Source organism: Brachybacterium timonense (assembly GCF_900258505.1).
GTDB classification, from domain to species: Bacteria; Actinomycetota; Actinomycetes; order Actinomycetales; family Dermabacteraceae; genus Brachybacterium; species Brachybacterium timonense.
Window position 1 is genome coordinate 1,603,918 of record NZ_LT984895.1, and the last position, 461,373, is coordinate 2,065,290.

At 66.7% G+C, this 461,373-nt stretch carries 389 protein-coding genes, 9 tRNA genes, 1 other RNA gene, 7 pseudogenes, 1 riboswitch and 1 other annotated feature (2 of these 408 cut by a window edge); of the genes and pseudogenes, 204 read left to right on the plus strand and 202 right to left on the minus strand.

What is annotated here, in order from left to right:
- A protein-coding gene (locus C8271_RS07085; protein ID WP_106506716.1) for a spermidine synthase crosses the window boundary here: on the minus strand, positions 1–128 show its beginning. Its footprint begins 697 nt before the window's first position; 128 of the gene's 825 nt are visible here — the first part of the coding sequence; its start codon is at positions 126–128; the stop codon falls past the left edge of the window.
- A 177-nt stretch (positions 129–305) separates the two neighbouring features.
- On the opposite strand from C8271_RS07085, the gene C8271_RS07090 reads away from it, so the two are divergent.
- From C8271_RS07090 to nusB, 3 genes are all read left to right on the plus strand, one after another.
- Positions 306–935 carry a MarR family transcriptional regulator gene (locus C8271_RS07090; protein WP_106506717.1) on the plus strand — a complete coding sequence of 210 codons (630 nt, stop codon included), beginning with the start codon at positions 306–308 and terminating at the stop codon, positions 933–935.
- Between the two features lie 107 nt (positions 936–1,042).
- The gene (gene efp / locus C8271_RS07095; RefSeq protein WP_106506718.1) at positions 1,043–1,600 is read left to right on the plus strand and encodes an elongation factor P; all 558 of its coding nucleotides are present in this window, start codon (positions 1,043–1,045) and stop codon (positions 1,598–1,600) included.
- Position 1,601: 1 nt separating this feature from the next.
- Positions 1,602–2,114: a transcription antitermination factor NusB gene (nusB, locus tag C8271_RS07100; RefSeq protein ID WP_170957821.1), complete on the plus strand. Its 513-nt coding sequence runs from the start codon at positions 1,602–1,604 to the stop codon at positions 2,112–2,114.
- 304 nt (positions 2,115–2,418) lie between these two features.
- On the opposite strand, the gene C8271_RS07105 is transcribed toward nusB, so the two are convergent.
- Both C8271_RS07105 and C8271_RS07110 read right to left on the minus strand, forming a co-directional pair.
- A complete protein-coding gene (locus C8271_RS07105; protein ID WP_170957822.1) occupies positions 2,419–3,339 on the minus strand; it encodes a serine hydrolase in 921 nt (306 codons plus the stop codon).
- Positions 3,329–4,177 carry a LysR family transcriptional regulator gene (locus C8271_RS07110; RefSeq protein WP_106506720.1) on the minus strand — a complete coding sequence of 283 codons (849 nt, stop codon included), beginning with the start codon at positions 4,175–4,177 and terminating at the stop codon, positions 3,329–3,331. The genes C8271_RS07105 and C8271_RS07110 overlap by 11 nt, the downstream gene beginning before the upstream one ends.
- Positions 4,178–4,261: 84 nt before the next feature.
- Between C8271_RS07110 and C8271_RS07115 the strand changes: the two genes are divergently transcribed.
- The 23 genes from C8271_RS07115 to pyk all read left to right on the plus strand — a co-directional run bounded on the left by C8271_RS07115 (position 4,262) and on the right by pyk (position 29,177).
- Positions 4,262–6,247, plus strand: a complete 1,986-nt coding sequence (locus C8271_RS07115; RefSeq protein WP_106506721.1) for a penicillin-binding transpeptidase domain-containing protein — start codon at positions 4,262–4,264, stop codon at positions 6,245–6,247.
- A gap of 1,178 nt (positions 6,248–7,425) precedes the next feature.
- A complete protein-coding gene (pyrR, locus tag C8271_RS07130) occupies positions 7,426–8,031 on the plus strand; it encodes a bifunctional pyr operon transcriptional regulator/uracil phosphoribosyltransferase PyrR (RefSeq protein WP_106506724.1) in 606 nt (201 codons plus the stop codon).
- Complete coding sequence (locus tag C8271_RS07135; RefSeq protein ID WP_106506725.1) at positions 8,028–8,987, plus strand: aspartate carbamoyltransferase catalytic subunit; 960 nt, start codon at positions 8,028–8,030, stop codon at positions 8,985–8,987. The genes pyrR and C8271_RS07135 overlap by 4 nt, the downstream gene beginning before the upstream one ends.
- Complete coding sequence (locus tag C8271_RS07140) at positions 8,984–10,297, plus strand: dihydroorotase (RefSeq protein WP_106506726.1); 1,314 nt, start codon at positions 8,984–8,986, stop codon at positions 10,295–10,297. The genes C8271_RS07135 and C8271_RS07140 overlap by 4 nt, the downstream gene beginning before the upstream one ends.
- 1 nt (position 10,298) lies before the next feature.
- Positions 10,299–10,799, plus strand: coding sequence for a PH-like domain-containing protein (locus C8271_RS07145; RefSeq protein ID WP_106506727.1), 501 nt, complete (start codon positions 10,299–10,301; stop codon positions 10,797–10,799).
- Complete coding sequence (gene carA / locus C8271_RS07150) at positions 10,796–11,968, plus strand: glutamine-hydrolyzing carbamoyl-phosphate synthase small subunit (RefSeq protein ID WP_106506728.1); 1,173 nt, start codon at positions 10,796–10,798, stop codon at positions 11,966–11,968. Before C8271_RS07145 ends, carA begins: the two co-directional genes overlap by 4 nt.
- Complete coding sequence (gene carB / locus C8271_RS07155; protein WP_106506729.1) at positions 11,968–15,342, plus strand: carbamoyl-phosphate synthase large subunit; 3,375 nt, start codon at positions 11,968–11,970, stop codon at positions 15,340–15,342. The genes carA and carB overlap by 1 nt, the downstream gene beginning before the upstream one ends.
- Positions 15,339–16,202 carry an orotidine-5'-phosphate decarboxylase gene (pyrF, locus tag C8271_RS07160; RefSeq protein WP_106506730.1) on the plus strand — a complete coding sequence of 288 codons (864 nt, stop codon included), beginning with the start codon at positions 15,339–15,341 and terminating at the stop codon, positions 16,200–16,202. Before carB ends, pyrF begins: the two co-directional genes overlap by 4 nt.
- A gap of 135 nt (positions 16,203–16,337) precedes the next feature.
- Positions 16,338–16,664 carry an integration host factor, actinobacterial type gene (gene mihF, locus C8271_RS13950; RefSeq protein ID WP_106506731.1) on the plus strand — a complete coding sequence of 109 codons (327 nt, stop codon included), beginning with the start codon at positions 16,338–16,340 and terminating at the stop codon, positions 16,662–16,664.
- On the plus strand, positions 16,661–17,263 hold the full coding sequence (gene gmk, locus C8271_RS13955) for a guanylate kinase (protein ID WP_245921008.1): 603 nt from the start codon (positions 16,661–16,663) through the stop codon (positions 17,261–17,263). Before mihF ends, gmk begins: the two co-directional genes overlap by 4 nt.
- An 83-nt stretch (positions 17,264–17,346) precedes the next feature.
- On the plus strand, positions 17,347–17,715 hold the full coding sequence (rpoZ, locus tag C8271_RS07175; protein ID WP_106506732.1) for a DNA-directed RNA polymerase subunit omega: 369 nt from the start codon (positions 17,347–17,349) through the stop codon (positions 17,713–17,715).
- Between the two features lie 86 nt (positions 17,716–17,801).
- Positions 17,802–19,079 carry a bifunctional phosphopantothenoylcysteine decarboxylase/phosphopantothenate--cysteine ligase CoaBC gene (gene coaBC / locus C8271_RS07180; RefSeq protein ID WP_106506733.1) on the plus strand — a complete coding sequence of 426 codons (1,278 nt, stop codon included), beginning with the start codon at positions 17,802–17,804 and terminating at the stop codon, positions 19,077–19,079.
- Positions 19,076–20,284, plus strand: coding sequence for a methionine adenosyltransferase (gene metK, locus C8271_RS07185; RefSeq protein ID WP_106506734.1), 1,209 nt, complete (start codon positions 19,076–19,078; stop codon positions 20,282–20,284). The genes coaBC and metK overlap by 4 nt, the downstream gene beginning before the upstream one ends.
- A gap of 5 nt (positions 20,285–20,289) precedes the next feature.
- Complete coding sequence (gene hisI, locus C8271_RS07190) at positions 20,290–20,682, plus strand: phosphoribosyl-AMP cyclohydrolase (RefSeq protein ID WP_106507942.1); 393 nt, start codon at positions 20,290–20,292, stop codon at positions 20,680–20,682.
- Complete coding sequence (locus C8271_RS07195; protein ID WP_106506735.1) at positions 20,679–22,256, plus strand: anthranilate synthase component I; 1,578 nt, start codon at positions 20,679–20,681, stop codon at positions 22,254–22,256. Before hisI ends, C8271_RS07195 begins: the two co-directional genes overlap by 4 nt.
- The gene (locus C8271_RS07200) at positions 22,256–22,885 is read left to right on the plus strand and encodes a Trp biosynthesis-associated membrane protein (protein WP_106506736.1); all 630 of its coding nucleotides are present in this window, start codon (positions 22,256–22,258) and stop codon (positions 22,883–22,885) included. Before C8271_RS07195 ends, C8271_RS07200 begins: the two co-directional genes overlap by 1 nt.
- Before the next feature lie 40 nt (positions 22,886–22,925).
- Positions 22,926–23,165 (plus strand): HGxxPAAW family protein, encoded by a 240-nt coding sequence (locus tag C8271_RS07205; RefSeq protein WP_106506737.1) that lies wholly within the window; start codon positions 22,926–22,928, stop codon positions 23,163–23,165.
- A complete protein-coding gene (locus C8271_RS07210; protein ID WP_106506738.1) occupies positions 23,162–23,629 on the plus strand; it encodes a DUF2752 domain-containing protein in 468 nt (155 codons plus the stop codon). The genes C8271_RS07205 and C8271_RS07210 overlap by 4 nt, the downstream gene beginning before the upstream one ends.
- Positions 23,630–23,647: 18 nt before the next feature.
- Positions 23,648–24,496 (plus strand): indole-3-glycerol phosphate synthase TrpC, encoded by an 849-nt coding sequence (trpC, locus tag C8271_RS07215; RefSeq protein ID WP_106506739.1) that lies wholly within the window; start codon positions 23,648–23,650, stop codon positions 24,494–24,496.
- Positions 24,493–25,794 carry a tryptophan synthase subunit beta gene (gene trpB / locus C8271_RS07220; protein ID WP_106506740.1) on the plus strand — a complete coding sequence of 434 codons (1,302 nt, stop codon included), beginning with the start codon at positions 24,493–24,495 and terminating at the stop codon, positions 25,792–25,794. Before trpC ends, trpB begins: the two co-directional genes overlap by 4 nt.
- The gene (trpA, locus tag C8271_RS07225; protein WP_106506741.1) at positions 25,791–26,612 is read left to right on the plus strand and encodes a tryptophan synthase subunit alpha; all 822 of its coding nucleotides are present in this window, start codon (positions 25,791–25,793) and stop codon (positions 26,610–26,612) included. Before trpB ends, trpA begins: the two co-directional genes overlap by 4 nt.
- A 1-nt stretch (position 26,613) precedes the next feature.
- Entirely contained in the window at positions 26,614–27,564 is a 951-nt protein-coding gene (lgt, locus tag C8271_RS07230) for a prolipoprotein diacylglyceryl transferase (RefSeq protein WP_245921010.1), read from the plus strand.
- A gap of 143 nt (positions 27,565–27,707) precedes the next feature.
- Complete coding sequence (gene pyk, locus C8271_RS07235) at positions 27,708–29,177, plus strand: pyruvate kinase (protein WP_106507944.1); 1,470 nt, start codon at positions 27,708–27,710, stop codon at positions 29,175–29,177.
- Between the two features lie 58 nt (positions 29,178–29,235).
- On the opposite strand, the gene C8271_RS07240 is transcribed toward pyk, so the two are convergent.
- A tRNA-Leu gene (locus C8271_RS07240) sits at positions 29,236–29,318 on the minus strand.
- Positions 29,319–29,423: 105 nt separating this feature from the next.
- Between C8271_RS07240 and C8271_RS07245 the strand changes: the two genes are divergently transcribed.
- Complete coding sequence (locus C8271_RS07245) at positions 29,424–30,074, plus strand: ANTAR domain-containing response regulator (protein ID WP_170957823.1); 651 nt, start codon at positions 29,424–29,426, stop codon at positions 30,072–30,074.
- A gap of 205 nt (positions 30,075–30,279) precedes the next feature.
- A complete protein-coding gene (locus C8271_RS07250) occupies positions 30,280–31,509 on the plus strand; it encodes an ABC transporter substrate-binding protein (RefSeq protein WP_245921012.1) in 1,230 nt (409 codons plus the stop codon).
- Here the strand turns inward: C8271_RS07250 and C8271_RS07255 are convergent.
- Positions 31,488–32,036, minus strand: a complete 549-nt coding sequence (locus C8271_RS07255; protein ID WP_245921014.1) for a PaaI family thioesterase — start codon at positions 32,034–32,036, stop codon at positions 31,488–31,490. The genes C8271_RS07250 and C8271_RS07255 overlap by 22 nt on opposite strands.
- Before the next feature lie 79 nt (positions 32,037–32,115).
- Here C8271_RS07255 and polA point away from each other — a divergent pair, with 79 nt between their 5' ends.
- The 7 genes from polA (at position 32,116) to C8271_RS07290 (ending at position 41,053) form a co-directional block, all read left to right on the plus strand.
- Positions 32,116–34,827 carry a DNA polymerase I gene (gene polA, locus C8271_RS07260; protein ID WP_106506745.1) on the plus strand — a complete coding sequence of 904 codons (2,712 nt, stop codon included), beginning with the start codon at positions 32,116–32,118 and terminating at the stop codon, positions 34,825–34,827.
- Between the two features lie 253 nt (positions 34,828–35,080).
- Positions 35,081–36,562 (plus strand): 30S ribosomal protein S1, encoded by a 1,482-nt coding sequence (gene rpsA, locus C8271_RS07265; protein WP_106506746.1) that lies wholly within the window; start codon positions 35,081–35,083, stop codon positions 36,560–36,562.
- A gap of 142 nt (positions 36,563–36,704) precedes the next feature.
- The gene (aroC, locus tag C8271_RS07270) at positions 36,705–37,925 is read left to right on the plus strand and encodes a chorismate synthase (protein ID WP_106506747.1); all 1,221 of its coding nucleotides are present in this window, start codon (positions 36,705–36,707) and stop codon (positions 37,923–37,925) included.
- Positions 37,922–38,473, plus strand: a complete 552-nt coding sequence (locus C8271_RS07275) for a shikimate kinase (protein ID WP_245921016.1) — start codon at positions 37,922–37,924, stop codon at positions 38,471–38,473. Before aroC ends, C8271_RS07275 begins: the two co-directional genes overlap by 4 nt.
- The gene (aroB, locus tag C8271_RS07280) at positions 38,470–39,555 is read left to right on the plus strand and encodes a 3-dehydroquinate synthase (RefSeq protein ID WP_106506748.1); all 1,086 of its coding nucleotides are present in this window, start codon (positions 38,470–38,472) and stop codon (positions 39,553–39,555) included. Before C8271_RS07275 ends, aroB begins: the two co-directional genes overlap by 4 nt.
- 2 nt (positions 39,556–39,557) lie before the next feature.
- Complete coding sequence (gene aroD, locus C8271_RS07285) at positions 39,558–40,355, plus strand: type I 3-dehydroquinate dehydratase (protein WP_106506749.1); 798 nt, start codon at positions 39,558–39,560, stop codon at positions 40,353–40,355.
- Entirely contained in the window at positions 40,352–41,053 is a 702-nt protein-coding gene (locus C8271_RS07290; RefSeq protein ID WP_106506750.1) for a GNAT family protein, read from the plus strand. The genes aroD and C8271_RS07290 overlap by 4 nt, the downstream gene beginning before the upstream one ends.
- Here C8271_RS07290 and C8271_RS07295 read toward each other — a convergent pair.
- Positions 41,029–41,952 carry a trimeric intracellular cation channel family protein gene (locus C8271_RS07295; RefSeq protein WP_106507946.1) on the minus strand — a complete coding sequence of 308 codons (924 nt, stop codon included), beginning with the start codon at positions 41,950–41,952 and terminating at the stop codon, positions 41,029–41,031. The two genes, C8271_RS07290 and C8271_RS07295, sit on opposite strands and share 25 nt — an antisense overlap.
- Positions 41,953–42,012: 60 nt before the next feature.
- Between C8271_RS07295 and coaE the strand changes: the two genes are divergently transcribed.
- Complete coding sequence (gene coaE, locus C8271_RS07300; protein WP_106506751.1) at positions 42,013–42,678, plus strand: dephospho-CoA kinase; 666 nt, start codon at positions 42,013–42,015, stop codon at positions 42,676–42,678.
- A 27-nt stretch (positions 42,679–42,705) separates the two neighbouring features.
- Positions 42,706–44,811 (plus strand): excinuclease ABC subunit UvrB, encoded by a 2,106-nt coding sequence (gene uvrB / locus C8271_RS07305; protein ID WP_106506752.1) that lies wholly within the window; start codon positions 42,706–42,708, stop codon positions 44,809–44,811.
- Between the two features lie 11 nt (positions 44,812–44,822).
- Here the strand turns inward: uvrB and C8271_RS07310 are convergent, their stop codons facing one another.
- Both C8271_RS07310 and C8271_RS07315 read right to left on the minus strand, forming a co-directional pair.
- Positions 44,823–46,553, minus strand: a complete 1,731-nt coding sequence (locus C8271_RS07310) for a bifunctional 3'-5' exonuclease/DNA polymerase (RefSeq protein ID WP_245921018.1) — start codon at positions 46,551–46,553, stop codon at positions 44,823–44,825.
- A complete protein-coding gene (locus tag C8271_RS07315) occupies positions 46,550–47,248 on the minus strand; it encodes an MBL fold metallo-hydrolase (protein ID WP_106506753.1) in 699 nt (232 codons plus the stop codon). Before C8271_RS07315 ends, C8271_RS07310 begins: the two co-directional genes overlap by 4 nt.
- 98 nt (positions 47,249–47,346) lie before the next feature.
- On the opposite strand from C8271_RS07315, the gene uvrA reads away from it, so the two are divergent.
- From uvrA to secG, 9 genes are all read left to right on the plus strand, one after another.
- Complete coding sequence (gene uvrA, locus C8271_RS07320) at positions 47,347–50,196, plus strand: excinuclease ABC subunit UvrA (protein WP_106506754.1); 2,850 nt, start codon at positions 47,347–47,349, stop codon at positions 50,194–50,196.
- A gap of 3 nt (positions 50,197–50,199) precedes the next feature.
- A complete protein-coding gene (gene uvrC, locus C8271_RS07325; protein WP_106506755.1) occupies positions 50,200–52,128 on the plus strand; it encodes an excinuclease ABC subunit UvrC in 1,929 nt (642 codons plus the stop codon).
- The gene (gene rapZ / locus C8271_RS07330) at positions 52,121–53,041 is read left to right on the plus strand and encodes an RNase adapter RapZ (protein ID WP_106506756.1); all 921 of its coding nucleotides are present in this window, start codon (positions 52,121–52,123) and stop codon (positions 53,039–53,041) included. The genes uvrC and rapZ overlap by 8 nt, the downstream gene beginning before the upstream one ends.
- Before the next feature lie 29 nt (positions 53,042–53,070).
- A complete protein-coding gene (locus tag C8271_RS07335) occupies positions 53,071–54,123 on the plus strand; it encodes a gluconeogenesis factor YvcK family protein (RefSeq protein ID WP_245921021.1) in 1,053 nt (350 codons plus the stop codon).
- A complete protein-coding gene (gene whiA / locus C8271_RS07340; protein WP_106506757.1) occupies positions 54,107–55,099 on the plus strand; it encodes a DNA-binding protein WhiA in 993 nt (330 codons plus the stop codon). The genes C8271_RS07335 and whiA overlap by 17 nt, the downstream gene beginning before the upstream one ends.
- A 255-nt stretch (positions 55,100–55,354) precedes the next feature.
- Positions 55,355–56,359 (plus strand): type I glyceraldehyde-3-phosphate dehydrogenase, encoded by a 1,005-nt coding sequence (gap, locus tag C8271_RS07345; RefSeq protein ID WP_106506758.1) that lies wholly within the window; start codon positions 55,355–55,357, stop codon positions 56,357–56,359.
- 126 nt (positions 56,360–56,485) lie between these two features.
- On the plus strand, positions 56,486–57,688 hold the full coding sequence (locus tag C8271_RS07350) for a phosphoglycerate kinase (protein ID WP_106506759.1): 1,203 nt from the start codon (positions 56,486–56,488) through the stop codon (positions 57,686–57,688).
- Positions 57,685–58,461 carry a triose-phosphate isomerase gene (gene tpiA, locus C8271_RS07355; protein ID WP_106506760.1) on the plus strand — a complete coding sequence of 259 codons (777 nt, stop codon included), beginning with the start codon at positions 57,685–57,687 and terminating at the stop codon, positions 58,459–58,461. Before C8271_RS07350 ends, tpiA begins: the two co-directional genes overlap by 4 nt.
- A 109-nt stretch (positions 58,462–58,570) precedes the next feature.
- Positions 58,571–58,819 carry a preprotein translocase subunit SecG gene (gene secG, locus C8271_RS07360; protein WP_425428190.1) on the plus strand — a complete coding sequence of 83 codons (249 nt, stop codon included), beginning with the start codon at positions 58,571–58,573 and terminating at the stop codon, positions 58,817–58,819.
- 112 nt (positions 58,820–58,931) lie between these two features.
- Here secG and pgl read toward each other — a convergent pair whose 3' ends face one another.
- The 4 genes from pgl to tkt form a co-directional block, all read right to left on the minus strand.
- Complete coding sequence (gene pgl / locus C8271_RS07365) at positions 58,932–60,659, minus strand: 6-phosphogluconolactonase (protein ID WP_106506761.1); 1,728 nt, start codon at positions 60,657–60,659, stop codon at positions 58,932–58,934.
- Positions 60,656–62,218: a glucose-6-phosphate dehydrogenase gene (zwf, locus tag C8271_RS07370; RefSeq protein WP_106506762.1), complete on the minus strand. Its 1,563-nt coding sequence runs from the start codon at positions 62,216–62,218 to the stop codon at positions 60,656–60,658. The genes pgl and zwf overlap by 4 nt, the downstream gene beginning before the upstream one ends.
- A gap of 70 nt (positions 62,219–62,288) precedes the next feature.
- The gene (gene tal / locus C8271_RS07375; RefSeq protein ID WP_106506763.1) at positions 62,289–63,398 is read right to left on the minus strand and encodes a transaldolase; all 1,110 of its coding nucleotides are present in this window, start codon (positions 63,396–63,398) and stop codon (positions 62,289–62,291) included.
- Between the two features lie 119 nt (positions 63,399–63,517).
- The gene (gene tkt, locus C8271_RS07380) at positions 63,518–65,614 is read right to left on the minus strand and encodes a transketolase (RefSeq protein ID WP_106506764.1); all 2,097 of its coding nucleotides are present in this window, start codon (positions 65,612–65,614) and stop codon (positions 63,518–63,520) included.
- 363 nt (positions 65,615–65,977) lie between these two features.
- Between tkt and C8271_RS07385 the strand changes: the two genes are divergently transcribed.
- From C8271_RS07385 to C8271_RS07445, 13 genes are all read left to right on the plus strand, one after another.
- Positions 65,978–66,934 (plus strand): heme o synthase, encoded by a 957-nt coding sequence (locus tag C8271_RS07385; RefSeq protein WP_106506765.1) that lies wholly within the window; start codon positions 65,978–65,980, stop codon positions 66,932–66,934.
- Positions 66,931–67,908 carry a tyrosine recombinase gene (locus tag C8271_RS07390; protein WP_245921022.1) on the plus strand — a complete coding sequence of 326 codons (978 nt, stop codon included), beginning with the start codon at positions 66,931–66,933 and terminating at the stop codon, positions 67,906–67,908. Before C8271_RS07385 ends, C8271_RS07390 begins: the two co-directional genes overlap by 4 nt.
- A gap of 134 nt (positions 67,909–68,042) precedes the next feature.
- On the plus strand, positions 68,043–68,861 hold the full coding sequence (locus tag C8271_RS07395) for a ParA family protein (RefSeq protein ID WP_425428207.1): 819 nt from the start codon (positions 68,043–68,045) through the stop codon (positions 68,859–68,861).
- On the plus strand, positions 68,861–69,733 hold the full coding sequence (locus C8271_RS07400; protein ID WP_106506767.1) for a pseudouridine synthase: 873 nt from the start codon (positions 68,861–68,863) through the stop codon (positions 69,731–69,733). The genes C8271_RS07395 and C8271_RS07400 overlap by 1 nt, the downstream gene beginning before the upstream one ends.
- A complete protein-coding gene (locus tag C8271_RS07405; protein WP_106506768.1) occupies positions 69,730–70,908 on the plus strand; it encodes a prephenate dehydrogenase in 1,179 nt (392 codons plus the stop codon). The genes C8271_RS07400 and C8271_RS07405 overlap by 4 nt, the downstream gene beginning before the upstream one ends.
- Positions 70,909–70,968: 60 nt before the next feature.
- Complete coding sequence (der, locus tag C8271_RS07410) at positions 70,969–73,167, plus strand: bifunctional cytidylate kinase/GTPase Der (RefSeq protein WP_106507951.1); 2,199 nt, start codon at positions 70,969–70,971, stop codon at positions 73,165–73,167.
- A 116-nt stretch (positions 73,168–73,283) separates the two neighbouring features.
- On the plus strand, positions 73,284–74,189 hold the full coding sequence (locus tag C8271_RS14145; RefSeq protein WP_106506769.1) for a TM2 domain-containing protein: 906 nt from the start codon (positions 73,284–73,286) through the stop codon (positions 74,187–74,189).
- A 111-nt stretch (positions 74,190–74,300) separates the two neighbouring features.
- Positions 74,301–74,630 carry a hypothetical protein gene (locus tag C8271_RS07420; RefSeq protein ID WP_245921024.1) on the plus strand — a complete coding sequence of 110 codons (330 nt, stop codon included), beginning with the start codon at positions 74,301–74,303 and terminating at the stop codon, positions 74,628–74,630.
- 10 nt (positions 74,631–74,640) lie between these two features.
- Positions 74,641–75,114 (plus strand): NUDIX hydrolase, encoded by a 474-nt coding sequence (locus C8271_RS07425; protein ID WP_106506770.1) that lies wholly within the window; start codon positions 74,641–74,643, stop codon positions 75,112–75,114.
- Positions 75,111–75,710 (plus strand): hypothetical protein, encoded by a 600-nt coding sequence (locus C8271_RS07430; protein ID WP_106506771.1) that lies wholly within the window; start codon positions 75,111–75,113, stop codon positions 75,708–75,710. The genes C8271_RS07425 and C8271_RS07430 overlap by 4 nt, the downstream gene beginning before the upstream one ends.
- Before the next feature lie 172 nt (positions 75,711–75,882).
- Positions 75,883–77,268, plus strand: a complete 1,386-nt coding sequence (locus C8271_RS07435; protein WP_245921026.1) for an extracellular solute-binding protein — start codon at positions 75,883–75,885, stop codon at positions 77,266–77,268.
- Positions 77,265–78,212, plus strand: a complete 948-nt coding sequence (locus tag C8271_RS07440) for a carbohydrate ABC transporter permease (RefSeq protein WP_106506773.1) — start codon at positions 77,265–77,267, stop codon at positions 78,210–78,212. The genes C8271_RS07435 and C8271_RS07440 overlap by 4 nt, the downstream gene beginning before the upstream one ends.
- Entirely contained in the window at positions 78,209–79,114 is a 906-nt protein-coding gene (locus C8271_RS07445; RefSeq protein WP_170957825.1) for a carbohydrate ABC transporter permease, read from the plus strand. Before C8271_RS07440 ends, C8271_RS07445 begins: the two co-directional genes overlap by 4 nt.
- A 101-nt stretch (positions 79,115–79,215) precedes the next feature.
- Here the strand turns inward: C8271_RS07445 and C8271_RS07450 are convergent, their stop codons facing one another.
- Entirely contained in the window at positions 79,216–80,958 is a 1,743-nt protein-coding gene (locus tag C8271_RS07450) for a tetratricopeptide repeat protein (RefSeq protein WP_212591329.1), read from the minus strand.
- A 277-nt stretch (positions 80,959–81,235) separates the two neighbouring features.
- Between C8271_RS07450 and fepB the strand changes: the two genes are divergently transcribed.
- The 8 genes and pseudogenes from fepB (at position 81,236) to C8271_RS14150 (ending at position 88,469) form a co-directional block, all read left to right on the plus strand.
- Entirely contained in the window at positions 81,236–82,240 is a 1,005-nt protein-coding gene (gene fepB / locus C8271_RS07455) for a Fe2+-enterobactin ABC transporter substrate-binding protein (protein ID WP_106506774.1), read from the plus strand.
- Between the two features lie 49 nt (positions 82,241–82,289).
- Positions 82,290–83,321, plus strand: a complete 1,032-nt coding sequence (locus C8271_RS07460; protein WP_106506775.1) for a FecCD family ABC transporter permease — start codon at positions 82,290–82,292, stop codon at positions 83,319–83,321.
- Positions 83,318–84,388 (plus strand): FecCD family ABC transporter permease, encoded by a 1,071-nt coding sequence (locus C8271_RS07465; RefSeq protein WP_212591330.1) that lies wholly within the window; start codon positions 83,318–83,320, stop codon positions 84,386–84,388. The genes C8271_RS07460 and C8271_RS07465 overlap by 4 nt, the downstream gene beginning before the upstream one ends.
- Before the next feature lies 1 nt (position 84,389).
- Positions 84,390–85,229, plus strand: a complete 840-nt coding sequence (locus C8271_RS07470) for an ABC transporter ATP-binding protein (RefSeq protein WP_106506776.1) — start codon at positions 84,390–84,392, stop codon at positions 85,227–85,229.
- A gap of 110 nt (positions 85,230–85,339) precedes the next feature.
- Positions 85,340–86,452 carry an enterochelin esterase domain-containing protein gene (locus C8271_RS07475; RefSeq protein ID WP_212591331.1) on the plus strand — a complete coding sequence of 371 codons (1,113 nt, stop codon included), beginning with the start codon at positions 85,340–85,342 and terminating at the stop codon, positions 86,450–86,452.
- Positions 86,453–86,696: 244 nt separating this feature from the next.
- A protein-coding gene (locus tag C8271_RS07480; RefSeq protein ID WP_106506778.1) for an IS3 family transposase occupies positions 86,697–87,919 on the plus strand; the annotation gives its coding sequence in 2 pieces (ribosomal slippage) (positions 86,697–86,976 and positions 86,976–87,919; 1,224 coding nt in all).
- Positions 86,966–87,068, plus strand: a sequence feature (AL1L pseudoknot). (Overlaps the previous gene by 103 nt.)
- 180 nt (positions 87,920–88,099) lie before the next feature.
- Positions 88,100–88,237, plus strand: a pseudogene (locus C8271_RS14475) (helix-turn-helix domain-containing protein); the annotation flags it as partial.
- Positions 88,238–88,262: 25 nt separating this feature from the next.
- Entirely contained in the window at positions 88,263–88,469 is a 207-nt protein-coding gene (locus C8271_RS14150; protein WP_245921028.1) for a hypothetical protein, read from the plus strand.
- Positions 88,470–88,514: 45 nt separating this feature from the next.
- On the opposite strand, the gene C8271_RS07495 is transcribed toward C8271_RS14150, so the two are convergent.
- Positions 88,515–88,588 (minus strand) — tRNA-Pro (locus tag C8271_RS07495).
- A 140-nt stretch (positions 88,589–88,728) separates the two neighbouring features.
- Between C8271_RS07495 and C8271_RS07500 the strand changes: the two genes are divergently transcribed.
- The 7 genes from C8271_RS07500 (at position 88,729) to C8271_RS07530 (ending at position 93,707) form a co-directional block, all read left to right on the plus strand.
- Entirely contained in the window at positions 88,729–89,556 is an 828-nt protein-coding gene (locus C8271_RS07500) for a class I SAM-dependent methyltransferase (RefSeq protein WP_106506779.1), read from the plus strand.
- A gap of 82 nt (positions 89,557–89,638) precedes the next feature.
- Complete coding sequence (locus C8271_RS07505; protein WP_106506780.1) at positions 89,639–90,556, plus strand: DUF881 domain-containing protein; 918 nt, start codon at positions 89,639–89,641, stop codon at positions 90,554–90,556.
- Positions 90,556–90,888, plus strand: coding sequence for a small basic family protein (locus tag C8271_RS07510; protein ID WP_106506781.1), 333 nt, complete (start codon positions 90,556–90,558; stop codon positions 90,886–90,888). The genes C8271_RS07505 and C8271_RS07510 overlap by 1 nt, the downstream gene beginning before the upstream one ends.
- A complete protein-coding gene (locus C8271_RS07515) occupies positions 90,885–91,640 on the plus strand; it encodes a DUF881 domain-containing protein (protein WP_106506782.1) in 756 nt (251 codons plus the stop codon). The genes C8271_RS07510 and C8271_RS07515 overlap by 4 nt, the downstream gene beginning before the upstream one ends.
- Positions 91,641–91,764: 124 nt before the next feature.
- Positions 91,765–92,208: an FHA domain-containing protein gene (locus C8271_RS07520; RefSeq protein WP_106507956.1), complete on the plus strand. Its 444-nt coding sequence runs from the start codon at positions 91,765–91,767 to the stop codon at positions 92,206–92,208.
- Positions 92,209–92,212: 4 nt separating this feature from the next.
- A complete protein-coding gene (gene ftsR / locus C8271_RS07525) occupies positions 92,213–92,905 on the plus strand; it encodes a transcriptional regulator FtsR (protein ID WP_106506783.1) in 693 nt (230 codons plus the stop codon).
- A gap of 217 nt (positions 92,906–93,122) precedes the next feature.
- Positions 93,123–93,707: a MerR family transcriptional regulator gene (locus tag C8271_RS07530; RefSeq protein ID WP_106507957.1), complete on the plus strand. Its 585-nt coding sequence runs from the start codon at positions 93,123–93,125 to the stop codon at positions 93,705–93,707.
- A gap of 151 nt (positions 93,708–93,858) precedes the next feature.
- Here C8271_RS07530 and C8271_RS07535 read toward each other — a convergent pair whose 3' ends face one another.
- Positions 93,859–94,650: a ParA family protein gene (locus tag C8271_RS07535; protein WP_106506784.1), complete on the minus strand. Its 792-nt coding sequence runs from the start codon at positions 94,648–94,650 to the stop codon at positions 93,859–93,861.
- A 250-nt stretch (positions 94,651–94,900) separates the two neighbouring features.
- Between C8271_RS07535 and C8271_RS07540 the strand changes: the two genes are divergently transcribed.
- Positions 94,901–95,941: a methyltransferase gene (locus C8271_RS07540; RefSeq protein ID WP_106506785.1), complete on the plus strand. Its 1,041-nt coding sequence runs from the start codon at positions 94,901–94,903 to the stop codon at positions 95,939–95,941.
- Positions 95,942–96,028: 87 nt separating this feature from the next.
- Here the strand turns inward: C8271_RS07540 and C8271_RS07545 are convergent, their stop codons facing one another.
- Complete coding sequence (locus C8271_RS07545) at positions 96,029–96,658, minus strand: TIGR03085 family metal-binding protein (protein WP_106506786.1); 630 nt, start codon at positions 96,656–96,658, stop codon at positions 96,029–96,031.
- Between the two features lie 188 nt (positions 96,659–96,846).
- Complete coding sequence (locus C8271_RS07550) at positions 96,847–97,785, minus strand: PAC2 family protein (protein ID WP_106506787.1); 939 nt, start codon at positions 97,783–97,785, stop codon at positions 96,847–96,849.
- A 301-nt stretch (positions 97,786–98,086) separates the two neighbouring features.
- On the opposite strand from C8271_RS07550, the gene C8271_RS07555 reads away from it, so the two are divergent.
- Positions 98,087–99,580, plus strand: a complete 1,494-nt coding sequence (locus C8271_RS07555; protein ID WP_106506788.1) for a DUF1846 domain-containing protein — start codon at positions 98,087–98,089, stop codon at positions 99,578–99,580.
- Here C8271_RS07555 and C8271_RS07560 read toward each other — a convergent pair.
- The 4 genes from C8271_RS07560 to C8271_RS07575 all read right to left on the minus strand — a co-directional run bounded on the left by C8271_RS07560 (position 99,555) and on the right by C8271_RS07575 (position 103,205).
- Complete coding sequence (locus C8271_RS07560; RefSeq protein WP_170957827.1) at positions 99,555–100,565, minus strand: CPBP family intramembrane glutamic endopeptidase; 1,011 nt, start codon at positions 100,563–100,565, stop codon at positions 99,555–99,557. The genes C8271_RS07555 and C8271_RS07560 overlap by 26 nt on opposite strands.
- A 207-nt stretch (positions 100,566–100,772) precedes the next feature.
- Positions 100,773–101,558 carry a queuosine precursor transporter gene (locus C8271_RS07565; protein WP_245921032.1) on the minus strand — a complete coding sequence of 262 codons (786 nt, stop codon included), beginning with the start codon at positions 101,556–101,558 and terminating at the stop codon, positions 100,773–100,775.
- A 58-nt stretch (positions 101,559–101,616) separates the two neighbouring features.
- Positions 101,617–102,390 (minus strand): GH25 family lysozyme, encoded by a 774-nt coding sequence (locus tag C8271_RS07570; protein ID WP_170957828.1) that lies wholly within the window; start codon positions 102,388–102,390, stop codon positions 101,617–101,619.
- A gap of 125 nt (positions 102,391–102,515) precedes the next feature.
- Positions 102,516–103,205: a TetR/AcrR family transcriptional regulator gene (locus C8271_RS07575; protein WP_106506791.1), complete on the minus strand. Its 690-nt coding sequence runs from the start codon at positions 103,203–103,205 to the stop codon at positions 102,516–102,518.
- Between the two features lie 237 nt (positions 103,206–103,442).
- On the opposite strand from C8271_RS07575, the gene C8271_RS07580 reads away from it, so the two are divergent.
- A complete protein-coding gene (locus C8271_RS07580; protein ID WP_106506792.1) occupies positions 103,443–106,256 on the plus strand; it encodes an MMPL family transporter in 2,814 nt (937 codons plus the stop codon).
- Positions 106,253–109,192 carry a YhgE/Pip domain-containing protein gene (locus C8271_RS07585; protein WP_106506793.1) on the plus strand — a complete coding sequence of 980 codons (2,940 nt, stop codon included), beginning with the start codon at positions 106,253–106,255 and terminating at the stop codon, positions 109,190–109,192. Before C8271_RS07580 ends, C8271_RS07585 begins: the two co-directional genes overlap by 4 nt.
- Before the next feature lie 17 nt (positions 109,193–109,209).
- On the opposite strand, the gene C8271_RS07590 is transcribed toward C8271_RS07585, so the two are convergent.
- The 4 genes and pseudogenes from C8271_RS07590 to C8271_RS07605 all read right to left on the minus strand — a co-directional run.
- The gene (locus C8271_RS07590; protein ID WP_106506794.1) at positions 109,210–112,647 is read right to left on the minus strand and encodes an error-prone DNA polymerase; all 3,438 of its coding nucleotides are present in this window, start codon (positions 112,645–112,647) and stop codon (positions 109,210–109,212) included.
- A 12-nt stretch (positions 112,648–112,659) separates the two neighbouring features.
- Positions 112,660–114,411: a DNA polymerase Y family protein gene (locus C8271_RS07595; RefSeq protein ID WP_245921034.1), complete on the minus strand. Its 1,752-nt coding sequence runs from the start codon at positions 114,409–114,411 to the stop codon at positions 112,660–112,662.
- 2 nt (positions 114,412–114,413) lie between these two features.
- Positions 114,414–115,289: a hypothetical protein gene (locus tag C8271_RS07600; protein ID WP_106506796.1), complete on the minus strand. Its 876-nt coding sequence runs from the start codon at positions 115,287–115,289 to the stop codon at positions 114,414–114,416.
- Positions 115,290–115,450: 161 nt separating this feature from the next.
- A pseudogene (locus C8271_RS07605) lies at positions 115,451–115,867 on the minus strand (TrmH family RNA methyltransferase); the annotation flags it as partial.
- 215 nt (positions 115,868–116,082) lie between these two features.
- Here C8271_RS07605 and C8271_RS14480 point away from each other — a divergent pair.
- From C8271_RS14480 to C8271_RS13700, 3 genes are read left to right on the plus strand one after another with little or no spacing between them, the layout of a single operon-like run.
- Positions 116,083–116,670 carry a recombinase family protein gene (locus C8271_RS14480; protein WP_106506797.1) on the plus strand — a complete coding sequence of 196 codons (588 nt, stop codon included), beginning with the start codon at positions 116,083–116,085 and terminating at the stop codon, positions 116,668–116,670.
- Positions 116,671–116,721: 51 nt separating this feature from the next.
- On the plus strand, positions 116,722–117,408 hold the full coding sequence (locus C8271_RS07615) for a type I restriction-modification system subunit M N-terminal domain-containing protein (RefSeq protein ID WP_245921036.1): 687 nt from the start codon (positions 116,722–116,724) through the stop codon (positions 117,406–117,408).
- A 38-nt stretch (positions 117,409–117,446) separates the two neighbouring features.
- Positions 117,447–117,608: a hypothetical protein gene (locus tag C8271_RS13700; protein ID WP_342751957.1), complete on the plus strand. Its 162-nt coding sequence runs from the start codon at positions 117,447–117,449 to the stop codon at positions 117,606–117,608.
- 8 nt (positions 117,609–117,616) lie between these two features.
- On the opposite strand, the gene C8271_RS14155 is transcribed toward C8271_RS13700, so the two are convergent.
- Positions 117,617–117,841 carry a hypothetical protein gene (locus C8271_RS14155; RefSeq protein ID WP_239530883.1) on the minus strand — a complete coding sequence of 75 codons (225 nt, stop codon included), beginning with the start codon at positions 117,839–117,841 and terminating at the stop codon, positions 117,617–117,619.
- 18 nt (positions 117,842–117,859) lie between these two features.
- Between C8271_RS14155 and C8271_RS07620 the strand changes: the two genes are divergently transcribed.
- From C8271_RS07620 to C8271_RS07670, 11 genes and pseudogenes are all read left to right on the plus strand, one after another.
- Positions 117,860–118,423, plus strand: a complete 564-nt coding sequence (locus C8271_RS07620) for a M20/M25/M40 family metallo-hydrolase (protein WP_272942665.1) — start codon at positions 117,860–117,862, stop codon at positions 118,421–118,423.
- A 203-nt stretch (positions 118,424–118,626) separates the two neighbouring features.
- Positions 118,627–119,481, plus strand: coding sequence for a siderophore-interacting protein (locus tag C8271_RS07625; protein ID WP_007000783.1), 855 nt, complete (start codon positions 118,627–118,629; stop codon positions 119,479–119,481).
- On the plus strand, positions 119,468–120,334 hold the full coding sequence (locus tag C8271_RS07630; protein WP_106506798.1) for an MFS transporter: 867 nt from the start codon (positions 119,468–119,470) through the stop codon (positions 120,332–120,334). The genes C8271_RS07625 and C8271_RS07630 overlap by 14 nt, the downstream gene beginning before the upstream one ends.
- Positions 120,328–120,837 carry an MFS transporter gene (locus tag C8271_RS07635; protein ID WP_106506799.1) on the plus strand — a complete coding sequence of 170 codons (510 nt, stop codon included), beginning with the start codon at positions 120,328–120,330 and terminating at the stop codon, positions 120,835–120,837. Before C8271_RS07630 ends, C8271_RS07635 begins: the two co-directional genes overlap by 7 nt.
- Positions 120,838–121,220: 383 nt before the next feature.
- Positions 121,221–121,574, plus strand: a pseudogene (locus tag C8271_RS13970) (type I restriction endonuclease subunit R); the annotation flags it as partial.
- Between the two features lie 354 nt (positions 121,575–121,928).
- A pseudogene (locus C8271_RS07645) lies at positions 121,929–123,179 on the plus strand (IS256 family transposase); the annotation flags it as partial.
- Between the two features lie 262 nt (positions 123,180–123,441).
- Complete coding sequence (locus tag C8271_RS07650) at positions 123,442–125,016, plus strand: type I restriction enzyme subunit R domain-containing protein (protein ID WP_212591334.1); 1,575 nt, start codon at positions 123,442–123,444, stop codon at positions 125,014–125,016.
- Positions 125,017–125,212: 196 nt separating this feature from the next.
- Positions 125,213–126,124, plus strand: coding sequence for an HsdM family class I SAM-dependent methyltransferase (locus tag C8271_RS07655; RefSeq protein WP_245921038.1), 912 nt, complete (start codon positions 125,213–125,215; stop codon positions 126,122–126,124).
- On the plus strand, positions 126,121–127,290 hold the full coding sequence (locus C8271_RS07660; RefSeq protein ID WP_106506800.1) for a restriction endonuclease subunit S: 1,170 nt from the start codon (positions 126,121–126,123) through the stop codon (positions 127,288–127,290). The genes C8271_RS07655 and C8271_RS07660 overlap by 4 nt, the downstream gene beginning before the upstream one ends.
- Positions 127,290–130,226, plus strand: a complete 2,937-nt coding sequence (locus tag C8271_RS07665; protein WP_106506801.1) for a type I restriction endonuclease subunit R — start codon at positions 127,290–127,292, stop codon at positions 130,224–130,226. Before C8271_RS07660 ends, C8271_RS07665 begins: the two co-directional genes overlap by 1 nt.
- 71 nt (positions 130,227–130,297) lie before the next feature.
- Positions 130,298–131,935, plus strand: coding sequence for an AAA family ATPase (locus tag C8271_RS07670; RefSeq protein ID WP_170957829.1), 1,638 nt, complete (start codon positions 130,298–130,300; stop codon positions 131,933–131,935).
- A 70-nt stretch (positions 131,936–132,005) separates the two neighbouring features.
- On the opposite strand, the gene C8271_RS07675 is transcribed toward C8271_RS07670, so the two are convergent.
- Both C8271_RS07675 and C8271_RS07680 read right to left on the minus strand, forming a co-directional pair.
- A complete protein-coding gene (locus C8271_RS07675; protein WP_106506803.1) occupies positions 132,006–133,142 on the minus strand; it encodes a TrmH family RNA methyltransferase in 1,137 nt (378 codons plus the stop codon).
- Positions 133,143–133,160: 18 nt separating this feature from the next.
- Positions 133,161–133,955 carry an ABC transporter ATP-binding protein gene (locus C8271_RS07680; RefSeq protein ID WP_106506804.1) on the minus strand — a complete coding sequence of 265 codons (795 nt, stop codon included), beginning with the start codon at positions 133,953–133,955 and terminating at the stop codon, positions 133,161–133,163.
- A 59-nt stretch (positions 133,956–134,014) separates the two neighbouring features.
- Between C8271_RS07680 and C8271_RS07685 the strand changes: the two genes are divergently transcribed.
- A complete protein-coding gene (locus C8271_RS07685; RefSeq protein WP_106506805.1) occupies positions 134,015–135,502 on the plus strand; it encodes an RNB domain-containing ribonuclease in 1,488 nt (495 codons plus the stop codon).
- The gene (locus C8271_RS07690) at positions 135,499–136,290 is read left to right on the plus strand and encodes a hypothetical protein (protein ID WP_106506806.1); all 792 of its coding nucleotides are present in this window, start codon (positions 135,499–135,501) and stop codon (positions 136,288–136,290) included. Before C8271_RS07685 ends, C8271_RS07690 begins: the two co-directional genes overlap by 4 nt.
- Before the next feature lie 51 nt (positions 136,291–136,341).
- Here C8271_RS07690 and C8271_RS07695 read toward each other — a convergent pair whose 3' ends face one another.
- Together C8271_RS07695 and glgA are read right to left on the minus strand one after the other, a co-directional pair.
- Entirely contained in the window at positions 136,342–138,522 is a 2,181-nt protein-coding gene (locus C8271_RS07695) for a DUF6351 family protein (RefSeq protein WP_245921039.1), read from the minus strand.
- Positions 138,523–138,722: 200 nt separating this feature from the next.
- Positions 138,723–139,913 carry a glycogen synthase gene (gene glgA, locus C8271_RS07700; RefSeq protein WP_106506807.1) on the minus strand — a complete coding sequence of 397 codons (1,191 nt, stop codon included), beginning with the start codon at positions 139,911–139,913 and terminating at the stop codon, positions 138,723–138,725.
- Positions 139,914–140,013: 100 nt separating this feature from the next.
- Here glgA and glgC point away from each other — a divergent pair, with 100 nt between their 5' ends.
- Together glgC and serB are read left to right on the plus strand one after the other, a co-directional pair.
- The gene (glgC, locus tag C8271_RS07705) at positions 140,014–141,252 is read left to right on the plus strand and encodes a glucose-1-phosphate adenylyltransferase (RefSeq protein WP_106506808.1); all 1,239 of its coding nucleotides are present in this window, start codon (positions 140,014–140,016) and stop codon (positions 141,250–141,252) included.
- Complete coding sequence (gene serB / locus C8271_RS07710) at positions 141,249–141,917, plus strand: phosphoserine phosphatase SerB (RefSeq protein WP_342751940.1); 669 nt, start codon at positions 141,249–141,251, stop codon at positions 141,915–141,917. Before glgC ends, serB begins: the two co-directional genes overlap by 4 nt.
- 22 nt (positions 141,918–141,939) lie before the next feature.
- Here serB and C8271_RS07715 read toward each other — a convergent pair whose 3' ends face one another.
- Entirely contained in the window at positions 141,940–142,467 is a 528-nt protein-coding gene (locus C8271_RS07715; protein ID WP_106506809.1) for a SixA phosphatase family protein, read from the minus strand.
- Positions 142,468–142,529: 62 nt separating this feature from the next.
- The gene (fabG, locus tag C8271_RS07720; protein WP_106506810.1) at positions 142,530–143,264 is read right to left on the minus strand and encodes a 3-oxoacyl-ACP reductase FabG; all 735 of its coding nucleotides are present in this window, start codon (positions 143,262–143,264) and stop codon (positions 142,530–142,532) included.
- Between the two features lie 166 nt (positions 143,265–143,430).
- On the opposite strand from fabG, the gene C8271_RS07725 reads away from it, so the two are divergent.
- Genes C8271_RS07725 through C8271_RS07745 form a run of 5 tightly spaced genes read left to right on the plus strand, consistent with a single transcriptional unit; the run spans position 143,431 to position 148,191 of the window.
- The gene (locus C8271_RS07725; protein ID WP_138774540.1) at positions 143,431–145,518 is read left to right on the plus strand and encodes a hypothetical protein; all 2,088 of its coding nucleotides are present in this window, start codon (positions 143,431–143,433) and stop codon (positions 145,516–145,518) included.
- A complete protein-coding gene (locus tag C8271_RS07730; RefSeq protein ID WP_245921040.1) occupies positions 145,515–146,039 on the plus strand; it encodes a hypothetical protein in 525 nt (174 codons plus the stop codon). The genes C8271_RS07725 and C8271_RS07730 overlap by 4 nt, the downstream gene beginning before the upstream one ends.
- Positions 146,029–146,967, plus strand: a complete 939-nt coding sequence (locus C8271_RS07735) for an SURF1 family cytochrome oxidase biogenesis protein (protein ID WP_106506812.1) — start codon at positions 146,029–146,031, stop codon at positions 146,965–146,967. The genes C8271_RS07730 and C8271_RS07735 overlap by 11 nt, the downstream gene beginning before the upstream one ends.
- Positions 146,939–147,775, plus strand: a complete 837-nt coding sequence (locus C8271_RS07740; protein ID WP_106506813.1) for a glycerophosphodiester phosphodiesterase family protein — start codon at positions 146,939–146,941, stop codon at positions 147,773–147,775. Before C8271_RS07735 ends, C8271_RS07740 begins: the two co-directional genes overlap by 29 nt.
- Positions 147,776–147,834: 59 nt before the next feature.
- A complete protein-coding gene (locus C8271_RS07745) occupies positions 147,835–148,191 on the plus strand; it encodes an RNA polymerase-binding protein RbpA (protein WP_106506814.1) in 357 nt (118 codons plus the stop codon).
- A 220-nt stretch (positions 148,192–148,411) separates the two neighbouring features.
- Here the strand turns inward: C8271_RS07745 and C8271_RS07750 are convergent, their stop codons facing one another.
- The 9 genes from C8271_RS07750 to C8271_RS07790 form a co-directional block, all read right to left on the minus strand.
- The gene (locus tag C8271_RS07750; protein ID WP_106506815.1) at positions 148,412–148,960 is read right to left on the minus strand and encodes an FxsA family protein; all 549 of its coding nucleotides are present in this window, start codon (positions 148,958–148,960) and stop codon (positions 148,412–148,414) included.
- Between the two features lie 35 nt (positions 148,961–148,995).
- Positions 148,996–149,778 carry a polyprenol monophosphomannose synthase gene (locus C8271_RS07755; protein WP_106506816.1) on the minus strand — a complete coding sequence of 261 codons (783 nt, stop codon included), beginning with the start codon at positions 149,776–149,778 and terminating at the stop codon, positions 148,996–148,998.
- A gap of 1 nt (position 149,779) precedes the next feature.
- Positions 149,780–151,450: an apolipoprotein N-acyltransferase gene (gene lnt, locus C8271_RS07760; protein ID WP_106506817.1), complete on the minus strand. Its 1,671-nt coding sequence runs from the start codon at positions 151,448–151,450 to the stop codon at positions 149,780–149,782.
- Complete coding sequence (locus C8271_RS07765; RefSeq protein WP_106506818.1) at positions 151,447–152,193, minus strand: hypothetical protein; 747 nt, start codon at positions 152,191–152,193, stop codon at positions 151,447–151,449. Before C8271_RS07765 ends, lnt begins: the two co-directional genes overlap by 4 nt.
- Positions 152,190–155,129 carry a DEAD/DEAH box helicase gene (locus C8271_RS07770; RefSeq protein ID WP_106506819.1) on the minus strand — a complete coding sequence of 980 codons (2,940 nt, stop codon included), beginning with the start codon at positions 155,127–155,129 and terminating at the stop codon, positions 152,190–152,192. Before C8271_RS07770 ends, C8271_RS07765 begins: the two co-directional genes overlap by 4 nt.
- A complete protein-coding gene (locus C8271_RS07775; RefSeq protein WP_106506820.1) occupies positions 155,126–156,088 on the minus strand; it encodes a diacylglycerol/lipid kinase family protein in 963 nt (320 codons plus the stop codon). Before C8271_RS07775 ends, C8271_RS07770 begins: the two co-directional genes overlap by 4 nt.
- Complete coding sequence (gene tatC / locus C8271_RS07780; RefSeq protein WP_245921041.1) at positions 156,085–157,005, minus strand: twin-arginine translocase subunit TatC; 921 nt, start codon at positions 157,003–157,005, stop codon at positions 156,085–156,087. Before tatC ends, C8271_RS07775 begins: the two co-directional genes overlap by 4 nt.
- Before the next feature lie 71 nt (positions 157,006–157,076).
- Positions 157,077–157,457: a twin-arginine translocase TatA/TatE family subunit gene (gene tatA / locus C8271_RS14305; RefSeq protein WP_106506821.1), complete on the minus strand. Its 381-nt coding sequence runs from the start codon at positions 157,455–157,457 to the stop codon at positions 157,077–157,079.
- 126 nt (positions 157,458–157,583) lie between these two features.
- Positions 157,584–159,551, minus strand: coding sequence for a WYL domain-containing transcriptional regulator (locus tag C8271_RS07790; RefSeq protein WP_245921042.1), 1,968 nt, complete (start codon positions 159,549–159,551; stop codon positions 157,584–157,586).
- Positions 159,552–159,722: 171 nt separating this feature from the next.
- Between C8271_RS07790 and C8271_RS07795 the strand changes: the two genes are divergently transcribed.
- Positions 159,723–160,832 (plus strand): DUF3866 family protein, encoded by a 1,110-nt coding sequence (locus C8271_RS07795; protein WP_106506823.1) that lies wholly within the window; start codon positions 159,723–159,725, stop codon positions 160,830–160,832.
- A gap of 97 nt (positions 160,833–160,929) precedes the next feature.
- Here C8271_RS07795 and C8271_RS07800 read toward each other — a convergent pair whose 3' ends face one another.
- The 15 genes from C8271_RS07800 to C8271_RS07870 all read right to left on the minus strand — a co-directional run bounded on the left by C8271_RS07800 (position 160,930) and on the right by C8271_RS07870 (position 176,716).
- The gene (locus C8271_RS07800) at positions 160,930–161,400 is read right to left on the minus strand and encodes a PH domain-containing protein (protein ID WP_245921043.1); all 471 of its coding nucleotides are present in this window, start codon (positions 161,398–161,400) and stop codon (positions 160,930–160,932) included.
- Positions 161,401–161,405: 5 nt separating this feature from the next.
- Positions 161,406–162,263: an ATP phosphoribosyltransferase gene (hisG, locus tag C8271_RS07805; RefSeq protein WP_106506824.1), complete on the minus strand. Its 858-nt coding sequence runs from the start codon at positions 162,261–162,263 to the stop codon at positions 161,406–161,408.
- Positions 162,264–162,274: 11 nt separating this feature from the next.
- Positions 162,275–162,538, minus strand: coding sequence for a phosphoribosyl-ATP diphosphatase (locus tag C8271_RS07810; RefSeq protein WP_170957830.1), 264 nt, complete (start codon positions 162,536–162,538; stop codon positions 162,275–162,277).
- A 122-nt stretch (positions 162,539–162,660) separates the two neighbouring features.
- The gene (gene rpe / locus C8271_RS07815) at positions 162,661–163,347 is read right to left on the minus strand and encodes a ribulose-phosphate 3-epimerase (protein WP_106506826.1); all 687 of its coding nucleotides are present in this window, start codon (positions 163,345–163,347) and stop codon (positions 162,661–162,663) included.
- A complete protein-coding gene (locus C8271_RS07820; RefSeq protein WP_106506827.1) occupies positions 163,344–164,990 on the minus strand; it encodes an RsmB/NOP family class I SAM-dependent RNA methyltransferase in 1,647 nt (548 codons plus the stop codon). Before C8271_RS07820 ends, rpe begins: the two co-directional genes overlap by 4 nt.
- The gene (gene fmt, locus C8271_RS07825) at positions 164,987–165,958 is read right to left on the minus strand and encodes a methionyl-tRNA formyltransferase (protein ID WP_106506828.1); all 972 of its coding nucleotides are present in this window, start codon (positions 165,956–165,958) and stop codon (positions 164,987–164,989) included. The genes C8271_RS07820 and fmt overlap by 4 nt, the downstream gene beginning before the upstream one ends.
- A gap of 34 nt (positions 165,959–165,992) precedes the next feature.
- Complete coding sequence (locus C8271_RS07830; protein ID WP_245921044.1) at positions 165,993–167,939, minus strand: primosomal protein N' family DNA-binding protein; 1,947 nt, start codon at positions 167,937–167,939, stop codon at positions 165,993–165,995.
- Between the two features lie 170 nt (positions 167,940–168,109).
- Complete coding sequence (locus tag C8271_RS07835; protein ID WP_170957936.1) at positions 168,110–168,463, minus strand: FKBP-type peptidyl-prolyl cis-trans isomerase; 354 nt, start codon at positions 168,461–168,463, stop codon at positions 168,110–168,112.
- A 63-nt stretch (positions 168,464–168,526) separates the two neighbouring features.
- Positions 168,527–169,519: an FKBP-type peptidyl-prolyl cis-trans isomerase gene (locus C8271_RS07840; RefSeq protein ID WP_106506831.1), complete on the minus strand. Its 993-nt coding sequence runs from the start codon at positions 169,517–169,519 to the stop codon at positions 168,527–168,529.
- Between the two features lie 82 nt (positions 169,520–169,601).
- Entirely contained in the window at positions 169,602–170,996 is a 1,395-nt protein-coding gene (gene pafA / locus C8271_RS07845) for a Pup--protein ligase (RefSeq protein WP_106506832.1), read from the minus strand.
- Between the two features lie 79 nt (positions 170,997–171,075).
- Positions 171,076–171,261, minus strand: coding sequence for a ubiquitin-like protein Pup (locus C8271_RS07850; RefSeq protein ID WP_106506833.1), 186 nt, complete (start codon positions 171,259–171,261; stop codon positions 171,076–171,078).
- On the minus strand, positions 171,258–172,916 hold the full coding sequence (dop, locus tag C8271_RS07855; protein WP_106507963.1) for a depupylase/deamidase Dop: 1,659 nt from the start codon (positions 172,914–172,916) through the stop codon (positions 171,258–171,260). Before dop ends, C8271_RS07850 begins: the two co-directional genes overlap by 4 nt.
- A 23-nt stretch (positions 172,917–172,939) precedes the next feature.
- A complete protein-coding gene (gene arc, locus C8271_RS07860) occupies positions 172,940–174,484 on the minus strand; it encodes a proteasome ATPase (protein WP_245921045.1) in 1,545 nt (514 codons plus the stop codon).
- 23 nt (positions 174,485–174,507) lie between these two features.
- The gene (locus tag C8271_RS07865; RefSeq protein ID WP_106506834.1) at positions 174,508–175,563 is read right to left on the minus strand and encodes a tRNA (adenine-N1)-methyltransferase; all 1,056 of its coding nucleotides are present in this window, start codon (positions 175,561–175,563) and stop codon (positions 174,508–174,510) included.
- A gap of 10 nt (positions 175,564–175,573) precedes the next feature.
- Positions 175,574–176,716, minus strand: a complete 1,143-nt coding sequence (locus C8271_RS07870; protein ID WP_106506835.1) for a site-2 protease family protein — start codon at positions 176,714–176,716, stop codon at positions 175,574–175,576.
- Positions 176,717–176,733: 17 nt separating this feature from the next.
- On the opposite strand from C8271_RS07870, the gene C8271_RS07875 reads away from it, so the two are divergent.
- Positions 176,734–177,540 carry a PAC2 family protein gene (locus tag C8271_RS07875; RefSeq protein WP_106506836.1) on the plus strand — a complete coding sequence of 269 codons (807 nt, stop codon included), beginning with the start codon at positions 176,734–176,736 and terminating at the stop codon, positions 177,538–177,540.
- An 84-nt stretch (positions 177,541–177,624) separates the two neighbouring features.
- On the opposite strand, the gene mshC is transcribed toward C8271_RS07875, so the two are convergent.
- The 3 genes from mshC to C8271_RS13860 form a co-directional block, all read right to left on the minus strand.
- Positions 177,625–178,881: a cysteine--1-D-myo-inosityl 2-amino-2-deoxy-alpha-D-glucopyranoside ligase gene (gene mshC / locus C8271_RS07880; protein ID WP_106506837.1), complete on the minus strand. Its 1,257-nt coding sequence runs from the start codon at positions 178,879–178,881 to the stop codon at positions 177,625–177,627.
- Between the two features lie 40 nt (positions 178,882–178,921).
- A complete protein-coding gene (locus C8271_RS07885) occupies positions 178,922–179,794 on the minus strand; it encodes an undecaprenyl-diphosphate phosphatase (protein ID WP_106506838.1) in 873 nt (290 codons plus the stop codon).
- A gap of 186 nt (positions 179,795–179,980) precedes the next feature.
- Positions 179,981–180,334, minus strand: coding sequence for a DNA primase (locus tag C8271_RS13860; RefSeq protein ID WP_170957831.1), 354 nt, complete (start codon positions 180,332–180,334; stop codon positions 179,981–179,983).
- Positions 180,335–180,506: 172 nt separating this feature from the next.
- On the opposite strand from C8271_RS13860, the gene C8271_RS07895 reads away from it, so the two are divergent.
- Positions 180,507–181,004, plus strand: a complete 498-nt coding sequence (locus tag C8271_RS07895) for a hypothetical protein (RefSeq protein WP_106506839.1) — start codon at positions 180,507–180,509, stop codon at positions 181,002–181,004.
- Between the two features lie 28 nt (positions 181,005–181,032).
- Here the strand turns inward: C8271_RS07895 and C8271_RS07900 are convergent, their stop codons facing one another.
- From C8271_RS07900 to C8271_RS07950, 11 genes are all read right to left on the minus strand, one after another.
- Positions 181,033–181,497, minus strand: coding sequence for a tRNA (cytidine(34)-2'-O)-methyltransferase (locus C8271_RS07900; RefSeq protein WP_106506840.1), 465 nt, complete (start codon positions 181,495–181,497; stop codon positions 181,033–181,035).
- Positions 181,498–181,581: 84 nt separating this feature from the next.
- Positions 181,582–181,667, minus strand: a tRNA-Leu gene (locus C8271_RS07905).
- A 150-nt stretch (positions 181,668–181,817) separates the two neighbouring features.
- Positions 181,818–182,684, minus strand: coding sequence for a shikimate dehydrogenase family protein (locus C8271_RS07910; RefSeq protein ID WP_245921046.1), 867 nt, complete (start codon positions 182,682–182,684; stop codon positions 181,818–181,820).
- Positions 182,681–183,847: an endolytic transglycosylase MltG gene (gene mltG, locus C8271_RS07915; RefSeq protein ID WP_106506841.1), complete on the minus strand. Its 1,167-nt coding sequence runs from the start codon at positions 183,845–183,847 to the stop codon at positions 182,681–182,683. The genes C8271_RS07910 and mltG overlap by 4 nt, the downstream gene beginning before the upstream one ends.
- A complete protein-coding gene (gene ruvX / locus C8271_RS07920) occupies positions 183,840–184,370 on the minus strand; it encodes a Holliday junction resolvase RuvX (RefSeq protein WP_106506842.1) in 531 nt (176 codons plus the stop codon). The genes mltG and ruvX overlap by 8 nt, the downstream gene beginning before the upstream one ends.
- Positions 184,367–187,048: an alanine--tRNA ligase gene (alaS, locus tag C8271_RS07925; protein ID WP_106506843.1), complete on the minus strand. Its 2,682-nt coding sequence runs from the start codon at positions 187,046–187,048 to the stop codon at positions 184,367–184,369. Before alaS ends, ruvX begins: the two co-directional genes overlap by 4 nt.
- A 136-nt stretch (positions 187,049–187,184) precedes the next feature.
- Positions 187,185–187,811: a 30S ribosomal protein S4 gene (gene rpsD / locus C8271_RS07930; protein WP_106506844.1), complete on the minus strand. Its 627-nt coding sequence runs from the start codon at positions 187,809–187,811 to the stop codon at positions 187,185–187,187.
- 133 nt (positions 187,812–187,944) lie between these two features.
- Entirely contained in the window at positions 187,945–189,312 is a 1,368-nt protein-coding gene (locus C8271_RS07935; protein WP_106506845.1) for a replication-associated recombination protein A, read from the minus strand.
- Positions 189,313–189,334: 22 nt separating this feature from the next.
- Positions 189,335–190,438 (minus strand): quinone-dependent dihydroorotate dehydrogenase, encoded by a 1,104-nt coding sequence (locus C8271_RS07940; protein ID WP_106506846.1) that lies wholly within the window; start codon positions 190,436–190,438, stop codon positions 189,335–189,337.
- A 116-nt stretch (positions 190,439–190,554) separates the two neighbouring features.
- Positions 190,555–190,992, minus strand: coding sequence for a hypothetical protein (locus C8271_RS07945; RefSeq protein ID WP_106506847.1), 438 nt, complete (start codon positions 190,990–190,992; stop codon positions 190,555–190,557).
- The gene (locus C8271_RS07950; RefSeq protein WP_212591335.1) at positions 190,989–191,402 is read right to left on the minus strand and encodes a hypothetical protein; all 414 of its coding nucleotides are present in this window, start codon (positions 191,400–191,402) and stop codon (positions 190,989–190,991) included. Before C8271_RS07950 ends, C8271_RS07945 begins: the two co-directional genes overlap by 4 nt.
- A 96-nt stretch (positions 191,403–191,498) precedes the next feature.
- Between C8271_RS07950 and C8271_RS07955 the strand changes: the two genes are divergently transcribed.
- The 3 genes from C8271_RS07955 to sucB all read left to right on the plus strand — a co-directional run bounded on the left by C8271_RS07955 (position 191,499) and on the right by sucB (position 196,337).
- Entirely contained in the window at positions 191,499–192,956 is a 1,458-nt protein-coding gene (locus C8271_RS07955) for a leucyl aminopeptidase (RefSeq protein ID WP_106506848.1), read from the plus strand.
- Positions 192,957–193,125: 169 nt separating this feature from the next.
- Positions 193,126–194,529, plus strand: a complete 1,404-nt coding sequence (lpdA, locus tag C8271_RS07960) for a dihydrolipoyl dehydrogenase (RefSeq protein ID WP_106506849.1) — start codon at positions 193,126–193,128, stop codon at positions 194,527–194,529.
- Between the two features lie 20 nt (positions 194,530–194,549).
- Positions 194,550–196,337, plus strand: a complete 1,788-nt coding sequence (gene sucB / locus C8271_RS07965) for a 2-oxoglutarate dehydrogenase, E2 component, dihydrolipoamide succinyltransferase (protein WP_106506850.1) — start codon at positions 194,550–194,552, stop codon at positions 196,335–196,337.
- Positions 196,338–196,470: 133 nt separating this feature from the next.
- Here the strand turns inward: sucB and C8271_RS07970 are convergent, their stop codons facing one another.
- Positions 196,471–198,216: a hypothetical protein gene (locus tag C8271_RS07970; protein WP_170957832.1), complete on the minus strand. Its 1,746-nt coding sequence runs from the start codon at positions 198,214–198,216 to the stop codon at positions 196,471–196,473.
- A 147-nt stretch (positions 198,217–198,363) separates the two neighbouring features.
- On the opposite strand from C8271_RS07970, the gene lipB reads away from it, so the two are divergent.
- From lipB to C8271_RS07985, 3 genes are all read left to right on the plus strand, one after another.
- Entirely contained in the window at positions 198,364–199,056 is a 693-nt protein-coding gene (gene lipB / locus C8271_RS07975) for a lipoyl(octanoyl) transferase LipB (RefSeq protein ID WP_106506852.1), read from the plus strand.
- A gap of 77 nt (positions 199,057–199,133) precedes the next feature.
- On the plus strand, positions 199,134–200,153 hold the full coding sequence (gene lipA, locus C8271_RS07980; RefSeq protein WP_106506853.1) for a lipoyl synthase: 1,020 nt from the start codon (positions 199,134–199,136) through the stop codon (positions 200,151–200,153).
- Positions 200,154–200,180: 27 nt separating this feature from the next.
- Positions 200,181–200,891 carry a DUF4191 domain-containing protein gene (locus C8271_RS07985; protein ID WP_106506854.1) on the plus strand — a complete coding sequence of 237 codons (711 nt, stop codon included), beginning with the start codon at positions 200,181–200,183 and terminating at the stop codon, positions 200,889–200,891.
- Positions 200,892–200,963: 72 nt separating this feature from the next.
- Here C8271_RS07985 and C8271_RS07990 read toward each other — a convergent pair whose 3' ends face one another.
- Positions 200,964–201,398: an RDD family protein gene (locus C8271_RS07990; protein WP_106506855.1), complete on the minus strand. Its 435-nt coding sequence runs from the start codon at positions 201,396–201,398 to the stop codon at positions 200,964–200,966.
- A 231-nt stretch (positions 201,399–201,629) separates the two neighbouring features.
- Here C8271_RS07990 and glnA point away from each other — a divergent pair, with 231 nt between their 5' ends.
- Genes glnA through C8271_RS08005 form a run of 3 tightly spaced genes read left to right on the plus strand, consistent with a single transcriptional unit; the run spans position 201,630 to position 204,999 of the window.
- Complete coding sequence (gene glnA, locus C8271_RS07995) at positions 201,630–203,063, plus strand: type I glutamate--ammonia ligase (protein WP_106506856.1); 1,434 nt, start codon at positions 201,630–201,632, stop codon at positions 203,061–203,063.
- Positions 203,064–203,080: 17 nt separating this feature from the next.
- Entirely contained in the window at positions 203,081–204,376 is a 1,296-nt protein-coding gene (locus C8271_RS08000; RefSeq protein ID WP_138774541.1) for a sensor histidine kinase, read from the plus strand.
- Positions 204,373–204,999 (plus strand): response regulator, encoded by a 627-nt coding sequence (locus C8271_RS08005; RefSeq protein WP_106506858.1) that lies wholly within the window; start codon positions 204,373–204,375, stop codon positions 204,997–204,999. The genes C8271_RS08000 and C8271_RS08005 overlap by 4 nt, the downstream gene beginning before the upstream one ends.
- A gap of 8 nt (positions 205,000–205,007) precedes the next feature.
- Here C8271_RS08005 and C8271_RS08010 read toward each other — a convergent pair whose 3' ends face one another.
- The 4 genes from C8271_RS08010 to C8271_RS08025 all read right to left on the minus strand — a co-directional run bounded on the left by C8271_RS08010 (position 205,008) and on the right by C8271_RS08025 (position 211,318).
- On the minus strand, positions 205,008–205,925 hold the full coding sequence (locus tag C8271_RS08010) for a hypothetical protein (RefSeq protein WP_106506859.1): 918 nt from the start codon (positions 205,923–205,925) through the stop codon (positions 205,008–205,010).
- 126 nt (positions 205,926–206,051) lie between these two features.
- Positions 206,052–209,192, minus strand: a complete 3,141-nt coding sequence (locus tag C8271_RS08015) for a bifunctional [glutamine synthetase] adenylyltransferase/[glutamine synthetase]-adenylyl-L-tyrosine phosphorylase (protein ID WP_106506860.1) — start codon at positions 209,190–209,192, stop codon at positions 206,052–206,054.
- Position 209,193: 1 nt separating this feature from the next.
- Positions 209,194–210,531 (minus strand): glutamine synthetase family protein, encoded by a 1,338-nt coding sequence (locus tag C8271_RS08020; protein WP_106506861.1) that lies wholly within the window; start codon positions 210,529–210,531, stop codon positions 209,194–209,196.
- Positions 210,532–210,709: 178 nt separating this feature from the next.
- Positions 210,710–211,318, minus strand: coding sequence for a hypothetical protein (locus C8271_RS08025; RefSeq protein WP_106506862.1), 609 nt, complete (start codon positions 211,316–211,318; stop codon positions 210,710–210,712).
- 251 nt (positions 211,319–211,569) lie between these two features.
- Here C8271_RS08025 and panB point away from each other — a divergent pair, with 251 nt between their 5' ends.
- Entirely contained in the window at positions 211,570–212,409 is an 840-nt protein-coding gene (panB, locus tag C8271_RS08030; RefSeq protein ID WP_106506863.1) for a 3-methyl-2-oxobutanoate hydroxymethyltransferase, read from the plus strand.
- Between the two features lie 17 nt (positions 212,410–212,426).
- On the opposite strand, the gene C8271_RS08035 is transcribed toward panB, so the two are convergent.
- Positions 212,427–212,642: a hypothetical protein gene (locus C8271_RS08035; RefSeq protein ID WP_106506864.1), complete on the minus strand. Its 216-nt coding sequence runs from the start codon at positions 212,640–212,642 to the stop codon at positions 212,427–212,429.
- A 36-nt stretch (positions 212,643–212,678) separates the two neighbouring features.
- Between C8271_RS08035 and map the strand changes: the two genes are divergently transcribed.
- Positions 212,679–213,566, plus strand: coding sequence for a type I methionyl aminopeptidase (map, locus tag C8271_RS08040; RefSeq protein WP_106506865.1), 888 nt, complete (start codon positions 212,679–212,681; stop codon positions 213,564–213,566).
- Between the two features lie 98 nt (positions 213,567–213,664).
- Positions 213,665–214,540 carry a polyphosphate--glucose phosphotransferase gene (gene ppgK / locus C8271_RS08045; protein WP_106506866.1) on the plus strand — a complete coding sequence of 292 codons (876 nt, stop codon included), beginning with the start codon at positions 213,665–213,667 and terminating at the stop codon, positions 214,538–214,540.
- Here ppgK and rnpB read toward each other — a convergent pair.
- Positions 214,541–214,894: RNase P RNA component class A (rnpB, locus tag C8271_RS08050), an RNA gene on the minus strand.
- A gap of 66 nt (positions 214,895–214,960) precedes the next feature.
- Between rnpB and C8271_RS08055 the strand changes: the two genes are divergently transcribed.
- The gene (locus C8271_RS08055) at positions 214,961–215,734 is read left to right on the plus strand and encodes a YaaA family protein (protein WP_106506867.1); all 774 of its coding nucleotides are present in this window, start codon (positions 214,961–214,963) and stop codon (positions 215,732–215,734) included.
- A gap of 91 nt (positions 215,735–215,825) precedes the next feature.
- On the opposite strand, the gene C8271_RS08060 is transcribed toward C8271_RS08055, so the two are convergent.
- From C8271_RS08060 to C8271_RS08070, 3 genes are read right to left on the minus strand one after another with little or no spacing between them, the layout of a single operon-like run.
- Entirely contained in the window at positions 215,826–216,671 is an 846-nt protein-coding gene (locus C8271_RS08060) for a Nif3-like dinuclear metal center hexameric protein (RefSeq protein WP_106506868.1), read from the minus strand.
- Positions 216,668–217,132: a Fe-S cluster assembly sulfur transfer protein SufU gene (gene sufU, locus C8271_RS08065; RefSeq protein ID WP_106506869.1), complete on the minus strand. Its 465-nt coding sequence runs from the start codon at positions 217,130–217,132 to the stop codon at positions 216,668–216,670. The genes C8271_RS08060 and sufU overlap by 4 nt, the downstream gene beginning before the upstream one ends.
- Entirely contained in the window at positions 217,129–218,415 is a 1,287-nt protein-coding gene (locus C8271_RS08070) for an aminotransferase class V-fold PLP-dependent enzyme (protein ID WP_106506870.1), read from the minus strand. The genes sufU and C8271_RS08070 overlap by 4 nt, the downstream gene beginning before the upstream one ends.
- 312 nt (positions 218,416–218,727) lie before the next feature.
- Between C8271_RS08070 and C8271_RS08075 the strand changes: the two genes are divergently transcribed.
- Together C8271_RS08075 and C8271_RS08080 are read left to right on the plus strand one after the other, a co-directional pair.
- Positions 218,728–218,949, plus strand: a complete 222-nt coding sequence (locus C8271_RS08075; protein ID WP_106506871.1) for a hypothetical protein — start codon at positions 218,728–218,730, stop codon at positions 218,947–218,949.
- Positions 218,950–219,036: 87 nt separating this feature from the next.
- The gene (locus tag C8271_RS08080) at positions 219,037–225,078 is read left to right on the plus strand and encodes an Ig-like domain-containing protein (RefSeq protein ID WP_138774542.1); all 6,042 of its coding nucleotides are present in this window, start codon (positions 219,037–219,039) and stop codon (positions 225,076–225,078) included.
- Between the two features lie 25 nt (positions 225,079–225,103).
- On the opposite strand, the gene C8271_RS08085 is transcribed toward C8271_RS08080, so the two are convergent.
- Together C8271_RS08085 and C8271_RS08090 are read right to left on the minus strand one after the other, a co-directional pair.
- A tRNA-Val gene (locus C8271_RS08085) sits at positions 225,104–225,177 on the minus strand.
- A 7-nt stretch (positions 225,178–225,184) separates the two neighbouring features.
- Complete coding sequence (locus tag C8271_RS08090) at positions 225,185–225,604, minus strand: DUF3052 domain-containing protein (RefSeq protein WP_106506873.1); 420 nt, start codon at positions 225,602–225,604, stop codon at positions 225,185–225,187.
- A gap of 302 nt (positions 225,605–225,906) precedes the next feature.
- Between C8271_RS08090 and aceE the strand changes: the two genes are divergently transcribed.
- From aceE to C8271_RS08115, 5 genes are all read left to right on the plus strand, one after another.
- A complete protein-coding gene (gene aceE, locus C8271_RS08095) occupies positions 225,907–228,681 on the plus strand; it encodes a pyruvate dehydrogenase (acetyl-transferring), homodimeric type (protein ID WP_170957833.1) in 2,775 nt (924 codons plus the stop codon).
- Positions 228,682–228,765: 84 nt separating this feature from the next.
- Positions 228,766–229,830: an ACP S-malonyltransferase gene (locus C8271_RS08100; RefSeq protein ID WP_106506875.1), complete on the plus strand. Its 1,065-nt coding sequence runs from the start codon at positions 228,766–228,768 to the stop codon at positions 229,828–229,830.
- Position 229,831: 1 nt separating this feature from the next.
- Positions 229,832–230,833 carry a beta-ketoacyl-ACP synthase III gene (locus tag C8271_RS08105; protein ID WP_106506876.1) on the plus strand — a complete coding sequence of 334 codons (1,002 nt, stop codon included), beginning with the start codon at positions 229,832–229,834 and terminating at the stop codon, positions 230,831–230,833.
- 182 nt (positions 230,834–231,015) lie between these two features.
- Positions 231,016–231,264: an acyl carrier protein gene (locus tag C8271_RS08110; RefSeq protein WP_106506877.1), complete on the plus strand. Its 249-nt coding sequence runs from the start codon at positions 231,016–231,018 to the stop codon at positions 231,262–231,264.
- Between the two features lie 105 nt (positions 231,265–231,369).
- Entirely contained in the window at positions 231,370–232,611 is a 1,242-nt protein-coding gene (locus tag C8271_RS08115) for a beta-ketoacyl-[acyl-carrier-protein] synthase family protein (protein WP_106507966.1), read from the plus strand.
- Between the two features lie 106 nt (positions 232,612–232,717).
- On the opposite strand, the gene C8271_RS08120 is transcribed toward C8271_RS08115, so the two are convergent.
- The 4 genes from C8271_RS08120 to C8271_RS08135 all read right to left on the minus strand — a co-directional run bounded on the left by C8271_RS08120 (position 232,718) and on the right by C8271_RS08135 (position 234,504).
- The gene (locus C8271_RS08120; RefSeq protein ID WP_106506878.1) at positions 232,718–233,209 is read right to left on the minus strand and encodes a DUF3145 domain-containing protein; all 492 of its coding nucleotides are present in this window, start codon (positions 233,207–233,209) and stop codon (positions 232,718–232,720) included.
- Between the two features lie 83 nt (positions 233,210–233,292).
- A complete protein-coding gene (locus C8271_RS08125; protein ID WP_106506879.1) occupies positions 233,293–233,781 on the minus strand; it encodes a peptide deformylase in 489 nt (162 codons plus the stop codon).
- Complete coding sequence (locus tag C8271_RS08130) at positions 233,778–234,287, minus strand: OsmC family protein (protein ID WP_106506880.1); 510 nt, start codon at positions 234,285–234,287, stop codon at positions 233,778–233,780. The genes C8271_RS08125 and C8271_RS08130 overlap by 4 nt, the downstream gene beginning before the upstream one ends.
- 141 nt (positions 234,288–234,428) lie before the next feature.
- Positions 234,429–234,504: transfer RNA gene (locus C8271_RS08135), tRNA-Asn, on the minus strand.
- A 196-nt stretch (positions 234,505–234,700) separates the two neighbouring features.
- Between C8271_RS08135 and C8271_RS08140 the strand changes: the two genes are divergently transcribed.
- Positions 234,701–234,774 (plus strand) — tRNA-Ile (locus C8271_RS08140).
- Positions 234,775–234,832: 58 nt separating this feature from the next.
- On the opposite strand, the gene C8271_RS08145 is transcribed toward C8271_RS08140, so the two are convergent.
- From C8271_RS08145 to dusB, 4 genes are all read right to left on the minus strand, one after another.
- Entirely contained in the window at positions 234,833–235,594 is a 762-nt protein-coding gene (locus C8271_RS08145; protein ID WP_106506881.1) for a DsbA family protein, read from the minus strand.
- Between the two features lie 85 nt (positions 235,595–235,679).
- Positions 235,680–237,638 carry a DNA primase gene (dnaG, locus tag C8271_RS08150; protein ID WP_106506882.1) on the minus strand — a complete coding sequence of 653 codons (1,959 nt, stop codon included), beginning with the start codon at positions 237,636–237,638 and terminating at the stop codon, positions 235,680–235,682.
- Position 237,639: 1 nt separating this feature from the next.
- The gene (locus C8271_RS08155; protein WP_106506883.1) at positions 237,640–238,971 is read right to left on the minus strand and encodes a deoxyguanosinetriphosphate triphosphohydrolase; all 1,332 of its coding nucleotides are present in this window, start codon (positions 238,969–238,971) and stop codon (positions 237,640–237,642) included.
- A gap of 1 nt (position 238,972) precedes the next feature.
- Positions 238,973–240,169, minus strand: a complete 1,197-nt coding sequence (gene dusB, locus C8271_RS08160) for a tRNA dihydrouridine synthase DusB (RefSeq protein WP_106506884.1) — start codon at positions 240,167–240,169, stop codon at positions 238,973–238,975.
- Between the two features lie 166 nt (positions 240,170–240,335).
- On the opposite strand from dusB, the gene C8271_RS08165 reads away from it, so the two are divergent.
- Positions 240,336–241,406: an LLM class flavin-dependent oxidoreductase gene (locus C8271_RS08165; protein WP_106506885.1), complete on the plus strand. Its 1,071-nt coding sequence runs from the start codon at positions 240,336–240,338 to the stop codon at positions 241,404–241,406.
- Positions 241,407–241,419: 13 nt separating this feature from the next.
- On the opposite strand, the gene C8271_RS08170 is transcribed toward C8271_RS08165, so the two are convergent.
- On the minus strand, positions 241,420–242,811 hold the full coding sequence (locus tag C8271_RS08170; protein ID WP_106506886.1) for a glycine--tRNA ligase: 1,392 nt from the start codon (positions 242,809–242,811) through the stop codon (positions 241,420–241,422).
- 140 nt (positions 242,812–242,951) lie between these two features.
- Here C8271_RS08170 and C8271_RS08175 point away from each other — a divergent pair, with 140 nt between their 5' ends.
- From C8271_RS08175 to C8271_RS08195, 5 genes are read left to right on the plus strand one after another with little or no spacing between them, the layout of a single operon-like run.
- Positions 242,952–244,181, plus strand: a complete 1,230-nt coding sequence (locus tag C8271_RS08175; protein ID WP_106506887.1) for a metal ABC transporter substrate-binding protein — start codon at positions 242,952–242,954, stop codon at positions 244,179–244,181.
- Positions 244,178–244,939 carry a metal ABC transporter ATP-binding protein gene (locus C8271_RS08180; protein ID WP_106506888.1) on the plus strand — a complete coding sequence of 254 codons (762 nt, stop codon included), beginning with the start codon at positions 244,178–244,180 and terminating at the stop codon, positions 244,937–244,939. The genes C8271_RS08175 and C8271_RS08180 overlap by 4 nt, the downstream gene beginning before the upstream one ends.
- On the plus strand, positions 244,936–245,799 hold the full coding sequence (locus C8271_RS08185; RefSeq protein ID WP_106506889.1) for a metal ABC transporter permease: 864 nt from the start codon (positions 244,936–244,938) through the stop codon (positions 245,797–245,799). The genes C8271_RS08180 and C8271_RS08185 overlap by 4 nt, the downstream gene beginning before the upstream one ends.
- A gap of 50 nt (positions 245,800–245,849) precedes the next feature.
- Positions 245,850–246,263 carry a Fur family transcriptional regulator gene (locus tag C8271_RS08190; protein WP_106506890.1) on the plus strand — a complete coding sequence of 138 codons (414 nt, stop codon included), beginning with the start codon at positions 245,850–245,852 and terminating at the stop codon, positions 246,261–246,263.
- A complete protein-coding gene (locus tag C8271_RS08195; RefSeq protein WP_245921186.1) occupies positions 246,263–246,796 on the plus strand; it encodes a DedA family protein in 534 nt (177 codons plus the stop codon). The genes C8271_RS08190 and C8271_RS08195 overlap by 1 nt, the downstream gene beginning before the upstream one ends.
- A gap of 72 nt (positions 246,797–246,868) precedes the next feature.
- Here C8271_RS08195 and C8271_RS08200 read toward each other — a convergent pair whose 3' ends face one another.
- The 3 genes from C8271_RS08200 to C8271_RS08210 form a co-directional block, all read right to left on the minus strand.
- Complete coding sequence (locus C8271_RS08200; RefSeq protein WP_106506892.1) at positions 246,869–247,738, minus strand: isoprenyl transferase; 870 nt, start codon at positions 247,736–247,738, stop codon at positions 246,869–246,871.
- Between the two features lie 109 nt (positions 247,739–247,847).
- Positions 247,848–248,579, minus strand: a complete 732-nt coding sequence (recO, locus tag C8271_RS08205; RefSeq protein ID WP_170957834.1) for a DNA repair protein RecO — start codon at positions 248,577–248,579, stop codon at positions 247,848–247,850.
- A 75-nt stretch (positions 248,580–248,654) separates the two neighbouring features.
- Positions 248,655–249,248, minus strand: coding sequence for a hypothetical protein (locus tag C8271_RS08210; protein ID WP_106506894.1), 594 nt, complete (start codon positions 249,246–249,248; stop codon positions 248,655–248,657).
- A gap of 75 nt (positions 249,249–249,323) precedes the next feature.
- Here C8271_RS08210 and C8271_RS08215 point away from each other — a divergent pair, with 75 nt between their 5' ends.
- Positions 249,324–250,397, plus strand: a complete 1,074-nt coding sequence (locus C8271_RS08215) for an EamA family transporter (RefSeq protein ID WP_170957835.1) — start codon at positions 249,324–249,326, stop codon at positions 250,395–250,397.
- A 58-nt stretch (positions 250,398–250,455) separates the two neighbouring features.
- Here the strand turns inward: C8271_RS08215 and leuA are convergent, their stop codons facing one another.
- Positions 250,456–252,249: a 2-isopropylmalate synthase gene (gene leuA, locus C8271_RS08220; RefSeq protein ID WP_106506896.1), complete on the minus strand. Its 1,794-nt coding sequence runs from the start codon at positions 252,247–252,249 to the stop codon at positions 250,456–250,458.
- A 244-nt stretch (positions 252,250–252,493) separates the two neighbouring features.
- Here leuA and C8271_RS13705 point away from each other — a divergent pair, with 244 nt between their 5' ends.
- Positions 252,494–253,357: a hypothetical protein gene (locus tag C8271_RS13705; RefSeq protein WP_138774543.1), complete on the plus strand. Its 864-nt coding sequence runs from the start codon at positions 252,494–252,496 to the stop codon at positions 253,355–253,357.
- A 262-nt stretch (positions 253,358–253,619) separates the two neighbouring features.
- Entirely contained in the window at positions 253,620–254,564 is a 945-nt protein-coding gene (locus C8271_RS08225; protein WP_106506897.1) for an amino acid oxidase, read from the plus strand.
- A gap of 102 nt (positions 254,565–254,666) precedes the next feature.
- On the opposite strand, the gene era is transcribed toward C8271_RS08225, so the two are convergent.
- From era to C8271_RS08250, 5 genes are all read right to left on the minus strand, one after another.
- Positions 254,667–255,614: a GTPase Era gene (gene era, locus C8271_RS08230; protein WP_245921048.1), complete on the minus strand. Its 948-nt coding sequence runs from the start codon at positions 255,612–255,614 to the stop codon at positions 254,667–254,669.
- Positions 255,607–256,911, minus strand: a complete 1,305-nt coding sequence (locus C8271_RS08235) for a hemolysin family protein (RefSeq protein WP_106506898.1) — start codon at positions 256,909–256,911, stop codon at positions 255,607–255,609. Before C8271_RS08235 ends, era begins: the two co-directional genes overlap by 8 nt.
- Before the next feature lie 9 nt (positions 256,912–256,920).
- A complete protein-coding gene (ybeY, locus tag C8271_RS08240; RefSeq protein ID WP_106506899.1) occupies positions 256,921–257,385 on the minus strand; it encodes an rRNA maturation RNase YbeY in 465 nt (154 codons plus the stop codon).
- Between the two features lie 62 nt (positions 257,386–257,447).
- Positions 257,448–258,512 (minus strand): PhoH family protein, encoded by a 1,065-nt coding sequence (locus C8271_RS08245; RefSeq protein WP_170957837.1) that lies wholly within the window; start codon positions 258,510–258,512, stop codon positions 257,448–257,450.
- Positions 258,509–258,868 (minus strand): histidine triad nucleotide-binding protein, encoded by a 360-nt coding sequence (locus C8271_RS08250; protein ID WP_106507969.1) that lies wholly within the window; start codon positions 258,866–258,868, stop codon positions 258,509–258,511. Before C8271_RS08250 ends, C8271_RS08245 begins: the two co-directional genes overlap by 4 nt.
- A gap of 218 nt (positions 258,869–259,086) precedes the next feature.
- Here C8271_RS08250 and C8271_RS08255 point away from each other — a divergent pair, with 218 nt between their 5' ends.
- From C8271_RS08255 to C8271_RS08265, 3 genes are all read left to right on the plus strand, one after another.
- The gene (locus C8271_RS08255; RefSeq protein ID WP_106506900.1) at positions 259,087–260,778 is read left to right on the plus strand and encodes an HNH endonuclease; all 1,692 of its coding nucleotides are present in this window, start codon (positions 259,087–259,089) and stop codon (positions 260,776–260,778) included.
- A gap of 319 nt (positions 260,779–261,097) precedes the next feature.
- Positions 261,098–261,547 (plus strand): hypothetical protein, encoded by a 450-nt coding sequence (locus C8271_RS08260; RefSeq protein ID WP_106506901.1) that lies wholly within the window; start codon positions 261,098–261,100, stop codon positions 261,545–261,547.
- Position 261,548: 1 nt separating this feature from the next.
- Positions 261,549–261,860: a winged helix-turn-helix domain-containing protein gene (locus C8271_RS08265; RefSeq protein WP_106506902.1), complete on the plus strand. Its 312-nt coding sequence runs from the start codon at positions 261,549–261,551 to the stop codon at positions 261,858–261,860.
- 22 nt (positions 261,861–261,882) lie between these two features.
- Here C8271_RS08265 and C8271_RS08270 read toward each other — a convergent pair whose 3' ends face one another.
- The 3 genes from C8271_RS08270 to hrcA form a co-directional block, all read right to left on the minus strand.
- The gene (locus C8271_RS08270) at positions 261,883–262,668 is read right to left on the minus strand and encodes a 16S rRNA (uracil(1498)-N(3))-methyltransferase (RefSeq protein ID WP_106506903.1); all 786 of its coding nucleotides are present in this window, start codon (positions 262,666–262,668) and stop codon (positions 261,883–261,885) included.
- Between the two features lie 13 nt (positions 262,669–262,681).
- The gene (gene dnaJ / locus C8271_RS08275; RefSeq protein ID WP_106506904.1) at positions 262,682–263,797 is read right to left on the minus strand and encodes a molecular chaperone DnaJ; all 1,116 of its coding nucleotides are present in this window, start codon (positions 263,795–263,797) and stop codon (positions 262,682–262,684) included.
- A gap of 214 nt (positions 263,798–264,011) precedes the next feature.
- The gene (gene hrcA / locus C8271_RS08280; RefSeq protein ID WP_106506905.1) at positions 264,012–265,013 is read right to left on the minus strand and encodes a heat-inducible transcriptional repressor HrcA; all 1,002 of its coding nucleotides are present in this window, start codon (positions 265,011–265,013) and stop codon (positions 264,012–264,014) included.
- A 318-nt stretch (positions 265,014–265,331) separates the two neighbouring features.
- Here hrcA and C8271_RS08285 point away from each other — a divergent pair, with 318 nt between their 5' ends.
- Positions 265,332–266,204: a DUF3097 domain-containing protein gene (locus tag C8271_RS08285; protein WP_245921049.1), complete on the plus strand. Its 873-nt coding sequence runs from the start codon at positions 265,332–265,334 to the stop codon at positions 266,202–266,204.
- Between the two features lie 225 nt (positions 266,205–266,429).
- Positions 266,430–266,927 carry a DUF4870 domain-containing protein gene (locus C8271_RS08290; RefSeq protein ID WP_245921050.1) on the plus strand — a complete coding sequence of 166 codons (498 nt, stop codon included), beginning with the start codon at positions 266,430–266,432 and terminating at the stop codon, positions 266,925–266,927.
- On the opposite strand, the gene C8271_RS08295 is transcribed toward C8271_RS08290, so the two are convergent.
- The 7 genes from C8271_RS08295 to C8271_RS08325 all read right to left on the minus strand — a co-directional run bounded on the left by C8271_RS08295 (position 266,905) and on the right by C8271_RS08325 (position 275,066).
- A complete protein-coding gene (locus tag C8271_RS08295) occupies positions 266,905–267,462 on the minus strand; it encodes a hypothetical protein (RefSeq protein ID WP_138774544.1) in 558 nt (185 codons plus the stop codon). The genes C8271_RS08290 and C8271_RS08295 overlap by 23 nt on opposite strands.
- On the minus strand, positions 267,459–268,658 hold the full coding sequence (gene hemW / locus C8271_RS08300) for a radical SAM family heme chaperone HemW (RefSeq protein WP_106506909.1): 1,200 nt from the start codon (positions 268,656–268,658) through the stop codon (positions 267,459–267,461). Before hemW ends, C8271_RS08295 begins: the two co-directional genes overlap by 4 nt.
- Positions 268,655–269,386, minus strand: a complete 732-nt coding sequence (locus C8271_RS08305) for an MOSC domain-containing protein (protein WP_106506910.1) — start codon at positions 269,384–269,386, stop codon at positions 268,655–268,657. The genes hemW and C8271_RS08305 overlap by 4 nt, the downstream gene beginning before the upstream one ends.
- Positions 269,383–270,435: a hypothetical protein gene (locus C8271_RS08310; protein WP_106506911.1), complete on the minus strand. Its 1,053-nt coding sequence runs from the start codon at positions 270,433–270,435 to the stop codon at positions 269,383–269,385. Before C8271_RS08310 ends, C8271_RS08305 begins: the two co-directional genes overlap by 4 nt.
- A 25-nt stretch (positions 270,436–270,460) precedes the next feature.
- On the minus strand, positions 270,461–272,332 hold the full coding sequence (gene lepA / locus C8271_RS08315; protein ID WP_245921051.1) for a translation elongation factor 4: 1,872 nt from the start codon (positions 272,330–272,332) through the stop codon (positions 270,461–270,463).
- 126 nt (positions 272,333–272,458) lie between these two features.
- On the minus strand, positions 272,459–273,373 hold the full coding sequence (locus C8271_RS08320; protein ID WP_106506912.1) for an alpha-E domain-containing protein: 915 nt from the start codon (positions 273,371–273,373) through the stop codon (positions 272,459–272,461).
- Positions 273,354–275,066: a circularly permuted type 2 ATP-grasp protein gene (locus C8271_RS08325; protein ID WP_170957838.1), complete on the minus strand. Its 1,713-nt coding sequence runs from the start codon at positions 275,064–275,066 to the stop codon at positions 273,354–273,356. The genes C8271_RS08320 and C8271_RS08325 overlap by 20 nt, the downstream gene beginning before the upstream one ends.
- 71 nt (positions 275,067–275,137) lie before the next feature.
- Between C8271_RS08325 and C8271_RS08330 the strand changes: the two genes are divergently transcribed.
- Together C8271_RS08330 and rpsT are read left to right on the plus strand one after the other, a co-directional pair.
- Positions 275,138–275,848: a type II toxin-antitoxin system PemK/MazF family toxin gene (locus tag C8271_RS08330; protein WP_106506914.1), complete on the plus strand. Its 711-nt coding sequence runs from the start codon at positions 275,138–275,140 to the stop codon at positions 275,846–275,848.
- A gap of 303 nt (positions 275,849–276,151) precedes the next feature.
- Positions 276,152–276,418: a 30S ribosomal protein S20 gene (rpsT, locus tag C8271_RS08335; protein WP_106506915.1), complete on the plus strand. Its 267-nt coding sequence runs from the start codon at positions 276,152–276,154 to the stop codon at positions 276,416–276,418.
- A gap of 191 nt (positions 276,419–276,609) precedes the next feature.
- On the opposite strand, the gene C8271_RS08340 is transcribed toward rpsT, so the two are convergent.
- The 8 genes from C8271_RS08340 to C8271_RS08375 form a co-directional block, all read right to left on the minus strand.
- Positions 276,610–277,206, minus strand: coding sequence for a dienelactone hydrolase family protein (locus C8271_RS08340; RefSeq protein WP_106506916.1), 597 nt, complete (start codon positions 277,204–277,206; stop codon positions 276,610–276,612).
- 183 nt (positions 277,207–277,389) lie between these two features.
- Positions 277,390–278,370, minus strand: a complete 981-nt coding sequence (gene holA / locus C8271_RS08345; RefSeq protein ID WP_106507971.1) for a DNA polymerase III subunit delta — start codon at positions 278,368–278,370, stop codon at positions 277,390–277,392.
- Positions 278,371–278,431: 61 nt separating this feature from the next.
- Positions 278,432–280,801 carry a ComEC/Rec2 family competence protein gene (locus C8271_RS08350; protein WP_106506917.1) on the minus strand — a complete coding sequence of 790 codons (2,370 nt, stop codon included), beginning with the start codon at positions 280,799–280,801 and terminating at the stop codon, positions 278,432–278,434.
- On the minus strand, positions 280,801–281,727 hold the full coding sequence (locus C8271_RS08355; RefSeq protein ID WP_212591336.1) for a helix-hairpin-helix domain-containing protein: 927 nt from the start codon (positions 281,725–281,727) through the stop codon (positions 280,801–280,803). The genes C8271_RS08350 and C8271_RS08355 overlap by 1 nt, the downstream gene beginning before the upstream one ends.
- Positions 281,728–281,870: 143 nt before the next feature.
- A complete protein-coding gene (locus tag C8271_RS08360) occupies positions 281,871–282,863 on the minus strand; it encodes an NAD-dependent epimerase/dehydratase family protein (protein WP_281260365.1) in 993 nt (330 codons plus the stop codon).
- Complete coding sequence (locus C8271_RS08365) at positions 282,860–285,544, minus strand: alpha/beta fold hydrolase (protein ID WP_245921052.1); 2,685 nt, start codon at positions 285,542–285,544, stop codon at positions 282,860–282,862. Before C8271_RS08365 ends, C8271_RS08360 begins: the two co-directional genes overlap by 4 nt.
- A complete protein-coding gene (locus tag C8271_RS08370) occupies positions 285,541–286,566 on the minus strand; it encodes a 3-oxoacyl-ACP synthase III (protein WP_106506919.1) in 1,026 nt (341 codons plus the stop codon). The genes C8271_RS08365 and C8271_RS08370 overlap by 4 nt, the downstream gene beginning before the upstream one ends.
- 137 nt (positions 286,567–286,703) lie before the next feature.
- On the minus strand, positions 286,704–287,639 hold the full coding sequence (locus C8271_RS08375; RefSeq protein ID WP_106506920.1) for a sugar phosphate isomerase/epimerase family protein: 936 nt from the start codon (positions 287,637–287,639) through the stop codon (positions 286,704–286,706).
- Positions 287,640–287,772: 133 nt separating this feature from the next.
- Here C8271_RS08375 and C8271_RS08380 point away from each other — a divergent pair, with 133 nt between their 5' ends.
- Positions 287,773–288,381 (plus strand): thymidine kinase, encoded by a 609-nt coding sequence (locus C8271_RS08380; RefSeq protein ID WP_106506921.1) that lies wholly within the window; start codon positions 287,773–287,775, stop codon positions 288,379–288,381.
- Positions 288,382–288,441: 60 nt separating this feature from the next.
- Here C8271_RS08380 and C8271_RS08385 read toward each other — a convergent pair whose 3' ends face one another.
- Positions 288,442–288,822, minus strand: coding sequence for a hypothetical protein (locus tag C8271_RS08385; protein WP_245921053.1), 381 nt, complete (start codon positions 288,820–288,822; stop codon positions 288,442–288,444).
- Positions 288,823–288,940: 118 nt separating this feature from the next.
- On the opposite strand from C8271_RS08385, the gene C8271_RS08390 reads away from it, so the two are divergent.
- Positions 288,941–292,387, plus strand: a complete 3,447-nt coding sequence (locus tag C8271_RS08390) for a bifunctional proline dehydrogenase/L-glutamate gamma-semialdehyde dehydrogenase (RefSeq protein ID WP_342751942.1) — start codon at positions 288,941–288,943, stop codon at positions 292,385–292,387.
- 171 nt (positions 292,388–292,558) lie between these two features.
- Positions 292,559–293,812: a glycoside hydrolase family 76 protein gene (locus tag C8271_RS08395; RefSeq protein ID WP_106506923.1), complete on the plus strand. Its 1,254-nt coding sequence runs from the start codon at positions 292,559–292,561 to the stop codon at positions 293,810–293,812.
- 33 nt (positions 293,813–293,845) lie between these two features.
- On the opposite strand, the gene C8271_RS08400 is transcribed toward C8271_RS08395, so the two are convergent.
- Positions 293,846–295,228 carry a UTP--glucose-1-phosphate uridylyltransferase gene (locus C8271_RS08400; RefSeq protein WP_106506924.1) on the minus strand — a complete coding sequence of 461 codons (1,383 nt, stop codon included), beginning with the start codon at positions 295,226–295,228 and terminating at the stop codon, positions 293,846–293,848.
- Positions 295,229–295,309: 81 nt separating this feature from the next.
- Here C8271_RS08400 and metG point away from each other — a divergent pair, with 81 nt between their 5' ends.
- Positions 295,310–297,109 (plus strand): methionine--tRNA ligase, encoded by a 1,800-nt coding sequence (gene metG, locus C8271_RS08405; RefSeq protein WP_106507975.1) that lies wholly within the window; start codon positions 295,310–295,312, stop codon positions 297,107–297,109.
- Positions 297,110–297,283: 174 nt separating this feature from the next.
- Here metG and C8271_RS08415 read toward each other — a convergent pair whose 3' ends face one another.
- On the minus strand, positions 297,284–298,027 hold the full coding sequence (locus tag C8271_RS08415; RefSeq protein ID WP_106507976.1) for a DNA-3-methyladenine glycosylase I: 744 nt from the start codon (positions 298,025–298,027) through the stop codon (positions 297,284–297,286).
- Between the two features lie 52 nt (positions 298,028–298,079).
- Positions 298,080–298,928, minus strand: a complete 849-nt coding sequence (locus C8271_RS08420; RefSeq protein ID WP_245921054.1) for a siderophore-interacting protein — start codon at positions 298,926–298,928, stop codon at positions 298,080–298,082.
- A 188-nt stretch (positions 298,929–299,116) separates the two neighbouring features.
- Between C8271_RS08420 and C8271_RS08425 the strand changes: the two genes are divergently transcribed.
- On the plus strand, positions 299,117–300,604 hold the full coding sequence (locus C8271_RS08425) for a phytoene desaturase family protein (RefSeq protein WP_106506927.1): 1,488 nt from the start codon (positions 299,117–299,119) through the stop codon (positions 300,602–300,604).
- Between the two features lie 23 nt (positions 300,605–300,627).
- Here C8271_RS08425 and C8271_RS08430 read toward each other — a convergent pair whose 3' ends face one another.
- On the minus strand, positions 300,628–301,620 hold the full coding sequence (locus tag C8271_RS08430; RefSeq protein WP_106506928.1) for a hypothetical protein: 993 nt from the start codon (positions 301,618–301,620) through the stop codon (positions 300,628–300,630).
- A 137-nt stretch (positions 301,621–301,757) separates the two neighbouring features.
- Between C8271_RS08430 and C8271_RS08435 the strand changes: the two genes are divergently transcribed.
- A complete protein-coding gene (locus C8271_RS08435; protein WP_106506929.1) occupies positions 301,758–302,237 on the plus strand; it encodes a DUF3592 domain-containing protein in 480 nt (159 codons plus the stop codon).
- A gap of 263 nt (positions 302,238–302,500) precedes the next feature.
- On the opposite strand, the gene C8271_RS08440 is transcribed toward C8271_RS08435, so the two are convergent.
- Positions 302,501–308,629: a G5 domain-containing protein gene (locus tag C8271_RS08440; protein WP_245921055.1), complete on the minus strand. Its 6,129-nt coding sequence runs from the start codon at positions 308,627–308,629 to the stop codon at positions 302,501–302,503.
- 411 nt (positions 308,630–309,040) lie between these two features.
- Here C8271_RS08440 and C8271_RS08445 point away from each other — a divergent pair, with 411 nt between their 5' ends.
- Positions 309,041–310,576, plus strand: a complete 1,536-nt coding sequence (locus C8271_RS08445; RefSeq protein WP_106505772.1) for an IS1634 family transposase — start codon at positions 309,041–309,043, stop codon at positions 310,574–310,576.
- 1,112 nt (positions 310,577–311,688) lie between these two features.
- On the opposite strand, the gene C8271_RS08450 is transcribed toward C8271_RS08445, so the two are convergent.
- From C8271_RS08450 to mobF, 5 genes are all read right to left on the minus strand, one after another.
- Positions 311,689–313,299, minus strand: coding sequence for a DUF6119 family protein (locus C8271_RS08450; protein WP_106506930.1), 1,611 nt, complete (start codon positions 313,297–313,299; stop codon positions 311,689–311,691).
- A 75-nt stretch (positions 313,300–313,374) separates the two neighbouring features.
- Entirely contained in the window at positions 313,375–313,614 is a 240-nt protein-coding gene (locus C8271_RS14485; RefSeq protein ID WP_106506931.1) for a DUF2188 domain-containing protein, read from the minus strand.
- A gap of 18 nt (positions 313,615–313,632) precedes the next feature.
- The gene (locus C8271_RS08460; protein WP_096883429.1) at positions 313,633–314,814 is read right to left on the minus strand and encodes a helix-turn-helix domain-containing protein; all 1,182 of its coding nucleotides are present in this window, start codon (positions 314,812–314,814) and stop codon (positions 313,633–313,635) included.
- A 2-nt stretch (positions 314,815–314,816) separates the two neighbouring features.
- Positions 314,817–315,560: a hypothetical protein gene (locus C8271_RS08465; protein WP_106506932.1), complete on the minus strand. Its 744-nt coding sequence runs from the start codon at positions 315,558–315,560 to the stop codon at positions 314,817–314,819.
- 251 nt (positions 315,561–315,811) lie between these two features.
- Positions 315,812–319,357, minus strand: coding sequence for a MobF family relaxase (gene mobF, locus C8271_RS08470; protein ID WP_212591366.1), 3,546 nt, complete (start codon positions 319,355–319,357; stop codon positions 315,812–315,814).
- Between the two features lie 402 nt (positions 319,358–319,759).
- Between mobF and erm the strand changes: the two genes are divergently transcribed.
- The 3 genes from erm (at position 319,760) to C8271_RS08485 (ending at position 322,257) form a co-directional block, all read left to right on the plus strand.
- Entirely contained in the window at positions 319,760–320,587 is an 828-nt protein-coding gene (gene erm / locus C8271_RS08475) for a 23S ribosomal RNA methyltransferase Erm (protein ID WP_106506934.1), read from the plus strand.
- The gene (locus C8271_RS08480) at positions 320,584–320,823 is read left to right on the plus strand and encodes a hypothetical protein (protein ID WP_073717678.1); all 240 of its coding nucleotides are present in this window, start codon (positions 320,584–320,586) and stop codon (positions 320,821–320,823) included. The genes erm and C8271_RS08480 overlap by 4 nt, the downstream gene beginning before the upstream one ends.
- 198 nt (positions 320,824–321,021) lie before the next feature.
- A complete protein-coding gene (locus C8271_RS08485; RefSeq protein ID WP_170957839.1) occupies positions 321,022–322,257 on the plus strand; it encodes an IS110 family RNA-guided transposase in 1,236 nt (411 codons plus the stop codon).
- A gap of 98 nt (positions 322,258–322,355) precedes the next feature.
- On the opposite strand, the gene C8271_RS14490 is transcribed toward C8271_RS08485, so the two are convergent.
- Complete coding sequence (locus C8271_RS14490; RefSeq protein ID WP_106506935.1) at positions 322,356–322,679, minus strand: response regulator transcription factor; 324 nt, start codon at positions 322,677–322,679, stop codon at positions 322,356–322,358.
- 105 nt (positions 322,680–322,784) lie between these two features.
- Positions 322,785–324,041, minus strand: coding sequence for an integrase catalytic domain-containing protein (locus C8271_RS08495; RefSeq protein ID WP_014317774.1), 1,257 nt, complete (start codon positions 324,039–324,041; stop codon positions 322,785–322,787).
- A gap of 792 nt (positions 324,042–324,833) precedes the next feature.
- On the opposite strand from C8271_RS08495, the gene C8271_RS14310 reads away from it, so the two are divergent.
- The 18 genes and pseudogenes from C8271_RS14310 to C8271_RS08585 form a co-directional block, all read left to right on the plus strand.
- Positions 324,834–324,968 carry a hypothetical protein gene (locus tag C8271_RS14310; RefSeq protein WP_255407897.1) on the plus strand — a complete coding sequence of 45 codons (135 nt, stop codon included), beginning with the start codon at positions 324,834–324,836 and terminating at the stop codon, positions 324,966–324,968.
- A 376-nt stretch (positions 324,969–325,344) separates the two neighbouring features.
- Positions 325,345–326,094, plus strand: coding sequence for a SagB/ThcOx family dehydrogenase (locus C8271_RS13865; RefSeq protein ID WP_255407898.1), 750 nt, complete (start codon positions 325,345–325,347; stop codon positions 326,092–326,094).
- Complete coding sequence (locus C8271_RS08510) at positions 326,091–327,137, plus strand: hypothetical protein (RefSeq protein WP_106506939.1); 1,047 nt, start codon at positions 326,091–326,093, stop codon at positions 327,135–327,137. Before C8271_RS13865 ends, C8271_RS08510 begins: the two co-directional genes overlap by 4 nt.
- Positions 327,134–328,510: a YcaO-like family protein gene (locus tag C8271_RS08515; RefSeq protein ID WP_083603250.1), complete on the plus strand. Its 1,377-nt coding sequence runs from the start codon at positions 327,134–327,136 to the stop codon at positions 328,508–328,510. Before C8271_RS08510 ends, C8271_RS08515 begins: the two co-directional genes overlap by 4 nt.
- A gap of 128 nt (positions 328,511–328,638) precedes the next feature.
- Positions 328,639–329,259 (plus strand): CPBP family intramembrane glutamic endopeptidase, encoded by a 621-nt coding sequence (locus C8271_RS08520; RefSeq protein WP_073717282.1) that lies wholly within the window; start codon positions 328,639–328,641, stop codon positions 329,257–329,259.
- Positions 329,256–329,888 (plus strand): hypothetical protein, encoded by a 633-nt coding sequence (locus tag C8271_RS08525; protein ID WP_073717283.1) that lies wholly within the window; start codon positions 329,256–329,258, stop codon positions 329,886–329,888. Before C8271_RS08520 ends, C8271_RS08525 begins: the two co-directional genes overlap by 4 nt.
- A 21-nt stretch (positions 329,889–329,909) precedes the next feature.
- On the plus strand, positions 329,910–331,142 hold the full coding sequence (locus C8271_RS08530) for an acyl-CoA thioester hydrolase/BAAT C-terminal domain-containing protein (RefSeq protein WP_102237440.1): 1,233 nt from the start codon (positions 329,910–329,912) through the stop codon (positions 331,140–331,142).
- A 45-nt stretch (positions 331,143–331,187) separates the two neighbouring features.
- A complete protein-coding gene (locus tag C8271_RS08535; RefSeq protein WP_255407896.1) occupies positions 331,188–331,796 on the plus strand; it encodes a TetR/AcrR family transcriptional regulator in 609 nt (202 codons plus the stop codon).
- A 90-nt stretch (positions 331,797–331,886) separates the two neighbouring features.
- The gene (locus C8271_RS08540; RefSeq protein ID WP_073717286.1) at positions 331,887–332,483 is read left to right on the plus strand and encodes a TetR/AcrR family transcriptional regulator; all 597 of its coding nucleotides are present in this window, start codon (positions 331,887–331,889) and stop codon (positions 332,481–332,483) included.
- 16 nt (positions 332,484–332,499) lie between these two features.
- Positions 332,500–333,708, plus strand: coding sequence for an MFS transporter (locus C8271_RS08545; protein WP_073717287.1), 1,209 nt, complete (start codon positions 332,500–332,502; stop codon positions 333,706–333,708).
- Complete coding sequence (locus tag C8271_RS08550) at positions 333,701–335,413, plus strand: ABC-ATPase domain-containing protein (RefSeq protein ID WP_073717288.1); 1,713 nt, start codon at positions 333,701–333,703, stop codon at positions 335,411–335,413. Before C8271_RS08545 ends, C8271_RS08550 begins: the two co-directional genes overlap by 8 nt.
- Positions 335,414–335,629: 216 nt before the next feature.
- Positions 335,630–336,085 (plus strand): helix-turn-helix domain-containing protein, encoded by a 456-nt coding sequence (locus tag C8271_RS14495; RefSeq protein WP_366127971.1) that lies wholly within the window; start codon positions 335,630–335,632, stop codon positions 336,083–336,085.
- Between the two features lie 207 nt (positions 336,086–336,292).
- Complete coding sequence (locus C8271_RS08560) at positions 336,293–337,378, plus strand: ArdC-like ssDNA-binding domain-containing protein (protein WP_106506941.1); 1,086 nt, start codon at positions 336,293–336,295, stop codon at positions 337,376–337,378.
- Complete coding sequence (locus C8271_RS08565; RefSeq protein WP_106506942.1) at positions 337,375–338,295, plus strand: bifunctional DNA primase/polymerase; 921 nt, start codon at positions 337,375–337,377, stop codon at positions 338,293–338,295. Before C8271_RS08560 ends, C8271_RS08565 begins: the two co-directional genes overlap by 4 nt.
- Before the next feature lie 17 nt (positions 338,296–338,312).
- A complete protein-coding gene (locus C8271_RS08570; protein WP_106506943.1) occupies positions 338,313–339,125 on the plus strand; it encodes a DUF2637 domain-containing protein in 813 nt (270 codons plus the stop codon).
- A complete protein-coding gene (locus C8271_RS08575; protein WP_245921056.1) occupies positions 339,122–339,667 on the plus strand; it encodes a hypothetical protein in 546 nt (181 codons plus the stop codon). Before C8271_RS08570 ends, C8271_RS08575 begins: the two co-directional genes overlap by 4 nt.
- 99 nt (positions 339,668–339,766) lie before the next feature.
- The gene (locus tag C8271_RS08580; protein WP_170957840.1) at positions 339,767–340,651 is read left to right on the plus strand and encodes a hypothetical protein; all 885 of its coding nucleotides are present in this window, start codon (positions 339,767–339,769) and stop codon (positions 340,649–340,651) included.
- Positions 340,648–341,361 (plus strand): annotated as a pseudogene (locus tag C8271_RS08585) (ParB N-terminal domain-containing protein); the annotation flags it as partial. The gene C8271_RS08580 and the pseudogene C8271_RS08585, both read left to right, overlap by 4 nt.
- A gap of 16 nt (positions 341,362–341,377) precedes the next feature.
- Here the strand turns inward: C8271_RS08585 and C8271_RS08590 are convergent.
- On the minus strand, positions 341,378–342,913 hold the full coding sequence (locus tag C8271_RS08590; protein WP_106506945.1) for an IS1634 family transposase: 1,536 nt from the start codon (positions 342,911–342,913) through the stop codon (positions 341,378–341,380).
- A gap of 300 nt (positions 342,914–343,213) precedes the next feature.
- On the opposite strand from C8271_RS08590, the gene C8271_RS08595 reads away from it, so the two are divergent.
- Genes C8271_RS08595 through C8271_RS08610 form a run of 4 tightly spaced genes read left to right on the plus strand, consistent with a single transcriptional unit; the run spans position 343,214 to position 346,127 of the window.
- On the plus strand, positions 343,214–343,480 hold the full coding sequence (locus C8271_RS08595) for a hypothetical protein (protein ID WP_106506946.1): 267 nt from the start codon (positions 343,214–343,216) through the stop codon (positions 343,478–343,480).
- Positions 343,481–343,528: 48 nt separating this feature from the next.
- Complete coding sequence (locus tag C8271_RS08600) at positions 343,529–344,227, plus strand: hypothetical protein (protein ID WP_106507979.1); 699 nt, start codon at positions 343,529–343,531, stop codon at positions 344,225–344,227.
- A gap of 7 nt (positions 344,228–344,234) precedes the next feature.
- On the plus strand, positions 344,235–345,854 hold the full coding sequence (locus C8271_RS08605; RefSeq protein ID WP_245921057.1) for a M23 family metallopeptidase: 1,620 nt from the start codon (positions 344,235–344,237) through the stop codon (positions 345,852–345,854).
- Positions 345,855–345,860: 6 nt separating this feature from the next.
- Positions 345,861–346,127 carry a DUF6112 family protein gene (locus C8271_RS08610; RefSeq protein WP_096883451.1) on the plus strand — a complete coding sequence of 89 codons (267 nt, stop codon included), beginning with the start codon at positions 345,861–345,863 and terminating at the stop codon, positions 346,125–346,127.
- Here C8271_RS08610 and C8271_RS08615 read toward each other — a convergent pair whose 3' ends face one another.
- The gene (locus C8271_RS08615) at positions 346,128–347,180 is read right to left on the minus strand and encodes a hypothetical protein (protein ID WP_138774546.1); all 1,053 of its coding nucleotides are present in this window, start codon (positions 347,178–347,180) and stop codon (positions 346,128–346,130) included.
- 210 nt (positions 347,181–347,390) lie between these two features.
- On the opposite strand from C8271_RS08615, the gene C8271_RS08620 reads away from it, so the two are divergent.
- The 3 genes from C8271_RS08620 to C8271_RS08630 are packed head-to-tail and all read left to right on the plus strand — an operon-like array spanning position 347,391 to position 350,743.
- A complete protein-coding gene (locus C8271_RS08620) occupies positions 347,391–347,711 on the plus strand; it encodes a DUF6112 family protein (protein ID WP_036925045.1) in 321 nt (106 codons plus the stop codon).
- Between the two features lie 45 nt (positions 347,712–347,756).
- Positions 347,757–349,259 carry a TrbL/VirB6 family protein gene (locus C8271_RS08625; protein ID WP_034375237.1) on the plus strand — a complete coding sequence of 501 codons (1,503 nt, stop codon included), beginning with the start codon at positions 347,757–347,759 and terminating at the stop codon, positions 349,257–349,259.
- Positions 349,256–350,743 carry an SCO6880 family protein gene (locus tag C8271_RS08630; RefSeq protein ID WP_106506947.1) on the plus strand — a complete coding sequence of 496 codons (1,488 nt, stop codon included), beginning with the start codon at positions 349,256–349,258 and terminating at the stop codon, positions 350,741–350,743. The genes C8271_RS08625 and C8271_RS08630 overlap by 4 nt, the downstream gene beginning before the upstream one ends.
- Before the next feature lie 18 nt (positions 350,744–350,761).
- Here the strand turns inward: C8271_RS08630 and C8271_RS08635 are convergent, their stop codons facing one another.
- The 3 genes from C8271_RS08635 to C8271_RS08645 form a co-directional block, all read right to left on the minus strand.
- Positions 350,762–351,118 carry a DoxX family protein gene (locus C8271_RS08635; RefSeq protein WP_034375235.1) on the minus strand — a complete coding sequence of 119 codons (357 nt, stop codon included), beginning with the start codon at positions 351,116–351,118 and terminating at the stop codon, positions 350,762–350,764.
- Positions 351,115–351,708 (minus strand): TetR/AcrR family transcriptional regulator, encoded by a 594-nt coding sequence (locus tag C8271_RS08640; protein ID WP_052127035.1) that lies wholly within the window; start codon positions 351,706–351,708, stop codon positions 351,115–351,117. The genes C8271_RS08635 and C8271_RS08640 overlap by 4 nt, the downstream gene beginning before the upstream one ends.
- Positions 351,709–351,791: 83 nt before the next feature.
- Positions 351,792–352,547 carry a hypothetical protein gene (locus tag C8271_RS08645; RefSeq protein ID WP_096883455.1) on the minus strand — a complete coding sequence of 252 codons (756 nt, stop codon included), beginning with the start codon at positions 352,545–352,547 and terminating at the stop codon, positions 351,792–351,794.
- A gap of 115 nt (positions 352,548–352,662) precedes the next feature.
- Here C8271_RS08645 and C8271_RS08650 point away from each other — a divergent pair, with 115 nt between their 5' ends.
- The 8 genes and pseudogenes from C8271_RS08650 to C8271_RS14500 form a co-directional block, all read left to right on the plus strand.
- Positions 352,663–353,457, plus strand: a complete 795-nt coding sequence (locus tag C8271_RS08650) for a hypothetical protein (RefSeq protein WP_034375231.1) — start codon at positions 352,663–352,665, stop codon at positions 353,455–353,457.
- Complete coding sequence (locus C8271_RS08655) at positions 353,454–354,938, plus strand: ATP-binding protein (RefSeq protein WP_106506948.1); 1,485 nt, start codon at positions 353,454–353,456, stop codon at positions 354,936–354,938. The genes C8271_RS08650 and C8271_RS08655 overlap by 4 nt, the downstream gene beginning before the upstream one ends.
- Entirely contained in the window at positions 354,938–355,486 is a 549-nt protein-coding gene (locus tag C8271_RS08660; protein WP_052127034.1) for a hypothetical protein, read from the plus strand. The genes C8271_RS08655 and C8271_RS08660 overlap by 1 nt, the downstream gene beginning before the upstream one ends.
- Complete coding sequence (locus C8271_RS08665; protein WP_106506949.1) at positions 355,483–357,264, plus strand: TraM recognition domain-containing protein; 1,782 nt, start codon at positions 355,483–355,485, stop codon at positions 357,262–357,264. The genes C8271_RS08660 and C8271_RS08665 overlap by 4 nt, the downstream gene beginning before the upstream one ends.
- A gap of 84 nt (positions 357,265–357,348) precedes the next feature.
- Positions 357,349–357,798: a single-stranded DNA-binding protein gene (locus C8271_RS08670; protein ID WP_106506950.1), complete on the plus strand. Its 450-nt coding sequence runs from the start codon at positions 357,349–357,351 to the stop codon at positions 357,796–357,798.
- 16 nt (positions 357,799–357,814) lie between these two features.
- A complete protein-coding gene (locus C8271_RS08675) occupies positions 357,815–358,435 on the plus strand; it encodes a hypothetical protein (protein WP_034375220.1) in 621 nt (206 codons plus the stop codon).
- A gap of 2 nt (positions 358,436–358,437) precedes the next feature.
- On the plus strand, positions 358,438–358,635 hold the full coding sequence (locus C8271_RS08680; protein WP_034375218.1) for a hypothetical protein: 198 nt from the start codon (positions 358,438–358,440) through the stop codon (positions 358,633–358,635).
- 144 nt (positions 358,636–358,779) lie between these two features.
- Positions 358,780–359,862: pseudogene (locus tag C8271_RS14500) on the plus strand (recombinase family protein); the annotation flags it as partial.
- A 601-nt stretch (positions 359,863–360,463) separates the two neighbouring features.
- Here the strand turns inward: C8271_RS14500 and C8271_RS08700 are convergent.
- The 12 genes from C8271_RS08700 to C8271_RS08755 all read right to left on the minus strand — a co-directional run bounded on the left by C8271_RS08700 (position 360,464) and on the right by C8271_RS08755 (position 371,366).
- Positions 360,464–360,536, minus strand: a tRNA-Ala gene (locus C8271_RS08700).
- A gap of 66 nt (positions 360,537–360,602) precedes the next feature.
- On the minus strand, positions 360,603–361,253 hold the full coding sequence (locus C8271_RS08705; RefSeq protein WP_106506951.1) for a histidine phosphatase family protein: 651 nt from the start codon (positions 361,251–361,253) through the stop codon (positions 360,603–360,605).
- Positions 361,250–361,657 carry a ribosome silencing factor gene (rsfS, locus tag C8271_RS08710; RefSeq protein WP_106506952.1) on the minus strand — a complete coding sequence of 136 codons (408 nt, stop codon included), beginning with the start codon at positions 361,655–361,657 and terminating at the stop codon, positions 361,250–361,252. The genes C8271_RS08705 and rsfS overlap by 4 nt, the downstream gene beginning before the upstream one ends.
- Positions 361,658–361,718: 61 nt before the next feature.
- Positions 361,719–362,612 (minus strand): hypothetical protein, encoded by an 894-nt coding sequence (locus C8271_RS14170; protein WP_245921059.1) that lies wholly within the window; start codon positions 362,610–362,612, stop codon positions 361,719–361,721.
- Positions 362,605–363,213, minus strand: a complete 609-nt coding sequence (nadD, locus tag C8271_RS08720; protein WP_106506953.1) for a nicotinate-nucleotide adenylyltransferase — start codon at positions 363,211–363,213, stop codon at positions 362,605–362,607. The genes C8271_RS14170 and nadD overlap by 8 nt, the downstream gene beginning before the upstream one ends.
- A 5-nt stretch (positions 363,214–363,218) precedes the next feature.
- Positions 363,219–363,404 carry a hypothetical protein gene (locus C8271_RS08725; RefSeq protein WP_106506954.1) on the minus strand — a complete coding sequence of 62 codons (186 nt, stop codon included), beginning with the start codon at positions 363,402–363,404 and terminating at the stop codon, positions 363,219–363,221.
- Positions 363,405–363,476: 72 nt separating this feature from the next.
- Positions 363,477–364,802: a glutamate-5-semialdehyde dehydrogenase gene (locus tag C8271_RS08730; protein WP_106506955.1), complete on the minus strand. Its 1,326-nt coding sequence runs from the start codon at positions 364,800–364,802 to the stop codon at positions 363,477–363,479.
- Between the two features lie 9 nt (positions 364,803–364,811).
- A complete protein-coding gene (gene proB / locus C8271_RS08735; RefSeq protein ID WP_245921060.1) occupies positions 364,812–365,984 on the minus strand; it encodes a glutamate 5-kinase in 1,173 nt (390 codons plus the stop codon).
- The gene (gene obgE, locus C8271_RS08740; protein ID WP_106506956.1) at positions 365,981–367,513 is read right to left on the minus strand and encodes a GTPase ObgE; all 1,533 of its coding nucleotides are present in this window, start codon (positions 367,511–367,513) and stop codon (positions 365,981–365,983) included. Before obgE ends, proB begins: the two co-directional genes overlap by 4 nt.
- A 97-nt stretch (positions 367,514–367,610) precedes the next feature.
- A complete protein-coding gene (gene rpmA, locus C8271_RS08745) occupies positions 367,611–367,865 on the minus strand; it encodes a 50S ribosomal protein L27 (RefSeq protein ID WP_106506957.1) in 255 nt (84 codons plus the stop codon).
- A gap of 40 nt (positions 367,866–367,905) precedes the next feature.
- A complete protein-coding gene (gene rplU / locus C8271_RS08750) occupies positions 367,906–368,214 on the minus strand; it encodes a 50S ribosomal protein L21 (RefSeq protein WP_106506958.1) in 309 nt (102 codons plus the stop codon).
- 245 nt (positions 368,215–368,459) lie between these two features.
- The gene (locus C8271_RS08755; RefSeq protein ID WP_106506959.1) at positions 368,460–371,366 is read right to left on the minus strand and encodes an Rne/Rng family ribonuclease; all 2,907 of its coding nucleotides are present in this window, start codon (positions 371,364–371,366) and stop codon (positions 368,460–368,462) included.
- Positions 371,367–371,782: 416 nt separating this feature from the next.
- Here C8271_RS08755 and C8271_RS08760 point away from each other — a divergent pair, with 416 nt between their 5' ends.
- From C8271_RS08760 to C8271_RS08780, 5 genes are read left to right on the plus strand one after another with little or no spacing between them, the layout of a single operon-like run.
- Positions 371,783–373,336, plus strand: a complete 1,554-nt coding sequence (locus C8271_RS08760) for a cytochrome ubiquinol oxidase subunit I (RefSeq protein WP_106506960.1) — start codon at positions 371,783–371,785, stop codon at positions 373,334–373,336.
- Positions 373,337–373,351: 15 nt separating this feature from the next.
- A complete protein-coding gene (gene cydB, locus C8271_RS08765; protein WP_106506961.1) occupies positions 373,352–374,434 on the plus strand; it encodes a cytochrome d ubiquinol oxidase subunit II in 1,083 nt (360 codons plus the stop codon).
- Positions 374,435–374,483: 49 nt separating this feature from the next.
- Positions 374,484–376,232, plus strand: a complete 1,749-nt coding sequence (gene cydD, locus C8271_RS08770) for a thiol reductant ABC exporter subunit CydD (RefSeq protein ID WP_106506962.1) — start codon at positions 374,484–374,486, stop codon at positions 376,230–376,232.
- On the plus strand, positions 376,229–378,046 hold the full coding sequence (gene cydC / locus C8271_RS08775; RefSeq protein WP_245921061.1) for a thiol reductant ABC exporter subunit CydC: 1,818 nt from the start codon (positions 376,229–376,231) through the stop codon (positions 378,044–378,046). Before cydD ends, cydC begins: the two co-directional genes overlap by 4 nt.
- Positions 378,043–379,323: a sensor histidine kinase gene (locus C8271_RS08780; protein ID WP_245921062.1), complete on the plus strand. Its 1,281-nt coding sequence runs from the start codon at positions 378,043–378,045 to the stop codon at positions 379,321–379,323. Before cydC ends, C8271_RS08780 begins: the two co-directional genes overlap by 4 nt.
- Before the next feature lie 64 nt (positions 379,324–379,387).
- Here C8271_RS08780 and C8271_RS08785 read toward each other — a convergent pair whose 3' ends face one another.
- From C8271_RS08785 to C8271_RS08815, 7 genes are all read right to left on the minus strand, one after another.
- Entirely contained in the window at positions 379,388–380,011 is a 624-nt protein-coding gene (locus C8271_RS08785; protein ID WP_106506963.1) for a response regulator transcription factor, read from the minus strand.
- 212 nt (positions 380,012–380,223) lie between these two features.
- Entirely contained in the window at positions 380,224–381,186 is a 963-nt protein-coding gene (mutM, locus tag C8271_RS08790; RefSeq protein ID WP_106506964.1) for a bifunctional DNA-formamidopyrimidine glycosylase/DNA-(apurinic or apyrimidinic site) lyase, read from the minus strand.
- A gap of 2 nt (positions 381,187–381,188) precedes the next feature.
- Positions 381,189–381,941 carry a ribonuclease III gene (rnc, locus tag C8271_RS08795; protein WP_106506965.1) on the minus strand — a complete coding sequence of 251 codons (753 nt, stop codon included), beginning with the start codon at positions 381,939–381,941 and terminating at the stop codon, positions 381,189–381,191.
- Entirely contained in the window at positions 381,941–382,585 is a 645-nt protein-coding gene (locus C8271_RS08800) for a YceD family protein (RefSeq protein ID WP_106506966.1), read from the minus strand. Before C8271_RS08800 ends, rnc begins: the two co-directional genes overlap by 1 nt.
- Positions 382,582–383,088 (minus strand): pantetheine-phosphate adenylyltransferase, encoded by a 507-nt coding sequence (gene coaD, locus C8271_RS08805; protein ID WP_106506967.1) that lies wholly within the window; start codon positions 383,086–383,088, stop codon positions 382,582–382,584. The genes C8271_RS08800 and coaD overlap by 4 nt, the downstream gene beginning before the upstream one ends.
- A gap of 38 nt (positions 383,089–383,126) precedes the next feature.
- Positions 383,127–383,705 carry a 16S rRNA (guanine(966)-N(2))-methyltransferase RsmD gene (gene rsmD / locus C8271_RS08810; protein WP_245921063.1) on the minus strand — a complete coding sequence of 193 codons (579 nt, stop codon included), beginning with the start codon at positions 383,703–383,705 and terminating at the stop codon, positions 383,127–383,129.
- Position 383,706: 1 nt separating this feature from the next.
- Positions 383,707–385,887, minus strand: a complete 2,181-nt coding sequence (locus C8271_RS08815) for an ATP-dependent DNA helicase RecG (RefSeq protein WP_106506969.1) — start codon at positions 385,885–385,887, stop codon at positions 383,707–383,709.
- A gap of 385 nt (positions 385,888–386,272) precedes the next feature.
- On the opposite strand from C8271_RS08815, the gene rpmB reads away from it, so the two are divergent.
- Positions 386,273–386,467 (plus strand): 50S ribosomal protein L28, encoded by a 195-nt coding sequence (rpmB, locus tag C8271_RS08820; protein ID WP_106506970.1) that lies wholly within the window; start codon positions 386,273–386,275, stop codon positions 386,465–386,467.
- A 104-nt stretch (positions 386,468–386,571) separates the two neighbouring features.
- On the opposite strand, the gene C8271_RS08825 is transcribed toward rpmB, so the two are convergent.
- Together C8271_RS08825 and C8271_RS08830 are read right to left on the minus strand one after the other, a co-directional pair.
- Positions 386,572–387,426, minus strand: a complete 855-nt coding sequence (locus tag C8271_RS08825; protein WP_170957841.1) for a phosphotransferase enzyme family protein — start codon at positions 387,424–387,426, stop codon at positions 386,572–386,574.
- 44 nt (positions 387,427–387,470) lie between these two features.
- Entirely contained in the window at positions 387,471–388,532 is a 1,062-nt protein-coding gene (locus C8271_RS08830) for an NAD(P)-dependent alcohol dehydrogenase (RefSeq protein ID WP_106506972.1), read from the minus strand.
- A 208-nt stretch (positions 388,533–388,740) separates the two neighbouring features.
- Here C8271_RS08830 and C8271_RS08835 point away from each other — a divergent pair.
- A pseudogene (locus tag C8271_RS08835) lies at positions 388,741–389,903 on the plus strand (IS1249 family transposase).
- A 341-nt stretch (positions 389,904–390,244) separates the two neighbouring features.
- On the opposite strand, the gene thiL reads toward C8271_RS08835, so the two are convergent.
- Entirely contained in the window at positions 390,245–391,318 is a 1,074-nt protein-coding gene (gene thiL / locus C8271_RS08840) for a thiamine-phosphate kinase (protein WP_106506973.1), read from the minus strand.
- A 230-nt stretch (positions 391,319–391,548) separates the two neighbouring features.
- On the opposite strand from thiL, the gene C8271_RS08845 reads away from it, so the two are divergent.
- Positions 391,549–392,007, plus strand: a complete 459-nt coding sequence (locus C8271_RS08845; RefSeq protein ID WP_245921064.1) for a DUF3515 family protein — start codon at positions 391,549–391,551, stop codon at positions 392,005–392,007.
- 154 nt (positions 392,008–392,161) lie between these two features.
- On the opposite strand, the gene C8271_RS08850 is transcribed toward C8271_RS08845, so the two are convergent.
- The 7 genes from C8271_RS08850 to leuC all read right to left on the minus strand — a co-directional run bounded on the left by C8271_RS08850 (position 392,162) and on the right by leuC (position 399,151).
- Positions 392,162–393,280 (minus strand): D-alanine--D-alanine ligase family protein, encoded by a 1,119-nt coding sequence (locus C8271_RS08850; protein WP_106506974.1) that lies wholly within the window; start codon positions 393,278–393,280, stop codon positions 392,162–392,164.
- A 14-nt stretch (positions 393,281–393,294) separates the two neighbouring features.
- Positions 393,295–394,302, minus strand: coding sequence for an NAD(P)H-dependent glycerol-3-phosphate dehydrogenase (locus C8271_RS08855; protein WP_106506975.1), 1,008 nt, complete (start codon positions 394,300–394,302; stop codon positions 393,295–393,297).
- A complete protein-coding gene (locus C8271_RS08860; RefSeq protein WP_106506976.1) occupies positions 394,299–395,090 on the minus strand; it encodes a lysophospholipid acyltransferase family protein in 792 nt (263 codons plus the stop codon). The genes C8271_RS08855 and C8271_RS08860 overlap by 4 nt, the downstream gene beginning before the upstream one ends.
- On the minus strand, positions 395,087–395,629 hold the full coding sequence (locus C8271_RS08865) for a DUF2867 domain-containing protein (protein ID WP_106506977.1): 543 nt from the start codon (positions 395,627–395,629) through the stop codon (positions 395,087–395,089). The genes C8271_RS08860 and C8271_RS08865 overlap by 4 nt, the downstream gene beginning before the upstream one ends.
- Positions 395,626–396,948: a UDP-N-acetylglucosamine 1-carboxyvinyltransferase gene (murA, locus tag C8271_RS08870; protein ID WP_106506978.1), complete on the minus strand. Its 1,323-nt coding sequence runs from the start codon at positions 396,946–396,948 to the stop codon at positions 395,626–395,628. The genes C8271_RS08865 and murA overlap by 4 nt, the downstream gene beginning before the upstream one ends.
- 172 nt (positions 396,949–397,120) lie before the next feature.
- Positions 397,121–397,732 (minus strand): 3-isopropylmalate dehydratase small subunit, encoded by a 612-nt coding sequence (leuD, locus tag C8271_RS08875; RefSeq protein WP_106506979.1) that lies wholly within the window; start codon positions 397,730–397,732, stop codon positions 397,121–397,123.
- Between the two features lie 12 nt (positions 397,733–397,744).
- Positions 397,745–399,151, minus strand: coding sequence for a 3-isopropylmalate dehydratase large subunit (gene leuC, locus C8271_RS08880; protein ID WP_106506980.1), 1,407 nt, complete (start codon positions 399,149–399,151; stop codon positions 397,745–397,747).
- A 152-nt stretch (positions 399,152–399,303) separates the two neighbouring features.
- On the opposite strand from leuC, the gene C8271_RS08885 reads away from it, so the two are divergent.
- Entirely contained in the window at positions 399,304–400,050 is a 747-nt protein-coding gene (locus C8271_RS08885) for an IclR family transcriptional regulator (RefSeq protein WP_106506981.1), read from the plus strand.
- 23 nt (positions 400,051–400,073) lie between these two features.
- Here the strand turns inward: C8271_RS08885 and C8271_RS08890 are convergent, their stop codons facing one another.
- The 5 genes from C8271_RS08890 to C8271_RS08910 all read right to left on the minus strand — a co-directional run bounded on the left by C8271_RS08890 (position 400,074) and on the right by C8271_RS08910 (position 403,698).
- Positions 400,074–400,886, minus strand: coding sequence for a universal stress protein (locus C8271_RS08890; RefSeq protein ID WP_245921065.1), 813 nt, complete (start codon positions 400,884–400,886; stop codon positions 400,074–400,076).
- Positions 400,887–401,002: 116 nt separating this feature from the next.
- Positions 401,003–401,075 (minus strand) — tRNA-Glu (locus tag C8271_RS08895).
- A 36-nt stretch (positions 401,076–401,111) separates the two neighbouring features.
- Positions 401,112–401,183 (minus strand) — tRNA-Gln (locus tag C8271_RS08900).
- A 185-nt stretch (positions 401,184–401,368) separates the two neighbouring features.
- Positions 401,369–402,796 (minus strand): glutamate--tRNA ligase, encoded by a 1,428-nt coding sequence (gene gltX, locus C8271_RS08905; RefSeq protein WP_245921188.1) that lies wholly within the window; start codon positions 402,794–402,796, stop codon positions 401,369–401,371.
- A 125-nt stretch (positions 402,797–402,921) separates the two neighbouring features.
- The gene (locus C8271_RS08910) at positions 402,922–403,698 is read right to left on the minus strand and encodes a fumarylacetoacetate hydrolase family protein (RefSeq protein ID WP_106506983.1); all 777 of its coding nucleotides are present in this window, start codon (positions 403,696–403,698) and stop codon (positions 402,922–402,924) included.
- Between the two features lie 72 nt (positions 403,699–403,770).
- On the opposite strand from C8271_RS08910, the gene C8271_RS08915 reads away from it, so the two are divergent.
- A complete protein-coding gene (locus tag C8271_RS08915) occupies positions 403,771–404,625 on the plus strand; it encodes an SDR family NAD(P)-dependent oxidoreductase (RefSeq protein WP_106506984.1) in 855 nt (284 codons plus the stop codon).
- On the opposite strand, the gene C8271_RS08920 is transcribed toward C8271_RS08915, so the two are convergent.
- Both C8271_RS08920 and C8271_RS08925 read right to left on the minus strand, forming a co-directional pair.
- Positions 404,588–407,869: a YhgE/Pip family protein gene (locus tag C8271_RS08920; RefSeq protein WP_106507986.1), complete on the minus strand. Its 3,282-nt coding sequence runs from the start codon at positions 407,867–407,869 to the stop codon at positions 404,588–404,590. The genes C8271_RS08915 and C8271_RS08920 overlap by 38 nt on opposite strands.
- A 372-nt stretch (positions 407,870–408,241) precedes the next feature.
- Complete coding sequence (locus C8271_RS08925; protein WP_106506985.1) at positions 408,242–408,676, minus strand: OsmC family protein; 435 nt, start codon at positions 408,674–408,676, stop codon at positions 408,242–408,244.
- A gap of 191 nt (positions 408,677–408,867) precedes the next feature.
- Here C8271_RS08925 and C8271_RS08930 point away from each other — a divergent pair, with 191 nt between their 5' ends.
- Positions 408,868–411,471, plus strand: a complete 2,604-nt coding sequence (locus C8271_RS08930; RefSeq protein WP_106506986.1) for a DEAD/DEAH box helicase — start codon at positions 408,868–408,870, stop codon at positions 411,469–411,471.
- Between the two features lie 99 nt (positions 411,472–411,570).
- Here C8271_RS08930 and C8271_RS08935 read toward each other — a convergent pair whose 3' ends face one another.
- Positions 411,571–411,942 (minus strand): hypothetical protein, encoded by a 372-nt coding sequence (locus C8271_RS08935; protein WP_138774547.1) that lies wholly within the window; start codon positions 411,940–411,942, stop codon positions 411,571–411,573.
- A 184-nt stretch (positions 411,943–412,126) separates the two neighbouring features.
- Positions 412,127–413,728 carry an HNH endonuclease signature motif containing protein gene (locus C8271_RS08940; protein WP_170957842.1) on the minus strand — a complete coding sequence of 534 codons (1,602 nt, stop codon included), beginning with the start codon at positions 413,726–413,728 and terminating at the stop codon, positions 412,127–412,129.
- Positions 413,729–414,003: 275 nt separating this feature from the next.
- Between C8271_RS08940 and C8271_RS08945 the strand changes: the two genes are divergently transcribed.
- On the plus strand, positions 414,004–414,555 hold the full coding sequence (locus C8271_RS08945; RefSeq protein WP_106506989.1) for a GNAT family N-acetyltransferase: 552 nt from the start codon (positions 414,004–414,006) through the stop codon (positions 414,553–414,555).
- Positions 414,556–414,801: 246 nt separating this feature from the next.
- On the opposite strand, the gene cimA is transcribed toward C8271_RS08945, so the two are convergent.
- The 8 genes from cimA to C8271_RS08985 form a co-directional block, all read right to left on the minus strand.
- The gene (gene cimA, locus C8271_RS08950) at positions 414,802–416,493 is read right to left on the minus strand and encodes a citramalate synthase (protein ID WP_106506990.1); all 1,692 of its coding nucleotides are present in this window, start codon (positions 416,491–416,493) and stop codon (positions 414,802–414,804) included.
- Positions 416,494–416,506: 13 nt separating this feature from the next.
- A complete protein-coding gene (locus C8271_RS08955) occupies positions 416,507–417,598 on the minus strand; it encodes a branched-chain amino acid aminotransferase (RefSeq protein WP_106506991.1) in 1,092 nt (363 codons plus the stop codon).
- Between the two features lie 76 nt (positions 417,599–417,674).
- Positions 417,675–418,721, minus strand: coding sequence for a 3-isopropylmalate dehydrogenase (locus C8271_RS08960; protein WP_106506992.1), 1,047 nt, complete (start codon positions 418,719–418,721; stop codon positions 417,675–417,677).
- A 34-nt stretch (positions 418,722–418,755) separates the two neighbouring features.
- Entirely contained in the window at positions 418,756–420,357 is a 1,602-nt protein-coding gene (gene serA / locus C8271_RS08965; protein ID WP_106506993.1) for a phosphoglycerate dehydrogenase, read from the minus strand.
- A gap of 102 nt (positions 420,358–420,459) precedes the next feature.
- On the minus strand, positions 420,460–421,827 hold the full coding sequence (locus C8271_RS08970; RefSeq protein WP_106506994.1) for a hypothetical protein: 1,368 nt from the start codon (positions 421,825–421,827) through the stop codon (positions 420,460–420,462).
- Between the two features lie 66 nt (positions 421,828–421,893).
- The gene (ilvC, locus tag C8271_RS08975; protein WP_106506995.1) at positions 421,894–422,925 is read right to left on the minus strand and encodes a ketol-acid reductoisomerase; all 1,032 of its coding nucleotides are present in this window, start codon (positions 422,923–422,925) and stop codon (positions 421,894–421,896) included.
- 176 nt (positions 422,926–423,101) lie between these two features.
- Positions 423,102–423,638, minus strand: a complete 537-nt coding sequence (ilvN, locus tag C8271_RS08980; protein WP_106507987.1) for an acetolactate synthase small subunit — start codon at positions 423,636–423,638, stop codon at positions 423,102–423,104.
- A gap of 28 nt (positions 423,639–423,666) precedes the next feature.
- Positions 423,667–425,424, minus strand: coding sequence for an acetolactate synthase large subunit (locus C8271_RS08985; RefSeq protein ID WP_106506996.1), 1,758 nt, complete (start codon positions 425,422–425,424; stop codon positions 423,667–423,669).
- A gap of 411 nt (positions 425,425–425,835) precedes the next feature.
- Here C8271_RS08985 and C8271_RS08990 point away from each other — a divergent pair, with 411 nt between their 5' ends.
- From C8271_RS08990 to cobA, 7 genes are all read left to right on the plus strand, one after another.
- A complete protein-coding gene (locus C8271_RS08990) occupies positions 425,836–426,819 on the plus strand; it encodes an ABC transporter permease (protein ID WP_106506997.1) in 984 nt (327 codons plus the stop codon).
- Positions 426,816–427,772 carry an ABC transporter permease gene (locus C8271_RS08995; RefSeq protein ID WP_106506998.1) on the plus strand — a complete coding sequence of 319 codons (957 nt, stop codon included), beginning with the start codon at positions 426,816–426,818 and terminating at the stop codon, positions 427,770–427,772. Before C8271_RS08990 ends, C8271_RS08995 begins: the two co-directional genes overlap by 4 nt.
- Entirely contained in the window at positions 427,769–430,042 is a 2,274-nt protein-coding gene (locus tag C8271_RS09000; RefSeq protein ID WP_106506999.1) for a dipeptide ABC transporter ATP-binding protein, read from the plus strand. The genes C8271_RS08995 and C8271_RS09000 overlap by 4 nt, the downstream gene beginning before the upstream one ends.
- Positions 430,042–431,784, plus strand: a complete 1,743-nt coding sequence (locus C8271_RS09005) for an ABC transporter family substrate-binding protein (RefSeq protein ID WP_106507000.1) — start codon at positions 430,042–430,044, stop codon at positions 431,782–431,784. Before C8271_RS09000 ends, C8271_RS09005 begins: the two co-directional genes overlap by 1 nt.
- A 199-nt stretch (positions 431,785–431,983) precedes the next feature.
- A complete protein-coding gene (gene nirB / locus C8271_RS09010) occupies positions 431,984–434,680 on the plus strand; it encodes a nitrite reductase large subunit NirB (RefSeq protein WP_106507001.1) in 2,697 nt (898 codons plus the stop codon).
- On the plus strand, positions 434,677–435,087 hold the full coding sequence (locus tag C8271_RS09015; RefSeq protein WP_106507002.1) for a nitrite reductase (NAD(P)H) small subunit: 411 nt from the start codon (positions 434,677–434,679) through the stop codon (positions 435,085–435,087). Before nirB ends, C8271_RS09015 begins: the two co-directional genes overlap by 4 nt.
- Complete coding sequence (cobA, locus tag C8271_RS09020) at positions 435,084–436,772, plus strand: uroporphyrinogen-III C-methyltransferase (RefSeq protein WP_245921066.1); 1,689 nt, start codon at positions 435,084–435,086, stop codon at positions 436,770–436,772. Before C8271_RS09015 ends, cobA begins: the two co-directional genes overlap by 4 nt.
- Positions 436,773–436,952: 180 nt before the next feature.
- Here cobA and C8271_RS09025 read toward each other — a convergent pair whose 3' ends face one another.
- The 8 genes from C8271_RS09025 to gatC all read right to left on the minus strand — a co-directional run bounded on the left by C8271_RS09025 (position 436,953) and on the right by gatC (position 448,537).
- The gene (locus C8271_RS09025; protein ID WP_245921067.1) at positions 436,953–437,591 is read right to left on the minus strand and encodes a cation efflux transmembrane domain-containing protein; all 639 of its coding nucleotides are present in this window, start codon (positions 437,589–437,591) and stop codon (positions 436,953–436,955) included.
- Between the two features lie 2 nt (positions 437,592–437,593).
- A complete protein-coding gene (ilvD, locus tag C8271_RS09030; protein WP_106507003.1) occupies positions 437,594–439,426 on the minus strand; it encodes a dihydroxy-acid dehydratase in 1,833 nt (610 codons plus the stop codon).
- 113 nt (positions 439,427–439,539) lie between these two features.
- On the minus strand, positions 439,540–441,207 hold the full coding sequence (locus C8271_RS09035; RefSeq protein ID WP_106507004.1) for an alanine/glycine:cation symporter family protein: 1,668 nt from the start codon (positions 441,205–441,207) through the stop codon (positions 439,540–439,542).
- 63 nt (positions 441,208–441,270) lie between these two features.
- The gene (locus tag C8271_RS09040) at positions 441,271–442,893 is read right to left on the minus strand and encodes an alanine/glycine:cation symporter family protein (protein ID WP_106507005.1); all 1,623 of its coding nucleotides are present in this window, start codon (positions 442,891–442,893) and stop codon (positions 441,271–441,273) included.
- A 116-nt stretch (positions 442,894–443,009) separates the two neighbouring features.
- A complete protein-coding gene (locus C8271_RS09045; protein ID WP_106507006.1) occupies positions 443,010–444,671 on the minus strand; it encodes an alanine/glycine:cation symporter family protein in 1,662 nt (553 codons plus the stop codon).
- Between the two features lie 533 nt (positions 444,672–445,204).
- Positions 445,205–446,734, minus strand: a complete 1,530-nt coding sequence (gatB, locus tag C8271_RS09050) for an Asp-tRNA(Asn)/Glu-tRNA(Gln) amidotransferase subunit GatB (protein WP_106507007.1) — start codon at positions 446,732–446,734, stop codon at positions 445,205–445,207.
- Positions 446,731–448,236 (minus strand): Asp-tRNA(Asn)/Glu-tRNA(Gln) amidotransferase subunit GatA, encoded by a 1,506-nt coding sequence (gene gatA, locus C8271_RS09055; RefSeq protein ID WP_106507008.1) that lies wholly within the window; start codon positions 448,234–448,236, stop codon positions 446,731–446,733. The genes gatB and gatA overlap by 4 nt, the downstream gene beginning before the upstream one ends.
- A 4-nt stretch (positions 448,237–448,240) precedes the next feature.
- Complete coding sequence (gene gatC / locus C8271_RS09060; protein WP_106507009.1) at positions 448,241–448,537, minus strand: Asp-tRNA(Asn)/Glu-tRNA(Gln) amidotransferase subunit GatC; 297 nt, start codon at positions 448,535–448,537, stop codon at positions 448,241–448,243.
- A gap of 162 nt (positions 448,538–448,699) precedes the next feature.
- Between gatC and C8271_RS09065 the strand changes: the two genes are divergently transcribed.
- Entirely contained in the window at positions 448,700–448,942 is a 243-nt protein-coding gene (locus C8271_RS09065) for a hypothetical protein (protein ID WP_106507010.1), read from the plus strand.
- On the opposite strand, the gene C8271_RS09070 is transcribed toward C8271_RS09065, so the two are convergent.
- The 11 genes from C8271_RS09070 to C8271_RS09120 form a co-directional block, all read right to left on the minus strand.
- A complete protein-coding gene (locus C8271_RS09070) occupies positions 448,933–449,844 on the minus strand; it encodes a hypothetical protein (protein WP_245921068.1) in 912 nt (303 codons plus the stop codon). The genes C8271_RS09065 and C8271_RS09070 overlap by 10 nt on opposite strands.
- Positions 449,841–450,401 (minus strand): hypothetical protein, encoded by a 561-nt coding sequence (locus C8271_RS09075; protein WP_138774548.1) that lies wholly within the window; start codon positions 450,399–450,401, stop codon positions 449,841–449,843. The genes C8271_RS09070 and C8271_RS09075 overlap by 4 nt, the downstream gene beginning before the upstream one ends.
- 130 nt (positions 450,402–450,531) lie before the next feature.
- The gene (locus C8271_RS09080) at positions 450,532–451,686 is read right to left on the minus strand and encodes an ABC transporter substrate-binding protein (protein WP_170957843.1); all 1,155 of its coding nucleotides are present in this window, start codon (positions 451,684–451,686) and stop codon (positions 450,532–450,534) included.
- Between the two features lie 32 nt (positions 451,687–451,718).
- Positions 451,719–452,507 carry an ABC transporter permease gene (locus C8271_RS09085; protein ID WP_170957844.1) on the minus strand — a complete coding sequence of 263 codons (789 nt, stop codon included), beginning with the start codon at positions 452,505–452,507 and terminating at the stop codon, positions 451,719–451,721.
- A 72-nt stretch (positions 452,508–452,579) separates the two neighbouring features.
- Positions 452,580–452,712: riboswitch (FMN riboswitch) on the minus strand.
- A 100-nt stretch (positions 452,713–452,812) separates the two neighbouring features.
- Entirely contained in the window at positions 452,813–453,364 is a 552-nt protein-coding gene (locus C8271_RS09090) for a hypothetical protein (protein ID WP_106507013.1), read from the minus strand.
- A 157-nt stretch (positions 453,365–453,521) separates the two neighbouring features.
- A complete protein-coding gene (gene ligA, locus C8271_RS09095) occupies positions 453,522–455,963 on the minus strand; it encodes an NAD-dependent DNA ligase LigA (protein WP_425428191.1) in 2,442 nt (813 codons plus the stop codon).
- Positions 455,964–456,088: 125 nt separating this feature from the next.
- Complete coding sequence (locus C8271_RS09100; RefSeq protein ID WP_106507014.1) at positions 456,089–457,201, minus strand: hypothetical protein; 1,113 nt, start codon at positions 457,199–457,201, stop codon at positions 456,089–456,091.
- Between the two features lie 4 nt (positions 457,202–457,205).
- Positions 457,206–458,354, minus strand: coding sequence for a tRNA 2-thiouridine(34) synthase MnmA (mnmA, locus tag C8271_RS09105; protein ID WP_106507015.1), 1,149 nt, complete (start codon positions 458,352–458,354; stop codon positions 457,206–457,208).
- 183 nt (positions 458,355–458,537) lie between these two features.
- On the minus strand, positions 458,538–459,716 hold the full coding sequence (locus C8271_RS09110) for a cysteine desulfurase family protein (protein ID WP_245921069.1): 1,179 nt from the start codon (positions 459,714–459,716) through the stop codon (positions 458,538–458,540).
- The gene (locus tag C8271_RS09115; protein WP_212591338.1) at positions 459,713–460,645 is read right to left on the minus strand and encodes a hypothetical protein; all 933 of its coding nucleotides are present in this window, start codon (positions 460,643–460,645) and stop codon (positions 459,713–459,715) included. Before C8271_RS09115 ends, C8271_RS09110 begins: the two co-directional genes overlap by 4 nt.
- Positions 460,642–461,373: the 3' portion of a vWA domain-containing protein gene (locus C8271_RS09120; protein ID WP_106507017.1), read on the minus strand. It continues 264 nt past the right edge of the window; 732 of the gene's 996 nt are visible here — the last part of the coding sequence; the start codon falls outside the window, past its right edge; it ends in the stop codon at positions 460,642–460,644. Before C8271_RS09120 ends, C8271_RS09115 begins: the two co-directional genes overlap by 4 nt.

Genomic DNA, 461,373 nt, shown 5'->3' on the forward strand with positions numbered 1-461,373 from the left:
TGAGACTGCTCGACGTCGCCGAGCCACAGCGCCCATCCGCCGACGACCTCATCACCCATGATCGCCGCTTCGATCCCACTGGAGGAGAGCCGGATCTGACGCGGGCACGGGACAGAGGAGATGCTCATGCACGCCATTCTGACGGACTGCACCGCGCGTCTGGCTGGCTGCACCGCGCGTCTGGCTGGCTGCACCGCGCGTCTGGCTGGCTGCACCGCGTGCATCATGACAATGGTTTACATGCGTACTCTCCGACACTGCAGAAATGCAGTGATCGGCTGTGGCGGGTCGGTACCGTCGGCATCATGTATGTGCTGCTGTTCGCCCCGCCCCGTCGTGCCTCGAGCGAGGACCCGATTCCCGCGCTCGCGCAGACCCTTGCTCCGCTGGGCTTGCGGGGCGGTCCCGAGCGCACTATCGGACGGGAGGCCATCGCCGTGGCTGACCGCGCAAGCACTGCCCTGGACGCGATCCGTGCCGCCCGCGAAGAGGGGGCCTGGCGGATCGGTCTGGGCATCGGCGACGTGGTGCATCCGCTGCCCGCTGAACTGCGAGCTCTCGAGGGGCCCGCCATACAGGCCGCACAGGATGCGCTGCACATCGCCGCCACCACCAGTCAGGTGCCGGTTGCGATCCGCGCCGCCGATCCCCGCCAGGCCGAGACCGCGCATGACGCCCAGGCTGTGCTGCGCCTGATCGGCTGGATGATCGCCACCCGCAACCGCGGCCAGTGGCGGGTCGCCCGCGCCGTGCGAGAACATCCCGACTGGACACAGCAGCAGCTCGCCGATCACCTCGGCGTCACCCAGCAGACAGTCTCCCGCTCCCTGCAGACCAGTGGCTGGCGCGAGGAAAGCGCGGCCTACCCGCTGCTTGAGCGCCTGTTGTCCATGATCGACCTCACGTCTGCGCCCACGGATCGCAGCACGCGCTGATCTGACGGCCGCGAGCGCTATCCTGGAGTGCGGTGCGCCCGCTGGCGCATACACCCCTGAACATCCGCCCGGACCCCCACGCGTCCGCGGCATGGCCGAGGAGACTCATGGCGACGACGAACGATCTCAAGAACGGAATGGTGCTGGACCTCGAGGGTCAGCTCTGGAGCGTGGTCGAGTTTCAGCACGTGAAGCCGGGCAAGGGCCCTGCTTTCGTGCGCACCAAGCTCAAGAACGTCCTGTCCGGCAAGACCGTCGAGAAGACCTTCAACGCCGGCGTGAAGGTCAAGACAGCCAACGTCGATAAGCGCGACATGCAGTACTCGTACCTCGACGGTGACATGTTCGTCTTCATGGACACCACCACCTGGGAGCAGGTTAACGTGTCCGCCGACATCGTCGGTGACGCGAAGGACTTCATGCTCGAGGGCCAGGATGCCGTGGTCGCCTTCCATGAGGGCACCGTGCTGTACGTCGAGCTGCCCGCCTCCGTGACGCTCGAGATCACCTTCACCGAGCCCGGGCTGCAGGGTGACCGTTCCAATGGCGGCACCAAGCCCGCCACGCTGGAGACCGGCCGCGAGATCCAGGTGCCGCTGTTCCTTGACCAGGGCACCAAGGTGAAGGTCGATACGCGCACGGGCGACTACCTTGGACGCGCCTGAGGTGACGGACTCCACGCGCGACCCGGGGTTGCCCCTGCCCGCTCGCGACGGCGAGGACGTGTCGTTCGAACGCACGATCCCCGGCAGCACGCAGCGGCTCTCCTCCCGCACCCGAGAGCGCATCCGCGCGGTGGATGTGCTCTTCGAAGCCGACGCCCGCGGTATGGACGAACTGGCTGTGCTTGAGGAGCGTCTGGTGCGCACCGCAGCCCAGACCGCGCTGCCCGATAGGGCCGCACACCTGGTGCGCCTGCACGCTGAACACGCCGACGAGATCGATGAACAGCTCTCGACCCACGCCCGCGACTGGCCCTTGCGCCGCATGCCGGCCGTTGACCGGGCGCTGCTGCGCCTGGGCGCCGCCGAACTGCTGCACGACGTGTCGGCGGCGGAACGTCCCGCGATCATCGGGGAGTACGTGAAGATCGCCGACGTGCTCTCCACGGATTCCTCACCGCGCTTCGTGAACGGTCTCCTGCAGCGCTTGGCCGACGTGGCTGACCTCCTCGGCTGAGCCGCCCGCCGATATCCACCACGAGCCCCGTCACCGACGTGACGGGGCTCGTTGCGCAGGAGAGCCGTGGATCGGCGGGTTGCGGGCACGCATTCCTTAGTGACTGTTGCTCGATCGAGGTGCTGACCTGATGGCACTGGAGCGGGCGGGGTGTCAGGTGGCGAGAGCGACCGGGGTCATGACGGTCGCGGTGTCGATCGGGCTGGCCGCCCCAGGTGAGCGTGGCGTTCGGTCGGGACCTGGGGACGTGCGTTCGGCTCTGAAGAGGCAGGGAGGGACGGGTCACTGACCGCGCTGCGAGTCGTCAGCGCCGGTTCAAGGGCTCCGACCGGATCCCGTCGACGATCGATGCGGCGATCGCTCCGATCCCGTCGTCGACGGCTGGAATCAGACGGTCGAAATCGAGGCTGCGGGTGAGGACGCTGACCGCGATCGGCACCTCGCCGTCATGCGTGACCACGGCGCTGTCGTGGCGAAACGGGCCCCAAGAACCGGTCTTCTCGGCGACGCTTACGCCCGGGTAGCACAGCGTTCTGCTGATCCGGGTCGGAACGAACTGCTGTGCCAGCATGCCGCAGACCATGTCCGTGCCGACCCTGTCCATCAGCGTCCCGTTCCACAGCGCGCTGAGCAGCCGCACCTGATCAGCGGCAGTCGTGAGCGAACCGAGGACGCGATCCCTTCGCGTGAATTCGAGCAGGTCGTCGTCGATGTCGGGGCCGGAGGTGAAGGGGCTGTCCCTCCGGGCTGTCTCGACGGCGAGTCGGACGGTATCGGCGGTGCTGGCGATGCACGAGCGACGCATGGACGCGTCGTGGGCGACGTCGTCGACAGCGGCGATGCCGACCTCCCTCAGGATGAGGTCGGCGGAGGTGTTGTCGGATCCCACGAGCATGAAACGCATGAGCTCGCGCCACGTGACAGTGACGGGATCCTCGATGAGGGACAGCCCGACGCCTCCGTTCACTCGCTGGTCGGGATGCACGCGCACCGGCTCAGACAGGCGCGAGCCTCTGGCCCGGTAGAGGGCAATGGCGGCCGGCAGTTTGTACAGCGATGCTCCCGGCCATAACGCGTCCCGCCGATGGCTCAGGATCGGCCCGGCGCCGTCGATGCGGTGCGCGCAGAATGACAGGTCGATACCCAGTCCGTCGGCGATCTCCAAGGCGCTGACGACGGCCGGAACTGCTCCGGCCGTCCTCCCGCTGATGGCTTCAGTCATCATGAGTGAGTGAGGCCAGGGTGGTCTGAAGCGGAGTCCATGCCTCATGCACGTCCCGGCTGCGCTCATCCCTGCGTGCGATGAGCTGGAATCTCGCTGCCACGTGCTCCGGGAGCGCACGGACGGAGAGTCCTTCGGTCCAGGCGCTCGGCCACGGCGGTCTGCCGATCGACAGTGCACGTGTCAGGTGTCCAGCGCGGAGGCCGGCCACGACGCTCAAGCGCCCTTCGGCTGTGAAGGAGCCGACCATCCCTTGGGCACGGAGGTCAGCGGCGATCGTACGGAGGGCCGGCGCGGGAGGGCTCTCATGGACGAGCACGTGGCGAGGCGGCAGCGGCGACGCGTCGGGGAGCAGCTCCCAGAGCCGACATGATGCGACCTGGGAAACCCGCAGGCCTTCCGTCCGCACCGGGGCGAGTACGAGTGCGACTCCGCCGTGCTCCCGGATGCGCATCACGGCGTCCATCGTCGGACATGCACGGAGGCGGATGTCCGTGCCTGCGGCGACGGCCGTCGTGACGAGTCGGGTCGCCCACTCCTGAGGACATCCGGGATCGACGAGAAGCTCCAGCGGAGTCCGGGCGTCGGACAGCGCCGCGGCCCTCAAGCGTTCTACACCGTCGCGCACCCGCGTCGACTCCTGGAGCACTCGCCGTCCGGCGTCCGTCAGCTGCGCACCACGTGGCGTTCGTTCGAACAAGGTGCATCCCAGCTCCTTCTCGAGGCGCCGGATAGCTTGAGACATCGGTGGCTGCGCCATGCCGACCGCCTGTGCCGCTCGCCCGAAATGCTCCTCCTCGGCGACTGCTTCGAAGAGATCCAGGTGACGGAGAAGGTCCATGATCTCCTCCTATATCTAGAGAATGTACGCCGGGCCATCATATGCATATTGGACGTATCGCTCGGGGGTCGTCACGCTGTGCACATGACACGAAGACCAGGCAGGCACCGATCGCGGACCGGGACGTCGGAGACGAGTGCGCGACCCACCCATCCCCGTCGGCCCTCTCGCCGCGCCGTCCTCGGGTCGGGGGCGCTGCTCGCCGCGGCAGGGGCAGGTACCGGTATCTCCTGGTATCGGCACAAAAAGGGCGACGCGAGCTCCGAGACGGCGTCCCTCCTCACAGCGCTGCGCGCGGGCGACCTGGACGGGGCGCCGCTGGATGCGTCGGAGCGGCATTCGGCCGCCGAGCGCTTCGCCGCCACTGTGGGTGCCCTGAGGGAGACGCTCGGCGAGCCTACGATCGAGCTGACTCGGCAGGAAGGCGGGGCGGATCAGCTCTCGCTGCATCTTGCGTGGAGCTGGGGTCTCGGCCGGGGGCAAGCCCCCTGGACCTACACGACCGTGGTGACGTTGGCCCGCGGCGATGAGGGCTGGGTGACCACCCTGCCGATCGAGGCACTTGTGCCGGGAGCGAAGGAGGGTGATCGCCTGGAGGTCCGCACCGTCCAGCCGGCCATGGGCAGGATCCTTGATGCCAGAGGCCTGCAGGTCTACGGGCCCACCGCGGTGATCGACGTGGGGATCGACAAAGGGTCCCTACAGCACGGCGACGTCGGCGACTCGGCGGTCGATCTCGCACGAGTCCTGGGGATCGATCCCGACGCCTTTCGGGCACGAGTGGAGGCAAGCGGGCCGAAGGCGTTCGTCACAGCACTTCGAATCCGGGAGGAGAGTGCCGGCGACTACAACCTCGATGCTGCCGATGACGTGCCCGGCTGCCTCCAGCAGGACGCCGTCGCGGCTTTGGCAGTCGAGAAGGGCTTCGCCCCCGGGGTGCTCGGTTCGCTCAGGGAGGCCACGGCCGAGGATATCGAGGATAGTGACGGGCAGCTCGCCGCTGGGGACCTCGTCGGCAGTGGGGGCATCTGCGCGGCGTTCGGGACGACCCTGCTCGGCACGCCCGGGCGAACGATAACCAGGGTGCCCGCGCGAGGCTCGTCCTCCGAGGAACTGCACCGACTCCCTGTCGTTGACGGCGAGGATGTCCTGATCACCCTCGACTCCGGACTCCAGCGAATGGCGACATCCGTCCTCGCAGACGCTGAGGCGCCCTCGTCGATCTGCGTCGTTCGCCCCTCGGACGGAGGTCTTCTGGCCGCCGCGCTCGGACCCACCGGACAGGAGTACCCGATCGGCCTCGTGGGCCAGTACGCACCGGGGTCGACATTCAAGACGATTACCGCGCTGTCGATGCTGCGCCTGGGAGACACGCCGGACACCGTCGTAGAGTGTCCCGCGAAGGCGACCATTGAAGGTCGTTCGTTCAAGAACGCGGATCGGATGGATCCCGCTCATTTCGGGCCGATGCCGTTGAAAGATGCGATCGCGCACTCGTGTAACACCGCCTTGCTCCTGGAGCACGACCGTGTCAGCCAGGAGCTGCTCGCAGACTCAGCTGCCTCGCTGGGGATCGGTCTAAAGGCGGGTGTGGGTCTGGACTGCTTCATGGGCTCCGTGGACCCTGCCGACACGGGCACCGAACATGTCGCAGCCATGATGGGCCAGGGCCGCGTGCTCGCCTCCCCTCTCGTGATGGCGGACGTGATGGCTTCGGTGATGGCCGGCCGCACGGTCACGCCGCAGATCCTCATCAACCCCACCGAGCCTGCGGACGAGCCGGGGAGCCCCCTTACCCGAGAGGAAGCGGAGTGTCTGCGCGGCATGCTTCGCGGCGTCGTGACTTACGGCGGACTCAGCTCTCTCTTCGGCGACTACCCGGGCGCTCCCGTCCATGCGAAGACCGGGACAGCGCAATGGGTGGACGGCGGAGAGATCCGGCTTCACTCCTGGGTGATCGTCGGACAGGGCGACCTGGCATTTTCCGTCTTCGTCGAGACGGGAGACTATGGATCACGCACTGCCGCACCCCTGGCGAAGCGGTTCCTTGATGCTGTTCACAGCGAGTGAGCGCATGTCTCGCTGGATGCCGCACCCTGCCGTGGTCGGTGCGACGATGCTCGGTCTTGCACCTGTCGTCCTCGTGGTCACAGGAATCCACGCTTCAGCGCTCGGCCAGGACCCCGCTTGGGCATTCGACTGCAACGACACGACCTGCGTGGATCTGTGGCGCGAACCGCGAATGCACTATCGCATGATCGCTCTTGCCTGTTGTGGCGCAGTTCTGTCGGGTTGGATTGTCACGGGTCTTGATCTCAGCACGACGCAGACGGTTAGGGAGCGTCGCCACAGGTCCCGGCCGCGGGCACTCTCACTCTCCACGTGCCTTGTACTTCTGGGCGCGCCCATCTGCTCGGCCGTAGCCGGCAGCGTGCTCGCCGCGGCCTCGATCCCCATCGGCCTCGCCGGGGGAGTGGTGCCCGCACTTGCGGCAGGAATCATGGCGTGGAACTCACTTCGCGTCGAAGGGCACGCAAGCCGTGCCGCGTGGTACCTCGCGGGCGGTGAGCTTCTCCTGGGACTGATCGTGACGGTTTCGGTCGCAGCCATGACCTTTCCACTCCTCTTTATCGCGGCGGCCGTCGCTGGGTCGGTCCCGGGTGGAGTGGCGGTTGCCGGGGTTCATCTCGTCCTGTGCCGACAGGGCCCGGACGAGGCTGCAGGCATCGGCCCCTTTTGCGAAGACTCCTCTCCGCGTCCCTCTCGCTCTCGCATGGCCGACGTGATCTGCATGCTCGTACTCCTTGGGCTCTCCGTCTGGGCGGCGTGGCCTGTGCCCGCCCCTCCGGCGGACGCGTGGATGTATGGTGCTGCGATACCCGGGTAATGCTGCGGAACGCGACTCGGCAGTCCGCGGGCGTCTCCTCTGCGCGTTCACCTTGCCTCCTCACACCACACGAGTTTCCGACGATCCTCGACCATCATCTGGCCGACATCGCCGGCCGTCGTGGGTCGGAGGTGCAGTACAGGTGCAGGGGTTGCGAGGCGGGCATCGAGCTTTCCGGCCGTCGGACTGTTCCAAATGACCTGTGTGCTCTCGCTGACGTGACGGGGCTCGCGTCGTCCCAGTCCTCGGCGGACGCGACTCCGGCCAGCCGGGAGGACTAGACTCGATCCCGATCGTGCTCCTCGGCACGATCGTCCGAACCCTTTAACGACACGTCCTGTGAGGCGTGGAAGGGAGAGATATGACCACCGGCCCCGCCACGCGGACGCAGGTGCTCGGCGAGGACGAGATCCGCCGTGCCCTCACCCGCATCGCCCATGAGATCCTCGAGAGTGGACACGGCGCCGACCAGCTCGTGCTGCTCGGCATCCCACACCGCGGTGTGCCCCTCGCACACCGGCTCGGCGAACTGATCCGCGCCGCCGAGACCCGCGACGGCGCCCCCGCTCCGACGCTCGATGAGCTCGTCGGTTCCCTGGACATCACGATGCACCGCGACGACCTGCGCTCGCGTCCTACCCGCGCCCCCGGCCCCACCCGGATCCCACGCGGCGGCATCGACGGGAAGATTGTCGTCCTGGTCGACGACGTGCTCTACTCCGGTCGCACCATCCGCGCCGCCCTCGATGCCCTCGCTGCCGTCGGCCGACCCGCTGCCGTGCGTCTTGCCGTGCTCGTTGACCGCGGCCATCGCGAACTGCCGATCCGCGCCGACCACGTCGGCAAGAATCTGCCGACCTCCCGTAGCGAACGAGTGAGCGTCACCCTGCGCGAGACCGACGGCGCAGACGCCGTCGTCATCCACCGTCCCGCGGCGCCCACCACACGCGAGGAGCAGCAGGCATGAAGCACCTCATCAGCATCGAAGACCTGCGTCGCGAGGACGCCATCGCCCTGCTCGCCACCGCTGAGCACATGGCCGAAACCCAAGAGCGCTCCATCCGCAAACTTCCGGCGCTGCTCGGCTCCACCGTGGTGAACCTCTTCTTCGAAGACTCCACCCGCACCCGGATCAGTTTCGAGGCCGCCGCCAAGCGGCTCTCCGCAGACGTCATCAACTTCTCCGCAAAAGGCTCCAGCGTCTCCAAGGGCGAATCCCTCAAGGACACCGCCCTCACCCTCCAGGCCATGGGCGCTGATCTCGTGGTAGTCCGCTCCTCCTCCAGCGGCGCCGCCCATCGCCTCGCGCATGCCGGCTGGATCGATCAACCGATCGTCAACGCCGGCGACGGTGCCCACCAGCACCCCACCCAGGCACTGCTCGACGCCTTCACCCTGCGTCGGCACCTGCGGCCCGGGAACGTCCACGGCGACCTCGCCGGCGCCCACATCGTCATCGTCGGCGACATCCTCCACTCCCGTGTCGCCCGCTCCAACGTGCAGCTGCTGACGCTGCTCGGAGCCGACGTCACTCTCGTCGCCCCACCCGCACTCATGCCCGTCGGCGCGAGCGGCTGGCCCTGCCGGATCCTCGATGACCTCGACGAGGCCCTCGCGCTGAAGCCCGACGCCATCATGATGCTGCGCGTCCAGCGTGAACGCATGATCGGCGGTGGATTCTTCCCCACCGAAGGGGAGTACGTGCGCCGCTACGGCCTCACCGATATCCGCGCCGACCGCCTGCCCGAGCACGCGATCGTCCTGCACCCCGGCCCCATCAACCGCGGCCTCGAGATCGCCGGCTCCGTCGCCGATTCGCCGCGCAGCGTCATCACCGAACAGGTCGCCGCCGGGGTCGTCGTGCGCATGTCCGTCCTCTACCACCTCCTCGCCGGAGACCAAACCCAGGAGCAGACCCGATGAGCACCACCGACGACCTGCTGATCCGCGGCGCACATATATACGGCGAGAATCCCGTTGACCTGCTCGTGCGCGAGGGACACATCGCCGCTGTGAGCGCCGAGCGCCTGGGCGACGAGGAGATCGGGAAAGCCGAGATCATTCAGGCCGACGGGTGCGTGCTCCTGCCGGGCCTGGTCGACCTCCACACCCACCTGCGCGAGCCCGGCGGTGAAGAGGCGGAGACCATCGAGACCGGCACCCGTGCTGCAGCCCGCGGCGGCTTCACCGCCGTGCATGCCATGGCGAACACCACCCCGGTGGCTGACACCGCCGGCGTCGTCGAGCAAGTGCATGCCGCCGGTGCTGACGCCGGGTGGTGCGATGTGCGACCCGTCGGCGCCGTGACCGTGGGTCTGGGCGGCGAGCGCCTGGCCGAGCTGGACGCGATGGCGCGTTCACGTGCCCGTGTGCGCGTGTTCAGCGATGACGGCAAGTGCGTGCACGACCCTGTGCTCATGCGTCGCGCCCTCGAATACGTGAAAGTATTCGACGGGGTCGTTGCCCAGCATGCGCAGGACCCGCGCCTGACCGAAGGCGCTCAGATGCACGAAGGCAGCGTTTCTGCAGATCTTGGACTGAGCGGCTGGCCGGCCGTCGCCGAAGAATCGGTCATCGCCCGCGACGTGCTGCTGGCCCACCACGTCGGCTCCCGTCTACACGTGTGCCATCTGTCCACCGCTGGCAGCGTGGACATCATCCGCTGGGCCAAGCAGCGAGGCATCGACGTGACCGCTGAAGTCACCCCCCACCATCTGCTGCTCACCGACGAGCTGGTGCGCGGCTACGACGCCCGCTTCAAGGTGAACCCGCCGCTGCGCACCGCCGCGGACGTGGAAGCCGTGCGCGAAGGCCTCGCCGACGGCACCATCGACATCGTCGCCACCGACCACGCACCGCATCCGCGTGATGCGAAGGACTGCGAATGGGATCGCGCCGCCATGGGCATGACCGGGCTGGAGACTGCCCTCAGCATTGTGCAATCCACCATGGTCGACACCGGCCGCCTGAACTGGCGCGACGTTGCCCGCGTGCTGTCCGAGACCCCTGCCCGCATCGGTCGGGACACCGACCACGGGCGTCCCCTCGCCGCGGGCGAACCGGCGAACCTCCTGCTGTGGGACCCCACTTCCAACAGCACCGTGGACCCTGCCACGCACGCCTCCCATAGCCGCAACTCGCCCTTCGCCGGCCGTGAGCTGCCCGGCGCGAACCGCCTCACGGTGCTGCGCGGCCGCGTAACCGTGCGCGACGGGCAGCTGGTGGCGCACTGACATGGACCGCGTTATCCCTGTTCTCGTACTCATCGCACTGTTCCTGGGCGTGCTCGCCCTGATGCGGCTCGGCTGGCGGCGTCGCGCCGCCGCTCAGAGCCACCTGCCCGCCCCCGCACGGGATGAGGACCTCACCGCCCTGGACGGTGGCATCGACGTCGGCCCGTTCGACGCCGTGTACGTCAGCACAGTGCTCGCCGATCAGCCCCTCGAACGCGTCGTCGCCCACGGTCTCGGGGCCCGCGCCCGCGCCCGGCTCAGCCGAGGCACTCATGGCTCGTGGCGGATCCAGCGTGACGGCGCTGCGTCCTTCACCATCCCCGGCGATCAGGTGCTCGACCTCGCCAGCGCCTCCGGCATGGCGGGCAAAGCTGTGGGCGGCGCCGGACTGTTCGTCATCCGCTGGCACCACGGCCCCGACGCTACCCGTCTTGATACCGGCTTCCGCATGGCCCGCCGCGCCGACCACGACCTCCTGCTGACCCGGAAGGATCCCGCATGACGCACTCATCGCTCCTGCCCGACCCCGCTGTGCTCGTCCTCGAGGACGGCACCATCGTGCGCGGCAGCGCCTACGGTGCCCGCGGCGCCCGCCTGGGTGAAGTCGTCTTCGCCACCGGGATGACCGGATACCAGGAGACCCTCACCGACCCCTCCTACGCCGGACAGATCGTCGTGCAGACCGCCCCGCACATCGGCAACACCGGCGCCAACGCCGCCGACATGGAGTCCGCCCGCATTTGGGTTCGTGGCTACGCGGTGCGGGAAGCCAGCCGCATCGCCTCTTCCCACCGCAGTGAGCAGACCCTCGACGAGCTGCTTGAGACCCACGACGTCGTGGGCATCAGCGACATTGACACCCGCATGATCACCCGTATCCTGCGCGAGTACGGCTCGATGCGCGGGGGAGTGTTCTCCGGAAAAGCTCTCGAGGCCACCGACGCTGAACTGCTGACGCAGGTGCGTGAGGCACCCGCTATGAGCGGCGCCAGCTTCCTCGACGAGGTCACCATCGCTCAGCCCGTCGTCATCGAACCTGACGGAGAGCCGATCGGGAGCGTTGCCGCGCTCGACCTGGGCATCAAGGGAGCCACGCCCCGTCAGCTCGTACAGCGTGGACTGCGGGTGCACCTGCTGCCCGCCTCCACCACGCTTGAAGAACTACTGGCGCTGCACCCTGACGCCGTCTTCTACTCCAATGGGCCGGGCGACCCGGCCACCGCCGACCATCAGGTGGCGGTGCTGCGCGGCGTGCTCGATGCGGGGCTGCCCTTCTTCGGGATCTGCTTCGGTAATCAGCTGCTCGGCCGCGCGCTCGGCTTTGGCACCTACAAGCTGCGTTTCGGCCACCGCGGTGTGAATCAACCGGTGATGGACCGTGAGACCGGCGCGGTGCAGATCACCGCCCAGAATCACGGCTTTGCTGTGGACGTCCCCCTGGACGGCGAGCATGTGGCACCCCACGCCGATGGCCGCTATGGACGCGTCGTCGTCTCCCACGTGGGGCTGAACGATGATGTGGTCGAAGGGATCCGCTGCCTGGACATCCCGGCGTTCTCTGTCCAGTTCCACCCGGAAGCGGCGTCGGGCCCCCACGATGCCACTGACCTGTTCGACCGGTTCGTTGACATGATCGGCGCGCAGCGCGTTGCCGAGCAGAAGGAGTCCTGATGCCCTGCCGCACCGACCTCTCATCCGTTCTGGTCATCGGCTCCGGCCCCATCGTCATCGGGCAAGCCGCCGAGTTCGACTACTCCGGCACGCAGGCCTGCCGCGTGCTGCGCGAGGAGGGCCTGCGCGTCATCCTCGTCAACTCCAACCCGGCCACGATCATGACTGACCCTGAGGTCGCCGACGTCACCTACATCGAGCCGATCGACCCGGACGTGATCCGTTCGATCATCGCCAAGGAGCGTCCCGACGCGATCCTGCCCACCCTCGGCGGGCAGACCGCGCTGAACGCCGCGATCGCCCTCCACGAGGCGGGCACGCTCGAGGAGTTCGGTGTCGAGATCATCGGCGCCAGCATCGACGCGATCCAGAAGGCAGAGGACCGGCAGCGCTTCAAGGAGGTCGTCGACGCCGTCGGTGGCGAATCCGCTCGCTCCCGCATATGCCACAGCATGGATGAATGCCTTGATGCCGCCGAGGAACTGGGCTACCCGATGGTGGTGCGCCCGAGCTTCACCATGGGCGGCCTGGGCTCCGGCATGGCCTACGACGAAGCCGACCTGCGCCGCATCGCCGGTGCCGGCCTGCACTACTCGCCCACCACGGAGGTGCTCCTCGAGGAGTCGATCCTGGGCTGGAAGGAGTTCGAGCTCGAGCTGATGCGCGACGGCAACGACAACTGCGTCGTGATCTGCTCCATCGAGAACGTCGATCCTGTCGGCGTCCACACCGGTGATTCCGTGACGGTCGCTCCCGCCATGACCCTCACTGACACGGAGCTGCAGCACCTGCGGGACCTCGGTATCGGCGTCATCCGCGAGGTGGGCGTTGATACCGGCGGATGCAACGTCCAGTTCGCTGTGCACCCCACCACCGGGCGGGTCGTCGTCATCGAAATGAACCCGCGTGTCTCTCGCTCCTCCGCGCTCGCCTCGAAAGCCACCGGCTTCCCGATCGCGAAGATCGCGGCGCGCGTTGCGATCGGCTACACGCTCGACGAGATCCGCAACGACATCACCGGCACAACCCCGGCGAGCTTCGAGCCCGCCCTCGACTACGTGGTGGTGAAGGTTCCCCGCTTCGCCTTCGAGAAGTTCCCCGCGGCTGACGCCACGCTCACCACCACCATGAAGTCCGTGGGCGAGGCGATGGCCATCGGCCGCTCCTTCACCGAAGCGCTCGGCAAGGCGCAGCGCTCCGTGGATGTGCCCGGTTCGCAGCCTCGCTACGACACACCGATCGCGGATGCGGTCGAGGTTGCCGGGCTGATCGAGTCCACCCGCGTGCCCACAGCGGAGCGGCTGGTCACCATCTCTCGTGTGCTGCGCGCCGCCGTCAGTGGCGTGGTGGATCTCGACGACACGGTTGACGCCCTGGTGGAGGCGACCTCCATGGACCGCTGGTTCCTGGACCAGCTCGTGCACGTTGAGCGGATCGCACACGCGATCAGTGAGGCAGACGTGCTCGATGTGCCGCTGCTTCGGCTCGCCAAGCGTAACGGGCTCTCCGATGATCAGATCGGCCAACTGCACGGCGTGCACGGCGACGTGATCAAAGGGGTGCGCGAAGCGCTCGGTCTGAACCCTGTCTACAAGACCGTCGACACCTGCGCAGGGGAGTTCGCCTCCCGTACCCCGTACCACTACTCCAGCTACGACCAGGAGACCGAGGTCCAGCCTCGTGAACGGCCCGCGGTCCTCATCCTGGGGTCCGGCCCCAACCGGATCGGGCAGGGCATTGAGTTCGACTACTCGTGCGTGCACGCCGCCATCGCGCTTGGCGTCGACGGGCCATTGGAGGAGCCGTACGAGACCGTGATGATCAACTGCAACCCGGAGACCGTTTCCACGGATTACGACGTTGCTGACCGCCTCTACTTCGAACCGCTCACCTTCGAGGACGTGGTTGAGGTGTACGAGGCGGAAAAAGCCGCCGGGCCCGTGGCCGGCGTGATCGTCCAGCTCGGCGGCCAGACTCCGCTGAAGCTCGCGCGTCGCCTCGAGCAGGCAGGACTGCCGATCATCGGCACGTCGCCCGCCGCGATCGATGCCGCAGAGGATCGCGGCCACTTCGGCTCCGTTCTCGCCGACGCCGACCTGCCCGCTCCGCCCTACGGCACGGCGTGGGCGCTTGCGGATGCGATCGAGACCGCTCGCGAGGTGGGGTACCCGGTGCTCGTGCGCCCCAGCTATGTGCTGGGCGGACGCGGCATGGAGATCGTCTACGACGAGGCCGGGCTGGTCGACTACGTCGCCCGTAACCTGCCCGAAGGCGGCCGCGCCGAGGCACCGATCCTGATCGACCGCTTCCTGGACACCGCCACCGAAATCGACGTCGACGCCCTGTACGACGGGGAGGACCTGTACGTCGGCGGCATCATGGAGCACATCGAGGAGGCCGGCGTTCATTCCGGTGACTCCGCGTGCACGCTGCCGCCGATCGCGCTTGGTGACGCGGTGCTCGAGCAGATCGTCGCCTCCACGCGGTTGCTGGCGGACGGCGTCGGCGTACGGGGCTTGATCAACGTCCAGTACGCGCTGGCCCACGACGTGCTGTACGTACTGGAGGCGAATCCTCGGGCCTCCCGCACCGTCCCGTTCGTGGCGAAGGCCACGGGCGTCCCGCTCGCGCAGGCTGCTTCCCTTGTCATGGCTGGGCAGAGCATTGCGCAACTGCGCCGCAACGGCATTCTCCCGCCGGCAGGGGACTGCACCGATCTTCCCGACGGTGCCCCGATCGCGGTGAAGGAAGCTGTGTTGCCGTTCAAACGGTTCCGCACCGCCCAGGGCCGCGCCGTCGACTCCCTGCTCGGACCCGAGATGCGGTCGACCGGAGAGGTGATGGGGCTGGACTCCACCTTCCCGCTGGCCTTCGCCAAGTCGCAGCTCGCCATCAGCGGAGGGGGCCTGCCCACAGCCGGTTCCCTCTTCGTCTCGGTGGCAGACCGCGATAAGCGGGCCGTCGTGCTGCCTGTGGCCCGCCTGGCTGCGCTCGGATTCGAGATCCTCACCACGAGCGGAACCGGCCGGGTACTGCGCCGCTCCGGCATCCCGTGTCGGGTGCTGCGCAAGAAGTCGCAGGCAGGCGACGGCCCCACTGTGATCGACCTGATCGAGTCCGGAGATGTCTCCATCGTGCTGAACACGCCGTCGGGGTCCCGTGCGCGCGCCGATGGGTATGCGATCCGCGCCGCCGCCACATCCATGGACATCCCGATGATCACGACGCTGCAGGAATTCCAGGCCGCGGTTCAAGCCATCGAGGCGCTACCGGAGGAGCCGCTCGCGGTGCGCAGTCTGCAGGAGCACGCCGCGGATATGCGCTCTGCCCGAGCAGCGATCACGCAGGCCTGTGGTCAGGGCGGTGCTGCATGAGCACAACAGCGCAATCAGCGATCCCAACGCGCTCTTTCGGTGCGCTTGTGCAGGAATCCGTGGCCGCACAGGGACGGATCGTCGCCGGCATCGATCCGCATCCACCCCTGCTGGATGTCTGGGGCCTGCCGGATACCCCTCATGGCCTGCGCATCTTCGCCCGCACCATGCTCGAAGCAGCCACGGGTCGGTGCGCCGCGATCAAGCCGCAGTCCGCCTTTTTCGAGCGACACGGGTCGCGAGGAACGGCCGTGTTGGAGGAGCTGCTGGCCGACGCTCGCGAACGCGGCGTACTCACGATCCTCGACGTCAAACGGGGAGACATCGGCTCAACAATGGCCGCCTACGCCGATGCGCACCTGCGTCCGGGCGCACCACTGGAGGCCGACGCGATCACCCTGAGCCCCTTCCTTGGCACAGGGTCGCTAGAGCCGGCGCTCGACCTCGCGCTCGAACACGGCAAAGGGGCGTTCCTGCTGGCCCTCACCTCCAATCCCGACGGGCCGCAGGTCCAACACGCCCGCACCACGGGCGACACGCCGATAGCGCGCGTGATCGCACAGTTCGCTGAGGCTCACGGTCACAGCGCTGACGCCACCTGGGGGAGTGTCGGACTGGTGGTGGGTGCCACGGTCGGATCCGCCTTCCGGGAATTGGGTCTGGACCACGTGGCGCCGACGGTGCCTCTGCTCGCCCCTGGATTCGGTGCACAGGGCGCGGGACCTGCACAGATGTCCGAAGTCTTCGGGTCTGCGTCGGCTCGCGTGCTGGTCAGCATCTCCCGGTCTCTGGCCGCGGCCGGGCCTGATCCCGAGGCCCTCAGCGAGCGCCTGATCGAGCTGCGAGCACAGCACCCCTGAGCCCCCTGACGGCAGCCCACCGGCAGGTTTTCTGCCCCGAAAGTGCTCCGTGCCACGCGATGGGGGTTACGCTCTACCCACACCGGGACCTGCGGGTCCCATGTCCACGAAGCAGAGAGAACAAGAGGTAACACCGTGGCTCTCCCTCCCCTTACTCCCGAGCAGCGCGCCGAGGCCCTCAAGAAGGCCGCTGAGGCTCGTCGTGAGCGCGCCGCCATCAAGGCTCGCCTGAAGGACTCCGCCGGTCGTCGCGGCGAGGAGATCGCAAAGGTCCTCAAGGAGGCCGAGACCAACGAGGTCGTCGGGCGTCTGCGCGTGGCCGCCCTCCTGGAGGCCCTGCCGGGCGTCGGCAAGGTGAAGGCTCAGCAGATCATGGAGGAGATCGGCATCTCGCCGTCTCGCAAGATCCGCGGCCTGGGCTCGCATCAGGCAGACAAGCTCGTCGCACACTTCTCGGAGTGACCTCTTCGAACATTGCCGGGGCCGGTGCCGCCAAGGCGCCGGCCCCGGTCACTGTGCTCGCCGGCCCCACCGCCGTGGGCAAGGGCACGGTCTCCGCCGCGATCCGTGAGCGCTATCCGCAGATCTGGTTGTCCGTCTCCGCCACCACGCGGCCGCCGCGACCCGGAGAGATCGATGGTGTGCACTATCGCTTCGTGAGCGAGGACGAGTTCACGCGCCTCGTCGAAGCCGATCGCATGCTCGAATGGGCCACCGTGCACGGCCGCCACCGCTATGGAACCCCTCGCGGCCCGGTCGAGGACATGATCACGGCCGGTCGGCCGGTGCTGCTGGAGATCGACCTCGACGGCGCCCGGCAGGTGCGCCGCACTATGCCCGAAGCGCTCTTCGTCTTCCTTGCGCCGCCGGACTGGGACGCGCTCGTGGCGCGTCTCGTCGGCCGGGGTACAGAAGACGCCGAGGAGCGCGAGCGACGTCTGCGCACCGCCCGCGTTGAGCTCGCAGCCGAGCCCGAGTTCGATCGCACGATCGTCAACGACACCGTCGAGCAGGCCGCCGACGAGCTCGCCGCCCTCATGGGCGTGCGGGACCTCACCTGAACCGCAGCGCGCTGCCCCCTCGATATCGCTCCGTCAGGGGCGTATCCTGAACAGTCGCATCCACCATCGTCGAAGGGACGTCCGTGTCCGGAACCGTCGCCCAGCCTGAGGGCACCACGACCCCGCCGATCGACCGCCTCCTCGAGAACGTCGATTCGAAGTACGCGCTCGTGCTGTACTCCGCGCAGCGTGCTCGTCAGATCAACGCCTACTACGCTCAGCTTTCCGAGGGACTGCTCGAGTTCGTGGGCCCGCTGGTCGACGTCGAGAACCAGGAGAAGCCGCTGTCGGTCGCGCTGCGCGAGATCGATGAGGGCCTGCTGGTGGCCCGCGACATCGACGAGGTCGAGGCTGCCGCCGCGCAGGAGGAGGAGCTGGCTGAGCCCGGCCCCGCCCCGCTCGAGCTCGGTGACGACGCCCCCGAGGCGCCGCCCGCTGATTTCTCGTACTGACCCCTCCTGATTCCTCGCCGCGCACCCGCGAGTTGTTCGTGCCGATGAGTGTGCACCGGCGTCACTGACCACCCTTGGGAGGTGCCATGTCGCAGCCCCGTACGAGTCTTCAGGGAGCCCGGGTGCTGCTCGGTGTCTCCGGCGGCATCGCCGCGTACAAGGCGGCCCATGTGCTGCGTGGCCTGCTGGCCGCCGGCGCCGACGTCCGGGTTGTGCCCACGGAGGCGTCTCTCGAATTCGTGGGCCGCGCCACCTGGGAAGCACTGAGCCATCGCCCCGTGCTCACGAGCGTGTTCGACGACGTCGACCACGTCGCGCACGTCGAACTCGGCCAACAGGCCGACCTGGTCGCCGTTGTCCCCGCCACCGCTGACCTCATCGCGCGCGCTCGGGCAGGCCGCGCCGACGACCTGCTGGCCGCATCCCTGCTGGTCACGCAAGCGCCCGTGGTGCTCGCCCCTGCCATGCACACCGAGATGTGGCAGCATCCCGCGACACAGGAGAACGTCCGTGTCCTCCGTGAGCGCGGCGTGACCGTGCTCGAACCCGCCATCGGCCAACTCACCGGATCGGACACCGGCGCCGGGCGTCTGCCCGAACCCGACGCCGTCCTGGCAGCCCTCGGCGCCGCGATCACCTCGCCGCGTGAGGAGACCGGCGCCATCCGGCGCGACCTGGCCGGTGCACATGTCCTGATCACCGCTGGCGGCACCCGCGAAGAGATCGACCCCGTCCGATACATCGCCAACCGTTCATCCGGACGACAGGGCTGGGCACTTGCCCACGCCGCTCTCGCCCGAGGCGCCCGCGTCACGTTGCTTGCAGCGAACTGCGAACTGGAGACGCCACCAGGCGCCGAACGCATCGACGTCACCTCCGCCCAGGAGCTTGCCGAGCAGGTCGCCGTGCACAGGCGCAGCGTCGACGTGGTGATCATGGCGGCCGCCGTCGCGGACTTCACCCCGCTCGAGCGCGCGAACGCCAAGATCAAGAAGACCGACGACCAGGACGCGCCGCAGATCCCGTTGCGCCGCACCGAGGACATCCTGCGCAGCACCGTGGAAGAGCGCGGCGACGTCACCCGCCCCGCCATCGTCGGCTTCGCAGCAGAAACCGGCTCGGAGCAGACCAGTGCCCTCGAGCTCGCCCGCGAGAAAGCCCGCCGCAAAGGCGCAGACCTGCTCGTGTTCAACGACGTCACCACCGGCGTCTTCGGCTCCGATGCCAACCGGGTCCGGATCCTCGACGCCAACGGCTCGGAGATCACGGCTGCAGACGGCAGCAAGCAGCAGGTCGCTCATGCTGTCCTCGACGCGCTCAGCGCCGTCGTTCGTCAGCGCGGCGACGTACCCTGGTCCGCATGACCTCGAGCTCGCTTCGCCGCTTCACATCCGAGTCCGTCACAGAGGGGCACCCCGACAAGATCTGTGACCAGATCTCCGATGCCATCCTCGACGACATGCTCGCGCAAGACCCGGCAGCCCGCGTCGCCGTCGAGACGCTGGTGACCACGGGGCTCGTCCATGTGGCCGGTGAGGTGCGCACCTGCGGGCACACCGATGTGGACACCGTTGTGCGGGATGTGATCCGCGAGATCGGCTACGACTCCTCCGAGAAGGGATTCGATGCCGACTCCTGCGGGGTGATGATCTCGATCGGCGCTCAGAGCGGCGACATCGCCTCCGGGGTCGACGAGTCGTTCAGTGCTCGTGAGAGCGGCGATGAGGATCCGCTGTCTCGGCTCGGTGCCGGCGATCAGGGCCTGATGTTCGGGTATGCCTGCCGGGACACTCCGGAGCTGATGCCGCTTCCGATCCACGCGGCGCATGCGCTGACCGAGCGCCTGTCTGCTGTGCGGCGTGACGGCACGGTTCCGTACCTGCGTCCCGATGGAAAGGCTCAGGTCACGATTGGGTACGACGATGATGGCATCCCGCGCGCTGTGGACACTGTGGTGGTCTCTACCCAACATGCCGACGGCGTGGACGTGCCCGGCACGCTACGGCCCGATCTGCGGGAGATCGTGATCGAACCTGTGCTCGCCGAGCTGCGTGACCAGGGCCTGGACACGAGCCGGACGCGCTTCCACCTGAACCCGTCCGGGCGCTTCGTGATCGGCGGACCGACGAGCGACGCCGGGCTCACTGGCCGCAAGATCATTGTCGACACGTATGGAGGCATGGCCCGCCACGGTGGGGGAGCGTTCTCCGGCAAGGACCCCTCGAAGGTCGACCGCTCCGGCGCCTATGCCATGCGTCACGTGGCCAAGAATGTGGTCGCCGCCGGACTCGCCGACCGCTGCGAGGTACAGGTCGGGTACGCGATCGGCGTCGCTGAACCGGTGGGCATCTACGTGGAGACGTTCGGCACCGGACGCATCCCCGACAGCCGCATCGCCCGCGCGATCGAGCAGACCGTCGACCTGCGCCCCGCCGCGATCATCCGGGACCTCGACCTGCTGCGCCCGATCTACCGCAAGACCGCCGCCCACGGTCACTTCGGGCGCGAACTGCCGGAGTTCACCTGGGAGCGCACCGACCTGGTCGACGCGCTGCAGGCAGCCCTGTGACAGCCATGCACGCGTGTGAGAGCGTCACGAGCGACCTCGATCCGGAGATTGCCCAGCGGGTTCGCTGGGACGCTGCCGGCCTGCTCCCAGCCGTCGTGCAGGACGCCACCAGCGGGGCGGTTCTCATGGTCGCCTGGATGAGTCCACAGGCGCTCCACCTGACCCTCACCACGGGGTATGCCACCTATTGGTCTCGCTCCCGCCGAGAGCTGTGGCGTAAGGGTGAGACGAGCGGTCACGTGCAGCATGTGCGCGCGACACAGCTCGACTGCGACGGCGACACCCTGCTGCTGCAGGTCGAGCAGGTGGGCCCGGCCTGCCACCGCAACACCACCACCTGCTTCGACGGCGGGGACCTCCGCGCCGACGCACCGACCGGGACGGAGAACCAGCAATGAGCACGCCCTCAGCCGTCGAGGCCTACCCCGAACGCGTCGGCGGCGTCGAGCCGGACCGTCTGGGCGTGATCTCGCCGGACCGGGAGACCTTCCGCGCCCTCGCCACCACCCAGCGCATCGTGCCGATCACGATCCGCCTGCTGGCCGACGAAGACACCCCGATCTCCCTGTACCGTCGTCTGACCGATGGCACCGACGGACGCGGCACCTTCCTGCTGGAATCTGCCGGGGAAGGGGACGCGTCCCGGTACTCGATCATCGGTGCCCCCGCCGTCGCTGTCCTCACCGAACACGAGGGGCGTGCCCGCTGGTTCGGTCAGGCGCCACAGGGAGTGTCCGAAGCGGAGCATCCGCTTGATGTGCTCGCCGACCTCACCGCAGCGTTCCGTGCCGTCCCCCGGGAAGGCTTGCCCCCCTTCACCGGTGGCATGATCGGGCTGATCGCCTACGACGCGGTGCGCCATTGGGAGACGCTGCCGGATGCGCCACCGGATGAGATCGGCGTGCCGGATGTCTCCTTGCTCCTGGCGCAGGACGTCGTCGTCCACGACGCCCACGACTCCACCATCGTCCTGGTCGCCAACGCACTGAACCTCAACGGGACCGCAGACGGCGCCGACGCCGCCTACGACGCGGCCGTGCAACGACTGGAACACATGGTCGAGCGTCTGCGCCGTCCCCTCGATGCCGGCGCGCTTGTGTACGAGCCCGTCACTGACACGTCGGCCGTCGCCCGTAGCACGCAGGCCGAGTTCGAAGCCGCCGTGCGCGAAGCCGTGCAGGACATCGTCGACGGTGAGATCTTCCAGGTGGTGCCCTCGCAGCGCTTCACTGTGCCGGTTGAGGCCGACCCGTTGGATGTGTACCGCGTGCTGCGGCGGATGAACCCGAGCCCCTACATGTACCTGCTGCGCACCGTCGACGGTGCGGGCCGGCCCCTCGACGTGGTTGGCGCGAGTCCCGAATCCCTCGTGACCGTGCGTCGCGGGCGCGCCACCACGCACCCCATCGCTGGCTCCCGGCCTCGCGGCGCGGACCCCGACCATGATGACCGCCTCGCGCAGGAGCTTCTTGCTGACCCCAAGGAGCGTTCCGAGCACCTCATGCTCGTGGACCTGGCCCGTAATGACCTACAGAAGATCTGCGACCCGGGCACCGTGGTGGTTCGCGACTTCATGCACATCGAGCGGTTCAGCCACATCCAGCACATCGTCTCGACCGTCACCGGGACGATGCGTGAGGATGCCACTGCCTACGATGCTCTGCGCGCGACCTTCCCCGCCGGGACACTGTCCGGCGCCCCGAAACCCTCGGCGATGCGCATTATCGACCGGCTCGAGCCGGTGCGCCGCGGCGTGTACGGCGGCACAGTGGGCTACATCGACTTTGCTGGAGACATGGATATGGCGATCGCCATCCGCACCGCGGTGCTGAAAGACGGTACAGCGCATGTGCAGGCCGGCGGGGGAGTCGTGGCCGACTCCGTGCCCACGATGGAGCACCGTGAATCGCAGTCCAAAGCAGCTGCCGCGCTGCGAGCCGTCGCAATCGCCGCCTCGGTGCGACGGGCGTGATGAGGTCTCTATCCCGCCGCGCCTCGGTGCTGCTGAGCCTCGTGGCTGCGGCAGCACTGATAGCGAGCACGCGGACGACGTGGCTCAGCGGCGCTGCACAGGACGCCACCGGCAGCGTGCAGGAGCTCGAGGTGATCGGGTCCGACGCAGCAGGCGCAGTGCTCGCACTCGCGATCGCTGCCCTCGCGGCCGCGCTCGCCACGTCCCTCAGCTCCCGGGGCCTGCACCTGGTCACCGGCGCCGTCCTGACCTTCAGCGGCCTCGGTGCTGCTGCCGCCGTGATCAGCCTGATGGTCGATCCGGCGCCGGCTGCAGCGGCGCAAGCGGCACGCCTCACCGGCGTGATCGGCGGATCCGTCGACGCAGAGACCACCGGCTGGATCTGGGCTGGGTTGCTCACCGCCGTCGCGGTGACCGCCTGCGGCATCCTCGTTCTCGCAGCCGGGGGCGCGTGGCGGCGCAGCGAGAAGTATGCCCGCGACGCCGGATCGACACAGGCAACGCGCGCACTGGTTGACCCACGCATGGACCCGGCGGCCGCCTGGGATGCGCTCTCGCGCGGGGAGGACCCCAGCGACGAGGACCCCAGCGACGACGACGCCGAGACGGAAGCCGACATGGCACAATGAGCGTGGACCAACCCCCAAGCTTCTGAAGGACCTGAGCGCCATGCCCAAGACGTACACCGTGCCGCCCGCCCCGCCCCACAATGAGGGCAATACGGTCGCGGCGTGGGTGCTGACCGCCCTCGTGGTCCTTGGCGCGATCGTCGTCGGCGTCGGCATGGCGATGGGCCAGTCTGCGGTGATCATCGCCGGCATCGTCGGGATCGGGCTGGGTCTCATCCTCGGACTCGTGCTGTCCCTGCTCGGCTTCGGACAGAAGAGCCGCAAGGCCGCCTCGAAGTGACTCTCGCTGCGCGCACCGACGCGGAGCAGAGGGCCTCAGGCCGCCGCTCCGTGTCGTTGCGCCGTGCTGCCCTGCCCATCGCCCTGACTATCGGGGGCATCGGCGCCGCGCTGCTTGTGCAGGCGGTGTTCAATCCGTTCACGCAGAACATCCCCCTGTGCCCGCTGTATCACCTCACGGGCCTGTACTGCCCGGGCTGCGGCGCCACGCGAGCGGTCCACGCGCTGCTGGACGGCGACTTCCTTTTGGCACTGCGCAACAACCTGTTCGTCATCGCCGCACTGCCGGTGGTCGGTGTCGGCATGATCACCTGGACGATCCAGCGTGTGCGGGGCAGGCCCTTCACCGCCCTGCCACCGCGGTGGGCGGTGGTCGCCCTCGCGATCGTCGTCGGCATCTACGCCGTCCTTCGCAATGTCCCCGTCTTCTGGTTCCTCGCGCCCACCAGCCTGATCGGCGCCTGAGAACCGCAGGAGCACCATATGACCAGCACTGGAACCGTTCTTGACGAGATCATCGCCGGGGTGCGCGAGGACCTCGAACACCGCCGACGCGCCGTGGGAGAAGACACGCTGCGCCGCTTGGCCGATCAGGTTGATCCGGCCCGTGACGCCGTCGGCGCACTACGCGGCGATGGCCGCACCATGACTCTGATCTCTGAGGTCAAACGATCAAGCCCCTCGAAGGGCTCGCTTGCCCCGATCCCGGATCCCGCAGCGCTCGCACACGTCTACGCCCAGGCGGGAGCGAATGCGATCAGTGTGCTCACCGAACAGCGCCGCTTCGGCGGCTCGCTTGCCGACCTCGACGCTGTACGAGTGCAGGTGAGCGTGCCCGTGCTGCGCAAAGACTTCGTTGTCGACCCCTACCAGGTGATCGAGGCACGAGCGCACGGCGCCGATCTCGTGCTGTTGATGGCCTCCGCACTCGACGATGACGCCCTGCGCCGCCTCTACGACCTCGTGGGCGAGCTCGGAATGACTGCTCTCGTGGAGGTCCACGACGGCCCGGAGCTGGAGCGTGCTCTGCGACTCGAGCCACGGGTGATCGGTGTCAACGCCCGTGACCTGAAGACGCTGCAGATCGACATCGAGAGGGCATGCGAGCTGCTGCGCCAAGTCCCCGCCGGGCCCGTGGCTGTGGGCGAATCCGCGGTGCACAGCGTGGAAGATGTCAGCAGCTACGCCCGGGCCGGCGCCGACGCTGTGCTGGTGGGCGAGGCACTCGTGACCGCCGGCGACCCGGCAGAGACCGTCGCGGCGTTCCGCGCCGTTGCTCGTGAGGGCCGTCTAACCAACATGCCCCAGGGATCTGAGGAAGTGAGCGCATGATCGAGCAGGACTTCACCCGACCCGACGGGCCCCTGCGCAGCCAGGCCGGACCGTATTTCGGGGACTTCGGCGGGCGTTTCCTCCCGGAGGCGCTCGTGCCCGCGCTCGATGAGCTGCGCGAGACCTACGAGAAGGCGATCGTCGACCCCGAGTTCACTGCTGAACTGCGCCGGCTTGGCCAGGAGTACACCGGACGCCCCTCGTTGCTCACTGAAGCGCCGCGCTTCTCCGCTCTCGCGGGTGGTGCGCGGATCCTGCTCAAACGCGAGGATCTCAACCACACCGGCAGCCACAAGATCAACAACGTGCTCGGGCAGGCACTGCTCACCCGGCGGATGGGCAAGACCCGTGTGATCGCTGAGACCGGTGCGGGCCAGCACGGTGTGGCCACCGCGACTGCCGCGGCGCTGTTCGGACTGGACTGCACCATCTACATGGGCGAAGAGGACACCCAACGGCAGGCCTTGAACGTGGCGCGTATGCGTCTGCTCGGCGCCGAAGTCGTGCCGGTCACCCAGGGGTCGCGCACCCTCAAGGACGCGATCAATGAGGCGTTCCGGGACTGGGTGGCGAATGTGGACAGCACTCACTACCTCTTGGGCACCGTCGCCGGCCCCCACCCGTTCCCCGCGATGGTGCGTGACTTCCACCGGATCATCGGTGAAGAAGCCCGCGAACAGGTGCTCGATCTCACCGGCCGCCTGCCCGATGCTGTGGTGGCCTGCGTGGGCGGCGGATCGAACGCTATGGGGATCTTCCATGCCTTCCTTGACGACGCCGACGTGCGCCTGATCGGCTGCGAAGCAGGTGGCGATGGCGTCGACAGCGGTCGCCACTCCGCTACCATCACGCTCGGCTCTCCCGGCGTGCTCCACGGGGCCCGCAGCTACGTGATGCAGGACGAGGATGGACAGACCATTGAGTCCCATTCGGTCTCGGCAGGTCTGGACTACCCCAGCGTCGGACCAGAGCACGCCTGGCTCGCTTCGATCGGGCGCGCAGAGTACGTCCCGATCAGCGATGGCCCCGCGATGGATGCCTTCGCGCTGCTGTCTATGACCGAGGGCATCATGCCCGCGATCGAATCCGCGCATGCGCTGGCCGGGGCCCTCGACGTCGGTCGGGAACTCGGCCCCGACGGGATTGTGGTGGTGAGCCTGTCGGGCCGCGGCGACAAGGATGTGGACACCGCATCACGCTGGTTCGGCCTGGTCTCAGATCAACCCGCTCGCGGTGACCTCGCCGCTCTCCGCACGAGTGCCCGCAACGCCCAGACGCACACGGAGGAGACCCGATGAGCATCGCGAGCACGGCGCGCCTGCGCTCCGCCGACGTTCTTGAAGCCACCCATGAGGCCGGCCGGCCCGCACTGATCGCCTATCTTCCGGTCGGATATCCGAGTCTCGAGCATTCGATCGACGCCGTCCGCTGCCTGATCGATGAGGGTGTCGACGCCATCGAATTGGGGTTGCCGTACTCCGATCCGGTGATGGACGGCCCGGTCATTCAGGAGGCCGCTTCCACGGCACTGGCAGCAGGGATCCGTACCCGAGACCTGTTCACCGCCGTCGAGGCGGTGGCCGGACGGGGTGCAGCGATCCTGTCGATGACGTATTGGAATCCCGTGCTCGCCACCGGCGTCGACACCTTCGCTGCGCGCCTGGCAGCAGCAGGCGGCGCGGGGCTGATCACACCGGACCTCATCCCGGACGAGGCGGGGGACTGGATCGCCGCCTCTGACCGTGAGGGCCTTGACCGCATCTTCCTGGTGGCGCCCTCTTCTCCGTCAGACCGTCTCACCTATGTGGTGCAGCACGCCACGGGCTTCGTCTACGCAGCCAGCACCATGGGCGTGACCGGGACCCGGGCCAGTGTTTCGGCGGCCACGGAAGGACTGGTGGAACGTACTCGCAGTGCCGGGGCTCGCTTCGTCTGCGTTGGATTGGGCGTGTCCACTGCGGAGCAGGCTGCGGAGGTCGGCGCCTACGCGGATGGTGTGATCGTCGGGTCTGCTTTTGTGCGCACTCTCCTGGAGAGTGAACCCGGGGACCTGAGTGCACTTGCGCGCACAGCTCGTGAGCTGCGCAGCGGAGTGGATCAGGCGCGGGGCTGCTGACATGGTTGCCGCGCTGATCCCGTCCTCGCCGGTGTCCTCGGTCTCGCTCGGACCGTTGACGATCCACTTCTACGCCCTGTGCATCCTGGCTGGAATCGCCGTGGCGATGTGGTGGTCGACCCGCCGCTGGCAGGTCCGTGGTGGCGATGCGGACGACCTGTTCGACATCGGTTTCGTTGCAGTGATCGCTGGCATCGTCGGCGCACGCATCTGGCATGTGCTCACCTCACCTGCCCCGTTCTTCGGGCCCGGTGGTGATCCGCTCAGTGCGCTGTACATCTGGCAGGGCGGCCTCGCGATCTACGGCGGTGTTGCTGGGGGAGCGTTGGCCGTCTGGGGCATGAGTCGGCTGAAGGATGTCTCCTTCACTGTTCTCGCCGACACGTTCGCGCCCGCGATCATGGTGGCCCAGATTCTGGGACGCTTCGGCAACTGGTTCAACCAGGAGCTGTATGGGCCGCCCCTGGATGCGCCTTGGGCCTGGGACATCACCTGCGTGACCAACGGCCAGAGGATCCCTGGCTGCGAACCCGGTTCCTACCATCCGACGTTCCTGTACGAGCAGCTGTGGAACCTGGCGGGAGTCGTGGTGCTGGTGCTGCTCGCCAAGCGATTCCACCTGGCTGGCGGTCGCGTGTTCTGGCTGTACGCCGCGATCTATTCGATTGGGCGCGCCTGGATTGACGCTATGCGTTCGGAGCCGGTGATGATGATCGGTCCGATGCGCGTCCACACCCTGGTCGCGATCCTCATCGCTGCGTGTGCGATCGCGATGTTCGCCTGGCTCACCGTCAGACGCCGCCGACGGGGCGGTGAAGCAGCTGCCGCCGATGGCTCCTTCACTCTTCCCGAACACAGAACAACGCCCGCTGCACAGCCCGGAGCAACGTCTGGTGCAGAACCGGCTGCGGCAGGGAAGAAACGCCCCACGGGGCGGCGCCGGGCGCGCTGATCTCCCTGGTCCCGTGGATCTGTCGGCCTCCCGCATTACACTGTGAGACGGATCCCGGTGATGCGACCCGCTGCAGGCGCGCCGAGGTGCGTCCCAGCGGCTGGGAGCTGCACCGACACGCACACTTCAACAGATGGGTTGTCATGCGAAAAGCGAAGATCGTCTGCACACTCGGACCGGCGACCAACTCGTACGAACAGATCCGGACGCTGATCGAATCGGGCATGGACGTTGCCCGCATGAACCTCAGCCACGGCACGCACGACGATCACGAGCTCGTCTACGCCAATATTCGGCGTGCAGCCGAGGACCTGGGCCGCAACGTGGCCGTCCTCGTGGACCTGCAGGGCCCGAAGATCCGTCTGGGCAACTTCGAGAACGGGCCGCATCAGCTCGAGGTGGGCGACACCTTCGTGATCACCACCGACGACATCGTCGGCACCAAGGAGCGCGTCTCCACCACCTTCAAGGGCCTGCCCGGCGACTGCCGCCCCGGTGACGTTCTGCTGATTGACGACGGCAAGGTGTCCGTGCGCGTCACCGACGTCACCGACACCGACGTCACCACCGTCGTCGAGGTGCCCGGCCCGGTGTCGAACCACAAGGGCATCAACCTGCCGGGCGTGGCCGTGTCCGTGCCCGCCATGAGCGAGAAGGACATTGCGGACCTGCGCTGGGGCTTGAACCTCGGCTGCGATCTGGTCGCGCTGTCATTCGTGCGCGATGCCCACGACATGGACGACGTTCTGCGCATCATGCAGGAGGAGGGCCGCCGTGTCCCGGTCATCGCGAAGATCGAGAAGCCGCAGGCTGTGCGTGCCCTGCGCTCGATCGTCGGCGCGTTCGACGGCATCATGGTCGCCCGCGGCGATCTGGGCGTTGAGCTCCCGCTGGAGCAGGTGCCGCTGGTGCAGAAGCGCGCTATCGAGCTGGCTCGCCGCAACGCCAAGCCCGTCATCGTCGCAACCCAGGTGCTCGAGTCGATGATCGCTAACCCGCGGCCGACCCGCGCTGAGGCGTCCGACTGCGCCAACGCCATCCTGGACGGTGCCGACGCGGTCATGCTCTCCGGTGAGACCAGTGTCGGCGCGTACCCCTTCGAGGCGGTGCGCACGATGGCGCGGATCGTCACTAATACGGAGGAGAACGGCGCGGATCGCATCCTGCCCCTGGGGACGATCCCGCACACCCGCGGCGGTGCCATCACCCGTGCCGCGGCGGAGATCGGCGATCAGCTCTCGGCCCAGTACCTGGTGACCTTCACCGAGTCCGGTGACACCGCTCGTCGTCTCTCGCGTCTGCGGCCGACGATCCCTCTGCTCGCGCTGACCCCGTACGAGTCGGTGGCCCATCAACTCGCGCTGTCCTGGGGTATTGAGACGCATCTCGTGCCGATGCAGAAGAACACTGACGACATGATGCGCGTCCTGGACGAGCTGCTGCGCGAGCACAAGGGTCTGCAGAAGAATGATCTGGTGGTCGTCGCGGCTGGTTCGCCTCCGGGTGTGCACGGCTCGACCAACTCGCTGCGGGTGCACCGCATTGGTGACCTCGACGGCACCGAGTCTGCCCGCATCGAGGCTGATCGGATCGCGGCTGGCACTCAGCACTGAGCAGACATCACGACAGACGCGGCGCCCGACGGATCACACCGTCGGGCGCCGCCCTCCGTACCGGGTGCGGGACTCGAACCCGCACGCCCTTGCGGACAGCGCATTTTGAGTGCGCCGCGTCTACCATTCCGCCAACCCGGCCGACCACCGTCCGCACGGACGGCTGGTCTAGGATACCCGCTGATGGGTGTGCGCGTTGACAGGCGCCACCCGGCGAAGCCGCCAGCAGAGAGACCACAGGACACGATGAACGACCAGCAGCAGCCCGACGACGCCCCCGACGTCCAGGACCAGGACCAGCGTGAGGATGCGCCACGACGCACCGCCGTCGTCGCTGAAGACGAGAGCCTCATCCGTATGGACATCGTCGAGACCCTCACGGAGGCGGGCTTCGAGGTGCTCGCCGCCGTCGGTGATGGCGAGAGCGCGGTGGAGAAGACCCGTGAACTTCGCCCGGACGTGGTGGTGCTCGACGTGAAGATGCCGCAGATCGACGGTGTCACCGCCGCCGAGCGCATTGGTGAGGAGAATCTCGCGCCGGTGGTGATGCTCACTGCCTTCTCGCAGACGGAGCTCGTTGAACGTGCCCGCGATGCCGGCGCCATGGCGTATGTGGTCAAGCCCTTCACCCCGGCGGACCTGCTGCCGGCCGTGGAGATCGCGATCTCCCGCTACCAGCAGATCACGCAGCTCGAGTCCGAGATCCACGACCTCACCGAGCGTTTCGAGACCCGCAAGCGCGTGGATCGTGCGAAGGGCCTGCTGCAGACGAACATGGGGCTGAGCGAGCCGGAGGCGTTCCGGTGGATCCAGAAGACGTCGATGGACCGACGCCTGACCATGCGAGAGGTCGCCGACGCCGTCGTCGACCAGCTGGGCGGCCAGGGCAAGGACTGAGCGTCCTCGCACGGACGACGCCCGGCGGGGGAGCCGAAGCGGAGGGGAAACAACCATGGCGGTGTCACGGCGCACGCTGATGCGCACCCTAGGCGCGAGCGTGCTCGGCGCGAGCGCACTGAGCGCCTGCACTGGCCCGGGCGGAGGCCGCCGAGGCTTTCGCGGCAGGCGCCGCCGCACGACCACGAACCCGACCGCTGACGCCGTGTCCGAGCCGGATACGCCACTGGTGATCGGCTCCATCGGCAGCTCCTACGGCATCGCTGGACGCTTCGAGGACCAGATCTCCACAGCGATCACCGAAGCATTGATAGACATCAACGCCCGTGACGGTGGACTGTTCGGTCACAAGGTCGAGGCCGTGGAGCGCCATGTGGTGAAAGAAGCCGGCTCGGACCTGACCACCGTGGTGGCGCGTCTCAAAGAGAGCGGCGTGACCGCGGTGATCACGTCACTGGACGACGAGACACTCATCAGCGCCGTGCCGCAGTTCGTTGAGGCCGGGATCGCGATCATCGACGTGTTCTCCTCCGGCATGCAGGTCCGTGACCCGGAGGTGCAGCACGGAGGCATGCTGCTTCGGCTGTCCCCGAATGATCGCGCCATCGCGCAGCACTATGCGGAGGCTGCCTTCGGTAATGCCAGCGACAAGACGGGGGCACCCGGCTCGGTGGCTTTCGTCTCCGAAGACACTGCCCAGGGACGTAGCCTCAAGGAACAGCTCGAGCTGATCATCAACCCGCAAGCCGGGAAGATCGTGGCTGAGCACTTCTATCCGATCGGGAGCTTCGGTGACCGTGCCGCTGTTGTGGGCAAGATCGTCAAAGCGAAGCCGTACCTGCTGGTCGTCAACGGCCCGTCGACCGATGCCGGCCCGTTGCTGTCGGACCTGTGGAAGGCCACGCTCGACGAGGGGCAGCGCCCCACCCTGGACATCCAGGTACGGGTGGGGCCAGCTGCTGTCATGGACTTCAAGGACGATGCCCTGCAGGCGGACTGCCTGAGCCGCACTGTTGGCCAGCAGGGCGGCGGCAGCCTCAGTGACGAGCACGTGAACATGATGCTCAACGTCTCCCCGAACTTCCTCACCGAGAGCTACGCGTATTCGCAGCAGGCGTATGACGCCGTGATGCTGTGCTGCATCGGCGCCTACAGCGCACTGTCGGTGAAGGGCAGCGACATCGCGAAAGCGATTCCCGCCGTACTGACCGGCTCCGAGGAGTGCTTCGACTACGCGGCGTGCCGCACGCTGATGCGGGACGGCCTTGCTGCCGGAGGCGAACGCGTCAGCGTGTCCTATGCCGGGCGCATGGGAGCCCTCGAACTCGGCACGGACGGCGACCCCGCGAAAGGCTCCCTGCGCGAGTACACATGGAGCGAGGCCAACGTGCTGCAGCCCCCGGACGCGACCAACTACGAGGTCACGCCTGGCTGAGCTGCGTCCCCAGATGAAGGTGGTAGCAGCATCGTCGACACGGTGACGGTGCTCAGCAGCGCACCGGACTCTTCCGTGACCTCCACCAGGTAGGACGCGACGCGTCGGCCCAGATGCTGGGCACGTGCCCGCGCCAGGACGTCGCCGCTGCGCGCGGAGCGGTGATGCACGGCCGCTACCGACGTGCCGACCGCCTGTGCCCGCTCGCCGTAGATCTCGCGGGCGTGCACGATCGCCGCAAGGGAGGCGACCGACTCGGCCAGTGCGATCGTTGCACCGCCGTGCAGTAGACCGGCGGGCTGCGTGTTGCCCGTCACCGGCATGGTCATCTCCCCACCGTCGGCTCGTAGGCTCACCACCCGCATCCCGCAGCGTTCGAGCAGCGTGCCAGCGCAGATCGCCGCGAGCTGCTTCCGGTCCATGCCGGGGAACTCGGGTGCGTCGTCGGCCGCGGGCGTGGCGGTGAGAGCCGGGTGCGCGACATGCGGCTCACCGGTCATGTCGGGGTGATGGTGACGCTCAGGCATGGCCACAGCGTGCCACAGCGTGCCGCGGTGTCCGGACCAGGCAGCACGCGCGTCAGGGACGCGTGGCAGACTTCCCTCTATGACTGCGAGCGATGTGGAGAAGACCCGTCTGTTGCTGATCGACGGTCACGCGATGGCCTTCCGTGCCTTCTTCGCGTTGCCCGCAGACGGCTTCAGCGACGGCCGCGGCCAGGCCACCAACGCCGTGTACGGCTTCACCCGCATGATCTTCACCGTGGTGGCCGCAGAACGCCCCACCCATGTCGCCGTCGCCTTCGACCTGCCCGGTGGCACCTTCCGTGACCGCATCTACGACCAGTACAAGGGTGGACGCGAAGAGACCCCTCCCGCGTTCCACGGCCAGATCGGCCTCATCAAGACTGTGCTCGACGCCCTGGGCGTTGCCTGGTTCACGATGGAGGACTACGAAGCGGACGACATCATCGCCACTCTTGCCGCGCGCGCTGCCGCTGCGCAGCAGGAGGCGCTGATCGTCTCGAGCGACCGCGACGCGATCCAGCTGATCGGCGATCACGTCACCCTGCTGCAACCCGTCAAGGGCGTCAGCGAGATGCGCCGCATGGACGCTCCCGCCATCCAGGAGAAATACGGCGTCACCCCTGTGCAGTACCCGGAGCTTGCCGCGCTTGTGGGGGAGAGCGCAGACAACCTCCCGGGTGTTCCCGGCGTCGGCCCGAAAACAGCCGCGAAGTGGATCGCCACGTATGGAGATCTCGACGGCGTCCTCGCCCACGCGGACGAGATCAAGGGCAAAGCCGGCCAATCGCTGCGCGACCATCGCGAGGCAGTGGTTCGAAACCGGCGCATGAACGCTGCTGTGATCGACCTCGATCTCCCCACGGACCCGAGCCGCTATGCGATCGGCGGCGGCGACCACGACGCGATGACCGCAGCATTCGACGATCTCGCCTTCGGTCCGACGATCCGTCGGGACGCACCGGCCATCTTGTTCGCAGACACAGGTGAGAGCGAACAGCACACTGCGCTCACCGCTGCCGAGATCCACGCTGTCGATGATGCGGACCAGCTGCACGATGCGCTCGACGGCGCTGACCACCCTCTCGCCGTGGACGTCACTGAGGATGTGCGCGGCGGGGCGATGCTGGCATTGGCAGTGCCGGACCATGCGGCGTTCGTGCAGCTCTCGGACATGCCCGATGCGTTGCGGGGCGCACTGCGATCTGTTCTCGAGACGGCGCCGTCCATCCTGGTGGCCGACGCGCCTGCGGTGCGTCTTCTCCTCGAAGAGCATGGCATTGACCTGCCGTCCCATGCGCGCGACCTCTCTCTCGACGCCTTCGTGTTGCGCCCCGGCGCCCGCTCCTACGAGACCGAGGCGCTTGCCGCGGAGCATGCCGGCGTGAGTTTCCCGCCTCGACCTCGCAAACCCGCTCAGCGCACGCTCGCGAAGGAAAGCGAGGAGGAGCGCAACGGACATATCGAGACGGTAGGGAAGAGGCTCGCCCAGGCGGCAGGCGCCTTGCACACGGTCGCAACACGTCTCTCCGAGGGACTTGCCGACGAGCCGTGGGCGCTCCAGCTGTTGGACCAGCTTGAACGGCCACTGCAGCGGAATCTGGAAACGCTGCACCGCCGCGGCATTGCCGTGGACCCGGAGCGACTCGCGCGCCTGGAAGCCGAGTTCGAAGGCTTCGTCGCGCAGGCGCGCAGCGAAGCCGGCGCGATCGTGGGGGAGGACGTCAACCTCTCCTCGCCCAAGCAATTGCAGACACTGCTGTTCGACCGCCTGGGAATGCCGCATACGAAACGGATTGCCTCCGGCTACTCCACGGACGCCGAGTCGCTGCAGGACCTGCAGGAGAAGTCCTCACCGGACTCGCCCGGCTTCGAGTTCCTCTCCTGGCTGCTGCGGTTCCGCGAGATGAACAAGCTGCTCGGATATCTGGTGGGGCTGCGCGAGGCGGTACGCGGTTCTCGGATCCACACGACATTCCTGCAGACGGCCGCGGCCACGGGGCGACTGGCCTCCACGAACCCGAACCTGCAGAACATCCCGGTGCGCACCGACGAGGGTCGGCGCCTGCGCGAGGTGTTCGTGCCCGGCCGCGACTTTGCTTCGCTCATGACTGCGGACTACTCCCAGATCGAGATGCGCATCATGGCGCACCTGTCGGAGGACGACGGGCTGATCACCGCCTTCAACTCGGGAGAGGATCTGCACCGGTTCGTCGCCTCTCGGGTCTTCGACGTTGCCCCCGAGGACGTTGACGGCGCGATGCGCTCGAAGACGAAGGCCGTCAGCTACGGACTGGCCTATGGGCTGAGCGCCTATGGCCTCTCGCGTCAGCTGCGCATCAGCCAGGCAGAAGCGACACAACTGCGCAACGGTTACTTCGAGCGCTTCGGTGGTGTTCGCGACTATCTGCGCTCGAGCGTGGAGACGGCACGCGAGCTCGGTTACACCCAGACCATCCTGGGTCGGCGCCGCTACCTGCCGGATCTGACCAGCGACAACCGTCAGCGTCGCGAGAACGCCGAGCGGATAGCGCTGAACTCGCCGATCCAGGGCAGTGCCGCGGACATCATCAAACTCGCGATGATGCGAGTCGAGCAGGGCATCGCCGACGCGGGGCTGCGCTCGCGCGTGCTGCTCCAGGTGCACGACGAGCTGGTGCTCGAAGTCGCCGAGGGTGAGGAAGACGTCCTGCGGCAGGTCGTCACCGACGGCATGAGCGGTGCCTACGAGCTGTCGGTTCCGCTCGAGGTGGGTGTGGGCATCGGCCCGGATTGGCTGGCTGCCGCGCACTGACACCGTCGGCCGGAGCCGGGTGGGGGACGAAGCTCACACTCATGCGTCGGGAAGACTCAGGCATCGCACTATCGGGCGCCAGCGACGACTGGTAGGCTTTCGGAGGCCTGTGGGGCGCGTATGCCCTCCTGTGCTGATCTGATGCCCCGAGATATCTCGGGCATTGTGACCGGCATTGTGCAGGGAAGACGTTCCACCGGCTCGTTTGTCCCCTGTTCCTACGTGATCCTGTCCCGACGGAGTTCCCACTTTCATGACCGACACCACGACCCCCCAGATCGCCATCAACGACATCGGTGGCACCGATGACCTCATGGCCGCCATCGATTCGACCATCAAGTACTTCAACGATGGCGACATCGTCGAGGGCACCGTGGTGAAGGTTGATCACGATGAGGTTCTGCTCGACATCGGCTACAAGACCGAGGGCGTCATCCCGTCCCGCGAGCTGTCCATCAAGCATGACGTTAACCCCGACGAGGTCGTCGAGGTCGGCCAGGAGATCGAGGCCCTGGTTCTCCAGAAGGAGGACAAGGAAGGCCGCCTGATTCTGTCCAAGAAGCGCGCCCAGTACGAGCGCGCCTGGGGCACGATCGAACAGATCAAGGAAGACGAGGGCGTCGTCACCGGTCACGTCATCGAAGTCGTCAAGGGCGGCCTGATCGTCGACATCGGCCTGCGTGGCTTCCTCCCCGCGTCGCTCGTGGAGATGCGCCGCGTGCGCGATCTGCAGCCGTACGTCGGCCAGGAGATCGAGGCCAAGATCATCGAGCTGGACAAGAACCGCAACAACGTGGTGCTGTCCCGCCGCGCCTACCTGGAGGAGACCCAGTCCGCGGTCCGCTCCGACTTCCTGCAGACCCTGCAGAAGGGCCAGGTCCGCGAGGGCGTCGTGTCCTCCATCGTCAACTTCGGTGCCTTCGTCGACCTGGGCGGCGTGGACGGCCTCGTGCACGTCTCCGAGCTGTCCTGGAAGCACATCGATCACCCGAGCGAGGTCGTCGAGGTCGGCCAGCCGGTGCGTGTCGAGGTTCTCGACGTCGACATGGACCGTGAGCGCGTCTCGCTCTCGCTGAAGGCCACCCAGGAGGATCCGTGGCAGCTGTTCGCTCGGACCCACGCGATCGGTGAGGTCGTGCCGGGCAAGGTCACCAAGCTCGTGCCGTTCGGCGCCTTCGTGCGCGTCGAGGACGGCATCGAGGGCCTCGTGCACATCTCCGAGCTCGCCCAGCGCCACGTTGACCTGCCCGAGCAGGTTGTTCAGGTGGACCAGGACGTGTTCGTCAAGGTCATCGACATCGACCTCGAGCGTCGCCGCATCTCGCTGTCCCTCAAGCAGGCCAACGAAGGTGTGGACCCGGAGGGCGACGATTCGACCTTCGATCCCGCGCTCTACGGCATGGCCGCCGAGTACGACGCGAACGGCGAGTACAAGTACCCCGAAGGCTTCGACCCGGAGACCAACGAGTGGCTCGAGGGCTACGAGGCGCAGCGCGAGGAGTGGGAGGCGCAGTACGCGGCCGCCTACGAGCGCTGGACTGCGCACAAGGCTCAGGTCGCGGAGGCCATCAAGGCCGACGAAGAGGCTCCCGCGTCCAGCGGTGCAGACCAGCAGGGCGGTGCGTCCCGCGGTGGATCCGCGCAGACCTCCTACCAGTCCTCCTCCTCGGACGAGGGCACCCTCGCGTCCGACGAGGCACTGGCTGCCCTGCGCGCGAAGCTCACCGGCAACTGATCGCATTCGCGCCCAGAGCGCGATGACTGTGCACGGCGGGGCGTCACCTGTGAGGTGGCGCCCCGCCGTCGTGCTCCGTACTCACGCTCCCGCCTGACGGACGGACAGCCGCTCACCGAGCACCCATGGAAGAATGACGCGCATGTTGCGATGGCTCACGGCCGGCGAATCTCACGGCCCGTCCCTGATCTCCCTGCTTGATGGCGTACCTGCCGGTCTGGAGCTGACCACCGAGACACTCGCGAATCGTCTCGCACGTCGACGGCTCGGCCACGGGCGCGGCGCCCGCCAGGCCTTCGAGAAGGACGCTGTACGGGTGCTGTCCGGGCTGCGTCACGGGCGCACGATGGGCTCGCCCGTCGCCGTGGAGATCGGTAACACGGAGTGGCCCAAATGGGAGAAGGTCATGTCCGCCGACCCGGTGGATCCCGCGGACCTGCTCGTCGACGCCGGCACCGGTGATGAGCGCGAGATCGCCCGCAACCGTCCGCTGACCCGTCCCCGGCCCGGGCATGCAGACCTCGCCGGAATGCTGAAGTACGGCCACGATGAGGCCCGCCCGATCCTCGAGCGCGCCTCGGCGCGCGAGACCGCTGCCCGTGTGGTCGCCGGAGCTGTTGCGGCGGAGCTGCTCGAACAGGCCGCTGGGATCCGGCTCGTCTCACACACCCTGCGTGTCGGATCAGTGGCCGTGCCCGAGGACGCCCCGCTTCCCGGGCCCGAAGACTGTGCGGTGCTGGATGCTGATCCGCTGCGCTGCTTCCACGCGGAGACATCATCGGCGATGGTCGCAGAGGTCGACGCAGCCAAGAAGGACGGCGACACACTCGGTGGCGTTGTCGAGGTCCTCGCCTATGACGTTCCCGTGGGACTGGGCTCGCACACCCAGTGGGACCGGCGGCTCGACGGGCGCCTCGCCCAGGCCGTCATGTCCATCCAGGCGATGAAGGGTGTGGAGATCGGCGATGGCTTCGCGACAGCTGCCCGACGCGGATCGGTCGCACACGACGAGATCGTGCCCGGCGACGGGCCGGGGGGCACTGCCCGTGCCGCCAACCGCGCTGGTGGCCTCGAAGGCGGCATCAGCAACGGTCAGGTGATCCGGGTGCGCGGCGCCCTGAAACCGATCTCCACGGTGCCACGGGCGCTGCGCACCGTCGACGTCGGCACCGGTGAGGCAGCCACTGCGAACCACCAGCGCTCGGACGTCTGCGCTGTGGCGCCCGCGGCTGTGATCACCGAGGCGATGATTGCCCTCACGCTTGCCACCGCACTGCTAGAGAAAGCTGGTGGTGACAGCGTCGAGGAGATCCGAGCCCACCTGCGGGCCACCCACACGCTGCAGCGTGGAGACACCGCGTGAACGGTCCAGAAGGGTCCGCCGACGCGCTCTCAACCGGCCCGACGGTGATCCTGATCGGCCCCATGGCGGTCGGGAAGTCGACGGTCGGGCGGGAGCTGGCACGGCAACGCCAGGAGCCGTTTGCTGATCTTGACATCCTGATCGCCGAGGAGGCCGGGCGCAGCATCCCCGAAATCTTCGCCATCGACGGCGAAGAGTTCTTCCGCGCCCTGGAAGCCAGGGTCCTGAAGCAGGCGCTCGAGGACCACTGCGGTGTTCTCGCCCTGGGCGGGGGCGCCCCGCTACGGGCCGAATCCGCCGCTCGACTCCGCGGCCGACCCGTCGTCCTCATGGAGGTGGAGGAAGACACCGTCGTCGAACGAATCCAGCGGTCGACGGATCGCCCCATGCTCAACGGTCCCGATGCGCTGGCCAGATGGCGGGAAATTACCGCCGCCCGCATGCCCGTCTACCGCGAGCTGGCCCGGTGGACAGTGCGCTCTGGCCGAGACTCAATTCCCACCGTTGCACGCCGCATCCACGAGCTTGTCCGGGAGGACACTGCATGACCACGACCATCCCCGTCACCACACCCGATGGCGGCTATGACGTCATCATGGGGCGCGGCCTGCTCGCCGATCTGCACACACGTGTGCCCGAGCGCGCCCGTCGCGTCGTCATTGTGCACCAGCCCACCCTGCGTGAGATCGCCGATGACCTGCGTGAGAGCATCGCCGGAACCAGTCGGGACGTCTTCCTTGCCGAGGTCCCCGACGGCGAGGAAGCCAAGACCGCTCAGGTCGCCGGCTTCCTCTGGACCGTCTGTGGACAGGCTGGCCTTGGCCGTCACGACCTTGTCATCGGATTGGGCGGAGGCGCCGCCACGGATCTCGCTGGTTTCGTCGCCGCGACCTGGCTGCGCGGGATCGACGTATTGCAGGTGCCCACCACCGTCGCCGCAATGGTCGATGCGGCCGTCGGCGGCAAGACGGGCATCAATACGTCCGAGGGAAAGAATCTCGTCGGCTCCTTCCACCCGCCGATCGCGGTGCTCTCTGACCTCGACGTGCTTGCCGGGCTCGGTGCCCATGATGTCGCCGCCGGGCTCGCCGAAGCAGTCAAGGCAGGGTTCATCGCCGACGAACGGATCCTTGAGATCGTCGAAGCCGATCCGAAGGGTGCCCTTGACACCAGCAGCGCGGCGTTCACGGAGATCGTTGAACGTGCCGTCACTGTGAAGGCCACAGTCGTATCCGCCGATCTCACGGAGGCGGGAGAGCGAGAGATCCTCAACTACGGCCACACTCTCGCACACGCGATCGAACGCAACGAGCGCTATCAGTGGCGCCATGGAGCTGCTGTCGCGGTCGGCATGATGTTCGCTGCGGAACTCTCTCACCTAGCCGGGAAGCTCACGGAGAATGACGTCGACCGACACCGTGCGGTCATATCCTCGCTGGGACTGCCCGTGAGCTACCGGGGTCGGCAGTGGCCCAAGCTCGAAGAGGCCATGAAGCGTGACAAGAAGTCTCGCGCTGGGCTTCTACGCTTCGTCGTGCTGGACCGGATCGGTGTTCCCTCCCGCCTGGAGGGTCCGGACCCGGCGCTGCTGCTGTCGGCGTACGCCGCGATCACGGCGGACGAGGACTGATCATGACGGCGCTCGCCCTGCGCGACCGGATGCTCGGCGAAGGGGATCCGGCGATCATCGCTCCGCTCATCGGGACGGACGTTCTCACTCTCGCCCGAGAAGCGGGGAGCGCTGCCGATGCTGGGGTCGACATTGTCGAATGGCGTCTGGATCTGTTTCTCGACGTCCTCGGCAGGCAGGCCTATCGAGCAGCCGACGAACGGCTCACGGCTCGACGGATAGTCGAGGCCGTCTCTCCCGCTGCAGAGGCTATCCGCGACGCTCTTGACGGCCTGCCGCTCCTGGTAACCGTGCGCACTGCATCTGAGGGCGGACGACTCGAGATCGACCGGACAGACTATGGCCACCTCGTGGCGGCATTGGTCGATACCGCGTGGGCGCAGGCCCTCGACGTCGAGGCGCTCTCCCACCCGGGCCTGGTGGCGGACCTCTCGGCGTCGATGACGTCGCATCAGGTTGCGCTGATTGCCTCCCACCATCGCTTCGACACGACTCCGACGCCGGCAGATCTGGACCGGGTCCTGCAGCAGCTTGCCGATAGCGGGGCCGACGTCGTGAAGCTCGCGGTCATGCCGACGCAGCCCCAGCATGTCCTCGACCTGATGCTGGCGACGCGCCGCGCCGCCGATGCCTTGCCCGTTCCTGTCATCACCATGAGCATGGGGCCGCTTGGTTCGCTGTCCCGGCTTGCCGGGTCCGTCACCGGATCGGTCGCGACCTTCGCAACGCTCGGCGGCCTCTCCGCTCCTGGCCAGCTGCCCGTTGATCTGGTGCGCCAGGTGCAGGAGGTGATGCGATGACGGCCCCGCACGCCCCGGCGATCAAGCGGTTCCCGATCTTGGATCCGCCGATGCGGCCGTTACCGGATGGGATTCGTCTGCGCCCCTGGCGGGACTCTGATCTCCCACAAGCAGCCACCCTTGTCGAGGAGGCCTTTAGGATCAGCGCCTACGTGCCTGTCGACCGCGCGATTCGGCCCGCTCTTGTCCTCGACGTCCTCGATTCGCTCACCCGCTCGGATCATGCGCGTGTGGTCGAGAGCGATGGGCACGTGGCAGGCATCCTCATGGGGCAGCTACCCGGACGCCCCGGCATGCCCGGTGCTCGCCGATGGAGGGCGCTGCACATGGCGTGGAGAGTACGGGCCGCTGCTGCCGCTGGCTGTCATGTCCGCACATGGCGCGAGCAGCGGTTGTTCACCAGCTCTCATGAGCAGCTGCGTCGCCGGGCCCGCACAGAGCTCGGGCTTGAGCTCACACTGTTCCTCGTGTCAGCACGGCACCGCGGCAGCGGAATAGGCTCAATCCTCTTCATCGATTATCTGCACCGATTGCGCCGTGGGGGTGCGGGCCGTTTCCACCTGCACACCGATGACGGCTGTACCTGGGAATACTACGAGCGGCGGGGCATGGTGCGGATCGCCTCTGACCTCATCACCGTGAAGACACGCACGGGATTACGCGACGTGGAGACTTACCTGTACGTGGGCGATGCGTGAGGAGGCTCCTCATCGTCCCCGCTGACCGCGCCCCGGTCCACGCCGCGTGGCTGGGCGTCGTCAAGGCCGTCGACCTCACCGACATCGTCCGAGCTCGCCAGCTGTTCACCCAGCTCCTCCTGCCGCAGGTGGTCTGCAGCGAAGGCATCGCCGGCTCCCTCGGCAACCACCGGTATCGCTCCCGTCTCCAGAGCAACCCGACGTCGCTCTTCCCGTCGGGTGCGGCGCAGCAGCGCCTGCAGCTGCGTGCCCGACAGAGTGACCTGCCAGCCCTGGTGAGTCGGCAACCCCCATCGGCGCCATGCAGCAAGACCGGCGATGAATGAGCCGACCGCGACGGGGACGAGCACAAAGATCCCGGGGGTTCCGGTGCCCACCACGATCGCGGTGCCGATCGCGGTGATCAGCGCGCAGGTGGCATACAGTGGCCCACCGCCGAAGATCGACGGAATCCGACCCACCATCATGTCGCGGAACACACCGCCGCCCACGGCGGAGACGACCCCCAGCAGCAGCGCCGGGATCAGGTCCAGCCCGTAGGCAAGAGACTTCGCCGTTCCGGTCGCGGCCCACAGGCCGAGCGCGGTGACATCGAGCAGCACCATCAGTCGATTCCACCAGCGGCTGTCGGTACCGACCACGAAGGCGAACGCCGCACCGGAGAGCGCGCACACCAGATACCAGGGGCCCGTGAACGCCGCTGGCAGCTCGACCGGCAGAATCAGGTCACGCAGCAGGCCGCCGCCGAGCCCCGAGACCATGCCGATGGTCGCGAAGCCGACCGCGTCGAAATTCAGTCGGGCGGCAATCGCGCCGCCGGTGATGCCCATGACGACAACCCCCACCAGGTCGAGAGCACGCAGCAGGTCATTGCCGATGAGGAGGTCAACGGGAGTCACCCCCTCACCGTATGTGCCCTGACCGGCTGCACCCGAGGCCATCGGTCTAGCATGTGGCCCATGGCACCGCATCCATCCGGCGTCCCGACGGGGTCCGCCTCGTTCCCCGCGCGGCCGCGCATCGGGCTCACCGGCGGTATCGCCTCCGGCAAGTCCTCGGCCGCGGCTGTCCTGCGCGATGCCGGTGTGTGCGTGATCGATCTGGATGAGTATTCCCGGAAGGTCCTCGATGTGCCGGGCGAAGGGGTGGAGGACGCGATCGCCCGCTTCGGCGAACGCTTCCGCAACGCGTCAGGCACGATCGACCGTGCCGCCATGGCCGCGCTGGTGTTCTCCGATCCGCAGGCGCGCGCCGATCTCGAGAAGATCGTGCTGGGGCGCGTGGATGAGGCAGTCCGCAGGCGTGAGGCTGAGGCCGTCGCCGCGGGCGCCGAGTGCGTCGTGCACGACAACCCGCTTCTGTTCGAACGCGGCCGGGACGACGACTACATCCGGATCATCGCGGTTCTCGCCCCGCGCGAGGAGCGGATCACCCGGATCGTGCGCGATCGCGGCAAAGACCGTGCCTACGCGCAGTCCGTGATGTCCGCCCAGGTGAACGATCTCGAACGGATCCGCCGGGCCGACCGTCTGGTCCTGAATAACGCAGGCCGCGACCAGCTGCGCGTACGCACCCTGCACGCCTTTCACGCTGTGGTGGCAGACCTGCATCACGAATCGGACTGATTCCTGCCCGGCGCGTAGGCTCGACCCATGCGCCCCGTCACCGATCTCGTTCGCGCCGTCCACCCCTTCGAGGTCGTCTCCGAGTACGACCCCTCGGGCGACCAGCCGCAGGCCATTGAGGAGCTCGCCCGCCGGATCAACGATGGTGAGCAGGATGTTGTGCTGCTGGGAGCCACCGGTACGGGCAAGAGCGCCACCACGGCCTGGCTGATCGAGAAGCTGCAGCGTCCAACCCTGGTGATGGCTCACAACAAGACGCTCGCTGCCCAGCTCGCCAGCGAGTTCCGGGAGCTGCTGCCACACAACGCTGTGGAGTACTTCGTCTCTTACTACGACTACTACCAGCCCGAGGCGTACGTTCCGCAGTCGGACACCTATATCGAGAAGGATTCCTCCATCAACGCCGAGGTGGAGCGGCTGCGGCACAGCGCGACGAATTCGCTGCTGACGCGACGCGATGTCGTGGTTGTCTCCTCGGTCTCCTGCATCTACGGCCTGGGCACGCCGCAGGAGTACGTCGATCGGATGGTGCGTCTGGCGCGCGGCGACCAGATGGACCGTGACGACTTACTGCGGAAGTTCGTGGACATGCAGTACGACCGCAATGATGTGTCCTTCGAGCGCGGCACGTTCCGGGTGCGCGGCGATACCGTCGAGATCATCCCGATGTATGAGGAGCTCGCTCTGCGCATCGAGTTCTTCGGCGACGAGGTCGACGCGCTGTACACGCTGCACCCGCTCACCGGCGAGGTGATCCGCGAGGAGCAGGAGATCCACATCTTCCCCGCCTCCCACTACGTGGCGGGCCCGGAGCGGTTGGCAAAGGCGATCGACTCCATTGAGGTGGAGCTGGGGGAGAGGCTCGCGGAGCTCGAGTCCCAGAACAAGCTGCTGGAGGCGCAGCGGCTGCGGATGCGCACCGCGCACGACCTGGAGATGCTGCGCCAGATGGGCACCACGAACGGGGTGGAGAACTACTCGCGCCACCTTGACGGCCGCGGCCCCGGCACCCCGCCGAACACCCTCCTGGACTATTTCCCGGAGGACTTTCTCCTGGTGGTCGATGAGTCGCACGTGACGGTGCCGCAGATCGGTGCGATGTACGAGGGCGACCGGTCACGCAAACGCACGCTGGTGGATTTCGGGTTCCGTCTGCCGAGTGCACTGGACAACCGGCCGCTGACCTTCGATGAGTTCACCGAACGCATCGGACAGACCGTCTACCTCTCCGCCACGCCGGCGCCGTACGAACTGGAGCGCAGTCACGGTGTGGTCGAGCAGATCATTCGGCCGACGGGCCTGGTGGATCCCGAAGTGATCGTCAAGCCCGTGAAGGGGCAGATCGATGACCTGCGTGTGGAGATCGAGAAACGGGTGCAGGCCGACGAGCGAGTGCTGGTGACCACCCTGACCAAGCGGATGGCGGAAGACCTCACCGACTTCCTGCTGGAGAACGGTGTACGCGTGCAGTACCTCCACTCCGATGTGGACACCCTGCGCCGCGTCGAGCTGCTGCGCTCGCTGCGTTTGGGCGAGTTCGACGTGCTCGTGGGCATCAACCTGCTGCGCGAGGGACTCGATCTGCCGGAGGTGTCGTTGGTGTCGATTCTTGACGCCGACAAGGAGGGCTTCCTGCGTTCGCGCACGTCCCTGATCCAGACCATCGGGCGCGCCGCCCGTAACGTGTCTGGGCAGGTGCACATGTATGCAGACACGATCACGGAGTCCATGCGCGAGGCCATCGACGAGACGAACCGCCGCCGCGAGAAACAGATCGCGTACAACACCGAGCACGGCATCGACCCGACGCCGCTGCGCAAGCGCATCGCTGACGTCACCGACATGCTGGCTCGGGAGGACATCGACACGGAGACGCTGCTGTCCACCGACTACCGTTCCGGAAAGGAGCGCGTGCAGCGCGAACGCGCTCGTCTGCGTGTCGTTGACTCCGTGGCGAACCGCACCGTGGATCTGGGGGACGACCCGGTGGCGGCGCTCAGCGGCATGATCGACGAGCTCACTGGCCAGATGCACCAGGCGGCTGAGTCGCTGCAGTTCGAGGTCGCGGCCCGACTGCGCGACGAAGTGGAGGAGCTGAAGAAGGAACTGCGCCAGGTTCAGCGCAGTTCCTGAGGCAGCAGCGCTCACTCCGTTCCGGAGCGTTCGCTGATCCGCAGATCCAGCGGAAAGTCCACGCTGCTCGACGGGAACAGCAGCCTTCCTGCATCGGTCGCAGCCGTGCGCACCGCGGCAGCCACTTCATGCGCCTGTTCTGCCGGAGTGTGCACCATGACTTCATCGTGCAGGAACAGCACCAGGTGGGCGCGTCGGCAGAACACCGGCCCGGAGGCCGCCGCGGGCGCGGCATCCATCTGTGGCAGGGCGTGGAGGCGTGTGCGCAGCAGCCCCATCCAGGCGAGCGCCCACTCCGCAGCGGTGCCCTGCACGACGAAATTGCGAGTGAACCTGCCGCGATCGCGCGCCGCACGGCGCGCTGCGGCCTGCTCCTGGTCCGAGGAACCGGGTTGGGCTGCCGCGCTCTGCTGCGCGACCCAGGAGCCAGGTGGCGGGGGAGTGGAGCGGCCCAGCAGCGTGCTCACCGCGCCGCCGCGTTCCCCGACCTCAGCAGCACCGTCCACCACTCTCATGGCGGCAGGGAACTGTTGCCGCAGTCGCGCCACGACACGACCCGCATCACCGCTGGTCCCGCCGTAGAGGGCGCCGAGCATTCCGACCTTCGCCTCCTGGCGGGTGCCGACGATACCTGCCGCGACGATGCCGCTGTACAGATCTTGGCCTCGTGCCGCCGTGGCCAGAGCGTCGTCGCCGGACAGGGCCGCGAGAGCGCGTGGCTCGAGCTGTGACACGTCGGCGCTCACGAGCGTCCAGCCGTCGTCGGCTCGTATACAGGAGCGCAACTGACGGGGGATCTGCAGCGCGCCGCCCCCGGCGGCCGCCCAACGACCGGTGACCACCCCACCGGGCACGTAGACCGGACGGTAGCGGCCCTCCCGGATCCACGCCTCCATCCACTGCCAGCCGTTCGCCGTGAGCAGTCGATGCATCTGCTTGTAGCGCAGCAGCGGTGCGATCACCGGATGATCCAGGCCCTCAAGCTCCCATTTCGATGTCGAGGACACATCGACGCCAGCACGCCGCAGCGCACGCAGCAGACGCGGCGGTGAATCCACCACCAGCGTCGGATCATCGAGAGCAGCGCGCACAGCCGCCGCTTGCTCGGCCATGAGCTGGGGCACCTGGTCGCGGCCGGGTCGGGGGCCGAGTTCGTCACGAAGGATTCGGTCATGCTCAGCGACGTCCCAGGGGATCCCGGCGTCGTGCATCTCCGCGGCGATCAGGGCGCCGACGGACTCGGCGGCGAGCAGCAGGCGCAGATGATCCGCACCATGCGCGGTGGCGAGGGCCCTGTGCTGCCGCCGCAGTTCCTCAACCGTCTCGGCGAAGGAATCCGGGCTGGGACCGACGGGCCGTGTGTCCAGTTCGAACAGAGCCACGTTCTCCGATAGAGGTTCGGCCTCTGGTGCGGTGGGGTCCCACATCACCGCCTGCTGCAGTGCAGTGGCGTCGACAATGCGCGTGGACCGAGCGAGGATCGCGTGAGCGAGACGCAGATCCAGGCACCGCCGCACCCGTACTCCGGTGCGCAGGAGCGGCGGGTACCACCTGGATGTATCCGACCAGACCCAGCGCACCGGATCAGGAAGCGTCTCCTGCTGGGCGACCATGTCGGGCCACGCGTCAGCGCAGACCGTGCCGTCATCGACCTGCTCGCCCGCTATCAGATCCGTCCACCGGATCTGCTCAGCCCCTTCCTGCCCGACGATACGCAGACGTTCGGGACGGTGCTCGTTCACCAGCCGCGTTCACGCCACTGGGGCAGTGAGGGCCGCTGCTCTCCGAGCGTGGTGTCGTCACCGTGGCCGGGATACACCCAGGTGTCGTCTCCGAGCTCGGCGAAGATCCGCTGCTCGACATCATCGATCAGTGTGGCGAAGCGCTCCGCATCACCCTGCGTGGCTCCGACGCCCCCGGGGAAGAGCGAGTCGCCGGTGAACAGGTGATCGCCATCATTGCCGCCGCGCCACAGCAGGGCGATCGACCCCGGAGTGTGCCCTCGAAGCCCGATCACGTGCAGGTCGTGCACGCCCACACGCACAACGTCGCCATGCTCGAGCAGGAGGTCGCTCGGCGTCGGGATCGCGGGTGCATCCTGCGCCCCGGCTGCGGTGCGGGCACCGGTGGCGGCCACCATGGCGGGGAGGGCACCGATGTGGTCGTGATGGCTGTGCGTGGTGACGATCGTGTCGAGCCGACCGGTCGGCGAGCCTTCACGAATCAGCCGCTGCAGCCGTTGCGGTTCTGCGGCTGCATCGATGAGCAGCTGGCCTCCGGAGACACGGCAGGTGAGCAGATAGGCGTTGTTGTCCATCGGCCCGACCGACATCTTGCGGATCAGCAGGGTGGACAGCTGCCGCAGCGCAGGCTCACCACCCGATTCGACATGTCCGGTGTAGGCGTCATCGCGTGCGGGATGGGCTGCAGTCGTCATAGCGGCAGTATCGCGGACCTCACATCGTGGTGCGAGCCGCGGTGTGACTCCCACGGCCACGGCGGTGGACTGTCGGAGCCCGCTCGTAGGATGGCCGGGTGACTGAGACACTCGTGGTCCGCGGCGCGCGGGAGCACAACCTGAAGAACATCGATCTGGAGATCCCCCGCAACAAGCTGGTGGTCTTCTCCGGATTGTCGGGATCAGGCAAGAGCTCCCTCGCCTTCGACACCATTTTCGCGGAGGGGCAGCGGCGCTATGTCGAGTCGCTGAGCGCATACGCCCGCCAGTTCCTCGGACAGATGGACAAACCGTCGGTGGACCTGATCGAGGGGCTCTCACCGGCAGTGTCGATCGACCAGAAATCCACCAGCCGCAACCCGCGCTCGACCGTCGGCACGATCACGGAGATCTACGACTACCTGCGCCTGCTCTTCTCCCGCACCGGCATCCAGCATTGCCCCGTCTGCGGTGAGCGAGTGGCCGCCACCAGCGCTGAGCAAATCGTCGACGTGCTCGTGGACATGGAGCCGGGCACTCGCTTTCAGCTGCTCGCCCCCGTGATCGTGGGCCGTAAGGGCGAACATGTCGAGCTACTCAGCTCCCTGCGCTCTCAGGGCTACTCGCGCGTACGGATCGACGGCGTGGTGCGGCGTCTGGACGAGGAGATCAGCCTTGAGCGCAAGCTCAAGCACACAATCGAAGTGGTCGTGGACCGTCTCGCGGTGAAGCCGGATGCACGCCGTCGCCTGACCGACTCAGTCGAGACGGCGCTGCGCCTTGCCGACGGCGTTCTGGTGATCGACTATGTGGATCGACCCGAGGATGCCCCCGATCGGGAGCGTCGCTTCTCTGAAGCTGCCACCTGCCCGAACGGGCACGATCTCGCCATTGATGACATCGAGCCGCGCGCCTTCTCCTTCAACGCTCCCTATGGCGCCTGCCCCGAATGCACGGGCCTGGGGATGCGCCTGGAGGTCGACGAGCAGCTCGTGATCCCCGATGAAGAGCTGACCCTCGCACAGGGCGCTATCGCACCGTGGACCATGGGCTCCGCCGACCACCACCAGCAGATGATGGCCGGCCTCGCCGAGGACCTGAAGATCGATCTGGACACCCCGTGGCGGGCGTTGCCATCCCGCGCCAAGGAGGCGCTGCTGCATGGCAAGGACTACACCGTCCACGTGCGCTACCGGAACCGCTTCGGCCGCGAACGCACGTACTCGACAGGATTCGAGGGCGTGATCCACTTCCTGAACCGTCGCCACGCGGATACGGAGTCAGACTGGGCGAAGGACCGCTACGAACAGTTCATGCGTGAGGTCCCGTGCCGTGCCTGCGGCGGCGCCCGGCTGCGCCCGGAGATCCTTGCCGTGACTGTGGGTGGGCGCTCCATCGCCCAGGTGTGCGAGATGCCGCTTGACGAGGCGCGTGACTTCCTGCGCTCGATCGAACTGTCCGAACGCGACGCCGCCATCGCCGACGAGATTCTGCGCGAGCTCGATTCGCGCCTCGGATTCCTCCTCGATGTTGGCCTGGACTACCTCAGTCTGGCCCGCGCAGCCGGCACCCTCTCCGGCGGCGAAGCACAGCGCATTCGGCTCGCCACCCAGATCGGCTCCGGTTTGGTGGGGGTGCTGTATGTGCTCGACGAGCCCTCCATCGGCCTGCACCAGCGCGACAATGAGCGGCTCATCGCAACGCTCAAGCGTCTGCGGGACCTCGGCAACACCCTGATCGTTGTCGAGCATGACGAAGACACGCTCCACGCCGCTGATTGGGTGGTCGATATCGGTCCACTCGCCGGCGAGCGGGGCGGGCATGTGGTCCACTCCGGCACGGTCGCCGACCTCGAGCGCAATCGGGACTCACTGACCGGGCGTTACCTCTGCGGTGATCTGTCCATTCCACTGCCGCTCAGCCGACGGGCTGTCGACCCCGACCGCATGCTCACCGTCGTCGGCCCACGCGCCAATAACCTGCAGGGCGAGGACGTGCGCTTCCCACTCGGTGTGCTGACCGCTGTCACCGGCGTCTCCGGCTCCGGCAAATCCTCGCTGGTCAACGACATCCTGTACACGGTGCTCGCCAAGGAGCTGAACGGCGCCCGCGTGGTGCCGGGCAAGCACAAACGCGTGGACGGCCTGGCCCAGCTGGACAAGGTCGTGCACGTCGATCAATCACCCATCGGTCGCACGCCGCGCTCGAATCCCGCGACATACACGGGCGTATGGGACCGAGTGCGGACCCTGTTCGCTCAGACGAACGAGGCGAAGATCCGCGGCTACACCGCCGGACGGTTCTCCTTCAACGTCAAGGGCGGGCGCTGCGAGTCCTGCTCGGGTGACGGCACGATCAAGATCGAGATGAACTTCCTGCCCGACGTCTACGTGCAGTGCGAGGTCTGCCACGGAAACCGCTACAACCGCGAAACCCTCGAGGTGCGGTTCAAGGGCAAGAATGTTGCCGAAGTCCTCGCTATGCCGATCGAGGATGCGGTCGAATTCTTCGACGCCGTCCCCGCGATCCGTCGCCAGCTGCAGACGCTGTGCGATGTGGGCCTGGGCTATGTGCGCCTCGGGCAGAGTGCCACCACCCTCTCCGGCGGTGAGGCGCAGCGCGTGAAGCTCGCCTCCGAACTGCATAAGCGTTCGAAGGGTCGCACCATTTACGTGCTCGATGAACCCACCACGGGGCTGCACTTTGAGGACGTCCGCAAGCTCCTCGAGGTGCTGCAGGGCCTGGTGGACAAGGGAAACACCGTGGTGGTGATCGAGCACAATCTTGATGTCATCAAGTCCGCTGACCACGTGATCGATCTGGGGCCTGAGGGCGGCAGCGGCGGCGGCCGCGTCATCGCTGAAGGGACCCCGGAGCAGATCGCCCTGGTGGAGCAGTCCCACACCGGCAGGTTCCTGAAGACTCTGCTGGACGCCGCACGGAGCTGACACGTGGCCGACCCCTCGACGTACCGGCCCCGCACAGGAGACATCCCCACCTCGCCGGGGGTGTACCGCTTCCGCGATGAGCATGAGCGTGTGATCTACGTCGGCAAAGCGAAGAACCTGCGACAACGGCTGACGAACTATTTCCAGGACCTCACCGTTCTGCACCCGCGTACGCGCCGCATGGTCACCAGCGCCGCCCGTGTCGAGTGGACCGTGGTCACCACTGAAGTGGAAGCACTCACCCTCGAGTACTCCTGGATCAAGGAGTACGACCCGCGCTTCAACGTCAAATTCCGCGACGACAAGTCCTACCCCTATCTCGCCGTGACCATGGGGGAGAAGTTTCCGCGCGTCCATGTCACGCGCCGACCGCGCAGCCGCACCGACCGCTCCTTCGGCCCGTACACCCAGGTGTGGGCGATCCGAGAGACGGTGGATCTCATGCTGCGGGTCTTCCCCGTGCGCACCTGCTCGGCTGGCGTGTTCCGGCGGGCGGAGCGTTCCGGACGCGCCTGCCTGCTGGGTTTCATCGGGAAGTGCTCCGCTCCGTGCACTGGCCAGATCAGCGCTGAGGATCACCGCCAGCTAGCAGAGCAGTTCTGCGACTTCATGGCCGGCAACACGGGCGCCCATCTGCGCCGCATCGACGATGAGATGCGTCAGGCCGCAGCCCGTATGGACTACGAGACAGCTGCGAGCCTGCGTGATGACCTGCGCGCCCTCGAATCCGTGATGGCGAAGAACTCGGTGGTGCTCCCCGATGCGACCGATGCCGACCTCATTGGTCTTGTCCATGACGAGCTCGAGGCCTCCGTGCAGGTGTTCCATGTGCGCGGTGGCAGGATTCGCGGCCAACGCGGCTGGACCGCGGAGATCCTCGACGCCTCCACCGAACAGGATCTGATGCAGCGTGCCCTGCTCACCCTGTACAGCGAGGATCCGCCCCCACGAGAAGTGCTCGTGAGCACTCTGCCCGATGAGCTCGATGACGTGCGCGAGATCCTCGGGCCGCGAACGCAGCTGCGCGTCCCTTTGCGAGGGGAGAAGAAGGAGCTGCTCGCCACGGTGTCTGCGAACGCGCAGGAGGCCCTGCGTATGCACCGCTTGCGGCGCACCGGTGACCTCACGGCCCGCAGCAAGGCGCTCGAGGACCTGGCCGAGGCGCTCGAGCTGGACGAGCCGCCGCTGCGCATCGAATGCTTCGACGTCTCGCACACGCAGGGGACGAACGTTGTTGCCTCGATGGTGGTCTTCGAGGACGGGTTGCCGAAGAAGAGCGAGTATCGGCACTTCTCCGTCCGGGGCGAGGCTGCTCGCGATGACACCGCCTCGATGTACGACGTGATCCGTCGGCGCCTGGTGCGCCATCTGGAACCGGAGCCGGACACCAAGGACGAGGACCGCCGACGCTTCGCCTACCCGCCCTCCCTGATTCTCGTGGACGGCGGACCCGCGCAGGTGGCGGCCGCCCAGCGCGCCTTCGACGACCTCGGCGTGCACGACATCGCCCTGGCAGGCATCGCCAAGCGGCTCGAAGAGATCTGGCTGCCGGGGGAGGAGTATCCAGTGATCCTGCCCCGCACCAGCGAAGCGCTGTTCCTTGTGCAGCGCCTGCGCGATGAGGCGCACCGCTTCGCCATCCGCTACCACCGCTCCAGCCGGGGCCGCGCCATGCAGTCCAGTGCCCTGGACGGCATCCCCGGTCTGGGGCCGGCCCGGCGCCGCGCCTTGCTCGATGAGTTCGTGACTGTCGCGGCGATCCGAGAAGCATCCGAGGAAGAGCTCACCCGCGTGCAGGGCATCGGGCCCGCGTTGGCCGCCCAGATCAGTAGCGCGCTACGATCCGGGGGAACCACAGCGGAGACGGACTGCAGGACCAGCGAGGTCGAGGCCGCAGTCGACATGGCGACGGGGGAGATCCTGGATGGCTGAGAGCGAACACGTCGCCGCACCGTCAGATCCTGCGCCGCAGCACGGAGATGAACGCCCCGGTGAGGTCGTGATCATCACCGGGTTGGCCGGTGCGGGTCGCGAGACTGCTGCCCATGCCCTGGAGGATCTGGGCTGGTACGTCGTGTTCAACATCGCCCCGCAGCTCATCGGCACCCTGTACGAGCTGCAGGCTTCCGCTGAAGGACTGGACAACCGTTTCGCCGTCGTCGTCGACCCGCGGTCAGGCCCGTTCTTCTCGGAGCTGTCCGATGTCATACGCGAGCTGCGCCGTCGCGACATCCGGGTACGTCTGGTGTTCCTCACCGCCGACGAGTCGACGCTCGTGCGACGCTTCGACTCGGTGCGCCGACCGCACCCGCTGCAGGGCGAGGAAGGCGTGGTCGAAGGGATCCGTCGGGAACGGGAGATGCTCGCCCCGTACCGTCGGCTGGCCGACGTGGTGATCGATACGTCACCGCTGAACGTTCATCAGCTCACCATGAAGATGCGGGACGCTTTCGGCACCCGTGATGAGCGTCGACTGACCGTGAACATGCTGTCCTTCGGCTTCAAATACGGTATCCCGATCGAAGCTGATCACGTCAGTGACGTGCGGTTCATCCCGAACCCGTACTGGGTGCCAGGGCTGCGTCCCCTGCGCGGCACTGATCGTCAGGTCGCCGAGTATGTGCTCGGCGATGCCAACGCGGCAGAGTTCGTCGACAAATACCTCGACATGATCACTCCGGTACTGCGTGGCTACAGCATCGAGAACAAACACTTCACGACGCTCGCGATCGGCTGCACTGGTGGCAAGCACCGCTCTGTAGCGATTGCTGAGCACATCGGCGAGCAGCTGCGTCGCCGCGGACATGCGGTGCGGATCCGGCACCGAGATCTGGGGCGCGAGTGACCACGGTTCCGAAGCCGATGAGGCGGCGCATGGGCCGCGTCGAACGAACGAAACGCGCTCGGCGGGGCCGGCGTGATGATCCCGCCTCGCCATTGCGTGTCGTGGCGCTCGGCGGCGGTCACGGTCTGGCCGCGAACCTGCGTGCTCTGCGACTCCTGGCCGACGACGTGACCGCCGTGGTCACCGTTGCGGACAACGGCGGTTCCTCAGGGCGGATCCGCAGTGAGATCCCGGTGCTTCCCCCCGGTGATCTGCGCATGGCGCTTGCGGCACTGTGCGAGGACTCCGATTGGGGAAGCATCTGGGGTGACGTGATCCAGCACCGGTTCTCGACCGCCGGTGAGCTGGACGGTCACGCCCTGGGCAACCTGCTGATGGTCGCCCTCTGGCAGATTCTCGAGGACCCGATCGAGGGACTCGACCAGATGGGGCAGCTGCTCGGAATACGAGGCCGGGTTCTGCCCATGGCGCTTGACCCCCTGGACATCGAGGCCGACGTCATCGACCGCCATGGCGACTCGCAGGTTGTGCGCGGCCAGTGGCAGGTGGCCACAGCAGAAGGACGCGTGAAGCAAGTGCGGCTCACCCCCGCGGCTCCGCGCGTGCCGCAGGACGTGATCACCGCGATCGCCGAGGCTGACTGGATCATCGTCGGTCCGGGATCCTGGTACACCTCGGTGCTGCCGCACCTGATGATCCCGCAGATCGCTGACGCGATCCGCACCACCAGCGCTCGGCGCTGCATCACCATGAATCTCACCGCCGGCGCTCAGGAGACCGAAGGCATGACCAGCGAGGACCTGCTGGACGTGCTGATCGCTCATGCGCCAGGCACACGCTTCGACGCGCTCGTGGCTGACCCCACGGCGCTCGACGACGCGATCGACCTGACTCGCCGAGCTCGAGCGGCGGGCATTCAGACGTTGCTGCGGCAGGTGAGCATCGGGGACGGCTCTGCCGTGCACGACCCGGTGCGTCTGGCCGCGGCGTACCGCGACATCTTCGACGGGGTCTATGGAGACGTGCCGGCACCGGGGGCGCCGCGCACGGGGAGGAGCACGACGGATGGCACTGACAGCTGACGCCAAGGAGGAACTCAGCCACCTTGAGATCACGCGCCCTTCGGCGCGTAAGGCGGAGGCCGCGGCGATGCTGCGGTTCGCCGGTGGTCTGCATCTGGTGGCGGGGCGCGTCGTCGTAGAGGCGGAACTGGATTCCGCCGCCGTCGCCCGTCGTCTGCACGGGATCATCGCGGAGATGTACGGGCATCGCGCCGAGTTCACCGTGCTGGCCCCCTCGGGGATCCGCCGCACCACCCGCTACATCCTGCGGGTCGAGCGTGATGGCGGCATCCTTGCGCGTCAGGTCGGAATGCTCGATGCTCGCGGTCGGCCGGTGCGCGGCATGCCGCCCGCTGTGGTCGCCGGCGCGACGGTGGATGCCGAGGCTGCGTGGCGCGGCGCCTTCCTTGCCCGCGGCACGCTCACCGAGCCGGGTCGCAGCGCGGCGCTTGAACTGTCGTGCCCCGGCCCGGAGGTCGCACTCGCTATGGTCGGCGCCGCTCGCCGTCTCGGCGTCGCCGCGAAGGCGCGGGAAGTGCGGGGCGTGGATCGGGTTGTCATGCGCGACGGGGACGCCATCGCGGCGCTGCTCACGTGCATGGGTGCGCACCAGACAGTGCTCGCCTGGGAAGAGAAGCGCACGCGTCGGGAAGTGCGCGCCACAGCGCATCGTTTAGCGAACTTCGATGACGCGAACCTGCGTCGATCTGCGCGGGCAGCCGTGGCGGCGGGACAACGTGTGCAGCGGGCGCTTGAGATCCTCGGCGATGATGTGCCCGAGCATCTTCGTGTGGCTGGCGAGCTGCGTCTAGAGCACAAGCAGGCCTCGCTCGAGGAACTCGGCCGGAAGGCAGAGCCCCCGATGACGAAGGACGCGATTGCCGGCCGTATTCGCCGACTGCTGGCGATGGCGGACAAGCGTGCCGCGGAGCTCGGTATCCCCGGCACGGAAGACGTGGTGGATGAAGACGCACTGCCCGACGGCGTGCCGGAGTGAGCATCGGCAGCGCTCATGCCCCCGTGTCCCGTGCTCGTCAGCACACGGGGACGTGTCTGGCCGTGGATGATCGAGTTATACCCCCGTTGTGACCTGGGTGGATGCAGTGAGGACCATCGACCCGCCACGTCCACGTCACCGGATTGATACGCTAGACGCGTCGTCGGTCACAGATCGGTGACACCCGAGCGTACGAGGGTGTGCGCGCCACCTGTCCAACCTTCACAGGAACCCTGTGAACCAAGGAGGAACCTCGTGACCATCAAGGTCGGCATTAACGGATTCGGTCGTATCGGCCGCAACGTCATGCGTGCAGCTATCGAGCAGAAGGCGGACATCGAGTTCGTCGCTGTCAACGATCTGACCGACACCAAGACCCTCGCCCACCTGTTCAAGTACGACTCGATCACGGGCCGGTTCAACGGTGAGGTCTCGCACGACGACTCGACCATCACCGTGAACGGGAACACCATCAAGGTGTTCGCTGAGAAGGACCCCGCCAACATCCCGTGGGGCGAGGTCGGCGCGGACATCGTCATCGAGTCCACCGGTCTGTTCACCGACGCCACCAAGGCGAAGGCTCACATCGATGGCGGCGCCAAGAAGGTCATCATCTCGGCCCCCGCGAAGAACGAGGACGCAACTTTCGTCGTCGGCGTGAACCACACCGACTACGACCCGGCGAAGCACAACATCGTCTCGAACGCGTCCTGCACCACCAACTGCCTCGCGCCGGTGGCCAAGGTCCTCAACGACGAGTTCGGCATCGTCAAGGGCCTCATGACCACCGTCCACGCCTACACCGGTGATCAGCGCATCCTGGACGCCCCGCACAAGGATCTGCGTCGCGCCCGCGCTGCTGCCCTGAACATCATCCCCACCAAGACCGGTGCCGCCGCCGCTGTTGCTCTCGTGCTCCCCGAGCTCAAGGGCAAGTTCGACGGCTACGCCCTGCGCGTGCCCACCCCGACCGGCTCCGTCGTCGACCTCACCTTCGAGGCCGAGCGCGAGGTCACCGTGGAGGAGATCAACGCTGCGGTGAAGAAGGCTGCCGAGGGTGAGCTCAAGGGTGTCCTGGCCTACTCGGAGGACCCGCTGGTCTCCAAGGACATCGAGGGCGATCCGCACTCCTCGATCTTCGACGCGCTGAGCACCAAGGTGATCGGCAACCAGGTGAAGATCGTGTCCTGGTACGACAACGAGTGGGGCTACTCCAGCCGCACCGTCGACCTCGCGGTCTTCATGGGCAAGTCCCTCTGACGATCGACACGTCATCCACCACCCGCGTGGATCGCAACGGAGCCCGTCCGGCGCCGCCCTTCGGGGTGGAGCACCGGGCGGGCTCCGCCTCGTGACCCCTGCATGACATCTTTCGAAGGAGCAGAAGTGCTCAAGACCATCGATTCTCTGGGCGATCTGCGTGGCAAACGCGTGATCGTCCGCGCCGACCTCAACGTGCCGCTGGACGGCACGACGATCACCGATGATGGCCGCATCCGCGCCTGCCTGCCCACCGTGAAGCGTCTTGTGGACGCTGGTGCGAAGGTCGTGATCATCTCCCACCTGGGCCGCCCCAAGGGTGCCCCGGAGGACAAGTACTCCCTGAAGCCCGTGGTCGCCCGCCTGGGTGAACTGCTCGGTCAGGACGTCGCCTTTGCGACCGACACTGTGGGCGACTCCGCCCGCGAGACCGTGGGTGCACTTCAGGACGGCCAGGTGGCCATCCTCGAGAACCTGCGTTTCAACCCGGGTGAGACCGCGAAGGACGACGCTGAGCGTCTCGTGTTCGCCAAGGCCCTCGCTGAGCACGGCGACGCATTCGTCTCCGACGGCTTCGGCGTCGTGCATCGCAAGCAGGCTTCGGTGTACGAGCTCGCCACTGTGCTGCCGTCGGCTGCAGGTGAGCTGGTGCTGCGCGAGGTCGAGTCCCTGCGCAAGGTGACCGACGATCCAGCCCGCCCGTTCGTGGTGGTTCTGGGCGGCGCGAAGGTCGCCGACAAGCTCGCCGTGATCGAGAACCTTCTGGACAAGGCCGACCGCATCCTGATCGGTGGCGGCATGTCCTACACCTTCCAGAAGGCACTCGGCCACGAGGTGGGCACCTCCTTGCTGGATGAGGAGAAGGTCGAGACCGTCGCCGGCTACATGGAGCGTGCGAAGGGGACGGGCGTTGAGCTCGTCCTTCCCGTCGACAACGTGGTGGCCCGCGAGTTCTCTGCCGACGCCGAGAGCACCGTGGTCCCCTCGACCGAGATCCCCGCGGACCAGGAGGGCCTCGATATCGGTCCGAAGACCCGCGAGCTGTTTGCCTCGAAGATCGCCGATGCCGCGACGGTGTTCTGGAACGGCCCCATGGGCGTGTTCGAGATCGACAAGTTTGCCGATGGCACCCGCGCCATCGCTCAGGCGATGTCCGACGCGTCGGGCTACACCGTGGTCGGCGGCGGCGATTCCGCCTCCGCTGTCCGCAATCTCGGCTTCGACGAGGCGACGTTCTCGCACATCTCCACCGGCGGCGGCGCCAGCCTCGAGCTGATCGAGGGCAAGGAGCTGCCAGGTATTGCGATTCTTGAGGAGGGCACCAAGTGAGCACCCGCACCCCGCTGATGGCGGGCAACTGGAAGATGAACCTCGACTGGAAGCAGGGTCTGGCCCTGGTCGAGGAGCTCGGCGAAGCGCTCGCGAACGTCGACCTGAGTGACGTCGAGGTGGCCGTTCTGCCGCCGTTCGTGGACCTGCGCACCGTGCAGACCGCGATCGACGCAGGCAAGCTGCCGATCGCGCTCGGCGCACAGGACGTGTCCGCGCATGAGTCCGGCGCCTACACCGGTGAGATCTCCGGTGCCATGCTCACGGCTCTGAACTGCACCTACGCGGCCGTCGGCCACTCGGAGCGCCGCCAATACCACGGCGAAGACGAGGCGATCACCAACGCGAAGGTGAAGGCAGCCCTCGAGGCAGGGCTGACGCCGATCCTGTGCGTCGGCGAACCGCTTGAGGAGCGCAAGGCCGGCAAGCACGTCGAGTACACCCTTGCGCAGCTGGAAGGCGGCCTTGAGGGCCTGAGCGCCGAGCAGGCGGCGAAGGTCGTCGTGGCCTACGAGCCCGTGTGGGCGATCGGCACCGGAGAGGTGGCGACCCCGGAGGACGCTCAGGAAGTCTGCCACGAGATTCGCGAGCTGCTGCGCGTTCAGCACGGTGACCAGGTCGCCGACGCAGTGCGTGTGCTGTACGGCGGCTCGGTGAAGTCGGCGAACGTCGCCGACATCATGGCGAAGGACGACGTGGACGGCGCCCTCGTGGGCGGCGCCTCGCTGAAGGCCGAGGAGTTCGCGAAGATCGCGGGCTTCCGCGCCGCCTGAACGGGTCAGCTGACCTGATCACACATCACGGGCCGGATCCCCTGGGGATCCGGCCCGTGGCGTATGCTGGGTCGGTCCGTATCCGCCGTGGAAGGTGCTCTGCTCTGACATGGATCTGAGCCTCGTGAAGATCATCCTGCAGGTCCTGCTGGCCATCACCAGCTTCCTGGTGATCCTGCTCGTGCTGCTGCACAAGGGCAAGGGCGGCGGCCTGTCGGACATGTTCGGCGGCGGCCTGTCATCGTCGGCGAGCGCCTCTGGCGTGGCAGAGCGCAACCTGAACCGGCTGACCGTCACCATCGCGGTCGTGTGGGGTCTGTGCGCCATCGGACTGGGCATCATCGAGCGTCTGCTCTGAGCTCGTTACCCTGAGCGCCGCATTCAGCAGGACGTTCTGAGCCAGCATCCAGGAGAGCTCTCGGGTACCTCGCGATGTCATGCCCGTCCCCGCAGAGCGGGGCCGGCGCCGGTCAGTGTGCGCGACCGGCAGCCTCGGGATCCATGTACCAGGTGGTCGACGTCAGGCCCCGCACCGCTGAGGCTGGCACACCGATCGGATCGATCTCACGGTGCCCCGCGGCCGCAGCAGTAGCCTTTTCCGAACCGACGGCGAACAGCTGCACATGCTGCGCAGAGTTCAGCACCGGCCAGGTCATGGAGATCCGCTGCGCGGGCGGCTTGGGTGAAGATTCGACTGCCACGGCACTGGCGGCAGTCTCCCGCTGATCAGGATGCTGCGGGAACAGTGACGCGACGTGACCGTCGGGCCCGACACCCAGCATGAGCACGTCGAAGAACGCGCTGCCGCGGGTGCGGAATGGCTGATCACCTCCTGCACTGTCCAGCTGCTGCCCGTACCAGGCTGCGGCCTCCTCAAGGGACATGCCGTCGCCGGGGGAGGGCATGCGGTGCACATGCTCGGGCAGGAGCCCCTGCGCGAGCAGTGGCTCCAGGAAGCTTTCGCGCACCCCTTCATCGTTTCGATCCGCGGTGCCGAGCTGCACGAACCGTTCATCGCCCCACCAGACATGCACGCGGGACAGATCCACCTTCTCTTCGTCGAGAGCCGGGGGCAGCGCAGCCGCTGTGCGGGTGCCCATGCCGCCGCCGGTGAGCACGAGATGCGCCTGCGGTCGTTCGCGAAGCGCCTGGGCCAGATGCTCAGCCGCATCACGTGCCGCGGCCACAGCAGCAGTATCGGCGTCGGGTTCGATGCGGTCCGTCGGCGTCGGCTTGTTCTGCGCGAACACCGCCGGATCCTCGATACCAGGGAAGGCATGGGCGAGCACGTCACCGTAGACCTCATCGGGATCGAGCCGGCGCAGTTCCTCGGCGAGGAGCTCATACAGGGTGCGGCGTGGCATGGATACCCGCTGCGGTTCCTGATCACCGCCGTGTGTCAGTTCGATGTCCTCATCGCTGATGTGCTTGAGCTCCAGGGAATCGCCGTCGCGTTCGATCCGCACGCCCCACAATCGCGCGTCGATGCCGTCCTGTTTCGCGTCCTCAGGCTCCTCGACGTCGACGGGGACGTCGAGAGCGAGCGCAAGCCACGCACCGAGCAGTACCACGCAGGGATCCTCCGGCGCACCACTGATCGTGACGGAACGAGCAGCGGCACCAGCGGGAGACTCCAGAGCGCTCGCGAGGATCCCGCGCAGACGTGTCAGACGCGCCCAGGCCAGATCTGAGTCACCGGCGGCATAGCCGCGGCGCAGTCGTTTCAGCATCGCCAGCGGGTCAGCGCAGCGGGCGGCATCGGTGATGCGGCGCTGCGACATGGAGCCGAGCACGTCGTGGACGGGGGAGGAGGGCGCGGTGCCTGGCCACCAGGTGACGATCGGCGCATCCGGCAGCAGCAGCGGCATGACGAGTGTGTCGAGTGAACTGCGTGCCGCCCCGCGGGGGTGCAGGATGATGATCTCGCCGGCACCGGCGTCGCGGCCCAGGCGGATCTCTGCATCGAGGCCCGCTTCGTCCGCATCGCTCGTCTCGTCCCCGACAACCACGATCACGCGGCTGGGATGCTCATGGCTCGCGGACACGGCAGCCTCGACGGCGTCGTCGGTGTCGTCCCCGGTGGCGATGATCAGAAGGGTGAGCACCCGGCCGATGGTGGTGACGCCGAACGTCTCCCGCATCTCGGTCATCTTCTTGTCGATGGCCGACGCGGTGGTGTCGGTCAAAGTGGTGATCACGGTCGCCTCCAGCTGCGCCCATCGCGGGCGATCATCTCGTGTGCGGTGTCTGGGCCCCAGGTGCCCGGTCGATACGGGGCCGGTGGCATGTGCTCCGCCCAGAACTGGGTGATCGGGTCGAGGATCTGCCAGCTGAGCTCCACCTCGCGCTGACGGGGGAACAGCGGGGGATCGCCGAGCATCATGTCGAGGATCAGCCGCTCGTACGCCTCCGGGGACTCCTCGGTGAAGTTCGTGCCGTACGCGAAGTCCATCGACACATCGCGTACTTCCATCTGGGTGCCCGGCACCTTCGAGCCGAAGCGCATGGTCACGCCCTCGTCCGGCTGCACCCGCACCACGATCGCGTTCTGGCCGAGGTCCGCGGTATCGGTGGAACGGAACGGCAGGAAGGGTGCCCGCTTGAAGACCACGGCGATCTCCGTGACCCGTCGGCCCAGACGCTTCCCGGCGCGCAGATAGAACGGCACGCCAGCCCAGCGCCGCGTGGCGATGTCGAGGCGCATCGCGGCGAAGGTCTCGGTGGTGGAATCGGCCGGGATGCCGTCCTCCTCGAGGTAGCTCACCACCTCCTGGCCGCCCTGCCAGCCGCCGACGTACTGTCCGCGCGCCGTATGCGCAGCGAGGTCCTGCGGCAATTCGACGGCGGCAAGGACCTTCTCCTTCTCTGCGCGCAGATCGGCGGCCCGGAAGCTGACGGGTTCTTCCATCGCGGTGAGTGCGAGCAGCTGCAGCAGATGGTTCTGGATCACGTCGCGCGCGGTGCCGATCCCGTCGTAGTAGCCGGCGCGTGAGCCGATCCCGATGTCCTCTGCCATCGTGATCTGGACGTGATCGACGTAGTTCGCGTTCCAGATCGGCTCGAAGAGCTGGTTGGAGAAGCGCAGCGCCAGAATGTTCTGCACCGTCTCCTTGCCCAGGTAGTGGTCGATGCGGAAGACGTCCTCAGGGTTGAACACCTGCTCGACGACGTCGTTGAGCTCGCGGGCGGAGGCGAGGTCGTGCCCGAAGGGTTTCTCGATCACGACACGCCGCCACGAGCCATCCCGCGGAGTGTTCAGGCCGGAGCCGGCGAGCTGTTCGCACACCTGTGGGAACGCGGCCGGCGGGATCGACAGATAGAACGCGTGATTGCCGCCGGTGCCGCGGGAGGCATCGAGTTCGGAGACCACACGGGTCAGCTCCTCGAAAGCAGCACGATCATCGAACGCTCCCTGGACGAACCGCAGACCGCCGCGCAACTGTTCGAAGACCGGTTCCGAGAACTCGGTGCGCGCATCAGCAATCACCGACTCGCGGACGTACTCGGCGAAGTCGTCATGGGACCAGTCGCGTCGGCCGAAACCGACCAGCCCGAAGCTCGGTGGCAGCAAGCCGCGGTGCGTGAGGTCGTAGATCGCAGGCAGGAGCTTCTTGCGCGCGAGGTCGCCGGTGACGCCGAACATCACCATGGAGCCGGGGCCGGAGATCAGCGGCAGACGTCGATCACGGGCATCTCGCAACGGATTGGCCGCGGCGTCGTCGCTGTGCTCCGCGCTCGCACGGGGGGAGTCGTTCACGGGGGTCCTTCCACTTGTCCCGAGGGAACTGCTGATGGCGGCCGGTGCCGCGGGGCGACGCCGCCGAGTGTCAGGCCGAGGCGGAGAGAGCAGCGGAGACCGCGTCCAGCAGCTCGCCCCAGGCCGTCTCGAACTTCTCCACACCCTCGCGCTCGAGCACACTGAACACGTCCGGCAGATCAATGCCCGCGTGCGTGAGGCTGTCCAGCACCTTGGCGGCCTGTTCTGCGTCGGCCGCGGTGAGCTGCTCGCCCGGCACGGAATGGTCGGCAACAGCCTCGAGGGTCTTCTCCGGCATGGTGTTCACGCAGCCTGCAGCCACGAGGCTGTCCACATAAAGCGTGTCGGGGTACTCGGGGTTCTTCACCCCGGTGGATGCCCACAGTGGCCGCTGCGGATTCGCGCCGTGCGCGGCGAGCGCCCGGAAACGTTCCGAGTCCAGAGCCTCCAGGTAGGCACCGTAGGCAACGCGAGCGTTGGCCACCCCGGCGCGGCCGCGCAGCGAGGTCGCCTCGCCACCGAGCTGTTCGAGGCGGGCGTCGATCTCGGTGTCCACGCGGGAGACGAAGAACGAAGCCACAGAGTGGATACCCGACAGGTCGATGCCCGCAGCAGCAGCCTGCTCGAGTCCGGTGAGGTAGGCGTCGATCACCCGGCGGTAGCGCTCCACGGAGAAGATCAAGGTGACGTTGACACTGATGCCGCGAGCGGTCACAGCGGTGATCGCCTCGAGACCCTCGACAGTGGCGGGGATCTTGATCATCACGTTGTCGCGATCCACCACGGAGTGCAGGTGAACGGCCTGCTCGATGGTGCGTTCCGTGTCATGTGCCAGTCGCGGATCCACCTCGATGCTGACACGTCCGTCGACGCCACCGGTGCGCTGATACACCTCGGCGAACACGTCGCAGGCAGCGCGCACATCGTCGGTGGTGAGCTGTTCGATCACCGCGTCAACGTCGTACCCCTTGGCGGCGAGTGAGGCGACATCGGCGTCGTAGTCGTCGGAGCCGGAGATCGCGGCCTGGAAGATCGACGGGTTCGTGGTCACGCCGGCAACATCACGGCTGTCCACAAGGCGGGAGAGTGAGCCGTTGGCCAGGCGTTTGCGGGAGAGGTCGTCCAACCAGATGGACACCCCGGCCTCGGTCAGGGTGCGGGTGCGGGTGTTCTCAGACATGACGTGCTCCTGGAGGTGCGTTACTCGCGCCGTGGGCGCAATCGGTCAGGCGAGTCGGGATGCTCACAGACGACGCTGCGGGCAGGCGGACTCTGGGCGCCGCCTGCCCGCAGTCGGCATCACGCGCCGGCGGCGCTGATCGATTCCTTCGCGGCGTCGACCACGGCCTGAGCCGTGATGCCGTACTTCTCGAACAGGGTGGCCTGGTCAGCACTCGCACCGTACTCCTCGATGCTGACCGCCCGCCCGGCGTCGCCCAGGAAACGGTGCCACGGCATGGCGATGCCTGCCTCGACGCTCACGCGGGCGCGCACCGAGGCCGGCAGGACCGACTCGCGGTACTGCTCGTCCTGCGCGTCGAACCACTCCACGCAGGGCACCGACACCACGCGAGCGGCGACGCCCTCAGCAGCGAGCTGCTCCTGCGCGGCCAGGGCGAGCTGCACCTCCGAACCGGTGGCCAGCAGGATCACCTGCGGATCGCCGTCGGCCTCGCGCAGCACATAGGCGCCGCGGGCAACGCCCTCGGCCGAGGCCAGCGCGGCGCGGTCAAGGGTCGGCACATTCTGGCGGGTCAGGATCAGGCCGACGGGCCCGTCACGGTGTTCGAGCGCCGCCTTCCACGCCTGCGCGGTCTCATTGGCGTCCGCGGGGCGGACAACGCTCAGACCGGGGATGGCCCGCAGCGCCGCCAGATGCTCGATCGGCTGATGCGTGGGACCGTCCTCGCCCAGACCGATGGAGTCATGCGTCCACACATAGATGCTGGGCACGCCCATCAGGGCCGCCAGACGAACCGCCGGACGCATGTAGTCGGCGAACTGCAGGAAGGTACCGCCGTACGCGCGCGTCAGACCGGAGAGATTGATCCCGGAGAGGATCGCGCCCATGGCGTGCTCGCGGATACCGAAGTGCAGGGTGCGGCCGTACGGGGTGCCGGAGAAGTCCGAGGTGGAGCGCTCAGCCGGGATGAAGGACGGCTCACCGGCCATCGTGGTGTTGTTCGACCCGGCGAGGTCTGCGGAGCCACCCCACAGCTCAGGCAGAGCATCGGCAAGGGCGCCGAGCACTTTCCCGGACGCGGCGCGCGTGGCGAGGCCCTTCTCATCAGCGTCAAAGGTGGGTAGCGACGCCTCCCAGTCGGTCGGCAGCGTGCCTGCGATGAGCCGGTCCAGCAGCTCGGCGCGCTGCGGTTCACGCTCACGCCAGGCAGCCAGCTGCTCGTCCCAGTCAGCGTGCGCCTTCGCGCCGCGGTCGCGCAGCTCACGGGTGCGCTCAATCACGTCAGCGGCCACCTCGAAGGTCGCCTCCGGGTCGAAACCGAGCACCTGCTTGACCGCCGCAACGGCCTCGCTGCCGAGCTTCGAACCGTGGATCTTGCCCGTGTTCTGGAGCTCGGGCGTGGGCCAGCCGATGATCGTGCGCAGGTCGATGAACGACGGGCGGTCGGTGACCTTCTGCGCTTCCTGGATGGCGGCCTTCAGAGCGGCGACATCCTCGTGGTACCCGGTGCCGCCTTGAGTCCAGTCCACGGTCTGGACATGCCAGCCGAGCGCTTCGTAGCGGGCGGCGACGTCCTCGGTGAATGCGATGTCGGTGTGGCCCTCGATCGAGATGTCGTTGTCGTCCCACAGCACGATCAGGTTGCCCAGCTGCTGGGTGCCGGCGATCGAGGAGGCTTCGTTGGTGACGCCTTCCTGCATATCGCCGTCGGAGGCGATCACGTACACGAAGTGGTCGAACGGGCTCTCACCGGGCGCAGCGTCCGGGTCCAGGAGACCGCGCTCACGACGAGCTGCCATTGCCATGCCCACGGCCGTTGCGAGGCCCTGGCCGAGCGGGCCCGTCGTGGTCTCCACACCATCGGTGTGCCCGACCTCGGGGTGGCCCGGCGTCTTCGAGCCCCAGGTGCGCAGTGCCTCGATGTCCTCGAGCTCGAGGCCGAAGCCGCCGAAGTAGAGCTGGATGTACTGGGTGAGGCTGGAGTGGCCAGCGGAGAGCACGAAGCGGTCGCGGCCCAGCCAGTGCACATCGGCCGGGTCGTGTCGCATCACGTCCTGGTAGAGCAGGTACGCGGCCGGTGCGAGGCTCATGGCGGTGCCGGGGTGGCCGTTGCCCACCTTCTCCACGGCATCGGCGGCGAGAACGCGCGCAGTGTCGATGGCGCGGCGGTCGAGCTCGGTCCAGCCCTCAGGGGCGGTGAAAGTTTCGGTCACGGGATGTGTGTCCTTTCGTCGGGCAACGGATCAGTTCCGTGCGGAGCGACTGACGGGCCGCCGTGACGTGGCCCGGGCGCACAGTGGGCGCCGATGCCCCCACTGTAGTCGCGCAGATCGCGACGAGCAGATGGGACGCGGGGTGCACCCGCCACAGCAGTGACGTGTGTGGTACCGCTCACGATGGCCGTTCTGGATGGAGTGGAAGCCTCGGATCGGTCCAGCCATCGGATCTGAGGGCACGACGACGGGCGTGAGGTGCGGCGACTCACCGCCTGCCGCTCTGTCGCGGGACCGAGGTCCCCCGTAGGATGGGGCGACGCCCTGCTGGAAGGTCCCCGGGGCAGGGAAGGACGGTGAGCGGTGACCGCCACGACCGGCACGGGTGCACGCTCGGCGCAGGAGCCACAGACGCAGCGGGAACCGCGCCGCACGCTCGGCTCTCAGCTGAAGGCCTATGTGGCCCTCACCAAACCGCGCATCATCGAGCTTCTGCTCATCACCACTGTGCCGGTGATGTTCCTTGCCGAGGGCGGATTCCCGTCGCCGCTGCTCATCCTCACCACCATGATCGGCGGCTATCTCGCCGCCGGCGGCGCGAACGCACTGAACATGTATCTCGACCGCGACATCGACGCTCAGATGAAGCGGACACGGAACCGGCCGCTGGTCACAGGGGAGATCTCGCCGCGTGCGGGGCTGATCTTCGGGATTGTGCTGTCGATCCTGTCCAGCCTGTGGCTGGCCGTCTTCGTCAACGTCATGAGCGCCGCCCTCGCGGTTGGCGCGATTCTGCTGTATGTCGTGTTCTACACGATGATCCTCAAGCGTCGCACCAGCCAGAACATCGTGTGGGGCGGCGTGGCCGGGTGCATGCCGGTGCTGATCGGCTGGTCCTCCGTCACCGGCACCGTGTCGTGGACCGCTGTGCTGCTGTTCGGCGTCGTGTTCTTCTGGACGCCTCCGCACTACTGGCCGCTCGCGGAGAAGTTCACCAAGGACTACGAGACCGCCGGCGTGCCCATGCTGCCGGTGGTGGCCTCACGCACCAGCGTCGCGCACCAGATGATCCTGCACACCGCCCTGATGATCGCGTGCAGCCTTGCGATCATTCCGCTGGGACACACCGGCATCGTCTACGGGGCGAGCGCCGTCCTGGCTGGCGTCTGGTTCGGCTTCCTCGTCGTGCGCTACGCGGTGCGCACCCACCGCGGACTGACCGGGAAGAAGCTGGGGCCGATGGTCGTCTTCCATGGCTCGATCACCTATCTCACGGTGCTGTTCGTCGCCCTGGCTGTGGATCCCTTCGTGCACCTGTGAACCAGCCGCAGGAGGCGTCGTCACAGGTGCGGCCCACCGACCGCAGAATCCTCGACCAGTTCCTTGCGCATCTGCGCGTCGAGCGGGGTCTTGCCACCAATACGGTCGCCGCGTACCACCGGGACCTCACCCGCTACCTGTGCTACCTGGCGTCACATGACCTGGATCCCGCTGCGATCGATCCCGGGCAGATCAGCGAGTACCTGCAGGTCCTGCGCACCGGCGCCGACGGGCGGTCAGCACTCGCTGCGGCCTCGGCGGCTCGCTCGCTGGCCGCCGTGCGCGGCCTACATGCCTTCCTCGACGCCGAACGGGTCTCCACAACAGGTGACCCGACTCGACTCGTGCCGAGTCCGTCCCTGCCATCCCGCCTGCCGCATCCACTGTCCGTGCCGGATGTGACAGCGCTGATCGACGCCGCGAGCGCCCCCGGGACTGGGCCGCTGTCCATCGAGCGGGCTCTGCGCGATCGTGCTCTGCTCGAGGTGCTCTACGGACTCGGCGCCCGCATCTCCGAGGCCACTGGCCTGGACCTCGACGACATCGATCACGATGACCGCTCCGTGCTGCTGCGCGGCAAAGGCGATAAGCACCGTCGTGTTCCCGCAGGAACCTATGCTCTCGATGCGCTCGATGCGTACCTCACACGCGGCCGCCCGGCACTGGCGGCGAAAGGTGTCGGCACGCCAGCTGTGTTCCTGGGGTCTCGCGGCACACGGTTGACTCGGCAGGCGGCCTGGGATGTGGTGCGGCGGGCCGCTGGGACCGCTGGACTGGAGGAACACGTCACACCGCACACGCTGCGGCACTCGTATGCGACGCATCTGCTGCATGGCGGCGCCGACGTGCGTGCTGTGCAGGAGCTCTTGGGGCACGCATCCGTGACCACGACGCAGCTGTATACCCAGGTGACCGTTGACTCTCTGCGCGAGGCCCATGCGGGCGCCCACCCGCGGGCGCGCCGAGGGGCTTAGACTCGACCGGTGCGGTCCCGCAGGCAGCGCGTTGCACCGCACCGAGCACTCCCCGCCGCCGACGACAGGACAGGACTGTGACTCCCTCCGCGAACCAGCAGCTCGACATCGATCTGGGCCCCACTGGCCGGCCGATGCCCGAGTTCCCGGATCCGGTTGCGTTGGACTCGCACGGACCGGCCCGCATCATCTCGATGGTGAACCAGAAGGGTGGCGTCGGGAAGACCACGAGTGTGATCAACCTGGGCGCTGCACTCGCGGAGCTGGGCCGACGGGTGCTGCTGGTGGACCTCGATCCGCAGGCGGCCCTGAGTGCGGGCAACGGCGTGAACCCGTATGACCTCGACGTCACCGTGTACAACCTGCTGATGGACAGCCGTGGCCACGACGTGCGCGAGGTGATCCAGCAGACCACCACCGAGAACCTTGACGTGCTGCCCGCGAATATCGACCTGTCAGCTGCCGAAGTGCAACTGGTCAACGAGGTCGCTCGCGAAATGGCGCTCGCACGGGTGCTGCGCCCCGTCGCCGACGAGTACGACGTGATCATCATCGACTGCCAGCCGTCCCTGGGGCTCCTCACCGTGAACGCGCTGGCCGCGAGCCACGGGGTGATCATCCCGTTGGAAGCGGAGTACTTCGCGCTGCGCGGTGTCGCGCTGCTGGTGGAGACCATCGAGAAGGTGCAGGACCGGATCAATCCTCGGCTGGAGATCGACGGCATCCTCATCACCATGTTCGATCCGCGCACCCTGCATGCGCGTGAGGTCTGCCAGCGCGTGGTCGAGGCGTTCCCGGACAAGGTCTTCCACACGACGATCAACCGCACCGTGAAGTTCCCTGATGCCTCCGTCGCGGCCGAGCCGATCATCTCCTATGCCTCCTCCACGAAAGGCGCGGATGCCTATCGTCAGCTTGCCCGTGAGCTGATCTCTCGCGGCGGCGCCGCCTGATGCCCGCGCAACCGGGTCGCGGCCGCACGGCGGGCGGCTCCGGGCGTCGCCGGCGCAGCGCCTTCACGCCCCCGCGCACCCCGCGGCTGCGCGAGGCCGACGGCACCGCACGACAGAGCGATCCGCAGAATCTGCACACTGCCGATGGTGAGCGCCTCCAGAAAGTGCTCGCCCGAGCCGGCTTCGGCTCCCGACGCGCCTGCGAAGCCCTGATCTCGACAGGACGGGTGAGCGTCGATGGCGCTGTGGTGACCGAGCAGGGGCTGCGCATCGATCCCGCACGGTCAGCCGTGCACGTCGATGGCCGACGTATCCAGCTCGATGACACGCTGGTGACCGTCGCACTGAACAAGCCGCGTCATGTGGTCTCCGCCATGCACGACCCGCAAGGGCGACGCGACCTCACAGAGTTCACCGCCGAGTATCCCCAGCGGCTGTACCACGTGGGCCGACTCGACTACGAGACCGAGGGCCTCCTGCTGCTCACGAACGACGGCGACCTCGCGCACCGGCTCACCCATCCGAGTTTCCAGATCGAGAAGACGTATGTGTGCCGATTCGACGCCCCCGGCGGGCCACCACGATCGCTCGTGCGGACTCTGCGTGATGGCGTCGAGCTCGAGGATGGCCCGGCCCGCGCCGACCGTGCCCGGGTCCTCGCCCAGGACGGCCGCGAAGCCGTGGTCGAGGTGACTCTTCACGAGGGTCGCAACCGCATCGTGCGTCGCATGTTCGCTTCTCAGGGGTACGACGTGACGGCACTTGTCCGCACCCGTATCGGCCCGGTGCTGCTGGGGAACCTGGCACCGGGGAGCAGCCGCAGACTCACCGAGCGCGAGCTCGGCACCCTGATGGCGGAGGTTGGGCTGTGAGCAGCGGTGAGGCGAGGAGCGGCGAGCGTCGCCCGGCAGGGGGCAGTGAGCACGCTGGCCCGTCGGCTGCCCTCCTCCCGGACCCGGTGCGGATCATCGGAACCGGCCTGATCGGCGGATCCCTCGGACTTGCGCTCTCCGCAGCGGGGGTCACTGTCCAGGTCGAGGATGCTTCGCCCGGCATCGTGGCCCTTGCCGAAGAGATGGGAGTCGGCACGCCGGCCGACGACCTGTCCCCGGAACCGGCGCTCGTGGTGATCGCCGCACCGCCCGATGTCACCGCTCACCTTGTCGATTCCGCCCTGCGGCGCTGGCCCGGGGCAATCGTCACCGACGTGGCGAGTGTGAAGGAGACGGTACTGGAGGAGGTGCGGCGGCGCGCTCCGTCCGATGCCCTCACACGGTATGTCGGCGCCCACCCGATGGCGGGCCGTGAGGTGTCGGGCGTCATCGCGGCGCGCGGCGATCTTTTTCGAGGGCGCCCGTTCGTCGTCGTCCCGCACGAACAGTCAGCGCCGACGGCCACCTCGCTGCTGCGGACAGTTGCCACAGAGATCGGGTCCGTGCCCGTGGTGCTGGAGGCCGCCGACCATGATCGAGCCGTCGCCCACGTCTCGCACGTGCCGCAGCTCGTCTCCAGCGTGCTTGCCACAACGCTGCTGCAGGCGAAGGATGGAGCGCTGGCGCTCGCAGGGCAGGGGCTGCGCGACACCACACGTATCGCCGATTCCGATCCTCACCTGTGGACAGAGATCCTCTCCGCCAATGCAGCTGCTGTGGGCGAGGTGCTCGACGACGCGATCGCGCGCTTGACCCAGGTGCGCACCGCTCTGGACACGTTGCAGAACGCTGATCGCGCAGGAACCCGCCCAGGTCGGCTCGCCATTGCGGAGGTGCTGCGCGACGGCAATCGCGGTGCCGCCCGAATCCCCGGCAAGCACGGCAGCGGCACCGACGACTTCGCCACCGTGGCCGTGCTCGTGCCGGACCGCCCCGGCGAACTCGGTCGTCTCTTCACGACCATGGGCGAGATCGGTATCAACCTCGAGGATCTTCGCCTGGAGCACACGCTCGGCAGACGCGTGGGCATCGCCTACGCGGCTGTGATGCGTGCACGTGAAGATCGGCTCATCACGGAGCTCTCCCGGCGCGGTTGGACGGTCACGAGCGCCTGATCCGCCTATCCTTCAAGGATGGACATCCCTCGCGTCGACCGCTCCGACCTGCGCCCCGAGATGGGAAGCGACACAGGCAGCACAGCAGTGACCATTGCGATCGACGGGCCCGCCGGATCCGGCAAGTCGACCGTCTCCCGGCTCGTCGCGCGCCGCCTGCACGGCGGTTTCCTCGACACCGGCGCGATGTACCGCGCCCTCGCGTGGGATTGCCTGGACCAGGGCATCGACCTCGCGGACCACGGCGCCGTCACCGAGCGCGCCCGCGCCCTTGATCTCGAACTCGGCACGGACCCCGATGGTGCCACGGTGAGTGTGCGCGGCCAGGACGTGACCGCGCAGATCCGCACCGAACGGATCTCGCAGCAGGTGAGTGCGGTCGCGACGAACCTCGGTGTCCGGGCCGTGCTGCAGGAGCGGCAGCGCGTGCTGCTGCGTGAGGTGGCCGCGCAGCGTGGCTCCTGCGTCGCCGAAGGCCGTGACATCACCACCGTGGTCGCACCCGATGCCGACGTGCGTGTGCTGTTGACCGCGAGCGATGAGGTGCGCATGCGCCGCCGCGCCGCCGAACTGTCTCTGGATGACTCCGACGATGCACGCGAGCGCATGCTCGATCAGGTGTTGCGCCGCGACCGGGATGACTCGACCGTCTCGGAGTTCCTCACCCCGGCCGACGGCGTGGTGTCGATCGATACCGATGACCTGGACGTGGACCAGGTGGTGCAGGCTGTGCTCGACCTGGTGGAGGCAGCACGCAACCGCGTCAACGATGACCGCGTCAACGATGGCATTGGGCACCGACGTGGACCCGGCGTCTCCTCCGACGAGGCTGGCACGGACGTCGCCGCCGCGTGGCGTGCGGGCCTGGAGGAGTACGACCTTGATGACGAGGACCGTGCGCTCCTGGACGCTCATGATGACGACCTGCCGGCACGGGAAACGGGTGCGAACCTGCCGGTCGTGGCTGTCGTCGGGCGACCCAATGTGGGTAAGTCCACGCTTGTCAACCGCGTGCTGGGCCGACGTGAAGCGGTCGTGGAGGACACCCCGGGCGTGACTCGTGATCGGGTCTTCTACGAAGCTGAGTGGTCCGGACGCGACTTCTGGCTCGTGGACACAGGCGGATGGGAGGACCGCGTTCAGGGCATCGCCTACCGCGTTGCCGAACAGGCGGAGATCGCGGTTGAGCTCGCCGACGTCGTGCTGTTCGTGGTCGATGCGACGGTGGGGATCACCGACACCGACGACCAGCTGCTACGTGTGCTGCGGCGCTCGAAGCGTCCCATCGTGCTCGCCGCTAACAAGGTCGATGACCAGCGCGCCGAGCTGGAGGCAGCTGCGCTGTGGAACCTGGGGCTCGGACAGCCATACCCCGTCTCAGCGCTGCACGGCCGTGGCTCGGGCGACCTGCTCGACGCCGTGCTGGACGTTCTCCCTGCCGAAGGTCGAGGCGCGGCTGTGGATCATGGCCCGCGTCGGGTGGCTCTGGTGGGGCGCCCGAACGTGGGCAAATCCTCGCTGCTGAACCGCCTGGCGGGGGAGAACCGCGTGGTGGTCGACGACGTCGCCGGGACGACCCGCGACCCCGTGGATGAACGCATTGACCTCGGCGGTATGCCGTGGACCTTCGTGGACACCGCAGGTATCCGACGGCGCGTGCTGCAGTCCCAGGGCGCCGACTTCTACGCCTCCTTGCGTACACGGTCTGCGCTTGACCGCGCCGAAGTTGCAGTGGTGCTGCTGGAAGCCAACGAACCGATCTCCACCCAGGATCTGAAGATCATTGACATGGTTCTCGAGTCGGGCCGTGCGCTCGTGCTCGCCTTCAACAAGTGGGACCTGCTGGATGATGAACGTCGCGCACAGCTGGAACGAGAGATCGAGAAGGACCTCGGCCACGTCTCCTGGGCGCCGCGCGTGAACCTCTCCGCGCGTACGGGGCGCCACACGGATCGTCTGCTGCCTGCGTTGATCACGGCACTGGAGTCCTGGGATCAGCGGATTCCGACCGGTCGCCTCAACGCATTCCTTGGCACCCTCGTCGCAGCACATCCGCATCCGCTGCGGGGCGGAAAGCAACCGCGCATCCTCTTCGCGACGCAGGCCCGCACGCGCCCGCCGCGTTTCGTCATCTTCGCCTCAGGGTTCCTCGAGCACGGGTACCGCCGCTTCATCGAGCGTCGCCTGCGGGAGGATTTCGATTTCGTCGGCTCTCCGATTGAGATCGGCGTGCGGATCCGGGAGAAGCGCCGACGCTGATTGTCGGCCGATGCGCCGGGCTTCCGTGCGGGGCGTCGGCCTTATGCCGTTCTGACACGGCTAACTCGTGCGGGCATGATGTGCGCGGCATGTGCCCGAGCGCATAGGCTGGGCCCATGAGCACTCCCAGTGACAACAATGCGTGGGGTTCCCAGCCCTACGGTGACTCCAACGCGCCTCAGAGCCCCTACGACGCGTCGGCTGACTCCACCGCGTCGGCGCAGGATCCCTACCAGGCTGGAAGCTCCGCGCAGGGCGCCCAGGACGCATTCGGCTCCTCGGCTCCGCAGTCGGACTCCTTCGCGGCGCCGCAGTTCGGCGACCAGAACACCGCGGCAGGCCAGGATCCCTTCAACCAGTCCGCCAGCCAGAACGAGTATGGCCAGCCGTCCGCTGGCGAGCCGTACGGTACGGAATCGAGCCAGGACTCGTTCGGCCAGCCCTCTGCAGGTCAGTCGTACGGGGCTGAGACGGGTCAGGATGCGTTCGGCCAGCAGCAGGCGTCGGATCCGTATGCTGCCCCACCGGCTCAGAGCCCCTACGGCTCCCAGTCGTCGGCCTCCGACCCGTACGCCGCGCCCGGTCAGCAGTCGGCCTCCGATCCGTACGCCGCGCCCGGTCAGCAGTCGGCCTCCGATCCGTACGCCGCGCCCGGTCAGCAGTCGGCCTCCGATCCGTACGCCGCGCCCGGTCAGCAGTCGGCCTCCGATTCTTACGGTGCTGCGCCGGGCCAGCAGGGCACGCAAGGGTGGGCCCCTGCTGCTCAGAACGGCACTCCCGCCGGGGCACAGGGCGAGATGGGCCCGAGCCGCCTCATGGTGGGCCTCCTGGGCATCTTCCTGGGCGGTTTCGGCGTGCACCGCTTCCTTCTCGGCTACACCACCATCGGCATCATCCAGATCGTGGTCAGCGTTCTGACCTGTGGCGTCGGCGCCTGGTGGGGGATCATTGAGGGCATTATGATCCTCGCGAAGACCGAGTCGTTCAATCGTGACGCGCACGGGCGACCGCTCGCCGAGTGAGCACTGATCAAACATGATGCGCGGTGCCGGCGCACAGACGGGTGATGCCGGCACCGCACAGGCATGACGGGCGACCCTCAGGGGGAGGGCGCAGGGGTTAAAGGAGAGAACATGAGCCAGTGGTCCAACCAGGGCGGCGCACCGTATCCGCAGCAGCAGTATCCGATGCATTCAGGGCCGCGGCCTGACACGAGCGGCATCCAGACCAGCGCGATCTTCCTGATCATCGTCGGCGTGCTCTGCTCCGGGATGATCCCAGCGATCTTCGGCATCGTCGCACTGGCACAGATGAACACCGATCCGGACTCCGCGCGTCGGATGAACAAGATCGGCTGGATCATTGCGATCGTGCTCGTCGTCCTCGGGGTGCTGTTCTTCGTGGCCTACATCGTGTTCGTGGTTGTGCTTGGTGTCAGCATGGCCGCCGTCGGATCCAGCTGAGCCTCATCCTGTGCCGACTCCCGACTTCATCCTTGACCTGCGGCGCCACATCGGGCATGACCCGCTCTGGCTGCCCGGTGTGACCGCTATCGTGCTCGACACCGAGCGCACCCGAGTACTCCTGGTTCGCCGCGCCGATAATGGTCGATGGACGCCGGTCACAGGCATCATCGATCCGGGGGAGGAGCCTGCACAGGCCGGTGCGCGGGAAGTGCTCGAAGAAGCTGGCGTGATCGCCCAGGCCGAGCGTCTGGTGAGTATCCGAGCATTGCCGGAGATCACGCACACGAACGGTGACCGCGCGCAATACCTTGACATCTGCTTCCTCTTCCATCATGTGAGCGGTGAGCCGTATCCAGCGGACGGGGAGAATACAGAGGCCCGCTGGTTCGATATCGATCACCTGCCGACGATGAACGACCGCTTCCACCATCAGCTGACAGCGGCGCTCTCCGATGACGTCGCCGCGCGCTTCCGTGTATGAGCAGCGACCTTCGGCAAGGGGACCTTGCCAGCATTGACCTTTCACCGGTCCCGGGAGATTCAGCCCTGGTCCGCGTGCTTGCAGTGCCCGAGCGTGACCTGCTGCGCGACGGGCAGCTGCCGGTAGGACTGGCCCCGTTCCAGGACGCTGTGCTCGTGGAAGTCATGTCGAACGGACACGTGGCCCTGCCGGGCGCCTGGGTGCGCCCCGAGGTGATTCGACAGGCGCACGCCGCCGGGCATCAGCCCGTGGGCGAAGCCGATCTGCGCCTGCCCGCTGTCGTCATCGGGGATGGGAGCCGGGCAGCTCTGCACTGGGGCGAGACGATCTGGCCGCTGCCCTTCGATGACTCGGTGGCCATTCCCTCCTCGTGCCGACCACACGCCCATTCACTGCCGGAGCTTCGACGGCTGGTGCTGGCCGCGACCGGCCGACGGTCCGAGATCGCCTTGACGCTGTGGCAGCAGCCTGACTTCGAGGTCCCGTGGCACGATGTGCGGCTGGTGCCGCGTGCCGCCTGGTGGTTCGAGCTGGCGCAGGTGCCGGCTGGGATGCGTTACCGCGATGCGGTCGCAGCGCAGCGTGGGTTGGGGTGACCTGAACGAACACGCCCTGCGGAGCCCCGTCGTGCGGGGTGGAGACCCAGACGGGTGAGGCTCGCCTGGAACCCGCCCGGTTTCCATATGTTTCTCTGTGATGGGGGTCACGGTGTACGGTGGCCCGTGCTCGGTGACGTCGAGCTCGCCGACCTCGACGAGGAGGCCCCACGTGCCATCAGCTCATCACCCCGATCTCAGGCGCCGTACTTTCCTGCGGCTCTGCGCCGGCGTTGCGACCGTGCTGCCGCTGTCTGTGCTGGCCGGATGCTCCGGTTCAGCTCGTGACTCGAAGACGATCCGTGTCGCGTACCAGCAGTTCGGTTCTGGAACGCTGATGGAGGACTGGATCACCCGCACCTCCACGGCCTACTCGGCGGAGCATCCCGACATGACGATCGAACTGGTTCCGATCGTTGCAGCGGAGAACGACTACTTCACGAAGAACGAGTTGCTCATGTCCTCCCCGCAGACGAGCCCCGATCTCGTCTATGAAGACACCTTCATCCTGCTCTCGGACGTCGGCGCCGGATACCTCCAACCGATCGATGAGTTCGCGACCACCTGGGAGCACTGGGACGACGTCGCCGACGCCTCCAAGGAGGCTGTCACCGCTGAAGACGGCAAGATCTACGCGATCCCGACCCATACAGACACGCGCGGCATCTGGTACCAGATGGACGTCTTCGAAGAGGCAGGCCTGGACCGTGAATGGCAGCCCACCAGCTGGGATGACATCCTCGAGACCGCTCGGACGATCAAGCAGAAGCTACCGGACGTGGCACCGTTGCACATTTTCTCTGGTGTCGCGCAGGGCGAGAAGGCCTCGATGCAAGGTTTCGAGATGCTCCTGTACGGCACCGACTCCCGTCTGTACAACGAGGACACACAGAAATGGGTGCTCGGATCCCAAGGCTTCCTTGACTCCCTCGGCTTCCTGAAAACGATCTTCGAAGAAGAACTCACTCTGCCCCTGGCCCGCAATCTGGATCCCAACGTCGGCGAATCCATCTACACGAGCCTGCTGCCGGACCAGAAGCTGGGCATGGTCGTCGACGGAAACTGGAACTCCAGCAACTGGGGCGAGGGCGGCCCGAGGCCCTGGCCCGAATGGCCCGAGCACATCGCCGTCACTCGGATGCCCACCAAGGACGGCCAGGGGAGTGGCTGGACCACCCTTGCCGGTGGCTGGAGCTGGACGATCCCCAAGCACGCGACCGACCCGAAGGCCTCATTCGATTTCATCACCGCGCTGTGCACCACGGAGAACTCCGTGACGCGAGCCATTGAGGACAACCACATCACGGTGCGCGCCGATGTTGCCGAGGTTGAGGAGTACAAGACCTATTCGCCACTGGCCGAGTTCTTCACGGGTCTGCTCGAGGAAGCGCATTACCGGCCCGCAATGCCCGCGTATCCCGAGGTGTCCTCCGCTATTCAGGAGGCGATGGAAGCCGTCATGACGTTCTCGAGCACCCCCGAACAGGCGGCAACCGAGTACGACCGGGCTATCCGCGACATCGTCGGTCCAGAGAACACTGAGGAGGAGCAGCGATGAGCACTGCCGCTGCCGCCGCTGACCGCACCATGGCGACTGAACCTCGCAGACGCCGGCCGAATCGTCGGCTCGGCAACCGTTTGACCCCGGCCCGCGCCGTACCGATGATTCCGGCGGCGATCCTGCTGCTGGCGTTCATGGCAGGCCCGATCGTCTATTCGCTGTACCTGGCGTTCACCGATAAGGCCATCCGTGGCGACGGAGCCGCGAACACGAGGTTGGTGGGAGTCGACAACTTCGTGGACGCGTTCACGGATGGTTCGTTCTGGAACAGCGTTCTGCTCACGCTCGTGTTCACGATCATTTCAGCGGTGATCGGACAGAACGTGCTGGGCATGATCCTCGCTCTGCTCATGCAACGAGCGAACCGCATCGTGAGCTTCGCCGTCACCGCCATTGTGATCGCCGCCTGGATCCTCCCGGAGGTCGTCGCCGGATACCTGCTCTACACCTTTTTCGCCGACGAGGGCTCGCTGAACACGATCCTCGCGACAATCGGACTACCCGGGCAGGACATGCTGTTCAGTGCACCGATCATCGCCGTGTCCTTCGCGAACATCTGGCGCGGGGCTGCATTCTCCATGCTCGTGTACTCGGCGGCTCTCACGGCTGTGCCCGAGGACGTGTATGAATCCGCAGCGCTCGATGGCGCAGGACCTGCCCGACGCTTCCGATCTATCACGGTGCCGCTGCTGCGCCCCGCGATCGCGACCAACCTGATGCTGACCACGCTGCAGACCCTGTCGGTCTTCGGCCTGATCTTCATCATGACCGGCGGCGGACCCGCCCAGAAGAGCCAGACTCTGCCCCTGTACATGTACGAACAGGCCTTCTCTTACGGGCAGCTCGGCTACGGCACCGCTGTGGCGCTGCTGCTCCTGCTGATCGGAGCGCTCGCGTCACTGGCCTACCTGCGTCTGCTGCCCGAGGAGGAGAAGCGATGAACGCGACGACCGCCGAGCCCACCACGTCCACGCGATCCTCCATGAGCAGCCGCACATCGGCACCCCGCGGCGGCATGGGGCCGCGTGAGCGGATGTCCCGCACCGCATCGAGCATCGCCATGATCGTGATCGGCATCGCCTTCTTGGTGCCACTGGCCTGGGTTGTCCTGGCGAGCTTTGACACCGAGGCAACGCTCTCAGTGAAGTGGCCGAGCAGCTGGAGCCTCGGCAACTATCAGGCGATCTGGAATGCGGAGACGACCTTCCGTCCACTGTGGAACTCGCTCGTGCTCTGCGGCGGCGCCACAGTGCTGACGATGACCGCATCCGTCCTGTGCGCCTATCCGCTGTCGCGCTACCGTTTTCGGGCGAAGCGGCCGCTGCTGCTGACGATCATCTTCTCCACCGGACTGCCGATCACCGCGATCATGATCCCGGTGTACTCGCTGTTCGTGCAGGTGAACCTGATTGATTCGATGCTCGGCGCGGTGTTCTTCCTGGGCGCGAGCGCCCTGCCGTACGGCATCTTCCTCACCAAGGGGTTCATGGACTCGGTGCCGATCGAGATCGAGGAATCAGCCTGGACCGAGGGCGCTGGCGTCTACCGCACTCTGTTCACGGTGGTGCTGCCTCTGATGAAGTCTGGGCTATCTGTGGCGACGATCTTCACCTTCGTCGGCATGTGGGGCAACTTCTTCGTACCCTTCATGCTGCTGCTGAGCCCGGACAAACTGCCTGCCGCGGTCACGTTGTACACCTTCTCCTCGCAGTACGGACAGGTGGCCTACGGGCAGCTCGCAGCCTTCTCGATCTTCTACTCCATCCCCGTCATCGCGCTGTACCTGTTCCTGGGGCGAGGCCTGGGCTCAGGCTTCGCCGCCGCCGGGGGAGTGAAGGGCTGACCGGATCCGTAGCACTGTGAACGACGGCGCAGTGCCGACGGCTTCCACGAAGAGGCCCCGCGCAGGGCCGCGCGCACCGGGAGCCTCGGACCGAGTCCTGATCAGCCGGCTGCGCCGAAACCGAGGGGGAGCGGACCGGCCATCGCCCGCTGTTCCTGCCCCATCGCGCTGAGCCGGCAGGCGCATGACGCCGTGATCGGCAGGTCGGCCTGGGCTCGCACGATATCGAGGCGTCGTTTGATCACCGCGGCGAGCTCGTCCTTGCCGAGTCGGGTGAGGCACTCGTGGTAGCCGTGCAGGCTCCACACGTTGTCAGGATGCAGGTTGGCGCGTGGGATCCCGGGGGCGTAGCCGAGGTCCTCCCGATACACCTGCTCTGCTTCCTCGACGCGGTTCTGTTCCAGAAGCAGGGCGGCCAGCGCGTGGCGAGTGGGCTGCATCCAGCTCCACGGCTCGTCGTAGGGGAGGGCATCGTCGATCTCCACGGAACGGCGCAGATGCGCGAAGGCCTCCTCGTAGCGGCCATCCCGGTACGCGATCTCACCATCGAGCATCTCCGCGGCGACCTGGAGGATGTCCTGGCAGGTGTTGTTGAAGACGGTGCGGGACTCGGGGACCCGCTCGACGGCGGCGCGGAAGAGCTCCCGCTCAGCGAGGGCCTCCTCCACACGCTCCAGCGCGGCGAGAGCCACACCCCTTGCGTAGTGCATGATGGCGGTGGTGGTGCAGAACAAGTCTTGGTCCTCGGGCAACGGCTCGTCGAGGATCTCCTGCCAGCGCCCGAAGCGAATGAGTGCGTGCATCGTCATCGGGTAGAAACCCTCGAGCCAGTCCGCCATCGGCGGTGACTGCACCTGAAGCAGTTCGGGCGGCAGCGCTGCCTCCAGGCGGCGACCCGCGTCTATCGCGGGTTCGGACTGGCCCAGGAACATGGCGCCGTACATGACGAAGTGCAGATTGTGGGCCCGGTAGAGGGTGTAGAAGTTCAGCGGCCCGCGGTGCTGGACGTAGCGCTGATCCGCGGCGTGAGCGGCCTCGTTCGTCTCGATCACCCGCCGGTAGTCACCGCACAGCACGTCGATGTGCGTCGGCATGTGCACGAGATGCCCGCCATCGGGCACGACATCCCGCGACCAGTCGGCCACCCAGAGCGCTGACTCGGGGGTGCCGGACATCTCCATGAGATGAACGGCGAGGTGCAGCAGCCCGGGATGACGGCGACCACCGGGGAGGGACAGTGCACGGTCGACGAGCTGCTTCGCCTCTTCACTCGGGGCTCCAGCGGTCGGTGCCCCGGTGCGCAGATCCCACAGGTCCCACGGCTTGACACCGAGCAGGGCATCCAGGACGACCGCCAGTACGTCGAGGTCCTCCGGGAACCGGCGGGCGAGGTCCCGGCAGGCGTCCGCGTAGCCGTCGGCCCAGTCCTGGCACCACTGTTCACCCTCGGGCGGCGACGAAGACGGGAAACGTGCCGACAACGTCGCGATCAGCGCCTGGTCTCGATCCGGGGCCGTCGAGGCGAGCGAGAACGCGCGCTCGGCGTGACGAGCCGCATGTTCGAGGCTGAGCCGCAGATCCTCCGGATCGAAGGCCTCCCACGGCTTGTTGTAGTTGGGGCCCAGAACATAGGCGGCGCCCCAATGGGCGAGAGCGAACTGCGGGTCCGCCTCCGCGGCGCGCACGAAGCAACCGTAGGCCTCTTCGTGGTTGAAGGCGTAGGTCCAGATCAGGCCTCGGGTGAACCAGGTCGCGGCTTCTGGGATCGTGGTCGGTAACTCCGGCTGATAGGAGCCGAGGGCGAAGGGATAGTCATCTGTGGCGTCAGTCACGCGAGGATGCATGCTGCGAGGCTAACAACCGGGCTGCCGATCGGGGACGGATTCTGCGGAACGAAGCTGCTGCCGGTTGCGGCTCACGCGACTCGGGGATGAACGAGTAATCGTGTGGACGTTACGGCCCATGCGGCACTTCTGCGGAGGTTAGGTTAGGCTCACCTAAGTGCAGAAGAGAGGTTGCTGGCCGATCGATCGATGCAGGCTCCCTGTTGTGGAGGCGCAACTCGCGGGCCCACGACCTTTCGCTCTGCCAGCCGACATCCGTTTATCGAAAGCACCGCTCATGGCCCACATTTCCCCCGCGCAGTCTCTTGTTCTTCGCGGAATCGCAGTCGCCGCCGCCTTCGTCATCGCCCTCGCTGGTTGCTCCGCTCCCTCCGGTGAGAAGCCCGCGTCAGACGGGGGTGCCGCGAAGCAAACAGAGGACGCGGGTTGGCCGCGGACCTTCACCAATGCTGACGGCACGACCACCGAGATCCCGAAACAGCCCCAGCGCATCGTCTCCACGTCGGTCTCGGTCTCAGGCACTCTCCTCGCGTTCGACGCGCCGGTCGTGGCCTCCGGCTCGGCCGGCAACGGTAAGTTCTTCGCCCAGTGGGCCGACGTCGCCGAGAAGCGCGACGTGGCGAACCTGTGGGCAGCGGGGGAGGTCGACCTGGAGTCGGTGCACGCCTACGAGCCCGACCTGATCGTTGTTTCAGCCTCCGGCGCCGACTCGGTCGCCGATCAGGTGGCAGACCTCCAGGAGATCGCGCCGACCATCGTGGTCGACTATGGCGGACAGACGTGGCAGCAGCTCGCCGAAGAGCTCGGCGAGGCAACCGGCCTGGAAGACAACGTCAAGACGACCGTGTCTGATTTCGACGCCTACGTCGCCGAGGCGGCGGAGAAGATCACAGTGCCGGAGGGCAAGGCGAACATCGTCTCGTTCAACGGCCCGGGCGAAAGCAACCCCATCGCCCGGGCCGGGTCGGCGCAGAGCCAGCTGCTGAGTGAGCTCGGCTTCACCATCGAAGACCCGAACCCCGACTGGCACACGCAAGACAACCTGCGCGAAGACTTCGTCTGGGCGAGCTACGAGAACCTCACGGAGCTGACGGCGGAGACCACTTTCATCCTCAGCCAGGACGACGGGGGCGCGCAGGCGTTCGCCGACGACCCGGTGCTCGCCAACCTGCCCTCGGTGAAGGCGCGCCAGGTGTACGGGCTCGGGCCGAACTCGTTCCGCATCGACAAGTACAGCGCGACGGAGATCGTCGACGCCGTCGTGGCGGCCTTCGGCGAGTGACCCCGCTGCGGTGCCGGGGACCTCGCGCCTTCGGCACCGCCGGACATCCATGATCGAAACTCTGCCCACGGTTCATCCGGCCCCGCATGCCAGACGGCGCTTCGGGCTCGTTGTCCTCATCGCCCTCGTCGTTGCAGGTGTCTTCCTCAGCACCTGCGCCGGCACGCGTGAGCTTTCCATCGCCACCACGTGGGACGCGCTCGTAGCGTTCGACCCCGGCGACTCCGCGCACCTGCTTGTCGTGCACCGGCGCATCCCGCGCGCCCTCCTCGCGGTCGTCGTGGGTCTGTGCCTGGGCGTTGCGGGCGCCGTCATGCAGGCCCTCACGCGCAACCCGCTGGCGGAGCCCGGCGTGCTCGGCGTGAACGCCGGCGCGGCCGTGGCAATCGCGACGGGGATCTCCTTCCTCGGCATCGCCGACGTCTCCGGCTACATGTGGCTCGGCCTGCTCGGCGCGGCAGCGGCCGGAGCGGCTGTTTACATGCTGGGCGGGGTGCGACGGGGCACGAACCCGGTGCGGCTCGTGCTTGCCGGCGCCGCGCTGACCGTCGTGCTGATGGCCCTCACCCAGCTTGTGCTCGTCAACAGCCTCGACCAGGTCTACGACCGCTACCGTCACTGGATGGTCGGCTCGCTCGCCGGGCGCGGCTACGACGTCCTCCTGGCCGTGTCGCTGCTCGCCGCCGCGGGCCTGATCCTCGCCTTCTCGCTCGCTCGGCCGCTTGACTCCGCGATGCTCGGAGAGGATCTCAGCCGGTCCCTCGGCGGCAACCCCGAGCGGGTCTGGGCGCTGGCGGGAGTGGCCGTGATTGTGCTCGCCGGCGCGGCAACGGCCGCGGCCGGACCGATCGCCTTCCTCGGGCTGGCGGCCCCGCACCTCGCACGTCTCGTCGTCGGCGTGAACCACCGCTGGGTGCTCCCGTGCTCCGGTCTCATCGCCGCGGGGCTCATCGTCATTGCCGACGCACTTGGCCGCATCATCCCCCCGCGCGGCGAGATCAGCGTCGGCATCATGGTCACCCTCATCGGAGGCCCCTTCTTCGTCTTCCTCGTCCGCCGTCGCCGGATGGTTCAGCTGTGAACGCTCCTACGCCTCCACCCCTCGTCAGCCGGCCCGCCCCCGGCGCCTCCGTGCGGCGTCTCGGCCCATTCTCCGTTGTGCTGTCGCCGCGACTGATCGCGGTCACGGGCATCCTGCTCGCACTCACGGCCGTGCTGGGCATCGTCGCCATGACGATCGGTACCCTGCCTATTCCCTTCGCCGACGTCGTCGCCTCCCTGCTCGGCGAGGGCAGAGACGCTCGACAGGACCAGGTGGTGCGGGGCCTTCGCTTGCCGCGCGTGCTCACAGCGGTCTTCGCCGGTGCCGCACTCGGCGTCTCCGGTGCGGTCTTCCAGTCGGTGTCGCGCAACGCTCTGGGCTCACCCGACGTCATCGGGTTCACGACGGGCGCGGCGACCGGTGCCATCGTCCAGATCGTCGTGTTCCAGGCCGAACCGCTGCAGATTTCCATCGGTGCGGTGGCGGGCGGTCTGCTCACCGCCGCCGCCGTCTACGTGCTCTCTGTGAAGGACGGTGTGACGGGCGGGTACCGCCTCGTGCTTGTCGGCATTGGCGTCGGCGCCGTGCTCGGCGCACTCAACGGCCTCCTGCTCATGACGGGTGATCTCGACAGCGCGATCGCCGCGAACCTGTGGCTTTCCGGTTCGCTCGACGCACGGAAATGGGCGCACGCCCTCCCCGTGCTCATCGGCACGCTCCTCATCGTGCCCCTCGTCGGGGCCCTCGCCCGTCGCGCGTCGCTCATGGAAATGGGCGACGACCTCGCCCAGCAGCTGGGTGTGCGCGTCGAGCGCACACGCGTGCTGCTCATGCTCGCCGCTGTGGCGCTCGCAGGTCTCGCCACGGGGGCGGCAGGCCCCATCGCGTTCGTTGCCCTGGCCGCTCCGCAGCTCGTCACCCGGCTCACCCGCGCGCGGGGTCTGCCGGTGGTGAGTGCCGCAGCGATGGGCGCATGCCTGCTGGTTACCGCCGATGTGCTGGCCCAGCTGCTGCCGATCACCGCCGCCGTACCGATCGGCCGGATGACCGGCATCCTCGGCGGCATCTATCTCATCTGGCTGCTCACCCGCTCAAAGCAGGTCTGACATGCGAACGGAAAGCAAGGACAACACGCCCAGCTATAGCGGCACCGCCGCACTGCACGCCGAGGTGGTGACCCTCTCCTACGAGTCACGCTTGGTCTCCCGCGATCTTGACGTGCGGATCCCACAGGGAGAGTTGACGGTCGTCATCGGACCGAACGCGTGCGGCAAGTCGACGCTGCTGCGCGCTCTCGCCCGTCTGCTCACTCCATCGTCCGGGCGCGTGCTGCTGGGAGGGGAGGACGTGCGGCGCCACACCCCCAAGGAGCTCGCGCGCCGGCTCGGCCTCTTGCCGCAGTCGTCCGTGGCGCCCTTCGGGATCACTGTCGCCGATCTCGTCGGGCGTGGGCGCTTCCCCCATCAGCGCATGCTGCAGCAGTGGTCGCGTGACGACGAGCGCGCCGTGGCTCGGGCCATGGCCGCCACCGGCATCACCGAGATCGCCGACCGGCCGGTCGAGGAACTCTCCGGCGGCCAGCGCCAACGTGTCTGGATCGCGCTGCTGCTCGCGCAGGACGCCCCAGTCATGCTGCTCGACGAGCCGACCACCTTCCTCGACATCTCCCACCAGCTCGATGTGCTCGAGCTGTGCCGACGGCTGAACCGCGAGGAGGACCGCACCATGGTGCTCGTACTGCACGACCTGAACCAGGCCGCCCGGTTCGCGGACCACCTGATCGTGATGAAGGACGGCGCTGTCGCAGCGGCCGGTGCACCAGAAGACATCCTCGACGAGGAGCTCCTCCGCCACGTCTTCGGCCTCACAGCGCGCGTCATGCCCGACCCGGTCTTCGGGACGCCGATGGTGATCCCGATCTCCGGAGCGACGGAGAGCCCCGCGTGAGCACGATCACGCCGCCGTCGCATCCCGCTCCCCGGCCGCCTCGAGGCCGCAGCCCAATCCTCGAGGCGCTAGGGTCGCAGCTCGGCAACGCGTCGACGGCCGAGCGCGCCATGCTCGTCGAGCGCTTCTGGGACTCCTCCGGCAAGCGCTCACCGCTCGTCGAGGAGATCCCCGGCCGGCCGGATGAGCGGTTAGTGACCTTCCTCTTCCGCGACGCCACGGCGCACGCAGTGATCGTCGCCCTCAACCGGATCACCCACGATCTCGACGACGGCCGTCTCGAACGGATGCCGGGCACCGACATCTGGCACGCGACGTTTAGGTTGGGAAGCGGATGGCGCGGCTCCTACGCCGTCGCGCCCGTCGAGGCCGACCGCCTCGCTGAGCTTGCCGCGCTCGAACCACGATGGGCCATGCGCAGGCTGCGGGAAAGCGGAGAGGTCGACCCCCGCAACCCTGACACGTCCCATACGCACGGAGGCGGGCGTGTCTCGGTAGCCGCCCTTCCCGACGCGCCTCCGCAGCCCTGGCTCACGCCGTGCGCCTCCGCGAAAAGGGGACGGACGAGCGAGCACGTGTCTCCGACCGGCCGGCGGGTGTGGGTATACAGACCGCACGCCTCAGGGAACGCGCCGTGTCCGCTCATCATCGCCTTAGACGGCAACGTCTGGCACCGGTCGGAATACGCCGCGGCAGCCGTGGACGCGCTGTCCGACGCGGGCGCGATCCGCGCGCCGTACGTCGCGATGCCCGATGCCGGACCGACACCGCGACGCATAGCGGATCTGAGCATCGACGGGGGGATGAGCACCGAGATCGTCGACGTCATCATCCCCTGGCTGCGATCCTTCCTCCCCGTGAGCACCGATCCCCGCGACGTGATCGTGTCGGGCGAAAGCCTCGGCGGGCTCACCGCGCTGAAGACCGTCTTCGATCATCCCGAGGCCATCTCGACGGCGCTCAGCCAGTCGGCGTCGCTGTGGCAGCACGACATGCTAGACCGTGCCGCTCGTGCGAGATCGCCGGTCAGAATCTTCCAGACCGCCGGACGGCACGAGGGCGTGCTGGTCGAGCACAATCGGGTGCTCGATAGCACGCTGCTCCGTTCTGCCCATGAGCACACCTACGTCGAGTACGACGGCGGGCACGACATGGCGTGTTGGCGCGGCTTGTGGGCCGACGGGCTGCGGGTACTTCTCGGCGGCGAGGGCGCCGGCAGGTGAGACCCTGCGCTCAAACGCCGACGCGCATGCCGGCGCCTTGCGAAACCGTGATGACAGCGAGGCGTACCAGCACTCGCACACCGTCGCCAACACGTGCACAGGCATGACCTGGCTGGATCTGATCGGTACCGCATCGACCCCGCCCGGGACTACCAGCCCAAGCTCCCGCGAACCCACAACACGCCCACCCAGACACTGAAGCGCCCTGGGTTTCGTTCCGAGTCTCAGCAAGGAGAATCGGAGTATGCCCAAGAAGTTCAGTCCAGAGCTGCGTGAGCGTGCTGTGCGCATGGTTCACGACCGCCAAGCCCTCGAAGGAGGGCCCCGAGCAGCATCGATCCGTGTCGTCGCACCGCAGCTCGGCGTCGGGGAGGAGACCCTGCGGATCTGGTGCAACCGCTATGGCCCCACCGAGCCGGCCGGCCCGGGAGAGCCGCTCGAGGAGGAGAACCGTCGGCTTCGACGAGAACTCGCCGAAGCGCGGCGCGCGAATGAGATCCTGAAAGCCGCCTCAGCGTTTTTCGCAGCGGAACTCGACCGCCCCACGACGAAATGATCGCGTTCATCGATATGCATCGCGAACAGTTCGGGGTCGAGGCCATCTGTCGCATCCTCGGTGCGACAGAATGTGGGTTCATCACCTCTCGCGGATACCGTGCCGCAAAGAGCAGGCCAGCCTGCGCTCGTAGCATTCGGGACGAGATGCTCGTAGAGGAGATGAAACGGATTCATCAGGAGAACTACAGCGTCTACGGGGTCCGGAAGATGTGGCACGCGATGCGGCATGCGGGCTGGGACGTCGGTCGCGACCAGGTGGCACGACTGATGAGGATCGCGGGACTCCAAGGCGTCCGGCGAGGCCGCAAGCCCGTCACCACCCGCTCTGGAACCGAAGTTGACCAGCGTCCCGACCTTGTGGAACGGAAGTTTGCCGCGGACCGTCCGCGGCAGCTCTGGGTCGCTGACATCACCTACGTCCGGATCCTCGCCGGATTCTGCTACGTCGCATTCATCACCGATGTCTTCAGTCGGAGAATTGTCGGCTGGGCGGTCGCACCCACACTCCACACACAGTCTCTACCTTTGCTCGCACTGGAGCACGCACTTCTTTCCACCGGTGCAAGCAGGAATGATAGCGGATTGGTTCACCACTCCGACAGGGGCAGTCAGTATGTCTCACTGGCCTATTCGGACGCTCTCATCGCAGCGGGGGTGAAAGCATCAGTCGGAACCGTTGGCGATAGCTACGATAACGCCCTGGCCGAGACCGTGAACGGTCTCTACAAGGCGGAGCTGATCTACTCGAAGCGGATCTGGGATTCGGTCAGCGAAGTCGAGCTGGCGACGATGGGCTGGGTCCACTGGTGGAACACGGCCCGGCTCCACGAGGCGCTCGACTACCGCACTCCAGCGGCAGTCGAAGCGGCCTACACTCACACCACGACGACCGCGCCCGCGACCGTCTAACCACGGAACGAAACCCAGGGCGCTTCATGTGAGTTCACGACATCGTTGACAGTCCTGGGCAGGGATTCAGCTGGTGATCGTTGACCGGTCAGTCGCGTCATCGTTGACGAATCGGGGGTCGTGTTCGTTGACCGGTCAGTCGCGACATCGTTGACACGCCCCCAGCGTCGACTATGCGGCATGGGCTCCAAGAACAAGAACCTCGTCATCGTCCGTTCCGTCCTCGAACAAGGCCTCACGCACGCCCAAGCGGCTGAGCGTTATCAGGTCTCTCGTCAATGGGTCCACGTCCTGGTCCAGCGCTACCAGCTGGGCGGCCCCGAAGGCTTGGAGCCGCGCTCACGTGCTCCCCGCTCACGCCGGCCGCCACGTCCTGATCCTGGTCCACGACGACCACACCGTCACCTCCGATGCCACCACCGGCGAGATCATCGCCGAACACCGCATCGACCCCGCCCGCGACTACCAGCCCAAGCTCCCGCGAACCCACAACACACCCACCCAGACACCACGCCCCGGACAGTCAGTGAACCCACGCAAAAAATCCTGAGTCGCGACACCGTCTGTCAACGATGTCGCGACTCAGGACAAACGGTCGGGCTGGCGGGATTTGAACCCACGACCCCTTGACCCCCAGTCAAGTGCGCTACCAAACTGCGCCACAGCCCGAGGCCTCCGCTGCGGGAGGGCCAGCGACGATACTAGCGCGGCTAATCGGCTCGGAGCGAATCGAACTACAGTGACCTGCGGCACGGCGCCATCGGGACCGTGCTCCGTTGACACCCTGGGGACCTGAGGAACTGAAAGACATGGCCAAGTCCGAGGGCATCCAGCGCTGGAGCGCCCTGCTGGAGGAGACGACCACCGGCTGGGACTTCGCCGAGCACACCGATATGGACGAGGACCCCGAGCCCTGGGACTATCGCCAGATCGCTCGAGACCATTTGCGGGTCTCCCACCGCGCGCTCGACCTCGGCACCGGGGGAGGGGAGTTGCTGGCCTCTTTCGGAGAGGATCTACCCCAGACGGTCGCCGCCACCGAGGGTTGGGCACCGAACCTGCCTGTGGCCGCCGAACGCCTGGAACCCCTGGGCATCACCGTGCACGAGCACGACAGCGAATCGGGGGAGCCGCTGCCGTTCCCTGACGATTCCTTCGACCTGGTGCTCGCACGGCACGAGTCCTACGACCCGGCGGAGGTCGCGCGTGTGCTCGGGCCAGATGGCGTGCTGGTTACGCAGCAGGTCGGCGGCGAGGATCTCGCGGACATCACCGAGGCGCTCGGCGGCACAGCGCCGTACCCGGAAGTGACGCTGGTCGAGTTCGAGCGTGCGTTGATGTGCGCCGGAATGACGGTCGAGCGCGCCGACACATTCACCGGCGCCTACCGCTTCCGCGATCTCGAAGCTCTGCTGCGATTCCTCGCCCGCATTCCATGGATGCTCCCGGAGGGCTTCGACCCCGTGCGGGATGCGGCGCGTCTCGAGGAGCTCCGGCGCCGCGCTGATGTGGGGGAACTGACAGGAGTGCTGAGCCGTTTCCTGCTGGTGGCGCGCACTCCGTCGCCGACCGATCACGGCCGGCTGGACCACAGCCGGCTCCGGGCCGAGGACAACCGCGAGGTGCGCGAGATCTGAGCGCTCGTCCGGAGACGTCCGGAGGGTGCACACACGGGCGCGCCACACTCTTCGGTGCGTTAGCCGCAGCTATTGTGGCCGCATGGTCAGGAGGGATCCAGCGCGCACACCGCACGGAGAAACACCATATTCTCCGGACTCGCTGCTGCGTGCCCTGACAGCGAACCCGTTCGACGTCGACCATCCGCGGCATCAGGGGCACAGCGATGAGGTGCCGGCGCCGGACACGCCGACGACGCGTGCTGTGACGTTCCTTCTGGCGATTCTGCTCGGCCTCGCCGTTGCCATTTCCGCAGCGAGTCTGCGCGAGAACGCTGCTGGCCAGGACAGTCCACGGACGGCGCTCACCCAGCGGGTGCTGGAATCGCGCGCCCACGCCGACGACCTCGCCGCTGAGCAGAAGTCGAAGGAGGAGACGCTCACCGCCTTGCAGGGCTCCGTGCTCGCGGCGGATGACCCTGATGCGACTGAGCGCGTAGATGTGTACGAATCTGCAGGTGGATCGGCTGCCCTGCGCGGCCCCGGCGTACAGGTCACGATCGACGATTCCGTACCGCTTCCACCTGAGCCCGGCATGAAGGACGGCGCCGTCAACCGGGTGAGCGACCGAGACCTGCAGGTCGCCGTGAACGGCCTATGGGCCGCGGGCGCCGAAGGCATCGCGATCAATGGCGTGCGCCTCACATCGACGTCAGCTATCCGCACAGCAGGTTCAGCGATCCTGGTGGACTTCCGGCCCCTGTCACCGCCGTATGTCCTCAGCGCGATCGGCCCGTCAGACGATCTGGAGAATGCCCCTGTCACAGGGGAGACGGGGGAGTACCTCGGGGAGATCTCGAGCCGTTTCGGCATTCAGGTGCGCACCGAGGCGGTTGAGCAGATCACTCTGCCGAGTAGACCGGCGTCGGCGCTACGCGAGGCGACACGCCCGGAGGAGAACCGGCCCGCAGTGCCGGCCGGTGGTGGTGGACCATCGGATGACGGGGGAGAGGAGGACTGATGATCGCGATCATTGGTTTGCTGCTGGGGATTGTTGCGGGCCTTGTGTTGCAACCGGATGTGCCGGTGGTTCTGCAGCCGTATCTGCCGATTGCCGTGGTCGCCGCGCTCGACACACTCGCGGGAGGTCTGCGTGCCGCATTGGACGGCGTGTTCGACTCCCATGTGTTCATCACGTCGTTCCTTTTCAACGTCGTGATCGCAGCGCTGCTGGTGTTCATCGGTGATCAGCTCGGTGTCGGCCCGCAGTTGTCCACCGCTGTCATCGTGGTGCTGGGGATCCGTATCTTCTCCAATGCCGCGGCGATCCGACGAAGCCTGTTCCGCTCATGAGCATCGGATCGCGCGAGCCCATCTCGCAGGATGAGCAGCGCACCGCATGGCGTCGGCTGCGTGGCGCGTTGCGTCCACGCGCGAATGCGTCCCAGGTCATCGTGGCCCTGCTCTGCTTCGCCCTGGGGCTCACCTTCGCTGTGCAGGTGCAGCATCATGGTGATGACGGTCTGTCCGGCGCATCGCAGCAGGAGCTGGTGCGCTTGCTCGACGAATCGAATCGGCATGTGTCGGATCTGGAGCGGGAGAACGGTGACCTCGACCGCACGATCGAGACGTTGAGGGGAACCCGGGATGACGACGCCGCCGCCCATGAAGCGGCGCAGAAGCGCCTCGATGACCTGGAGATTCTCGCGGGCATTGCACCTGCTGTCGGACGCGGCGTAGAGATCTCGGTCTCCGCGGGCCGCGGCGAGGTGCGATCGAGCACACTGCTGGCTGTCATCCAGGAGCTGCGCAATGCGGGAGCCGAAGTGATCCAAGTGGGGCAGGTGCGTGTGGTCACCTCCACCTCGGTCGCCCTCGGTGACGATGGTGATCTGCAGGTCGATGGACAGCGAGTGAGCATGCCGCTCACGGTGCGTGCCATCGGCGATCCGGATGTGCTCGACCCGGCGCTGCGAATCCCGGGTGGGGCTGTCGACTCGCTGCGGGCCGACGGCGCCTCGGTGCAGATCAATGAGCGGGAAGACGTCAGCATCGACGCTGTCGCTGAGCTTCCCGACCCTCAGTACGCTGAAGTGGTCAAATGAGGGTCAAATCCTGATCAGATCATTCCTGTGAACGGGACGTGCTAGCGCGCCTCATGAAAGGATGGACAGGCGGATCCGAATGCCCCGCCCGGGGCTGCGGCCTGCCGAGGAAAGGGGTGTCACGGTGACTTCGAACGCCGGCTGGAACGAAGACAAGCTCGATCAGACGTCGACGCTGAGCGCGATTTCGCCCGCTGACCCTGTCGAGGACGGCGAGCCCGGCCTCAGCACGCAGGACCGCACATCCATCGACCGCCTCCCCGAGGGGTCTGCACTGCTCATCGTCCGCAAGGGCCCGAATCTCGGTGCGCGATTCCTGCTCGACGCCGACACCACCGTTGCGGGCCGCCACCCCAACAGCGAGATCTTCCTCGACGACGTCACGGTGTCTCGCAAGCATGCCGCTTTCATCCGGGACGGCCAGGGCTTTCTCGTGCGCGACCTCGGTTCCCTGAACGGCACGTATGTGGGCCGCGAACGGGTCGATGAAGCACATCTGCAGGCAGGCCATACTGTGCAGATCGGCAAGTACCGCCTGTCCTACCACCCCTTCGCCGGGGAGCGCTGAGCCGGTGCCGGCCTCCGCATCGCGCAGGCCGAGCAGCGCAGGGTCGTCGCGACTGAGCATCGGCCAGGTGCTCGCTCAGCTGCGTGACGAGTTCCCGGACCTCGCGCACTCGAAACTGCACTATCTCGAGGCCGAGGGGCTGATCAGTCCGGAACGGACATCGTCCGGCTATCGCAAGTACTCACGCGATGACGTCGAGCGTCTGCGCTTCGTACTCAGAGCGCAGCGTGACCGTTTCTGGCCGCTCAAAGTCATCAAAGAGCACCTCCTCGAGCACGGGCACGAGACGGACGTGACGTCGATCGCTTCACGCCCCGGCCCGTCGGCGGAGCTGAAGGCGGTTCGGCTGGACCGTCGAGGGCTGCAGCGCGAAGCCGGCATCGACGATGATCTGCTCTGTGAGCTTGAGCAGTACGGTCTGATTGGTCGTGATCAGCTGTTTTACGGCAACAATGAGCTCGAGATCGCTCGTGCAACACGTGAGCTCGCCGCGCACGGGCTGCAGCCGCGTCACCTCGTCATGCTGCGCAGCTCTGCCGAACGCGAGGCACACATGATTCGCTCCGTGGCCGGGGTCCGCTCACGGGCCGCTGATCCGGCTGCCCGGGGCGAGGCCCAGGACGCGGTACGTGATCTCGGCGAAGAGATGATCACCCTGCACAGCGCCCTGCTCAGGGAACGCCTGCGGGACAGCTGACTTCGCGGATTCGGCCTACACCCCGATCGTTGGGCCGTATAGCGCACATCGCTCACCAGGTAGATGCCCGTGGAGAACGGCCGGAAAACAGACCAGACTGTCACCGAGCCGTGACATGACTGCGGCGCGTTGGTGCCCGTACGGCGAGGCGACACGCTACTCTGAACGCGAGCTCTCATCCTCCTTCCCCGTCGAGAGCCGCATCCCGGAGGTAGACGTGAACAGCAGCCGTGACGAGGACCGCACCTCGCAGACGACCGTTCCGGCCGAGCCGGCGCAGGGCGTCCTCTTCGATGAGGTCGTGGACACCCCCGGTGAGCTCGGCTATCGCGGCCCCGCCGCCTGCAAGGCTGCTGGCATCACCTACCGTCAGCTCGATTACTGGGCCCGCACAGGACTTGTGGAGCCGAGCGTGCGCGCCGCACAGGGCTCCGGTAGTCAGCGGCTCTACGGCTTCCGCGACATTCTCGTGCTGAAAGTTGTGAAGCGACTGCTCGACACTGGCGTGTCTCTCCAGCAGATCCGCGTAGCAGTGGGGGCGCTGCGCGAACGGGGGATCGATGACCTTGCACAGATCACCCTGATGAGTGACGGCGCCTCCGTGTACGAGTGCACCTCCGCTCAGGATGTGATCGACCTGGTCCAAGGCGGTCAGGGCGTGTTCGGCATTGCCGTCGGCCGGGTCTGGCGCGAGGTGGAGACGGAACTGTCGGTGCTGCCGAGCGTCAATCCTGCGGACGATGCGACGCTCGCCCTGCACGATGAGTTGGCGGCCCGCCGCCGTTCCCGCCGGGCTGGCTGAGCCTGTTCATACGCGCCAGCTAGATCGGTTGACGCGAGCCTGAACCGGGAGCTCTCCATGGAGCGCGTGGGATCGCTGTCGGTGTGCGCCTAGACCGGTCGCACGCGGCCAGATCACCGGCCTCGTCGCTGGAACGGTGCTGAGCTATGCGTCAGGAGTACTGGCGCGAGTCCATGATCACGCGCAGAAGCGCGTCGAAATCTGCCGTGAGTCGGGGTCCGGACGCACCCTGGTACTCGTGCAGCGGCACCGCCCCGCCCTGCGCCTGCTGCAGGCCCACCCGTTCCTCAATAACCGGCTCCAACACAGCATCACCGAAGAGCTCACGAAGCTCGGCCAGTCGATACTGATGCTCGACCGAGCGCGGCCTGTACCGGTTGATCACGAGCCCGAGCGGCTGAAGTCGTGGAGCAAGCCCTTCTTCGCGCATCTCGACGGAGAGTTTCAGTGCACGATCCGCGGCCGTCACCGCGAAGAAACCGGGTTCGGCCACCACAAGGGAACGGTCCGACGCTGCGAGCGCCATCTGTGTGAGGCCGTTCAAGGATGGCGGGCAGTCGACCAGCACGATGTCGTACTCGTGTGAACGCTTCTGCAGAGCGTCGCGCAAACGCTTGACATCCCGGGGGGAGAGGGCGGGGGAATCCACCAGCGCGGAACGGTTCGAGCCGGGGATGATGTCCAGGTGGCTCGACGCACCCTGCGCCCACGGCGTCGGAATGATGGCGCGGTCAACGGATTCGGTGCGCGGCGAAGACAGGACATCGGCGATGTCCGTGCTCGTGGCTGCTTCCCCCAGAAGGCCAAGCGTGGAATCGGCCTGCGGATCCAGGTCGATCACGAGGGCATTGATGCCCTGATGCAACGCCGCAGAGGCAAGGCCAAGCGTCACAGACGTCTTGCCGACGCCACCTTTGAGAGAACACACACTCACCACGAACACGAGGGCAGTCTATCGGCCCGAGCCGAAGAGCCGGAGCTCCGCTGTGAAGCGGGGCATCGGCCTGAGACGGACCAACGACCGAGTACCGTGAAGCGTCGGGCATCGGCTGGCGCCGAGGCACCGCGCCGGTACCGTGGAGCAGCAGACATCGCCCTGAGCCGCGCTACCGATCGTGTGCCGGGGCCATGCCCGAAGGACACAGGCGCTGCACTGGAGGCGTGAACCGGCATGAAGAGAGCGAGGTGCGGCGATGATGACGATCGTGCTCGAGGTTCTCGAGGGATGCGGCGCCTCGGCGTTGCGCGAATGCGCGGCGATCGGCCCCGCGACGGCGGTGACGCCAACGGAGATCCAGCTGAAGGCTGAGCAGGTGAGCGCTGTTGCCGCATTGCGCAGCGTTGTTGCCGCCTATGGGGCGATCAGCACCCAGACCCGTCGGCCCCGCGGCCTGTTGGAGACCTCGGTGCAACAACGCACCGCCCAGCTCTGGGAACAGATCACCCATCAGCGACCGCGACGCACGTTCACCGGTCTGCGCCTGGCCGCTGCCGGCAGCGACACCGAGGAGATGCGCCGCATCGCCGATGCTCTGAGTGAACTCACGCAGCTGCCTGTGCGGGAGGACGGGGACCTGCTGGTGCGTGTGCGACGCACAGCCGCGCATGATGGCTGGGAGCTCCTGCTACGGACCACCCCGCGTCCACTGTCGACACGGCTGTGGCGCACCGTTGATTATCCGGGCGCAGTCAACGCGACGATCGCCGCAAGCGTGGTGGATCTGTTGGATGTCGGCGCTGATGACGCCGTGCTCGACATGACCTGCGGGTCAGGCACGTTCCTCATCGAGCAGTCCCACCGGCATGCCCCGCGACGCGCTGTGGGCGTCGACGTTGACCCCCAGGCGATCGCTGCGTGCCGTGCCCATCAACGCGCGGCCAAGCAGCGCGGACGCATTGAGTGGATCTGCGCAGACGTTCTCACCGGCCCGATCGAGGGGACCTTCACCCGCATCCTCACCAACCCACCGTGGGGCATGCTTCACGGCGATCACGCAACCAACCTTGCTCTGCACCGTGATCTTCTGGTGCGGGCAGGGCAACTCGCAGCGCCGGGCGCCCGCTTGGGGGTGCTCACGCAGGAGATTCGGCGGATGCGCGCGCTGCTGCCCGAGCAGCCCGGGGGCTGGAGACTGGTCGACGAGCACCGGTTCTTCCAGAAGGGACACCGGCCCGCCCTGTTCATCCTGACTCGAGACCCGCACGAGGCCAGTAACGGTCCACAGGCTGTCTGAGTGACACCACTCCATGGACAGCGTGATTGCGCTGTTCTGTAAATAACCAGCTGATTGTACATGTGAGCCAACAGTTCCCTGGCCCGCTCAGAATCCCCGGCGCCCCTGGGCAAGCAGGTCCAGCGCTGAGCCGCTTCCATGGAGCTGCACACACACGTCATCGCGCCCGAAAGCCCACAGCAGAAGCTCCACGGGATCACCGTGCACGCGAACACTGTGTTCACGTCGCCGCCGCTGGCGCAGACTGCCCTGCGGCGCGACCAGAGTGAGGGTGATCGGGACCCGCACGAGAAGGCGATGCATCTGTCGCAGCACCTGCCATGCCTCTTCCTGGTGCTGCGCACTGAGTGATCGTGGCTTCCAATCAGGCTGGGCGCGCAGCAGATCTTCGTGATGCACAAGGTGCTCGGCCGCGTTCACACGGGCATCCACGGGAAGCAGCGGGGACAGTGGCGGGGGACCGGCACGGAAAAGATCCACCATCTGCTGCCAGGTGAGAGCCGCGCGCTCCTCCAACCGTCGCTGTGCCCACAGACCCGCGTGGCCTGGCACGTACGACAGCGCCATCAGATGGGGCCACCGTTCACGCAGCAGAAGATGTTGGAGCAGATCCCGGGCCCGCCAGGAGGGAAGGAGCGTCGGCGCAGTGGGACCGAGCCGCTCGAGGGAGTGGGCGAGTGCTTCGCGCTCCGTTCGCGCGAGTATGCGACGGGTCATGTCTGCTCCTTGCCGGTCGGGGTCTGCGCCCTCACGCCGTGCACGCGGCGCACTGGTGCTCATGATGTGACATGCCAGCGCCAGGAAGTCGGCAGAAGTGGCCGCCGGGACATCCATCGCACAGTGCATCGTTTCGGGAACAGGATGGTACGAGCCGTAGCTCATCCGAGCCTGCCTCAGGAGACGGTTCAGAGCCTCGGGCCCATCCCTCCCTGACTGTCCTGATCGTCGTCGTCCTTCGGTGCACGGTCCTCGCCGAGTCCGGCCAGATACTGCTCGACCTCCGCGGCGATCGCGTCGGCGGTGGGGACTTCCTGAGTAGCGCCGGCAGTGATCATCCGGTCATGCTGCGCCTCGAGTGCTTCGACCATTTCCTGGAGCTGCTGTGAGGCGCCGATCTGCTGATCGATGGAGGCACGCACCTCCACAGCGCGTTGCTGGAGCGCGTCGACGTCGATGCTCGGACCGTCTTCCTCATGCACGGCGGCGAGAAGCGCGAGCGCACCATCGGGGAAGGTGATGTCGCTCAGGTACTGCGGGATGTGGGCGGCGACCCCCACCACGTCATGGCCCGCCTCGGATAGACGCAGCGTCAGCAGCGCCGTGAACGGGGCGCGCATGCGGAACACGCCGGGCATGGTGCGACGCACGCGGATGTCGTCGCTGCGCCCGGCATAGCGTGTCACCGGCAACTCGCGGGTATGCGGCACAGGGGAGGGGAAGCCCTGCATGATGATGGTCCGCTCGATACCCAGCTGCTCGACCACGATGCGCAGGGCACCCGCAACCCGCTCCCATTGGAACGACGGTTCGGGGCCACTGAGCAGGAAGAACGTGGAGCCGTCCGGATGGGTGATCTCATGCAGGAGGATCTGGGGCCGCTCATAGTCTTCGAAGTGGTCGAGTTCGAGCGTGACCTCGGGACGTCGGCCGGTGTAGTCGTAGACCTGATCCATGTCGAGCCGGCCCACCACACGGCTGGGCATGGAATTGAGCAGATGGTCGTCGATGAGCGCCTGAGCCTGGCCGGCGTCAGAGAATGCGCCGAGCGTCACCAGCAGAACGCGACCGTGCAGCAGGCGCGAATCCACGTGAGGCTCGTACGTGAACAGAGTGGTTGAGTCCATGGGGTTCCTCCTCGCCGGGATGAACGATCCGACGGGGACGAGTATTCCGCAGGCGGGAGGTCAGAGGGGGAGTCGCTCGCGGCGACGCCACAAACCTCACGGCCGCGCCACCACAGACAGTCCGCTCTACTTTACATAACGCACATTATCGGCTGACCGTTGCGGTGGGTGTGATTGCGGTCCGGTGGTTGCATCTGTGGCCGCGCCGTTGCCTGATCGCTGTCGATACGCGGGATACAGTGGCACCGCTCCGCGTTCGCGCCGCGGCGCCGATATCTCCGTCCGATCAGGGGGTCCACGCGTGCCACGTCGCATCGGGTTCGATCGTGAACGCTACATCGCCCTGCAGTCAGCGCATATCCATGAGCGCCGCACTGAGCTCGGCGGCAAGCTGTATCTCGAAATGGGCGGCAAGCTCTTCGACGATCACCATGCATCCCGCGTTCTGCCTGGCTTCACGCCCGACAACAAGATCGTCATGCTCGAATCGCTGCGCGATGAGCTCGAGATCCTCATCGTGGTCAACGCAAAAGACCTCCAGCGCTCAAAAATGCGCTCTGACCTGGGTATCAGCTATGAAGATGATGTGTTGCGCCTGGTGGATGTGTTCCGTGAGCGAGGCTTCTTGGTCGAGAACGTCGTGCTCACCCAGCACGAGGACGATGACCACGCCGCCCACGCATTCCGCAGCCGTCTGGAACGCCTGGGCCTGACCGTCTCACGCCATCGCACCATCCCGGGATATCCCACGGACACACGTCGCGTGGTCTCCGACTTCGGGCTCGGCCGCAATGACTGGGTGCAGACCACCCGAGACCTCGTGGTTGTGACAGCTCCCGGCCCCGGATCCGGCAAGCTCGCCACCTGCCTCTCGCAGATCTATCACGACTCCCGCCACGGAATCCCCGCCGGCTACGCCAAGTTCGAGACCTTCCCGATCTGGGATCTGCCGCTGGATCATCCCGTCAATCGTGCCTACGAAGCAGCCACCGCGGACCTCGACGACGTCAACCTGGTCGATCCGTACCACCGTGAGGCATACGGCATCGAGGCGATCAACTACAACCGAGACATCGATGCATTCCCACTGCTGCAGGCGCTTTTGCGCACCCTGCTGGGCACGAGCCCGTATGCCTCCCCCACAGACATGGGCGTCAACATGGTGGGCTCCTGCATCAGCGACGACGCTGCCTGCCGCGAAGCTGCCGAGCAGGAGATCGTGCGTCGCTACCTGCGCTCTCGCGTACGGGAGAAGAAGGAAGCACTCGACCCGGTCGAGTCTGAACGAATCGCCACGATCATGGCGGACCTTGAGATCACGGATGCGCTGCGTGCACCCGTGCAGCCGGCGCGCGAGCTTGCCGCACGAACCGCCGCGCCCGCAGCAGCTCTCGAGCTGCCCGACGGGACCGTGGTCACCGGCAAAACCAGCGATCTGCTCGGATCGAGCGCGGCGGTACTCCTGAACGCCCTCAAGCATCTCGCCCGCATCGATGAGCCCGTCCTGCTGCTCTCCCCCGACGCGATCCGCCCGATTCAGTCACTGAAGGTCGACCATCTAGGGTCGCGAAACCCCCGCCTGCACACCGACGAAGTGCTCATTGCGCTGTCAGTCTCTGCTGCATCCGACGAGAATGCACGGCGGGCGCTCCAGGAGCTGCGACGGCTGCACGGCTGCGATGTGCACACCACCACCATCCTCGGCCCCGTGGATGAATCCATTTTCCGCAGCCTGGGCATCGAGGCGACCAGCGACCCCGTCTATCAGGTCAAGAAGCTGTACCGGAAGCACTGACACGTCGGGCCCTGCGCTCCAGCAGCCACACGATGCCCACTGCCACCACGTCAAGACCGATCATGAGGAGCACCCAGGGGCCACCGGCGCCTGCGGAGCGGTCGATCACCAGGTCCTCTCCCCCGCCCATGAGCGCGCTGCTTGCCATGAACACGACGTTATTGACGACATGGAAGGCGATCGGCGCCTCAAGTCCGCGCGAGATGATGGCCATCAGCGCCATGCACGCACCGAAGATCGTGTAGTAGGCCACAAGCCACGGATCCTGAGCGCCGTGCACGGCTCCGAAGAGGACACTCGAGGCCACCACACCGACGATCAGTGCAGGCACGACGGGACGGATCCAGGAGGCCACGACCGTTAGCACGGCACCGCGGAACATGAGCTCCTCACCCAGAGCCTGGAACGGCGTCGTGAACAGCGCGAGCGCAAGGAACAGCAGCACGCCCGTGTTCCAGGTGAAGGTCATCGGCGTCGGCTCGATCAGGCTCAGAAGCACGAACGTGATGAGGATCAGCCCCAGGAAAATGCAGGGGTACAGGAGCCACCTCTTGAGCCGGGGCCGCGGCAGGTTGCGCAGGACAGCGCGCCAGGGCACCCCGCCGATCAGCACCAACGCGGCGATCGCGGCCGGGGCCAGCAGAGCAAGGCTGAGATTTGCCGCGAGCATCATTGTGGGACTCATGGCACCGCTGGTGTCGATCGGTTTACCCAGCAGGACTGCGTCGACGATGATCGCGACGAACAGCAAAGCCACCTGCCCGCCGATCATCACCACGAACAGCGCAGGGAGCACGAGAAGAGCTCGCCACCATGTCATGCGCAGATGCGCGCCGAAGGGGCGCTCGGGATGCACGCGGGATTCGCGCAGGCACTGGCGCTGCTCGGCCGGGGTCGTACCGGGCTGCAGTGCGACAGGGGCGGTCGGCACCTGGTGGTCGGGGTTCTCCCGTGGCGGTGTCTGTGTAAGGTCAGCAGTTGTCATGCATCCACTGTGGAGCATGGGAAATGCGCGATGGCCCGTCATGCGGTCACAGGTGCGGTGACCTTTGACGCTCCTGACGGCGCGAGTCCCCCGACGATCGTCGGGGTGTCGCCGGCACGGAAGGACAGATGCGGTGAGCCCAGGGGGTCTCGCTGCCCTCATCGCAGCGGAAGAACACCGTCGCTGCCCGCAGGGCTCAGCCCAGGGTCATGCGGGGCCGGTTCCTTGCCCCTTTCCTTGTTCCTGCGCATTCAGCGCAGCTTGGTAGGTGGGATCCGTGCGTTTGAGCCAGCGGATCACTGTGACAGTGACCGGGATCGCGGCGTACTGGACCAGCACCTTGTAGAGGAAACCGAGCAGGGTGTACTCCGCCCACTGTTCGAGGGTGGTGATGCCGATCGCCACGGAGGCGATGGAGCAGAAGATGATGGTGTCCACCAGCTCACCGAGACCGCTGGCCGTGAAGAGCCGAGCAAGCAGGCCCCGCTCCCCTGTTCGCCGTTTCATGCGGCTGACCAGCCAGCTGTTCAGCGATTGGCCAACCAAGAATCCGGCGAGACCTGCGAGCACGACGATCCAGACGGGACCGAGTGCAAGCTCGAGTGCCGCCTGCTTGGCCATGCCGTACTCGTCGGGGAACGGCGGCAGCGTGATGATCGCCTGATAGGTCACCGAGGCGAGGATGCTGGCCGCGAAGCTGGTCATGATTGCGCGACGCGCCGCGTGGATGCCGTATAGCTCCGTGATCACGTCGCCCAGGATGTAGGCGAGCGGGAAGAGGATGAATCCGCCATCGGTGATGATCTCGAAGCCGGTGCCGGGAATGGTCCCGAAGCTCACGCCCTTCGCAGCGCCGATGCCGGAGAGAAGCACCACCGTGACCATTGCGGCCAGCAGTACATCGAAATGGGAGGTTCCTCGATCGGCGTACACGGCGCCGTGGGTGCGATCAGAGGCAGATGCCGCTGCGGGGGCAGTGTTCTCAGTGGTCACTGATGCAGGGTACAGACCGCCGCGCGGACGATTCGGTGCGTCCGCGCGGCGGGAGTGGTCACCGTCCGATGGGGCGGTAGTTCGGGTTGACCAAGAAGTCCTCGAACGCGTCCTCATCACCGTGGAACGCATTGGAGTCACCAGCGAACGGTCCGGCATCGGAGTACTGCCAGACATCCCAGGCTGTCCAGGGCTCCGGCAGGTTTGTCGGAGCCTCCGCCTGGTATGCGGCGATGTGGAGGGGTGCGCCGTCGGGCGCCCATGCGCCGACGTTCTCGCGGTACCAGTAGACGTTGCTGTAGATGATCGGTGAACGGCCGACGCGCTCGGTGTAGCGGTTGCAGAATCGCTGAATCCAGTCCTGCATCTCGGGCTGGGTCAGGCCGTAGTTCGCCGGGAGGTTGTGGTACCCCTCGAGGTCCAGCAGGGCCGGGAGCGTGCGGCCGTCAGCGCTCCAGCCGCCGCCGTTGTCGATGAAGAAGTCTGCTTCGCCATCGGGATTACGGCCATCGGGACGGGCGAAATGGTAGGCGCCGTGCGCGAGCCCGGCGTCGAAGGAACCGCCGTACTGCTGGGCGAAGAACGGGTTGCGGTAATCCGTACCCTCTGTCGCTTTGCACCACGCGAACCGGGAACCCGCGGCGGCCTGCGCACCCCAGTCCACCTCCCCCTGGTGCGACGAGACGTCCTGGCCGTGGATACCGGCCGCGTTCGCGCGACCGCCCGACAGCGCGGCACCGGCAGTGACGAGGCCAAGAGCGCCGAGCATGCCTGTGCGCAGGACGCTGCGGCGGTCGCTGAGTCGTGAGGTGAGCAAGCGGGCGCTGGACATGGTCGAAGCTCCTTGGGTCGGGGCAGGGATCTGATGCCGCTTCGACGGTAAAGAGAGGCACCGCATGCCGTCATCGGTCGGGAGGACCGCTATTGGCTAAGCCCCTAGCACTTTCGACTCGGGCCTCAGGTATTGAGGGGACGGGAGTCAGTCGTGTTTGGGGCGCGGGCGGGCTCCATGAACCCAGCCAGGAGGCGCACGATGGTGGCTGCACCGAGCTGTTCGATCTCGAACTCTTCGGTCTGTTCACTGACGAGCAGATCAATGAAGACACCGATGAAGATCTGAGCCAGGTCCGAGACAGGGATCGCCGCCCGCAGGCCTCGAGTGTGCAGGCCGAGTTCGAGAACCTCGGCGATCGCAGATCGCAGTCGCAGACGCTCGGCCACCAGGACGGAGCGGATCTGCTGATCACGCAGAGCTCGAGAGATGGCATCGGAGTGCAGCAGGCACCACTGACGGCTGAAGGGGCGGATCGTACTGAAGACGTCTCGCATGACTGCTTCATCCGTCTGCATGGCCGCATCGCCTGTCGTCGCTGCCTCTAAAGCAGCGTGCGCGGCGGAGCTGACGATCTCGACGAGCTCGTCGGTCACCGTGGTGAACAGGCTGGTGAACACCTCTTCCTTCGACGAGAAGTTGGAGTAGAAGGCTCCGCGCGTGAAGCCAGCGGCACGGGCGAGATCGTCGATAGTTGCGCCGTCGATCCCCTTGTCAACGAAGACATCGAGGGAGGCGCGCACGAGGCGCGCGCGGGTGTTCTCTTTGCGGCGGGTGCCGGAGGATTCTGGCAGTGGGTCGAGCAGGTCGGTCATGGCATTGCGGTTCTTTCGAGGCAGGCGCGGGAGCCTGAACGCGGGTTGTGGCGTCTGACTCACGGTGTGGACGGTGCTTGCGCGAGCGGTCACACGCGGCGATAGGATCAGACTCGATACATGAGTGTATCCGATGCGCGAGTGTTTTGAATCGTCCGGTTCGCACGCCTGCGCTGCACGGAAGACCGCCGACGGCGCGTATGTGCGTCGTTCTCATTCCATCCACGGAGGCTGTTGGTGTCATCCTCGCTCTACAAGCTCGGCCGCTCCATGGCACGCACTCCCTGGCGCGTGATCGGGGTCTGGGCCGCGATCGTGGTGATCCTCGGCGCAGTGGCTGTTGGACTCGGCGGTGCACTCCAAGAAGACATCCAGATCCCGGGCACCGAATCCCAAGACGGCCTCGACATGCTCGGTGAGCGCTTCCCCGAGATGAGCGGCACCTCCGGGCAGTTCGTCTTCATCACCGATGACGGCTCGAGCGTCGACGATCATCAGGCGGACATCACCCGCATCATGGAGGACGCCGCGAACATCGACGGCGTCCGGGCAGCCCCAGATCCCTTCGGCGAGCAAGCACCCGGAACCCGTAACGACGATGACACCGCCATCATCGGGAACATCCAGATGGATGGCGATCTGGGCGAGTTCCCTGCCGAAGCCCTCGATGAACTCACCGCACTGGCCGAAGACAGCTCGAATGGGCCACTGGCTGTGCATGCGGGCGGTCAGATCTTCACGCAGACCACCGTGCCGCTCTCCTGGACCGAAGTGTTGGGCGTGTTCATCGCCCTGGTGGTGCTCGCCGTGACGTTCCGAGCCATTGTGCCCGCCGTCATCCCGATCGTCACGGCGATCACCGGGGTGGCCGCGGCGATGGCGGCGGTGCTCTCGATGGCCGCCGGTATCGACATCCCGTCGGTCACACCAACGCTCGCGATCATGCTGGGCCTCGCCGTCGGCATCGACTATGCGCTGTTCATCGTCTCTCGGCATCGCGACCAACTGCGTGAGGGCATGGATGTCACCGAATCGGTGGGAGAGGCCCTCGCCACCTCGGGCAGCGCTGTGATCTTCGCTGGCGCGACCGTCGTGATCGCCCTGGTGGGCCTATTCGTCACAGGTATCCCGTTCCTGACTCTGATGGGCCTGGCCTCGGCCTTCACCGTCTCACTCGCCGTCGTCATCGCACTCACTTTGCTGCCAGCGATTCTGGGACTGCTCGGCGAACGCATCCGACCACGCACTGCGCGCCGCCCGGATACCGCCTCCAATAGTGGAGATGAGCCACCGACCGAGCCCCTTGAGGCGGTCTCGGATGAGACAGCCCCCCAGCAGAAGAACACCGACCGGGTGCCGATGACCACGCGCTGGGCACGACTGGTCACCCGTGCCCCAATCGTCACGATTGTGCTGGTGATCCTGGCAGTCACGAGCCTTGCGATCCCCGCGAAAGACCTACGCCTCGGCCTGCCGGATATGGGTACCGAGCCGAAGGGGACGATGGTGCGCGAGACCTATGACCTCATCTCCGACGAGTTCGGTGCGGGCTATAACGCTCCTCTGCTGCTGACCGCGGACATCATCAACACCACTGACCCCGTCGGTGTGGTCGATGAACTCTCTGACAAGGTCGAGGCGCTGGATGGCGTTGAAGCGGTGCAGCTGGCCACGCCGAACCGGGGAGGCGACCTCGCGGTCATCGTGATCATTCCTGAAGGTGGCCAGACCTCGCCGGCCACTGCCCAGCTCGTGCACACGCTGCGCGAAGACCGTGATCAGTGGGAGAAGGACCTCACGATCAGCGACATCACGGTCACAGGTCAGACCGCTGCAACCGTCGATATCACGCAGAAGCTCTCCGATGCCCTGCTGCCGTTCGCTCTCTTCGTCGTCGGCCTCTCGCTCATCCTGCTGACCATGGTCTTCCGCTCGATCTGGGTGCCGCTCAAAGCATCGATCGGCTACTTGATCTCGGTGGGTGCAGCCTTCGGCGTGGTCACCATGATCTTCGAGTACGGCTGGGGCAACGACGCGCTGAACATCGGCGTGGTGGGGCCCGTGATCTCTTTCATGCCGATCATCGTGATGGGTGTCCTGTTCGGTCTGGCGATGGACTACGAAGTGTTCCTGGTCTCTCGCATGCGCGAGGATTACGTCCACTCCGGTGATGCTCGCGGCAGCGTGGTCACCGGCTTCACCGCCTCCGCCGGCGTCGTCATTGCCGCGGCGCTGATCATGATCGCCGTGTTCGCCTCGTTCATCCCCGAATCGACCTTCATGATCCAGCCGATCGCGGTAGGACTCGCAGTCGGTGTGGCCGTCGACGCCTTCGTTGTGCGCATGACCCTCGTGCCTGCCGTGCTGGCCCTGCTGGGGGACCGTGCCTGGCACCTGCCGGCGTGGCTGGATCGGACGCTGCCGCGCCTGGATGTCGAGGGCGAAGGCCTGGTGCACGTTCTCGAGCATCGTCGATGGACCGAGGAAAACGGCCCTGCTGCGCTGCGCCTCGATGATGTGGTGGTGCCGCTGCTGGACGGCAGTGGCACTCTGGGCCCGCTCACCGGCTCCATGTCCCCGGGCACCCTGCTGGTTGCGCGCTCGGCAGACGACGCTGTGCTGAGGACCTTCCTCGCGCTCGCAGCGGGACGGGCGAAGCCCGACAGCGGCACTGTGGCTATGGGCGAGCGACTTCTGTCCGAAGACATGGGCGGCGTGCAGGGTCACACGATCCTGCTTGAGCGCGGCGATGATGTCGACGCCGTCTTGCGCCGCATCCCGGTGGCGAAAGCCGCCGACCTCACCCTCATCGTGAACAGCGTGGATCAGTTGTACCCGCAGTCCACGGAGGATATCCCGGATATGGGGCGGCGGATGGAGCAGATCGACACTCTGCTCGACGCCGGCCTTGCCATCATTGTTGGATCCCCCGCTGATACACCGCTTCCCGCCGAGCACGGCTTGGCGAACGCCCTGCCCGACCCCAGCAGACACGTCGCGCTCGCTATCCATCGCACGCCGACCGCGATCCGAGAAGGAGCTGTGGCATGACCCGCCTGCGCCACCCCCGCACCCTCGTCGTCGTCCTGCTATTGCCGCTCCTGGTCGCCGGGATCGGTATGTGGGCGCTGACGGGACGCGTCGACCGTTTCGACACCGTGCCCGCCGCCGTGGTGAACCTGGACAAGGGCGCCGATGTCACCGTCGACGGACAGACGAAGTTCGTTCCCTACGGGCGGCTTCTTGCAGGCGGCCTGACGCAGCCCGACACCGCCTCCGAACAGGACACCTCCGACGTCGCGACGGATAACACCACCGGCTTCGACTGGCAGCTGACAGACCGCGACTCCGCGGATGAGGGCTTGCGCGATGGCAGCTACGCCGCCGTTGTGGTCATCCCCGAGGATTTCTCGGAGCAGCTGGCCACCCTGGGCAGTACCGACGCGACCCGAGCAACGGTCGAAGTGCACACGAACGATGCCTCCGGTCAGCTCAGCTCGCTCGTGGGCGCTGCGATCACCGAGGTGTCCGCCAGCACGATGGGCCAGCAGCTCACCACCCGCTACCTCGATGGCATCTATCTGGGGTTCAACGACATCCACGATGGCTTCAGCGAGGCCGCTGACGGCGCCGATGACCTCGCCCAGGGTGCGAGCGACCTGGATGATGGCGTGGGGGAAGCCTCCTCTGGCGCCCATGATTTGGCCGACGGCGCCGGCCGATCGGCCGACGGCGCACGAGACCTCGCCGACGGTGCTGATGAGCTCGCCTCCGGGACACGTCGCAGTGCTGACGGTTCCGGTGAGCTCGCCACGGGGCTTGACCGGCTCGCGACGGGCACAGAATCCCTGGCCGGAGGCGCACACAAGCTGGCCGATGGCACCGGTGCGCTCGCCGATGGCGCAGAAAGAAGCGCCGGTGGTTCCCACACCCTCGCCACAGGCCTGGATCAGCTCGCCGGCGGCACGGAACGCTCCGCTCAGGGATCCCGCGACCTGGCCTCCGGTCTCGATGAGCTCAGCACCGGCGCCGACGACCTCGCCGCCGGAGCGCAAAAGCTCTCCACGGGGTTGCACGGGACCAAGACCGAGCCCGGACTTCTACCCAGCATCGACATGATCAGCGACGGTGTGAACGGTGATGGAACACCCGAGAATCCCGGGCTCGTGGCCGGATCCGAGAAGCTCGCCGATGGTATGGAGACCTATGCGGACGGTGTTCGAAACGCCGGCGACCTCTTGCGGCACGGTGATGGCACTGCCAAGAACCCCGGCCTCATCGACGGCGCGAGTGCGGTGGCAGACGGCGTCGAACAGGTCTCCGGCGGCGTTTCCCAGCTCGATGACGGCGTCGGCACCCTGCAGGATTCCCTCGCCGGTGACGGCACTGCCGAGAACCCCGGGATGAGCGCCACCGCAGCCGCTATGAAGGAGACGGCATGCACGGCGGCCGCTGCGGACCCCACTGATGAGACGCTGAAGACGCTCTGCGCTCAGGCCACCGGTATGTCGCAGTACACCGAAGGTGTCAGCACGGGCCTCGATGGCATCAAGTCGGCCCTGGACGGCGACGGCACCGAGAAGAACCCCGGCCTCGTGGCTGGCTCCGAAGCTGCTGCATCCGGTGCACGCACGTACGCCGATTCCGTGGGCAAGGGCCTGGACCTCGCCTTCGACGGCACCTCCGAGAAGCCCGGCCTGATCCCCGGGGCCGAGCAGCTCGCTGAGGGTGCCCGGACCGCAGCCGATGAAGCTCCGGCCCTCGCAGACGGCATCAGCGCCTACCGCGATGGCATGCATGAGTTCGCTGATGGCGTGGACTCCTTGAGCGATGGTGCAGATGATCTTGCCGCCGGGGCGAATCGGAGCTCGGAGGGCGCTGGCACGCTGGCCACCGGCATGGACCGGATCGCCACGGGTACTCGGTCCAGCGCTGACGGTGCCGGTTCCCTTGCCACAGGCCTGGATCAGCTGGCTGACGGCTCACGCACCAGCGCCGACGGTGCCAGCGCGCTGGCCTCGGGCGCGGATCAGTCCGCAGACGGCGCTCGCGCAAGCTCTGACGGCGCGAACACGCTGGCCGCTGGCCTGGACAGGCTCGCCGACGGCTCGGATGCGCTGTCCACGGGTGCGGGCTCGCTGGCCTCCGGCACGCGTCAGCTGGCCGATGGCAGCTCGGAGCTCGCCACCGGCACGGACAAGCTGGCCGATGGCAGTGGCGAGCTCGCGACCGGCGCCGATGACCTCGCCACCGGACTGCAGGACGGCGTGGACAACGTTCCCACCTACACCGAGTCTCAGCGTGAGGGCATGTCCGCGATGGGCGCCAAGCCCATCACCACCGACCTGAACCGCGACAATGAGGCGGATGGTGCCGCCACGGCAACCTTCCCCTTCGTCACCGCGCTGGCCCTGTGGCTGGGCGCCTTCGGCGCGTTCCTGCTGCTGCCCTCGCTCTCACCGCGACTGCTGAAGCAGGCACTGCCGATGCGGGCGGTCGCGCTGCGCAGCCTGCTGCCGTTCCTCGGTATCGCCCTCGCGCAGTCGATCCTCGTGCTCGCCGTGCTCACGGCACTGGGCATCGCGCCCGTGTCGCCGCTGTCGGTGGGGCTCGTGGCACTGGCCGGTGCAGCAATGTTCATGGCCTTCCACCAGGCCCTGCTGACCCTGCTCGGCGAACGCGTCGGCCGCATCACCTCGATCCTGGTGATGGTGCTGCAGGTCGTCGCCCTGGTGGGCATCCTTCCGGTGGAGACCGCTCCCCCGGCCCTGCAGGCGGTCAGCGACTTCATGCCGCTCTCCCTGGTCACTGAGGGACTGGTGCATGCGGCGCTCGGCGGCTCGCTCGTGACCACCTCCGGTGTGCTCGGCGAGATCCTCGTGTGGGCTCTGGGATCTGTGGTGGTCACGCTCCTGGCCTCACGCGGGGCACGACGGATGGACCTGTCCGGATCTGCCCGGGCCCGCATGGCCCCCGCTGGCGCCTGATGATCCGCGCCGGACGCTCACTGGAAGTCGCGTGAGCGTCCGGCGGCCGGCACGGCGAGCTCGTGGACATCGTCGGCCACCAGATTGACTGCCCCGGTACGGTTCTCCACGATGCCGCGCAGCACCACCGCCCGGGTACGGCGCAGCATCACGCGGTGACGGGACCAGAAGCCCTGCGAGCACACCACGTTGAGGATCCCGGTTTCATCCTCCAGGCTGAGGAACGTGATGCCGCTGGCGGTGCCGGGCCGCTGCCTGTGCGTGATGATCCCGCCGACGCGCACCCGACTGCCGTCGGCCACGGACCGAGTACCCGCGATTGTGATCACCTGATCGGCCCGCAGCTGCCCACGTACCAGTGCCATGGGATGCCCGCCCAGCGTGACGCCCGTGGCCCAGGAGTCCGCAGCGGCGAGCTCCGCACCACTCATGCCCGGCAGCATCGGGGCGCGGGCGCCGACGGCAAGCCCCGGCAGTCGATCCGGTGACTCCTGCGCAGCGGCGCCCGCCGCCCACAGTGCCTCGCGGCGTGACCCGGCGAGCTCATCGAGCGCCCCGGCGGTGGCGAGTGCTTCGAGCTGGGCGACGGGAAGCCGCACTCGGCGCGCCAGATCCGGCACCGAGGTGAACGGTCCGCCACGCTCCCGTTCGGCAACGATCTGCTCGGCGGTCTCCGTACTGATGGAGCGCACCTGGTCCAGGCCGAGCCGCAGCACCGGGCCACGTGCCGCAGCCTCACCCTGCACCTGCCGCCGCTGCGCACCGGCGGCGACCTCCTCATCATCGGGCACACGGTAGGCACGATGCTCGGTGTCGGTCTCCAGGCCGCTGCGAGCCCCGGAGCGCTGCACGTCAGGGCCACGTGTGTGTACGCCGTGCCGTCGGGCATCAGCCACCAGAGACTGCGGCGAGTAGAAGCCCATCGGCTGGGAGCGCAGCAGTGCCGCGGTGAACGCGGCCGGATAGTGGCATTTGAGGTAGGAGCTGGCGTAGACGAGGTAGGCGAAGGAGTAGGCGTGCGACTCCGGGAAGCCGTAGTTGGCGAAGGCCAGCAGCTTGCGGTGGATCGCCTGCGCGTCTTCCCCCGTGATGCCGTGGCGGGCCATACCGGTGAACAGGGCCTCGCTCAGTTCCATCATCCGCTGCGTGGAGCGTTTGGATCCCATCGCACGGCGCAGCTGATCAGCCTGCGCGGGGGTGAAGTCAGCGACGTCCACCGCCATCTGCATCAGCTGCTCCTGGAACAGTGGGGTCCCCAGAGTGCGGCCCAGTGACTTCTTCAGCCGCGGATGGATGTAGGTGACGTCCTCCTCACCGGAGCGGCGCCGCAGATACGGGTGGACGCTGCCGCCCTGGATCGGCCCTGGCCGGATCAGCGCGACCTCGACCACCAGGTCGTAGAACCGTCGAGGCTGCAGCCGTGGCAGCGTGGAGATCTGCGCTCGCGACTCCACCTGGAACACGCCAATACTGTCCCCCGCGCACAGCATGTCGTAGACGGCCGGGTCTTCCTGCGGCAGGGTGCGCAGCTCGAAGGTCTGGCCGTGATGTTCAGCGACCAGCCGTAGGCAGTGGTCCAGGGCGGTGAGCATCCCCAGGCCCAGCAGGTCGAACTTCACAAGCCCGGCATCGGCGCAGTCGTCCTTGTCCCACTGCAGCACGGAACGGCCTTCCATCCGCGCCCACTGCACAGGGCACACCTCGATCACGGGCCGATCGCACAGCACCATGCCACCGGAGTGGATGCCCAGGTGTCGGGGTGCATCGCGCAGCCACAGCGCGATCTGCTCCACGTCCGCCGGCAGGTCGGCCATGCGCAGGGAGGTGAAGGAACGTTCGATGCGGCGGCTGAAGGCATCTTGTGCCCCGGCGTCATAGCCGAGCGCGCGGGCGGCGTCACGTACCGCGAGCCGCGCCCTGTAGGTGATGACGTTGGCGACCTGTGCGGCGTTCTCCCGCCCGTACCGTTCATACACGTACTGGATGACCTCTTCACGCCGGTCCGAGGCGATGTCGATGTCGATGTCCGGTGGGCCGTCCCGCTCGGGGGCGAGGAAGCGTTCGAACAGCAGCTGGTGGCCGACGGGCTCCACGGCGGTGATTCCCAGGGCGTAGCACACCGCAGAATTCGCAGCAGACCCGCGCCCCTGGCAGAGGATGCCCTTGCGGGCGCAGAACGCCACGATGTCGTGGACGATGAGAAAGTAGCCGGGGAAGTGCAGATCGGTGATGACACGCAGTTCATGGTCGATCTGCGCCCAGGCGCCGGGCACGCGCTCTGACTCGCGTGGCCCGTAGCGCAGCTGCGCCTCCTGCTCCACGAGCGCGCGCAGCCAGCTCGCTTCGTCATGCCCTTGGGGCACCGGGAAGGGCGGCAGATCGGGGGCCAGCAGGCGCAGGTCCAGGGCGCATTCCTGGCCGATACGAGCGGCCTGCGCCACTGCTCGTGGGTATCGCGGCAGGACGCGCAGCATCTCCTCACCGCTGCGCAGGTGCGCGGTGCGGGTAGAGAGATAGGGGTCCGCCTGTGAGAGCGGTACGCCGGCGCGCAGCGCGGAGCGCACATCGGCCAGACGGCGCTCCTCGGGACGGGCGTAGTGGGCGCCGGTAGTGGCCAGCACCGGCAGGGTCAGCTCGTCCAAGCCGCGCTCCTCACGCACCAGGCGGGCTCCCTGGACCAGAGCATCATGCAGCTCATCACCGAGAGGGCCGTCCCCCACAAGAAGCTCGACCGCCACATTGCCGGTGCCGTACAGATCCAGCAGTCGCTCGATCTGCTGGGCGGCGGCGTGGGCGGCGCCCTCGAGGTCGCCACGCGCCAGCTGTGCGGCTGCGGCGCGGGTGACGGCGCCTTTCCGGCAGCCGGTGAGGATCTGCCAGTGCCCCTGCCGGGCAGTGCGCGACAGCTCATCGAGCCGGTAGCGCGGTGCGCCTTTCGTGCGACTGTCGAGGTGGGCGCGGGCGATGTGGGCCGACAGTTGCCGATATCCGGTCTCATCCCGCACGAGCACCAGCAGGTGCTCCCCCACCGGATCAGGCACGCCGGTGCGTGCAGCGGTAGTCACCGGGGTAGTGCTTGCCTGCTCGTGACCGGGTTCAAGCCCAAGGGTGAGTTCGGCACCGAGCACAGTGGCGACACCCTGGTCACGGGCAGCACGGGCGAAGCGGACAGCCCCGGGCAGCCCGTCGTGGTCTACCAGAGCGAGGGCCTGCAGGCCCAGTTCGGCGGCGCGCGCGACCATGTCCTCGGGACTGGAGACGCCGTCGAGAAAGCTGAAGTGGGAGTGCGCGTGCAGATCAGCGAAGGGCACATCCCGCACCGACGGGGGTGATGGTGCCGCGGGGCGGGTCCCATCGAGTACGGTGATCGGTGGGGGGACGGCCCGGGCTGGGCGGTCCGAGAGGATCGCCTCGAGGTCCTTCCACGCCGGTGGCCCCAGGAACCAGCGGCTCATACCGCGGCCTTCTCAGTCATACAGTCCCTCCAGCTCCCAGCTCCCCTGCCGACACAGGACGACCAGGGCGAGGTCACCCTGCTCGACACGGACCACCAGTTGCAGGCGGGCGGCGCGCTCTCCCTGTGCTGTCCACCAGCGTTCGTCCAGCAGCACCAGGGAGCCATGGGCGATCACCGGCAGTCGTCTCCCGGGGCGAAGACCCAGCCGCTGCAACGTCGGGGTGGGCTGATCGGTGGTTTCCAGCTGCGCCGGCGGCGCGCTCAGCAGCCCGCGCACGGTCGCGGTGATCGGCTCTCCTCCCTGGTCCATGAGCCGCAGGGGCGGGCGTTCACGGAACACAGTGGCCGGGGCTGGCTGCGGCATCGCCCCGGGCCAGGGTCCGCTGCGCTGTGGCGAACGCTCCGTACGCCAGGGCAGCAGGGCGATGTCATCGCGCAGCATGCGACCGCCGGCAGGCACCGGCATGAGCACGGCCTGCTCTCCCGCAAGCCCCTGGGCGCGGGCGAAGGCGCGATGAGCACGCTGTGTCTCCTCTCCGGCATCCCCCCAGAGCGCCGGAGCGTGTTCGCCGGCGGGGACCAGCTGCTCGGGCAGCAAGGCGAGCTGCACGATGGGGCCGGTGGCGGGGCCTCCTAGGGCGGCGCGGGTGATCCAGCCGTCGCACTGCCAGCGGATGCGGTCGACCACGTCCTGAACGCTGAGAGCCCCGTCGTGCCGCCAGGTGCGCTCCATCGTCGTGCCATCGTCCAGGCGGCCCAGGATCGTCAGCCGGGTGCAGGCCAGGCCGTGCGCCACCAGCTGGGTGTGCAGCTGCTCAGCAAGCGGGCGTGCGACGAAGGCCGCCTGATCGGTGCGGGTGAGCGGGCTCTCCAGCGTCTGCACGACCTGGATCGGCTGCGGTGGCCGGCAGATGCGCGGTGGTGCCGCTTCGAGCCCACGCGCCAGCAGGTGCAGGTGTGCGATCTGCGGGCCGAAGCGGTCCATCACGGATGCCGTGGGCAGGGCGGCGAAATCTCCTAGCGTCGCGATCCCCAGGCGCTGAAGCAGATCCACTGCATCGGCCAGGGTGGAGCGTGCGGCCTGCTGCGAGGCGCCACGGGACCAGCTGTCGCTCACCGGAGCATGCGCGAGTGCGGCGATGGGATGCGGGGCGATGTAGTCGGCGGAGCGGCCGGGGCGAATAACGCGTCCAGCAGCGGCCGCCAGCACCGCGGCGAAGGGGCCGTCGGCGATCCCCACGCTGCAGTCCCAGCCGGTGTGTTCGGCGACCGCGTCGATGATCCGCTCGGCGAGCACCTGTTCCCCGCCCTGGTGACGGGCCGGGCCTGCAGCGGGCATGAGCAACATGCCCGGGCGCAGCATGTCGACCCCGGCAGCGACGGTGTCAACAGCGGCCGCGACGAGTTCGAACAGCGTGCGCTCGGCCTCCGGATCACTCTCCACCAGCACTGCCTGCGGGCAGATCGCCCGTGCGGCACGCTGCCGCATCCCCGGCAGCACACCGGCTGTGCGCGCCGCAGTGGTGCAGTCGACCACGCGATGGCGATGCACAAGCACCGCACAGTCTGCGGCACCTGAACTGTCACCGCCGCCAGCACTGTCTGTGCCGGCAACGCGCGTCTCCCCGGCGACACCTCCCCCGGCCTCATCGGCGCCTGCCCTCGCCTCGCTTTCCTGACGGCGCTCGCGGGCATCCAGGGCGGCCAGCAGCGGCCAGTGCGCCACCGTCACCACGGCGGTGCGGGTTGCTCCGGCGGCCACGGTCAGCTCGCCCTCCGGCTGCGCAGCGGGATCGGTGCCGACATCACATCCGAACGCATCACCGGGGCCGTCTGCGGCTCCTGCGGAAGAGGCACCGCGGCGAGCACGCCACGCACCTGCGGCAGCAGTACGTCCGCCGTGCGCCGATCAACAATCCCGCGCCCCTGGGCGCTCACCTGGACGCGGCGCTGACGCAGACGGCCGCTGCCGCTGCCGAGTCCCGTCCAGGTGCTGCTCTCGCACACCAGCCGCAGATCGGCGCGACCGGGCGGCGCTGCTGCGAGCACGATCGCATCCCGAATGCGGGCGCGATCAGTGAGCGTGCGCCACAGGCCGGCCGTCAGCTCGAGGTCTGGTCCCAGCACGAGCACGGCGACACCGTCCACAAGCGCGGAGAGCACCTGGTCGCGGTGCTCCCTGAACGCAGGCGCCACCACCGTCCGTGTGGGATCCAGGCCTGCGTCGAGCGCGCAGCGCAGCCCCACATCGCCCATCCCAGCGATCGCACACCAGGCGTTCTCCCCGGCTGCTGCGGCCGCGAGCGCCAGCAGCAGGGAGCTACCAGCCGCACCATCGACCGCCACCGAGCTGCCCATCCGCAGCGCTCCGGAAGACACCAGCGGTGCGAGCGCTTGCGGCAACGGACGTGACCTGCCCGGGTCCACGGCACCCGTGCGTGTGGGGGCATCGGAGTATTCCGGGGTACCCGACGTAGTGGGCACCAGGCTGAGGTTCCCGCTGTGATCGCCCGCAGGCCGCAGGGCCGTGCGGTTGATGCGGCCACCGTGGCGGAAGGCACGCGCTTCGGCAGCACCAAGCACCGCCCGGGCCCGGGCGAGCCGATCCTGCCGAGTCGGTGCCTGCTGCGCGGTCATCATGGCTTCCCCTCCGTTCCGACCCACGGCATCGGGCACAAACACCCGACAGACTCGAACGAACGTTCGAACTATACGCGTGCAAGCGGGAATGCCGTCAAGAGGTCAGATGATCTGATCGAACATGTGTGCCCATTGTCGGAAGGGGGTCCGACAATCGATCATCAGCGCACGGCGTAGAAGGCGACCGCGCTGGAGGCGGCCACATTCAGGGAATCCACTCCACCCTGCATGGGGATGGTGACGCGTCGGTCCAGGCGGGCATCAGCCTGCGGCGTAAGGCCATGCCCCTCGGTCCCGAAGAGGAGAGCCAGGTGCGGTGGATCCTCCGCAACCAGTTCATCGAGGGTGAGCGCACCAGCGCCGAGCGTCATACCCGCCACCGTGAAGCCGAGATTCTGGAGGGTGTCGATACTGTCCGGCCAGGTCGATAGCCGGGTCCAAGGCACCTGGAACACGGTCCCCATCGACACGCGGATCGCCCGACGGTACAGCGGGTCGGCGCACCACGGTGTCACCAGCACCGCATCGGCGCCGAGCGCGGCCGCCGATCGGAAGATGGCCCCACGTTGGAGGCGGTCACAGAGTGTTCTGGAGCGTTTCGGACCCGTGAGATCGGTTCCTTCCGGTCGACGCACCGACGAGCTGAGCATTGCATCTCCGCAGGTCAGAAGGTAAATGCGGCCGCTCTGTCGTCATCGTCGGCCAGCTAGGAGTGTTCAATAAATCCTATGCACCTCACTCCCCCACGCACTGCCATGCTGCGACTGCGCAGCAGCGACCTGAGCTTGGCCTGATGGCGCTCATAGGACTCGTCCGGGTCGGGGCAGGCCCTCAGGACGCGAGATTGCAACGGCAAGCACTCGAGCCGATCTGCTCGAGTCTCTTCGAGGAGACAGCATCGCGTCGACGCCTGATCAAGAACCGCCCCGGGCTCCTCGCTGCTGTGGCGGAGGTCGGCGACGGGGATGCACTCACCGTGACCCGCGCACGGAGCCTGAGCACGAGCATGGTCGACGGACTCGAGACACTGCTGGACCTCGTTGACCGAGGAGTAACAGTGAAGGTCCTCGTGGGGCTGGCCGCGGGCGAGCACACCGGAGACTCGGAGCTCCTCGCTGACATCCGCGAGCTCAGACAACTACGTCGAGAGCTTCAAAGCTCCCGCATCCGGGCCGGCATCCAGACGGCGCGGGAACACGGAGGCAGCCACGGCCGACCACGCACCATTAGCGACGAGACGCAGCGCGAGATTAGGATGCGGAGAGATCGAGGTGAGTCGTTGCGCAGCATCGCCGCAAGCGCTGGCGTGTCGATCGGAACCGTCCACCGCGCGCTGACGCAACGAGGGCCTAGTCAGGGGACGTTGTCCCCTCGGCCGTGAGCTGAGTCGGTAGCTGCTTTGTCGCGTGGTGGAGCAAAAAATAGGAGACGGATGACCGAGGATGAGGCACGCGCGGCAGCGCGGGCATTGCGCCCCCACGGCGGGAGCGATCCGCTGACGCTGGCGGAGCTCGAGCAGTACCTCGCCGCGGCGGCTGACCTGCTGCGCGGCAGCATCGACCAGGCCGATTTCAAGGCGTACATCTTTCCGCTGATGTTCTTCAAGCGGGTCAGCGACGTCTATCTCGAGGAGTACGCCCAAGCGCTGGACGAGTCCGGGGGCGACCACGAGTTCGCCCTGTTCGCGGAGAACCACCGCTTCGCCATCCCCGAGGGCAGTCTGTGGGACGACGTCCGCAATCGCACCGAGAACATCGGCACCGCGCTTCAGACCGCGTTCCGGGAGATCGAGAAGGCCAACCCCGAGACGCTGTACGGCATCTTCGGCAACGCCAGCTGGACCAACAAGGACAAGCTGCCCGATCGGAAGCTCGCCGATCTTATCGAGCACTTCTCGAGCAAGGCGCTGAGCAACGCCGCTGTGCCGCCCGACGTGTTCGGCAACGCGTACGAGTACCTCATCAAGCGGTTCGCCGACCAGTCGAACAAGAAGGCCGGTGAGTACTACACGCCGCGCTCGGTGGTCGGTCTGCTCGTCAACATCCTCGATCCCACCGAGGGCGAGACGGTCTACGAAACTTTCATGCAACGCTGGATACAAACGCGCGCGAACTACTGACGAACCCGGACTTCGCGCTCATAGCGCAGTCCTACGGTCTGCACGGCGAAACCGTGCGCTCGACCGATGAGATCGTCGACACTGTCGAACGGGCATTGATGAGCCCGACCGGTGCACTGCTGCACGTCATCACCGACCCGACGCTGCGCGCCCCCTCCCCGGAGGTGCCGGCCGGGGTAATGAACGGAGACCGACCATGACACACACGTCACAGGCTGAGGCATTCCTCGCCGACTGGAACGTCCACTGCACTTTCGGTGCGGTGCCCGGCACCCACGGGGTCGACCGGCAGGAGGCCACCGAGCCCGACGGCCAGCAGCGCCGCTGGTTCGCAGAGCTCCTGCAGCGCCACGGGATGAAGGTCGTCCGCGATGAGATCGGCAACCAGTTCGGGCCGGTCGAACTCGACCTGGCCGCGTATGCCGAGATCCACGTCGAGCAGGGCCGCAACATGGACGAGGACGGCGTCACGCGCTGCTCGGGGCGGCCACGCTCATCGTTGCCGCCCGCGAGCTCGTCGACGACTACGAAGAGGGCGTTCTGCATTCCGCGGTCGGTGAGATCACCGTCTACCCGAACTCCCCGGTCGTCGCCAGCGAGGCCCGCATCCTGCTCGACCTGCGTTCACCGAGCATGGAGGTCATCGACAGCGCGGCTGCGAAGCTGCGGACGAGCATCGCCGAGGTGGAGGAGACCGTCGCTGTCGAGATCGACATCGTCCACGAGCACGCCTGGGACCAGAACCCCTACCAGCCGGAGGGCACCGCGTTCCGTCGCCAAGGCATTCGGCCTGTCCCATGGCGAGGTGCTGACCGTGGCCGGTCACGATTCGACGAACATGAAGGACCTTGTGCTGACGGTGATGCTGTTCGTGCCGAGTTTCGAAGGCGTCTCGCACAACCTCAACGAGTTCACCAAGGACGACGACCTGCTCGCCGGTCTCGACCACCTCACCGAGGTGCTGCGACGGATCGTGACAGATCCCGCGGTGGTGGCCGAGGCCGGGAACGGCTGATGCTGGCATAGGGGCTCGAACAGAACGACATGCGGAAGCGGCGAGGTGCATCCTCGCCGCTTCCTGCTTCTTCCGGAGGCTGCTGGCCTCCGGGATTCCGTTTGTCCAGGCAGCGCCAGAAGCTGCTCGCGGTCGCGTCGACATCGCCGTGGGTTCCGGTGTACGATCCCTCTTAAGGTTAGGCTAACCTAAGAAAGGCTTACATGTCCAAACGAGGCAATCTGCTTGAGAGCACCGCGAAGTCGACGATCCGTGCGGTCTACTCGCGGTCCATGGCGCTGCCACCGGAGCGCGACCACTGCCCCCAGTTCTCCGCTCGCGTCACCGCCGTCACCGACCTGACGCCGGCGTTCCGCCGCGTCACGATCACAGCCTCGGAGATCTCAGACGTGGCGCTGATGGGTCCGGATGAGTATGTGGGTCTCTTCATGCCGCCGCCCGGGCAGGGCCTCCAGATGCCCGACTACGCAGGTCTCAACCCACGATCGACTCTCTCGCGCATTCCGGAGGCCTCCCGCCCCGATCTGCGGTGGTACACAGTGCGCGAACATCGCGCGGCGCTCGCTGAGATCGACATCGACATCGTCAGCCGCGGACACGACGGTCCCGGCGCCCGCTGGATCACACGGGTGAAACCTGGCGATCCGGTCGGCCTGCGCTTTCAGACCGCGCCTTACGGCAGTGCTCCCGATGTCGGGCACCACGTGCTGATCGCCGATGAGACCGGTCTTCCCGGTGTGCTCGAAATCCTCTCCGCTCACAAATCGGACCCCGAGCTGCGCTTCAGTGCGATCGTCGAGGTGCCGAGCGAGGACCATGTCCTGCCGGGTACGCGCGAAGCCGGCATCGCCGTCGTGTGCCGCGGTGGAGACGACCCCGGTTCTGCGCTCGCCGCTGAACTCGGCCAGCAGCAGTTGGGCAGGATCGACTACGGATGGGTGTGTGCCGAGGCCAAGACTGCCGCGCTCGGACGGCGCTTCCTGGTCAAGGAATGCGATGTCCCCCGCCGTCAGGTGATGAGCTCGGGCTTCTGGAAGGTTGGTCGTGCGCGCCTCTGACACACGAATCCGCAACGGATCCTCGAAAACCCGGCTCAGCGAACGGCGCTTCCTGCTGCTTCTTGCGCTGTATGCCTCCCAGTACTTCGGCATCGGGTTCCTCATGACCGGCGCTACGGCTATTCTCCGCGAGAAAGGGGTCGCACTCGAATCGATGGCAGCCGTGAGTGCCCTGGGGATGCTCTGGGCGGTGAAGTTCCTGTGGGCACCAGTGGTCGACCGATTCGGCCGCAACCGGGCCGAGGGCCACTACCGCAGCTGGCTGCTCGTTCTTCAGCCGCTTCTCGCCTGCGTCCTTGCGGTCATCGCCTGCCTGCCGGATGTGCGCGCACAGTTCGGGGTCTTCCTGCTGCTGGCCGCCGTCTACATCCTCCTCTCGGCGACGCAGGACGTAGCGGCCGATGCCTTGGCGATCTCTTCGATCCGCAGTGATGAACGCGGATTCGCCAACGGCGTCCAGGTTGCCGGGAGCTACATCGGCCTCATCGTCGGAGGCGGACTCACGACCGTGATCTACGGGTGGGCCGGCTGGTTCGCCGCCCTCGCGACTCTTGCTGTGCTCACCCTCCTGCCGACGCTGCTGATCGCCGTGAGCCCTGAACCCCCAGCCAGCGCCGAGGCGCGGGCCGCGCGGATCTCGGTGAACACCATCTGGACGGTGGTGCGCCAGCGGGGCGCGGGGATCTGGATGCTGCTTGTGGTGCCGATAACGTGGATGGGCCTCACTGCAGGCTACAGTCTCATCACCCCGAGCCTCATCGACCAAGGTTGGAGCGCCGAAGAGACAGCCACCCTGACTCGCTGCTCGCTGGTGTCTGCGGGACAGTTGCCGCCCTCGGCACAGGGGTGCTGATCCAGCGCTTCGGCAGGGAGCGCGTCCTGCTGGTCGGCTGTGCACTGGCGGTTATCGGAATGGTCGCGTTCCTCCCCGTCATCTCGGGTGTAGCATCCACGGTCTACATCGTCGCGGTGACGATCGTGTTCTTCCTCGGCTACACCGCCGGCTCCATCATCGTGTACTCGATCAACATGGACTACTCGCGTCCGGGCAGCGCTGGGTCGGACTACACCACGCTCGCCTCGTTCGCCATGCTCGTGTCCTTCGGCGCTGGCGCGGTCTCCCTGTCTGTGGCCGGCCAGCTGGGCTACGTGTCGGTGTTCGTCGGTTCGAGCATCCTCTACGCCATCGGCGCGGCACTGACCGTGTGGCACCAGCGGCGATACCGGACGCAGACGCTCAACCACGGCGCCGGTCGCGCCGTGCTGCCGGTCGAGTCGGCCGCTGCGGGGCCCGAATCGGTCGTCAGCACCGCTCTCAGCGCGACTGCACCTGACCGGGAGGAACGTGAACGCTGAACCCGGCGCTTGCGCGTGTTCCGTCGGCGGGGTGCAGTGCCAAGTCGTGCCGGCCGAGGCTTCAGTCGTCTGAGAGGTAACCGGTCTCCGGGTCGATCTCGGCGAGGAAGTCGCGGATCGCCTCGATGTGGTCCTCATCCGTCAGCGTGGAAGACGGATAGGTCCCGCCGGCAAAGCCGTAGCCCGGATTGGGTCCGGTGAGCCAGTCCTAGTGATACTCCTGCAGATCACTGAGAAGGTCGATCCAATCACTGGTGTTCGCTCGCGTAGTAGGCAGATCATCTTCCCGCGCTTCCACCAGTGGGAGGCCGTCACTAGTTTGCTCGAGACCACGAGCGCTGAGGGGGGCGGGTAGTAAGTACCTGATCTAGCACTCTGCAGGATCAGGAAAAACGAACTCGATCGCGTGGCTGGCTCACGGGCTGGCGAACCTCCACAACGCCGATATTTCGAAGACTTTTGATTCGGTGATTGTCGTGACAGATCGTACCGTGCGCGATGACCAGCTTCAGAAGGCAATCAAGGCAATTGAGGGCACGAGGGGTTTGGTCGAAACGATTAACGCTGACGAGGTTTGTAAAGCGTCAGCTACCTCAAAATCGGACCTGTTAGCCAAGGAACTGAGTAGCGGCAAGCTCATCATCATCGTCACGTTCCAGACTTTCCCGTTAGTGCTTGAGGCGCTTGCGCAGCAGGGTGGGCTCGCGGATCGCAAGTTTGCGGTAATCGCGCACTAGGCGCACTCATCTCAGACCGGTACAAGTGCTCAGAAGCTGCGACAGGTTCTTTCACAAGCAGAGGTCGAAGCCCTCGAGGGCGGTGGCGAGGTAAGCGTCGAGGACGTGCTTGCCGGTGAGATGGCAGCGCGGGCGACAGCTCAGAACATCTCGCTCCATGCATTTACAGCTACGCCGAAGGGCAAGTCGTTGGAGATGTTTGGCGCCCTGGTGCGGATGGGTTGCCACAGCCTTTAGTTGAGTCCCGCATAGTGGTGTAGCGCGGTGGCCCTGTGATCGTCCCGGACGGGGACGCGGTCACCGTGTGATCCTTCGAGTCAACCTTCCACAGAATCCTCGAACGGAGTCATCACGATGACCGCTCCCCATATTGTCGACCCTCACGGCCTGCTCGGTGAAGCCCTGGCCGAAGCGTCCCCGGATCTGATGCGCAGCCTGCTGCAGGACGTGATCAACGCCCTGCTCTCTGCGGACGCGGACGCTGTTGTCGGCGCCGAGTACGGCCGACCCAGCCCGGACCGGACCGCTCAGCGCAACGGCTACCGCCACCGCGACCTCGACACCCGCGTCGGCACGATCGACGTCGCCGTCCCCAAGCTCCGCACCGGCACCTACTTCCCCGAGTGGCTGCTCGAGCGGCGCAAACGCGCCGAATCTGCTCTGATCACAGTCGTCGCGGACTGCTACCTCGCCGGTGTCTCCACCCGCCGCATGGCTCCCCGGATGCACGCTTCGCGCACATCGCATCCGGGGCCCCAGCTGGTGAAGACCCTCGGCATCAACAGTCTCTCGAAGTCGCAGGTCAGTAGGATGGCGGCGTCGTTGGACGAGCACGTCGAACAGTTCCGCCACCGCCCCCTGGACGAGGCCGGCCCCTTCACGTTCGTCTCCGCCGACGCGCTGACGATGAAAGTCCGCGAAGGTGGGCGCGTGATCAATGCCGTCGTCCTGCTCGCGACCGGCGTGAACGGCGATGGGCACCGCGAGGTCCTCGGCATGCGGGTGGCCACCTCCGAGACCGCAGCTGCATGGAACGGGTTCTTCGCCGACCTCGTCGCCCGCGGCCTTTCCGGGGTCCGCCTGGTCACCAGCGACGCCCATGCCGGGCTGGTTGAGGCGATCGCTGCGCATCTGCCTGGCGCAGCCTGGCAGCGATGCCGCACCCACTACGCCGCGAACCTCATGGCCGTCACGCCCAAGAGCATGTGGCCTGCGGTGAAGGCGATGCTGCACAGCGTCTATGACCAGCCCGATGCAGCAGCGGTCAACGCCCAGTTCGAGCGGTTGCTGGACTACGTCGGCGAGAAGCTCCCGGCCGTGGCAGAGCACCTCGATGCCGCGCGTGCTGATCTGCTCGCGTTCACGGCGTTCCCCAAGGACGTGTGGGTGCAGATCTGGTCAAACAACCCCACCGAGCGACTGAACAAAGAGATCCGACGCCGCACCGACTCCGTCGGTATCTTCCCCACCCGCGAGGCGATCGTCCGCCTCGTCGGCGCGGTCCTGGCCGAACAGACCGACGAATGGGCCGAAGGGCGACGCTATCTCGGACTCGACGTCCTCGCCCGCTGCCGCCTCAACCTCGTCCCCGACACCAGCGCCGAGGAGGNCGAGGCGATCGTCCGCCTCGTCGGCGCGGTCCTGGCCGAACAGACCGACGAATGGGCCGAAGGGCGACGCTATCTCGGACTCGACGTCCTCGCCCGCTGCCGCCTCAACCTCGTCCCCGACACCAGCGCCGAGGAGGTCACCGCAAGCTCCCTGCCCGCACTGACAGCCTGACCCCTCCCAGCGAAGGATCGCTACACCACTTCCAGGGACTTGACCCAGCCTTTCCACGTGTACACGATGCAGCAGGCCATCGAGGATGGGTTTTATCCTTGATGTGCTGCGTAACTACACGACTTATGAGACGGCTTTCCAGCTCGCTCAGAGAGCTGGTGGTGCTGTTGGTGGTGAAGATCTCGTCGATGAGGGCACCGCGAAAGAGAGCCTCATGCGGTGGGTGAGTCTGCATCCGGCAAACATTGTTCAGAAGGTTCAGATCATCGTCGAGCATTTCCGCGAGAATGTTGCTGAGCTCCTCGATGGACACGCTAAGGCGATGGTGGTGACCTCGAGCCGAGCCGCTGCGCTGAAGTACAAGATGGCAATCGATGCTTATGTTGAGAAACACAATTACCCATTGGGAACCTTGGTGGCGCTCTCCGGAAGCTTAACCGCTGAGCAGATTGATGATTTCGTGCCCGGAGTGCAGGAGTCATATACAGAAACGAACATGAACCCTGACCTGCGCGGGCGCGGGATTCCACAGGCGTTCGCGGGCGATCAGTTCCAGGTTCTGATTGTTGCCAACAAGTACCAGACGGGCTTTGATCAGCCGTTGCTGTTCGCGATGTACGTGGACAAACGCCTTGACGGGATCGAAGCGGTCCAGACGCTTTCCCGTCTGAACCGTACCCTGCCGTCGAAGGGTAAAGACACCATGTACATTCTTGACTTCGTCAACGACACGGACACGATCCTCGACGCACTCCTGCCGTACTACCGCACTGCCGAAATCATTGAAACTACCGACCCAGACCTCGTGCATGACCTTGCGCGGAAGCTTGAAATTGCCGGGATCTATACGAAGGATGACGTGGATGCCTTCGCGCAGGCATTCATCATCGAGAAGAAGCACGGTAAGCACACTGCACCGCTGAAGCAAGCCGCTGATCGGTTCAATGACCACTACGTCGCAGCCTTGGCCGACAACACAAAGGCCGAGATTGACGAGCTTGACCTCTTCCGCAAGGACGTTGGCCCATTCGTGCGCCTCTACGATTTCCTGTCTCAGGTTGTCGACTATCAGGACACCGACCTCGAGAACCTCGCCCTGTTCCTCCGGCTACTACGACCGCGACTTACTGGTCGCAAGACTCCAGAAGAGCTGGACTTTAACAACATCGAGCTCACCCTCATCAAGCAGACGCGCCAGAGCGAAGGAGCTATTTCACTCGGCGGCGACGGCGAGAAGCTCAACCCGATGGGAGTTGGCGGTGGACGTTCGCGCGACCCGCACCTGGTGGCCTGGGAAGAAACCCTGAACAACATCAATTCCCTGTTTGAGGACGAAGAGTTTGACCCTGGTTCAGTGGAGTCTTGGGGACAGGGCGTCGTCACGATTCTGGTTCAGAATGAAGAGATTAAGGATCAGGTCAACGCAAACACCAAGGAGCAGTTTCGTGAGTCGCAGACGATCGAAACTGCCGTCACGAATGCGGTGCTCGATCACCAGGACTCCCAGCAAAACATCATGGAGAAGTTCTTCGAAAGCGCTCATCGTAAGGGCCAGATCATTAAAGAGATCTCCGACCTTGTTTACTGGGAGCTTCGCCACCAGGCTGAGAAGGATACACAGCCTCAAGACGATGAAGAGGATGACATCGACCAGGAGTAGCAATTGCTGCGCGCGAAATCCCGACTGGTTCACCCCTCTACGGAAGACAGCCGGGGTAGCGGCGTGCCGGACACTCAACGGTTAAGCAGCCTAATCTCCAAACGACGGCGACGGTACGAATTCCCAGTTCATAGCCGGTCTCGGCGCTATCGGATAGCACCACTCCGCACTGGGGTCTTGTATCCATCGTGACCAGTTGTGCGACCCCACTTGCGGCACGGGCGGCATGCTCATCTCCACCGCCGCCGAACTGAAGCGGCAGGGCAAGGAGTGGCGGAATCTGCGCCTCTACGGTCAGGAGCTCAACTACGGGACCTCGGCCATCGCGCGGATGAACCTGTTCCTGCACGGCATCACAGACGGCCACATCGCCCACGGCGACACCTTGAGCCGACCGGCGTTCCTCGACGGCAAGGGCCGTCTGCAGACGTTCGACGTCGTGCTGGCAAACCCGCCCTACTCCATCAAGGCGTGGAACCGCGCTGCGTTCGCCAAGGACCCGTACGGCCGCAACGTGTGGGGCGTGCCCCCACAAGGACGTGCGGACTACGCGTTCTTCCAGCACATCGCCAAGAGTCTCGACCCCAATACGGGCCGCGCTGCGATCCTCTTCCCCCACGGGGTGCTCTTCCGGCGTGAAGAGTCAGCCCTGCGTGAAGCACTGGTGAAGTCCGACCTGATCGAATGCGTTCTCGGGCTCGGCGCAGGGCTTTTCTATAACAGCCCCATGGAGGCCGTGGTCGTCACGCTCCGCGCCAACAAGCCCGCCGAGCACCGGGGCGAGGTGCTGTTCATCAACGCCGTGAACGAGGTCGCTCGCGAACAGGCGCAATCGTTCCTACGTGAGTCGCACCAGCACAAAATCCTGGACGCCTATCGCGACTTCGAGCCACAGGACGGGTTCTCAGCAGTCGCCACTCTCGCCCAGATCGCTGAGAAAGGCCACAGTCTCGCGCTTCCGTTGTACGTCGCCGGCGAATCCGCCAAGGAATCAGGCGGGCAAATCGACGTCGACGATGCGGTGACGCAGTGGCGAGCTGCCGCGCAGGCGTCGGATGAGGCAGTCGCTGACGTTCTCGCGCTGTTGCGAGCGGAGGTGACCGCGTGAGGCTCAACCTCGACAAGTCGCACTGGAAGCGGGTCGCCTTCGGCGACGTTGTTCGCAACGTCAATGAGACCGTCCGCGATCTCGAAGCGGCCGGCATCGACCGCGTCATCGCGACGGAGCACATGGACCCCGGCGAGCTGAAAATCAGCCGGTGGGGTTCAACAGAGGACGGCACCACATTCACACGACGCGTGAAGCCTGGACAGACGCTCTTCGGCAAGCGCCGCGCATACCAGCGCAAGGTCGCCTACGCTGAGTTCGACGCCATCTGCTCTGGTGACATCTACACCTTCGAGGCGGATGAGACGCAGCTTCGCGGAGACCTGCTTCCGTTCCTAGTCCAGTCGGACGGCTTCTTCGAGCATGCACTCGGCACATCAGCCGGCTCGCTGTCACCGCGCACGAACTGGCGTGAACTGAAGGGCTTCGAGTTGGACCTACCGCCCCTCGATGAGCAAAGGCGCATCGCCGATCTCCTCTGGGCCGTCGAGCGAGCGGCGAACGCGCAGGTTGAACGGCGCGTCGCACTGAGCGGCGCACGACAGGCGTGGCTTGACCGCCAGATCGCTCGATTCGTGGCGTCCAGGACAGTCGATTTCGCCGAGACATGGGCCCGGTCGCCTGAGAGCGGATACTCGTCGGCCCCGGTCGGCGAGGTCACCGGGCGCTATGTCCTTTCACTCTCCGCACTCGGGCCCGAGGGCTACCGACCGGGGAACCTGAAGAACGTCCCGGACAGCGAGAGGAGCCGGGCTGCCGTACTCCGGCGCGGCGACCTCCTTGTGTCCCGAGCGAACACTGTGGATGCCGTCGGTAGGGTCGGCATCTACTCCGAGCATCGAGATGACGTTTCGTTCCCCGACACAATGATGCGGCTCAGTCTTCGGGACGACGTCGCACCAGAGTTCGCTGCCGCCGTCATCGGTAGTACCCATGGAAGGGCTCACATGCGTCGCTCAGCAGCAGGGAGCGCGACCAGCATGGTGAAGATCAACAGGACATCGCTTGGCCGCTTGCCTTTCCCCGTCGTGGCGGTCGGGGAGCAAAAGATGTTGCTAGAGCGCTTGTCCGTACTCAATCGAGGGATCGTCACGGTGGACTCAGAAGTCCAACGGCTTTCGAACTTGAAGGCTGCGCTCCTCGCCGACGTCCTTGGGGGCAACTGATGGCGCAGTTCAACGAGGCGAACTCGGTCCGTGATTTCATCCGGGACCGGGTGGAGTCTGATGACGTCCAATTCGTGCCGGGCAACGAGCTGCCGCGTCGTACCGACGAGGTGCTGCTGGAAGGTGTGCTCAAGGGCGCACTCATCCGCTTCAACCCGGAGATCGAGGCGGACCCTGCGAAGGCAGATGAGGTCATCTACAACCTCCGCGCCATCCTGATCGCCGCCCGCAACAGCCCGCATCCGGTGGTCGCCAACGAGGAGTTCATGGCCTGGCTGACCGGGCAGAAGTCGATGCCGTTCGGGCCGAACGGCGAGCACACCACGGTCCGGCTGATTGACTTCGACCATCTCGACGAGGACTCGTCGAACCAGTGGATCGTCTCGACCGAGGTGACCTTCAGGCAGGGCCGTCTGGAGAAGCGATTCGATCTCGTGCTGTGGTGCAACGGCCTGCCTCTCGTGGTGGGCGAGGCGAAGACTCCGATCCGGCCGGCGTACACCTGGATTGACGGGGCTGCGCAGATCCACGATGACTACGAGCAGAGCGTCCCGCGGTTCTTCGTGCCCAACGTGTTCTCGTTCGCGACCGAGGGCAAGGACTTCCGATACGGCACCATCGGCATGCCGGTGGAGCTCTGGGGGCCCTGGCGCGAAGACCCGACCGATGAGGACGCGCCGGCGAAGATCGGTCTCGTCGCGGTCCAAGAGGCCGTCGAAGGCGTCCTCGCTCCCCGTTCGGTGCTCGACTTCCTGCGGTTCTTCACCCTTTACGCGACTGACAAGAATCACCGCAAGATCAAGATCATCGCGCGGTTCCAGCAGTTCCAGGCGACGAATCTGATCGTCGACCGAGTACTGCTCGGCAAGGTCAAGCAGGGCCTGATCTGGCACTTCCAGGGCTCGGGCAAGTCACTGCTCATGGTCTTCACTGCGCTCAAACTGCGCGCGATGGCCGAGCTCACGAACCCGACGGTCCTGATCGTGGTCGACCGCATCGACCTGGACACCCAGATCACGGGCACCTTCAACGCCTCGGACGTCCCGGGCTTGGTGTCGACGGACTCGCGAGCGCAGCTCCAGACGCTGCTCAGCCAGGGAGCGCGGAAGATCATCATCACCACGATTCACAAGTTCGGTGAGGCACCTGGCGTCCTCGATGCCCGGCAGAACATCATCGCGATGGTCGACGAGGCGCATCGCTCGCAGGAGGGCGACTACGGGCAGAAGATGCGTGAGGCTCTGCCCAACGCGTACCTCTTCGGTCTGACCGGCACGCCGATCAACCGGCGCGACCGCAACACGTTCAAGTGGTTCGGTGCACCCGAGGACGAGGGCGGGTACCTGTCGCGGTATTCATTCCAGGACTCCATCCGCGACGGTGCGACCCTTCCGTTGCACTTCGAACCACGACTCTCAGAAATCCACATCGACCAGGAGGCGATCAACGCGGCGTTCGAGGAACTTGCCACGGATCGCGATCTGTCCGAGAGCGACAAGATCACCCTCTCGAAGAAGGCGGCCTCGATCGAGGTGCTGATCAAGACGCCCTCGCGCATCGCAAAGATCGCCGCCGACATCGCCGCCCACTTCCAATCCAAAGTGGAGCCCCAGGGTTTCAAGGCGCAGGTCGTCGCGTACGACAAGGCCTCCTGCGTGGCGTACACGAACGAGCTCGACAAACACCTCGGGCCCGAGGCATCGACCATCGTCATGTCGAAGACCCGAGGTGACTCGCCCGACTGGGCCAAGTGGACCCCGGGTGCCGAGGAGCTTGAGCAGGTTGTCGCGCGGTTCAACGACCCGACCGACCCGCTCAAGATCATCATCGTGACTGCGAAGCTGCTGACCGGGTTCGACGCTCCGATCCTCTACTGCCAGTACCTCGACAAGCCACTGAAGGAGCACACGCTGCTCCAGGCGATCACTCGCACCAACCGCGTGTACCCGCCGGACAAGACCCACGGCCTGATCGTCGATTACCTCGGCATCTTCGACGACGTCGCCCGATCCCTCTCCTTCGACGAGCAGGCTGTCCGGGAGGTCGTCTCCAACATCGAGGAGCTGAAGGCTCAGCTCGCGCCGGCGATGGCTGCCGCACTCGCGTTCTTCCCCGGTGTCGACCGCACGGTCGGCGGGTACGAAGGCCTCGTCCAGGCACAATCCGCGATCGCTGACGATGTCACGAAGGACGCCTTCGGGGCGGCCTACAGCGTGGTGTCACAGCTGTGGGAGGCACTCAGTCCTGACCCCATGCTGGGCGAACATCGCGATGACTACCGCTGGCTCTCGGATGTCTACGAGTCAGTACGCCCTTCGGACATCACGGGGCGACTCGTGTGGCACGCGCTCGGAGCCAAGACGATCGACCTGATCAACGAGCACGTTGCCGTCGAGATCCCGCAGAACGCCGAGACGATCGTGCTCGACGCGCAGACGATCGAAGACCTCATGACCGGTCGGCGCACCGACATCCCGGCCGAAGAGATCGAGAAGCAGATCACCGCACGCATCGCCAGGCACCTGCACAACCCGGTCTTCATTGAGCTCGGTCAGCGACTCAACGACCTGCGCGAGCGCTACGCCGACATCCAGCAGTCCAGCCTCGACTTCCTGCGCGAGCTCCTCGAGCTCGCCCGAGACACCGTCGCGGCCGAGAAGGCAGTAGACGAGGTGCCCCGCGAAGAACAGGGCAAAGCGGCCCTGACGGAGCTGTTTGATGCTCTCAAGGGCGATCAGACCCCGATCATCGTCGAGAACGTCGTCAACCGGATCGACGAGGTCGTCCGTGGGGTCCGCTTCGAGGGGTGGCAGTCCACGGTCCGCGGCGACCAGGAGGTCCGCAAAGCTCTGCGGAAAACTCTCTACGTCCAGTTCAAGATCCGCGATAACGACGTCTTCGAGAAGGCCCTCGGCTACGTCCGGGAGTACTACTGATGAGAGTGCGACAGTTTCGCCTGGAGAGGTATCGATCCATCCTCAAGAGTGAGGGCATGGATCTTCGAACTATGACGGTTCTCGTCGGTCCAAACAACGAAGGAAAGTCGAACATCCTGCGTGGTCTCGTCGTTGGCCTACGTGCAATATCCGACATCGGCAAGGGCGCGCCCTATCCCGCGCGCGGCCGCGGACGGCGGGATGACTGGGACTTCGAAACGTACACGTGGGAATCAGACATCCCCGATTCTGTCAGGTCAGCAAAACCGAACTCGGCAACGGTCCTCGAGTTCGACTTCGAGCTCAACGACGACGAGATTGAAGAATTCAAGGAACGAACGAAGAGCGCCAATAACGGCACATTGAAAGTTCGTCTGCGCCTGTACCGCGGACGGCGCGAGATGCAAATCATCAAACAGGGACCCGGCAGCAAGAAGATCAACGAGAAGAAGGTCGCCATCGCGAAGTTCATCTCGGAGCAAGTTCGCGTGCAGTACATCCCTGCGTCTCGCCCAGCGTTTGAATCGGTCTCGTTGATGCGCGCCGAGGTGGGTTCTCGTCTCGCGGCGTTGGAAAGCGATCAAGAGTACCGAGAGGCGCTGGAGGTCGTGCTCGAGCGCCGCAAGGATGCCCTTTCACCGCTCGGCACGTCAGTCACTGATGCCCTTCGACGCTTCCTCCCAAACGTTGAGTCAGTCGAGATCGAGCCGTCTGGGCGGGACTACTTTGGAGTGAATCCGTGGGCCTGGACAGAGTTCGACTTCATGGTCGACGACGGAGTGAAGACGCCTCTGGCGTCAAAGGGTGACGGGGTGCAGAGCCTTGCCGCGATCTCTTTGGCGCACTCACTGGCGCAGGCGAACAATAAGTCGGACCTAATCCTCGCAGTCGAAGAGCCTGAGGCCCATCTTCACCCCTCAGCGGTTCACGAGCTTCGCGCAGTTCTGGATGAGATTGCCCATGACCAGCAGGTGGTCATTACAACTCACAGCCCTCTCCTCGTGAGTCGTGGTGATGTCGCGGGCAACGTCATCATCAGGCAGAACCGTGCGGTCCAAGCGGGTTCACTCGGCCAGATCCGGGACATCCTCGGGGTACGGATCGAGGATAACCTTCAGTCGGCGAGCGTCGCCCTGCTAGTTGAAGGCCTCAGTGACAAAAGGATCATCCAGACGCTTCTGGCTGGCGAGAGCCCGATAATCCAGTCCGCGTTGACTGACGGCGCGCTCCGGATAGAGATTACAACCGGCGCGAGCAATGTCGCTTACCAGTTCCGTCATTTCTACGACAGTGTCTGCCGCGTTCACGTACTACTAGACTCCGACGCTGCTGGGCGCAAGGCACTCGAAGCTCTCGAGAAGGAGCACGGCTTCAGCCATCTTGACGCGACCATGGTGAGGGTCGTCGGCATGAACGACTCGGAGGTGGAAGATCTGCTCGACGAAGCATTCCTGGGACCGGACATCCTCGCTCGATTCAACGTGACCCTGGATCCTGCTCACACTCACCCGCAAAAGAAGTTCAAGCGGCGAATGCAAGACTACTTCGCAGGCTCGGGTCAAGGTTGGACTAAGGCGATCGAGGACGACCTCAAGACCCTCGTTGCCGATGCCGTCGAGCGCGATCCCGTCGCCGCCCTTCGAGCCGACCGAAGAGGGCCTCTCGATGCCCTCGTTCGCGAAATTGAATCCAAGCTAGAAGCGTCGTGAGCGTCCGCAGCGACCCGATTCCCTGCCCAATGGGCACTGGGGCGGCCACCGCCACGTATGCTTCCTGTGACTACCGCGTCGCGTAGAACGCCACAGCCGCCGACGCCGCCACGTTCAACGAGTCCACCCCGTGCATCATCGGGATCGTCACCCGGCGGTCGAGCCGGCGGTCGGCCTGGCGCGTCAGGCCGTGGCCCTCGGTACCGAACACCAGCGCGAGGTGCGGATGGTCCTCCTCGACCAGCTCGTCGAGGGTGATCGCGCCCTCTCCCAGGGTCATGCCGGCGACGACGTACCCATGCTCCTTAATCATGTCGATGTCCGCAGGCCATGAGTCGATGCGCGCCCAGGGGACCTGGAACACCGTTCCCATCGAGACCCGGATCGATCGACGGTACAGCGGGTCCGCGCAACTGGGGGTGACGAGGACGGCGTCCACGCCGATCGCCGCTGCTGACCTAAACGCGGCTCCGAGATTCGTATGATCGACGATGTTCTCGAAGATCGCGATCCGCGAGCGGCGCTTCGTATTCGAGGCAGAACGATTATCTCGCCCCGCTGAACTCTCGCCAGGAGCTGGCGTCCTGCGCCGCTCCTTACCGCTGGACACGCCAGAGCTCAGTTCGAACGTATCGTCGACCTCGCTTTTCACTACCTTGGGCTGCCAAGGTCGGCTCGTATCCGAGGAGAGATTCCCGGTCTGCGGTGGTTTGGATCCGCCCACGTTGGTGTGGTCCACGATGTTCTCCAGCACGGCGATCCGGGCTCGGGGCGCATCGGCCAGTGGCGCCACCAGCTCCTGAACCGACGGCAGAACGGGCCGTTGCATCGCCGCGAGCGCTCCACGGTGCAGGTGGAAGCCCGTCAGCTGCTCCAGCAGAGCCTCCTCCCCCACGAACACCGGTGCCTCCGGAGCGCGGGCACACAGAGGGGCGAAGCGCTCCAACCAGGTGGGGCTCATGAGAAAGGAGCGCGGCTGCATACCGGCGCCAAGGGCCCGGGAGATCACTTCGTAGCTCTCGGCCATGAACAGGCCGCGCTCGACCTCCATCCGGGAGCGAAGGCGCACGTCCGTCATCCGCACGTAGTCGTCGAGGGCGGGATCCTCGAGGTCCTCGACCAGGCGGATCTGCGCGGCCAGCGGGGAGCCGACGATCTGCTCGGGCAGGGTGAGTCGCCCCGCCAATGCAGAGTGCTCGCGATCCATGCTCAGCCGAGGTCCGGCTCAGTCAAGACCGATGGCGCGGGCGGTGAAGCGCTGACCGTGCTTCTCGACCACAAGCGGCAGACCGAAGGTGGCCGTGAGGTTGCGGGAGGTGATCACCTCGTCGATTGGGCCGGCGGCCACGGCGCCGCCGCGACGCAGCAGCAGCGCATGCGTGTACCCCGGCGGGATCTCTTCCACATGGTGGGTGACCAGCACGGTCACCGGTGTGGCGGGGTCCGAGGCGAGACGGCCGAGTGTGCGCACCAGCTCCTCGCGGCCGCCCAGGTCCAGCCCGGAAGCGGGCTCATCCAGCAGAAGAAGCTCAGGGTCAGTCATGAGGGCCCGGGCAGACAGCACCCGCTTGCGCTCGCCGGTGGACAGGGTGGCGAACGGGCGGTCAGCCACATCGCCCACGCCGAAGGCGACCAGCAGAGTCCGGGCCCTCTCGAGGTCCATGTCGTCGTAGCTCTCGCGCCAGCGGCCGACGATGCCGTATCCGGCGGTGACCACGACGTCCAGCGCGGTCTCATCGCCGGGGATAGTGTCGGCGAGTTCCGCGCTGGCCAGACCGATCAGGGTGCGCAGCTCGAACACGTCAGTGCGGCCCAGACGCTCCTCGAAGAGGTCCACCGTGCCGCTCGTGGGATGCAGTCGCGCAGCCAACAGCCGGATCAGCGTGGACTTCCCAGCACCGTTCGGGCCGAGCACCACCCAGCGCTCACCAGATTCAATGCGAAGGGAGACAGAGTCGAGAAGGTGGCGCCCCGATCGGCGCACAACGACATCGGACAGCGAAGCAGCGGCGTCGGACATATCTGGAGCCTATCGCTCGTAGACTGGGCAAGCCCGGATCCGCGTCGCTGGAGGTCGCCGTGCCGCATCGCCCCGTCTCCCTGCACGCGCCGCGTGGCTCCGCTACCGCGGCGGAGATCGAGGCCGCGATCGACGCTGTACTCGAGAACGCCGACGACGTGCCCGTCGACTTCCCCGCCGATGTGCTGGCTGCTGCCGAGCGCGCTGTCGCCGAACTGACTGATGGCGAGGACCGCGTGGACCTGGAGCACGTTCCGTTCGTCACGCTCGATCCGGCGAGCTCGACCGATCTGGACCAGGCCATGCACCTCGAGCGCACGGATGACGGCTATCGCGTGCTCTACGCTATCGCTGACGTGCCCGCCTTCGTACCGCTCGGCGGACGGATCGATGAGGAGGCGCGCACCCGCGGAGCCACCGTGTACCTGCCGGATCGACGGATCCCGCTGCACCCCACACTGATTTCCGAAGCCGCCGGCTCGCTGCTGCCTGATCAGCGCACCCCAGCATTCGTCTGGAGACTTGATCTCAATGACCGAGCGGACGTGCGGGGAATCCAGTTGGATCGCGCCTGGGTGCGCTCACGCGAGAAGCTCGCCTACGACATTGTTCAGGAGGAGCTCGATGCGGGCCGTGGCCGCCCCGTTATGCAGCTGCTGCTAGAGATCGGTCACCTGCGCACCGAGCGTGAAGCCGATCGCGGCGGGGCGAGCCTGAACGTGCCCGAACAGGAGATCGTCGCCGATGAGGACACGGTGCGACTGCAGTGGCGCACTCCCGCGCCGATCGAGGATGCGAACGCCCAGATCTCCCTGATGACCGGCATGGCTGCCGCCACCCTCATGCTCAAGCACGGCGTGGGCATCCTGCGCACCATGCCGCCGGCCGATCAGCGGGCAATGGCACGCTTCCGCCGCCAGGCTGAGGTGCTCGGCGTGCCGTGGGAAAACGGTGTAACCTACGGCGCTTTCCTGCGCTCGCTGGACTGGACGCAGCCACGCCACCTGGCCCTGCTGAACCAGGCTGCCTCACTGTTCCGCGGCGCGTCCTACGCCGCCTTCACCTCCCCTGACGAGGCACCCGAGGACCCGGTGCAGGCAGCGATCGCCGCGCCCTATGCGCATACCACCGCCCCGCTGCGCCGCCTCGTGGACCGCTTCGTGCTACTGGTCTGCCATGCACATGCCCAGGGCATACCGGTGGCACCAGAGCTCCTGGCCGCTCTCGGCGAGATTCCGGACGTGATGCGGACCACCGCCGCTCGCGCCGGCGATCTTGAACGCCGAGCCTTCCAGGTGGTGGAGACCGCGGTGCTCTCCCGACGCGCGGGCGAGACCTTCGCCGGTACGGTCATCGATCGCCGAGAGGCCTCGAGCAGCGAGAACGGGGACGGGGCGCCAGTGCGGGTCGAGGTGCAACTTCAGGATCCTCCGGTCACGCTCTGGGCACCCGGTGTCGATGCCGAGATCGGTACGGAACTGGCTGTGCGCCTGGGCCCGGTCGATCCCTCCACGGGCCGACTCACAGCGCAGCTCGCCGACTCATGACAGTTCCGGTCGACGGGTCACGCGAACTGCTCCTGCCGCGCGCAGCCTCTCTCATGCTCTGGGCGGCAGCCTGTCACCGCGGAGACATCGGCCCCGATGACGCAGCAATCCTCGCGTTGGGCGCACGCCGAACGGGTATGGATGCCGCAGGCGAGGACCTCTTCGACTGGCTGACCTCGCTACGCCGAATTCCGCTGCCCCGGCTGCGTTTGCTCCTTCCGCGTCCCGGCCGGATTGCCGGTCTGGTCGGGCCGCCCGCCGCTATCACCGAGGCGATCAGTGCCGGGCAGGCTGTTCTGGTGGCGGCTGCGGACCTCGCCGATCACACGCTGATCCCCCATGAACGTGTGGAGCTCGGCATTGGGCCGGACGGTGAGCCTGGACCGGTCGTGCGGTGGCACCGACATCCGGCTCCGCTGGGACGCTCGGTGCTACCCGCCGACGGGACAGGACGCGAGCACTTGGTGCATGCACTGCGTCGCGCTGCATCGTCCTCGCTCGACTGGGATCTGGTGCCGGAGGAACCGATCGAGGATGTGCGGGCCCCGCATGGCTGGGCGCCGGCGCTTCTGCCCGCATATCTTGAGCCGACGCTGGTTTCCCAGCTGATACTCGCGGCTCGGACAATGATCCTGGTTGAGGATGAGCTGGTGGCAGGCAATCCGCAGGCGGTGACCCTGGCGGAGAAGGACCTGCGCCGGGACATGCTCGAGGACATGCGCGATGCCGCGGTTGCCGCACTTATCGACAGCACGGACCGGGCCGCTGCCGAGGCGATGCTCGGCTGAGGCCCGGTCCGATCTCAGGCGCTCCGCGGAGCGCTCAGCGCAGACGCGGTATCAGAAGCGCTGCCAGGGTCCGTCGTGCGGGACCTCGCCGCGTGAGGGCGCCTCCCAGTCACAGACACCGTCGGCGAAGATCTCCTGGAGGCGCTCCCACTGTTCGTCGGTCAGCTCGACGGCGTAGTTATCGCGAACCGGATCGACGCGCTGGCAGGCGATGATGTCTGCCTTCACGGACTCACCGGCGACCTCCCGGGGGAAGCTCGCCGAGGGGTAGAGCTGCTCGCACTCGGAGTCCGGGTTGCGGTCCAGTGCCATCGGCAGGAACTGTGGGTTCTCCTCATCGCGGGTCATACAGCCTTCGACGAGCTCAGCAGGGCGGGCCGCACCGATCTCATCAAGCGAAGGACGATTCGTCGGGTCATCGGAGAGCTCGATACCCTCGAGCCAGGCGTCCAGCTGATCCAGGCCGTGCATGAACAGCGGGCTGGCAGAGCCGAAGCCACCGTAGCGATGATCCTCCAGCAGGCTCACATGGTTCACAGTCGACCCGTTGCGATCTCGAAGGCGCTCCACCATCGAGTTGGTGTGGTAGCGCACGTGGATGTCTCCCTTCTCGAAGTCATCCGCGTAGGCGCGATAGTCGACGATCGGCACGGACGCGAGTCCCTGACCACCATCGGTCAGTCGACCGGTGCGATAGGCGGCCTCCACGGCGGGCATGTCGGCCTCGGAGCGCTCGTCTCGGAATTTGCCGTCGTGGTCGTAGCCGCCGATGGCCTCGTTCAGGTCGAGGAACTGCTCGACGCTGATGGTGCCGTCCTCAAGAGCGCCGAGTCCGTACTGGATGCCCTGGTTGTCCAGGGGGCGCAAAGCGAAACCGGTCTCGGGATCGGTGCCGTAGATGTTCTTGGTGTGGTCATAGACGTCGCAGCGCACGCCATCGGGATTGGTGTGCGGGTCATAGCGTTCCTCCTCGGGAATGAGGCCGGGGCAGAACGCGGTGGGATCGATGCGCTGCGCACCGTGGGCGACGTTGTCCATGGTGGCCAAGGTCTGGAAGCCGGTCACGGCGCGCTTCTGCTCGTCGTCCCAGTCCAGCTCGGTGCCCTCCAGGAAGTAGTGCTGCAGCAGGCGCGCGTCGGTGATCATGTGGATCGTGCCGAAGCCGACCTCCGGGAAACTGCAGCCGACCATGATGCCGTCCAGCACGCCGGGATAGTTGTCGGCGGTCTGATGTGACTGGTAGGCGCCGCCGGAGCAGCCGATGCCGATCGTGAACTCGTCACGACCGTAGGTCTCCAGCACTTTCTCCTTGGTCAGCTGCGCGGTTTCGGAGCCGAGCAGGTCGTTGCAGTTGTGGCCGAATACGTTCAGGGAGTTCGAGGCCATCACGTAGCCACGGCTGAGGATCTTCTCGTCGAGTACGCCGCCGGTGCCAGGGCCCTGGCGGTACCAGCCCTCGGTGCAACCGCCCCCGAACTGGTAGACGATCTTCCCGTTCCACAGGTCCGGGGAACTGGTCGGAGTGACCTCGCCCTCCACGATCGGGTCGTGGATCACGGCGTGCTGGTAGACGCCGCGATTGGCGGTGCCATGGGCGATGCGCACGATGAACGGGACCTCGCGTCCATCCTCGAGCGTGGTCATCGCCATGTCAGCCGGGTAGTCGGTGGCGCCCTCGGGTAGTTCGTCCCACTCACCGTCTGTGGTGCGGTAAATGTGGTCAACGCGGTCGGCGACCGAGCAGTTCTCATCCAGGGGTGTGCCCAGCGGCTTGTCGAGACCGGGGATTATGAAAGCCTCGGTCTCGCAGTGGAAGGGCGTCTGATGCGGACCGGACAGGATCGGGCCTGTGCCCGGATGATTGGTGACGGTCAGGGAGGTGCCCTCGCGACCCTTGCCGGGCGGGTTCGCCGTGATCGCGCTCTGGCCCTCTGGCAGGTTCTCGACCAGGCCGATGAGAACACGACGTTCGGGATCGAAGGTGAAGGCCTCGGTGACGTCTCGCCCGTCGGCCTCGATGACCACCTTGTGTTCGGGGACGTTCTTCGGAATACCGACTTCGACGAGTGCGTCGCCACCGGTGACCAGATCGGGCGTGCTGGAGACGGTATCGACGGTGAGTCCTGCGCTCTTCGCTACGGCGGGCGCAGCCGTGCTCAGGCCGCCGACGATCAGCGAGGCGCTGGCGAGAGCAACGAGCAGGGATCTGGGATGGGGCAGTTCGATCGTCATCGGTCGGACTCCTGTGTCGGGGAACGGGGAGAACGGGTTGTGAGCCCGCTCTCATCACGCTAGACGGGGAGCCGACGTCGCACCGGGAAATCGTTATCTCTTGACCATTTCATGACGTTCGGTCTCAGATCGTGAGCCTCGGCGCCCGTCACGGCGACAACGCACGCTCGAGGCATCGGTCAGCAGTTCTGCCGCCTCGGTCAGGCGCCAGCGAGCACCGTCCGATACACCGACAGGGTGCGCTGCGCGATGGACTCCCAGGAGAAATGCTCGGCCGCCCGGCGGCGTGAGGCCTCCCCCATCTGGCGTGCCCGCTGCGGATCCGACACCATCCGTGTCAGGGCGTCGGCGAGGTCCGCCACGAACGCCTCCGGATCGGTTGGCGTGCCGGTGCCGTCCTGTACCTGGTCGATCGGCACGAGATAGCCGGTCTCCCCGTCGGCGACGACCTCCGGGATGCCACCGGTGGCGCTCGCGACCACGGGAGTGCCACAGGCCATCGCTTCGAGGTTCACAATGCCCAGGGGCTCGTAGATGCTCGGGCACACGAAGGTCGTGGCGTGGCTAAGGAGCTGCGTCAGCTCGTGGCGCGGCAGCATCTCGGTGATCAGGTGGATCCCGTCGCGGTCTGAGCGCAGCCCTGAAACCAGCTCAGAGACTTCGCGGGCGATCTCCTCAGTGTCCGGCGCTCCCGCGCACAGCACCACCTGGTAGTCAGCGGGCAGCTCGCGCACAGCACGCAGGAAGTACGGCAGGCCCTTCTGCCGGGTGATGCGGCCGACGAACACGATCGTCGGTGCCTCCGGGTCGATGCCACGAGTGGTGAGAGCCGACGTCTCCGTGTTCGGCTGCCACTGCTCGATGTCGATGCCGTTGTGCACCACATGCACCCGCTGAGGGTCGACCATCGGGTAGGCACGCAGGATGTCCTCCCGCATGCCGGCAGAGACGGCGATCACCCCGGCGGCATACTCGTAAGCGGCGCGTTCAAGGTAGGAGCTCAGCGCATACCCGCCGCCGAGCTGCTCTGCTTTCCACGGTCGTAACGGTTCCAAGGAGTGCGCCGAGAGCACATGCGGTGCCCCGTGCAGCAGGGAGGCGGTATGTCCGGCAAAGTTGGCGTACCAGGTGTGGGAGTGGATCAGATCCGCCCCGGCGCAGTCGGCCGCGATCTGCAGGTCGGTGCCCATGGTGGCGAGTGCGGCATTGGCGCCCTCGAGTTCATGTGGCGTGCGGTAGGCGGTAGTGTCCGTCTCGGAGCGCTCGGCGCCGAAGCAGCGCACCTGGACCTCGATGTGAGGCCGCAGCACACGGGTGAGCTCGGCGACGTGCACACCGGCTCCTCCGTACACCGCGGGCGGGTACTCCTTCGTCAGCAGGTCCACGCGCATAGGGCCGCTCCTTCCGTGCATCCGAGTGTTCATCCGGTTGTCGTCTCAGCCGGGCCTTCCGGAGGGGTGATGGAGGCCACCTCTGCATTATCCTCGAAGCATGTCGAAGAAGGTCCTTGCCATCGTCCTCGCCGGCGGCGAAGGGAAGCGCCTCATGCCGCTGACCCTCGACCGGGCCAAGCCCGCTGTGCCGTTCGGCGGTATCTACCGTCTGATCGATTTCGCACTGTCGAACATCGTCAACTCCGGGTATCTGCGTGTGGTTGTGCTCACGCAGTACAAATCCCACTCCCTGGACAAGCATGTGACCACGACGTGGCGCATGAGCTCGATGCTCGGTAACTACGTTGCCCCGGTGCCGGCGCAGCAGCGCATGGGCAAGCACTGGTACCTCGGATCGGCGGACGCGATCTACCAGTCGCTCAATCTGATCGAAGAGGAGAAGCCGGATTACGTGGTCGTGGTCGGCGCCGATCACGTCTACCGCATGGACTTCTCGCAGATGCTCGATGCGCATATCGAGGCGGGCCGGCCCTGCTCTGTAGCAGCGATCCGTCAGCCGATCGAGCTGTCGGACCAGTTCGGTGTGATCGAGACCGACGAGCCGGACACGACGCTGATCCACCGTTTCGTCGAGAAGCCGAAGGAGACCGCTGGCCTCGCTGATGACCCCACGCAGGTACTGGCCTCGATGGGCAACTATATCTTCGACGCCGACGCCTTGGTGGAGGCTGTGACGAAAGATGGTGCCGATCCTGATTCCGCTCATGACATGGGCGGTGACATCGTCCCGTACTTCGTCGCACAGAACGCTGCAACGGTGTACGACTTCATCCACAATGACGTTCCCGGGTCCACCGATCGCGACCGTGACTACTGGCGTGACGTCGGCACGCTGGACGCGTTCTACGACGCGAACATGGATCTGATCTCGATTCATCCCGTCTTCAACCTGTACAACGAGGAATGGCCCACCTTTGCGGGGATCCGCAACGTGCCGCCAGCGAAGTTCGTCCACGCCGGCCCGGGGCGCGTGGGCTCTGCCGTGGATTCGATCGTCTCCCCCGGTGTCGTGGTCTCCGGCGCGCAGATCGCGAGCTCGGTGATCTCCCCGGGGGTGCGGCTGAACTCCTGGTCCAACGTCACCGATTCGGTGCTCATGGATGGCGTGGTGGTCGGCCGGCATTCCCAGATCCACCGAGCGATCATCGATAAGAACGTGGTCGTGCCGCCCCGCACCCAAATCGGCCTGGATGCCGATCAGGATCGAGCCCGCGGGTTCGTGGTGACCGAATCGGGGATCACGGTGATCGGCAAAGGCACCGTCATCGAGCCGTGATACCACCAAACGGTCTCCTGATCAGCGACGTCGACTCGACCTTCCTCACGCAGGAAGTCATCGAGCTGGTTGCTGAACACGCCGGCGTCCGAGAGGAGGTCGCGGCAGTCACCGATGCCGCGATGCACGGCGAGCTCGACTTCACTGAATCGCTTGCACGTCGCGTCGCACTGCTAGAGGGGTTGGATGAGGGGGTGCTCGATCTGGTGCGGGCCAACCTTGTCCCGACGCCGGGTGCATGCGATCTGTTCCTGCGTGCCCACGAGCATGGCTGGGTGACCGCCCTCGTCTCCGGGGGCTTCACGGAGGTGATCACGCCACTGGCTCGACAGTGCCAGGTTACTCACGTGGTGGCGAACCGTTTCGAGATCGCCGCGGGGTGCCTCACCGGTCGCACCGATGGACCCGTGGTGGATGGCAGACGCAAGGAGAAGACACTGCGTGCGCTCGCCGAGCAGTACGGGCTCCCCCTGGAGCGCACCGTGGCGATCGGCGATGGAGCCAATGACACGCTGATGGTGCAGGCCGCGGGCTTGGGTATTGCGTTTAGGGCAAAGCCGGCGCTGCGACGGGTGGCCGATGCGGAACTGGAGGGGCCATCGCTCCTGGATGCCTGGCCGCTGATGCTAGCGCAGCTCGCCAAGGCGGAGGCCGACGGACGCTGATAGCGCCCCGCTGCGTACTGCGTTAGGGCCGGACGATGGTGTGCAACCGCATTCCCTGTTCGCGCAGATCGCCCCAGTGTTCCTCGGCAGCGGAGAGCACGGCGAGCTGTCCGGTGGATAGCCCGATTCGGGCTTGTGCGAGCGATCCGGGGTCGGAGTCTTCATCTGCCAGTGCGGTCGCGAGGATGCCCATCGTCGGCTCGTGCCCGATCACAAGCACCACTGCATGCTTGTCCTTGCGTGTGCGGATCAGATCGAGTGCGTCGGCCGGGGTGCCGGAGTATAGCTCTTCGTGGAATGTCGCTTTGCCGTGGAAACCGGGCATCGCCTCGACGAGGGCCTCCCATGTTCCGCGTGTGCGCACGGAGTCGGAGACGAGCACCCGCGTGGGGCGCACACCCTGCGATTCGAGGTACTCGCCGATCAGTGCTGCTTGCGCAGCTCCGCGGTCGGTGAGTTCGCGTTCGCGATCGCTGGACTCAGAACTGCTGTCGGCCTTCCCGTGTCGCATGAGCAGGAGCAGGCGACTGTCGGGGTCGGAAGAAGCCATGACGGCGCGATCACACCTCGTGCTGATGGGCAGGGATCATCCTGCGGTGGCTATGGACTGACTCAGTGTCCCATGCCCAGTCCACCGTCGACAGGAATGACGGCACCGGAGATGTAGGCGGCGTCCTCACTTGCAAGGAAGGCGACCACCTTGGCAACCTCAGCCGGGTCGGCGAAGCGCCCGGCGGGGATGGCGTCACGATACTTGGCCTTGAGATCGTCGCTGAGGCTCGCTGTCATGTCGGTGTCGATGTAGCCGGGAGCGACAACGTTCGCGGTGATGCCGCGGGAGCCCAGTTCACGCGTGATCGAGCGGGCCATGCCCACCAGGCCCGCCTTGGATGCGGCGTAGTTGACCTGGCCTGGCGAACCGTACTGTCCAACGACGGAGCTGATCAGCACGATGCGGCCCCTCTTCGCACGCATCATGGACCGGATCACGCGGGAGACTGTCCGGAACGCCCCGGTGAGGTTGGTGTCAATCACCGACTCGAAGGATGCGTCGTTCATGCGCAGCAGCAACTGGTCATCGGTGATGCCGGCGTTGGCCACCAGCACCTCGATGGGGCCGTGGGCTTCCTGAGCGGTGGCGATCGCCTGGTCGAGACTGGCAGCATCGGTGACGTCAGCGGCGACCGTGAGCGCGCCTTCCGGCCCGCCGCTGCCGGAGCGGCTGGTGACAGCCACCTTGTCACCACGGCGCAGGAACTCCTCGGCGATGCAGCGGCCGATTCCACGGTTGCCGCCGGTGATCAGGACGCTGCGTTCAGCGGTGGTGTCGGCTGGGCTGCTGCTCATGGGAACTCCTTGTGGTGGTGGTATCGCCGCCGATGGCGGGCTGGGCACGGCGGGCGACCTTTATCGGTCAGGGTCGTGATCTACGATACGGGTGCACAGAGCATTCGGTGCGACGTGGGGGCCGCATCGATGTCCGCTTCGGGACAGCACGGAAAAGGGAATCTTCATGGCATACCGCTTCAATCCGCCGCCGAACTGGCCTATTGACGATCCTGAATGGGCTCCGCCGCCGGGGTGGCAGCCGGATCCGTCGTGGGGGCCCGCGCCCGAAGGCTGGAGCTTCTGGGTGGATGCGGATAACGCGGTGACGAACACCGATGCCACAGAGCAGTCCGCGGACGACGACGCCACCCACGTGGTCGCGTCGCAGGACCGCCCCCTGCCCGCCGACGCCCCGGCCCAGCCGGTCGATGACGACGCCACCCGCGTCGTCCCGTCACAGGACCGCCCCCTGCCCGCCGACGCCCCGGCCCAGCCGGTCGATGAAGACGCCACCCGCCTGGTCACCTCACAGGATCGTGAGGCTGCGTCGCTCGAGCAGGCGCCCCTGGAGCCGCAGGACTCCGCTGCGCAGCCGTCGGTCGATGCACACGGCGACCACGGTGCCTCGCATGGCGCCGGCCCCGTGGATGCCGCGGATCATGGCCAGCCGCAGACTCCGTCCACCGACTCCCACGGTGCACAGGACAGTCATGCCGACCGGTCCATCGAGGACCACGCTGAGCCTTCCGCACAGGCCGACACGCCCCGCCACCACGGCACACCGGGCACCGCAGCGGAGACAGCGGAGTACGCCGGTCCGAACCTTGAGCATGACCTGCAGCAGGCAACCTCATACGAAGAGCCCGCCGCCGGCCACACGCATGGCGGCCAGCCTGCGGAAGAGTCCGAACGAACCGGCGGCACGGCGTCGGACGATCGTGGTGCCTCTGCGCACGTCGATGCCGGTGTGCCGACTGATCAGGGGCAGGGAACGTCCTTCGCGGCTCCCGCTGCCGTGACCGCTGGAGCTGCAGCGGCCGCTGCGGGTGCTGTCGGCGCGCGCGGCAATGACACTGACCCCGCGCCCACGCATGAGCCCGAGGCGGCCTCGGAGCTGAATGCTGGACAGGATCAGAGCGCACAGCCCGTCGACGGCGGGCAGGAGCCCGTCGCCCACGGCACCGACCAGACTGCGCACTCCGCGCCCCATGGCACCGACCCGGCCGCGTCTGCCGCAGTCCCCAGCGATGGCTCAGCCGATCAGGGCTTCGACACCTCGCACGAGCAGGGTGCAGCCCCTGCCGGCTATGGTGACGACTCTGCGGCCCATGGGTACGGCACCGCTCATGGTCAGGCCTCCCCTGCCGCTGGCTACGGCGATGACTCCGCAGACCACGGGTACGGGCAGCCGTACGGTCCCGCATCTGCTGGATCGTACGACGGGGTGTCGCCATACAACCCGAGTCAGGCGTCGCCGTACGCCGACGACCAGGCCTCACCCTCGCCCTATGGTCAGCCGTCTCCCGGGTACGGGTCGGCGAACGATTCCGGCCAGTGGACCGCGACCACGCAGCCACAGCAGGGTCAGTCCAAGGGGCTCGTCGCCCGCTTCTGGTGGGTGGGTTGCATCGTGCTGTTCCTCATCGCGGCTTTGATTGCGGGCGTGATCGGCGCCGTCGTGCTCCTGGGCCGTGGGGGTGGCGAGGACCCTGCCCCGGAGCCGACCACCTCGGAGCAGTCGACCTCTGAGGATCCGACGGATGATCCGACCGCCAGTGACGACCCCACGGAGGATCCCACCGCGAGTGAGGATCCGACTCCGGTGTCGACGCCGACCAACCTGCCCACGGTGGATCCGAGCGCTCAGGCCGTGGCCGTTGCGTCGTCCTCCGGGAAGGGGTCGATCAAGGTTGATATGAAGTTCATGAAGCCTGCTGACCTGCCCAGTGAGTACGGCGGCACAGTCGATCCGTCGCCGCTGGCGGGCGGGGACTACCTCGCGATGACCGCGGAGATCACGGTCGAGGAGGGCGAGATGGACTTCGGCGCCTACAACTTCGAGATCACCACCCCGTACGGCGGGAAGATCTCCCCGGCGTCGGCAAGCTACGGCCTGAAGGACGCCGGCGTCGGTCTTGACGCACCCGAATCCTTCAAGGCAGGAGATACCTACTCGGTGCGTGTTCTGTTCGAGGTGGAGAAGGCGGGCGGCATGCAGCTCGTGTACAACACCTTCGCCAACGAATACACGTGGCCGGTGCCCGAGAAGTGAGCACGTCTGGCGCCACCGCGCACTTCAACCCTCCGCCGAACTGGCCTGAGCCTCCGGCGGAGGGCTGGACGCCGCCCGCGGACTGGGTGCCACAACGTGCCTGGGGCCCGGTTCCCACAGGCTGGCACCTGTGGCTCGAGGATGATTCGACGGCAGCCGACGGACCGCTGCAGGCCTCAGAGGACGTTCCTGCCAGTGGTGCACGACCGCGTCAGCGTATCGACACGTATCCCGTCGCCGTGCTGAACCCCGGCATGTACTCCGACAATCACCTGCAAGCGGAGGACTACGGTTTTCCACCGGCGAAACCGCGGCGCTCGCGCCCTCGGCTGCGTTTGGGGATGCACATCACGGTGACCGTTCTGGGGTTGCTCCTGCTAGCAGCCACCGTGGTGGCGTTCGTGTTCGCGAGGGACTTCGCGATCACGACCCTGCCCACGATGAGCCGGGCCGCTCTATTACTTGCCGTTCCGTCGTCTCTTACCGCGGCACGGCCGGTTGCGCCGCCCCATGGACGCTGAGCGGGAGCGACGGCCTCTGCTACGGCTCCTGTTCAGCCGCGAGAGCCTGGTGGGTCTGCTCGTGGTGACGATCGGCGCCGTGACCTGTATCTGCCTGGGGCTGTGGCAGTTCGGCCGGTTCGAAGGCAAGCGTGATCGCGCCGCTCTTATTGAGCAGCAGGTGGAGGCCGAACCGCAGTCGCTGGCGACCGTGCTTCCGGAGCACGACTCCACTCTCGCGCCGGATGCCGAGTGGAGCCCCGTGCGCATGCATGGACGCTACTGCACCGGTGAGGACTGCGTGCTGTATGTCCGCAACCGCACGCTCGGCGGACGCACCGGGTTCTGGCAGCTCGTCCCGTTCACCGAGGAATCGGGGCGCACCACACTCGTGGTGCGTGGCTGGGTCGACAGCGATTCGCGGCGCTCCGCCCCCGCCGAGCAGCCTCGCGTTCCGGACGGCGAACTCACCGTCACCGGCGTGCTGCGTCCGGTCGAAGGGGAGCTGTCGTCCCGCAGCGATCCGCCCGGCCAGGTGCAGACCGTACATCCAGTCACGGTCGCCGAACGCACCGGAGTGGATCCTCAGGCGCTGACCGCGGGCGCATACCTGGTGATGCGGGAAGAGGACCCTGCTCAGAACACGCAGACACTACTGCCACTCCCCCGGCCCGACACATCCCTGGGCCCGCACCTGTCCTACGCGTTCCAATGGTGGATCTTCGCGTCATTCTTCCCGCTGGGCTGGGTCGTGCTCCTGCGGCGACGGCTTCGCGAGGAGGACGACGCGACCGACTCCGCACCGCATCCGACAGCCGTGAACGCTGACACAGCCCACCCGCCTTCGACGCCGACGCCGGACGAGGCACCACCCTCCCGCCGTCGATCCCGCAGACCGACCCGTGACGAGGAGGAAGAGGATGCCCTCATCGACCAGCAGTTCTTCTGAGAGCCATTCACGCTTCCTGCCGGGGCCACGGCCGCGCAGGATCGCCCACCGGGGCTTCGCCCTCGACGGCGCGGAGAACACCCTGCGCGCTTTCCGGGATGCGCTGGGCGAGGGCGCCGACATGCTCGAAACGGACACGCGATCGACAGCGGATGGCACAGCTCTTGCGTTTCACGACGAGACGCTGCAGCGCGTTGCTGGCCTCGATCTGCCCGTTGCCGAGCTGCGCGATAAAGACGTGGACACAGTGCGGGTCGCTGGCGATGAGCCACTGGCCCGGCTCGACGATGTGCTCGATGCGTTCCGTCACGTACCGGTGAATATTGACGTGAAGGATGAAGCGGCGATCGCACCTGCTGCCCGGGCGATCGCTCGCACGCGCGCGGCGCGCCGCATCTGTGTGACGAGCTTCGATGACCGGGTGGCGCGCAGCGCTGTTGAAGCAGTGCGAGCAACGAGCGGCGTGGTGCCGATGCGCAGCCCGTCACGGGGTCGGATCACGGCCGTGCTCGCTGCACAGGCCGTCGAGGTGCCTGACGCTGTGATGCGTCGGCTGCTGCATCCGTATGGCGCCCTGCAGATTCCGCCGACGCATCGCGGCGTGCGGATCCTCACGCCGCGGCTCGTGGCGGCGGCGCACCGAGCCGGCTGTGAGGTGCATGTGTGGACGATCGATGATCCTGCCCACATGTCAGACCTGCTGAAGATGGGGGTCGATGGTATCGTGACCAATCGCGTCGATCTGCTCTCCGACCTGCTGGAGAGCAGCGAAGGGAATAATCCGAGGCCGCTCAGCGCTGCACCGTGATGGTGCCCGGCGCGTGATGCGCCCGGACCCGAACCCATCGGCAGGAAGCGAGGAGCAGTATGAACAGCCGCAGTCTGAGGGGAACCCGCTTGGGCTCCCTGTCCATGGAGACCGACGAGGGTGTGCTGGCGGCGCCGCGTCAGGAGACCGCGTACGACTGCCCGAAGGGCCACACGACGATTCTGCCGTTCTCTGTTGAGGCGGAGGTTCCGGCCGTGTGGGAGTGCCGCTGCGGTGAGACCGCTGTGCTGCGTGACCACGAGAAGCCGGATGAGAAGCCCGGCAAGCCGCAGCGCACCCACTGGGACATGCTGTTGGAGCGTCGCAGCGAGGAAGAGTTGCAGGAGCTGCTGGATCAGCGACTGGAGCTGCTGCGCGCCGGCAAACTGCACACCAGCTCTAGCCGCACTCTCTGATCCGCCATCCGAGCACGCCCGTGGTACGAGGCGAGGTATCCCGAGCCACGCGGCGTGCTTCGGCATCTCGGCCGGAGGTGAGGGTGTCAGCCGACGGCGAAGGGACCCGGTTCACGAGCGCGAACTGACCGCTGATGCGCAAAGGCGCGTGGACCGCTGACTCGCACGTTCAGCTCCCGGTGCCTTTGAGCCCATGGGCTTTTCAGCGGGTCAGCTGGGCTCAAGCTTTCGGTTGTTGGTCGAGCATGGGGTTACCCGTGGGCTGCGGACGCACCGGCTCAGCGTCCACGATGATCTCCCCTTCGATGACGCCCGGTCCGCGTCGGCGATACAGCACTGTGCGGGCACCTTCCGAGGCGCTGCCCAGTCCCACCGCGGAGACGGTACGGCGCTGCACCGGCGTGAGCAGCAGGATGATTCCGGCGACGTCTGTGAGCAGACCGGGAAAGAAGAAACAGCCGGCCGCGAGCAGTGTGAAGGCGGGCCGTGAGAGGTGGTCCTGCACGTCCCCGCGGCCTCGCACCGCACGGATCAGGGAGCGGACTCTGCTGAAGGACTGCTGCCCCGCGGCCACCACCAGAGCGAAGCCGATGATCCAGCCAAGCGCGACGATCAGCAGTGACCACCACAGGCTGGTCTTGACCGCGATCAGCACGAGGAGGGCGAGCTCGGCAAGGCCCAGAAGCGCGACGCCCACAGGGATCCATCGCCCCCACGGGCGACGGCGCGGCTGATCAGCGCGGCGTGAGGTCGATCCGGTCGAGGTCATGGCGGTCGTCCCTTCCTCAGCGTTCGTGCGGCGCCTCAGCGCCGCCTCCCCTGACGCAGCAGACTCTTCAACTGCTGCCAGCGCCGCTGTATTCCCCACAGTGTCACGCGCACGAGCGCTTCGCGCACAATCCGCGAGCTCATTTTGCTCACACCGTCGGTGCGCTCATCGAAATCGATCGGGACTTCCCGGATGTCGGCCCCGGCCGCCCAGGCGCGTCGCGTCATATCGACCTGGAAGCAGTAGCCCTGCGAGGCGACGCTCTCGCGCATCAGCACACGCAGCAGATCTGCGCGGTAGGCGCGGAACCCGGCTGTGGCGTCATGCACCGGCAGGGCGAGCCAGAGCCGCACATACAGGTTCGCTCCCCGGCTCAGCAGCAAACGGTGCAGCGGCCAATCGTGCACCCGGCCGCCAGGAATCCACCGTGAACCGACCGCCAGCTCCGCGCCGTCCTGGATCGCGTCAAGCAGGCGGGGAAGCTGTTCCGGACGGTGGGAGGCGTCGGCGTCCATCTCCACGATCACGTCGAAGCCGTGCTCGAACCCCCACTCGAATCCGGCCAGGTACGCAGGTCCCAGGCCGTTCTTCGCGGTGCGGTGGAGAACATGGATGCTGCCATCCTCGGCAGCGGCCTGATCGGCCCAATCGCCGGTGCCATCCGGTGAGGCGTCGTCGACCACCAGCACATGCGCGAGCGGGACGGCACGTCGAAGCCGATGCAACGTGCCGGGCAGCGTTGCACGCTCGTTGTAGGTGGGCATGACGACGAGCAGGCCCGTGCACTCCGAGGTGCCCTGCGGGGTGTGTCCGGGCATGTCAGGTCCTCCTCGTCGTGGTGGTCGATCGTCGCTGGGGTCCGTTCTGTGTGCCCCGTCGGCGGCTCGCGGGCGCGGCAACGGCACGGGTCGAGGAGGCGAACGCTGCTGCAACGGCGAGGACCCCAAGGACGGAGAGGACGATCGCGGGCCATGATCCGGCAGCGACTGCGGGTGTGATGGTGGTGCGCAGCGGGACGTCGGCGGCAAGGAAGCCCTGTTCCCAGTGTCCGACGAAGTCCATGCGTCGCCCCTCGGGGTCGTACACGGCCGAATGCCCCACGGTCGAGAGGTGCACCACGGAGCGCCCGGTGATCACACCGATCACCTTTGCCTGGGCGAGCTGTTGAATCGCCTCATGGGACGTGCCGAACAGGGCATTGTTGGACTGGACGACGATGAGCTCGGCGCCGTCGTCCACGACGTCATGGGCGAGGTTGTCGTAGGCGATCTCGAAGCAGATCAGCACACCGACCTTCCCCTGCGTGCCGTGTTCTGAGCCCAGATCCAGCACACCCACCTCATCGCCGGGGAGCATATCGCGCGTGACCATGTCCACCATCGGCGAGACGGTACGCAGCACCGAACGCATCGGCACATACTCGCCGAAGGGCACGGGGTGGCGTTTGGCGTAGGTCCAGCTCGCCTCACCCTGCGGTGTCCACAGCACAGAGACGTTGTAGCGGTGGTGCTCCCCCTCGGGTGTCTGGGTGCCCACCAGAAGCGGAGCGTCGGCGCGCTGTGCGAGAGCGGTCAATGCGTAGCCCGCCGCGGGGTCTTCGCGTGGGTCGGAGCCGACGGAGTCCTCGGGCCACAGGATCAGTGCGGGAGATCGGCCGCTCTCGTCGTGCGCTGCCAGTGCCTCATTCGTCGTGGCGATGTTGTTCGTGAGCACGTCGTCCGGCATGGCGAGGGTCGCGGGGTCGATGGGGTCCATCGACCCTTGGATGCCGACGACACGCAGTGTGCTGCGATCCTTGGGCACGGTCGCCCCCGGAGTGGGGACCACGGCGCAGGCGAGAACGGAGGCGAACACAACGGCAATCGGCCACACTCCGCCGATACCGCCCAGGCCCCGGTGGCGCCTGCCGAGCAGGGCCAGCACACCGCTGAACAGCAGGGAGCCGAACACGCTCATGACGAAGGCGAGCCCGGCCATGCCGATCCAGGGGCCGAGTGTGAGCAGCGGCGAGTCGGCGAGGGCGAAGCCGCTCGCTCCCCACGGCAGACCGCCCCAGGGCGCGTGAGAGCGCAGCGATTCGACACCCACCCACAGGCATGCGACACCCACCAGGGTCTTCAATCCCGGGCCCCAGCGGACCAGCAGAACCCGGGCGAGCAGGCCATACAGCACGATATAGAGCGATTCGAACACGCCCAGGGCGAGCCACGGCGGTGTGCCCGCATAGGTTGCGGCCCAGTGCGTCATCGGCACGAAGAAGGCGAGCCCCCAGGCGAGCGAGGAGAACACCGCCGTGACCCAGGATCGGGTCAGCACCGCCGCGGACAGCAACCCCAGTGCGATCGGGAGCAGCCACCACAGGCCGTACGGAGGAAAAGCGAGCAGCGCCAGGCCGCCGCCGACGGCTCCGAGCGGCACGGCCAGCAGCGCAGGAGTGGGGTCCAGGGCGTCACCGTCGTCATAGCCTCGTCCACGGGCGTTCCGGCTCACCCGTCATCCCCCGTGACCTCATCGAGGATGTCGTGAAGGATCTCGCCATGGCTCACGGTGCGCAGTGCACGCGGTGTGCCGACACTGAGATCGGGCAGCAGCGGGGTGCGAGCACGCGGATCTGCGGACCAGGTGTCCCGTTCGGATCCGGTACCGCGCACGGTGAGGTCCCACGGTTCCCAGATCACGAAGGTCGCGGGCAGGGCAGTCTGCAGAGATCCCGGGTGCCACACGCCGGCCAGGCGCAGCCCGCCACGGGTGGCGGCGAGGTAGGCGGCACGTGCACTGAGGCGCTCCTGCGCTGGGCCCTGCTCGCTGACGGCACGCACCCATGCCCAGGGATCACGATGCTCGTCCACACCAGCGGAGCCGAGGGCGAGCGGCACACCGCTTGCAGTGAGGGTCCGGTACGGCGCGGACTCGCTGAGTGGGGCGAGCACATGCACCCCGTCGCGCATCCCCGTCGGCCCGGGCAGTCGCATCACGATGCCGGAGGCGGCGGCATGCACCGTCTCGCCGGGGTCTGGCGCGGAGCCGTCAGCTGTGGATGCTGCGTCGACGAAACCTGGCGTGACCAGGCAGCCGGTGGCATCGATCTGCTCGGCGTCCGGGTGTAGGGCCTGTGCGGAATCCTCCGCACCGATCCAGGTGATGAGCTCGTCCTCGACCAGCATGGCGCTGGCTTCCGGATCGAGCGTGCTGTAGAGAACGATGCCGGTGTACAGGGTCGTTCCTCGGCTCATGCGGTGATCTCCTGGGCGACAAGTCCGCGGCGTACCCCGGCCACGGCCTGGCGGGCGGTTGCGCCGAGTTTGGGGTCAGCGGTGAGTTGGTCCAGCAGGTCGATCACCTGCCGGCAGTGCCGCACGAAATCGCCGGCGCTGAGGGTCGTGCCCGTGAGGGCAGCGGCCAGATGCGTACCGGAGGCCCACCGGTGCACGGCAGAGCACACGGCGGGATCGGGCGGGCTGGTGGGATCCACGCCGTGGCGCAGCTGTGCGCGGTGCAGGTCTTCGGCGAGCCGCGTTGTGGCGTTCAGGGCGATCTCGACGGCGGGCTCAGCGGGCAGGTCGGAGGCGCCGATGTCGTCACGGCGGCTTTCGTGCACAGCGGCCGAGACAACGGCGGCCAACCCCGCGGGAGTGAGCGACTGCCATGCCCTGTGCTCGAGGCACTCGGCGATGAGCAAGTCGCGGTCGCTGAACACATGCCGCAGGCGTCTGCCTGCCGCGGTCGGCTTCAGCTCGCCGTCCTCATCCTCCTGCAGGTAGCCGAGGTCGAGCAGCAGTGCGCACAGGTGGTCGAACTGGCGGGCGAGGGTGCTCGTGCGCCCAGCGATCCGACGGGTGACCGAGGCGAGTTCAGCGAGCGTGCTGCGGCGCCGTCCCACCCAGCGCATATGCGCGTCGAGCTCGGGGCAGGCGGCACAGGGGTGGGCCGCGAGTTTCTCCTTGAGGCGCAGCAGCTGCGTGTCTGTGGCTGCTGTGGACGGGGTGCGTGGTGCGCGTTCGCGCACGGCACGACGCGGATCGTCATCGTGGCCGGCCAGGCGTGAGCGCAGCGCTGCGGCAGTGTCACGCCGCACCTTTGCGGAGGCGAGCCTGTCCGGGCGGGGAAGGCGCAGCGTGTCGATCACGGCTGGTGCGGAGGGCAGGTCACCGGAGCGCAGCGTGCGCCGGCGCGCGTCGGTATCCAGCACCTCGATAGCGGGTCCACCGATCACGTCGCGGTCCACATGCAGCACCACAACGTAGCCGCGGCGTCGGCCGCCGGGCAGGGCGAGGATCTGGCCGCGTTGCAGGCGGCGCAGGGTGCCGCGGGTGCGTTCACGATCCTGTGATGCCCGCTCGCGGGACAGCTCCTTTTCGCGGGCGGTGATCTGTGCCTGGAGGTCAGCGTACTCGAGCAGGTCGCCGTGGTCGCAGCGCAGTGCGCTGGTGTAGTCCGCAACGGTGCCTTCCAGTTCGCGGGCGCGGCGGGCGAGCCCGACCACAGACCGGTCTGCCTGGAACTGGGCGAAGCTGGTCTCGAGGATCGTGCGAGCGCGCGCAGTGTCGCAGACCTCCAGCAGGTTGACCGCCATGTTCGGGGTGGGGCGGAAGGCGGAGCGCAGCGGATAGGTGCGGCGTGAGGCGAGTGAGGCGACGGCCTGCGCATCGAAGCGGGGTCCTGCCACGACGACAGCATGTCCCTCGGTGTCGATGCCGCGCCGTCCTGCCCGGCCGGTGAGCTGCGTGTACTCCCCCGCGGTGAGGTCAGCATGGTCGATGCCGTTGAACTTGACGAGCTTTTCCAGCACGACGCTGCGTGCCGGCATATTGATGCCGAGTGCAAGAGTCTCAGTGGCGAAGACGGCTTTGAGCAGGCCGCCGGCGAACAGTTCTTCCACGACGGTCTTCAGCAGCGGGATCATGCCGGCGTGGTGGGCGGCGTACCCGTCGAGTGCGGCGCGCCGGAAGTCCCCGATGCCGAGCACCTGTTCGTCTTCGATGCCGATGCTGGCCAGACGCTCGTCGAGGATGCGCCGGATGCGGCGCTGTTCGTCGTCGTCGGTGAGGCGTAGTCGGGACCGTGCGCACTGTTGCACGGCGGCGTCGCAGCCGGCGCGCGAGAAGATGAACATGATCGCGGGCAGCAGACCCTCGCTATCCAGCAGCCGGATCACGTCCGCCCGTCGAATCCCGCGGCCTCGTCGGTGCTCACCGCCACGGGGTGGCCGTTCCCTTCCGGCGTGCCCCCGGTCGGCGCTGTCTGTGTGGTGACCGTTCCGTGAGCCATGGCCTGCCCCGCGCCGGGAACGATGTTTCGCCCCTCGGCTCCGGCCTCCGCGGGCCTCACCGCGTCCGCGCCTGCCGGGTGAATCATGCCGGCCCCGCCCTCCCCCGCGGCGCGGATCATCGGGCACCGGAACCGAGAGTGAGAGAGCGCGCTCGAGCTCAGGATTGACGGTGCGATTGCCGCGCACATGCGGACCGTGCGACACGACGGCGTCACCCGTGTCATCGACGAACAGGTCCAGCAGCTGATCGCCGATGACAACGTGCTGCCACAGCGGTACCGGCCGCACTTCGGAGACGATCACGTCCGTATCGCCCCGCACCTCCTGCAGCCAGGCCCCGAACTCTTCGGCATTGGACACGGTGGCGGACAGCGCCACGAGATGCACGTCGGTGGGCAGATGGAGGATGACTTCTTCCCAGACCGGTCCGCGAAGGCGGTCCGCAAGGTAGTGCACCTCGTCCATCACGACGTAGCCGAGTCCGTCCAGCAGCGCCGAGTCGGCGTACAGCATGTTGCGCAGAACCTCGGTGGTCATCACCACGACGTCAGCGTCGGGCCGCACCGAGGTATCGCCGGTGAGCAGACCGACCCGGTCGGTGCCGAGCCATTCGCACAGCTCAGCGTGCTTCTGGTTCGACAGCGCCTTGATGGGGGCTGTGTAGAACACCTTCTGCCCGCGCGCGAGCGCGAGGTGGATCGCGAACTCACCGACCACGGTCTTCCCCGCCCCCGTCGGCGCGGCGACCAGCACCGAACGACCGGATTCGAGCGCGCTGCAGGCGTCGTTCTGAAACGGGTCCAGCTCGAAGTCGACGCGACGCGCGAAGGCGCCGAGCTCAGTCCGCTCCCGCCTCCGGCTCTCCTGCCAGGCGGCGTACTTCTCAGACGGGGAGCTCACGTCGTCTCCGCACGGTCAGGGCCGAGGTCACGCTGCGGCAGCTCGGCGAGGAGCCTCACGGCGCCAGGCAGCACGCGTGCGGTGACGGGCAGAAGCGCCCGGGGGTCACCGTCGGCGTAGGAGCGCAGACTGCGGTCATCGCGCACGCCCACGCTCACAGTTCGTGCCGGCCGCACACTGAAGCCGGGCACCGTGGTGTGGGTGCCGCGGAACACTCTCGGGAAGAAGCGCATGAGACGGGTGCGGTTGATGCCGGTAAGCGTCGCCAGCTCGAGGGTGCCATCGTCCAGCCGTACATCGGGGACAAGCCGCATCCCGCCGCCGAAGCACCCGGAGTTGCACACGGTCAACAGGGAGGCGTCGATCTCTTCGCGTGGACCGTCGTCGACGCTGATCCAGTACGGGATCGGTGTGAAGGCAGGCAGTTCGCGCAGCACAGCGGCCGTGTAGCGCACGTTCGGCGTGAGGCGGAACGTGTTGGCGCGTGCGTTGACCAGGGCGTCGAAGCCAAGCGAGAGGTTGCCGACGGCGATCGAGCGATGGGGCAGCGCCTGTGGGCCACTGCTGGTGATCTCGATGGCGTCGATCGCAATGTCGGGCTGTGACAGGGCGCGCAGGGCGATGCGCACGGCCTTCTCGGGGTTGTTGATCGGCAGGCCCAGGGTGCGGCTGAAGTCGTTGCCACTGCCAGCGGGGACGATGCCCAGGCGCACCGGTGTACCGGCGACGATCTCTGCACCGAGCGACACGGTGCCGTCTCCGCCGACGACGACGAGGGCGGTGAGCGTGTCGCGCACTTCGAGAGCGCGAGCGCGGGCGACATGCGCGTTGGGCCCGGAGATATCCACAACGGATACGCCGGCCAGGGTGAGCAGGGTGGCGACCTGCCGCCCGATGCGCTGAGCGCCTCCGAGCGCCGCTGTGGGGTTGGACAGCAGGCCGACGCGCAGTCGTCTCACTGATCGTCCTTGCGAGAGCGGCTGGTGCTTCGCTCGGCTGCCTCCTCCAGCTCCTCGAGGGTGCTGGCGCGATCCAGGTCGGCTGAGTCCTGCTGGGCTTCCCGTTTGGCACGGCGCCGGTCGTTGAGCATGGAGATGATCACGGCCCCGAAGAACAGGCTGCAGATCGCGGCGGACATGCCGATCAGGGTGAACGGGTCGGGCGTCGGCACCATCACCGCCACGAAGGCGAAGCACAGGAACACCACCCAGCGCCATGCCTTGAGCATGGCACGGCCGCTCAACAGCCCCATTGTGTTCAGCAGCACGAGCACCACGGGCAGGATGAAGGCGATGCCGAAGGCCAGCATCGTCTTGACCAGCAGCCCCAGGTACTCGTCATACCGAATGATCTGGGTCACCTGTTCGGCGGACGGGGTGAAGCTGAGGAACACCGGCACGGCACGGTTGATGGCGTAGTACCCAGCCAGGCAGCCCAGGAAGAACAGGGGAATGCCGGTGCCGAAGAAACCCAATGCGTACCGCTTCTCGTTACGGTGCAGACCGGGCACGATGAACGCCCAGGTCTGCCACATGGCGACCGGTGAGGCGAGGATCAGGCCTGTGTAGGCGGACACCTGCAGCTGCACGTTCAAGCCGGTGCCCACACCCTGGAAGTTCAGTTCAGCAGGGAAACCCTCCGCGGCAGCGATGGTGAAGGGCCGTTTCAGCGCTTCGAACACCCAGGGATAGATGATCCAGCCCACGATGGCGAAGATCACCACCGCGATCGCGGTGATCACCAGACGGTTGCGCAGCTCCGTGAGGTGCTCGCCGAGGGACATCCGCCCTTCGGGGTCTTTCTTGCGTCTGACCTTCTTTGTCCGGCGCTTCGCTGCAGGCTGCTCGTCCCGGTGCGCCGTGTCGTCATCCGCCACGCCGGTCACTTCCTCCCGTTCCGGCGGGCGCCCACCTGTGGCGCCCGTCGACTGTTTCTGAGCGGACGTCGTCAGTCGCGGCGGTACGGGTCGTCGTCTTCGCGGGCGCGGACGGTTTCGCGCTCGGCCTCACGGTCACGACGCTCGCCTGGATCGTATTCGCGATCCTCGCGGTCGTACCGATCCTCGCGGTGGCGGCGTTCGTCGCGGTCGTAGCGGTCCTCACGGTCATCGCGGTGGCGACGGTCCTCGCGGTCATACCGGTCATCGCGGTCGTATCGATCGTCGCGATCATCGTCGTCCTTGTTCGTCATCTCCTCGACCTCGGACTTGAAGATGCGCATGGACTGGCCCAGGTTCTTGGCGAGGCCCGGAAGCTTGCCGGCACCGAATAGCAGGACCACCAGCAGCAGCAGAATGATGAGTGCCGCGGGGGAGCGGAAGATACCCATGTCAAACCCTTTCAACTGTGCCGCGCTCTCACGGCCCTCCGCATGATCCCACAGGTGTATGCAGGAATCGGGGACATGCACACGGCAATGCGGCTCGTCGGGCGACGAGCGGTCCCAGCGTAGCGGTTACGACGCCGTGTGGCGTTCGCAGGCGTCCCGCGCGGACACAGTGATCATGTCTCGCAGATCACGTGGCGTGAGGACCTGGGCGGCGCCGCCAGCTTCGAGCACAGCGTCCACGAGAGCGTGTCGCACCGGGCCATCCAGACGCACGAGCACGGCGCCAGAGGCTGAGCCCGCATCCGGGGCTTCGCGTCGCTCTCGCGCCTCGAACGCTTCCGCAATCCATGCGGCGGGTCCCTCCAGACGCAGCCACACCTCGCCCGAGACGCGTCCGGACAGGTCCAGCGCATCGCCCGGGTCCTCGTCGTGCTGGCGCGCATCCTCACCGAGCAGCTCCACGATCCGGTCGACACGGAAGGTCCGCTCCTCGCCGACGAGCTCGCAGTGGGCCCGGAGATAGGTGCGTGTCCCGTCGGTCTCCAACGCGATGGGGTGCACACGGCGCACGCTCGTCCCCCGCCGAGCCGGTGAGGAGTAGCGGATCACGAGCGGCTGACCGTCGGTCCCGTCGGCATCTCGCAGCGATGCCTGAATCGCGGTGAGCACCGTCTGCTCCCAGGTCTGCGGTGCAGCGGAAGCGGGCGTGGCAGTGTCGTGCTCTGTCGCGGTGGCGGAGGCCTCCAGCAACTTCGTGCGGGCGCTGCGGACGATCTCCGCCTGGGCACCTGCTGCCGTTTCGAGCACGCCGAGGCCGGCCAGCAGCGCAGTGGTTTCGCTCGCGCTCAGGCGCAGCGCGCGGTGCAGAACATCGGCGTTGCGCACGCGCACCACGCCGCCGTCCCATTCTGCCTCGATGAGGTCTTCGAACCCTGCTCCGAGGTCACCGCAGAGGAACAGCACTTGAAGGTCCTGGATGATGCGAGGCACGCCAACACCGAAGGAGTGGGCAAGTTTCTCGATATCGGCTTCTCCACGCTGTCCGACGTACCCGACGATCGCCGTCAGTCGCGAGAGCGTCTCCCCGCCAGTGGTGACAGCGCGAATCCGCACTGCGGGTAACGGTTCAGCGTTCTGGATCTGTGTGAGATCCGCGTCGCCTGCATGCAGCTCGGCAATGTGCTGGAGCGTGTGGGCGATTCTCTCGCGCCACGGGCCCGGCGTGATCAGCGTTGCCCAGCGGGCTGCAGAGAGCACCTGGCGGATCGTGGAGGGTGCGGGCATCGTCGGCAACGTCAGCTCAGGCACAGCCTGGTCAGCGCCGGCGATGCTGCGCAGTCGTTGCGCTTTGTACGGCTCGACCTGCACGAGCGACGGCCCTGCCTCGTCCGAGGTGTCGATGTTGTGGAGTATTGCCTCGAGGTCGATCTCCTCCGGTCTGGTAGCGGTGGCCATTCCGGTCATGCGCGGGAAGGACTCCAGACGTGATGCCCTGAACAGGCGTGGCGCCTGACGGTCGCGGTCAAAGCCGTAGACGTACCAATGGCCTTCGTGCACCCGCACCACCCACGGTTCGACATGGCGCTGCGCGAGACCGCTGCTCGCGCTGCGGTACTGGAATCGGACAGTGCGTTGCGCCGTCACCGCTTCGATCAGTGGGGAGAGCACCGGCAGCGATTCGAGTGTTCCGTGCGGTGTGCGACGCAGCAGGTCGGGGTCGGCGTCCTGGTCCAGGCTGAGAAGTTTCGCGCGAGCGCGGCGGGCCGCTCCCCCCGCGGCGGCGTCGTCCCAGGCGCGGCTCGCGGCCAGCAGCACCGCGTATTCCTCGGGGGTGACGTCCAGCTGTGCGTCGTCCTCGGCACGGGCGATGCTGTAGTGGACGGTGTCGTCCCACTCATCCCGATGGGATCGCAGCGAGATGCCGAGCTCGAGGATCTCGGCTTTGTCACGCTCGAACATCCGCTCGAAGGCGTCGTCGCTCGCAGCGTCGCGGTACTCGGGGATGACGGCACGTAGCCGGGCCCGGTCGATCCGCCGACGGGACCCGATGGTCATGATGACGTTGAGGATTCGTTCAACGGGTCTAGCTGCCACGGATCCAGCGTAGAGCCACGGCGGCTGTGCCGCGGGAGGGCCGCGCCACAACACAGGAGGCCCGCGCCACTGCACAGGAGGGTCATCCGCTCCGCGGCTCAGCCACCCTGATACCGCGGGCCGCACCTCCATGACTTGCCTCGATCAGGGCGGGTGGCATAAGAGATACGCATGCTGCAATGGGAACGCGCCGAGGTCGTGAGCCTGCGCGAGGGATGGTCCGGTGTCCAGCGCCTTGAAGCTCGCACTGAGCAGGACACGGTACGCGCCCTCGCCTATCCGGAGCTCACCGGAATGGTGACCATTGGTGAGCGGGTGCTGCTGAACACGAATGCGCTGCGGCGCGGCCTGGGGACGGGTGGCGAAGCGCTTGTGGTGGCGCGGCTGGATGTGCTTCCCGAGTGCGTGCACGGCAGTGGTCACATGGTCAAGGCCCGCTACACGCCGATGCAGACCATGGTCGATGCGATCGATGATCCCGCCAGTGAGCACTACCCGGTGATGCGTCAGGCACAGGACCTGGGCGGAATGCCGGTGGTGATCGCTGATCTGCATTCGTCCCTGCCCGCTGTGGTGGCCGGTATTCGAGCCACCTGTCCGCAGGCGCGGATCGCGCATGTGCACACGGACGCTGCGGCCCTGCCGGCGGCGCTGTCGCGTACGGCCGCGGTCCTGCGTGCGGAGGGTCTGCTCGCCGCGGTGATCAGCGCTGGCCAGGCTTTCGGTGGTGATCTGGAAGCGGTGACGGTGCATTCGGCGCTGCTCGGGGCACGGCACGTGGTGGGTGCGGATGTCGCGATCCTCGTGCAGGGGCCCGGGAATCTGGGGACGGGCACCGGCTGGGGTTTCTCCGGTGTGCAGGCGGCCGAGGCTGTGCATGCCGCGCATGTGCTGGATGGGGCACCGATCGGGGTGCTGCGGGTCTCCGGCGCGGATCCTCGGCCGCGCCATCGCGGCCTGTCTCATCACGCACAGACCATGTTCGGTGCCGCCTGCCTCGCGCCGGTCCGCCTTCCGGTGCCAGCGCTCGAAACCGACGAACCACACAGCGCTTTCCATCTGTCCGTCCGGGAACAGGTTCAGCAGTCGATCCTCGACGTTGGGGCGCAGCGAGGCGTCCAGCATCAGCTCGCTCAGGTTGAGACGACAGGACTGCGCGAGGCATGCGAGGCGCTACCGGTCTCCCTGTCGACGATGGGGCGTTCCCTCGATGAAGATCCGGAGGCGTTCCTGTACGCCGCACTCGCTGGACGCTGCGCCGCCGAACTCCTCGCTGCCTGAACGTCGCCGCTGGCGCCGCTCACTCGCCGTCGTGGCTGAACGTCGCCGCTGGCGCCGCTCACTCGCCGTCGTGGCTGAACGTCACCGCTCGCGCGGTTCACTCGCCGTGGTGCGCCTCTCCCCGCTCACGGATCAGCTGCGCGAGAGTGCGGGCCTGGGCGAGGCCGCGTGCCCCGTCGGTGCGCTGCAGCGCCATCACGGACAGCGTTCGTCCGTCGGAGAGATCCAGGTGCGCCCACGGATCACCAGCCGGGAAGCTCACGCCGATCACCTGGGCCCACTGCAGCTCGTGGGTGCGCACGAGGTTGCGGACGATGAGCACGTCGGGCCGCGCCTCAGCCCGAACCGACGCCTCCATATGGCAGAAAACGACGATGAGCAGACCGAACAGGGGGAAGCCCAGCCGGTTGCCCAGGGTGAATCCGGGAATCAGCACGGCCATGACGATGGCCGCCCCCATCACGAGCACAGCAATGGCATACGCGCTCCAGCGCACCGTACGTGGCCGCAGCATGATCGTGCCGTGCAATGGCGCACTGCTGTCCGGGGCGTGATTCGGCTGAGCCACGTCCCTCAGATCCGGCAGGCCTGGATGTCCGTGACCAGGATCGCGCGGGCCCCCACCTCGTAGAGCTCATCCATCATGCGGTGAGTGGCCTGGCGCTCCACCATGGCACGCACAGCACTCCAGGTACCGCCGTGCAGCGAGGAGACCGTGGGTGATTCGAAACCGGGAGTGATCGCCACCGCCCGCTCCAGCAGCTCGGTGGGGATGTCGTAATCGAGGAGCACGTACTGGCGGGCCACCAGCACGCTGCGTAGGCGGCGCACGAGCACGTCGAGCACATGCGCACCGGCCTCGTCGAGATCGAGACCCGGCCGAGAGAACAGCACAGCTTCACTGGTCATGATCGGGTCTCCGAAGGGCGCCAGGCCGGCTTGTCGAAGCGTTGTTCCGGTTTCGACCACGTCGGCGATGACATCGGCGATGCCGAGCCGTACCGCGGATTCGACCGCGCCGTCGAGGTGGATCACCTGAGCGTTGATGCCGTGCTCGGCGAGATGATCAGTCACGAGGTTTTCGTAGCTGGTAGCGATCCGGGCGCCGTCCAGAGAGGCGAGGTGACGCTGCTGATCGGTGGGCGCAGCGAAGCGGAAGGTGGAGCGGGCGAAGCCGAGCGAGAGGATCTGCTCGTGCGCAGTGCGGGAGTCCAGCAGCATGTCCTGCCCGGTGATCCCCACATCCACGGTGCCGGTGCCGACGTACACGGCGATGTCGCGTGGGCGCAGGAAGAACAGCTCGAGGTCGTTCTCGTTGTCGATGACCACGAGCTCTTTGGCCATTCCGCGGCCGCGATAACCGGCCTCGTGCAGCAGTTTCGCCGCCGGCTCGGACAGCGCTCCCTTATTGGGCAGGGCAAGACGCAGCATGAGTTTCTCCCTCACAGGTGGCGGTAGACGTCCTCAAGGCTGAACCCCTTGGCGATCATCATCACCTGAAGGTGGTACAGCAGCTGGCTGATCTCTTCGGCCGCGGCGGCGTCGGATTCATGCTCGCAGGCCATCCAGACTTCAGCGGCTTCTTCCACGATCTTCTTGCCGATGGCGTGGATGCCGGCGTCCAGTTCCGCGACTGTGCCCGACCCCTCGGGTCGGGTGCGGGACTTCTCGGTGAGCTCAGCGAACAGCGACTCGAAATCCTTCACACGCACAGCGTACCGAGCGCCGGGGCGTTCCCCCGTGGCGCCCGCAGTGCGGACTGTGCGCATGAGCCGACCAGCCTGCGGCACCGTACGGCGGGCAGCGCTTGGGCGAGCGGCGGTTGGTGTCAGCTGTGGCGGTGCTGTCCCGCGAGGTCACGCAGCACGGCGATCTCGTCGGCGGCATCCTGGGCGCGGTAGATCGCTGAGCCCGCCACGAACACGTTGGCGCCAGCGTCGGCGCAGCGCTCGATCGTCTCGCGGCTCACGCCACCGTCAACCTGGATAGAGACTTCGAGGTTCGCCTCGCTCACGGCACGTCGTGCCCGTCGGATCTTCGGCAGCATCGTCTCCAGGAAGCTCTGTCCACCGAAACCGGGTTCGACCGTCATGATCAGCAGCATGTCAAACTCGCCGATCACATCCAGCAGCGGCTCAACGGGGGTTGCGGGGCGCAGTCCGACGCCGACGGCGACGTTTCGGCGTCGCAGCTCGCGGGCGAGCCGGATCGGTGCTTTCGCGGCCTCGAGGTGGAAAGTCACTGAGGAAGCGCCGGCTTCCGCGTAAGCGGGTGCACGCCGGTCGGCGTCCTCGATCATGAGGTGGGCGTCCACCGGCAGATCGCTGCGGCGAACGATCTGCTCGATCATGCTGGGGCCGAACGTCAGGTTCGGTACGAAGTGGTCGTCCATCACGTCGGCGTGGATCGCGTCGGCGGTGGCGATGCGGTCGAGCTCCTCGCCGATCCGCATGAAGTCGGCGTTGAGGATGCTGGGGTGGATGTAGTGGCCGTCGGTGGAGTACAGGGCGTTCATGACGGGTCCTCCTCATGGGCGGTGCAGGTGGTGGGGGCCTGAGGGTGCGGCAGGCGACGCAGAAGCGCGATGAACATTGCGTCGGTGCCGTGAATGTGGGGCCAGAGTTGTACCGACGGGCCATCGCCCAGGTCGATCTGGTCACGCTTATCCGGGTGCACGCCGGCTCGCACGGCGTCGCGGGCGTCGAGCTGTTCGACGTCGCTGCGGCGACGCAGCACATCGGCCACCACCAGGCGTGTCTCCGCCAGATGGGGTGAGCAGGTGACATACGCGACCACGCCGCCGGGGGCGGTCGCATCCAACGCACTCGTGAGCAGATCCCGTTGGATCGCCCCGAGCTGGCCGACGTCCTCGGGGCGGCGGCGCCAGCGGGACTCCGGGCGGCGCCGCAGCGCGCCCAGCCCGGTGCAGGGCACGTCCGCGAGCACACGGGAGAAGGTGTCAGGTCTGTCCTTCCCTATAGTGCGCCCGTCGGCGGTGAGGCACTGGATCTCGCATCCGGCATCCACGAGTGCTGCGACGGCGCGCTCCACCAGGGCGGTGCGATGCTCCTGCAGCTCGGTGGCAAGCAGCTCGGCGTTGTGGTCGATCGTGAGGCCGCCCAGCAGCGCGGTTTTACCGCCTGGGCCGGCGCACAGGTCCAGCCAGTGGGCGTCGTCGGCGAGCACCAGGTCATCGGCCCCAAGGCCGAGTGCGAGGGCCATCAGCTGGCTGCCCTCATCCTGCACCGCGGCCCGGCCTTCGCGAATCACGTCCAGGCCACCGGGGTCGCCTGATGGCCAGGAAGCACCGAACATGCTCCAGCGGCCGGCGCTCGCGCCGGAGTCGATCAACTCGTCCAGGTCGGTGAGCCCGGGCCGCATGACGAGGGAGACTCGAGGCGCCTCGTTCTGCGCCTCCAGCAGGCTCTCAAGCTCGCTGCGGTCGCGGCCGTGGGCCACGAGGGCGTCACTGAGAGCGCGCACCACCCACAGCGGGTGCGAATGCGCGATCGCGAGGTGTGCTGGTTCGTCGTCCTCGCGTGCGGGCGCGATCCTCTGGATCCACTCCTCGCTGGAGTGCTCCCCCACTCGGCGCAGCACGGCATTGACGAAACCGGCGGCACCGGCGCCGACGACCTGCCTGGCCAGTGCCACGGTTTCGGAGCTCGCGGCGTGCGGCGCGACGGCCATGTCGAGGACCTGGTGGGCGCCAAGCCGAAGCACGTCGATCACGGCGGCCTCGACCTGCTCCATGGGTCGGTCAATGCAGGCAGCGAGCACCGCGTCGAGTCGACCCTGGGCGCGCAGGGTGCCATAGAACAGTTCCGTGGCGAAGGCGGCGTCGCGGCCGCGCACACGGTGGCGGCGCAGGATCGTGGGCAGGACAAGATTGGCGTAGGCGTCGTCCTCGCGCACAGCGCGCATCGCCTCGTAGGCCGCAAGGCGTGAGGGCGTGGCGGTGCGGGAGCGTTCCGAGGGGCGGCTCTGGGACCAGCCGCGTCGCGGCCCACCGGTGCCGCGAGATCCGGACCGTTCACGGCCGTGCGCATCCCGGGGGCGGGACGGGCGTGCATCATCGCGACGATCGTCGCTGCGACGCGCATCGCGGCCACGTCCGGTGCGGCGTGGCTGGCGGGGATCGGAGCTGCGGTCGGTCATGAGGCGCTTCCGGTGTCGGTGCTGTGCTGGGCTGAGGTGGGTGGTTCGAAGCGGGGCGTTGCGGAGAGGTCCGTGCCGCGCGCCCAGTCCGCGGCGGCCATCGCGCGCTTCCCGGCGGGGGCAACGGTTCCGAGGGCGAGAGGGGTGGTGCCGGTGCCGACCAGCACCTGGCCGTCGATGGCAGCCAGCTGCCCGGGGTCGAGGTTCGCGGTGGCACGGGCGTGTTCGAGGCCGAGGATCTTGAACCGGTCCCCGTTCAGCATGGTCCAGGCGCCCGGATGCGGGCTCATGCCGCGGATATGGGCGCTGACCTGCTCGGCGGGGCGGGAGAAGTCGATGCGGGCCTCGGCGCTAGTGAGCTTCGCTGCATGTGTGATGCCGTCACTACTTTGGGGTGTGGCCACCAGCTGCCCCTCCCCCAGTGCGTCAACCGTGCGTCGCAGAAGACCTGCACCGTCCTGGCTCATACGCTCCAGCAGCTGGCCGGCGGTCTCGAGCTCACCGATGTCGACCTCCTCGGTGGCAAGCAGCGGGCCGGTGTCAAGGCCCTGTTCGAGTTGGAACACACTCATGCCGGTGCGGGTCTGACCGGCGAGAACAGCGCGCTGAGCGGGTGCGGCGCCGCGCCACGCGGGCAGCAGGGAGAAGTGCAGGTTGATCCAGCCGTGCTGCGGCACAGCCAGGGCGGCGGGCGGCACCAGGGCGCCGTAAGCCACGACGGCGGCAACGTCGATGGCGAGGTCGCGCAGTGTCTGGATGACGGTGTCATCGCGCAGCGTGGTGGGGGTGAGCACGGGCAGGCCGAGCTCGTCGGCGCGGGCGCGCACGGGGCTGGGTGTGAGGCGTCTGCGACGGCCGACGGGGGCATCCGGTCGGGTCAGCACACCGACGACCTCATGCTCGGAGTCAACGAGAGCTTGCAGGCTGGGAACGGCCACCTCGGGGGTGCCGGCAAAGAGAACACGCATGGTGACTCGATCCTACGGTGCCCTGTGCGGCCGGTCAGAAGACGTCGGGTGGGTCCAGGCGCGCGCGGAGCCGGCCCGGCATCTTCCGGGCTGATCGTGTGGCGACGGCAGCGCGTAGGGAAGCGGCGAGCTCTCGGCCGCGGGAAGCGTCGATCCGCACCACGGCGCGTTGCTCGTCCTCGGTGTCCGCAGTGGGCACGGGCCCGAACATGGTCGCGCCGTCGGGTATGGCGGCCATCTGGAGAAATGTGGTGACAGCGTGCCGGTCTCCACGGATCTCCCCCACGCGGGTGAAGGGTGGCAGGTCCAGGGCGCGCCTGTCGTCGAGCACCCGATCAGGGAAGACCTGCGAGCGGTGGGCGACGAGGTGGCGGACGGCCGGAAGCGTCGCGGTACCGACCACAAGCACCTCGCCGCCGTCCTCCGCACTGCGGACCAGAGCGATGGCATTGGACCAGCGGCGCACGGCTTCCACGTCGGCGTCGAAGGCGGCACGAGCCAGCATGGCGTCGGCGTCGAGTAGGAGGGCGGCGGCGTATCGGCCGGGCGGAGCGGGTTCAGCGCCGGGGGTCGCGACGACGATCCCGTGATCGGGCACGTCGGTGTCGTCAAGCGGGCCATGGGCGCCACCCGCGATTGCGAGCGGTGTGTCCGGGAAGGCGCGGCGCAATTCTTCGGCAGTGCGCACAGAGCCGGTGACCAGTGCCCGGACGGTGCGGCGATGGCATTCGGGGCATTCGTACGCGTCGTCTCGTCGGCCGCAGACACCGCACAGCAGATGGCCGCCGTGACCGCTGATCCCGAGCGGTGCGGCGCATTCGGGGCAGCGTGCCCGGGTGCCGCAGAAGGTGCAAGCGATAGCGGGCACGTACCCGCTGCGCGGTACCTGCACAAGGACCGGCCCGTGTGGGAGGGCGCGGCGCAGAAGGTCGTGGGCGGCGCGCGGCAGGCGGGATCGTCCAGAGGCTCCTTCGCGGGCACGCAGGTAGTCGTCCATCGCTGTGATCCGCGGCCGGGTCGTATCCCGGGGTGCCGGGGCCGGGGGCAGATCGACGAGCTGCCCCGTAGCGATCAATCGGCGCACCTCGATTGAAGGAGAGGCAGCTAGCAGGAGCAGGGCGGCGCGTTCGTGGTGGGAGCGCAGCTGCAGGATGTCCCGGATGTGCGGATAGGGGGCGCGGGGTTCGATGAGTAGGTCGTCGGCCTCATCCCAGCAGATGATCAGGGAAAGGTTCTGCACCGGGGCGAAGGCGGCGGAACGGTTGCCGATCACGATGCGCGAGCGACCACGCAGGATGCGACGGAAGGCGCGGTAGCGTTTCTCGGGCCCGTCGGCGCTGGCGAGCTGCTCGTGGTCGATGCCTGCGACGGTGAGCGCGCTGGCCAGGCGCTGCACATCGCGCTGATCGGGGGCGATGAGCAGAGCGCCACGGTCAGCAGGCAGGGCGGCGACGGCTGCGGCGGCGAGCTGTGTCCACGCATCGGCTGGTTCGAGCATGGCGGCGGCACGCGGCACGGGACCCTCGGGCGCGCCCGCGCGGGTCAGCAGCGCGCTCAGCCCGGTGTACCGCTGGATCAGTGCGGTACGGGCCGCGTGGTCGGCGGTGATCTCGGCGTCGTCGGCCGTATCGCTGGTCTGCGCCTCACGTTCTTCGGCCTGTCGGTCAGCGCGTTCTGCGCGGGCATGGCGGGGCGGCAACGCGAGCCGCAGCACATCGGCCACACTGCCGCCGCAGTGCGCGGCGAGGTCCTCGCACATCCGCAGCATCTGCGGGGCGAGCACCACGTCGTCGGAGACGAGCCGCGTGACCGGGGCAAGCGGGCGATCCGTGTCCGGTGTGTGTGTACGGCCCACCATGACGCCGTCGGCGTCACGGCCGGCGAAGCGCACACGCACCCGCATCCCAGGCTCGGCCTGGGCGGTCTGGGGGGTGAGCGCGTACTCGAAGGGCCGGTCCAGGTGCGGCAGGACACCGAGCACCCGAACCTGAGCAACGGGCCGTTCCTCGGCGAGGGCGAATCCGGCCGTCGTGCGCAGCGCACCCGGCTCAGTGGCGTTCCCCGCCGTGTTCTCCGTGTCGGCTGCTGCGGTGGGCGCCGACGGGGCGCCGAACAGGGCGTCCTGCTGTCCGGCGTCGTGCTCGTCGGCTGTCAGCGCCGCACCACCGAGACCAGGTCGCAGACGAAGATCAGGGCCTCACCGGGGGCGATCACGGGCGGTGCGCCCTGGTCGCCGTAGGCCAGGTGTGCGGGGATCTCGAGGCGGCGGCGGCCGCCGACCTTCATGCCCTGCACACCCTGGTCCCAGCCGCGGATCACCTGACCGACGCCCAGCTGGAAGCGGAGTGGCTCGCCACGGTTCCAGGACGCGTCGAACTCCTCACCGGTGGAGTGGGAGACGCCGACGTAGTGGACGTCCACGATGTCGCCCCGGCCGGCCTCATCGCCGTCACCGACGATCTCGTCGATGATCACGAGGTCAGCGGGGGTGTCGCCTTCGGGCATGTCGATCTCGGGCTTGGTGCGGTCCTGCACGGGTCCTCCTGGAGTGTGATGGTCGGGTAGGGATCAGCCCTCGTGCCGGCGCGCGGCGTCGAGGACGTCGATGACGAAGATCAGGGTCTGGCCGGCCAGGGGCTGCTGCTCGTTCTTCTCCTCGCCGTAGGCGTCCTTCGGCGGGATCACGAGCATCACCTGGGAGCCGACGGGGATGTCCACCAGATGCTGGTCCCAGCCGGCGATCACCTGGCCGAGCCCCTGGGTGAAGCCGAAGGGCTGCCCGCGTTCCCAGGAGGAGTCGAACTGCTTGCCGTCACTCCAGGACCAGCCGGTGTACTGCATGGTGAGGTAGTCGCCCTCACGGGTGGGCTCACCTCCACCGACGATCAGCGTCTCGAGGGTGGTCTCGGCGGGCGGGTCACCCTCGGGCTTGCCGTCCAGGCTCGGGGCACCGTTCTCATCGAGCTTCACCGCCGGGAAATCGCCTGATGGGTCGCCGGGCTCACCGTCGGCGCGCAGCGGGTCGATCTTCCGGTCGACGTCGGCAACCTGAACGAGGGCACGGGCCTGGCCACTCTGGTCCTGCTGCCAGCCGGCCATGGCGAAGCGGCTGCCGAGGGGAACTGTGGTGAGGAAGCTGTGGGCCTCAGCTCCGAGCGCGTCCGCGGACACGGTCACGCCGGAGGCGGGGGCGCCCTGCCACCAGGACTGCAGGGTCTCCCCTGACTGGGCGTCGACGTACATGCTGCGCCAGATGATGTGGTCGCCGTCGGCGATTTTCTCGCCATCGCCCGGCACGATGATGCGCGCCGACGGTGCGCTGATCTCCAGCGGAGCGCTGAAGCTCACGGTGGGCTCTGCGGCCAGGTCATCGCTGATCTGCACCGCGTCGAGCGCGTCACCGCCGCCGTCGGAGCCGCCCGCATCAGAGCCCCCGGCATCGGAGGCGCCGCTGCCGTTCTCGGAGCAGGCGGTCAGACCGATCGCGGCGGTGGCAGCGAAGGCAGAGGCAATGAGTGCACGTCGGCGCAGCAACGGGAGACCTTTCAGTTCGGGGAGCATCACTCGGCGGCGCGAGGATGCACGGACCAGAGTACGTGGCCGGTGGGACAGATGCTGGAGGGCATGTGACCGTGGGAGCGGGTCACGCCGGAGGCGGGGTGACCTCCTGGGTGTGCGAACGGATCTGATCCAGGAGCGCATCAACCTGATCGGACTGTGTGCAGAACGGGTCGAGGATCTGCACGGGGGTGGATCCGGAGCGGGTCAGCCGCATGGTGGTCCAGTCCACGACATGGTCCACACGATGCTCCTGCGCGGTGCGCACCACCTGTCCGCGCAGGTGCGCGCGGGTCGTGGACGGTGCAGTGGTGCGCGCCTGCTCGATCCGGTCCGCTCCGAGGATGCGTGGGGCGCGGCCGCGCTCCTGCAGGGACGCGTGCAGGGAACCGTCGGGGCCAATGTCGTGATAGGCCAGGTCGAGGCGTTCGATCGCGGGATCGGCAAGGTTCACGCCGCGACGCGTGGACACCTGTGTGAACAGCTCTTCTTTGATCGCCCAGTCCAGTCGTGTGCGTGCCCAGCTGCGGTCTGCAGTGCGCACGGCATCCAGGGCGCGTTGCCAGGTCTCCAGGGCGTCGATCTCGTCGGGCTCGGTGGTGTCTGCGGCGTCGGCAGCGAGGTCGTGCCAGCGCTGCTGGATCTCCAGCGCGGTTGTGGTGCCACCGCTGGCCAGGGGAATCTGCTGCGTACCGGTGAGGTCGCGGGCCACGGCGCGGATCGCGGAGATCGGATCCTCGAGAGCGAGGTCGGGCAGCGCCTGGCCGGATTCGATCACGCGCAACACCAGGTCGGTGGTGGCAAAGCGCAGCCAGGTGGACAGCTCACTCATGGTGGAGTCACCGGAGATCACGTGCAGTCGCCGGAAACGGCTGGGGTCCCCGTGTGGTTCATCGCGGGTGTTGATGATCGGGCGAGTCCGTGTGGTGGCGGAGGAGACCGTTTCCCACATGTGGTCGCTGCGGCGGGAGAAGACGAATCGCCCTGTTCCGTCAGGTTCGATCACCACGCCACCGGCGCCGGTGACGATCTGCCGGGTGATCAGGAAAGGCAGCAGGTGCTGGGGCAGGCGAGTGAATTCGCCACGCCGGTCCACCAGGTAGTTCTCGTGGGAGCCGAAGGAGTTGCCTGCGGAATCCACGTTGTTCTTGAACAGGTGGACCCGCGCATCGTTGCCGTCATCAGCCAAGCGCTCATTGACCTGGGCGACAAGGTTCGCGAAGATCTGTTGCCCGGCGACGTCCTGAGCAACGAGTTCCCACCAGGAGTCGCATTCAGCGGTGGCGTACTCGGGGTGGGAGCCGACGTCCAGGTAGAGGCGCGCCCCATTGGTGAGGAACACGTTGGAGGAGCGCCCCATCGCGACGACGGGTCGGAAGAGCTCGCGGGCTGCCTGCTCGGGTTCGAGTCGGCGCGACCCATCGGGGCCGACGCAGACGATTCCGAACTCGGTCTCGAGCCCGCCCACGCGACGCCGCATCAGCTCTCCCCCATCGGCTGCGATCCCGTGCTCCCGCGGCGATGAACCGTGCTGACAGGACTGGAGTTCGCCATGGTGGTCACTGCCCGCCCTTTTGCACGAAGGAGCGGACGAACGCTTCAGCGTTCTCTTCGAGCACGGAGTCGATCTCGTCGAGGATGTCGTCGGCGCCCTGCGCGGAGGCGAAGGTCTGGCCGCCCTCGACGTTCTCGATCGGCTGGTCGTCGTCGCCGGGGCCGCCGGCATGGATGGTCTGCTGGGTCATGATCGCTCCTTCACATCGGTGGTGGTGGCGCGTTCGAGCGCGTGCAGGATCTCGGGCAGCGGCTCAGTGGGGTCGATGCCGTGAGTGGCGCACCAGTGTGCTGAGCCGGCGCGGGGGTCGGCGAGCCGCAGCCGCACCCGTTTCGCGTCGGTGCCCAGGGTCAGCACGTCCCAGCCGGCGCTCGCGACGGCGTGACGGTGCGCGCCGATGAGGCTGCCGCGCAGGTGCGCGCGGGTGGTGGCTGGCGGTGTGGTGACGGCCTGGTCGATCTCGTGGTCAGTGACCACGCGGCGGGTGCGGCCGGTGCTGATCATCTTCTGCGCGATCCCCTTGCCGGCTCGCAGATCCGACCATTGCAGGTCGATCGCGGCAAGGCGCGCGTCCTCGGGCGTGAGCCCGTGGCGGTCTGCGTAGCGCTCGAGCAGCGCCTGTTTGGTGGTCCATTCCAGGCGGCCCTGCGTAGCCAGGGGGTCCTGGTCGAGCAGGTCGAGCAGCTCGCGCCAGCGCTGCAGCACGTCAGCTGTCTCCGCGTCGTCGAGATCAGCGATCGTGGTGATCGCCTCGAGGTAGCGGCGCTGTACGTCGAGCGCTGATGCCGTGGCACCATCACGCAGCGGCACACGGGTGCGCAGCGTGGGATCGTGGCTGATCTCGCGCAGTGCCGTGACGGGGCTCGCCAGCGCCACGTCAGGGAGCACGCGGGTGCCGGCGCAGTGTTCGTGCTCCAGCGCGGCGAGCACCAGCGAGGTCATGCCGAGTGCGAGATAGGTCGGCTCCTCGAGGGTGGTGGCATCCCCCAGGATGACGTGCAGGCGGCGGTGGCGGGAGGCGTCCGCATGGGGTTCGTCCCGCGTGTTGATGATGGGACGGTTCATGGTGGTCTCCAGCCCCACTTCCTCTTCGAAGAAGTCGGCGCGTGAGGAGATCTGGTAGCCCGGCTCCTGGCTGCGAGTGCCGCGGCCCACACGTCCGGCGCCGACGAGGATCTGCCGGGTGACCAGGAACGGGGTGAGCGCTTCGACCACACGGTCGAAGGGCACGGCGCGGTCGAGCAGATAGTTCTCGTGGGTGCCGTAGCTGGAGCCCTTGGAGTCGGTGTTGTTCTTGTACAGCACAGCCGCGGGGACCTCACCGGCCTGCTCGAGCAGATCCATGGCCCGGCGGGCGATCCGCTCCCCCGCGCGATGCCAGATCACGCCGTCACGAGCCGTGGTGACCTCCGGCCCGGAATATTCAGGGTGGGCGTGGTCCACGTACCAGCGGGCACCGTTGCGCAGCACGGCGTTACCGATGGAGCGGTGCACTGCCCACTGCAGGATGTCTGCGTCGGTGCCGTCAGGAGCGATCTCAGGTGCCTGCAGGGGGGCGTCAAGGTCGATGCTGGGCACATGGGCCCCGTGCGCGTCAGGCACGGCATCGGTGAGCTGGCTGGGGTGGGCGGCGGCACGCTGCAGCTCGAATCCACGGGCGTCGCGCAGCGGTGTCTCATCGCCGTAATCCCAGCGCACTCGGGTGCCGCGCTCCCCTTCGCTGTTCTCCAGCAGGGCATAGGCACCCACCACCAGATGCGAGAGCAGCACGGAGCTGGCGGCGCCGCGGCGTTCGCGCTCTGCGGGGTCGGCATGGACGATGCCGAACTCGGTCTCGATGCCCATCACGCGTTCGGTGCGGATCCCGGTCACGGCGCCTCCTCCTCGTTGCTTCGTGAGCCGATGGGACGCAGCGGTACGACGGCATCGACCCGTCGGCCGCGCCGGCCGGAGATCCGGGCCCAGTCCTCGGGGTGCGCACCGGAGGGTAGATCTTCGTTCTGGGCGAGTTCGGTCTCAATCGCAGTGCGTAGATGCTCATGCCCCACGCCCGCGTGGCCGGTCTCCAGCTGCTCTTTGACGGCGAGCTTCTTCGCGCGGTCGACGATGTTGCGCAGCGTCGCACCGGAAATGAAGTCCCGGAAGCGCAGGGTTTCGCTGGTGCCGTCGGAGTAGTCCAGCCGCAGGTAGGCGGAGGCATCGGAATCGTCGTAGATCTGATCGATCGCCCGATCCAGCAGCTCATTGCGGTTCTCACGCAACGGCACAGAATCATCTAAGTGGAGTGCAAGGATTTCGCGGCCGGCGGCGGCATCGGGGCGGCGGATGCGGATCTTCACGTCGAGCCGGCCGGGCCGCAGAATGGCGGGGTCGATCATGTCCTCCCGGTTGGAGGCACCGATCACGATCACGTTCTCGAGGGATTCCACGCCGTCGATCTCGGCGAGCAGCTGCGGCACGACGGTCGTCTCGACGTCGCTGGACAGTCCACTGCCGCGGGTGCGGAACAGCGACTCCATTTCGTCGAAGAACACGACCACGGGATGCCCGGCGTGGGCGCGTTCGCGGGCTCGTTCGAACACCTGGCGGATGGACCGTTCAGTCTCGCCCACGTACTTGTTCAGCAGCTCGGGGCCTTTGACGTTCAGGAACGAGGAGTGCGCGGAGGCGTCAGCGGGGTCGATGCCGCGGGCCTCGGCGGAGCGGACCGCAAGCTCATGCGCGACGGCTTTAGCGATCATGGTCTTGCCACAGCCGGGCGGGCCGTATAGCAGCAGACCCTTCGGGGGTCTGAGCCCGTAGGTGCGGTACAGGTCCTGCTGCAGGAACGGCAGCTCGACGGCGTCGCGGATCTCTTCGATCTGTGGTCCGAGACCGCCCACCTGGGCGAAGGTCACGTCCGGCACCTGTTCGAGCACGAGGTCGCCGATGTCGGCTCGGTCGATGCGCTCCAGCACAAGCTGCGCCTTGAGGTCGGCGAGCACCTGATCCGAGGCATGCAGCTGCACGTCGTCCATGGCGCCGGCGCGGCGCAGCACGCGCAGATCATCCTGTGCGACCTGAACCACGACGCGCCCGTCACGCAGGAGTTCAGTAACGGTCACCACCGACCCGGCGTCTGCGGCAGGCACTTCCTCCACAGCGGCCAGTGCTTCGTTCAGCAGCAGCTCCACACCGGGCCGCAGCTCGTCCAGGGCGATGCCCGGTGCGGTCGCGACCCGCAGTCGCCGCCCGTTGTGCAGCACGTCAATGGTGGTGCCGTCGGCGCGGCGCAGGAAGGTGGCGTAGGAGTTCGGTGGATCGCCCACGCGTTCCAGATCGGCCTTGAGCTGGACGATCTGTGCGCGGGCGGCACGCAACGAGGTGGTCAGGCGGTCGTTGTGGGCGGCGAGGCGGTCGAGCTCGCTGCTCATCTCCGCATAGGTTTTCACGCCCATCAGCGGTCCCTCCCCTGCCGGATATCGCGCAGGGCACGTTTGATCTTGCGCGGCGCCACGCCTCGCTCCCCCAGCTGCTCGGGGCTCCAGGTGGAGTCGCTGCCGCCGAAGCCGTCGTTCTCTGGATGATTCAGCTCCTCAGCATCCCGAGATCCGGGGGCAGGCCGCGTGGTTCGCTGCAGCGGTTCGGTGCCGCGTGCCACGCGGCGGCTGGTGAGCAGGAACCCGGTGTGCGCGTTCATACGATGCTCCGGCCGCACGGCAAGGCCTTCCAGATGCCAGGGCCGCACGAAGGACTCCCAGGCCGACGGCTCCGTGAACAGCCCACTAGCACGCAAAGCCTCTGCGGTGCGGGACAACTGCGTCACGGTCGCGACATAGGTGAGCAGCACACCGCCGCTGACCAGCGCCTGCGCGGCAGCGTCCACGCATTCCCAGGGGGCGAGCATGTCGAGCACGACTCGATCGGCCACGGGCCCGTCGGCGGATTCTTCGAGGGCGACATCCTGAAAATCACCGATGCTCAGACGCCACGCCGGGTGTGGCGCACCGAAGTAGGTCTCGATGTTCTCGCGGGCCACCTGCGCGAAGTCCTCGCGGCGTTCGATGGAGTGCACGGAGCCGTCGGGGCCCACAGCCCGCAGCAGCGCGGTGGTCAGGCCGCCGGAACCCACGCCGGCTTCGAGCACGCGGGCGCCGGGGAAAATGTCGGCCCACATGAGGATCTGCGCGGAGTCCTTGGGGTAGATAATCGCGGCGCCACGCGGCATGGACAGCATGTAGTCGGCGTACAGGGGGCGCAGCGCCTGATACCGGGTGCCATTGGAGTCGGTGACGGTGCTGCCATCGTCGTGCCCGATGAGGTCGTCGTGGCGCAGCACGCCGCGGTGGGAGTGGAACTCGCCGCCGGGTTTGAGGGTGATGGTGTGGAGTCGGCCACGGGCGTCAGAGAGTTGGACCTTGTCGCCGAGTTCGAAGGGTCCGGTGCGGTCGAGGCCGCGGCGTGGTGCGCGCGGAGCGGGGCCCTGGCCTGGGGGTGTCGGCGTATCGGTCATGCGGGCAAGTCTAGGCGTGAGGTCTGACGGATCGAGTGCCGCGCAGAGCGGCGTTCGCGTCGGCGGTGAGGAGATGTCCGAGGGTGGCACCCTGCTCGTCCACCACGATGTATGCGGCGTGGGGGTAAGACAGCATGTGGGTGATCATGCGCCGCCCGGTGCGGTCCACGCTGATCGTGCCAGCGCTTCCCAGCGGTGCACACACAGCGCTGAGCGGGGTGTGCTGCTGTTCCGTGTCAGGCACAGCACGCAGAGCATCAGGCTGCGGGAAGAGCGCGATACCGATGCGGCCGCGGGGCCCGTGCTGCGGGTCGATCACGATGCCGCCGGCCGGGCTCCAGGCGCTGACGGGTTCGTCCGGCGAGAGAATCGGGCCGGGGTGCAGCAGCGTGCGGACGTTCAGGGAATCGGCGCGCTGGTCCATGCGCGCCTGCTGAAGGGCGCTGCCTGCACCCTGCCAGAGCAGTCCCGCGATCAGCACGGCCCACAGCAGCACCAGCAGGGACGCTGTATCGAGATGGCCGCGGCGGTTGATGCTGACGAGCGGCAGTGCAATCACGGCGATGGCGATGAAGCGCCCCAGCCAGGCGGTGACGACCGTGGCTCGAGCACGGTCGCGGAACACCAGCGCGAGGATGCCTTCGAGGGCGCGCCCGCCGTCCATCGGCAGCCCAGGCAGCAGATTGAACACGCCCAGGGCGAGGTTCAGCCATGCGGTCGCCCCGAGCACCGCCACCAGGTCGGAGCCACCACCCGACCCTCCCCCATCAAGCACCGCGAGACCTGCGCGTATCAGCGCGACGATGAGGAAGTTCGCTGCGGGGCCGGCCAGGGAGATCACGATGGAGGCGCCCGGGCGGAGCGCCTCTGCCCGGTACTGGGTGTGCCCGCCCCACAGAGTCAGGGCGATGTGGTCCACCTGAGCACCGAAACTGCGGGCGGCAACGGCGTGGGCGATCTCGTGGGCGAGCACACACAGGATCATGAGCACCGCGATGATTCCGGCGAGGAGTGCCGCCTGGGCACTGCTGCGCTCGCCGGGAACGACGAGGGATGGCTGAATCATGGCGCCGAGGATCAGCACGGTCGCGACCGTACCGAGGCTCACGCGGATCGGCGGCAAGCCTGGCAGTTGCAGGGTGGGGTGAGGCACGGTCCTATGATGGCGTGATGAGTCGGATCGCCGTGACCGCTTTCAGCGGATGGAACGACGCCGGCGAGGCGGCCAGCAGTGCTGCGCAGCATCTGCTGAGCATCTGGCCTGCGCGCCCAGCCGGATCCGTGGACGCTGAGGAGTACACCGATTTCCTGGTGAATCGGCCGACGGTCTCGGTCACGGAGGATGGGCGGCGCAGCATCGAATGGCCGGATACGCGACTGTGGATCCTCTCTCCGCCTGAGGGGCCGGAGGTTGTGGTGGTGCTCGGCCCGGAGCCGTCGGTGCGATGGAAGTCATTCTGTGATGAGGTGCTGGAGCAGCTTCAGCTGTTGAATGTCACACGTGTGCTGAGCCTCGGGGCGCTGCTGGCGGATGCGCCGCACAGCCGGCCGTTACCAGTGACGGATGCGCTGGAGCTGCCGCCGGAGAAGCCACTGGAGAACCGCGAGGTGTATGAGGGGCCGATCGGGATTCCGACGATCCTCGCACGGCGCTTGGTGGAAGCGGATATCGAGACCCGCAGCATCTGGGTGCAGGTGCCGCACTATGTCGCTCAGAACGCTTCGCCGAAGGCGGCACTAGCTCTCCTCTATCGGGTGCAGGATCATCTGCCAGCAGAGATTGCGTTCGGTGATCTGGTGGAGGAGGCGCAGAGCTGGGAACGCAGCGTGGATGAGCTCGCGAGCACCGATGAGGATGTGGCCGAGTATGTGGCGCGTCTGGAGCGAGCACAGGACGCGGCTGAGCTGCCGGAAGCCTCGGGGGATGCGATCGCGCGGGAGTTCGAGCAATTCCTGCGCCGACGGGACGAGGACTGATCAGCTCAGCGCGGCCCGGTGGGGCTGACGGGGTCCGAGCAGCGCGATGCCCGCCTGGGCTCAACGGCGGGCCAGCCGACGGGGTCAGTGCAGTGCGATGCCGAGCAGGGCATCGACAGCGGCGGGGACGTCGTCGACGTCCGGATCCACGGGAACATCCAGGCCCAGGTTCTCCGATTCCCCGCCGCATGCCCAGGCATCAAGCAGTCTGAGTGCACGCGGCGTGTCGAGGTCATCTCGCAGGGCATCTCGCAACGCGGCCACAACGGCAGCACTGCGCGCGTGGTGCTGCGCGGCGTGGCGGTAGCGGGCCAGTCGCTCCGTGGCCTTGTCGAGAGCCGCGGCGGTCCATTCCCAGTCGGTGCGGTAGTGGTGCGCCAGCAGCACGAGTCGGATCGCGGCGGGATCGGTGCCCTGGTCAACGAGACGGGAGACGAACTCGAGATTGCCGAGCGATTTACTCATCTTGGTGCCATCCAGCGCCACCATCCCTACGTGCGCATAGAAGTGTGCCAAGGGTCGTCCCAGTGCTGCGGCGTGAGCGGCGCTGAGGTCGTGGTGAGGGAAGATCAGGTCGCGTCCACCGGCCTGCACGTCGAACGGCAACCCGAGTCCGTGGTGGGCGATACACACGCATTCGATGTGCCAACCCGGTCGGCCGGTGCCGAGCACACCAGCGTCCCAGGCAGGCTCGCCCGGGCGCTGCGCTTTCCACACGAGGGGATCCAGCGGGTCACGTTTGCCGGGCCGGTCCGGGTCGCCGCCGCGTTCGGCATAGACCTCGAGCATCTGTTCGCGGCTCCACCCGGACACGCTGCTCTGCGCCTGGTCGATCCCAAGGTCCTGGTACCAGTCAACGCCGTCGACGTCGTCGTTGGGCAGACAATAGAGGCGACCGCGGGCGTGCAGATCCTGCGCGGTGGCGATGATGCGGTCCATCGCCTCGCTTACGGCGTCGTAGGTCTGCGGCGGGATGATGCGCAGGGCCTGCATGTCGCGGGCGAACAGGTCGATCTGGCGGCTGGCGAGTTCACGCCAGTCCTGCTGGTCACGCTCGGCGCGTTCGAACAGTGGATCGTCCACGTCGGTGATGTTCTGCGCGGCCTGGACCTGCCAACCTGCGTCAAGGAAGACCCGGTGCATGAGGTCAGCGGCGTGGTAGGTCATGGCGTGGCCCATGTGTGTCGCGTCGTAGGGCGTGATGCCGCAGGTGTACAGGCGGATGATCCCGGGCGTAATGGGTCTGACCGGGGACACCCGTCCACTGCGGGTGTCGTAGAGCCGGGGGCCGATGCCGCTGCCAGGCAGGGCGGTAACCAGCGGAGCTCTCCAGGTGCGCACCCGACAATCATACGGGGCGGCACGTGTTCCGCATCGGGTGTCAGGCGCCGGCCAGCGGATCCAGGATTCCGGCGCCGAGCAGTACGAACAGCAGCAGGCCTGCACCGATGCGGTAGATCACGAACACCATGTAGGAGCGGTTCTCCACCAGGCGCATGAACCACACGATCACGGCGTAACCCAGGGCGAAGGCCACAAGGGTGGCGATGATGATGGCCGCGAGCGACGGTTCACCGGCTGCAGCGGCGGCTTCGCGGCCCTGGGCGGTCAGCAGTGGGGGCACGTCCTTGGCTGCTTTGTACAGGCCGGAGGCGAACACGGCGGGCACGGCCAGCAAGAAGGCGTAGCGCGCGGCAGCCTGCCGCGTGTAGCCCATGAGCAGACCGGCAGTGATGGTGCCACCCGAGCGGGAGACGCCCGGGATCAGGGCGAGCGCCTGGGCGAGTCCGTACAGGATGCCGTCTTTCACGGTGAGTTGGTGCAGTTCCTTGCGCTGCACGCCGATCCTGTCAGCGATACCCAGCAGGATGCCGAAGAGGATCAGCGTGGCTGCAGTGATGTAGAGGTTGCGCAGAGCGTGATCGATCTGGTTCTCGAACAGGAGCCCAAGCACGCCAATCGGTATCGACCCGATGATCACCAGCCAGCCCATGCGCACGTCGGGGTCTGACTGCGGAACCTTTCCTGCCAGTGCCCGGAACCACCGGCTGATGATCCGCGTGATGTCTTTCCAGAAGTAGAGCAGCACCGCCGTTTCGGTGCCGAGCTGGATGATCGCGGTGAACGCGGCACCGGGGTCCTGCCCAGGATTCAGCATTTCTCCGACCACGCGCACATGTGCGCTCGAGGAGATGGGGAGGAATTCGGTGAGAGCCTGGACGATGCCCAGGATGATCGCGTCGAGGAAGCTCACGGGCTGATCCCTTTCTCGTGGGGTCGCCTCGTGATGCGGCGGCCCCTGCGGGCGCGTCAGGTCCGACGTGCGCCGGACACATTACGCGGCGCCAGCTCGGTGAGCGGGCGCCGCGCGGGGCGAGTCGCGATCCGGGTGCAGATCACGACCGTTGAACGACGTCAGGAATTCGGATCCGCACCGAGGTCACCGCCGGGAGGTGTCATCCTCGTCGTCATCCTCGTCAGCCTCATCATCGTCGTCCCAGTCCTCATCGTCCTCGTCGTCGTCATCGTCGAGGTCGTCCAGGTCATCGAGATCGTCGAAGTCATCCCAGTCGTCGTCATCGTCGTCATCGTCCCCGTCGAAGACAACAAGCGGGGTGGCGATGTCGTAGGCCTCAAACAGAGCGTCGTCGTATACCTCGAAGGCGCTGGTGAGCCTGTCGGTGGCGGCGTCCAGGGCGGGGTCGTCATCGTCTCGCGAGGACGCTGCGGCTTCGTAGTGGCGTTCGAGCGCCGCGATGAGCGCGGCGAGGGCGGTGCGAGGATCCGTCGTCATGCCGTGAATCTACAGGCCTCTGCCCGGTCATTCCAGCGTTTCGGCGGCGGCCATCTGTGATGCCACGCCCCCGACCGCGCGGCGCGGCACAATGAATACCCACCAGCCGGTCATCCACAGTCTCACGGGCCCCGCGCCACACGATCCCGTCGCATGCTGCAATGGACCGACCATGCCCACCCTGGTTCTCCTGATCGTCTATGCGGTGCTGTACACACCGCAGGCCATGTTGCTCGCTTACGCCGACGGCGCAGAGCACAGGCTGCCCAATCGGCAGGTGTTAGCCCTGACCACCACCGTCACCGTCGCGCTCGCCGTCACAGCTCTTGCACTCCCTCAGCTGCGTGCACCACTGCAGGCGGCGCTGGTGCTCGCTGCCGTCGTGACTGTGGCGGCGGTGCTGATCGCACTATTCGCTCCCCCACTGCTGGGCATGGGCGATGCGAAATGCTGCTTCGTGGTGACCCTGATGGCCACCGTTCTCGGTGGCGACGTATTGCTGGCAGGCGCCGCATCCGCAACTCTGCTGGCTGGGCTGTTCGGCTCCGCCGTCATGCTGCGCAGCCGCACACCGGGCACAGCAATCCCCGTCGGCCCCATCCTGCTGGCCGCCCCAGCGCTCGGCCTCATCACCGGACCCTGGCTGACATCCGCAACCGGAATCAGCTGACCACCGCCCCGTCACGCATCCACACTGCTCACACGGCGCCAGCGAACCCCTGCTGGCGCCACGCCTCATACACGGCGATCGATGCGGCATTGGCAAGGTTCAGCGAACGGCGTGCCGGGAGCATCGGGATCCGGAGCCGGGCCGTCACGCGAGGATGTGCCATCACATCGTCGGGAAGCCCCGTCGGTTCACAGCCGAAGAGCAGCACATCATCGTCCCTGTACTGGATCTCCTGATAGCCCATGCTGCTGTGACCGGTGAACGCGAAGACACGGCAGCCCTCGAGCGCAGCAAAAGCGTGTTCGATCGTCGGATGGATCGTGAGATCCGCAAGATCGTGATAATCCAGGCCCGCGCGGCGGAGCTTCGCATCCTCGAAATCGAATCCAAGCGGCTCCACCAGATGAAGCCGGGCACCGGTCACCGCGGCTAGTCGAATCGTGTTCCCGGTATTGCCGGCGATACGCGGCTCGTGGAAGAGAATATGCACCACGTAGGCTCCTCGCTTCGACGGTGCGCAGCGCCCCTGCGCTGCACAACGCAGAACCCCGGGTCCGAAGACCACGGGGTTCGTTCGTGTCCGAGGGGGGACTTGAACCCCCACGACCTCAAGCGGTCACTAGCACCTCAAGCTAGCGCGTCTACCAATTCCGCCACCCGGACAGGGCAGTCACGACACAGACTGTCATGACGACTCGTAGAGGCTAGCACGACACCACTGCCATGGCGCCACCAGAGCACGCTCAACGGGCCTGTTGGTGGCGACGATCACGCGCCAGCGCGCCTCCTCGACGACCACGTGAAGGGCTTCGCTCAGCGCCCTGGGCTATCCACACTCTCCGCATCCGCCACGACAGCGCGGGTCGCAGCGAACATCGCCTCAACCGGTGCCTGGGTAATTCCGAGCATGGAGCGCAGCTGCATATCGGCTTGATGCACAAGCATGTCGAGTCCGTCGGCCGTCGCGATTCCCCGGGAGCGCAACAGCGCAGCCAGCGGCGGCGGGCTCGGGTCGTACAGCACATCGAGGACAGCCTGGGCCGACGTGGGCAACGCGATGGTCGCCCACGCCTCCACCAGGGCCTCGGTTCCCGGCAGGGCGAGCGCCGACACTACGGCGTCGGCCTCAAGCACACGGTGCGAATCCGCCCAGTCGATCCGCGCCAGTTGCAGTCCCAATCGTTCAGCGACCGGTGCAAGCAGATCGATCTTCCCCCGGTCCCGTGCGGAAATCAGAGCCGTGGATGCGCCTAGCTGCGCCCCTGCAGACAGCGCTGAAGCTGCCGTAGCCCCCGAGCCGAGAATGCCCAGCGTGCTGATCTTCTCCACACCGTGGTCGCGCAGTGCCTGCGCAATGCCGTACACGTCATGGTTCTCGGCCCGCCAGCCACCAGACGGCAGACGAAGCAGTGTGTTCGCGACCCCAAGCAAAGCACTGGTGGAATCATGCTCCTCGGCCAGCGCGAATGCCTCGGCCTTTCCCGGCATGGTGACACTGAACCCGTCGATCCCCGCGCACGGCCCGTCCCCGCGGAGCGAGGCGGCGAGCCGTCCCGCACCGATCTCGAAGCGGGTGTATTCCGCATCGTCGATGCCGAGTTCGACGTACGCGGTCTGGTGCAGAAGCGGGGAGAGTGAATGCTCGACCGGCGATCCCACCACGGCGAAGCGTCGCATCATCCGCCCTTCGATTCCGCCCATGCTCGCCACTGCGCAACATTCTTCTGGTGCTCGGCGTAGGTATCGGCGAACTTCGTCTCACCAGTGTCGGTGTTCACCGTCACCCAGTACAGCCAGGTGCCCTCCGGCGGGTTCTGCGCTGCCTCGATGGTCGCAGCTCCCGGGTTGGCGATCGGACCAGCGGGCAGGCCGTCGTGGAGGTATGTGTTGTAGGGGTTGTCCGCCTTGCGTTCCTCCGGTGTGGTCGAGATGGCCTCGCGGCCCGTGACGTACGCGATCGTGGAGTCGAGCTGAAGCCTCATGGGCTTACCTCCCGCTTCGCCGACACCCGCAAGACGGTTCTCAATGGCGCGCACCACCTTGCCGTAATCCTCCGCGTCACGCGCCTCTTTCTCCGCGATAGAAGCCAAGGTCAGCACCCGATGCCAGTCTTCCTTGGGAATGTTCCGCTCGGTGAGTTGCTCCTCCATCGCACCCCACATCATCGCGATGACGTCCCGCGCCGACGCATCCTCCGGGATGTCGTACCGGCCCGGCCACAGATAGCCCTCAAGGCTGTTCGCCGGATTCTTCGGGATGCCGAACGACGTGTAGTCCTTCGCTTCCTTCTCGAAATCCTCGACGGGAATCCCGGTGGCTTTCGACACCCGTTCCCAGACCTTCGACGTTCGTACGCCCTCGGGGATGATCACGCGATGGCCCGCGAGCGAACTGGGATCCAGCAGCATGGTCAGGGCATCCCCAGCTGCCATCTGCTTCTTGAGTCGATACACGCCGGGTTCGATATTCGCTGCATCCGGGGAGTTCGAGAACACCGTCACGAAAGGGCCCGTGGACTTGATGACGTCCGCCTCCACCAGCTTCTTCGCAATATCAGTGCCGGTGTCACCCTCCTCGACGTTCACGAGCGCCTCGCCACTTCCGGGCCCCGGGTAGTCCGTCTCCTCCGATTCGAGGTTCACGTTCGAGGTCACCCAGTTGTAGCCGTACACGCCTCCCGCACCGATTCCGAGGACAACGAACAGCACCAGAACGAGAGGCAGGAAACGCGTTACGGGCGAGCGTCGCTGCCCGCGGCGGCGGCCCCGTCTCTTCTCACGCCGCTCCTCCGCCTGCTCATCGACGAGGTCTTCGAGCGTCAGGTCATCGTCCCGGTCAGCCATCGGTGTCCTCCTTCACGGATGCACCCGTCTGTCCTGCGCGGTCGGTGGCTTCCACCGCCTCACCAGCGCGTCGACCCGTGCTGCGTTCGGTCTCCAGGGCAGTCTGCAGAATCGTCACGGCTGCCACCTGATCAACGACCTCACGGTGGCGACGTCCACGACGGCCCGACGCATGCATCGCTCGATGCGCTGAGACCGTACTGAGTCGTTCGTCGACAAGACGCACCTCCACAGCCAGGAACGAGTCCCGCAGCGAATCGGCGAGTTCCTGCGCGAACACTCGCGCCTTCGCCGCCGCGGGGCCTTCCGAACCGTTCAGGGAGCGCGGAAGTCCGACCATGATCGCACGAGCTTCACACTCGCGAACCTGCTCAACGATCTGTGACATCGCTGTGTCCCGCTCAAGCGTGGCGATTGGCGTGGCGATCAGACCGTCACGATCGCTACGGGCCAGGCCAACGCGGACGTCCCCGACATCCACGCCCAGTCGCACACCGCGCAGCGCATCCTCCTGCCCGCTCATGCGGGCTCGGCGATCGCGGAACGCACCGCGTCCAGCGCGGCACCGGCCTTCGCGGCGTCACCCCCACCGCCCTGGGCCAGATCGGGTTTGCCGCCACCCTTGCCGCCCATCGCGCTTGCACCGAGTTTCAGCAGGGCACCGGCGGCATGACCCGCCTCCCGTGCAGCCGCGTTCGTGGCGACCACAAGAGCAGCCCGCCCATCCTGCGCACCGGTCGCTGCGACCACAACAGGCTGGTCCTCACCCAGACGAGACCGCAGGTCGATGACGAGTGTGCGCAGGTCACCGGCAGCCACGCCCTCACCCGCGTCATGAGTGAGCAGGAGCACGCCGTGCACGTCGGTGGCAGCGTCAACCAGACGGCCAGCCTCTGCCTGCAACTGGGCGCCACGCAACGCCGCGAGCTCTTTCTCGATGTCCTTCACTCGCTGGGTGAGTGAACGCACCCGCTCGGGGACATCCTCGGCGGAGACCTTGAGGATCTCGGACAACTGCGAGACCAGCGCCTTCTCCTTGGCATGATGCCGGTAGGCGGACAGCCCCACAAGCGCATCCACACGACGCACTCCCGAGCCAATCGACGACTCCCCCATCAGATGCACGGCGCCGAGCACGCCCGTGGAGTCCACATGGGTGCCGCCACACAGCTCACGCGACCAGTCCCCGCCGATCGAGACAACACGCACGATGTCGCCGTACTTCTCACCGAACAGCGCCTGAGCGCCCAGTGCCTTCGCCTCATCAATCGGCATCTGCTGATCGGTGACAGCGAGCCCCTCCTGCAGCAGCGTGTTCACCCGACCCTCGACCTGGTCAAGCACAGATGCGGGCACCGCCTGCCCATACCGGAAGTCGAAACGCATCCGCCCCGGAGAGTTCTCCGAACCGGCCTGGGTGGCACCCTCGCCCAGCTCCTCACGCAGCGCCTGATGCACCATGTGCGTAGCGGTGTGGGCGCGGGCAATCGCGCCGCGACGCTCCGTATCGATCTCCGCCACTGCGCCATCACCGGGCGCCACGGTGCCCTCGACCAGGCGGCCCCGGTGGACGGTCAACCCCTTCACGGGAGCCTGCACATCATCCACTTCCACCAGGCCACCGCCTGCCAGGGCGATCCGGCCCTGATCGGCAAGCTGACCGCCGGCCTCGGCGTAGAACGGCGTCTCGGCCAGCACCAGTTCCACGTCGGCCGGAGCCTGTACGGAATCCACCAGGGCACCATCCACCAGAACAGACTCCACCGTCGTGGCGACAGTGGACTCGGTGTACCCCAGGAAGGTGATCGGGCCACCACGGCCACTCAGCAGCCGGTTGTAGAGCGCGGTATCGGTGTGGCCGCTCTTCTTGGAGGCGGCATCGGCGCGGGCACGCTCGCGCTGCTCCTGCATGGCGGCGCGGAAACCGGCCTCATCCACGCTGAGCCCTACTTCGTGCGCCATCTCGAGAGTCAGATCGATCGGGAAGCCGTACGTGTCGTGCAAACGAAACGCGTCCGTACCCGGAACAGTGGTGCTGCCCGACGCTGTGAGGCCACCGACGACCTGGTCGAAGATCGTCGTGCCGCTGGTCAGCGTGCGCCGGAAGGAATCCTCCTCGGTGTGAATCACCTCGGCAATGCGCGCGAAGTCTGACTCCAGCTCGGGGTAGGACTCGACCATGACGTCCTTGGACACGGGCAGCAGCTCAGGCATCGCTGGCTCATCGTGGCCCAGCAGACGCATCGAGCGCACGGCGCGTCGAATCAGGCGGCGCAGCACATAGCCGCGTCCCTCGTTTCCGGGGCGCACACCATCGGCCACCAGCATCATTGATGAGCGAACGTGATCAGCAATCACACGCATACGCACATCAGCCTCGGCATCCGCGCCATAGCGGAGGGACGTGAGCTCCTCGGTGCGGGCGATCACGGGGAAGACCTGATCGGTCTCGTACATGTTCTGTTTGCCCTGCAGCAGGTACGCCAGGCGCTCGATGCCAAGCCCCGTATCGATCGATTTCTGGTCGAGCTCGCCGAGCAGCGGATAGTCCGCACCTGTGCCGGCGCCGCGCAGGAACTCGTCGAACACGAGGTTCCAGATCTCCAGGTAGCGGTCGCCACCGGGATCCACGGCGCCCCCCGTGGCCTCGGGACCGAACTCGGGGCCGCGGTCGTAATGCCATTCGCCGCAGCCGCCAGCGGGGCCAGGCTGACCGGTGGACCAGAAGTTCTCTTCCTTCGGCAGCCGCACGATGTGGCCGGGGTCCAGTCCGATGACCTTCGTCAGGTGGTCGTAGGAGACCTGGTCGTGTTCCCACAGCGTGATCCACATGCGGTCGGGCTCCAGGCCGAATCCGCCGTCCTCCTGGGAGGTGGTGATCAGTTCCCAGGACAGATCGATCGCGCCTTCTTTGAAGTAATCGCCGAAGGAGAAGTTTCCCGCCATCTGGAAGAACGTGCCGTGACGGGTGGTGCGGCCAACATTCTCGATGTCATTGGTGCGGATGCACTTCTGCACGCTTGCAACCCGCGGCCACGGCGCCTGCTCGGTACCGACGATGTACGGGATGAACGGCACCATGCCGGCCACCGTGAACAGCAGCGAGGGGTCCGAGGCCACGAGGGAGTCGCTCGGGGCGATGTGGTGGTCCTTCGCGCCGAAGTGGTCAAGGAACCGACGGCGGATCTCAGCGGTGCGCATGGAAGCAGGGTCCTTCCTGGGACGGACGGGGCTGGTCAGGTCAGACACGACAGCCCCGGTCAGGGTACCGGAGTACACCTGCCGGGGCTGTCGTGACTCCCGCGGTCGTGGCGCGGGACGGTGATCCGGGGGTGGATCAGCGAGCGTAGTACTCGACGACCATCTGCACGTCGCAGGTCACGGGGACATCGGCGCGCTTGGGCTGCGAGACCAGCTTGGCCTTGAGCTCCTCCAGCTCGACCGACAGGTACGACGGGGTCGACGCGAGCACGTCGGAGTTCCCGCCCTCAGCGGCGATCTGGAACGGCTCCATGGCCTGGGATTTCGGCTTGATCTGAATGGTCTGGCCGGGCTTCACGCGGAACGACGGGCGGTCCACGATCTGGCCGTCGACGAGCACGTGACGGTGGGTGACAGCCTGGCGAGCCTGCAGGATGGTGCGGGCGAAGCCGGCGCGCAGCACCAGGGCGTCCAGGCGGGACTCGAGCAGCTCCACCATCGACTCACCGGTCAGGCCCGGCATCTTCTTGGCGTCCACGTAGGCGCGGTGCATCTGCTTCTCACGCAGCGCGTACTGAGCGCGCAGACGCTGCTTCTCCTTCAGACGCACCGCATAGTCGGACTCGGTGCGACGACGGGCACGACCGTGCTCACCCGGGGGGTAGGGCCGCTTCTCGAAGTACTTGACCGACTTCGGGGTGAGCGGGAGGCCCAGAGCACGGGACAGGCGCGCCTGCCGGCGCGCACGCATGACGTTGGTCACGAGGTTTACCTCAGTTTCGTGTGTGGTGAATCCAGTAAGGCAGCCGCGGATTCAGCGCAACACTGTATCGGAGGCGCGTGCTGCGGCTCAACGCAGTGCGGTCATCGGCACGCGAGTCGCACTGTGGAATCGATCACTCACTGCCGCGCAGGATTCGTCGCAGGGCGCTGACCCGTTGAGCGGTCACGGATTCGGCGCCGATCTGCTTGGGCTCGTAATAGTCAACACCCACCAGGTCATCCGGCGGGTACTGCTGACTCAGGACGCCATGCGGGGCGTCATGCGCATACCGGTAGCCCTCGCCGTGGCCGAGCGTCGATGCGCCGGCGTAGTGGGCGTCGCGCAGCGCCGGCGGCACGGCGCCGCCGCGGCCGGAGCGCACATCTGCGATCGCGGCATCGAGCGCCTTATAGGAAGCATTCGATTTCGGCGCAGTCGCGATGTGCACCACAGCCTGGGCGAGCGGGATCCGCCCCTCCGGCATGCCCAGGAACTGCACGGCCTGCATCGCCGCGACCGCCACCTGCAGCGCTGTCGGATCAGCCATCCCCACTTCTTCGCTCGCGGCGATCACCACGCGACGAGCGATGAACCGGGGATCCTCCCCCGCCTCGATCATGCGGGCCAGGTAATGCAGCGCCGCGTCGACATCACTGCCGCGCATCGACTTGATGAACGCGCTGGTGATGTCGTAGTGCTGGTCACCGGCACGGTCGTAGCGGATCGCCGCCCGATTCACAGCCTGGGCGAGGATCTGGGCGTCGATCTCAGTGCGCTGCTCCATCAGCGCGGCGCTCGCCGCCGCCTCGAGCGAGGTGAGGATCTTGCGGGCATCACCACCGCCCAGCCGTAGCAGCGCCTCCAGAGCGTCATCAGTGAGAGTGACGGCGCCGTCGAGACCATGAGGGGAGGTCAGCGCGCGGTCGACCAGAACAGCGAGGTCATCGCGGTCCAGCGACTCGAGCGTGAGCACGATGGAGCGCGACAGCAACGGCGAGATGACCGAGAAATGCGGGTTCTCTGTCGTGGCCGCTACGAGCGTGACCCAACGGTTCTCCACCGACGGCAGCAGCGCATCCTGCTGAGACTTGGAGAACCGGTGCACCTCATCAACGAACAGCACGGTTTCTCGACCGGTGGTACGCAGACGGCTGCGCGCCGCATCGACGACGTCACGCACCTCCTTCACACCGGCGAGCACCGCACTGATCTCCACGAACTCGCGGTTCCCGCTCGAGGCCACCACATAGGCGAGGGTGGTCTTCCCGGTGCCGGGCGGTCCCCACAGAATCACCGAACTCGGAGACGTGCGTGAGTCGTCGGCGGCCACGAGACGGCGCAGCGGGCTTCCCGGAGAAAGTGCTTTCTTCTGGCCGACGATCTCTTCAAGCGTGCGCGGGCGCATCCTTACCGCCAGCGGGGCACGATGGTCCCGGTTGCGATCCGAGAGCGTACGCGGTGCTGGCTCATCACCCGCGACGGAGAAGAGGTCGTCGTCCATAGATCCAGGGTAGGCGGGGTGCTCAGGCCGTGCGGGCGAGCTCCCGAGCGATCCGACCTGGCCAGCCTGGCCCTTCGTAGATGAGACCTGTGAAGCCCTGCACGAGATCTGCTCCAGCTGCCAGACGCTTGGTCACATCCGCCGATGTGGTCACTCCACCGGCGCTGATCACCACCATGTCACGCGGCAGCTCCTCGCGCAGCAGGTGCAGCACGTGGAGTGCGCGGCCGCTCAACACCGGCCCGGAGAGCCCACCCGCCCCGATCTGCTCGATCTGGCCGCGCGGGCTGCGCAGTGACGTGGGCCGCTCCACCGTTGTGTTGGTGGCGATCACGCCGGCCAAGCCAAGCTCGCGCACCAGGTGTGCCACGGCCCGCACGTCGTCATCGTGCAGATCCGGGGCAATCTTCACCAGCACCGGCACATCGCGTCCGGTGCGAGCACGGCAGGCCTGCGACTCCTCCTGCACCGCTTCCAGCAGCGGTCGCAGCGCGTCAACGGACTGCAGATCCCGCAAGCCTGGCGTGTTCGGGCTCGACACGTTCACCGCGAGGTAGTCGGCGTACGGGGCGAGCAACCGGGCGCAGTCGCGGTAGTCGTCTGCTGCATCGGCGAGCTCGGTGGTGCGGTTCTTCCCGATGTTCACGCCGACCACGGCATCTCTGCCTGCTGCACTGCGTCGTAGGCGCGCGAGGCGACGGGCCATTGCCACGGCCCCCGCGTTGTTGAAACCCATCCGATTCACGAGCGCATGATCGTCCATCAGACGAAATGAGCGCGGGCGGGGGTTGCCCGGCTGCGGTCGCGGGGTCACGGTCCCCACCTCGACGTGGCCGAATCCAAGGGCGATGAGCGCCCGCACGGCTTGTCCGTCTTTATCGAAGCCGGCGGCAAGGCCCACGGGGCTCTCGTGTTCACGGCCGAGCACCGTGCGGCGGGTCGGTGTATTCGCCTGACCTCTGTGGTGAAACACGGCGCGCAGCACCGCGCAGCCGCCGGGAACCACCTGGGCGAGTCGCAGCGCGTCGATCACCGCGTGGTGGGCCCACTCGGGGTCGGTGTGCTTGAACAGTGTGCGGAAGAGGAATCGGTAGATCGTGGGCTCATCCGTGTCCAGTGTGTGCATGGTCTCCTCGCCCGCTTCGGGGTGCTCGTGACGTCTCCGTGCTTTAACGGTGCATCCGTTATCGGTGTGCGCGCTGTTCCGGGTCTGGGATCCGCGCCGCATCCCGGTGCGAGGGGTCACTTCCCGTCGGCGACATGCAGGGTGCTGCGTCGTTTTCCGGCCGCCGACCGTGCGCGACAGATCAGCACTCCTGCGAGCACGGGAAGCAGTGCCGGGACGAACCCGTACCCGATTCCGTACTCGGACCATACAGTTGCCTCCGGGAACCACGCCGGGACCAGAAGCGACATCGTGCCCACAGTGAACACACCCACCAGCTCGACCACCACGAGCGCCACGGCTGCGCATGACGCTGGTCCGCGCCTCAGCAGCACGATGGTCATCGCGATGTAGGTGAGTGCGGCGAGCAGGGACAGCAGATACGCGAGCGGTGCACGCTCAAAATCTCGCAGGATTTGTACCAGGCTTCGTGCCGTGGCTGACAGCGCAAAGATGCCATACACGATCAGGAGCACCAAGACCGGACCGCGGGCCGATGTGGGGGGCTGTTTCATGCCGCCGCTCCCCCATAGATCCCGACGCCAGAGCCCAGAGCTGAGGTGACGCCATACGCCGCTGGCCAGATTTGTCCGAGCCGCACTTGCAGCACGATCAGGGTGCCCACAGCGACCGCGATCACGAGACTGCCGTAGCGCGAACGCTCGAACACCCCCAGCCAAATACCTGCCACCGGCAGCATGAGGCCCGTGAGCGCGTAGCCGTAGAGCGTGATCCGATCCGGTGGGGCGCCGCCACCCAGATCCTGCACGAGCAGCACGACCCCCTCGAGACCCCAGACGAGGGCGGCCAGCAGCGCCGCGCCCAGCAGCACCAGATCGGCCGCGAGATCCTTGACCACGTAGTAGATCGCGAGCAGTGCTGTCAGCGCGCTCACGACGTGAACGGTGATCACCAGGACCGTCATCGATGCTCTCCTTTCTCGGGCACGGCGCACAGCAGGGTCTGGCCCGAGTGCGGGCATTCTCAACCGCATGGGCAGCTGTGCACATACGATAGGTCCATGCCTGAACTGATCGTGACCACTGCCGCTCCGACCGACGTCGACGCCGACGTCCTCCTCCTCCCGCTCCTGGCCGGTGCCGACGACGCCGGCCCGCTCGTGCCGCAGATGCCTGAGCTCGGCGCTCTCGCTGCTGCTGTTGACGCCTCCACCGATGCGGGTGAGCTCACCCGCCTGCCCGCTGCCGAGGGTGTCCGCGCCCGCAGCGTACTGCTCGTCGGCGTCGGCGCCGAGGCCCTTGATGAGGTTGATCCGGAGGATCTGCGCATGGCTTTTGGCGCCGCCACGCGCAGCCTCGCCGGAACCGACCACGCCGCGCTCGCTCTGCCCGGCGCCTCCGATGAGCAGCGCGCCGCCGCACTCGAGGGCGCTGCGCTCGGCGCCTACGCCTTCACTGCGCACCGCACCGAGGCATCGTCGCCGAAGACCGCGCTCGCAACACTCACCGTCATCGCCTCCGATGAGGCGGCTGGGAAGTCCGCGGCCGAACGCGCCGGCGTTCTGGCCGACGTCGTCGCCATCACCCGCGATCTGGTGAACACCCCGCCGAACCTGCTGTACCCGGACGCGTTCGCCGCCCGTGCCCAGGAGCTCACCGCTGATCTACCGATCGAGGTGACCGTGCTGGACGAGAAGCAGCTCGCCGAGGGCGGCTACGGCGGCATCGTTGGGGTGGGTCAGGGCTCGACTCGGCCGCCGCGTCTGGTGCGTCTCTCCTACGCGCCCGCGAACTCCCACGGCTCCGTGGCGCTGGTGGGCAAGGGCATCACCTTCGACACCGGCGGCATCTCCCTGAAGCCTGCCAAGGGCATGGATGACATGACTTCCGATATGAGCGGTGCCGCTACCGTGCTGGCCGCCACCATCGGTGCCGCGAAGCTCGGCCTCGACGTGACGGTCACCACCTTCCTGGCGCTCGCCGAGAACATGCCCGGCGGTGGAGCACAGCGCCCCGGTGATGTCGTCACCATGCGCAACGGCACCACAGTGGAGGTGCTCAACACTGACGCGGAGGGCCGCATGGTCATGGCCGACGCGCTCGTGGACGCTGCCGCGACCGAGCCTGATCTGCTGATCGACGTCGCCACCCTCACCGGTGCGGCCGTGGTTGCGCTGGGCACCCGCACTGCTGGCGTGATGGGCACCGAGGGCGGCCGCGAGTCCGTGCTCGCCGCCGCAGACGCCTCCGGTGAGCCGTTCTGGCCGCTGCCCTTCCCCAAGGAGCTGCGCAAGGATCTCAACGGCCGCGTCGCCGACCTCTCCAATATCGGCGACCGACCGGGCGGTGCGCTCTCCGCTGGCATCTTCCTGCGCGAATTCGTGGGCGAGACGGAGTGGGCGCACATCGACATCGCCGGACCGGCATTCACGGCGAAGCCCTGGGGCTACACCAGCGTGGGCGCCACCGGCATGAGCGTACGCACCGTGCTGGCCGTCCTCGAGCAGCGCGCCCGCTGAGCATCGTCGATCCGTTGGGGCGACCTCGAGCGGTGCCGCCCCAACGGATCGACGAGACGTGTCCGCTTCGTGCCCTAGCATGGATCCCGCAGGCGGCACGGGACAGGACGCCTCGAGCGTCCGACGATGCACCGCTGGAGAATCCGAACCCAAACAAGGGAGCACACAGGTGGCGGAATCAACCACTGACCAGTTCGACGTCGTGATCCTGGGCGGTGGCAGCGGTGGCTACGCGGCCGCCCTGCGAGGCGCCCAGCTCGGGCAGCGCATCGCTCTGGTGGAGAAAGACAAGCTCGGCGGCACCTGCCTGCATCGCGGCTGCGTGCCGACGAAGGCTCTGCTGCACGTGGCCGAGGTCGCTGAGGCACCGTCCGAAGGCAAGGACCTCGGCCTGGACCTCTCGCTCAACAGCATCGATGTCGAGAAGATGCTGAGCTTCAAGGACAAGACCATCTCGCGCCTCTACAAGGGCCTGCAGGGGCTGGTGAAGTCCCGCAAGGTTGAATACGTCGAGGGCTTCGGCCGCCTGACAGGCAAGAACACTGTGACCGTGGAGACCGAGAACGGCACCCGCGAACTGCACGGGAAGAACATCATTCTGGCCTCGGGCTCCTTCTCGAAGACCATCCCGGGCATCGAGCTTGGCGGCCGCTTCCTGGACTCGGAGGCCGCGCTGCAGCTGCCGGTCGTCCCGAAGAACCCCATCGTGCTGGGCGGCGGCGTGATCGGCGTCGAGTTCGCCTCTGTGTGGAAGTCGCTCGGCGCGGAATCCGTCACCATCATCGAAGGTCTGCCGCACCTGGCCGCGAACGAGGATGAGGCGCTGTCCAAGGCTCTTGAGCGTGCTTTCAAGAAGCGCGGCATCACCTTCAGCTTGGGCGTGTTCACCGAGAAGGCAGAGCAGAGCGAGGACGGCGTCAAGGTCACCCTCGCGGACGGCACCGTGTATGAAGGCGACTACCTGTTGGTGGCCGTCGGCCGTGGCCCGAACACCAAGGATCTCGGGTACGAACAGCAGGGCATCGAGATGGACCGCGGCTTCGTGCTCGCCAACAAGGAGACCCTGGAGACGAACGTGCCCGGCATTTACGCCGTGGGCGACATCGTGCCGGGTCTGCAGCTGGCCCACCGCGGCTTCCAGCAGGGCATCTTCGTCGCTGAGCGCATCGCGGGTCAGGACCCGGCTCCGATCGTCGAATCGGGCATCCCCCGCATCACCTACTGCGAGCCGCAGCTCGGCTCCGTGGGCCTCACCGAGAAGCAGGCCAAGGAGCAGTTCGGCGATGACAGTGTCGAGACCTACGAGTACAACCTGGGCGGCAACGGCAAGTCCCAAATCCTCGGCACCACCGGCTTCATCAAGCTGGTGCGCGAGAAGAACGGCCCCATCGTGGGCGTCCACATGATCGGTGCTCGTATGTCCGAGCTCATGGGCGAAGCCCAGCTGATCGTCAACTGGGAGGCCTACCCCGAGGATGTCGCCTCCCTCATCCATGGTCATCCCTCGCAGCATGAGGCGATGGGCGAGGCCGCACTGGCTCTCGCCGGCAAGCCGCTGCACGCCCACGCCTGAGCCCTCCGAAGGAGAACATCATGTCCGAAACCGTGAAAATGCCCGCCCTGGGCGAGTCCGTCACCGAAGGCACCGTCACCCGCTGGCTGAAGTCCGTCGGTGAGACCGTCGAGGTCGACGAGCCGCTGCTCGAGGTCTCCACCGACAAGGTCGACACCGAGATCCCCTCCCCCATTGCCGGAACACTCGAGAAGATCCTGGTGCAGGAGGACGAGGACGCTGAGGTTGGCGCAGATCTCGCCATCATCGGCGACGGCTCCGGCTCCGACTCCGCGGATTCCGGCGACTCCGGCGCTCAGGCCGACGAGCCCGCCTCTGAGGGCGAGGACCTCACCTCCGACGAGACCACCGCGCCCTCCACCTCGCAGGAGGCCCCCGCCACGGCGCCGTCGCAGCAGGAATCTGCCGGGGATGCCCAGGGATCCGGTTCCGCACAGGGCCAGGAAGTCGCGATGCCCGCGCTCGGCGAGTCCGTCACCGAGGGGACCGTCACGCGCTGGCTGAAGTCCGTTGGCGACACCGTCGAGATCGACGAGCCGCTGCTCGAGGTCTCCACCGACAAGGTCGACACCGAGATTCCTTCGCCCGTCGCCGGCACCCTGCTGGAGATCCGGGTGCAGGAGGACGAAGACGCCGAGGTCGGCTCCGTGCTGGCCATCGTGGGCGACGCCTCCGCTGCCTCTGCCCCGGCGCAGGACGCCCCGGCTGAGGAGAAGCAGGCCGCTCCCGCCCCGACCGAGGAGAAGCCCGCCGACAAGCCGTCGGAGCCCGCTCAGGACACGAAGCCTGCGCCCGCCCCGGCTGCCGAGGCGAAGCCGGCACCGTCGGCTCCGGCTCCGAAGGCCGCCGACGCGGTCTCCGGCGCCCAGTCCTCGGGCTACATCACCCCGCTTGTGCGGAAGATGGCGGCCGATGCCGGCATCGATCTGTCCACGGTGTCCGGCACCGGCCTCGGTGGCCGCATCCGCAAACAGGATGTTCAGCAGGCCATCGACGCCGCCAAGCAGGCGCAGCAGGCTCCGGCTGCCGGCGCTCCCGCCGCCGCTGCGGCGTCCGCGCCGAAGGCAGCTGCCGCGGTCGAGGTCTCGCCCAAGCGCGGCACCGAGGAGAAGATGTCACGTCTGCGCAAGATCGTTGCGTCCCGCATGGTGGAGTCCCTGCAGACGCAGGCTCAGCTCACCACGGCTGTTGAGGTCGACATGACCCGTATCGCCGCCCTGCGTGGGAAGGCGAAGGAGGCGTTCGCTGCTCGGGAGGGCGCGAAGCTCACCTTCCTGCCGTTCATCATGCAGGCCACGGTGGAGGCGCTGAAGACCTACCCGCAGTTGAACGCCGAGATCGACGGCGACATGATCCGCTACCACGGTTCCGAGAACATCGGAATGGCCGCGGATACAGAGCGTGGCCTGGTGGTGCCCGTGATCAAGAACGCCGGGGATCTGAACCTGGCTGGCCTGGCACGGCAGATCGGCGAGCTTGGCGCGAAGGCAAAGGGCAACAAGCTGGGCCCGGATGATCTGCAGGGCGCAACCTTCACGATCACGAACACCGGTTCCGGTGGCGCTCTCTGGGATACCCCGATCGTGCCGAACCCCCAGGTCGGCATCCTGGGCTGTGGCTCGATCGTGAAGCGTCCCGCCGTGGTGGCGAATGCCGACGGCCAGGACTCCATCGCGATCCGCTCGATGATGTACCTGTTCCTCTCCTACGACCACCGCCTGGTGGATGGTGGCGATGCCGCCCGCTTCCTCACCTTCGTGAAGAAGCGCCTCGAGGAGGGCGCGTTCGAGGCCGAGCTCGGCCTGTGACGCAGTCACCGTGACAGTGGTGCATCGCCACTGAATGGGAGCGGCCCGGCACCCTGGGGTGCCGGGCCGCTCCGCGTTCAGCTGTCACTCTTGGTCAGCAACTCGTCATCAGCCATCGGTCGGTCACCTGGTGTCAGGTGCTCGCCGGCGTCTCAACACTCTCGATCATCCATCGGTTCTCCTGCCACGCGAGGTGGAAGATGAGCAGCACCGGTTCATCTGCCGCCACGACGCTTTCGGTTCCGGCCGCGTCAGTCACCGTGTGTTGCGGCGTTGAGACGGTAGCCCTCACGTGTGCTGTGCCTCTGTACCTGTCGTAGTTGTCGAGCGTGGCATCGTGCACGCGGCTCTCTCCCCCGGCGACTGTCGTCGTCGCGTACTCCTCGCGGGCGGCGTCGTCCTGAGCCGCAGCCGGTGACCCCGGTCGCGCCACCGGCTGGTCGCTCGTGCCGGTGACATACGCGTGCCGTTGTCCAGCGAGGGCCTGCATCAGTCCGTGGGGGTCGTGCACGGGCGCCTCCACGGCAGCGATCATCGCCGCATCGCCAGGCACCGCTTCTTCTGCGGGGGACGACGTATCGGAGCCGTTGGCTGCACGACCTGTTGGCGCACTTGTTGCGTCCGGCCGCCCCGCGTCAGGTCCAGGATCAGCTGCAGCCGGATCCGCCTCGGCCACCGCGTCAGCCTCGCCCGGTCCCTGAGGCGCCCCCTGGTCACGACGTGCATGCGGTGCTGCGTCTCCCGCTGCAGCTGGTCGTCCAGGCCCGATCAGCTCGGGCCCGGCCACCTGCCATCCGATGACCCCGATCAGCAGGCCGGAAGCGAGCACGAGTCCAATTCCCCGGCGGGGTGCTCGGCGCAGCGCAGTCGCTACCCTGTTCCGCCACTGGGACAGCCACCCCTCGCGCAAACGACGAATCCTGTCCTCGTCCCGCCCTCTCGCGGCCGCTCCCGCTCCGACGGCCCAGCTGCGATAAGGGGGCCGGCCTCGCCGCTGGCTCCCCTGATCCTCGGCTCCCGCGCCACGATGACTCTGCACCCATGCCGGAATCGGCTCCACTGGTGGCGCTTCCTCTGCGGACTGCTCCCATGGCGTGAACAGTTCAGCATCCGCCAGCTCACCGTGCTCCTGTTCGGATTCATCCCCCACCGATTTCTCTCGCAGGGCGCCGTCCCATGCGTCGTCCCTCCGTGCTGCGACCTCGTGGTGATCGCCGTGCCGCGGCTCGGAATAGAGAGCCTCAAGCGGGTCAGCGGGCGGCACGGTGTGCGTGTGGAACAGCGATGCGATGGAGGGGCCGGAGTCCCACCGATCTCTCACGAGCGTGCGATCAGCATCTTGCAGCACGTCGTCGAGCCACCGTCGATCCGCGAGCTGCGCGGAGAGTGTCATCACCCGGCGCGCACCACGAAGATCGGCCACTGTCACGCGCCCGTCGGCCCGCACGGCAAGCGGCGTCGTCGGGACGGCGCCGAGCACCCATCCTTCACCGTGGAGTGCATCGAGCAGTTCCTCGAGATCTGCACGTGCCTGAGCGCGCCCGAGTCGCTCTGCCGTTGCGGGGGTGTCTTCCTGTGCGATCCGTCGACCGCCGCAGCTGCTGAGCACAATAGGCGCCTCGCGCACAAACTCACCGCCGTCGTGCTGGAGCAGCCGCGGTGCGGCATTGATTCCCCGCCGTGCAAGCCTCGCGAGCACTGTGTGCAGATCCGCGACGTCGTCGCTGCCCGCGATGCTGCTGACACGGATGCCCCACGTTCCGTCATCTGCACGCACGAGCTGCTCCTGGAACACGTCGTCGCATCGCAGAAGCGACCGCAGGCCACGCGGTGCGCTATCTCGTGGCCGATGCTCCCCTGCCCGATCTGCCATCCTCATGCTGCTAGTGAAGCGTGCGACGGCTAACACTCTGTCGGTTATGCACAATGTGCAGGTCATAAAGGCTCCGCGACGCTGTGTTGTGTTCCTCCCCAGTGGCCCCGTTCGCTTCCCACCTCAAGGGCATCTGCGCAGTACCCTGAAACAGTGCTTGATGTGATCCGCCTGGGGTTCAGCTCCCCGCTCCCCGGAGGGGACCAGCATGAGGAGTTCGGCCTCCCCACTGGCCCCGTCGACTTCCGCAGCGCATGGGACATCCAGCGTCAGCTCCACGCCCAGATCCACGCCGGTGACCGCGGTCCCACACTGTTGCTGCTCGAACACCGCCCGGTGTACACCGCTGGAAAGCTCACCGCAGATCACGAGCGTCCACGCGACGGCGCCGAGGTGATCGACATCGATCGCGGTGGAAAAATCACGTGGCACGGTCCGCACCAGCTTGTCGGGTACCCGCTGGTCCCATTGCCCATCCCGATCAATGTCGTGGGCTTCGTCCGTTCTCTCGAGCAGGCCTTGATCGCGGCCTGCGCTGACCTGGGTGTGGCCACCTGCGCGGTCGACGGTCGCAGCGGCGTATGGGTGCGGCGCACCGGTAGCCCGGATGAGAAGATCGCCGCGATCGGCCTGCGCGTCTCGAAACGCATCACCATGCATGGATTTGCTCTGAACTGCGCCAATGATCTGACCTGGGCCCAGAACGTGATCCCATGCGGCATCGAGGACGCGGGCGTCACGAGCCTGAGCGCTCAGCTCGGACGCACGGTCGACGTGCCCGAGGTGCTACCCGTGGTCGAGCGTCACGTGGCCGCGGCCATCGAGACGGTGGCGCAACGCACGTGAACGTGCCCTCGCCAATGCCGGCGCAGCAGGTCCCGCTCGCTAGACTCGTCAGATAGTCGACCTCAGGAGGCATAAGCGTGACGATCGCCCCGCAGGGTAGGCGGCTCTTGCGCATCGAGGCGCGCAACGCCGAGACCCCGATCGAGCGAAAGCCCGACTGGATCCGCACCACGGCGGTGATGGGCCCGGAGTACCGGGAGATGAAGAAGCGCGTTCATGGTCAGGGCCTGCACACCGTGTGTGAAGAGGCTGGATGCCCGAACATCTTTGAATGCTGGGAAGACCGCGAGGCGACTTTCCTCATCGGTGGTGACACGTGTACGCGGCGTTGTGATTTCTGCGATATCGCCACCGGGCGACCGAATCCGCTGGATCCGGCGGAGCCGATGAAAGTGGCTCGCTCCATCCAGGAGATGGGACTGCGGTATGCGACGGTGACGGGCGTGGCCCGCGACGATCTGGCCGACGGCGCCGCCGGACTTTTCGCCGAGACCTGCCGGCAGATCCATGCGCTGAACCCGGGCACCGGTGTCGAGCTGCTGATCGACGATATTCGTGGCGATACTTTCGCGATGCAGCAGGTCTACGACGCCAAACCCGAGGTGTTCGGACACAACCTCGAGACTGTGCCGCGCATCTTCAAGCGGATCCGCCCGGCGTTCCGCTACGAGCGCTCCCTGGATGTCATCTCCCACGCTCGCGACGCGGGAATGATCACGAAGTCAAACCTGATCCTTGGAATGGGCGAGACCCCCGATGAGGTCATCTCCGCCATGGAGGATCTGCATAACGCGGGCTGCCAGCTACTCACCCTCACGCAGTACCTGCGCCCCTCGAAGCTCCACCACCCGATCGATCGCTGGGTGAAGCCCGAGGAGTTCCTTGAGCTCTCGGCCATCGCGGAGGAGCTCGGGTTCCTGGGCGTCATGGCCGGCCCCATGGTCCGTTCGTCCTATCGGGCGGGCCGACTGTGGGCACAGGCCATGAAGAAGCTGAATCGCCCCATCCCGCCGGAGCTCGCCCACCTCGATCAGTCCACGCCTGCTCGGCAGGAGGCCGCGAGCGTGGTCGCACGACGAGCAGCCACCGCAAGCTGACCCCACCATCACGAACACAGAGGACACATGGCACGCACGGACTCCACCCAGGAGAAGAAACCCGGCCGTCTGAAGCAGATGGCGGAGGTGTACCGGTTCACCCAGCGCACCGACCGCAGCACGCTGCCGCTGATGCTCGCCGGCGTTGCCGCCTCGATCGTCGTGGCGGTGCTGCTGAGCTGGTGGATCATCGATAACCCCTGGTACGGCCTGTTCTTGGGGCTTGCCGTCGGCCTGCTGGTGGCGATGCTCATCCTGGCGCGTAAGGCAGAGCGTGCCGCGTTCTCCCGGATCGCCGGACAGCCCGGTGCGCCCCTCGCTGCGATGCAGTCCATCCGACGCGGCTGGAACGTCCATGACGAGCCAGTCCAGATCGACCGACGCACGCAGAAAATGGTCTACCGAGCATCCGGCCGTGCTGGCATCGCGATCGTGGCGGAGGACTCCTCACACACGTCGCTGCAGCTGCTGGATAAGGAGACAAAGGCGATCCGTCGTGTGCTGCGCCACGAGGGCGTACCAGTGCACCGCATCCTGGTGGGCGACGGCGACGGTGAGGTGCCGCTGCACAAGCTGCCCTCCCACATGACCCGCATGAAGCGTGTGCTCACGAAGGATGAGGCCGCGGAGGTCTCTCGACGGCTGGACGCGCTACAGCGGTCCTTCCGCCAGGCGATTCCCAAGGGCGTGGACCCGTATCGGGCGCGACCCGATCGTAAGGCGATGCGCGGCCGCTGATCCGCGCCATCCGCGCCGTGACCGTGACCCGATCGTCAGGAGCGGGCTCACGGGCTATGCACTCCCATGAGCTCAGGCCCGTACGACGGCGGTGCCCGCTGCGACGTCGTGCATCGGTTGCAGATCCCGGTTCCACACCACGGCAGGGATCACGAGGACCAGCAGCGCGGTACGGATCACGGCGCGCACAAGCATCGGCATGTGGCCGCGCACCGGCACCACACGCACACGGCACAGCAATTGCCCGCCGGTGCAGCCGAACATCGTCAGCATCACGATGTTGACCAGCGTGAACAGCACGAGGATCGCGATCTCGTCATAGTTGAGGAACGCCCAGGAGACCAGGGCGCACACTGCCCAGTCGAGCACCAGCGAGCCGAAGCGTCGTGCCACGGGTGCGACCGATCCGGGACCGTCGGCGGGCAGACCGATGCCGGAGCCTCGCACGTAGGTGTCATCTGCTGGCGGCCCGTCGAGCCACGCCGCGAGGTCCTTTCGTGCATTCACCCCGGCACTCTATCGCTGAACGCTCAACGAGCGTTTCGTCGCTGACTCGTGGGGTGCTGGGAGGAGATCGCGCTGAAGCCCCTTTCGCCCCGTGGCCGAACCAGATCGCTCCCACCACGCGCCGTAGACTGATCCACACCGGGGCCACAGCCCCCGAGGCCGAGCCGTACCGGCATCGCCCCACCGCCACCAGTTTCGCGGCGCGGCACCGTCCGCGCGGATGGAGGAGACGTGTTCAGCAGTCCAAGCGAACTCACCCGCTACATCGAGGAGGAGGGCGTCGAGTTCATCGACATTCGCTTCTGTGACCTGCCCGGGGTGATGCAGCATTTCAACGTGCCTGCCTCGACCTTCGATGAGGAGGCCATCGCGGACGGGCAGCTGTTTGACGGCTCCTCAATCCGTGGTTTCCAGGCGATCCACGAATCGGATATGAAGCTGATCCCGGATCTGGAGACCGCGTACCTGGATCCGTTCCGGGAGCACAAGACGCTGATCCTGAACTTCTCGATCGTCGATCCGTTTACCGACGAGCCGTACTCCCGCGACCCGCGCACTGTCGCGGCGAAAGCAGAGGAGTACCTGAAGTCCACGGGCATCGCCGATACCGCGATCTTCGCTGCCGAAGCGGAGTTCTACATCTTCGACGACATCCGCTTCAAAACCGGTATCAACTCCGCCTTCTACCAGATCGACTCCGATGAGGCGGCGTGGAACACCGACCGCGATGAGACGGAGTTCGGCCTGGGCAACCAGGGCTACAAGACCCGTGTGAAGGGCGGCTACTTTCCGGTGCCGCCCACCGACCAGATGGCTGACCTGCGTGACCAGATCTGCGCCCAGCTCGATGCGGTGGGTCTTGCGGTGGAGCGTGCTCACCACGAAGTGGGCACCGCTGGCCAGCAGGAGATCAACTACCGGTTCAACACCCTGCTGCAGGCTGCCGACGATGTCATGAAGTTCAAGTACATCGTGAAGAACGAGGTGTGGAACGCGGGCAAAACCGCCACGTTCATGCCCAAGCCGCTGTTCGGAGACAACGGCTCCGGCATGCACACGCACCAGTCGCTGTGGAAGGACGGCGAGCCGCTGTTCTATGACGAGCGTGGCTACGGTGGCCTGTCGGACATCGCCCGCTGGTACATCGGGGGCATCATCGAGCATGCCCCGTCGCTGGTGGCGTTCACGAACCCCACGGTCAACTCGTTCAAACGCCTGGTGCCCGGCTTCGAGGCGCCTGTGAACATGGTCTACTCGGCCCGTAACCGCTCGGCCGCGATCCGCATCCCGGTCACCGGCACCTCCCCGAAGGCGAAGCGCATTGAGTTCCGTGCCCCCGACCCGTCGGCGAATCCGTACCTCTCCTTCGCCGCACAGCTGATGGCTGGCATTGACGGCATCCGCAATCGCATCGAGCCACCGGAGCCGATCGACAAGGACCTGTACGAACTGCCGCCCCAGGAGCACGCGCAGATCAAGCAGCTGCCCGAGTCCCTGGGGGATGCGCTACGGGCTCTCGAGGAGGATCACGACTACCTCACCGAGGGCGACGTGTTCCCCGAGGACCTGATCAGCACCTGGATCGAGCTCAAGCGCACCACGGAGATCGATCCGTTCCGTTTCCGCCCACACCCTCACGAATTCGAGCTCTACTACGATCTGTGAGCCGATCCCCTGATCGCGTGACCGCGTCAGCAGCACAGTCGCCCGCCGCTCCGGCTGCCTCCGAGGAGGCGCTGGCGGCGGGCGCCGTGCCGTCCATGCCCTTGGCCGCCGCGCTGCGGTGGCTGGTGCACGCGCTGCTCTACCTGCTTGTGCTGCTCACCGCGGTGCGTGCTGTGGGCACGATGCCGACGGGCTACCTGGTCACGCTGTGGGCGCTGCTGGCTGCTCTGGTGTCGGTCTATTCGATCGGAGCTCGCCGCGATGCTCAGCGCCGGCGACGAGCAGGGGCTCACGACGGAGCGGGCGCCTGGTCTGCTCTTGTGCACCTGATCCCGACGATGCTGCTGTGGGTCGCCGCGCTGATGCTCAGCCCGGATGCGTTGTGGATCGCCTTCGCGGTCGACTTTGCCGTGCTGTATGCCCTCCCGTGGGCCGGTGGCATCGCGGCCCTCCTTGTCGTGACTGTCACCGCCGTCCTCGCGCATGCCGGATGGGCTGCGGGGGCGACGACGGTCGCCGGGATGATCGGCCCGGGTATGGGTGCGCTGGTCGCGCTCGGTGTGGTGGCGGCGGTGCGCGCCCTCCAGGGCGAGATCCGTCAGCGCACGATCCTCGCCGAGCGGCTGCTGGCCACGCAGCGTCAGCTCGCTGAGCGTGAGCGGGAAGCGGCGACCGCTGCGGAGCGGGAGCGCATTGCGCGGGAGCTGCATGACACTGTCGCCCAGTCGTCTCTCTCCGTCCAGTTGCTCTTGGATGCGGCGCAGAACGCCTCGCAGCAGGGTGATGATCAGCGGGCCGCGCAGCTGCGTGAACAGGCCCGCGGCGCTGCCGTGCGCACCACAGCGCAGGCGCGTCGCCTGGTGGATGAGGACGTGCCCGCGGTCGATCCGGCACAGTTGCGCGGGGCGCTCGAAACGCTGATCCACGATGCTGCTGTCACCACGAATGCCCGGGTGCAGCTGCGCTGGGAACTGGAGGCCGACGCCCAGCAGCGGATCACCCCGCGCACAGCCCGCACCATTGTTCGGCTCGTCCAGGGACTGCTCGCCAATGCTGTGCACCACGCTGACGCCTCCCGTATCGCGGTGAGCCTCAGTGCCCAGGAGGACGTGCTCGTGGATGTCGTCGACGACGGCCTCGGCATCCCGGATGACGAGCCCGACGGTATGGGGCTGCGCACCGCACGGGCACGCGCCCGCTCCCTGGGCGGCTCGCTGACGATCGAGAGTACAGCCGGTTCCGGTACTGCCGTGCAGGTTCGTCTTCCTCTGCCGCTGCCCGATTCGACCACGCCAACGGAGGCCACCGCGTGATCCGACTGCTGCTGAGCGATGACCATGCCGTGGTGCGCCGCGGTGTTGCCGCCATTCTCGACGGCGAAGAGGACCTGCAGATCGTGGGCGAGGCATCCGATCCGGCTGAGGCTCTACGCCTTGCCCACTCTGCCCTGCCAGATGTGGTGCTGCTGGATCTGCGCTACGCGCACGAGACGCGCAGCGGCGCCGACATCATCGGTGCCCTGCACGATGCACCCTCGCATCCGGCCGTGCTGGTGCTGACCACGTACGACAATGACCAGGATGTGCTGGCGGCAATGGACGCCGGAGCCGACGGGTATCTGCTCAAGGATGCCCCGCTGCCCGAGCTCGTTGCCGCAGTGCGGGCCGTCGCCCGCGGGGAGGGCGCGGTGGATCCGCGCATCGAGCGGCGTCTGCAGTCCCAGCCCAGCCCCGAACACCTCACCAGCCGCGAACGTGAAGTCCTCGCGCTGGTCGCAGCCGGGCGCACGAACGCGGCGATCGCCTCAGAACTGTTCTTATCTCAGGCCACGGTGAAGACCCACCTGGTGCATGTGTTCGCAAAACTCGGCGCGAGCAGCCGAACGGACGCCGTGGCGCGGGCCCGCGCCCTGGGGGTCCTGGCACCGGAGTCTTGACCAGCCCGTCACGGTAAGGTGCTCAGCCCACCGTTCGCGCGCAGCAGGCTGACCAGCAGCTCCTTCGGACCGGGAACCGGATCCCCCGCGCAGTCGTCGGCCACGAAACTCCAGGCCCGCCGCAGGGAGCAGAACGTGTCGAACTCGGCCTGCCCCGTGCGCAGCGGCACCACGCGGTATCCGCCCTCAGCCGGCAGGTGCACGATGAACGCACCGGCAAGCTCCGGCATGTCGCGCTGGGTGCCGTCGTCATCCAACAGATGCTCAGCGCGCACCACGGCGACCCCCTGCAGAGCGTAGTCGCCGCGCACCGATTTCGAGGTCTTGATGTCGGCGCTGAGCAGTGCACCACCCACCCGGACGATCGCGTCTGTCGTCCCGGCGTAGCCCACCGAGTGGTTCACCACGGTCTGTTCGACCTCCATGAACTCCGGCTGGTAGTCCTCCAGGAATCCGCCGTATCCGTCCAGGCGCTGATCCACGCGGCGCAGGAGCGCATCCAGGTCTTTTTCCTCACCGAATGCCCCGTCGGCGGTATGCATGTCGCGCACGATCCCGCCGAGTGTCTCGTGTCCGGGTCGCTGCCCGTCGCGGCCCCAGATCTCGCATGCGGCGTGCACGAGTGTGCCGAAGTCTGCCGCTGTGCGTGTGTGGTCAGCGGCGGCGGCCGCGATCCGTTTCTGCGTGGTCCACCGGTCGCGGGTCACCCGGGCGATCTCTGCCTGCGCCCGATCGGGGTTGCGGTCCAGGAAATCGAACATCTCCAGGGCCCGTTTCGATGCCATCGTCGCGTACCACCCCTGGAGGTGGTCTTTCGCGCGCGCACCGGCCACCGTGGTGATCGAGGGGTACAGCAGCGGTCCCCCGGGTTCGAGCCGGTACATGCGGCCTCGCGGGGTGTTCTCAGACAGCGACGGTGTGGTCATGTCTCCTCGAGCGGGTCGGGGGCAGCGGGAACGATCCTAGGACGCACTCGCGGGGTGCCACCGGTAGGCGCGGGCGTGCCTCGCCTGCGTGGCGTCAGGCATCACACGGTGGCGCCGGGCACATGCTCACTGCACGAGGCGCCCGAACACGAGCTGCTCGGTGATCAAGCGCGCGTGCCGGGTGACGCGCAGGTAGGTGTCCTCGAGATCCGTGGCTGTGGCGTCAGGGCCATCGAGCAGCCAGGCAAGGGCACGCAGGTCGACCCGGTCTGACGGCAGCACCTGTGCCTCCCGCCCCTTCCACAGGAACAGCCCCCGTCGGATCCGCCAGCCCAGAATCCATGCCTCACGCAGATCCCGTGCGTGGTCCGCGGAAAGCACCCCCGCATCCACCGCGGCCTGCAGTACGTCGAGGGTCCCCGGGGCGCGCAGCTGCGGATGGTGGTGTCCGTGCTCCAGGGTGAGGAGCTGGGCGCACCACTCGACATCGGTCATGCCGCCGCGGCCGAGCTTGACGTGCCGCGCCGGATCGGCGCCGCGCGGCAGACGCTCGGCTTCGATCCGAGCTTTCATGCGCACGATGTCGCGCCGGTCAGACGCGGCCAGTCCCCCGCTCGGATACCGCACCTGATCCATCGTGTCGCGCAGCCTCTCGGCTGTCTGCGTCGAGGCGATGATCACGCGGCCGCGCAGCAGCGCCTGCTTCTCCCAGGTGAGGGCGTCTCGGCGGTAGTAGGCCGCCCACGCGTCCTCATGCCGTGCGAGGAGCCCCTGCTTCCCCTGCGGTCGCAGATCCGCGCTCACGCGCATATCGGCACCGGCTGCGGGGGCGTTGAGGATCTGCTGGATGGAGGTGGCCACGGCGATGCCGAGCTTCTCGGTGCTGCGCCCGGCGCCGCGGTCCACGGCGACGAACTGCACGTCAGCATCGGAGCTGTACCCCATCTCGCGCGCCCCGAAGCTCCCCAGGGCGATCACGGCCAGCTCGATGCCCAAGGCGCGGGCTGGATCGCTGCGCCGCTCACGCAGCTGCGTCGCCGTGGAGTCATTGACCTGCCCGCCATCATCGAGCACGGCGTCGGCCAGCACCGTCGCCTCGTCGTCGATCTTGCCCTGGTCGAGCGCCACAGCGTGATAGGCCACCAGCAGTCCCGCCTCAAGCACGGCCTCAGCAAGGTCGGTGAGGGCATGGGCCACCTCCACGGGAGTCAGCAGCTCACACAGATGTGCCAGCGCGATCCGTAACAGCTCACGCCGCCGGGTCCGACGGATCACGCCCTTGGCTTCATCGATGTCTTGGGCGCGGTCGATCACCGCGAGGAACTCGCGGCCAAGCGCGTCACGTCGAAGCGGGCGCAGACTCTCGTCCCGCCCCAGCCATCGCACCGCTTCAGGGATCTGCTCCAACTGGCCGCCCACGAAGCGGCTGCCCGCGAGCACGCGCACGAGTCGCCGCGCCGCCACACCGGAATCACGCAGCAGCGCGAGATACCAGTGCGCGGAACCGAGCGCATCGGAGAGCCGACGGAACGCGAGCAGCCCAAGATCGGGGTCGATGCCGTCGGCGAGCCATTCCAGCAGCACGGGCAACAGTTGACGCTGGATCGCCGCACGACGCGACAGTCCTTCGGTGAGCGCTTGGATGTGGCTGAGGGCGCGGCCCGGGTCGCGGTATCCGATGGCGGCCAGTCGGTCGCGGGCCTCTTCGGGGCGCAGCCGCACCTGGCCGTCGCTGAGCTGGGAGGCAGTCACCAGCAGCGGACGGTAGAAGATCTCTTCGTGCAGCTGCCGCACGCGGCGCCGCGTGCGTTCGTACGTGCGTGTGAACTCCTCCGAGCTGAGCCTCAGGCTGCGGGACAGACGCCGCAGGTCGTCCTTCCCGGTGGGCAGTACTTGGGTGCGGCGAAGCCGGTGCAGCTGAAGACGGTGCTCGACACAGCGGAGGAAACGGTAGGCGGCGTCGAGCTCGCTCACATGATCGCGGGAGATGTAGCCGCCGCCGCCCAGCTGGTGGAGGGCTACGAGGGTTGTGCGTGACCGCAATGCCTCATCGGTGCGGCCGTGCACCATCTGCAGCAGCTGCACCGTGAACTCGACGTCGCGCAGTCCGCCTGGGCCGAGCTTCACATGGCGGTCGACCTCGCCTCGCGGGATGTGGGCGACCACGCGACGGCGCATCGCGCGCGTATCCTCCACGAACCCGTCCCTGGTGGATGCCTGCCACACCCAGGGGGCGACCAACTGCTCGAACGCTTCTCCCAGCTCACGGTCACCGGCGGCGGCACGGGCCTTCAGCAGCGCTTGGAACTCCCAGGACTCCGCCCAGCGTTCGTAGTACCGCCGATAGGAGTCCAGGGTGCGCACGAGCGGCCCGTCCTTGCCTTCCGGACGGAGGTTCGCGTCGACCTGCCACAGGGTGCCCGCGGCGGTGCGGTCGGAACAGACGCGGGCGAGCTCGCGGGCCAAAGCGGATCCGATCCGGACCAGGGACTCCTCATCAGTATCGTCACCCGCCGGCTCGATGACATGCAGAACGTCGACGTCGGAGATGTAGTTGAGCTCGCGTGCGCCGGTCTTGCCCATCGCGAGCACAGCCCACCGCACCGTGTCGTGCCCAGCCACGGCACACCGGGAGATGGCGATCGCGGCATCCAGTGCGGCATCAGCAAGGTCCGACAGTGCAGCGGAGATGTCCGGCTGGATCTGCGCGGGCTGCGGTGCGCTGACGTCGGCCAGAGCGATCTGGGCGAGCCGTTCATGATAGGCAACGCGCAGGGCATCGCGGCTTTCTCTGCCGCTTCCGGACGCGACAGGCATATCAGCGGCGGGATCGGCGCCGACGGCGCGCAGCAGGTGCTCGCGCACGGCGGCAGCATCGACTGCGAGCGGATCCTCGATCAGCAGCTTCTCGAGCGCCTCGGGGTGGCGGGCGAGCATGTCACCTGCTGCAACGGACGTGCCGAGCAGGGCGATCAGACCATCTCCGGAGCTCAGCTGGCCGGTCTCCCGCTCTCGTGGCGAGGTGTGGCCCACTGTGGTGAGGAATCGCTCCAGCAGTGTCGTGAGGCCGGCGTCTCGGGCGGCCTCAGCGACCCGCAGCAGGCCCAGCACCGCATCGTCGCCGTCCGGCACAGCACCGAGTGCCTGGATGGCTTCGCGTGGCAGTGATGCGAGCGCCGGCTCCCCCAGGAAACGCTGAACCCTTTCGGTGCGGCTGAAGCCGAGCCGGGCCAGTGCACCGGTGCTGGTCGGGACCTCGTGCGTCATCTCAGATGCGCCCGAAGGTGTTCGCGAGTTCGTAGTCGGTGACCTGTTCGCGGTACCGGCTCCATTCATTGCGCTTGTCCCGTAGGAAGAACTCGAAGACCTGCTCGCCGAGCACCTGCGCCATCAGTTCGGAGGATTCGAAACGCTCCAGGGCTCGGAACAGGTCGGTGGGCAGCGGTTCGATGCCCATCGCGTATCGTTCCTGCTCGGTGAGTTCCCACACCGCGTCTTCGGCGCCTTCGGGGAGCTCGTACTCGTTCTCAATGCCCGCGAGGCCAGCTCCGAGCAGCACGGCGAAGGCCAGGTACGGGTTCGCCGCGGAATCCAGGCCCCGGAATTCCACGCGCGAGCTTGTGCCCTTGGTGGGCTTATGGAACGGCACCCGCACGAGGGCGGAGCGGTTGTTGTGTCCCCAGCAGATGTAGCTCGGTGCTTCCTGCGCTCCCCACAAGCGTTTATAGGAGTTCACCCACTGGTTCGTGACAGCCGCATACTCCGGTGCGTGACGCAAAAGCCCGGCGATGAATCGACGGCCAGTCCGGCTGAGCCCATACTCGGCGCCGGGCTCGTGGAACGCGTTCTTGCCGCCCTGGAACAGAGACAGGTGAGTGTGCATCCCCGATCCGGGCTGGTCGATCATCGGCTTCGGCATGAAGGTCGCCACCTGCCCCATCGACAGTGCGACCTCTTTGACCACGGTGCGCAGCGTCACAATATTGTCGGCGGTGCTGAGCGCATCGGCGTACCGCAGATCGATCTCGTTCTGGCCGGGGCCGTTCTCGTGGTGGCTGAACTCCACCTGGATGTTCATCGCTTCCAGGTACTGGATGGCGGTGCGGCGGAAGTCCTGACCCTGTCCCCGGTGGACGTGGTCGAAGTAGCCGGCCTGATCAATAGGCTGCAGCTCGGCTCCGCGACGGTATGGTTCTTGGAAAAGGTAGAACTCGATCTCTGGGTGGGTGTACAGCTCGAGGCCCTTCTCCTCTGCCCGTGCGAGGGCATCGCGCAGCACGCGCCGCGGATCCGATGCCGCTGGTTCCCCGTCGGGCGTGAGCACGTCGCACATCATGCGGGCGGTCGCAGCGGTGGCGCCCCGCCAGGCGAGCATCTCGAAGGTCCGCGGATCAGGCCTCAGCAGCATGTCGGACTCGTAGGAGCGGGTCAGCCCCTCAATGGCCGAGCCGTCGATGCCGATGCCCTCCTCGAAGGCCGCCTCCAGGTCAGCCGGAGAGATCGCGATCGATTTCAGGGTCCCGACGATGTCGCAGAACCACAGCCGGATGAAGCGGACGTCCTGTTCGGCCACGGCGCGGATGACGGCGTCATGATGCTGGTCCATTCCCCCAGTGTGCCGCAGGCTCAGGCTGCAATGCGCCACCAGCGAAGGACCGACTGAGGCCGCACTGCGCCCCCGGGCAGGGCCGGCGCGTGCCGCGGAGCACCTCGGCGAGAGAGCCGACGTGCTCCGCGGTGCGTCTGTGGTGGACGCGTCCCCGCCCCGTGGCTCAGACCGTCACTCAGCCCGCGGCGTTCCCGCCCGACGCCTGCGTGCCGGTCGGGTCCACGTACCACTGCCCGTCGTCGAGCTTCACGAGCACGAACTTCTGCTCCTCGAGCCCCACGGTCACCGTGCCGTCGCCGTTGTCCTCCTTCTCCAGCATGGAGGCATCCACGACGTCGAACATGCCAGGCTTGAACGTCACACCGCTGGACTCGTAACCGGAGCGCATGCCCTCGGCGCACTGGGTGAGCGCGTCACCTTCAGCGGGCTTACCGGTCGTCGGATCGAGCGCGAAGGAGCAGGCCTTCTCCCACTCGGAATCATCGAGTGTCTGGAGGAACTCGACCACGCGGTCGGCCGCAGCGGTGAGGTCCTCATCGGTGACATCGCCGCCTCCGTCGGAGGCTGCCGGGGTCGCGGCCCCACCAGCGTCAGAGCCACCGCCGTCGGAGGGCTGCTGGTCGGTCTCCTCTGCAGGATCGGCCGCGGGCTGCTCCTGCTTCTGGCCATCCTCTTTCTCCTGCTCAGACCCTCCGCCGCTGCAGGCACTCGCGCCGAGGGCGAGCGCAACCGCGCTCAGAGAGATGGTGATGGTGCGGCCGGTGCGGCGCAGAACGATGCTCACAGATGAGTTCCTCTCCACGAATGTCAGGCCGCCTCCTTGTGGGCGGCTCCAGCTAGCACGTCGCCAGCCGCGCCTACGATGACATATCCCGCGCCGTCGTCGCGACCTGCCCCAGCATCGTGTCCGAGTGTCCGAAGGCCACAGTCCCTGATCCTGTGCGCCGGAGGCTGTTCGCCACCCGCGTACCTCTGCCCCGACGAGAACGGGCACTAGGCTGTCCACACGATGCAGGCCAGTTCTCTGGCCGACCAATGAAGCGGAGGATCCCCGTGAACGCTGCCAGTGGCCCCGTCGGCCCTGCCAAGATCCGTATCCGGCACCTGCAGGACGCCAAGGAGCGCGGCCGCCCCTTCTCCATGCTCACGAGCTATGACTGCCTGTCCGCTCGCGTCTTCGAGGCAGCCGGCATCGAGGTTCTGCTCGTCGGTGATTCCGTGGCTACGACCGTGCTCGGTCATGAGTCCACCACCGCGGTGACCCATGAAGAGATGCTGGTGTTCACTCGCGCGGTGGCCCGCAGCGTCACGCGGCCCCTCGTCGTGGCGGACCTCGCCTTCGGCACCTACCAGACGGGCGTCCAGGACGCTGTGCGCTCTGGTATCGATCTGGTGCGTGCAGGTGCCCAGATGGTCAAGCTCGAGGGCGGGCAGGCCATCACACCCCAGATACGCGGCCTCGTCTCCTCGGGCATCCCGGTGATGGGCCACCTGGGCTTCACCCCGCAGTCGGTCAACGCCCTGTCAGGGCACAGGGTGCAGGGCCGCGACCAGGCGGGCGCCGATCACCTCGCCGAGGACGCGATCGCCCTGCAGGAGGCAGGCGTCTCCGCTATCGTGCTGGAACTCGTGCCCGCTGCGCTCGCTGCACGGATCACTGAGATCGTGCAGGTGCCGACGATCGGCATCGGCGCCGGGCCGCACTGCGACGGCCAGGTGCTGGTGTGGCAGGACATGGCCGGGCTGTCCGGATTCGAGGGCACCTTCGTCAAGCAGTTCGCGCACCTTGGGCCAGAGCTGGAGAAGGCGGCGTCTGAGTACCGCCGTCAGGTGCTGGAGGGCGTCTACCCGGATCCCCAGCACTCTTTCGACTGATCACTCACCCTGCGCGGTCAGTGCTGAGCGGCCGTGTCGTCGTCGCCCTCCCAGGCATCCCACTTCTCGTCGGCCTCTTCCCACGCCTCATTGCGCTTGGCCGCCGTGTTCAGTGCCGCCTGCGCCTCCTCCCGTGTGGCGTACGGACCCATGAGGTCCACGCCGTGGGACTGGCGACCTTCCTCGACGGCGCCGGTGCGCGTGTTGTAGTAGAACTGCGGGGTCTCGCTCATGATCTGCTCCCACCCATCGGTGATTAACTGGTGGGCATGACTGTAGAGCAGCGGTGGATCCGCCCGGAAGGCCGTGCACTTCTCGTACCCGGTGAGATCGGGCCCCGGAGGTCGGTTCCTGCACGTATCGAACGCCCCGAGTATGTCGGTAAGGACGTCGCGGTCTCTGACTCCGGCCCCTCGGTGCAGACTCCTGACGTCATCGAGCGCATGCGCGAAGCCAGTCGCATCGCCGCACTCGCGCTCGCGGCCGCCGGTGAGGCCGCTGTGCCCGGCGCCACCACGGACAGCGTGGACGCCGTCGTGCACGATGTGCTGATCTCCGAGGGCGCCTACCCCTCAACGCTCGGCTATCTCGGGTTCGAGAAATCCTGTTGCACGAGTCTGAATGAAGTCATCTGCCACGGCATCCCGGACTCAACCATCATGCAGGACGGTGACATCCTGAACGTTGACGTCACCGCCTTCATCCATGGGGTGCACGGCGACACCAACGCCACCTTCCTGGTGGGCGACGTTGATCCGCGTGCCATCGAGCTGGTGGATCGTGCCCGGACGGCGATGGAGCGCGGGATCCGGGCCGCGAAGCCCGGTCGGCAGGTCAACGTGATCGGCCGCGTGATCGAGACGTTCCTGGCCCGACACGGTTATGAGTCCGTGCACGACTACACCGGGCATGGCGTCGCCGAGGGTTTCCATAACGGCCTGGTGATCCCTCACTACGACTCCGCACCGATGTTCGATGACGTGATCGAGGAGAACATGACGTTCACCGTCGAACCGATGGTGACGATCGGGTCGCAGGCCTGGGAGCAGTGGGACGACGGCTGGACCGTGGTCACCCGCGACCGCGGCTTCACGGCTCAGTTCGAGCACACGATGGTGATCACCGCGTCCGGGGCGGAGCTGCTCACGGTCATCTGAGAGAATCATCCGCAGCCGTCGCGCCGGATGCGTGATGCTCCCTAGCGATTCGGCCGAACCTCTTCACATCCACCCATATCCCACCCCACGGAGAGACCATGACCCGGATCGGCTTCGGCATCGACATCGGCGGCAGCGGCATCAAGGGCGCGACCGTCGATCTGAAGAAGGGCTCGCTCGCCGCTGATCGCGTGCGCATCCCCACGCCCCAACCCTCCCTGCCTGAGGCCGTGGCCGACACTGTCGCCGAGGTGCTGAGCGCCTTCGATCTGGAGCCGGGCGTGCCCGTCGGCGTGACGTTCCCGGGCATCATCCAGCACGGTGTTGTGCTCACGGCAGCCAACATGGACCCCTCGTGGGTGAATGTCGACGTGCAGGAGCTGTTCACGAAGCGCACTGGCCATGATGTGTTCGCGGTGAACGACGGCGACGCCGCAGGCGTGGCGGAAATGGCCTTCGGCGCCGGTAAGAAGACCCGCGGCACCGTCATGCTGACCACCCTGGGCACCGGTGTGGGCACGGCGCTGTTCGTGGACGGGCACTTGGTGCCGAACACCGAGTTGGGGCATATCCCGCTCGTGGGGCATGACGACGCCGAGAAGTGGATGGCCGAGTCCATCCGCGATCGCGAATCTCTGACCTGGGAGGAGTGGGCCGAGCGCCTGCAGGTCTACTACTCGACGCTTGAGTTCCTGTTCTCCCCCGACCTGTTCATCGTTGGCGGCGGCGTGTCGAAGAAGCATGAGAATTTCCTGCCGCTGTTGGATCTGCGCACCCCGATCGTGCCGGCCCGCACCCGTAATGAGGCAGGCATCATCGGCGCTGCCGTGCTCGCGAACGAAGCACGCGCCGGCCAGGAAGGCAAGAAGAAGCAGAAAGGCACGGCGAAAACGGGGAAGAAGAAATCCAAGGACGGAACGAAGGGCGGTTCCAAGGCCGCAACCGCAAAGCCTCAGAAGTCCTCGAAGGGCTGAGGGACCAGTCGGCCTATAAGCCGGGTTCTGTAATCGGCAGTCATCCATCTCGGATCGCCGTTGCCAACGACCTCCAGCGGTCCACCCGGGGACTCGGGCCGGCGCCCTCGATCATCCCCTGTCTGACCTTGCTCCCGGTGGGGTTTGCCCTGCCGGTCCCGTCACCGGGACCGCGGTGGTCTCTTACACCACCCTTTCACCCTGGCCGATGCGTGACGCACCGGTGGTCTGCTCTCTGTGGCACTGTCCCGCGGATCGCTCCGGGTGGGTGTTACCCACCACCGTGCCGGATGGAGCCCGGACTTTCCTCGGTGCCGATCCATGGATCGACGCCGCGACTGCCCGGCCGACTGGTCCGCCCCGCATCCTAGCCCGCACCGTTCCACTCACCGACACCGACCTGAGGAGACCTCGACCACCATGCTGGTGCTGCTGCCGCCGTCGGAGACCAAGACCCGCCCCTCAACCGGCCCCTGCGTGGACCTCGACGCGCTGAGCCTTCCCACGCTGAACGATCATCGCGCGAGGATGCTCCGTGCCGTCGCACGCACTGCGACTTCGCCCCGGGCCATGGGGCTGCTGGGTGTGCCAGCCTCCGCGCCCGAACTGGTCGAGCGGATGCGGCTGCTCGAGGAGGAGCCGACGGCGCCTGCGCTGTCTGTGTATTCCGGTGTGTTGTTCGATGCGATGGGTGTTCCAGAGCGGATCGGCTCCTCGCGTGTGCTGATCCAGAGCGCCTTGTTCGGGCTGGTTGATGCCTCGGACCGGATTCCGGCCTACCGCCTCTCGGCCGGGTCGACACTGTCGCGCCTTGGGGTGGCGGGGCGCTGGTGGGCGCCGCATCTGCGGGCCGTGGCCCGCGATCTGCTGCAGGAAACGGCCGACAGTCCTTCCCCCCTTGTGCTCGACTGCCGGTCCGGCGCCTACCGTTCGATGATGCCGCTGGCCGCGCCGGACGGGGTGAGCGTGCTGGAGGTCGGCGCCGTGCAGGAGCGTGAGGGCCGACGCACAGTCGTCTCCCATGATGCGAAGCGCTACCGCGGCTGGGCCGCCCGCGCTCTGCTGGATGCCGTCGATGCGCCGCGCACACCCGCCGATGCGGCCGACGTGCTCCGCGCCGGGTTCTCCCGCGGGCTGGATGTCGAGCTCGACGGGTCCACCCTCACGATCGTGGACCGTCCGGATCAGGAGTGATCGCTCCACAGGGCAAAGGGCAGCTGTCAGAGCTGAAAGCCGAGATCCGAAGCGTCGTTCCGGAGCAGCCATGCTCCCTGCACCGCCAGAATCAGGACGGGGCGTGTCCCTGCCACGGGTCCGTCCGGACCGTGCTGATCTGCACCGAGATCTCCGGCAGGCTCTCCCGCAGCAAGCGTTCAGCAAGCGGCAGCCAGAGCGCCTCGCTCGCCCAGTGCGCCACGTCGATCAGGGCGGGCACAGCGGACGCGTCCGCAACGGATTCCAGATGCTCGAGAGCCGGATGGTGCCGCAGGTCCGAGGTGATGTACACGTCAGCCTCCGTACCACTCACCGTCTCCAGCAGTGAGTCGCCCGCACCGGGGCAGACAGCGACCGTCCGCACAGGACGGTCTGCCTCGCCCGTATAGCGGATCCCCTGGATCGTGGCGGGCACCGCAGTGGCGATCCGCTCGGCAAGCTTTCCGACGGTGGTGGCCTCGGACAGCTCACCGACGACACCGAGCCCCAGGCTACGTGATCCAAAGTTTGCTTCAGCGCCGACGTCAGCGCTCTCCACGAGCGGCCGCGTCGTCTGAAGTTCCAGGAGCTCCTGCCAGGCACCGACGGTGCCGCGGCTGGAACGATCCACGTTCGTGTGACCGCACCACAGGGCGCAACCGCCCTGCAGCAGGGTGGTCGCTACAGCGCCCTTTCCCGTGTCCGCTGGCAGGAAACTCACTCCGCGCAGCAGCAGCGGGTGGTGGGTGATCAGCAGCTGAGCACCGGCGGCGAGAGCTTCCCGGGCGACAGCGACGGTGGGGTCGACAGCGAGCAGGATGGAGGTGACGTCGTGGTCGCGGTCACCGAGTACGAGCCCGGAGCGGTCCCAGCCCTCCGCCCAGTGCAGCGGGTAGGCGCCTTCGAGAACGTCGAGCACCTGGCTGAGCGTGGTCATGGCGTCTCCTGTGCAAGAGTGAGCGCCTCGAGCACGCTGGCGCGGTAGGCCTTCCACGGCAGCAACACACACTTGACTCGACCCGGGAAGCGTGCGGCGCCGGAGAGCGCAACGCCGTCACCGATCAGGTCCTCATCACCGCCGAGCTTCCCGCGGGAGGTCATGACCTCCTCCATGTGGGTGAGCATCGGTTCGATCTCCGCGCGCGTGTGGCCGATCATGAGCTCGGCCATGATCGACGCGGAGGCGCGGCTCATGGCGCAGCCGCTGGCGTCGTAGGAGATGTCCTCGACCCGTTCATTGCGCGTATCCAGGTGCAGGCGCAGCGTGATCTCGTCACCGCACACCGGATTGACGTGGTGCACTTCGGTGGTGAAGTCCTCGCGCAGCCCCGCATGGCGCGGGTGTTTGTCGTGCTCGAACACGATGTCGGTGTAGAGCGTGTCCAGTGAAGTGCTCATGCGCGGGCCTCGAAGAAGTCGATGGTGCGGCGGACGCCGTCCACCAGTGCATCGATGTCCGCCGACGTGGTGTGTACGCCGATGCTGGCACGGGTGGAACCGTTCACACCGTACCGCCGGTGCAGGGGCCACGCGCAGTGATGCCCGACCCGCACGGCGATTCCGAGAGTATCGAGCACCTGACCCACATCGTGGGTGTGCAGTCCGTCGATGAGGAACGACACTGCGCCGCCGCGCGGTATGGCGGGATCGACCGGTCCCAGGATCTGGACGCGATCGATCTGACGCAGCCCGTCGATCATCTGGCGGGCGAGTTCCAGCTCGTGGTCACGTACCGCGTCCATGCCAAGGGCATCAAGGTAATCGCAGGCGGCGGCAAGCCCCACGGCCTGACTGATCGGCGGGGTACCAGCCTCAAAGCGAGCGGGAGGCTCCGCCCAGGTCGATCCTTCCATAGTGACCGTCTCGATCATGGATCCGCCGGTGAGCACCGGTGGCATCACCGAGAGAAGCTCCGGCCTGCCCCACAGCACACCGATGCCCGTCGGCCCCAGCATCTTGTGTCCGGAGAAGGCAGCGAAATCCACGTCCAGGGCAGCAAGGTCTACGGGACCGTGCGGCACGGACTGGCTCGCGTCCAGCACCGTGAGCGCGCCGACGGCTCGGGCGGCGTCGACGATCTGGGGCACGGGGTTGATGGTGCCGAGCACATTGGACTGGTGGGTGAACGCCACAACCTTGGTGCGCTCTGTGAGCAGAGCATCGAGGGCGCTGAGGTCCAGCTGGTAGTCCTCTCCCAGGCTGATCCAGCGCAACCGAGCACCACTACGGCGCGCCGCCTGCTGCCAGGGCACCAGATTCGCGTGGTGCTCCATTTCGGTCACGAGGATCTCATCTCCCTCGCGCAGGCGAAGCTGATCGGGAACGGCTGGATCGCCGTCACTCAGCGACAGCGCCACGACGTTCAGCGCTTCGGTGGCGTTCTTCGTGAAGACGACACCCCGGGCGTCGTCGACGCCGACGAATCGGGCAATACGCTCGCGAGCGCCTTCGTAGGCGTCGGTCGCCTCCTGAGCGAGCTCATGGGATCCGCGTTTGACGGCCGCGTTGTGGGCAATGAGGAAGTCATGTTCGGCGCGCAGCACTGCGTCGGGTCGCTGTGACGTCGCGCCGCTGTCGAGGTAGACGATCGGGGACCCGGCCTCGCGGCGCCGCTGCAGCAGCGGGAAGTCTGCGCGCACGGTGTCGATGTCGAAGCGGTGCGGCTCGTGCGATGACGACATGCGTGCCCTTTCCTTGATACGGCAAGCGGCCGGAACAACCAGCCCAGTATATGCAACGCGTATCATGCGTAAATCGTCGCCACCAGTGCGGGCCTCCAGCATGCCCCTCGCCAAGGCCCGCAGCCCACAGCACCAATCCCCACGGTTCCATGCCAACGGGTCGGGGCGCACACGAGACAGTGCGCCACCAGGTCAGGGCGCCACCAGGCCAGGGCGCCAGGCGACGTGAGAAGCTGGCTCAACGATCAGTACCCGGTGCCGCCATCGCACCATGGCCAGCACCGGATGCCCAGCATGAACAGGAGCCCTCGCATGCCCACCGTGATCCTCATCGTCTTCGCGATCGCGCTGGCAGTCTCACTGGTGGTGGGCGTCACTTCCCTCATCGCCCGCGAGCGTGACCGCGCGCGCCGCCCTGCCGCTGACCCCACACCGGCCGAGCGCGAGCGGAATCGCTCAGCAACCATGGTCTGGCTCATCGCCGCGATCAGTATTCCCGTGATCCTCGTCATGCTCTACGCAATCACCCGCTGACCTGCACGGCTAACCGTGGCGCCCCCGACAGCAGTCCACGAAGACCCTCACTGGGTGAACGCACGGTGACCCTCCGGTGCCGCATCGGTGACCTCGCCATCTCTGCATCTCAGCGCGGCCGTCAGCGGCGCTATTCTTCCCACGGCGCCGCTCAACGCGAGCCTCGCTGAGCCGCGGCACCATCAACACAGCGGCATGCGCGGGACCGAAGGAGAGCAGGGCGTGATCGGGCGCACGAGACCGGGACGAATACGGCGCTCCACAGTGGCGGCGACGGCCGTGCTGTGCGTGCTCGCCCTCACCGTCACCGTGCTGGCCTTGCGCTTCCCGGGCATTCGGTCCTCGGACGTCGATGTCAATGACGGCGGCGTCTGGATCGTGAACTCCAGCGATGGCGTGATGGGCCGCTTGAACGTCGAAGCCCGTGAACTCGACGCCCGCATCGCAACCGTCGGCGATGACCTCGACATCGAACAATCCGGGTACACCCTCGTCGAGACCGGCGCGCGAGGCTTCTCCCCGATCAACACCTCCTCGATCACTCGTGCCCCGATGGCCGAGACACCGCCGGGCTCCACCGTGCACGTGGGCGCGGACCGCATCGTCGTCGCAGCCCCCGACGGTCGCGTCTGGGTACTGACGCGAGACTCCGCCGCCTCCTTCGCGGCCGCGCAGACCGAACCCGTCTATAAAGGGGACGGTTCCCTGCCCACTGTCGCTGTTGCCGAAGACGGCACCGCCTTTGTGCTGGACAAGGACAAGCTGATCACGATCCCGGCCGGCAACGGTGACCCCTCCGCCTCGGAGCCGAAGCAGATCGGCGGACTCACCACCGACGAGGAGAAGCGTCAGCTGACCGTCGTCGGCAGCACGCCCGTCATTCTCGATGCTGAGAACAGACTGCTGCGGATCGGTGAGAAGGGACGCTCCGTGGATCTCACCCCGCAGGGCGTGAACGATCTGAGCGCCGCTCGGCTCCAGCAGCCGTCGGACCACTCAGATCATGTCCTGCTGGCCCTACCTGGTTCGCTTGTCTCCCTCCCGCTCAGCGGAGGCAAGGCGACCATCACCGACGTCGGTGGTACGGGTGAGCCCGCCGAGCCGGTGCAGGCCCGCGACTGTGACTACGGCGTGTGGAACGGGTCGATGCGCTACCTCACACGCTGTGGTGACCAGGAGGCGCAGGCCGAGGCTGTGCCGAAGGCCTCCGGTGGGGCAGACCTTGTGCTGCGCCGCAACCGTGACCTGGTGGTGCTGAATGATCAGCAGACCGGTATGGCGTGGATGATCAGCCAGGACATGCAGCTGGTCGATGAATGGTCCATCACGCAGCCGATCAAGACCGAGCAGGAGCAGGAGACGGAAGAGGAGACCGTCACCTCAACGATCGAGAACATCGCCCAGGAGCGGGACGAGGAGAACCGTCCGCCCGTTGCTAACGACGACGCGTTCGGGGTGCGCGCCGGGCAGAACGTCGTCCTGCCCGTGGTGCGCAACGACACGGATCCGGACGGGGATGTGCTGACCGTGGCGTTGAAGGGTGAGCAGCCTGCCCTCGGCACCGTCTCGACGATCCGCGGCGGCACGCAGCTGCAGATCACGATGGCGGAGGACGCCTCGGGCACAGGCACTTTCACCTACGAAGTCGACGACGGCCGCGGCGGTAAGGACTCGGCGACGGTCACGCTGACCGTCCACGCACCCGACGCGAACAAACCCCCGCAGCCAGCTGACCAGTCGCTCACACAGGTCCAGGTGCGCTCGGGCAAGAGTGTGTCGCTCAATGTCCTCCCGTATTGGCAGGACCCCGAAGGCGATGCGTTCTATCTGGCCGATGCCACGATGGAACCCGAGGACGTCGTCACGTTCCGCCCCGACGGACTCGTGACCATCGATGATGCTGGCCTCGCGACCGGCACCAAACAGGTTTCGCTCACCTTCCGCGATGAGCAGGGTGCAACCGCCGAAGGCGTGCTCGAGGTGGAAGCCGTTGAGAGCTCCGACCTCGCCCCCATCACCACCGCGGACCACATCCAGGTCACCACCGGCTCCCGCGGCAGCATTCGTCCGCTCGCCAACGACATCAACCCAGCTGGCGGGGACCTCGAGCTGACGAATGTGAGCGGTGCGGACGGGCTCACGGTCGAGCCCGATCTGCTCACCGGCACCGTGACCGTCGCGGGTTCTGCGCCGGGTGCGTACTACCTGGAGTACACCGTCGGCGCGGGCGGCGCATCGTCGCTGGGCCTGATCCGGGTGGATGTTGTCGACCCGAGTTCAGAGGGTCTCGAGCCCGTTGCCGTCGACGACCTCGGGCTCGTGACCACCGGTGGCTCCGTGCTCGTGGACCCGCTGGAGAACGATGTGGATCCCACCGGTGGCGTGCTTGTGGTCAACTCGGTTCAGGGCACCGAGGGCACAGGCCTGAAGGCCACCGTGATCGGGCATCATCTGGTGCGCATCGAGGCGGAACCCGGCGCCCAGGTGAGCGAAGAACCGGTCCCTCTGACCTACGACGTGGCGAACGAGGCCGGGAGCACCACCGGTCGCATCCGCGTCATGGTCGCGGCGACAGACACCCAGTTCGCGAACCCTGTTCCCGCGCCCGATGATGCCGTCGTCCGCGCCGGGGACATGGTGATGATGGATGTCCTCGCCAACGACCTCTCCCCCACGCATTCACCGCTGCGGGTCTCACGCCTGCTGGATACCTCGGGAGCCGACGCACTCGGTCATGCTGAGGTCCACCGTGATCAGATCCGTTTCACCGCCGCACCCGGCGCCGCCGGGGAAGCGACCCTCACCTACGAAGTCATCGACGAGACTGGCCGCACCGCCTCGGCACGGGCAACCATCACGGTGACCGCTGAGGACGCTCCGAACACCCCGCCCCGCCCGGAGAACCTGGAGGCACGCACGGTCTCCGGGCAGTCCGTGCGCATTCCCCTGACCACCACGGGCGTCGATGCTGACGGTGACTCGGTGATGCTGATGGGCATCACGTCGCCCGCGCCCGCGCTCGGCGAAGTCACGTCGACCAGCGGCGGTTGGATCGAATACATCCCGCATGAGGGGGCTGTGGGCACCGACCGCTTCCGCTACCAGGTGATGGATCGGTACGGGGCGGTGGGCACCGCCGAAGTGCTCGTCGGCATCGCCCGCCCCTCTTCGCTCAATCAGCCGCCCTTCGCGATCGACGACACGGTTGACGTGCGTCCGGACCGTGTCGTGCAGGTGCCGGTGCTCGACAACGACACCGATCCGGAGGGGTCCGATCTCGCCATCGTGCACGACCAGGTCGAGCCGACCACGGATATCGAGGTTCTGCCGCCCCGCTCGGACCGTTCTGACCCGTTCGTCACGGTCCAGACACCGTCGGAGCCGGGCACCCACACCGTGCTGTATTCCGCGTCCGACGGGCAGCTGTCGAGTCCGGCCCTCGTGACCTTCCGTGTCGACCCGAACGCACCGCAGCGCGCGCCCATCGCCTACGACGATTTCGTGTCCGCGTCCGACGTCCTCACTCAGGATGCGACGAGCATCGCCGTCGACGTCCTCGCCAACGATCGGGATCCGGACGGCACCACAGAGGAACTCACGGTCGCCTTGGACGACCCGGATTCGGGCACCACGCTTGACGGCAGCGTCGTCCATGTCACTCCCCGCGAGGAGCAGCAGCGGATCCGCTACACCATCACTGATCAGGACGACCTGTCGAGCTCGGGCTACATCTGGGTGCCGGGAACCTCGAAGCAGGCCCCCGTGTGGGTCGGCGGTGAGCTCGAGGTGCGCGAGGGATCCTCCGTGTCGGTGGATCTCTCCTCTCCGAAGAACGTCACGGTGCGACCGGGCGGCTCACCTGCACGGATCACGGACCCGAATCTGGTGGATGCCGCCCATGACGACGGCTCCGGTCTGGTCGTGGATGAGTCCACCCTCGAGTACCGCCCCCAGGAAGGGTTCACCGGCGAGGATTCGATCACGGTCGAGGTGGCCGACGGGGCTGTGGGTGACGACACTGCCGCCACGGGGACGCTCTCGATCCCGGTCACGGTGCTGCCCGCAGAGGGCAATTCGCCGCCGGAGTTTCGCGGAGCTGTGCTCGATGTCGAGCTCGGTGGCCCGACCGCAACCCTCGACCTCACCACGTCCGCAGAAGATGCTGACGGCGACACCCTCTCCTTCGCGGAGGGCAGTCTGCCACCGATGCCGGACGGTGTGAACGTCGAGGTGCAGGGCGATCAGTTGCGCGCGACCGCGACGCCCCAGGCATCCAAGGGCGAGATCATCCAGGTGCCGGTGACGGTCTCTGACGGCGACAACGACCCTGTCGAGGCAACCTTCCAAGTGGTCGTCGGCGGCAGCAAGCGGCCTCTGGCGGCACCGGTGCGGGATACGGCCGAGGTCCATGCCGGCTCCGAGATCCGGCTGAACGTCTTGGAGAACGACTCGAATCCCTTCCCGGAGAAGCCCCTCACACTCGAGGGTGCCGAGCTGGTAGCAGGCAAGGGCACGGTCAGCACCGCCGGCGACCAGGTGGTGATCACGCCCGATCCGGAGTTCGCTGGCGTGCTCACTGCGTCGTACACCGTGTTGGACGCCACCGGTGATCCGGAGCGTCGCCGTTCCGGTGAGGTACGTCTGACGGTGCTGGGCAAGCCCGAAGCCCCCTCCGCGCCCCGGATCGGTCAGGTGGGCGATGGAACGGTCGAACTGCTCATCACGCCGGGCGCCGACAACGGCTCGCCGATCACGGGCTACACGGTCACGTCTGTATCCGGGCCGCCGGTCACGGCCGAGTGTGAGTCGACGTCCTGCACGATCGACGGACTTGTCAACGGCACCGAGTACACCTTCCAGGTCGTGGCGCACAACGCCGTGGGCGACTCCCCTGCCTCGGCGGCATCAGCACCGGCGCGTCCGGACGTGCGCCCGGAGGCTCCGGCGCCGCCGAGCGTTGAGCGGGGCGACGGTGAGCTTCAGGTGTCCTGGTCCGCCCCGAAGAATCGCGGCTCAGCCCTGCAGACCTACACGCTGCAGATGCAGAATGCTGACACCGGAGCGCTCGAGACCAAGAAAGTGCCCGCCGCGACGACCTCGCTGACGTGGTCCGGGCTGAAGAACGGTGTCTCCTACCGCTTCCGGGTGCAGGCGGCGAACCTGGCCGAGGAGCCTTCTGATTTCTCGGGCTGGTCATCGAATGAACATCCTGCCGGCCCACCGAAACCTCCGAGCAAGGCTCCCTCTGTCAAGCGCGTGAATGATCCGCTGGGCGGCGGTATCGAGGTGAGCTGGCCGGAGCACACCGAGGCGCAGACGAATGGCGAGCCGATCACGGCATACGTCGTGCATGCTTCTGACGGCAGCACGCACCGAGTTGACGGCAAGAAGACCTCGCTCACCCTGCGCGGTCTGGATCAGGACACGGAGTATTCCTTCCACATCGTCGCCCAGAACTCGGTCGGTTCGAGCTCACCGGGTCCGGCGTCGAAGAAGCTCGTGCCCTTCGCCGTGCCCACAGCGCCCGGAAAGGTGACGGCGCAGGCGCCACCGGGTACGGATCCCAAGGTCGGCCCCAATGGCTCAGCACATGTGACCTGGACGGAGGCCGATGGCCGCGGCACGCCCATCACCGAGTACGTCATCACCTGGGACGGCGGTTCGAAGACGGTCGACGCGAAAACTCGTTCGGCCACGATCACCGGACTGAAGAATGGCACGTCCTACACATTCACCGTGCAGGCACGCAACGGGCACACGGGCGGCGAAGGCCCCGTGGCACGCTCGAATTCGTGGACCCCCTTCACGGCACCAGCCAAGCCCAAAGCGATGCCTCGCCCGTACACCTGTCCGAAGGACGGTCCGAGCTGCTCGATCACCTATGACGTGGAAGTGGTGAACGACGGTGGAAAGCCCATCGAGAAGGTGGAGTATCGAATCACCGCCGAAGATGGTTGGAGCGGCGGCTGGGGCGAGTTGGACGTCTCGTCTGGACGTGGCGCATTCACCATCAAGGAATGGCCAATGGGACAGACGATCACCGTTGATGTCCGCCTCACGAATTCGGAAGGCCTCTCAACGACCTGGTACAAGAAGGTTCGCCTGGACCCTGGAGCAAGTGGTCCCTGAGGCAGACGCCGCGGGAGACCATGAGTGGGTCGTGAGGGGCTCGAACCCCCGACCTTCTGGGTGTAAACCAGACGCTCTGACCAGCTGAGCTAACGACCCGGGAACGTCACCCGTTGCGGGAGGCGAGACGGGTTCCCGTCCAGTCTTTCGCGAGCGAGTGACTGCCCATAACGCGAAGGCCCGCGGTATTGGCGGCCTCCTGCACATCGGCGGGCAGCACATGACCATCTCGGCCTGGCTTCGGGGCGAGCACCCAGATCGGGCCACCCGGCTCGAGCGTGGCAATGGCATCGACCAGGGCATCGGTGAGGTCACCGTCGCCCTCGCGCCACCACATCAGCACGGCGTCGACGATCGTCTGAGCGTCCTCATCCTCGAACTCTTCGTCGAGCAGGTCCTCCACCGCGTCGCGGAACTCCATGTCCACGTCGTCGTCGTACCCGAGCTCCTGCACGATCTGTCCGCTGGTGATCCCGAGCTCCTGAAGAAGGGCGCTGGCGCGGCTGGCGTCGGCCGAGGGTGACAAAGGGAGAACTCCTCACGGGTGGGTTGAGATGGTCGGGTGCACGCACGTGACCGGCGGGCTGATCGCCGACGGCGAAGCAATGCGGTGCGGGGAGATTGTATGCCACACCGGGCCACGCGCACCGTCGAGACGACGAACGCGGGCATGTTTGTGTTCTCACGTACCGAGCACGCGCTCAGCGGAGCCAGGTGGAGCGGACGCGGGTACGCTTGGCCGAGGCGAGGTAGCCGTTGCCGCGCGCAGAATGTGCGCGTACGAGGTTGATCGACGCGACCGTGCTCCGGTCGCCCCACCGGCGCCCCATGTCGGCTGCGACAGAGAGAAGGACTAGCGTGACTGCGAAAGACACCCCCCGTCCGATCGGACTGAACCTGCCCAGCCATGCGGCTGATCCCGACCCCGAGGAGACCCGCGAATGGCTTGACTCCTTCTCCAGCCTGGTCGAGGCGCGGGGGGCGGATCGTGCCGGCGAGATTCTGCAGGGGGTCATCCAGGAGGCTCGCCACTACGACATTGATCTCCCGGATTCACTGACCACCGATTACGTCAACACGATCCATGTTGATGATCAGGGCGAGTACCCCGGCAACACCGAGTACGAGCGGGAGATGCGCAACATCGTGCGCTGGAACGCTGCCATGGTGGTGCATCGTGCCCAGCGCCCGGGTGTGGCCGTGGGCGGGCACCTCTCGAGCTTCGCGTCGATCGCGAACATGTACGAGGTGGGCTTCAACCACTTCTTCCGCGGCCGCGGTCACGCCGGTGGTGGCGACCACGTGTTCTTCCAGGGCCATGCCTCCCCCGGCATTTACGCCCGCGCTTTCATGATGGGTCGCCTCAGCCAGGAGGACCTCGACGGCTTCCGCCAGGAGTTCTCCCATCCCAAGGGCATGCCGTCCTACCCGCATCCGCGGTCGATGTCGGACTTCTGGGAGTTCCCGACGGTCTCGATGGGCATCGGCCCCGTGGCTGCCATCGAGCAGGCCTCCTTCGACCGCTACCTGCATAATCGCGGTCTGAAGGACACCAGCGACCAGCACACCTGGGCGTTCTTGGGTGACGGCGAGATGGATGAGGTCGAGTCCCGCGGCGCTCTGCACATCGCCGCGAAGGAGCACCTGGACAACCTCACCTTCGTGGTGAACTGCAACCTGCAGCGCCTGGACGGCCCGGTGCGCGGCAACGGCAAGATCATCCAGGAGCTCGAGAGCCAGTTCCGTGGCGCCGGCTGGAACGTGATCAAGGTGATCTGGGGCTCCGGCTGGGATCCTCTGTTGGAGGCCTCCACTGATGGCGCGCTCATCGATCTGATGAACGCCACGCCCGACGGCGACTTCCAGACCTACCGCGCCGAGAACGGCGGTTTCATTCGCGATAACTTCTTCGGGCGCGACCCCCGCACCAAGGCTCTCGTGGAGAACCTGTCCGATGACGACATCTGGTGGAAGCTCAACCGCGGCGGGCACGACACGAAGAAGATCTACGCCGCGTTCAAGGCTGCTGTCGAGCACAAGGGCCAGCCCACTGTTGTACTCGTGCACACCATCAAGGGGTACCGCCTCGGCAAGAACTTCGCGGGCCGCAACGCCACGCACCAGATGAAGAAGTTCACGCTGGAAGACCTCAAGGCGCTGCGCGACACCCTGCACATCCCGATCTCGGATGAGCAGCTCGAGTCCGGAGACGTATACGACGCCCCGTACTACATGCCGAGCGAGGACTCCCCCGCTTTGCAGTACTTCCGTGAGCGCCGCGCGGCGCTTGGCGGTCCGGTCCCCTCCCGATCGACGAAGCACACTGCGCTCACGCTCCCGGGCGATAAGGCCTACGACGTGGTCAAGCGCGGCTCGGGCAAGCAGGAGATCGCCACCACCATGGCCCTCGTGCGTCTGCTGAAGGACCTCATGCGCGACAAGGAGACCGGCAAGCGCTGGGTGCCGATCATCCCGGATGAGGCCCGCACCTTCGGTATGGATTCGCTGTTCCCGACGGCGAAGATCTACAACCCCGACGGTCAGAACTACATCTCGGTGGACCGCGACCTGCTGCTGGCCTACAAGGAGGCCGCGTCCGGGCAGATCAAGCACATGGGCATCAATGAGATCTCCTCCACCGCGGCCTTCACCGCGGCGGGCACCTCGTACGCCACGCACGACTACCCGATGATCCCGTTCTACATCTTCTATTCGATGTTCGGGTTCCAGCGCACCGGCGACTTCTTCTGGGCCGCCGGTGACCAGATGGCGAAGGGTTTCGTGATCGGCGCGACCGCTGGCAAAACCACGCTCGCCGGCGAGGGTCTGCAGCATATGGACGGCCACTCGCCGCTGCTGGCGTACACGAACCCGGGCACAGTGATCTACGACCCGGCATACGGCTACGAGATTGGTCATATTGTGCGTGACGGCCTGCAGCGCATGTACGGCGAGGACGACCGCCTGCAGGAGGTTTTCTACTACCTCACCGTGTACAACGAGCCGATCGTGCAGCCCTCGGAGCCGGAGAATCTGGACGTCGACGGTCTGCTCAAGGGCATGTACGTCGTGGAGCCAGCACCGGAGGGTGATGGCCCCGAAGTGCAGCTGCTCGCCTCGGGCGTCGGTGTGCCCTGGGCGCGCCACGCACGCGAACTACTGCGCGACGACTTCGGCGTGCGGGCCACCGTGTGGTCGGTGACCAGCTGGACGGAGATGCGCAAGGATGCCCTCGAGGCGGAGAAGCACACCCTTCTACACCCCGAGGAGCCGCGCGCGCCGTGGATCTCCGAGCGTCTCGAGGGTGTGACCGGCCCGTTCGTCGCCACCAGCGATTTCGATTTCCTGGTTCCGGATCTCATCCGCCCGTGGGTGCCCGGTCGCTATGGCGTTCTGGGAGCCGACGGCTGGGGCTTCTCCGATACGCGCCCCGCAGCCCGCCGCCACCTGAAGATCGACGCGCACTCCATGGCCGTCAAGGCACTGCAGATGCTCGCGCAGGATGGACGGATCGACCCGTCGACCGTTCGCCAGGCGCTGGATCGCTACGACCTGGAGAACGTCCACGCTGGCGAGTCCGGCTCCTTCGGAGGCGACGCCTGACCGTCCGAGGCGCCCGCGGATGCACGATGCCCGCGGGCGCCTCCACGTTGTCGTTCCATCACTATCAGCACCCCGGAGGTCCCCGTGATCGCCATTGTCGCCCCCGGACAGGGCGCCCAGAAGCCCGGATTCCTCAGCCCGTGGCGCGAGCTGCCTGGCGCTGAGGCCGCACTCGCCTCGTACGCCGACCGCGTCGGTATCGACCTGGTCGCCCACGGCACGACATCCGATGCCGACACCATCCGCGACACAGCCGTGGCACAGCCTCTGCTCGTGGCCGCCGGAATCATGGCCGCAGACTGCCTGGTGGAGGGCGATGGTTTCGCAGCCGCCTCCACGGCTGGCGTACTGCCTGCCGTGATCGCCGGACACAGCGTGGGTGAGGTGACCGCCGCGGCTCTCGCCGGTGTTCTCGATGAGGAGCAGGCGCTGGACCTGGTCCGTGTCCGTTCCCAGGGCATGGCGGCTGCGGCCGCTCGGAAAGAGACGGGCATGGCCGCCGTGGTCGGCGGGGTGCGTGATGAGGTGCTCGCGGCTCTTTCCGCGCAAGGCCTGCATCCGGCGAACATCAACTCAGCCGCCCAGGTGGTGGCTGCCGGTCCCGTGGACGCGATCTCGGCGCTGGTGGAGAATCCGCCGGCTCGCGCCCGGGTGATCCCGCTGCAGGTGGCCGGTGCTTTCCACACCCCGTACATGGCCTCGGCCATCGATGAGCTGCGCTCGACTGCATCGGCAATGAATCCGCGCGATCCGTCGGATGCCGTCGTGCTGCTCTCGAATGCGGGCGGTGAGCGCGTGACCTCGGGCCGTCGCTTCCTTGACCTGATTGTCTCGCAGGTGGCCTCCCCGGTCGACTGGGAGGCGTGCATGAAGCAGATGAAGGATCTGGGGGTGACCGGGTTGCTCGAACTGAACCCCGGCGGCACGCTGACAGGTCTCGCCAAGCGCGAGCTCAAGGGGATTGCTCTACAGACCCTGAACACGCCGGACGACCTCGAGGCCGCCCGCTCTTTCCTACGGGAGCACAGCGCTGCCCTGTCGGCCGCCGGTTCGCCCTCAGCATCGGATGCCGGCGCCGCTGCCTCCGTCCCGTCAGCCGCGGTTCAGCAGACCCCTGCTGACGGCGCCAATCGTCGAGAGGACCACTGAGATGACCGTGCCCCTGCGCCCCCGCCCCACCGTGGCGGGCTCCCGCGTGCTTGCCTACGGTGCCGCTCGAGGCGAGCTGGATGTGCCCAACGATGATCTGGTGGCTCCGATCGACTCCTCCGATGAATGGATCCGTCAGCGCACCGGCATCATCACCCGTAACCGGGCCGGTCGCGACACCGGTGTCCAGGATCTCGCCCTGCAGGCCGCTCGTGAGGCGATCGAGACGTCGGGGATCGATCTGGAGTCTCTGGATGCGATCATCGTCTCCACGATTTCTTTCCCGTATCAGACGCCGTCGCTCGCCTCCTGGATCGCCGGTCAGCTCGGAACGCCCGACGTCATCGCCTATGACATCTCCGCTGCATGCGCGGGTTTCTGCTACGGCATCGGGCAGGCCGACGCACTGATCCGTGGCGGGGATGCGCGCCATGTGCTCGTGGTGGGCGCAGAGAAGCTCTCCGACTTCGTCTCCCCCACGGATCGTTCGATCTCTTTCCTGCTGGGCGACGGGGCGGGAGCTGCTGTCGTCGGCCCGAGCGAGCAGCCGCTGATCGGCCCGACCGTGTGGGGCAGCGACGGTGATCATTGGTCCACGATCCGTATGACCGGCACGATCACCGGCTTTCGTGACGGCGTATCCGAGTGGCCCACCCTTGAGCAGGATGGCCGCACGGTGTTCCGCTGGGCGGTCTGGCACACCGCGAAGAAGATCCGCGAGATGCTGGATCGCTCGGGGCTGACGGTCGAGGACGTTGACGTGTTCGTTCCGCATCAGGCGAACATGCGGATCATCGACGAGCTCGCCAAGCAGCTGAAGCTTCCCGAGGACGTCGTGATCGGTCGTGACATCGCTGAAACCGGCAACACGTCGGCCGCGTCGATTCCGCTGGCTACGCATCGCTTGATCCAGGAGGGAGCGGCCTCCAGCGGCGACGTGCTCGTCCAGATCGGGTTTGGTGCGGGCCTCGTCTACGCCGGTCAGGTCATTGTTTTGCCCTGACACATCCACGTCGCACGACAGACTCGCCGCGCAGCGCATCAGGCCTATCAGACCGACGAGGGCCCGAACGGTGCCTGCCCTCGATGCGTTGGCGACAGTCCGGATGAGCGACCTTGCACCCGCGCGCAGAGTTTGCAGGTACCCTTGCTCTGCCAGAACACCCGAAGACCAAGGAGCACCCCATGGCACACACGGAGAACGAGATCCTCGCGGGCCTCGCTGAGATCGTCAACGAGGAGACCGGTGTCGCCACCGAGGACGTTCAGCTCGAGAAGTCCTTCACCGACGATCTCGACATCGACTCCATCTCGATGATGACCATCGTGGTCAACGCTGAGGAGAAGTTCGACGTGCGCATCCCCGACGAAGAGGTCAAGAACCTCGTGTCCGTCGGCGATGCCGTGAAGTACATCGCGGGCGCCCAGGCCTGATCCCGCTCGATGCCCGGGTCCACGCGAACCGGGCATCGCTTGTCCCCGCTCACCGCGGGCATTGCTCATGACCGCTCGTCCCGCCGAACCGAACCGGAGGTCCTCGTGACTGCAACTCCCGCCCGCGTGGCTGTGACCGGCCTGGGAACTGTCAATCCCCTGGGCGGCGACGTCGCATCGACATGGACGGCGGCCCTTGCCGGTACGTCCACGGCGCGCACGCTCGAGAACGACTGGGCTGAGCGGTACGGGCTGAGCGTAAATTTCGCCTGCTCGCTCGCGATCGATCCACTGGAACACCTTGCTCGCCCGGAGGCGAAGAAGCTGGATCCGTCAGGTCAGTACTCGATGATCGCGGCCCGCGAAGCGTGGGCAGACGCGGGTTCACCGGAGGTCGACCCCGCCCGTCTCGGCGTTGTGGTGGGTACCGGCATCGGTGGCGTATGGACGATCCTCGAGCAGTGGGACACCGTCAAGGAGCGCGGCGCCCGCCGCGTCAACCCGTTCACCGTCCCGATGCTCATGGCGAATTCCTCGAGCGCCCACATCGAGCTTGAACTGGGCGCCCAGGCGGGCGCGCATACCCCCGTCTCGGCCTGTGCCTCCGGTGCGGAGGCTGTGGCGTACGGCTTTGACATGATCCGCAGCGGTCGCGCCGACGTGTGCGTGGTGGGCGGAACTGAGGCCTGCATTCATCCTCTGCCGCTGGCGGGCTTCGCGAACATCCGGGCGCTCTCCACGCGCACCGATGACCCTGAGCATGCGTCTCGCCCCTATGACGTGGACCGTGACGGATTCGTGCTGGGCGAGGGCGCCGGCATCCTGGTGCTCGAGTCCGAAGAACATGCCCGCGCACGCGGCGCACGCATCTACGCCCATGTAGCCGGTCGCGGCATGGCCTCGGATGCGCATCACATCTCCGCCCCGTCCACGCAGGGGCAGGCCCGCGCGATCCGCGAGGCTGTGAGCGACGCCGGCCTCGCTCCACGCGACGTTGTGCATGTGAACGCGCACGGCACCTCGACGCCGCTGGGCGACATTGGCGAGCTCGAGGCTGTGTCCCTGGCGCTGGACGGTGTGACCGACCAGCTCGTGGTCACCTCCACGAAGTCAATGACGGGCCACCTGCTGGGCGGTGCCGGCGCTCTCGAGTCCGTGTTCTCCGTGCTCGCGGCGCATCACCGCACGGTGCCGCCGACGATCAACATCGAGAACCTCGATCCGGCCGCTCCCCTGCAGATCGCTGACGGCCGCACCGTGGATCTGCCAGCGGGCGATATCGCTGTGCTGAATAACGCCTTTGGCTTCGGCGGCCACGACATCGCCGTGCTGTTCACGGGCGCCTGAGCTCACGCTCGCTGCTCATCTCCGCGGTGTTCGCACAACACTCGACTCGCCTCTTTTGTGCTCACACCGCCCGGTGCGCAGCCACTGCATTGGCCACGTTTCGCCCTTAACCCACGCGGTGCAGCCACCGCATCGGCACGCCCTCACCAGCGTGGCGGTAGATCTCGAGCTCGTCGTCCCACGGTGCGCCGAGTGCGATGTCCAGCTCGCGCCGCAGCGCGATCGGGTCGTGCCCGGCGCGTTCCATGCATCCGCGCACGTGGTCCTCGGTAAGCACGATGTTGCCGGCGTGATCCGTGGCGGCGTGGTAGACACCGAGATCGGGGGTGCAGCTCCACCGGGCACCGTCGTCGCGAGCGGTGGCCTCCTGGGTGACGTCGAAGCGTACGTCGTGCATTCCCCGCATAGCGGAGACGAGACGGGCACCGGTGTCCTCGCGTCCGGACCACGGCAACTCGGCACGCAGGAGCCCGCGGCCGACAGGCTGCTCTTCCCAGCGCATACGCGCAGGCACGCCGAGCACTCCACCGGCGGCCCATTCGACGTGAGGCGCGAGGGCTCGCGGGGCGGAGTGAATGTACAGAACGCCCTGGGTCATCTCGATCCTTCCGGTCACCGATGCGTCTTCCCCAACGAATCGGATGCACGGAGGAGGTCAGGACTCCCAGGTGTCGCCTCAGCTTAGAAGGTCTCGCGGATGGCCCGCAATGCTCGCTTTCTCACGGATCGTTCGAGGCCGTCGATGTAGAGCTCTCCGTCGAGATGCCCCACCTCATGCTGGATGAGCCGGGCGATGACGTCGTCACCGGCGATCTCGATGTCGTCGCCGTCCACGGTGGTGCCCACACAGCGGGCGTAGGCGGCGCGGGAGCGCGGGAACCACAGACCGGGCACCGACAGGCAGCCTTCATCGTCATGCTGCTGCTCGTCGGAGAGTTCGACGATGTGCGGATTCAGAATATGACCCACTCCCAGGTCTTCGTGCCGGAAGGAGAAGGCACGCAGCGTGACACCGATCTGATTGGCGGCCACGCCGGCGCGGCCCTCGTCGTCGACGGTGTCTTCGAGATCCCGCACGAGGGTGCGCACGCCGTCGGTGATATCCCGAATCGGATCGCAGGGCGTGCGAAGCACCGGGTCCCCGATGAGGCGTATCGGCCGGATGCTCACGCCTGATCCTCCGCGTTCTCGGGCAGTGCCGCGAATCCGTGGGCATCGAGGAGTTCATGCGTGACGTCGACGGTGTCCGCGAGGGTGCGCTCGACCGTGCAGCCGGCTGCGATCGCTCGTACGGCCACGCGCTCGATCTCCTCGATGGTGTCGGAATCGAGGCCGTCCAGCTCAAGCTGCATCTGCTCACGGACAGCCTTGTACCGGTTGCTCTCCCGATCGCTGCTGCCATGCGCCCACAGGCGCGCCCGGTAGTCGTCGCCCAGGCGACGCGCGAGCGCACGGTCACTGCTCATCCCGGCGCAACCGATGAGCGCGATCTTCAGCAGCTCGCCCGGGCTGACCTCGTTCTCGCCGTGCCCGATGGGGATCTCCACACCCCTGCTCGACCGCCCCACATACGATCTGGGCCCCACCCGGTCCACACTCACGCTGTCCTCGGTGACGGCGTCAGGGTTCTGGAACATCCCCTGCTGCTGATCGGGCGATGTGCTGGAGTCAGTCATGGGATGCGACCTCTCTGTGAACGCGATGGGTTGCCGACGAAGAGCACCGTCGTCGAGCGCACAGACCGAACTCTGTGGTGCACGCAGGGTGCCAGAGACAGCACAGCCCCGGACGAATCCGGGGCTGGCCTAGTGTTTCTCTGGCTCCCGCAACTGGACTTGAACCAGTAACCGTTCGATTAACAGTCGAATGCTCTGCCGATTGAGCTATGCGGGATCGACCTGAGAGATGCTAGCAGGTACCAGCGCTGTCCTGCACACGCGGGGGCGTTCGCGGCCCGTTCTATGACCCATCTGACATCTCGGCCCGGACGTACACCGATGTCATGGCGCCCGTATCCCTGCAGGTCACGCACCGCGTGGTAGATTTCTGAGGCCCTTGCGAGCTGTCTCGCATCGACAGGGGCGCAATCGGCCCAGTAGCTCAGCAGGTCAGAGCAGCGGACTCATAATCCGTCGGTCGCGGGTTCAAGCCCCGCCTGGGCCACCGTTGTTGTGAGGCTTCGCACCGCCGCAGACATCATGCCTGCAGCGATGCATACCGTTCAGACGCCGACGGCCTTCTCCAGCGCACCGGGCTGCGTCCAGTCTCCGTCCCAGATCGTCCCATCGATGATCACGGTGGGGGTTCCCACCTCGAGGGCGGCCGCTTCCGGTTCCACGACCTCAAGTGTCCATGGCACGTAGGCGCGCTGCACGATCTGTTGCACACAGGTCTCATCGGCGCCGCAGTCCTGGGCGATAGCGATGATCTCCGACAGTGTCGGGTCTGGATCCTCCCCGGTTGGTGCCTGCTGTGCGTACATGGCGTGCTCGAACTCCATCAGGAGTGCGGGGTCTTGGGCGTAGATCGCCGCGGCCGCGCAGGCTGCGTTCTGAGAGAAGGTCGATTCGCGCCGCGCGTCGAGCATGGGGCGCGGATGGATGCGCAGCACAACGGACTCATCCTTCACAAGACCGTCGATGTACTCACGGTGCATCTCCATGAAGCCCTTGCAGGGCGGGCAGCGGAAGTCGAGCAGCAGATCCACGACGGGGCCGCTGCTGTCCGCAGAAAGCTCGAGATAGGGCACGCTCCGGTCGATGTCGCGGTCGCCGTCGGCTGGCGGCGTCGGGGTCGCGTCATCGACGGCATCCACTGGCGTCCGAGCACCGGCGTTGTCCGAAGCGCCGCCATCGGACCCTTCGCCTTTAGCAGTACCGCCGGATCCATCGCTCACGTCGGAGCCGCATCCAGCCAGAGCGAACGCGAGCACGCCGGAGGTCGTCAACAGCACCGAGCGTCGAGAGGGCCACAGAGTCGTCATACGGGTATGTTCTCGTATCAGCGCCGGCACTGCGCGGTCCATCGGTCCCGTGCCCGTACGCGGCCCCATGCGAACCCGTTCGCCTTCACCCTTCCCCGCGCCGCAGGCGCCGGCGTTTTTCCTGCACGGTCGCGAGACGACGCAGGAGATCCTGCTGTTCCTCCTCTGTTTCGGCGCGGCGCAGGCGCTGGGTGAGCACCGAGTACTCACGGGTGATGGACAGTTCCGTCAGCCGGTCCATGAGTGATGAGCCCAGCCGCGCGAGGTCGTCTTCAGTGCGGGCCGGGAGTTCCTGGTTCGCGATCTCGACGATGAGCGGACGCACGGTCTCCCCGGCGATCTCGAGGACCTGCTCGAGGTAACGGGCAGGGGCCAGCTGCCCATCGACGGCGTCGAGCAAGGTGCCGGCGGCCAGCATCACGTCCCACACTCCCTGCAGAGCGGGAACGTGGAAGGAGTCGTCCGGCAGTGCGCCAACCTGTTCGGGGTCCAGCAAGGTCGGTGCCTGCAGCATGATGGCGAGGGACTGCACCTCGACCTGGCCCACGGGATCACGCGGCCGCACCACGTCGGCGAGCCGCACAGTCGGGAGGCCTACATCCTGCCCACTGTCCGGTCCGTTGGATTTCTCGTGCTCGTCCCGCAGGACGTGTCGGCCCGTGTCGGCTCCTCCGCGTGCGGCTTCGTGGACAGCGCGCAGCACCGTGCGCTCGTCCATGCCGAGCCAGCCAGCCAGGCGACGTGCGTACTCCGGGCGCATTGCTCTGTCTCGGATCCTCGCTACCACGGGGGCCGCCATGCGCAACGCGGTGACCTGCCCTTCGACCGTGTCGAGGTCCACCTGGTCGATCATGGAGCGGATCGCGAACTCGAACAGCGGCCGCCGCGACTGCACCAGCTCCACCACGGCCGCGTCACCGCGGGCCATGCGCAGATCGCAGGGGTCCATGCCGGAGGGCTCGACCGCCACGAAGGTCTGGGCGACGAACCGCTGATCCTCCTCGAAGGCCCGCAGCGCGGCTTTCTGTCCGGCGGCATCACCGTCGAAGGTGAAGATGACTTCGCCGCTGAGCGATCGTCCGTCGGCGTTCAGTCGCAGTCCGGCCGACGGGTTCGTGTCTCCCATGACGCGTCGGACGATCTTCACGTGATCGGAGCCGAAAGCCGTGCCACAGGACGCCACAGCCGTCGTCACACCGGCAAGGTGCGCGGCCATCACATCCGTGTAGCCCTCAACGACGACGACTCGATGCTGGGCTGCGATCTGTTTGCGGGCAAGGTCCAGGCCGTACAGCACCTGGGATTTGCGGTAGATCGCGGTCTCCGGGGTGTTGAGATACTTGGGCCCCTGGTCGCTTTCGAGCAGCCGCCGCGCTCCGAAGCCAATGGTGTTGCCGGTGATGTCGCGGATCGGCCAGACCAGGCGGCCGCGGAAGCGGTCGTAGACGCCGCGCTGCCCTTGGGAGACGAGTCCGCTGGCGGTGAGCTCCGCCTCGGTGAAGCCGCGTCGACGCAGCACACCGGTGATGTTGTCCCAGCCTTCGGGTGCGAAGCCGACACCGAATTGCTCGGCAGCTCGCTGGTCGAAGCCGCGTTCAGTGAGGAAGCGTCGGCCGATCTCAGCGGCCTGGGTGCCGAGCTGTTCTCGGTAGTACTCCTCGGCGATGGCATGGGCGTCGAGCAGACGTCGTCGGGTACCGAAATCGGGTCGGTCACCCCCGCTGCCACGCCCGGTGTCTTCGTAGTGGAGCTCGACGCCGTAGCGGCCGGCGAGCATCTCGACGGCTTCGACGAAGCTGAGGTGGTTGATCTTCTGCACGAAGGAGATCACATCCCCACCCTCGCCGCAGCCGAAGCAGTGCCAGTGGCCCAACTGTGGGCGGATATGGAACGACGGCGTTTTCTCGTCGTGGAACGGGCACAGTCCCTTCATCGAGCCGATGCCAGCGCTGCGCAGTGTGACGTGTTCGGACACCACTTCGTCTAGGCGCGCTCGCTCGCGCACGAGATCGACATCGGCACGACGGATCAGTCCTTTCGCCATGTCAGAGTTCCGATCCGAGGCCGGGCAGGGGGAGATCGGCGGCAGTCGCCTGTGCGTCACCGTGTTCGTACAGGTCGGCGTGGAGGCGGCGCGCGGTGACGTCGGTGTAGGAGGCGATCTGGTCGATGATCACGCGACGGCGGGCGTCGTCATCGGTGGCAGCCTCCCATAGCTCAGCGAAGAGGGGATCCAGGTGGGTTCGCCCCGTGGTCCACAGCCGCCCGTACAGGTCCCGGAGGATTTCCTCCTGCTGCTCATAGACGGGCTGCTGGTCAGCGGAGCTCATGACGTAGGCGGCGGCAAGACCTTTCAGCACGGCGATCTCCAGCCGCGTGTCGTCGGGCACCACGACGTCTCCCCCGTAGCGGGCGAGCGGTCCGTCGCCGTACGCCTCCCGGGTGGCAGCGACGACGCTACGGGTGAAGCGTCCAATGAGCTGGCTGGCCATATCCTTCAACGCGGCGGCGCATCGCAGCGAGCCGTCGAAGGTCGTGACCCAGATCGGGAGCGCTTCAAGGCGGGTAAGCGCTTCGTCCAGTGCGGGGATGTCATCGTGCGGCGTGTACCAGTCCTGGACCACGTACAGCGCGGCCGCTCGTTCCATGGGATCCGACAGTTTTGCCAGCTCCAGGGCGCCGCCGGTGACGGCATCTTCCACGTCGTGCACCGAGTAGGCGATGTCGTCGCAGATGTCCATGACCTGCGCTTCGATGCATTTCTGGCCGACGGGGGCGTTCTGCCGCGCCCACGTGAACACGTCGAGGTCGTCCTCGTAGGCGCCGAACTTCGGGGAGTCGGGGTTAGGGCCCTGCCCGCGACGCCACGGATACTTGATGGCGGCGTCAACCCCGGCGCGGGTGAGGTTCAAGCCGTAGGGGCGCTCGGCGCTGAGGATCTTCGGTTCAAGCCGGGTGAGCAGCCGCAAGGTCTGGGCGTTGCCCTCGAATCCACCGAATCCTGCCGCGAGGTCGTTCAGCACTCGCTCACCGTTGTGGCCGAAGGGCGGATGCCCTAAGTCATGGGACAGGCACGCGGCGTCCACGACATCGGGGTCGCAGCCGAGTTCGGCGCCGATGTCGCGGCCCACTTGCGCGACTTCGAGGGAGTGAGTGAGTCGGGTGCGGACGAAATCATTCGACCCGGCGCCGAGCACCTGCGTTTTCGCGCCCAGCCGACGCAGCGCGGAAGAGTGCAGCACACGGGCGCGGTCACGCTGGAACGGCGTGCGGGACTGAGACTTTGGTGGCTCGTCGGCCCAGCGTTCCACGTCGGCGATTGTGTAGCCGGCCGGCACGGAAGCATGCGTGCCGTCAGCCTGCGGGGTGTACGTCATCTCAGCCTCCCGAGGTGTCCAGCTCGGCTTCGTGGAGTCGCTGGCTGTGTTCGGGGCTCAGCTCCCGCGAGTCCATCCAGCCTTCGGGCACGATCGCGCGTTTGGGCCGACCGGCGCGGCCACGCGGTCCTTCGACGTCACCGCCGGGGTACGGCACGCTGTGATCGAGCTCGGCGAGCTTCTCATCGAGATCCGCGATCGATTCCATGGTGGCTAGCCGGTGCCGCATCCGCCCGCCGACGGGGTAGCCCTTGAAATACCAGGCCACGTGCTTGCGTAGGTCACGCAGGCCACGCCCTTCGTCCTCGAAGAACTCTACGAGCAGTTCCGCGTGTCGGCGCACGACCCGACACACCTCCCCCAGACTCGGCTGCACCCGTTCGTCGCTGCCAGCGAAGGCCGCGGCGAGATCCGCAAACAGCCAGGGCCTTCCCTGGCAGCCACGTCCGACAACGACCCCGTCGGCCCCGGTGCGATCCATCATCGCCAACGCGTCCTCGGCGCTCCAGATGTCGCCGTTGCCTAGCACCGGGATGTCGGTGACGAGCTGCTTGAGGTCGGCGATCGCCTCCCAGTGGGCTTCGCCGGAGTAGTGCTGCTCCACGGTGCGTCCATGCAGAGCGATGGCGGCGACCCCCACCTCCTGAGCAATCAGTCCCGCATCACGGTAGGTGAGGTGATCCGCGTCGATGCCCATGCGGGTCTTCACGGTCACCGGCACCTCCCCGGCGGCATCGACTGCGGCGCGCACGATGCGGGTGAACAGCTCGCTCTTCCATGGCAGCACCCCTCCGCCACCGCGGCGGGTGACCTTCGGCACGGGGCAGCCGAAGTTGAGATCAATGTGGTCGGCTCGATCACGCTCAACCAGCATCTCGACCGCACGCCGCACGGTGACGGGGTCCACGCCGTACAACTGCACGGAACGGGGCCGCTCCCGCTCCCCCATCGTGACCAATCGCCAGGACTCTCGGTGTTCCTCCACGAGCGCCCGGGAGGTCACCATCTCTGACACGTACAGGCCGCCATCATCGGCGCTGTGGCGGGCACCGAACTCACGGCACAGCAGTCGGAACGCCATGTTGGTAATCCCAGCCATGGGGGCGAGCACCACCGGTGTGTCCACCGTGTGCGGGCCGATCGTGAGAGGCCGACGAGTGGCGGGGGCGTCGGCAACGGGGGTCTGAAGCGCAGTCATCCCCGCGATTGTCCCACCCCGGCGTGGATCCCGCCGGACCTGTGGAACCGGCCGGTGGAAACCCCTGCGATCGGGAGGGCCCAGCCAGAGGTCGGCAACAGCTGGCACACTGGCAGGTGATCACCGTCTGCCCCGGCATCGCACCGGTCAGCCTCAGGAGGCTTCCATGTCCGACCCCGTCCGCACCGCTCCACCGCGCATCGGTTTCCTCGCCCAGGTCGAGCACACCGGGGTGGAGCAGCTGAGCGGAGGCGTGACCAGCCGCGGCCTTGAAGAGGGCGCTGCACTGTTCCGTCGGGCAGAGGAGCTCGGGTACGACGTCGGCTACATCCGCGTGCGCCATCTGCAGGACGCCGTCTCATCGCCGCTGCTGTACCTGGCGGCGCTTGGCCAGCATGTGCGTCGGATCCAGCTGGGCACCGCGGTAATCCCGCTGCGTTTCGAGAATCCCGGTCGCCTTGCCGAGGATCTGGCCACCGCAGATCTGCTGCTCGGTGGGCGCCTGCGCGCCGGCCTCAGCTCCGGCTACTCCGCGCATGACGCCATGTATGTGCGCGCTTTCGGTGAGTCGAACGGCGATGTGCGCGATCACGTGGATCGGGTGCTCGCGGACCTTCTGAGCTTCCTTGATGGCACCGTGGTCTCGCATGCCGATGCCCATATTGAAGGTGTCGCCCCGGGAACGCCGCTGACGGTGCAGCCGCAGGTTCCCGGTCTGCGTTCCCGCCTCGCGTACGGTGCGGCCACTGTCGAGCGCGCTGAGAAAGTCGGTGAGCAGGGCTTGAGTCTGCAACTTGCCACGCTCGCGCCTGATGACGGCTCGGGCCGGTCTTTTGAGGTCCTGCAGCGTGAGGTGATCGATGCCTACCGTGCCGCGAGCGAGAGCGCGGGTCACGGCCCCGGATATGTCTCGGTCAGCCGGCAGATGGTGCCGGTGGCCCATGAGGAGGACCTCGAACAATTCGTCTCACTGATCCCGCGTGAGCGCACGGCTGCAGCGGGCTCCACGAAGGAGCATCGCGGCCAGGAGATCGGCGGTCGCGACGCCGTCTTTAGCGAGGTCGTCATCGACTCCCCCGGTGTCGTCGCCCAGGCGCTCGTCGCCGACGCTGCCGTCCAGGCGGCCGACGAGATCGTGCTCACTCTGCCATTCGGCGCCACGGCGGAGCAGGAGCTCGAGGTGCTGTCTGTGTTCGGCGATCAGGTGCTGCCCCATCTGGTGACGGCGCTCGTCTGAGCCGGCGGCATCCTCAGGCTCCGATCAGCCGCTCCGCGAGATAGCGCTCAACCTGGTCGAGCGCCACGCGCTCCTGCGCCATGCTGTCGCGCTCACGCACGGTCACAGCCTGGTCGTCGGCCGTCTCGAAGTCGATCGTGATGCAGAACGGCGTGCCGATCTCATCCTGGCGGCGGTAGCGACGGCCAATCGCCTGCGACACGTCCATCTCGACATTCCAGTGCGCGCGAAGCGACGCGGCGAGGTCGCGGGCGCGGGGCACGAGGTCCTCGCTCTTGGACAGCGGCAGAACAGCAACCTTCACCGGGGCCAGACGTGGATCGAGCTTCAGAACGGTGCGCACATCCACGCCGCCCTTGGTGTTCGGCGCCTCGTCCTCAGCGTAGGCATCCACCAGGAAGGCCATGAGAGCACGGGTCAGACCGAATGACGGCTCGATCACATACGGCGTGTACCGTTCGCCGGCGGCCTGGTCGAAGTACTGCATCTTCGTGCCGGAGGCTTCGGTGTGGCTGCCCAGGTCGAAGTCGGTGCGGTTGGCCACACCCATCAGTTCACCCCACTCGCTGCCCTGGAAGCCGAAACGGTATTCGAGGTCGATCGTGGCGTCGGAGTAGTGGGCACGTTCGCCGTCGGGCACGTCGAAGCGGCGCATGTTCTCCGGGTTGATCCCGAGATCCACGAACCAGTTCCAGCAGGCCTCAACCCATTCGTCGAAGCACCTGCCGGCATCCTCGGGACGGGTGAAGTACTCAATCTCCATCTGCTCGAACTCGCGGGTGCGGAAGATGAAGTTGCCGGGTGTGATCTCGTTACGGAAGGCCTTGCCCACCTGCCCGATACCGAACGGGGGTTTCATGCGCGCGGCGGTCACGACGTTGAGGAAGTTCACGAAGATGCCCTGTGCCGTTTCAGGCCGCAGGTAGTGCAGGCCGGAGCCATCATCGACGGCACCAAGGTTGGTCTTCATGAGGCCGGAGAACTGCTGCGGATCGGTGTACTGACCCCGGGTTCCGCACTGCGGGCAGGGCACCTCCGCAAGCCCACCTTCTGGAGCGCGACCCTTGCGCTCGGTGAACCCTTCGATGAGGTGGTCCTCGCGGAAGCGGCTATGGCAGGAGCGGCATTCCACGAGCGGGTCCGTGAAGGTCGCAACGTGGCCGGAGGCTTCCCACACCTTCGCCGGCAGGATGATGGAGGAGTCCAGGCCCACCATGTCCTCACGTGCGGTGACGAAGGTGCGCCACCACTGCCGCTTGATGTTCTCCTTGAGCTCAACGCCCAGCGGCCCGTAGTCCCAGGCCGACCGTGTACCGCCGTAGATCTCACCGGCCGGGAACACGAATCCGCGCTTCTTGGCGAGCGCAATGACGTTGTCCAGCGTGCTGGCGGGGGCCTTGGCCACGGTGTTTCTCCTGTCGACGGGCCGATCTCGATCCGCCTCAGCATATCCGCCCACTGAAACCCGCGTGAGAACAACCACGACCCGGTCATGAGAACAATTGTGGTTTGCATGCAGCTCTCGAGGTAGCGAGAATCATCGTCATGACTACAGCTCGTTCGTCTCATCGCGCTCGTGCGCTGTCCGCGGCCGCATCCCGTCCGCGTCCCTCACGCCGTTCGGTCCTGGGGGCCGCATCCTTCGGCTCGCTCGGCCTGGCGCTCGCGGCATGCGGATCCTCGGGCGGCGGCAGTGACGCCGATGGCGGCAAGCCCCGTGTGACCACGAGCTGTTACCCGATGGACTTCCTGGTGCAGCGCGTCGGTGGTGAGCACGTGGAGATCACGTCGCTCGCGAAGCCGGGCGTGGATCCCCACGGCCTCGAACTCTCGGTGCGAGAGGTCGCGGAGCTCGAGAAGTCCGACCTGATCCTGCAGATCCTGGGCTACCAGAACGCTCTTGACGATGCGATCTCGTCCCGGGGCCTGGAGAAGGCGGCGCTGGACGTCTCCACCGTAGTGGAACTGCTGCCGAACACCGGCGCCGATCATGACCACACCCATGACGGCGAATCATCGGATGATGGCGGAGAACACGACGAGCACGAGGGTCACGATCATGAGGGCCACGACCACGGCGATCACGACGAGCACGATCACGAGGGCCACGACCACGGCGATCACGACGAGCACGATCACGAGGACCACGATGATCACGCCCACGATGAGCATGATCACGGCGCGTCCGATAGCGGCGGCGATGATCACGAGGGCCACGACCACGACGGCCATGACCACGAGGGTCACGACCACGATCACGGCGCCTTCGACCCGCACATGTGGCACGATCCCGAGCTCATGGCACAGGTGGGCGAGGCGATCGCCGAGCGCCTGGGCACGCTCGTCCCCGAGCAGAAGCAGACCTTCACCGATGCCGCGAAGACGTTGCGCACCGAGCTCGAGGAACTGGATGCGGAGCTGAAGTCCGCCTTCGACGGCGCCTCCGGCTCGAAGACCTTCGTCACCAGTCACACGGCCTTTGCCTACCTGGCACATCGCTACAGCCTGCACCAGGTCGGCATTTCCGGGGTCGACCCGGAGACGGAGCCGTCACCCGCCCGTCTGCTCGAGGTCGAGAAGACTGTGAAGGATGAAGGCGTCAGCACGATCTTCTTCGAGACCACGGCATCACCCAAGGTCGCGGAGTCGCTCGCTGAGAATCTCGGCGTGACAGCGGAAGAACTCGACAACCTCGAGACGCAGCTGTCGCCCGATGCCGACTACCCTGCCGTCATGCGCCAAAACTGCGAGAAGCTCGTCGCGAGCTTCGGGTGACACGATCCGACGGTCCCGTCGTCGACCTTGAGCAGGTGCGGGTATCCCTCGGGGGAACCCGCATCCTGCACGGGATCGACCTGTCCGTCGCGCCCGGAGAGCTTCTCGCGCTGCTCGGCGCGAACGGCTCCGGCAAGTCGACGCTGCTGAAGACGATCGCCGGGGTCACCCCCGTCGAATCAGGCACAGCGCGTATGTTCGGGCAGGACGTGCGCCGTTCCCGCGCCCATGCACGCCTGGGCTATGTTCCGCAGGACCACCCCGAGGCAGGCTCAATCCCGACAACGGCACGAGAAACCGTCGCCGCCGGACTGCTGGGCCCCGGCTCCTGGTTCCTGCGCCCCCGTGATACCCGGGTCACGGACGCCCTCGAAGCCGTCCACATGCTCGATCTCGCATCCCGGCCCATCACCAAGATGTCGGGCGGCCAGCGTCGGCGCGTCATGATCGCCCGCGCTCTGGTGCGCAACCCTGAGCTGCTCATCCTGGATGAGCCGTTCTCCGGTATTGACCTCGACACGCAAGTCTCCATCGCGCAGCTGTTTAGAGACCTGTGGCTCAAGGGCACGACGATCATCGTCGTGCTGCACGAGCTGGGGCCGCTGGAAGCCGACATCACGCGCGCTGCTGTACTGGACCACGGCCGCCTGGTGCACGACGGGGATCCGGCGGATCGTCCGTTGCTGGACCCGGGCCATGACCACGGGCCCGCCACCCCGATCGACGACTGCATCGGCCAGGAGATCCACCCCGCATGATTCCCGATCTCTCACTCATGACGTCGGATATCGTCCGGTACCCGCTGATCATCGCCGTCCTCATTGGACTCACGGCGCCGGTGGTCGGCACGTTCCTCGTGCAGAAGCGGCTCTCACTGCTGGGTGACGGGCTCGGCCATGTGGCCCTGACCGGTGTCGCACTCGGTTGGCTGGTGGGCGCCTGGACGACGGTCAGCCCGATGGATGCCTTCGCGATTCCGGGCGCGCTGTTGGCGTCCATCGTCGGTGCTCTCGCGATTGAGTATGTGCGCGAGGTGGGGCACACGAGCCGTGACGTGGCGCTCGCGATCCTGTTCTACGGCGGTATCGCGGGCGGTGTGGTGATCATCCAACTGGCTGGCGGAACATCGCAGAACCTCATGGGGTATCTCTTCGGCTCGCTTTCGACCGTGACACGCTCGGATCTGTGGATCGCACTGGTTCTTGCGGCCGTGGTGATGGTGATCGGCGTCGGCATGACGGGGCTGCTCAGCGCGGTCACCACCGACGAGGAGTTCGCCCGCGCCTCCGGGCTGCCGGTGCGGCTGGTGAACGTGCTGATCGCTGTGATCGCTGCGCTCACCGTCACGCTCGCCATGCGGATCGTCGGCGCCCTGATGGTCTCGGCGCTGATGATCGTGCCGGTCGCTGCCGCGCAGACGATGGTGGTGGGCTTCCGACGCACCATGCGCACCGCGATGCTGATCGCGGTGGTGTGCGCTGTGGTGGGCCTGACCGTCACGGTGTACGTGGACCTGCCGCCGGGTGGTGTGATCGTGCTGCTCACCATCGGCGTGTATGCCGTGGGGCTGATCGTTCGCGGGATCGTGGAGTCAGCCCGGCGTCTGCGCACACGCTGAGGAATCGGCCCGTCGGCCGTGTGATGCCCCGATGGGGGACAATGGGCCCCATGCAGCGCAACACTCGGCAGCGAGCCGCTCTTCTTGATGCCCTGTCCCGTCAGGACGATTTCCGTTCTGCTCAGCAGATCCACGAGCAGATGCGGTCCGAGGGCGAGACCGTGGGCCTGGCGACGGTCTACCGCAATCTGCAGACCCTCGCCTCGTCCGGCCGCCTCGATGTGCTGGTGAGCGCGGAAGGAGAGTCGCTGTACCGCCAGTGTGAGCAGGAGGGCCACCACCACCATCTGGTGTGTCGCGTGTGCGGCCGTACCGTGGAGTTTCTGGCACCGAAGCTCGAGGCTGCGATGACGGCGATCGCCCGCGAGCACGGTTTCACCGACCTCGACCATACGCTCGAGGTCTTTGGCCTCTGCCCTGAGCACTCGGAGTCGAACGAATCTGGTCAGGCTGAGACACCATGATGGAGTGGGTGCAGTCGCTCCCGCTCGTCCCCGCCATCGCGTTCCTGTACCTCGTGGTGCTGTTCCGGGCCGGCGGCACGTACGCGCTCGGGCGTGGTGCCCGTGCAGCGGTGGACCGCGGTCGCGTGGCGAGCTGGCTCGCGTCACCGCGTGTGGAGCGCGCGACCCGGATCGTGAACCGTTGGGGAGCGCCGGTGGTGGCGTTCAGTTTCCTCACGATCGGTTTCCAGACCGCCTGTAACGCGGCGGCCGGGCTCACCGGGATGCCTCTGAAGCGCTACCTGCCGGCCCTCGCGATTGGCGGTTTCTTCTGGGCGGTCATCTATGCGACTGTCGGCCTTGCGGCGATCATGCTGTGGGTCGAACTGTTCCTGCGCTCGCCGTGGGCTGCGGTCGCTGCTCTCGCGATCGTCGTGGTGCTGGTGGTTTTCTTGGTGAACACGCGGCGGCGCCATGGGTCTCTGGCTCCGACGGGCACCGGCGAGATTGAGGACGCCGACGCGGAGACAGACGTCGGCACGGCTGACCGCTGAGTTCGCGCCGCGCCCCTTCTCCTGCCCCGCAACCGTGCTCTACTGCGCACAGTTCCCCGGCGCTGCGCCGCCTTACTTCGCGTCGATGCTCCCCTGCGTCCTGTCGTCTCCCTGCTCCGCGCCACTCCCCTGAGCTGCGCCGTCTCCGTGCACCGCGCTGCTCCCCTGCGGCGCGTCGATCGCTCCGCCGTAGCGTCGGTCGCGTCGGGCGTAGTCGACGATCGCGCGCCACAGCACGCGTCTATCCACGTCGGGCCACAGCTCGGGCACGAACATGAGCTCCGCGTAGGCGGACTGCCACAGCAGGAAATTCGAGGTGCGCTGCTCACCGCTGGTGCGCAGGAACAGGTCGACATCCGGCATGTCCGGATCGATCAGGTGCCGGGCGAAGTCCGCTTCGCTGAGCCCCTTCCCGCTGATGCGTCCTGCTCGCACGTCGGCGGCGATGGAGCGCACAGCGTCAACGATCTCTGCGCGTCCGCCGTAGTTCACGCACATGTACAGCGTGAGCCGCGTGTTGCGGGCGGTGAGCCGCTCGGCCTCCTGCAACTCGCGGATCACCGATCCCCAGAGCCGCTGCGGTCGCCCGATCCACTTCACGCGCACGCCCCACGAGTTCAAGGTGTCGCGCTGCCGGCGCAGCACGGATCGTGAGAACCCCATGAGGAAACGCACCTCATCGGGTGAACGCTTCCAGTTCTCGGTCGAGAACGCGTAGGCGGACAGATGCGTGACACCGACGTCGATCGCGCCGGCCACCACGTCGAGCAACGCTGCCTCTCCGGCTTCGTGACCAGCTGTGCGCGGAAGCCCTCGCTGGTTCGCCCACCGGCCGTTGCCGTCCATCACCACGGCGACATGACGGGGCACGAGCCGGGCAGGAAGACGCGGCGCCGTCTCCCCGCTGGGATGCGGGAACGGGTCCTGGTACGCCTGGGGCATCAGTGGTCCTTCCGGTCTAAGGCGCGTCGGCTCTCGACGAGGTTCAGCGCTCGTGGCTCCTGGTCGATGCTGTCTACGGGCGAACTGGGTCGGCGATACCTGGCAACTCTCATCGTTCGACGTACCCGAGCGAGCGCACGGACCGCTCGAGATGCCAGGTGACAGTGTCGGCGATCAGGCGGCTGGCCTCGAGGGCGACAGTGTCGTCCGCAGTCACCACATTCTTCCAGTCCCCAGCGAGCAGGAAGACCAGGTGCTCGATCGCACTTTGCCTCACGGCCACTGCCCCGGGTCGACGACACGACGTGCAGACAAGTCCACCAGCGCGCACGTCGAAGGCGTGGTGGGGTCCGGGCGCACCGCAGGAGGCGCACATCCGCAGCTCAGGCGCCCATCCGGACAACGCGAGCGTGCGCAGCAGGAACGAGTCGAGCACGAGCGACGGCGCAATGGTTCCCTGCGACACGGTCCTCAGGGCGCCGACGAGCATGAGGAATCCTCGCTGGGAGGGGTCGACGGCATCCTCCGTGAGCCGGTCGGTGGTCTCGAGCATGGCGGTGGCTGCAGTGAAGCGCGCATAGTCGGTGCTGATCGCCTGCGCGAAGGCATCGATGGTGACCACCTGGGTGACAGTGTGCAGGCTGCGTCCGGCATGCAGTTGCACGTCGATCAGACCGAACGGTTCGAGCCGGGCACCGAAGCGGCTGCCTGTGCGACGTACCCCCTTGGCGACAGCACGCACCTTCCCGTGACGACGGGTGAGCAGGGTGATGATGCGATCGGCCTCACCCAGCGGATGGGTGCGCAGGACGAGTGCATCATCACGGTAGAGCTTCTGCATGATGGTCTGAGGTTAGTCCGACAGGGCCCTGCGGCGCTGCGTAGTGCGCGGAGCGTACCTCGATGTGCGGTGTCGTCAGCTATTGCGTGCCTCCCGGGCAGCGTCCACGAGCTCATAGTCCAACGCAGCGATCACGGCGCCCAGAATGATGCGGCGCAGCCAGGGGCGCGCGTCGGGGTCGAAAGAAACATGGCGGAGAAGCGAGAACGCATCCGGTCGGGCGATGCGGGCGGCGAGACGGTCCCGGTATGTGCAGTCGGACTGGCTGCGGAAGATGGTGGAGAACTGCATCTGGCTTCCATCCGGGAAGCTCACATTCAAGGCGTGATTCAGGGGTCCCCCGTAGTGGATCTGCACGATCCCCAGGGGCACGCCTGCGGCGTCCGACATCTCGTAATGAAGGCCAACGAAGGCCTGCTGGACGGGCAAAATGCGGACGAGCACTCGCTCATCGTCTGCAAGGAGGTCGAGAGGGCCGCGGGTGAAGAAGAGACCGCCAGAACCCGGACGCTGCACAGTCCGCGCGAGGACGTTTCCGTTCGGGTCCGTAACGATGAGCCCGTCTTTGAAGAACGATTTCTTGAACACCGCCACGGTCGCGGCAGTGAGCGCAGCGGGAACACCCGAAACGGAGTCAGCACGCTCGGGATGCGACGCAGGTTCCGTCATGGTTCTCTCCTCACGATGCGACCATCAGACATCAGTGTAAAAATGTTGACACTGGTTCCCTGTCACACTGACCTCATGTCCTCCTCGACCTTCTCGACTGCGACTCCCGGGACGACCGCCGGAACGAGCTCTGCGGTGCTGATGATCTTGGGCTCCTGTACCTCGTTGCAGTTCGGTGCCGCCATCGCGACGACTCTGTTTCCGGCGATCGGTCCAGCAGGAACAACGGCTCTGCGGCTGGGTTTCGCCGCACTGGTGCTGCTCGTGATTGTCCGACCGAAGGTGTGGTCGCTGACCCGGGAACAGTGGCTGGCGATCCTCGCTTTCGGCGCCGTGATCGGTCTGATGAACGGGTTCTTCTACGCGTCCCTCGCTCGGATCCCGCTGGGCACGGCGGTGGCGATCGAGTTCCTGGGACCGCTCACGGTGGCTGCGGTGCTGTCCACGAAGCGCACGGACCTGCTGTGGGTGGCGCTGGCGCTGCTCGGCGTGAGTCTGTTCGGGATGGAGTCTGCACTCGGCCTGGGCGAGCTGGATCTGCTGGGTGTGCTGTTCGTGCTGATCGCAGCTGTGTTCTGGGGCCTGTACGTGGTCACGTCGGCGAAGGTGGGCCAGATCGTGCCGGGGCAGACGGGCCTGGCCCTGGCGATGGCGATCGGCGCGCTCACGGTACTGCCGTTCGGTGCGTCGGGGGCGTGGCAGGGCCTGGTCTCTCCTCGGCTTGCCGTGGCGGCGTTCGGCACGGCGGTCCTTGCCTCCGTGCTCCCGTACACATTGGAGCTGTCGGCGCTGCGCCGTCTCCCCCGTCACGTCTTCGGGGTGCTCCTCAGCCTGGAGCCCGCGATCGCTCTGCTAGCCGGCGTCCTGCTGCTCTCACAGGGTGTGACTCTTCTGCGTGTACTGGCGACCGTCCTGGTTGTGGTGGCGAGCGCCGGTGTCACTCTGACCGCCCGCCGCACCGCTGAGGATCATCCCACCGAGCCGGAGCATCCCGGCCTGCAGGACATCCCTGTCGCTACCCATGCGACGGTGACCGGTGAGATCCCGGCGCTGACCGCCGAACAGCTGGGGCTGACCGAGGAGTTCGAGGATCGAGAATCCCTCGATGGCGCTGACAATGCCGGCCTGAGGGAGCCAGGGCCGCAATGACCGACGGCGGCGCCCCCGTGGGCACGCCGCCGTCGGCCTGTCCTGACGTGGTGACGGGTCAGCCTCGCAGATCGATGCCCGCCCGGTGGGCACGGTTCATCGCGGAGACGATCGCCTCGAGCGAGGCGCGCGTGATCGAGCCGTCGATGCCCACGCCCCAGAAGATCCGTTCACCGATCTCACATTCGATGTAGGCGGCCGCGAGCGAGTCGTCTCCTTCTGTCAGCGCGTGCTCGGCGTAGTCCAGGATCCGTACCTGTACCTGCTGGGCCGCGAGGGCACGCACGAAACCATCCAGCGGGCCGTTGCCCAGGCCAGTGATTTCCCGCTCCTGACCGCCGACGATGAGCTGCACGGTGATCTGGTCGCTGCCTTCGCCCTGGGATACCTGCTGTACCCCGCGGAAGCCATAGTGGCCCCAGCGCTTGGACGCATCTTCGTTCTCCAGGTACTCGTCGACGAACGCGTCCCACAGTTTCTCGGGCGCGACCTCCCCGCCCTCCGCGTCGGTGAGGGTCTGGATGATGGTGGAGAACTCGATCTGCAGGCGGCGCGGCAGGTCTAGCCCGTGCTCGGTGCGCAGCAGGTAGGCCACGCCGCCTTTCCCGGACTGCGAGTTCACGCGGATCACGGCTTCGTAGGTACGGCCGATGTCCTTGGGGTCAATCGGCAGGTAGGGCACCCGCCAGATCATCTCGTCACGGGAGACGCCGGCCGTGAGGGCGTCCGCGTCCATGCGCTCAAGGCCCTTCTTGATGGCGTCCTGATGGGAGCCGGAGAACGCGGTGAATACGAGGTCGCCGCCGTACGGGCTGCGCTCAGGAACCGACATCTGGTTGCAGTGCTCGACGGTGCGGCGCACCTCGTCGAGGCGCGAGAAGTCGATCTGTGGGTCGATGCCCTGACTGAACATGTTCAGCCCAAGGGTGACCAGGTCAACGTTGCCGGTGCGCTCACCGTTGCCGAAGAGGCAGCCTTCGATGCGATCAGCACCGGCCAGGTAGCCGAGCTCGGCTGCTGCTACACCGGTGCCCCGATCGTTGTGGGGGTGCAGGCTGAGCACCACAGCCTCGCGGGAGTCCAGGTGCCGGTGCATCCATTCGATCGAGTCGGCGTACACGTTCGGTGTGGCCATCTCGACCGTGGCAGGCAGGTTGATGATGATCGGGTTCTCAACGGTCGGTTTGACGACGTCGATCACCGCGTTGCACACCCGCAGCGCGTACTCGAGCTCTGTGCCTGTGTAGGACTCGGGCGAGTATTCGTAGGTGATGCGTGTATCCGGGATGGACTCTTCGTACTTCTTGCACAGAAGCGCGCCCTGCACGGCGATGTCGAGCACCTGGTCCTCATCGGCACGGAAGACGACGTCGCGCTGCACGACGGACGTGGAGTTGTAGAAGTGGACGATGGCGTTCTTCGCCCCGGCGATCGCCTCGTAGGTGCGTTCGATCAGGTGCTCGCGGCACTGGGTGAGGACCTGGATGGAGACGTCGTCGGGGATGCGGTCCTGCTCGATGAGCGCACGCACGAAGTCGAAGTCGGTCTGGGAGGCAGACGGGAATCCGACTTCGATCTCCTTGTACCCCATCGACACAAGCAGCTCGAACATGCGCATCTTGCGCTCGGAGTTCATCGGGTCGATGAGCGCCTGGTTGCCGTCGCGCAGGTCGACCGCGCACCAGCGGGGTGCTTTCTCGATGCGCTTGGTGGGCCACGTGCGGTCCGGGAGATCCACCGGGATCTGCTCGTGGTAGGGCAGGTACTTGTGGATCGGCATGCCGGAGGGCTGCTGCGGGCCGCCGTGGCCAGTGGGCGTCAGCTGCGTGGGGGCGTCAGTCGTGTGCTGCATCAGTGAGGATCCTCCGATTCCGAGTAGAACCACTGAGCCAACACTACGGGTCGGGACTGCTCCTGGCGCACCTGGCCACGGGTCGACCCACGCCAGGGTTCCTGGCCCACCGGGAGTGTGATGCCGGAGCGAGAGCCGTGCATGCTCCGTGAGCACGACGATGCAACAGTCTCCGGACGAAGGGAGGGAAGCGAGGTTGCCCACAGCCCTATGCACCGGACAGTCACATCGGTATGCTGGCCGCATGAAAACAGTTGATCGCCGGACTCTTGTGCGCGGAGCTGGCTGGGCTGTTCCCAGCGTCGTCGTCTCGACAGCCGCACCTGCGTATGCGGCATCGAGCTGCACCCCATCCCTCGAGGCCCCCGCCTCCGCTAACTACAACTGGGGGCTCCCCTACGAGAAGCGTGAGAGCGCGACAACCACGGATCAAACGTTCCTCTTCTACGGCTGGATCAACCTCGCCAATCTTCCCGCCGATGCTCAGATCACCAGCATTCGCTACGAATACTGGATTCAGCAACGCGACGAGGGCGCAACAACTAACGGAGTGAGCGGCGCCAATGGCCCCGGCGCATTCGATCCGGGAAACCGCTACTCCAGCCTGAAGAATTCATGCAAGATAAGCTACTCCTCCATATCCTCCTGCAGCTACCGCGGTCTCACCGGACCCCTTTCACATCCTACAGGATCCTCATATAAGCCTAACGGAGGCGTGGCCAGCAGAATCTTCACCACCGGAACCTCGTCTGCGGGCGTTACAGCGGCGTGGCAGGACCACACGTTCCGTCTCCTGAATAACCGCACCGCAACCACCAAGGCTTGGCAATTCACCTTCACCGGGGACCCAACGGTGGCAACGAGCCTTCTTAAATCAGATCCGGCAACCGGTTGCAAATCCCTACCCCGGGAACAATCAACCCCCCAGTTCACGGTAAAGTACGCCAACGTGCCCCTGCCCCCGAACTCGGTTCGCACGATCTACTTGGATCGCACCGCTTACGTCACGTACACCTCGGGCGGGCGGACATATCAGCTCGATTCCTATTGGGGAAACACCTACCTGTGCGATTCTTCAGGATCCCAGGGTGGGGTTAATCGCTGCTAAGACACTGACCCCGATTCCATAGCGCAGCGCTCACGGTCTTTTCGCACCGGCTGATGTGCCATCCAAAGATAATCAGCGGGAGCATTCCAGTCTCCTGGCGGCCATCGGACACCACGGCGCTGCGATCCCCGGCGGCCCTGCTCACCCCACGGCGTCGATGCGCTGGCGTGTGGCGACCTAATGCAATAGTTCCCGTGCCGATCTGGTCAACGAACCGGCCCGTAGCCACCAGACCCCTCGGTCACATTTGTAGTCTGTCAGCATGAAGACAGTTGATCGCAGAACGCTTGTCCGCGGCGCCGGCTGGGCTATCCCCAGCGCGATCGTCGCATCCGCAGCGCCGGCATTCGCGGCGTCGCCCGTCAAGTCCTCCGGGGAGTATGGACTCTTCGTGTCGACCCAGTACAACGGGTCCTACATCGGCTATAACGGGGCTAACGACACGGGAACCACACGCCCTACGTCTCCGACCGCGTACTTCGACGCCGTCAAGTCCGGTCGTAGCCCGGAAAGCGATGTCCGCTGGGACGACGGCAACAACTGCATGACAGATAGTGGCGAGTTCATCGTGAACGGCGAAGGATCCTTCACCCCCGTCGCTAACTCAGCATCCGGCGCGGACGGCAGCTACGTGTCAGGCTCCGGTTTCTGGTGGTCGGTGCCCACCACCAAGCCCGCTACCGGCACGGGGTACATCCCAAACTCAACAGCGACCCTCCAGAATGGCGCCACCTTCGTCACCCAGATCGAGGTCGTCCTCCCTAAGCACCCCCAAGCGCGGTATACAGCGGAGAACATCATGATTGACGGGAAGACGTGGAACAAGCAGTTGACGGGCAGACGCGACACCGTGAAGAACAGGGGAGCGACCTACCTGGAGAGTCAGGGCGTCAAGGGAAACTGGTCGCTGACGAAGCCCACGATTACCGAACGCCCCGATGGAGGTCTTCTCGTCACGGGCACTCTCACGTACACGACAACAGAGAGCTTCACCGTTACGCAGAAGGGTAAAAGGCAGTACGGCCAGGTGGAGATCATGCCGGGCAGCATCGAGGTCTTCCCCGGCTATGGCTGGACCTCCTTCACGCTGACATCGTCCGTGAAGTCCGCCACGATCACCTACACGCAGCCAGCCGGATCGCCGTCGTCGACGACACTCAGCAACCAGCTTCTGACGACGGCCACACTCACGAACCGCACGTGCTGACGCTCTTCGCGGTGTCGCACCACCTCGGTGCCGAGCGCAGCTGACGATCACGGTTACAGCGGCGCGCCTGGCCCTCGCGAGCTCAGGCGCGCCGCGTCATGTTCACCAGCCCAAACGGCCCAGCTGCTTCGGGTCACGCTGCCAGTCCTTGGCAACCTTCACTCGCAGGTCGAGATGCACTGTACGGCCAAGCAGGCGGTTGATCTCCGCGCGAGCGGCAGACCCCACCTCCTTCAGCCGCGAGCCGCCCTTGCCGATGATGATGCCCTTCTGTGATTCACGCTCCACGAAGAGATTCGCGCGTACCACAAGCCGTCCTGCGCCGGGCTCGACCTCAGCGAACGGGTCACCGTCACGCGCCTGCTCGGTGACCTCCTCGACCACCACAGCGATCGAGTGCGGCAGCTCATCGCGTACGCCCTCGAGGGCCGCCTCACGGATCAGCTCCGCAATGCGATCATCCCGTGACTCTTCTGTGAGCTGATCGTCCGGATACAGCTGCGGCCCCTTGGGCAGGTGTGAGACCAGCACATCCACCAGGACTCCGACCTGCGTGCCCGTCACTGCGCTGATCGGCACGATGTCGTCGAAGTCCAGCAACTGGTCAACGGCCAACAGATGCGCAGCCACCTCATCGCGGGAGACAAGATCGCATTTGGTCACGATCGCCACTACACGCGGGCCCCGCCGGCCCTGACGCATCTCCTGCAGATCCTGCGCGATGAACCGATCCCCCGGCCCGATCTTCTGATCTGCTGGCAGGCAGAACCCGACCACGTCGACCTCCGCGAGGGTCTCACGCACCAGGTCGTTCAGGCGCTCCCCGAGCAGAGTGCGCGGACGGTGCACACCCGGGGTATCCACAAGCACCAGCTGGGCGTCCTCACGGGTGAGGATTCCGCGGATCGCGCGTCGCGTCGTCTGCGGCTTCGAGGAGGTGATCGCCACCTTCTCCCCCACCAGGGCATTCGTCAGCGTCGATTTGCCAACGTTCGGCCGGCCCACGAGCGCCGCGAACCCTGAGCGGTGCACTGCCATCTCGTCAGTCATCGTCGTCCTCATCCTCGGCATCGTCGTCCTCACGCGGTGTACGCGAGACGAGCAGCGTAGACAGTTGCTTGCGGCGCCCCGAGAAGCGCTCTGCCTCCAGGTGCAGCCCAAGAATGTCGCCTTCGGCGCCTACGATCGGCACCCGTTCGAGCACCTTCCCCAGCAGGCCACCCACCGTGTCGACGTCGTCGTCTTCGATGTCGAGCCCGAACAGCTCGCCGACCTCCGACACGGACGTGCGCGAGGGCACCCGGAACACGCCGTCGCCCAGATCCTCGATCTCCGGCTCCGAGCGATCGTGCTCGTCGGCGATCTCACCGACGATCTCTTCGATGATGTCTTCGATCGTGGCGATGCCGGACACGCCGCCGTACTCATCCACGAGCACCACGATGTGCACGCGGGAGGTCTGCATCGAGCGCAGCACATCGTCCGCTGGGACGAACTCCGGGACAAACCGTGCAGGCCGCATGATCTCTGTGACCGGGCGGTCCGGTCGCGGATCCCACGGGGAGTGGATCACACGGGTGACGTCTTTGACGTACAGCATGCCCAGGAGATCGTCGACGGTCTCCCCCACCACAGGGATCCGCGAGTAACCGGAGCGCACGAACAGGCGCATCGCCTTCTCTGCTGTCGCCGTGGAGCTGATGGTGATCATGTCCGTGCGCGGCACCATCACCTCGCGGATCAGCATGTCACCCAGATCGAACACGCCGCGAATCATGTCGCGCTCATCGAGCTCGATGTGGTCGTTCTCCATGGCGCGATCCACACTCTGTCGCAGTTCAGCTTCCGTGGCGAACGGCCCACCGCTGACCTTTCCACCCGGGGTGAAAGCGGAGCCGATGTGGATCAACAGCCGGGAGGGCGGGCCCAGAAGGACGCGCGTCACGCCGATGAGACCCGACAGGCCCGTAGCGACGGCTTCGGGCCGACGTCGGCCGATGGTGCGCGGTGAGACAGACATCCAGATGAATGACGCGACGCCCGCGATGGCGATCGACACCAGAGTCGGCAAGACCCAGCCGTCAATCCGCTCGAACACAATGGCGGTGATCGCCACGGCCATGAGCGCCTCGGACATCACCCGGCCCAGGCTGATCGCTGCCATGGTGCGGTTGGCATCATCGTGCTGGTGCAGCACGCGGCGGCGCAGACGCTCGGGTGTGTCAGACAGTGCGCGCTCGAGACCACCACGGGAGTTCCACAGCAGTGCCGCTTCAGCAGCGGTGAGCAGAGCCCCAAGCACCATACCCAGGACTGCTAGAGGGATGAGGACGAACAGTTCACTCATGGGCGGGGGTCAGCTTTTCCCGTCGCGGGAGGCCAGGAAGGTCAGAAGCAGCTTGCGCTGCAGGTCAAACATGACCCGACGCTCTTCTTCTTCGGCGTGATCGAAGCCGAGCAGGTGGAGAATCGAATGGACTGTGAGCAGCAGCATCTCTTCGGCGGCACCGTGCCCGGCCCCACGGGCCTGGCGCGCTGCCACCGCCGGACAGATCACCACATCGCCCAGCAGACCCTCCGGTGCCGGGTCGCTCGGGCTGCCGGGACGAAGCTCGTCCATGGGGAAGCTCAGCACATCCGTCGGCCCCGGCTCATCCATCCATTTCACGTGCAGGTCCGTCATGGCCTGCTCATCCACGAACAGGATCGACAGTTCGGTGCGCGGGTTCAGGTGCATCGCGTCGAATACGAAGCGGGCGAGTTCGACGAACTCGTGCTCGTCCACGCGGGCAGTGGTCTCGTTGCGAATCTCGATCGTCATCGTCGGCTCATTCTCCTGGCCCTGTGATCGCTATCGGGCGGTGGTGCTCGTCCATCAGCCGGTCATGCCCCCTGGCGCCGACGGGAATCGCGATTGCCACTCGGGCCGATCTCCCAGCGGCCGTATGCCTCGACGATGTCGGATACCAACCGGTGTCGCACGACGTCGCGGGGTGAGAGTCGGCAGAAGGAGATGTCATCGATCCCAGAGAGCACCTGCTCCACCACCCGCAGGCCGGAACGCTGCCCCGTCGGCAGATCCACCTGCGTCACATCACCGGTGACCACCATCGTCGAGTTGAAACCTAAACGGGTCAGGAACATCTTCATCTGTTCGGGCGTGGTGTTCTGCGCCTCGTCGAGGATGATGAACGCATCATTCAGCGTGCGGCCGCGCATGTACGCCAGGGGCGCCACCTCGATCGTGCCTGCTCCCATCAGCCGAGGGATCGAATCGGGATCGAGCATGTCGTGCAGCGCATCGTAGAGAGGCCGCAGGTAGGGGTCGATCTTCTCGTTGAGGCCACCGGGCAGGAAACCGAGCCGCTCCCCTGCCTCGACTGCGGGCCGGGTCAGGATGATGCGGTTGATCTGCTTGTCCAGCAGTTGCCGCACCGCCATCGCCACAGCCAGGTAGGTCTTGCCAGTGCCTGCCGGGCCGATTCCGAAGGTAATGGTGGAGGACTCGATCGCCTCGATGTAATTCTTCTGGCCGAGCGTCTTGGGGCGGATGGTGCGTCCGCGGGCAGACAGCACGGTCCGTGAGAGCACCTGCTCGATTTTCTGGCCGTGGGCGCGGTCATCGCCGTAGAGGTTTGCTGCGCGCTGCACGGCTTCGGCGGTGACAGCCTGACCGGTGGCAGCCAGTTCGATGAGGGAGCGCATGATGTGCTCGGCGCGGTGCAGCGCCTCGTCGGTCCCGCGCAGAGTGACTTGGTGCCCGCGCACGTGCACATCGGTGTCGGGGACGACATCCTCCAGGGCCGCGAGAGCCTGGTCGTTCTCGCCGAGCACCTGGAAAGGGCTGAGGTGGTCGGGGATAGCCAGGCGCCGTTCGAGCACCTCCGGGGTCGTGCCAGGGGCGGGTGTGACGCCCGGGGTTCCGCGATCGTTCACGGGTTCGGTCACAGTGCTCCTTCTGCGAGCTCGCCGCCCGCGAGAACGTGTGCGTGCACGTGGAAGACGGTCTGGCCAGCGCCGGCGCCGGTGTTGAAGATAAGACGGAAGTCGCCATCCGCGTTCTGGTCGGCAACCGACGCGGCGGTGCGGGTGACATGGGCGAGCAGTTCGGGGTCGTCGGAGAGGTCACGTACGTCGCGTGCATGGGTACGCGGCACCACGAGTGCGTGCAGGGGCGCCTGGGGGTTCAGGTCGCGAAAGGCGATCACCTGGTCGTCTTCATGCAGGCGGTCCGACGGGATCTCGCCCGCGACGATCTTGCAGAAGACGCAGTCCGGGTCCCGCTGATCAGTCGTGGCAGTCATGGGAGCCAGTCTACGCAGGGCCGACGGCATGGCGGGGAAGGGCTTCGCCCGTCGTTTGTCAGACCCCCGTCTCACACTGGAGCGAACGGAACCGCCCCAGCCCCGTCGTTTGTCGGATCCCCACCTCACGCTGGAACCAGCCCAACCAACTACACCCTTCGTTTGTCAGACCCCTCGTGAAGGATTGAGGGCATGAGACGAGCACCGAGAGAAAGGAGATGATCGCCGTGGTCATGCGCACCGACGGCACGCGTATCTGGCGCGAGCCCGATTCCACAGCGACGTCTGCTGATCTGCTCGCGCTCGTAGAGGATCTCGACGCGCTGAGCCGCCAGATCGATGCCATGCGCACGCTAGCGGAGGTTTCATACCGCCGTGCGCAGATCTCCGAGCGCGCACGTCGCGGCGTGCCTGTTCGGGAACGAGACAAAGGCATTGCCGACGAACTGGCCATGGCCAAAGGCACGAGCCCGCACAGGGAGGCGCACGACCTCACGGTGCGCAGTGTTCTGGTCGAATCGCTTCCACACAGCTTCGAGCACGTGCTCGCCGGGAAGGCACGAGTGACCACCGCAGAGAAGGTCGCGCAGGTCGCCGTCACGCTGAGTGATGCCGACCGTCACGCGCTCGACGCCGAGATCGCCGGCGATCTGCCGCACCTGAGCCCTCGCGCTGCGCAGGGGCGCGCCCGGCGCGTGGCCGATCGCCTCGACCAACGAGCCGCCCTGTTACGCCTGAAGGGCCTCGAGCAGCAACGGCACGTCAGCATCCGCCCCGTGCACGAGGGAATGGTCCGCCTCTCCGCTCTGCTGCCGACTGCTACCGGTGTCACGGCCTACACCGCTCTGGCTCAGCACGCTGATTCGCAGCGTGCCGCTGGCGAGCAGGGGACGCGCGGGCAGATGATGGCCGATGAGCTTGTCCATCGGCTCACTGGCGGCACGGGAGCTCAGGGGGCCACCATCGAGGTCCAGCTGCTGATGACGGACCGCACGCTTCTGACAGGCGGCTCAGACCCCGGCGTGCTGCAGGGAATGCCTGTTCCCGGCGAGGTCGCTCGCCACCTGGCGCTCGGCGCTGCCCCGGCTGAATCCTCGACGAACGTCGTCTCGATGGACAACCGTGCCAACTCCACGCCGTCCACGTCCGATCGGACATCTCCTGCAGGTAGTTCACCCGCCAGCAGCGAACGCGAACCCAAGCCCCTCACGATTGATGACACCGCTGGAGAGAGGTTCATTCGACGCCTCTACGCGGACCCGGTCACGGGCATCCTTCGCGGCTTCGAGTCGCGCCGTCGCGCTTTCTCGGGTGCTGCACGCGGGTTCATTCTGGCGCGTGACCAGCATTGCCGCATGCCGATGTGCGACGCACCGATCCGACACATCGATCACGTCACCCCGTACAGTCGCGGCGGCTCGACATCGTCGACTAACGGCGTTGGGCTGTGCGAGCGGCACAACTACACCAAGGAAGCCGACGGATGGACTGCGCACATCGACGCACGCGACGCAACACCTGAGCGCACCGATTCTGGGCACACCGATCACGAGTTCGTGGTCACGGGACCTTCGGGAATCACTCGCTCCTCGAAGCCGCCCGATCTGCGAAGCGTGGTCGGAAGACCGATCACCAGTGCCGACACTCCCCTGCATGCCTCCACGGACTCGGGCGCGGGTGCACGCGGTGCGCACAACACGTCGCCTCCACCACCGCATGAGTCCGAGGTACCGTCTGCAACCCTTAGCGCGGACCGTGACCCCGACGTCGATCCGACACCTGACGGTCCGCCGTGGCTGCCGGATGACGTCTTCATCGACGACCTGAACATCGACGTCGACGACGTGAAGCCCGATGACGTCTCGTTCGAGGAATGGTTCGGCGTCGGGCCGCTCCCCCGGGCGGCCTGAGCCCCACGTGCGGGCGAGGCGAGGGAGGACCTGACCACGGGGCGGCCCCACGCCCCGGGCAGCTATCCCGCGGTCTGGTGTTTGCGGCCCGACTGCCAGGGGGCTGCCTTCGAGGCTGACTCGCCCCGGCGCAGAGGTGCGCACGAACCGCCGATAACTTTTCTCCCGAAACTACTTTCCTTCTCGTCAAGTACTTGCTAGCGTTAGTGCTGTCGCGGAGCCCACGGCTCCAGGCCCCGGGAACTGATCCCAGGCCCAGACCGATGACGCCGCAGCCCCCACATCGGGCTCGGGAAGCACTCACACGGAGGAGAGACAGATGACCACCAAAGACAGCGACGCCACCATGAGCCCGGCAGCAGCCGCCGAGCTCCTCGCGCAGGCCGACAAGGCCCGCACCTCGATCCCCGCGTCGATCCCCACCGCTGTCGTGACCCTCGGCATCCTGTGCGCGGTCGGCAGCTTCGGCAGCCTTACCTTCGCCTTCGCGACACATGTGCCCACGCTCGGCGGCCTCGACACCCGCATCGCGGTCACCGTGCTTCTTGTGGCCTGGATTCTGGGCGCCGCCTTCATTCCCCTTGTCTTTCGCACACCCTGGCGCCACGGCCTCGCGGTTCGGTGGCTCATCTACATGGTCGCCTGGGCATTGCTATGGGGTGCGGCTCTATTTCTGCCGACGTCCCTGAGCATGTGGGTGAGCGCTCTGTTCATCTCACTGTTCGCCATCGCCTGCGGCATCGAAGCCAAGCGCGCACGGAAGGCCTGAGATGAGCACGAGCACCACGCATCCCCGCTTCCAACTGGAATCCGCTCTCGCCCACCCGGTGCGCTTCTCCCTCGTGGCCGCCCTCGCCGCCGTGGAGAAGCTCCCCTTCGGCGACCTGCGCGATCAGCTTGAAGTCTCCGACTCCGTCCTGTCCAAGCAGATCACCGAACTGGAAAGGTCCGGGTTCGTGAAAGTTCACAAGGGCTTCGTCGGCAAACGCCCACGCACCACCCTCAGCCTCACAACACAGGGCCGCTCCCGCTGGGAACGTCACCTGGAAGCGCTGCGCGAGATCGCCGGTTCAGCCGGCTGAGACCGCCGCCACGCCAGCCCCCTCAGTCCCAGCGGCCCACCAGTGCACAGAGCACGGAAAGGGCCGCTGGGCCTGCGGTTGAGGAGCGCAATACCTCGCGCCCCAGCAGAACACTGCGGGCGCCGGCCTGATGCAGGTCAGCGATCTCTGTCTCGCTCACACCACCTTCAGGGCCCACGATCACCGTGATCTCCGGGCAGTCAGCTGCGGTTTTCCGTAGCTGTTCAGCACGCGCCATCAACGTGGTGCTCTCCTGCTCATGCAGTACAAGTACCAATCCCCCGCTCGCGGTCCGGGCACGCACGTCGTCCACGAGCGCAGCGGAATTCACCGGCTGATCGACCGTCGGCACGCCCCGGCGGCGGCACTGCTTCACCGCGGCCCGCACCGTCGACTCCCATTTGGCGTGGCCTTTGCGCAGCTTCTCGCCCCGCCACACTGACACCGACCGCTGCGCGATCCACGGCGTGATCCGGTCCACGCCCAGCTCTGTTGCCGACTCGATCGCCTGCTCATCCCGGCCACCAGTGGCGAGCCCCTGCACAAGAGCAAGACGAGGAGTACGCGTCAGGGGCGGCAAGGGATCCAAGAGCAACTCACAGTCCAGCGTCTCCTTGTCCGCATCGACTACAAGCGCACGCGCTTGCCGCCCCGCAACATCGCCCAGCAGGACTTCCTCGCCCGCACTGATGCGCGCGACCTTCGCCGCATGGCGCCCCTCCGGGCCGTCAAGGGTCAGCACGTCACCCGCGCAGCTGTGGGCCAGGCGGTCGTCGTCAATCAGAAACGCAGCAGGAGTGGTAGGCATCGCTCAGTGCGCCTCACAGATCCCGGAAAGCGTCACGCAGCTTCGCGAACGGGCCCTGTCGACGACCCCGCGTCGTCTCATCCCCCCGCAATCGGGCGAACTGTTCTAGCAGCTCGCGCTCTTCCTCCGTCAGGCCCGTCGGCGTGAGCACCGCAAGCTTCACCCGCAGATCACCGCGCCGTTCGCGTCGCAGCGGCGTCACACCGAGCCCTCGCAGCTTCACTTCGTCACCGGTCTGCGCGCCTGGATCGATCTGCACCTGCTGTTCACCGTCGAAGGTTTCCAGCGGCACCGTCGTGCCGAGCGCTGCGGCCGTCATCGGCACGGTCAGGTGGGCCACGAGGTCATCTCCCTCGCGGGTGAAGATGTCGTGTTCGGCGACGGACAGCTCCACGAACAGGTCACCTGCGGGCCCGCCCGCTTCGCCCATTTCTCCCTGACCACGCAGCTGGATGCGGGTGCCGTGTTCAACGCCCGACGGGATCCGCACGGTGACGGTCTGATCCTGCGTCACGCGGCCATGCCCCTGGCAGGCGGTGCACGGCTGTTCGATCACATCGCCGTGCCCCTCACACGTCGGGCACGGCGCCATCGTCATCACCTGGCCGAGCAGCGACTGCGCCACCCGCTGCACATGACCGCTTCCCTGGCAGGCACTACAGGTACGAGTGCTCGTGCCGGGAGCGCAGCAGGATCCCTGGCAGGTCTCGCACAGCACGGACGTGCGGTAGGTGATCTCCTTCTCCGCCCCGAAGACCACGTCGCGTAGCTCGATCGCGACGCGCCGCAGGATGTCACCGCCACGCCGACGCCGAGGCTGGGGGCCCTGGCCGTGACCGCGCATGCCGGTGGCGCCCGCGAACATGTCGAAGATGTCAGCGAAATCGAAGCCGCCACCGCCGGGGAAGCCGCCCATGCCTGAGCCGCCGCCCATGTCGTACATTCGGCGCTTCTCCGGATTGGACAGAGTCTCGTACGCGTGCGAGATCGCCTTCAGCTTCTCCTGCGCTTCTGGATCCGGATTGATGTCCGGATGCAGGGCACGAGCCTTCTTCTGGTAGGCCTTCTTGATCTCGTCCTTGGTCGCGTCGCGGGAGACGCCCAGTAGGTCGTAGTAGTCCTCATTCACAGGTGGGAATCCTCAGTGCGGTGGTGGTGAGAAAAACGGACGGGTGGATTCTGGCCGGGGCGGACCCGGCAGTAAGGGGATGGGCCCCGGTTGTAGCCGGAGCGGCCCCAGCGGTGGCCGGGGCGGACCCGGTGGGAGCCAGAGCTGGTCACGTCATGGCACGGGCTGGTCACGTGGCGCCGCCGACCGATTCCTGTGCGCCACGGCGATGGCGTCATTCGAGGAACCTCGAGACATAGCGGGCCACTGCCTGCACAGTGGAGATGCCGGTGACGTAGTCCATCCGGGTCGGACCCAGAATCGCGATCTGGCTGCCCGGGCGATATCCGGCGCCGACGACGGCTGCCTGGTTGAGCACTTCATCGCGGATCTCGCGGCCGATTCGTACTTCCACGGTGCCCGGAGCAGCGTGCATCTCCGTGAACAAGCGCAGCAGCACGAGCTGCTCCTCAAGCACATCCAGCAGCGGCTCCACCTCGCGGGAGAAATCCACGGCGCTGCGGGCGATATTGGACGTGCCCGCCATAACGATCCGCTCCTGTGTGCGCTGTGCACCGAGACTGACGAGCGCGTCGGCGACCTCCGACGCGGCAGGCTGATCACGTTCCGGCAGGGTGGCCACGAGATCGGCGAGCGGGGCAGCCAGGTCGGTGACCGCGCAGCCACCGACGGCACGATTCACCTGGCCACGCAGCTCCTCGTAAAACGGGACCTCGCGCGCGGCGAGCAGCGGGATAGTGCGCTGATCCACACGCCCGGATTCAGTGATCATCACGACCAGCAAGAGCGAGTCGGCGACCTTCACCAGCTCCACGTGGCGCACGGTGGCTTGGCGGCGCACCGGGTACTGAACCATCGCAACCTGGTGTGTGAGCTGAGCGAGCAGACGCACGGTTCGGGTGAGCAGCTCATCCACGTCACCGGAGTCCTCGAGGAACGCCTGGATGGCGCGCCGCTCGGCTGCAGAGAGCGGTTTCACCGTCGCCACATGGTCCACGAAGGTGCGATATCCCTTATCGGTGGGCACACGCCCGGCGGACGTGTGGGGCTGGGTGATCAGGCCCTCGTCCTCCAACGCGGACATGTCGTTGCGCACGGTCGCTGCAGAGACGCCAAGATCGTGGCGCTCCAGCAGCGATTTGGAGCCGACGGGCTCGCGGGTGGCGACGTAGTCCTCCACAATCGCCCCGAGGATATGCAGTTTCCTCTCGTCCATGGCTCGTCACCTCCTCACGCTCGGCCGGGGACGTGTCGGCACGCTGTGCACGGTGGCGCACTGTGCACTATGGCGCCCGGAGCACGCTGGTACACCGTGCACGGCGCCCGGTGCACGGTGCCAGGTGCACAATGCACGGTGTCATGTGCACGATGCACGCAGGCGCAGGATGCGCGACGTGCGACGCCCGACGGGCCGCCCAGCGCCGATCACCACGTTGGCACTTGGTGCCGACGAGTGCCAATCCTACGCGGCGTCCCGACTAGCCTCGCGTGGCGTTCGCTACCGGAGGAGCGTCAGACCGATACGGTGCCTGCCGTGTCACACTTCCCCGATCGTTACGGTTCCGATGTCCTCGCCGGAACCACCGCACACCACCGCCGTCGTCCTGTCTCCCGCGAGGTAGCCGTCCAACGGGACCTCGTGGTGGAGGAAGCCAGCACCGGATTCACCGGCGCCGTCACCCGGCTGGAGAAGATCGCCGGAGAAGTCTGCGTCGAGCTCGAGGACGGCCGTGGCCGCAAACGCTCCTTCCCGCTCGGCACCGGATTCATGATCGACGGATCCCCCGTCACTCTCGTCCGCCCGCGGCCTGCCGCCCCGAAACCCGCCACGAAGCGTTCCGCGAGCGGGTCCGTCTACGTCGACGGCGCCCGGGCGCGCACCGCGCGTGCCTCCCGCATCTGGGTGGAAGGCAAGCATGATGCGGAACTCGTGCAGAAGGTGTGGGGGCACGACCTGCGCATCGAAGGGGTCGTCGTGGAGATGCTCGACGGCGCCGACAACTTGCCTGAGCGGGTCCGCGACTTCGCGCCCTCCCCCACGCGCCGCCTCGGTGTACTCGTTGACCACCTTGTAGCCGGTTCCAAGGAGACCCGGCTTGCCGAGCAGACGATGGCCGTACCCGGGGCACGCGGGAATGTGCTGATCCTCGGACACCCCTATATCGACGTCTGGCAGGCGGTGCGCCCCGCTCGCGTAGGGCTCACGGCCTGGCCGCACATTCCCCGCGGCACCGACATCAAGATCGGCACCCTGCAGGCGCTCGGCTGGCCGCACAGTGACCAGGCGGACGTGGCCGCGGGATGGCAGCGGATCCTCAGCGCTGTGCGCTCCTACGCCGACGTCGAACCGACGCTGTCCGGGCGCATCGAGGAACTGATCGACTGGGTGACGGCCGTCGACGAGTGAACGCTGGTGACGGGCGAACGGGGGGCGACCTGCGGACACAGGCGACCGGCGAACGCGGACGAGCGGCGAACGCGGGCGAGGTACACCGCCGTTCCCTGATCGGTGGAAACCCCACTGGATCTGAGGAACCCCACCGCAATGAGCGCATCTGGCCGGCGCCGATCGCCCATCCCTCATCTAGGCTGGCAGCATCGTCCGTTCCCATCCGACGCTGAGGAGACCACGATGAGCGCGAACCAGTCCTTCGATCCGCACACCGGCCCGCAGCCGGGAGGTGGGGCCGCATCCTCGCTGAACGATGCACCGCCGTCCGCGGCACGGTATGCCTCGGACGCCCCGATGACCGGCGAGCCGGTGAAGGACTCCGAGGCCACGATGTGGGCGATGTTCTCCCATCTCGCCGTGGTGCTGGGTCACTTCGCCGCAGTCCTCGGCTGGGTCGGTCCCCTGGTCATCTTCCTCATGTACAAGGACCGCAACCGCTTCATCCGCTTCCACGCCGCGGAGGCGCTGAACGGGGCGATCGCCACGCTCGTGCTGTCTATCGTCTTGTCGATCCTGCTGACCATCACCGCGGTGATCACGTTCGGCTTCGGCAGTTTCCTGCTGCCCCTCGCCGGCGCGCCTCAGCTCGTGCAGATCATCTTTGCGATCATCGGCGCGGTGAAGGCGAACAACCGTGAATGGTGGAGCTACCCGGTCAATCTGCGCTTCGTGAAGTGACCCCAGGCAGGTCGCCCGCAGCAGTGCGGACCACACCAGCAATGAGTTGCGCTAGCCGGGCTGGCACAGCGAGCACCATCATCCCGACGAACATCAGCGCGATGTTGAACGTTGCCGCATCGCCCGACTCCAGCTGACGGAAGAGCAGGAAGAGCCCCGCCAACGCCAGCGGAATGACCGTCCCGACGCTGATTCCCACCAGGGCGAGCGTTGCCACTGCTGGATCGGTAGGTCCGCGACGGATGCGCCGCAGCGTCAACACCACGCACACGACATCGACGATCACAGTTGCCACGAAGGCGATGATCGCGAGCACGTCGAGTACAGCGGCAGCTGTCAAAAGGCGGTTCACTCTCTGCGCCCCGTCGGGCGTCGGGGTGAAGACCTCGCCGACCCCCAAGACCATGCCCACCGCTCCGACGATTGCTCCGAGCACCAGGAGCATCACCGCAGCCGTCCACGCCAGCGCGTCCAGCATGACAATGACGCCATACAGGCGCCGCGGCCTCGCGGGGGCGGGGGCAGGCGCGCTCATGGAACCAGGTCTCGGGTCACGGCATCGGCGAGGAGCCGACCGTGCCTGGTCAGGACGAGCCGTCCGGCGCTGAGGGCGTCCTCGTCAACGTGTCCGAGTGCGCGGTGACGCTCAATCATCGGCCATGTGGCCTCGGGCACCGCTGCAATGGCCAAGCCGTCCCGCAGGCGAAGCTCAAGCATGACCCGCTCGGTGAGCCGGTCGTGGTCTGCGAGGCGCTCGCTGTCCTGCACGGGCAGACGGTCCTCGGCAAGGTACTGCGCATACCGGCTGGGATGCTTCACGTTCCACGCCCGCAGGCCGTCACGGTGACGGTGGGCGCCGGGGCCTATGCCCCACCAGTCGCCACCGCGCCAGTAGGTGAGGTTGTGCCGACAGCGATGCTGTTCACCTCGAGACCAGTTGGAGATCTCGTACCAGTCGAGCCCAGCAGCCGAGGCGAGATCGTCCACGAGCTCGTACTTGTCGGCCATGTCATCACCGTCCGGGGCGGGGATCTCGCCGCGGCGCAGCTGTCGGGCCATCGCGGTGTTCCCCTCGATGATCAGAGAGTATGCGGAGAGGTGGTCGATGTCGCATGCGAGAGCGGCATGCATCGAGGTCTCGACGTCGGCGAGAGTTTCCCCCGGGGTGCCGTAGATCAGGTCGAGGCTCACATCCAGGCCCGCCTCACGCGCCCAGGCGACAGCCTGCGGCACGCGCTCCGGGTCATGCGTGCGGTCAAGCGTGGCGAGCACGGAGCGGACGGCGGACTGCATGCCGAAGGACACGCGCGTCACGCCCCCGTCCGCGAGGATGCGCAATGATTCTTCGGTGACCGAGTCGGGGTTCGCCTCGGTTGTCACCTCGACGTCGGTCGCGAACGGTATGAGCGTGCGCAGGTGAGCCAGCATGCGTACGAGGTCACGGGCCGGCAGAAGCGTCGGGGTGCCGCCCCCGAAGAAGACCGTCGCGACCCGTTCGTAGTCGTAGCCCGCCGCGCGATCCGCGGCGCGGGTCAGGTTCATCTCTCGGATCGCGTTGTCGGGATACTCCCGCTGCGAGCCGCCACCGCCCAGCTCCGTGGCAGTGTACGTATTGAAGTCACAGTAGCCGCACCGCACCGCGCAGAACGGAACATGGATATAGACCGACAGATCGCGCCCAGCCGCGCCACGCGCCGCGCCATCTGGCGTCGGCTCCTTCACCGCGTTCATCGGCCCACCGAGGACAGGTGCTCGGGGTAGTCGAAAGAGAACCCGCTGCGCTCGATGACGGCCAGACAGCTGCGCACCTGGCTCGCATACAGCACCGTGTCCGTGTCGATCGCCCACTGCAGCAGGGCTCGCGCCTGCTCAACGTCCACCCCGCGGAACGTCTCGCCGACCGTCACACCGTGCGGCGGGGCCGTTTCCGGCACGATGGCGTCGCCAGCGCGGATCTCTCCAGGCTGGACCACACGGAAATAGGCGCCGCAGCGTCCGCCGTCTCGAAAGCGCCTCGGCCAGCGCCCATCGCCCATCCAGTCGGCGAAGGTGCGACAGGGGTCGCGTCGACAGGTCGCCTCCAGCACGGCGGAGCCCACCCGCCACCGCTGGCCGACGACCACCTCGTCGGTGTCGACGCCGACCGTCACTAGGTTCTCCCCGAAGTGCCCGTCAGGCAGCTCGCGCCCCTCGTCCGCGGCGAGCTGTTCACGGGTCTCACGCGCGAACGCGTAGATCGCCTTGAACAGGCCGCCGTGATGCTCGGTGTCGCCCTGGTGGTCGCCGTCGGCACCGAGCGGGCCGACGACCAGCGGGCCCTGGATCGGGCGCTTATCGATCCCGGAGTCGATCCCCGACGGCGCAGAATGGAAGATCTCCTGCGGCAGGCAGACGGCCGCGATCCGCGCAGCCGACACCGGTGCCGCGGGTGAGGGAACAGCAGCGTGCTCCACGTTCATGACCCTGCCCTCAGGTTTTCTCGGATCGCGGTGCGCAGCTCGGAGCTGTTCTCGCTGTTCTTCAGCGCCCAGGCGTCCCGACCGGTGATGACGAGCATGCGCAGAGCGCCTCCGCGAGGTCGGTGGGCGAACACTTCCCAGGCGGCACGGCCGATGTCGTCCGGCACGGCATCATCGGCGAATGTGGCAACCACCCAGTCGAGCACGCTGTCCCGGGTGCGGGCATCGACGCGCAGCTGCGGACCCAGGGGCCGCACCAGCAGGTCTTTCCAACGGTCGCTCGCCACGAACTCGTCATCGGCGTCGATCAGACGCCAGCCTCCCATGAGGCTCATGCTTCTGCGCGACGGGTCAACGTCGAGCTCCATGATGTCGTGCTCTTCGATCGCGACCGCCTCAGGCACAGCCGCGAAGGCGGCCTGATGCGTGCGGTCCAGGCGCTCGACCAGCTCCGCAGGCAGCAGGTGTTCGACCCGTCGACCGGTCTGTGCTGTGACCTCAGCGGTCAGCGCCTCCCCCTCACGAGTGCGCAGCTCCTGCACCGGTTCATAGCGCAGCACAACGCGCTGGAGGGCGTAGCCATCGTCGGCGATCGCCGATTTCACCCGCAGCAGATGGCCCGGGCGCGCTGCATCGAGCCGGATCAGGTCCGTGAGCGGGAGGTCGGCGTCCGCGGTGCGCCGTTGCCGTTGAGTGCTGCCCTCGCGGATCAGCCAGGCTGCGTCGTCGGTCACCTCGAGCACCCCGGTCGCAGTCGGGATGCGGCCCGCATGCCGATCATCCTCGAGCAGGAGCCCCCAGACACCGCCGCCGATGACCTCCCGAAATTGCTGCAGCGCGTCGATCTCCAGGGCAGCGCCGCGGAAGCCGTCGAACATCTGCTCAGCGGGCGTCCATGTAACGGTGTCCTCGTCGATCGACGGTGTGCTCAGCCAGCTCGGCTGCTGCTGCGCGAAGCCCTGCGGATCGCGGTCGGCCAGGATGTCCGGCAGCGCGGCGACCTCGATCAGCTCCCATGCGCCGATCAGATCCTCAGGTCTGACGTTCATGCGTCGAGTCTGACACACGGGCACGTCACTTCTTCTTGGCGTCCTTCGCATCGCCGCCATCGGAGGACAGTGCCGCGATGAACGCCTCCTGGGGGACCTCCACGGAGCCGATGTTCTTCATCCGCTTCTTGCCTTCCTTCTGCTTCTCCAGCAGCTTGCGTTTACGGGAGATGTCACCGCCGTAGCACTTGGACAGCACGTCCTTGCGGATGGCGCGGATGTTCTCGCGGGCGATGATGCGTGAACCGATCGCCGCCTGGATCGGCACCTCGAACTGCTGGCGCGGGATCAGGTTCTTCAGCTTCCCAGCCATCTCCACACCGTAGGAGTAGGCCTTGTCGCGGTGGACGATCGCGCTGAAGGCATCCACGGGCTCACCCTGCAGCAGCATGTCGACCTTCACCAGATCCGCCGCCTGATCACCGGAGACGTCATAGTCGAGCGAGGCATAGCCCTTCGTCCGGGACTTCAACTGGTCGAAGAAGTCGAAGACGATCTCCGCCAGCGGCAGCGTGTAGCGCAGTTCCACACGGTCCTCGCTGAGGTAATCCATCCCGCCGAGGCTCCCGCGCTTGGACTGGCACAGCTCCATCACGGCACCGATGAACTCGCTCGGTACCAGAATCGTCGCCCGAGTGATCGGCTCGCGGATCTGCGCGACCTTGCCTTCGGGGAAGTCCGACGGGTTCAGCACCTCGACATGGGTGCCGTCCTCCATCGTCACGTCGTATACCACCGACGGAGCCGTGGAAATGAGGTCCAGATCGAACTCGCGCTCCAGGCGCTCGCGCACGATCTCCAGATGCAGCAAGCCCAAAAACCCCACACGGAAGCCGAAGCCGAGCGCAGTGGAGGTCTCCGGCTCGTAGTTCAGGGCGGCGTCGTTGAGCTTGAGCTTGTCCAGGGCATCACGCAGCGCCGGGTAGTCGGAGCCGTCGATCGGGAACAGGCCGGAGAACACCATCGGTTTGGGATCGGAGTAGCCCGCGAGCGGTTCACCCGCACCGCGCACAGCAGTCGTCACCGTGTCACCCACCCTGGACTGGCGCACGTCCTTTACACCCGTGATGAGATACCCCACCTCGCCAGGCCCGATACCCTCCGTGGGCCGGGGCTCCGGGGAGATGACACCCAGCTCGAGCAGCTCGTGCTGCGCGCCAGTGGACATCATCTGGATCTTCTCGCGGGGGCTCAGCTCACCGTCGAACACACGCACATAGGTGACCACGCCGCGATACGTGTCGTACACGGAGTCAAAAATCATGGCGCGGCACGGCGCATCAACCTGGCCGGAGGGCTCCGGAAGCGTCTGCACCACGTGATCGAGCAGCTCGGGCACACCCGCGCCCGTCTTACCGGAGACTCGCAGCACGTCCTCGGGTTCGCAACCGACCAGCTGGGCGATCTCCGCCGCGTACTTCTCGGGGTCCGCGGCCGGAAGGTCGATCTTGTTCAGCACAGGGATGATGGTGAGATCGTGTTCCATCGCCAGGTATAGGTTCGCCAGCGTCTGGGCCTCGATGCCCTGAGCGGCATCGACCAGCAGGATCGCCCCCTCACAGGCGGCCAGTGAGCGGGACACCTCATAGGTGAAGTCCACGTGGCCAGGGGTATCGATCATGTTCAAGGCGTAGTTCACGCCGTCGACCTGCCAGGGCATGCGAACAGCCTGCGACTTCACGGTGATGCCGCGTTCACGCTCGATGTCCATGCGGTCCAGGTACTGGGCACGCATCGCCCGCTCGTCGACGACACCGGTGAGCTGCAGCATCCGGTCGGCCAGGGTGGACTTGCCGTGGTCGATGTGGGCGATGATGCAGAAGTTCCGGATCCGCTCCTGCGGCGTGGACGCGGGACGGATGTCCGTCGCCTCCTCGGGGGCGATCCTGGGGGTCACCGGTGTGCTTCCTTCCGACGATGGGTCGCGCCCGATCAGGCGCAAGGGTCATCGTCTCACGATCCCGGGGCGCGGACCCTGTGGCTCGTGTGCGGTTGTGGCGCGGTCGGCAGCGGGGTGGGGCTCTCAGTCGGCGGCGGGCTGGAAATACGTGGAACCGAGGGCTCGGGTCACGGCACCGGTGAGCACCTGCAGCTGTTCCATCTCGTTCTCGACGTCCTCGAGCACTTCGTCCAGGGACCGATAACGCAGACTCGCGGTCGCGCGGCCCACCATGCGACGGGCAAGATCCTCGGTACCCATCCGGTCGACGGCGTGGCCATGGAGCTTTGCCAGGGAGTAGAGGAGGTCGTCGCACTGGGCCAGGCAATGCGCGGCCGAGCGAGGAAACAGCGAGTCCATCAGCAGGAACTCGATCGCATCGGAGGCGTTGACCTGCCCACGGTAGGAGCGGATGTACGCCTCGTGTGCGCTGCACGTGCGTAGCAGGAGCACGGTGTCGCTGTCTGAGCCATGACGCAGATGCTGCGCCTGCAGAATGCGGGAGATCATGTCCACCCGCTCCAGCTGCTGCCCCACGCGCAGGAACAGCCACGCCTCATCACGGGTCATTGCGCCGTCCACCAGGCCGTTCAGCACGGCGCAGCGGTCCTTGGCGAACTGGAACATGGAGTGCACGCGGGAGGCCTGCACTGTGCTCGGCATACCGAGCGTCGTGATGTTCAGCGATTCCCACACCTCGGTGGTGAGCACCTCGCGGGAACTGAGGGCGTTCTCGCGCGCGGCCTGCAGCGCCCCCGCCACCGACGACGGGTTCGTGCGGTCCGTCACCAGGCGCTCGATCACGCGCTGCACCGTCAGCTCCGTCTCGGGCAGGTTCTCCAGACCGAAGATGCGATACAGACGGCGACAGGCCAGCCGCTCATCGTCGGGAGACTCCGTGAGCGTCTGCAGGTTGACGTCGAGGATCCGCCCGGTCTGGTCGGCTCGCTCCACATAGCGGCCGATCCAGAACATCGAATCAGCGATGCGGCTGAGCATCAGAGCCCTCCTGCGTCCTGGGGTGCTCGACGGACTGCGACTGCGTCGTCTCGTCGAGCTCAGTGGCGTCGATCAACGGGATCGCGGCGGTCACTGTGGGTGGCTCCTCGGCGGCGGGTCGGTCGCTGCCGGCCGATGCACCCGGCGCGCCGGGCGCGGTCTCGCCGCCGTCGACAGGTTCGTCTCCGACGTGCTCCTCCACCACGCGGATGGCACCGGTAGAGGTTGGCACTTCAACCCGGGTGGGACGGTCGGCCACGAGCACCCACGTGTCTTTCGAGCCGCCTCCCCGTGAGGAGTTCACGATCATCTCGCCGTGAGCGAGCGCCACGCGGGTGAGACCGCCGGGCAGCACGTACACGTCGCCGTCCCCGTTGTTCAGCGCGAACGGGCGCAGGTCCACGTGGCGCGGCTCGAGTCGGCCGTTGGCAAGGGTCGGGATCGTGGACAGCTGCACCAGGGGCTGCGCGATCCACCCGCGCGGATCGGCCACAAGGCACTCACGCATGTCGTCGAGTTCCTGCGTGGTGGCGGCCGGGCCGATGAGGATGCCTGTGCCACCCGACCCGTCGACGGGTTTGACCACCAGCTCGTCGAGGCGGTCCAGCACCTCCGCGAGCGATTCGGGCTCCTCCAGTCTCCAGGTATCGACGTTCGGGAGCACTGGCTCCTCGGCCAGGTAGTAGCGGATCAGGTCCGGGATGTACGTGTAGGTGAGCTTGTCGTCGGCGATGCCGTTGCCGATCGCGTTGGCGATCACGACGTTCCCGGCGAGCACCGCGCGCACGATGCCGGGCACCCCCAGCATCGAGTCAGGCCGGAACACCTCCGGGTCCAGGAAGTCGTCGTCGGTGCGTTTATAGATGACGTCAACGCGGCGCAGACCAGCAGTGGTGCGCATGTAGATTCGGTCCTGCCGCGTCAGCAGATCGCTGGCTTCCACGAGCTCTACGCCCATGGTGCGAGCCAGCAGGGAGTGCTCGAAGTAGGCGCTGTTGTAGCGGCCGGGCGTGAGCACGACGATGGTGGGTTCCTCCCCTGCCGTGTCTGGGGCGGCTGCCCGCAGCGCCTTCAGCAGCCGACGCGGATATTCGGCGACGCCGCGCACCGGGCGATTCGCGAACAGCTCCGGGAAGGTCTGCAGCATCGCTCGACGGTTGGACAGCACGTAGCTGACGCCGCTGGGGATGCGGGCGTTGTCTTCGAGCACGCGGAATCCGCCCGCACCATCGCGCACCAGGTCAATGCCGCAGACATGAAGACGGACGCCATTGGGCGGCCGGTAGCCCCGCATCTGCTCGACCAAGGCAGAGCTAGTGGACACCACGTCGCGGGGCAGCACACCGTCGGTGATCACCCGCTGCTCCGTGTACAGATCATCGAGCAGCGCCTCGAGGGTGCGCACGCGCTGCGCCACACCCGCAGAAACGAACGCCCACTCCTCGGCGGCGATCACACGCGGGACCGCGTCGACGGGGAAGGGCCGCTCTTCACCCGCATAGTCGAAGGTGACGCCCTGGTCGAGGTAACTCCGGGTCAGCGATGCTGAGCGACTGCGGAACTCGTCGGCAGACAGCGAGGCCACTGCGTCGTGGAGCCTGCGGTAGGTGCTGCGTATCGTGCCGTCCGGCGCGATCATTTCGTCTCCTGTGACGGTCGCGTCGTAGGCGCCGAACAGTGAGCTGGCAGACATGTCTACCATCTAACACCGTCCCCTCCCCGTCGTCGTGCTGACGCGAGGAGATCCTCTCGCAAGGAGCCCCGATGTCCCTGTCCCGACGCCTCGGCGCGCTGATGCGCAGCGCGGTCCGTTCACCTGCTGCTCGTCGCGCCGCCCGTGATCTCACCCGCTCGGCTGCGGCCGCCGTGCGGTCCGGTGCACGCGGCACTGGCGGCATGGTTTCGGAGGCCGACGACGCCGCCGTACGCCGCGACGAGTCCAGCCGACACCGCGACCGCCACAGCGCTGCGCCTGACGGGGATGCTGGGCAGGCGCCGACGGCACAGGCGCTCGCCGATCGCCGCTCCACACCGCCGCCGGCGATCAGCTACGCGCCACGCGCGGATGGTGATCCGGACCCGGGCGAAGTGGTCTGGGGCTGGGTGCCTTTCGAGGAGGACATCACGCGCGGCAAGGATCGGCCCGTTCTGGTGCTGGCACAGGAGGATGCGCTCATCGGCGGCGATGACGGTGAGGGTGAGGTGCTCGTCGCACTCATGCTGACGTCCCGGGACCGCACGCGGCCCGGTGGCGTCGGCACCGATGAGCACGGCAACACATGGGTGGATATCGGCAACGGCAGCTGGGACGCGAAGGGCCGCCCCTCTGAGGTGCGGGTCGATCGGTTGCTGCGACTGCGTCCGTCGGCAGTGCGCCGCGAGGGAGGGCGGCTGGATCGTGACCGTTTCGACCAGGTGGCCCAGGCAGCGAGTGCCGTACACGGATGGGGCGACGGATCGCATACGCCCCGCTGAGCCGCCGAGCTGACCGGGGCACTCGACGTCACGACGGAGATGGGACGCAGACCACGCCCCATCACTGAGCTGTGACCGCGCTGTTCTGGTAACGTAGCCGCTCGTATGTGTGACATACCGTTCGGTGTGCGCGCGTCGCAGGCCCCACCGTGTCAGGGCCCCGCGGCAGGGCGACCCGAGCGAGTACCCGTGGCAGCGACCCGCTCCCGACGTCTCCAGGCGATGCCCCACCGCCGGTCCCCGTCGAGTCCGGTCCTCAGCAGTCGCGGATGTTCCACCACCAAGCACAAGAGAGAAGTCTCCGTGGCAAACATCAAGTCCCAGATCAAGCGGAACAAGACCAACGAGAAGGCGCGTCAGCGCAACCGGGCCGTCAAGTCCGAGCTGAAGACCTACGTGCGCAAGGTCCGCACTGCCGTCGCCGCCGGTGACGCCGACGGTGCGCAGTCGGCGCTCAAGCAGGCTTCGCGCAAGCTCGACAAGGCCGCCTCGAAGGGCGTGATCCACAAGAACCAGGCCGCCAACCGCAAGTCAGGTCTGGCCAAGCTGGTCGAGAAGGTCGGCGCCTGAGCATCTGAGCTCTGGCAGAGCCCCGTACGGAATGATCCGTACGGGGCTCTTGCGTTCCTTCCCATCTCGGCTGGCACGTACTGTGGCCAGCGGACGAGATACGACGAAACGACCCGGCTCAGCCGCACTGCGGTGGGCCTCCTGCCCGCCGCATCCTCGCACGGGGGCTCCGAGTCTCAGCGGGGTCAGGGTCAGCGCGTCGGGTCCGCGACCACGCGCGTGAGCAAATCGTCAATCCGTTCGATCACGAGAGCGGTCGCCTCGGCGTCATGGTCGGGGGTCGTGGAATCCGTGAACAGGTGACCGCGGCCCGGGTAGAGGTAGACCTCCAGCGCGGGATCCAGATTCTTCTGCACGTCGATCGCCGCGGCGAGGTCACCGTCTTCGATGAAGAACGGATCCGCCTCCATGCCGTGGACCTGTACCGGTGTACCGCTCGGCCAGGATCCGTCGATCTGCGTCGGGTCCACGAAGGCGTGAAGCAGGAACGCGGCGGTCACCTCGGGACGGGTCTGCAGGACGGTCTGTGCGGACATGACCCCCAGCGACAAACCACCGACGACGAGCGGACCGTCGTGCCGAGCTGCTGCCGCAGCGGCGCGCTCACCGATCGCGTCGAAGCCGATCTCCTGGATGTGGGCGAAGCCCTCCTCGATGCTGTTGAAGGTGCGCCCATCGATCAGGGACGGCACGTCTACCGAGTGGCCGAGCGCGCGTAGCTGCTCGGCGAAGGCTTGGACGCCATCAGTCACGCCCATCACATGGTGGAACAGCAGGATGTCGCTCATGGCGCGAAAGTAGGCAGTGTCTATGGTGGTGTCAAGGGATCTTCGCGGCCGGAAGAGCGATCAGAGAACGGAGCGCGAGCCGACCTCACCCGTGGGATCCGCCTGCGTGCGCCGCGGGGGCTTCACCGAGCGATCCAGGGCCGCAGAAGCCAGATCCGCCCGAGTGCGCCGCGTGGGGGCCGTTCAGCGGGCGCGTCGGGCGCGGCAGATCTCCATCACCATGTGCTGCACCGACCAGCGGGGATCGCGGGCGGCGCCCTTGACCTCGTGATCAGCTTGCGCAACAGCGTCGAGGGCACGCGCCACGGAACGGTCGGTCCACGAGCGCGCTTCACGAGAGAGGTTGCGGATCATCCACTCAGGCTTGCCGAGGGTGCGCGCCGTCGCACCGGGGGCGGTGACCGCGGCGAGGGAACGCATCTTGGAGGCGATGGCGGCCACGATCGGGACAGGGTCGGCGCCAGCCAGCATCGCCTGGGCGAGCAGCTGCAACGCTTCCTGCTCCCGGCCCGCAATCGCAGCGTCCGCAACAGCGAAAGCGGTGGATTCGACACGTCCGGCGGTCAGTGCGTGGACCTCGCTCGTGGTGACCGGTGCAGGAGCGGTGCCGTCATCCGCGGTGGTGTCGTCAATGAGCTGCCGGGAGATCGCGGCGAGTTCGGAAAGGTCCGTGCCGAAGGCATCCACCAGGGCAGCGGCGGCGTCGGGCTGGATGCGCCGACCGGCGCGCGTGAACTCGGCGGTGACGAAGGCCTGCTTGTCGGCGGCGCGCTTCAGCGGCGCAGCGGGCACCGTGGGGACCTTCGCCTTCGTGAGTGCATCCAGCAGTTTCTTGCCTCGATTGCCGCCACGGTGGACGAGCACGAGCGTGACATCAGGTTCCGGGGAGGGCAGGTAGTCGAGGATCTCGGCGATCAGCGCATCCGGGGCGTTCTGTAGCTCCGGGACGATCACCAGTCGCGGCTCTCCGAACAGGCTGGGGCTTGCGACCTGGACGAGGCTCTCACCGCTTTCTCCGGGCAGTTCGTGGATCGCGACCTCGGGGTTCTGTTCACGGGCGAGGGTACGCAGACGTTCAAGGGCGCGTGCGGCGATGAGGCTTTCGGTGCCCTTGATCAGGGTGATGGGCGACAGCGCAACGCTGTGCCATTCGACCTCGCTCATCGCAGTCGCGGGGAGCTGATGGTAGCGGCCATGGCTCTCCTTTCGGCCCGGTGCGGACTCGTCAGCGGGGTGGGCCGACACTGCGCGGTCTCGCGGAGTCGGCGGCGGGAAGGACGACGGTGCCGTGCTGGTCAGTGCGCACCAGGTGGCTCCCCTGTGCCTCGAGCATATCGAGGGTGTGCTGGGTGGGGTGACCGAAGCTGTTCTCGCTGCCAACGGTGACCAGCGCGGTGCGGGCTCCGATGAGGTCATACAGGGCGCGATGTTGGCGGCGCGATCCGTGGTGGGCGACCTTCACCACGTCGGCGCCCGGTGGGTTCAGGGCTGCGAGATCGCGCTGTGCCGCAGGTTCGAGGTCACCCAGGGCAATGAGGCTCAGGCCGTTGCGCCAGCGGGCCGCGAGTACGATCGAACAGTTATTGGCCTCAGAGCCCTCGGAGGAGCCCTGCTCGCGTCGAGCGGCGGATTCGACGGCCTCGGCAGACGGCGGCCATAAGACGTCGATGGTGAGATGAGCAGTGGCGAGCTGCTCCCCGGCGAGCGCCGTGGTGGTGGGTACGTTTGGAACGCTCTGAGCGGCTGAGTCGGCGTGCGGGCAGATCCATTGGGCACGGGGCGTTCGCTGGCCTGTGAGCGCGAGGCGTCCTCCGGTGTGATCGACGTGTGGGTGGGTGAGCACGAGCAGGTCGATGCGCTGCACACCGAGCAGGTCCAGGCATGCCTTCATGAGATCGGGATCGGGTCCCGTGTCGATCAGTACGGTGGTGGGGTCGGGTCCGGGTGCGCGCAGGAGCACAGCATCGCCCTGGCCGACGGCGCAGGCGGCGATGCTCCATTCTGGTCGCGGAGCAAGGGGCGTGTGTCGCACGATGCTCGGGCTGAGCGTGGCGACGAGAACCGCAGCGACGGCGAAACGAACCACGCGGAACCGACGACCGATCACAGCTGCGGCGCCGAGCACAATGATCACAAGAGCGATGGCGGCTCCTCCCATGCCTTCAGGCACGGATATCCGGGAGCCGGGCAGCGAGTCCGCTAGATGCGCGACGTGCAGCACGAGATGGCTGCCGCCGGCGGCGATGCTGCACAGCACGGAGCCTGCCGCGGGGTGAACCAGCCCAACGGGAAGGGCGATCAGCCCCAGCACGGTGACCGGGCCAACGATTGGTGCGACCAGCATGTTCACGGGCACTGCCCACACGGAGATCTCCGGCGTGAGCAGCACGAGGATCGGAGTGCACGCGAGCTGGGCGAGCAACGGCACCGTGATCACGAGGGCAGCAGTGCGGGAGATCCGCTCTCCCGTGAGCTCGTGCAGCATGCCAGCGGCGGGCCGTGCACCCAGCAGGATCGCCCCCGTTGCAAGGGCCGACAGGGCGAAACCAACCGATGCTGATGTCACGGGGTCAGCAAGCGACCAGATCGTCACCGTGGCGGCGAGCGCCGCCGGCGCGGAGGATGGCACACCGGCGAAACGCGCAATCAGCATCGGCGTGGCCATCGTGGCGGCGCGTTGCACGCTGGGCTCCTCCCCCACCACCCACACGTACAGCACCATGGCGAGCGCGGCTGCCGTCAGGCGCAGACGGCGGGGCACGTCGAGGATCAGCAGCGGCGCGAGCACGGCCGCGATCACGAGGGCGATATTCGCACCCGAGACCGCGACCAGATGGGAGATGCCGGCGCGGCGCATCGCGTCCTCGGCCCCCTGGGAGAGTCCGTGCGTGTCTCCGGTGGCCATGCCGCGTACCAGGGCGCCCTCATCGGCAGGAAGGTGCGCGGTGGAGGCACGGGCGGATGCGCGCAGTGCCGCGCGCAGCTGTGAGGCCGGGGCGGTCATGGCCCGCAGGCCCGAGGGCTGCTCATGGTCGATCGACGTGCCACGCAGGATCAGCAGACCGCTGCTCTCACGCAGAGTGCCGCGCACCCTCAGGCGATCACCGTCACGGATCGGCCGTGTCTGCTCGTCCGACTGCGGCAGGGTGACGAGGACCGGCAGGGACGATGGGAGAGGCTGTGTCGTGGTCCCGATACGTGCCGTCCCTGGCATGGTGCGGGCTCGCAGCCGCGTGCTGGACGCTGCCCACTCGGGCCCGCTGTGTGAGGTCTCCGGCTCGGAGACGGCGCGGACGGTGAGCTCGAGCACCGCGGGCGAATCTGCTGCGTGCCGCAGGATGCGTGCAGTCTGGGCATGATGCAGCAGAGCAGGAGTGAGGACGGCGCCGAGAATGCCCAGCAGCATGATGTGCCGCAGCACAGCGCTACGCAGCTCGGGGTGTGACCGGCCAAGCAGCAGTGCTGCGAGCCCCGTGGCAATGAGCAGGACTGCGCCAGCTGTGAGGGCCAACGTCGCACCGCTGTGCACGCCGAGGGCAGCTAGCGCCCAGGTCACCGTCGCTGTAGGGAACAACCGCAGGTCGGTGCGACGCATCAGACCCTCACATGCTCGCGCAGCTTCTCGAGTGTGGCCGGACCGATGCCGGAGACCTCCTCAAGCTGATCCACGCTGCTGAATGGGCCGTTGGTCTCTCGGTGCTCGATGATGCGCCCAGCGATCGACGGGCCGATGCCCGGCACCTGCTGCAGCTGCTCGCTGCTGGCTGTGTTGATGTCCACCGGGCCGGCGGCGCCGTCAGCTGCAGCGCCTCCCGCTGCGTCGCTCCCAGCGGCGGCGCCTGCACTCGCAGCCGTGGGCTGTACGGGAAGCGGGTCCTCGCCGGGGACGGGCACGTGGATCTGCTCGCCGTCGCTAAGCGGGCGCGCCAGGTTCAGTGCGGTGACGTCGGCTTCGGGCAGGGCACCGCCTGCGGCGCGCACAGCATCGTCAACGCGGGCACCTGCTGGGCAGCGGACGAGGCCTGGGGAGGTGACGGCACCGGAGACATGCACAACGATCTCGCTGCTGTGCAACGCGGCATTCGGATCATCTGTGGCGGAGTCAGCGTCGGGGTCCGCAGCGTCGCTGCGGGTGGTGCCGCTCGGGGCAGTCTCGCCGGCTGCTGTGCCTTCCCGATCGGAGTCAGACGCTGAGGCGTGCTCCGCCTCGTCGGTGCTGATCGGCGGTGACTCTGCGGCGGTGGCTGCGTCGGTCTGCGGCGGGATGGCGGAGCCGCGGGAGCTCACATGCACGGCCGCGGCGCCGATCAGAATCAGCACCGCGAGGGTCACCAGGGCGGACAGGCTCGGGGCAGGCAGCCGTCGGCGGGTATCTCGTGTCGGACGGTGGTGGCGCGTGATGACGAGGGGGTCGTTCTCATCGTGGGTCGTGTCACGGCGGTGTCGTCCAGCGTGCGCGCGGGGCGTCGTGGCGTCGCTTGGGTCCTCGTCCAGTGGGTTGGTGCTGCGGTGTGCTCCCATGCCCGTGACGGTAGGGATTCCCGCTGCCGCGCACGCGGCCGTGTTGACAGCAGCGTGTGGGGAGGACAGCTGAGCGCCGGCTCAGCCACGCAGCCCGTACCGTGGTGACAGCAGCGTGCGGGGAGGACGCTCCACGCGCCGCGTCACGATCCCAGTGGGTGCTCCCGGTACCAGTCGGCCACGTGGGCGAAGCCCTCATCGAGGCTCACACGCGGCGTCCACTGCAATCGTTCCCGGGTGCGGCGCTGGTCGAACCAGTGCGCGGTGGACATCTGCTCGGCGAGGAACTCTGTCATCGGCGGCTCGTCATAGCCCGGGCGGATCTCCCAGATCCGCTCGACCAGACGCCCCGCAGCACGCGCCACCGAGCCCGGGATGCGCAACCGCGGATGCGGCACCCCCGCGGCATCACACCAGCCAGCGAACACCTCACGCACGGTACGCGGCTCACCATTGGTCACGACGAAGCTCTCGCCGTGAACATCATCGATGCGGTCCAGCGCGGCGACGATCGCGTCGGCAGCATTGTCCACATACGTGGTGTCGATCAGCGCCATACCGTTGTCCAGCAGCGGGAGACGACCTGAGCGCGCACGATCCACGATCCGGCCCACGAGCTGTGTATCGCCGGGGCCCCACACGATGTGCGGGCGCACCGACGTCACGAGCAGACCGTCTGAGCCGTCGGCTGCCATGGCGAGCAGCTCGGCTGCAGCCTTCGTGCGCGCGTAGGGGCCGCGAGCATGCTCGGGATCAGCGGGCGTGGCATCCAATCCCACGATCGCCGAGCCGAGGTGCGCCACCGATGGAGAGGACACATTCACCAGGCGGCCGCCGCCATGGCTGCGCATCGCGTCGAGCACGTTCTGCGTGCCACCGATATTGACGGCGCGGTACTCCTCCTCCGGCCCGGAGATGGAGACCTTCGCCGCCAGGTGGATCACGGCATCGGTACCGTCGACGGCGCGGCGCACGTCCTCGGCGTCGGTGAGCGATCCGTTCACGTCCTCCACACCGTCAATACCGGCGGGGCGACGCTGGAAGGCTCGCACGTGGTGCCCGCGATCGCGCAGGATGCGCGCCACTGCCCCACCGAGCATGCCGGACGCGCCGGTGACCAGGATCGTGGAGCTCACAGTGCGTCCGCCTTCTGGCCGGCGAGCGTCTGCTCTGACCAGCGCGATAGCGCCGCACGGTCGATCTTCGAGTTGTGGCGGATATCCGTGGGCAGCGCGCGTGTGGTGAACACGGCCACGACCTCAACGCCGCACCGCTCCGCGACGGCACGGCGCACAGCCTCCTGCAACGAGACGGGCGCCGGGCGCGGGGTACCCGTTTTCCCTGGCCGGTAACCGTCTTCCGTCTCCAGGTGCACCACAACCTGCTGGGTGCCGCGCGGGCCGACAACCGCAGCGCCTGCTCGACGAACCGTCGGCACCGACTCTGCGGCATCCTCGACCTGCACCGGGGTGAACAGGCCCTGCGCGGTGGCGAGGACATGCGCGGCACGGCCCTCGATCCACAGGCGGCCATCCTCATCCAGATGCCCCACATCGCCCGTGGCGTGCCAGCCAGTGAAGCGCATCGACTCCGCGGTGGTTCCCCACAGGTTCAGGTAGCGGTCACGAATGTGCGGGGCGCGCAGCAGCACCTCACCGGTGATCCCCGGATCCGTGGTGGGTTCGCGGCGTGTACGGCCCTCCGGATCCATCGGAGCGATCGCAACCTCAACGCGCGGCACGGGGGCACCAACGCAGACGCCAGAGCCCTCCCCCGCTGCCTCAATGCCCTCGAGGTCGATCGCGGTCGCGGCCAGGCACTCGGTCATGCCGTACGGGGTGAGCGCCACGGCATTCGGCATGAGATCACGCAGCTCACGCAGCAGATGCGCCGGAATCGGGGCGCCGGCGGAGAAGTACGACGGCACCCGCGCCATGGCAGCGCGGCCAGCGTCGTCGAGCTGGTCGGCGGTTGCGAGAATGTTCCGCAGTGCAGCCGGGGCGGTGAACACGGCGGGCGCGCCCAGCGCATCGATCGCTTCGGCGAGCGCCGTCGCGGTCAGCTCGCCGGGCCGGCGAATGTCCATATCGGGCACGACACTCGGAGCGCCGAGTGCTGGACCCAGCAGAGCGAACGGCGCAAATCCGGCCACCAGGCCGCGTTCGGGGTCCAGCTGGAGCGTCTCCCCCACTGCCGTGAACATGGCGTGCATCTGCTGATGGGTGTACACCGCGCCCTTCGCCGGGCCTGTCGAACCCGAGGTGAACAGGATCGCGGCGTCGTCGTCGGCATCAGGCCAGGCCACGTCCAGCGGCGCGCCGAGCTCCCGCATCTGGCGGCCGGAGCGGGCGAGCTCGGTGATAGAGGTGTCCACGCCGAGCACCGTGCGGTCCACGGTCGGCAGAGTCGACACCGAGATGCGGCGGCCGGGCCAGCTCAGTGTGCGGGCGCCTGCGAGGGCGGTGGGGATGCCGATGATCCAGTCGGCGTGGGAGCCGACGACGGCACGGGTCAGGCCAGCGATCCCGAGCCCCGCATCCGCGATCACGGCGACCGCTCCAATGCGCAGGCAGGCGAACAGCACGGCCGCGAGGTCCGCGCCGGGTGGGACGAGCAGGCTCACGCGGTCGCCGGGACGCACGCCGTGGGCGAGCATGCCGGCGGCGATGTCCTCGATGCGAGTGTTCAGTAGTTCCCAGGTGATGGTGCGGGCTGTGCCGTCGGGTCCGGCAAGCTCGACCACCGCCGGGCCGTGACGGTGCGCAGGATCAGAGGCGAGCTGGGCGATGCGCTCGCCGGGCCGCCCGACGGGGCCCTGCTGGGCGTGGCTGGAGACGGCCGGGGCGGTGGGGTCGGGCTCGCCGAGCACGGTCGGCAGCCAGCGGGCGACGAGTCCAGCCACGTCCGCGTCCTCCCACACCAGGTGGGAGGCTGTCTCGAAACGGTGAACAGCGGCATGCGGAACCCGGTCGAGCAGGTCACGCAGATAGCGGTCGGAGAAGACGACGTCACGCGGGCCCCAGGCGAAGAGCGTGGGGACATCAAGGTCGCGGATCCCGTCAGCCAGACGCTCGAGAGTGGGGCGCGAGGGATGGCCGGCGAGCGCCGGGATGTCGGCGACGAACTGCTCGATGCCGCGTCGGCGCTGACGGGTGCGGTAGGGCGCGAGGTAGGCGCGCTCCACCTCCGGTGCGAGCGGCGGTGAGGAGAGCGACAGTGTGGTGCGCAGGAAGGCATCGGTGAGCGAGGTGGTGGCGGGCAGCACCGCGGGCGTGGTGGCCAACTGGAGCGCCTTCGGCAGCTGTTCGCCGATCTCCTGGTGGATACCGGTATTGGTGAGAATCATCCCGGCCAGGTCGTGCCGGTTATCCAGCGCCCAGCCGACGGAGACGATCCCGCCCCAGTCGTGGCCGACGGTGACGACGGGACCGCGGATGGACAGAGCGTCCGTGAGCAGGGACAGGTCGGTGATGCGGTCCTGCAGAGTGCGTTTCGCACCGGTGCGTTCGGACCACCCCATCTCAAGCTGGTCGACCGCGATGATCCGCCACGGGATGTCGGCGCGGATCAGAGAGCGGTACAGGAACGAGAAGGTGGGGTTGCCGTGGACGGCGAGGATGGTGCCGCGCGGCCGCTCGCCGGCGGGCAGGTCAGGCGTGGCGTCGATCACGTGCCAGCGGCACATGCGGCCGGCGTGGTCGCGCACGTGGACGAAGCGCTGATGGCGTGGGTCCACGCCGGGAAGCTGTGGCAGCTCCTCCGCGGCGGCGTCGGCGATGTCGGGGGTGGACTGTCGGCGTCGGGCGGGGCTGGTCACCACTGCACCTCCATGAATGCGGTGTTGAGTCCGGATCCGACGCCGAGCAGCAGCACGCGCTCTCCGCGGCGGACGTTGTCCTGATGGTGGGCGAGGGTCATCGGTGCGGCTTCCGCGGCCACATTGCCCCAGTCGGCGAGGGTCACAGGGATGCGCTCCATGGGTACCCCGGTGAGTTTGGAGAAGTTGCGGGTGTACACCGTGGAGACCTGGTGGGGGATCACGTGCTCGATGCTCTTGAAGTCGCGACCATTGGCGTGGGCGTCACGCCAGGTGTCCATGATCAGGGCGATGCCGTTCTCCAGCAGGCCCTGCGAGTCGGTGCGCATGTCGTCCATATTGCCGATGCACAGCTCGTGGTGCTCGGTGCCGGCGCGCGCTTCGGTGACGACGATGCGGTGTCCCTCGGGGTGCTGATCGGCGGGGCCGAGCACCGCGGCAGCAGCACCTGATCCCAGGGTGAGGGAGGCGAATCGGTTGTTGAAGTCGGCGCGGGTGGCGTTCTTGCCATTGAGGCGTTCGATCGTGGTGCGCTGGACCTGTTCAACGTCCTCTGCCCCGACCACGAGCGCGTAGCGGACGTGCCCGGCATCGATGAGGCCTGCGGCAACGGTCATCGCGTCGATGAACCCCAGACACGCGTTGGTGATGTCGAAGTTCATGGCACCGGTCGGCAACCCGAGCGCGTTGTGCACCGAGGTCGCGACCGCCGGCTCGAGGTGCGGGCGGCACACCGACGCGTTGATGATGAGGTCGACCTGGTCGCGCATGATGCCAGCGCGGTTCATAGCCCGTTCGGCCGCCAGCACGATGCCCTGGCGCCAGCCAGTCTCCGGGTCACGCCACCACCGGCGCTCATACACGCCAGCCACACGCTGCAGGACCCCCCTGGGTAGTCGCAGTCGTTTGCGTGCGGGGGCGAGCATGTCGTCGATCTCATCTGAGGTCACCGCCACCTGCGCGGGCGTGGCCTCCACGGCCAGCAACGCGGTGTTGCGGTGGACGATCGATGTGTTCCCCATGTGCTCGCTCTACCTCGTTCGTACGCTCTCATCCTGGTCGGCCGACTGCTCGCGGCCACAGAGGGTCATTGTCGCACTGCGTCATCTGGGTGCAGTGGGAAGTGGCCGATGCCACCCCGCTGTGATCGCTGCGACCTTCACCGCTCGTCAGCGGCGGGAGTCTGCTCGAGGTGGTGGCCCAGATGGTGGCGAGCAAACAGCAGACACTGCTCGAGCACATCTTCGCGAGTAAGCCCCGCGGGTCGCGTTCGGGTGTTGACCTCCACCAGCACGGATCCGGACCAGCCGCGGTTGGCCAGTCGGCGAAGCACTTCGGCGCACGGCTGAGAGCCCTCTCCGGGCGGCAGGTGCTCGTCCTTGGTGGTGCGACCGGAGCCGTCGGCCAGATGCAGGTGAGTAAGTCGATCTCCCAGTCGGTCGATCATCTCGAGCGGATCATCACCGGCGGTGGCTGCATGGGAGAGGTCCACAGTCACGTGGGCGTAGTCCTCATCGGTTGGGTCATGGTCCGGGAGATAAACCAGGCCTTCGCGCACGCCCAGGCGCCACGGGTACATGTTCTCCACGGCGATCGCGATGCCGGTCGCGGCCTCGATCCGAGCGATGCCCTCAACGAACTCGCGCGCGTACCGGCCCTGCCACCGAAACGGCGGATGAGCCACGACCGTCGGCACCTCGAGCTGTTGCGCCATCTGGACTGTGCGCTCGATCTTCGCCCACGGATCCAGGCCCCAGAGGTGCTGCAGGAAGAACAGAGTCGGCGCGTGCAGAGACAGGATCGGCTGCTCGTACTCCTCGCTGAAGCGACGCAGGGCCGCGACGTCCCGACTGTCCTTCGTCACAGAGACCATGACCTCAACGCCGTCGTAGCCGGTCTGCTGGGCGATACGGAAACACTCCTCGACACCGGCGGGGAACACCGAAGACGTGGACAACCCGACGGGAATACGGCGCTGGGGGTGCTGATCCGAACGCGGATCGCCATCGCGCAGCCGGCGCGCAAGGCTCGTGCGGCCCCGCCGCAGCGCGCAGTTCGGGCGCGTGAGTGGGCGCCTGCGACTGTCTTCGTTCACCCCGTCTCCTTCCCTCTGGCCAAGCTACGGCCACCACGGGCTCGTTCAGTATGCCGTAGCGGGGCAGAAAGGTGCAGTGATCAGGTGCCTACACTGCCTTCGTGCTGATCCCCGACTCCGGAGTCCTCACCTCATGGCCAAGCTGCACTTCAAGTACGGAGCGATGAACTCCGGCAAGTCCGACACCCTGATCAAGACCGCCTACAACTACGCCGAACGCGGCCTCGCCACGATCACCGTCAAACCGGCGCTGGACACCAAAGGCGAGGACTGGGTGGTGGCGCGCGGAGGGGCGAAGCGGAAGGTCGACGTGCTCGTCGCCCACGGCGAGGATCTTCGCGCACGGATCCATGAGGCGGCTGACGCCCAAGGCCTGCGGCCGCTGCATTGCGTGCTCGTGGACGAATCGCAGTTCCTCGAGCCCGCGCAGATCGACCAGCTGTTCCTGGTCGCGAAGCAGGATGGGATCTCCGTGATCTGTTACGGGCTGCGCACAGATTTCACGACGCATGTCTTTCCGGGCAGCAGGCGCCTCTTCGAGCTGGCCGACAACTTCGAGAAGCTGCCAACCATGTGCCGCTGCGGTTCACAAGCCGAGTTCAACTGCCGTCTGGCCGATGGTCGCCACGTGTTCGAGGGTGAGCAGGTGGCGATCGACGGCGGCGAGATCACCTACGAATCGCTGTGCGGTGCATGCTTCATGGACGAGCAGCGAAAGGCCGGGGCGCGTCTGCTCGGATGAGCAGTGCTGCCCCGGCCTTCCGGTGCGCAGTACGGTGCAGGCGAGGTGGCCTGCGCCTGGTCAGGAGCTGAGCGGCTTGTCCTCGCCCACCTCGGCGTCGCCGCCGGCGAGGTCGGACTGCGCGGCATCAGACTGGCCGCGGTCGGTGATCTTCGCGGCGGCATCGCTCACCGAGCCACTCACCGAGGAGGCGACCTCGGGAGCCTTCTCCTTCACGGTGCTCGCCGCATCACCGGCAGCCTTCACAGCAGTATCACGGGCCTGAGCTGCGCGCTCACGCACCACCGGATCCTGTGCAACCGAGCGAGCATTGCGCTCCAGGGACTCGTAGGGGCCACGGCCCATCGCCGAGCCGGCCACGAACCCGATACCCAGCCCCAGCAGGAACACGAACTTCTTCATCGTCTTCTCCATCTCCTCGAGGACGGTCCTCGACGTCACTCTTCCATACTGTCGGCCTTCTCCGATCGCGTCGACCGACCGGTCCACGAGGCTGTGCGGGGATACGATGCGCTCAGGCCCGGGAATGCCAGCGCCTCCCCAACCATTCGAGGACTCGATGATGACTCCTGAAGTTTCACGCGCCGCACGCCCCAGCACCTCCGTGACGGCCGCCCAGGTGGCCGATCTTGTGCAGGACTGGGTGCGCGCTTCCGCCACACGTCCTATCCCGTCAGCAGCCCGGATGCTCGCTGACCTCCTGCGGGATCCGAAGGGCTTGGAGTTCACGCTCGCCTTCGTGGATAGGGTGATTCGGCCGGAAGATCCGCGGGCAGCTGCCGTGGAGCTGCGGCGCCTCGCGCAGGATCCACCGCAATTCCTGCCGCCTGCGCTGCGTCGCGTCGTCTCCATGGGTGGCGCCGCGTCTCGGCTCGCCCCACAGGTGGTGGTTCCCGCTGCCCGCGCCACGATGCGCCGCCTGGTCTCGCACCTGATCCTCGATGCGCGGGACCCGCATCTTGCACGGTCCATCCGTCGGCTCACCGCTGACGGCACCGCACTGAACATCAACCTGCTGGGCGAGGCGGTGCTCGGTGCGCAGGAGGCTGCACGGCGCCTGGAGGGCGTTCGGGAGCTGATCCGTCGCGAGGACGTCGACTACGTCTCGATCAAGGTCTCGTCGATCATCGATCACCTGCCGCTCTGGGATGCAGAGCGCACGGTCGAGCGGGTGGTCGAAACGCTGCTGCCCGTGTATCTGGAGGCGGCCCGGCAGGAGCACCCCACGTTCATCAACATGGACATGGAGGAGTACCACGACCTCGAACTCACCCTTGCGGTGTTCGAGTCACTGCTGGACCGGCCTGAACTCATGGGTCTGCGCGCAGGGATCGTGCTGCAGGCGTACCTGCCCGATGCCCAGCGGGCCATGCTCCGTCTACGTGCCTTCGCCGAGCAGCGCACGGCCGCTGGCGGCGCCCCCATCAAGGTGCGTCTGGTCAAGGGCGCGAACCTGGCGATGGAGCGAGTCGATGCTTCCCTGCACGGGTGGCGACAGGCACCGCTGGAATCCAAGGAGGAGACCGACGCCCAGTACAAGCGGATCCTGCTGGATGCGCTGCAGCCGGAGCATCTGCGGGCGGTCAACATTGGCGTCGCCGGGCACAACCTCTTCGACGTCGCCTTCGCGCATCTGGTCATGACCGAGCGCGGTATCGATCCAGGGCCAGATAACGGTGTCGAGTTCGAGATGCTCGCCGGGATGGCACCCGGCCAGCAGGCCGTGGTACGCGAATCCGTCGGCTCCATGCGGCTGTATGTGCCGGTGGTGGACCCTGCGCACTTCGACGTCGCGGTGTCCTACCTGGTGCGGCGCCTCGAGGAGAATGCGTCCAGCGAGAACTTCATGTCTGCCGTGTTCGAGCTTGACACACGTCCGGAGCTGTTCGAGCGTGAAGGGGCGCGCTTCGAACGGGCCCTGCATCGAGCGCTCGCGGAAGAGTCAGAGCTGACGCATCGCGATCAGGATCGCACGCAGGATGCACGTGGGGGCCTGCCGGAGCTCGGTTCCTCGGTGCTGCCTGCAACGCCTGGGGCGTTCCGCAACACTCCGGATACCGACATGTCCACCCTTGCGAACCAGGCGTGGGGCGACGAGATCACCCATCGCATTCGCGGCAGTAGGGTCGGTATCGCTGAAGCAGAGGCGGCCCGCCTCGAAACCACCGAGCAGGTCGACGCGGCGATTCAGCGGGCTCTGCAGGCGCAGACGGCATGGGCGGGGCGCACTCCAGCCGAGCGAGCGCAGCTGCTGCGGCAGGCGGCCCGGCATCTAGCGGCTCGCCGCGGTGAACTGCTCGAGGTGATGGGTGCGGAGACCGGGAAGACGCTCGCGCAGGGCGATCCGGAAGTCAGCGAGGCGATCGATTTCGCCCTGTACTACGCCGACCAGATCGAGCAGCTCAACGCCCGCGAGGACGTCACCTTCAGCCCGCGACCGTTGACGCTCGTGACGCCGCCGTGGAACTTCCCCGTCGCGATCCCGACAGGTGGCGTCACCGCGGCGCTCGCCACGGGGTCAGCGGTGATCATGAAGCCTGCTCCGCAAGCGCGGAGGTGTGGCGCCCTCATCGGCGCGATCCTGCATGCAGCAGGGATCCCCGAGGACGTGCTGCAGATCCTCGACGTGCCGGAGACAGAGGTGGGACGCTCCCTCGTATCGGACCCACGGATCTCCCAGCTCATCCTCACCGGCGCCTATGAGACCTCCGAGCTGTTCGCCTCCTGGAATCCCGCTCTGCCAATCAAAGCGGAGACCAGCGGGAAGAACGCCATCATCGTCACCCCGCATGCCGACCTGGACCTGGCCGCACGGGATGTGGCTCAGAGCGCGTTCGGGCATGCCGGCCAGAAATGCTCCGCCGCATCGCTCGTCATCACCGTCGGGTCTGTGACGCGGTCGCGGCGCTTCCAGGCGCAGCTCGCTGACGCCGTGCTCAGTCTGCATGTCGGTCTACCGAGCGACGCCTCCGCCGACGTCGGCCCCGTGATCGAAGCTCCCGGAACGAAGCTCACCGAGGGCCTGACTGAGCTGGGCCCCGGCGAGCAGTGGCTCTCGCAGCCGCGGATCCTGAACGACGACGCATGCCTGATCACGCCCGGTGTGCGCACCGGCGTGCGAGAGGGATCCGCTTACCACCTCACGGAGTATTTCGGACCGGTGCTCGGCATGATGCACGCCGACACTCTCGAGGAGGCGCTGCGCCTGCAGAACGGCACCGCGTATGGGCTCACTGCCGGTCTCCACTCGCTGGATGAGGAAGAGATCGCCTGGTGGATCCAGCGTGTGCAGGCCGGGAACCTCTACATCAATCGCGGGATCACCGGGGCGATCGTGCAGCGGCAGCCCTTCGGCGGCTGGAAGCGTTCCGCCGTCGGGCAGACGTCCAAGGCGGGCGGCCCCTCCTATCTGATCCATCTCATGGACGCGCACGACGTCACGGAGCGCAGTGACGAGGAAGCCTGGGCGGCAGCGGCCCGGCACAGCGATCGCGAGGTCTGGGCCAGTGAGCTCACTGCTCGTGACGTGCAGGATCTGCATGGTGAGATCAACGTTCTGCGACATCTGCCGGTGCCGGTCACGGTGCGCGCGGTTGACGGGGCGAACCCGGTGGAGCTGGCGAGGGTGCTGCATGCTGCACAGACCGTGTCGGCGCCTGTGGAGGTGTCCGTTGCGACGGCAGATCAGCGTGAGGCAGCGATCCACGCCGGCGTGGAGCCGAACGATGTGCGCCTCGAGGACGCAGCAACCTTTGCGGCACGCGTGGATGCGCAAACGCCAACGCGGATCCGGCTGATCGGCGAGGCCGACGACGCGCTACTGAAGGCGGTCGCCCAACGGGTCGAGGTATCGCTGTGGCGCGACCCGGTGACGGCAAGCGGCCGTATCGAGCTGCTCCCGTTCCTGCATGAGCAGGCGATCTCCGCCACGAATCACCGGTACGGCAATCCCCTGCCGCGGCCACTGGATCTCGTGGGGCCAACCGGATTCGCGCGCGGGGCGTGAACCCGGCGGCATCGTGCACGCCCCTGTCGGTACCGCGCCCGTGTTCGTACGCTGGGCGTGAGCATCGGAGGTTGTCCACATGCTGCGGCGTTGCCTTGCCGCCGGGGCACCCGACCCCTAGGGTTGTGAGGCCTGTCACCCGCAGGCCGACTCGATGACGAGGAGCACACGATGAGTCACCCGCACCACAGCATCTCCCGCCGCACCGCTTTGGGCGCCGCCACGGCGACCGCGGCGATGCTCACCACCACGCCCAGTCTCGCCGCGCCGCGGGGACAGGAGGACCGCATGACCACTGACAAGCCGCTGAGCCCTGTACCGGGGAAAGGTGTGGCGCGTCAGCGCGCCGTGGCCGCGCACGATGCGATGCAGAAGCACTTCGGTACGCAGGACGGGTCCGATCTGCTGCGGGAGTTCCATCCGCATCGGGAAGACGACAACCCGTACTCCTACGAGTGGCCGTTCTCGCAGGCTCGCATCGCCACTGATCAGCTCTCCCGCACCGTGGGCGGGGCAAGCCTGCGCCTGGATGATCTGATCGCTTCACGCGATCGTGGGCAGGAGCGTTACTGGCATCTCGCGGGCGGTACCACAGGCTTGCCTGGCTACGCGTCAGCGACGGATCTGGAGCAGGGCGCGCACGGCACGTACTTCTACGACGACAATTCGTGGGTCGCGCTCGCCGAGCTTGAACGGCATCGCGCCTCCGGGGGATGTGAGGGCGATCTCGACCGCGTCGAGGAGATCCTCGCGCTTCTGCGATCAGCCCGCTCGACCGATGAGTCGTTGCCGGCACCCGGCGGACTGTTCTGGTCCCAGGGCGATGACGGGGACCGCAACACTGTGGCGACCATGCCAGCCGCGAAGGTCGCGTTGCACCTGCACCAGATCACCGGGGACGAGAGCCTGCTCGAGGACGCTCGGGAATGGGTCGAGTGGACCCGCGAGCACCTGCTCTCCCCCGAGGGGCTGTTCTGGGATCATGTGAAGCTCGACGGCACCGTCGAGAAAATGTTCTGGACCTACAACCAGGGCGTGCCGATCGGTGTTGAGGTGCTGCTGCATCAGATCACCGGCGAGGATGAGCACCGCCAGCGGGCACTGGACCTGGTGGACGCGGTCATCGACCACTACCAGGTGTTCACGCGCGGCGGGCGGCTTGACGACGACCAGCCCGTGTTCTTCAACGCGATCCTGTGCGCGAACCTGCTGTACGCGCAGAGCGTGTTGGGCGATGTGGTTCCGGGTGAGCGCATCACGCAGGAGGCTGCGCATCGGGCGTGGACGGATCAGCGCGACCCGGCCACCGACCTGTCGACGCGCCGCAACGACAAGGGTGAGCTGGAGCTGCTTATGCAGGCGGGTCTGACGCGGCTGCAGGCGCTCGCGGCGATGGCGCCTCCGGTGTGGAGGCACCTCGCCTGAGCACGACCGGCAGGGGTGCGGGGACGGTGCCGTTCAGCGCTGGGTGCCGACCCGCGCCCCTTCGGGCACGTCCCCGCCTTCGGGCCCGAGCACCACGTCGCCCAGGAGACTCACGTCGGCGCCGAAGGTCCAGTCCCCCTGAATGTCCACGGCGCTGGCCTGCTTCAGTGAGGGCACGCCGTGAGGGAAACGCGCCTCGAAGTCCCCGATCAGCTTGTAGGCCTCAGAGGCGAGCTTCACGGTGGGCACCGTTGGCGCCTGCTGCACGAGAGCCTGACGGTTATCGAGGTCGTACACATCTGATCGCACGAGCATGAGGTCGCTCGTAGCCTTGACCGGGAGGAACCGGTCCCGGCCGACGACGATCGCGGTTGCCCCCTCGAAGACCTCGACCGCTGCGCCCATCGCAGACTCGATCTGGTAAACGGGCGTGGAGGACTTATCTGCGGGATCCACCGTCTTCTCGTTGCGGATCAGCGGCAGACCCATGACGCCGCCTCGCGATGTCAGCACCGCGTCGAGCTGCTCGAGGTCGAACCACAGGTTGTTGGTGTGGAAGTACGGGTGGCGGTGCTCGTCGGTGAAGTAATCCATCTCCTCGGCCGGAGTCTGCGCGGTGTCGCGCAGGATGAGTCGGCCATCGGACTTGCGGATCGCCAGGTGGCCACCCTTGCGATCCGCGGCGGTGCGCCGGCATAGCTCAGCGGCGTACGGCGCACCGGTGGACGCGAACCAGGAGGCGATCACCGGGCTCGGCACGGTGCCCAGGTTGTCCGAGTTGGAGACGGAGGCGTACTTGAAGCCGGCGTCCAGCAGCTGCTGGAGCACACCGGAGGTCTGCAGGGCGGTGTAGATGTCACCGTGGCCGGGCGGGCACCATTCGAGATCAGGATCGGCGGACCACTCCACGGGGGTGAGGTCGTCAGTGCGCAGCTTCGGCTCCTTGTTCTGCAGGAAGTCGAGCGGCAAGTCGCCCACACGCAGATCCGGGTACTTTTCGAGCGCCGCCAGCGTGTCCTCGCGAGTGCGGAAGGAGTTCATGAACAGCAGCGGCAGACGCGACAAAGTGCCACGACGGGCGGCGAGCACCTGCTCGACGATGATGTCAAGGAACGTCTTGCCAGCACGCACAGGCAACAGCGACTTCGCCTTGTCCATGCCCATGGACGTGCCGAGCCCGCCGTTGAGGTTGATGATGACGAGCTGGTCGAAGACCTGCTTGGCGTGGGCCGGATCGATGCTGACATCCTCGAGCTTCGGCGGATCGAGGTACGGCTCGATGGTGTCCTCAGGGATCGTGCCGGTCACCCCGGCTTCAAGCTGCCCGTAGTAATGGGTGAAGACGTCGATCGCGGTCTGCGGAACCTGGGCATCGGCCATCTTCTGCTGCGCTGCGGCGAGTCCTTCGGTGCTCATGGTCACACCCTACCGACGTCGGCGAGTGTGGCGGGCCGCGGACGGGGCGGCCTCGGCGGTGACTCCGTAGACTGGGGCGCTATGAGCACAGTCCTGTCTGCGGTCGCGTGGCCGTATGCCAACGGTCCCCGTCACATCGGTCACGTCGCCGGCTTCGGCGTTCCTTCGGACGTCTTCTCCCGGTACATGCGCATGGCTGGGCATGACGTGCTCATGGTCTCCGGCACCGACGAGCATGGCACCCCGATCCTGGTCGAGGCCGGCAAACAGGGCGTCAGCGCCCAGCAGCTTGCCGACCGCAATAATCGGGTGATCGTCGAAGATCTCGTGGCGCTCGGCCTCAGCTACGACCTCTTCACCCGCACCACGACCCGGAACCACTATCAGGTGGTGCAGGACATGTTCCGGGCCGTACGGGACAATGGCTACCTCGTCGAGCAGCTCACGCAGGGAGCGATCTCACCGTCCACCGGCCGCACCCTGCCGGACCGCTACATCGAGGGCACCTGCCCGATCTGTGGCACGCCAGGAGCGCGCGGCGATCAGTGCGATGCCTGCGGCAACCAGCTCGACCCCACCGACCTGATCGACCCCGTCTCCAAGATCGACGGGGAGACGCCGGAGTTCATCGAAACGTCCCACTGGTTCCTTGACCTGCCGGCGCTGGCCGCGGAACTGGGGCGCTGGCTCGACACGCGGGAAGCCACCGGCCTGTGGCGGCCCAACGTGATCCGCTTCTCGAAGAACATCCTCGAGGACATCAAGCCCCGTGCGATGACCCGCGACATCGACTGGGGCATCCCCGTGCCGGGCTGGGAGGATCAGCCCAACAAGCGCCTGTACGTGTGGTTTGACGCGGTGATCGGGTACCTCTCCGCCTCGATCGAGTGGGCGCGACGCAGTGGCGATCCGGATGCCTGGCGGCGCTGGTGGAACGATCCTGAGGCGTTGTCGTACTACTTCATGGGTAAGGACAACATCGTCTTCCACTCCCAGATCTGGCCAGCGGAAATGCTGGCGCAGAACGGGAAGGGTGACAAGGGCGGTGTGCCCGGGCAGTTCGGTGAACTGAACCTGCCCACGGAGGTTGTCTCCTCCGAGTTCCTCACGATGGAGGGCAAGAAGTTCTCCTCCTCCAAGGGCGTGGTCATCTACGTACGTGATGTGCTCGACCGCTATCAGCCTGATGCACTGCGCTATTTCATCTCCGCCGCGGGACCCGAGAATCAGGACGCGGACTTCACCTGGTCCGAGTTCGTCTCCCGCACCAACAACGAACTGGTGGCTGGCTGGGGCAACCTGGTCAACCGCACAGCAGCGATGATCGCGAAGAACGTCGGCGAGATCCCTGCCGCTGGCGAGCTCGAGGACATTGACCGTGCGTTGCTGGATCAGATCCGGGCCGGCTTTGACACCGTCGGCGGGCTGATCGAGCAGCATCGCCAGCGTGCGGCGATCGCCGAGGTCATGCGCCTGGTGGGCGAGGCGAACCGGTACGTGTCCGAGACGGAGCCGTTCAAGCTGAAGGCGCCGGAGCAGCGTGAGCGCCTGCTCACCGTGCTGCACGTGCTCGCTCAGGCCGTCACGGATCTCAACACGATGATCGCGCCGTTCCTGCCGTTCTCTGCGAACGCCGTGGAGAAGGCGCTCGGTGGAGATCGCGTGATCGCTCCGCTGCCCCAGCTGGTGGAGGTCGAGGATCTGGACGGCGGCCACCCGTACCCGATCATCACGGGTGACTACACCGACGTGCCCGCGTGGGAGCACCGCCCGGTGACGGTCGGCGCGCCGGTGGCGAAGCCAACGCCGATCTTCACGAAGCTCGATTCAACAGTGGTGGAGCAGGAGCTGGATCGTCTGCGCGCTGAGGCCGAGGGCTGATGAGCGCTCGCTGCGACCAGTGTCGTCAGAAGATTCGCGGCGCAGGCGTCACGACGCCGACGATGCGGCGCCTATGCACCCGGTGTGGTCGTTCCTTTGAGGGCAGAGCCGCAGGGCTGATGGCAGGTGGCGGCATTGCCGGAGCTATAGCGACCTCCGGGTGGTATCAGCGGATCACTCGGCTGACGAAGCCGACCCGCGAGGACTGACCCCGCCGGGTTCCGGCCCCGTCGCGAGCGGCGCGCCGTCGGCGCCCCAGATGCCTGAACTGCCGCGCCGATGTGACCCGACAAGATGCGTATCGACGATGCCGATCGCTTCCATCAGGGCGAACATTGTCGTGGGGCCGACGAATCGGAAACCGCGCTGCTTCAGCTCGGCGGCCAGAGCGCGGGACCCGGAACTCGTGGTGGGAACCTCAGCTGCGGTGCGTGGGATCGGGGTGCGGTCAGGGCGGTAGGACCAGACAAGGTCTGCCAGTGTCGCTCCGGGGCCCAGGTCACCGTGGGCGCCGAGTCTGTTCTCCGTGCGAAGGGCGACGGTGGCGCGGGCATTCGCCATCGTGGCCTCGATCTTGCCACGATGGCGAATGATGCGCTCATCGGTGAGCAGGCGGTCGACGTCGTCGGGCCCGAAGCGGGCGACGACATCAGGGTCGAAGTTCGCGAAGGCACATCGGAAGCCCTCACGTCGACGCAGGATGGTGGCCCAACTGAGGCCTGATTGGAAGCCCTCGAGGCACAGCCGCTCGAAGACACCCTGTTCTGTGCGCACCGGCATGCCCCACTCGGTGTCGTAATAGGTGCGCAGGTCATCGTGGGTACTGGCCCAGCGTGGCCGGGCCAAGCCGTCGGCGCCGATCACCAGGTCCGGTGTGGACCCTGCAGCGGGCGCGGAGTCCTCGAGAGGCCGCGGCATCGTGAGCGCGGCATCGCCGACAGTCTTCATCGGGTCACGATGCAAGCGCGGCTTAGTCGTCGATCTGTCCGATCGGTTGGCGCTTCTCCGCCTGGAACTCATCCTCCACCCTTCCCTGGGCCCAGTAGGCGGAGATCGAGATCTGGCCGCGCTCGATGCCGCGCTCGGTGACCAGGTGAGCGCGCAACTGCTTCGTGAGCCCGCGTTCAGCATGGCAGAACACCTGCAGGCCAGGCGAGACCGTAACAGGGAGGGCCTGCACGGCCTTGAGCAGTTCTGCGCCTGTGCCGATCACCCACTGCACCTCGATGCCGCGGGGGTGACTGAGGTCGATGCGGTCCTCGCCATGCTCGAGCTGGATGATGGCGTGGCCGCGAGCATCCTCGGGCATGGCTTCGAGGGAGGCGGCAATCGCCGGCAGGGTGGCGTGGTCGCCGATCAGCAGGTGGTCGGTCGCATCGGGGCGCGGGGCGTAGCCGCCACCCGCTCCCTTGAGGGCGATCGTCTCACCAACGCGAGCACGAGCGGCCCACGGTGCGGCGATGCCGTCTGCGTCATCATGGAGCACCACGTCGATGTCAAGGCTCTGCTCTGCATCGTGCCAGCGGCGCACCGTGTAAGTGCGCAGGGCGGGCAGGAGCTCCGGGCTGTTCTCACGCAGCGCGTCGAGATCGTACGGCGGGGTGAGGTCGCTGCCGGGGCGGGGCAGCAAGAGCTTCACGTAGGCGTCAGTGTCCTGGGAGCGGCGCAGGGTTGAGAACTGCTCGCCGCCCACCGTGACACGCAGCAGGCGGGGACTGATCTGCGTGACGGCCCGGACGGACAGCATCGCTTGGGTGCCGCCGCGACGCGGTGCGGGAGTGTCCGTTGCGGGGCGTGTGCTTGGCGTGGTCTCCGGCATGTCGGACATATTACGTCATGCGCAGCATGCGTAATTCTCGATTCCCGGGGGCGTCGTCCGTGAGTCACGTGGGGTGTCATCGACGGATGTGCGCTGGCTAAACGCGGTGCTGCTGTCGTGCAAGGCAGCGTGAAGGGGTGTCCAGACCAACCCGGCCGGCGCCACCACCAGCCCGATACGCTGGGCGCATGAGTGCAGTCGTCGGCAGGGAACAGGACGTCGTCGTTGTGGGGTCCGGCCCTAACGGACTGGCCGCCGCCGTCACGCTCGCACGGGCCGGCCTGCAGGTGCTCGTCCTCGAAGCAGAACAGACAGTCGGCGGCGGTGCCCGCACACTCGATCTGGGCATGGCCGCGGGAATCCGCCACGACATCTGCTCCGCCGTGCATCCGATGGCGCTCGCAAGCCCGTTCTTCACCGCCTTCGACCTGGAAGCACGCGGCGTGGAGCTGCTCACCCCGGAGGCGTCATACGCCCAGCCCCTCGATGCTGAACCAGCCGCGATCGCCTGGCGCGATGTCGAACGCACGGCCGACGGTCTCGGTGCGGACGCTCCCGTGTGGCGCAGAGTCTTCAGCATGCTCAGCGCACAGCATGAGGCGATCATCGACGTGGCGCTCTCGGACAAGCGCTCCGTGCCGTCGGCGCTTCTCTCCCCCGCTGCTCTGCCTGCCCTCGCTGCTTTCGGTGCAATGAGCGGTCTGCAGGGCACTCCCGCGTGGGGCGTGCCGCTGCGTACAGAGCGAGCCCGGGCGCTGCTGACCGGTGTGGCCGCCCACGCGATCGGGGCGCTGCCCTCCCTCGCTCCGAGCGCCACCGGGATGCTGCTGGCGGCCCTTGCTCATGCGGGCGGCTGGCCGATCCCCCGCGGCGGCTCCCAGGCGATCACCGATGCTCTTGCCGCTGACCTGCGCGCCCACGGAGGACGCATCATCACCGGGTATCGCGTCCGCTCTGCCGCCGACGTGCCACCCGCCCGAGCGGTGCTCGCTGATCTGCCCGCCGATACGGCCGCTGAGCTGCTCGCCGAGCGGATTCCATCTCCGCTGCATCGTTCCTTGCGTAGCCTCGGTCATGGTCACGCCGCCGCGAAGGCTGATTTCGTGGTGAATGCCCCGATTCCCTGGCGGGATGCGGAGGTGCGTCGCGCCGGCACTGCGCATCTGGGCGGCACCCGCAGACAGATGGCCGACGCCGAGGCCCAGGTGATGGCTGGACGGATACCTGAAGCCCCGGTGGTGCTGGTGAGCGACCCCGCCGGTGTCGACCCGTCACGGGAAGTGGACGGGCTGCGACCGGTGTGGGCGTACGCGCATGTTCCCTTCAATGATCCGACGGATCCGACCGACCTGATCACCGCGCAGATCGAACGCTTCGCCCCCGGTTTCCGTGACACGATCGTGGCTGCCCGCGGGATTCCGGCGGCCCGCATGCATGAGCACAACGCATCCTTGGTGGGCGGCGATATCGCTCTCGGTGCCCTGAGCGCTTGGCGCATGATGGCACGTCCCACCGCCGCTTGGGACCCGTTCCGGCTGGGCGCGTCCGGCTGGTATCTATGCTCCTCCGCGACGCCGCCCGCGCCCGGGGTGCATGGCATGAGCGGCTGGCATGCCGCGCGCCGCGTACTGCAGCAGGTCTTCGGCGTCCGCCACCTGCCGTCGCTCGCAGGCTGATCGGCGCACAGAGACTGGCAGGGTCACTCCGTGACGGTGATCGAATCCTTCATGGTCTGAATATCGGCCATCCGATCGTCCCGATCGGTGGGTGCGCCGCCGATGTAGACCGACGGGCCGTTCGGGGTATCCAGCACGATCACGATGAAGTGCAGATGCGTCGTAGGCGCAAGACCAGCGGATTCGACGATCTCCACGTCGGCGGTGAGCATCGCGCCGTCGTAACCGTCGATAGAGACAGTCTCCTCACTGAGGTTCCCCACCTTCGGGGCATCGCCGTACAGCTCGACACCATCAGTGGTGGAGACGTTGCACTCGAAGACGTTGCGGGCGGCGGCCTGCGCGCCGGGGTTGCCGCCTTCCTCCTCGGTGTACATGACGCGGCCGACGCTTGTGGTGGCGTACCAGCCGGCGCCGATCGGGGTCCACGCCATCGCGGAGTCGTTCATCAACGGCTGGGAGGCGGTGCCGTTGCCAAGCCGATCCCACCCCTCTGGCAAGGGCACGGAGATTCCGCCGCCGCGCAGCTCACCCTCGGCCTGCTCCTGATCGGTGCTGACCTCGTACACCTGGCAGTCGGTGGAGGGGGCCACCGTCATGGTCGGGCCAGCACCGTCGGCGGGGTCCTCGGTCGGGTCCTCCGTGGGGATGTACTCGCCACCGCCGTCGTCGCTTGCGCCGTCCTGCGTGACGGGGTCATCGGTGGCTGTGGCAGGCTCGGGTGTCGGGCGGAACACGGTCATGGACAGCACGAGTGCCACCACCAGGGCGCCGACCAGAAGCACTGCGGCCCCGCCGATGCCGAGGCCGATCCACAGGCCGCGGCGGGATGTCGAGCCGGGCTCCGGCGGCCCCCCCGGGCCCTGAGCTCCAGGGGTGCCGCTCGTGGAGCCGCCGCTCGTGGAGTGGTCGGCGTGGTCCCCGACGCCGCCAGCGCCACCGGCGCCCGCGCCGTTTCCCTTTCCGGAGAAGTCCGGTAGTGAGACGGGTCCGGGCTCCTGGTCGTTGCCTGCCATGTCGCTCCCCTCGTGTGTGCTCCCCTGGCGCGGGACCAGGGTACGACGTCGGTGCACCCGTATCGATCGAGCCCGGCGAGGAGGCTCCATTTTGTATCCGCGCGCCGCCTCAGCTTCGCGTTTCCTACGATGACCACATGACTCTGCCTGGGATGAGTGTCCTTCCGATCATGTTCCTCGTCGTGCCCGTCATCATGGGGATGGCTGCGCTATGGCTGATACTGCATCCGCTCGTTCAACGATTTCGGGGCAATGCGCTCATCCGTTCTGGCCGCTCTGTGCAGGGACGGGTGATCGCCTCAGAGCTGCATGTGCGCGCGACGCGCGAGACAACGCGTCAGTGGCGCGTCGAGACGATCGAGTTCGAGCCCGGGATGGGTGCTCCCGTGCGCGGCAACCCCGCCATCAGCGATACGACGGAGATCGACCGCAGCGGGATGGAGGTCACGGTGTTCTTCGATCCCGCCCGTCCCGAGCGTTTCGTGGCACCGCGTAATCAACAGAGCATGAGCAATAGGCCCGGCCTGGTCACGATTATGGTGGCCATCCTGGTGATCGCATTCTCGGTGTTCTTTGTGGTCCAGTCGCAGGCTCTTATAGCGCAGTCGCCGCTCTGACCGGGGCGTGTACGGACTGTTGCACGTGCTGTCCGTCGGGTGAATCCGGCTCACTAATTCGTGTATTGGGGTCCGGCCTTCTGAACCCATACATGCGTCGACACGTTCACGGGAGCGGGCCCACGGAAGCCCACGTTTCGGCGCAGCCTCTGCAGTGACAATGCGTGAGCGGCGGGGGTTCGGGATTCCTCCCGTTCCCCCGCCGCTCATCTGCGATGCGCGACGCGTTCAGCGTGTTGCGTGCGGCTGATCTTCCGTAGTGATCAGCGCTCCTTTCGGGTCTTCCTGCGCAGGATGAACGCGCCCAGACCACCGAGCATCAGCAGTACAGCGATGCCTGCGGTACCTACGATCTCGGCACCCGTCCGCGACAGCGGAGGAGTCGATCCGGAACGGTCACCCGGTTTGCCAGGCTGCCGCGGCGTGTCACCCGGGATACCCGGATCCTCAGGCTCACCCGGCTTGCCCGGCTTGCCAGGCTCCTCAGGCTCACCCGGCTTGCCAGGCTCCTCAGGCTTGCCCGGCTCCTCGGGGTTGTCCGGTTCCTCGGGGGTACCCGGCTCCTCAGGGTTGCCAGGCTCCTCAGGCTCACCCGGCTCCTCCGGCGTACCAGGATTCTCCGGATCGTCGGGGGTACCCGGCTCCTCGGGGTTACCAGGCTCCTCAGGGTTACCAGGCTCCTCAGGCTCACCCGGCTCCTCCGGCGTACCAGGATGCTCCGGATCGTCGGGGGTACCCGGCTCCTCGGGGTTACCAGGCTCCTCAGGCTCACCCGGCTCCTCGGGATTGCCCGGTTCCTCCGGCGTACCAGGATTCTCCGGATCCTCGGGGTTACCCGGCTCCTCAGGGTTGCCAGGCTCCTCAGGCTCACCCGGCTCCTCGGGATTGCCCGGTTCCTCCGGCGTACCAGGATTCTCCGGATCCTCGGGGTTACCCGGCTCCTCCGGAGTCGGGTTCTCACAGGTGCACTTGGCACCGACGCGGATCTTGCGGGGCTGCGGATCCTTCAGAACCTTCTCTGACGTCTCCGGATCACCAACCGGCTGACCGTCCTTGAGCTTCCACGTCTTGGTGACCTCCTTCTCACCGAAGGCACCAGCCTGATCCTCAACAACCTTGCCAACCTCGAGGTTCGGATCAAACTCGACAATCGTGTCGAACGGAGTCTTCTCCGTGTGCTTATCCGTCAACTCGGTCTCGTGGTGCGTCGCAGGACCAACCTCGATGATCTGCTTAACCGGCTCACGCACAGTCGACGTGGTCGGCTCACCCTTGGTGACGTTGCCCTTGTCATCGACCTCGACACCAACCGTGTGCTTCACCTCGCCCGGCTTGCCCTCCTGGACAACCTTGGTCTCACCAGGCTTCAGCTCAGGATTGACACGAACCTCAACCTCGAACGGGGTGCTCTCGGTCCACTCGATCGTCGTCGACGCAGGCGTGCCCTTCGTGCCGACCTTGACGATCTTCTTCACCGGCTCGGTCACACGCTCAGTCTCGGTCTTGGTGTCCACAACCTTCGAATTCTCGATGATCTGGGTCGTGGTCACCTTGTCCTTACCCAGCTTGCCCTCCTGAACAGTCACCTGCTTACCGGCCTCGAGATTCTCATCGAAGACAATCTCAGTCTCGAACGGCACGTCCTTGACGTACTCAGTCGTGTGAGTGCCCTCAGTCTTGGTGCCGACGCGGATGATCTGCTTGGTCGGCTCCTTGGTGCGCTCACTGGTCACGGTCGGCTCGCCATCCGGCTTGCCGTCCTTGATCTTCTGAGTCGAGGTCACAACCTCGATACCGGTCTCACCCTGCTGGTCGACGACCTGCTCACCTTCCTTGAGGGTGTCGTCGAAGACGACTTCCGTCTCGAACGGGACCGGCTTGTCCACCTTGGTCACCACAGTGGTGTCCTCAGCAGCCGGGCCGTACTCGATGATCTCCTTGACCGGATCCTTCGTCTGCTTCTCGTCAGGCTTCACAGAGGCCTGATCGCCCTTCGCAGTGAAGTCAGCAGTGAAAGTCTTCTCGCCAGGCACGCCCTTCTGGACGACCTTGATCTCACCCGGCTTCAGCTCCGGGTTTGGACGAGTCTCCACCTCGAACGGAACCTGAGCAGTCCAGGTGACCTTCTCGGAGGCCTCCGACGGCTTCGTGCCGACCTTGATGACCTGATCAACGGGCTGCTCGGTCACCTTCTCCTCAATGGTGGCTTCACCATCTGGCTGGGAGTTCGTGACCTTCTGGGTCACAGTGATGGTCTTCTTGCCCGGCTTACCCTCGGCGACAACCTCCGAGGTGCCAGCAGGCAGGTTCGGGTCAAACTCAACCTTCACTCCGAACGGAACCTCCGACTCAACAGTCTTCGTGATCACGCCCGTTGTTTTGGTGCCCACGCGGATCTTGGCGTTCTTCGGCGCCTTCGTCTGTTCAGTGGTCACGGTCGGATCGCCCGACGGCTTACCGTCCACGATCCTCTGCGTCGAGGTCACGACCTCGGTACCAAGTTCACCCTGCTGATCAACAACCTGCGTGCCTTCTTCGAGGGTGTCATCGAAGACGATCTCCGTCTCGAACGGGACCGGCTTCTCCACCGTGGTCACCACAGAGGTGTCCTCAGCAGCCGGGCCGTACTCGATGATCTCGTTGACCGGATCCTTGGTCTGCTTCTCCTCAGGGGTCACCGTTGCCTGGTCACCCTTGGCAGTGAAGTCCGCAGTGAAGGTCTTCTCGCCAGGCACGCCCTTCTGGACGACCTTGATCTCACCCGGCTTCAGCTCCGGGTTCGGACGAGTCTCAACATCGAACGGAACCTGGGCAGTCCAGGCGACCTTCTCGGATGCCTCCGACGGCTTGGTGCCGACGGTAATGACCTCGTCGACGGGCTGCTTGGTGATCTCTTCGGTGATCGTCGGATCACCCGGCTTGGAGTTGACGATGTCGCGCTTGATCGTCACCGTCTTCTCACCCGGGACGCCCGGGGTCGTCACCTTGGACTCACCGGCAGGCATGTTCGGGTCGTACTTCACGACGACCTTGTACGGAGCCTCAGCCTTAAAGGTCTCGATGTTCTCACCGGTCGTCTTGGTACCCACGCGGATCTTCTCCGTCGTCGGTTCCTTGGTGCGCTCAGTGGTCACGGTCGGATCACCCGACGGCTTACCGTCGACGATCTGCTGGGTCGAGGTCTCGACCTCAGTTCCGAGCTCACCCTTCTGGTCGACGACCTTCTCGCCGGCAGGCAGAGAGTCGTCAAAGACGACCTCGGTTTCGAACGGAATCGGTTTCTCGGTCTTGGTCACGAGCTCGCTCGGTGCCAGGCCGGGGCCGTACTCCACGATCCGCTTGACGGGTTCCTTGGTGGTCTCTTCCTCGACTACCTCGGCTTGGTCACCCTTAGCGGTAAACTTGGCGGTGTAGGTCTTCTCGCCGTTCTCGCCTTCCTGAACAACCCGGGTTTCACCTGGCTTCAGGTCCGGATTCTCGCGGACCTCAGTCGGGAACGGGATCGGGACCTTCCAGGTCACTTCCTTAGCACTTGCAGCGGGCTTTGTGCCGACAACGACGACCTCGTTGACCGGAGCCTTGGTCTGTTCCCAGCTACCGTCCTTGTTCTGTTTCTCCTTGCCTGGCTCACCCTTGGTTTCAACTTTGTATTCACCGGCAGGGATGGAGTCGTCGTACTTGTACTCGACCGTGAATGGAACCTCGCGCTCCGGAACGCCGACGACGTTCACCACAGCGTAAGTGATATCAGTCGAGCCGTCCTCGTAGGTCACAGTAACCGGAATCTTGACCTGATCGCCCGGCTTCGCATCTGCTGGTGCAGTTGCGGTGATCTGGCCATTGTCGTCAATGCTGACATTCCAACCGGCGGGAACATCCCCCAACGTGTAGGGGTTGTCCTTCGCAACATTGACATTGTCCGGCTTGTCCAGAGTCACAGGCAGTGTTGCGGTATCACCCGGGTACACCGTTTGTACGGGGTAGGTCGGTTCCGCTTCCCAGTTGTTGCTCAGCTTCACCACGGTGGTGACAGGCGCCTGAGTGGTCAAACCGCCCGGGGCGTTGACCGTCACCGTGACGGTGTTCTTGTCCCCCGGCTTAGCGTCAGCAGGTGGGGTCGCGGAGACCTCACCGGTCTTCGGGTCAATGCTGTACTTCCAGCCGTTGACGTCCTGAGTAAGAACCGGCTTGCCATTCTTGGTTCCGAAGGAGAAGGTCGAGTCGTCAGGCGCGTCTTCAACCTGGTGCTTCACTTCCTGGCCAGGAGCGGTGGTCTGCACGTTGTAGTTCGCCTTGATGTCGCCCTTGATAACGACGACGGTGCCAACGACGGTCTGGGGCTTCTGCTTGCCTTCGTCGCTGTAGTGAGCCAGGACCGGAACGTTGAGGATGTCGCCTTCCTGCGCACCCTTCGGGATCGTGGTCGTGATCTCGCCGGTCTTCTCGTCAACGAAGACGGTCCACGTCTTACCGTCCTTGCTCGTGAGCGTGGTCTGGTTGGTGCCATCCTCGAAGGTGTAGCGCGTCGGGGCCTCATCGGTGGTGTTACCGCTCAGGCCGCGCTCCGGAATCTCGGGGGTGAGGCTGACGCTTGCGTTCGGCTGACCAGTCACCGTGTCGTAGGTCGGGATCTTGATGTCCACGATCGCCTGGAACTGGACCTCAATCTCATCCGTGGTCTGATCCGGGTAGGTTGCCTTCACCTTCGGGGTGATGACGGTTCCCGGTGCAACAGAGTCGTCCGCTTTCGCGGTGACCTTGCCAGTCTCATCGACCGTCACGGTCCAGCCAGCCGGGACAGTGGACTCGTCGACCTCGAACGTGGCCGGGTGGACCGGCTTGTGGCCCTTCATGATCGACTTGGTGCCCACCTGGGCGGTGATGTCTTCGTTCAGCTTGCCCTTGGACAAGCCCGGACGCACCAGGTCGGTGACCTGCGTGTTGTTCGGGTCGACAACCACGAGCAGCTCGAGCTTGTCGGTGGAACCGTTGGAGTACTCCACTGTGATGACAGGGCGTGCGAAGGTACCCGGCTTCGGTTCTTCCGGAGCGGTGACGGTGACGTTGTAGTTTTCGTCCATCTCGACGGTCCAGCCCTCGTAGACGTACTTCTCGTCCAGCGAGACCTTGGCTTCGAAACCGCCGTCAGCCTTCTTCTTCGCCAGGTCCTTGATCAGGTCAGGGGTCTGGGTGAAGGTGACCTTCTGCGGCTCGGTAGCCAGCGGGCCGGTGGGGCTGTCAACGCCCGAGATGATCGTGGCGTCCGTCTTGTCGTACTGCGGGGAGTGGTACTCGGTGTCGTCCAGGGAGAATGCCTTGGAGTCGATGACGTTCGCCTTGTTGTAGCGGTTCAGCGAGTTGGAGCTGTCGAAGGTAGCGCCTTCGCCGAAGTTGTTGTTCTCAGCAGCCGCCTGGAGCTGGTCCACGCTGCGCGGCTTGGCCAGAACGGAGAAGTTCACGTTTTTGTCAGTCGCCAGATCGGTACCGCGGTACTCGGGCCACGTGAAGTAGATGTCGCCGTTGTCCGCGATACGTAGCAGCTTCTCGCCGCCGGACGCTGCCGGGTCTGTGGTGCCGATGAACTGGCCGTTGCCGTCGTAGGCTTCCACGACCATGCGAGACATGGAATCGTCCGTGCCGCCGTTCACAACAGCAGGAACGTTGATCTTACCGACCTTGGTTTCCGCACCTGGAACGATGACGTGCTTCTCAAAGTTCTGCCAGGAGACCGTGATCTGGTTACATTCGATGTTCTCGCTCGGCCACGGGTTCACGATGGCGGTAAAGGTTGCGCTGTCTCCCTGGGTGGCAAACGGAGCGCTAGTGCGGTCTTGCTTATACTTGCCCTGCCAGGCGTAACGTACCGGTTTCGCGGCAGTGGCCTCAGCGAACTGCTTGACTTTCGCATCGGTCAGTTCCGCGTTGAGGTTCAGGTTCCGCTGTTGCCTAGAAGCAGTAATTCCGAGGAATTCGTCGGCCTTGTGCGTGACTACCTTGTCACCAAAGGTCTGATCCGCATTCGTGGCGGGAATTTGTGCCGTATCGAGGTACGAACCCATAAGGCCTGAATTGGTGAAGCTCCAATCAGCGAACGTGCGGTCCTTCGAGTTGTCGAAGGAGACGCTCAAGCCCCAGGCTTTCTTGTCGGGGCTGGTCGCAGACGGCTCAGAGGTATACCAGCTGAAACCAGCCTGGCTGCCCTGCGGAGTGCTTTCCGAGACAACACACGAACCGGCCGGCAGGTCGGAGGCCTTTTGTGCGTCCTGTTCCACGGCTCCGGCCTTGTCACGGATGCCGCCGGTGAACTCAGCTGCATCAGCCCGCTCCGGCGCGAGGAACCCGTGCGGGAAGGTTCCAAGAGCACCGGCAGCGAGGGCGACGGCAGAGAGCAAGGCGACTCCGTAGCGCGGTGCACGCCGCAATCGTGTGGATCTACGCGATGAAGCCATTCATCATTCCTTTGTTCTCATGTAACGGAGCTGCCACAACCGATCTCACCGAAGGGGAGCGACCTCACGCCTCGGAGTCACAAGGCGCCTTTGCTACACGGATCACTGTCTGCTGGCCGCGGACGAGGTCGTCGCCATGGATCACCACGGATGTTAGCCCAGCCCAACTCCAGAAGCCATAGCTGAGAGAGGCTGTTCACCGCCCGAGAGGGGAGGTGACCGCCTCACCAGAAAGCCTTGCGACCAGGACTTTCGTTCGACCTGACTTGGACCTCTCTGGGGTATTCCCTGGGGTTGCGGGTGTATCGGTGCTGGTGGGCGGCTCGCGCCTGTGTGGAGTGACACACTAAGCGGGTGGTGTTCCTGCGGAAGGTGAGGACGGCGTCGGGGGCGACGGCTGTGCAGATTGCTGAGCGGCGGAACCGTCGGGATGTGGTCCTGGAGCATCTTGGGTCGGCTCATACCGAAGCCGAGCTCGCCGGCCTGATGCAGGCGGGTCGGGAGAAGATCAACGCTGGTCAGGGCGTCCTCGACCTGGGGACAGCAACGTCGACGAGCCCCGCAACGATCACGTCGAAGCAGTCCCGGCTGCTGCTGGAGACGCTGCAGTCCGCGTGGGCGGGGCTGGGGTTCACGGCGATCGGTGATGAAGCATTCTTCCAGCTCGTCGCCGCACGCTTGATCGAGCCGACCTCGATGAGCGACTCCGCCAGAGTGCTGGCGGAGGTCGGGATCGCCCCGGTACATCGCTCGACGATGAAGCGCTGCCTGGCCCGGATCGCCACAAACGACTACCGCGGCCAGATCGCGAGGAGGTGCTTCGAGCATGCCGCGACCAGCGGCGACATCTCGCTGGTACTCTACGACGTCACGACGCTCTATTTCGAGGCGGAGAACGAGGACGCGCTGAGGAAGGTCGGCTACTCGAAGGAACGCCGCGTGGATCCGCAGATCGTGGTCGGCCTGCTCGTGGACCGGGGCGGGTTCCCGCTGGAGATCGGTTGCTTCGAGGGGAACCATGCTGAAACCCGCACGATCGTCCCGATCATCCGCCAGTTCCAGGCCCGCAACGACCTCGCTGACATGGTCGTGGTCGCGGACGCCGGGATGCTCTCGGCGGCCAACCTGCGCGAGCTCGACGAAGCGGACCTGAAGTTCATCGTCGGCTCACGACAGACGAAAGCCCCGGGTGACCTGGCCAATCACTTCCATTGGAACGGGGACGCATTCACCGACGGACAGCTGATCGATACCATCACGCCCCGCCACGGGAACACGAAACCCTCCACGACGAAGCACCGCAAGGAGCCTGTCTGGGACGCAGAGGAGCATCCCGGGCACTGGCGTTCCATCTGGAGCTACCGCAGCAAGCGTGCCACCCGCGACAATCACACCCTCACCGCGCAGGAGAACCGGGCTCGAGCCGTGATCGACGGGGACGCGTCTGTGAAGTCGACCAGATTCGTGAAGACCACCGCGAGCGGCCGGTCCCTCGATACAGCCTCGCTTAAGCGGGCACGAAGTCTGGTCGGGCTGAAGGGCTACGTCACGAACATTCCTGCCGCCACGATGCCGGCGGCGGAGGTGGTCTCCAGCTATCACGACCTGTGGCATGTTGAGCAGTCATTCCGGATGAGCAAGACAGACCTGCAGGCCAGGCCCATGTTCCATCGCACCCGTGACGCGATCGAAGCCCACCTCACCATCGTGTTCACGGCCCTGGCGATCGCGAGACACCTCCAAGCAGTGACCGGGTTCAGCATCCGCAAGATCATCCGGACACTCCGTCCCCTCCAGGACGTCACTATCAGCATCGCCGGGCAAACGATCACCGCGAGCCCCGAACTCACCGACGACGCCCGACACATCCTGCACCGAGTGACACACTAAAGAGGTCCAAGTCAGGAGCAAGGCGACTCCGTAGCGCGGTGCACGCCGCAATCGTGTGGATCTACGCGATGAAGCCATTCATCATTCCTTTGTTCTCATGTAACGGAGCTGCCACAACCGATCTCACCGAAGGGGAGCGACCTCACGCCTCGGAGTCACAAGGCGCCTTTGCTACACGGATCACTGTCTGCTGGCCGCGGACGAGGTCGTCGCCATGGATCACCACGGATGTTAGCCCAGCCCAACTCCAGAAGCCATAGCTGAGAGAGGCTGTTCACCGCCCGAGAGGGGAGGTGACCGCCTCACCAGAAAGCCTTGCGACCAGGACTTTCGTTCGANCGAGGTCGTCGCCATGGATCACCACGGATGTTAGCCCAGCCCAACTCCAGAAGCCATAGCTGAGAGAGGCTGTTCACCGCCCGAGAGGGGAGGTGACCGCCTCACCAGAAAGCCTTGCGACCAGGACTTTCGTTCGATACGGGATTGAGGTCACACGCTGGTAGGGGCTAATCGCGGCATCCGAGGTGCGCCGCGCACATCGGACTGAGCGCGATGCCACGCACGGGGTGTCATCTCATGCAAAAACCCTGAGCCACACCATCGTCTCTTGACGATGCCGCAACTCAGGGTGCCGGGTGGACCTAGCAGAAGGCTTGTCGAAACTCACCCCGTCACTGGGTTACATGAGGTCACTGCACCGAACGATCCGCAGTCGCGCAGGGCGGCCTACCCAACGTGAGTCAGCACCGGCAAGTGCACACCGCAGCATCGGTAGCGAGACACTCGACACTCTGGAACGGCGGTATCACGATGGCGAGGCGCTCCGCGCGATCGCGAACGATGTCGGTCTGAGCCGTCACCGGCTGGCGTCACTGCTTCGGGGGCGAGGCGTCCGTATCCGCGGAGCGTCTCCTTCTTCCGCAGAAGTTCAAGAGATGGCCCGGCTCTACCGGGCCGGCGAATCACTCAAACGCATTGGTGGGGGCTTGGGGTACTCAGCTGGCACGATTCGGAACCACTTGCTCACCGCCGGCGTGACTCTGCGTAGCCCGCAGGCCCGTGATCGATAAAGGAGGCAACGAGTTGGGTGGTGGGTGCCTCAGGGTGACGCCCTACTTGGAGTCAGTGATCGGTACACGGGCCACGGCGACGCTGAATCCCATGGTGACGAGTTGACGGCCTTGCTGCATCAGGTTCAGCTTGCTGAAGAACGGGAGCCAGTCGCGTCCCTCGCGAGTCGAGTTCGCGATTACTGCGTACGTGACGCGGTACCGTGATCTATCTACCGTCTCGTCGGCTCTCGGCACGAGCCGGAGCCAGGTCTCGCGTGACTCCACCGCGACCTCGTCTTCAATCAGTTGGCGGACTTGGGTTCGGAACGCGCCGTCGTTGATGAAGGTGGAGGCGGAGACGCTTCCTTGCGCGAAGAGATGGCTCAATGTTGCGGAGCGGGACTTCCGCTTGACGTGGATCAGGTCACCCTGGTCGGAGAGGACGTCACAGAACTCTATGCCGCTGCTAGCACCGCCAGGTCGTTTGATGCGCGCGTCCAATTTCAGCAGGTGCTGTGGGGAGGACTCCGCCAGGCGAGTGTTGTAGTCGGCTTCGATTTCACCAGAACGCGCCGGCGGAAGGGTCACGTGCGTGTCTGGTAGGCCAGCAGCAAACGCGTCCACTTCCTCGACGAGAGTGGAGCTGACAGCGAACCAACGCCCTTCGATGAGGACATGAAGGCGACCATCGAGCCGCTGTTCAGTCACGATACACTGATAGAGGTTCCATCGCTTGTCGAAGTTCCCTGAGCGTCCGAACCGGACAGAGACAGACCTAGTCTTTAGGTGCTTCAGCGTGATTGTGGTGCGGTCTTCGCCAAGTCGGCTCAGGTAATCATCGAGGTCCAAGTCTTCGTAGACATGGCTGCGAGTTCCGGCGATCGTGAATCCGTCGATGTCCTCCCAGTCGATCGTCTCTGGCATGGCGAGGTGTGTCGCCCCAGTTGACCCAGTCCGCAGTTGCGCTACAAGAAGATTGTTGAGTGCTTCGACGGTCGCGTCATCCCGCACGAGTGAGAGCTGGTCGATCCAGCCGAAGTCCGTCTTGTAGTCATCCGCGGCGAACGCAGCCAAGAGGTCGTCGCAGATGGCAGGAAGTTCCAATGATGGGGTCGTGACACCCATGACCAGTGAGTCCGCTCCAGCGATTCTCTTGGAGAATGTTTGGTCGCGGGGTTCGCCGGTTACCGCGCGCAGAATGTCTCGGGAGATGTCGACACCAAAGGTCGGCAGCTCAGCACTCTTGCTCACTTGAGTGTTGGTTGACACGACAAGATCCTCGAACGTCTTGGTGTCGAGGCTGCGGATCTGGCGAGGATCGATGCGGTTGAGCGCGACGCGTAGACCGAATTGGTACTCGATCTTGGAGAGGTCGAGCAATGATCGCCCGTATCCGAAGGTGAGCGCGAAGATGCGGCCGCTCGTCCGGAGGAGCAGCAGGGCCGATGTGGAGGCTGAGCGGATGCCACTGAGTTGGTCCGTCAGTAGAGGTTGCACGAACCCAACCCATGCCGGCACGGATGGCTGGGGCTTAAGGTAGAAGAAGCGGCCGTCGATACCGGTGGATGGGTCGATCTCGACAGTCAGACTTGGCTTGTCCGGGTCGAGGGCGTCGTCGAAGTCGGCGATGCCCTCTCGCAGGAGGTAGAACGTGAGCCGTCTCGATTTCATGATGCTCCTGTCGGCGGTGACGGAGTTGCCTGCGGAGCAAGATCACCTATCGGACTCCGCGGACAGGCACGGCAATCATCCCTTTGAAGACCGTGGGTCGCTACCAGGGGCGATAGTGTCCTGCGCACGGATGGTTCCCTTCCTAGAACGTGCCTGTAGCTCGCCGCCCCCGTCGTTGCCGAGGATGGTGCGCGCCCTACCGATACCGGCGGCCTGCGTTGGCGTGACCGCACTGGCCCGCGAAGCGCCTGGCTTCCGGACCTCCCAGTCGCCGTCGTCGCGTTGTTGGACCACGCGTTTGTTGGGCTTTCCCATGATGCTCTTTCCCTTCTTCTACATGAACTCGTGCGGGAGTGCCGAGTTCGGGTCATTCGGCCGATTCGGCACGAGAGTCAATTTCGGCTGCGGATCGTCAATGCCTGCCAGGCGTCGTACGTGACGGGGGGTCATCTGGAGGTCGGCTGCGATCTTGGCGAGGCTGATCCCAGAGCCATCAAGAAGGTCGATCGCTGACTTCAGCAACTCCGGACGCTCTCCGGGGAAATCACCAATAGGCATGGGCCGTCGCGGAAGGCTGTTCAGCGTGATGTAGCCTCGGCGAACCGTGGACTCGGAGAGGAGATCAAGTTCACGGGATCGATAGAGCAGCGATGCCACCGAGACACCCCACCGCTGACTGATTTGTTCGTAGCGGTTGAAGTTGACCCGCCTCGGTAGCTCGTTGGCGATCACGTCGCGCGGGGTTAGGAACTCGGCGGCGAACATGTCTGCTTGACGTTCCAACTGGCTGTCGGTCCCATGTCGGCCGTGATGTAGCACGATGTGCCCCAGTTCGTGCGCTGCTGAAAAGCGGTGCCGCATCACGTCGTTCGCCTTGTCAGGTGTGAGCACGATCATCGGGCGAGGGAGTGCCGTGGTCGAGAACGCGTCAATGCGGCTCTTCTCGTCCAAGCTGTCGTCCTGCTTCATGGAGAAGAAGACCGTCAGGATTCCGTGCTGTTCGATCTGGTACACAAGATGCCGGATGGGTTCGCTCCCCAAGGACCAGTGTCGCCGAACGGCTTGTGCCGCAGTCACGGGGTCCGGAACATCGGCGGAGTCAACGCTGGCCCACTCCGGAAGGTCGACTTCCGGAAACTCGACGCTCTCTTCGAGGTAGCACGCCAGTTCCCAGGCTTGCTCGACGTAAGCAGTGGCCTGCTGTTGTTGAGCGACGCTGGTGGAGCGGAGACGCCGGAAGGAAGCCTCGGCGATGTCGACCTGGGCGCGAGGTCGTCCAAGGGTGAAGAATCCCGGCGGAACGCGAAGGGCGTCGGCCAGCGCGGCTACAGTTTCGGCGCGAGGGCGGACCTCCCCGCGTTCGTATTGTCCGATAGCGGCGGCGGAGACGCCGACTTTGCGGTGGAGCTCTGCCTTGGACATCTTGTTGATGCGTCGAGCTTGGGTGAGTCGGGCTGGGTCGAAAAGTCGTGCAACATCAGCCGCGTCTGCGGACTGACTACGGGGGTCGCCCATCGTTAACTGCCTTCCTTCTCGACCGGGCGAGGGCGAAGCTTCACGGTAGTGCGGGGGCGATCACCTTCCGCGAAGCTGCCAACAGGCGCGAGCACGGCTGCGGGCGCCTCACCCGCAACAGGCACCTGATAAGTGAGGCGTTCGGGGTCAGTGAACCCCAGGTAGCGGCCGTTCAGCTGTGCCGGAGCGAAGTAGATCGTGCCGACGCCCTGGGGCGAGCTGCTGTAGTAAGGCACGAACAGTGTTGCGCGCGTGTCACCTTCGCTGAGGGCGGCGAGCGCATCGCCGAGTCGGGCGGGCTGCTCGACGCCGAGAGCCTCGTCAAGCTCGAACAGTCCGGCATCGACGTACTTGGTGTTGCTGGCCTGCGCCAAGAGTTCGCGACGCGACTCCGAGAGATAGTTGAGTCTGATGCGGCGATGGTTTCGAGGCATCTGCTTACCCACCCGAAGTGGGAAGATCAGTGCATCGCCGAGGAAAGTCAGCGTGCGGCGACTCCTGGGTACCTGCACCTCGCGATAGGAGGGGAAGTTCGCGAGAAGAGTACGGAGTTCCTTCTGCACACCACGGGACATGCCGGCGCCGTAGACGTCTTGGTCGCCATCAGGGTCGTCGTACTCCGTGTGGGCTCGGGCGGAACGCTCCTGGCTCCTCTGGATCGCATGCGGAACTTCCCGGCGGATTGCAGATAGTTCCTCTCGTGTGAACTCGCCGCGCCAGTCCTGGCGTTCGTGCTGCCCGATCATGGGACTCCTCTCGGTGGTGGCTCCAGACTACCCTAAACTTTAGCTGCACACACAAATCGGTCAATCTCGCATGTGTCGTAGCCATGTGAACGCTCGTAAAAGCAGGAGCTTCGGACCTCCCGGGGTCAATTCGCTCCGCGTTCTTGTCGCCTCGGGTACCGCCAGTGAGCCCGACTCCGCGTTCTCGGGGTACGGCTCGACTCCGCGGACAGAACAGGTCACGTGACATGCCGCCCGGCCGGAGAAGCCGATCACATGGTCGGACCTACGGGCTTCCTCTTGACAGCCACGGATCTTGGAGCGGTGCTGGAGCTGCGCGGAGGCACGAGCGCCTGTGCTCGTTCCGCAGCAACCCGCGCACGGGCGCGGTCGATCTTCTGCGCCGTGCCTTCGGGCTGGGCGCCGAGCGGTGTCGGATCGGTGATCTGGTACCGGTCACGGTAAGCAGCGACAACCAAGGCGCGGCGTCGCCACTGCCGCCGCTCCCGCCCAATCGCGGGTATCGGGCCGAGTGCGGTAACCCATGGCTCGTGGGTGTGGAGGGCGGTGTCGAGGACGGCTTCTGCTCGGGTTTCGATGAGGTAGCGGCGCTCGGTCAGGGCTTGCTGCATGTCGGGGATCATGGGGCCGGTGGCTTCGGGAATCAGTCCGGCGATGAGGCGCGGTGCCTGTCGTGTGCGGCCGGAGCCGGCGGGTCGGGTGGTGGCGTTGGCGAGGCGGTGGTGGATGACGGAGGCGATGTCGTCGGCGTCGGCAAACCCGCGCGCCTTGATGAGGCGTGGCAGGAGGTTGTCGACGTTGTGGTGGTTGGCTTCGGCCCGGCGCAGTTCCGCGGTCAGGGCGCCGAAGGCGTCGGAGTCGATGACGGCTTGGGCTTGATCGTCGGTGAGCCCTGCGCCGCGGACCAGGGTGGTCCAGCGGTCGTGTTGGGCTGCGGCGGCGATGGTTTCGTATTCGGCGGCGAGTTGGGCGATCGAGCCCCACCGCTCCTGCTCGGCGGTGATGGTCTCGTGCGCCGACAGCTCAGCACCGCTGTGTTGGAGCACGCCGTAGAGGACCGTGCGGGCGGTGGCGTCGGGGTTGTCGCCCGGGTGCGCGGTGGCGTGGTCGTCGGGTCGGTCGAGGATGACGTAGGCCTGGTTCGATTCGCGTCCGCGGGTCATGGCGACGTACAGGTTCTCCCTGGTGGTGGTGGGTTCGACGAGGACGTGGGCGGTGTCGGTGGTGATGCCTTGGGCGCGGTGTGCGGTGACGGCGTAGCCGAGGTCGACGTGCTCGGCCACGTAGTCGGCGGGTAGGACGATGCGGTTGCCGAACCGGGCCCCGGGTGGGCGGATCGTAATCGACCCGTCGTCGCGGACGGCGGTGATGGTCCAGGTTTGGCCGTTGCGGACCCAGCCGTGCCGGTTCCGCAGCCGCCGGTCGTTGCGGCGGGTGATGATCGTGTCACCGACGCCCGCTGCCGATCCGTTGGACAGGGTGATTTCGGGGCCGGGCTTCAGCGTGCCGTCGAGGATGAGGTCGGCGCGGGCGCGGACGTTGAGGGCGGTTACGTTCTCGCGGGTTTCGGCGATCAGCACCGACGCCAATCCCGCCTGGCGGTCGTGGCGCCAGGCGGTGTAGGCGGCATCGGTCATGGCGTCGGCGTCACCATCATGGATTCGATGGTGGTCGAGGTAGGTGTCGATGACCGGGCTGCGGCCGTGCCGCAGCTCCAGGGACGCGGTCTTCTCCCAGGCGTGGGTGAAGCGGTGGACATCGACCAGTTCGGGGGCATCGTGGCGGTCGTGGATCAACAGGCTGAACGCACCGCCGGCATCGACGGACTGGAGCTGTGCGTAGTCACCGACCAGCAGCACCTTCGCCCCGGCCTCCTCCGCTGCCTGCGTGATCCGATCCAAGGAGAGGGTGCCGGCGAGGGAGGCTTCGTCAATGATCACGAGCTGCCCGGCCTGGAACGTGGAACCGGTGTGTTGGTGGGTGGTCCACCACTTCGCCGTGTTCTCCGTGGCGATCCCCAGATCGTCGGCCAGCACCTGCGCCGCCACCGCCGACGGCGCCAGCCCCACCACCGACCCAGCACCATGCGAGGCTTCCCACGCCCGACGCAGCGCATTCATCGCGGTCGTCTTGCCAGCCCCCGCCGGACCCACCAACACATCCACCACCCGGCCCGACACCGCGACCGAGGCCAAGGCTGCGGCCTGGTCCAGGCCGAGCATCCGACCCTCGTGGTCGGGCTTGCTCGTGATCGTTTCGACGGTGGTCAGGTCGATGCTCGGGCCGGTGGTGGCGCGGGCCTGTTGCAGGAGGCGGTCTTCTGCGGCGAGGAGGGTGTCGGAGGAGAACACAGTCGAGTGCTTCGGACGAAACACCGAGGTGCCGTCCGGGCGGCGGAACTCCACCGGACTGACCGCTAGCTCGGGTGGAGTCAGCCGCAGGGACGCCTGTTCGGCGGCGTCGGCGACCATGGCGGTGATGGCTTCGCGGTCCTCGACGGTGGCGAATCGCCACCCCATCGTCTGGCGGGCGGCTTCGGCCATCAGGTTCCAACGCCGCCACGTCGAACGCTTCTCACCCACCACCTCCACCACCGACCGCCCCACCTGTCCGATCAGATCCAGCGGCACATCATCAGCCCGCAACAGCAACTGCCGCTCCCCGCCGGTGACGGTGCGCGCCCACACGGTGGCATCCATGCCGAGCTGCTGACTGGCGCGGGTGCGCCACTCGGCTGCCAGCTCCGCCAACGAGCGGACCTGCTTCTCCGGACGCGTCGCGAGCGTGGCCTGCGCACGCAACCGGATCACGGTGGCATCCGATGGCTGCCGTCCGTGGGTGGCCACGTAGTCGGCCACCAGCCGGTCCTTCTCCACCTCGATCTGCCGCGCCCGGGTGGAGAACTCCGCCACCAGTTCCTCGGGGACGTCGGTGATCGCCCAGGACGGGTTCCGATCTCGGCCCATCTCCCGCGGCTCCCAGCTCACGCCGAAGGTGCGGGTCATGTGATCGGCGAACACGGCCTCGTGCAACTCGGACAACGCCACGACCGCGGCATGCATCGGACGCCCATCCAGACTCCGCCACTTCCCATCCAACACGGTTTGGGCCTTGTTGCTGATCACCACATGCGTATGCAAGTGCGGGTCCCCGGCGCGGGAATCGAAGTGATCAAACGCCGTCGCGATCAAACCCGTGACGTCGACCTGTGCAACCGCACCATCCCCAGCAGTTGCGCCCGTGCGGGTGGCTGCAACCTCGCGCTCCATGAACGCAACCACCGCCGCAACCGCCTCATGATGGGCTTGCGCAATCAACGCCTGCGTCCCCGCGTCCGCAACCGCCCACAACACCGACGCCGACTTCGGCACACTGAACGTGAAATCAAACCCCGCCACCGCACGCCGCGACCCCCGCGCAGCCTCCTCCGCCTCAATCTGCGCAACGACCCGCCCCCGCTCCACCGGGCCCAGCGACGGGTCCAGTTGCGCGACGCGGTCCGCGACCCGCTCCGCCATCGAGCTGTACACCGGATACGCCCGCCCCAACGGCACACCAGTGATCGGGTCCCGCCCCATCCCCACCAGCAGCTGAAGCTGAGCCTCCGACACCTGCGCTCCAAGGGCAAGTTCACCATGCCCCAAAGCGGCCACGCCGGAACCGAGCCAGCGTCCGGGTGGTGTGCCGGCCTCGGCGTAGTAGCGCGTCAGCGGAGTGGACAGCGACCGGTCACCATCACCAGCCGCTACGGTGCGCAGCAGGTACTTGTAGCCGTCACCAGCCGACATCACCCGCATCGACACCGTCACCCAAACCACCCCTCACCTGCTCGTCACACAGGTGAGCCGGCGCCCTCCCAACCTCGATCTGCAAGACGCGTGGCGTCTCTGTCGAGGTCTCTCACGGAGTGAGTCTCGATGTTGCCGAGGCTCTGCGACCGTGGGTAGCTCGGGATTCGTTCTTGCCAGCATCGATATGGATTTCCGCGTCTTTGAGCAGAGAGGGGATATTGAGACGCTTACCGGCAGTGGGGTCGCCTACGCTAGTGGGCATGTTGTTCTACGGCACTGCTTCGCTGCGTCTGCGCAGCCGCTAACGGCGGCGAGCACACTCCCACGCGTTGTTGCTCCCGCCCCCGGTGATCACGGCCGGGCGGCTCTTTCAGCGTGCCCGGCTCCGCAACAACCACGGAGCAAACAGTGCCTACCTATCGAGGTGGCCGTCATGAGCACGGCCAGAACTTCCTGACTGACCCATCCACCATCGCCACGATCACCCGGCTCGTGGCTGCCACCGAGGGCCCGATCATCGAGATCGGCCCCGGTGACGGAGCACTCACCACACCACTGGCCAAGCTCGGACGACCGGTGACCGCCGTCGAAATCGACACCAGGCTCGCCCGACGCTTGACCCAACGACTCCCACCGCACGTGGAGGTCGTCACCGACGACTTCCTGACCTACCGGCTCCCCACATCCGCGCATGTGCTCGTCGGCAACCTGCCGTTTCACCAGACCACGGCCATACTGCGCCGCATCCTGCACGCACCCGCATGGACCGATGCAATCGTGCTCGTGCAATGGGAAGTCGCGCGGCGCAGAGCGGGCGTCGGCGGTGCCACGATGATGACGGCGCAATGGGCGCCTTGGTTCGAGTTCACGCTGCACAGTCGTGTTCCCGCTCGCGCGTTCACCCCACGTCCGGGCGTCGACGGCGGAATCCTCACCATCCACCGCCGCGAACACCCGCTGCTGTCCCCGACACGGCGACGCCAGTTCCACGCCCTGGTCCACCGCGTCTACACCGGCCCCGGCCGGGGGCTCGCCCAGATCCTCGCGCGCACCACCTCACTCGGGTCACCACAGACCGCACAGGCATGGCTGACACGCCACGGCATGACCGCTGCAGGACTCCCGAAGGACATGCCCGTCGAGGCATGGGTGGACCTGTTCAAGACCACCGGTTCTTCACCGCCTGCACACCGTGCGCGGACGCAGCAGGTGAAGTCGAGGAGACGCCGTCGATGACCATCGCAGCGCAGCGCCAGGCCTGCGTCTGCAAGGAAGAGATCGGTAATTATCGGCACACTGCGATCTATCGGGCGATCTCTCCCGAGGACACGCCGGTGACCAACGCAGTCTCCCATGTGGTGTGGTGGCCGGACACGTTGATCGAACAGAGTTGCTGCATGGCCCCAAGGAGGCGACAGGATGCATACCTGGTACGGATCGGCAGCCCCGTTACCTTGCTGGTGACCCCGTAGGGCGGGGTTACGGTCGCCGGGCCCGGCATGACTTACTGCCCCTGTCGCACGAATGATCCGGGGGGGGTGTTGTCACCGGGCCTGGTGGCGCCAGCCGACCGCTGATAGGGACACGGCCCAGCAATGAGGTCTCTTCGTAACGTGGGTGCCGGCAGCTGACGCATCACCAACCATGGCGACCGTCGCTTCGATGCAAGGATGGTGGTCATCATGGAACAGATCGGCTTCGACATCTGGTGCGGGTTGGACGTGGGCAAACAAGCCCACTACGCCTGCGCGCTGGATACTGCCGGCAAGAAGGTCTTCGACAAGCCTCTGCCGCAAGACCAGGCCAAACTCGAAGACTTGTTCACCAAGATCCAAACCCATGGACGAGTGCTGGTGGTCGTGGACCAACCGAACACGATCGGCGCGCTGCCAATTGCGGTCGCGCGCTCGATGGGCATCACGGTTGCCTACCTGCCCGGGTTGGCGATGCGACGCGCAGCCGACCTCTACCCCGGCAACGCGAAGACCGACGCCCGTGACGCGTTCATCATCGCCGACACCGCCCGCACGATGCCCCACACCCTGCGCCGCGTCGACGCTGGCGAGGAAACCCTCGCCGAACTCAAGGTATTGGTCGGCTTCGACGAAGATCTTGCGGCCGAGGCGACGCGGTTGTCGAACCGCATCCGAGGCCTGCTCACCCAGATCCATCCCGCACTCGAACGCGTTGTCGGACCGAGGTTGACCACCAAGCAGGGCTTGGCGGTGATCGAGCAGCTCGGCGGCCCGCAAGGCATGGCAGCCGCATCGAAGTCCAAGCTGCTGCGCATCATCACCAAGGCCTACCCCCGCAACGCCCCACCCTTCGCCGACGCCATCACCACCGCTCTCGGCGAGCAGACCGTCGTCGTTGCTGGCACGGCTTCGGCAGAACAGGTCCTGCCGAAGCTGGCCGCGTCGTTGCGTCAGGTCCTGGACCAGCGCGCTGAGCTCGCGGTCCAGGTCGAGAAAGTGGTTGATGCTCACCCTCTTGCCGAGGTCCTGACCTCGATGCCAGGCGTCGGGGTCAGGACCGCAGCACGGATCCTGCTCGACGTCGGCGACGCCTCACAGTTCCCCACCGCCGGCCACCTGGCCGCCTACGCCGGCCTAGCACCAGTCACCCGACGCTCCGGAACCTCGATCCGCGGCGAGTTCCCCGCACGATCCGGAAACAAACACCTCAAACGAGCCCTCTTTCTGTCCTCATTCGCAGCCCTCAGATCCGACCCCATCAGCCGGGCCTACTACGACCGCAAACGCGCCCAGGGCAAGAAGCACAACGCCGCCCTCATCTGCCTCTCGAGACGCCGGTGCGACGTCCTGTTCGCGATGATCAAGAACCGAGAGCCCTACCGGGCTCCCGCGCCGGCCCCAGACCCCTCACCAATGCCCCTCGCTGCTTGACAAGAACATAGGGACCCCCAAGAGCGGAAGGCCAGCCTTGACACTGCACCAGAAAAGGAATTTGGACTCGACCGCGCCGCTTCTCTGAGCAGAGGAACTTACGTTGAAGTGTGCTCAACGGGGTCGTTAGCCATGAGCGGGAGGCGAACGTTTTCCTGGCACATCTGCCAAGCCACGACCTGGGATCGTGAACTCACATTGAGCTTTCTGAAGAGGCGTCGAATGTATGTCTCGACCGTGCGCTCGCTTAGCCCAAGTCGCACCCCAATCTGATAATTAGTTAGACCCTGAGCGACGAGACGGGCAACCTCTTGTTCTCGTGGGCTCGGCGCAGCATGCGCCCCAGCTTGACGGCCGTCAAGGGAATTCGGTTCTAGGCCGAGGGAGACAAAAGCTCGATAGTGATCCTCGAGGGCAACAATAACTTTAAGTTCTTCGAGTTCGGCGAGTGCCGAGGGGACTCATTTAAATATGCCCGCGAAACAGCCCCGGTGACTCACGAAGGAATGCCCGCGTAATCCCTGAGTTTAGCTGGCTTGTTTCTTCCTTGTTCGGGCGGGTTTGACCCCGGCGGTCGGGTCGGGCTGCTTCGCAAGTTCGGCGGCTTCGAGTTTGCGGGTCTTGTCGGCGGCGAGCCAGGTGAGGCGCTGCTGGATCCGGTCGATCTCACGGGCGATATGCGCGGGATTCAAACTGTCCCGGTACGCGGTGAGCTCTGCAGTTCTCTCGCTGGTGAGGACACCGGAACGTAAGAGCCGGTCGAACGGGGTCGCAAGCGTGTCATAGACACGTCTGCGTCGGCCTTTGCCGTCGGTGTCCCAGCCGATGGGTTTCTTCGTCGGGGTGAGGAAGTTATGCCGGTCGTTTACCAGCGGCCAGAGCTCGCCCAGAAGCCGCAACTGTGCGGGAGTGTCGTACCGCCAGTAGAAGCCATACCTGCGTACGATCTGGTTGTTCTTGGACTCGACCGTGGCCTGATCATTCTTCTTGTAGGGGCGTGATCTGGTGAAGTAGATGTCGAGTTCGGCGGCCCACCCGATGACGTCGTAGTTGATGAATTCGCTCCCGTTATCAAAGTCCACCCCGGTGACCTCGAACGGGGTGTCGGCGATAAACCGGTCGAGCGCGTCACGCAGGTGTAGGTGCGCGTTGTTTCTGATCGACCGGGTGTAGGTCCACCCGGTGTGCATGTCTGTCATGTCCAGGGTCCTCGCGAACTCGCCCTTGAGCACAGGCCCGCAGTGAGCGACGGTGTCGCCCTCGAAAAACCCGGGCACGGCTTCGATCTCGTCCCCAGCTTTCCGGACGGTGATCGAGTTGCGTAGCAAAGGTCCTGGTGTGGTCGTGGTGATGCCGCGCAGCGGGTCCTTCGCGCGGGCGGGTGCGAGATAGCGGTCGATCGTGGCGGGGCTCATCGCCAGCAACTCGTCACGCACTCCGTCGGAGTAGCCGCCCTTGCCGGGGACTAACTCCCCGTGTGTTTCGAGGAGCATCAGCTGCAGTTCCATCGTGGCGGCGAGGTACTTCCCGCTGATTCCACCCGCGAACGCCCACACCCGATGCAACACCGCGATCGCCGTATCGGTGTACTTCAGCGCGCGTGGCTTGCGTTTCTTCGCGTTGACCCGGCGCGGCTGCAATGCGAGCTTCAACTGTCTGCGTGCGTTATCTCTGGACCAGCCCGTGATCGCGCACACCTCGTCGAGTAGTTTGCTCTTGGTGCCTTTTTCTGCGGCCGAGTATTGCCGCGCGAACTTCCTGGTTATCTCGTGTTTGGCTCGCATTGATAGCCCACTTCCCATGAAATATATGATTCCGTTTCGCGGGCATATTTATGTGAGTCACCGGAACTGTTTCGCGGGCATATTAGGTGAGGCACGTCGAGTGCTTGACGTCCGCGTTTTTCAGAGAACGTGAGGAGTGGAAGCAACGCAGTCAGTCGAAACGGACTGCCTGAGATGCTCGCGGCGACCGCCACTGCGACGGCATCATCTGAGAGTCCACCAATTTCGTCCACCAGTTTGAGACCCAAGCCGACGCGTTCTCGCATGCAGTCAACCACCGCGCAAATACGGGGCCAGTCAAATTCCTCGCCCTCGTTTCGCCTCATGCACTCTGTAAGAGCATCGCAAAATGGCTCTAGGTTAACGAGACCCTTGACCTCAGAAACTCTCTTAGAGGCTGCTGCACGATGAAAACGCTTCGTCACAATCGGCCCTTCCAGTGCCGCTATCCGAGGGTTCCCCAAGAGAAGATCGTGCGTTGGTCCTGCGTTCGCGATCCGGAGCCGCAGATTGACGTAGACCCTTGCGCACCACAGCTCAGGCTCGGTGAACGCTCTTCGCTCCACCGCACAGCAGCTCGCGGGTTCGAGAGCTTCGTGCTCGCGTCGGCAACAGTCCCCATGCCGCATACATACAGGCCAACCCGTATCATTGTCAACCATAGCCCCGTCCGTGCATTCCCGGACTACAACTGTGCCTTGCCACGTACCTACGGTGAGAATGCGAGAAATCGCAGCTCCGACTTTCCGGGCGAACAGCGTCCGGAGGAGTGCAGATCAAGGAGGTTGAGTCATGCGTCTCACCAGCACCGAAATCGCCGAGCAGCGGACGCTCGCGCACAACGACGACGCCGGCGTGCAGATGGTGGTCCCTGCGGGCACCACTGGCACCACGACCGCCGCGGTCGTCACCGTCGACGACGAGTGAGTCGACGCCACCGTTGACACGCTCGCACCCGTGCGGGCGCGCCAACGGAGTCGGCCTCTGGGGGCGGTACTCGCTCCCAGAGGCCGATGCCCCGGCACATGTGTCGCCGAAGGCTGGCAGAGAACTTAGAGGAGGACATATGCCGGACAGATTCACTCGTGAGACAACGAGCCACGCAGCACAAGACTCCGCGGAGGCAGACAACGGCCCTCGCCTGTCGTCATCTGAGCTGAGGCATCTCGACATCAACAACGGCTACAAGACTTGGCAGCCGTCCATTCAGTCAACCGGACTACGCTCATCTGAGTTGACACATCGAACCCTGGGGCAGGGGCCGAGTAGCCGAATCGCGGAACAGTACCTACTCGCTTCCCGAATGGTGCGAGGCGACGTGAGAGTACAGATTTCCACACGCCCCTACTTCAACGATGACGGCCTGCGAACAGTCTCACTCATCGGCCAGGAAGATGCTCATCCCGACGATGTGGTTCCTCTTCCGTCTCCACAGGCCATAGACACGACTCTCGGTAGCGCTGTCGCGGGACGACGCAGCCGCCGCTCCTTCGCATCAGAAGAGATGTCCCTCCAGCAGCTCACCGACATCATCGGGCACAGCATCGCTGAAACCGGACGGGCCCGCGTAGAACTCAGCGACGGCGGCCAAGTCCAGTTCCCTCTCTATGCGGCGGCCAACGGCGGGGGCCTCAGACCGATCGACGCGTACGTACTGCCCCTACGGGTCGAGGGCCTGGCCCCGGTCGTTCACCGGTACGACAAGCGACGTCATGCACTGATACGCACGCCTAATGCTGGCGATGCGGCACGCATCGTTGACACCTGCATCTCCCCACCCGACCAGGATCACCTATCGCGCGCCTCAGCCGTCTTCATTCTTGCTGGTCGCCCGTGGCGGTCGATGCGGAAGTACGGAGCCCGGGGGCTGCGGTTCCTGTTTGTCGAAGCCGGACACGTTGCCGCGTCCATGGGATTGGCCGCATCCGCACTCGAGTTGGGAGCCGTGGAGTGCGGAAGCCTGTGTGACGATGAGGTGCATGACCTTCTCGGCATCGACGGGCTTTTTGAAACCTATATTCATTCCGTCATTGTTGGGAGGAGAACTTCGTGAGCACGCAAGAGAACAGTTTTTATGGCGTCAAGAACCGCTACTCGGTGGTCGTTCATGATGTCAACCGGGTGGAGTTCCGACAGGGGGTCTGGAACCCGACCTCCACTACACTGACCGACGACTCGGAGTCAGGCAAGCTCGTCTCCACCATCGAATTACTCGACGGTAAGCACACCATTGGTGAGATCGCAAAGAGCACGGGACAAACAAACGAAGACATCCGAGCGGTAGTAGAATATCTCGAAGAGAAGGAGATCGTCTCCGCTGAGGCCGACAACTATCTCGACCAGTACGTCGACCTGGTCCAAGGTCGACGTTCCTCTCTTCGTGAATGTCTCGAACCCGTGGTCATCGTGGGCCCGGCCGAGGTTACCGGCCCTCTGCAGACGGGCTTGGCACAGACAGTGCCCGACCTGGAGATCGCACTCGCCGATGAGGACCATCCCCTGGCATCACTGACTCACGCTGACTCAGCGTGGCTGGAGGACGGTCTGGAGTTCTATCGCCAAATACAACGGTTCGAGGAGTTGCGCGGGAGCTTTGTCATCTATGCCGAGGCAGTGGCCGATCCGGTGAAGACCCGAATCGTGGACCGTGTCATGGACCATCTCGGGGTGCCGTGGCTCTACGGTGTGGTCGACGGCCCGTTCGTTCTCGTGGGCCCGACTACCGTGTCGAAGCGCACCCCTTCCTGGGATGCCTATGAGACGCGCATGCTGATGAACCTGCGTGAAAGCGCCTCGTACCAGTCCTATAAGAAGGCCCTCGCGCAAGGCCGCGTCAACCAGGACAAGGCGTTCGAAGTGCAGCCGGTGCTCGCCCAGCTCCTCGCCGCCCACCTCCTGCCGGAAGCCGTGTCGTGGGTGACCACAGGCACAGCAGGAACCCTGTCACACGCCTACTCATTCTTCGCCCCGACCTCCGAGTTCGCTGTTCACGAGATCCTGCCCCTGCCCGACAGCACCGTCGGCATGCCGGTGGCAGAACGCGATGACTTCGAGCTGTACTTCGGGACACGGACGCTGGAGGAGATCGCAGAATGACACCCTCACCGAGCATGCGCCTGTCCTCAACGGACCATCACCCTCGCCTCAATCCCGACTTCGACCGGCTGGCCCGACGGATCATCAGCCCGCTGACCGGGCTCAGCCGCACCCTGGGCTTCATGATGCGCGGTCGCGACGAACCACGCATCATTGTCTCCGGCGCACAGCTAACCGGCGTTGAACACCTCCTTGGACGCAAGAGCGGTCTGACCTATCACATCGGTGGATGCGGCATCTACACCGAGGAAGCCCTGATCCGCAGTGTTGGCGAGACCGTCGAACGCTACGCCCAGGTCGTCAGACCCCTCACAGCCGACTATGAAAGCGTCTTCGAGACGCAGGCCTCGATGACCGAGGCAGGCAGGTCCGCCCTTGTCGGCCCTTTTGCGCGCCCGTTCCGCGACGAACAGTATGCACAGGACACGTTCGCATACTCGCCGCTCGAATCGGATTCCCCGATCACGTGGACCCCCACTCGTTCGCTCATCACCGGCGAGACAAGGTGGGCGCCAGCGCAGTTGCTCTACATTGGATACCAGCTCCGCAAACGGGAGGGCGAGCCGTGGCTGAACTCGGCTGTCACGACCGGGAGCGCAGCCCACACCTCACCCGAACTCGCCGTCCGGTCGGCGCTCTACGAGTTGATCCACGGCGATGCCGCGATGGGTCACTGGTACACCGACCGTATTGCTCCACAAGTGCGTTTCGGTCGTCGCACCACGGCGCTCAAGGCCCTGCTTGACCGGCACCTCGCTGGCTCGCAGGTCACGCCCACCTTCCATTATCTCGAACTGCCCGGCTTCAACGTTCACGTCACTGCGTGCGTGATGCGCGGCCGCCCTGGGTCGGGACGGGGGCACAACCTCGGGCTCGGCATCGCCTCAAGTCTCGAAGACTCCCTCTACAAGGCGTTTCTCGAGTCAGCAGCGGGAGTCCAGCTGTCGAAAATGCTGCGGATATCTCCCGAGCTTGTCGACGGTGCCGTGGGCGCGCGCACCACTGACACGACGCAGATGTTCGACCTCGACGCCAATGTCGCCCACTACGCGCGACCAGACGGCGCCGCGGTCCTCGATCGAAAGTTCCCCAAAGACCAGTTTGTCGACGCCAGCGATCTGCCTGCTGATGGAGCATCGGACGTGCGCTCTGAGATCGACGCGGTCATCGCCGGCTACAAGCGCCTTGGCGCAGAGCTTGTGTTCGCCGACTGCACGACGCCAGAAGCGCGCAGGCTCGGCTTCTACGTACCCCGGGTCTGGTCACCAGACACGATGAGCCTGTGCCTGCCGAGCGCCCCGCCACTGAACCACCCGCGTTTCCAGGCATATGGCGCGGTCGCTGATGCCATGCTTCCGCACCCCTACGCATAGGCCGGTGGGCAGATGTGATTGCTCTGACAGCCCTTGCTCTGGCAGGACGACCACTGAGCGCGCACATCCTCGCGTGGTGTGTCAGCCGGGGCCTGCGGGTACGGCCCGGCGTCATCTTCATTGTCACGATGACGCCCATCGCCGTCGGAGCCATCGTCACCGGAGCCACGATCAGCCCGGCGCCTGACAAGATCACACAGGTGGGCATCCACGTGCTCATCGGCCTGGGTCTCGGGGCGCTCTTCGTCCTGACAGAATGGTCTCTCGCCCGATACGTCCGCCCGAAGACTCAACGAGCGACGGAAGCGACGGACATCGACGCCCGACTGCACACCGATCCGTCTGTCGCCGATGCCGACGGAATCGCCCGCATCTACCGCCACTGGGCCACTCCCCAGAAGATCGCCATCGCCCGACCCTGGGCGTTGCCGGAGCTCTGCCTCGTCGCGATCGTCGAGGAAATCCTGTATCGCGGAATCGTCGGCTTCGTGGCACTCAGCGTCGAAACACCGGCGGCGTCCATCGGACTCTTGGCAGTGTCCGCGATGCTCTTCGGGCTATCGCACGACGCCTACGGTGCTCACCAGATCGTTCTCAAGACCGCCTACGCCTCGGTCCTGGCCGGGACCACTCTGCTCGCGGGCTCGCTGCTCTCTGCTGTCGTTGGCCATCTGGCGCTCAACGCCTTCTCGTGGGCACAAACCCGGCACTGGATGCGGGCAGTTCAAGCACAACAGAGGGCCGGATGAGCGAGCAAGACGTTTCCGGTCCCCGGCTCCTCCGAGAAGCAGGGCGCACATACGCAGCAGCGGGCCTGGGCTTGACCGGAGCGCTCATCCTGTTGGCTGCAGCAGGGTGGCCGCGCTCGACGATCTCCACCCCCGAGGCTGTCCTCAACGGCCTCTGCCTGGGACTCACAGAGGCGACAGTCCTCCTCAACGGATATCTGTGGATAGGTCGCAGGATCTCCGCCTCACCTCGTTACCAAGACGGGCAGCTCCCCAGAAAGACTGCCGGATGGATCTGGGCCGCCTACCAGGGGGCTGCACTCCCACTCGCTGTGGCTCAGCACCGCCTGCGGCGGGGTGAACTCGGCACGATCCTTGCCCTCGTACTCATCACCGGGCAAGAACTTCTCCTGCGCGCAATCCAGACTGCCCTGACTCCCACCCACCAACTGCTGGGTATCGGGGTCAGCGTCGCCATCGGCATTGCCCTCGCCGTCTCCCCGTGGGTACCGCGGTTTCACTGGCTGTTCGCCGTACTTCAAGGCACCCTCATGGGTCTGCTGCACGGGCTCGTATTCACCATCACCGGCAGCCTAGCCGCCGTCGTGACGGCAACTGCCGCCTCCTACCTCGTCCTGAAACGCATCTAGAAGCTAAAGGAAATCACTGTCATGGTGCACTTCGCCCCACACGTTCCTCACGGCCTTGTCGACGAGCCCATCACCGCGGTCCTCCACGAAGCCTCGCCACACCAGACCCTGTCCGTGGAGGTCTCGACAATCGATCACGAGCAACGGCGATGGTCCCGCACGCTCGACGTGCACGCTGATGCCTCAGGCCGCCTCGACCTAACCCAGGCCTCCCAGGTCGACGATGGCCTCGGCTACGACCCTCACGGGCTCGTCCATCAGCTCACGCCCGAGGAACCTGCTCGATGGACAAACCAGATCTCGTTCACGCTGCACCCCCTCACCATCCTGATCGACGTACGCGATCCCGCAACCGGAGACCTCCTCGCAGCGACCGAGTTCGTACGAGCTTTCACCGGCAGAGACGTGATCCGCCATGAATGGCGCACCAGAACGACCACGGCGAACCTCTACCAACCCGCCCAAGGACACGACAACCGAGCTGTCGTCGTCATTCCAGGCGCATGGGGAGGATTCGACTGGTGCAACCAGATTGCAGCACTCATCGCCTCACATGGACGACCGGCGCTGGCATTGCCCTACTTCGACTGGCGAGCAGAGTACGGACTACCAACAGGCATCGACCGCATCCCACTTGAGTACGCACAAGAAGCCGTTCGACGCCTGCATGCTAAGCCAGGGATTGACCCGAACTGGACCAGTGTGATCGGCATGTCCAAAGGTGCCGAGTTCGCGCTCGCGTGGGCAAGCCATGATCCGAGCGTCGACGAACTCATCGCACTGTCACCCACCCTCTACGCTTGGGAATCTGTGCGCGAAAACGGGACGCCGCCGGCACGCTCGTCTTGGAGCTTCCACGGAGAGCCGCTACCGTTCCTGCACTTCGACGCCGACGAAGAATTCTACGAGACGCTGGACAAAACACTGCTACAGAAGTTCCACGACAAAGCCGTCGAGGAAGCTCCATCCGACACACCTGCACGACTGCCTGTTGAGCTCATCAAAGCGCGCACTCTCTTGATTTCACAGGAGAGCGACACACTTTGGCCGGCGTCACGCATGGGTGCCGAGATCGTCCAGGCGATGCAGCAGTCCGGAGCAGGTGCACAAGTCGAACACCACATCGTGCCGGGTCGCGGTCACGCGATGTTCGCCGCTGGGGTACCTGCCAATGATGTCGACACGTCGGCCCGCATCAACGGCCTGGCCCAGACCGCGATCTGGGCCCAGGTCCGCGAGTTCTTGCAAATCTAGCCAGACGCCCTGGCATCGACGAGCATTGGGAGAAGAGGGTACGACATACCGAAGAAAAGACCCAGGCAACCCGCGAACGAATCATGCTCGCGGCACTGGACGCGTTCGCTAGGGACGGATGGGCAGGAGGCGACGTACGAGCAGGTCGCCTCCACTGCGGGATTGACTCGGGGCGCGGTCCACCACCACTTCAAAAGCAAGACCGACTTGCTGCAAGACGCCCTCGTATTCGGTTGGCTCGCCTACAGCGAAAGACTCCTCGCCCACCTCGAACGGACCAGCTCCGCGACACAACGGCTCCGCGACTTCATCGCCGAATACATCACCCTCCTGGATGAAGACGAACGCTTCAAAGCACTCGCTGCAAACACTGTCCTCATCGCTCCGGCGGCACTGGGCCCCAGTGCCGCACAGAGCCACGCCATCGATCACTGGCGCAACGCGATCACTGCTGCACTGGCCGAAGCCCAGCCACCGGGACCGATACCAGCAGAACTGGCATCTCGGCTCATCATCACACTCATCCTGGGTCTGACCGCCGCCGCCATCTGGAGACCGGCCGACATCCCCAACCCCGAGCATGCGCCCACGATGGCAGCACGCCTTACCAGCGCGGTCGTGACTCCGAGCCCCGAGCCGAGGCAGAACACATGAACACCGACAAGAACCTGCAACCGAAGAGTCCTCGACCCACAGGGTACGGCGCCATTGACCCCCTACTTGGATACGTGCTAACTTGTATGTATGAGACGTACTGCCGAGGACGCGGCCAAGACCCGCGTCGCGCTGCTAGACGCAGCACTAAGGGCCTTCGAGGAGAAGGGGTGGCGGGGGGCAACATTCGAGCACGTCGCAGAGTGCGCAGGCGTCACACGAGGCGCGCTGAACCACCATTTCCGCGACAAGCAAACCCTGCTCATCGAGGCGCTCGAATGGGGCTGGTCCGACTACGGGCAGCGCTTGTTCTCCCAGAACAACGACTCAGTAGGCACGTCGGCTCACGAAGCGCTGAAGGCTCTACTAGCTGACTTCACTCGCTTGCTCACCCGCGATGAGAGATTTCGCGCCCTGGCATCAACGACTGTTCTCGTTGCGCCACAAGCTCTTGAGCATTCCGAACGCAACAGCGCCCTCGACGAATGGCACGAGCGCATCGAAGGTCTCATATCCATGCCCGAGCGCGACACTGCTCGCCCAGGGAGGAGAGAGATCGCCAGCCTCGTACTCGTGCTCCTCCAAGGGTTCACCGTGACTGCGGTGACTCGCCCACAAGACATACCGCAACCCGACGAACTCGACACCGCACTCACAGCGCTGGTGAGGGGGTTGCTCGACTCCTAAGGACACACACTTCGCTATGACCACCAACGTCACCTCTCGCGTATCCGGTGCGACTCCGGCGCGCGCCACCACCGTGGCCGGCGGCATTCTCTTCACCGACATGCTGCTCCAAGGACTCGCCATCCCCGTGCTGCCGCTACTGCCTGCGGTTGTCGAGCAAGGAGCAGCCGCAACCGGCATCCTCTTCGCGTCCTACGCCGTGGCAATGGTCATTGCCACGCTCTTCGCCGGACACCTCGTCGACCGCCGCGGTCCAAAGGGTCCACTCGTGATCGGGCTGATCGTCTTGGCGATCGCGACCCTCCTGTTCGCCACAGGAGGGCCGTACTGGCTCCTCCTGGTCGCTCGCTTCGTCCAGGGAATCGCCGGCGGCGTCGCATGGGTCGCGGCACTGTCGCTTATCGCCGCAACGACAGGGTTCGACAAGCGAGGCCAGATGATGGGCATCGCCATGTCCACCGTGACTCTGGGGGTGCTCGTCGGCCCGCCACTGTCTGGCTTCCTCGTCGACGCGTTCGGACCCGCTTCGCCGTTCCTGCTAGCCACATTCGTCGCCATCGTCAATCTCGTCCTGCTGGTGGCACTGATTCCGGGATCGCCTCGGCAGACCGACGACACAGCAGGGCCCTTCACCGTGCTTCGTGTATCGGGCTCGGCGGCCATCGTGGCTGCGATCACGATCGGCGCGGCGGTCCTCGCTGCAGTGCAACCCGTGCTTCCCGGGCACCTGGGAGCACAGGCGACGAGCACCATCATCGGCGTCCTGTTCGGTGTCGCCGCGCTCGTGAGCATCATTGCCAACCCGATCGTGGGCAGGTTCGTCGCCTCGGCACCGCCTCGGGTGCTTATCGGCATCGGCATCGTCGCCGTGGTGGCCGCACTGCTCGTTCTCGGCTGGTCAACCAGCATCTGGCAGATCGCGATCGGAATGGGCCTCCTGGGCCTGTCGTCGGCAATGTTGCTCGCCCCCGCCACCACGCTCATCAGCGAGCAAGGATTTCGGTCGAACCCGCCCACGCTCGGCGGATCGTTCGCGCTCTACAACCTCGCATACGCGGCAGGCCTGGCGATCGGACCGCTGCTGACCGGATTCGGTGTCCAGCAAACCGGTTTCACCACGGCCATGGTGATTGCCGCCGTCGTGCTCGCTGTGCTCGGCGGCATAGCCCTCACCAAGCTGCCCGGGCGCCAGAACGTCACCGCCTACGAGGACAGCCATGCGTGATCGTACGGCCCTCGAGCGTACCCTCGCCCAGATCGATGGGCGAGGGTACGCCTCGTACAAACAACTCGCCGGCACCTACCAGTTCGGCACCTTTCGCCTGGCCATCGACCAGGTCCAGGTCGACCCCTACGCCCCACCGTCACGAATGCGGATTATCCTGGGCCCCCAAACTGCTGGACTGCCTGCCGATCTGACCAACGATGCGATAGGACGACGCGCGGTCGCTGACTTCCTCACCCGTCAGTTCTTGGACGTCGCCCACCGCTTGTTGCCAGAACCCTCCGGTACAGGCAACAGCGGGCTAGTCAGCATCGGCCACCCTGGCCAGGAAGTCCTTGAACGCACCAGCGTCGTCATCGCCCCTGACCGCATCGAGGCGCGTATCGATGTTGGCCTCCCTGCATCCGGGCGCAGAGTCCGTGGCCGCGAGGCCTCCAAACTCCTGGGCTCCCTCTTGCCGAGGATCGCCAATGCTTCACTCGTGTGCGCGAATCTCAACGAGCGCGTGCTGCGAGAGCATGTGATCCTCCACCGCGATCAGGAATGGCTGCGTTCCCAACTTGCTGGCCAGAATCTTGTGGCCTTCGTCGGCGACGGCGCGATCTTGCCTCGTCGTTCTGGAGACTCAGATCTCCCGTTGTCCGGTACGGATGCTATACCGTTCACCAGCCCCGATAGCATGCAGGTCGAGTTTCAACTGCCCAGTGGACAGACCGTGACAGGGATGGGTGTGCCCGAAGGCGTCACTGTCATTGTCGGTGGTGGCTACCACGGCAAATCGACTCTTCTCCATGCCATCGAACGCGGGGTCTATCCGCACATCGCCGGCGACGGCCGGGAGTGGGTCATCACCCGTGCCGATGCAGTCAGCATCAGAGCCGAGGACGGCCGAGCCGTCACCGGCGTCGACATCTCGCCCTTCATCACGAACCTGCCCTCTGGCATCGATACGCGGTCGTTCAGCACGTCTAACGCCAGCGGTTCGACCTCCCAAGCCACAAACCTGGTCGAGGCCATCGATGCCGGTGCGTCTGCGTTGCTGATCGATGAGGACACATCAGCGACAAACTTCATGATCCGAGACGAACGCATGCGCGCTCTAATCCCAGCCAGCCGGGAGCCCATCACGCCCTTCGTCGCCCGTGTCCGACCGCTATTTACCGAACTAGGCGTGTCAACGATCCTTGTGGCGGGAGGGTCTGGAGCGTTTTTCGATGTCGCAGATCAGGTTATCGCACTCGACCACTACATCGCGCGCAACGTCACGAAGGAAGCTCGCAAGCTCATCTCAGACCACCAAGACGCTGAACCGAATGATGGCTCCCGGGCGTTCACCTACGAACGGACTGCTCGAGTCCCAGATCCGAGCTCTCTTACGCGATCGAGAAATCAGAGGCCGGCGAAAGTGAGAGGCGCGACAATCCAATTTGCAGGCGAGACGATCGACCTCAGCGCTATGGCCCAGCTCGTCGATCCAGCACAGACTCAAGCCATTGCATGGGCACTCGACCGTATCGCAGGCCTCGCCGACGGTCAGAACTCCATCGAAGAGCTGGTGCTAGCAGTACAGGAACGGGTTGATGCAGAGAGCCTCGATTGGGTGTCGCCATTCAACGGACACCCGGGACACCTGACAAGACCACGACAACACGAACTACACGCAGCGCTCAGTCGGTTACGCGGCCTGCACCTCGCAGGACCATGAGCCGCGTTGCTAGGCCGCGTCTACGCGGCGTTCATGGCCCGTGAACCCTCCTGTGGGACTGAGGGGTACCAGGTTTCGCTGGCGCTCGCAGCGGCTGCATGCCTTGTCGGGTTCATGGGCATCGCCCTCCTCTTGCGCAGTGATCGAGCCCTGTCGCGCTAAGCACTCGACCTCCACGCGGATGGGTCTTCGGAGGCTCCCATGAGTCGCAACCGCATGGGGTCTCTACGTCAAGTGGCGGAGCCTGACCCTGCTGAGATTGCTGCATCACTACTCAACGACCGGCCGGAAGTGCAATGGACTCTGGAGTCACTGGCAAGAGAGGTGCACATTTCGCCGTCTCAGTTGGGTAGAGTTTTCGCGCGACGGTACGGGATCAGCCCGATGAAGTACCTGACGCGGGTTCGCTGCGTCCAGCTCGCGACACTGCTCGCGCGCAGCCGACGTCCTGTCGGTGAACTGATGCACGAAGTGGGATGGCGCAGCCGAGGCAATGCTGCGCGACAATTTCGACGCATCACTGGCCTCCTTCCTACTGAGTACCGTGACCAGTCTCAGCAACGCGCTCGGCCCGTCACACCCCTCACTGACGGGTACGCCAAGTGCCCGCGCTGTGGCCAAGAAGTCGAGATCGCTTCAGTGTTGATGATTCCAAACGCCGCTTCCTTGTAACGATTCTGCTCATCTTCGGAAGCAACGCATGGCCTGATCTCAGCGCACCTGCTAGGCCGGGTATGACACGTCGGGTTCGTTGGGTTCCTGACGGTCACTGTAGGGGTTCCTTGTTGTCCGTCTTCTAGTGCTGGTGGTTCCGGCGTACCTGATGGTCACCGGGTCGGTTCTTCGACCCGGTAGACAGGTTCGCGGAAGGAGACCGGCATGGCAACCTCGGGCAAGGATGCTCGGGCGGCGCGGGAGGCGAAGCTTGATGCGCTGCATGAGCGGCTGACGGGTGCGGTCGAGCAGCTGGTCTCCGGTGAGGATTGGGCCCGGGCGTTGGCGTTCGCAGCCCGGTTCCGAGCACGGTCGTTCGCGAACACGATTCTGATCTTCACCCAGCATCAGGAGGCCTACGGCCTGGGTCTGGTGCCGGACCCAGTGCCGTCCCATGTCGCCGGGTATAGGCAGTGGCAGCAGTTGGGTCGCCAGGTCTCCAAGGGGCAGCCGGGATATCAGATTCTGGCGCCGGTGACGGGACGGTTCGCCTCAGCAACCCCGCAGGATGCTGAGTCGTGGCGACGCCTTGGGAAGGGTGAGAAGCCGCGTGCGGGTGAGACGGTGCGCACGAAGATGGTCGGCGTCCGCCCCGCCTACGTCTGGGACGCCTCCCAGACCACTGGCGAGCCGATCCCTGAACCGCCGGCTCCGAGGTTGTTGGAGGGGCAGGCTCCTGCCGGGTTGTGGGAGGGCCTCGCTACACAAGTCGACACGGCCGGGTTCGAGCTGCGGCTGGTTGCGGATGCGTCGGAGATTTTCGGGGCGAACGGACTGACCGACTACAGCAACCGGGTGGTGTCGGTGCGTGCAGACATGGACCCGGCAGCGCAGGTGAAGACCCTGGCCCATGAACTCGGCCACGTCCTGTTGCATGGCCCGGACGCCAGTGAGGCGCGGCAGCATCGTGGGATCGGTGAGGTGGAGGCCGAATCGGTCGCGTTGATGGTGGGTGCCGCGCATGGCATGGACACCTCCGGCTACACCGTCCCATACGTGTCGACGTGGGCGGCCCGAGTGGAGGGCCAGGACCCGGTCGAGGTGGTCAAGACCACCGGGGAACGGGTCCGCAAAACCGCGCTGGGGATTCTAGAGCAGCTCGACACCACCCAGGTCGGCAACGGCACCCCGCCCGGTTTGGAACGCGACACCCCCACTCGCGAACCCGCGACACGGCAGGCCCCGGCTGCACCGGCGGTGTCGGAGCCGATGGAGCGGATGGTGTCGGGACGTGAGGCGGTGGCGCTATGAGCCGTAACCTCTACCACCTCGCCCGGCTTCTCGCCCCTCGCCAAGATCGTCTGCTGGGGCGGGTGGCGAGTGATCTCGCATCAGCGGGGGTGCCGGTGTTTCCGTGCGTGCCCGGGCAAAAGCGACCGCTCACGGCCCGTGGGTTCCACGACGCCACCACCGACCTCGCCCAGATCGAGCACTGTTGGACGCGATGGCCGGACGCGAATCTCGGGCTGCCGACCGGGGCGGTCTCCGGTGTCGTGGTCGTGGATATTGATGTCCGCGAGCACATAGATGGCCGGGAGAGCATGCGCCGCGCCCTCGATGCGGGGCGGGCAGGTGTGCCGGTGTTCACGGTGGTCTCCCCCTCAGGTGGACGGCATGGCTACTACCCGGCCACGCCGGATGTGGTGCAGCGGTCGTGGCAGGCTGCCCGGGCCGGTGTGGATTTCCGCGGGGATGGCGGCTACATCGTCATCCCACCCTCACACACCACTGCCGGCTCATATCGGCTGGCGACGGTCCGGCAAGGGGCGGCGGCCGGGATCGACAGTGACGCGCTCCGGGACTTCCTCGACCCCCGCCCCGCTCCGCGACCGCGCACTGTTCATCGGAGCATGGCTCAGAGCGAGGCTGGGGTGGTGGTGTCGCGGCTGGCTGCGTGGGTGGCGGGTTTGGGTGAGGGCGAGCGGAATCGGGGGTTGTTCTGGGCGGCTTGCCGGGCCGCGGAACACGACATCACACCTGCCACGGCGGTAGATGTGCTGGGCGCGGCTGCCGGTGAGGCGGGGTTGGGGCCGCGGGCGATCGCGACCACCGTGCGGTCGGCCTACCGCACCACCCACCCCACCACGTCCACAGCATCCAGGCCCACCGAACCAGCGGAGGCGGCGTCGGTGCGGGTGCCGGTGGGTGCTGGTTGGGGGCTGGCGTGAGGGCGCGGCGGTGGGCGGTGCGGACGGCGGTCGCGGGGACGGTGTTCATCGCGATCGGGGCGTTCTGGCTGTCCTTCACCTCTCTGGCTGATCTCGCGGCCCGTTCGGGCATCGGGGCAGGTCAGGCGTGGGCGTGGCCGCTGATCGTCGACGGGATCATCGTGGTGGCCACCGTCGCCGTCGTCGCTCTGGCTGGGCAGAAGGCCGCTTGGTATCCCTGGGCCCTGCTGATCGGCGGTGCCGTCGTCTCGGTCACCGCCAACGCCCTGCACGCCATCGTCGCCGCCGACGCCGATGTCCCGGCCTTGTTGGCAGCAGCGATTGCCGCGGTTCCGCCCGTGGTGCTGCTGGCGATCACCCACCTCACCGTCATCCTCACCCGCGCCACCAGCCCCGAGACGCAGTCCGTGATGTGGCAGACCGTCACCCAACAGAACGACCAGCCCACACCCGGTCCAGGACCGGGCATCGAGCCTGGTGCACCGGCGGCACTCCCCCAGGCCGACAGCAGTAATTCGGCCCGTGTGGATGATGAGCCGCCGACCTCGCCTGAGCCAGAACCCGCCCCTACCGGACACGTCGAGCAGCCGCGGCCCGAGTACGAGCCGTCCTCCCCGCCAAACCCCGAAGAGGAGAGCAGGTCAGACACTCCTGCGGCTGGGGTGGGTCGGCGGGAGCGGGCTGCCGGGTTGCGGAGTGAGGGGTGGTCGAACAAGCAGATTGCCGCCGAGCTGGGCGTGCATCCGTCCACGGTGGGCCGCTGGCTCACCTCCCCAACAACGAGGAGTTCTGAACCTGACACCAATCCATCGATGAAGGAGGAATCATGAGCGCCCACGAACACGAGCACGACCGCTCCGAGCCGCCGGTCCACGACGACTACGGCCCACCCGATCCCGAAGAACGCGCCCTGACCACCCCCGACCACCCCACCGAGAACCTCGACCAGGAGACGGTGAGTGAGCGAGGCGGTTTTGTCCCACCCAAGGCGCCGGTGGAAGAGCTCGATGAGCAGCTCGCCCCCGACATCGACGGAGCAGACGCTGGTGCTCCGGGGCTGGGTGAGGGTGCGGAGGAGGTGCCGGAGGCGGTCAAGGCCCGCACCGCCCGGACCACCAGCCGGCCTGTGGGTCGGCAGGTGGGGCGGGGTGTGGAGTGGGTGCGTCCGACCGATCTGATGGCCCGGCGTGGCGCCACAGTCGCTGGCCGCGGCATCCACTTCCAGACAGCGCTGAGCCAGAAAACCCGCCACGGCATCACGGTGGGTGCGCGGCGGATCGGTGATCGGGCTGGACGGTTGGCGCCGTTGTCGGCCTTCGGCCGGGGCCGGGCCCAGTCGGTGTGGGGTCGGTCCGCGGTGGGGATGAGTTGAGCGTGGTAACCAGCAATGACGAATCTCGCCAACACAACGACACCGCTGCTGCCGATGTCTGGGGTAGGGGTGCGCACCTGCTTGTCAGGAGGCATCACCATGACCCACACCACAACACCAACCACCGGCACCGCTGAGACCGGGAGCTCGTCGACAACGTCGTCGACACCCCACCCCGACCGTACTGACTTCCGTACCAGCGAGGGGCTGCGGGCCTTGCTGGAGCATCTGGCCGAGCACGGATGGCGCGACAATCCCCAAGCCAAAGAGTTGCTGGAGTTTGCGGCGGAGCGGTTCGCACCCTTGGCGCGCAAGCACGGCCTGGACGTGTGGGAGGCCGCGTCGGCGGCGTTTGATGTGATGCGCACGCCGGCGGCAAGGAAGGCCGCGGATCCGTGGGCGGTGGTCACGCATGCGGTGCGGATCACCTGCATCTATGAAGAACGCGCCCAAGGGCTCCTGTGTTCAGTCCACCAGGCCCGCCGCGCCCACATCTCCGCCCACCACGACCCCGAACGGTTCTCCGACCGCGAAACACCCCTGTACGAATACCATCCCGCGTTCCAGCTCACCGACCCCCACCACCACGACCAGCAGGAGGACGTGGATGCGGGCGTGCAGGCAGCAGTCGCGGACGCGACCGGTTTGTTCGTGCTGCTGGGCTGGCCGGAAGCCTCCGCTCGGGCAGGGGTGGATCACGTCACCAACGCCCTGGCCCGGATCGGGTCTCGGCGCGGCACCTACGAAGCCTTGCGGCGCGACAAACATGCTCGCGCCCTGCTCGGCCTTCCCGCCCCAGCCTGGACGTGTCTGCTGAGGGTTCTGCTGGGCCACCCCGAACCTGCCTACGCCACCACGACGGCTGGGCGCGGGATCCTGCTGCGTCTGCTGCTCGGGGAGTCCCTGGCGGACCTGTTGGGTGATGACGCCCTGGTCGCCGCGATCGTCCGTGCCGTCCCGGGGCGGGAACGGGTGCGGTCATGAGTACCCCGGGGCACATCGAGCTGGACCGCACCGTCGACTCCCTACATGTCGGCCGACGCCACCGCGCCGACCTGGGTGACATCGATGCGCTGGCGGCCTCGATTGAACGCGATGGGTTGTTGCAGCCGTTGACAGTCAGCCCCGACGGGGTCCTGATCTGCGGGGCACGACGGCTGGCCGCGATCAAGCAGCTCGGCTGGCGCACCGTCAACGTGTGGGTACGCTCCGGTATCTCCGACCGTCTCGGTCATCTGCTGGCCGAACAAGACGACAACGTCCTGCACAAGCCACTGACCGCGCTGGAAGCCGCCGCCCTCTACCGCGAACTGAAATCTCTCATGGCCGAGGATGCTGCGCGTCGCAAGGCCGCGACCCAGTTCCGCAGCGACAACCAGCCCGGAACAGACGGTCCCGGAAATTTTCCGGAACCGTCGGGAGCCACCGGTGAGGCTCGGGAGCAGGCTGCCGGAATGATTCCCGGTGGGGCCTCGTACAAGACGCTGGACAAGATCGGCTTCCTCGAACAGGCCGCCACCGATGAGACGCTGCCCGAACACGTCCGGGCCGCGGCGCAGCGGGGGTTGGAGGAGATCGACGCCGGCAGCCCGGTCCATCCGATCTACGAGACCATCCGCGCACACGCCGCCAGCCCCGGCCCGGGCGATGAGGCGTTGCATCAGGCCGCGGCCGACGCCCTCGCCCGCATCCGACCTGACTTGGACCTCTTTAGTGTGTCACTCGGTGCAGGATGTGTCGGGCGTCGTCGGTGAGTTCGGGGCTCGCGGTGATCGTTTGCCCGGCGATGCTGATAGTGACGTCCTGGAGGGGACGGAGTGTCCGGATGATCTTGCGGATGCTGAACCCGGTCACTGCTTGGAGGTGTCTCGCGATCGCCAGGGCCGTGAACACGATGGTGAGGTGGGCTTCGATCGCGTCACGGGTGCGATGGAACATGGGCCTGGCCTGCAGGTCTGTCTTGCTCATCCGGAATGACTGCTCAACATGCCACAGGTCGTGATAGCTGGAGACCACCTCCGCCGCCGGCATCGTGGCGGCAGGAATGTTCGTGACGTAGCCCTTCAGCCCGACCAGACTTCGTGCCCGCTTAAGCGAGGCTGTATCGAGGGACCGGCCGCTCGCGGTGGTCTTCACGAATCTGGTCGACTTCACAGACGCGTCCCCGTCGATCACGGCTCGAGCCCGGTTCTCCGGCGCGGTGAGGGTGTGATTGTCGCGGGTGGCACGCTTGCTGCGGTAGCTCCAGATGGAACGCCAGTGCCCGGGATGCTCCTCTGCGTCCCAGACAGGCTCCTTGCGGTGCTTCGTCGTGGAGGGTTTCGTGTTCCCGTGGCGGGGCGTGATGGTATCGATCAGCTGTCCGTCGGTGAATGCGTCCCCGTTCCAATGGAAGTGATTGGCCAGGTCACCCGGGGCTTTCGTCTGTCGTGAGCCGACGATGAACTTCAGGTCCGCTTCGTCGAGCTCGCGCAGGTTGGCCGCCGAGAGCATCCCGGCGTCCGCGACCACGACCATGTCAGCGAGGTCGTTGCGGGCCTGGAACTGGCGGATGATCGGGACGATCGTGCGGGTTTCAGCATGGTTCCCCTCGAAGCAACCGATCTCCAGCGGGAACCCGCCCCGGTCCACGAGCAGGCCGACCACGATCTGCGGATCCACGCGGCGTTCCTTCGAGTAGCCGACCTTCCTCAGCGCGTCCTCGTTCTCCGCCTCGAAATAGAGCGTCGTGACGTCGTAGAGCACCAGCGAGATGACGCCGCTGGTCGCGGCATGCTCGAAGCACCTCCTCGCGATCTGGCCGCGGTAGTCGTTTGTGGCGATCCGGGCCAGGCAGCGCTTCATCGTCGAGCGATGTACCGGGGCGATCCCGACCTCCGCCAGCACTCTGGCGGAGTCGCTCATCGAGGTCGGCTCGATCAAGCGTGCGGCGACGAGCTGGAAGAATGCTTCATCACCGATCGCCGTGAACCCCAGCCCCGCCCACGCGGACTGCAGCGTCTCCAGCAGCAGCCGGGACTGCTTCGACGTGATCGTTGCGGGGCTCGTCGACGTTGCTGTCCCCAGGTCGAGGACGCCCTGACCAGCGTTGATCTTCTCCCGACCCGCCTGCATCAGGCCGGCGAGCTCGGCTTCGGTATGAGCCGACCCAAGATGCTCCAGGACCACATCCCGACGGTTCCGCCGCTCAGCAATCTGCACAGCCGTCGCCCCCGACGCCGTCCTCACCTTCCGCAGGAACACCACCCGCTTAGTGTGTCACTCCACACAGGCGCGAGCCGCCCACCAGCACCGATACACCCGCAACCCCAGGGAATACCCCAGAGAGGTCCAAGTCAGGTCNGTCGCCCCCGACGCCGTCCTCACCTTCCGCAGGAACACCACCCGCTTAGTGTGTCACTCCACACAGGCGCGAGCCGCCCACCAGCACCGATACACCCGCAACCCCAGGGAATACCCCAGAGAGGTCCAAGTCAGGTCCGATCCGGTGACAGACGGAAGCCCGCTCCGGTCAAGAAGCCCAAGAACGACAGTGAGGATGCGCCGGTGCAGTACCCGGTGCGGGCGTTTGTGGTGACGTGGACCGAACTGGATCGGTGGTGGACCCACTACGACCCGGCTGTGCTCGCCGTCGAACTCACCGACGAACAGGTCGCCACGTTCCTGCGCGTGATCGAACACACGGTCGCGTTTGCCGACGCCCTCCAAGCCGCCCTCACCAACCCCGACGACACCACCGCCGCCGCCTCCGGCTCTGTCGATGAGAGGGATGACGGACCGGCGGGTGGGCGTCCGCAGCTGCGCGCCATCTAACCGCCTCCGTCTGCTGGTGTGTGGGGTGGGTGGGTGCACCTGCTGGGCATGGACACTTCTGATCGTTCGTCGCGTCGCCGGCTCGTGCTGATCGCTGCCGGCTCGGTCACGGCCCTGGTGTGTGGGGTCGGGATCTACGGCCTGGCCACCGGACCCCACACTCCCACCAGCACCCCGGGCACGTCACCGACCATCACCACCGGCCCGTCACCCTCCTCGACCACCACCGCCACGGCGAGTCCTTCAGCATCAGAGGCGCCGTCGGTGCCACCGGTGGCGCGGAGCGCTGATCCGGAGCAGTTCGCTCGCAATGTCGCGACCACACTGTTCGCGTGGGACACCACCACCGGGCTGCTCCCGCTGGACTACACCTCCGCGATCCTCGCCGTCGGGGACCCCAGCGGCGCCGAACAAGCCGGCCTCGCCACCGACGTCGCCGCCTACCTGCCCTCGCGGACCGCCTGGCAGGACCTGCGTGAGTACGGCACCAGTCAACATCTGACAATCGACCGCGCCTACATCCCCGACCAGTGGGGCGAAGCCGTTGCCCAGGCCCCCGAGGGGCAACTCGCGCCCGGCACGGTCGCCTACACCATCGAGGGCACCCGGCACCGCACCGGGACCTGGAACGGTGAACCAGTCACCTCGGCCCACCCTGTGGAGTTCACGGTGTTCGTGGTCTGCGCGCCGACCTACGACACCTGCCACCTGCTGCGCCTGTCACAGCGCGACAACCCACTGCGGTGACCCGGCCGTGAAGAAACTCGCCGTCATCGCTACCGTGCTCGTGCTGTTCAGCCCCGCCCTGCTCCTGCTGGGGGTTGGGATGATGTTCAGCCCCGGCGCCAACGCCTCCTGCACCACCGCAAGTGCTTCAGGCCCCGGGGTGGTGGGGCCCGTACCTGACTCACTGGACGTGACGACCGCTGACGGGCAGACCTTCACGCTGAACACCACCCAGCTCACCCACGCCGCCACCATCATCCAGACCGGCTCCCAAATCGAAGGGGTCACGCGTGACGGGCTGCAGATCGCGCTCATGGCCGCCCTCACCGAGTCGAATCTGCGGATGCTGGCCAACACCAGCGTCTACCCCGACTCCGGCACCTATCCCCACGACGGGGACGCCTCCGACCACGACAGTCTCGGCCTGTTCCAGATGCGACCCCAAGCCGGATGGGGCACCGTCCCCGACCTCATGGACCCCGTCTACCAGGCCCGCGCGTTCTTCGGCGGACCCACCGGCCCTAACCACCCCTCACCCCGCGGCCTGCTCGACATCCCGGGCTGGCAGACCCTGTCGAAAGGTGAAGCCGCCCAAGCCGTCGAGGTGTCGGCCTACCCCGACCGGTACGCGAACTACGAGCCCGTCGCCGAACAGATCCTGACCACACTCACCACCCCCAGCATCACCAGTCCACCATTGCCGGAGACCGGGCGTGTGGTCTTCCCGCTGCCCGAGGGCACCTGGGTCGCCACCTCGCCGTTTGGGATGCGCGTCCATCCCATCACCGGGGAGAACAAGCTTCACACCGGCGCGGACTACTCCGCCCCCGACGGCACCCCCATCCTCGCCTCCGCCGACGGCATCGTCACGCACGCCTCGATGTCCGGCGGGTACGGCGGGCTGATCATCATCGAACACACCATCGGCGGGCAGAAGATCGCCACCGCCTACGCCCACCTGTGGGAGACCGGCTTTCACGTCAACGTCGGCGACACCGTCACCGCCGGACAACACATCGGCGATGTCGGCTCGGCCGGCTACTCCACCGGCACGCACCTGCACTTCGAACTCCGCCAAGGGGGTAGCGACGGTGAGTTCACCGATCCCCAGCCCTGGCTCGACCAACACACCACCGGCAACCTCCCAGCCCCCACCACGCCGGTCGAGCAGGAAGGCTGCAACCCGGCCGCGACGCAGCCCGCGCCGCCCCAAGGACCCGATGCCGGGGACCCGGACCGCAAGGTCGATGACCCCACCACCGACGGACAGATCACCGCCCGTATGCTCCACGTCTACACCCAAGCCCTCACCGCCTACCCCGACAGCTCCTGGGCCTGCTACTCACCCCGCCCCGGCACCAAATCCGAACACCCCCTCGGACGAGCCTGCGATGTCACCTTCGGCAACGCCATCGGCACCCGCCCCACACCCCAGCAGCTCGAAACCGGATGGGCGCTGACGAACTGGCTCAAAGACAACGCCGAAACCCTCGGCGTCGAGTACCTGATCTGGCAAGGCCAGATCTGGTCCCTCGCCCGCGACGCCGAGGGTTGGCGACCCTACAACGGCGGTGGCATGCACGACCCCAACGATGTCACCGGCGGCCACTACGACCACGTCCACATCACCGTGAAGGAAGGCAGCTGAACACTCGTGAACATCTACCCTGACTTCGGCGCCTTCGGTGACAACACCACCCTCCACAACGTGATCGGTGCCCTGCTTACGTTCGTCCTCGTCACCGCCGTCCTCACCATGCTCATCTCCGGCATCACCTGGGCCATCGCCACAGCGAACGGCAACCACACCACCGCCACCAAAGCCCGCACCGGACTCCTCGTCGCCCTCGGCACCGCCGCCCTCGCCGGCGCCGGCATCACCTGGCTCAACTGGCTCATCCACCTCGGCGACCAGCTCTGATTAAGTGGCGCGGGCGGTCGTGTGTCTTACCTTTTCGGATGGAGCGGCGATAGGTCGATGGGGTGCCCGACGCGCTGCGCGGACAACGAATTCTGGGGCGTCGATTAGTTGCACAGTCGCCGCAAGGTGGCCACTCCATGACACCGGGTCTGCGGCCGGATCGATGGGGATCGCATGACGCACGCTGTCGATGAGGTTGGCGGGAAGGTGCGCGGTCGCTTCGTGCAGAATCTGCATTTGTACTTGTTCGCGCTCTGTGGTCATGGCGGGTCCGCGGCGCCGCTGGAGCCGAGTCAGTGCGTTATCAGGCTCCGTGATCTCGACGGGTTCGGTCGATGCAGTGAGGAGTCGCTCGACGGCTGACGAATGCCATGCGGGGACGATGTCAGTGGGAGTCGGGACCCTGATGCCTTGAACGGCCTCGATCGCGCTCCGTCCTAGGGCCAGTGAAATGCTGCCGGGGTCTTCATGAGCGTTCACATAGCGCACAGCGTCGATTCCAGGAGCGCACACATCATTCAGGGCGGCATCTCCCATGAAGTCGACTACTTCTGGACCACATCCGTTTTGAAGGACGATGTCGGTGCGCAGAGTAACGCGGTACAGGAAGAATGTTTCACCGGCCCCGCTTTGATCGTGAATCCTGCGGAACATGTTATGCACGGCCGCCTCATAGGTACCGATGTGGAGAGCCTTGGTGCGCTGCCGTGCTGCCCAGCGGGCGACAGCGGTATCGCCACCCATGCGTAGTCGCGTGGCTTCATCCAAAGACGCTGCCGGGTCGAAGTTCTCAGAGGGCCAGTCCGAATGGGTCGAGGTGTGCCACCACGACAGGGCTGGAACCTTCCCGTCGTCAAGCGCCGGGTCCGCCGGGTGCTCCACAACCTGGGTGGCGGCTTCCGCCGAGCTATCCACACCGCAGCCGGGACAGGACTCGCCACCACAGGCCCATCGTTCAAGCCAGTCATCGTCGAAGTCCTGCCGATGGCCGCATGCTGCGCACTGCGTCTGCCGCAGGCGATAAAAGTTCGGGCGACGATCCAACAAAGGCATGCCCCATATTCTCCCTTCCTCCAGCGACACAGCAGGCGCCCGACGGTGTGCTCGCACCTTGCCGCACGTGTTTGCACGGGCGCTCGTCTGGCAAAAAGGGCGCACCTGACAGGCAGACCTCTCTTGGTTGCCTGCCCTCCCGGTCACGTCCTGGCAAGGCAGGTCCCCGTTCGTCCTTCTGTCTGTGAGGAGCTTGCTGTGTTTGATCTGATGAGCTGTGTTGTGCCGAATCTGTCGTCTCTGCCGGTGATGCTGCCGATGGAGGTGGACATCACGCCGAATGATGATGGGCTGCCGGGGATCGCGCAGCTGCGCAACATCGTGGGTGCGGTGATGACGATCGGGCTGATTCTGTCGGTGCTGGCGCTGATCATCTCCGCGATCGTGTGGGGCTTCGGCGCGAACTCGTCCAACCCGCACCTGGCCGGCCGCGGCAAGGTCGGTGTCCTGGTCTCGTGCGGGGCGGCGATCATCTGCGGCGCTGCGGTCACGCTGATCAACTTCTTCTGGAATGTCGGCCAGTCCGTCTGACCCCTACCCAGCCGTTCCAACCCGCGTGTGTGAGGAGTGATTGCGGTGGGTGTGTGTGATCTGCCCGTCATCTCAGGTGTCTGCGAAACCGCTGGTGAGGCTGCCGCCTCGTTGGTGTCGGCCCCGTTCGACTGGCTGGCCCAGGCCATGGGCTCGGCCGCGGGCTGGTTGTTCGAGGCCGTGTGGAACGTCTTCGATGCCACCACCCTGGTCGACATCACCAGTGACGGATACCTGTCGGTGTACAACCTGCTGTTCGGCATCGCGGTGTTCGTGATGCTGCTGTTCTTCTGCCTCCAACTCATCACCGGCCTCATCAGACGTGACCCCACCGCCCTCACCCGCGCCGCCCTCGGCCTCGCCAAGAGCGTGTTGGGGTCGTTCGTGGTGATCACCCTGACCGGGCTGCTGTTGGAGGTGGTCGACCAGCTGTGTGTCGGGATCGTCCAAGCCGCCGGGGAAACCACCGAATCTATGGGCGAAAAGATCACGATCCTCGCCGGTGGACTAGCGGGGATCAACATCGCCGCCCCCGGGGTCGGGGCGATCATCACGATCTTCCTCGCCGGGCTCGCGATCACCTCCGCGGCGATCGTGTGGCTGTCGCTGCTGGTGCGCAAGGCGCTGCTGCTGGTCGCGATCGTGTTCGCACCCCTGGCCCTGTCGGGCTCGTCGTGGGATGCCACGAGGGGGTGGATCAGCAAGTGGGCGATGTTCGTGGTCGCGCTGATCTGTTCCAAGCTCGTGCTGGTCGTGATGTTCCTGGTTGCGATCACCCAGGTCGCCGCGCCGATTGATGGGGACCTGTCCTCGATCAGTGACCCGCTGGCCGGGGTGGTGCTGATGGCGATGGCCGCGTTCGCCCCGTACCTGACGTACCGGTTCATCAGCTTCGTCGGCTTCGACATGTACCACGCGATCGGCGCCGAACAAGACGCCAAGAACTCCCTCAACCGCCCCATCCCGCTACCGGAACGCCAGCCGGGCAACCCCCGGCAGGTCCTCGACGGCAGTGGCGGTGATGGCAACGGTGGTGGTGGGAAGCAGCCGGCGAAACCGAGTACCCCGAGCCCCTCCGCATCCCAGGGCGGAGCCGAAGACGGAGCTGGCACTAGTGGGGCGGCCGGGGCTTCCGGATCGGGTGCGGCCTCGGGTGGGTCTGCTGCCGCTGCGGGTCCTGCTGCGGCTGCGGCCGTGATCGGGGCACAGGTGGCCAAGGATGCCGCCATCGCGGGACCGAAAGCCGGCGCCGAACTCGGTCAGCAGGCCGAGACCGCGGCAGACGCCGCCGACCACACCCCAAGCCCCAACGGAGGCGGAGGCAATGGTGGGAGTACTCCGCCGGCGCCTGAGCCCGGTGGGACGCCGCCACAGCAGGGCACTCCGTCGGCCGGTGCGGAGCCCACACCGGGGTCACAGCCACAAGCATCGGAGTCGTCCTCGCCAGGTGGGGGTGAGCAGGTAGCGCCGCCCGCCCCGGTGCCGAACCCGCCGCCCGCCGACAATCCGCCACCGCCGCCGAGTGCAGGGAAGGAGCCGCAGTCATGAGCCGCCGCAACAAGAACAACAGCCACGAACCGGATGCGACCGGTTCGGAGTTGGTGCCGGTGAAGTTCTCCCGGCTCACCCGCCGCGGCATCCTGCTTGGCCTGTCCTCGGCCCAGCTGGTCACTGTCGGGATCGCGATCGCCACCATCATCACCGCCCTGTATGCCGGGGGCGGGATGTGGCTGGCCTACACCGCCCCCATCTGGGCCACCGCCGCCCTGCTCACCTGGGTACCTGTCGCGGGACGCCCGGTCATCGAGTGGGTGCCGGTGGCCGGCTGGTGGGTCTATCGCACCACCATCGGACAACTCCTCTACCGGCGTCGCATCGTCACCCCACGCCCCGCCGGAACCCTCGCCCTACCCGGCGACCAAGCCCGACTCCGCGAATACGAGGACCCGACCACCGGGGCGGGCATGATCCACGACCCCCACCAGAACACGCTCACGGTGGTCTGCGAGATCACCCACCCCGCATTCGTGCTCCTCGACCCCGCCGAACAAGAACGCCGCGTCACCGCCTGGGGCCGCGTCCTGGCCACCGTCTGTCGCTCCGGCAGGATCGCCACCCTGCAGATTCTGGAACGCACCCTGCCCGACTCCGGCACCGGACTGGCCGAATGGTGGACCACTCACGGCCACCCTGATGACACGAGCTGGGCTGCCACCACCTACGCCGAACTCATCGACCGCGCCGGACCCGCCGGCGAACGCCACGCCACCACACTGTCCATCTCCCTCGACATGAAGAACGCGGCGAGGCAGATCCGCACCGCGGGCGGCGGTATCCGCGGCGCCGCCGCCGTCCTGCGTCAAGAGATGAACACCCTTACCGCCGCGCTCCGCTCGGCCGACCTCACGCCGTCCGGTTGGCTTACCCCCGGACAGATTGCGGTGATCCTGCGCTCGGCCTACGACCCCGCCATCGCCGCCACTTTGGAACGCCACGGCCAGATCGGCCACCAGCTCGCCACCGCCGGCCCCGTCGCGGTCAACGAGACCTGGGGTCGTATCCGCACCGACTCCGCCCACCACGCCGTGCTGTGGATCAGCGAATGGCCCCGCTCCATGGTCTACCCAGGTTTCCTCTCACCCATCCTGCTCTCCAGCGGAATCCAACGATCGTTCTCCCTGATCTGCACCCCCATGCGGTCCGACCAAGCCGCCCGCGACATCCGCAAGAAGAAGGTCGAGCACATCTCCGACCAAGCCCAACGCGCCAAAATCGGGCAGATCGAAGACGCCTCCCAGACGGCTGAGTACCACGATGTCCTCCAGCAAGAAGCAGACCTCACCGCCGGCCACGGCATCCTGCGCTACACCGGCCTGATCACCGTCACCGCCACCACGATCGAAGACCTCGACGCCCACGTCGCCGCCCTCGAACAAGCCGCCATCCAAGCCAACTGCGAAACCCGACTCCTCGCCGGACAACAAGCCAAAGCCTTCACCGCCGCAGCTCTACCCCTGTGTCGGCAGGTGTGAAGGGTCGGCGGGTTCCGGCTAGAGGAAACTCAACGCCAGGGTGACGCAGGACAGTGCCAGCATCCCCAAGCAGTTGACCCAGAAGGCCGATCCGGTCGCTCTTGCTCGGATGTGGGCTGCGGCTGCGCACAGGAAGTAGGCGATGACCCCGCTGTTGGCTGCGAAGGCGAGTCCGGGGATCCAGATGCCTGCGATGAGCCCGGCTGCCGCAAGTGTCTTGACGACGAGCAGGGCCCACCACCACTCCTCGGGGAAGCGAACACTGTGGAGACAGTCGCGGATGAATCGCACCGGCCGGATCGACAGCGCCACATCTACAAGGAGGACGGTGGCCAGAAGCGCTGGTGGCACCCACCAGGAAGGAAGCAAGATCATGAGTCGCCTCCCTCATGGGGGCAGATCGCCGCGAAGACCTCGCTCAGCTGAGCCAGAAACTCCGATGCGGATCTCTCCGGGGTGGCCGACCAGATGAACAGGCTTCCGATGTACGCCGCGTGGAGCGCTTCAGCACGCCCGCGGGTCCCCATCGGCCCTGAGCATCCGCAGGCGGTCATGAGCTGTTCAAACACAGCGATCAACCGCCGCGCGAGGTCGGCGAAAACCACAGAGGAGTGCCGCCCGCCCACCAGGATCGAGGCGTAGGCCTGGGCAAGATCACGACGCTCTTCGAACAGCACCACGAATGGTTCCACCACGGCGACTGCGTCCGTGCCACACCAGACGTTGCCACCGAGGACTTGCGTGTCAGCAAGCTGCTGGCGTTCCTCGATGAGGCCGTCGAAGAGTTCTACGAGTAGAGCTTCCTTGTCGCCAGCCGCCATGACGGTCCCGACACTCACGTCGGCTTCTCGGGCAATGTCGCGCACAGTCGTCGCGAGGAACCCGCGCTCCTCGAACAGCCGGGCCGCGGCCTGCAACACGGCGCGGCGCGTCGTCTGACGCGCCTCAGTCCTAGCAGTGACCACTTCCACCTCCTGAACATGTTCACTGAACATGTTCAGTATACATGCGATGGCAGCACAGTCGAGGCGCGCCGGTCGTGCACTTCTCAAGAAGTAGGGATGGCACCGGTGGGGGCTTCTCGTTCTGCCCGTCTCTGGGCGATCCTTCGCTGGGTTTCATAGTGCGCATCAGACTCAGTGGAGAACAGCCACGTACCGAGACCGAGTGCTGGCCCGATGATCACGAAGACCAAGGCGAAGACTGCCATGGCGACAACAGCACTGCCACGAGCGAACAGCCACCAAAGGCCACGTCCAACAGGCGCAAGCAGGTCCTGCATCCATAGCTTCCGGGCAACCGCGTAGACGACGAGCAAGGCGACCGAACAGAATGCCATGATCGCCCCGAGAGCCAAGCTCGTGGAGCGCAACCAGTCAATGCCCCACTGCAATGAACCCAGTTGCACAGCGATCACCAGGAGAATCCAGGTCGTGCTCGCTGCTCGTGCACCGAACAGGCCCGCAGCCTGAGAATCGACATAAGACTCGTTACGTCGTGCGTTAAAGAACGGCATCACGAGCATGAGAAGCACGGCAACACCTGCCACCTGCACAAGGGCGTGACTTGACTGAGCATCCGGCTGAGCAAGGAACGAAGGGAGGTCGGATTCGAGCCAGGCCCCGACCCTCGGTACCCCAACCGCATTGAACAGGTCAGCGAGAACCTCACTGGGGCGCTGCTCGCGAACGTACGCGGCGATCGTCAAGATGCCAGCGACGCATCCGACATGTTGGTAGATCAGATCACTGTTGGTCTTCCAGTCCTTGATGAGCCCGGGTAGGGCTTTGACTGCTTCGATCACGTCTTCTCCTCTCTGAGCTGCCTTCAGTCTGGCGGCCACCTCTGACATTTCCCGCGTGCAGCCGAGCGCACCTCCCTCGTAGGCAATCCGCCGCTGCGTAGAGAGGACTGTTGGGATGGCGACGTTTGTTGATCCGGTGGCTGATGCTGCTGAGGCCTATGAGGGGTTGCGTGGGTTGGCGCACGCGACTCGCGCGTTTGAGGATCCGGTTGACATGTACCGGGTGTTGGGTGAGGTGTCGGGGTCGGTGCGGCTGTTGCGGCAGGTGCTGGACCAGCTGTCTCGTGCTCATGCTGATCACCGCGATATCGCGTTCACCGATGACCGCGCGCCGGCGGAGGCGGTGGCGTTGGCGGCGGCGGATGAGTTGCATCAGGCCGCCGACGGGCTGGATGAGGTCGCTGATCGGGTGATGCGCGCGCACGAAGCGTCCGGTCGGATCGCCTGGCACACCCACACCAGCTCTGAACCGGTGCGTTCGCGGCGGTGGGTGAATGTGGTGTTCCTCCAGGGCAGTGAGGCCGATGAGGTGCTGGAGCTGATTGATGTGGAGGGGGTGCAGGCGGGGATTGCGCATCTGGCGCAGTGGGACTTCGGCGACGAAACCACTGGCGCGGCGTTCGTGAATGGTGAGGTGTACGACGAGCTGCCGGGTGGGCAGTGGGATCGCAGCTTCGAGGCCAACGGGTATGTGCTGATCTACAACCCGCAGATGGGGTATGTCGGGCTGGTCCGCGAACACCCCGACACCGTCCCTGACCCCAGTTACGACGAGGACGTCGTGGCGGCACGGGACGCGTTCAGCGGGGTCACGTCCGAGTCTCCGCGTCGTGCAGCTGAGGGCACGGATTGGTTCGCGCCCCCGACGGGCGGAGCAGCAGCATCGTCTTCGGTGGGGCGGTCGCTGTGAGTGGCGAGAAGGAACGGCTGCACGCTGCGGTGTTGGTGTCCCCGGCCGCGGAACGGCGCAAAGCTCGTAAGGCCCGGCGTCAGGCTGCGGCCCGGTTGCAGGCTGAGCAGGCCAGGGTCGAGCGGGAGGCGGTGAAGGCGAAAGCAGCGGCGGAACGGGAGGAGCGGAAGGCGACGACGTTTCTGCCGGCGGCTGGTGAGGCGGGGTCGGCGGCGTTGCGGTCGCCGGGCCGGTTGCGGTTGCCTCGGCATCAGGACACCTCGGCCACGTTGGCCGGGGCGTATCCGTTCATGGCCGAAGGCGGTCTGGGGTCGGATGGGGTGTTCGTCGGGCAGGACCTGTATTCGGGTGGCAGTTTCGTCTACGACCCGTGGGTCCTCTACGCCCGCGGGATCATCACCGCCCCGAACCTGGTGCTGGCGGGGATCGTCGGATCGGGCAAGTCGTCGTTGGCGAAGTCGCTGTATACGCGGTCGTTGCCGTTCGGGCGCCGCGTCTACGTCCCCGGCGACCCCAAGGGCGAACACACCGCGGTCGCCGAAGCGATGGGTGGGAAGGCGATCGTGCTCGGCCACGGCCTCCACACCCGCCTGAATCCCCTGGATGAGGGCCACCGCCCCGGCGGGCTCACCGACCAAGAGTGGGCGAGCACCGTCGCCTCCCGGCGCCGGGACCTGATCGGCGCGCTGGCCGAAACAGTGCTGGCGCGGGGGCTCACTCCGTTGGAGCACACCGCGATCGACCTCGCCCTCACCGCGACGGTGGCGGAGAACGAGGTACCGATCCTGCCCATGGTCGTCGACCACATCCTCACCCCCAGCCACGACCCCGACGGGCGCCTGGCCGAGGACGGGCGCCTGGTCGGCCACGCGCTGCGGCGCCTGGTGGCTGGTGACCTCGCTGGCCTGTTCGACGGCCCCTCCACCGTGGCGTTCGATCCGGATCTGCCGATGATCAGCCTGGACCTGTCGCGGGTGACGGAGAATTCCACCCTCATCAGCGTGTTGATGACCTGCAGTTCGGCGTGGATGGAATCCGCGCTGCTGGACCCGAACGGTGGGCAGCGGTGGGTGATCTACGACGAGGCCTGGCGACTGATGTCCCATCCAGCGTTGTTGAAGCGGATGGATGCGCATTGGCGTCTGGCCCGGCATTACGGGATCGCGAACATGCTGATCTTCCACAAACTCTCCGACCTCGACAACGTCGGCGACGAAGGCTCCGCCATGCGCTCGCTGGCCAACAGTCTGTTGGCGAATGCGGAGACGCGGATCGTCTACCGCCAGGAATCCGACCAGCTCGGCCCCACCGCCACCGCCCTCGGCCTGACCGGAACCGAACAGACCCTGCTGCCAAACCTTGGCGTGGGTCAGGGGCTGTGGCGGATCAAGAACCGCTCGTTCGTGATCCAGCACCAGCTCCACCCCGGCGAGCTGGAGCTGTTCGACACCAGCAGCCGCCTCACCGCAGGAGTCAAGTAATGCCCAAGCTTCCCGCCCTGAGACACCGCCGCAACAACGCGAGCGAGTCAGTGCCGGTGGTGTTGCGGCACGTGGTCATCACCGTCGACATCACCGGCACCCTGACCGTGACCGTCGACCAACAGCCGCATCTTCCGCCGGCCGGTGAGGTGTGGGGTCGGAGTGACTTCGCAGCCATCCTCGATGACCTCACCGAGCAGCGCCATATTCCCGTGCGAGTGGATGTCTATGAGTCCGACGGCAGCCACTTCACCGACATCATCCACGCCCACCGACCACGCCGAACCCCCGAACCCGAGCCAGACACCCCAGCCCCTGCCGACGAGGAAGCCGCCACGGGTGATCCTGAACCTGAGGAAGCAAATCGGACGGCGGAATCGGAGCAGTTGGTGGGGTTCCTGCCCGGTGAGACGGTGCTCCTCGCCCAGATCGTTGAGGAAGTCGCGGCGGATGAGAACGGCACCATCACCCCACCCGACACAACCGTGATGCCGATGGTGGTGGTCGGGCGGACCTCGGGGACCCTGATCGTGCAGGAGACGCGATGAGTACCTCGCAGCGGCAGAGTGGGTCGATGGGTGAGGAACTGACCAACGCCGCCCTCATCGGCCTCATCGCCCTATTCCTCCTCACCCTCGTGCTCCGCGCAACCGGGTCGGTCGCCGCGTTCCTCACCGGAGCACCCCAGCCCACAGCGAGCTGGGCCGCCGGCGCCGGGGTGTTGTTCAACCCCGGCGACCCCGCCGAAGCCCTCGCAGCCCCTGGCCTGAACTCGGTCGCCTACTGGGTCACGACTGTCGTGGTGCTGGGCGGCATGGTCGCACTCGCGGGCTGGGGATGGGTCGCCTGGCGGCGCCGTTCCCACGCTCAGGAGGTGGATCCGCATCGGTTGGCGGGCACAGCGACGCGGCACGAGGTCGCCCAGGTCGCCTCCGAGAAGGCCCTTCTGAAACGGGCCTCAACGTTGCGGCCGTCGTTGGCTGATCCGACGCCGGGTGAGGTGGGGTATCGGCTCGGGACCTCGAAGGGTGTCGGGGTGTGGGCGAGTGTGGAGGACTCGATCCTGCTGATCGGCCCGCCCCGCTCCGGCAAAGGCCTGCACATCGTCATCCCCGCCATCCTCGACACCCCCGGCCCCGTCGTCACCACCAGCACGCGCCCCGACAACCTCACCGCCACCCTGCGCGCCCGGCAGCGTCGTGGCCCGGTGGCGGTGTTCGATCCCCAGCACCTGGCCGAAGGGCTCCCGGCGGGGATGCGCTGGTCACCCGTCCGCGGCTGTGAGGATCCGCTGACGGCGATGATCCGCGCGACCGGGCTGGCGTCTGCCACCGGGTTGTCGGCTGGTGGTGTGGAGTCGGGTGGGTTCTGGGAGGGCAAGACCCGCACCGCCCTCCAATCCCTCCTCCACGCCGCGGCGTTGGACTCTCGAAAGCCGGCGGATTTGTTCCGGTGGACCCTCGATCCCGCCGCCGCAGCCGAAGCCGTCGCGATCCTCACCAACCACCCCAATGCAGCAGCCGGATGGGCCGACTCGCTGGGGGCGATGATCGACGCCGATCCCAAAACCCGCGACTCCATCTGGCAAGGCGTCGCCCTCGCCCTCGGCGCCCTCGCGGACCCCCGGGTCCTCGACGCGGTCACACCACTCGAGGGCGAGACCCCCTTCGACCCCGAGACCTTCCTGCGCGAGTCCGGAACGCTCTACTTGCTCGCCACGGGTGCCGGCGCCGGGGCGTCGGCCGCGTTGGTGGCGGCGTTCATCGAAGACCTCATCGAAACCGCCCGGCGTCTCGCCGCCCGCTCACCCGGCGCACGCCTCGACCCACCCCTGCTGCTCGCGCTTGATGAGATCGGGAACCTCGCGCCGCTGCCGTCGCTGCCGACGTTGATGGCCGAAGGTGGCGGGACCGGGATCACCACCCTGCCCGTCTTGCAATCGCTCGCCCAGGCACGCGACAAGTGGTCCGATCACCAAGCCGGAGCGATCTGGGACGCCGCCATCGTCAAACTCATCCTCGGGGGCGCCTCCAACAGTCGCGACCTTCAAGACCTCACCACCCTCATCGGCGAACGCGACGAATACACCGACTCCGTCACCCTCGGTGACCACGGGACCAGGTCGAATCAGCGCTCCGTGCGGCGGGTGCCGATCCTGCCACCGGACCGCATCCGCACTCTCCCCTTCGGCACCGGCGTCACCCTGCTGCGCTCCGCGCCGCCGATCATCACCGACCTGACCGCCTGGCCCACCCGCTCCGACGCCGACACCCTCAAACGCGACCGCCGCGAACTGGAACAGCTCCTGCAGATCCCCCGTGCATGACCGGGGTCGCGGGGTGCACCTGACCGGTACCAGCAGCCCACACCACCAGCGGGCTGCAGTCCACGAGTTGAGAGGTACCGCGTCATGGCCATCCGCACCCAGGAATCCCTGTCCGGGTTCATCGCATCCGATCCACAGCTGACCTACACCGAACGCGGCGATGCCCGCTTCTACGCCCGCTACGGCCAAGAGAACTTCCAACGCGAAGAAGACGGCACCTTCACCAAACTGGAACCCTCCTTCGGCAACCTCGTGCTCTACCGCGTCACCGCCGAACGCGCCTTCGAACGCTTCACCAAAGGCGACCAGTTCGTCGCCGAAGGCTACGCCCACGACTACACCTACGAACGCGACGGACAGACCATCGCGGGCGAGGAGTTCGTCGCCAAGAAGATCGGCCACGACACCGCCCGCACCCGCTACGACGTCGACCGCACACCCCGCCAAGCTCTCGAACGTCAGGCGGCTGGGCAGGCCTTCGAACCACCCCAGCACCACCAAGCCACGCCTGCTGCCGACAGCCTCAGCATGTGACCCGGGCGGACCGATCATGAGCACATACACGCCCGAGCCCGACGTCCAGTACGAGGACCCCGGCATCCTCGACGACCACCCCCACACCCCCGACACCAGCGCGCTGCCAGAACCACCGCACCCGATCAACTGGAACCTCCTGTCGGCGCAGGATCTGGAAGCCGAGCTGCTGGAGCTGAACCGGTGGGTCGACTGGCTCCGCCACACCTACGGCCTACCCGCCGCGGTCATCCCGCCCTACTGGCACCGCCACCCCGAACTTCTGTGGGAACTGTCCGCCCTGCACCTGCACTGGCTGTGCGCCTACGACCCCGAACAAAACGGCTCCGCACCCCTGGGATGGCACCGCGACTTCGCCGACGCCCGCCACCGCCTCCGTGACTGGGTCACCGCCTCCGGCACCCGCCTGGACCGCGACCGACCCACCCGACAGACCACCTGGCCCGGCGAAGAACCCCAACCCACCCACGACGAGTCCGTCATCACCGACCGAGACGCCGACTTCGTCCAATACGTCATCGACCAGGTCAACGAACGACAGGCTGCCGAAGACGCCTTCTACGCCAGCCTGGATGACCGGATCGACCCGGCGACCGATGAGGTTCGCGACGATGTTCTGGGTCCTGAGGGTGGTTGAGGATGGTGCGCCGGTATCGCCGCACCACGGCCCGAGTCGAGGCGGATCGGCCCCTGCGCGTGCGGTATGAGCCGCGTGAGGAGATCGATGTCGCGAAGGTTGCCGAGGTGTTGATCCGGATCGCGCTGCGCACCGCCGGCGACCAGCCCGTCGGGCAGTCCGGCGCCCATCTTCGTCGCCTGCTCGCAGCCGAACGCTAAACTGGGTCCACATCAAGTTTCGGCGCTGTTGGCACCTGCTCTTGCTAAGCCCCGTTCGAGGGGTGTTCTTTTCGACTCTGACGTGACCGCCTCCGGCGCCCCACCCGCCCCCAGACATGTGGGGGCCTGTGAAAGGCGGTCACCATGACACTCGATCAGCTCTCCGGCCTCGACATCTCAGGCCTTCGACGCCTCGCCCGCACCACACCACGCCCAGACACCACTGCGTCCGGGAGTGAAGGGAAGGTGGCGGCGATCAGCTACCTGCGGGTCTCCACCAAGGACCAAGCCACCCGAAACGGGCTGGAAGAGGGCCTGTCGATCCCGGCCCAGCGCGAAGCCGCGCAGCGCAAGGCCGAACAGCTCGGTGCGGTCATCGTCAAGGAGTTCATCGAGCCCGGCGAGTCAGCCAAGACCGCCCAACGACGCGCGCTCCAAGAGATGCTCGACTACGCCACCACGCACCCGGTGCGGTACTGCATCATCAACAAGGTCGACCGCCTCGCCCGCAACCGGCTCGATGACGCCAAGATCCACGCCGCGCTGCGGGATGCGAACATCAGCCTGGTCTCAGTCACCGAGAACATCGACGAGACCCCCTCAGGGATGCTCATGCACGGCATCCTGGCCTCCATGGCCGAGTTCTACTCGCTGAACCTGGCCCAAGAAGTCCTCAAAGGCATGACCCAGAAGGCCGCGATCGGCGGCACCCCCACCAAAGCGCCTCTGGGCTACCTCAACGTCCGCACCACCGACGCCCAAGGACGCGAGTCCCGCGAGATCGAGATCGACCCCGAACGCGCCGACCTCATCCGCTTCGCCTTCACCGCCTACGCCACCGGGGACTGGTCCCTGTCCCGCCTGGCCAAAGAACTCACAGCCCGCGGCCTGACCACCCGACCCACCCCTTCGCAGCCCGCCAAACCAGTCACCACCACCGGGCTGCACAAGATCCTCACCAACCCCTACTACCAGGGCACCGTCACCTTCCGCGGCGTCACCTACGACGGCACCCACCAGCCCCTCGTCGACGCGGAGACGTGGCTGCGCGTCCAGACCAACCTGGACGCCAACAACGCCCGTGGCGAACGGCCACAGAAGTACGACCACTACCTCAAAGGCACCCTGTACTGCGCCTGCGGAGCCAAGCTCATGATCGAACGCCCCCGCGACAAGGCCGGGGACCGCTACGAGTACTTCACCTGCTCCGGACGACGCCGCAAGACCACCCAATGCACTCGCTCCGCGATCCTTGCCGAACGCGCCGAAGCCGAGATCGAACGCACCTACCAGCGCAACTCCCTGACCCAGACCCAGGCCGAGCACGTCCGGAAGGTCCTCAACGACGTATTCGACCAGCTCGAAGGATCCAGCGAGGACGAACGCAAGCTCCTGACCGCCCAGCGCAACAAGCTCGAAGCCGAACGCCTCAAACTCGTCCAAGCTCACTACGCCGACGCGATCCCACTCGACCTCCTCAAAAGCGAACAAGACCGCATCCGCGCCAGCCTCGACCAGATCACCACCCGGCTCGACAACCTCACCGACACCTACGCCGACGCCCGAACAGGCTTGGACCAGCTCACCGAACTCCTCGTCGACCTCGACGACCTCTACCACAAGTGCGAACCAGCCGAACGACGCATCCTCAACCGCGCCCTGTTCACCCGCATCACCATCGACGACGAAGAGAACGCCACCTACACACCCGAGCAGACCACCGCCAGCATCCTCGCCCACACCAGCATCGACGCCCCGGCGCACGTCACCGCAGAAACAAAACTGCCCCGCCATCAGGCGGGGCAAGTTTCGATTTTCTCATCTTACGTGGAGCTAAGGGGATTCGAACCCCTGACCTCTTCCATGCCATGGAAGCGCGCTACCAACTGCGCCATAGCCCCGTGGGACCGCCTCCGTGCCTGTCGTGGGCTCGTCGGCGACTCATCGATGTTACATCCCGTGGCCTCTCAGCGGAAATCGGGAGCGAGGTTGTGTGACACCAACCTCATGAGCTGGCCGGTCGGGTCGCTGTGCACGGGCTCGAGATGCGAGTAGTGGCAGTTGCTCAGACCTGCCAGACCGCGGAAGCCGTGGGCATCCAAGCCCAACAGCTCGGTCACGCCCAGTGTGATCGCAGCGCCGTGGGCGACGATCAGCACCGTACGTCCCGGATTCGCCGCCACCGCCGTGCGGCAGGCGCGCGCCACGCGACCAGCGACTGCCTGACGATCCTCAACCTCAACACCCTCCACACGCCGATGCGCACGGAAATCGGCGTACTCGGCGGGCCAGGTCTGCGTGATCTCGTCAGGCGTGAGGCCCTCCCACGGACCAAAGCTCCGCTCCAGCAGGGCTTCATCGGTCGTAACGTCAACCCCGATCGCCTGCCCCACCGCACACGCCGTGTCATGAGCGCGGCTCAGGGGCGATGCGATGATCACGTCGGGGCGCACCTGTTCCATCGCACGCGCGAGACCTGCAGCCTGGTTGCGGCCAGTCTCGTTCAGCGCGATGTCGATCTGCCCCTGCAGTCGCCCCTCAGCGTTGTAGTCGGTCTGGCCGTGGCGTGCCAGCAGCAAGCGTGTGGTGCTGCGATGTCCGAGGGGTGCAGGTTTCATGACCGCTCCGAAGACTGGCCGGCGCCACCCCGTTCTGCGCCGTGGTTGATGTCCAGGTCCAGCACGGGGGCGTCGCGCCACAGCCGCTCCAGTGCATAGAAAGCACGATCTTCCGCATGCTGCACGTGCACCACGATGTCGCCGTAGTCGAGCAGCACCCAGCGTGCGTCGCGCTCACCTTCCCGGCGCAGTGGCTTGCGGCTACGTTCCTTGAGCAGAGCCTCCTCGACGCCATCGACGATCGCGCTCACCTGTCTCTCGGAATCACCGCTGCACACGAGGAAGACGTCGGTGATGACAACCTGCTCGGAGACGTCGAGGCCGATCACCTCGGTGGCGAGTTTGTCGGCAGCACCCTGTGCTGCTACTCGGGCAAGATCGAGGGATTCGTCGGGGGCGCTCACGCGGTCAGGTCCTCCACAGTGCGGTCGGCTCGAGCAGATCAGGGTCAGGCAGATACAACGGTCACAGGTCCAGGGGCGGGGTCAGCACTGCTGCGGACCCCTCCAGCATGCTAGGCACGGCGTCGTCCACGGCGGCATGTGCCTGAGCAGGTCCCAGCACGCCGGTCAGCAGCAGCGCCACAAGTGCGATCACGCCAAGGGCAATCAACACCCACACCAGGATGACCGCGCCGCGGCCGCCACCCGATTCAGGCCGGTGCAGCACCTTGCCCTCGAAGCGTGGCGCCGGCCGCGGATCCGGTGCCTCGGTGACAGACAGCTCCCCCAGTTCCACACCGTCTGCATCGCGGCGGATACCGCTCGCATCCGGGCCGGATGCTGGGGCAGCGGTGGGCGCTGGGGCGGAGACGCTGTTCGGGCTCGTTGCAGACGTGGCGGCCAATGAAGACGCTTCTGCGCGCTCAGGTGCCGAGGTATCTGGCGCAGTCTGCGCTGTGGCAGGCTCCGCCGCCGATGCAGGCTCATCCGCGGCCGGTGCACTGTCCGTGGCTGTACGAACCACCCAGGTGGAGGTACCAGCCTGGGATGTCAGCACGTCGTCGGACGCACCGCGCGCAGGATCGGCAGATGGTTCACGCTCGGTGATCGGTTCGCTCTGGGTGGACTGCTCGAGGTCGGCAGGCGGCTCAGAGCGCTGGGGCTCCTCCGGCTGCGCCGACGGCACCGCAATCGGGACATCATCGGGGTCGACCAGCTCAATGATGCGAGCGCGCTTGCCGAACTTGCGCAGGCGCGGCATCGGCGTGTCCGCGCCGGGGGCAGCCACGGCCCCGCGGACCGTCGGCACACCAGTGGGGTCCGATGGGTCCGTCACAACGGCCAACGGCGCGGTCTCATCGACGGCGGCCCGACGTGCACGACGTCCGTGGCGCGCACCAGCGACGGGCTCACTCATCACCGTCACCTCCTGTGTACAGGGCGTACTTGTTGATGTACTGCACCACACCGTCCGGCACCAAATACCACACCGGCGAGCCCGCAGACACACGGTTACGGCAGTCCGTGGAGCTGATCGCCATGGCCGGCACCTCGATCAGTGTGGCGCGACCGGTCGGGACACCCGACGTGTCCAGATCATGCCCCGGCCGCGTCACCCCCACAAAATGGGCGAGCTCGAACATCTCCTCGGTGTCCTTCCACGTGAGGATGGACTGCAGAGCGTCGGCACCGGTGATGAAGAACAGATCAGCGTCAGGATGCAGAGCGGTCAGATCACGCAGCGTATCGATCGTGTACGTCGGCCCCGGGCGGTCAATGTCCACACGGGACACGGTGAACACCGGGTTCGCGGCAGTGGCCACGACCGTCATCAGATAGCGGTGCTCGGGATCGGAGATCTTCCGATCCCCCTTCTGCCACGGGCGTCCCGTCGGCACGAAGATGACCTCATCCAAGCCGAACACGCTCTGCACCTCACTGGCCGCCACAAGGTGGCCATGGTGAATCGGGTCGAAGGTGCCACCCATCACCCCGAGTCGGCGTCGCTGATCCTGCACGGTGCTCAGCGGTCGGCGTGCTCGTCGGCGGCTTGCGAGTTCTTCTTGGGCTGGTTGAGTCCGCTGGCAAGCCAGGTGATCCCGTACAGGCTCAGGAGGATCACGAAGGTGCCGATGCCGACGAGGTAGGGCGGCACGCCCCCCGCGGCGTGGGCGCCGCCCTCGGCGAGGATCAGGAACTGCTCGGTCATCTGAAGAGGCCTTTCGACGGTGACTGCCCGCCATTGTCCCACAGCGGGCACGGCTCGCGGATCACGGCGTGCTCACAGTCGCACGTGCCCTTCTCCCTCCACGATCCACTTCGTGGTGGTCATCTCTGCAAGGCCCATCGGGCCGCGCGCATGCAGCTTCTGGGTGGAGATGCCGATCTCTGTTCCGAAGCCGAACTCGCCGCCGTCGGAGAAACGCGTGGAGGCATTCACCATGACCACCGCGGAATCCACCTCACGCAGGAATGTCTCTCGCGACGCGAGATCACGCGTGAGGATCGACTCGGTGTGACCACTCGAGTACCGCCGGATATGGGAGATAGCCTCATCGAGGCTGTCGACAACACGCACGGCGAGGTCCAGCGCGAGGTATTCGTTCTCCCAATCCTCCGGCGTCGCTGGCACGACGCGAGCATCCGGCGCTTCCTGCGCGAACACCGCGGCGGCAGCATCGTCAGCGTGAAGGGTGACGTCATGGTCCGCAAGCGCCTGGCCGACGGGGCCGAGCACACCGGTCGCATCACGGTGCACCAAGAGGGTCTCGAGGGCATTGCAGACACCGATCCGCTGTGTCTTCGCGTTCACGATGATGTCCACGGCCTGGTCGCGGTCCGCGCTCGCATCGACCACGATGTGGGTGTTGCCGGTGCCCGTCTCGATCACGGGCACCGTCGAGTTCTCGACCACGCGGCGAATCAGGCCAGCTCCCCCACGCGGGATCAACACATCCACGAGTCCGCGAGCGCGCATCAGCGCATCGACCCCATCACGGCCGTGCGCGTCAATGCCCACGACCAGGTCCGAAGGAAGACCGAGCCCGGTCAGCGCCTCGCGGAGCACCGCGATGATCGCCGTATTCGAGTGCAGGGCCGCCGATCCGCCGCGCAGCACCACAGCGCTGCCCGCCTTCAGGGCGAGGCCTGCCGCATCAACGGTCACGTTCGGCCGCGCCTCATACACCATGCCGATCACGCCAAGGGGGACGCGGATCTGCTGCAGACGAAGCCCGTTGGGCAGTATCCGGCCCTGCACCACCTCACCCACCGGGTCCGGTAGTGCCGCGGTATCCCGCAGCTGACCAGCGATCCCCGCGAGGCGATCAGCGTCCAGAGCGAGCCGGTCTCGCAGGCCCGCCGCGATGCCCTGCTCGTCGGCTGCAGCACAATCACGTGCGTTCGCCTCGAGGATCGTGTCGGTGGAATCGAGCAGAGCCTGCGCCATCGCCTCCATGGCCTGATCCTTCTGTTGGCGATTCAGGCGGGCGAGCGCGGGCTGGGCCTCACGGGCTGCCTTCGCAGCAGCGTGGACGGCGGTGGTGGTGCGGTCGGTCGAGGCGCGGTGCGCGCGTCGACGCGGCGCGGACGGGGTCGATTCGCTCATGGGGAAAGGCTACGGCTCCGACTTGGGCCGCGATAGCAGCACGAGGTGATCGCGGTGAACAGCTGGGCGGCGATACCTCTCCCCCAGCGTCTCGCGCAACGACGCCGAGTCATGCCCCTGCATCGTGCGCAACTCTTCGCTGCTGAAGTTCACCAGACCGCGCGCGATGACCTGCCCGCCTGGCGACGCGATATCAATGGGGACACCGGCAGGGAAGGCGCCCTCCACCTCCTTCACCCCGACGGCGAGCAGGGAACGTCGGCGGCTGCGCAGAGCAGCGGCAGCGCCCTCATCCACATGCAGGGTGCCCGCGCCGCGGGTCGCGAACCGCAGCCACACCAGGCGTGATCGCCGTCGGCCGTGATGCGCGGGGAAGAAGGTGCCCACGACAGCTCCGTCCAGTGCAGAAGCGAACAGATCAGCCCGGGTGAGCATCGTGGCGGTGCCGGTGCTGGCCGCGAGATGCGCGGCCGACAGCTTCGTGACCATGCCACCGGTGCCGACCTTCGATCCGACATCACCAATACTCACCCCCTCGAGAGCATCGATGTCCGGAACCACATCGATCCGTCGGGCGCCAGGGTCGCGCGGCGGCGCCGTGTACAGCGCGTCCACGTCGGTGAGCAGCACCAGTAAGTCTGCGCCGAGCAGCTGCGCAACCAGGGCAGCGAGCCGGTCGTTATCGCCGAAACGAATCTCGTGCGTGGCTGTGGTGTCGTTCTCGTTGATCACCGGGACAGTGCCCAGCTCGAGCAGAGACTCCAGGGCGCTGCGCACATTCGCATAGGTCTCCGGATGGATCACGTCGGCTTCGGTGAGCAACACCTGCCCGGTGAGCAGATTGTGCTCGGCGAAGGCTCGCGACCAGGCCCCGGCGAGCACCACCTGCCCGATGCTCGCGGCTGCTTGCTGCAACGGCACGTCTCGGGGGCGTTCATCCAAACCCAGCTCGCCCAGAGCCGCCGCAATCGCGCCCGAGGAGACGATCACCGCCTGCACGCCGCCAGTGATCAGCCCGGAGACCGTTGTCGCGATCGCCCGAATCCGCTGCTCATCGAGCTGGCCGCTCGGGTGGGTCAGGCTCGACGAACCGATCTTGACGACGATGCGGCGCGCAGACGCGATATCGGATCGTCCCTGCAGCCGGAGCGGCTGGCGGGGTCCCGCCGCATGCGTGCTCACGAGGGGTCATCCTCCCGAGCCGGATCCGTCCAATGACCATCACGCCGCTCTTGCTCCATCGCGGCCAGCCGCTGCATGCGGGCGGCTGTGCGTTCGCGCTGCTGCTCGCGTTTCTCCTCGCGCGTCGGGCGCAGACGCTCCTCCAGGCGGGCATCGGTGCCGCGGGCACCCAGCAGCTCGGCGCCGCCGATCATCGTCGGCTCCCAGTCGAACACCACGGCGTCTGCCCCCGGCCCGATGAGCACGGTATCGCCAGCATGGGCGCCGACGCGGTACAGCTCCTCCTCGACACCAAGCTTGGCGAGTCGATCCGCGAGGTAGCCGACGGCTTCATCATTGGCGAAGTCGGTCTGGCGCACCCACCGTTCGGGTTTGTCGCCCTGAACACGGTACGCAGTCGCGCCATCAAACTGCTCGGGGATCACCTGGAAGTCTCCATCGTTCTCGGCGCGGGGCGTGATCACGATCGGCGCTACCTTCGGTTCCGGCAGCCGAGCTCGAGCCTCGTCCACAAGCCTGCCCAATAGATAGGACAGCTCCCGCAGGCCCTTATGGGACACAGCCGAGACCTCGAGCACCGGCAGGCCACGTTCCGCGAGCTGATCGGCCACCATCTGCGCCATATCCTCACCGTCGGGCAGATCGGTCTTATTCAGGACGATCACCGTGGGCCGCTCCAGCAGCGGCACACGTTCTGCGGCCTCTTCATCCAGCCGCTCGGCGTAGGCCGCAAGCTCCGCCTCGATCGTGGAAAGGTCGCTCACGGGATCGCGGTCCGATTCCATCGCTGCAGCGTCAATCACGTGGACGATCACATGGCACCGCTCGATATGTCGCAGAAAGTCGAGTCCGAGGCCCTTACCTGCGGCGGCGCCGGGAATCAGGCCGGGCACATCGGCCACGGTGTACCGATAGTGACCTGCCTCCACCACGCCGAGGTTCGGCACGAGTGTTGTGAAGGGGTAGTCGGCGATCTTGGGTCGTGCCGCGCTAAGGGCAGCGATGAGCGAGGACTTGCCAGCACTCGGGTAGCCGACGAGGGCGACATCCGCCACGGACTTCAGCTCGAGCACAAGGGTGCGCTCCTGACCGGGCTCGCCGAGCAGCGCGAAACCCGGTGCCTTGCGCTTGGCAGAGGCGAGGGCCGCATTGCCCAGGCCGCCAGTACCACCGCGAGCAGCGACGAACCGGGTGCCGATCCCGACCATGTCCGCGAGCACACGGCCGTCCTCGGTTTTCACCACGGTGCCGTCCGGGACACGCAGCACCAGATCCTCGCCGCGGGCGCCGTGGCGCAGGTCACCCTTGCCGAAGCCACCGGACTGCGCGCGCTGGTGCGGTTTGTGGTGGTAGGTCAGCAGCGTGGTGGTGGAGGCGTTGACCTCCAGGATCACGTCCCCGCCGCGGCCACCGTCTGCTCCGTCGGGGCCAGCCAGCGGCTTGAACTTCTCGCGCCGGATCGAGGCGGCGCCGTGCCCGCCGTTGCCTCCGGCCACATGCAGTACGACACGGTCGACGAACTCAGCCATGGGTCTCCTCCCCGCGGGAACGGTTCGAGGGGCGGAGCGCTGGGCTCCGCCCCTCGAGGCAAGCTGTGCGTCCCGGCAGGTTCAGCCGGGGCGGTGGTCAGGCGCTGGCGACAACGCTGACGACGCGACGGTCGCGCTTGCGACCGAACTCCACCGTGCCCGCGGTCAGCGCGAACAGGGTGTCGTCGTTGCCGCGACCCACGCCGTCACCGGGGTGGATGCGGGTGCCGCGCTGACGCACGATGATCTCGCCCGCGCCGACCTGCTGGCCGCCGAAGCGCTTGACGCCCAGGCGCTGCGCATTGGAGTCGCGGCCGTTCTTCGAGGAGCTCACGCCCTTCTTTGATGCCATGTCGGAACCTTCTCTCGTTCTCGCCTGTGTGGGGGCTCGCTCAGGCGATGCCCGTGATCTTGAGCCGGGTCAGCTCCTGGCGGTGACCCTGGCGCTTCTTGTAGCCGGTCTTGTTCTTGTACCTCAGGATGCGGATCTTGGGGCCGCGCTCGGCACCCTCGATCTCGGCGCTGACCTTCACCTTGGCGAGATCGGCCTGAGCGGAGGTGACCTTGTCGCCATCCACAACCAGCACGGGGGCGAGCTCGACGGTGTCGCCCGCCTCGCCGGTCACGCGGTTGACCACGATGGTGTCGCCCACCGACACCTTCTCCTGACGACCGCCTGCGCGGACGATTGCGTACACCACGTCACTGCTCCATCTTGATCGGATCTGCTGCTGTCGCCGCTCACGCACCGGTCCGGACCGCGCACCAGCGACCGTCAACCATTCCGGCGATGCCGGACGGGAGGCGCGGTCGCGCAGAGCTCCGGGCGAGCACGACGTACGGCGCGTTCTGCGCCAGGGGGTAGCTTACGGTTCCCGACGGGCCCGGGTCAACCGATTCGAGTGCTGCGACCAGCACCGATGGCGCGATCTAGCTGTGGAACTGGTCACTCACCCTGTGTCGCGGCGTCATCACCCGTCGGCGCATTGCCGTCGGCTGACTCTGCGTGGCCCTCTGGATCCGAGTGGTCATCCGAGGCCGGATGGTCGCTCGATCCTGACGAGTCATCCGGCTGCGCACGGTCACGAGACTGAGCATCTTCACCCGGTGCCGACGCCGAGTCGCCGACCGTCACAACCTGACCGTCGACCACAACCTCCGGGTGAGACTGCTGGCTGCTGGCGGCCGCGATCGAGGCGATCGTGGCGCGGGCAAGCGCGCGTGAGTCCTCGTCTTCCTCCAGCCGGTGCACGTCACCATTCTTCTGATCGAGCAGCTCGCTCACGGCGTCCTTCGCCGAGCCGTTACGGGAACGACCGCGCGAGCCGCGCTTACGGGATGAGCGTGAGGACTCCTGTGAGGACGCCGACCCGCCACCGGAACGCGAACCCTCCGCGGGCGCGTCCATGTCCACGATGTGCCCGCGACCATTGCAGTGCTCGCAGCTCGTGGAGAAAGTCTCCACCAGCCCCTGACCCACTCGCTTACGAGTCATCTGCACGAGGCCGAGGGACGTCACCTCAGCAACCTGGTGCTTCGTGCGGTCACGCCCCAGGCACTCCACCAGTCGACGCAGGACGAGGTCACGGTTGGACTCGAGCACCATGTCGATGAAGTCGATGACGATGATGCCGCCGATATCGCGCAACCGCAGCTGCCGCACGATCTCCTCGGCCGCCTCGAGGTTGTTGCGTGTGACCGTCTCCTCGAGCGATCCGCCCGAGCCGGTGAACTTGCCGGTGTTCACGTCGATCACCGTCATCGCCTCGGTACGATCGATCACCAGCGAGCCGCCGGAGGGCAGATACACCTTGCGGTCCATCGCCTTCAGCAGCTGCTCGTCAATGCGGTGCTTAGCGAAGACGTCCTTCTCCCCCACGTGGCGGGTCAGCCGCTCCAGCAGGTCAGGGGCGACAGAGGAGACATACGAGTGCACCTCGTCATGGGTGCGCTCACCCTCGACGATCAGTGATGTGAAGTCTTCATTGAACACATCGCGCACGACGCGAATGGCGAGGTCGGGCTCCTGCGAGAGAGCCACCGGTGCGGACTTGCTGCCCTTGGCCTTCTCGATCTTCTCCCACTGGGAGCGCAGACGCTCTACATCACGGGTGAGCTCCTCCTCGCTCGCACCCTCCGCCGCCGTGCGGACGATCACGCCCGCCTCCGCCGGGATGATCTGCTTCATGATCTTCTTCAGTCGGCTGCGCTCGGTATCAGGCAGCTTGCGGGAGATACCCGTCATCGACCCGCCCGGCACAAACACCACATACCGGCCTGGCAGCGAGATCTGACTGGTCAAACGCGCACCCTTATGGCCGATCGGGTCCTTCGTGACCTGCACGAGCACGGAATCGCCGCTCTTGAGTGCCAGCTCGATACGACGCGGCTGGCCGTCCAGACCTGCAGCGTCCCAGTTGACCTCACCGGCGTACAGCACTGCGTTACGACCGCGGCCGATGTCCACGAAGGCGGCCTCCATGGAGGGCAGCACGTTCTGCACCTTGCCCAGGTACACGTTGCCCACCATCGAGGTCTGCGTCTTCTGTGCGACGTAATGCTCGACCAGAACATCGTCCTCAAGCACCGCGATCTGCGTGCGCCCAGGGCGCTCACGCACCACCATCGACCGCTTGACCGACTCGCGACGAGCCAGGAACTCAGCCTCGGTGATCACACTGCGGCGGCGCCCGGACTCACGGCCCTCTCGCCGGCGCTGCTTCTTGGCCTCCAGACGAGTGGAACCCTTGACCGCCTTGACCTCATCACGGCCTTCACGGACCTTGACCACCGTGTTCGGCGGATCATCCGGGGAGGAGACATCAGAGTCGGAGGAGCCGGAACGACGGCGACGACGGCGACGACGCGAGGAGCTCGAGCTGCCCGAGTCCTCGGACGACGAGTCACCGCTGTGATGACCGGGCTGGGCGGCATCCGATTCGTTGCTTCCGCCTGATGGCTCCTGATCGTCAGAGGAGTTCGAGCCCTCCTGGGACGCATCGTCCGAATCGCCGGCGCCCCGGCGATCATCGTCACCTCGACCGCGCCCGCGGCGACCACGACCACCGCGCCGACGGCGACGGCGCGAGGAGCCAGAGCGTCCGGAGCTGTCGTCATCACTCGAGTTCTGCCCGGACGTGCCCTGGGCATTCTGATCGTCCTGCGTATCGTCGCTGGGCTCATCGGTCGAGGTGCCATCGGCGCCGCCGGCGTCGTCACTGTCATCGTCGGTCTCGCCACGCTGCGCTGTGGCACTACTGCCGGAGTCGAAGGCGAGGTCGGCGCTTCCAGCCGGGGAGCTCTCGCTGCCCACCGTGGTGCGTGTGCGCGTCGGTGTCGGAGCCTGGAACAGAAGCGATGTCAGGTCCACCTGTGCCTGTTCGCGGCGGGCGCGCTCGGCCTCATCAGGCTGCTCATCCCCGCGCCCTTCCTGGCCGGTGCGGAACGCGAGGGCGCGGAGGTCATCGGCAACCGGGCTCGCATCGCGGGCACCACCCTGATCATCGGCTGCACCGGCCGGCGCGTCATCACGTGGCTGCTCAGGCTCCTTCGGTGCATCGTCCGATGACGTCGGTGCTGCGGGCGGCACAAACACCGGCGGACCTGCAGGTGCCCCCGCGCGACGACGACGAGTCGGCCGCTTCGGAGCCTCCTCGAGCACCTGGGCGCTCTGCTCCGGGACCGACGTGCGCGGAGCCGCATCGGCCGCAGTCGCCACTGGCGTGCTCGATGCTGGCGCGCCCGCTGGTGCTCCCGCGCGTCGACGCGTGCGACGCGCGGGCACCGAGGTGCTCTCCGACTCCGATGAGGTGCTGTTCTCCTGCGCAGAAATGTGCTCCATGCGATCAGCCATCAGGCTGTCTCCTTCTGCGGGACGCAGCGCACCCAGCGGCCCGTGGTCATCGTCCGTGGGGACGGAAGTCATGTAGCCCTCACCGTCGCGCAGCTCCCCACACCAGGGAAGCGCAGCGATGCCGGTCGCGGAGCGATCCCGGTCGCGTCAGGCGCGTGCCCAGGGCTCCGGCGGCGCGGCGCCGGGAGGTTCTCCCGACTCGGTGCGGAGCAGGAGAGCGCTCGCGTCAGTATGTCACAGGAGCATCACCATGCCCGTATCGGGCCGCGGTGCGTCGCAAACGGGCCTGCTCCGTGCCACAGTAGGCAGAGCCGACGTCGTCGTCGAAGTCGCCGTGATCGGGACTATCGTCCTGCACTGCGGTGACCGGACGGTCATACTTTCATGACAGAGTGTCGTCCCTGCTTGGAGAACACATGGAAGCCCTCGACATTGCGCGGTGGCAGTTCGGAATCACCACCGTCTACCACTTCATCTTCGTCCCACTCACGATCGGCCTATCGCTGCTCGTGGCGATCATGCAGACCGTCGCCGTGCGATCCAAGGACCCTGTCCGCAAGGACGCCTGGACCCGGCTGACGAAATTCTTCGGCTCAATGCTGATCGTCAACTTCGGGATCGGCATCGCCACCGGCATCGTCCAAGAATTCCAGTTCGGCATGAACTGGTCTGAATACAGCGTCTTCGTGGGCGACGTCTTCGGTGCTCCCCTGGCCCTCGAGGGTCTGGCCGCCTTCTTCATGGAGTCGGTGTTCCTGGGGCTGTGGATCTTCGGCTGGAACAAGCTGCCGGAGAAGGTGCACCTGGCCACCATCTGGCTGGTCGCGCTCGGCACCACGCTGTCCGCCTACTTCATTCTCGCTGCCAACTCCTTCATGCAGCACCCCTTCGGCGTCATGCTGAACGAGCAGACCGGTCGCGCGGAGCTCGACCCGTCGCAGGGCTCGATCTTCAGTGTGCTCAGCAACCCAACCACGCTCGCTGCTTTCCCGCACGTCATCACCGGCGCCTGGCTTCTTGCCGGCGCATTCGTCACGGGTGTGGCGGCGTGGCATATGGCAGTCCACCATCGCAAGGCTGAGGCCCTGGCCGATGGAGAAGAGAAAGCGCTGCACACGACTCTCGCACGCGATGTCTACCGCCCGGGCGTGCGCTTCGGCGTGCTGGTCATGGTGGTCGCCGCCATTGGTCTTTTCATCTCCGGTGACGCTCAGGCGAAGCTGATGTTCCAGCAGCAGCCGATGAAGATGGCCTCCGCCGAGGCGTTGTGCGAGACGCAGTCTGGCGCACCGTTCTCCATACTGACCGTGGGCGGCCCCGACGCCTTCACCACCGACTGCGACGGTGTCACCCACCTCATCGAGATCCCCTACGTGACCTCGATCCTCGCCACGAACGACCCCAAGGCCGAGCTGAAGGGCGTGGATGACCTGAACGCCCAGTACAAGGAACAGTTCGGCGAGACCGCCACGGATATCTACGGCGCCGAGCATGAGGTCGACTACCGGCCGAACCTGTTCGTCACCTACTGGTCCTTCCGCCTCATGATGGGCTTCGCGGTGTTCAGCGGGATCCTCGCGATCTGGGCCTTCTGGATCACCCGCGGTAAAGGCGAGAACGCCCGCACCAGCGGCTCCAAGGCCTTCCAGTGGTTCGCTGTGCTCTCGACCCCGATGCCGTTCCTGGCGAACTCCGCGGGCTGGGTGTTCACCGAGATCGGTCGCCAGCCCTGGGTGGTTCACCCCAACCCGCTGGACCCGACCGTGCGCCTGCTGACCATGCAGGGCGTGTCCAACCACCCCAGTTGGGTCGTGATCACGTCCCTGGTCACCTTCACCCTGTTGTACGGCGTGCTCGCCGTGGTCTGGTTCTTCCTCATGCGCAAGAGCGCCCTCAAGGGCGTCGCGGTGCCCGTGAAGGACACGTCCACCGGTGAGGTCGCCCCCGAGACCATCTCCTTCGGGTACTGAGCGAGGAGCCGCACCATGATCGACCCCACTGCATTGCAGACCCTTTGGTTCATCCTCATCGCCGTTCTGTTCCTCGGCTACTTCGTGCTTGAGGGCTTCGACTTCGGCGTGGGCATGAACGTCGCGGCGCTCGGCAAGGGAGACAGCGAGCGCCGACGCACCATCCTGCGCACTATCGGCCCCGTCTGGGACGGCAACGAAGTGTGGCTGCTCGTGGGCGGCGGCGCCATGTTCGCTGCCTTCCCCCAGTGGTACGCCACCCTCTTCTCCGGCTTCTACCTCGCGCTGCTGCTGATCCTGCTTGCGCTCATCGTGCGCATCTGCGCCTTCAAGTACCGCGACAAGGTCGATAACGCCGCATGGAAGAACATGTGGGACGTCATGCACGTCATCGGCGGCCTACTGCCCGCCCTGCTCTGGGGCGTGGCGTTCTCCAACATCGTCGCAGGTGTGGGCATCGACGAGAACCTCTGGGTGACCACCTCCCTACTGGGCCTGCTCACCCCGTTCGCTCTCCTGGGCGGCGTGGTGTTCGTGCTGCTGTTCTGGCTGCACGGCACGCTCTACCTCACGCTGCGCACCGACGGGGCAATCCGCGATGACGCCAACCGGCTCGCCGGCAAGCTGATCTACCCGACGATCGTCGGCGGCGCCATCTACCTGGTGTGGGCACAGATCGCGTACTCGAACACGGCCCTGACCTGGATCCCGCTGGTGATCGCTGCGCTCGCCCTGATCGCTGTGGTGCCGCTGAACCGGATGCGCCGCGAGGGTCTTGCCTTCGGTGCGACGGCGCTGGCCATCGCCATGGCGACGATCCAGCTGTTCGCTGGGTTGTTCCCGTTCGTTCTGCCCATGACCGGTGCGTCCGTTGCCGATCCGGGGCATTCCCTCACCGTCGCCAACGCTTCCTCCACGGAGCACACGCTGATGGTGATGACCATCGCGGCCGTTGTGCTGCTGCCGATCGTGTTGGCCTATCAGGTGTGGACCTACTGGGTGTTCCGCCACCGCGTGACCGCAGACGAAGGCCCGTTGCCCGGCTCCGGCCTGGCCCGTAAAGCTCGCGACAGCTACCGCGAGGCCTTCGGGCAGTGAGTTTCCGGCACGTCCCGCGGCGATGCGTCCACCTGCGACACTGGACGCGATGACCGCCGCACAGTCCACCGCTCCGATGCCCTCCGCCTCGCGGGGGGCATCGGACGCTTCCCGGACCGATCCCGCCCCGCCGCAGCGCGTGCGCCGCGCCCCACTCGACCCGCGTCTGCTGCGGGAGGTTCGCGCAGCCCGCGGACACGTGATCCGCACGACGGTGCTCGGGCTCGTGCAGGCTGCAGCGATCATCGCCACTGCTCTGCTCCTCGCAGCGATCGGCTCGAACCTGTTGGTCTCTCACACCCCGCCGACAGATAAACCCCTCCTCCTCGCCGGGCTCGCCGCGGCGCTCGCGGTGCGGGGGCTTGCGGTGCTGTGTGAAGAGCGCACCGCACACCGTGCGGCCACAGACGCTATCGCCGACCTGCGCGGCCGCGTGCTCGACCACGCCGCGCGTCTCGGTCCCCGTGGCGCAGCCGGTCGCGGCGCCGATCTCACCGCGCTTGCCACCACGGGCCTGGAGAAGCTTCGCCCGTACCTCGTGGGGTACGTGCCCCAGCTGCTGTTGAGCGCCACCGTGACGCCGCTGTGCCTGCTCGTGATCGCGATCCTTGATCCGATCAGCGCCCTGATCGCCGCCGGCACGCTGCCGCTCGTGCCGCTGTTCATGATTCTCGTCGGCTTGCTGACGCAGGGCCGTTCCGAGCGATTGCTCGCGGACATGCGTGTGCTGTGGAGCCGCATGGTGGACCTCGTCGAAGGCCTGCCCACGCTCAAGGCGCTCGGCCGCGAGCGCGGACCTGAGCGGACAGTACGGACGCTCGGTGAACGGCATCACGCCGCGACCATGGGCTCCCTGCGCTATGCATTCCTGTCCTCCATGGTGCTGGAGCTGCTGGCCACACTCTGTGTGGCGCTGGTTGCCGTCGCGATCGGCATGCGGCTCGTGTATGCCGATATGGATCTGTTCCCCGGTCTCGCTGTGCTCGTGCTGGCCCCGGAAGTGTATTTCCCTCTGCGTCGTGTCGGCACGCAGTACCACGCCTCCACCGATGGACTCGCCGCCGTCACCGCCGCCTTCGATGTGCTCGAAGAACCGTTGCCCGTGCAGGGCACTGCGCCGTGCCCCGACCTCACCTCCGCCACACTGATGCTCGATGGCGTCACCGTGCGCTCCCGAGACGGACTCGCACCGCATCAGGCCAGCCTCATCCTGAGGCCGGGGCGCGTGCTCGCTGTCACCGGTATCAGCGGAAGCGGCAAGACCACCGCATTGCACGTACTGCTCGGACTTGTCCACCCTGACCAGGGATACGCCGCTGTGGTCGCAGCCGACGGAACGCGCCACGATCTGCGCGAGATCGATCTGAGCACTCTGTGGTCACAGATCGCCCTTCTGCCCCAGCGGCCTGTGCTGCCACCGGGCAGCCTGCGTGACGTGCTGCGCAGTGCCCGCCCCGACGCGAATGACGACGATCTGAACGCTGTGGCAGCCGCCACCGGACTGGACCGCGTCATTGCCGACCGTGGCTGGGATACGCAGCTCGGACGCTCCGGCAGCGGGCTGTCCCTCGGCGAGCGGCAACGTGTGGCGCTGAGCCGGGCGCTGCTCTCCCCCGCGCAGCTTGTGGTGCTCGATGAACCCACCGCTCACCTGGACGGCAGCACCGAGCAGCTGGTGCTCGACCTCATCACACGCCTTGCCGCTCAGGGCCGAACGGTGATCGTCATCGCCCACCGAAGCCGGCTCGTGGACCTGGCCGACGACACCGTCGAGATCCACGCGGAGGTGACCACGTGAGCACGCAGACCACAGGCCGCACTGTCGCGGCAGTGCGCCGCGCCGACACTGCCCTCGCCCGGATGACAGCTCTCCTGGAGATCCCCTGGCCGCGTCTCATCGCTGCCGTGCTCGCGGGCTGCGCGACTCTCGGCTCGGCCTTCGCCCTGGCCGCGGTCTCCGCCTGGCTGGTGACGACAGCGTGGACCATGCCGCCTGTTCTGGAGCTGTCCGTGGCGGTGGTGCTGGTGCGGGCACTCGGCATTTCCCGCGGCGTGTTCCGCTGGCTCGAGAGGATCCTCACCCATCACGCCGCGCTCGGCGGTGTCGTGGGTCTGCGCACGAACCTGTTCACGGCGCTCGCTGCCCGCCCAGCGGATCAGCTCACACGACTGCGGCGCGGCGATCTGCTCTCGCGCCTGGGTGATGATGCGCAAGAGATGGCCGAGCACGTTATTCGCGCCGTCGTCCCCGTGATCGTCGCCGCCGTGATGAGCGTCGCGATTGTGGCAACGATCGCACCCATCTCGCTGCCGGCCGCTCTCGCAATGCTGGCCTCGCTCCTGGTGGCGAGCGTGCTCGCTCCGTGGTTCGCCCTGCGCGCTGCCCGCCTGACGGAGGAAACAGTGGTCTCTACCCGCACCGAGGTGACTGCTGGCGCGCTCGGCATCCTGGATGAGTCCACCAGCCTGGTGGTGGAGAACCGCCTGGAGGAGGCGCTGCGGGCGCAGCGGGCGCGGCAGGACGCACACGACGCCTCGATCGACCGAGCCGCAGTTCCGACCGCTGCGGCCACCGCCACGGTTCCGCTGGTGATGATTCTGGCTGTGGGCGGATCGCTGCTCGCCGCCAGCGCGCTGTGGCTCGACGGCACAGCGAGCGCCGGACAGATCGGCATTCTGCTGCTGCTACCGCTGTCCTCCTTCGAGGCCGCGAACACGCTGCCTGCCGCTGCCTCGCAGTGGGCGCGGTCGCAGGCCGCAGCCCGGCGCCTAGATCAGGCCGTCGGCGGTAGGGATGCTGCTCAGGCACTCGAGAACGCGCGGACGGCATCGGCGTCGGCGGCATCCGCGGGGACGGCATCGGCGGCGGATGCACAGGCACCATCGGTCGGTCTCACCGGAACGGCACCGCACCTGGCAGCGCGGGGTCTTGTGGCGGGCTGGTCCCCCAAGTCGGCCTGTATCCGCGGGCTCGACCTCGACCTCCCGCCCGGCAGCCGCCTCGCCATCGTCGGAGCCTCGGGGCTCGGAAAGTCGACACTGCTCGCCACCCTGGCCGGTCTGCTTGAACCGCTCGACGGATACGTCACCCTCGACGGCGCGGACGTGCACACACTCGACCCCGCACAGGTGCGCGAACAGATCTCGATGTTCGCGGAAGACGCCCACGTGTTCGCCACCACCGTGCTGGAGAATCTTCGCGTCGCCCGCGGCGATATCAACGCAGACGACGCGATGCACGCCCTCGAACAGGTCGGTCTCGCCTCCTGGATCGCGTCGACCCCCGACGGGTTGGATACGATGCTCGGCTCCGATGGCACCACCATCTCGGGCGGTGAGCGCCGACGGCTCCTGCTTGCCCGAGCACTGCTGCGCCGTGCACCCATCACGTTGCTGGACGAACCAACCGAGCATCTGGACACCGCCCACGGCGACGCGCTGCTGCACCAGCTGCTGACGGTCCCAGGAGCCGTAGCAAATGGTGGGGATTCGCTGTTCCCCGCGCAGAGCACGGTCATCGTCGTCACCCATCGCCCCGAGGCCGTTCCCGCGGGAACGCGCGTGCTGCGCGTCCTGGACAATGGCCGCTTTCAGTTCGAGGAGAGCGCATGACCCCGATCGACCGCACCCCGCACGATGTCGTCCTGCGTCGAGGACGCACCCGCGTGCAGAACCTCGTCGAGGCGGTACTCGCCGGCGGTGAGTCCGAGGACATGCTCGACCTGGTGCTCGGCACAGCCCGCTCCGACCTGCGCGGCTGCACATCACTGCTCATCCTGCCCCTGCAGCGCGATCGCTGGTACCACGAGATGGTGACCGGCCGCTATGCACCAGAACTGCTCGGCGACGAGGTGCCGTCCGATTCGCCGCTGGGGCACGCTCTCACAGCCGCGGATCCCGACGCGATCGAACGGACCGCGCAGCTGCCGATATCCGGCAGCTTCGGCCCCGCTCTGCCGGCGCTCATGGCAACGGTGGACGCCGCGGATGCCGGGTACGGCGTTCTCGCCGTGCTGCGCCCTCACCCCTCGCCCGACGAGGATGCTCCCGACGGCTCTCATCCGACCGGCGCGGATCGCGATGCCGCCAGCCCGCACGGCACGGACCCCACCGCGACACACGACGATGTTCCGCTCGGTGGTATCAGCACCGCGCCCTTCGATGCGGCCGATCGTGAACGGCTGGATGCCCTGGCGGCTCTCGTCGAGCTCACACTGCGTCTGCCCGCGCTGCAGCAGCCTTCGCAGCTTGAGGATGAGCGCTCCCGTATCGCGCGTGACCTGCATGACCTGGCCATCCAGGAGCTGTTCGCCGTTGGCATGGAGCTGGAGACCCTCCGCGACTCCCTCACCCGGGAGGATGACGCACCCTCCGAAGCAGCGGTGCGCGCCTCGGTGTCGTCCTCGATCACCGGGGTGGAGAACGCGGTCGCTCAGATCCGAGAGATCGTGCAGTCGCTGCGCCGCGAACGTTCCGAGGCCACGCTCACCGAGCGGCTGCGTCACGAAGTGGGGATCGCCACCGCGGGTCTGGGTTTCGTGCCGACACTTCGCCTGCCCGCCCGTGCCGCTGATCTCGACCTCGAGGTGCCGCCCGAGATCGCCGAGGATGTGGTGGCCGTGGTGCGCGAATGCCTCGCAAATGCGGCCCGCCATGCTCACGCGACGGCCGTGGCCTGCACTGTTGCGCTCATCACCGAGGGTGTGGACCGTGTGTTGCAGGTGAACGTGTCCGATAACGGTCGCGGCATTGACCCGTCGGTCTCACGCCGCAGCGGCCTAGCCAATATGTCCAGTCGGGCGCGGCGTCACAACGGCTGGGTTGATGCGTTCAACCTCGAGCCCGGCACCATGATCGCGTGGCGAGTGACGCTGCCGCCCGAGGAATAATCTCGGCCCGATGCCTGGCAGCGCCCGAGTCGTGAGTGTGTCCCGGCGCAGGCAGGAGCCGTGATCACTTCCAGGAGGCGCGACGGCGAGCCGCGACCATGGCGGCAACCTGTGTGCGACGCTGCATGCCCAGCGTCTGCAGGATCACGGTGACACGGTTCTTCACAGTCTTCTCCGCGATGCCGAGGCGTTCAGCGATCTCGCGGTTGGAGTGGCCGTCACCGATGAGCTCCACGATGCGCTGATCGGAATCAGACAGCTGCGGCTCATCGTCGACCCGATCACTCGGCCACACGCTGCCGCCCTCGTGCACGGTGGTGATCGCCTCGATGATTTCGCGGGAACGGGCCGATTTCAGCAGCAGACCGGAGGCACCGGCACTGCGGGACTCCCGCACGGCAGCGTCGTCATCAAAGCTAGTGAGCACGATCATGGTCTGCTCAGCATCCAGGCTGCGGGCATGCTTCATCACGTCGATGCCGGTGCCATCGGGCAGCTGCAGGTCGACGACCAGCACATCGGGGCGGATCGCCGGTAGACGCCGGTTCGCCTCCGCGACACTGCTTGCCTCCCCCGCAACCTGCAGGTTTCCGGATGCGTCGATCGTCGTGACGATGCCGCGGCGAACCACCTCATGGTCGTCGACCAGCATCACCCGGATGGGGGCGGGCGCATTCGTCGCAGTCACTGGGTCTCCTTGGGGCCGGATCGGTGGTGTGTGCAGTGCGGGCATCGACTGGGCGACCGGTTCGTCCCGGAACGTCCCTGACGCGGTGCGCGCTGGATCAACCTACCGCACAAGGGACTTTCGGCCAGCTCAGGCATGGCCGTGCCCGACGCGCAAACAGCGCACCGGCGCCACGTGCTGGAACTCGAACCGCCTCGGCGAGACGGGACCGTTCAACGGTGGCGCTGGCAGCGCGGGCACCGGAAACTCGAACGATTCTGGAAGGGCTCACGGATAATCAGGGTGCCGCAGCGAGGGCACGGCTCCCCCTCTTTCCCGTAGGCGTTCAAGGATCGCGCGAAGTAGCCGCTGCGGCCGTCCACGTTGACGTACAGCGCATCAAAGCTCGTGCCGCCGGCCTGAAGCGCCTCGTGCATGACCAGGCTGCATGACTCGAGCAGGTCCGCGAGCCGCTGCGCGGAGATGCGAGCGGCCGGGGCGTCATATCGCACGGCGGCGCGCCACAGGCCTTCGTCGGCGTAGATGTTGCCGATCCCGCTGATGATCCCCTGATGCAGCAGCAGTGACTTGATCGGCGCACGACGGCTGCGCAGGATACGGACCACCGACGCGCGGTCCAGGTGCTCATCGAGCAGGTCACGGGCGATGCCTCGGGCGTCATGGGGCAGAAGCTCATCGGGGCTGCCCCAGGCGGAGGTCAGACCGTCGACCGTGGGCACCAGGTCACTCGTCCATAAGCCCCCGAAGAGGCGCTGGTCCACGAAGTCCACGCGGGTGCTGACATCCAGGTGCAGCGTGATGCGGCGATGCCGCAGCGGGTCAGGGTGCGGCCCTTCCGAGGTAGGGATGGAGGGCACGAAATCACCCTGAGGCGCCTCTGGCGGGATCACCTCCGCGCCCCGTACTCGGAGCTGGCCGCTCATACCCAGGTGGGTGACGAGGGCTTCGCCGATCTCCTCACCGCGATCATCCGCAAGGCGCCACCACAGGAACTTGCCGCGCCGAGCGAGTGCACTGATCCGCGCCCCGACCATCACGGCGCGCAGGCGGTCGATACCGCCACTCTGGCGCCGCAGACTGCGGTGATCGACAACGTCGACGTCGGTGACAGTACGGCCAAGCACATGCGGCGCCAGGCCGCGCCGTACCACCTCGACCTCGGGCAGCTCCGGCATGCTCAGCCCCGCGGGAACAACGGCTCGCCACGCTCGGCGAGGACAGCACGCACCGCGTGCTGGGCAGCGGCCAGCTCAGCATCCTTCTTGGACTGTCCTTCACCGCGGCCGGTGACGACGCCCTCAACCGTGACGGTGGCCGCGAAGGAGCGTTCATGCTCGGGGCCGACGCCTTCCACGCTGTACACGGGAACCGTGCCGGTCTGGGCGGCGATCTCCTGCAGCCGGGTCTTGAAGTCGTATCCGGCTTCGAGGAACTCGTCTGAGGCCAGCAGCGGTCGCAGCAGGTCGAGGACGAACCGCCGCGAGACGTTCTGGCCGCAGGCCAGGTGCACGGCACCGATCAGGGCCTCGGTGGTGTCGGCGAGGATCGATGGCTTCGCGCGGCCGCCGGAGAGATCCTCGCCGCGCCCGAGCTTCACATAGGCGCCCAGGTCCATGCGGCGGGCGATCACAGCGAGTGCCCGCATGTTCACGGTGGCGGCGCGGCGGCGCGCCAGGTCGCCTTCCGGCAGGCTCGGATAGGAGGCGTACAGCTCCTCGGTGACGGCCAGCTGCAGCACGGCATCACCCAGGAACTCCAGCCGCTCGTTGTGGGTGGTGAGCTCATGCTCGTAGGCGAAGGACCGGTGCACGAGGGCGAGGTCCAAAAGGCCGCTCTCGGTGAGGTCCTGCGCCTGTCCGGCATCAAGCGGAAGGGCTTCGAGCAGCCCGGCGGGATCGGCGGCTGCCGTGGATCGGCGTGATCGCGCCATCAGCGTTCGACCTCGGGCTCGGCGGTGGCGTCGGCCGTTGCTTCCGTCTCCGGCCCGTCGGTGGTGCCGGGCTCGGAGAACAAGCCCTGCAGGGCGGCCCAGCGGTCGTCGATCACGACGTGTTCGTGGTCCGGGTCATCCTCCATGCGCATGCCGCACTGCGGGCACAGGCCGGGGCAGTCCTCACGGCACAGTGGCCGCTCGTCGGCCTCGATGGCGAGCGTGTCACGGACCAGCGGGGTGAGGTCCACCTGGTCATCCTCCAGCAGCACCGCGTCCTGTTCCTCACCACGGCGCACCTTGTTCGGGTACAGGAACAGTTCGTCGAAGCGCGCCTGGATCACCTGCTCAACGGGATCCAGGCACCGCGAGCACTCCCCGACGAGGTCGGCGTCCACGGTGCCGTGCACATAGATCCCCTCGACCACGGATTCCAGGTCGACGGTCACGTCAGCCTGGTCGCCGGACGCAAGCTGCATGGCGGGCCCGTGCGGATCCGGTGCACCCGCCTGCACGGCGCTCTCCACGCGGCGGTGACTGCCGGGGCGGCCGGCGAGGTCGGCCACATCGATGCTCAGATCCCAGGTACCGGCGTTGTCACCGGCGTTCGGCGTGCTGGTGGTCTGCGGAGGCTGCTGTGTCATGAGGCGTCCTCTCCTGTGGGGCGGGGGCACGGGCCGAGTGCGTGTGCGGAGGCCGGGGGCAGCATGTCCGCAACATCGCCGCCCAGGGCATGGACTTCGCGCACCAGGCTCGAGGAGATGTGTGCGTACTGGGCGGAGGTGAGCAAGAACAGTGTGTCGACTTCGGCCAGATGGTCGTTCATACGCGCCATCGGCTCTTCGTAGGCGAGGTCGAGCTGGCTGCGCAGGCCGCGCACGACGGTCTGGGCGCCGACCTCACGGCAGAAGTCGACCAGCAGACCGCTGGGCAGCGCGCGGGCGGACGCCTGCGCGGTGAGCCCCTCGGCGGCGAGGGTCTGTTCGATCACGTCGAGACGCTGCGTCACTGTGAGCGCTCCGCGTTTGGAGGGGTTGTGGGAGACCGCCACGATCACGTGGTCAGCGATCCGGGCGGCGCGCCGCACAAGATCCAGATGCCCGAGGGTGAACGGGTCGAAGGAGCCTGGCAGGACGACGGTGCGCATGCACACCACTGTAGTGGCGGTGCGCCGGCCGCGGCCGGTCAGAGCGATCCGGGGTGATCCACGCCGCCGTACTGGATGACGGTCTCCCCGTAGCTCTTCACGCCGTCGTCGAGGAAGCCGTCAGGCCACGTCACCGGAACCGAGCGGCTGGAACGTTCGACGACGATCACCGCGTCGGGGTGGAGGGCCGAGGCAAGGCTCCTCAGCAGCGCTTCAAGCGCAGCGGTGGCGTAGTCGTAGGGCGGGTCGAGGAACACGAGGGAGTATGAGGCCGACGGGTCACGGTCAAGCTCCTGGGCGACCTGCTCGGCGCGCGCGGTGCGTACCTCGGCGCGGTCTGTGAGGGCGAGTTCTCGCAGCGACCGCTGGAGCTGACGGGCCGACCCGCTATGGGCCTCGCTGAACAGGGCGCGTTCCGCGCCGCGGGAGAGCGCCTCGATCCCGAGGGCGCCGGTGCCGGCGAACAGGTCGAGCACGTGGGCACCGTCGATCGCGTCCCAGCCGTCCAGGCGGGAGAAGATTGCCTCGCGAACCCGGTCCGCTGTGGGTCGAGTGCCTTTGCCGACGCTGCCGGGAATGGTGCGTCCACCGAGACTGCCGGCGATAACACGGGGCATATCAGCTCCTTTCGACCTGGGCATGCTCAACGGCCAGGAGCCGTTCCTCGACGGCCGCGGCGAGCATCGGATGGTTCTGGAGCTCGGGGTCCTCTGCGATGAGGTCGACGGCGTCCTCATGGGCGTGCTCGATCAGGTCGAGATCGGTGACCACGTCGAGGTAGCGCAGCGTGCGCGCAAGGCCGGACTGCTCATCACCGATGAGGTCGCCGGCCCCGCGATGCATGAGGTCCAGCTGGGCAAGCTCGAAACCGTCCTCCGTGCCCGCGATCGCCGTCAGGCGCTGCATGGCATCGGCGTCATGGGTGCGGGTCTGGAAGAACGCGATCCCGGGGTGCTCGGCGCGCCCCACGCGGCCGCGCAGCTGATGCAGCTGGGAGACACCGAACCGTTCTGCGTCCAACACGATCATCACCGACGCATTCGGCACGTCCACGCCAACCTCGATCATGGTGGTGGCGACCAGCAGATCCAGTGTCCCGGCAGCCATCGCCGCCATCGTGTGCTGTTTCTCCTCCGTGGTGAGCCGGCTGTGGAGGACCCCGATCCGTACATCGGAGAACTGCGCCATAGCCTGCAGCTGTGCGGCGGTCTCCAGAACAGCGCGGGGCGGGGGTGCGGGCGTTGAGCCGTCCTTCGGCTCCTCGGGTTCGGATTCCTCGATATGGGGGCAGACCACGAACACCTGCCGGCCAGCATCGATCTCCTCCCTCGTGCGCGCCCACATGCGCTGCATCCACACCCCCTGGCTCTCATGCACGGCGAAGCTCGTGGTGCCTGCCCTGTGGCCGGGCCGGTCGCGCAGGGTCAGGACGTCCAGGTCGCCGACGGCGGTGAGCGCTGCGGTGCGCGGAATCGGGGTGGCGGTCATGACGATCACGTGCGGGCTCGTGCCCTGTGGGCCCTTCGCGCGCAAACGCCGACGGTGGTCCACGCCGAAGCGATGCTGCTCATCGATCACCACAAGCCCCAGGGACGCGAATTCGACGGCGTCTGTGAGCAGCGCATGCGTGCCGATCACGAGGCCCGCCTCGCCGGAGGTGACATCCAGCAGGGTCTGCCGCTTGTCACCGGTGCGCTGGGAGCCAGTCAGCAGACGCACGCGGGTCGCGTGCTCGTGGGCGTCCAGGTGCCCGGCCTGGGCGAGGTCACCCAGCAGCGACATGATCGTGCGATGATGCTGTTCGGCGAGCACCTCGGTGGGCGCGAGCAGTGCCGCCTGGTGGCCGGAGTCCACTGCGCGGAGCATGGCTCGCAGCGCCACGAGGGTCTTGCCGGACCCCACGTCTCCCTGCAGCAGGACGCTCGAGGGATGGCCCAGCCCGATGCGTTCAGCGGTCTGCGCACCCACGTCCCGCTGCCCAGCGGTGAGTGTGAAGGGCAGACGCTCATCGAGCAGTGCCTGCAGTGGCCCGTCAGCCGTCAGCGCGGGGGCGGGGGTGAGCGCATCCTGCGCGCGGCGCTGAGCGAAGATCACCTGCAGGATGAGCGCTTCCTCCGCCGCGAAGGCGCGGCGGGCGCTGTCGGCGTCGGCGAGGGTGTGGGGCTCATGCAGCCGGCGTGCTGCCTCGGCGAGGGTGGGCAGGCTGCGTCGGCGGCGGATCTGCTCGGGCACGATGGGCGGCGCCATCGCCGCGTGCTCGACACCGATGCGGGTGGCGTCCCGCATCGTCTGCTGCTTGATGTTCTTCTTGAGCGGGTAGACGGGGCCCGGGCGTGCAGCGCGTTCGCGAGCTTCGGGGGTGTCTTCGACCTGCTCGTACTCCGGGTGGGTGAGCTGCGGCGTGCCTTCGCGGATGCGCACGGTGCCGCGCACACGGATCGTGATGCCGGGGATGAGCCGCTCGCGGTGCCAGCGCACCATGTATTCCTTCGGCAGGAAGAACGTGAGGGTGAGCTGGTCCGTCTCGTCACGGACGACGGCCTCCAGGAGAAAACCGGATCGGCGTCGCATGGGCCGGTCTCGGACGGACTGGACCTGCACGAAGGCGGTCATCTCCTCACCGTCGGCGACCTCGTGGAGGGAGCGCAGCGGGGCTGGCGTGACGTAGCGCCGCGGTCGAAAACGCAGCAGGGCACCCAGATCGCGCACGGCGAAGGAGGCAAGGGCCCGCTTCTGCTTGGGCTCGAGCAGCTCATCGAGTGCCGGAAGACCGGAGGCGAGCGCGGGAGGACGCGGCATCGTGGACCTCTCCTTCCGCTGACGGTTCTCGACTATCGTGCCACCTGGGTCCGACATTCCAGAGCAGGCCGACGGCGCCGTGCTCGCGGACACTGTCCCGCAGGCTTCGCGACTCCGGGCAGATGCGAATGCGAACATCGACGAGGCCCTGATACTCAGCGGATCCGTGCCTCGTGATGGACTGCACAGCCGTGGCCACTCCCCTGCTCTTCAATCGGTGCGCCCTTGTGGGATACACTGCCGGGGTTGCCCTCGCCCGCGGACTCACGTTCATCCGGGCTCAGGTCACCCGTTCGACGCCCCGCTGGATCCGCGCGGTCCGCGAGCCTGGCGAACGGAGCGGCCGCCGGGCACCCGCAACGATTTCTACCCTCAGGAGACGACCGTGGCTTCCACGTGTGACATCTGCGCCAAGGGCCCGAGCTTCGGCAAGTCCGTGTCCCACTCGCACCGCCGCACCTCGCGCCGCTGGAACCCGAACATCCAGTCCGTGCGCGCCGTGATCAAGGGCACGAGCACCCGCCTCAACGTGTGCACCTCGTGCCTGAAGGCCGGCAAGGTCGAGAAGCTCGGCGCCTGAGCTCAGCGGCGACGCCGCAGCACCCCAGCATCACGACGGCCCCGTCCCATGCGGACGGGGCCGTCGTGATGCGCAGCACCGCCCTTTCGGGCCCCACTCACCCATCAGGCCCCACGAGCGACCATCTCCACGAGACGAAGCCCATGTGCTTCAAAGTCTTCGTCCCCCACTCCGAATGCCCACACCGCGGTGCCGATAGCCTCCACGATCTGGGCACGGCGCATCTCGTGCCCGCGCAGGTCGGTACCGTACCCGGTCCAGAACGCCTGCTCGAGTACAGCATCACGCAGGAAATCCTGACGGGAGAGCCGACCTATATCAGTGACGGCAGGGCGGAGCTCAGCTCGTCCAAAGTCGATCAGCCGCACGCGGCCACTGTCGTCCACCAGCCAGTTTCGCGGCTGGTAATCACCGTGCGTAGGCACAAGCGTCGTTGGCATCGGGCCCCATGCATCAACCTCCGCGCGGACCACCCTGACCTGCGCCGTCGGAATACGATGCGGTCGCTCGAGCAGCTGGCGGATCTTCTCCCGTTGCCCCGGCCAATATGTGCCGCCGTCCGGGATCGCCTCAACCGCATGCAGCCGGGCGAGCAGGACACCAGCCTGCTCGTAGGTATGCGGATCGTCCTGCGCGGGGTGCTCAAGAACGATTCTCCCAGGCAGATGCTCGAAGACAAGAACGTGTGTCTCCGCATCAAGCAAGACGGCCTGTGCGGCGTCCCCAGTGGCAGCGAGAGCCCCAACCCAGCGACAGTGTGCGGCGATCTCCCGCAGGGCATGGTGATCCGACGGGCTGGTCGCCTTGACAACCAAGCGTCGGCCTTCGTGCACGACCTCGAGAACAGTCGCATACTGACCACCCCAGCCGAGATCGGCCACAACTTCCGCACCCGGCAGCTGCCGTTCGAGGAAACGCTTTTGCCGGCTGGACAGAGCAGGGTGGCTATGCAGCTGCACGACGTCAGCGTGAGTGCGCCGACGCGACGTACTGTTCGGGGAACTCAGCTGAGCTCCGCTCCGTCGAAGGTCGCGGTGTCGATGACCGCGCGGAACTTCACGTCACCATCCACCACGCGGTCGTAGGCAGCGTCGGCTTCCTGCACGCTGATCGTCTCGATCCGGGCAGCAATGCCGTGCTCAGCGCAGAAGTCCAGCATCTCCTGTGTCTCGCGGATGCCGCCAATATTCGATCCGGCAAGCACCTTGGCGCCACCGATCAGCGAACGGAACGTCAGCGGCTGCTTCTCGGGCGGCAGACCCACAACCACCATGGCGCCATGCGGGGCGAGCAGACCCAGGTAGGCATCCACGTCGATATCGGCGCTGATCGTGTTGAGGATCAGGTCGAAGGTCCCACGGTTCTGGTCGAAGAAGCCGTCCTCGGTGGTGGGCAGCACGCGGGCAGCGCCGAGCTCGAGGGCTTCCTTCTCCTTGCTGCGACTGCGGGTGAGCACAGTGACGTCGGCACCCATGGCGGCGGCGATCTGCACACCCATGTGGCCAAGGCCGCCCAGGCCCAGAACAGCGACCTTCTTGCCGGGGCCAGCACCCCAGCGAGCGAGCGGAGAGTATGTGGTGATGCCAGCGCACAACAGGGGCGCGGCGCGATCGAAGGGGATCGCCTCCGGGATGCGGCACACGAAGCGCTCGTTGACGACGACCTTCTGGCTGTAGCCGCCCTGGGTGATGGTGCCGTCAACATCGGTGGCGTTGTAGGTGCCGACGTTACCGTTCAGGCAGTTCTGCTCCTGGCCTGCCGCGCACTGCTCGCACTCGCCGCAGGAGTTCACCATGCATCCCACACCCACACGGTCGCCGACGGCAAAGGCAGTGACCTCGGAGCCGACGGCTTCGACCTCGCCAGCGATCTCATGGCCGACGGTCAGCGGGAAGTGGGCTTCGCCCCACTCATTGCGGATCGTGTGGATATCGCTGTGGCAGATACCGGCGGCACGGATCGCGATCACAACGTCATCCGGGCGCGGATCACGGCGCTCGATCTCGGTGACGCGGAACGACTCACTCGGGCCCGTCTTCTGCAGAGCTTTGACGGTGAAGGGCATGGCACTCTCCTTCGTTCGGGGCGTTCCATCAGCCTACGCAGTGCGGAACGCTGATACCGCCGCCTGGGCTGTCCAGCGCCATGACAGCGGTTCTCGCGAGCTCGAAAGGCCAGGTGGGTTATAGGCCAGATTGTGTGTATGGATCCGGCTGATTCTGGACCCTGACCTGGGGGTTTAGGGGTGTTGACATGCTTTGGAAGCATGTTGGGTGTCGCCTCCTGGTAATCGGCCTCGGTGTCGTGTATGTGATCAGTCCCTGGTCAAGAGCGGGAAGACCTCAGCGGGGCGGACGAGGTGGCGGTGTCGCTCCTGCGGCTCCAGCACCGTCCTGGACCGTCCCGACATCAGCCGACGAGCTGAGCTGGAGTGGTTCCATGCCTGGCTGCTGAAGGGCGAGAGGCCACCGGCCTCGGCCGGCAGCGATCGCACGCTCCGCCGCCGTCTGCGCTGGTGCTGGCGTATCGAGGTCCCGCCGCCACTGCCCACGGGCGAGCTCCACGACGTGGTCATGCTCGATGGCACCTGCTTCCAGAACTGGTGCCTGCTGATCGCGACTAACGGTCATTACGTGCTGGACTGGCAGTGGTGCGACCGGGAGAAGAAGATCGCCTGGGCTCAGATCCTGCAGCGCTGGCCCGCACCACGTCTGGTCGTCACAGACGGTGGAACGGGACTGCACGCAGCCGTGCACGAGCACTGGCCCCAAGCACGCGTCCAACGCTGCTACTTCCACATCTTCCAGAACGTCCGCCGCTACACCACGCTTGCCCCACGCCTCGAGGCCGGGAGGCAGATCCTGGCACTGACCAGGGCGCTCATGAAGATTCAGAACCTCGATCAGGCCGCTCTCTGGCTCGGTGCCTACGCGTCCTGGGAAGCACGCTGGAACGAGTTCCTCCGCCACCGCACCTACGCACGAACCGGCACAGAACGCCCGAGCTCGGTGCCGCTGGACAAGCCGTGGTGGTACACGCACCGAGACCTCCGCAGTGTTCGTGGCTTGTTCCGCGGCCTGATCAAGCACGAGAACCTCTTCGCCTGGCTCGCACTCGCCCCCGACATCGACAAGCCGCTGCCCCGGACGACATCACCCTGGAAGGCGCTCAGAACACGGCCGTCAAGGACCTCCTGCGGCGACACCGCGGAATGCCCGCGGACCACGCCAGACGAGCCGCGGAATGGCTCCTGGACTCCCTCACCGCAACCCCACGAGAGCCCTGGTCACTCGCACGCGAAGAGCACTGGAAACCGCCACCAGCGCGACCGGCGATCACTCCAGGCCCGGAGCCCGGCCCCACCCTCGGCACCAGCTTCTCCTGGGAAGACGGCAACGGAATCCAACACGGCTGGGCCGGCCGAACACACCCCTGACCCCGCCACGACACGCCCCGGCCATACACTCATTTTGGCCAATAACCCTCATTTTGGCCAATAACCCGGACACGTCCCCGGGGTGCTAGCGCCTGATGCCCCAGAGCGCATGCGAAGGCCCCCTCAGGATCAGGGCCCGAGGGGGCCTTCGCGCTCCCAATGAGAGAGCAACGCTAGGGCGGCACCAAGGTTCTGCGGGCTCATCTCGTCCCGCACAGTCCCCTCGGCCTCCTGGGTGCACCCGCTCTCGCTGGCTCCAGGCAGTTGCCGCACGACAGATGCTACCCGACCTTCTCGACCGATGAAAGGGCGGTGGCTTGCCTTTTCGGGGTGATGCACGGTCAGGCGAAGTGGTCCCAGCCCTGGGAAGGCAGCGGAGCACCATCCAGCAAAACAGCGGGTTGCTCACCGTCGCGCGGTGCGCGTGCCTGACCGATCTGTCTGAATCCCGCGGGGACTGCTCCCGCGGAGAAGGACGCAAGCAGGGCGTGTTCCTCGCCGCCGTGCAGCACCCAGTCCCAGGGATCGGCATTGAGCTCATGGGCGAGAGGTCGTAAAGCCTCGGCATCGGTGGCGAGCACCGCGCGGTCAAGTTCGAGCACGATGTTGCTTGCACTCGCGATCCGGGCGGCGTCGCGGCTCAACCCGTCGGAAAGATCCATCATGGCGCGGGCACGGCGGCCACTGCCCCAGCCGATCGACAGATCCGGATCGGGCGCGTTATGCCACAGCAGCAGCTCCTCAGCCCCGGGGGTGGCCACGTCGATGAGCTGCACGCGGAGTGCGCCGTGCTCGTCGGTGGCGATGCGGCAGCGGTCAGCGAGCACGAGGGCAAGTCCCGCCGCAGAGCGTCCCAGCTGCGCCGTGCCGATGGCGAGCACATCACCGGGGCGGGCCCCGCTGCGCAGCACTGGGGGCTGCCCTTCCTCGAGAGTGCCGAGTGCGGTGAGGGTGAGGCTGAGGGCATCACCGGTGCCCATATCGCCGCCGACGAGTTCGGCACCCCAACGCTGTGACTGTTCGGTGAGGCCGACGGTGATCTGCGTGAGCACGTCGGTGGGCGTTCCCGCGGGAACGCTCACGGCAGCTAGCAGCGCGAGAGGACGGGCCCCCATAGCCGCCACATCCGCCAGGTTCTGCACGGCGGCCTTGCGGCCGATCAGCACCGGAGCTGTCGTGTGCGGGAGGAAGTCGACGCCCTGGACGAGCGTGTCGGTGGTCGCGACGATCCGGCCGGTGGGCACGCGCAGCACGGCGGCGTCGTCGCCGGGGCCGACCTCGAGCCACTCCGGTGAGGAGGCGGGAGCGGCCGTGGAGAGGATCCGCTGCAGGATCGCCTGCTCCGAGTGGGCAGCACTGGACCCGGTGGCATCGGGATGCCCGGGCCCATCGAAGACAGCGCGTGGTGGTGTCATGCTCTAAGTGTGCCTGCGGGCAGCCCGGCTAGGCTGATGTGCGTCCCGCAGGCCGCATCACACAGGAGATACGCATGTCAGCTCTCCGCCGCTCCCGTCGTCGCCGCGCTGGGCTCGGCGGTGTCGTTCGGGGCCGGCGCATGCGGGAGCGGACTGTGCCGGACCGGGCTCAATCGGAGTGGACTACCCGGGGACATGGTGTTCTGAGTCGGTTTGTTCGCTGTGGCGCTGTGCTGTGCGGCACTGGGCTCGCTATCGCTCTTGCTGGCTGCGGTCTGGTCACCGTCCCGCAAGGGCCTGATGCCGCCGATCCCGCCTGCGCCGATATCGTCCAGGGCGCTCCCGCGATGATGCTCGAACAGTCCCGTACAGAGACCAGCTCGCAAGGCACCGTCGCATGGGGGCGCGGCGCTGATGCGGTGGTGCTGCGCTGCGGGGTTACGCCACCAGGCCCCACCGCGGATATGTGCACCCGCTTAGGCAGCGACGGTGTGGAGGTCGACTGGATCGTCCGTGAGGAGGGCGGCATCGTGCACTTCACGACCTACGGCCGCACACCAGCGGTGGACGTGACAGTGCCGCGCTCCCTCGCCCCGGACCAGCCTTCGGCAGTTCCGCTCGAGATGGGCCGCACGATCACGGCAATCCCGGCGACGGACTACTGCGTCGGTCCGACCGACGCGGGCTGAGGAGCAGGGCCCGCGGCATCCCTTTCCCAGCGCCGACCGGGCTGTGCGCTGACCGACCTCGCCGCCGGCCAGGTCCAGCGTCCACCAGACTCGGCATTGTCCGCACCAAGGGATGCCCGGCCTCAGCCTCGGCCAGAATCAGCGTTCACCAGATTCAGCGCAGGCCGATGCGGCGTTCGAGTGCCTGGTCGATCAGGTCACTGATCAGATCGGAGTAGCTGAGGTCCATCGCCTGCCACAGCACCGGGAACATGGAGAACGGCGTGAATCCGGGCATGGTGTTCACCTCGTTGACCAGCACCCGACCGTCGGCCGTGACGAAGGTGTCCACCCGCGCTAAGCCCTCCAGATGCAGCGCCGTGAACGCGCGAGCTGCCACGTCCCGCACAGCATCCAGCTGCTGTGTCGGCAGAGAAGCGGGCACCTCGATGCTGATCGTGCCCTTGCCGAAGTACTTCGACTCGTAGTCGTAGAAGTCGAGGTCCGCGCCGACGGCTACCTCGCCCGGCACCGTGGTGCGCGGCGCGGCACCGTCCCTACCCTCCAGCACACCGCACTCGACCTCGCGTCCGTCGATGCCCTGTTCCACGAGCACCACCGGGTCAATCGCGAATGCCGTCTCAAGCGCCGCATCCAGCTGCCCGCGCTCGTTCACACGGGAAACGCCCAGGCTGGACCCGGCCCGCGCAGGCTTGACGAACAGCGGCAGCTCCAGCGCCTCGGCTGCACGGTGCGTTCGTTGCGGATCACGTCGATGCACCGCGTCGCGCACCACGATGCCGGGGGCACAGGGAATGCCCGCGGCCTCCAGCACGGTCTTGGTCATCGACTTGTCCATCGCCAGCGCTGAGGCGAGCACACCTGAGCCCACGTACGGCACATCCAGCAGATCCAGTGCGCCCTGAATGGTCCCGTCTTCGCCGTACGGGCCGTGCAGCAGCGGGAACACGACATCGATCTGGGCGGCGTCCTCCACACGACCGTCCTCACGAATCACGCGCAGCGTGCAGCGGTCCCCGGCGCGATGAACCCGAGCCGGCAGCAACACCTCGGGCCCGTCGGCGGTCACCTGTGGCGCTTTCCCGTCGTGCATCGTCCATGCCGCCGGGTCATCGCTCGCAAGCACGTAGCGACCATCGGCGGTCACGCCGATCGCGATCACGTCGTACCGGTCCCGGTCGATCGCGCCGAGGATGCCGCCAGCGGTGATACAGGAGATACCGTGCTCCCCGCTACGGCCGCCGAAGAGAAGAGCAACGGTGGGTCGAGTCATGGATCCGAGGGTAATCACTCCGGACGCACCGACCGTGACAGCAGCGCGGCGGTGACATCGGTGATCTTCGCCTGGCGGTCCACGACGTCCACGACGGCCGTGGTCAGCGGCATATCGACGCCGAGGGCACGGGCGAGGTCCGACACGGCTCGGGCAGTCGCGACACCCTCCGCTGTCTGACCCACCTCAGCCATCGCCTGCTCGAGGTTGAGGCCACGGCCGAGTCCCTCCCCCAAGCGATGGTTGCGCGAGAGCGGAGAAGCGCAGGTCGCCACCAGATCTCCCATGCCGGCGAGGCCAGCGAAGGTGTCCCGCTTGCCCCCGAGGGCGGTCCCCAGGCGTGTGATCTCCGCCAGTCCCCGTGTGATCAGGCTCGCGATGGTGTTCTGCCCGTGGCCGAGGCCGGAGGCGGCGCCGACGACGATCGCGATCACGTTCTTGACCGCGCCCGCGATCTCGACGCCGATCACATCATCCGAGGTGTAGGCGCGCAGGTAGGGTGCGTCGCACCAGGCAGCGACCCGTTCGACCACTTGCGCGTCAGCGCCCGCGATCACGGTGCCGCAGGGGCGACGCTGCGCGATCTCGGCAGAAAGATTCGGGCCTGAGAGCACGGTGAAGAGTTCTGGGCCGACGGCGATCTCGTCGGCGAGGATCTGGCTGATCCGGGCGTCGGTGCCGCGCTCGATGCCTTTGACGAGGGAGAGGACGGGGATATCGAACGCCGTGACCTGTCCGGCGGACCGCCAACCGCGCAGCGTCTCGCGCAGCACCTGAGCGGGGATTGCCACCACGGCACCATCGGCGCCGTCGAGTGCCGCAGCGATATCCGCGGTCGCGGTGATCGAGGAGGGCAGGTCATGTTCCCCCAGGTAGCCCGGATTGCGGTGCTGCTCACGAATCTGGGTGGCCGTCTCCTCCCGACGCGCCCAGAGCACAACCTCGCATCCAGCATCCGCAAGGACCTGGGCGAACACTGTTCCCCAGCTCCCCGCGCCCAGGACCGCAAGACGCGTGCTCATCGTCGGCTCTCCTTGCGCGGTCGCCGCATGCCGTCCTCGGGGCGGAAGGCATCCATGGTCGGGTCATAGGGCGTGGGCGGTGGTTGGTCACCGCGCAGCGCGGCGATCAGCTCGGTGATGGTGTCCATGAGCTCCGCCGTCAGGCGGATCTCCGCGTCGTGCTGCGTCTCCCCTGGGCGGGGTTGCGGGACGTACGGCTCGCCGACGTGCAGGATGATCGTCCTACGCGGTACGAGACGCGGAAACACCGCGCCGACGGGCCAGAACTCACGCGACCCCACGCAGGCGACGGGCACGATCGGCGCACCGGTGCGCAGGGTGAGGCGGACCGTCCCGAGCCGGGCGCGCATCGGCCACCCCGCAGGATCCCTCGTGTACGTGCCCTCCGGGAAGACCATGACGGAACCGTCCGCGGAGAGTTCTCGTTCGGCAGCGGCAAGAGCATCGCCACCGCGTCCCGCACCTCGATGCACCGGGATCTGTCGGGTGCGACGCAGCAGCGGGCCGAGCACGGGGACCTCGAACAGCGAATGCTTGGCGAGGAACCGGGGCGGCACACCCGAGAACTGCAGCAGATAACCGTAGGCGAGAGCGTCAAAGGGTCCCGTGTGGTTTCCGGCGATCACCATCGGTCCGGCGATATCGAGGCGATGGGCGTTCTCGATGCGCAGGCGCACGAGCGCGCGGATCAGCGGCCGAAGCGGCACCTGGGCGAGGCTGATCACCAGCCCTGCGCGGCGCGCGGGAGGACGGGCACCGGGAAGATCCCAGCTTCGGGCGAAGCTCACTCGGCGCGCGAGGCTGATCGGGGCAGCAGAGCACGTGGCCCCCGACGGGGCAGGCGCCGCTGCGGGGGCAGCTCGGCCAAGGTACGGCGGCGCAGGGTGGTGGGCGCGCGACGAGCCAGTGTGTTCACCGCGGCAGCGTGCAGCACACGACGGGGCGCGAACAGCAGGCGTCCGCGCAGGCTGCGGTACTTCACCGCGGTGGTGACCTGCAGCAGCTCGCCGCCCGGCAAGACACCGACGGCGATGCGAACCTGCAGGTGATCGGAGTCGTCACGGATCAGCGCTTCACCGCCCTCGACCTCATCCACCACATAGGTCTTCTCCGGTGGCGGCACCATGTCCAGCAGGCGCACCGCCTCATCACGCAGCGCTCGTGCCCCGCGGGTGGACAGCGGCGTGTTCTCGTGAGCGAAGATCGCTTCAGCCCAGGCGCGCGGATCCGTCTCCTCGCAGCCGCCTGTCGGGACGATCACCACATCGCAGTAGTCGGGCACAGGGATGTCCCGCAACGCGATCGAGGCGGCCGGCGAGCTGCTCATGCGTCACCCTCCCAGTACTCGGCGCCGAGCGCCGTGAGCTTCTCGCGGAACAGCTCGTAGCCGCGGTCGATGAGGTCGATGCCACGGATCGTGGAGACACCCTCCGCGCCCAGGGCAGCGATCAGGTACGAGAAACCGCCACGCAGGTCCGGCACGGTGATGTCGGCAGCCCGCAGCGTCGTCGGCCCAGAGACCACGGCGGAATGATTGAAGTTGCGCCTGCCGAAACGGCAGCTCGAGCCGCCCAGGCACTCGCGGTACACCTGGATCTGGGCGCCCATTTCATTGAGCGCGTCGGTGAAGCCCAGACGGTTCTCGTACACGGTCTCGTGCACGATCGAGATACCGCCAGCCTGCGTGAGCGCGACCACGAGCGGCTGCTGCCAGTCGGTCATGAAACCGGGGTGGACGTCGGTCTCTACAGCGATGGACCGCAGTTCCGTTCCGGGGTGGAAGAAGCGGATGCCGTCGTCGGTGATCTCCATGCCACCGCCGATCTTCCGGAAGGTGTTCAGGAAGGTCGACATCGGCTTCTGCTGGGCGTCGCGGATGAACACGGAGCCTTGCGTGACCAGTGCAGCGCACGCCCAGCTGGCTGCTTCGATCCGGTCTGGGATCGCCACATGCTCGTAGCCGCTCAGGTGCGGAACGCCTTCGATGGTGATGGTGCGGTCCGTCTGCAGGGAGATGATCGCGCCCATCTTCTGCAGCACGGCGATGAGGTCCTCGATCTCGGGCTCCACCGCGGCGTTGGACAGCTCCGTGATGCCCTTGGCGCGTACAGCGGTCAGCAGCACCTGCTCGGTGGCGCCGACGCTCGGGTACTCGAGGTGGATCTTCGCGCCGCGCAGGCCACTCGGTGCCGTGATGTAGATGCCGAACTCGCGCTTGTCCACCACAGCACCGAAGCTGCGCAGCACATCCAGGTGATAGTTGATCGGTCGGTCACCGATACGGCACCCACCCAGATCCGGGATGATCGCCTCACCCAGACGATGCAGCAGCGGGCCGCAGAACAGGATCGGAATCCGAGAGCTGCCGGCGTGAGCATCGATGTCGGCGACATGCGCCCTCTCGACTGCTGAGGGATCCATCCGGATCACGCCCGCATCCACGTCACGTTCGATCTTCACGCCGTGGATGGACAGAAGCTCTGAGACGATCTGCACATCGCGGATGTCTGGCACCGAGCGAAGGGTGCTGGGGCCCTCGCCCAACAGGGCGGCGACCATCGCTTTGGAGACGAGGTTCTTGGCGCCGCGCACAGTGATCTCACCGTCAAGGCGGCGTCCGCCGCGTACATGGAATGTGGAGGTCATGATGTCCTTGGTCATCCGTCGGGGGTCGCTGTCCGGGACGAGAGCTCGCGCTCGGATCATCACGGAACGGCCCGGGAATACCTCAGCACCATACCGGAGCGGGGTACGACGACCCTGAAGGCAGGGCCGTGACCACCACCCTCTTGCCTGCCGACGCCTGGCTGGCGCCTCGTCAGCCCTCGGCAGTGCGAACAGGCAGAGTGCGAGGCATCCAGGCAGGTCGTTTCGCCTCGAACGCGTCGATATCGGCTTCGTGACGCAGAGTCAGCCCGATGTCGTCGAGCCCTTCCATCAGGCGCCAGCGGGTGTAGTCATCGATGTCGAACCGGAAGGTCGCATCGGCGGCATGCACCTGACGCTCCACCAGGTCCACGGTGATCTCCGTGCCGGGTGCCTCCTCGAGGATCTTCCACAGCTGCTCGATGTCGTCATGCCCGAGCTGCGCGGCGACGAGGCCCTGCTTGCCGGCGTTGCCGCGGAAGATATCGGCGAAGCGGCTGGAGAGCACTGCCCGGAACCCGTAATCGCGCAGAGCCCAGACAGCGTGCTCGCGGGAGGATCCGGTGCCGAAGTCGGGGCCTGCCACGAGAACGGAGCCGGCGCTGTACGGCTCGCGGTTCAGCACGAAGTCAGGGTCACCGGTGCGCCACGCGTGGAACAGACCGTCGTCGAAACCTGTCTTGGTCACGCGTTTGAGGTACACGGCGGGGATGATCTGGTCAGTGTCGACATTGCTGCGGCGCAGCGGCACGCCGATGCCGGTGTGGGTGGTGAAGGCTTCCATGGAGGCTCCTGATCAGGCGTCGAGGTCGAGGGGGGAGGAGAGGGTGCCGCGCACAGCGGTGGCGGCGGCCACGATCGGCGAGACGAGGTGGGTACGCCCACCCTTGCCCTGTCGGCCCTCGAAATTGCGGTTGGAGGTCGAGGCGGAGCGCTCCCCCGGCGAGAGCTGGTCGGGGTTCATGCCCAGGCACATGGAGCACCCTGCCTGCCGCCATTCGGCGCCGAAAGCGAGGATGTCCTTGTCCAGGCCTTCCTGCTCCGCCTGCAGGCGCACGCGCGCCGAACCGGGAACCACCAGGACTCGCACGTCGGGATGCTTGGTGCGGCCGCGGATCACATCGGTGAAGGCACGCAGGTCTTCAATCCGACCGTTCGTGCAGGACCCCATGAACACGGTGTCCACGCGGATGTCCTTCAGCGGCGTGCCCGGCACGAGATCCATGTACTCCAGGGCGCGCTGCGCCGCGAAGCGGGACGTGTCGTCGGTGAAGTCCTCCGGCGCGGGCACTGACCCACTGAGCGGCAGGCCCTGCCCGGGGTTCGTGCCCCACGTCACGAAGGGCTCAAGCTCATCGGCGTCGATGATCACCTCGGCGTCGAACTCGGCGTCGTCGTCGGTGCGCAGGCTCTTCCAGTACTCAACGGCCTCATCCCAGTCGGCGCCCGTCGGTGCATGGGGGCGGCCCTTGACATACTCGAAGGTGGTCTCATCCGGCGCGATCATGCCGGCGCGGGCGCCAGCTTCGATGGACATATTGCAGATCGTCATCCGGCCTTCCATGGAGAGGTTCCGGATCGCTTCGCCACGGTATTCGAGCACGTAGCCTTGCCCACCGCCGGTGCCGATCTTCGCGATCACAGCGAGGATGATGTCCTTCGCGGTCACGCCCGGTTTGAGGGAGCCCTCGACGGTGATCGCCATGGTCTTGAAGGGTTTCAGCGGCAGTGTCTGGGTGGCGAGCACATGCTCGACCTCGCTCGTGCCGATGCCGAAGGCGAGTGCTCCGAAGGCACCGTGGGTGGAGGTGTGCGAGTCGCCGCACACGACGGTGATGCCCGGCACGGTCAGGCCCAGCTGCGGGCCGACGACATGCACGATGCCCTGGTCGCGATCGCCCAGCGGGTGGATGCGCACACCGAACTCCTCGGCGTTGCGGCGCAGCGTCTCGATCTGGGTGCGGCTGGTGATGTCGGCGATCGGTTTGTCGATGTCGATCGTCGGGGTGTTGTGGTCCTCGGTCGCGAGCGTCTGGTCGACGCGGCGGATGGTGCGGCCTTCCTGGCGCAGCCCGTCGAAAGCCTGGGGGCTGGTCACCTCATGCAGGAGCTGCAGGTCGATGTAGAGCAGGTCGGGTTCTCCGTCCTGTCCGCGCCTGACGACGTGATCAGCCCACACCTTCTCAGCGAGCGTTGCTGCCATGGTTCCTCCTCCGGCCCGACGTCGAGCCCTTCGTCCGTGCGGGCGGGCGCGGCCGGTGACGGCGCAGCGCTGAGCCCTGCATGTGGCCATCGTCCGGCGCTCGTGCTGGTCCCGCATTTGCGTCTCACGCATCAAGACGGCAATATCGGGTCATGGACAATTCGGTGGTGGAAGAGAAGGACGCGGGAAGCGGCGTTGGCGTGCTCGACAAGGCAGCCGCCGTGCTCGGCGCCCTCGAGGCGGGCCCGGCGACGCTCGCGCAGCTGGTCACATCGACAGGCCTCGCCCGCCCCACGGCGCACCGGCTTGCTGTCGCACTGGAGTATCACCACTTGGTCTCACGCGATATGCAGGGTCGTTTTGTCCTCGGACCGCGGCTCGGCGAGCTTGCGGCGGCCGCCGGTGAGGATCGCCTGCTGGCAGCCGCTGGTCCGGTGCTCGCGACGCTGCGGGACCGCACCGGCGAGTCCGCCCAGCTGTACCGTCGCCAGGGCGAACACCGCATCTGCGTTGCTGCAGCGGAACGCCCGATCGGACTACGAGACACCGTGCCGCTCGGCTCCACGCTCACCATGCGCGCAGGCAGCGCAGCGCAGATCTTGCTGGCCTGGGAAGAGCCCGACAGGCTCCACCGCGGGCTCATGGGAGCGCGTTTCACAGCCACGCAGCTGTCTGCGGTACGTCGGCGCGGCTGGGCTCAGTCGATCGGAGAACGCGAACCGGGCGTCGGCTCGGTGTCCGCGCCCGTGCGCGGCCCGAACGGGCGTGTCGTTGCTGCTCTCAGCATCTCCGGTCCGATCGAGCGGATCACACGCCAGCCGGGCAGACTGCACGCAGCCGCCGTGGTGAGCTCAGCGAACAGCCTCGCTGAGGTGCTGCAGCACGGCGCCTCGGCGTAAGGCGCATCCCTGCACGGAGAGGCTCAGCGTTCGATCCAGATCGGCGTGTTCGTGAAACGAAGTATGGCCGCCAGATCCTGTGACACACCGGCATGCTCCGGCCCGCCGGTTTCCTGCGGCGCCGGGGCGACGATCAGGCTCGTGCCCTCGCTCGCGTCGACGAGACCACGCGGCCCCTTCGCTTTCGGCACCAGCACCTCGCCGACGTCCACACGGTCTGATGTCTGCGCGACCACGCTCGCGACATGGTCCAGAATCTGCTCGGCGCGCTCGGGCGGTGTCTCCGCCGCGACGATCACGTTGACGCCCACGCCGTAGGCAGCGGCCAGAGTCGCCGCGCGGGCGATCACGGCATCGTTCTCGCTATGGACGAGGCCGATCGGACCGTCGATCGCGATATCGCCGCGAACCACCACCACCGGGCAGTATGCACGAGCGGCCAGGGCAAGAGACTTCGAGCCCATCACCATGCGCATCACGCGCCCCAGGCCGCGGCCGCCCACCACGATCACGTCCGCGGCGCGGCTCGCGCCCACGAGCACGGCGGTCGCGTTCCCGTCGACCGTTTCGCTGGTGACCTCCAGGTCCGGAGCAATCTCATGAGCGATCGCTGTGGAATCAGCCAGTAGCTGCTGGGCGGCGTACCCCACGCCGGAGTCGGTGATACCGGGCACAGGTTCGGTGCTCACCCCGAGCTCGGCCCACACCATCGCGTGAACCAGGTGCAGGGTGCCGCCCACGGCGTGGGCATGCTGGGCGCCCCAGCGGACGGCGAGATCGGATTCCGAGGAGTCGTGGACTCCCACTGTGATGCGCGGGGCAGGGATGGTCTCCATGGCTCTGAGCCTACGCCGTGCGTCGACATATGCACCGGCACTGGCGCATTGCATCGAAGCAACCGTGTCGCCGATATGACGAGGAGCCGACCCCTGAAGGTGCCGGCTCCTCCCAGTACCCCGTACCGGATTTGAACCGGTGTTACCGCCGTGAGAGGGCGACGTCCTAGGCCGCTAGACGAACGGGGCTCGGCATCATGCCCCGCGATAGCGGGACGGTCTGCGCTGGGGTACCTGGACTCGAACCAAGAACAACTGAACCAGAATCAGCCGTGTTGCCAATTACACCATACCCCATGGTGAGAGCACGATTTCGTCCTGCCGGGATCATCTTCTACGAAGGCGATCCTGCGGCGGTTACCGATCTCGTACCGGGGATCAACAATAGCCGACCGTACGCCGCAGAGCAAAGCGCGAGGGCGCTTTCATGCTGTGAGCATGCGCACCCTCGCGCGGGGTCACCGTCGTGCCTGGCTTCTGACTCAGGCTGCCGCGAGCCGCTCGCGCAGTGACCGAAGCCGGGCGAGACTCGAGGCTTTGCCCAGCAGCTCCATCGATTCGAACAGCGGCGGGGAAACGCGCCGTCCGGAGATCGCGCTGCGCAGCGGGCCGAAAGCGAGGCGCGGCTTGATGCCCATGTCCTCAACAATCGCACCGCGCAGCACTTCTTCGAGTCGACTTGCCTGGAAGTCGTCGTCAGCCACGCCGTCCAGGTCGGCGATCGCGCGATCGAGCACGGCCACAGGATCCTCGCCCAGCTTCTTCAGCGCATCATCATTCACCACCAGGTCGTCGTCGGCGACGAACAGGAAGCGCAGTAGATCCGGCGCCTCACCCAGGAGGTTCATACGGGGCTGGACGAGGGGCGTCGCGGCGGTGAGCAGGGCGTGCTGCTCCGGCGTGATCGGGTCAGCCACCACATCGGCGCGCTGCAGGTAGGGGATCATGCGCTCGGTGAAGTCCGCCGGTTCGAGCATGCGCATGTGGTCGCCATTGATGGCAGTGGCCTTCTTGATGTCCACGCGCGCCGGATTGGGGTTCACATCCGCCACGTCGAAACGCTCCACAAGCTGATCACGCGTGAAGACGTCCTGGTCGGCGCTGAACCCCCAGCCCAGCAGCGCCAGGTAGTTCACCATGCCCTCCGGCAGGAAGCCCTGGTCGCGATACAGGAACAGGTTCGACTCGGGGTCGCGCTTGGAGAGTTTCTTATTCCCCTCCCCCATCACGTACGGCAGGTGACCGAACACCGGGATGCGCTCGGCCACACCGATGTCCATCAGGGCCCGGTACAGCGCGATCTGGCGCGGGGTGGAGGAGAGCAGATCTTCGCCGCGCAGCACATGGGTGATGCGCATGAGCGCGTCGTCGACCGGGTTCACCAGGGTGTACAGCGGCTTGCCATTCGCGCGCACGACGACGAAGTCGGGAGTCGAGCCAGCACGGAAGGTGATCTCGCCGCGCACCATGTCCTCGAAGGTGATGTCCTCATCGGGCATGCGCAGACGCCACACAGGTTCGCGGCCCTCAGCACGGTAAGCGGCTTTCTGCTCCTCGGAGAGGTCGCGGTCGGCCCCGTCGTAACCGAGCTGCGGGTCGCGGCCCGCATCGCGGTGACGCTGCGCGATCTCCTCCGCTGTTGAGTAGGACTCGTAAATATGCCCAGCGTCCTTCAGCTTCGCGATGACGTCCTGATAGATGTCGGCGCGCTGCGACTGGCGGTACGGGCCGTCGGGGCCACCTACCTCTTCACCTTCGTCCCAGTCGATGCCGAGCCAGCGCATGGCGTCGAGCAACTGGTGATAGGACTCCTCGCTGTCCCGCTTGGCGTCCGTGTCTTCGATGCGGAAGACGAGCTTTCCGCCGGTGTGGCGGGCGTAGGCCCAGTTGTAGAGCGCGGTGCGGACCATGCCGACGTGCGGGGTGCCCGTCGGGCTGGGGCAGAAGCGCACGCGCACGTCGGCGCCGGTCGCGGGGGTGCTGGGGGTGACAGTGCTGGTCACGAAAACTCCTGTGCAGTATGCGGGTGGCGCGCTCAGCGCCTCACGATGGGATTGGTCAGCTCGCCGATGCCCTCGACGGCAACGGTCACCGAACTGCCGGCCTCGACGGTGCGCACGCCGGCGGGGGTGCCGGTGAGCACCACGTCGCCGGGCAGCAGCGTGGTCACGCGGGAGATGTCGCTCAGCAGCTGCGCGACGGAACGGACCATGTCCGCGGTGGTGCCGTCCTGAACGGTCTCGTCGTCGATGCGTGATCCGATCCGCAGCGCCGACGGGTCAAGGTCGGTCTCGATCCAGGGGCCGAGCGGGCAGGACGTGTCGAACGCCTTGGCACGGAACCACTGATTCTCCGTGCGCTGGCTGTCGCGGGCGGTGATGTCGTTCGCGCAGGTGTAGCCGAGCACCACCTGTTCGGCCTGCTCGGGGTCAATGTCTTTGGCCATCCGCTTGATCACGACGGCAAGCTCTGCCTCGAGGCTGACCTCCTGCGAATAGGCGGGCAGGATGACAGGATCTGAGGGGCCGATCACGGCCGTGTTCGGCTTGAGGAAGAACAGCGGTTCAGTCGGCACCTCCCCGCCCATCTCAGCAGCGTGGGCGGCGTAGTTCTTGCCGACGCACACGACTTTCGAGCGCGGGATCACCGGGGCGAGCAGGCGTACGTCCTCCAGGGGAAGCACGGTGCCCGTCGGCCGGATCTCGGTGTACAGCGGGTCGCCGGTGAGGGCGTAGACCATGTCACGGCCGTCCTTCTCCTGGACGATGCCGTACATCGGGTCCTCACCGGTGGTGAATCGGGCGATGCGCATGGGCTCCAGTCTAGGCGTGACCGGCAAACCGGCTGCGGTGCCCGGAGCACGAGGCCTCCTAGACTCACGCACATGCGCATCTGGCCACGTTCCGCCCGCTCCACCCCTTCGCCCGCAGCTGCCGGATCAGGGGCGCCGACTCGGCCGCTCATCGTGATCACCGGCGCCTCCGCCGGGATCGGTGAGGCGATCGCCCGTCGCCTCGGGGCCGACGGGGCGCGTCTGGTCGTGCTGGCGCGGCGTGCCGAGCGTCTTGATCCCCTGGTCCAGGATCTGGGGGCGGTCGCCTATCCCGTGGATCTCTGCGACCCACAGGCCACGGCGGAGGTATGCCGCCGCATCCTCGAGGAGGTCGGCGTCCCGGATGCCGTGATCAACAATGCCGGGTCCGGGCGTTTCCAGTCGATCGAGGAGACCAGCGCCGAGGAGGCTCGCGCGCAGATGGATCTGCCCTACTTCGCGGCCTTCCATGTCACCCGCGGGCTGGTGGAGCCGATGATGGCCCGCGGCTCGGGCGTGATCTTCCAGATCAACTCGCCCGTCGCCGTCATCCCTTGGCCCGGGGCTGTCGGCTATGCGGCGGCCCGCTGGGCGATCCGCGGCTTCACCGAGGCGCTGCGGCAGGACCTGCACGGCACCGGTGTCCTGGTGGGGTCGCTGACGCCGACCCGAGTGCACTCCGACTACTTCACGGCGAATCCGGATTCGCTGGATCGGGTGCCGAAGGCCGAGGTGGTCGTGGGTACGATGACGCCTGCGCAGGTCGCCGACGCTGTGGCCGACGCCCTGCGCAGGCGACCAGGCAGGGATTCCTACGCGCCGTGGCGCTGGACGTTGCTGGCGCCGCTGGCGAAGGCGGTGCCGGGCCCGTTCGTCTGGCTGTTCCGGGTCACCGGTCGCCGTCGACGAGGCCGAGGTCGACCATGAGCTCGGCGGCGGTCCCGGGCTCGGCCTCATCGGCCCCCTCGGCCTCGGCCGCATCCTCCGCGGCCTGCTCGCGCTGCATTCGTCGGCGGCCGACGACCGCGCCCAGCAGGCCCAGCACCACGCCGAGGACCAGCCAGCTCACCAGCCAGGAGATGTCCCCGACCGGGTCGATCCAGCCGCCGCCGATCGCGCCGCGGAAGGCGTCGACCGCATGGGTCATCGGCAGGAACGGGTGGAGCATCTGGAAGAAGCCCGGCAGGGTCGGGACCGGGTAGGTGCCGCCCGCCCCGGAGATCTGCAGGGCGATCAGCACCAGGGCGACGAACTTCCCGACCGGGCCGAACATCGCGCCGAAGCCGTGGTTCAGGGCGACGAACACCAGCGAGGTCAGCCCCGCGAGGCCCAGCATCAGGGGCAGGTCCTGCACAGTGACGCCCACCAGCCAGTGCAGAGCGCACACGGCGATCAGGGTCTGGACCAGGCCCAGCAGGAAGGCGGGGATCAGCCCCCCGGCCAGCAGCCGCACCGGTCCCGCCCCGCGCGCCATCGCCTCGGCGGAGAACGGCGGCATCATCAGGAAGATCGCCATGCCGCCGACCCACAGGCTGATCGCGAGGAACAGCGGGGCGAGGCCCTCGCCGAAGCGGCTCAGCTCGTGCTCGCGCTCGAAGCTCATCTGCACCGGGTCCGAGGCGGTCGAGGCGAGCTCGCTGCTCTCCTCGTCGGTGTAGGAGGGGACGTCGTCCTTGGAATCGGCCAGGCCGTCGGCGAGCTCGGTCGAGCCGTCGTCGAGCTTGCCGGCGCCGTCGTCCAGGTCGATCGCGCCGTCGGCGAGCTGCGTCGCCCCGTCGTCCACCTGGCGGGCGCCGTCGGCGAGGTCCGCCAAGCTGTCCGCGAGGGTGCCGGAGCCGTCGGCGAGCTGCTGCGCCCCGTCGCGGGCGTCGCCCATCCTGTCGGCGAGCGTCCCGGCGCCATCCTGGAGCGCGCCGGTGCCGTCGGCGAGCCGCTGGGCACCGTCGCGGGCCGAGCCCACGCCGTCGGTGTATTGGCCGACGCCCGTGGCGAGGTCCTGCGCGCCGTCGCGGGCGGTGCCCGTCGCGGCGGCGAGCTTGTCCGCGCCGGAGGCGACCTCGCGGGCGCCGGAGTTCAGGCGGTGGATGTCCTGCACGCCCTGGTCCAGGGTGCCGTACGCCTCGGGCAGCGCGCGCGCCGCGGTGCGGGCCTGGTCGGCCAGCTCGTCGGCGAGGTCGGAGGGGCTCTGCCCGGGCTCGGCCGACGGGACGGCGACGGCGAGGTCCTCCCGCACCGTGCCGAGGTCGGTGTGCAGGGTCGAGGTGTCCTCGGCGAGGGTCGAGGTGCTGCGCTCGAGGTCGGCGGCGCCCTGAGCGAGGGCCGAGGTGGTGGTGGACAGGGTCGCGAAGTACTGCTCCATGTCGGAGGCGGCGCCGCTCATGCCCTCAGCGGTGCCGGCGACGTCGGCGGAGGTCTCCGCGGCGGCCTGGGCGAGACGGTCGGCCTCGGCGGCGTCCGTGGAGGCGGTCTCGGCGTCGGTGGAGGCGGTGGTGGCGTCCCCGGAGGCGGTCGCCGCGTCCTCCTTCGCCTGCGCGGCGTCCTCGGACAGGGTCGAGAGCTCCCCGCAGAACTCCTCGTCCGCGCCCGAGTCCGCGCAGCGCTCGGCGAGATCCGCGGCGTTCGCGGCGAGGGTGTCGGTCTCCTCGGCGACGGTCCCGGCGGAGCCCGCGGAGGTCGCGGCGGACTCCTGCGAGGTCTCGGCGGACTGCGCCGAGTTATCCGCGGCCTCGGCCGCATCCTGCACGGCCTGGTCGAGCGTGTCGACCTCCCCGGCGATCGACTCGGCGCCCTCGCGAAGAGTGCGGGCGTCCTCGGCCCGGTCGCTCGTGGAATCGTCGAGGCCCTGGGCGGTCTCCGCGAGTTCCCCGGCCCTCTCGTCGAGGGTGGCGGTGGCCGTCGCGATGGTCTCGGAGTCGCCGACCGGAGCGTCGAGCAGCTCGGGCATGCCGTCGATTGCGCCCTCGAGGTCGTCGATCGCGCTGACCAGGTCCTCGCTCGCCTGCTGCACGCTCTGCTCGGTCACGCCCAGCTCGCGGGCGCGCTCGGCGGCGCTGGTGACGGTCTCGTCCAGCTGCTGGGTGCCGTCGGCGACCTGGCCCGCGCCGCCGGCGAGGTCGCTCGCCCCGCTGGCGAGCTTCTTGGTGCCGCCGGCGAGCTCGTCCGCGCCGCTGCGCAGCGGCTGCCCCTTCTCGTCGAGGGTCACCAGACCGCCGGAGAGCTGCTGCGCCCCGGCGTCGAGGGTCGCGACCCCGTTCTGGAGAGTGACCGCGCCGTCGGCCAGCTGATCCAGCCCGACCACCAGGTCGAGGCTGCCGGAGTGCAGGTCGACCGCGCCGTCGGCGAGCCGACCGGACCCGTCCACGAGCTGCCCGGTGCCGTCGGTGAGCTCGCCGGTGCCGTCGACCAGGTCGCCCGTGCCGTCGTGGAGGTCGCTCGCACCGTCGGAGAGCTCGGCGGCGCCGTCGGCCGCGTCCACGATCCCGTCGTGGATCGTCGTGAAGCCGACGTAGATCTTGTCGAGGTACTCCTCGAGGACCGAGGCGCGCAGCGCGTCCGTGAGCGCGGTGCCGATGGACTTGGTGAAGTTGCCGCCGACGTAGTTGACCGAGTCGTTCGTGGTCACGGTGATCATCGCGGGCGCCGCGTCCATCGCGTCGCCCCCGAGGGAGGCGATGTTCTCGGAGAAGTCGGAGGGGATCGCGACGGTGGCCCCGTAGGTGCCGTCGGCGAGGCCGCGCTCCGCCTCGGCGCGGGAAACCTCCACGAAGCGGTAGACGTTCTCCTGGTCCTTCTCCAGCAGGGTGTCCGTGAACTCCGCACCCACGTCGAGGTGGGAGACCTCGCCGTCGGGGCTCTCCGCGTCCGCGCCCGTGTCCTCGTTCACCACGGCGGCGGTGATCTGGTTCAGATGGTTGCTCGGGTCGATGAACGACCAGGTCATGTTGCCCGAGTAGACCAGCGGCACGAGCGCGAGGCCCGTGACGAACAGCGCCGCGATCGGCTTCTTCCACTCGCCGGGCAGCAGGGCGACCGCACCCCGACCGGCGGCGGAGGCACCGCGGCCGACGGCGGAGACACCGCGGCCCACGGCGGCAGCGGCGGTGCCAAGAGCGGACAGGACGGTGCTGAGCGCGGTCGAGAGCGCGGTGAGGAAAGCACGGAGGATTCGCATCACGCGGCGACGATACATTGGTGTATCGATTCCGAGTACCCCGTGATCGCAAGTGTGGTGGGAGAAACGCCCGGACTGCAGGTCCCGGCTGTGCGGCCGGGCCGCGCAGCCGGGCTGCGCCGCCGGTGTCAGCGCGCGGTGCTCCCATGACGGTCGACGACACACCGCCATCGGAACTTCGTACCAGTACCTGCTCTTCCGCGGCGAGCCGTTCGATGAGCAGGCCCGCGACCCTCAGATCCCGCTACGCCCCACTCAAGCGGCGATGGCTGCGCATCAGCGCTGGCTCCGGAAGCACTCCTCCCCCGCGCACGACGCCCCAGGCTGACGCGCGACGGCCGCGCCGGTGTCACGCGCTGGCAGAGGCGACCATCAGGCCCGGGCGAAAGCGACCGAGACCGGGGTGGGGTTGCGCAGGTTGTCCGAAACGGGGCAACGCTCCTCGACGGCGGCCAGCAGCGCCTCCATCGTCGCGTCATCGGCGTCCGTCGAGGCGTGGATGGTCATACGCAGTCCGTCGTACCCGGCACGGGTAGTGACGTCCTTGCCCATCAGCTTCGACGGGTCGAGGTCACCCTCAAGATCGATCCGCAGGTCGCTGAGGGAAACGCCCTGTTCCTGAGCGACCATCTGCACGACCACGTTGTAGCAGCCGGCCAGTGCCGCGAGGACGAACTCGACAGGGTTGGGGCCCGCATCGGCGCCACCCAGGCTCGGTGGTTCATCCACGGTGATGGTGAACTGCCGGGCCTTCGCCTCCAGTCGAGTCGGAGAGGTCGAGGTCGAGGTGATCGAGAACGTGGGCATCTGGCGCTCCTTCGGCCGTGGGCCCGGCCGGGCCCGGGTCGTCAGCGACCGGTGTCGTCCATTCACCGGGCTGTTCCTGCCCCTCCACGGTAACCCGGCTCTCTGGCCTCTGACCGGGACCTTCACGCCGTCGGGACTCGGCTGCGCATCGGCGCCGAGAGTTCGCGTTAGCGCCCTGGCAGACTGGCCCCATGCCTCTGCTGACCTCGCACCTGCCCGTCGATCGCTCTGCCCTCCACCGCACAGACAGCCCCGCAGAGGCTCCGCGCGTCACAGCCGAGGACATCGTCGACGGCTTCATCGCCGCACAGGCCGAGATCGGCCGCACCCTGTACCCGCATCAGGAGGAGGCGCTGCTGGCCATCGCCGCCGGCGACCACACAATCGTGGCCACGCCCACGGGCTCCGGCAAGACCACCATCGCCTATGCCGCGATCTTCGCCGCCGTGGCCCGAGGCGAGCGCGCCTACTACACGGCACCGATCAAGGCGCTGGTCTCCGAGAAGTTCTTCGACCTGGTCCAGCAGTTCGGCGCAGACAAGGTCGGCATGATGACCGGTGACTCGTCGGTCAATCACGATGCTCCGATCATCGTGTGCACCGCGGAGATCTTCGCGAACCACGCCCTGCGCGACGGCGCGACGAGCGACGTCGGCCTGGCCGTGATGGACGAGTTCCATTACTACGGCGACCCGCAGCGCGGCTGGGCCTGGCAGGTGCCGCTGCTGGAGCTGCCCCGCTGCCAGTTCGTGCTGATGAGCGGCACCCTGGGCGACGTCTCATTCTTCGTCGACGATCTGCAGGAACGCACGGACCGGGACGTCAGTGTGATCGATGACGCGCCGCGGCCGGTACCGCTGGACTACCGCTGGTCGCTGGATCCGATCGACGACGCGATCGCGCGCATCCTCGAGGAGCGCGATGCGCCGGTGTACATCGTGCATTTCACACAGAAGGAGGCGCTCGAGCAGGCACAGTCCCTGCTGGGTCAGAAGATCCTCACCTCCACGGAACGCGAGCAGATCCGCGAGCTGATCGGTGACTTCCGGTTCTCCCGCGGATTCGGGCAGACCCTCTCGAAGCTGGTGCGGGACGGTATCGGCGTGCATCACGCGGGCATGCTCCCGAAGTACCGGCGTCTGGTGGAAAGGCTCGCCCAGTCGGGCCTGTTGAAGGTGATCTGCGGCACCGACACCCTGGGGGTCGGCATCAATGTGCCGATCCGTACCGTGCTGTTCACGTCACTGGCGAAGTTCGACGGAAAACGGATGCGGCTCCTGAATGCGCGCGAGTTCCACCAGATCGCCGGTCGCGCGGGACGAGCGGGCTTCGACACCGTCGGCCATGTCGTCGTACAGGCACCGCCGTGGACCATCGAGTTCGAGAAGGAGCAGGCGAAGCTTCGCGCCCGTGAGGAGGCCGGCCACCGGCCCAACAGCGCGAAGAAACGTAAGAAGGAACCGAAGCCGCGCATCCCTGAGGGCGCGGTGTCCTGGTCGGAACAGAACCTCACCAAGCTGATCAACAACCCGCCTGAAGCGTTGCGCGGCCATCTGCGGATCACGCCGTCGATGGAACTGGCTCTCATCGCCCGGCCCGGCAACGCCTTCGCTGCCGCGCGGCACCTGATCATGACCAGCCACCAGTCGCCCACCCAGAAGCGCGCTCTGTTGCGCCGTGCCGTGGAGATCTTTCGCGGGCTGCGCGAAGCGGAGATCGTCGAGGTCCTCGAGCAGCCCGATCACCTGGGCCGCACCGTGACCCTGGTAGAGGATCTGCAGCTGGACTTCACCATGAACCAGCCTCTTGCGCCGTTCGCGATCGCGATGATCGACTCGTTCGAGGAGGACTCCCCCACCCTTGCTCTGGACACGCTCTCCACGATCGAGGCGATCCTCGAGGATCCGATGCAGATCCTGCTGGCCCAGCAGAACCGAGCGCGCGGCGCCTTGCTCGCGGAGTTGAAGGCCGACGGCGTCGAGTACACCGAACGGATGGCGCTGCTCGATGAGGTCACTTGGCCGAAGCCGCTGGGTGAGGAGCTCGATGCGGCGCTGGAGATCTATCAGCGTCACCGGCCGTGGGTACGCAGCGAGGACCTGTCCCCGAAGTCGATTGTCCGCGAGATGCTCGAGACCGGTTCGACGTTCAGCGAGTACGTCTCGCGGTATCAGCTGATGCGCTCGGAGGGCATCCTGCTGCGGTACCTCTCGGATGCGTACCAAGCGCTGCGGCGGACCGTGCCTCAGGAGCTGCGCAACGAGGCGATCGAGTCGATGATCGAGTGGCTCGGCGTGCTCGTGCGCGGGGTGGATTCTTCACTGCTGGACGAATGGGAAGCACTCGCGCATCCGGAGGATTCCGAGCCCGATGCGGCCAGCGAACTGCGCCCGGATTCACCGCGTCTGCTGTCGGGGCAACCGCGGGTGCTGCGCACGATGGTACGGGCCGCGATGTGGCATCGCGTGGAGCTGTTCGCTCTGGAGAAGGAGCAGCAGCTCGAGGAGCTCGACGGCGCCGACGGCTGGGACCAGGATCGGTGGGCCGACGCACTGGATGACTTCTTCGACACCTACGACCATGTCGTGATCGAGGACCGAGCACGGTCCCCGCGTCTGCTGCGCATCGAAGAAGAGTCACGCCAGTGGCGGGTGACGCAGACCGTGATGGACCCCGATGAGAACAACGACTTCGTGCTGCAGGCCATCGTGGATCTCGAGGAGACCGACGACGCGGGAGAGCTCGTGGTGCACATGGAGTACGCCGGCGACCTGGCGACGGCGCCATGGCGGTGAGCGTGCCGCCAACGGCTCGGCCAGTTCCAGCGCGTCCGTCGTTCCGCCGGATGCACGAGGTGGGTGGGAGCGTTTCGCGCTGGCCCTCACGTGGTCCGATCAGCTGCGCGGCGGCAGCGCGTGCGAGCTATCCGAGTGCGGCGCCAGCGGGGACGTTCCAGCTGAGGTCCCCGAAACGGGGTCCTGACCCGCAGTAGCCCCACCGGGCCCACCCGACGGCTGCACCGGGTAAGCGCCAAAGTTCGGTGACGTGCTCGCGGGCGATGCCCCGATGCCCTGGGCACTGTTCATTGGTTGGGATGTGCTGGCCAGATCAGCTGGCGATGTCGTGCCCGCTGCCTTCGCCTTTGCTGTGGAGCGCCGTACGAGCAGCCCGATGACCACGGCGGCAACCACCACCACGCCGACGACCAGGGCGATCCCGAGCACCAGCATCACGACCAGGATGAGGCCTCCCACGTCTATGCTCACGATCCACCTCCACGATGACTGTGCCGCGCGCTTCTGTCACGCTGACGTCTATTCTGCGGACTGGGCAGACGGCCACGCAATCGAGACGGCGCGCACACGCCATGCCGCCTCCGTGCACGCGAGGTTTCACCCTCGCAGTCGACGTCGTTGGCATCCACAAGCCACACGCCACCGCAACCTGCCATCACGGTGAGCACAGCGCTGTGACGCATGCCTGCAGGCTGAAACCGGCGCCAGCGCTGGTGGGGAAGATCCTGTCTGGTTCTCCGGTGTACGCCTGCTCCCACCCAGGCTCCTCTCCCCGGCCCCGTCGCGCCACACGCCTCGGCTCGTGTTCCAGGCCGGGCTGTGCAGCTCTCGCACCGCGCGCGCGATGTTCGACGTGAACCTGCTCGAACATCGCGGGCCACGAGACTGTGACCGGATGACCCTCGCTGTCGATCACATCGATGACAGGCGCCCCGTCACCGCGGACCTCTCCGGTTCGTACAACGCGTAGGCCTCCTTCGTGGACGATGACGTGGTGCCGCCGGCACAGCAGAACCAGCTTGTCGATGTCCGTTGCACCGCCCTGTTGCCAGGGCACAAGGTGATGGGCATCCAGATGTCTCCTCTGATGGCAGCCAGGGAAACGGCACGAGCGGTCGCGGATGCGCAGTGCGCGCCGCTGCGCAGGAGACGCGAGGCGCTTTGCCTGCCCCAGATGCAGCACCTCCCCACTTGCGTCGCGCACAACAGCGAGTGTGCGACCTGTGCACATCAGCCGGAGAGCAGTCGCTGCCTCGAGCGGTGGACCACCACGCACATGGCAGCGAGGAGACGGATCATCAGAGTCGTCGGTGTCCCTATCGTCCGCGTCCGCCGTATTGTCCGCGTCCACCGCGTCACCGCATGCTCCATCCCGCAGCGCTGCCTCGGGCTCAGCTCCGCCTTCCAGCACGGCACCCGAGACTTCAACCACGACAAGGTGACGGTCCTCCCCTGTGCGATCCGCGGGGGCTGCGTCGAGATACGTGCGCGCAAGGTCCACGAGAGCATCAGCACGTCGGTGCTCAAGCGGTGGCGGCGGTTCAGACTGGCCGACACGTGCGCGCTCGGACGCATCGATGCCCTCGAGGTCCGCACCAGCAGGCGCATCTGTGCCATCCCGTTCGAGCGCGAGTTCCAGGGCCGTTGTCACTTCGCCGCCCACATCGGCTGGCAACACAGCACGCAGTTCGACCATGCCGTCCTCGCGTGTTGACCAGCGGACTTCGCGCCGGGCTTCCTGGGCGATAGCGGTGCCATCGATCTGCCGGAACGTCTGGATCGTGCGCGCGAGCTGGGACGCGGTCATCTCCAGCGCAAGGTCCACGAGGCGCTTCTCGTCCACGACGTCGATCACACGGCTCATCTCGCGCACTTTCGAGTAGGACAGGCGACCTGCCTTGAACAGGTCGAGCGTGCGCGGCATCCGCGGCAGGGCACGCGCTACCCGGACGTGCTCCCGCGCCGCGCCCGGAGACATGGAACAGGCCCACGACAACCAATGCGCCACCGTTTTCAGGCCATGGAACCAGGCGAGCGCCCCACGACGATCGAACTCTTCCACCATCAGGAGAAGATCGCACGTGGCCTGGGCGATCACCGCGGCATGCTCCTGGATTCGCAGCCCCAGAGCTTCCGCATCGAAGCGGGCGAGCGAGCCTTCCGAGCCACAATCGGCTGACGCACTCTCCTCCCGGTTGCCAGGCAGATCTGATCGTATCGTCGTCGCCGTCATGACTCCCCCAAAGAGTTCGATCACCGTCGGGTTCCTGCGTATGCGGGCGCCCCACGCCTCTCGAACACCTATTCGATCATTGGCGTCTGACATTCTTCGCGACGCGTGCACTGCTGTGGATAGGCAGTTGTGGGGAGGACGAGGCCCTGGCATCGGATCGTCGCGCCCTCCTCAAGGACCCGCGGAACCACCCCCGAGTGAGCCACCTGACGCACCGTTCCCGCTGAGCGCACCCCGCCGCACCCCTGTACGCGTCATTTCACTCGACGCAACCGCGCAAGTCTGTGAGTGTTCACCTCATGCAGCGAACACTCGTATGGTCCGGCACCCGCCCGGCGGCGCGCGCAAACGTTCCCGCGGGAACGCGTCTGCGGCACATGGTGGAGTCAGATGCACGCGCCGTCGGCACACTCTATTTCCAGTGCCTTCCGCCTGATGAGCAGGACAGTCTTGAGGACGCGATCGCCGATGTGCACGCCGCGTTGCGCGGGGAGTACGGGAGTCCCTTCACTGACGGAATGCTCGTGGTCGAAGCGCTTCCTGACCCGGGCACAGCTCATGGCCGGGCAGGCGATCACGCAACGGTAGACGTCGGCGCGATTCGTGCCGCAGTGCTCACCGTCAATGGCCCACCGTGGCCCGATGTACGGGACCACCTGTTCATCATCGACCTGTTCACGGCGCCCGATGCTCGCCGTCAAGGCCTTGCACGCGCCCTGGTGAACACCGTCATCACGCATGCGATCCACGCGCTGCCCGGACGCACGATCGGACTGAGGGTCGAGGACACGAACACCGCCGCTATGTCGCTGTACACCGCACTCGGCTTCACCGAACACACGACGAGATAGACCCCACGTCACGGAGCTATGCTCCTCGTCGGTCGCCCCACGCTCAACTGGAGCGGCAGCTCATGGGCCATCCTGTAGACGTTCTCTCCGTCCCATACGTCGAAACCTCCAGCGGATAGCGGCGTCGCGACATCATCGCGCGTGGCCGCACCTCACGGCTCCGCGGTCACGGGCAGGTCCAGGTCCTGGCCGGTTGCAACGTGCAGGATGAACACGCCTCCGCTGGTACACGGGCAGATGCCCGTCTCACACGCCCAAGGCGAACAGCCCGTAGTTGTAGGCGTCGAAGATCGCCTCCCAGGACGCCTCGATCACGTTCGCACCCACGCCGACGGTAGCGAAGGTGCGCCCAGGAATCTGCGTGGTGACCAGGACGCGCGTGGTCGCATCCGTACCACGCTGGGAGTCCAGGATGCGCACCTTGAAGTCGATCAGCTCGAAGTCGGCAACCTGCGGATAGCGGGTGAGCAGTGCATCGCGCAGCGCGTTGTCCAGGGCATGCACAGGTCCGTTGCCCTCGGCGATGGTGACCTCTTTGCTCCGGCCGACGGCCGCAATGCCTTCCGCGACGGAGCGTGCGCTCTGTTCAGGCTCATCTGACGGGGCGTCATCCAGCAGGCGCACCACGGCCTCGGTTTCGAGTGTGCCGTCGGACAGCTGGTGGGTGCCGGTGCGCCAGGAATGCACCTTGGCGTACGACGGCACGCGACCCATCGCTTCCAGCAGCAACATCTCGAACGACGCATCCGCCGCTTCGTAGCTGTATCCGGCTGCTTCGCGGCCCTTCACCGTCGCGGCGAGCCGCCCCAGCAGTTCCTGATCGCCGGACAGATCAAAGCCCAGCTCACGGCCCTTCAGCTCGATCGACGCGCGCCCGGCCATGTCCGAGATGATCATGCGCATGTCATTGCCCACCAGCCGCGGATCGGTGTGCTGGTAGAGGTCCGGATCGACACGCAACGCGGAAGCATGCAGACCTGCCTTATGGGCGAAGGCGCTGGCTCCCACATACGGGGTGCGGGCAGGCGCCGGCTGGTTCACGATCTCGCCGATGGCATGGGCGATACGTGTGGCGTCGGCCAGCTGCTCCTCCCGCAGCAGCGGCATGCCCAGCTTCAACTGCAGGTTCGCCGCCACCGCGATGAGGTCGACGTTCCCGGTGCGTTCCCCGTAGCCGTTCACGCAGCCCTGCACATGGTCAGCACCCGCGCGCACCGCAGCGATCGTGTTCGCGATCGCGCAGCCGGTGTCGTTGTGCGCGTGCATGCCGACCCTCACCGACGGCTCCCCCGCTGCTGTCAGCCGCCCCTGCAGGTCCTCCACGATCTCTGTGACCTGGAACGGCAGCATGCCGCCGTTGGTGTCGCACAGCACCACCGCCGCTGCTCCGGCGCGGTGCGCCGCAAGCACAACCTGCGCGGTGTAGTCGGGATCTGTGCGGAAACCATCGAAGAAATGCTCAGCGTCAACGAAGACCTCGCGGCCGGCGGCCACGAGATGCGCAACGGTCTCGTGCACCATCGCGAGGTTCTCCTCGGGGGTGGTGCGCAACGCGTCGGTGACGTGTCGCCGATGCGATTTCGCGACCACTGTGATGGTCGGAGCCTGAGAGTCGAGCAGCGCCTGAACCTGCGGGTCCTCGTCAACGGCCATCTTCGCGCGACGGGTGGCTCCGAACGCCGCCAGACGCGCGTTCTTCAGCTCCAGCGCACCAGCCGCGGCCCGGCGGAAGAACTCGGTGTCCTTCGGCACGGCGCCCGGCCAGCCGCCTTCGATATAGGTGACGCCCAGCTCGTCCAGGCGTGCAGCCACCGCCAGTTCGTCCTCGACAGACAGCGTGAGCCCCTCCTGCTGCGAGCCGTCGCGCAGGGTGGTGTCGTACAGGTGAAAGCCGTCGATCCGCGGCGGCGCTGTCATGGGCTGAGCGTTGCTGGTCATCTGCTCTCCATGCTCACACGAGTCGGGTCATCCAGCCGTACCGGTCCTCGAGGCGGCCGTACTGGATACCGGTGAGCTCTTCGCGCAGCGACAGCGTGGTCTCTCCTGATCCGCCGTCACCCACACGAACCGAGCCGTGTCGATCGCGGAATTCACCGATCGGGTTGATCACGGCAGCGGTACCGCAGGCGAACATCTCCGTGATGCGTCCGGCGCGCAGGTCCTCGCACACGCGGTCATAGGCCAGCCGCTCCTCGACGGGTGTGAGACCGCGATCCTCGGCGAGCTGCAGGATGGATGCGCGCGTGACCCCCTCGAGGATCGACCCGGTCAGCTGGGGCGTGAGAATGCGCTGGTCCTCAGTGATCGCGAAGACGTTCATACCCGACAGTTCATCGATAAAGGTGTGGGTTTCCGAGTCGAGGAACATGACCTCATCGGCGCCCTGCTCGCCCGCCTCGTACTTCGCCAGCAGCGAGGAGGCATAGTTGCCGCCGCACTTCGCCGAACCTGTGCCACCAGCGCCCGCGCGGGCGAACGCGTCGGTCACCCAGACCACCAGCGGCTGCACCCCGCGCGGGAAGTAGGCGCCTGCCGGGGATGCGATCACCAGGTAGTCAACGGCATGGGAGGCGCGCACGCCCAAGAACGGCTCCGAGGCGTACATGAAGGGACGCAGATACAGGCTGGTCTCCCCCGTCGGCGCAGGAACCCACGGTTCGTCCGCACGCACGAGCGCTGTGATCGAGGCGAGGAAGTCCTCAACAGGCAACTCGGGCAGCGCCAGACGGGCAGCTGAGCGCTGCATGCGACGGGCGTTCTGCTCGGGGCGGAAGGTCCATACGCTGCCGTCGTCGTGCCGGAATGCCTTCATCCCTTCGAAGATTTCCTGCCCATAGTGGAGCACGGCCGACGCGGGGGACAGTGTGATCGGACCGAACGGGACGATCTCATCCTCGCTCCAGCCACTGGCCTCGCTCCACCGGGCATGCGCCATGAAGTCCGTGAAGTGCGTTCCGAAGCCAGGGTCGGCAAGAATCGCGGCGCGCTCCGCGTCGCCGATGCGGCGGGAGGTATCGGACTGCGGGAAGGTGAGCGCACTCATCACAGGTCTCCTCATACGGGGGTGTACAGGCAGAATACGCCGACGTGGTTCCACGTCGGGATGAGCCGGGCGGCGTTCAGCCGCCCTGAACCGCAGCTACCAGTGCGTCGCCGATCTCGCGGGTCGAGCGGGCACCTGCCGCGGCGCGTGAGGACAGATCTGCATCGACCGCGCCTCGCACCCGAGCTGCCGCCTGATCGTGCCCCAGGTGCTCGAGCAGCAGCGCCACCGACAGCACAGCTGCGGTCGGGTCAGCTTTCCCCTGCCCGGCGATGTCAGGCGCAGAGCCGTGAACGGGCTCGAACATTGACGGGAAATCGCCCGTGGGGTTGATGTTGCCGCTTGCTGCGATGCCGATGCCGCCGCCGATCGCGCCGGCGAGGTCGGTGAGGATGTCACCGAACAGGTTGTCTGTGACGATCACATCGAAGCGTCCCGGGTCGGTGACCATGTAGATCGTGGCGGCGTCGACGTGCGCGTAGTCCACCGTGACCTCGGGGAACTCCTGCCCCACCTGCTCGACGATGCGACGCCACAACGCGCCTGCGTGTACGAGGACGTTGTGCTTGTGCACGAGTGTGAGACGCCGACGGCGACGCATGGCCTGGTCGAAGGCGTAGCGCACCACCCGTTCGACACCCACAGCAGTGTTCAGCGACACCTCGGTAGCGACCTCAAGCTCCGTGCCGGTGCGCATGGAGCCGCCGTTGCCCACGTACAAGCCTTCCGTCCCTTCGCGCACCACCACGAAGTCGATCTCTCCGGGATCGGTCAGCGGCGAGCGCAGACCGGGGGCGAGCCGCGTGGGGCGCAGGTTCACGAAATGGTCGAAAGCAAAGCGTAGGCGCAGCAGCAGGCCGCGTTCGAGGACACCGGACGGGACGTCGGGGTCACCCACGGCACCCAGCAGGATCGCGTCGTGCTCCCGGAGCGCGTCGAGGTCGGCATCGGTGAGCGTCTCACCGGTTCGGTGCCACCGGCCGGCTCCCAGGTCGAAGTCCGTGGCATCAATGTCGACCCCCTCCGGGGACACGGCGGCGCGCAGAACGCGTAGCGCTTCGGGCACGACTTCGTGGCCGATGCCGTCGCCTTCGATGACGGCTAGGCGGATGGTGGTGGCCATGTGCAACTCCTCTGGGATGCCTCAGTGGAATGTCTCAGTACTCGATATCGACCGTTGCCGCGTCGGCGCCGACCTCGGAGCCGATGCGTTCGGCGAGCGCCCGCTCGACGCTCTGGTCCAGGTTCAGGACCACCAGGGCCATGGCCCCAGCGGCGGATCCGGCGCGGGATACCTGCATGCCGGCGATGTTGATGCTCTGCTCGCCGAGCATGCCGGCGAAGCGGCCGATCATTCCGGGGCGATCCTCATAGCTGAGGATCAGCAGGTGGTCGCTGAACGGGGTGTCCATCGCGTGGGTGTTGATCTCGACGAGCTTGTGCGCCTGCTCGACACCGGACAGGGTGCCGCTGACGCTCACGCGTTCGCCGTCACGCAGGGTGCCGCGCACCTGAATGACATTGCGGAAGCGCTCCTGCGATTCGTCAGTCAGCAGCCGCACCTCGATGCCCCGCTGCTCGGCGAGCACGGGAGCGTTCACGTAGCTGACCTGTTCGCTCACGACGCCGCGGAACATGCCACGCAGGGCTGAGAGTTTAAGGGCGGTGACGTCGTGGGCGGCGATCTCGCCTTGCACCACGATCTCCACGAGCTCCGGGGCGGATCCGGCGAGGGCGATGAACAGCTGGCCCAGGCGGTCGGCTAGCTCGACACCGGGGCGGACAAGATCATTGAGCGCGCCACCGGAGACGTTCACGGCGTCGGGCACGATCTCGCCCGCGAGAGCGAGGCGCACCGAGCGGGCGACGGCCACGCCGGCCTTCTCCTGCGCCTCGTGGGTGGAAGCGCCCAGGTGCGGCGTCAGGGTCACGTTCTCGAGCTCGAGCAGTTTCGCCGCGGTGGGCGATCCGGCGGGCGGCTCAGCGGAGTAGACGTCGAGGGCGGCGCCTGCGATGCGCTTCTGCGTCAGAGCGTCGTAGAGGGCCTGTTCGTCAATGAGGCCGCCGCGCGCCGCGTTGACCACGTGTAGCGATGGCTTCGCCAGTGCGAATTCCTCCGCGCCGATCAGGCCGATCGTCTCGGGGGTGCGAGGCATGTGCACGGCGAGGACGTCGGCCTCCCGCATAAGGTCAGGAAGAGTCACCACGCGTGTATCGAGTTCGGCGGCGCGGGTGTGGTTGACGTAGGGGTCGTAGGCCAGCAGGTGCACGCCGAAGGGTCGGAGCCGTTCGGCGACGAGCTGGCCGATGCGGCCGAACCCGACGATGCCGACGGTTTTGTCCAACAGTTCCGTGCCGGTGAGCTGCTTTCGTTCCCACCGCCCGGCTTTCACCGACGCATCGGCGCGGCCGATGTTGCGCAGCGACGCGAGGATCAGAGCGATGGCGAGCTCTGCAGCGGAGACGATGTTCGAGGTCGGGGCGTTGATCACCATGACACCTGCGGCGGTGGCGGCATCGACGTCAACATTGTCGAGGCCCACGCCGGCGCGAGCCACGATCCGTAGACGACCGGTGCGCAGCACCTCCTCGTCCACGCGGGTGGCCGAACGGATCAGGAGTGCGTCGGCCTCACGGACCGCGTCGAGCAGTGCGGGTCGGTCGGTGCCGTCGACGCGGCGCACATCGACGTCCGAACCGAGAGTGTCGATGGTCGCAGGAGAGAGCTCTTCGGCGATGAGCACGATAGGGCGGGCCACGGGAGCACCTTCCGCAGGGGATAGAGACGGCGCTCAGCCTACCGAGCCGTCCGTATAGCGGGCGCAGGGTTCGCAATCCGAGACGCCCGCCCTGGCTCAGGGTCAGGCCGAGACGTGGATCCCGGCCACGAGCTGGTGCACGATCTGCGCGGCCGTGTCATTCGGCTGCTGGAAGAGCTGCAGTCTCCAGGACTCCTCACCGCGATGGATCCGCACAATGATGCGGCTCGTATCGCTCTCCTCATCCCGGTCGATCAGGGCAAGCACCAGATCGACGCCGGGTACCTCGAAGCGAGCGACCACGTCAGCGGTCGGCACCGAGTACGGGGTCGGCGGCGGCAGCAGGACGTGCGTGAACGTCGCGGCGCGCTGGTCCCGTGTGCCGCTTCCCCAGAGCCACGCGTGTTCGATCTGCTGTGCCTGGCCCAGGTCATCCGGCACCCGCACACTGAGCCCGGCGAGCTCCTGCGTACCCCAGGCTTCCGGGGCCTTCGCGGCAAGCTCGACGGCCGGAATCTGCGCTGGGTCCTCGACGTACACGGGAACGCCGGCGCTGACTGCACAGGCAAGCAGGATGCGTCCTTGATCAGGACCCTCGCCAACGCCGAGGCAGAGCTGAGCCTCCCGTTCGAGCCAGGTGTCGCCCAGCTGCTCGCTGTGCACACTGATCACACCGCGGACCGCGGCCGTGAGCAGCGTTCCCTTAACCTGTCCCGAGCGCGCGGGCTCGACATGGAGGGCATGCTCGAGCAGGTGGATGCGGGGGTGGCCATCGGTGTACGCGGTGGGCTCGAAGCCGTAGAACTCGGGCGCGCCATCCTCGCCGATACCCGTGCCGTTGAGGGGGATGTCCTCGAAGACCTGGTCCCACGAGTGTGGGTCCACACCGTCCAGGGCGAGGTCCTGCACAAGCTCCGGGGAGACCTCTCCGGAGCGTGCATTGTCCTCCTCTAGCGCGAGTGGGCTGTCCAGGATCGTGGCAATGGTGCTTGCGAGCACGCCGAGAGCGGCAGGGGCTGCCTCGCGACCAGCGTCCGAGACATCCTGCGCCACAACGGGTTGCGTGGTGGCGAGCTCGCCATCGGGGGGAAAAACGGGGACGAACCAGGTGCCGTAGCGGTCCTCACGCTTGCGCTCGCCAACCATCGGACTGTAGCGCTTATCGGCAGCTGCGACGTCGAGGGAAACAGCGTCGAGATCGAGTGGTTTCGTCCAGTCGTCTGCGGTGATCGGCGAGGTCGCGCCCTCCCCCGCACTGTCGGCCCCACCTGCATCGGAGGAGCGGCCAGAACCATCGGACGTGTCGTCCTGGTCAGTACCACCCCCGCCAGGCAGACCCGGCAGAGCGCTGCAGGCGGCAAGAACGCCAACGGTAGAGAGCGAGACGCCGCCCAGCAACGACCGACGGGTGAGGTCGGTGCGCTGCGGGGCGGCGTTCGGATCTGACGATCGTGGTGTGGGCGTAGTCACCGCGGCATCGTAGCAATCACCATGGACAACTGCTCAGGAATGCGGCGCATACGCGCACCCTGTAGGTCAGCGTGCCGCGGTGCCTTCGGTGTAGTCGGCGTCCACGCTCTCCTTGCTCCAGGAGAACATCTTGCGCAGATCCTTGCCGACGGCCTCGATCGGGTGGCCAGCCTCATCCTCGCGCAGCTTCTGGAACTCGGTCGCGCCGCCATCCTGATCTTCGATGAAGCGCTTGGCGAAGCTGCCATCCTGGATGTCGGCGAGCACGGCCTTCATCGAATCCTTGACATGCTGGTCCACCACGCGCGGCCCGGAGACGTAGTCGCCGAACTCCGCCGTGTCGGAGATCGACCAGCGCTGCTTGGAGATTCCACCCTCGATCATGAGATCGACGATGAGCTTGAGCTCATGGAGCACCTCGAAGTAGGCGATCTCCGGCTGGTAACCGGCCTCCGTGAGGGTCTCGAATCCTGCCTGCACCAGGTGGCTCATGCCACCGCAGAGCACAGCCTGCTCGCCGAAGAGATCAGTCTCGGTCTCCTCGGTGAAGGTGGTGCGGATGCCACCGGCGCGCAGGCCACCGATCGCCTTGGCGTAGGACAGTGCCAGGTCCCAGGCAGAGCCGGACTCGTCCTTCTCGACCGCCACGATGACGGGCACACCGCGGCCGGCAACGAACTCGCGGCGCACCACGTGACCGGGGCCCTTGGGGGCGACCATGGCGACGTCCACACCGGCCGGCGGCTCGATGTAGCCGAAGCGGATGTTGAAACCGTGCGCGAAGAACAGTGCGTTGCCGGGCTCGAGGTTGTCGCGGATCTCCTCGGTGAAGATCGTGCGCTGATGCTGATCCGGGGCGAGGATCATCACGACGTCCGCCCAGGCCGAGACCTCGGCCGGGGTGCCGACCTGCAGGCCCTGTTCCTCGGCCTTCTGCCGCGAGGAGGAGCCTTCCTTCAGTCCGACGCGGACCTCGACGCCGCTGTCGCGCAGGCTGAGCGCGTGGGCGTGGCCCTGCGAGCCGAAGCCGATGACGGCGACCTTGCGTCCCTGGATGATCGAGAGGTCTGCGTCGTCGTCGTAGAACATGTCCGCCACGATGATTCTCCTTCGGTGGGGTGCGTGATCGGGTGTGGAGCCCGATAGGCCGATCCTATCGGGCACTGTCTTGAATGATGAGAGGGAGTCTTGCGATGCGGTCGATCGTCGTGGTCTGCGGCCGACGGGACATGCACCGACGGGGCATGCCCCGGCCAGTCATGCAGACGGCGAGCTCACGACTCACGCGGTTCGTCACCGCGCAGCAACGAGCGATCTGCGATCGTCGTACCGCCGCGGCCGATCGCCACGGCACCGGACTTCACGATCTCACGCACGCCGAACTCCTCCAGCATGGCCAGCAACGCCGTCAGCTTGTCCTGCGTACCGGTGGCCTCAATGGTGACTGCCTCCGCCGAGGCATCCACGACCTTCGCGCGGAACATCTGCACCACCTCGAGGACCGAGGTGCGGGTGGTGTTGTCCGCGGTGACCTTCACCAGCATCAGCTCGCGCTGCACTGTGCGCCTCGGCTCCAGCTGCACGATCTTCAGCACGTTCACGAGCTTGTTGAGCTGCTTGGTGATCTGTTCAAGCGGCTGCTGAGCAACATCCACCACGACGGTGATCCGGGAGATCTCCGCATGTTCGGTGGGGCTCACAGCGAGGGAGTGGATGTTGTAACCGCGGCGGGCGAACAGCGCCGTCACGCGGGTGAGAATGCCGGGCTTGTTCTCGACGAGCACGGACAGGGTCTGTGTGTTTTCGGGCATCGCCGAATCGGACACATGGGCGTTCATATCAGATGTCCCTCTCCCACTCGGGGCTCATGCCCTGGGCGATCTGGATCTCGTCATTGGACACACCGGCCGGCACCATCGGCCACACCATCGCATCGGCACTCACGGTGAAGTCGACCACCACGGGGCGATCGTTGATCTCGAGAGCCTGCTCGATGGTGGCGTCGATGTCCTGGTCACGCTCGCAGCGCAGTCCCGCACAGCCGTAGGCCTCGGCGAGCTTCACGAAATCGGGGACGCGGGCGGTGCCGTGGCCGGTGTTGAGGTCGGTGTTGGAGTACCGCTTGTCGTAGAAGAGGTTCTGCCACTGCCGCACCATGCCCAGCGAGCTGTTGTTGATCACCGCGACCTTGATCGGGATCTCGTTGATCACGCAGGTGGCGAGCTCCTGGTTGGTCATCTGGAAGCATCCGTCGCCATCGATCGCCCACACTGTCGTCTCGGGACGGCCGACCTTCGCGCCCATTGCGGCGGGAACCGCGTACCCCATCGTGCCCAGTCCCCCGGAGTTGATCCAGGAGTAGGGCTCCTCGTACCGGATGAATTGACTGGACCACATCTGGTGCTGACCGACTCCGGCCACATAGACCGCGTCGGGACCGGTGATATCTCCGATTCGGGAGATGACCTTCTGCGGTGCTGTCAGGCCGTCTTCGGTGTCCGTCCAGCCAAGCGGATACGTGTCACGCAGCATCGACAGCGTGCCCCACCAGGCCTCGTAGTCGCGCACGTCGTTCTGCGCGATGAGTCCGCGCAGTTCTGCCGCGATGCCGGCGGCAACCTCAGCGGCCTGGCCGACGATCGGCACATCGGCGGTGCGGTTCTTGGAGATCTCGGCGGCGTCCACGTCCACATGCACCACTGCGGCGTTCGGCGCGAAGGAGTCGAGCCTGCCGGTGACACGGTCATCGAAGCGGGCACCGATCGCCACGATCAGATCGGCACGCTGCAATGCGGAGACCGCCGCCACGCTGCCGTGCATGCCGGGCATCCCCAGATGCGCGGGATGGGAGTCCGGCAGGGCGCCGCGCGCCATCAGCGTGGTGACCGCCGGTGCACCGGAGAGGTCAACGAGCTCACGCACCTGCGCGACGGCGCGGCCACGCAACACACCGCCGCCGAGCAGGAACACCGGCCGCTTGGCGTCCATGAGCAGCTGAGCGGCCTCGCGGATCTGTTTGCGGTGCGGCCGTGGATCGATTCGGTACCCGGGCAGATCGAGTCCGTCGGGCCAGATGAACTCCGCGCTGTCCTGTTGCGCATCCTTGGTGACGTCCACGAGCACCGCCCCGGGGCGGCCGGTCGAGGCGATATGGAAGGCCTGCTTGATCGTGCGCGGGATGTCACGGACGTCCTGCACCAGGAAGTTGTGCTTGGTCACCGGCATGGTCATGCCGACGATGTCCGCTTCCTGGAAGGCGTCGGTGCCGATGAAGTGCGAGCCCACCTGGCCGGTGATGGCGACCATGGGGATCGAGTCCATCTGCGCGTCCGCCAGCGGGGTGACGAGGTTCGTCGCCCCGGGCCCGGAGGTGGCCATACAGACGCCAACGCGCCCGGTGGCGTGGGCGTATCCACTCGCTGCGTGGCCTGCGCCTTGCTCATGCCGTACCAGCACATGTCGCAGCTGCCCGGTGTCCAGCAGCGGATCGTACGTGGGCAGGATCGCGCCACCAGGGAGGCCGAAGACAACATCGACCCCGACCTGTTCGAGCGATCGGACGAGCGCCTGTGCACCCGTGAGGGTCTGTCCTGTCATCACAGCTCCTTCGATGTCTAAGCCCGCCTCTGAGCGGTGGGCACGAAAAAGCCCCTCGGCCGGGGGCTCTGAGGGGCGCGGGACGTCTCGTGTCACGTAACGGGCGTCAGCCGCGCTCCGGAACTACGAGAATGATCGTCTGCATACGGACATGGTATGGACTCCCCCGGCACCGGCTCATGGCGTCCACGATTCGAGATCAGACCGTGACCGGGGCATTCGTGACGCTTTGTGGCAAGCCCACACCCGCATCTCCCCTGTGGCCGCGGTCACGATTGGGTAAATTCCGCCCGGTTCACGCACATCCGGCTCTCCGGAGTGGTCTGATGCACACACGCACTTGACACCGTGGTCGAGCCACGCCCCCGCCTTACGGGGCGAGCGATCCACGCCCCGCACGAAGGCCCCAGAATGCTCCGATACCTCGCCAAACGCGCCGTCATCTACCTGATGATGACGTTCGTTGCTACCAGTGCTGCGTTCTTCCTGGCTTGCTCGTTCTTCAAGCCGGGTCGCCAGTTCGAGCAACGCACTCCCCCGATGTCCGATGAGCAGATCCGACAGATGCTGGCCAATCTTGGTCTCGATCCGGAGCGCCCCATCATCCTGCGGTATTTCGACTGGCTCACGGGCGTCGTCACCCGATGGGACTGGGGCCGCTCCCCCAACGGCGCCTACGTCAACCAGGAGTTCGCTGACCGGGTTCTGGTCTCGACCAGCCTGACACTCGTGACGATCGTGCTCACCCTGATCATCGGCGTGGCTCTGGGCGTGTACTCCGCTTCCCGCCAGTACTCCATCGGTGATCGAGCTCTGACCGGCTACTCCTATCTGACGTTCATCGTGCCTGCCCCGGTCGCCTACCTCCTGGTCCAGCTCGGCGCGATCAGTATCAACGAAGCAATCGGCCAGCGCGTGCTGTTTGTCTCCGGCATCTCCAGCGTGGGCGTCCAAGGCTGGTTCAACCAGCTTCTCGACTACGGCGCGCATTACATCGTCCCGACCTTCGCCATGACCGTCATGGGGTGGGCCGGGTATCAGGTCTCGCAGCGCCAGTACCTCCTGGACAACATCAACGCCGACTTCGTCCGTACCGCGCGCGCCACGGGCTTGACGCGCACCAAGGCGATCTCGAGACACGCCCTTCGTGTCTCCTTCATCCCGGTGGCCCAGTCGATCGCCTTCACTATCCCGGCGATCTTCACCGGTTCGTTCTTCGCAGAGACGGTGTTCGCCTGGCCGGGCTTGGGTGTGTGGTCCATCAACGCACTGAGCCAGCAGGACGTGTCCGTCGCCGTAGCCATGACCGCCTACGGCTGCATCATCTTCGCGATCGGCGCGATCCTCGCGGACTTCGCCATCGTGATCGTCGACCCACGAGTGAGGATGGCATGAGCGACACTTCGACGATGCCCAGCGCCGCGAGCGGCGCCGGCGCAGCCCTGGGCGCACCGACCGCGGAGGTTCCGGATGCGAACACCTCCGTATACCTCAACAAGCGTGCCATCATCATCAAGCGCTTCCTGCGTAACAAGCCGGCGGTCGCCGGCGTCATCGTCCTGCTGCTGGTGGTCTGCTTCGCCGTGTTCGGCAACATTCCCAACGGCTGGGTCTACGACGACCTCGACCCCTGGGCCGCCGGCGGCGCGCCGCCAAGTGCCCGTCACTGGTTGGGCGCGAACACCGCCGGGGCCGACGTCTACGCCCTGCTCGTGCGGGGCACGCAGAAATCCCTGCTGATCGGGTTCCTCGTCGGTGTCGTGACACCACTCATCGCGGCCGTCTACGGCACGACCCTCGCCTTCTTCGGCGGCAAGGTCGACCAGATCGGCCTGTTCATCCTCGAGACCATGATCATGATGCCGTCGCTGATCCTCATCGCGATCCTCATGAACGGTCGCGGCGGCGGCTGGATCACGCTGTCGGTGTTGCTCATCGTCTTCGGTTGGATGGGCACAGCGCGTCTGGTCCGAGGCCTCGCGTATTCACTTGTGCAGTTGGACTACGTCAAGGCTGCTCGGTACATGGGCGTTCCAGCGCATCGGATCATCCGTCGGCACTTGGTCCCCAACATCGCGTCGCTGGTCGTGCTCAACGTGACCATGAGTATCTGGGGCGCGATCCTCTCCGAGGTGTCCTACTCGTTCATCGGCATCGGCGTCAGCATCCCGGACACCTCGCTGGGCCTGATGATCTCCCAGGCCTCCAGTGCACTGTCCTCGCAGCCGTGGCTCTTCTGGGCTCCCGTGGTGACGCTCTTCTTCATCACCGTCCCGCTCGCTCTGATCAATGACGGTCTGCGCGACGCCCTTGATCCGAACTCACTCTCCGCAGGCACGGCCCGATGAACACCCAGAACACCCCTCAGCACAGCACTCCCCAGCACAGCACCCCGCAGCACAGCACCGAGGACGCCCCCGCCCTCGGCATTCCTGCCGAAGACCTCGGGGTCGGCACGGACGCGGGTCAGGTCCTGACCGACAACGTCTCCGGCATCCACGCAGCGAACGAACATGCCTCCCGCTACGACGCCTCCGCCGAACCCGTGCTGTCCGTTCGCGACCTCAACGTCCGCTTCAACACCGAGAACGGTGTGAACCACGCCGTGCGTGGCGTCTCCTTCGACGTTCGTCCCGGGGAGGTCCTCGGCATCGTCGGCGAATCAGGGTCCGGCAAATCAGTCACATCCTTGGCAGTGATGGGTCTGCTGCCGGCGACTGCAAAGGTCACGGGGTCCATCTCCTACCGGGGCCAGGAACTTGTCGGGAAGACCGACAGGCAGATGTGCAGTTTCCGCGGCGTCGAGATTGCGATGGTCTTCCAGGACCCGCTCAGTTCGCTGACTCCGGTATTCACGATCGGCCGTCAGCTTGACGATGCAATCCGCGTGCACAACCCGCGCATGAGTGGCCAGGAGCGTCGCGAGCGCGCCATCGAACTGCTGAAGACTGTCGGCATTCCCTCGCCCGCTGATCGTCTTCGCGCGTACCCTCACCAGTTCTCCGGCGGCATGCGCCAGAGGGTGATGATCGCCATCGCCCTGGCGAACAACCCCTCGGTGCTGATCTGCGATGAGCCGACGACGGCGCTGGATGTGACCATCCAGGCGCAGATCCTCGAGGTGCTGCGGCGAGCCAATGAGCTGACCGGTGCCGCCATCGTGATGATCACCCACGACCTCGGTGTCATCGCCGGCGTCGCGGACAACGTGATGGTCATGTACGGCGGGCGCCCCGTTGAATACGCCGACACCCGCACCCTGTTCCGTCAGCCGCTCATGCCGTACACCGTCGGCCTGTTGTCTTCTGTGCCGCGCGTCGATGTTTCCCGTGGAGGCGACCTCGTCTCGATCGACGGCTCACCGCCGAACCTGCTGCAGGCGCCCACAGCCTGCCCCTTCGCACCCCGGTGCCCCCTCGCCGCGGACCCCTGCATGGACGGCGAACCTGAGTTGGTGGACCACGGCAACGGGCACTTCGCTGCCTGCGTGCGCAGCGCGGAAATCCACGACGGCACCGTCTCGACACAGGACATCTTCGTCGCTCACGAGTCGGCCGCCCAGCTTGAGAGCACCCCTCGTGAGGAGCGTCGGACCGTCCTGGTGCTGGAGAATGTGTCCAAGCATTTCCCGTTGACCAAGGGTGGGCTCGTCAAACGCGAGATCGGGACCGTCCGCGCTGTCGACGGTGTGAGCTTCGATGTGCGCGAGGGCGAATGCCTGGCGCTGGTGGGCGAGTCCGGATCCGGCAAGACCACCACGCTGCTGGAGATCATGGAGCTGGATCGCAAGCAGTCCGGCACCATCACGATCGGAGGTGTCACCAACCACGGCCGCGCCGGTGCTGCCCAGCAGGCAGTGCGGCGCACCGTGCAGATGGTCTTCCAGGATCCGCTCAGCTCTCTGGACCCGCGCTTCACCGTGTACGAAGTGCTTGCTGAGCCGCTCGAGATGACCCGGATGAGCTCACGGGAGATCAAGGAACGTGTCTTCGAGCTGATGCGCCTGGTCGGTCTGCAGCCCGATCACGTCAACCGCTTCCCGGTTCAGTTCTCGGGTGGCCAGCGACAGCGCATCGCCATCGCCCGCGCCCTGGCCGTGAATCCGCACCTGGTCGTCCTGGATGAGCCTGTCTCCGCACTCGACGTCTCGATCCAAGCAGGCGTGCTCAACATGCTCAATGATCTCAAGGCACGGTTGAAGCTCTCCTACCTGCTCGTGGCGCATGACCTCTCGGTGGTCCGGCATATCAGTGACCGCGTCGTGGTGATGTATCTGGGCAAGATCGTCGAGCACGGCGACGTCGACCAGATATTCGACAACCCCCGGCACCCCTACACGCAAGCGCTGCTGTCGGCGATCCCGATCCCCGACCCGGTCGTCGAGGAGAGCCGCGAGCGCATCATCCTCGCTGGCGACCTGCCGTCCCCACTGGATGTGCCCACCGGTTGCCGCTTCGCGACCCGGTGCCCCATTTACGCGATGCTGCCCGAAGACAAGCAGCAGCGTTGCCTGCACGAGGAGCCCCCGCTCGAGGCCGTCGACTCCGGGCAAGCATTCGCCTGTTTCTACCCCCGCACGCTCTCCACCTCCACCATCCCTGAAAGGAAATCCCTCTGATGCAGAAGATCTTCAACCCATTCGATCGTCGCCGGATGCTCCTGGGCTCGCTCGCTGTCTCCGGCGGAGTGCTCGCGCTGGCCGCCTGCGAAGGCGGCGGCGGAAACAACGCCTCCGACGGCGGTGGCGCGACGAGTGACCTCGAAGCGCGCGGCACCTCCGACAAGCTCGAGGATCTGGTCGACAACAACCCTCAGCCCGTTGACAACCTGGAGAAGGGCGGCACCCTCACGCTCACCGTCGGCTCGCTCGGCCCGAACTTCTTCGGTTGGTCCAACGCTGGCAACGGCGCCGACAACTCAACGATCCAGGCTGCCACCGACCGCGCCGGTGTGTGGTCCTCAGAGACCGACGGCACCCCGACTCTGAACAAGGACTTCTGCACCGACGCGAAGTACGACGACTCCGGGGACAAGCCGGTTATCACCTACACCCTCCACCCGGACGCCACCTGGAACGACGGCACTCCTTACGACTGGAAGACCTTTGAGAACCAGTGGCGGATGATGAACGGCTCTGATCCGACAATCGATGCCGTCTCCACCCAGGGTTACGACCGTATCGAGAAGGTCGAGGCCGGGAAGGACGACAAGGAGGTCGTGGTCACCCTGAAGGAGGTCTACCAGCCCTGGACCGACCTCTTCTCCGGCACGTTCCACCCGGCTGTCAATACCCCGGAGATCTTCAACAATGGCTACGTGAATAACCTGCACCCCGAGTGGATGGCCGGCCCGTTCGAGCTCGAGGAGCTCGACACCGTGCAGCGTCGCGTGATCATCAAGCCTAACGAGAAATGGTGGGGCGAGAAGCCGATCCTCGACAACGTCATCTACCGAGAGATGGAGTCCTCCGCCACGATCCCGGCCTTCAAGAACGGCGAGATCGACCTGTGCGCAATCTCGAACATCGGCCGCTACAACGAGATGAAGGACTTCGAGCCGAAGGACGTGCGTCGCTCACAGAACTTGTCTGTCTCCGGCATCAACTTCAACACCACGAAGGGAGTGCTCGGCGAGGTCGAGGTCCGCAAGGCCATCTACCAGGGGTTGGATCGTCAGGCCCTGGCGAACCTTCGTTTCAACGGCATCAACTGGACGGAAGAGCTGCCGGGCTCCTGGATGCTCATGCCATTTTCGCCGTACTACGAGAACAACTTCCCCGTCGAACATGACAAGGAAGCCGCCAAGAAGACGCTCGAGGACGCCGGTTGGAAGGCTGAGGGCGACGGTGCCCGCACAAAGGACGGCAAGACCCTCGACATCTCGATCACCAACTTCGGTGATGATCCGCTGAGCAATGCCATTACCCAGACGATCCAGAAGAACCTGGAGGAGCTCGGCTTCAAGGCCACTATCGACTCCAAGGGGTCAGGGGACTTCGGCAAGGTGATGGAGGAGCGTTCCTTCCAGCTGGTGATGATGGGCTACACCGTCGGTTCCGATCCGACCTTCGGCCCGAACCAGTTCTTCAACTCGCAGTCGAGCTCTAATATGACCGGTACCGGCAGCGATGAGATCGACGAGCTGATCCCGAAGGTCTCGGTCTCCCCCGAGCTCGAGGAACGCTCGAAGCTCGCCAACGAGTGCGAGAAGAAGTTCCAGGAGCTGTACTGCATGATGCCGCTGTGGAACGGCCCGTCGATCACCGCGTACACCCCGGGGCTGGGGAACTACGGACCGCAGCTGTACGAGACCCGTAACTGGTCCATCGTGGGCTGGGAAAAGGGCAAGAAGAAGGGCTGAGCAGCCGTGCGCGCCCGCGCCCCCGTCGTCCTGTGTGTCGGCGGGGGCGCGGCGGTCCCGATTCCCTGCGTGTTAGCAGGGAGGCCACCCTGGACATGACGCCAGGCGTCCCTGTGCTTGAGTGCCCGATCCCCTACGCTTGTGACCCATCTACGGTTCCCGTCCCGGGAGCCACCTCGACTCAAAGGTGTGACCGCTCATGACTGCGACTGACCCCGCGACCGAGGGCACCGCGCCCGTGGACTCCTCCCCCCTGCCGACACGCACGAACACCGCCCCGGATCTGGCGGGCTCCCGGATCGTCGTCGTCGGCGGCGGTATGACAGCGCATCGCTTTGCTGCCCGCCTCCAGGCACAGGATCCCGACGGCACATGGCAGCTCACCGTGATCGGCGAGGAGCCCCAGCAGCCCTACGACCGGGTGCACCTGTCGAACTGGTTCACGCGCCACGACGGCAGCATGCTGGTGCTCGATCCCGCCGTGTGGGAGGACCCGCGGATCACGCTGCGCACCGGTGACGCTGTCGAGTCAATCGAACGTGAACCCCGCACCCTCACCCTCGCCTCCGGCGACACGGTCGAATACGACCGCCTCGTGCTCGCCACCGGCTCCTGGGCATGGTCCCCCCGCGCCGAAGGCAAGGACCTGCCGGGCGTGTTCAACTACCGCACGGTGGCAGACCTTGAGAATCTCTCCGCCTACATCGCCGAGCGCCGGGAAGCACTGGGGCGGCCACTGCGCGGCATCGTCGTCGGCGGTGGCGTGCTGGGGCTGGAGGCAGCCGCGGCGCTGCATGGCCTCGAGGTCGATACCACCGTGGTGGAGTTCGCCGACAGGCTGATGGCGGTGCAGCTCGATCAGGGCGGCGGCGAGATGCTACGCCTGCTCATCGAAGACCTGGGCATCCATACCCGCACAGGAGCCGGGGCCTCCCGCTTCACCGCCTCGGAAGACGGGGCCATCGGCGCAGCCGTGCTCACCGACGACTCGGAGCTGCCCACCGACGTGGTCGTGTTCTCCACAGGCATCCGCCCGCGCGACCGCCTCGCCCGCGAGGCCGGCCTTGCCATCGCCGAACGCGGCGGTGTCGTCGTCGGCGACAGCTGCCGCACCTCGGATCCGGACATCTGGGCGATCGGCGAATGCGCCTCCTTCAACGGTGTGTGCGCGGGGCTGATCGCCCCGGGCAATGACATGGCCGATGTTGTGGTCGACCAGTTCCTCGGCGGCGAGCGGGTGCATGTGCGCGGTGACGCCGGTACGAAGCTCAAGGGTGTGGGCGTCGACGCCGCGGCCTTCGGCGATGCGCTCGCGCTCGCACCGGATGCGCTCGAGGTCTCTTTCGTTGACCCCGTGAACCGCAAGTACCGCAAGCTCGTCATGTCTGACGACGCGAAGGTGCTGCTCGGCGGCGTGTTCGTGGGCGATATCGAGCTGTATTCACGGCTGCGCCCGCTGCTCGGACGCGAACTCGGTGCAGACCCGTCGGCCGTGATCGCCCCCGAGGGCGGTGCGACGGTTGATGCGGAACTGCCCGACGACGCTGTGGTGTGCTCCTGCAACAACATCGACGCAGGCACGATCCGCGCTGCGGTGACGGAGAAGGGCTGCACGACCCTAGGCCAGGTCAAGGAGACCACCACGGCAGGCACCGTCTGCGGCTCCTGCGTGCCGATGGTCACCACGCTCATGAACAAGGAGCTGGAGAAGGCCGGGATCACGGTGTCCACGGCCCTGTGCCAGCACTTCCCCATGTCTCGCAAGGAGCTGTTCGCCCTTGTCGAAGAGGGCGGTCAGGAGACGTTCTCGGAGATCGTGGCCGCGCACGGCACCGGACGCGGCTGCGCGGTGTGCCGCCCGGTGGTGGCCTCCATCCTGGCCACACTGGACAGCATCAAGGGGCGCCGCCACAGTCCCGTGGGTCGCCAGCTCGGATCGCTGCAGGACACCAACGACCACGTGATGGCGAACATCCAGAAGGACGGCACCTACTCGGTGATCCCGGCCATGCCCGCCGGTGAGGTGACGCCTGAGCAGCTGCTCGTGTTCGCGCAGGTGGCCAAGGACTACGGCCTGTACGTGAAGGTCAACGGTGCACAGCGCATCGGTATGTTCGGCGCCCGCATGGACCAGCTGCCCGAGATCTGGAAGCGGCTCGTCGCAGCCGGGTTCCAGTCAGGCCACGCCTACGGCAAGTCACTGCGCATGGTGAAGTCGTGCCTGGGCACGAACTGGTGCCGCTACGGCGTACAGGACTCCACCACGATGGCGACCATCCTCGAGAAGCGCTATCGCGGGCTGCGCTCACCCCACAAGATCAAGGTGGGCGTCTCCGGTTGCGCCCGCGAATGCGCGGAGGCCCAAGCAAAGGACGTCGGTGTCATCGCCACGACGAAGGGGTGGAACCTGTTCGTCGGCGGCAACGGCGGTGCCCGTCCCGCACACGGCAAACTTCTCGTGGAGAACCTCGATGACGCCACGCTCATGCGCTGCATCGACCGGTTCCTCATGCTGTACATCCGCGAAGCGGACAAGTTGCAGCGCACCGCCCGCTGGGTCGAGGAGTACCCGGGCGGCATCGAGGAGCTGCGCCGCGTGATCGTGGATGACACGCTCGGCATTGGCGAGGAGCTCGAGGCCGATATGCAGCGCCACTCCGAGACATACGTTGATGAGTGGGCGGAAGCCGTGAACGACCCGGAGCGCTCCGCCAAGTTCGTCTCCTTCGTCAACGCCCCGGATCAGCACGACCCGGACCTCAAGTACGTGCCTGAGCGCCTCCAGGTGCGTCCGGCACGCCCGGAGGACACCGAGGTGTACGACAGCCCGCTGGAGGCCCGCGCCGCAGCGCTGGCTGCCGCCGGCGCGGGTGCGGATGTGGAGGACGCGCAATGAGCATCGCCAGTGATCAGGAGAGCACCATGATCGACATTTGCCCCCTGTCTGCGCTCACGCCTGAACGCGGTTCGGCAGCGCTGCTGCCCGATGGGACCCAGATCGCGGTGTTCCTGCTCGATGACGGGTCCGTGCATGCCGTGCAGCAGCACGATCCGTACTCGGGTACGAATATCCTCGCCCGCGGCCTCGTGGGCACTCATCGGGTGCCGGCAGAGGGCGAGGATCCGGAATCCGCACCGGTGGTGCCGACGCTCGCCTCACCGATGTTCAAGCAGGTGTGGAACCTCGACACCGGCGAGGTGATCGATGCCGGAGGTGGCGAGCCGCAGACCATCGCGGTGTTCGATGTCGCCGTGGAGGACGGCATGGTCCGCGTCGCCACGGCGCCGCGGAACCGCTCGTGACCGCCGCCGGGGGAACCGCGGGCGCGGAGGGCACCGCAACCAACGCGCGAGCAGCGCAGTCGCACGTCGACGCCGGGGCATCCGACATCGCGACGCTGCTCGGCCTCACTGGTCTCAATGGCACCGCGGCCCCGCTCGAGCCCGGGACGGTGGCTCTGGTGGGCGGTGGCCCCGGCGCTTGGGACCTCATCACCGTGCGCGGTCTGCTCCTGCTGAAGCAGGCTGACGTGGTGGTCGTGGACCGGCTCGGACCGGTCACGCTCGTCGACGGGCTCGGTTCAGATGTCGACGTGATCGACGTGGGCAAAACCCCCGGTCGTCCCTCGATGAGCCAGGAGCAGATCAGCGCACTGCTGGTGGAGAAAGCACGCTCGGGCGCACGGGTCGTGCGTCTGAAGGGCGGCGATCCGTTCGTGCTGGGCCGCGGCGGCGAAGAACTCCTCGCCTGTCGCGCTGCGGGCATCGATGTGCAGGTGGTTCCCGGTGTGACCAGCTCGGTCGCGGGGCCGGCAGCGGCGGGGATCCCGGTCACACATCGTGGCTCCGCTGTGGCTGTGCACGTCGTGAATGCTCACGGTGACCTGGGGCCCGCGGATCTCGCGGCACTGCGCGATCCGGGGACGACGACGGTCCTCATGATGGGCGTGTCCTGGCTGCCGCGTCTGCGCGCGCAAGCGCTGCTGAGCGGGATCGATCCGGAGCTGCCGATGGCGGTCGTGCAGTCAGCAACCCTGCCCCAGCAGCGATCCGTGCACGGCACGCTTGACACCATCGTCGAGCGCGTCGAGCACGCGGGGATCACGCATCCGGCGGTGATCATTGCAGGCCGCACAGCGCAGGAAGGTTTCCTGGTCCCGACCGACGCGGAGGCCTCCGTGGCCGGTTCAGGGAGACAGGCGCTGCCAGGCGATGAGATCGACGCTCCGGGGCCGGATGCGCGCGGCGAATCGTCGGCCCCTGTTCTGGTTGCCTGCGCACACGGGACGCGCCTGCGCGCCGGACGCGACAGCATGCGGCGCCTGCTCATGCACCTGCGTGAGCGTCACCCTGCTCTGCCTCTGCGCGAGGCATACGTGGACGTGCAGAACCCGTCAGTGCATGACGTGGTCGCAGCGCTCGCCCAGCCCGCTGCAGCAATGCGCACCCGCGCGGAGGACCAGACCGATCACGACGCCGGGCCGCAGGTGATCGTGGTGCCGATGCTGCTGTCCACCGGGTATCACGTCCGTGAGGACATCCACGGCTGCGTGCGCGGCCGACGGGCTGTGGCAGCCGAGCCGTTAGGGCCAGATCCGCGGCTCGCACAGGTGATGGCTGAGCGTCTGGCCGAGGCGGGCCTGCGTGAGGATGACGCCGTGGTGATGGCCGCTGCCGGGACACGCAGCACGGCCGGACAGGACATGTCCCGGCAGATGGCCGAGCATCTTTCGACACTGCTCGGCCGCCCGGTGACCACAGCATTCATCGCCGCCGCCGAGCCGACCCCGGCGCAGGCCGTCGCGACCGCACGCGAGCAGCTGCCAGCTGGTGGCCGCGTCGCGGTGGCCAGCTACCTCCTCTCCCCCGGCCGGTTCCAGGAGATGCTCACGGACTGCGGCGCAGATCTGATCGCCGACCCCATGGGCGTTCATGACCTGCTGATCGACGTCGCGATCGACCGGTACGAGGCAGCTCTGGGGCACTGACTGCACCCAAGCCCCGCCTGGTCAGGCGGGCGCGGGCAGGTCCGAGTAATGTGCCGGTGCCAACCGCGGACACGTTCCCGCAGGAACGGCTCTGACGATGCTCCGGCGCCAGTCGAGCCGACAGCTACAGACATGTTCCCGCGGGAACGCTCGTGCCCTGCCGAGCCTCGCTCGGTTGGCTCAGCCGTCGTCGAGCTCGAGCGCGGGATCTTCGGCGCGGGCCTGTTCGAGGACCTCCTTGGCGGCACCCAGGTTGATCACCGTCAGCAGCAGGCCGATCACGATGTCCGGCACCGGAGAGAACCAGGCGATCGTCACAAGTCCCGCAGCGATGATCAGAACATTGCCGAGCACGTCGTTGCGCGCGGCGAGCCATGCGCCGCGGGCGAGCGCCCCGTGGCCGCTGCGCAGCCGCATGAGCAGCACCGCGCACACCAGGTTCACCACAAGCGCGAATACACCGACACCGCTCATGGTGAGCGGTTCGGGTGCCTCCCAGGTGAGGATGCGCCAGATGGCGGTGCTGAGCGCCGCCAGAGCAGGCAGAAGAATCAGGCCAGCCAGTGCATAGGCGGCGCGCCGACGGGAGGCCACAGACCAGGTGACGGCCACCAGCACCAGCATGTTGATCAGCACGTCCTCGAGGAAGTCTGCGGCGTCGGCGAAGAGCGAGACCGAGCCGATCAGCACCGCCGCCGTCAGTTCGACGACGAAGCCCAGCAGATTCAGCGCCGCGACAACGGCAACGATCCGCCGCATCGGGCGGGTGAGTTCGGACGCGGTGAGGTCGTCCTCATCGTCGGTATCGGAGGCGTTCACAGTCAGTCCAGTCGGCGGCGCGTTGCACCGTAGGTGGCGGAGCGCACCAGATGGGCGTAGACCTTCAGCGCCTGGCTGACCTCGCGTTCGCGGGTGTCGGGACGCCAGGGCAGCGCGCCCTTGGCTTCACGTCGGCGAGCGATCTCTGCGTCGTCGACCTCGAGGCTGATGGACCGAGTATCGACGTCGATGGCAATGCGGTCGCCGTCCTGGACCAGACCGATCAGTCCGCCCTCGGCGGCCTCCGGGGAGACGTGCCCGATCGACACGCCGCTGGTGCCGCCGGAGAATCGACCGTCGGTGATGAGGGCGCATGCCCGGCCAAGGCCGCGGCCCTTGAGGAAGGACGTCGGGTAGAGCATCTCCTGCATACCGGGACCGCCCTGCGGGCCCTCGTAGCGGATGATGACGATGTCGCCCTCGGTCACAGTCTTATCGAGGATCTTCTGGACCGCTTCCTCCTGGGAGTCGCACACCACGGCGGTGCCCTCGAAGTGGAAGAGGTCCTCCGTAATGCCAGCGGTCTTGATCACGCAGCCATCAGCGGCGAGGTTGCCTTTCAGCACGCACAGGCCGCCGTCCTTGGTGTGGGCATGCGGCACGGAACGGATGATCCCGTTCTCACCATCGAGGTCCAGTTCCTTCCACCGATTCGTGGTGGAGAACGCCTGTGTGGTGCGCACCCCGCCGGGGGCGGCGTGGAACAGTTCGATGGCCTGCTTGGTGGCGGTGCCGCCGCGCACGTCCCAGTCGGCCAGCCACTGGTCTAGGGAGTCGGCGTGCACCGCATGCACGGAGTGGTCCAGCAGGCCAGCGCGGGAGAGCTCACCCATGATCGCCGGCATACCGCCAGCGCGGTGCACGTCCTCGATATGGGCGGTGCCGTTTGGGGCGACTTTCGTCAGGCAGGGCACGGAGCGTGAGAGCCGGTCGATGTCGTCAAGACCGAAGTCGATCTCACCCTCGATCGCGGCGGCGAGGATGTGGAGCACGGTGTTGGTGGACCCCCCCATCGCCACATCCATGCTCATGGCGTTGGTGAACGCGGCCTTGGTCGCGATCGAACGCGGCAGAACGGACTCGTCGTCCTCGTCGTACCAGCGGCGAGCGAGCTCAACGATTGTGCGGCCGGCATCGAGGAACAGCTGCCGGCGCAAGGCGTGGGTGGCGAGAGTGGTGCCATTGCCCGGCAGGGACAGTCCCAGCACCTCGGTGAGGCAGTTCATGGAGTTCGCGGTGAACATGCCCGAGCAGGAGCCACAGGTGGGGCAGGCGCTGTCTTCGATCTGTGCCAGCTGGGCGTCGCTGACGGAATCATCGGCGCTCATGGCGATCGCGTCGATCAGGTCCAGGCCGTGTTCGACCAGGCCATCGACCGGCTTGCCGGCCTCCATCGGGCCGCCGGAGACGAAGATAACCGGGATGTTCAGGCGCATGGCGGCCATGAGCATGCCCGGGGTGATCTTGTCGCAGTTGGAGATGCACACCAGCGCATCAGCGCAGTGGGCATTGACCATGTACTCGACCGAATCAGCGATGATGTCGCGGCTGGGCAGCGAATAGAGCATGCCGCCGTGGCCCATCGCGATGCCGTCGTCCACGGCGATCGTGTTGAACTCCTTGGCCACACCGCCGGCCTCCTGCACAGCGGAGGCCACCAGATCGCCCATGTTCTTCAGGTGCACATGCCCGGGCACGAACTGGGTGTACGAATTGGCGATCGCGACGATCGGTTTGCCGAAGTCAGAGCTGCCCATGCCGGTGGCCCGCCACAGAGCGCGGGCCCCTGCCATGTTGCGGCCGTGAGTGGAGGTACGCGAACGAAGCTGAGGCATGGAGCGAGTCTAGCCATGCAGGTCGACGCCGTGCGGGGCCGTCGAATGGGTGAGATGCCCACCGACGGCCCCGCAGCGGTTCACACAGATGAGAACGGCTGTGGCCGCAAGCCCTAGGCAGGATCGCGATCGGAGCTGGTCTCCTCGTCGGCTGCCGGCTCCGATGCGTCGGTATCGACCCAGTTCCCCTGCTCGTCGTGGTGGGACCAGTCGGGGTCGGCGCCCAGTGTGCGATGCAACTGGTCGAGGCGGTCCTCCTCAGCGGTGCGTTCGCGCTCGGCGTCCTGCACCTGCTGTTCGGTCGGCTCGTGATCGCGCATGCCGACGGCGATCGACGGGTCAAGCGCCACCAGAGATCCGGTGTCCACCCGGGTGCGGTGCCACAGGATTTCGCGGCGCACCACCTTGGCGAGCACGTACAGGCCGATCAGGTTCGGAATCGTGACCAGGAACGTGGTCGCGTCGGCGAAGGCCACCATCGAGGTCATGGAGATCGAGGCGCCGACGACCGTCAGCAGCACGTACACGACGCGCAGCGTGAGGCGCACTCGCTTGGTCGGACCGAACAGGTAGGTGGCGAGCATCTCGCAGAAGAACGAGTAGCTCAGCAGCGTCGAGAAGCCGAAGAGGAACACCACGATGGTCAGCAGGATCGGGAACCATCCGGCCACGGTGGAGAACGCCTGCGCAGTGAGCTCCACGCCGTCGGCGTTCTGATCCCCTGTGCGATGCACGCCCGTGATGACGATCGACACGGCGGTGAGCATGCAGACCACCACCGAGTCGATCAGCGGTCCCCACATGGCGGTGTAACCCTCGGTGGCCGGCGTGCGGTTCTTCGTGGCGGAAAAGCTCATCGCCGCGGTGCCCACACCAGCAGCGTTGGAGAACAGGGCACGCTGGATACCGACGACTGCAACGCCGATCACGCCCCCGGTGACGCCCTTCGCGGTGAACGCCCCGGTGACGATCTCCGCAAGTGCACCGGGCAGCGCCTGAATGTTCATCACGATCAGCACGAGCGTGGCGAGGATGTAGATGATCGCCATGAACGGGGTGATCGCTGAGGTGTAGCGGGCGATCGAGGTGACGCCGCCGAGCACGACGACGGCGACCATCACGGCGAGCACCACCCCGACGATCCACTTGTTCTCAGCCACGAAGGAGTCCTCACCGAAACCGGCGGTGACCAGCAATGTGACCTGGTTCGCCTGGAAGAGGTTGCCGCCGCCGATCATGCCGATCAGGGCGCACACGGCGTAAACAGCCGCGAGCACGGCGCCGGTCCGCTTCCAGCCGATCTCGGCAAAGCCTTCCTTCAACACGTACATGGGGCCGCCCACGGTGGTTCCGTCGGGCAGAACGCGACGGTACTTCGCGCCGAGCGTAGCCTCCGCCATCTTCACGCTCATGGCGAAGATGCCGAACATTGCTATCCACAACGCAGCACCGGGACCACCCGCCACGATGCCAATCGCGACACCGGCGATATTGCCCAGACCCACGGTGCCCGACAGCTCCGTGGCAAGAGCCTGGAAACTGGAGACCTCACCGGGATCGGTCTTCGCGGCGAAACGACCGCGGATCACCTGAAGGGAATGTTTGAATCCCGTGATCGGCTGGAACCGCAGCCAGATGGTGAAGAAGATCGCCGCGGCCATAAGCCACAGCACCACCACGGGCACGCCACCGAAGATCGGCAGTTCAAAGAAGACGATCGCGTTGAGTACATTCGCGATCGGCGCGAAGAACGCCTCAATCGCTGCGTCCAGTCCATTCATGGAAAGGCTCCTGCTCTGGAGGGGTCAGTCGGATGGCGGGCGGATTCTCGTCCACCGGTGGGATCACTGCGTGGCGGTCGAGTCCGCCGGTGGGTTATTGCCGTCGGTCCGCGTTGTGTAGCGCTCCCCAAAGACCTCATGGTGCAACGCTGTCAGGCGGTCGTGCTCCTCGCGCTCCTCACGGCGGGCGCGCTCGGTTTGCTCGGGCGTCGGCTCATGATCCCCCATACCCACCTGCAGGTCCTTATCGGGGATCGCAACCAAGGTGCCGGTGTCCACCCGGGTGCGATGCCAGAGGATCTCACGGCGCAACACCTTGGCCAGGAAGTAGATGCCCAGCAGGTTCGGGATGGCCATCAGGAAGAACGACGCATCGGCGAAGGTGATCACCGCCTCGAGCGACGCGGCAGCGCCGATGATCGGGCCGAGCACCCAGACCACTTTGAAGGCCCAGCGCACCCACGGGGCGTCTCCGAGCAGATACACCACGGCCTGCTCACCGTAGTAGGCGTAGGCCAGTACGGTGGAGAAGCCGAACAGGGCGACCGCGATGGTTAGCAGGTACGGGAACCAGCCGGCGACGGTCCCGAAGGCCGCAGCGGTCAGTTGCACGCCCTCGACGTCTGCACCTGCGTTCTCGTGCAGCCCGGTGACCACGATCGCGGTGGCGGTGAGCATGCAGACCACGACCGAGTCAATCAGCGGCTCCCACATCGCCACGAAACCCTCGGTGGCGGGGCGCTTCGTCTTCGATGCGGCATGGGCGAATCCCGCGGTGCCGACGCCGGCTGCGTTGGAGAACAGCGAGCGCTGGATGCCGATCACGGCGACGCCGATCAGACCACCGGTAACGCCCTCACTGCTGAACACGCCGCTGACCATCGCGCCGAGCGCGCTGGGAACCTGCGGCAGGTTCACAATGATGACCGCGATGACCGACAGCAGGTACAGCACGGCCATCGCCGGGGTGATGCGCGAGGTCCACTTGCCGATCGAGGTCACGCCGCCGATGATCACCACGCCGACCAGGACCGCGATCACCACACCCAGCAGCCAGGTGTTGTTCTGCAGGAACTCGTTGCCGCTGGCGTCGGTGACAATCGCGGCGACCTGGTTGGACTGGAAGAGATCGGCGCCGTAGACACCCAGCAGCGCGAACAGCGCGTACAGCCAGGCGAGCACACCGCCCAGCTTCCTCCAACCAATCGAGGCGAGACCGTCGCGCAGGTAGTACATCGGGCCGCCGATGACGGTGCCATCCTCCTTCACCCGGCGAAACATCACGCCGAGCGTGGCTTCAGCCATTTTCACACTCATTCCGAGGATGCCGAAGCCGGCGATCCACAGGGCAGCGCCCGGCCCGCCGACGGAGACGGCGACGGCGACACCGGCGATATTGCCCAGACCCACGGTGCCCGACAGTTCCGTGGCAAGAGCCTGGAAGCTGGAGATCTCACCGGGATCGGTCTTGGCGCTGAACCGGCCACGGATGACCTCCATCGAGTGCTTGAAACCCGTGATCGGCTGGAAGCGCAGCCAGATGGTCAGGAAGATGGCGGCAGCCATCAGCCACAGCACGATGAGCGGAATGCCCCCGAAGACGGGGATCTCCGCGAAGACGACAGCGTCCAAAGCGTTCGCGATCGGCGCGAACCATGTCTCGATCAACGAGTCGATGCCATCCACAGTTTTCTCTGTTCTCTTCCTCGTTCAGGCAATAGCCGCAATGACAGACGACCGATGCGTGGCGACTCCGTCGCGTCACTCAGGAACGGCGACGGGGTCGCCACGCATCGACCAGGTCACTTCTCGGGCGTATCGGTGCCGTCGAAGCGCATCGTCGGCTCCCCCATCGGCGAGGAAAGGGACTCGTCATGGTGCGGAGCGCGCACCGGGAAGTCTGGGTCCTCTTCAAGAGTGCGGTGCAGTTCGGCAAGACGGTTCTGCTCGGCCTCCTCCGCCAGGCGGGCGGCCTCGATCTGCTCGGGCGTGGGCTCGTGGTCGCCCATTCCCACCTGCAGATCTGGGTCCTGGATGACGGTGAGCGCACCGGTATCGGCGCGGTACTTGTGACGCAGGATCTCCAGGCGCAGCACCCGGGACAGGAAGTAGATGCCCAGCAGGTTCGGGATCGCCATCAGGAAGAACATCGCGTCGGAGAACGCCACGACCGAATCCAGCGAGATCGCAGCGCCGATGACCACGGCCAGCACCCAGATCACGCGGAAGGCGGTGCGCACCACAGCAGACGAGCCGAAGAGGAACTGGGCATTCAGCTCGCCGTAGTACTCATAGGCCAGAACCGTGGAGAAGCCGAACAGAGCGACGGCCACCGTCAGCAGCATAGGGAACCAGCCGGCGACGGTGCCGAAAGCAGCGGAGGTCAGCGCCACGCCGTCGTCTCCACCCTGGGTGTACACACCGGTGACGGTGATCGCCACAGCGGTGAGCATGCAGACGATGATCGAGTCGACCAGCGGCTCCCACATGGCGGTGAAGCCCTCTGTCGCGGCCTCCTTGGTCTTGGAGGCAGAGTGGGCCATACCAGCCGAACCCACACCAGCCGCGTTAGAGAACAGCGCGCGCTGGATACCAACGACGGCCACACCGATGATTCCGCCCTCGATGCCTTCGGCGGTGAACGCACCGGTGACGATCGAAGACAGGGCGTGGGGCACGTCTTGGATGTTCATCACGATGATGAGCAGGGTGCACAAGATGTACAGCACGGCCATCGCGGGGGTGAGCGCCGAGGTCCACTTGGCGATGGACTTCACTCCACCCAGGATGACGACTGCAGCAAGTGCGGCCATGATGGCGCCGATCAGCCACTGGTTCCCCTGCCAGAATGCGGATCCAGACGCGTCGCTGACGATCGCGGCAACCTGGTTTGCCTGGAAGAGGTTCCCAGCGCCGAACACGCCCACAAGAGCGAAGATCGCGTACATGACCGCAAGGACGCGACCGGTCTTCTTGAAACCGATCATGGCAAGGCCATCACGTAGGTAGTACTGCGGGCCACCCTCGGTGGAGCCGTCCTCCTTGACACGGCGGAACATGACGCCAAGGGTCGCCTCGGCCATCTTCACGCTCATACCGAAGAAGCCAAAGATCGCGATCCACAGTGCAGCCCCCGGACCGCCCGCGACAATCGCGACGGCGACACCGGCGATGTTGCCCAGTCCCACAGTGCCTGACAGTTCCGTGGCAAGAGCCTGGAAGCTCGAGACTTCACCGGGGTCGGTCTTGGCGGTGTACTTGCCGCGGATCACCTGGATCGAGTGCTTCAGTCCAGTGATCGGCTGGAAGCGCAGCCACACCGTCAAGAAGAGCGCTGCGGCCATCAGCCACACGACGATCAAGGGGATTCCGCCCCAGATGTCCACCTCATAGAACACGATCTTCGATAGGCGATCCGCGATCGGCCCGAAGATCTGTTCCATCAATGCATCAATACCTGACATCCGGACAGACTCTCCTCCATAGCGCGCACACGGCGCGCCTTGTTCTCGTCTCGTCCGCGCGAGCCCCTGGCGATCGACATGGATCGATCCCCTGGTCACCCGCTGGGGGCTGATTCGGGGGCGGCCACCGTGGCCGGGGTGCGCGGGACGGCACCGTCCGCGTCACAGAGCGCGACCGCGCAGTACTGCGGCCCGCGGCCCCTGTGAGTCTCACGGGCCGACGGGAAGACGGTGCCGCACATGGGCTCGTTCACCTTATGCACACGTTTTTCCTGGCACCACCCACCAAGAACCCGTCGGCGCGCACTATTTTTACTGGTCAGCAACGCTTTCGCGGCGCATCTCTGGAGCCGATCGACGCTGTCGCCCCGTGATCAAGCCTTCACACCGCGTTCACATTACATGTGATGCGCCTCACACCTTCGTGCCTCCTTGTCGTTCGCACCGCCCTGCCGTGCCCTGGAGCGACCCCAGAAACGGGCGGTGCACCGAGTCTGGTGCACCGCCCGTCGCGTGATAGCAAGCCTGTACGCTCAGGCCTGCACGTCGAGCTTGTCCAGGATGATCTCCCGCACGCGGCCAGCGTCAGCCTGGCCACGCGTTGCCTTCATGATCGGGCCGATCAGGGCGCCGATCGCCTGGACCTTGCCGCCCCTGATCTTCTCGACCACATCGGGGTTATCGGCGATCGCCTGATCCACGGCGGCGGTGAGCACGGAATCGTCTGAGACGACCCCCAGGCCTTCCTTCTCGACAATCGCCTCAGGGTCGCCCTCGCCGGCAAGCACCTTCGCGAGGACCTTCTTGGCGATCTTGTCGTTGATCTTCTTGCCATCAACAAGGCTTTGCAGCTGCGCGACCTGCGCCGGTGTCACCGGGAGCTCGGCGAGAACCTGATCCTGCTCCTTGGCGGTGCGGGCGAGCTCACCCATCCACCACTTACGGGCTGCCTGCGCTCCTGCACCGGCGGCAACAGTCGCCTCGATCAGGTCCAGTGCGTCGGCGTTGATGACGTCGCGCATCTCCAGATCGGTGAAACCCCATTCGGCGAGCAGGCGCCGACGGCGCGCAGCCGGCAGTTCGGGAAGATCCGCCCGGATCTGCTCAACCCACTGGCGGCTCGGCGCAACCGGCACGAGGTCCGGCTCAGGGAAGTACCGGTAGTCTTCGGCGTCCGACTTCACGCGCCCGGACGAGGTCTCCCCCGTGTCTTCGTGGAAGTGCCGGGTCTCCTGGATCACCGCATCACCGGCATCGAGGATCGCGGCATGCCGCGAAATCTCGAAGCGCACCGATCTCTCGATGGAGCGGAAGGAGTTGACGTTCTTCGTCTCCGTGCGGGTGCCCAGCGGTGACTCGGGCGTGGGGCGCAGAGACACGTTGACGTCGGCGCGCACATTGCCACGCTCCATACGGGCCTCTGACACTTCCAGGGCACGGAAGATGTCTCGCAGAGTGCGGACGTAGGCGGCAGCGACCTCGGGTGCGCGGGCCCCTGTTGCGGTAATCGGCTTGGTGACGATCTCCACCAGAGGCACGCCCGCGCGGTTGTAGTCCACGAGGGATCGGGTGGCGCCCTGGATGCGGCCTGCCGCGCCGCCGATATGCGTGTTCTTCCCGGCGTCTTCTTCCATGTGGGCACGCTCGATCTCGACACGGACGATCTCGCCGTCCTCGAGCTCGACGTCCAGATAGCCGTCGTACGCGATCGGCTCGTCATACTGCGAGGTCTGGAAGTTCTTGGTCAGGTCCGGGTAGAAGTACTGCTTGCGGGCGAACCGGCAGGTGTCGGCGATCTGGCAGTTCAGCGCCAGGCCGATACGGATCGCGTACTCGACAGCCTTCGCGTTGACCACCGGCAATACACCGGGCAGGCCCAGCGAGACGGGGGTGATCGCGGTGTTCGGGTCGGCGGCGAACACGTTCGGGGCACCGTCGAACATCTTGGTGGCGGTGCCGAGTTCAACGTGGACCTCGATGCCGAGCACGGGGTCATACCGGTTGACGGCCTCGTCGTAGTCGACCAGGCCATGGTCAATGCGCTCACTGGTGTTCGCGTTCATCGCGCGCCTCCTGTCAGCTCGGGGGCGCGGTCCAGCAGGGAGCCGCCCCAGGCGTCCTCCAGCAGCGCCTCCAGGGCACCGCCGACGTGGTACAGACGGGCATCCTCGCGGGCTGGGGCGAGGAACTGGATGCCTGCGGGCAGGTCATCCTCTGCCAGGCCCGACGGCACGGAGATGCCGGGCACGCCCGCCAGGTTCGCGGGGATCGTGGCGATGTCATTCATGTACATCGCCAGCGGGTCGTCGGTCTTCTCCCCGAAGCGGAAAGCGACCGTCGGCGCCGTGGGCGAAGCGAGCACGTCGACCTTCGCAAAGGCGTCGGCGAAGTCCCGCTGCACGAGTGTGCGGACCTTCTGGGCGCTGCCGTAGTAGGCGTCGTAGTATCCGGCCGACAGCGCGTAGGTGCCCAGCAGGATGCGGCGCTTGACCTCGAAGCCGAAGCCCTCACCGCGGGTGGCGGCCATGACCTTCTCCGCCGTCGGGTGATCCTCCGGCACGACGCGCAGACCGAATCGCATGCCATCGAATTTGGCGAGGTTGCTGGATGCCTCTGAGGGCAAGATCAGGTAGTAGGCGCCGAGCGCGTACTGGAAGTTCGGGCAGGAGACACGCACGATCTCCGCACCCGCCTGCTCGAGCTGCGCGAGAGACTCCTGGAAACGTGCGCTCACGCCGGGAGCGAAACCGTCTCCCTCCAGTTCCTCGATCACGCCGATCCGCAGCCCCTTCACGTCGCGGCGGCGTGCCGCCTCGCGGAAGTTCGGCACGGGGTCGGGCAGCGAGGTGGAGTCATGGGGATCATGCCCGGCAATGACCTCGTGCAGCAAAGCGGCATCCTCGACCGTGCGGGTGCAGGGGCCGGCCTGGTCGAGCGATGACGCCATGGCGATCAGGCCGTAGCGGGAGACGGATCCATACGTGGGTTTCACACCCACTGTTCCGGTCACCGCCGCGGGCTGGCGGATGGAGCCGCCGGTGTCCGTGCCGATGGCCAGCGGCGCCTCGAAGGAGCCGACCGCGGCTGAGGATCCGCCACCGGAGCCGCCGGGGATGCGGTCTCGACCCCACGGGTTCCGGGTCACGCCGAAGGCACTGGTCTCCGTCGAGGAGCCCATGGCGAACTCATCCATGTTCGTTTTGCCGAGAACTGGCAAGCCAGCCTCGCGCAGCTTTGCCACCAGGGTGGCGTCATAGGGCGGAATCCACCCCTCGAGGATCTTCGACCCAGCGGTGGTGGGCAGGCCCTCGGTGACCACGACGTCCTTGACGGCGATCGGCACACCGGCGAGCGGGGCCAGCTGCTCACCGGCGGCGCGGCGCGCGTCCACGTCACGAGCGGTCTTCAGCGCCAGGTCGGCGCTGACATGGAGAAAGGCGTTCAGGTCATTATCGACGGCGTCGATGCGGTCCAAATGGGCTCGGGTCAACTCCTCGGAGGAGAGCTCCCCGGCGGCGAGCGCGCTGCTCATGGCAGCGGCGCTGAGGCGAATGGGCTCGGTCATGGCGTCACTCCTCTCCCAGGATCTGCGGGACGGCGAAGCGGCCGTCCTCGGCGTCGGGGGCTGCGGCGAGCGCCTGCTCCTGCGTGAGGGTTTCGGTGACCACGTCCTCGCGGAACACGTTCGTCATGGGGATGGGGTGGCTGGTGGCGGGTACGTCCTGCGTCGCGACCTCGGACACGGAAGCCACAGCATCCATGATGGCGTCGAATTCGCCGGCAAGGCGATCGATCTCGTCATCGGTCAGCTGGATCCGTGCCAGGTCGGCGAGGCGTACGACCTCGTCTCGTCCGATAGAAGGCATACGGGCATTCTAGGCATCCGCACCGTCGGCGGCTGAGCGCGGGCGAGGGCCCCGGCTCAGCGTGGTGGGCCCGGTACGGATGTAGGGTGCGCCCGGTACGATCGGTCCATTGCGCTGTGGCGCCCGGCCACCGCTCCCACCCGCGATATCGGAGGCAGTGATATGTCTGTGGACCCCAACATCGACTACACCTCCCACGATCCCGAGGACCGCGAGGAGCTCTCGGATGATCCGCGCATCCGCGCCGCGCAGGAGCAGGAAGCGCGTTTGCGCAGGGCGCTTGCAACCAAGGAGAACCCGCTGCGCGATGGTGAGACACTGCGCGATCGGCTGCGCCGCAGCGATGCAGAGCATGGTGAGGCCGTGGACGGCGAGGCGACGCCGGGCGGTACGGCTCAGGGCTGAGGCGGCGCTGGCGGCGGCATCACCCACATCGGCAGGTAGAGCACGCCGGAGAGGTTGTACGGAAAGGTGATCCGCATGATCACCGTGATCCCCCAGTGCATGGCATGCGCGGCGAGAGCGAAGAGATAGCCGAGCCTGCGGTCCACCAGTGCGAGCGGGGCCCCGAGCTCGATCACAAGCGCTGTCACGCCCATGACGGTGAACAGTCCGGCGTGTGGATACAGCGATGCCGCGAGGTCCGAGCCGGGCTCGCCCAGTTTCTCCTTGCGCAGGGTATCGACGGCGATCTGGCCGCGCATGTGAGTGCCGTCGGCCCAGCTGGCTCCGTCACCGCCGGTGAACTTCGCGATGCCTGCGATCAGGTAGGTGAGGGTGACCGCTGCGTTCATCACTGACGGGGCCGCGCCGTACATCCAGGATCGTCTCTCGGGTAACAGAGTCCCGTCGCGGATCACGGCGTCGACGCTGAGAGCATCGGCCGACGGTGCTGTGGCGAGCACCATCGTGTGCAGCACGAGGTTGTTCTCGTGGTGGAACACCATCGACCAAGAATTGCGGTAAGAGAAGTTCCAGGTCTGCAAGGCACTGTGCAGCGGGCCGATAACGCGGTGGGCGACGCCAGCAGTGAACAGGGCACCGGTAGCGAGCGAGGCATCGACGAAGGCGTCGGCCACGCGTGGGGGAAGCGGCTTACGCAGCACGCGAACAACGCCAACGGGGTCGAAGTTCGCCGGGTCGGTGCGGTGCACGCCGCGGTACATGCTGCGTTTCCGGCCGACGTGCCACAGGTGGTACGCGCCGGTCGCGATACGCAGCACGGCGGGGACGGCGGGCTCAGCTGGCGGGGCAAGACGCCGGGTGACGGCGTCAGCGACGCGATGCAGGGTGGCGGCGATCGTCATCGGGAGATCACCTGCTGAGTGGGCAGGGCGGCGGCGAGATACTCGCGGCCGGGGATGACGGCGGTACCGCGCACGTCGAGACGGGAGGTGTACTGGGCTTCGGGTGCGCCACGCATGAAGGGCTCCACAAGGTAGCGGCCGCGCACCACGTGCAGTCGGGCCACGGTGCGATCTTCGCGGCGGTTACGGCGGGCGAGACGTTCAGCGGCGCGATCAGCAATCTGCTGGCCTTCTCCATTTTTCACGCGCCGACGAACCTGGCGCCGTACAGCGTTCAGCCCGCCGGTTCCCAGGTAGGAGTAGTGCAGCGGGGTGATGGTGCCGTCGCTGCGTTCTCCGAGCAGGTGGGTGACCCAGCAGTGGTCTTTCCGTGTCGCGGAGAACATCGGGTAGTGGCTGAAGGGGAAGGAGTCTCGGGCATCGCGCCGCCCCAGCTGCCGCGCCGGTGCAGCGACCGCGGCGAGCAGCGCCGCGGTGGCGGTCGCGGCGAGTAGACGAGTGAGCGGGGTATCGGGCAGCGATGCTCCGGCGGTGGCGGGGACGTGTGGTCGCGGCATGCCCGGCACGCTAACGGGACGGAATGAGGGAACAGCCCTGCTGGATGAGAGAGAGATGAGAGAGCTCTCAGGATCGCATCCGGTGAGGGTGCGTGGGGGTGGGGCGGAACGGGAGTGTGCGTGCGCGAGATCAGCCCTCGCCGCTATCGGAGGCTTTCTGCAGTGCTTCACCGTCGGCGTGATCGTCGTCGGTGTGTTCGTCGGCGCTGGCGGCGTCGAGAATCCCGACCTCGCGCAGGAACGTGGTCATGCGCTGCGCGGCCTGGTCGTCGGTCGCGAGGGACACCTCACCGCCTGCGTCCTTCCACAGCGGCATGGTGGCCTCGAGCACGTTACGCGCGTTATCCATCTGCACCGGGTCAGCGAGCGCAGGCACCTGGCGTGCGGTCGCCTCGAGTGCGGCGTCCGGGTCGGCGATCACCCGACGCTCGGCTTCCGCCATGCAGTCCACGATGGTGGCGATGACCGGGTCATCGGCATGCTCGGGGAGGGTCACGAGGCTGGGACCGACGAGGGTCTGTTCAGGGGCGATCGGCACGGAGGTCACGTCCACCTGCTGCGATTCGAGTTGGACGAGCTCGTTGTTGACGAAGCCGAGGATCGCGTCGACTGCTCCGGTGGCGAGGGCGGAGACCGCCGTGTAGCCGATCTCTACCAGGTTGACGTCCTGTTCGGTCAAGCCCGCCGTGTGCAGGGCGAGCAGCGCCGCGTAGTAGGAGGATCCGAAACGACCGGGGATGCCCAGGCTGCGCCCGGCGAGGTCGCCGAGCCCAGCGGCGGAGCCAGCGATCATGACTTCACCGGGGTAGGTCTGGTAGCAGGTGGCAACGCTCGTTACTCCGCCTGCCACCGCGGCTTCGTCGGCGGAGGCGTAGACGATCTGCTCACGGCCCAGGCGCAGCGCCTCGAACAGTCCCTCCTGCTCGCCGTGGTGACGCAGGCGCAGGTCGAGGTCTCCGAAGAGCTTCTGCTCGACCCCCTGGTAGAAGGCGCAGAACTGGACATTCGGGATGTAGGTCAGGCCCACGGTGATCGGGGCGGCAGCATCCAGAGGAGCCCCGGCAGCACCGCCATCGCTCGTCGTGCCCTGAGCGGTGTTGTCGGGTCCGTTCTGGCCGCTGCTGGCAAGGGGATCGTGGTTGCGTCCGGAGCAGGCCGTGAGAGCAGCGCCGGTCGGGATCAGGGCTGCGAGAGAGGCGGTGCGCAGCAGGGCGCGGCGGGCGAGGTCCTGACGGGCATGGGGCCGACGGGGCAGCGGCGGCAGGTTTCCTCGGTATGCGGTCACGGCTGCTCCTTTCGCCTCAACAGGGTTGTCGGTCACAGGTCTCGGGCTGCGCGGGCGATCGCGACCGTCAGCACGGCATAGAGGGTCATGGCGATGCCGGCGATCCACACGATCACGGTGAACACGCCGACGGTGTCGGAGGCCTGCCGGGACAGGGTCAGCAGCGTGCCGAGCCCCTGGCCGCCCATCACCATCTCCCCCACCACGGCGCCGGTCATGGCGAGCACGCAGCCGGCCCGGATCCCGGCGAGGATTGCGGGCAGGGCGATGGGCAGCAGCACGTGGACGATCAGTTGGAGCCGGGTGACCCCGTCGAGCAGAGCGTGTTCGATGACAGTACGGTCCACCTGCCGGATACCAACGATCATCGTCGTGACCATCGGGAAGAACGACACAATCGCGCAGAGCACCGCGATCGGTGCCGGCCCGTAGCCCATCCACAGCACGAGGATCGGCGCGATGGCTACGAGCGGCACGGTCTGAGAGAGAGCCACCCAGGGTTCGACGATCACGCGCAACAGGCGCGACTGCGTCACGACGATGGCGAGCAGCAGGGCGCTCACGATGCTGAGCAGGAGTCCGCCCAGGGCCGGAAGGACGGTGGGCCAGAGGTACCGGCCGGTGATCCCGGTGGTGGTCTGGCGGATGAGGCGGGCGAGCACATCCTGCGGTCCGGGCAGGAGCAGGGCGGGGATGGTGAGGCTGAGCAGGTACCACACCAGCAGCACGCCTGCGAGTGCGATGCAGGGGGCGAGCAGGTCGCCTCGCGTTCTGTGGTTGCGCGCATCGCGGCGTTGAAGCACGGACGCTGCTGTCGTCACCGGTGTCCTTCCATCCAGCACCGGGGCGACGTGATCGACGCATGCGCGCCCGCAGGGCGACGCGACGCGTCCACCGCATTCCTCCCATCCAGACTGTGACTGTCGGCCTCGGAGTTCCACCGAGTCAGCCATCGGGAGCAGGCGCTCCGTCAGGGTCGCGGGCTATCACCGCCGGTTCGGACTTTCACCGACCCCGGAATACGTGAGCACGAGCGTAGCACCGGGCGACTGGACGATGCAGGGGAGGTGGGCGAGAGAACATGGAGCTGGTCAGACAGTGCTGCAGCGGTCCCTGCCCATGAGTATCACCGCGGGGCCGTCGAACGGCCCGCGCTGCGCATATGCGCCGAGGCAGCGATGACCTGTTCGCGTGGGCGGTTCAAGGCACCCGCGGCCAGACACATGGTGCGACCAGCGACGGTGAGCTCAAGGATGGGTTTCTCTCGCCGCTTCTGCGGCGGAATGTGCAGGGCGATCGCATCCCACGAGTACCGCTGCAGCACACCCCCGGCGGTGCACACGTGGACGCAGTCGGGTTCCATCACCAGCAGTGGACCGCGTGAGGCGAGCCCCGTCTTCCGCTCAAGACCACCACGCATCTGCTTCTCCATAACCATGGCGTACACCATGATGGAAAAGAAGGCGAACCCGCCAGCCATGTAGAAGAAAAGACCAGAAGCGATCGAGTCGAGAAAAACCATCTGCAGTCCTCCGAGACAAAAGAAGCACACCATCATGGCCCCTTGGAGGCACATGGCGATGACGTACCTGGTGATGATCGAGCGATTGATCTCGTGTGCAGCGGCGTCATCGTAGGTGACGACGTACGGCTCTTGGCCGCCATCCGCGGTGTGCATCCCTCCGGCAGATCTGCTCTTCGGGTATGGATGCTGCATCGGCTGGTTCATGTCTCCCCCTGTTCCCGGTCTGCCCCCCGCACACCGTCTATCGGGCCGATCCTACGGGGCGAACACGGCGATAGTTTCCATTCTTGGGACACCAGCGAGCGGAGAGTCAGCCGCTCAGTGCGTCGACCCCGCCTGTCAGGAGCGCCACGAATCCGGCCTCGTCCAGGATCGGCAGGCCGAGCTCACGAGCCTTGTCGGCCTTGGACCCGGCGTTCTCGCCGACCACAACGAAGTCCGTCTTCTTCGAGACGGAGCCGGAGGCCTTGCCGCCGCGGGCGATGATCGCCTCTTTGGCGCCGTCACGGGTGAAGCCCTCCAGTCCGCCGGTGACCACAACGGTCAGGCCTTCGAGGGTCTTGACGAAGCCTTCCTCGGTTTCGTCGGCCATGCGTACGCCGGAGCGGGCCCAGGCATCCACGAGGTCGCGATGCCAGTCCACCGAGAACCAGTCCACGACGGACTCGGCGATGATCGGGCCGACGCCATCAGTCTCGCTGAGCTGTTCGATACTCGCGCTCCGGATCGCCTCCATCGAGCCGTAGGAGGTGGCCAGGGAGCGCGCCGCCGTCGGGCCGACGTGCCGGATCGACAGCGCCACGAGCACCCGCCATAGTGGCTGCTCGGACTTGCGCCGAGCCAACTGCTCCATGAGCTTGTCAGTGGCCTTGCCGGGTTTCTCCTGCCCCACCTGCTTCCAGGCCCCGGCCGACTTGTAGTAGCGCCAGGTGGGGCGGGACCAGAAGGCGGGGACGACACGCCAGTCACCGGTCTCCTCGCCGTCGCGGCGCTCCGGCTGGTAGACGATGATCTCGCGCAAGTCCTCCGGGGTGAGGTCGAAGAGGTTGTCGCCGATGCGCACGACGGGTGTCTGCACGCCGGGCAGCGCCGGATCGTCCTCCGAGGTGATCCGCAGTACTGGGACCCCGTCTGTGCCGTCGGTCGCCTCACCGTTCTTCATCACCGCGAAGGCTGGTGAGTGCACGTCCTGGGCGCTGCGGATCGGCACATGCAGGGCGTGCCCGGCGCGGACGGCGGCGAGCGCCTCTTCACGGCGCTTATCCGGGTCCGTCAGCGCGATCGCGGACTCCTCCCCCAGCGATTCGATATCGAAGGCGCCGCGCGAGGCGGCATGCTCGATCCGGCCGGTGACCTGGGCAGGGCAGTCCTTCGTGTTCGGGCAGCGCCAGTCCTTGTCACCTTCCTTCGCGGGCCGGATCTCCGCACCGCAAGACGGGCATTGCGTGGGCATGACGAACGGCCGCTCCCTGCCGTCACGACGCGCCTCAACGGGCCCCAGGATCTCGGGAATCACATCGCCGGCCTTGCGCAGCACCACCACGTCGCCGATCAGCACACCCTTACGCTCGACCTCGAACTGGTTGTGCAAAGTGGCCTTGGAGACGGTGGAGCCGGCCACCTTCACAGGTTCCATCACGCCGAATGGGGTGACGCGCCCGGTGCGCCCGACCTGCACCTGGATATCCAGCAGGCGGGTGGTGACCTCCTCGGGCGGGTATTTGTAGGCGATCGCCCAGCGGGGTGCACGTGAGGTGGAGCCGAGCGAGCGCTGTTGGGCGAAGGAGTCGACCTTCACCACGATGCCGTCGATCTCATGCTCAAGGTCGTGGCGGTGCTCGCCGTGCTCCTGGATGAATGCGCGAACGGACTCGAGATCATGCAGTACGCGCCAGTGAGGGGAGGTCGGCAAGCCCCAGGCGGCCAGCTGCTCGTAGATCTCGGACTGGGAGGAGGCCTCCAGGCCATCGTGCGCGCCGACGCCGTGGACATACACCGCAAGCTCTCGCGACGCGGTCACAGCCGGGTCTTTCTGACGCAGTGAGCCCGCTGCGGTGTTGCGCGGATTCGCGAACTCTGCGAGCCCCTGCTCGCGCCGCTGCGTGTTCAGTGCCTCGAACGCCGAGGTCGGATAGAACACCTCGCCGCGCGCCTCGAGCAGCCCGGGCGGCTCGTCGGTATCCAGCCGTTCGGGCACCGAGGCGATGGTGCGCACATTGGCGGTGACGTCCTCGCCCACGCGGCCGTCACCGCGGGTGGCACCGCGTGTGAGCACGCCGTTCTCGTAGACGAGGTCGATGGCCAGTCCGTCGATCTTCAGCTCGGTCAGATAGTCGATGCGGGAACCCGCGAGGCCGTCGGCAGCACGTGCCGCCCAGGCGTCGAGCTCCTCGAGGGAGAAGGCGTTGTCCAGGCTCTGCATGCGCTGAATGTGCTCGACGGGTGCGAAGCCGGCCGCCACGCTGCCACCGACAGTACGGGTGGGTGAGTCATCCGCAGCCAGCTGCGGGTTGCGCTCCTCGAGCGCACGCAGTTCCCGCTCCAGGGCGTCATACTCGGCGTCGCTGAGGGTCGGGGCGTCGTGCTCGTAGTACTCGATGCGCGCCTGCTCGATGCGGGCAGTCAGCTCAGCGATCCGCTGCTGTGCATCGGCGGTCTCTTCGTCCGTGGTCTGCGGCTCGGTCGCTGGATCAGTGCCGATGCGGGCATCGTCATCGGCGGGGCGGGGGGCGTCGGATGGCGCGGTGTTCACCGGTTCATTGTGGCGCACAGGACCGACATTCACGGGACCGGCGAATCCAGGCTGTGATCCTTGCGGAGTGGTCCCGAGGAGCGAGTGCGACCGCGCGCAGCTGCTCGCGTGTGCGTTCTCGGGTCTCAGTCGCTGAGGCGGTCCGCGATCCCGGGCGCGAGCCGCAGCAGGGACTCGATACCGGCCAGAGGCAGCAGATCGGTGCCGCGTGGGTCCCTCGCGGGGTCGCGGCGGTGAGCGTGGCGTGCGTTCGCCCGGGCCAGCACGCCCAGTGGAGCGAGCTCAGCGGGCTCAAGGCCCAGTTCGCGCACCGTCTGGAGGAATCGGTCCACATTCTGCAGCGCCTGATCACCGGGGTCGATCAGGATCTCAAGACCGATACCGTCATCGGCGGCGCGGGCGATGGCTTCCCATGTCTCGCGACCGGCCGCCGTGGTGAGCGTCGGGAGCGCAGCGGGGGTGAGCGCCAGCGCTGTGGCACCGGCATCCCGGGCCGCGCGCAGCAGATCTGCGCTGCGTCCGCACTCCAGGGTGATGGTCACGTCATCATGCTGGTCACCGATCGCACCGAGCAGGGCAGCCCAGCGTTCGCTGAGCTGGGCGGCGCTGTGGGCCGGGTACCGTCCACGGCCCGATGCCGTGCGCACCGCCCCGCGGTGGACCGCATCGACGTGCTCCTCCCGCAACAACACATGAAGGGAGGCCTCGGGGTGCTGTTCACGTACCTGCTCAAGACGTGAACACAGGCCCTCGGCGAGCATGAGCGGCAGATCGCGCATCGCGCCGACGTCGGCGAGAAGCCGCTCGCCGGAGTGCAGCTGTGCAGCAGCGCTCAGGGTCGCCGGACCGATTGCGGTCAGCTCGATCGTGCCGCCGGTCCCGTGCCAGGCGATGCGGGCGGCGTCGAGAATCCGCTCGGACATCTCCTGCGCGCGGCGCCAGGCGTGATCGGTGCCCGGACCGAGCCTCCATCCGGCGGCGGTCACGTCCCCGCTCGCACCGGCGAGCAGCACCAACGTCGCGGGCAGTACCTGGTCCCAGCCGGCGGTACCGAAGGCAGACGGCAGTGGGAGACGTGTCCCGATCTGGTCCTCCGGAGCGGAGCCGAGCATGCTGCGCAGCGCGAGCAGGCCGGTGAGAACAGGGTCGCCCATGTCCTCCGGGCCGGGCTGCGGGGCACGGTGCGCGCCATCGCTGCCCACAATGAGCAGCTGGGAATCGCGCGCAGACGAGCTCATGGATTCACCCCCGCCGCTCGAGGGTGGCAGCGGCGATCACACGGTCGCCGTCATACAGAACGAGTGTCTGGCCGGCAGCAACGCCGCGCACCGGAGAGTCGAGCCGCACCGTGAGCGTGTCCTTCGGCGTTCCCGCGGGCACGTTCTGCGCGTCGCTCGCCGGTGCTGCGTCGCTCAGAACAGACGTTCCCGCGGGAACGTCATCGATGACACCGGGCACGGCATCGCCATGGGCCCGGATCTGCGCAGCGATGCGGCGCCCCGGCTCGAGCTGTTCGAAGGCGATCACCTGGCTGGCCACCAGCACGGACGTGGACAGCAGCTCTTCGGCCCCCACCATCACCCGCCGGGATGCCGGATCGATATCCACCACGTACCGGGGCCGACCATCAGCGGCAGGACGCTCGATACCGAGCCCCTTGCGCTGCCCGATGGTGAAGCCATGAGTGCCGCGGTGCGTGGCGAGCACAGTTCCGTCGGCGTCAACCACCTCGCCCGGGGCCGTGCCCAGACGCTTTTCGAGGAAGCCGCGCGTGTCACCGTCGGCGATGAAGCAGATGTCGTAGCTGTCGGGTTTTGTGGACACGCCGAGTCGTCGGATCCGAGCTTGCTCACGCACCTCGGCCTTCGTGGCGAAGTCACCGAGCGGGAACAGGGCGTGGGCGAGTGCTTCCGGCCCCATGACCGCGAGCACGTAGGACTGATCCTTCGGGCCGTTCGCCGCCCTGTGCAGCGAAACGGCGCCGCCTTGACCTTCGTGTCGAAGCGCGGCGTAGTGGCCGGTGGCGACCGCGTCGAAGCCCAGTAGGCGCGCGCGCTCCAGCAGGGTGGCGAACTTGATCCGCTCATTGCAGCGCACGCAGGGATTCGGAGTGCGGCCAGCGGCGTACTCGGTGAGGAAGTCCTCCACCACGAGGTCGTGGAAGTCGTCAGAAAGGTCCCACACGTAGAAGGGGATGCCGATGTGGTCAGCGGCGCGCCGGGCATCCTCGGCATCCTCCACGGTGCAGCAACCGCGCGAACTCGTCCGAGTGCTCGCGGAATCCTTGGACAGCGCCATATGCACGCCGGTGACGTCATGCCCAGCCTCATGTGCAAGGGCAGCAGCGAGCGCTGAATCCACTCCCCCGCTCATGGCGGCCAACACCTTCATCCGGGTTCTCCTTCGCTGCACTTGTCCATCACGAGGTTCGGTCTCCAGCGGCCGGTTCCTGAGACCGGTCATTGGTGACGGACACCCCACGGCAACGCGTACCGATCTGGATACGACACTGGCGCCTCACCGCTGGGCGTCCGCGACGGACAAGTCTAGAGTCGACGCCAACTCCCGGCGGCCTCAACGCCCGCCGCGTGCGAACGCGGCCACGGCACGGGAGCGCTCGAGAGCCTCCGGCAGGGCCGCGAGGAGAATGTCGACATCGTCCTCGGTGGAGGTCCAGCCCAGTGACAGCCGCAGGGATCCGCGGGCTTCGTCGTCGCTGATCCCCATCGCCGTGAGCACGTGGCTCGGGCGGGTGACGCCTGCATGGCATGCGGACCCGGCGGAGGCGTCCACGCCGCGCTCATCCAGCAGGAACAGCAGCGACTCGCTGTCCGTGCCGGGGAAGAGCGTGTGCACGATATGGCCTGCGAGCACGGAATCGTCCGCGACGGTGGCTCGCGAGGTCGGGTCGACGCGGGCGATGCCGGCGCGCAGACGTTCCGCCAATCCGCGCAGCCGCGCCATGTTTTGCTGCCACGTGGCCAGAGTCTCGTGGAGGGCGGCAGCGAAGGCTGCAGTGTGGGCTGCGTCGAGCGTTCCCGAGCGCAGTCCCCGCTGCTGCCCGCCTCCGGTCGTGCCTGCCACCAATTCGATCTCCGGTTTGACCACGAGGGCGCCGATTCCGACGGGGCCACCGATCTTGTGAGCCGTCAGCGACATCAGATCGACGTCATCCCGCGACGGCAACGGTGCATGCCCGATCGCCTGCACGGCATCGGTGTGGACGAGGGCCCCACGGGCACGGGCGGCCGTGCTCAGGGTGCGCAGGTCCTGCACGACACCGGTCTCGTTGTTCACCAGCGCCGTGGACACCAGGCACACGTCTCCCGGAGCCAGCGCCTGTTCGATACCGTCGGCGGTGAGGATTCCACGGTCATCAACGGGCATCTCCCGCGCTGCGATACGAGAATCGATCAGCGGGGCGGTGTCTCGCACGGCTGGGTGATCTGTGGCGGTCACAGCCACGGCGCAGCGCTGAGGAGTCTTTTGCAGGGCCCGTCGTGCAACGCCGCGCAGAGCGAGGTTGTCAGCTTCGGTGCCGCCGGAGGTCAGCACGATCCAGGTGCGCGGCACCCCAAGGTCCTCCGCGATCTGTGCGAGCGCTTCATCGAGCACCGCGCGAGCACGTCGGCCCGCGGTATGCACTGACCCTGGATTCCCCACAACGGCGGATGCCTCAAGAAACGCCTCGCGAGCAGCGGGTCGCAGCGCTGTCGTGGCGGCGTGGTCGAGGTAGGCGCGTGCGGTGCTCACCAGGGCTTCTCCGGATCCGCGCCGGAGCCGCCGCCGTCCTCGCCGTCGCCACCCTGCGCATCCTTGTTGCGCTCCTCGAGCTCATCCTCCTTGGGGTCCGTTCCGTCGTCACCGCCGTCGGTCGGAGCCTCCTCCTCAGGCCCCTTGCCCTCGGGGTCGTTGCGTTTGGGCTCGCCCGGGTCGCGCGGCGCCTGGCCCTCACCCTCCTCGGTGGGACGATCGGACGGGTCGTTACCCGCCTCCTCGTCGGCCTTGCGGCGCTCCTCCTTGATCCGCTCACCGTTGCCCTTGGTGGTCTCGGAGTCCTCGTTACCGTTGCCGCCCTCGGATTCCTGATCTCCCTCGCCGCCACCTCCGCCAGCGCACGGAGCCATCAGCTGCTCCGCTTCGAATAGCCGGTCGGCACGCTGGGCAGGATCCTCGATCTCCTGGGCCTGCCGTTCGATGGAGATCGCCAGATTGTTGATGATCTTGCACTGGGCGTGCATCGGCTGGTTGAGGTCCTTGCCCTCAGACCATTTCTGCAAGGAGACGCGCAGCTCAGCCTCGGCTTCCGCGTGACGGCCCTCCTGCAGAAGATCCGTGCCACGAGTCAGATGCGGAAGGTATGGCTCGAACCAGTTGACCACGCTCACCGGGCCGAGCCGCTCGGCAGCCGCCGGATAATCACCGTCATCGTAGGCGTCGTCATGCCAGGCCTGCGTGATCGGCATCGAGACGAAACGGACGATCAGCAGCGCAAGGATCAGCAGCGGCACGGCAAGGACCGCGAAACAGATAGCCCGCACGCGGCGCAGACGCCGCACATTCAGACCGAAGTTCTGGGGGCGGCCCTTACGCGGGCGCGCCAGCTGGGCGCGATCCCCATCCCCGTGCGGGGCGCGTTCAACGGGAGCCTGTGGGGCTGGCGGCGGGGCAGTCGTGGTCATCGCGCGGCTCCTGTGATGTCGTAGCGGTCCAGTCGGCGCGGCAGCCGATACGTCAGCTCCCCCAGTTCCCAAATGAACAGCGCCGCCAGCGGTATCGATGCGACCCAGTACCAATCCTCGAACGCAGTCGCCCGATTCCCCTTCTCCAGCGGGATGGGCTTCAGCGTCACGCCCTCCATCGTGCCCTCGATCGGCTCGTCAGGATCGGTGCGGTGCAGGTACGGGACGCCCAGATCCTGCGCGATCTTTTCGAGCTGCTGCTCATCGATCACGGAGACACCCTGCTTCCCGTTGCCGTCCGTGATGTATTTCCCGTCGTTCTCACCGCCGCGCGCCTTCATAGGGCCGCCACTCTCGGTCCCGTAGCCGAGCACCCCCCCGGCATCGACGAACGGCTTCGCCTCGCCGAACGGCGACGCATCGCGCCCGTCGGTGTTCTCCCCATCGGAGAGAACGTAAACGAGGATCTGCGAGTCAGGGTCATCACGCTTCGTCTCCGCAAGCGACGTCTTCAGCGTCTGCAGCGGACGATCGACGTTGGAGCCCTTCGAGTAGGCGGTGGGCTCCGTGCTCAGGGTGTCGACCCAGGCCTTCGCAGCGCCCGCGTCGGTGGTGAGCGGCAACTGCTCAGCCGCCGTCGAATCGAAAGCGATGATCGAGTAGCGAGACCCCTCGGTCATGTCCATGATCCGCTGCATATCGGCCTTCACGCCTTCCAGCCGAGTCTG

Excerpts from the sequence above, each read along its gene's own strand:
- uvrB (WP_106506752.1), top strand. The coding sequence starts at position 42,706 with ATGCGCCCCGTCACCGATCTCGTTCGCGCCGTCCACCCCTTCGAGGTC.
- C8271_RS08255 (WP_106506900.1), top strand. The coding sequence starts at position 259,087 with ATGATCGCCGTGGTCATGCGCACCGACGGCACGCGTATCTGGCGCGAG.
- C8271_RS08560 (WP_106506941.1), top strand. The coding sequence starts at position 336,293 with ATGGCAACCTCGGGCAAGGATGCTCGGGCGGCGCGGGAGGCGAAGCTT.
- holA (WP_106507971.1), bottom strand. The coding sequence starts at position 278,370 with ATGAGCGAGGTCGAATGGCACAGCGTTGCGCTGTCGCCCATCACCCTG.
- C8271_RS08320 (WP_106506912.1), bottom strand. The coding sequence starts at position 273,373 with ATGCTCAGCCGCATCGCTGATTCGATGTTCTGGATCGGCCGCTATGTG.
- C8271_RS07510 (WP_106506781.1), top strand. The coding sequence starts at position 90,556 with ATGATCGCGATCATTGGTTTGCTGCTGGGGATTGTTGCGGGCCTTGTG.
- C8271_RS08035 (WP_106506864.1), bottom strand. The coding sequence starts at position 212,642 with ATGAGCGAGACCCCGCAGTTCTACTACAACACGCGCACCGGCGCCGTC.
- ybeY (WP_106506899.1), bottom strand. The coding sequence starts at position 257,385 with ATGACGATCGAGATTCGCAACGAGACCACTGCCCGCGTGGACGAGCAC.
- C8271_RS07545 (WP_106506786.1), bottom strand. The coding sequence starts at position 96,658 with ATGACCCGTCGCATACTCGCGCGAACGGAGCGCGAAGCACTCGCCCAC.
- C8271_RS13865 (WP_255407898.1), top strand. The coding sequence starts at position 325,345 with ATGGTGCGAGGCGACGTGAGAGTACAGATTTCCACACGCCCCTACTTC.
- C8271_RS08415 (WP_106507976.1), bottom strand. The coding sequence starts at position 298,027 with ATGCCGCGGCCTCTCGAGGACTCCGCGCCCGCTGCAGGGTCCACACCG.
- C8271_RS08760 (WP_106506960.1), top strand. The coding sequence starts at position 371,783 with ATGGAAGCCCTCGACATTGCGCGGTGGCAGTTCGGAATCACCACCGTC.
- C8271_RS08620 (WP_036925045.1), top strand. The coding sequence starts at position 347,391 with ATGAGCTGTGTTGTGCCGAATCTGTCGTCTCTGCCGGTGATGCTGCCG.
- C8271_RS08580 (WP_170957840.1), top strand. The coding sequence starts at position 339,767 with ATGACCCACACCACAACACCAACCACCGGCACCGCTGAGACCGGGAGC.
- leuD (WP_106506979.1), bottom strand. The coding sequence starts at position 397,732 with ATGGAAGCCTTCACCACCCACACCGGCATCGGCGTGCCGCTGCGCCGC.
- C8271_RS08985 (WP_106506996.1), bottom strand. The coding sequence starts at position 425,424 with ATGACAGGACAGACCCTCACGGGTGCACAGGCGCTCGTCCGATCGCTC.
- C8271_RS07505 (WP_106506780.1), top strand. The coding sequence starts at position 89,639 with ATGGTCAGGAGGGATCCAGCGCGCACACCGCACGGAGAAACACCATAT.
- C8271_RS08215 (WP_170957835.1), top strand. The coding sequence starts at position 249,324 with ATGTCCTCCTCGACCTTCTCGACTGCGACTCCCGGGACGACCGCCGGA.
- C8271_RS09045 (WP_106507006.1), bottom strand. The coding sequence starts at position 444,671 with ATGTCAGGTATTGATGCATTGATGGAACAGATCTTCGGGCCGATCGCG.
- C8271_RS08270 (WP_106506903.1), bottom strand. The coding sequence starts at position 262,668 with ATGCCTACCACTCCTGCTGCGTTTCTGATTGACGACGACCGCCTGGCC.
- C8271_RS08850 (WP_106506974.1), bottom strand. The coding sequence starts at position 393,280 with ATGACTCGACCCACCGTTGCTCTTCTCTTCGGCGGCCGTAGCGGGGAG.
- C8271_RS08495 (WP_014317774.1), bottom strand. The coding sequence starts at position 324,041 with ATGCGAGCCAAACACGAGATAACCAGGAAGTTCGCGCGGCAATACTCG.
- C8271_RS07570 (WP_170957828.1), bottom strand. The coding sequence starts at position 102,390 with ATGTCCAGCGCCCGCTTGCTCACCTCACGACTCAGCGACCGCCGCAGC.
- cydD (WP_106506962.1), top strand. The coding sequence starts at position 374,484 with ATGACCGCCGCACAGTCCACCGCTCCGATGCCCTCCGCCTCGCGGGGG.
- C8271_RS07675 (WP_106506803.1), bottom strand. The coding sequence starts at position 133,142 with ATGGATCGCGAGCACTCTGCATTGGCGGGGCGACTCACCCTGCCCGAG.
- C8271_RS08310 (WP_106506911.1), bottom strand. The coding sequence starts at position 270,435 with ATGAACGTCAGACCTGAGGATCTGATCGGCGCATGGGAGCTGATCGAG.
- C8271_RS08995 (WP_106506998.1), top strand. The coding sequence starts at position 426,816 with ATGAGCGACACTTCGACGATGCCCAGCGCCGCGAGCGGCGCCGGCGCA.
- C8271_RS07145 (WP_106506727.1), top strand. The coding sequence starts at position 10,299 with ATGGACCGCGTTATCCCTGTTCTCGTACTCATCGCACTGTTCCTGGGC.
- efp (WP_106506718.1), top strand. The coding sequence starts at position 1,043 with ATGGCGACGACGAACGATCTCAAGAACGGAATGGTGCTGGACCTCGAG.
- C8271_RS08520 (WP_073717282.1), top strand. The coding sequence starts at position 328,639 with ATGACGCCCATCGCCGTCGGAGCCATCGTCACCGGAGCCACGATCAGC.
- carB (WP_106506729.1), top strand. The coding sequence starts at position 11,968 with ATGCCCTGCCGCACCGACCTCTCATCCGTTCTGGTCATCGGCTCCGGC.
- C8271_RS09100 (WP_106507014.1), bottom strand. The coding sequence starts at position 457,201 with ATGAGCTCGTCTGCGCGCGATTCCCAGCTGCTCATTGTGGGCAGCGAT.
- trpB (WP_106506740.1), top strand. The coding sequence starts at position 24,493 with ATGATCGAGCAGGACTTCACCCGACCCGACGGGCCCCTGCGCAGCCAG.
- C8271_RS08130 (WP_106506880.1), bottom strand. The coding sequence starts at position 234,287 with ATGACTGACTCCAGCACATCGCCCGATCAGCAGCAGGGGATGTTCCAG.
- aroB (WP_106506748.1), top strand. The coding sequence starts at position 38,470 with ATGACCACGACCATCCCCGTCACCACACCCGATGGCGGCTATGACGTC.
- rsmD (WP_245921063.1), bottom strand. The coding sequence starts at position 383,705 with ATGCCCCGTGTTATCGCCGGCAGTCTCGGTGGACGCACCATTCCCGGC.
- C8271_RS08815 (WP_106506969.1), bottom strand. The coding sequence starts at position 385,887 with ATGCCGCGTCCTCCCGCGCTCGCCTCCGGTCTTCCGGCACTCGATGAG.
- C8271_RS08175 (WP_106506887.1), top strand. The coding sequence starts at position 242,952 with ATGACTACAGCTCGTTCGTCTCATCGCGCTCGTGCGCTGTCCGCGGCC.
- hrcA (WP_106506905.1), bottom strand. The coding sequence starts at position 265,013 with ATGGACGAGAGGAAACTGCATATCCTCGGGGCGATTGTGGAGGACTAC.
- C8271_RS08250 (WP_106507969.1), bottom strand. The coding sequence starts at position 258,868 with ATGACTGCCACGACTGATCAGCGGGACCCGGACTGCGTCTTCTGCAAG.
- C8271_RS07105 (WP_170957822.1), bottom strand. The coding sequence starts at position 3,339 with ATGATGACTGAAGCCATCAGCGGGAGGACGGCCGGAGCAGTTCCGGCC.
- C8271_RS08340 (WP_106506916.1), bottom strand. The coding sequence starts at position 277,206 with ATGAGCGACATCCTGCTGTTCCACCATGTGATGGGCGTGACTGATGGC.
- C8271_RS08920 (WP_106507986.1), bottom strand. The coding sequence starts at position 407,869 with ATGCGAATCCTCCGTGCTTTCCTCACCGCGCTCTCGACCGCGCTCAGC.
- fmt (WP_106506828.1), bottom strand. The coding sequence starts at position 165,958 with ATGCGTGTTCTCTTTGCCGGCACCCCCGAGGTGGCCGTTCCCAGCCTG.
- C8271_RS08725 (WP_106506954.1), bottom strand. The coding sequence starts at position 363,404 with ATGACCGAGCAGTTCCTGATCCTCGCCGAGGGCGGCGCCCACGCCGCG.
- carA (WP_106506728.1), top strand. The coding sequence starts at position 10,796 with ATGACGCACTCATCGCTCCTGCCCGACCCCGCTGTGCTCGTCCTCGAG.
- C8271_RS07620 (WP_272942665.1), top strand. The coding sequence starts at position 117,860 with ATGGACGAGGACGGCGTCACGCGCTGCTCGGGGCGGCCACGCTCATCG.
- C8271_RS07650 (WP_212591334.1), top strand. The coding sequence starts at position 123,442 with ATGGGTTTTATCCTTGATGTGCTGCGTAACTACACGACTTATGAGACG.
- fabG (WP_106506810.1), bottom strand. The coding sequence starts at position 143,264 with ATGAGCAGCAGCCCAGCCGACACCACCGCTGAACGCAGCGTCCTGATC.
- C8271_RS07450 (WP_212591329.1), bottom strand. The coding sequence starts at position 80,958 with ATGCATCCTCGCGTGACTGACGCCACAGATGACTATCCCTTCGCCCTC.
- C8271_RS07440 (WP_106506773.1), top strand. The coding sequence starts at position 77,265 with ATGAGCACTGCCGCTGCCGCCGCTGACCGCACCATGGCGACTGAACCT.
- C8271_RS08390 (WP_342751942.1), top strand. The coding sequence starts at position 288,941 with ATGATGACTCCTGAAGTTTCACGCGCCGCACGCCCCAGCACCTCCGTG.
- C8271_RS08545 (WP_073717287.1), top strand. The coding sequence starts at position 332,500 with ATGACCACCAACGTCACCTCTCGCGTATCCGGTGCGACTCCGGCGCGC.
- C8271_RS08200 (WP_106506892.1), bottom strand. The coding sequence starts at position 247,738 with ATGCCCCAGGCGTACCAGGACCCGTTCCCGCATCCCAGCGGGGAGACG.
- C8271_RS08450 (WP_106506930.1), bottom strand. The coding sequence starts at position 313,299 with ATGAAATCGAGACGGCTCACGTTCTACCTCCTGCGAGAGGGCATCGCC.
- C8271_RS08430 (WP_106506928.1), bottom strand. The coding sequence starts at position 301,620 with ATGGCAGGCAACGACCAGGAGCCCGGACCCGTCTCACTACCGGACTTC.
- C8271_RS08565 (WP_106506942.1), top strand. The coding sequence starts at position 337,375 with ATGAGCCGTAACCTCTACCACCTCGCCCGGCTTCTCGCCCCTCGCCAA.
- C8271_RS08780 (WP_245921062.1), top strand. The coding sequence starts at position 378,043 with ATGACCCCGATCGACCGCACCCCGCACGATGTCGTCCTGCGTCGAGGA.
- gatC (WP_106507009.1), bottom strand. The coding sequence starts at position 448,537 with ATGCCTTCTATCGGACGAGACGAGGTCGTACGCCTCGCCGACCTGGCA.
- C8271_RS08210 (WP_106506894.1), bottom strand. The coding sequence starts at position 249,248 with ATGACGGAACCTGCGTCGCATCCCGAGCGTGCTGACTCCGTTTCGGGT.
- murA (WP_106506978.1), bottom strand. The coding sequence starts at position 396,948 with ATGACCTCCACATTCCATGTACGCGGCGGACGCCGCCTTGACGGTGAG.
- C8271_RS07625 (WP_007000783.1), top strand. The coding sequence starts at position 118,627 with ATGTCCAAACGAGGCAATCTGCTTGAGAGCACCGCGAAGTCGACGATC.
- whiA (WP_106506757.1), top strand. The coding sequence starts at position 54,107 with ATGGCACTGACAGCTGACGCCAAGGAGGAACTCAGCCACCTTGAGATC.
- C8271_RS07245 (WP_170957823.1), top strand. The coding sequence starts at position 29,424 with ATGAACGACCAGCAGCAGCCCGACGACGCCCCCGACGTCCAGGACCAG.
- C8271_RS08910 (WP_106506983.1), bottom strand. The coding sequence starts at position 403,698 with ATGCGCATCGCCCGATTCACCACCGGTGAGGACCCGATGTACGGCATC.
- C8271_RS09000 (WP_106506999.1), top strand. The coding sequence starts at position 427,769 with ATGAACACCCAGAACACCCCTCAGCACAGCACTCCCCAGCACAGCACC.
- obgE (WP_106506956.1), bottom strand. The coding sequence starts at position 367,513 with ATGGCTGAGTTCGTCGACCGTGTCGTACTGCATGTGGCCGGAGGCAAC.
- C8271_RS07575 (WP_106506791.1), bottom strand. The coding sequence starts at position 103,205 with ATGACCGACCTGCTCGACCCACTGCCAGAATCCTCCGGCACCCGCCGC.
- C8271_RS07755 (WP_106506816.1), bottom strand. The coding sequence starts at position 149,778 with ATGCCCGGACACACCCCGCAGGGCACCTCGGAGTGCACGGGCCTGCTC.
- C8271_RS08070 (WP_106506870.1), bottom strand. The coding sequence starts at position 218,415 with ATGTCGTCATCGCACGAGCCGCACCGCTTCGACATCGACACCGTGCGC.
- C8271_RS08575 (WP_245921056.1), top strand. The coding sequence starts at position 339,122 with ATGAGCGCCCACGAACACGAGCACGACCGCTCCGAGCCGCCGGTCCAC.
- gltX (WP_245921188.1), bottom strand. The coding sequence starts at position 402,796 with ATGGTCCGCACCGCGCTCTACAACTGGGCCTACGCCCGCCACACCGGC.
- C8271_RS08225 (WP_106506897.1), top strand. The coding sequence starts at position 253,620 with ATGAAGACAGTTGATCGCAGAACGCTTGTCCGCGGCGCCGGCTGGGCT.
- C8271_RS07315 (WP_106506753.1), bottom strand. The coding sequence starts at position 47,248 with ATGACGACTGCAGCCCATCCCGCACGCGATGACGCCTACACCGGACAT.
- C8271_RS08930 (WP_106506986.1), top strand. The coding sequence starts at position 408,868 with ATGCCTCTGCTGACCTCGCACCTGCCCGTCGATCGCTCTGCCCTCCAC.
- C8271_RS07665 (WP_106506801.1), top strand. The coding sequence starts at position 127,290 with ATGGCGCAGTTCAACGAGGCGAACTCGGTCCGTGATTTCATCCGGGAC.
- C8271_RS08425 (WP_106506927.1), top strand. The coding sequence starts at position 299,117 with ATGAGTGCAGTCGTCGGCAGGGAACAGGACGTCGTCGTTGTGGGGTCC.
- C8271_RS08155 (WP_106506883.1), bottom strand. The coding sequence starts at position 238,971 with ATGACGTACACCCCGCAGGCTGACGGCACGCATGCTTCCGTGCCGGCC.
- rnc (WP_106506965.1), bottom strand. The coding sequence starts at position 381,941 with ATGGCGCGATCACGCCGATCCACGGCAGCCGCCGATCCCGCCGGGCTG.
- C8271_RS07600 (WP_106506796.1), bottom strand. The coding sequence starts at position 115,289 with ATGATGACCGCGCAGCAGGCACCGACTCGGCAGGATCGGCTCGCCCGG.
- C8271_RS08055 (WP_106506867.1), top strand. The coding sequence starts at position 214,961 with ATGCTGGTGCTGCTGCCGCCGTCGGAGACCAAGACCCGCCCCTCAACC.
- C8271_RS08120 (WP_106506878.1), bottom strand. The coding sequence starts at position 233,209 with ATGACCCAGGGCGTTCTGTACATTCACTCCGCCCCGCGAGCCCTCGCG.
- sufU (WP_106506869.1), bottom strand. The coding sequence starts at position 217,132 with ATGAGCACTTCACTGGACACGCTCTACACCGACATCGTGTTCGAGCAC.
- C8271_RS08630 (WP_106506947.1), top strand. The coding sequence starts at position 349,256 with ATGAGCCGCCGCAACAAGAACAACAGCCACGAACCGGATGCGACCGGT.
- der (WP_106507951.1), top strand. The coding sequence starts at position 70,969 with ATGGGAAGCGACACAGGCAGCACAGCAGTGACCATTGCGATCGACGGG.
- C8271_RS08660 (WP_052127034.1), top strand. The coding sequence starts at position 354,938 with ATGCCCAAGCTTCCCGCCCTGAGACACCGCCGCAACAACGCGAGCGAG.
- C8271_RS07585 (WP_106506793.1), top strand. The coding sequence starts at position 106,253 with ATGACCCGCCTGCGCCACCCCCGCACCCTCGTCGTCGTCCTGCTATTG.
- C8271_RS08010 (WP_106506859.1), bottom strand. The coding sequence starts at position 205,925 with ATGACCACACCGTCGCTGTCTGAGAACACCCCGCGAGGCCGCATGTAC.
- C8271_RS09075 (WP_138774548.1), bottom strand. The coding sequence starts at position 450,401 with ATGCCGCGACCACACGTCCCCGCCACCGCCGGAGCATCGCTGCCCGAT.
- C8271_RS07715 (WP_106506809.1), bottom strand. The coding sequence starts at position 142,467 with ATGGCTTCTTCCGACCCCGACAGTCGCCTGCTCCTGCTCATGCGACAC.
- C8271_RS07475 (WP_212591331.1), top strand. The coding sequence starts at position 85,340 with ATGCTCGTCGAGCGCTTCTGGGACTCCTCCGGCAAGCGCTCACCGCTC.
- C8271_RS07750 (WP_106506815.1), bottom strand. The coding sequence starts at position 148,960 with ATGACCTCGACCGGATCGACCTCACGCCGCGCTGATCAGCCGCGCCGT.
- aroD (WP_106506749.1), top strand. The coding sequence starts at position 39,558 with ATGACGGCGCTCGCCCTGCGCGACCGGATGCTCGGCGAAGGGGATCCG.
- C8271_RS08925 (WP_106506985.1), bottom strand. The coding sequence starts at position 408,676 with ATGCCCACGTTCTCGATCACCTCGACCTCGACCTCTCCGACTCGACTG.
- C8271_RS08305 (WP_106506910.1), bottom strand. The coding sequence starts at position 269,386 with ATGAACGTGGAGCACGCTGCTGTTCCCTCACCCGCGGCACCGGTGTCG.
- C8271_RS07445 (WP_170957825.1), top strand. The coding sequence starts at position 78,209 with ATGAACGCGACGACCGCCGAGCCCACCACGTCCACGCGATCCTCCATG.
- recO (WP_170957834.1), bottom strand. The coding sequence starts at position 248,579 with ATGCAGAAGCTCTACCGTGATGATGCACTCGTCCTGCGCACCCATCCG.
- C8271_RS08680 (WP_034375218.1), top strand. The coding sequence starts at position 358,438 with ATGGTGCGCCGGTATCGCCGCACCACGGCCCGAGTCGAGGCGGATCGG.
- C8271_RS08420 (WP_245921054.1), bottom strand. The coding sequence starts at position 298,928 with ATGCCGGAGACCACGCCAAGCACACGCCCCGCAACGGACACTCCCGCA.
- C8271_RS08550 (WP_073717288.1), top strand. The coding sequence starts at position 333,701 with ATGCGTGATCGTACGGCCCTCGAGCGTACCCTCGCCCAGATCGATGGG.
- C8271_RS07335 (WP_245921021.1), top strand. The coding sequence starts at position 53,071 with ATGGGCCGCGTCGAACGAACGAAACGCGCTCGGCGGGGCCGGCGTGAT.
- C8271_RS08105 (WP_106506876.1), top strand. The coding sequence starts at position 229,832 with ATGACCGTGCCCCTGCGCCCCCGCCCCACCGTGGCGGGCTCCCGCGTG.
- hemW (WP_106506909.1), bottom strand. The coding sequence starts at position 268,658 with ATGAACGCGGTGAAGGAGCCGACGCCAGATGGCGCGGCGCGTGGCGCG.
- C8271_RS07840 (WP_106506831.1), bottom strand. The coding sequence starts at position 169,519 with ATGCTCCCCGAACTGAAAGGTCTCCCGTTGCTGCGCCGACGTGCACTC.
- C8271_RS08635 (WP_034375235.1), bottom strand. The coding sequence starts at position 351,118 with ATGATCTTGCTTCCTTCCTGGTGGGTGCCACCAGCGCTTCTGGCCACC.
- fepB (WP_106506774.1), top strand. The coding sequence starts at position 81,236 with ATGGCCCACATTTCCCCCGCGCAGTCTCTTGTTCTTCGCGGAATCGCA.
- C8271_RS07670 (WP_170957829.1), top strand. The coding sequence starts at position 130,298 with ATGACGGTTCTCGTCGGTCCAAACAACGAAGGAAAGTCGAACATCCTG.
- C8271_RS08670 (WP_106506950.1), top strand. The coding sequence starts at position 357,349 with ATGGCCATCCGCACCCAGGAATCCCTGTCCGGGTTCATCGCATCCGAT.
- C8271_RS08915 (WP_106506984.1), top strand. The coding sequence starts at position 403,771 with ATGCGCATCTGGCCACGTTCCGCCCGCTCCACCCCTTCGCCCGCAGCT.
- rpmA (WP_106506957.1), bottom strand. The coding sequence starts at position 367,865 with ATGGCATCAAAGAAGGGCGTGAGCTCCTCGAAGAACGGCCGCGACTCC.
- polA (WP_106506745.1), top strand. The coding sequence starts at position 32,116 with ATGACTGCGAGCGATGTGGAGAAGACCCGTCTGTTGCTGATCGACGGT.
- C8271_RS08675 (WP_034375220.1), top strand. The coding sequence starts at position 357,815 with ATGAGCACATACACGCCCGAGCCCGACGTCCAGTACGAGGACCCCGGC.
- dnaG (WP_106506882.1), bottom strand. The coding sequence starts at position 237,638 with ATGGCGAAAGGACTGATCCGTCGTGCCGATGTCGATCTCGTGCGCGAG.
- C8271_RS07835 (WP_170957936.1), bottom strand. The coding sequence starts at position 168,463 with ATGCCCGAAGGCGACACCCCCGCTGACCTCGTGATCATCGACGAGATC.
- C8271_RS08330 (WP_106506914.1), top strand. The coding sequence starts at position 275,138 with ATGTCCCTGTCCCGACGCCTCGGCGCGCTGATGCGCAGCGCGGTCCGT.
- C8271_RS07615 (WP_245921036.1), top strand. The coding sequence starts at position 116,722 with ATGACCGAGGATGAGGCACGCGCGGCAGCGCGGGCATTGCGCCCCCAC.
- cydB (WP_106506961.1), top strand. The coding sequence starts at position 373,352 with ATGATCGACCCCACTGCATTGCAGACCCTTTGGTTCATCCTCATCGCC.
- glgA (WP_106506807.1), bottom strand. The coding sequence starts at position 139,913 with ATGCGCGTGGACCTGCTGACGAAGGAGTACCCGCCCGCGGTGTACGGA.
- C8271_RS08990 (WP_106506997.1), top strand. The coding sequence starts at position 425,836 with ATGCTCCGATACCTCGCCAAACGCGCCGTCATCTACCTGATGATGACG.
- C8271_RS07945 (WP_106506847.1), bottom strand. The coding sequence starts at position 190,992 with ATGAAACAGCCCCCCACATCGGCCCGCGGTCCGGTCTTGGTGCTCCTG.
- C8271_RS08650 (WP_034375231.1), top strand. The coding sequence starts at position 352,663 with ATGGCGACGTTTGTTGATCCGGTGGCTGATGCTGCTGAGGCCTATGAG.
- C8271_RS08165 (WP_106506885.1), top strand. The coding sequence starts at position 240,336 with ATGTCCGACCCCGTCCGCACCGCTCCACCGCGCATCGGTTTCCTCGCC.
- thiL (WP_106506973.1), bottom strand. The coding sequence starts at position 391,318 with ATGACACCACCACGCGCTGTCTTCGATGGGCCCGGGCATCCCGATGCC.
- alaS (WP_106506843.1), bottom strand. The coding sequence starts at position 187,048 with ATGCGCACCGCTGAGATCCGCCGTCGGTTCCTTGACCACTTCGGCGCG.
- C8271_RS07460 (WP_106506775.1), top strand. The coding sequence starts at position 82,290 with ATGATCGAAACTCTGCCCACGGTTCATCCGGCCCCGCATGCCAGACGG.
- C8271_RS08075 (WP_106506871.1), top strand. The coding sequence starts at position 218,728 with ATGCCCACCGTGATCCTCATCGTCTTCGCGATCGCGCTGGCAGTCTCA.
- C8271_RS07875 (WP_106506836.1), top strand. The coding sequence starts at position 176,734 with ATGAGTCGGATCGCCGTGACCGCTTTCAGCGGATGGAACGACGCCGGC.
- C8271_RS07680 (WP_106506804.1), bottom strand. The coding sequence starts at position 133,955 with ATGTCCGACGCCGCTGCTTCGCTGTCCGATGTCGTTGTGCGCCGATCG.
- C8271_RS08615 (WP_138774546.1), bottom strand. The coding sequence starts at position 347,180 with ATGCCTTTGTTGGATCGTCGCCCGAACTTTTATCGCCTGCGGCAGACG.
- C8271_RS07690 (WP_106506806.1), top strand. The coding sequence starts at position 135,499 with ATGACAGTTCCGGTCGACGGGTCACGCGAACTGCTCCTGCCGCGCGCA.
- C8271_RS14480 (WP_106506797.1), top strand. The coding sequence starts at position 116,083 with ATGGCGCTCATAGGACTCGTCCGGGTCGGGGCAGGCCCTCAGGACGCG.
- C8271_RS08515 (WP_083603250.1), top strand. The coding sequence starts at position 327,134 with ATGACACCCTCACCGAGCATGCGCCTGTCCTCAACGGACCATCACCCT.
- ilvD (WP_106507003.1), bottom strand. The coding sequence starts at position 439,426 with ATGCCTCAGCTTCGTTCGCGTACCTCCACTCACGGCCGCAACATGGCA.
- C8271_RS07895 (WP_106506839.1), top strand. The coding sequence starts at position 180,507 with ATGCCCACCCTGGTTCTCCTGATCGTCTATGCGGTGCTGTACACACCG.
- C8271_RS08460 (WP_096883429.1), bottom strand. The coding sequence starts at position 314,814 with ATGGGCGACCCCCGTAGTCAGTCCGCAGACGCGGCTGATGTTGCACGA.
- C8271_RS08190 (WP_106506890.1), top strand. The coding sequence starts at position 245,850 with ATGCAGCGCAACACTCGGCAGCGAGCCGCTCTTCTTGATGCCCTGTCC.
- mobF (WP_212591366.1), bottom strand. The coding sequence starts at position 319,357 with ATGCGGGTGATGTCGGCTGGTGACGGCTACAAGTACCTGCTGCGCACC.
- C8271_RS14310 (WP_255407897.1), top strand. The coding sequence starts at position 324,834 with ATGCGTCTCACCAGCACCGAAATCGCCGAGCAGCGGACGCTCGCGCAC.
- metK (WP_106506734.1), top strand. The coding sequence starts at position 19,076 with ATGACCTCGAGCTCGCTTCGCCGCTTCACATCCGAGTCCGTCACAGAG.
- ilvN (WP_106507987.1), bottom strand. The coding sequence starts at position 423,638 with ATGCCCGAAAACACACAGACCCTGTCCGTGCTCGTCGAGAACAAGCCC.
- C8271_RS08525 (WP_073717283.1), top strand. The coding sequence starts at position 329,256 with ATGAGCGAGCAAGACGTTTCCGGTCCCCGGCTCCTCCGAGAAGCAGGG.
- C8271_RS08290 (WP_245921050.1), top strand. The coding sequence starts at position 266,430 with ATGAGCGCGAACCAGTCCTTCGATCCGCACACCGGCCCGCAGCCGGGA.
- C8271_RS08865 (WP_106506977.1), bottom strand. The coding sequence starts at position 395,629 with ATGAGCAGCTCGCCGGCCGCCTCGATCGCGTTGCGGGACATCCCTGTG.
- C8271_RS07725 (WP_138774540.1), top strand. The coding sequence starts at position 143,431 with ATGGCATACCGCTTCAATCCGCCGCCGAACTGGCCTATTGACGATCCT.
- pafA (WP_106506832.1), bottom strand. The coding sequence starts at position 170,996 with ATGCGGCGTCGCGTGGGCGGGCTCGAGACCGAGTTCGGAATCGTCTGC.
- C8271_RS07765 (WP_106506818.1), bottom strand. The coding sequence starts at position 152,193 with ATGAGCCGAGGAACGACCCTGTACACCGGCATCGTTCTCTACAGCACG.
- pyrF (WP_106506730.1), top strand. The coding sequence starts at position 15,339 with ATGAGCACAACAGCGCAATCAGCGATCCCAACGCGCTCTTTCGGTGCG.
- nirB (WP_106507001.1), top strand. The coding sequence starts at position 431,984 with ATGACTGCGACTGACCCCGCGACCGAGGGCACCGCGCCCGTGGACTCC.
- C8271_RS07110 (WP_106506720.1), bottom strand. The coding sequence starts at position 4,177 with ATGGACCTTCTCCGTCACCTGGATCTCTTCGAAGCAGTCGCCGAGGAG.
- C8271_RS09070 (WP_245921068.1), bottom strand. The coding sequence starts at position 449,844 with ATGACGATCGCCGCCACCCTGCATCGCGTCGCTGACGCCGTCACCCGG.
- rpe (WP_106506826.1), bottom strand. The coding sequence starts at position 163,347 with ATGAACGCCCTGTACTCCACCGACGGCCACTACATCCACCCCAGCATC.
- tatA (WP_106506821.1), bottom strand. The coding sequence starts at position 157,457 with ATGGGTATCTTCCGCTCCCCCGCGGCACTCATCATTCTGCTGCTGCTG.
- ruvX (WP_106506842.1), bottom strand. The coding sequence starts at position 184,370 with ATGAGCGGGCAGGAGGATGCGCTGCGCGGTGTGCGACTGGGCGTGGAT.
- C8271_RS08945 (WP_106506989.1), top strand. The coding sequence starts at position 414,004 with ATGCAGCGAACACTCGTATGGTCCGGCACCCGCCCGGCGGCGCGCGCA.
- C8271_RS08855 (WP_106506975.1), bottom strand. The coding sequence starts at position 394,302 with ATGAGCACGCGTCTTGCGGTCCTGGGCGCGGGGAGCTGGGGAACAGTG.
- C8271_RS07865 (WP_106506834.1), bottom strand. The coding sequence starts at position 175,563 with ATGACCGATACGCCGACACCCCCAGGCCAGGGCCCCGCTCCGCGCGCA.
- dusB (WP_106506884.1), bottom strand. The coding sequence starts at position 240,169 with ATGACTGCGCTTCAGACCCCCGTTGCCGACGCCCCCGCCACTCGTCGG.
- C8271_RS13705 (WP_138774543.1), top strand. The coding sequence starts at position 252,494 with ATGAAAACAGTTGATCGCCGGACTCTTGTGCGCGGAGCTGGCTGGGCT.
- C8271_RS08955 (WP_106506991.1), bottom strand. The coding sequence starts at position 417,598 with ATGAGTGCGCTCACCTTCCCGCAGTCCGATACCTCCCGCCGCATCGGC.
- C8271_RS07940 (WP_106506846.1), bottom strand. The coding sequence starts at position 190,438 with ATGCACACACTGGACACGGATGAGCCCACGATCTACCGATTCCTCTTC.
- C8271_RS08015 (WP_106506860.1), bottom strand. The coding sequence starts at position 209,192 with ATGACGCACGAGGTCCCGACCAGCACCGGTGCACTGGCCCGGCTCGGC.
- C8271_RS14145 (WP_106506769.1), top strand. The coding sequence starts at position 73,284 with ATGAGCACTCCCAGTGACAACAATGCGTGGGGTTCCCAGCCCTACGGT.
- secG (WP_425428190.1), top strand. The coding sequence starts at position 58,571 with ATGGATCTGAGCCTCGTGAAGATCATCCTGCAGGTCCTGCTGGCCATC.
- leuA (WP_106506896.1), bottom strand. The coding sequence starts at position 252,249 with ATGCAGCACACGACTGACGCCCCCACGCAGCTGACGCCCACTGGCCAC.
- C8271_RS07970 (WP_170957832.1), bottom strand. The coding sequence starts at position 198,216 with ATGAGGATGGCAGATCGGGCAGGGGAGCATCGGCCACGAGATAGCGCA.
- C8271_RS07430 (WP_106506771.1), top strand. The coding sequence starts at position 75,111 with ATGAGCAGCGACCTTCGGCAAGGGGACCTTGCCAGCATTGACCTTTCA.
- mutM (WP_106506964.1), bottom strand. The coding sequence starts at position 381,186 with ATGCCGGAGCTGCCCGAGGTCGAGGTGGTACGGCGCGGCCTGGCGCCG.
- C8271_RS07090 (WP_106506717.1), top strand. The coding sequence starts at position 306 with ATGTATGTGCTGCTGTTCGCCCCGCCCCGTCGTGCCTCGAGCGAGGAC.
- C8271_RS14495 (WP_366127971.1), top strand. The coding sequence starts at position 335,630 with ATGGGGTCTCTACGTCAAGTGGCGGAGCCTGACCCTGCTGAGATTGCT.
- arc (WP_245921045.1), bottom strand. The coding sequence starts at position 174,484 with ATGAGCAGCGAGCTCGACCGCCTCGCCGCCCACAACGACCGCCTGACC.
- hisI (WP_106507942.1), top strand. The coding sequence starts at position 20,290 with ATGCACGCGTGTGAGAGCGTCACGAGCGACCTCGATCCGGAGATTGCC.
- C8271_RS09005 (WP_106507000.1), top strand. The coding sequence starts at position 430,042 with ATGCAGAAGATCTTCAACCCATTCGATCGTCGCCGGATGCTCCTGGGC.
- C8271_RS07850 (WP_106506833.1), bottom strand. The coding sequence starts at position 171,261 with ATGACCCAGCAGACCATCCATGCCGGCGGCCCCGGCGACGACGACCAG.
- C8271_RS08540 (WP_073717286.1), top strand. The coding sequence starts at position 331,887 with ATGAGACGTACTGCCGAGGACGCGGCCAAGACCCGCGTCGCGCTGCTA.
- C8271_RS07470 (WP_106506776.1), top strand. The coding sequence starts at position 84,390 with ATGCGAACGGAAAGCAAGGACAACACGCCCAGCTATAGCGGCACCGCC.
- C8271_RS08830 (WP_106506972.1), bottom strand. The coding sequence starts at position 388,532 with ATGCCCTTCACCGTCAAAGCTCTGCAGAAGACGGGCCCGAGTGAGTCG.
- C8271_RS08755 (WP_106506959.1), bottom strand. The coding sequence starts at position 371,366 with ATGGCTGATCGCATGGAGCACATTTCTGCGCAGGAGAACAGCACCTCA.
- C8271_RS08235 (WP_106506898.1), bottom strand. The coding sequence starts at position 256,911 with ATGAGTGAACTGTTCGTCCTCATCCCTCTAGCAGTCCTGGGTATGGTG.
- C8271_RS07290 (WP_106506750.1), top strand. The coding sequence starts at position 40,352 with ATGACGGCCCCGCACGCCCCGGCGATCAAGCGGTTCCCGATCTTGGAT.
- C8271_RS07735 (WP_106506812.1), top strand. The coding sequence starts at position 146,029 with ATGGACGCTGAGCGGGAGCGACGGCCTCTGCTACGGCTCCTGTTCAGC.
- C8271_RS07200 (WP_106506736.1), top strand. The coding sequence starts at position 22,256 with ATGAGGTCTCTATCCCGCCGCGCCTCGGTGCTGCTGAGCCTCGTGGCT.
- C8271_RS08600 (WP_106507979.1), top strand. The coding sequence starts at position 343,529 with ATGGACACTTCTGATCGTTCGTCGCGTCGCCGGCTCGTGCTGATCGCT.
- sucB (WP_106506850.1), top strand. The coding sequence starts at position 194,550 with ATGTCCGAAACCGTGAAAATGCCCGCCCTGGGCGAGTCCGTCACCGAA.
- C8271_RS07795 (WP_106506823.1), top strand. The coding sequence starts at position 159,723 with ATGCTGCAATGGGAACGCGCCGAGGTCGTGAGCCTGCGCGAGGGATGG.
- C8271_RS08110 (WP_106506877.1), top strand. The coding sequence starts at position 231,016 with ATGGCACACACGGAGAACGAGATCCTCGCGGGCCTCGCTGAGATCGTC.
- ppgK (WP_106506866.1), top strand. The coding sequence starts at position 213,665 with ATGACCCGGATCGGCTTCGGCATCGACATCGGCGGCAGCGGCATCAAG.
- C8271_RS08400 (WP_106506924.1), bottom strand. The coding sequence starts at position 295,228 with ATGAGCACCGAAGGACTCGCCGCAGCGCAGCAGAAGATGGCCGATGCC.
- C8271_RS07910 (WP_245921046.1), bottom strand. The coding sequence starts at position 182,684 with ATGATGCGACGCTTCGCCGTGGTGGGATCGCCGGTCGAGCATTCACTC.
- leuC (WP_106506980.1), bottom strand. The coding sequence starts at position 399,151 with ATGGCAGCAACGCTCGCTGAGAAGGTGTGGGCTGATCACGTCGTCAGG.
- C8271_RS08800 (WP_106506966.1), bottom strand. The coding sequence starts at position 382,585 with ATGACACAGCAGCCTCCGCAGACCACCAGCACGCCGAACGCCGGTGAC.
- C8271_RS08195 (WP_245921186.1), top strand. The coding sequence starts at position 246,263 with ATGGAGTGGGTGCAGTCGCTCCCGCTCGTCCCCGCCATCGCGTTCCTG.
- C8271_RS08260 (WP_106506901.1), top strand. The coding sequence starts at position 261,098 with ATGACCACCAAAGACAGCGACGCCACCATGAGCCCGGCAGCAGCCGCC.
- C8271_RS08395 (WP_106506923.1), top strand. The coding sequence starts at position 292,559 with ATGAGTCACCCGCACCACAGCATCTCCCGCCGCACCGCTTTGGGCGCC.
- pyk (WP_106507944.1), top strand. The coding sequence starts at position 27,708 with ATGCGAAAAGCGAAGATCGTCTGCACACTCGGACCGGCGACCAACTCG.
- dop (WP_106507963.1), bottom strand. The coding sequence starts at position 172,916 with ATGGGCATCGAGACCGAGTTCGGCATCGTCCATGCCGACCCCGCAGAG.
- C8271_RS08145 (WP_106506881.1), bottom strand. The coding sequence starts at position 235,594 with ATGACGACTCTGTGGCCCTCTCGACGCTCGGTGCTGTTGACGACCTCC.
- C8271_RS07950 (WP_212591335.1), bottom strand. The coding sequence starts at position 191,402 with ATGACGGTCCTGGTGATCACCGTTCACGTCGTGAGCGCGCTGACAGCA.
- C8271_RS09035 (WP_106507004.1), bottom strand. The coding sequence starts at position 441,207 with ATGAATGGACTGGACGCAGCGATTGAGGCGTTCTTCGCGCCGATCGCG.
- C8271_RS08060 (WP_106506868.1), bottom strand. The coding sequence starts at position 216,671 with ATGACCACGCTCAGCCAGGTGCTCGACGTTCTCGAAGGCGCCTACCCG.
- hisG (WP_106506824.1), bottom strand. The coding sequence starts at position 162,263 with ATGCTGCGTCTTGCCCTGCCCAATAAGGGAGCGCTGTCCGAGCCGGCG.
- C8271_RS14485 (WP_106506931.1), bottom strand. The coding sequence starts at position 313,614 with ATGGGAAAGCCCAACAAACGCGTGGTCCAACAACGCGACGACGGCGAC.
- C8271_RS08485 (WP_170957839.1), top strand. The coding sequence starts at position 321,022 with ATGGTGGTCATCATGGAACAGATCGGCTTCGACATCTGGTGCGGGTTG.
- C8271_RS08730 (WP_106506955.1), bottom strand. The coding sequence starts at position 364,802 with ATGAGCGAATCGACCCCGTCCGCGCCGCGTCGACGCGCGCACCGCGCC.
- C8271_RS09065 (WP_106507010.1), top strand. The coding sequence starts at position 448,700 with ATGTCTGTGGACCCCAACATCGACTACACCTCCCACGATCCCGAGGAC.
- C8271_RS07420 (WP_245921024.1), top strand. The coding sequence starts at position 74,301 with ATGAGCCAGTGGTCCAACCAGGGCGGCGCACCGTATCCGCAGCAGCAG.
- C8271_RS07115 (WP_106506721.1), top strand. The coding sequence starts at position 4,262 with ATGACACGAAGACCAGGCAGGCACCGATCGCGGACCGGGACGTCGGAG.
- C8271_RS08480 (WP_073717678.1), top strand. The coding sequence starts at position 320,584 with ATGACCATCGCAGCGCAGCGCCAGGCCTGCGTCTGCAAGGAAGAGATC.
- glgC (WP_106506808.1), top strand. The coding sequence starts at position 140,014 with ATGTCGAAGAAGGTCCTTGCCATCGTCCTCGCCGGCGGCGAAGGGAAG.
- C8271_RS07400 (WP_106506767.1), top strand. The coding sequence starts at position 68,861 with ATGCCCGCGCAACCGGGTCGCGGCCGCACGGCGGGCGGCTCCGGGCGT.
- gatB (WP_106507007.1), bottom strand. The coding sequence starts at position 446,734 with ATGAACGCGAACACCAGTGAGCGCATTGACCATGGCCTGGTCGACTAC.
- coaBC (WP_106506733.1), top strand. The coding sequence starts at position 17,802 with ATGTCGCAGCCCCGTACGAGTCTTCAGGGAGCCCGGGTGCTGCTCGGT.
- C8271_RS07820 (WP_106506827.1), bottom strand. The coding sequence starts at position 164,990 with ATGACCGACCGCAGCTCCGATCCCCGCCAGCCACGCCGCACCGGACGT.
- C8271_RS08665 (WP_106506949.1), top strand. The coding sequence starts at position 355,483 with ATGAGTACCTCGCAGCGGCAGAGTGGGTCGATGGGTGAGGAACTGACC.
- C8271_RS07935 (WP_106506845.1), bottom strand. The coding sequence starts at position 189,312 with ATGGACGACGACCTCTTCTCCGTCGCGGGTGATGAGCCAGCACCGCGT.
- C8271_RS07515 (WP_106506782.1), top strand. The coding sequence starts at position 90,885 with ATGAGCATCGGATCGCGCGAGCCCATCTCGCAGGATGAGCAGCGCACC.
- C8271_RS07395 (WP_425428207.1), top strand. The coding sequence starts at position 68,043 with ATGCCCGAGTTCCCGGATCCGGTTGCGTTGGACTCGCACGGACCGGCC.
- C8271_RS07560 (WP_170957827.1), bottom strand. The coding sequence starts at position 100,565 with ATGACAACTGCTGACCTTACACAGACACCGCCACGGGAGAACCCCGAC.
- metG (WP_106507975.1), top strand. The coding sequence starts at position 295,310 with ATGAGCACAGTCCTGTCTGCGGTCGCGTGGCCGTATGCCAACGGTCCC.
- C8271_RS08295 (WP_138774544.1), bottom strand. The coding sequence starts at position 267,462 with ATGAGCGCGCCTGCCCCCGCCCCCGCGAGGCCGCGGCGCCTGTATGGC.
- map (WP_106506865.1), top strand. The coding sequence starts at position 212,679 with ATGACTGTAGAGCAGCGGTGGATCCGCCCGGAAGGCCGTGCACTTCTC.
- mnmA (WP_106507015.1), bottom strand. The coding sequence starts at position 458,354 with ATGAAGGTGTTGGCCGCCATGAGCGGGGGAGTGGATTCAGCGCTCGCT.
- C8271_RS07500 (WP_106506779.1), top strand. The coding sequence starts at position 88,729 with ATGGCCAAGTCCGAGGGCATCCAGCGCTGGAGCGCCCTGCTGGAGGAG.
- C8271_RS08380 (WP_106506921.1), top strand. The coding sequence starts at position 287,773 with ATGGCCAAGCTGCACTTCAAGTACGGAGCGATGAACTCCGGCAAGTCC.
- C8271_RS07255 (WP_245921014.1), bottom strand. The coding sequence starts at position 32,036 with ATGCCTGAGCGTCACCATCACCCCGACATGACCGGTGAGCCGCATGTC.
- panB (WP_106506863.1), top strand. The coding sequence starts at position 211,570 with ATGAAGCGGAGGATCCCCGTGAACGCTGCCAGTGGCCCCGTCGGCCCT.
- trpA (WP_106506741.1), top strand. The coding sequence starts at position 25,791 with ATGAGCATCGCGAGCACGGCGCGCCTGCGCTCCGCCGACGTTCTTGAA.
- coaD (WP_106506967.1), bottom strand. The coding sequence starts at position 383,088 with ATGCGCACCGTCGTCCTGCCAGGCTCCTTCGACCCGTTCACCCTCGGG.
- era (WP_245921048.1), bottom strand. The coding sequence starts at position 255,614 with ATGACTGACGAGATGGCAGTGCACCGCTCAGGGTTCGCGGCGCTCGTG.
- C8271_RS07740 (WP_106506813.1), top strand. The coding sequence starts at position 146,939 with ATGCCCTCATCGACCAGCAGTTCTTCTGAGAGCCATTCACGCTTCCTG.
- aroC (WP_106506747.1), top strand. The coding sequence starts at position 36,705 with ATGTTGCGATGGCTCACGGCCGGCGAATCTCACGGCCCGTCCCTGATC.
- C8271_RS07205 (WP_106506737.1), top strand. The coding sequence starts at position 22,926 with ATGCCCAAGACGTACACCGTGCCGCCCGCCCCGCCCCACAATGAGGGC.
- C8271_RS08435 (WP_106506929.1), top strand. The coding sequence starts at position 301,758 with ATGACTCTGCCTGGGATGAGTGTCCTTCCGATCATGTTCCTCGTCGTG.
- rpsA (WP_106506746.1), top strand. The coding sequence starts at position 35,081 with ATGACCGACACCACGACCCCCCAGATCGCCATCAACGACATCGGTGGC.
- cimA (WP_106506990.1), bottom strand. The coding sequence starts at position 416,493 with ATGACCAGCAACGCTCAGCCCATGACAGCGCCGCCGCGGATCGACGGC.
- rapZ (WP_106506756.1), top strand. The coding sequence starts at position 52,121 with ATGGCTGAGAGCGAACACGTCGCCGCACCGTCAGATCCTGCGCCGCAG.
- C8271_RS08465 (WP_106506932.1), bottom strand. The coding sequence starts at position 315,560 with ATGATCGGGCAGCACGAACGCCAGGACTGGCGCGGCGAGTTCACACGA.
- C8271_RS07540 (WP_106506785.1), top strand. The coding sequence starts at position 94,901 with ATGATGACGATCGTGCTCGAGGTTCTCGAGGGATGCGGCGCCTCGGCG.
- C8271_RS09115 (WP_212591338.1), bottom strand. The coding sequence starts at position 460,645 with ATGACCACGACTGCCCCGCCGCCAGCCCCACAGGCTCCCGTTGAACGC.
- C8271_RS08185 (WP_106506889.1), top strand. The coding sequence starts at position 244,936 with ATGATTCCCGATCTCTCACTCATGACGTCGGATATCGTCCGGTACCCG.
- pyrR (WP_106506724.1), top strand. The coding sequence starts at position 7,426 with ATGACCACCGGCCCCGCCACGCGGACGCAGGTGCTCGGCGAGGACGAG.
- C8271_RS08325 (WP_170957838.1), bottom strand. The coding sequence starts at position 275,066 with ATGTCTGCCAGCTCACTGTTCGGCGCCTACGACGCGACCGTCACAGGA.
- C8271_RS08350 (WP_106506917.1), bottom strand. The coding sequence starts at position 280,801 with ATGCGTCGCACCGACCTGCGGTTGTTCCCTACAGCGACGGTGACCTGG.
- aceE (WP_170957833.1), top strand. The coding sequence starts at position 225,907 with ATGTCGGCTGCGACAGAGAGAAGGACTAGCGTGACTGCGAAAGACACC.
- C8271_RS08885 (WP_106506981.1), top strand. The coding sequence starts at position 399,304 with ATGGACAATTCGGTGGTGGAAGAGAAGGACGCGGGAAGCGGCGTTGGC.
- C8271_RS07955 (WP_106506848.1), top strand. The coding sequence starts at position 191,499 with ATGCCTGAACTGATCGTGACCACTGCCGCTCCGACCGACGTCGACGCC.
- C8271_RS07745 (WP_106506814.1), top strand. The coding sequence starts at position 147,835 with ATGAACAGCCGCAGTCTGAGGGGAACCCGCTTGGGCTCCCTGTCCATG.
- C8271_RS07135 (WP_106506725.1), top strand. The coding sequence starts at position 8,028 with ATGAAGCACCTCATCAGCATCGAAGACCTGCGTCGCGAGGACGCCATC.
- C8271_RS07550 (WP_106506787.1), bottom strand. The coding sequence starts at position 97,785 with ATGGACTCAACCACTCTGTTCACGTACGAGCCTCACGTGGATTCGCGC.
- C8271_RS07195 (WP_106506735.1), top strand. The coding sequence starts at position 20,679 with ATGAGCACGCCCTCAGCCGTCGAGGCCTACCCCGAACGCGTCGGCGGC.
- gatA (WP_106507008.1), bottom strand. The coding sequence starts at position 448,236 with ATGACCGAGCCCATTCGCCTCAGCGCCGCTGCCATGAGCAGCGCGCTC.
- C8271_RS07695 (WP_245921039.1), bottom strand. The coding sequence starts at position 138,522 with ATGACGATCGAACTGCCCCATCCCAGATCCCTGCTCGTTGCTCTCGCC.
- C8271_RS08020 (WP_106506861.1), bottom strand. The coding sequence starts at position 210,531 with ATGGACCAGCATCATGACGCCGTCATCCGCGCCGTGGCCGAACAGGAC.
- lgt (WP_245921010.1), top strand. The coding sequence starts at position 26,614 with ATGGTTGCCGCGCTGATCCCGTCCTCGCCGGTGTCCTCGGTCTCGCTC.
- C8271_RS13860 (WP_170957831.1), bottom strand. The coding sequence starts at position 180,334 with ATGACGACGGATCCTCGCACCGCCCTCGCCGCGCTCATCGCGGCGCTC.
- trpC (WP_106506739.1), top strand. The coding sequence starts at position 23,648 with ATGACCAGCACTGGAACCGTTCTTGACGAGATCATCGCCGGGGTGCGC.
- C8271_RS08960 (WP_106506992.1), bottom strand. The coding sequence starts at position 418,721 with ATGGCCACCACCATCCGCCTAGCCGTCATCGAAGGCGACGGCATCGGC.
- C8271_RS08890 (WP_245921065.1), bottom strand. The coding sequence starts at position 400,886 with ATGGAGACCATCCCTGCCCCGCGCATCACAGTGGGAGTCCACGACTCC.
- C8271_RS07985 (WP_106506854.1), top strand. The coding sequence starts at position 200,181 with ATGGCACGCACGGACTCCACCCAGGAGAAGAAACCCGGCCGTCTGAAG.
- C8271_RS08705 (WP_106506951.1), bottom strand. The coding sequence starts at position 361,253 with ATGAAACCTGCACCCCTCGGACATCGCAGCACCACACGCTTGCTGCTG.
- tal (WP_106506763.1), bottom strand. The coding sequence starts at position 63,398 with ATGTCTGAGAACACCCGCACCCGCACCCTGACCGAGGCCGGGGTGTCC.
- C8271_RS14170 (WP_245921059.1), bottom strand. The coding sequence starts at position 362,612 with ATGAGTGAGCCCGTCGCTGGTGCGCGCCACGGACGTCGTGCACGTCGG.
- C8271_RS08370 (WP_106506919.1), bottom strand. The coding sequence starts at position 286,566 with ATGGGGAACACATCGATCGTCCACCGCAACACCGCGTTGCTGGCCGTG.
- mltG (WP_106506841.1), bottom strand. The coding sequence starts at position 183,847 with ATGGCTGACCGGGACGATGACCTGACGCTCGAAGACCTCGTCGATGAG.
- coaE (WP_106506751.1), top strand. The coding sequence starts at position 42,013 with ATGGCACCGCATCCATCCGGCGTCCCGACGGGGTCCGCCTCGTTCCCC.
- C8271_RS09015 (WP_106507002.1), top strand. The coding sequence starts at position 434,677 with ATGAGCATCGCCAGTGATCAGGAGAGCACCATGATCGACATTTGCCCC.
- C8271_RS07140 (WP_106506726.1), top strand. The coding sequence starts at position 8,984 with ATGAGCACCACCGACGACCTGCTGATCCGCGGCGCACATATATACGGC.
- C8271_RS08265 (WP_106506902.1), top strand. The coding sequence starts at position 261,549 with ATGAGCACGAGCACCACGCATCCCCGCTTCCAACTGGAATCCGCTCTC.
- C8271_RS08530 (WP_102237440.1), top strand. The coding sequence starts at position 329,910 with ATGGTGCACTTCGCCCCACACGTTCCTCACGGCCTTGTCGACGAGCCC.
- C8271_RS08355 (WP_212591336.1), bottom strand. The coding sequence starts at position 281,727 with ATGGGAGCACACCGCAGCACCAACCCACTGGACGAGGACCCAAGCGAC.
- C8271_RS07590 (WP_106506794.1), bottom strand. The coding sequence starts at position 112,647 with ATGAGCCGCTGGTTCCTGGGGCCACCGGCGTGGAAGGACCTCGAGGCG.
- C8271_RS09090 (WP_106507013.1), bottom strand. The coding sequence starts at position 453,364 with ATGCACACCGCGGATGGCGGCCAAGAGCCGTACGTCGTCACCTACGAT.